Origin of the sequence: Rhodobacter capsulatus SB 1003, assembly GCF_000021865.1 — a bacterium.
Lineage (GTDB): Bacteria > Pseudomonadota > Alphaproteobacteria > Rhodobacterales > Rhodobacteraceae > Rhodobacter > Rhodobacter capsulatus_B.
Map to the genome: position 1 here is coordinate 162,501 of NC_014034.1, position 445,097 is coordinate 607,597.

General features: G+C 66.2%; 418 protein-coding genes, 4 tRNA genes, 2 rRNA genes, 2 pseudogenes and 1 riboswitch (2 of these 427 cut by a window edge). Of the genes and pseudogenes, 224 read left to right on the forward strand and 202 right to left on the reverse strand.

Annotated elements, in window-relative coordinates; genetic code table 11:
• From RCAP_RS00760 to RCAP_RS00770, 3 genes are all read left to right on the forward strand, one after another.
• Positions 1 to 2,762, forward strand: a 23S ribosomal RNA gene (locus RCAP_RS00760); it begins 73 nt to the left of the window's first position.
• 147 nt (positions 2,763 to 2,909) lie between these two features.
• A 5S ribosomal RNA gene (rrf, locus tag RCAP_RS00765) occupies positions 2,910 to 3,024 on the forward strand.
• Between the two features lie 69 nt (positions 3,025 to 3,093).
• Positions 3,094 to 3,170, forward strand: a tRNA-Met gene (locus RCAP_RS00770).
• Positions 3,171 to 3,369: 199 nt separating this feature from the next.
• Here the strand turns inward: RCAP_RS00770 and RCAP_RS00775 are convergent.
• The 4 genes from RCAP_RS00775 to hutW all read right to left on the reverse strand — a co-directional run bounded on the left by RCAP_RS00775 (position 3,370) and on the right by hutW (position 9,825).
• The gene (locus RCAP_RS00775) at positions 3,370 to 7,236 is read right to left on the reverse strand and encodes an amino acid adenylation domain-containing protein (RefSeq protein WP_013065895.1); all 3,867 of its coding nucleotides are present in this window, start codon (positions 7,234 to 7,236) and stop codon (positions 3,370 to 3,372) included.
• A complete protein-coding gene (locus tag RCAP_RS00780) occupies positions 7,229 to 7,792 on the reverse strand; it encodes a YdcF family protein (RefSeq protein ID WP_013065896.1) in 564 nt (187 codons plus the stop codon). The genes RCAP_RS00775 and RCAP_RS00780 overlap by 8 nt, the downstream gene beginning before the upstream one ends.
• Positions 7,793 to 7,933: 141 nt before the next feature.
• Entirely contained in the window at positions 7,934 to 8,431 is a 498-nt protein-coding gene (gene hutX, locus RCAP_RS00785; RefSeq protein ID WP_013065897.1) for a heme utilization cystosolic carrier protein HutX, read from the reverse strand.
• An 11-nt stretch (positions 8,432 to 8,442) separates the two neighbouring features.
• Positions 8,443 to 9,825, reverse strand: a complete 1,383-nt coding sequence (hutW, locus tag RCAP_RS00790; protein ID WP_013065898.1) for a heme anaerobic degradation radical SAM methyltransferase ChuW/HutW — start codon at positions 9,823 to 9,825, stop codon at positions 8,443 to 8,445.
• 188 nt (positions 9,826 to 10,013) lie between these two features.
• Positions 10,014 to 10,233, forward strand: a riboswitch (cobalamin riboswitch).
• A 302-nt stretch (positions 10,234 to 10,535) separates the two neighbouring features.
• On the opposite strand from hutW, the gene RCAP_RS00795 reads away from it, so the two are divergent.
• From RCAP_RS00795 to RCAP_RS00815, 5 genes are all read left to right on the forward strand, one after another.
• A complete protein-coding gene (locus RCAP_RS00795) occupies positions 10,536 to 12,038 on the forward strand; it encodes an ABC transporter substrate-binding protein (protein WP_013065899.1) in 1,503 nt (500 codons plus the stop codon).
• Positions 12,035 to 12,979, forward strand: a complete 945-nt coding sequence (locus RCAP_RS00800) for an ABC transporter permease (RefSeq protein ID WP_013065900.1) — start codon at positions 12,035 to 12,037, stop codon at positions 12,977 to 12,979. Before RCAP_RS00795 ends, RCAP_RS00800 begins: the two co-directional genes overlap by 4 nt.
• Positions 12,976 to 13,749: an ABC transporter permease gene (locus tag RCAP_RS00805; protein ID WP_013065901.1), complete on the forward strand. Its 774-nt coding sequence runs from the start codon at positions 12,976 to 12,978 to the stop codon at positions 13,747 to 13,749. The genes RCAP_RS00800 and RCAP_RS00805 overlap by 4 nt, the downstream gene beginning before the upstream one ends.
• Positions 13,746 to 15,131, forward strand: coding sequence for an ATP-binding cassette domain-containing protein (locus tag RCAP_RS00810; RefSeq protein WP_013065902.1), 1,386 nt, complete (start codon positions 13,746 to 13,748; stop codon positions 15,129 to 15,131). Before RCAP_RS00805 ends, RCAP_RS00810 begins: the two co-directional genes overlap by 4 nt.
• A 216-nt stretch (positions 15,132 to 15,347) precedes the next feature.
• Positions 15,348 to 16,706: an alanine/glycine:cation symporter family protein gene (locus RCAP_RS00815; protein WP_013065903.1), complete on the forward strand. Its 1,359-nt coding sequence runs from the start codon at positions 15,348 to 15,350 to the stop codon at positions 16,704 to 16,706.
• A gap of 93 nt (positions 16,707 to 16,799) precedes the next feature.
• Here the strand turns inward: RCAP_RS00815 and RCAP_RS00820 are convergent, their stop codons facing one another.
• The 9 genes from RCAP_RS00820 to RCAP_RS00860 form a co-directional block, all read right to left on the reverse strand.
• Positions 16,800 to 17,780 carry an alginate O-acetyltransferase AlgX-related protein gene (locus RCAP_RS00820; protein ID WP_013065904.1) on the reverse strand — a complete coding sequence of 327 codons (981 nt, stop codon included), beginning with the start codon at positions 17,778 to 17,780 and terminating at the stop codon, positions 16,800 to 16,802.
• 317 nt (positions 17,781 to 18,097) lie between these two features.
• On the reverse strand, positions 18,098 to 19,858 hold the full coding sequence (locus RCAP_RS00825) for a M10 family metallopeptidase C-terminal domain-containing protein (RefSeq protein ID WP_013065905.1): 1,761 nt from the start codon (positions 19,856 to 19,858) through the stop codon (positions 18,098 to 18,100).
• A 34-nt stretch (positions 19,859 to 19,892) separates the two neighbouring features.
• Positions 19,893 to 20,267 carry a hypothetical protein gene (locus RCAP_RS00830; protein WP_131618273.1) on the reverse strand — a complete coding sequence of 125 codons (375 nt, stop codon included), beginning with the start codon at positions 20,265 to 20,267 and terminating at the stop codon, positions 19,893 to 19,895.
• Between the two features lie 87 nt (positions 20,268 to 20,354).
• The gene (gene mtgA / locus RCAP_RS00835; RefSeq protein ID WP_013065907.1) at positions 20,355 to 21,104 is read right to left on the reverse strand and encodes a monofunctional biosynthetic peptidoglycan transglycosylase; all 750 of its coding nucleotides are present in this window, start codon (positions 21,102 to 21,104) and stop codon (positions 20,355 to 20,357) included.
• Positions 21,105 to 21,201: 97 nt separating this feature from the next.
• On the reverse strand, positions 21,202 to 25,740 hold the full coding sequence (gltB, locus tag RCAP_RS00840) for a glutamate synthase large subunit (protein WP_013065908.1): 4,539 nt from the start codon (positions 25,738 to 25,740) through the stop codon (positions 21,202 to 21,204).
• Positions 25,737 to 26,474, reverse strand: coding sequence for a hypothetical protein (locus tag RCAP_RS00845; protein ID WP_013065909.1), 738 nt, complete (start codon positions 26,472 to 26,474; stop codon positions 25,737 to 25,739). Before RCAP_RS00845 ends, gltB begins: the two co-directional genes overlap by 4 nt.
• A 26-nt stretch (positions 26,475 to 26,500) precedes the next feature.
• On the reverse strand, positions 26,501 to 27,934 hold the full coding sequence (locus RCAP_RS00850) for an NAD(P)-dependent oxidoreductase (RefSeq protein WP_013065910.1): 1,434 nt from the start codon (positions 27,932 to 27,934) through the stop codon (positions 26,501 to 26,503).
• 217 nt (positions 27,935 to 28,151) lie between these two features.
• Complete coding sequence (locus tag RCAP_RS00855) at positions 28,152 to 28,946, reverse strand: undecaprenyl-diphosphate phosphatase (RefSeq protein WP_013065911.1); 795 nt, start codon at positions 28,944 to 28,946, stop codon at positions 28,152 to 28,154.
• An 8-nt stretch (positions 28,947 to 28,954) separates the two neighbouring features.
• Positions 28,955 to 29,932 carry a complex I NDUFA9 subunit family protein gene (locus RCAP_RS00860; RefSeq protein ID WP_013065912.1) on the reverse strand — a complete coding sequence of 326 codons (978 nt, stop codon included), beginning with the start codon at positions 29,930 to 29,932 and terminating at the stop codon, positions 28,955 to 28,957.
• Positions 29,933 to 30,100: 168 nt separating this feature from the next.
• On the opposite strand from RCAP_RS00860, the gene RCAP_RS00865 reads away from it, so the two are divergent.
• Positions 30,101 to 30,185: transfer RNA gene (locus RCAP_RS00865), tRNA-Leu, on the forward strand.
• 263 nt (positions 30,186 to 30,448) lie between these two features.
• Here the strand turns inward: RCAP_RS00865 and RCAP_RS18230 are convergent.
• Together RCAP_RS18230 and RCAP_RS20145 are read right to left on the reverse strand one after the other, a co-directional pair.
• The gene (locus RCAP_RS18230; protein ID WP_013065913.1) at positions 30,449 to 31,219 is read right to left on the reverse strand and encodes a sulfotransferase family protein; all 771 of its coding nucleotides are present in this window, start codon (positions 31,217 to 31,219) and stop codon (positions 30,449 to 30,451) included.
• A gap of 138 nt (positions 31,220 to 31,357) precedes the next feature.
• Positions 31,358 to 34,969: a glycoside hydrolase family 99-like domain-containing protein gene (locus RCAP_RS20145; RefSeq protein WP_373995839.1), complete on the reverse strand. Its 3,612-nt coding sequence runs from the start codon at positions 34,967 to 34,969 to the stop codon at positions 31,358 to 31,360.
• Positions 34,970 to 35,170: 201 nt separating this feature from the next.
• On the opposite strand from RCAP_RS20145, the gene RCAP_RS20150 reads away from it, so the two are divergent.
• Positions 35,171 to 37,507, forward strand: coding sequence for a hypothetical protein (locus RCAP_RS20150; RefSeq protein WP_373995840.1), 2,337 nt, complete (start codon positions 35,171 to 35,173; stop codon positions 37,505 to 37,507).
• Between the two features lie 120 nt (positions 37,508 to 37,627).
• Here RCAP_RS20150 and RCAP_RS00880 read toward each other — a convergent pair whose 3' ends face one another.
• Entirely contained in the window at positions 37,628 to 38,431 is an 804-nt protein-coding gene (locus RCAP_RS00880; RefSeq protein WP_013065915.1) for an ABC transporter permease, read from the reverse strand.
• A 217-nt stretch (positions 38,432 to 38,648) separates the two neighbouring features.
• On the opposite strand from RCAP_RS00880, the gene RCAP_RS00885 reads away from it, so the two are divergent.
• The 3 genes from RCAP_RS00885 to RCAP_RS00895 all read left to right on the forward strand — a co-directional run bounded on the left by RCAP_RS00885 (position 38,649) and on the right by RCAP_RS00895 (position 41,648).
• The gene (locus RCAP_RS00885) at positions 38,649 to 39,743 is read left to right on the forward strand and encodes a sugar transporter (RefSeq protein ID WP_238530213.1); all 1,095 of its coding nucleotides are present in this window, start codon (positions 38,649 to 38,651) and stop codon (positions 39,741 to 39,743) included.
• A 4-nt stretch (positions 39,744 to 39,747) separates the two neighbouring features.
• The gene (locus tag RCAP_RS00890; protein WP_013065917.1) at positions 39,748 to 40,431 is read left to right on the forward strand and encodes an ABC transporter ATP-binding protein; all 684 of its coding nucleotides are present in this window, start codon (positions 39,748 to 39,750) and stop codon (positions 40,429 to 40,431) included.
• Positions 40,432 to 40,532: 101 nt separating this feature from the next.
• Positions 40,533 to 41,648, forward strand: a complete 1,116-nt coding sequence (locus RCAP_RS00895; protein WP_013065918.1) for a DUF2793 domain-containing protein — start codon at positions 40,533 to 40,535, stop codon at positions 41,646 to 41,648.
• Here the strand turns inward: RCAP_RS00895 and RCAP_RS00900 are convergent.
• The 7 genes from RCAP_RS00900 to RCAP_RS18235 all read right to left on the reverse strand — a co-directional run bounded on the left by RCAP_RS00900 (position 41,645) and on the right by RCAP_RS18235 (position 49,400).
• Positions 41,645 to 42,565, reverse strand: a complete 921-nt coding sequence (locus tag RCAP_RS00900; RefSeq protein ID WP_013065919.1) for a glycosyltransferase — start codon at positions 42,563 to 42,565, stop codon at positions 41,645 to 41,647. The genes RCAP_RS00895 and RCAP_RS00900 overlap by 4 nt on opposite strands.
• Before the next feature lie 7 nt (positions 42,566 to 42,572).
• Positions 42,573 to 43,448, reverse strand: a complete 876-nt coding sequence (rfbA, locus tag RCAP_RS00905) for a glucose-1-phosphate thymidylyltransferase RfbA (protein ID WP_013065920.1) — start codon at positions 43,446 to 43,448, stop codon at positions 42,573 to 42,575.
• Between the two features lies 1 nt (position 43,449).
• The gene (gene rfbD / locus RCAP_RS00910; RefSeq protein ID WP_013065921.1) at positions 43,450 to 44,298 is read right to left on the reverse strand and encodes a dTDP-4-dehydrorhamnose reductase; all 849 of its coding nucleotides are present in this window, start codon (positions 44,296 to 44,298) and stop codon (positions 43,450 to 43,452) included.
• Between the two features lie 2 nt (positions 44,299 to 44,300).
• A complete protein-coding gene (locus RCAP_RS00915; RefSeq protein ID WP_013065922.1) occupies positions 44,301 to 44,978 on the reverse strand; it encodes a hypothetical protein in 678 nt (225 codons plus the stop codon).
• On the reverse strand, positions 44,975 to 46,024 hold the full coding sequence (gene rfbB / locus RCAP_RS00920; protein ID WP_031320771.1) for a dTDP-glucose 4,6-dehydratase: 1,050 nt from the start codon (positions 46,022 to 46,024) through the stop codon (positions 44,975 to 44,977). The genes RCAP_RS00915 and rfbB overlap by 4 nt, the downstream gene beginning before the upstream one ends.
• A gap of 88 nt (positions 46,025 to 46,112) precedes the next feature.
• Positions 46,113 to 46,676, reverse strand: a complete 564-nt coding sequence (rfbC, locus tag RCAP_RS00925) for a dTDP-4-dehydrorhamnose 3,5-epimerase (protein WP_013065924.1) — start codon at positions 46,674 to 46,676, stop codon at positions 46,113 to 46,115.
• Between the two features lie 84 nt (positions 46,677 to 46,760).
• Complete coding sequence (locus RCAP_RS18235; protein ID WP_013065925.1) at positions 46,761 to 49,400, reverse strand: calcium-binding protein; 2,640 nt, start codon at positions 49,398 to 49,400, stop codon at positions 46,761 to 46,763.
• Positions 49,401 to 49,608: 208 nt separating this feature from the next.
• On the opposite strand from RCAP_RS18235, the gene ilvA reads away from it, so the two are divergent.
• Entirely contained in the window at positions 49,609 to 50,856 is a 1,248-nt protein-coding gene (gene ilvA, locus RCAP_RS00935) for a threonine ammonia-lyase IlvA (protein ID WP_013065926.1), read from the forward strand.
• A gap of 3 nt (positions 50,857 to 50,859) precedes the next feature.
• Here the strand turns inward: ilvA and RCAP_RS00940 are convergent, their stop codons facing one another.
• Complete coding sequence (locus RCAP_RS00940; protein ID WP_013065927.1) at positions 50,860 to 51,189, reverse strand: Hpt domain-containing protein; 330 nt, start codon at positions 51,187 to 51,189, stop codon at positions 50,860 to 50,862.
• Positions 51,190 to 51,395: 206 nt separating this feature from the next.
• Between RCAP_RS00940 and RCAP_RS00945 the strand changes: the two genes are divergently transcribed.
• The gene (locus tag RCAP_RS00945; RefSeq protein WP_013065928.1) at positions 51,396 to 52,625 is read left to right on the forward strand and encodes a PP2C family protein-serine/threonine phosphatase; all 1,230 of its coding nucleotides are present in this window, start codon (positions 51,396 to 51,398) and stop codon (positions 52,623 to 52,625) included.
• On the opposite strand, the gene RCAP_RS00950 is transcribed toward RCAP_RS00945, so the two are convergent.
• The 5 genes from RCAP_RS00950 to RCAP_RS00970 all read right to left on the reverse strand — a co-directional run bounded on the left by RCAP_RS00950 (position 52,622) and on the right by RCAP_RS00970 (position 60,757).
• Positions 52,622 to 53,794 carry an HlyD family type I secretion periplasmic adaptor subunit gene (locus tag RCAP_RS00950; RefSeq protein ID WP_013065929.1) on the reverse strand — a complete coding sequence of 391 codons (1,173 nt, stop codon included), beginning with the start codon at positions 53,792 to 53,794 and terminating at the stop codon, positions 52,622 to 52,624. The two genes, RCAP_RS00945 and RCAP_RS00950, sit on opposite strands and share 4 nt — an antisense overlap.
• Positions 53,791 to 56,031, reverse strand: a complete 2,241-nt coding sequence (locus RCAP_RS00955; protein WP_037090944.1) for an ATP-binding cassette domain-containing protein — start codon at positions 56,029 to 56,031, stop codon at positions 53,791 to 53,793. The genes RCAP_RS00950 and RCAP_RS00955 overlap by 4 nt, the downstream gene beginning before the upstream one ends.
• Positions 56,032 to 56,057: 26 nt before the next feature.
• Positions 56,058 to 57,398, reverse strand: a complete 1,341-nt coding sequence (locus RCAP_RS00960; protein ID WP_013065931.1) for a TolC family protein — start codon at positions 57,396 to 57,398, stop codon at positions 56,058 to 56,060.
• Between the two features lie 10 nt (positions 57,399 to 57,408).
• A complete protein-coding gene (locus tag RCAP_RS19120; protein WP_050759919.1) occupies positions 57,409 to 60,120 on the reverse strand; it encodes an Ig-like domain-containing protein in 2,712 nt (903 codons plus the stop codon).
• 193 nt (positions 60,121 to 60,313) lie between these two features.
• Positions 60,314 to 60,757 carry an NUDIX domain-containing protein gene (locus RCAP_RS00970; RefSeq protein WP_013065933.1) on the reverse strand — a complete coding sequence of 148 codons (444 nt, stop codon included), beginning with the start codon at positions 60,755 to 60,757 and terminating at the stop codon, positions 60,314 to 60,316.
• 93 nt (positions 60,758 to 60,850) lie between these two features.
• Between RCAP_RS00970 and hslO the strand changes: the two genes are divergently transcribed.
• The 6 genes from hslO (at position 60,851) to RCAP_RS01000 (ending at position 67,358) form a co-directional block, all read left to right on the forward strand.
• Positions 60,851 to 61,864, forward strand: a complete 1,014-nt coding sequence (gene hslO, locus RCAP_RS00975) for an Hsp33 family molecular chaperone HslO (RefSeq protein WP_013065934.1) — start codon at positions 60,851 to 60,853, stop codon at positions 61,862 to 61,864.
• Complete coding sequence (locus RCAP_RS00980) at positions 61,857 to 62,450, forward strand: NUDIX hydrolase (RefSeq protein WP_013065935.1); 594 nt, start codon at positions 61,857 to 61,859, stop codon at positions 62,448 to 62,450. The genes hslO and RCAP_RS00980 overlap by 8 nt, the downstream gene beginning before the upstream one ends.
• Positions 62,447 to 63,601: a CCA tRNA nucleotidyltransferase gene (locus RCAP_RS00985; RefSeq protein WP_013065936.1), complete on the forward strand. Its 1,155-nt coding sequence runs from the start codon at positions 62,447 to 62,449 to the stop codon at positions 63,599 to 63,601. The genes RCAP_RS00980 and RCAP_RS00985 overlap by 4 nt, the downstream gene beginning before the upstream one ends.
• A gap of 50 nt (positions 63,602 to 63,651) precedes the next feature.
• The gene (locus tag RCAP_RS00990) at positions 63,652 to 65,502 is read left to right on the forward strand and encodes an ABC transporter ATP-binding protein (protein WP_013065937.1); all 1,851 of its coding nucleotides are present in this window, start codon (positions 63,652 to 63,654) and stop codon (positions 65,500 to 65,502) included.
• Between the two features lie 50 nt (positions 65,503 to 65,552).
• Positions 65,553 to 66,776: a class I SAM-dependent RNA methyltransferase gene (locus RCAP_RS00995; RefSeq protein WP_013065938.1), complete on the forward strand. Its 1,224-nt coding sequence runs from the start codon at positions 65,553 to 65,555 to the stop codon at positions 66,774 to 66,776.
• Positions 66,777 to 66,854: 78 nt separating this feature from the next.
• Positions 66,855 to 67,358 (forward strand): L,D-transpeptidase family protein, encoded by a 504-nt coding sequence (locus tag RCAP_RS01000; RefSeq protein WP_013065939.1) that lies wholly within the window; start codon positions 66,855 to 66,857, stop codon positions 67,356 to 67,358.
• 63 nt (positions 67,359 to 67,421) lie between these two features.
• On the opposite strand, the gene RCAP_RS01005 is transcribed toward RCAP_RS01000, so the two are convergent.
• Positions 67,422 to 67,931 (reverse strand): CAP domain-containing protein, encoded by a 510-nt coding sequence (locus tag RCAP_RS01005; RefSeq protein ID WP_013065940.1) that lies wholly within the window; start codon positions 67,929 to 67,931, stop codon positions 67,422 to 67,424.
• Between the two features lie 160 nt (positions 67,932 to 68,091).
• Between RCAP_RS01005 and RCAP_RS01010 the strand changes: the two genes are divergently transcribed.
• Positions 68,092 to 68,703: a L,D-transpeptidase gene (locus RCAP_RS01010; protein WP_013065941.1), complete on the forward strand. Its 612-nt coding sequence runs from the start codon at positions 68,092 to 68,094 to the stop codon at positions 68,701 to 68,703.
• Positions 68,704 to 68,773: 70 nt separating this feature from the next.
• Here RCAP_RS01010 and hemH read toward each other — a convergent pair whose 3' ends face one another.
• Complete coding sequence (hemH, locus tag RCAP_RS01015; RefSeq protein WP_013065942.1) at positions 68,774 to 69,829, reverse strand: ferrochelatase; 1,056 nt, start codon at positions 69,827 to 69,829, stop codon at positions 68,774 to 68,776.
• 97 nt (positions 69,830 to 69,926) lie between these two features.
• A complete protein-coding gene (locus RCAP_RS01020; protein ID WP_013065943.1) occupies positions 69,927 to 70,742 on the reverse strand; it encodes a methyltransferase domain-containing protein in 816 nt (271 codons plus the stop codon).
• Between the two features lie 34 nt (positions 70,743 to 70,776).
• Between RCAP_RS01020 and RCAP_RS01025 the strand changes: the two genes are divergently transcribed.
• The 4 genes from RCAP_RS01025 to RCAP_RS01040 are packed head-to-tail and all read left to right on the forward strand — an operon-like array spanning position 70,777 to position 73,071.
• A complete protein-coding gene (locus RCAP_RS01025) occupies positions 70,777 to 71,514 on the forward strand; it encodes a ComF family protein (protein WP_013065944.1) in 738 nt (245 codons plus the stop codon).
• 32 nt (positions 71,515 to 71,546) lie between these two features.
• Positions 71,547 to 71,804 (forward strand): glutaredoxin 3, encoded by a 258-nt coding sequence (gene grxC / locus RCAP_RS01030; RefSeq protein WP_013065945.1) that lies wholly within the window; start codon positions 71,547 to 71,549, stop codon positions 71,802 to 71,804.
• Positions 71,804 to 72,634, forward strand: a complete 831-nt coding sequence (locus tag RCAP_RS01035; RefSeq protein WP_013065946.1) for a carbon-nitrogen hydrolase family protein — start codon at positions 71,804 to 71,806, stop codon at positions 72,632 to 72,634. Before grxC ends, RCAP_RS01035 begins: the two co-directional genes overlap by 1 nt.
• Complete coding sequence (locus RCAP_RS01040; RefSeq protein ID WP_013065947.1) at positions 72,631 to 73,071, forward strand: MarR family winged helix-turn-helix transcriptional regulator; 441 nt, start codon at positions 72,631 to 72,633, stop codon at positions 73,069 to 73,071. The genes RCAP_RS01035 and RCAP_RS01040 overlap by 4 nt, the downstream gene beginning before the upstream one ends.
• Positions 73,072 to 73,281: 210 nt before the next feature.
• Here RCAP_RS01040 and RCAP_RS01045 read toward each other — a convergent pair whose 3' ends face one another.
• The 3 genes from RCAP_RS01045 to RCAP_RS01055 all read right to left on the reverse strand — a co-directional run bounded on the left by RCAP_RS01045 (position 73,282) and on the right by RCAP_RS01055 (position 75,596).
• On the reverse strand, positions 73,282 to 74,385 hold the full coding sequence (locus RCAP_RS01045) for a site-specific DNA-methyltransferase (protein ID WP_013065948.1): 1,104 nt from the start codon (positions 74,383 to 74,385) through the stop codon (positions 73,282 to 73,284).
• A 109-nt stretch (positions 74,386 to 74,494) separates the two neighbouring features.
• Positions 74,495 to 75,130 carry a ribonuclease HII gene (locus RCAP_RS01050; protein WP_013065949.1) on the reverse strand — a complete coding sequence of 212 codons (636 nt, stop codon included), beginning with the start codon at positions 75,128 to 75,130 and terminating at the stop codon, positions 74,495 to 74,497.
• 76 nt (positions 75,131 to 75,206) lie between these two features.
• Positions 75,207 to 75,596 (reverse strand): hypothetical protein, encoded by a 390-nt coding sequence (locus RCAP_RS01055; protein ID WP_013065950.1) that lies wholly within the window; start codon positions 75,594 to 75,596, stop codon positions 75,207 to 75,209.
• Positions 75,597 to 75,767: 171 nt separating this feature from the next.
• Between RCAP_RS01055 and RCAP_RS01060 the strand changes: the two genes are divergently transcribed.
• From RCAP_RS01060 to mog, 6 genes are all read left to right on the forward strand, one after another.
• Positions 75,768 to 76,049, forward strand: coding sequence for a hypothetical protein (locus tag RCAP_RS01060; RefSeq protein ID WP_013065951.1), 282 nt, complete (start codon positions 75,768 to 75,770; stop codon positions 76,047 to 76,049).
• The gene (locus RCAP_RS01065; RefSeq protein ID WP_013065952.1) at positions 76,027 to 76,725 is read left to right on the forward strand and encodes a hypothetical protein; all 699 of its coding nucleotides are present in this window, start codon (positions 76,027 to 76,029) and stop codon (positions 76,723 to 76,725) included. Before RCAP_RS01060 ends, RCAP_RS01065 begins: the two co-directional genes overlap by 23 nt.
• Positions 76,726 to 76,812: 87 nt before the next feature.
• On the forward strand, positions 76,813 to 77,907 hold the full coding sequence (locus RCAP_RS01070; protein ID WP_013065953.1) for a carboxynorspermidine decarboxylase: 1,095 nt from the start codon (positions 76,813 to 76,815) through the stop codon (positions 77,905 to 77,907).
• Positions 77,908 to 77,953: 46 nt separating this feature from the next.
• Entirely contained in the window at positions 77,954 to 79,189 is a 1,236-nt protein-coding gene (locus RCAP_RS01075; protein ID WP_013065954.1) for a saccharopine dehydrogenase family protein, read from the forward strand.
• A gap of 128 nt (positions 79,190 to 79,317) precedes the next feature.
• Entirely contained in the window at positions 79,318 to 80,547 is a 1,230-nt protein-coding gene (locus RCAP_RS01080; protein WP_013065955.1) for an argininosuccinate synthase, read from the forward strand.
• Positions 80,544 to 81,071 (forward strand): molybdopterin adenylyltransferase, encoded by a 528-nt coding sequence (gene mog / locus RCAP_RS01085; RefSeq protein ID WP_013065956.1) that lies wholly within the window; start codon positions 80,544 to 80,546, stop codon positions 81,069 to 81,071. Before RCAP_RS01080 ends, mog begins: the two co-directional genes overlap by 4 nt.
• Before the next feature lie 119 nt (positions 81,072 to 81,190).
• Here mog and ubiG read toward each other — a convergent pair whose 3' ends face one another.
• Complete coding sequence (gene ubiG, locus RCAP_RS01090; RefSeq protein ID WP_013065957.1) at positions 81,191 to 81,934, reverse strand: bifunctional 2-polyprenyl-6-hydroxyphenol methylase/3-demethylubiquinol 3-O-methyltransferase UbiG; 744 nt, start codon at positions 81,932 to 81,934, stop codon at positions 81,191 to 81,193.
• A gap of 69 nt (positions 81,935 to 82,003) precedes the next feature.
• Here ubiG and pip point away from each other — a divergent pair, with 69 nt between their 5' ends.
• From pip to infB, 5 genes are all read left to right on the forward strand, one after another.
• Positions 82,004 to 82,975 carry a prolyl aminopeptidase gene (gene pip / locus RCAP_RS01095; RefSeq protein WP_013065958.1) on the forward strand — a complete coding sequence of 324 codons (972 nt, stop codon included), beginning with the start codon at positions 82,004 to 82,006 and terminating at the stop codon, positions 82,973 to 82,975.
• Positions 82,976 to 83,111: 136 nt separating this feature from the next.
• The gene (gene rimP, locus RCAP_RS01100; RefSeq protein WP_013065959.1) at positions 83,112 to 83,711 is read left to right on the forward strand and encodes a ribosome maturation factor RimP; all 600 of its coding nucleotides are present in this window, start codon (positions 83,112 to 83,114) and stop codon (positions 83,709 to 83,711) included.
• A 3-nt stretch (positions 83,712 to 83,714) separates the two neighbouring features.
• Positions 83,715 to 85,325, forward strand: a complete 1,611-nt coding sequence (gene nusA / locus RCAP_RS01105; protein ID WP_013065960.1) for a transcription termination factor NusA — start codon at positions 83,715 to 83,717, stop codon at positions 85,323 to 85,325.
• 1 nt (position 85,326) lies between these two features.
• Positions 85,327 to 85,956 (forward strand): RNA-binding protein, encoded by a 630-nt coding sequence (locus RCAP_RS01110; protein WP_013065961.1) that lies wholly within the window; start codon positions 85,327 to 85,329, stop codon positions 85,954 to 85,956.
• Positions 85,953 to 88,478: a translation initiation factor IF-2 gene (infB, locus tag RCAP_RS01115; RefSeq protein WP_013065962.1), complete on the forward strand. Its 2,526-nt coding sequence runs from the start codon at positions 85,953 to 85,955 to the stop codon at positions 88,476 to 88,478. Before RCAP_RS01110 ends, infB begins: the two co-directional genes overlap by 4 nt.
• Positions 88,479 to 88,560: 82 nt before the next feature.
• Here the strand turns inward: infB and RCAP_RS19470 are convergent, their stop codons facing one another.
• The 4 genes from RCAP_RS19470 to RCAP_RS01135 all read right to left on the reverse strand — a co-directional run bounded on the left by RCAP_RS19470 (position 88,561) and on the right by RCAP_RS01135 (position 91,668).
• Positions 88,561 to 88,698, reverse strand: a complete 138-nt coding sequence (locus tag RCAP_RS19470) for a hypothetical protein (protein WP_013065963.1) — start codon at positions 88,696 to 88,698, stop codon at positions 88,561 to 88,563.
• Positions 88,699 to 88,870: 172 nt separating this feature from the next.
• Complete coding sequence (locus RCAP_RS01125) at positions 88,871 to 89,308, reverse strand: (deoxy)nucleoside triphosphate pyrophosphohydrolase (protein WP_013065964.1); 438 nt, start codon at positions 89,306 to 89,308, stop codon at positions 88,871 to 88,873.
• Complete coding sequence (argJ, locus tag RCAP_RS01130; protein ID WP_181443872.1) at positions 89,305 to 90,771, reverse strand: bifunctional glutamate N-acetyltransferase/amino-acid acetyltransferase ArgJ; 1,467 nt, start codon at positions 90,769 to 90,771, stop codon at positions 89,305 to 89,307. Before argJ ends, RCAP_RS01125 begins: the two co-directional genes overlap by 4 nt.
• A 27-nt stretch (positions 90,772 to 90,798) precedes the next feature.
• Positions 90,799 to 91,668 carry a peptidylprolyl isomerase gene (locus tag RCAP_RS01135; RefSeq protein WP_013065966.1) on the reverse strand — a complete coding sequence of 290 codons (870 nt, stop codon included), beginning with the start codon at positions 91,666 to 91,668 and terminating at the stop codon, positions 90,799 to 90,801.
• 183 nt (positions 91,669 to 91,851) lie between these two features.
• On the opposite strand from RCAP_RS01135, the gene secA reads away from it, so the two are divergent.
• Together secA and RCAP_RS01145 are read left to right on the forward strand one after the other, a co-directional pair.
• Positions 91,852 to 94,566: a preprotein translocase subunit SecA gene (gene secA / locus RCAP_RS01140; protein WP_013065967.1), complete on the forward strand. Its 2,715-nt coding sequence runs from the start codon at positions 91,852 to 91,854 to the stop codon at positions 94,564 to 94,566.
• A 198-nt stretch (positions 94,567 to 94,764) separates the two neighbouring features.
• The gene (locus RCAP_RS01145; protein WP_013065968.1) at positions 94,765 to 95,685 is read left to right on the forward strand and encodes a hypothetical protein; all 921 of its coding nucleotides are present in this window, start codon (positions 94,765 to 94,767) and stop codon (positions 95,683 to 95,685) included.
• Here RCAP_RS01145 and radC read toward each other — a convergent pair.
• The 3 genes from radC to dnaK all read right to left on the reverse strand — a co-directional run bounded on the left by radC (position 95,682) and on the right by dnaK (position 99,687).
• Positions 95,682 to 96,446 (reverse strand): RadC family protein, encoded by a 765-nt coding sequence (radC, locus tag RCAP_RS01150; protein ID WP_013065969.1) that lies wholly within the window; start codon positions 96,444 to 96,446, stop codon positions 95,682 to 95,684. The two genes, RCAP_RS01145 and radC, sit on opposite strands and share 4 nt — an antisense overlap.
• Before the next feature lie 104 nt (positions 96,447 to 96,550).
• The gene (gene dnaJ / locus RCAP_RS01155; protein WP_013065970.1) at positions 96,551 to 97,705 is read right to left on the reverse strand and encodes a molecular chaperone DnaJ; all 1,155 of its coding nucleotides are present in this window, start codon (positions 97,703 to 97,705) and stop codon (positions 96,551 to 96,553) included.
• Positions 97,706 to 97,773: 68 nt separating this feature from the next.
• Positions 97,774 to 99,687 carry a molecular chaperone DnaK gene (gene dnaK / locus RCAP_RS01160; RefSeq protein WP_013065971.1) on the reverse strand — a complete coding sequence of 638 codons (1,914 nt, stop codon included), beginning with the start codon at positions 99,685 to 99,687 and terminating at the stop codon, positions 97,774 to 97,776.
• A 169-nt stretch (positions 99,688 to 99,856) separates the two neighbouring features.
• On the opposite strand from dnaK, the gene RCAP_RS01165 reads away from it, so the two are divergent.
• Positions 99,857 to 100,492: an alpha-ketoglutarate-dependent dioxygenase AlkB family protein gene (locus RCAP_RS01165; RefSeq protein WP_013065972.1), complete on the forward strand. Its 636-nt coding sequence runs from the start codon at positions 99,857 to 99,859 to the stop codon at positions 100,490 to 100,492.
• A 52-nt stretch (positions 100,493 to 100,544) separates the two neighbouring features.
• Here RCAP_RS01165 and mutY read toward each other — a convergent pair whose 3' ends face one another.
• A complete protein-coding gene (gene mutY / locus RCAP_RS01170; RefSeq protein WP_013065973.1) occupies positions 100,545 to 101,624 on the reverse strand; it encodes an A/G-specific adenine glycosylase in 1,080 nt (359 codons plus the stop codon).
• 81 nt (positions 101,625 to 101,705) lie between these two features.
• Between mutY and RCAP_RS01175 the strand changes: the two genes are divergently transcribed.
• Complete coding sequence (locus tag RCAP_RS01175; protein ID WP_013065974.1) at positions 101,706 to 102,284, forward strand: DUF721 domain-containing protein; 579 nt, start codon at positions 101,706 to 101,708, stop codon at positions 102,282 to 102,284.
• Positions 102,281 to 102,943, forward strand: coding sequence for a DsbA family protein (locus RCAP_RS01180; protein ID WP_013065975.1), 663 nt, complete (start codon positions 102,281 to 102,283; stop codon positions 102,941 to 102,943). The genes RCAP_RS01175 and RCAP_RS01180 overlap by 4 nt, the downstream gene beginning before the upstream one ends.
• Here the strand turns inward: RCAP_RS01180 and lpxK are convergent.
• The 4 genes from lpxK to RCAP_RS01200 form a co-directional block, all read right to left on the reverse strand.
• Positions 102,940 to 103,929: a tetraacyldisaccharide 4'-kinase gene (gene lpxK / locus RCAP_RS01185; RefSeq protein WP_013065976.1), complete on the reverse strand. Its 990-nt coding sequence runs from the start codon at positions 103,927 to 103,929 to the stop codon at positions 102,940 to 102,942. The genes RCAP_RS01180 and lpxK overlap by 4 nt on opposite strands.
• On the reverse strand, positions 103,929 to 105,140 hold the full coding sequence (locus RCAP_RS18240; RefSeq protein ID WP_013065977.1) for a 3-deoxy-D-manno-octulosonic acid transferase: 1,212 nt from the start codon (positions 105,138 to 105,140) through the stop codon (positions 103,929 to 103,931). The genes lpxK and RCAP_RS18240 overlap by 1 nt, the downstream gene beginning before the upstream one ends.
• Positions 105,141 to 105,153: 13 nt before the next feature.
• Positions 105,154 to 105,411, reverse strand: a complete 258-nt coding sequence (locus tag RCAP_RS01195) for a DUF4170 domain-containing protein (protein WP_013065978.1) — start codon at positions 105,409 to 105,411, stop codon at positions 105,154 to 105,156.
• Positions 105,412 to 105,496: 85 nt separating this feature from the next.
• A complete protein-coding gene (locus RCAP_RS01200) occupies positions 105,497 to 106,318 on the reverse strand; it encodes a sugar phosphate isomerase/epimerase family protein (protein WP_013065979.1) in 822 nt (273 codons plus the stop codon).
• Positions 106,319 to 106,406: 88 nt separating this feature from the next.
• On the opposite strand from RCAP_RS01200, the gene zapE reads away from it, so the two are divergent.
• Entirely contained in the window at positions 106,407 to 107,489 is a 1,083-nt protein-coding gene (zapE, locus tag RCAP_RS01205; protein WP_013065980.1) for a cell division protein ZapE, read from the forward strand.
• 236 nt (positions 107,490 to 107,725) lie between these two features.
• Here the strand turns inward: zapE and RCAP_RS01210 are convergent, their stop codons facing one another.
• The 4 genes from RCAP_RS01210 to RCAP_RS01225 all read right to left on the reverse strand — a co-directional run bounded on the left by RCAP_RS01210 (position 107,726) and on the right by RCAP_RS01225 (position 112,089).
• Positions 107,726 to 108,745 carry an LLM class flavin-dependent oxidoreductase gene (locus tag RCAP_RS01210; RefSeq protein ID WP_013065981.1) on the reverse strand — a complete coding sequence of 340 codons (1,020 nt, stop codon included), beginning with the start codon at positions 108,743 to 108,745 and terminating at the stop codon, positions 107,726 to 107,728.
• Positions 108,746 to 108,841: 96 nt separating this feature from the next.
• A complete protein-coding gene (locus tag RCAP_RS01215) occupies positions 108,842 to 110,116 on the reverse strand; it encodes a bifunctional folylpolyglutamate synthase/dihydrofolate synthase (protein ID WP_013065982.1) in 1,275 nt (424 codons plus the stop codon).
• 86 nt (positions 110,117 to 110,202) lie between these two features.
• Positions 110,203 to 111,135: an acetyl-CoA carboxylase, carboxyltransferase subunit beta gene (gene accD, locus RCAP_RS01220; protein ID WP_013065983.1), complete on the reverse strand. Its 933-nt coding sequence runs from the start codon at positions 111,133 to 111,135 to the stop codon at positions 110,203 to 110,205.
• A gap of 75 nt (positions 111,136 to 111,210) precedes the next feature.
• Complete coding sequence (locus RCAP_RS01225) at positions 111,211 to 112,089, reverse strand: CPBP family intramembrane glutamic endopeptidase (RefSeq protein WP_013065984.1); 879 nt, start codon at positions 112,087 to 112,089, stop codon at positions 111,211 to 111,213.
• Between the two features lie 130 nt (positions 112,090 to 112,219).
• Between RCAP_RS01225 and RCAP_RS01230 the strand changes: the two genes are divergently transcribed.
• The gene (locus tag RCAP_RS01230; protein WP_013065985.1) at positions 112,220 to 112,978 is read left to right on the forward strand and encodes a TSUP family transporter; all 759 of its coding nucleotides are present in this window, start codon (positions 112,220 to 112,222) and stop codon (positions 112,976 to 112,978) included.
• A gap of 238 nt (positions 112,979 to 113,216) precedes the next feature.
• Here RCAP_RS01230 and RCAP_RS01235 read toward each other — a convergent pair whose 3' ends face one another.
• Positions 113,217 to 114,206, reverse strand: a complete 990-nt coding sequence (locus tag RCAP_RS01235; protein WP_013065986.1) for an asparaginase — start codon at positions 114,204 to 114,206, stop codon at positions 113,217 to 113,219.
• 162 nt (positions 114,207 to 114,368) lie between these two features.
• On the opposite strand from RCAP_RS01235, the gene RCAP_RS01240 reads away from it, so the two are divergent.
• Entirely contained in the window at positions 114,369 to 114,893 is a 525-nt protein-coding gene (locus tag RCAP_RS01240) for an invasion associated locus B family protein (protein ID WP_013065987.1), read from the forward strand.
• A gap of 111 nt (positions 114,894 to 115,004) precedes the next feature.
• Entirely contained in the window at positions 115,005 to 116,186 is a 1,182-nt protein-coding gene (gene rlmN, locus RCAP_RS01245) for a 23S rRNA (adenine(2503)-C(2))-methyltransferase RlmN (RefSeq protein WP_013065988.1), read from the forward strand.
• Positions 116,187 to 116,267: 81 nt separating this feature from the next.
• On the opposite strand, the gene RCAP_RS01250 is transcribed toward rlmN, so the two are convergent.
• A complete protein-coding gene (locus RCAP_RS01250) occupies positions 116,268 to 117,098 on the reverse strand; it encodes an LOG family protein (protein ID WP_013065989.1) in 831 nt (276 codons plus the stop codon).
• 79 nt (positions 117,099 to 117,177) lie between these two features.
• On the opposite strand from RCAP_RS01250, the gene dapD reads away from it, so the two are divergent.
• From dapD to RCAP_RS01270, 4 genes are all read left to right on the forward strand, one after another.
• Positions 117,178 to 118,005 carry a 2,3,4,5-tetrahydropyridine-2,6-dicarboxylate N-succinyltransferase gene (gene dapD, locus RCAP_RS01255; protein WP_013065990.1) on the forward strand — a complete coding sequence of 276 codons (828 nt, stop codon included), beginning with the start codon at positions 117,178 to 117,180 and terminating at the stop codon, positions 118,003 to 118,005.
• Positions 118,006 to 118,007: 2 nt separating this feature from the next.
• Complete coding sequence (locus RCAP_RS01260) at positions 118,008 to 118,262, forward strand: hypothetical protein (protein WP_013065991.1); 255 nt, start codon at positions 118,008 to 118,010, stop codon at positions 118,260 to 118,262.
• Positions 118,263 to 118,275: 13 nt separating this feature from the next.
• A complete protein-coding gene (locus RCAP_RS01265) occupies positions 118,276 to 118,629 on the forward strand; it encodes a hypothetical protein (RefSeq protein ID WP_013065992.1) in 354 nt (117 codons plus the stop codon).
• 70 nt (positions 118,630 to 118,699) lie between these two features.
• Positions 118,700 to 119,959, forward strand: a complete 1,260-nt coding sequence (locus RCAP_RS01270) for a lytic murein transglycosylase (protein ID WP_013065993.1) — start codon at positions 118,700 to 118,702, stop codon at positions 119,957 to 119,959.
• A gap of 222 nt (positions 119,960 to 120,181) precedes the next feature.
• Here the strand turns inward: RCAP_RS01270 and RCAP_RS01275 are convergent, their stop codons facing one another.
• From RCAP_RS01275 to ade, 5 genes are all read right to left on the reverse strand, one after another.
• The gene (locus tag RCAP_RS01275; protein WP_013065994.1) at positions 120,182 to 120,865 is read right to left on the reverse strand and encodes an NnrU family protein; all 684 of its coding nucleotides are present in this window, start codon (positions 120,863 to 120,865) and stop codon (positions 120,182 to 120,184) included.
• 3 nt (positions 120,866 to 120,868) lie between these two features.
• Positions 120,869 to 121,732, reverse strand: coding sequence for a DMT family transporter (locus tag RCAP_RS01280; protein ID WP_013065995.1), 864 nt, complete (start codon positions 121,730 to 121,732; stop codon positions 120,869 to 120,871).
• 177 nt (positions 121,733 to 121,909) lie between these two features.
• Positions 121,910 to 122,197, reverse strand: coding sequence for an HU family DNA-binding protein (locus RCAP_RS01285; protein WP_013065996.1), 288 nt, complete (start codon positions 122,195 to 122,197; stop codon positions 121,910 to 121,912).
• 145 nt (positions 122,198 to 122,342) lie between these two features.
• Positions 122,343 to 123,818: an AMP nucleosidase gene (locus RCAP_RS01290; RefSeq protein ID WP_013065997.1), complete on the reverse strand. Its 1,476-nt coding sequence runs from the start codon at positions 123,816 to 123,818 to the stop codon at positions 122,343 to 122,345.
• Complete coding sequence (ade, locus tag RCAP_RS01295) at positions 123,815 to 125,617, reverse strand: adenine deaminase (RefSeq protein ID WP_013065998.1); 1,803 nt, start codon at positions 125,615 to 125,617, stop codon at positions 123,815 to 123,817. Before ade ends, RCAP_RS01290 begins: the two co-directional genes overlap by 4 nt.
• Before the next feature lie 76 nt (positions 125,618 to 125,693).
• Between ade and RCAP_RS01300 the strand changes: the two genes are divergently transcribed.
• Entirely contained in the window at positions 125,694 to 126,521 is an 828-nt protein-coding gene (locus RCAP_RS01300) for an SDR family oxidoreductase (RefSeq protein WP_013065999.1), read from the forward strand.
• Between the two features lie 10 nt (positions 126,522 to 126,531).
• Here the strand turns inward: RCAP_RS01300 and RCAP_RS01305 are convergent, their stop codons facing one another.
• The 6 genes from RCAP_RS01305 to RCAP_RS01330 form a co-directional block, all read right to left on the reverse strand.
• Positions 126,532 to 127,767, reverse strand: coding sequence for an MFS transporter (locus tag RCAP_RS01305; protein ID WP_013066000.1), 1,236 nt, complete (start codon positions 127,765 to 127,767; stop codon positions 126,532 to 126,534).
• A gap of 49 nt (positions 127,768 to 127,816) precedes the next feature.
• Positions 127,817 to 128,998 (reverse strand): TIGR03862 family flavoprotein, encoded by a 1,182-nt coding sequence (locus tag RCAP_RS01310; RefSeq protein WP_013066001.1) that lies wholly within the window; start codon positions 128,996 to 128,998, stop codon positions 127,817 to 127,819.
• Positions 128,995 to 130,020, reverse strand: a complete 1,026-nt coding sequence (holA, locus tag RCAP_RS01315; protein ID WP_013066002.1) for a DNA polymerase III subunit delta — start codon at positions 130,018 to 130,020, stop codon at positions 128,995 to 128,997. Before holA ends, RCAP_RS01310 begins: the two co-directional genes overlap by 4 nt.
• Complete coding sequence (lptE, locus tag RCAP_RS01320) at positions 130,017 to 130,484, reverse strand: LPS assembly lipoprotein LptE (RefSeq protein ID WP_238530214.1); 468 nt, start codon at positions 130,482 to 130,484, stop codon at positions 130,017 to 130,019. Before lptE ends, holA begins: the two co-directional genes overlap by 4 nt.
• A 13-nt stretch (positions 130,485 to 130,497) precedes the next feature.
• Entirely contained in the window at positions 130,498 to 133,053 is a 2,556-nt protein-coding gene (gene leuS, locus RCAP_RS01325) for a leucine--tRNA ligase (RefSeq protein WP_013066004.1), read from the reverse strand.
• A gap of 137 nt (positions 133,054 to 133,190) precedes the next feature.
• Positions 133,191 to 133,700: a DUF3576 domain-containing protein gene (locus RCAP_RS01330; protein WP_013066005.1), complete on the reverse strand. Its 510-nt coding sequence runs from the start codon at positions 133,698 to 133,700 to the stop codon at positions 133,191 to 133,193.
• A 282-nt stretch (positions 133,701 to 133,982) separates the two neighbouring features.
• Here RCAP_RS01330 and RCAP_RS01335 point away from each other — a divergent pair, with 282 nt between their 5' ends.
• Together RCAP_RS01335 and RCAP_RS01340 are read left to right on the forward strand one after the other, a co-directional pair.
• Entirely contained in the window at positions 133,983 to 134,933 is a 951-nt protein-coding gene (locus RCAP_RS01335) for a porin (protein WP_013066006.1), read from the forward strand.
• A 93-nt stretch (positions 134,934 to 135,026) separates the two neighbouring features.
• Entirely contained in the window at positions 135,027 to 135,689 is a 663-nt protein-coding gene (locus RCAP_RS01340; RefSeq protein ID WP_013066007.1) for a YggS family pyridoxal phosphate-dependent enzyme, read from the forward strand.
• Here RCAP_RS01340 and RCAP_RS01345 read toward each other — a convergent pair.
• Positions 135,686 to 136,240 (reverse strand): L,D-transpeptidase family protein, encoded by a 555-nt coding sequence (locus RCAP_RS01345; protein WP_013066008.1) that lies wholly within the window; start codon positions 136,238 to 136,240, stop codon positions 135,686 to 135,688. The two genes, RCAP_RS01340 and RCAP_RS01345, sit on opposite strands and share 4 nt — an antisense overlap.
• Complete coding sequence (gene ribA / locus RCAP_RS01350) at positions 136,237 to 137,316, reverse strand: GTP cyclohydrolase II (protein WP_013066009.1); 1,080 nt, start codon at positions 137,314 to 137,316, stop codon at positions 136,237 to 136,239. The genes RCAP_RS01345 and ribA overlap by 4 nt, the downstream gene beginning before the upstream one ends.
• A 144-nt stretch (positions 137,317 to 137,460) precedes the next feature.
• Here ribA and RCAP_RS01355 point away from each other — a divergent pair, with 144 nt between their 5' ends.
• Positions 137,461 to 138,147: a response regulator transcription factor gene (locus RCAP_RS01355; RefSeq protein ID WP_013066010.1), complete on the forward strand. Its 687-nt coding sequence runs from the start codon at positions 137,461 to 137,463 to the stop codon at positions 138,145 to 138,147.
• Positions 138,148 to 138,290: 143 nt separating this feature from the next.
• On the opposite strand, the gene RCAP_RS01360 is transcribed toward RCAP_RS01355, so the two are convergent.
• From RCAP_RS01360 to RCAP_RS01405, 10 genes are all read right to left on the reverse strand, one after another.
• Positions 138,291 to 138,635: a DUF3775 domain-containing protein gene (locus tag RCAP_RS01360; protein WP_013066011.1), complete on the reverse strand. Its 345-nt coding sequence runs from the start codon at positions 138,633 to 138,635 to the stop codon at positions 138,291 to 138,293.
• A 58-nt stretch (positions 138,636 to 138,693) separates the two neighbouring features.
• Positions 138,694 to 139,845 (reverse strand): DNA recombination protein RmuC, encoded by a 1,152-nt coding sequence (locus tag RCAP_RS01365; protein ID WP_013066012.1) that lies wholly within the window; start codon positions 139,843 to 139,845, stop codon positions 138,694 to 138,696.
• On the reverse strand, positions 139,842 to 141,695 hold the full coding sequence (gene mutL / locus RCAP_RS01370) for a DNA mismatch repair endonuclease MutL (RefSeq protein ID WP_013066013.1): 1,854 nt from the start codon (positions 141,693 to 141,695) through the stop codon (positions 139,842 to 139,844). Before mutL ends, RCAP_RS01365 begins: the two co-directional genes overlap by 4 nt.
• Positions 141,696 to 141,743: 48 nt before the next feature.
• Positions 141,744 to 143,060 carry a M16 family metallopeptidase gene (locus tag RCAP_RS01375; RefSeq protein WP_013066014.1) on the reverse strand — a complete coding sequence of 439 codons (1,317 nt, stop codon included), beginning with the start codon at positions 143,058 to 143,060 and terminating at the stop codon, positions 141,744 to 141,746.
• Positions 143,057 to 144,442, reverse strand: coding sequence for a M16 family metallopeptidase (locus tag RCAP_RS01380; RefSeq protein ID WP_013066015.1), 1,386 nt, complete (start codon positions 144,440 to 144,442; stop codon positions 143,057 to 143,059). Before RCAP_RS01380 ends, RCAP_RS01375 begins: the two co-directional genes overlap by 4 nt.
• 90 nt (positions 144,443 to 144,532) lie before the next feature.
• Complete coding sequence (locus RCAP_RS01385) at positions 144,533 to 145,087, reverse strand: DUF3035 domain-containing protein (RefSeq protein WP_013066016.1); 555 nt, start codon at positions 145,085 to 145,087, stop codon at positions 144,533 to 144,535.
• 66 nt (positions 145,088 to 145,153) lie between these two features.
• Entirely contained in the window at positions 145,154 to 145,630 is a 477-nt protein-coding gene (gene lspA / locus RCAP_RS01390) for a signal peptidase II (protein WP_013066017.1), read from the reverse strand.
• Between the two features lie 6 nt (positions 145,631 to 145,636).
• Positions 145,637 to 147,223 (reverse strand): bifunctional phosphoribosylaminoimidazolecarboxamide formyltransferase/IMP cyclohydrolase, encoded by a 1,587-nt coding sequence (purH, locus tag RCAP_RS01395; RefSeq protein ID WP_013066018.1) that lies wholly within the window; start codon positions 147,221 to 147,223, stop codon positions 145,637 to 145,639.
• Positions 147,224 to 147,262: 39 nt separating this feature from the next.
• Entirely contained in the window at positions 147,263 to 149,023 is a 1,761-nt protein-coding gene (locus tag RCAP_RS01400; protein ID WP_013066019.1) for a heparinase II/III family protein, read from the reverse strand.
• Between the two features lie 94 nt (positions 149,024 to 149,117).
• Positions 149,118 to 150,383: an RsmB/NOP family class I SAM-dependent RNA methyltransferase gene (locus RCAP_RS01405; protein ID WP_013066020.1), complete on the reverse strand. Its 1,266-nt coding sequence runs from the start codon at positions 150,381 to 150,383 to the stop codon at positions 149,118 to 149,120.
• Positions 150,384 to 150,461: 78 nt separating this feature from the next.
• Between RCAP_RS01405 and RCAP_RS01410 the strand changes: the two genes are divergently transcribed.
• Complete coding sequence (locus RCAP_RS01410) at positions 150,462 to 150,641, forward strand: DUF1674 domain-containing protein (RefSeq protein WP_013066021.1); 180 nt, start codon at positions 150,462 to 150,464, stop codon at positions 150,639 to 150,641.
• Positions 150,642 to 150,726: 85 nt separating this feature from the next.
• Here RCAP_RS01410 and dapB read toward each other — a convergent pair whose 3' ends face one another.
• Positions 150,727 to 151,536 carry a 4-hydroxy-tetrahydrodipicolinate reductase gene (dapB, locus tag RCAP_RS01415; protein WP_031320796.1) on the reverse strand — a complete coding sequence of 270 codons (810 nt, stop codon included), beginning with the start codon at positions 151,534 to 151,536 and terminating at the stop codon, positions 150,727 to 150,729.
• 106 nt (positions 151,537 to 151,642) lie between these two features.
• Here dapB and rbfA point away from each other — a divergent pair, with 106 nt between their 5' ends.
• From rbfA to rpsO, 6 genes are all read left to right on the forward strand, one after another.
• Positions 151,643 to 152,077, forward strand: coding sequence for a 30S ribosome-binding factor RbfA (gene rbfA, locus RCAP_RS01420; protein ID WP_013066023.1), 435 nt, complete (start codon positions 151,643 to 151,645; stop codon positions 152,075 to 152,077).
• Positions 152,067 to 152,810 (forward strand): phosphodiester glycosidase family protein, encoded by a 744-nt coding sequence (locus tag RCAP_RS01425; protein ID WP_013066024.1) that lies wholly within the window; start codon positions 152,067 to 152,069, stop codon positions 152,808 to 152,810. Before rbfA ends, RCAP_RS01425 begins: the two co-directional genes overlap by 11 nt.
• A 50-nt stretch (positions 152,811 to 152,860) precedes the next feature.
• The gene (gene truB / locus RCAP_RS01430) at positions 152,861 to 153,772 is read left to right on the forward strand and encodes a tRNA pseudouridine(55) synthase TruB (protein ID WP_013066025.1); all 912 of its coding nucleotides are present in this window, start codon (positions 152,861 to 152,863) and stop codon (positions 153,770 to 153,772) included.
• Positions 153,769 to 154,287: a DUF1643 domain-containing protein gene (locus RCAP_RS01435; RefSeq protein WP_013066026.1), complete on the forward strand. Its 519-nt coding sequence runs from the start codon at positions 153,769 to 153,771 to the stop codon at positions 154,285 to 154,287. Before truB ends, RCAP_RS01435 begins: the two co-directional genes overlap by 4 nt.
• 128 nt (positions 154,288 to 154,415) lie before the next feature.
• Positions 154,416 to 155,471 (forward strand): calcium-binding protein, encoded by a 1,056-nt coding sequence (locus RCAP_RS01440; RefSeq protein WP_013066027.1) that lies wholly within the window; start codon positions 154,416 to 154,418, stop codon positions 155,469 to 155,471.
• Positions 155,472 to 155,602: 131 nt separating this feature from the next.
• A complete protein-coding gene (gene rpsO, locus RCAP_RS01445) occupies positions 155,603 to 155,872 on the forward strand; it encodes a 30S ribosomal protein S15 (protein ID WP_013066028.1) in 270 nt (89 codons plus the stop codon).
• Positions 155,873 to 156,026: 154 nt separating this feature from the next.
• On the opposite strand, the gene RCAP_RS01450 is transcribed toward rpsO, so the two are convergent.
• A complete protein-coding gene (locus RCAP_RS01450) occupies positions 156,027 to 157,463 on the reverse strand; it encodes an aldehyde dehydrogenase family protein (protein ID WP_013066029.1) in 1,437 nt (478 codons plus the stop codon).
• A 225-nt stretch (positions 157,464 to 157,688) separates the two neighbouring features.
• Here RCAP_RS01450 and RCAP_RS01455 point away from each other — a divergent pair, with 225 nt between their 5' ends.
• Positions 157,689 to 157,907 (forward strand): hypothetical protein, encoded by a 219-nt coding sequence (locus RCAP_RS01455; RefSeq protein ID WP_013066030.1) that lies wholly within the window; start codon positions 157,689 to 157,691, stop codon positions 157,905 to 157,907.
• A gap of 70 nt (positions 157,908 to 157,977) precedes the next feature.
• Here the strand turns inward: RCAP_RS01455 and pnp are convergent, their stop codons facing one another.
• The gene (pnp, locus tag RCAP_RS01460; protein WP_013066031.1) at positions 157,978 to 160,131 is read right to left on the reverse strand and encodes a polyribonucleotide nucleotidyltransferase; all 2,154 of its coding nucleotides are present in this window, start codon (positions 160,129 to 160,131) and stop codon (positions 157,978 to 157,980) included.
• 275 nt (positions 160,132 to 160,406) lie between these two features.
• Here pnp and RCAP_RS01465 point away from each other — a divergent pair.
• The 54 genes from RCAP_RS01465 (at position 160,407) to RCAP_RS01730 (ending at position 204,938) form a co-directional block, all read left to right on the forward strand.
• Positions 160,407 to 160,482, forward strand: a tRNA-Trp gene (locus tag RCAP_RS01465).
• 131 nt (positions 160,483 to 160,613) lie between these two features.
• The gene (secE, locus tag RCAP_RS01470) at positions 160,614 to 160,796 is read left to right on the forward strand and encodes a preprotein translocase subunit SecE (protein WP_013066032.1); all 183 of its coding nucleotides are present in this window, start codon (positions 160,614 to 160,616) and stop codon (positions 160,794 to 160,796) included.
• Between the two features lie 174 nt (positions 160,797 to 160,970).
• Positions 160,971 to 161,510, forward strand: a complete 540-nt coding sequence (gene nusG / locus RCAP_RS01475) for a transcription termination/antitermination protein NusG (protein WP_013066033.1) — start codon at positions 160,971 to 160,973, stop codon at positions 161,508 to 161,510.
• An 81-nt stretch (positions 161,511 to 161,591) separates the two neighbouring features.
• The gene (rplK, locus tag RCAP_RS01480; protein ID WP_013066034.1) at positions 161,592 to 162,044 is read left to right on the forward strand and encodes a 50S ribosomal protein L11; all 453 of its coding nucleotides are present in this window, start codon (positions 161,592 to 161,594) and stop codon (positions 162,042 to 162,044) included.
• A 3-nt stretch (positions 162,045 to 162,047) separates the two neighbouring features.
• The gene (gene rplA, locus RCAP_RS01485) at positions 162,048 to 162,746 is read left to right on the forward strand and encodes a 50S ribosomal protein L1 (RefSeq protein ID WP_013066035.1); all 699 of its coding nucleotides are present in this window, start codon (positions 162,048 to 162,050) and stop codon (positions 162,744 to 162,746) included.
• A 222-nt stretch (positions 162,747 to 162,968) separates the two neighbouring features.
• Positions 162,969 to 163,484, forward strand: a complete 516-nt coding sequence (rplJ, locus tag RCAP_RS01490; RefSeq protein ID WP_013066036.1) for a 50S ribosomal protein L10 — start codon at positions 162,969 to 162,971, stop codon at positions 163,482 to 163,484.
• Between the two features lie 68 nt (positions 163,485 to 163,552).
• Positions 163,553 to 163,927: a 50S ribosomal protein L7/L12 gene (gene rplL / locus RCAP_RS01495; protein ID WP_013066037.1), complete on the forward strand. Its 375-nt coding sequence runs from the start codon at positions 163,553 to 163,555 to the stop codon at positions 163,925 to 163,927.
• Positions 163,928 to 164,164: 237 nt separating this feature from the next.
• The gene (rpoB, locus tag RCAP_RS01500) at positions 164,165 to 168,304 is read left to right on the forward strand and encodes a DNA-directed RNA polymerase subunit beta (RefSeq protein ID WP_013066038.1); all 4,140 of its coding nucleotides are present in this window, start codon (positions 164,165 to 164,167) and stop codon (positions 168,302 to 168,304) included.
• A 50-nt stretch (positions 168,305 to 168,354) separates the two neighbouring features.
• Positions 168,355 to 172,593 (forward strand): DNA-directed RNA polymerase subunit beta', encoded by a 4,239-nt coding sequence (gene rpoC / locus RCAP_RS01505; RefSeq protein WP_013066039.1) that lies wholly within the window; start codon positions 168,355 to 168,357, stop codon positions 172,591 to 172,593.
• Positions 172,594 to 172,706: 113 nt separating this feature from the next.
• Positions 172,707 to 173,531: a glycosyltransferase gene (locus RCAP_RS01510; protein WP_013066040.1), complete on the forward strand. Its 825-nt coding sequence runs from the start codon at positions 172,707 to 172,709 to the stop codon at positions 173,529 to 173,531.
• A 270-nt stretch (positions 173,532 to 173,801) separates the two neighbouring features.
• Complete coding sequence (gene rpsL / locus RCAP_RS01515) at positions 173,802 to 174,173, forward strand: 30S ribosomal protein S12 (protein ID WP_010399029.1); 372 nt, start codon at positions 173,802 to 173,804, stop codon at positions 174,171 to 174,173.
• 12 nt (positions 174,174 to 174,185) lie between these two features.
• Positions 174,186 to 174,656, forward strand: coding sequence for a 30S ribosomal protein S7 (rpsG, locus tag RCAP_RS01520; protein WP_013066041.1), 471 nt, complete (start codon positions 174,186 to 174,188; stop codon positions 174,654 to 174,656).
• A gap of 9 nt (positions 174,657 to 174,665) precedes the next feature.
• Entirely contained in the window at positions 174,666 to 176,792 is a 2,127-nt protein-coding gene (gene fusA, locus RCAP_RS01525; RefSeq protein WP_013066042.1) for an elongation factor G, read from the forward strand.
• A gap of 63 nt (positions 176,793 to 176,855) precedes the next feature.
• Positions 176,856 to 178,031, forward strand: a complete 1,176-nt coding sequence (gene tuf / locus RCAP_RS01530; RefSeq protein ID WP_013065894.1) for an elongation factor Tu — start codon at positions 176,856 to 176,858, stop codon at positions 178,029 to 178,031.
• A 184-nt stretch (positions 178,032 to 178,215) separates the two neighbouring features.
• Positions 178,216 to 178,524 carry a 30S ribosomal protein S10 gene (gene rpsJ / locus RCAP_RS01535; RefSeq protein ID WP_013066043.1) on the forward strand — a complete coding sequence of 103 codons (309 nt, stop codon included), beginning with the start codon at positions 178,216 to 178,218 and terminating at the stop codon, positions 178,522 to 178,524.
• 11 nt (positions 178,525 to 178,535) lie between these two features.
• Entirely contained in the window at positions 178,536 to 179,252 is a 717-nt protein-coding gene (rplC, locus tag RCAP_RS01540) for a 50S ribosomal protein L3 (protein ID WP_013066044.1), read from the forward strand.
• A complete protein-coding gene (rplD, locus tag RCAP_RS01545; protein WP_013066045.1) occupies positions 179,249 to 179,869 on the forward strand; it encodes a 50S ribosomal protein L4 in 621 nt (206 codons plus the stop codon). The genes rplC and rplD overlap by 4 nt, the downstream gene beginning before the upstream one ends.
• Positions 179,866 to 180,162 (forward strand): 50S ribosomal protein L23, encoded by a 297-nt coding sequence (locus RCAP_RS01550; RefSeq protein ID WP_013066046.1) that lies wholly within the window; start codon positions 179,866 to 179,868, stop codon positions 180,160 to 180,162. Before rplD ends, RCAP_RS01550 begins: the two co-directional genes overlap by 4 nt.
• A gap of 143 nt (positions 180,163 to 180,305) precedes the next feature.
• The gene (gene rplB, locus RCAP_RS01555; RefSeq protein ID WP_013066047.1) at positions 180,306 to 181,142 is read left to right on the forward strand and encodes a 50S ribosomal protein L2; all 837 of its coding nucleotides are present in this window, start codon (positions 180,306 to 180,308) and stop codon (positions 181,140 to 181,142) included.
• A 3-nt stretch (positions 181,143 to 181,145) separates the two neighbouring features.
• Positions 181,146 to 181,424 carry a 30S ribosomal protein S19 gene (gene rpsS / locus RCAP_RS01560; RefSeq protein WP_013066048.1) on the forward strand — a complete coding sequence of 93 codons (279 nt, stop codon included), beginning with the start codon at positions 181,146 to 181,148 and terminating at the stop codon, positions 181,422 to 181,424.
• Positions 181,425 to 181,429: 5 nt separating this feature from the next.
• Complete coding sequence (gene rplV, locus RCAP_RS01565; protein WP_013066049.1) at positions 181,430 to 181,810, forward strand: 50S ribosomal protein L22; 381 nt, start codon at positions 181,430 to 181,432, stop codon at positions 181,808 to 181,810.
• Positions 181,810 to 182,526 carry a 30S ribosomal protein S3 gene (gene rpsC / locus RCAP_RS01570; protein ID WP_013066050.1) on the forward strand — a complete coding sequence of 239 codons (717 nt, stop codon included), beginning with the start codon at positions 181,810 to 181,812 and terminating at the stop codon, positions 182,524 to 182,526. Before rplV ends, rpsC begins: the two co-directional genes overlap by 1 nt.
• A gap of 13 nt (positions 182,527 to 182,539) precedes the next feature.
• A complete protein-coding gene (rplP, locus tag RCAP_RS01575) occupies positions 182,540 to 182,953 on the forward strand; it encodes a 50S ribosomal protein L16 (protein WP_013066051.1) in 414 nt (137 codons plus the stop codon).
• A gap of 176 nt (positions 182,954 to 183,129) precedes the next feature.
• Positions 183,130 to 183,780, forward strand: coding sequence for a BUD32 family EKC/KEOPS complex subunit (locus RCAP_RS01580; protein WP_131725988.1), 651 nt, complete (start codon positions 183,130 to 183,132; stop codon positions 183,778 to 183,780).
• Between the two features lie 176 nt (positions 183,781 to 183,956).
• Complete coding sequence (gene rpmC / locus RCAP_RS01585; RefSeq protein ID WP_013066053.1) at positions 183,957 to 184,157, forward strand: 50S ribosomal protein L29; 201 nt, start codon at positions 183,957 to 183,959, stop codon at positions 184,155 to 184,157.
• A gap of 11 nt (positions 184,158 to 184,168) precedes the next feature.
• On the forward strand, positions 184,169 to 184,402 hold the full coding sequence (gene rpsQ, locus RCAP_RS01590) for a 30S ribosomal protein S17 (RefSeq protein ID WP_013066054.1): 234 nt from the start codon (positions 184,169 to 184,171) through the stop codon (positions 184,400 to 184,402).
• 90 nt (positions 184,403 to 184,492) lie between these two features.
• The gene (gene rplN, locus RCAP_RS01595) at positions 184,493 to 184,861 is read left to right on the forward strand and encodes a 50S ribosomal protein L14 (RefSeq protein ID WP_013066055.1); all 369 of its coding nucleotides are present in this window, start codon (positions 184,493 to 184,495) and stop codon (positions 184,859 to 184,861) included.
• Positions 184,861 to 185,169: a 50S ribosomal protein L24 gene (rplX, locus tag RCAP_RS01600; protein WP_013066056.1), complete on the forward strand. Its 309-nt coding sequence runs from the start codon at positions 184,861 to 184,863 to the stop codon at positions 185,167 to 185,169. The genes rplN and rplX overlap by 1 nt, the downstream gene beginning before the upstream one ends.
• On the forward strand, positions 185,169 to 185,726 hold the full coding sequence (rplE, locus tag RCAP_RS01605) for a 50S ribosomal protein L5 (RefSeq protein WP_013066057.1): 558 nt from the start codon (positions 185,169 to 185,171) through the stop codon (positions 185,724 to 185,726). Before rplX ends, rplE begins: the two co-directional genes overlap by 1 nt.
• A gap of 15 nt (positions 185,727 to 185,741) precedes the next feature.
• The gene (gene rpsN, locus RCAP_RS01610; RefSeq protein WP_013066058.1) at positions 185,742 to 186,047 is read left to right on the forward strand and encodes a 30S ribosomal protein S14; all 306 of its coding nucleotides are present in this window, start codon (positions 185,742 to 185,744) and stop codon (positions 186,045 to 186,047) included.
• Between the two features lie 12 nt (positions 186,048 to 186,059).
• Entirely contained in the window at positions 186,060 to 186,458 is a 399-nt protein-coding gene (gene rpsH, locus RCAP_RS01615) for a 30S ribosomal protein S8 (RefSeq protein ID WP_013066059.1), read from the forward strand.
• 10 nt (positions 186,459 to 186,468) lie between these two features.
• Positions 186,469 to 187,002 carry a 50S ribosomal protein L6 gene (rplF, locus tag RCAP_RS01620; protein WP_013066060.1) on the forward strand — a complete coding sequence of 178 codons (534 nt, stop codon included), beginning with the start codon at positions 186,469 to 186,471 and terminating at the stop codon, positions 187,000 to 187,002.
• 14 nt (positions 187,003 to 187,016) lie between these two features.
• Positions 187,017 to 187,376, forward strand: a complete 360-nt coding sequence (gene rplR, locus RCAP_RS01625; protein ID WP_013066061.1) for a 50S ribosomal protein L18 — start codon at positions 187,017 to 187,019, stop codon at positions 187,374 to 187,376.
• A gap of 114 nt (positions 187,377 to 187,490) precedes the next feature.
• Positions 187,491 to 188,051, forward strand: coding sequence for a 30S ribosomal protein S5 (gene rpsE / locus RCAP_RS01630; protein WP_013066062.1), 561 nt, complete (start codon positions 187,491 to 187,493; stop codon positions 188,049 to 188,051).
• 12 nt (positions 188,052 to 188,063) lie between these two features.
• Positions 188,064 to 188,255: a 50S ribosomal protein L30 gene (gene rpmD, locus RCAP_RS01635; protein ID WP_013066063.1), complete on the forward strand. Its 192-nt coding sequence runs from the start codon at positions 188,064 to 188,066 to the stop codon at positions 188,253 to 188,255.
• An 83-nt stretch (positions 188,256 to 188,338) separates the two neighbouring features.
• Entirely contained in the window at positions 188,339 to 188,677 is a 339-nt protein-coding gene (locus RCAP_RS01640; protein ID WP_023910842.1) for a ribonuclease E inhibitor RraB, read from the forward strand.
• A gap of 606 nt (positions 188,678 to 189,283) precedes the next feature.
• The gene (gene rplO, locus RCAP_RS01645) at positions 189,284 to 189,754 is read left to right on the forward strand and encodes a 50S ribosomal protein L15 (RefSeq protein ID WP_013066066.1); all 471 of its coding nucleotides are present in this window, start codon (positions 189,284 to 189,286) and stop codon (positions 189,752 to 189,754) included.
• 103 nt (positions 189,755 to 189,857) lie between these two features.
• Entirely contained in the window at positions 189,858 to 191,228 is a 1,371-nt protein-coding gene (gene secY / locus RCAP_RS01650; RefSeq protein ID WP_013066067.1) for a preprotein translocase subunit SecY, read from the forward strand.
• Positions 191,229 to 191,239: 11 nt separating this feature from the next.
• A complete protein-coding gene (locus RCAP_RS01655; RefSeq protein ID WP_013066068.1) occupies positions 191,240 to 191,893 on the forward strand; it encodes an adenylate kinase in 654 nt (217 codons plus the stop codon).
• A 178-nt stretch (positions 191,894 to 192,071) separates the two neighbouring features.
• The gene (rpsM, locus tag RCAP_RS01660; RefSeq protein WP_013066069.1) at positions 192,072 to 192,440 is read left to right on the forward strand and encodes a 30S ribosomal protein S13; all 369 of its coding nucleotides are present in this window, start codon (positions 192,072 to 192,074) and stop codon (positions 192,438 to 192,440) included.
• A 15-nt stretch (positions 192,441 to 192,455) separates the two neighbouring features.
• Positions 192,456 to 192,845, forward strand: a complete 390-nt coding sequence (gene rpsK / locus RCAP_RS01665; protein ID WP_013066070.1) for a 30S ribosomal protein S11 — start codon at positions 192,456 to 192,458, stop codon at positions 192,843 to 192,845.
• 119 nt (positions 192,846 to 192,964) lie between these two features.
• The gene (locus tag RCAP_RS01670) at positions 192,965 to 193,981 is read left to right on the forward strand and encodes a DNA-directed RNA polymerase subunit alpha (protein WP_013066071.1); all 1,017 of its coding nucleotides are present in this window, start codon (positions 192,965 to 192,967) and stop codon (positions 193,979 to 193,981) included.
• A 132-nt stretch (positions 193,982 to 194,113) separates the two neighbouring features.
• Positions 194,114 to 194,533, forward strand: coding sequence for a 50S ribosomal protein L17 (gene rplQ / locus RCAP_RS01675; RefSeq protein ID WP_013066072.1), 420 nt, complete (start codon positions 194,114 to 194,116; stop codon positions 194,531 to 194,533).
• A 181-nt stretch (positions 194,534 to 194,714) separates the two neighbouring features.
• Entirely contained in the window at positions 194,715 to 195,326 is a 612-nt protein-coding gene (locus RCAP_RS01680) for an autoinducer binding domain-containing protein (protein ID WP_013066073.1), read from the forward strand.
• 49 nt (positions 195,327 to 195,375) lie between these two features.
• The gene (locus RCAP_RS01685) at positions 195,376 to 195,966 is read left to right on the forward strand and encodes an acyl-homoserine-lactone synthase (RefSeq protein WP_013066074.1); all 591 of its coding nucleotides are present in this window, start codon (positions 195,376 to 195,378) and stop codon (positions 195,964 to 195,966) included.
• Between the two features lie 77 nt (positions 195,967 to 196,043).
• Entirely contained in the window at positions 196,044 to 197,351 is a 1,308-nt protein-coding gene (locus RCAP_RS01690; RefSeq protein ID WP_013066075.1) for a replication-associated recombination protein A, read from the forward strand.
• Between the two features lie 31 nt (positions 197,352 to 197,382).
• Positions 197,383 to 197,760 (forward strand): fluoride efflux transporter CrcB, encoded by a 378-nt coding sequence (crcB, locus tag RCAP_RS01695; protein ID WP_013066076.1) that lies wholly within the window; start codon positions 197,383 to 197,385, stop codon positions 197,758 to 197,760.
• Positions 197,757 to 198,824, forward strand: coding sequence for an RluA family pseudouridine synthase (locus RCAP_RS01700; RefSeq protein ID WP_013066077.1), 1,068 nt, complete (start codon positions 197,757 to 197,759; stop codon positions 198,822 to 198,824). Before crcB ends, RCAP_RS01700 begins: the two co-directional genes overlap by 4 nt.
• Positions 198,821 to 199,477 (forward strand): HAD-IA family hydrolase, encoded by a 657-nt coding sequence (locus RCAP_RS01705; RefSeq protein WP_013066078.1) that lies wholly within the window; start codon positions 198,821 to 198,823, stop codon positions 199,475 to 199,477. Before RCAP_RS01700 ends, RCAP_RS01705 begins: the two co-directional genes overlap by 4 nt.
• Positions 199,474 to 200,187, forward strand: a complete 714-nt coding sequence (locus RCAP_RS01710) for an ATP12 family chaperone protein (RefSeq protein WP_013066079.1) — start codon at positions 199,474 to 199,476, stop codon at positions 200,185 to 200,187. Before RCAP_RS01705 ends, RCAP_RS01710 begins: the two co-directional genes overlap by 4 nt.
• 219 nt (positions 200,188 to 200,406) lie before the next feature.
• A complete protein-coding gene (locus RCAP_RS01715) occupies positions 200,407 to 201,423 on the forward strand; it encodes an amino acid ABC transporter substrate-binding protein (RefSeq protein WP_013066080.1) in 1,017 nt (338 codons plus the stop codon).
• A gap of 126 nt (positions 201,424 to 201,549) precedes the next feature.
• Complete coding sequence (locus tag RCAP_RS01720; RefSeq protein WP_013066081.1) at positions 201,550 to 202,830, forward strand: amino acid ABC transporter permease; 1,281 nt, start codon at positions 201,550 to 201,552, stop codon at positions 202,828 to 202,830.
• Between the two features lies 1 nt (position 202,831).
• Entirely contained in the window at positions 202,832 to 204,136 is a 1,305-nt protein-coding gene (locus RCAP_RS01725) for an amino acid ABC transporter permease (protein WP_013066082.1), read from the forward strand.
• Between the two features lie 10 nt (positions 204,137 to 204,146).
• Entirely contained in the window at positions 204,147 to 204,938 is a 792-nt protein-coding gene (locus RCAP_RS01730; RefSeq protein WP_013066083.1) for an amino acid ABC transporter ATP-binding protein, read from the forward strand.
• 75 nt (positions 204,939 to 205,013) lie between these two features.
• Here RCAP_RS01730 and RCAP_RS01735 read toward each other — a convergent pair whose 3' ends face one another.
• The 3 genes from RCAP_RS01735 to argB are packed head-to-tail and all read right to left on the reverse strand — an operon-like array spanning position 205,014 to position 207,033.
• Positions 205,014 to 205,535: a SixA phosphatase family protein gene (locus RCAP_RS01735; protein WP_013066084.1), complete on the reverse strand. Its 522-nt coding sequence runs from the start codon at positions 205,533 to 205,535 to the stop codon at positions 205,014 to 205,016.
• Positions 205,532 to 206,158, reverse strand: coding sequence for a hypothetical protein (locus RCAP_RS01740; protein ID WP_013066085.1), 627 nt, complete (start codon positions 206,156 to 206,158; stop codon positions 205,532 to 205,534). The genes RCAP_RS01735 and RCAP_RS01740 overlap by 4 nt, the downstream gene beginning before the upstream one ends.
• Positions 206,155 to 207,033, reverse strand: coding sequence for an acetylglutamate kinase (gene argB / locus RCAP_RS01745; RefSeq protein ID WP_031320811.1), 879 nt, complete (start codon positions 207,031 to 207,033; stop codon positions 206,155 to 206,157). The genes RCAP_RS01740 and argB overlap by 4 nt, the downstream gene beginning before the upstream one ends.
• A 128-nt stretch (positions 207,034 to 207,161) precedes the next feature.
• Here argB and RCAP_RS01750 point away from each other — a divergent pair, with 128 nt between their 5' ends.
• Positions 207,162 to 207,893, forward strand: a complete 732-nt coding sequence (locus tag RCAP_RS01750; RefSeq protein WP_013066087.1) for an SDR family oxidoreductase — start codon at positions 207,162 to 207,164, stop codon at positions 207,891 to 207,893.
• 27 nt (positions 207,894 to 207,920) lie between these two features.
• Here RCAP_RS01750 and yihA read toward each other — a convergent pair whose 3' ends face one another.
• The 8 genes from yihA to rpmH form a co-directional block, all read right to left on the reverse strand.
• Positions 207,921 to 208,571: a ribosome biogenesis GTP-binding protein YihA/YsxC gene (gene yihA / locus RCAP_RS01755; protein ID WP_013066088.1), complete on the reverse strand. Its 651-nt coding sequence runs from the start codon at positions 208,569 to 208,571 to the stop codon at positions 207,921 to 207,923.
• Positions 208,571 to 209,326, reverse strand: coding sequence for an MOSC domain-containing protein (locus RCAP_RS01760; RefSeq protein ID WP_013066089.1), 756 nt, complete (start codon positions 209,324 to 209,326; stop codon positions 208,571 to 208,573). The genes yihA and RCAP_RS01760 overlap by 1 nt, the downstream gene beginning before the upstream one ends.
• Positions 209,323 to 211,170: a membrane protein insertase YidC gene (gene yidC / locus RCAP_RS01765; RefSeq protein WP_013066090.1), complete on the reverse strand. Its 1,848-nt coding sequence runs from the start codon at positions 211,168 to 211,170 to the stop codon at positions 209,323 to 209,325. The genes RCAP_RS01760 and yidC overlap by 4 nt, the downstream gene beginning before the upstream one ends.
• Positions 211,171 to 211,305: 135 nt before the next feature.
• Positions 211,306 to 212,850 carry an EAL domain-containing protein gene (locus RCAP_RS01770; RefSeq protein WP_013066091.1) on the reverse strand — a complete coding sequence of 515 codons (1,545 nt, stop codon included), beginning with the start codon at positions 212,848 to 212,850 and terminating at the stop codon, positions 211,306 to 211,308.
• Between the two features lie 77 nt (positions 212,851 to 212,927).
• Positions 212,928 to 213,812, reverse strand: a complete 885-nt coding sequence (gene ttcA, locus RCAP_RS01775) for a tRNA 2-thiocytidine(32) synthetase TtcA (protein WP_013066092.1) — start codon at positions 213,810 to 213,812, stop codon at positions 212,928 to 212,930.
• Positions 213,805 to 214,074 carry a membrane protein insertion efficiency factor YidD gene (yidD, locus tag RCAP_RS01780; protein ID WP_013066093.1) on the reverse strand — a complete coding sequence of 90 codons (270 nt, stop codon included), beginning with the start codon at positions 214,072 to 214,074 and terminating at the stop codon, positions 213,805 to 213,807. Before yidD ends, ttcA begins: the two co-directional genes overlap by 8 nt.
• Positions 214,071 to 214,559, reverse strand: a complete 489-nt coding sequence (rnpA, locus tag RCAP_RS01785) for a ribonuclease P protein component (protein ID WP_013066094.1) — start codon at positions 214,557 to 214,559, stop codon at positions 214,071 to 214,073. The genes yidD and rnpA overlap by 4 nt, the downstream gene beginning before the upstream one ends.
• Before the next feature lie 17 nt (positions 214,560 to 214,576).
• The gene (gene rpmH / locus RCAP_RS01790; RefSeq protein ID WP_013066095.1) at positions 214,577 to 214,711 is read right to left on the reverse strand and encodes a 50S ribosomal protein L34; all 135 of its coding nucleotides are present in this window, start codon (positions 214,709 to 214,711) and stop codon (positions 214,577 to 214,579) included.
• Between the two features lie 278 nt (positions 214,712 to 214,989).
• Between rpmH and RCAP_RS01795 the strand changes: the two genes are divergently transcribed.
• From RCAP_RS01795 to RCAP_RS01805, 3 genes are all read left to right on the forward strand, one after another.
• On the forward strand, positions 214,990 to 216,393 hold the full coding sequence (locus RCAP_RS01795) for a sensor histidine kinase (RefSeq protein ID WP_013066096.1): 1,404 nt from the start codon (positions 214,990 to 214,992) through the stop codon (positions 216,391 to 216,393).
• 110 nt (positions 216,394 to 216,503) lie between these two features.
• Positions 216,504 to 216,580 (forward strand) — tRNA-Arg (locus RCAP_RS01800).
• A gap of 104 nt (positions 216,581 to 216,684) precedes the next feature.
• On the forward strand, positions 216,685 to 217,533 hold the full coding sequence (locus RCAP_RS01805; protein ID WP_013066097.1) for an asparaginase domain-containing protein: 849 nt from the start codon (positions 216,685 to 216,687) through the stop codon (positions 217,531 to 217,533).
• A 46-nt stretch (positions 217,534 to 217,579) separates the two neighbouring features.
• Here the strand turns inward: RCAP_RS01805 and RCAP_RS01810 are convergent, their stop codons facing one another.
• Together RCAP_RS01810 and pepT are read right to left on the reverse strand one after the other, a co-directional pair.
• On the reverse strand, positions 217,580 to 218,086 hold the full coding sequence (locus RCAP_RS01810; RefSeq protein ID WP_013066098.1) for a hypothetical protein: 507 nt from the start codon (positions 218,084 to 218,086) through the stop codon (positions 217,580 to 217,582).
• A gap of 141 nt (positions 218,087 to 218,227) precedes the next feature.
• The gene (gene pepT, locus RCAP_RS01815) at positions 218,228 to 219,466 is read right to left on the reverse strand and encodes a peptidase T (RefSeq protein WP_013066099.1); all 1,239 of its coding nucleotides are present in this window, start codon (positions 219,464 to 219,466) and stop codon (positions 218,228 to 218,230) included.
• A 105-nt stretch (positions 219,467 to 219,571) separates the two neighbouring features.
• Between pepT and RCAP_RS01820 the strand changes: the two genes are divergently transcribed.
• Positions 219,572 to 221,881: a Tex family protein gene (locus RCAP_RS01820; RefSeq protein ID WP_013066100.1), complete on the forward strand. Its 2,310-nt coding sequence runs from the start codon at positions 219,572 to 219,574 to the stop codon at positions 221,879 to 221,881.
• 12 nt (positions 221,882 to 221,893) lie between these two features.
• On the opposite strand, the gene RCAP_RS01825 is transcribed toward RCAP_RS01820, so the two are convergent.
• The 3 genes from RCAP_RS01825 to RCAP_RS01835 form a co-directional block, all read right to left on the reverse strand.
• On the reverse strand, positions 221,894 to 223,720 hold the full coding sequence (locus RCAP_RS01825) for a DUF294 nucleotidyltransferase-like domain-containing protein (protein ID WP_013066101.1): 1,827 nt from the start codon (positions 223,718 to 223,720) through the stop codon (positions 221,894 to 221,896).
• A gap of 144 nt (positions 223,721 to 223,864) precedes the next feature.
• Positions 223,865 to 225,811: a MacB family efflux pump subunit gene (locus RCAP_RS01830; RefSeq protein ID WP_013066102.1), complete on the reverse strand. Its 1,947-nt coding sequence runs from the start codon at positions 225,809 to 225,811 to the stop codon at positions 223,865 to 223,867.
• Between the two features lies 1 nt (position 225,812).
• Positions 225,813 to 226,985 carry an efflux RND transporter periplasmic adaptor subunit gene (locus RCAP_RS01835; protein WP_013066103.1) on the reverse strand — a complete coding sequence of 391 codons (1,173 nt, stop codon included), beginning with the start codon at positions 226,983 to 226,985 and terminating at the stop codon, positions 225,813 to 225,815.
• Positions 226,986 to 227,215: 230 nt separating this feature from the next.
• Between RCAP_RS01835 and RCAP_RS19475 the strand changes: the two genes are divergently transcribed.
• Positions 227,216 to 227,374, forward strand: a complete 159-nt coding sequence (locus tag RCAP_RS19475; RefSeq protein ID WP_013066104.1) for a hypothetical protein — start codon at positions 227,216 to 227,218, stop codon at positions 227,372 to 227,374.
• On the opposite strand, the gene RCAP_RS01840 is transcribed toward RCAP_RS19475, so the two are convergent.
• From RCAP_RS01840 to ffh, 11 genes are all read right to left on the reverse strand, one after another.
• Complete coding sequence (locus RCAP_RS01840; RefSeq protein ID WP_013066105.1) at positions 227,375 to 228,184, reverse strand: division plane positioning ATPase MipZ; 810 nt, start codon at positions 228,182 to 228,184, stop codon at positions 227,375 to 227,377. It lies immediately after the preceding gene.
• 288 nt (positions 228,185 to 228,472) lie between these two features.
• Positions 228,473 to 228,694 carry a 50S ribosomal protein L31 gene (gene rpmE, locus RCAP_RS01845; RefSeq protein WP_013066106.1) on the reverse strand — a complete coding sequence of 74 codons (222 nt, stop codon included), beginning with the start codon at positions 228,692 to 228,694 and terminating at the stop codon, positions 228,473 to 228,475.
• Positions 228,695 to 228,705: 11 nt separating this feature from the next.
• Entirely contained in the window at positions 228,706 to 229,080 is a 375-nt protein-coding gene (gene rplS / locus RCAP_RS01850) for a 50S ribosomal protein L19 (RefSeq protein ID WP_013066107.1), read from the reverse strand.
• Positions 229,081 to 229,345: 265 nt separating this feature from the next.
• Entirely contained in the window at positions 229,346 to 229,852 is a 507-nt protein-coding gene (locus tag RCAP_RS01855; RefSeq protein WP_013066108.1) for a ClbS/DfsB family four-helix bundle protein, read from the reverse strand.
• A 142-nt stretch (positions 229,853 to 229,994) separates the two neighbouring features.
• Positions 229,995 to 230,888 carry a tRNA (guanosine(37)-N1)-methyltransferase TrmD gene (gene trmD / locus RCAP_RS01860; protein WP_013066109.1) on the reverse strand — a complete coding sequence of 298 codons (894 nt, stop codon included), beginning with the start codon at positions 230,886 to 230,888 and terminating at the stop codon, positions 229,995 to 229,997.
• Positions 230,885 to 231,700: a hypothetical protein gene (locus RCAP_RS01865; protein ID WP_013066110.1), complete on the reverse strand. Its 816-nt coding sequence runs from the start codon at positions 231,698 to 231,700 to the stop codon at positions 230,885 to 230,887. Before RCAP_RS01865 ends, trmD begins: the two co-directional genes overlap by 4 nt.
• Positions 231,700 to 232,209 carry a ribosome maturation factor RimM gene (gene rimM / locus RCAP_RS01870; protein ID WP_013066111.1) on the reverse strand — a complete coding sequence of 170 codons (510 nt, stop codon included), beginning with the start codon at positions 232,207 to 232,209 and terminating at the stop codon, positions 231,700 to 231,702. Before rimM ends, RCAP_RS01865 begins: the two co-directional genes overlap by 1 nt.
• 74 nt (positions 232,210 to 232,283) lie before the next feature.
• The gene (rpsP, locus tag RCAP_RS01875) at positions 232,284 to 232,634 is read right to left on the reverse strand and encodes a 30S ribosomal protein S16 (RefSeq protein WP_013066112.1); all 351 of its coding nucleotides are present in this window, start codon (positions 232,632 to 232,634) and stop codon (positions 232,284 to 232,286) included.
• Positions 232,635 to 232,678: 44 nt separating this feature from the next.
• Positions 232,679 to 232,975, reverse strand: coding sequence for a chorismate mutase (locus RCAP_RS01880; RefSeq protein WP_013066113.1), 297 nt, complete (start codon positions 232,973 to 232,975; stop codon positions 232,679 to 232,681).
• Positions 232,972 to 233,508: a GNAT family N-acetyltransferase gene (locus tag RCAP_RS01885; protein WP_013066114.1), complete on the reverse strand. Its 537-nt coding sequence runs from the start codon at positions 233,506 to 233,508 to the stop codon at positions 232,972 to 232,974. The genes RCAP_RS01880 and RCAP_RS01885 overlap by 4 nt, the downstream gene beginning before the upstream one ends.
• Position 233,509: 1 nt before the next feature.
• Positions 233,510 to 235,018: a signal recognition particle protein gene (gene ffh, locus RCAP_RS01890; RefSeq protein WP_013066115.1), complete on the reverse strand. Its 1,509-nt coding sequence runs from the start codon at positions 235,016 to 235,018 to the stop codon at positions 233,510 to 233,512.
• A 274-nt stretch (positions 235,019 to 235,292) separates the two neighbouring features.
• Between ffh and RCAP_RS01895 the strand changes: the two genes are divergently transcribed.
• Positions 235,293 to 236,183, forward strand: a complete 891-nt coding sequence (locus tag RCAP_RS01895) for a LysR family transcriptional regulator (RefSeq protein WP_013066116.1) — start codon at positions 235,293 to 235,295, stop codon at positions 236,181 to 236,183.
• 234 nt (positions 236,184 to 236,417) lie between these two features.
• On the opposite strand, the gene RCAP_RS01900 is transcribed toward RCAP_RS01895, so the two are convergent.
• The 4 genes from RCAP_RS01900 to RCAP_RS01915 are packed head-to-tail and all read right to left on the reverse strand — an operon-like array spanning position 236,418 to position 241,179.
• Positions 236,418 to 237,575 carry an OpgC family protein gene (locus RCAP_RS01900; protein WP_013066117.1) on the reverse strand — a complete coding sequence of 386 codons (1,158 nt, stop codon included), beginning with the start codon at positions 237,573 to 237,575 and terminating at the stop codon, positions 236,418 to 236,420.
• Positions 237,568 to 239,373 carry a glucans biosynthesis glucosyltransferase MdoH gene (gene mdoH / locus RCAP_RS01905; protein ID WP_013066118.1) on the reverse strand — a complete coding sequence of 602 codons (1,806 nt, stop codon included), beginning with the start codon at positions 239,371 to 239,373 and terminating at the stop codon, positions 237,568 to 237,570. The genes RCAP_RS01900 and mdoH overlap by 8 nt, the downstream gene beginning before the upstream one ends.
• Before the next feature lie 4 nt (positions 239,374 to 239,377).
• The gene (locus RCAP_RS01910) at positions 239,378 to 239,578 is read right to left on the reverse strand and encodes a hypothetical protein (RefSeq protein ID WP_013066119.1); all 201 of its coding nucleotides are present in this window, start codon (positions 239,576 to 239,578) and stop codon (positions 239,378 to 239,380) included.
• Positions 239,575 to 241,179 (reverse strand): glucan biosynthesis protein, encoded by a 1,605-nt coding sequence (locus RCAP_RS01915; protein WP_037090977.1) that lies wholly within the window; start codon positions 241,177 to 241,179, stop codon positions 239,575 to 239,577. Before RCAP_RS01915 ends, RCAP_RS01910 begins: the two co-directional genes overlap by 4 nt.
• A gap of 460 nt (positions 241,180 to 241,639) precedes the next feature.
• Between RCAP_RS01915 and nhaD the strand changes: the two genes are divergently transcribed.
• From nhaD to RCAP_RS01930, 3 genes are all read left to right on the forward strand, one after another.
• Positions 241,640 to 242,965, forward strand: a complete 1,326-nt coding sequence (nhaD, locus tag RCAP_RS01920; RefSeq protein WP_013066121.1) for a sodium:proton antiporter NhaD — start codon at positions 241,640 to 241,642, stop codon at positions 242,963 to 242,965.
• Positions 242,966 to 243,130: 165 nt separating this feature from the next.
• Positions 243,131 to 244,501 (forward strand): aspartate aminotransferase family protein, encoded by a 1,371-nt coding sequence (locus RCAP_RS01925; RefSeq protein WP_013066122.1) that lies wholly within the window; start codon positions 243,131 to 243,133, stop codon positions 244,499 to 244,501.
• A 1-nt stretch (position 244,502) separates the two neighbouring features.
• Positions 244,503 to 245,882 (forward strand): glutamine synthetase family protein, encoded by a 1,380-nt coding sequence (locus RCAP_RS01930; protein WP_013066123.1) that lies wholly within the window; start codon positions 244,503 to 244,505, stop codon positions 245,880 to 245,882.
• A gap of 147 nt (positions 245,883 to 246,029) precedes the next feature.
• On the opposite strand, the gene dapA is transcribed toward RCAP_RS01930, so the two are convergent.
• Positions 246,030 to 246,902 carry a 4-hydroxy-tetrahydrodipicolinate synthase gene (dapA, locus tag RCAP_RS01935; protein WP_013066124.1) on the reverse strand — a complete coding sequence of 291 codons (873 nt, stop codon included), beginning with the start codon at positions 246,900 to 246,902 and terminating at the stop codon, positions 246,030 to 246,032.
• A 138-nt stretch (positions 246,903 to 247,040) separates the two neighbouring features.
• On the opposite strand from dapA, the gene RCAP_RS01940 reads away from it, so the two are divergent.
• The gene (locus tag RCAP_RS01940; RefSeq protein ID WP_023910869.1) at positions 247,041 to 248,987 is read left to right on the forward strand and encodes a lytic transglycosylase domain-containing protein; all 1,947 of its coding nucleotides are present in this window, start codon (positions 247,041 to 247,043) and stop codon (positions 248,985 to 248,987) included.
• Positions 248,988 to 249,049: 62 nt separating this feature from the next.
• On the opposite strand, the gene RCAP_RS01945 is transcribed toward RCAP_RS01940, so the two are convergent.
• Positions 249,050 to 249,928 (reverse strand): DMT family transporter, encoded by an 879-nt coding sequence (locus tag RCAP_RS01945; protein WP_013066126.1) that lies wholly within the window; start codon positions 249,926 to 249,928, stop codon positions 249,050 to 249,052.
• Positions 249,925 to 250,590, reverse strand: coding sequence for a tRNA (5-methylaminomethyl-2-thiouridine)(34)-methyltransferase MnmD (gene mnmD / locus RCAP_RS01950; protein WP_013066127.1), 666 nt, complete (start codon positions 250,588 to 250,590; stop codon positions 249,925 to 249,927). The genes RCAP_RS01945 and mnmD overlap by 4 nt, the downstream gene beginning before the upstream one ends.
• 53 nt (positions 250,591 to 250,643) lie before the next feature.
• On the opposite strand from mnmD, the gene RCAP_RS01955 reads away from it, so the two are divergent.
• Positions 250,644 to 251,690, forward strand: coding sequence for an NAD(P)/FAD-dependent oxidoreductase (locus RCAP_RS01955; protein ID WP_013066128.1), 1,047 nt, complete (start codon positions 250,644 to 250,646; stop codon positions 251,688 to 251,690).
• Between the two features lie 75 nt (positions 251,691 to 251,765).
• Here RCAP_RS01955 and RCAP_RS01960 read toward each other — a convergent pair whose 3' ends face one another.
• The 3 genes from RCAP_RS01960 to RCAP_RS01970 all read right to left on the reverse strand — a co-directional run bounded on the left by RCAP_RS01960 (position 251,766) and on the right by RCAP_RS01970 (position 254,422).
• Positions 251,766 to 253,136 carry a glutamate--cysteine ligase gene (locus RCAP_RS01960; RefSeq protein ID WP_013066129.1) on the reverse strand — a complete coding sequence of 457 codons (1,371 nt, stop codon included), beginning with the start codon at positions 253,134 to 253,136 and terminating at the stop codon, positions 251,766 to 251,768.
• A 63-nt stretch (positions 253,137 to 253,199) separates the two neighbouring features.
• The gene (locus tag RCAP_RS01965) at positions 253,200 to 253,700 is read right to left on the reverse strand and encodes a hypothetical protein (RefSeq protein ID WP_013066130.1); all 501 of its coding nucleotides are present in this window, start codon (positions 253,698 to 253,700) and stop codon (positions 253,200 to 253,202) included.
• Complete coding sequence (locus RCAP_RS01970) at positions 253,697 to 254,422, reverse strand: 16S rRNA (uracil(1498)-N(3))-methyltransferase (RefSeq protein ID WP_013066131.1); 726 nt, start codon at positions 254,420 to 254,422, stop codon at positions 253,697 to 253,699. Before RCAP_RS01970 ends, RCAP_RS01965 begins: the two co-directional genes overlap by 4 nt.
• 12 nt (positions 254,423 to 254,434) lie before the next feature.
• On the opposite strand from RCAP_RS01970, the gene ubiA reads away from it, so the two are divergent.
• The 9 genes from ubiA to pgsA all read left to right on the forward strand — a co-directional run bounded on the left by ubiA (position 254,435) and on the right by pgsA (position 263,560).
• Positions 254,435 to 255,406: a 4-hydroxybenzoate octaprenyltransferase gene (ubiA, locus tag RCAP_RS01975; protein ID WP_013066132.1), complete on the forward strand. Its 972-nt coding sequence runs from the start codon at positions 254,435 to 254,437 to the stop codon at positions 255,404 to 255,406.
• 61 nt (positions 255,407 to 255,467) lie between these two features.
• Complete coding sequence (locus RCAP_RS01980) at positions 255,468 to 257,687, forward strand: OmpA family protein (RefSeq protein WP_013066133.1); 2,220 nt, start codon at positions 255,468 to 255,470, stop codon at positions 257,685 to 257,687.
• 12 nt (positions 257,688 to 257,699) lie between these two features.
• Positions 257,700 to 258,029, forward strand: coding sequence for a cation:proton antiporter (locus RCAP_RS01985; RefSeq protein WP_013066134.1), 330 nt, complete (start codon positions 257,700 to 257,702; stop codon positions 258,027 to 258,029).
• A 58-nt stretch (positions 258,030 to 258,087) separates the two neighbouring features.
• Positions 258,088 to 258,915, forward strand: coding sequence for a S49 family peptidase (locus tag RCAP_RS01990; protein WP_013066135.1), 828 nt, complete (start codon positions 258,088 to 258,090; stop codon positions 258,913 to 258,915).
• A gap of 1 nt (position 258,916) precedes the next feature.
• Positions 258,917 to 259,084 (forward strand): hypothetical protein, encoded by a 168-nt coding sequence (locus RCAP_RS19480; RefSeq protein ID WP_013066136.1) that lies wholly within the window; start codon positions 258,917 to 258,919, stop codon positions 259,082 to 259,084.
• 2 nt (positions 259,085 to 259,086) lie between these two features.
• Positions 259,087 to 259,569, forward strand: a complete 483-nt coding sequence (locus RCAP_RS02000) for a hypothetical protein (RefSeq protein WP_013066137.1) — start codon at positions 259,087 to 259,089, stop codon at positions 259,567 to 259,569.
• A gap of 330 nt (positions 259,570 to 259,899) precedes the next feature.
• Positions 259,900 to 261,795, forward strand: a complete 1,896-nt coding sequence (uvrC, locus tag RCAP_RS02005; RefSeq protein WP_013066138.1) for an excinuclease ABC subunit UvrC — start codon at positions 259,900 to 259,902, stop codon at positions 261,793 to 261,795.
• A 33-nt stretch (positions 261,796 to 261,828) separates the two neighbouring features.
• Complete coding sequence (locus RCAP_RS02010) at positions 261,829 to 262,881, forward strand: lysine-2,3-aminomutase-like protein (RefSeq protein ID WP_013066139.1); 1,053 nt, start codon at positions 261,829 to 261,831, stop codon at positions 262,879 to 262,881.
• Positions 262,882 to 262,930: 49 nt separating this feature from the next.
• Entirely contained in the window at positions 262,931 to 263,560 is a 630-nt protein-coding gene (gene pgsA / locus RCAP_RS02015) for a CDP-diacylglycerol--glycerol-3-phosphate 3-phosphatidyltransferase (protein ID WP_013066140.1), read from the forward strand.
• 17 nt (positions 263,561 to 263,577) lie between these two features.
• On the opposite strand, the gene plsY is transcribed toward pgsA, so the two are convergent.
• The 5 genes from plsY to RCAP_RS02040 are packed head-to-tail and all read right to left on the reverse strand — an operon-like array spanning position 263,578 to position 267,491.
• Positions 263,578 to 264,192: a glycerol-3-phosphate 1-O-acyltransferase PlsY gene (gene plsY / locus RCAP_RS02020; protein ID WP_013066141.1), complete on the reverse strand. Its 615-nt coding sequence runs from the start codon at positions 264,190 to 264,192 to the stop codon at positions 263,578 to 263,580.
• Positions 264,193 to 264,213: 21 nt separating this feature from the next.
• Positions 264,214 to 265,485 carry a dihydroorotase gene (pyrC, locus tag RCAP_RS02025; protein WP_013066142.1) on the reverse strand — a complete coding sequence of 424 codons (1,272 nt, stop codon included), beginning with the start codon at positions 265,483 to 265,485 and terminating at the stop codon, positions 264,214 to 264,216.
• Positions 265,482 to 266,051, reverse strand: coding sequence for a hypothetical protein (locus tag RCAP_RS02030; protein ID WP_013066143.1), 570 nt, complete (start codon positions 266,049 to 266,051; stop codon positions 265,482 to 265,484). Before RCAP_RS02030 ends, pyrC begins: the two co-directional genes overlap by 4 nt.
• Positions 266,048 to 266,533 carry a hypothetical protein gene (locus RCAP_RS18245; RefSeq protein WP_013066144.1) on the reverse strand — a complete coding sequence of 162 codons (486 nt, stop codon included), beginning with the start codon at positions 266,531 to 266,533 and terminating at the stop codon, positions 266,048 to 266,050. The genes RCAP_RS02030 and RCAP_RS18245 overlap by 4 nt, the downstream gene beginning before the upstream one ends.
• A complete protein-coding gene (locus RCAP_RS02040) occupies positions 266,526 to 267,491 on the reverse strand; it encodes an aspartate carbamoyltransferase catalytic subunit (RefSeq protein WP_013066145.1) in 966 nt (321 codons plus the stop codon). Before RCAP_RS02040 ends, RCAP_RS18245 begins: the two co-directional genes overlap by 8 nt.
• 93 nt (positions 267,492 to 267,584) lie before the next feature.
• Here RCAP_RS02040 and RCAP_RS02045 point away from each other — a divergent pair, with 93 nt between their 5' ends.
• Positions 267,585 to 268,397: a uracil-DNA glycosylase gene (locus tag RCAP_RS02045; RefSeq protein WP_013066146.1), complete on the forward strand. Its 813-nt coding sequence runs from the start codon at positions 267,585 to 267,587 to the stop codon at positions 268,395 to 268,397.
• A gap of 8 nt (positions 268,398 to 268,405) precedes the next feature.
• Here RCAP_RS02045 and RCAP_RS02050 read toward each other — a convergent pair whose 3' ends face one another.
• The gene (locus RCAP_RS02050) at positions 268,406 to 269,203 is read right to left on the reverse strand and encodes a protein-disulfide reductase DsbD domain-containing protein (protein WP_013066147.1); all 798 of its coding nucleotides are present in this window, start codon (positions 269,201 to 269,203) and stop codon (positions 268,406 to 268,408) included.
• A gap of 142 nt (positions 269,204 to 269,345) precedes the next feature.
• On the opposite strand from RCAP_RS02050, the gene RCAP_RS02055 reads away from it, so the two are divergent.
• Positions 269,346 to 269,897: a YqgE/AlgH family protein gene (locus RCAP_RS02055; RefSeq protein WP_013066148.1), complete on the forward strand. Its 552-nt coding sequence runs from the start codon at positions 269,346 to 269,348 to the stop codon at positions 269,895 to 269,897.
• Between the two features lie 147 nt (positions 269,898 to 270,044).
• Here RCAP_RS02055 and RCAP_RS02060 read toward each other — a convergent pair whose 3' ends face one another.
• Entirely contained in the window at positions 270,045 to 271,004 is a 960-nt protein-coding gene (locus tag RCAP_RS02060; protein ID WP_013066149.1) for an L-threonylcarbamoyladenylate synthase, read from the reverse strand.
• A gap of 132 nt (positions 271,005 to 271,136) precedes the next feature.
• Here RCAP_RS02060 and RCAP_RS02065 point away from each other — a divergent pair, with 132 nt between their 5' ends.
• The 3 genes from RCAP_RS02065 to RCAP_RS02075 all read left to right on the forward strand — a co-directional run bounded on the left by RCAP_RS02065 (position 271,137) and on the right by RCAP_RS02075 (position 274,605).
• The gene (locus RCAP_RS02065) at positions 271,137 to 272,819 is read left to right on the forward strand and encodes an acyl-CoA dehydrogenase (protein ID WP_013066150.1); all 1,683 of its coding nucleotides are present in this window, start codon (positions 271,137 to 271,139) and stop codon (positions 272,817 to 272,819) included.
• Positions 272,816 to 273,847 carry an MBL fold metallo-hydrolase gene (locus RCAP_RS02070; protein ID WP_013066151.1) on the forward strand — a complete coding sequence of 344 codons (1,032 nt, stop codon included), beginning with the start codon at positions 272,816 to 272,818 and terminating at the stop codon, positions 273,845 to 273,847. The genes RCAP_RS02065 and RCAP_RS02070 overlap by 4 nt, the downstream gene beginning before the upstream one ends.
• 128 nt (positions 273,848 to 273,975) lie before the next feature.
• A complete protein-coding gene (locus RCAP_RS02075; RefSeq protein WP_013066152.1) occupies positions 273,976 to 274,605 on the forward strand; it encodes a hypothetical protein in 630 nt (209 codons plus the stop codon).
• Between the two features lie 3 nt (positions 274,606 to 274,608).
• Here the strand turns inward: RCAP_RS02075 and RCAP_RS02080 are convergent, their stop codons facing one another.
• Entirely contained in the window at positions 274,609 to 274,950 is a 342-nt protein-coding gene (locus RCAP_RS02080) for an AzlD domain-containing protein (RefSeq protein ID WP_013066153.1), read from the reverse strand.
• Positions 274,947 to 275,666: an AzlC family ABC transporter permease gene (locus tag RCAP_RS02085; protein ID WP_013066154.1), complete on the reverse strand. Its 720-nt coding sequence runs from the start codon at positions 275,664 to 275,666 to the stop codon at positions 274,947 to 274,949. Before RCAP_RS02085 ends, RCAP_RS02080 begins: the two co-directional genes overlap by 4 nt.
• 133 nt (positions 275,667 to 275,799) lie before the next feature.
• On the opposite strand from RCAP_RS02085, the gene RCAP_RS02090 reads away from it, so the two are divergent.
• Entirely contained in the window at positions 275,800 to 276,384 is a 585-nt protein-coding gene (locus tag RCAP_RS02090; RefSeq protein WP_013066155.1) for a GNAT family N-acetyltransferase, read from the forward strand.
• A 94-nt stretch (positions 276,385 to 276,478) separates the two neighbouring features.
• Entirely contained in the window at positions 276,479 to 277,465 is a 987-nt protein-coding gene (locus RCAP_RS02095; protein WP_013066156.1) for a P1 family peptidase, read from the forward strand.
• 55 nt (positions 277,466 to 277,520) lie between these two features.
• Here RCAP_RS02095 and RCAP_RS02100 read toward each other — a convergent pair whose 3' ends face one another.
• Positions 277,521 to 278,294, reverse strand: coding sequence for an alpha/beta hydrolase (locus RCAP_RS02100; RefSeq protein WP_013066157.1), 774 nt, complete (start codon positions 278,292 to 278,294; stop codon positions 277,521 to 277,523).
• Between the two features lie 88 nt (positions 278,295 to 278,382).
• Between RCAP_RS02100 and RCAP_RS02105 the strand changes: the two genes are divergently transcribed.
• The 3 genes from RCAP_RS02105 to RCAP_RS02115 all read left to right on the forward strand — a co-directional run bounded on the left by RCAP_RS02105 (position 278,383) and on the right by RCAP_RS02115 (position 281,233).
• Positions 278,383 to 279,861: an NAD-dependent succinate-semialdehyde dehydrogenase gene (locus RCAP_RS02105; protein WP_013066158.1), complete on the forward strand. Its 1,479-nt coding sequence runs from the start codon at positions 278,383 to 278,385 to the stop codon at positions 279,859 to 279,861.
• Positions 279,862 to 280,094: 233 nt separating this feature from the next.
• The gene (locus tag RCAP_RS02110) at positions 280,095 to 280,532 is read left to right on the forward strand and encodes a DUF1178 family protein (RefSeq protein WP_013066159.1); all 438 of its coding nucleotides are present in this window, start codon (positions 280,095 to 280,097) and stop codon (positions 280,530 to 280,532) included.
• A 56-nt stretch (positions 280,533 to 280,588) separates the two neighbouring features.
• Positions 280,589 to 281,233 carry an SDR family oxidoreductase gene (locus RCAP_RS02115; RefSeq protein ID WP_013066160.1) on the forward strand — a complete coding sequence of 215 codons (645 nt, stop codon included), beginning with the start codon at positions 280,589 to 280,591 and terminating at the stop codon, positions 281,231 to 281,233.
• Positions 281,234 to 281,244: 11 nt separating this feature from the next.
• Here RCAP_RS02115 and RCAP_RS02120 read toward each other — a convergent pair whose 3' ends face one another.
• Complete coding sequence (locus tag RCAP_RS02120) at positions 281,245 to 282,135, reverse strand: LysR family transcriptional regulator (protein WP_013066161.1); 891 nt, start codon at positions 282,133 to 282,135, stop codon at positions 281,245 to 281,247.
• A gap of 156 nt (positions 282,136 to 282,291) precedes the next feature.
• On the opposite strand from RCAP_RS02120, the gene RCAP_RS02125 reads away from it, so the two are divergent.
• Positions 282,292 to 283,176 (forward strand): DMT family transporter, encoded by an 885-nt coding sequence (locus tag RCAP_RS02125; protein ID WP_013066162.1) that lies wholly within the window; start codon positions 282,292 to 282,294, stop codon positions 283,174 to 283,176.
• 244 nt (positions 283,177 to 283,420) lie between these two features.
• Here RCAP_RS02125 and RCAP_RS02130 read toward each other — a convergent pair whose 3' ends face one another.
• Entirely contained in the window at positions 283,421 to 284,041 is a 621-nt protein-coding gene (locus RCAP_RS02130; RefSeq protein WP_013066163.1) for a TetR/AcrR family transcriptional regulator, read from the reverse strand.
• 129 nt (positions 284,042 to 284,170) lie between these two features.
• On the opposite strand from RCAP_RS02130, the gene RCAP_RS02135 reads away from it, so the two are divergent.
• The gene (locus tag RCAP_RS02135) at positions 284,171 to 286,207 is read left to right on the forward strand and encodes an NADH:flavin oxidoreductase (RefSeq protein ID WP_013066164.1); all 2,037 of its coding nucleotides are present in this window, start codon (positions 284,171 to 284,173) and stop codon (positions 286,205 to 286,207) included.
• Positions 286,208 to 286,426: 219 nt separating this feature from the next.
• Here the strand turns inward: RCAP_RS02135 and RCAP_RS02140 are convergent, their stop codons facing one another.
• Entirely contained in the window at positions 286,427 to 287,935 is a 1,509-nt protein-coding gene (locus tag RCAP_RS02140; RefSeq protein ID WP_013066165.1) for a pyruvate kinase, read from the reverse strand.
• 177 nt (positions 287,936 to 288,112) lie between these two features.
• On the opposite strand from RCAP_RS02140, the gene RCAP_RS02145 reads away from it, so the two are divergent.
• Together RCAP_RS02145 and ptsP are read left to right on the forward strand one after the other, a co-directional pair.
• Entirely contained in the window at positions 288,113 to 289,372 is a 1,260-nt protein-coding gene (locus RCAP_RS02145) for an aspartate kinase (RefSeq protein ID WP_013066166.1), read from the forward strand.
• 39 nt (positions 289,373 to 289,411) lie between these two features.
• Positions 289,412 to 291,658 (forward strand): phosphoenolpyruvate--protein phosphotransferase, encoded by a 2,247-nt coding sequence (gene ptsP / locus RCAP_RS02150; RefSeq protein WP_013066167.1) that lies wholly within the window; start codon positions 289,412 to 289,414, stop codon positions 291,656 to 291,658.
• A gap of 34 nt (positions 291,659 to 291,692) precedes the next feature.
• Here ptsP and RCAP_RS02155 read toward each other — a convergent pair whose 3' ends face one another.
• The 3 genes from RCAP_RS02155 to RCAP_RS02165 form a co-directional block, all read right to left on the reverse strand.
• A complete protein-coding gene (locus RCAP_RS02155) occupies positions 291,693 to 291,956 on the reverse strand; it encodes a DUF6455 family protein (RefSeq protein ID WP_013066168.1) in 264 nt (87 codons plus the stop codon).
• Complete coding sequence (locus tag RCAP_RS18250; protein ID WP_013066169.1) at positions 291,953 to 292,270, reverse strand: DUF6455 family protein; 318 nt, start codon at positions 292,268 to 292,270, stop codon at positions 291,953 to 291,955. The genes RCAP_RS02155 and RCAP_RS18250 overlap by 4 nt, the downstream gene beginning before the upstream one ends.
• 144 nt (positions 292,271 to 292,414) lie before the next feature.
• Positions 292,415 to 293,167, reverse strand: a complete 753-nt coding sequence (locus tag RCAP_RS02165) for a M48 family metallopeptidase (RefSeq protein WP_013066170.1) — start codon at positions 293,165 to 293,167, stop codon at positions 292,415 to 292,417.
• A gap of 126 nt (positions 293,168 to 293,293) precedes the next feature.
• On the opposite strand from RCAP_RS02165, the gene RCAP_RS02170 reads away from it, so the two are divergent.
• Positions 293,294 to 293,545, forward strand: a complete 252-nt coding sequence (locus RCAP_RS02170) for a hypothetical protein (RefSeq protein WP_013066171.1) — start codon at positions 293,294 to 293,296, stop codon at positions 293,543 to 293,545.
• Positions 293,546 to 293,650: 105 nt separating this feature from the next.
• Here the strand turns inward: RCAP_RS02170 and panC are convergent, their stop codons facing one another.
• Together panC and panB are read right to left on the reverse strand one after the other, a co-directional pair.
• Complete coding sequence (panC, locus tag RCAP_RS02175; RefSeq protein ID WP_013066172.1) at positions 293,651 to 294,490, reverse strand: pantoate--beta-alanine ligase; 840 nt, start codon at positions 294,488 to 294,490, stop codon at positions 293,651 to 293,653.
• On the reverse strand, positions 294,487 to 295,311 hold the full coding sequence (panB, locus tag RCAP_RS02180) for a 3-methyl-2-oxobutanoate hydroxymethyltransferase (protein WP_013066173.1): 825 nt from the start codon (positions 295,309 to 295,311) through the stop codon (positions 294,487 to 294,489). Before panB ends, panC begins: the two co-directional genes overlap by 4 nt.
• A 190-nt stretch (positions 295,312 to 295,501) precedes the next feature.
• On the opposite strand from panB, the gene RCAP_RS02185 reads away from it, so the two are divergent.
• Positions 295,502 to 295,840 (forward strand): cupin domain-containing protein, encoded by a 339-nt coding sequence (locus tag RCAP_RS02185; protein ID WP_013066174.1) that lies wholly within the window; start codon positions 295,502 to 295,504, stop codon positions 295,838 to 295,840.
• A gap of 3 nt (positions 295,841 to 295,843) precedes the next feature.
• On the opposite strand, the gene RCAP_RS02190 is transcribed toward RCAP_RS02185, so the two are convergent.
• From RCAP_RS02190 to RCAP_RS02205, 4 genes are all read right to left on the reverse strand, one after another.
• Positions 295,844 to 296,692 (reverse strand): L,D-transpeptidase, encoded by an 849-nt coding sequence (locus tag RCAP_RS02190; RefSeq protein ID WP_013066175.1) that lies wholly within the window; start codon positions 296,690 to 296,692, stop codon positions 295,844 to 295,846.
• A 172-nt stretch (positions 296,693 to 296,864) separates the two neighbouring features.
• On the reverse strand, positions 296,865 to 298,070 hold the full coding sequence (locus RCAP_RS02195) for an aminopeptidase P family protein (RefSeq protein ID WP_013066176.1): 1,206 nt from the start codon (positions 298,068 to 298,070) through the stop codon (positions 296,865 to 296,867).
• Between the two features lie 395 nt (positions 298,071 to 298,465).
• Entirely contained in the window at positions 298,466 to 301,534 is a 3,069-nt protein-coding gene (locus tag RCAP_RS02200; RefSeq protein WP_013066177.1) for an efflux RND transporter permease subunit, read from the reverse strand.
• 10 nt (positions 301,535 to 301,544) lie between these two features.
• Positions 301,545 to 302,657: an efflux RND transporter periplasmic adaptor subunit gene (locus RCAP_RS02205; protein WP_013066178.1), complete on the reverse strand. Its 1,113-nt coding sequence runs from the start codon at positions 302,655 to 302,657 to the stop codon at positions 301,545 to 301,547.
• A gap of 302 nt (positions 302,658 to 302,959) precedes the next feature.
• On the opposite strand from RCAP_RS02205, the gene RCAP_RS02210 reads away from it, so the two are divergent.
• From RCAP_RS02210 to RCAP_RS02220, 3 genes are all read left to right on the forward strand, one after another.
• Positions 302,960 to 303,343 carry a hypothetical protein gene (locus tag RCAP_RS02210; RefSeq protein ID WP_013066179.1) on the forward strand — a complete coding sequence of 128 codons (384 nt, stop codon included), beginning with the start codon at positions 302,960 to 302,962 and terminating at the stop codon, positions 303,341 to 303,343.
• 120 nt (positions 303,344 to 303,463) lie between these two features.
• Entirely contained in the window at positions 303,464 to 303,646 is a 183-nt protein-coding gene (locus RCAP_RS02215; RefSeq protein ID WP_013066180.1) for a hypothetical protein, read from the forward strand.
• A gap of 136 nt (positions 303,647 to 303,782) precedes the next feature.
• A complete protein-coding gene (locus RCAP_RS02220) occupies positions 303,783 to 304,271 on the forward strand; it encodes a cytochrome b (protein WP_013066181.1) in 489 nt (162 codons plus the stop codon).
• A gap of 3 nt (positions 304,272 to 304,274) precedes the next feature.
• Here the strand turns inward: RCAP_RS02220 and RCAP_RS02225 are convergent, their stop codons facing one another.
• Positions 304,275 to 305,057, reverse strand: a complete 783-nt coding sequence (locus RCAP_RS02225) for an alpha/beta fold hydrolase (protein WP_013066182.1) — start codon at positions 305,055 to 305,057, stop codon at positions 304,275 to 304,277.
• A gap of 82 nt (positions 305,058 to 305,139) precedes the next feature.
• A complete protein-coding gene (gene glyA, locus RCAP_RS02230) occupies positions 305,140 to 306,432 on the reverse strand; it encodes a serine hydroxymethyltransferase (RefSeq protein WP_013066183.1) in 1,293 nt (430 codons plus the stop codon).
• Between the two features lie 195 nt (positions 306,433 to 306,627).
• Here glyA and RCAP_RS02235 point away from each other — a divergent pair, with 195 nt between their 5' ends.
• Positions 306,628 to 307,389, forward strand: coding sequence for an NAD kinase (locus RCAP_RS02235; protein WP_013066184.1), 762 nt, complete (start codon positions 306,628 to 306,630; stop codon positions 307,387 to 307,389).
• Here the strand turns inward: RCAP_RS02235 and RCAP_RS02240 are convergent.
• From RCAP_RS02240 to RCAP_RS02255, 4 genes are all read right to left on the reverse strand, one after another.
• Positions 307,386 to 308,762, reverse strand: coding sequence for a sigma-54-dependent transcriptional regulator (locus RCAP_RS02240; protein ID WP_013066185.1), 1,377 nt, complete (start codon positions 308,760 to 308,762; stop codon positions 307,386 to 307,388). The two genes, RCAP_RS02235 and RCAP_RS02240, sit on opposite strands and share 4 nt — an antisense overlap.
• A complete protein-coding gene (locus RCAP_RS02245) occupies positions 308,759 to 310,279 on the reverse strand; it encodes an ATP-binding protein (RefSeq protein ID WP_013066186.1) in 1,521 nt (506 codons plus the stop codon). The genes RCAP_RS02240 and RCAP_RS02245 overlap by 4 nt, the downstream gene beginning before the upstream one ends.
• A 146-nt stretch (positions 310,280 to 310,425) precedes the next feature.
• On the reverse strand, positions 310,426 to 312,321 hold the full coding sequence (locus RCAP_RS02250; protein ID WP_013066187.1) for a propionyl-CoA synthetase: 1,896 nt from the start codon (positions 312,319 to 312,321) through the stop codon (positions 310,426 to 310,428).
• A gap of 202 nt (positions 312,322 to 312,523) precedes the next feature.
• On the reverse strand, positions 312,524 to 314,803 hold the full coding sequence (locus tag RCAP_RS02255; RefSeq protein WP_013066188.1) for an NADP-dependent malic enzyme: 2,280 nt from the start codon (positions 314,801 to 314,803) through the stop codon (positions 312,524 to 312,526).
• A 139-nt stretch (positions 314,804 to 314,942) separates the two neighbouring features.
• Here RCAP_RS02255 and RCAP_RS02260 point away from each other — a divergent pair, with 139 nt between their 5' ends.
• From RCAP_RS02260 to RCAP_RS02280, 5 genes are all read left to right on the forward strand, one after another.
• Positions 314,943 to 315,335, forward strand: coding sequence for a cytidine deaminase (locus tag RCAP_RS02260; protein ID WP_013066189.1), 393 nt, complete (start codon positions 314,943 to 314,945; stop codon positions 315,333 to 315,335).
• On the forward strand, positions 315,335 to 316,654 hold the full coding sequence (locus RCAP_RS02265; RefSeq protein ID WP_013066190.1) for a thymidine phosphorylase: 1,320 nt from the start codon (positions 315,335 to 315,337) through the stop codon (positions 316,652 to 316,654). Before RCAP_RS02260 ends, RCAP_RS02265 begins: the two co-directional genes overlap by 1 nt.
• Complete coding sequence (locus RCAP_RS02270; RefSeq protein ID WP_013066191.1) at positions 316,654 to 317,865, forward strand: phosphopentomutase; 1,212 nt, start codon at positions 316,654 to 316,656, stop codon at positions 317,863 to 317,865. Before RCAP_RS02265 ends, RCAP_RS02270 begins: the two co-directional genes overlap by 1 nt.
• Before the next feature lie 11 nt (positions 317,866 to 317,876).
• A complete protein-coding gene (gene upp / locus RCAP_RS02275; protein ID WP_013066192.1) occupies positions 317,877 to 318,509 on the forward strand; it encodes a uracil phosphoribosyltransferase in 633 nt (210 codons plus the stop codon).
• Between the two features lie 91 nt (positions 318,510 to 318,600).
• Positions 318,601 to 320,169, forward strand: a complete 1,569-nt coding sequence (locus RCAP_RS02280) for an SPOR domain-containing protein (protein WP_013066193.1) — start codon at positions 318,601 to 318,603, stop codon at positions 320,167 to 320,169.
• A 52-nt stretch (positions 320,170 to 320,221) separates the two neighbouring features.
• On the opposite strand, the gene RCAP_RS02285 is transcribed toward RCAP_RS02280, so the two are convergent.
• A complete protein-coding gene (locus RCAP_RS02285) occupies positions 320,222 to 321,247 on the reverse strand; it encodes a hypothetical protein (RefSeq protein ID WP_013066194.1) in 1,026 nt (341 codons plus the stop codon).
• 204 nt (positions 321,248 to 321,451) lie between these two features.
• Here RCAP_RS02285 and RCAP_RS02290 point away from each other — a divergent pair, with 204 nt between their 5' ends.
• Positions 321,452 to 322,351 (forward strand): DMT family transporter, encoded by a 900-nt coding sequence (locus tag RCAP_RS02290; protein ID WP_013066195.1) that lies wholly within the window; start codon positions 321,452 to 321,454, stop codon positions 322,349 to 322,351.
• A 9-nt stretch (positions 322,352 to 322,360) separates the two neighbouring features.
• Positions 322,361 to 323,008 carry a sulfotransferase family 2 domain-containing protein gene (locus RCAP_RS02295; RefSeq protein ID WP_013066196.1) on the forward strand — a complete coding sequence of 216 codons (648 nt, stop codon included), beginning with the start codon at positions 322,361 to 322,363 and terminating at the stop codon, positions 323,006 to 323,008.
• A gap of 35 nt (positions 323,009 to 323,043) precedes the next feature.
• On the opposite strand, the gene RCAP_RS02300 is transcribed toward RCAP_RS02295, so the two are convergent.
• The 7 genes from RCAP_RS02300 to RCAP_RS02330 all read right to left on the reverse strand — a co-directional run bounded on the left by RCAP_RS02300 (position 323,044) and on the right by RCAP_RS02330 (position 329,183).
• Positions 323,044 to 323,832, reverse strand: a complete 789-nt coding sequence (locus tag RCAP_RS02300; protein ID WP_013066197.1) for an amino acid ABC transporter permease — start codon at positions 323,830 to 323,832, stop codon at positions 323,044 to 323,046.
• Entirely contained in the window at positions 323,829 to 324,605 is a 777-nt protein-coding gene (locus tag RCAP_RS02305; RefSeq protein ID WP_013066198.1) for a transporter substrate-binding domain-containing protein, read from the reverse strand. Before RCAP_RS02305 ends, RCAP_RS02300 begins: the two co-directional genes overlap by 4 nt.
• A gap of 60 nt (positions 324,606 to 324,665) precedes the next feature.
• Entirely contained in the window at positions 324,666 to 325,694 is a 1,029-nt protein-coding gene (locus tag RCAP_RS02310; RefSeq protein ID WP_013066199.1) for a HesA/MoeB/ThiF family protein, read from the reverse strand.
• Positions 325,695 to 325,697: 3 nt separating this feature from the next.
• Positions 325,698 to 326,165, reverse strand: coding sequence for a dUTP diphosphatase (gene dut / locus RCAP_RS02315; protein ID WP_013066200.1), 468 nt, complete (start codon positions 326,163 to 326,165; stop codon positions 325,698 to 325,700).
• An 85-nt stretch (positions 326,166 to 326,250) separates the two neighbouring features.
• The gene (gene coaBC / locus RCAP_RS02320) at positions 326,251 to 327,447 is read right to left on the reverse strand and encodes a bifunctional phosphopantothenoylcysteine decarboxylase/phosphopantothenate--cysteine ligase CoaBC (RefSeq protein ID WP_013066201.1); all 1,197 of its coding nucleotides are present in this window, start codon (positions 327,445 to 327,447) and stop codon (positions 326,251 to 326,253) included.
• Positions 327,448 to 327,498: 51 nt separating this feature from the next.
• Complete coding sequence (locus RCAP_RS02325) at positions 327,499 to 328,308, reverse strand: ChaN family lipoprotein (protein WP_013066202.1); 810 nt, start codon at positions 328,306 to 328,308, stop codon at positions 327,499 to 327,501.
• The gene (locus RCAP_RS02330) at positions 328,305 to 329,183 is read right to left on the reverse strand and encodes an RNA polymerase factor sigma-32 (protein ID WP_013066203.1); all 879 of its coding nucleotides are present in this window, start codon (positions 329,181 to 329,183) and stop codon (positions 328,305 to 328,307) included. Before RCAP_RS02330 ends, RCAP_RS02325 begins: the two co-directional genes overlap by 4 nt.
• A 177-nt stretch (positions 329,184 to 329,360) precedes the next feature.
• Here RCAP_RS02330 and RCAP_RS02335 point away from each other — a divergent pair, with 177 nt between their 5' ends.
• Entirely contained in the window at positions 329,361 to 330,047 is a 687-nt protein-coding gene (locus RCAP_RS02335; RefSeq protein WP_013066204.1) for a glutathione S-transferase, read from the forward strand.
• 57 nt (positions 330,048 to 330,104) lie between these two features.
• Positions 330,105 to 331,619 (forward strand): YifB family Mg chelatase-like AAA ATPase, encoded by a 1,515-nt coding sequence (locus RCAP_RS02340; protein WP_013066205.1) that lies wholly within the window; start codon positions 330,105 to 330,107, stop codon positions 331,617 to 331,619.
• Here RCAP_RS02340 and RCAP_RS02345 read toward each other — a convergent pair.
• From RCAP_RS02345 to rsmI, 4 genes are read right to left on the reverse strand one after another with little or no spacing between them, the layout of a single operon-like run.
• Positions 331,585 to 332,508 carry an alpha/beta hydrolase gene (locus tag RCAP_RS02345; RefSeq protein ID WP_013066206.1) on the reverse strand — a complete coding sequence of 308 codons (924 nt, stop codon included), beginning with the start codon at positions 332,506 to 332,508 and terminating at the stop codon, positions 331,585 to 331,587. The two genes, RCAP_RS02340 and RCAP_RS02345, sit on opposite strands and share 35 nt — an antisense overlap.
• A 1-nt stretch (position 332,509) precedes the next feature.
• Positions 332,510 to 333,454, reverse strand: coding sequence for a glutathione synthase (gene gshB, locus RCAP_RS02350; protein ID WP_013066207.1), 945 nt, complete (start codon positions 333,452 to 333,454; stop codon positions 332,510 to 332,512).
• Between the two features lie 56 nt (positions 333,455 to 333,510).
• Entirely contained in the window at positions 333,511 to 333,870 is a 360-nt protein-coding gene (locus tag RCAP_RS02355; protein WP_013066208.1) for a YraN family protein, read from the reverse strand.
• Positions 333,870 to 334,778, reverse strand: a complete 909-nt coding sequence (gene rsmI, locus RCAP_RS02360) for a 16S rRNA (cytidine(1402)-2'-O)-methyltransferase (RefSeq protein ID WP_013066209.1) — start codon at positions 334,776 to 334,778, stop codon at positions 333,870 to 333,872. Before rsmI ends, RCAP_RS02355 begins: the two co-directional genes overlap by 1 nt.
• 93 nt (positions 334,779 to 334,871) lie before the next feature.
• On the opposite strand from rsmI, the gene RCAP_RS02365 reads away from it, so the two are divergent.
• Genes RCAP_RS02365 through murJ form a run of 3 tightly spaced genes read left to right on the forward strand, consistent with a single transcriptional unit; the run spans position 334,872 to position 340,404 of the window.
• Complete coding sequence (locus tag RCAP_RS02365; protein ID WP_013066210.1) at positions 334,872 to 336,047, forward strand: penicillin-binding protein activator; 1,176 nt, start codon at positions 334,872 to 334,874, stop codon at positions 336,045 to 336,047.
• A gap of 50 nt (positions 336,048 to 336,097) precedes the next feature.
• The gene (locus RCAP_RS02370; RefSeq protein ID WP_013066211.1) at positions 336,098 to 338,860 is read left to right on the forward strand and encodes a [protein-PII] uridylyltransferase; all 2,763 of its coding nucleotides are present in this window, start codon (positions 336,098 to 336,100) and stop codon (positions 338,858 to 338,860) included.
• On the forward strand, positions 338,857 to 340,404 hold the full coding sequence (gene murJ, locus RCAP_RS02375) for a murein biosynthesis integral membrane protein MurJ (RefSeq protein ID WP_013066212.1): 1,548 nt from the start codon (positions 338,857 to 338,859) through the stop codon (positions 340,402 to 340,404). The genes RCAP_RS02370 and murJ overlap by 4 nt, the downstream gene beginning before the upstream one ends.
• Here the strand turns inward: murJ and RCAP_RS02380 are convergent, their stop codons facing one another.
• Positions 340,405 to 341,088 (reverse strand): rhomboid family intramembrane serine protease, encoded by a 684-nt coding sequence (locus tag RCAP_RS02380; protein ID WP_013066213.1) that lies wholly within the window; start codon positions 341,086 to 341,088, stop codon positions 340,405 to 340,407.
• A gap of 86 nt (positions 341,089 to 341,174) precedes the next feature.
• Between RCAP_RS02380 and trpS the strand changes: the two genes are divergently transcribed.
• Complete coding sequence (gene trpS / locus RCAP_RS02385) at positions 341,175 to 342,227, forward strand: tryptophan--tRNA ligase (protein WP_013066214.1); 1,053 nt, start codon at positions 341,175 to 341,177, stop codon at positions 342,225 to 342,227.
• Positions 342,228 to 342,336: 109 nt separating this feature from the next.
• Here trpS and RCAP_RS02390 read toward each other — a convergent pair whose 3' ends face one another.
• From RCAP_RS02390 to RCAP_RS02400, 3 genes are read right to left on the reverse strand one after another with little or no spacing between them, the layout of a single operon-like run.
• A complete protein-coding gene (locus tag RCAP_RS02390) occupies positions 342,337 to 343,662 on the reverse strand; it encodes an MATE family efflux transporter (protein ID WP_013066215.1) in 1,326 nt (441 codons plus the stop codon).
• Complete coding sequence (locus RCAP_RS02395; RefSeq protein ID WP_013066216.1) at positions 343,659 to 344,165, reverse strand: PaaI family thioesterase; 507 nt, start codon at positions 344,163 to 344,165, stop codon at positions 343,659 to 343,661. The genes RCAP_RS02390 and RCAP_RS02395 overlap by 4 nt, the downstream gene beginning before the upstream one ends.
• The gene (locus tag RCAP_RS02400; protein ID WP_013066217.1) at positions 344,162 to 344,599 is read right to left on the reverse strand and encodes a PaaI family thioesterase; all 438 of its coding nucleotides are present in this window, start codon (positions 344,597 to 344,599) and stop codon (positions 344,162 to 344,164) included. The genes RCAP_RS02395 and RCAP_RS02400 overlap by 4 nt, the downstream gene beginning before the upstream one ends.
• A 121-nt stretch (positions 344,600 to 344,720) precedes the next feature.
• On the opposite strand from RCAP_RS02400, the gene RCAP_RS02405 reads away from it, so the two are divergent.
• The 3 genes from RCAP_RS02405 (at position 344,721) to RCAP_RS02415 (ending at position 347,513) form a co-directional block, all read left to right on the forward strand.
• Complete coding sequence (locus RCAP_RS02405) at positions 344,721 to 345,089, forward strand: MerR family transcriptional regulator (protein ID WP_013066218.1); 369 nt, start codon at positions 344,721 to 344,723, stop codon at positions 345,087 to 345,089.
• Between the two features lie 228 nt (positions 345,090 to 345,317).
• A complete protein-coding gene (locus RCAP_RS02410) occupies positions 345,318 to 345,701 on the forward strand; it encodes a MerR family transcriptional regulator (protein WP_013066219.1) in 384 nt (127 codons plus the stop codon).
• Between the two features lie 36 nt (positions 345,702 to 345,737).
• Positions 345,738 to 347,513, forward strand: coding sequence for an acyl-CoA dehydrogenase C-terminal domain-containing protein (locus RCAP_RS02415; protein ID WP_013066220.1), 1,776 nt, complete (start codon positions 345,738 to 345,740; stop codon positions 347,511 to 347,513).
• A 186-nt stretch (positions 347,514 to 347,699) separates the two neighbouring features.
• Here the strand turns inward: RCAP_RS02415 and RCAP_RS02420 are convergent, their stop codons facing one another.
• Positions 347,700 to 348,416, reverse strand: coding sequence for a DUF1013 domain-containing protein (locus RCAP_RS02420; protein WP_238530215.1), 717 nt, complete (start codon positions 348,414 to 348,416; stop codon positions 347,700 to 347,702).
• Between the two features lie 177 nt (positions 348,417 to 348,593).
• On the opposite strand from RCAP_RS02420, the gene RCAP_RS02425 reads away from it, so the two are divergent.
• Positions 348,594 to 349,229 (forward strand): ribonuclease T2 family protein, encoded by a 636-nt coding sequence (locus tag RCAP_RS02425; protein WP_013066222.1) that lies wholly within the window; start codon positions 348,594 to 348,596, stop codon positions 349,227 to 349,229.
• Between the two features lie 78 nt (positions 349,230 to 349,307).
• Here the strand turns inward: RCAP_RS02425 and RCAP_RS02430 are convergent, their stop codons facing one another.
• Complete coding sequence (locus RCAP_RS02430) at positions 349,308 to 350,276, reverse strand: NAD(P)H-quinone oxidoreductase (protein WP_031320842.1); 969 nt, start codon at positions 350,274 to 350,276, stop codon at positions 349,308 to 349,310.
• A 17-nt stretch (positions 350,277 to 350,293) separates the two neighbouring features.
• Entirely contained in the window at positions 350,294 to 350,974 is a 681-nt protein-coding gene (locus tag RCAP_RS02435) for a COQ9 family protein (RefSeq protein WP_013066224.1), read from the reverse strand.
• Between the two features lie 105 nt (positions 350,975 to 351,079).
• On the opposite strand from RCAP_RS02435, the gene rpsU reads away from it, so the two are divergent.
• Complete coding sequence (rpsU, locus tag RCAP_RS19820; protein WP_011748553.1) at positions 351,080 to 351,286, forward strand: 30S ribosomal protein S21; 207 nt, start codon at positions 351,080 to 351,082, stop codon at positions 351,284 to 351,286.
• 256 nt (positions 351,287 to 351,542) lie between these two features.
• Here the strand turns inward: rpsU and RCAP_RS20100 are convergent.
• The 3 genes and pseudogenes from RCAP_RS20100 to RCAP_RS02450 form a co-directional block, all read right to left on the reverse strand.
• Positions 351,543 to 353,141 (reverse strand): annotated as a pseudogene (locus RCAP_RS20100) (methyl-accepting chemotaxis protein); the annotation flags it as partial.
• On the reverse strand, positions 353,104 to 353,394 hold the full coding sequence (locus tag RCAP_RS02445; protein WP_013066226.1) for a hypothetical protein: 291 nt from the start codon (positions 353,392 to 353,394) through the stop codon (positions 353,104 to 353,106). The pseudogene RCAP_RS20100 and the gene RCAP_RS02445, both read right to left, overlap by 38 nt.
• Before the next feature lie 53 nt (positions 353,395 to 353,447).
• Positions 353,448 to 353,906, reverse strand: a complete 459-nt coding sequence (locus tag RCAP_RS02450; protein ID WP_013066227.1) for an Lrp/AsnC family transcriptional regulator — start codon at positions 353,904 to 353,906, stop codon at positions 353,448 to 353,450.
• A 139-nt stretch (positions 353,907 to 354,045) separates the two neighbouring features.
• On the opposite strand from RCAP_RS02450, the gene ald reads away from it, so the two are divergent.
• Both ald and RCAP_RS02460 read left to right on the forward strand, forming a co-directional pair.
• Positions 354,046 to 355,164 (forward strand): alanine dehydrogenase, encoded by a 1,119-nt coding sequence (gene ald, locus RCAP_RS02455; RefSeq protein ID WP_013066228.1) that lies wholly within the window; start codon positions 354,046 to 354,048, stop codon positions 355,162 to 355,164.
• Between the two features lie 101 nt (positions 355,165 to 355,265).
• Positions 355,266 to 355,967: a glutathione S-transferase N-terminal domain-containing protein gene (locus tag RCAP_RS02460; protein ID WP_013066229.1), complete on the forward strand. Its 702-nt coding sequence runs from the start codon at positions 355,266 to 355,268 to the stop codon at positions 355,965 to 355,967.
• Here the strand turns inward: RCAP_RS02460 and RCAP_RS02465 are convergent.
• The 4 genes from RCAP_RS02465 to RCAP_RS02480 all read right to left on the reverse strand — a co-directional run bounded on the left by RCAP_RS02465 (position 355,958) and on the right by RCAP_RS02480 (position 359,763).
• Positions 355,958 to 356,611 (reverse strand): hypothetical protein, encoded by a 654-nt coding sequence (locus tag RCAP_RS02465; protein ID WP_013066230.1) that lies wholly within the window; start codon positions 356,609 to 356,611, stop codon positions 355,958 to 355,960. The genes RCAP_RS02460 and RCAP_RS02465 overlap by 10 nt on opposite strands.
• A 101-nt stretch (positions 356,612 to 356,712) precedes the next feature.
• Complete coding sequence (locus RCAP_RS02470) at positions 356,713 to 357,504, reverse strand: inositol monophosphatase family protein (protein WP_013066231.1); 792 nt, start codon at positions 357,502 to 357,504, stop codon at positions 356,713 to 356,715.
• A gap of 60 nt (positions 357,505 to 357,564) precedes the next feature.
• Positions 357,565 to 358,761: an MFS transporter gene (locus RCAP_RS02475; protein ID WP_013066232.1), complete on the reverse strand. Its 1,197-nt coding sequence runs from the start codon at positions 358,759 to 358,761 to the stop codon at positions 357,565 to 357,567.
• A gap of 96 nt (positions 358,762 to 358,857) precedes the next feature.
• Positions 358,858 to 359,763 (reverse strand): LysR family transcriptional regulator, encoded by a 906-nt coding sequence (locus RCAP_RS02480; RefSeq protein ID WP_013066233.1) that lies wholly within the window; start codon positions 359,761 to 359,763, stop codon positions 358,858 to 358,860.
• A 94-nt stretch (positions 359,764 to 359,857) separates the two neighbouring features.
• On the opposite strand from RCAP_RS02480, the gene metF reads away from it, so the two are divergent.
• Positions 359,858 to 360,724, forward strand: a complete 867-nt coding sequence (gene metF, locus RCAP_RS02485; protein WP_013066234.1) for a methylenetetrahydrofolate reductase [NAD(P)H] — start codon at positions 359,858 to 359,860, stop codon at positions 360,722 to 360,724.
• A 100-nt stretch (positions 360,725 to 360,824) separates the two neighbouring features.
• Positions 360,825 to 361,319: a PaaI family thioesterase gene (locus RCAP_RS02490; protein ID WP_013066235.1), complete on the forward strand. Its 495-nt coding sequence runs from the start codon at positions 360,825 to 360,827 to the stop codon at positions 361,317 to 361,319.
• Here RCAP_RS02490 and RCAP_RS02495 read toward each other — a convergent pair.
• Together RCAP_RS02495 and RCAP_RS02500 are read right to left on the reverse strand one after the other, a co-directional pair.
• Entirely contained in the window at positions 361,268 to 362,416 is a 1,149-nt protein-coding gene (locus RCAP_RS02495; protein ID WP_013066236.1) for a DUF2235 domain-containing protein, read from the reverse strand. The two genes, RCAP_RS02490 and RCAP_RS02495, sit on opposite strands and share 52 nt — an antisense overlap.
• 125 nt (positions 362,417 to 362,541) lie before the next feature.
• Positions 362,542 to 363,687: a type III PLP-dependent enzyme gene (locus tag RCAP_RS02500; RefSeq protein ID WP_013066237.1), complete on the reverse strand. Its 1,146-nt coding sequence runs from the start codon at positions 363,685 to 363,687 to the stop codon at positions 362,542 to 362,544.
• 233 nt (positions 363,688 to 363,920) lie between these two features.
• Here RCAP_RS02500 and RCAP_RS02505 point away from each other — a divergent pair, with 233 nt between their 5' ends.
• The 3 genes from RCAP_RS02505 to RCAP_RS02515 all read left to right on the forward strand — a co-directional run bounded on the left by RCAP_RS02505 (position 363,921) and on the right by RCAP_RS02515 (position 368,422).
• Positions 363,921 to 364,352, forward strand: coding sequence for an Lrp/AsnC family transcriptional regulator (locus RCAP_RS02505; RefSeq protein ID WP_013066238.1), 432 nt, complete (start codon positions 363,921 to 363,923; stop codon positions 364,350 to 364,352).
• 170 nt (positions 364,353 to 364,522) lie between these two features.
• Positions 364,523 to 365,293: a VOC family protein gene (locus tag RCAP_RS02510; protein ID WP_013066239.1), complete on the forward strand. Its 771-nt coding sequence runs from the start codon at positions 364,523 to 364,525 to the stop codon at positions 365,291 to 365,293.
• A 75-nt stretch (positions 365,294 to 365,368) separates the two neighbouring features.
• Positions 365,369 to 368,422 carry a valine--tRNA ligase gene (locus tag RCAP_RS02515; protein WP_013066240.1) on the forward strand — a complete coding sequence of 1,018 codons (3,054 nt, stop codon included), beginning with the start codon at positions 365,369 to 365,371 and terminating at the stop codon, positions 368,420 to 368,422.
• A 140-nt stretch (positions 368,423 to 368,562) separates the two neighbouring features.
• Here RCAP_RS02515 and RCAP_RS02520 read toward each other — a convergent pair whose 3' ends face one another.
• Positions 368,563 to 370,002, reverse strand: a complete 1,440-nt coding sequence (locus RCAP_RS02520) for a UbiA family prenyltransferase (protein WP_013066241.1) — start codon at positions 370,000 to 370,002, stop codon at positions 368,563 to 368,565.
• Positions 370,003 to 370,004: 2 nt separating this feature from the next.
• The gene (locus RCAP_RS02525) at positions 370,005 to 370,880 is read right to left on the reverse strand and encodes a lytic transglycosylase domain-containing protein (protein WP_013066242.1); all 876 of its coding nucleotides are present in this window, start codon (positions 370,878 to 370,880) and stop codon (positions 370,005 to 370,007) included.
• A gap of 418 nt (positions 370,881 to 371,298) precedes the next feature.
• Here RCAP_RS02525 and RCAP_RS02530 point away from each other — a divergent pair, with 418 nt between their 5' ends.
• From RCAP_RS02530 to RCAP_RS02580, 12 genes are all read left to right on the forward strand, one after another.
• The gene (locus RCAP_RS02530) at positions 371,299 to 371,493 is read left to right on the forward strand and encodes a hypothetical protein (protein WP_013066243.1); all 195 of its coding nucleotides are present in this window, start codon (positions 371,299 to 371,301) and stop codon (positions 371,491 to 371,493) included.
• Positions 371,494 to 371,717: 224 nt separating this feature from the next.
• Positions 371,718 to 371,885 carry a hypothetical protein gene (locus RCAP_RS19485; RefSeq protein ID WP_023910918.1) on the forward strand — a complete coding sequence of 56 codons (168 nt, stop codon included), beginning with the start codon at positions 371,718 to 371,720 and terminating at the stop codon, positions 371,883 to 371,885.
• 104 nt (positions 371,886 to 371,989) lie between these two features.
• Positions 371,990 to 372,865, forward strand: coding sequence for a Flp pilus assembly protein CpaB (gene cpaB / locus RCAP_RS02535; protein ID WP_013066245.1), 876 nt, complete (start codon positions 371,990 to 371,992; stop codon positions 372,863 to 372,865).
• A gap of 174 nt (positions 372,866 to 373,039) precedes the next feature.
• Positions 373,040 to 374,449, forward strand: coding sequence for a type II and III secretion system protein family protein (locus tag RCAP_RS02540; RefSeq protein ID WP_013066246.1), 1,410 nt, complete (start codon positions 373,040 to 373,042; stop codon positions 374,447 to 374,449).
• Between the two features lie 4 nt (positions 374,450 to 374,453).
• The gene (locus RCAP_RS02545) at positions 374,454 to 375,125 is read left to right on the forward strand and encodes an OmpA family protein (protein WP_013066247.1); all 672 of its coding nucleotides are present in this window, start codon (positions 374,454 to 374,456) and stop codon (positions 375,123 to 375,125) included.
• 232 nt (positions 375,126 to 375,357) lie between these two features.
• Positions 375,358 to 376,623, forward strand: coding sequence for an AAA family ATPase (locus tag RCAP_RS02550; RefSeq protein WP_013066248.1), 1,266 nt, complete (start codon positions 375,358 to 375,360; stop codon positions 376,621 to 376,623).
• Positions 376,624 to 376,642: 19 nt separating this feature from the next.
• Positions 376,643 to 378,103, forward strand: a complete 1,461-nt coding sequence (locus RCAP_RS02555; protein ID WP_013066249.1) for a CpaF family protein — start codon at positions 376,643 to 376,645, stop codon at positions 378,101 to 378,103.
• Positions 378,104 to 378,118: 15 nt separating this feature from the next.
• Positions 378,119 to 379,087, forward strand: a complete 969-nt coding sequence (locus RCAP_RS02560) for a type II secretion system F family protein (protein WP_013066250.1) — start codon at positions 378,119 to 378,121, stop codon at positions 379,085 to 379,087.
• Positions 379,088 to 379,097: 10 nt separating this feature from the next.
• Entirely contained in the window at positions 379,098 to 380,111 is a 1,014-nt protein-coding gene (locus RCAP_RS02565) for a type II secretion system F family protein (RefSeq protein ID WP_013066251.1), read from the forward strand.
• A 10-nt stretch (positions 380,112 to 380,121) separates the two neighbouring features.
• Complete coding sequence (locus RCAP_RS02570; protein WP_013066252.1) at positions 380,122 to 380,685, forward strand: tetratricopeptide repeat protein; 564 nt, start codon at positions 380,122 to 380,124, stop codon at positions 380,683 to 380,685.
• Positions 380,686 to 380,710: 25 nt separating this feature from the next.
• Positions 380,711 to 381,571, forward strand: coding sequence for a tetratricopeptide repeat protein (locus RCAP_RS02575; protein WP_013066253.1), 861 nt, complete (start codon positions 380,711 to 380,713; stop codon positions 381,569 to 381,571).
• Position 381,572: 1 nt separating this feature from the next.
• Positions 381,573 to 382,076: a prepilin peptidase gene (locus tag RCAP_RS02580; protein WP_013066254.1), complete on the forward strand. Its 504-nt coding sequence runs from the start codon at positions 381,573 to 381,575 to the stop codon at positions 382,074 to 382,076.
• Here RCAP_RS02580 and RCAP_RS02585 read toward each other — a convergent pair.
• From RCAP_RS02585 to RCAP_RS02595, 3 genes are all read right to left on the reverse strand, one after another.
• On the reverse strand, positions 382,069 to 382,929 hold the full coding sequence (locus RCAP_RS02585) for a 4-(cytidine 5'-diphospho)-2-C-methyl-D-erythritol kinase (RefSeq protein ID WP_013066255.1): 861 nt from the start codon (positions 382,927 to 382,929) through the stop codon (positions 382,069 to 382,071). The two genes, RCAP_RS02580 and RCAP_RS02585, sit on opposite strands and share 8 nt — an antisense overlap.
• The gene (locus RCAP_RS02590; protein ID WP_013066256.1) at positions 382,916 to 384,634 is read right to left on the reverse strand and encodes a tetratricopeptide repeat protein; all 1,719 of its coding nucleotides are present in this window, start codon (positions 384,632 to 384,634) and stop codon (positions 382,916 to 382,918) included. Before RCAP_RS02590 ends, RCAP_RS02585 begins: the two co-directional genes overlap by 14 nt.
• Before the next feature lie 111 nt (positions 384,635 to 384,745).
• Complete coding sequence (locus RCAP_RS02595; protein WP_013066257.1) at positions 384,746 to 386,407, reverse strand: electron transfer flavoprotein-ubiquinone oxidoreductase; 1,662 nt, start codon at positions 386,405 to 386,407, stop codon at positions 384,746 to 384,748.
• 252 nt (positions 386,408 to 386,659) lie between these two features.
• Between RCAP_RS02595 and greA the strand changes: the two genes are divergently transcribed.
• Positions 386,660 to 387,130, forward strand: coding sequence for a transcription elongation factor GreA (gene greA, locus RCAP_RS02600; protein WP_013066258.1), 471 nt, complete (start codon positions 386,660 to 386,662; stop codon positions 387,128 to 387,130).
• 27 nt (positions 387,131 to 387,157) lie between these two features.
• On the forward strand, positions 387,158 to 388,195 hold the full coding sequence (locus RCAP_RS19490) for a hypothetical protein (RefSeq protein WP_013066259.1): 1,038 nt from the start codon (positions 387,158 to 387,160) through the stop codon (positions 388,193 to 388,195).
• Positions 388,196 to 388,234: 39 nt separating this feature from the next.
• On the opposite strand, the gene RCAP_RS02610 is transcribed toward RCAP_RS19490, so the two are convergent.
• Complete coding sequence (locus RCAP_RS02610; protein ID WP_013066260.1) at positions 388,235 to 389,680, reverse strand: tryptophanase; 1,446 nt, start codon at positions 389,678 to 389,680, stop codon at positions 388,235 to 388,237.
• 166 nt (positions 389,681 to 389,846) lie between these two features.
• Here RCAP_RS02610 and RCAP_RS02615 point away from each other — a divergent pair, with 166 nt between their 5' ends.
• From RCAP_RS02615 to RCAP_RS02635, 5 genes are all read left to right on the forward strand, one after another.
• On the forward strand, positions 389,847 to 390,059 hold the full coding sequence (locus tag RCAP_RS02615) for a hypothetical protein (protein ID WP_013066261.1): 213 nt from the start codon (positions 389,847 to 389,849) through the stop codon (positions 390,057 to 390,059).
• Between the two features lie 391 nt (positions 390,060 to 390,450).
• Positions 390,451 to 391,662, forward strand: a complete 1,212-nt coding sequence (locus RCAP_RS02620; protein ID WP_013066262.1) for an acetyl-CoA C-acetyltransferase — start codon at positions 390,451 to 390,453, stop codon at positions 391,660 to 391,662.
• A complete protein-coding gene (locus tag RCAP_RS02625) occupies positions 391,662 to 392,159 on the forward strand; it encodes a cupin domain-containing protein (RefSeq protein ID WP_013066263.1) in 498 nt (165 codons plus the stop codon). The genes RCAP_RS02620 and RCAP_RS02625 overlap by 1 nt, the downstream gene beginning before the upstream one ends.
• The gene (locus RCAP_RS02630) at positions 392,156 to 394,342 is read left to right on the forward strand and encodes a 3-hydroxyacyl-CoA dehydrogenase NAD-binding domain-containing protein (protein ID WP_013066264.1); all 2,187 of its coding nucleotides are present in this window, start codon (positions 392,156 to 392,158) and stop codon (positions 394,340 to 394,342) included. Before RCAP_RS02625 ends, RCAP_RS02630 begins: the two co-directional genes overlap by 4 nt.
• Before the next feature lie 93 nt (positions 394,343 to 394,435).
• On the forward strand, positions 394,436 to 396,451 hold the full coding sequence (locus tag RCAP_RS02635) for a M3 family metallopeptidase (protein WP_013066265.1): 2,016 nt from the start codon (positions 394,436 to 394,438) through the stop codon (positions 396,449 to 396,451).
• A gap of 106 nt (positions 396,452 to 396,557) precedes the next feature.
• Here RCAP_RS02635 and RCAP_RS02640 read toward each other — a convergent pair whose 3' ends face one another.
• Together RCAP_RS02640 and RCAP_RS02645 are read right to left on the reverse strand one after the other, a co-directional pair.
• Entirely contained in the window at positions 396,558 to 397,439 is an 882-nt protein-coding gene (locus RCAP_RS02640) for a cation diffusion facilitator family transporter (protein ID WP_013066266.1), read from the reverse strand.
• Between the two features lie 51 nt (positions 397,440 to 397,490).
• The gene (locus RCAP_RS02645; protein ID WP_013066267.1) at positions 397,491 to 398,111 is read right to left on the reverse strand and encodes an SH3 domain-containing protein; all 621 of its coding nucleotides are present in this window, start codon (positions 398,109 to 398,111) and stop codon (positions 397,491 to 397,493) included.
• Positions 398,112 to 398,198: 87 nt separating this feature from the next.
• Between RCAP_RS02645 and RCAP_RS02650 the strand changes: the two genes are divergently transcribed.
• The gene (locus RCAP_RS02650; RefSeq protein ID WP_013066268.1) at positions 398,199 to 399,185 is read left to right on the forward strand and encodes a 2-hydroxyacid dehydrogenase; all 987 of its coding nucleotides are present in this window, start codon (positions 398,199 to 398,201) and stop codon (positions 399,183 to 399,185) included.
• Positions 399,186 to 399,245: 60 nt separating this feature from the next.
• Here the strand turns inward: RCAP_RS02650 and RCAP_RS02655 are convergent, their stop codons facing one another.
• Positions 399,246 to 399,839: a hypothetical protein gene (locus RCAP_RS02655; RefSeq protein ID WP_131725990.1), complete on the reverse strand. Its 594-nt coding sequence runs from the start codon at positions 399,837 to 399,839 to the stop codon at positions 399,246 to 399,248.
• A 347-nt stretch (positions 399,840 to 400,186) separates the two neighbouring features.
• Between RCAP_RS02655 and RCAP_RS02660 the strand changes: the two genes are divergently transcribed.
• Positions 400,187 to 402,685 carry a GcvT family protein gene (locus RCAP_RS02660; protein ID WP_013066270.1) on the forward strand — a complete coding sequence of 833 codons (2,499 nt, stop codon included), beginning with the start codon at positions 400,187 to 400,189 and terminating at the stop codon, positions 402,683 to 402,685.
• A 161-nt stretch (positions 402,686 to 402,846) separates the two neighbouring features.
• Here RCAP_RS02660 and RCAP_RS02665 read toward each other — a convergent pair whose 3' ends face one another.
• From RCAP_RS02665 to carB, 5 genes are all read right to left on the reverse strand, one after another.
• A complete protein-coding gene (locus tag RCAP_RS02665) occupies positions 402,847 to 403,686 on the reverse strand; it encodes a GH25 family lysozyme (RefSeq protein ID WP_013066271.1) in 840 nt (279 codons plus the stop codon).
• A 97-nt stretch (positions 403,687 to 403,783) separates the two neighbouring features.
• Entirely contained in the window at positions 403,784 to 404,146 is a 363-nt protein-coding gene (locus RCAP_RS02670; protein WP_013066272.1) for a carboxymuconolactone decarboxylase family protein, read from the reverse strand.
• Positions 404,147 to 404,192: 46 nt separating this feature from the next.
• Positions 404,193 to 405,266: an NAD(P)/FAD-dependent oxidoreductase gene (locus tag RCAP_RS02675; RefSeq protein ID WP_013066273.1), complete on the reverse strand. Its 1,074-nt coding sequence runs from the start codon at positions 405,264 to 405,266 to the stop codon at positions 404,193 to 404,195.
• A 230-nt stretch (positions 405,267 to 405,496) separates the two neighbouring features.
• Positions 405,497 to 406,204: an outer membrane beta-barrel protein gene (locus RCAP_RS02680; RefSeq protein ID WP_013066274.1), complete on the reverse strand. Its 708-nt coding sequence runs from the start codon at positions 406,202 to 406,204 to the stop codon at positions 405,497 to 405,499.
• A gap of 165 nt (positions 406,205 to 406,369) precedes the next feature.
• Positions 406,370 to 409,702 carry a carbamoyl-phosphate synthase large subunit gene (gene carB / locus RCAP_RS02685; protein WP_013066275.1) on the reverse strand — a complete coding sequence of 1,111 codons (3,333 nt, stop codon included), beginning with the start codon at positions 409,700 to 409,702 and terminating at the stop codon, positions 406,370 to 406,372.
• Between the two features lie 217 nt (positions 409,703 to 409,919).
• On the opposite strand from carB, the gene aspS reads away from it, so the two are divergent.
• The 3 genes from aspS to RCAP_RS02700 all read left to right on the forward strand — a co-directional run bounded on the left by aspS (position 409,920) and on the right by RCAP_RS02700 (position 414,397).
• Positions 409,920 to 411,701, forward strand: a complete 1,782-nt coding sequence (aspS, locus tag RCAP_RS02690; protein WP_013066276.1) for an aspartate--tRNA ligase — start codon at positions 409,920 to 409,922, stop codon at positions 411,699 to 411,701.
• 97 nt (positions 411,702 to 411,798) lie between these two features.
• Positions 411,799 to 413,172, forward strand: coding sequence for a DUF1800 domain-containing protein (locus tag RCAP_RS02695; RefSeq protein ID WP_013066277.1), 1,374 nt, complete (start codon positions 411,799 to 411,801; stop codon positions 413,170 to 413,172).
• 4 nt (positions 413,173 to 413,176) lie between these two features.
• Positions 413,177 to 414,397, forward strand: coding sequence for a DUF1501 domain-containing protein (locus tag RCAP_RS02700; protein WP_013066278.1), 1,221 nt, complete (start codon positions 413,177 to 413,179; stop codon positions 414,395 to 414,397).
• 1 nt (position 414,398) lies between these two features.
• Here the strand turns inward: RCAP_RS02700 and RCAP_RS20005 are convergent, their stop codons facing one another.
• Entirely contained in the window at positions 414,399 to 414,533 is a 135-nt protein-coding gene (locus RCAP_RS20005) for a hypothetical protein (protein ID WP_013066279.1), read from the reverse strand.
• Between the two features lie 136 nt (positions 414,534 to 414,669).
• On the opposite strand from RCAP_RS20005, the gene RCAP_RS02705 reads away from it, so the two are divergent.
• On the forward strand, positions 414,670 to 415,380 hold the full coding sequence (locus tag RCAP_RS02705) for a GNAT family N-acetyltransferase (RefSeq protein WP_013066280.1): 711 nt from the start codon (positions 414,670 to 414,672) through the stop codon (positions 415,378 to 415,380).
• Between the two features lie 87 nt (positions 415,381 to 415,467).
• Here the strand turns inward: RCAP_RS02705 and RCAP_RS02710 are convergent, their stop codons facing one another.
• Positions 415,468 to 416,178, reverse strand: coding sequence for a response regulator (locus tag RCAP_RS02710; RefSeq protein ID WP_013066281.1), 711 nt, complete (start codon positions 416,176 to 416,178; stop codon positions 415,468 to 415,470).
• Between the two features lie 141 nt (positions 416,179 to 416,319).
• Between RCAP_RS02710 and mce the strand changes: the two genes are divergently transcribed.
• The gene (gene mce, locus RCAP_RS02715; RefSeq protein WP_013066282.1) at positions 416,320 to 416,724 is read left to right on the forward strand and encodes a methylmalonyl-CoA epimerase; all 405 of its coding nucleotides are present in this window, start codon (positions 416,320 to 416,322) and stop codon (positions 416,722 to 416,724) included.
• 18 nt (positions 416,725 to 416,742) lie between these two features.
• On the opposite strand, the gene RCAP_RS02720 is transcribed toward mce, so the two are convergent.
• A complete protein-coding gene (locus tag RCAP_RS02720; RefSeq protein WP_013066283.1) occupies positions 416,743 to 417,432 on the reverse strand; it encodes an EI24 domain-containing protein in 690 nt (229 codons plus the stop codon).
• Complete coding sequence (locus tag RCAP_RS02725; RefSeq protein ID WP_013066284.1) at positions 417,429 to 418,034, reverse strand: nitroreductase family protein; 606 nt, start codon at positions 418,032 to 418,034, stop codon at positions 417,429 to 417,431. Before RCAP_RS02725 ends, RCAP_RS02720 begins: the two co-directional genes overlap by 4 nt.
• Positions 418,035 to 418,127: 93 nt before the next feature.
• Between RCAP_RS02725 and RCAP_RS02730 the strand changes: the two genes are divergently transcribed.
• The 3 genes from RCAP_RS02730 to RCAP_RS02740 all read left to right on the forward strand — a co-directional run bounded on the left by RCAP_RS02730 (position 418,128) and on the right by RCAP_RS02740 (position 419,670).
• Entirely contained in the window at positions 418,128 to 418,379 is a 252-nt protein-coding gene (locus tag RCAP_RS02730) for a DUF167 domain-containing protein (RefSeq protein ID WP_013066285.1), read from the forward strand.
• A gap of 370 nt (positions 418,380 to 418,749) precedes the next feature.
• On the forward strand, positions 418,750 to 419,013 hold the full coding sequence (locus tag RCAP_RS02735; protein ID WP_013066286.1) for a hypothetical protein: 264 nt from the start codon (positions 418,750 to 418,752) through the stop codon (positions 419,011 to 419,013).
• 9 nt (positions 419,014 to 419,022) lie between these two features.
• A complete protein-coding gene (locus RCAP_RS02740) occupies positions 419,023 to 419,670 on the forward strand; it encodes a DUF1523 family protein (protein ID WP_013066287.1) in 648 nt (215 codons plus the stop codon).
• An 87-nt stretch (positions 419,671 to 419,757) separates the two neighbouring features.
• Here RCAP_RS02740 and RCAP_RS02745 read toward each other — a convergent pair whose 3' ends face one another.
• Positions 419,758 to 422,097: an aldehyde dehydrogenase family protein gene (locus RCAP_RS02745; protein WP_013066288.1), complete on the reverse strand. Its 2,340-nt coding sequence runs from the start codon at positions 422,095 to 422,097 to the stop codon at positions 419,758 to 419,760.
• A gap of 7 nt (positions 422,098 to 422,104) precedes the next feature.
• Positions 422,105 to 423,058, reverse strand: a complete 954-nt coding sequence (deoC, locus tag RCAP_RS02750) for a deoxyribose-phosphate aldolase (protein ID WP_013066289.1) — start codon at positions 423,056 to 423,058, stop codon at positions 422,105 to 422,107.
• Positions 423,059 to 423,234: 176 nt separating this feature from the next.
• On the opposite strand from deoC, the gene RCAP_RS02755 reads away from it, so the two are divergent.
• Positions 423,235 to 423,576 carry a hypothetical protein gene (locus RCAP_RS02755; RefSeq protein ID WP_131618276.1) on the forward strand — a complete coding sequence of 114 codons (342 nt, stop codon included), beginning with the start codon at positions 423,235 to 423,237 and terminating at the stop codon, positions 423,574 to 423,576.
• Positions 423,577 to 423,638: 62 nt separating this feature from the next.
• On the opposite strand, the gene grxD is transcribed toward RCAP_RS02755, so the two are convergent.
• The 4 genes from grxD to RCAP_RS02775 form a co-directional block, all read right to left on the reverse strand.
• A complete protein-coding gene (grxD, locus tag RCAP_RS02760; protein ID WP_013066291.1) occupies positions 423,639 to 423,998 on the reverse strand; it encodes a Grx4 family monothiol glutaredoxin in 360 nt (119 codons plus the stop codon).
• A gap of 34 nt (positions 423,999 to 424,032) precedes the next feature.
• Entirely contained in the window at positions 424,033 to 424,272 is a 240-nt protein-coding gene (locus tag RCAP_RS02765) for a BolA/IbaG family iron-sulfur metabolism protein (protein ID WP_013066292.1), read from the reverse strand.
• 181 nt (positions 424,273 to 424,453) lie between these two features.
• Positions 424,454 to 426,616, reverse strand: coding sequence for a phosphoribosylformylglycinamidine synthase subunit PurL (gene purL, locus RCAP_RS02770; RefSeq protein WP_013066293.1), 2,163 nt, complete (start codon positions 426,614 to 426,616; stop codon positions 424,454 to 424,456).
• 377 nt (positions 426,617 to 426,993) lie between these two features.
• Entirely contained in the window at positions 426,994 to 427,902 is a 909-nt protein-coding gene (locus tag RCAP_RS02775) for a LysR family transcriptional regulator (RefSeq protein WP_013066294.1), read from the reverse strand.
• 246 nt (positions 427,903 to 428,148) lie between these two features.
• On the opposite strand from RCAP_RS02775, the gene RCAP_RS02780 reads away from it, so the two are divergent.
• Complete coding sequence (locus tag RCAP_RS02780; RefSeq protein ID WP_013066295.1) at positions 428,149 to 428,961, forward strand: glutamate racemase; 813 nt, start codon at positions 428,149 to 428,151, stop codon at positions 428,959 to 428,961.
• 3 nt (positions 428,962 to 428,964) lie between these two features.
• On the opposite strand, the gene RCAP_RS19130 is transcribed toward RCAP_RS02780, so the two are convergent.
• Complete coding sequence (locus RCAP_RS19130; RefSeq protein WP_013066296.1) at positions 428,965 to 429,729, reverse strand: DUF805 domain-containing protein; 765 nt, start codon at positions 429,727 to 429,729, stop codon at positions 428,965 to 428,967.
• A 75-nt stretch (positions 429,730 to 429,804) separates the two neighbouring features.
• On the opposite strand from RCAP_RS19130, the gene argC reads away from it, so the two are divergent.
• The 4 genes from argC to RCAP_RS02805 all read left to right on the forward strand — a co-directional run bounded on the left by argC (position 429,805) and on the right by RCAP_RS02805 (position 432,462).
• On the forward strand, positions 429,805 to 430,833 hold the full coding sequence (gene argC, locus RCAP_RS02790) for an N-acetyl-gamma-glutamyl-phosphate reductase (RefSeq protein ID WP_013066297.1): 1,029 nt from the start codon (positions 429,805 to 429,807) through the stop codon (positions 430,831 to 430,833).
• Between the two features lie 15 nt (positions 430,834 to 430,848).
• Positions 430,849 to 431,301, forward strand: a complete 453-nt coding sequence (gene ccmE / locus RCAP_RS02795; RefSeq protein WP_013066298.1) for a cytochrome c maturation protein CcmE — start codon at positions 430,849 to 430,851, stop codon at positions 431,299 to 431,301.
• A gap of 64 nt (positions 431,302 to 431,365) precedes the next feature.
• Positions 431,366 to 431,977: a holin-associated N-acetylmuramidase gene (locus RCAP_RS02800; RefSeq protein ID WP_013066299.1), complete on the forward strand. Its 612-nt coding sequence runs from the start codon at positions 431,366 to 431,368 to the stop codon at positions 431,975 to 431,977.
• The gene (locus RCAP_RS02805) at positions 431,968 to 432,462 is read left to right on the forward strand and encodes a holin family protein (RefSeq protein ID WP_013066300.1); all 495 of its coding nucleotides are present in this window, start codon (positions 431,968 to 431,970) and stop codon (positions 432,460 to 432,462) included. The genes RCAP_RS02800 and RCAP_RS02805 overlap by 10 nt, the downstream gene beginning before the upstream one ends.
• Before the next feature lie 64 nt (positions 432,463 to 432,526).
• Here the strand turns inward: RCAP_RS02805 and metG are convergent, their stop codons facing one another.
• Positions 432,527 to 434,236, reverse strand: coding sequence for a methionine--tRNA ligase (gene metG / locus RCAP_RS02810; RefSeq protein WP_013066301.1), 1,710 nt, complete (start codon positions 434,234 to 434,236; stop codon positions 432,527 to 432,529).
• A 201-nt stretch (positions 434,237 to 434,437) separates the two neighbouring features.
• On the opposite strand from metG, the gene RCAP_RS02815 reads away from it, so the two are divergent.
• Both RCAP_RS02815 and RCAP_RS02820 read left to right on the forward strand, forming a co-directional pair.
• The gene (locus RCAP_RS02815; RefSeq protein WP_013066302.1) at positions 434,438 to 436,114 is read left to right on the forward strand and encodes a putative bifunctional diguanylate cyclase/phosphodiesterase; all 1,677 of its coding nucleotides are present in this window, start codon (positions 434,438 to 434,440) and stop codon (positions 436,112 to 436,114) included.
• 134 nt (positions 436,115 to 436,248) lie between these two features.
• Entirely contained in the window at positions 436,249 to 436,869 is a 621-nt protein-coding gene (locus RCAP_RS02820; protein ID WP_013066303.1) for a class I SAM-dependent methyltransferase, read from the forward strand.
• Positions 436,870 to 436,884: 15 nt separating this feature from the next.
• Here the strand turns inward: RCAP_RS02820 and mopB are convergent.
• Positions 436,885 to 437,697 (reverse strand): annotated as a pseudogene (gene mopB, locus RCAP_RS02825) (molybdenum-pterin-binding protein MopB).
• Positions 437,698 to 437,956: 259 nt separating this feature from the next.
• Between mopB and mopA the strand changes: the two are divergent.
• From mopA to modD, 5 genes are read left to right on the forward strand one after another with little or no spacing between them, the layout of a single operon-like run.
• Complete coding sequence (gene mopA, locus RCAP_RS02830; protein ID WP_013066305.1) at positions 437,957 to 438,754, forward strand: molybdenum-pterin-binding protein MopA; 798 nt, start codon at positions 437,957 to 437,959, stop codon at positions 438,752 to 438,754.
• 34 nt (positions 438,755 to 438,788) lie between these two features.
• On the forward strand, positions 438,789 to 439,547 hold the full coding sequence (modA, locus tag RCAP_RS02835) for a molybdate ABC transporter substrate-binding protein (RefSeq protein ID WP_013066306.1): 759 nt from the start codon (positions 438,789 to 438,791) through the stop codon (positions 439,545 to 439,547).
• 5 nt (positions 439,548 to 439,552) lie between these two features.
• Positions 439,553 to 440,239 (forward strand): molybdate ABC transporter permease subunit, encoded by a 687-nt coding sequence (gene modB, locus RCAP_RS02840; protein WP_013066307.1) that lies wholly within the window; start codon positions 439,553 to 439,555, stop codon positions 440,237 to 440,239.
• A complete protein-coding gene (gene modC, locus RCAP_RS02845; RefSeq protein ID WP_013066308.1) occupies positions 440,236 to 441,327 on the forward strand; it encodes a molybdenum ABC transporter ATP-binding protein in 1,092 nt (363 codons plus the stop codon). The genes modB and modC overlap by 4 nt, the downstream gene beginning before the upstream one ends.
• Positions 441,328 to 441,330: 3 nt before the next feature.
• Complete coding sequence (gene modD, locus RCAP_RS02850) at positions 441,331 to 442,170, forward strand: ModD protein (protein ID WP_013066309.1); 840 nt, start codon at positions 441,331 to 441,333, stop codon at positions 442,168 to 442,170.
• A 3-nt stretch (positions 442,171 to 442,173) separates the two neighbouring features.
• Here modD and nifB read toward each other — a convergent pair whose 3' ends face one another.
• Positions 442,174 to 443,667 carry a nitrogenase cofactor biosynthesis protein NifB gene (gene nifB, locus RCAP_RS02855; RefSeq protein ID WP_013066310.1) on the reverse strand — a complete coding sequence of 498 codons (1,494 nt, stop codon included), beginning with the start codon at positions 443,665 to 443,667 and terminating at the stop codon, positions 442,174 to 442,176.
• A gap of 168 nt (positions 443,668 to 443,835) precedes the next feature.
• Positions 443,836 to 445,097 carry the 3' portion of a nif-specific transcriptional activator NifA gene (gene nifA / locus RCAP_RS02860; RefSeq protein ID WP_013066311.1) on the reverse strand. Its footprint extends 487 nt past the window's final position, so 1,262 of the gene's 1,749 nt are visible here — the last part of the coding sequence; its start codon lies off the right edge, out of view — the gene reads right to left on this strand; its stop codon occupies positions 443,836 to 443,838.

Below are 445,097 nucleotides of genomic sequence, written 5' to 3' on the forward strand. Positions count from 1 at the left end.
AAGTCATGGGGAGCTGAGAATGAGCTTTGATCCATGAATCTCCGAATGGGGAAACCCACCTGAATGTCGGTTATGATTGCCTGATGGCACTTCTTAATCGGCATAACCAGGTACTTTACTCCTGAATACATAGGGGGTTTAGAGCGAACCCGGGGAACTGAAACATCTAAGTACCCGGAGGAAAGGAAATCAACGATACTCCGTTAGTAGTGGCGAGCGAACGCGGACCAGCCGAGCCGTGAGAACGAGTGGAATGGTCTGGAAAGGCCAGCGATATGGGTGACAGCCCCGTACACGAAGTTTGATCGGACGCATTAAGTAGGGCGGGACACGTGTAATCCTGTCTGAAGATCGGGGGACCACCCTCGAAGGCTAAGTACTCCTTGCTGACCGATAGCGAACCAGTACCGTGAGGGAAAGGTGAAAAGCACCCCGACGAGGGGAGTGAAACAGTTTCTGAAACCGGACGCCTACAAGCAGTCGGAGCTTCCTTGAGAAGTGACGGCGTACCTTTTGTATAATGGGTCAACGACTTGGTCTTACGAGCAAGCTTAAGCCGATAGGTGTAGGCGCAGCGAAAGCGAGTCTTAAAAGGGCGACGAGTTCGTGGGATCAGACCCGAAACCAGATGATCTAGCCATGTCCAGGATGAAGGTTGGGTAACACCAACTGGAGGTCCGAACCGACACCCGTTGAAAAGGGTCCGGATGAGGTGTGGCTAGGGGTGAAAGGCCAATCAAATCTGGAGATAGCTGGTTCTCCGCGAAAGCTATTTAGGTAGCGCCTCGGACGAATACCTGCGGGGGTAGAGCACTACATGGATGATGGGGGCCCACAGCCTTACTGAGTCTAAGTAAACTCCGAATACCGCAGAGTACTATCCGGGAGACACACGGCGGGTGCTAACGTCCGTCGTGAAGAGGGAAACAACCCTGACCAACAGCTAAGGCCCCCAATTCGTGGCTAAGTGGGAAAGCATGTGGGATTTCCAAAACAACCAGGAGGTTGGCTTAGAAGCAGCCATCCTTTAAAGATAGCGTAACAGCTCACTGGTCTAGTTAAGAGATCCTGCGGCGAAGATGTAACGGGGCTCAAGCCACGAGCCGAAGCTTTGGATGTGCAGCAATGCACGTGGTAGCGGAGCGTTCTGTGATATAGCACCGCCCGACTTTAGCTCTCCTTCGGGAAAGCCTTGGTCGGACAGGTGCTGACTGTGAAGCCGGCCTGTGAGGGATCCGGTGGAGTGATCAGAAGCGAGAATGTTGACATGAGTAGCGACAAAGAGGGTGAGAGACCCTCTCGCCGAAAGTCCAAGGGTTCCTGCTTAAAGCTAATCTGAGCAGGGTAAGCCGGCCCCTAAGGCGAGGCCGAAAGGCGTAGTCGATGGGAACCAGGTTAATATTCCTGGGCCAGGAGGATGTGACGGATGCTTACTGTTGTCAGACCTTATCGGATTGGTCTGGCAGCTGCGGTGTCCCTGGAAATAGCCCTCCATATGACCGTACCCTAAACCGACACAGGTGGACAGGTAGAGTATACCAAGGCGCTTGAGAGAACCACGTTTAAGGAACTCGGCAAAATGCCTCCGTAAGTTCGCGAGAAGGAGGCCCCATTGATAGGCAACTATCGGTGGGGGGCACAAACTAGGGGGTGGCGACTGTTTACTTAAAACACAGGGCTCTGCGAAGCCGTAAGGCGACGTATAGGGTCTGACGCCTGCCCGGTGCTGGAAGGTTAAAAGGAGGGGTGCAAGCTCCGAATTGAAGCCCCAGTAAACGGCGGCCGTAACTATAACGGTCCTAAGGTAGCGAAATTCCTTGTCGGGTAAGTTCCGACCTGCACGAATGGCGTAACGATCTCCCCGCTGTCTCAAACGTGGACTCAGCGAAATTGAACTGTGTGTCAAGATGCACACTACCCGCGGTTAGACGGAAAGACCCCATGAACCTTTACTCCAGCTTTGCACTGGCATCAGGATTGTGATGTGCAGGATAGGTGGTAGCCTTTGAAGCCGTGACGCCAGTCGCGGTGGAGGCTCCCTTGAGATACCACCCTTCGCACTCTTGATGTCTAACCGCGGTCCGTCATCCGGATCCGGGACCCTGCATGGTGGGGAGTTTGACTGGGGCGGTCGCCTCCCAAATCGTAACGGAGGCGCGCGAAGGTAGGCTCAGACCGGTCGGAAATCGGTCGTTGAGTGCAATGGCAAAAGCCTGCCTGACTGCAAGACTGACAAGTCGAGCAGAGACGAAAGTCGGTCATAGTGATCCGGTGGTCCCAAGTGGGAGGGCCATCGCTCAACGGATAAAAGGTACTCTGGGGATAACAGGCTGATGATGCCCAAGAGTCCATATCGACGGCATCGTTTGGCACCTCGATGTCGGCTCATCTCATCCTGGGGCTGGAGCAGGTCCCAAGGGTATGGCTGTTCGCCATTTAAAGAGGTACGTGAGCTGGGTTTAGAACGTCGTGAGACAGTTCGGTCCCTATCTGCCGTGGGTGTAGGATACTTGAGAGGAGTTGCCCCTAGTACGAGAGGACCGGGGTGAACGTTCCACTGGTGGACCAGTTATCGTGCCAACGGTAGTGCTGGGTAGCTATGAACGGACAGGATAAACGCTGAAGGCATCTAAGCGTGAAGCCCCCCTCAAAACAAGGTATCCCTTGAGGGCCGTGGAAGACCACCACGTCGATAGGCCGGAGATGTAAGTGCAGCAATGCATTCAGTTGACCGGTACTAATTGCCCGATTGGCTTGATTTGATCCAGTAGCAGCAAGGCTCAGGACCAAAAGCAAGTATACACATTGGTTAGAAACAGAACGCTCCGCGCCGGCGCAATGCCGGTGGCCGCATCCGCGGCAGCAGCGCTTCTCAATGTACTCAGACTTGGACATGGCTTCTTCCTCGGTTTGGTGGTCATAGCGTTGGCTAAACACCCGATCCCATCCCGAACTCGGCCGTTAAGGGCCAACACGCCGATGGTACTGCGTCTCAAGACGTGGGAGAGTAGGTCACCGCCAAACCTAGAAAGAAACCAACGTTCTCTCATAACGATACCAATACCCCGATCGCAAATCAGCCCTCGGGACAAACGCGGGGTGGAGCAGCCCGGTAGCTCGTCAGGCTCATAACCTGAAGGCCGCAGGTTCAAATCCTGCCCCCGCAACCAAAGTCAATTGCCGACAGCCCGCGCTAAAACCGCGGGCCTTTTGCTTTTGCGTCTGACCTGCCCCGCGGAAGTTCTCTCGCTGTGATGGAGAGTCTGCCCAACCTGAAGGAGCAGACGATCGGAGCTTTGCCGTTTCATTGACGAGGAGGGGATCGTGACGCCGTGCGGCGGGCGATAAAGGGTCACGGCGGGTGATTGCTCATCCGGCGTCGCGCCGCGCAAACCGGGCTTCGTGGCAGGTGGGGGGCAGAGCCGGGGCCGATCGGTGGCGGTCGAGATGACGCAGGATCGTCGCCGCCAGGACCTCGGCATTGCCGGGCGTGAAATACTGCCCATGCGCCCCGGGGAGGATCTCGACGTGATGGCCCGCGGGATAGGCCTCGCGGAATACCTGCTCCGGTGCCGCCATCTGGCCATAGGGATTGAGATAGCTGCCCGCGCCGAACAGCAGCAAGGTGACGCCCGGGTAATGCAGGAAGCGGCCCTGCTCCATCAGGATGGTCAGGGCGACGTCCCGACCCCGACGCATCAGTTCCTGCCCGGCCTCGCGGATCACGAGGCCGCCCTGACAATTCCCGCCCAGATACAGCGGACCGGTCGGCGCGATCGCCGCGATCTCGTCCGCATAGAGCCGACCGAAGGCCGCCAGCGTCTCGGCACTGTAGTCGACGGCAAGATGCCCCGAGCGCAGCCCGTAAAGCGACACCGCCCCGTTCAGGCATTCGGTCAGCCGCGACAGTTCCTTGCCGGTCTGGAAGCACCAGAACAGCTGCGGAAGCGGCCCGGCGTCGCACAGGCTGCGCACCAGCCCGGCGCGGCCAAGCCGCCGACCGGGCCAGGTCGCCAGATAGGGCAGGATCCTGGCGGCCAGCGCGTTCTCGATCCCGGGGGCGGCGGCGGCAGGCGGTGCCTTGCGCCGTGCATCCACCATCAGCCCCAGGACTTCGACCGTATCAAGACCGGCCTCGAACCCGGCATCCAGCGTGATGCCGAAAGCCGCCTCGATCGCGAACAGCAGGTTCGCCATCGACAGGGAATCGAGCCCGGCCGCGTGCAGGCTGTCCCGCGTGCCGGTGACGATGCCGGTCCCGAATTCCCGGTCGATCAGCGCCATCAGCTGCGCCTCGGTCGCGGTGCCGGTGCTGCGGGCCGTTGCGGGCCGGGTCAGCTGCGGCGGCACCGGCAGGGCGCTGCGGTCGCGCTTGCCGTTGGAATTGCGCGGAATCTCGGGCACGGGCAGGAAGACCGAGGGCACCATCCAGGACGGCAGCTGTTGCGCCAGCCGCATGCGCAGCGCGACCGGATCGGGCGCGGGGGCGCCGGGGGCCATCACCAGATGGGCGATCAGACGGTCGGCGCCCTGAGGCGTGGCAAGGCGCGAGACGGCCGCATCGATCACGCCGGGCAGGCTGCAAAGCGCCGCCTCGACCTCGCCGGGCTCGAGGCGATGGCCGTTGACCTTCAGCTGGCTGTCCAGCCGACCGAGATAGACGAAGCCGCCATCGGCCCCCAGCCGTGCCCGGTCCCCGGTGCGATAGATCCGGGTCGGACCAAGACCGGGAAGATCGACCACCGGGAAGTGTTGTGCGCTCAGCCCGGGCTGGTGCCGGTATCCGGAGGCAAGGCCGGGCCCGAACAGGCACAGCTCGCCCTCCTCTCCCGGTGCGGCAAGCGTTAGGGACCTGGTCATCAGGCAGGCGCCCATGTTGTCGATGGGCCGGCCGATGCGGACGGGCTGGCCGGGCGTGCAGCGGGCGAACAGGGCCTCGACCGTGGCTTCCGTCGGCCCGTAGGCGTTGAGGAAGACCCGCCCCTTGCCCCAGCGCTCCACCAGCGCGGGCGGGCAGGCCTCTCCGGCGACGATCACATGGGTCAGCTGCGGATGCTCTGCGGGCGGGATGATCGCCAGCGCCGAGGGCGTCAGCGACAGATGCGTCAGCCGGGCCTCGGCGATGAAGCGGCCGACCGGCGGGCCGGGGATCGCCTGCAGATCCGAGGGGCAGACGAGACAGGCCCCGGCGGCCAGCGCCATCGCCATGTCCCCCACCGAGACATCGAAGCCGAAGCCGCTGAGCTGCGACACCCGCGCCTCGGCGGTGATCTCGAAATGCCGGACCGCCGCGGCCGCGTAATTGGCCAGCCCGCCGCGTGAAATCTCGACCGCCTTCGGTTCCCCGGTCGTGCCGGAGGTGAAGATCATGTAGGCGGGCGCCCCGGCCGCCGGGGGCTGCGGTTGCCACTGCGGCGCGGCGGCTTCGCCCCGTTCCGGCAGCGGACCGCAAGGGACGATGCGCAGGCCGATGTCCGGCAGGGCCGGGCTTGCGGCATTCACCACGACCGTCCGCACCGCCGCGGTGTCCAGCATCTGGCGCAGCCGCTCCTCCGGCAGGGCCGGGTCGAGCGGCACGAAGACGCCGCCAAGCTGCAGCGTGGCCAGAAAGGCGGTCACCCGGTCCACCGTCCGGCCAAGACAGACGCCGACGCTGTCGCCTGCCCCGACGCCCGCCGCGGCAAGGCTTGCGGCAAGGTCGTCGCTGCGCTGCACAAGATCGGCGTAGCTCAGACGGCGGTGCCCCATTTCGACGGCGGGCGCCCGGGGCCGCCGCCGCGCCTGCGCCGCGACAAGGGTCAGCAGATCCGGCGGCGGGGGCCGTCTTTCGCCGATCAGGATGTTCGGCGCGGCCGCGGCACGGGGCCCGGGCGGATGCGACAGCGCCTGCGCGATCCGCGGGGCGATCGCCGCGCCGCTGCCGCCCGCCATCACGACAAGCGTCTCGTCGCCTTGCAGGTCTGCCTGCAACCGCGCCAGCAGCTCTGACATGTCCGAAACATGGTCGCAGGAAAGCCCCCCGGCGCGGCAGGCTTCGGCCAGCGCGGCATCGCCGTTCCCGGCTTGGGCGGTTTCGCCCAGCGCGACCACCGGCAGCAGATAGCTGTGATCCGCCGCCCCAAGGGCCTGCGCGAAGCGCGCGGCCATGAGCGTGATCCGGCTGTGCAGCTGCGGCTCGAAGATCGCGATCAGCCGCCCCTCCGTCGTCTCGCGCAGGACGGCCAGCGCGGCCTCGATCTCGGCCGGGTGATGGGCGAAATCGTCAAAGAGGCGCAGCCGGTTTCCCGGGGCCACAGGTTGCAGCCGCCGCGCGAGTCCCGGGAAGTCTGCCAGCGCCCCGGCCGCGGTCGCAAACCCGATGCCAAGGGTCAGCGCCATTCCGAGGGCGGCCAGCGCATTGCGCAGGTTGTGGCGCCCCGGAACGATCAGCGAGAGCCGCCCCAGGTCGGTTCCGTTCAGAAAGACGGTGGCGCCCCCCGTCCCGTCGGGAACCGCCCGCAGGTCATTGTCCGCGCCGAGGCCATAGGTCAGCGCCGCACAGCGTGCCCGGCGCAGGAGGTCGAGAACCTGCGGATCGTCGCCGCAGGCCACCGCCCGCCCCTCTGGCGGCAGCCGCGACAGGAAGTCCGCGACCGCGCGTCTCAGCCCGGGCAGCCCGCCGTAGTGATCGGCGTGTTCGTCATCGAGATTGGTCAGGATCGCCAGCGAGGGCTGCCAGGCTGCCAAGGCGCCATGGGCTTCGCAGGCTTCGGTCACGAAAGGTGCATCGGGCGCCCCCAGCCGCGCGGGAAGACGGGCGGCATCGGCAAAGGCGGCCCCCAGCATGTAGCCGAAATCCTCCTGCCCCGCGGCGCTCAGGATGTGGATGAGCATCGCCGTCACCGTCGACTTGCCATGGCTGCCCGCCACGCAGATGGTCTGCCGGTCGGCGATCACCTCGGCCAGCGCCCGGGCGCGGCTCTTGACGGGCAGGCCCGCGCGCCGGGCCGCCCGTCGTTCCACATGGGTCTCGGGAATGGCCGGGCTGGCTATGACACAATCCGCGGCCCGCGCAAGCGCCGGATCCGCGCCGGACAGGACCGATATCCCCTGCGCGTGCAGCAGGTCCAGACGCGCCGGGGCGCAAAGATCGTCGCTGCCGGTCACCGGATGGCCCGCCTGCCGGAGCAGAAGCGCCAGTGGCAACATGCCGCTGCCGCCGACACCGATCAGGTGCAGCCGGGTCCGGTCAGACATCGCCCAGATCTCCCTTCAGCGCATATTCGCCGATCTTTCCCAGTTCGGTGAAGATGCGCTTGCGGCCCTGCGCCGTCTGCCACCAGGTTTCCGCGGACAGATCGCCGGGATCGTCGGGGGGCTGGGCAACCAGCCGCACCTCGGGCGGCACATGTCGGCGCAGGGTCATGAGGGCGCGGCGCATGTGAAAGGGCTTGGCACAAACGGCAAGGCTGCGGATCTTCGCCCAGCCCAGTTCCGTCCCGATCAGCGCCGCCCCGAAAGCGGCATTCTCGGCGGTATTGCGGGCGTTCTTTTCCAGCAGCAACGCGCTTTCCGCCACGCCCGCGCGCAGCGCATGATCGCGATAAAAGGACCATTCCGCCGATCCGTCGACGGCCGTGCCCGCGCCCGAGATCAGCAGGGTCCGGGTCAGCCCCGACCTGTAAAGCGCGATGGCCGGATGCAGGCTGCTGACCGACGGGCTGCAGAAGACAAAGGCCAGATCCACGGGCTCCGGCGGGCATTTCTTGAACAGGAAGGCGCTGATGGCGTTTCGGCTATCGTAGAGATCCACAGTGCGTCCTTTGCTTCGGCGCATTCGGCGCCGGACCATAGACGATATCGATCCCGGGACAACCGGAAACGGCAGCTGCCCGGCGGCGCTGACATCGGCGGTTGCGCGACCGACCCGCGCCGCGCCCGGTCAAAGCGCCGCTCAGGCCACCGCCGCGCAGAGCCGGCTTTCCAGCGCGTCAAAGGCGGCGATCTGCGCGGGGATCATCTGGCGGCTGGCATCGCGGCCCAGATAGACCTTGAACATGCAGCCGCCCGCGGTGTCGTAAAACTGCACCGAGCGGGTTTCGCTGCCAAAGAGCTTGCGCCTGACAAAGGCGACGCAGGCGCAGGCGTCGATTTTCAGATGGCCGCCGATCGGTTTGCCCTTGAAGTTGTACATCCCCTGCGCGACGGTGCCGCCCTGCAGCGGCGCCTTGGCCTCGAGGATCACCGGGCCGGTGTTGACGACAAGGGTGATCTCGCCCCAGCCCGCCATCGCGTCCAGAACCTCGACCATCAGCGTCCCGGGCAGGGCGGTCACCTCGCCCGCGGGCAGGGCGGCAAGCACCGCAAGCGGTGTGGTATCGGCCGCGCGGGCAATGTCTTCCAGCGCCGCATGGGGGGTGGCGGCCAGGGCTTCGGCAATCGTCTGGGGCATCTCTGTCTCCGTCAGTTTCGGGAAAGGTCGGGGTGGTGGGCAAGCCAGCCCAGAAGGCGGGTGGTCATCGGCACCTGCCAGAACCGTCCGGCGCGGCTCAGCCGGTAAAAGCGGTGCTCTGGCGCCCAAAGCCCGGCCGCCTGCCATTGCGCCAGCAGCGGCGCGAAATGATCGGTCAGGCTGAGGCCGGGGGCGGGGATCAGCGTTCTCAGCGCGGTTTCGGCACGGGCAAGATCGAGCATCCCGCGCTCCATCCCGGCCTTGATCGCCTGGGCGACGGGGGCGCTGGCCGCCTGCCGCATCATCCCCGCGACAAGCCCGGTGCCCGCGGCCGCCTGCCCGGAATAGCGCGCCAGATCGGGGGTCAGCCGAAAGCTCAGATCGCCCAGAAAGCCGCCCGCGCCCGCGCCGAAGGCAAGGCAATCCGCCCCGCTTTTGACCGCAAGATTATAGACCGAGCGTTCGCGCAGGCTGCCCTGCCAATGCGAAGTGGAGATCGGCCGCCAGCCCATTTCCTCGGCCGCGGCCTCGCCTGCGGCGAAGAAATGGCCCAGCCGGTCGGGGGCGGCCACCTGTTTCTTGCCCTTTTCGATCGCGGTCAGAAGCGGCGTTCCGGGGATCAGGTTCAGCGCGTAAAGGTCCAGCCCGTCGAGCCCCAGATCGGCGCAAAGCCGCACGTCGGCGGCGACATCCTCGGGGCTCTGACCGGGCAGGCCATAGATCAGATCGACGATCACCGCGCCCTGATCAAGCGTCACAAGCCCTTGCAGCGCCTGAAGGATTTCGGCACGACTGGCCTTGCGGCCCAGCGGGCGGCGGATCGCATCGGAGAAGCTTTGCACCCCAAGCGAGATCCGCGTCACCCCGGCGTCAAAGGCCGCCCGCGCCTTTTCAAGGCCGAAGGAATGGACCCGGCCTTCCAGCGTGATCTCGCAATCGGGCGCCAGCGGCAGATGGCTGCGCAGCGCGCGGACCAGCCGGGCGATGTCGGGGGCAGAAAGCGCCGTGGGCGTGCCGCCGCCCAGATAGACCGCCTGCAGCGGCGGCCCCTCCTGCGCGGGGTGCCGGGCAAAGCCCCTCAGCTGCGCGATCAGCGCATCGACATAGGAAGTGCCCAGATCGGGCCGCCAGGCGTTCTGGTAAAAGCCGCAAAACAGGCAGTGGTTTTCGCAAAACGGGATATGGACATAGGCGACGGCGCGGCGGCTGCGCGGGGTGGCCATCAGCCGGTCCCAGGTGGCGGCCAGCTGCGCCTCGGGCACCGGCGCCATCGGCCCGCCCGGATGCGCGCCGCCCTTGCGCGGGAAGGCGCAGGACAGCGGATCGGCGCCGATCGTGGCAAAGAAGCTCTCGACCGCAGGCGGGGCGGTCAGACGCGTCAGGGCCGCGGTCATGCCGGGCACCGGAAGGGGCGGGGGGAAAACGCGGGCATGTCGAACCTTTCACCTTGCGGCAATGACCTGGCGACATGCTGGGCAACACGACCCCAAGCCGGGGCCTGGGTGATAGAAAGGAATTCCGAGTAATTTTGTCAAGAGGCGGGCCGCCGCGCCGGGGCGATTGACAATCCCTTGCGGTTGTGGCCCTTGGGGGCGTCATCGGTCCCCCGCAGGCGGCGTCACGCACCAGGGGGGGAAAGAGGGAATACGGTGCGGTGTAGCCATCAGGCGCCAAATCCGTGGCTGCCCCCGCAACTGTGAGCGGCGAGCGATGCCGAAGATGCCACTGGGCCTGCCGGTCCGGGAAGGCCGGCAAAGCGAAGACCCGCAAGCCAGGAGACCTGCCTGTGATGCGCCCGGATCTGTCCGGGTGCCAGTCCGGACGCCGGGGTGTGCGTCTGGCCCGGGGCAGGCCGCGGTCTGCCGCGTGCCTCATCCCGTCCGTCCTTTCGGAATGCCGTGCCCGCACGGCCCAGAGAGGAACGACCCATGATCCTGCTGCGCGCCTTCGCCATCCCTCCGCCCCGGACCGTCCCGGTCGGGGCACCGTCTTGAGCTGACCGCCGCGCGCTGATCCTTGCCGATCCGGCCAGGGGGCCCCGCCTTCCTTGCGCTTTGCAGGGCAGGCGAATAATACGTAATTACATAACATACGGAGACCGCTCTTGCTTTCCCGCCTTTCCTTTGCCGCGCTGATCGCGGCCTTGCCCGCGCTGCCGGTTCTGGCCGATCCGGTGACGCTTGATATCGCCGCGCCCTTCGAGATCAAGGCGGCCGATCCGCTTCTGTCGGGGGACATCTTCCTCAAGCTCGACGTGATGGAAACGCTGGTGAACAGCGATGCGACCGGGGCGCTGTTGCCCGGGCTGTCGGATCGCTGGTCGGTGTCGGAGGACGGGCTGGTCTGGCGCTTTCACATCCGCCCCGGCGTGCGGTTCCATGACGGCAGCCCGCTGACCGCCGAGGCCGCCGCGCTGGCCCTGACCTGGTCGTGGAAAAAGGAAGGCATCCTGGCCAAGGCGCCGGTGGCCGCGATTGCCGCCGAAGCCGAGGAGGTGGTGATCACCCTCAAGACCCCGTTTGCCGCCCTGCCCGCCTTCCTTGCCGAATATCGCACCGGGATTCTGGCCCCTGCCGCCTATGCCGCGGATGGCACGGTGACGGCGCTGATCGGCACCGGGGCGTTCCGGGTGACCGTGCTGGAGCCGCCGCTGCGGCTGGAAGCCCTGCGGTTCGATGGCTATTGGGGCGGCCCCGCCAAGCTGGAGGCGATCCATTACGCAGGCGTCAGCCGGGCCGAGACCCGGGCCTTGATGGCGGAATCGGGCGATGCGGGACTGGTGGTGAACCTTGATCCCGCCTCGGTCACCCGGCTTGCCTCGGTCAAGACCGTCACCGTGCATTCCGTCTCGCTGCCGCGGGTGCTGTTGCTGAAACTGAATGCCGCCGCGCCCTTCTTTGACACGGTCGAAGAACGGCGGGCGCTGTCCTTGGCGATCGACCGGGCCGGGCTGGCGCAGGCGGTCCTGCGCTATCCGGCGGCGGCGACGCAGATGTTCCCGCCCGCGATGGCGGCCTGGCATGATCCGGCGCTGGCGCCGCTCGGTTACGACCCCGAAGCCGCCAAGGCCGCCTTTGCCGCGGCGGGCTGGCTGCCCGGGCCCGATGGCATCTTGCAACATGACGGCCAGCCCTTTGCGGTCGAGCTGCTGACCTATCCCGACCGGCCGGAACTGCCGCTGACGGCGGCGGTGCTGGAGCAGATGCTGCGCGAGGTCGGCATCGCGGTGACGATCAATGCCACCAACTCCTCGGAAATCCCGGCAAAACATGCGGCCGGAACGCTGCAGATGGCGCTCTTTGCCCGCAATTTCGCGCTGGTCCCCGATCCGGTCGGCACGCTGATGCAGGATTACGCCCCCACGGGCGATTGGGGGGCGATGGGCTGGGACAATCCCGCCTTCACCGCAGCGGTGCGCAAGATCGCGGCCGGGGGCGGCACGGCGGCCGAAAAAGCCGCGCTGTCCGCGACCTTGCAGGCCGAGCTGCCGGTCGTGCCGATCGCCTGGTATCAGCAGACGGCGGCGGTGTCGAACTCCGTCAAGGGGATCGTGATCGACCCCTATGAACGGACCTTCGGGCTGAAATCGGCGGAGATCGTGCAGTGACCTTCGCGCTTCGGACCCTTGCCTTCCGCCTGTTGCAGGCGGCGGGCGTCGCGCTGGTTGTCGGCGTGATGTCGTTTCTGATGATGCGGGCCATGCCCGGGGACATGGCCTTTCGCATCGCCGCGGCGCGGTATGGCTATGACCTTGCCTCGGCCGATCTGGCCGAGGCGGTGCGGACCGAGCTGAACCTGGGCGCCGGGCCGCTGGTGCTGTTCGCCCAGTGGATGGCCGATCTGGCGCGGCTGGATCTGGGCCGCTCGATGGTCTCGGGCCTGCCGGTCTGGCAGGAGATCGCGCATCAGCTGGGCGCCAGCCTGCAGCTGGCGGCGGTGGCGCTGGGGCTCTCGCTGCTGATCGGGCCGCCGCTGGGCATTTACGCCGGTCTGCGGGCCGGGGGGCGGTTTGACCGCGCGCTGCTGGTGGCGGCGGCGGCCTTTCGCGCGGTGCCGCAATTCCTGCTTGGCCTCGTGCTGATCGTGGTTCTTGCGGTGCAGCTGCAGCTGTTGCCCGCCGCGGGGCACGGGGACATCCGCCATCTGGTCCTGCCCGGGCTGACGCTGGCGCTGGGGCTGGCTGCGGCCTCGGCGCGGATTGCCCGCGATGCGATGGCGGCCTTTGCCGCAAGCCCCGCCCATGCCTTTGCCCGCACCAAGGGGCTGAGCGACGGACAGGTGCTGCTGCACCATGGGTTGCGGGCCATCGCCGCCCCGCTGCTGACCTATCTCGGCCTGCAATTCGTGCTGCTGGCCGAGGGCGTCGTGGTGGTCGAAACCATCTTCGGCTGGCCCGGCATCGGCCATGCGCTGATCCATGCGGTGTTTCACCGCGACGTGCCGATGGTGCAGGGAACGGCGCTGGTGATGGGGCTGTCCTTCGTCCTTCTCAACACGCTGATCGATCTGGCCCTGCGCCGCATCGACCCGCGGGAGGTCCGGGCATGAGGGCAAGACATCTCGGGCTTGGCCTGCTGGCCGTGCTGGTGGCTTTTGTGCTGATCGGGCCGCTGCTCGATCCGGTGGGGCCGTTCAAACAGGCGCTGCTGCGGGTGCTGGCCGGGCCGGATGCGCAGGCCTGGTTCGGCTATGATCATCTGGGCCGGTCGATGTTCGCGCGGCTGTCGCAGGCGCTGCGGCTGTCGCTGACGATCGCCTTTGCCGCCACCGCGACCGCCGCCGTTCTGGGCATCGCGCTTGGGGCGCTGGCCAGCTGGCGCGGCGGCTGGATCGACCGCGGCCTGTCGCTTCTGGCCGACAGCGTGCTGGCCCTGCCCGCGCTTCTGATGGTGCTGATGATGGGGGTGATCCTGCCTTCGACGCCGCTGGCCTTCTGGGCGGGTTTGGCGGCGGTGCAATGGATCGAGTTCTTCCGCCTGACCCGGTCCGTCGCGCGCAGCCAGCTTGCCAGCCCCGCGGTCGAGGCCGCCACGCTGCAGGGCTTCGGCCCGCTCTGGGTGTTTCGCCGCATCCTCTGGCCCGAGATCGGCCCGATGCTGCGCACCGCCACGGCCTTCGGCGTCGCCAATGCCATCGCCGCCATCGCCGCGCTGGGCTTTGTCAGCGTCGGCATGCGCGCGCCGACGCCGGAACTCGGCCTGATGATGGTCGAGCTGCTGCCGAGCTGGCGCGAGGCGCCCTTTGCGCTGCTGCAACCCGTCGCGGCCTGTTTCGCGCTGCTTCTCTCTCTCAACCTGATTGCCGGAGGCCGCGAATGACCCTGTTGCAGGCAAAAGACATCACCGTGACCGCCGGGGCCGAGCGGCTGCTGGACCCGGTTTCGCTCGATCTGCCCGCCGGTCGGGCGGTGACGGTGCTGGGCGAAAGCGGCTCTGGCAAGAGCCTGCTGGCGCAGGCGCTTCTGGGCACCTTGCCGGGCGGACTTTTGGCGGGCGGCACGCTGACGGTGGGGGAGACGCGGCTTGACCCGGCCCGGCCGCAGGGCAGCCGGGCGCTTTGGGGGCGCGCGATCGCGGTTCTGCCGCAAGAGCCCTGGCTGGCGCTCGACCCGTTGATGCGCGGGCAACGTCAGGTCGCCGAGGTGCATGATCTGGTGGCGGGCGATCCCGCGCCGGACGACCGCGCCAGCGCCGATCTGGCGGCGCTGGGACTGGAGGGGGCGGGGGCGAAATACCCCTGGCAGCTTTCGGGCGGCATGGCGCAACGGCTGGCCTTTGCGGCGGCGCGGGCGTGCGGGGCGCGGATCACCGTGGCCGACGAGCCGACCAAGGGGCTCGACAGCGACCGGCGCGATGACGTGCTGGCGCTGTTGCGGCGCGGGCTTGAGGGCGGCGGCGGGCTTTTGACGATCACCCATGATCTGACGCTGGCGGCAGGCCTGGGCGGCGAGATCCTGGTGATGCAGGGCGGCACGGTGGTCGAACGCGGCTCGGCCGAACGGGTGCTGGCGGCGCCCGAACATCCCTATACGCAAGCGCTGATCGCCGCCGATCCGGCGCATTGGCCGCGCCCCGATCCGATGCCCGAGGCCGCGCCGCTGCTGCGGGCCGAGCGTTTCACGGTGGCGCGCGACGGGCGAACCCTGTTTGCGCCGCTCGATTTCACCCTTTCGCCCGGGCAGGTTCTGGGCGTGGCGGGGCCGTCGGGCTGCGGCAAGTCGAGCCTTGGCAATGCGCTTTTGGGGCTTTTGCCGCATCAGGGCAGGCTGTGGCGGGACCCGGCAGTGCCGAAACTTGCCTTTCAGAAGCTCTGGCAGGATCCGCCCGCCGCCTTTCCGGCGCGGATCACGCTGGCCGAGGGGCTGGACGACCTGCTGGCGCGGCATCGGATCGATCCGGCAAGGGTGGCCCCGCTGCTCGACCGGCTGAAGCTGGCGCCCGATCTTCTGGCGCGCCGACCTGCGGCGGTGTCGGGCGGCGAGTTGCAGCGCATCGCGCTTTTGCGGGCGTTGCTGCTGGATCTCGCGTTCCTGTTCGCCGACGAGCCCACCTCGCGGCTGGATCCGGTGACGCAGGCGCTGACGATCAGGCTGATGGTCGGGATCGGCCGCGAGACCGGCATGGCGATGGTGATCGTCAGCCATGACCTTGCCCTGCTCGAGGCGATCTGTGACCGGGTGATCCGGCTCATGCCGGGCTGACCCGGGTCCGCGGCCGGGCTCAGGCTGCGGCCGCGGCAAGACGGCGGGCGAAAATCGACGCCGGAGCGTCGAATCGCCGGGTTGATCTTCGATCCGATGCGACCGTAGGAGGGGGCCGCGAACAACAGCACAAGATCCCGGCAACGCGACGCGTCGCACACCTGCCGGTCTTCCCGGTGAAGACGGCGGTGCGAGGGACAAAGAGGAGACTGGCGTTTGGAACTGATTCATGACTTCTTCAACTGGCTGAACGGGATCGTCTGGGGCGTTCCGATGATCGTCCTGATCATCGGCACCGGCTTCTACCTTCAGCTGCGTCTTGGCTTCATGCCGATCCGCAAGCTGGTCTACGGCTTCCGCATGATCTGGAAAAGCCGCACGCCCGGCGCGGATTCGGAAGGGGAAATCACCCCCTACGCGGCGCTGATGACCGCGCTCTCCGCCACCATCGGCACCGGCAACATCGCGGGCGTCGCCACCGCCATCGCGGTCGGCGGCCCCGGGGCGCTGTTCTGGATGTGGGTCACCGCCTTTGTCGGCATGGCCACGAAATACGCCGAGGTGGTCGTCGCGGTGAAATATCGCGAAGTGGACGACAAGGGCGAACATGTCGGCGGCCCGATGTTCGCGATCAAGAACGGGCTGGGCAGGAACTGGGCCTGGCTGGCGACGGCCTTCGCCTTCTTCGGCGGCCTTGCGGGCTTTGGCATCGGCAACATGGTGCAGGCCAACGGCATCGCGAGCGCGGTGCAGAACGCCTTCGGCATCGAGACCTGGATCTCGGGCGTCGTGATGACGGTGCTCACCGGGCTCGTCGTTCTGGGCGGGATCCGGCGCATCGGCGCGGTGGCCGAACGGGTCGTGCCCTTCATGGCGGTTGTCTATCTGGTCAGCGTCACCTTCGTGCTGGCGGTCTTCGCCGAAAACATCCCGGCGGCCTTTGCCACGATCTTCACCGATGCCTTCACCGGCACCGCCGCGGCGGGGGGCTTCCTTGGGGCGACCATCCTGATGGCGATGCAGAAGGGCGTGGCCCGCGGGATCTTCTCGAACGAGGCGGGCCTTGGCACCGCCGGGATCGCCCAGGCCTCGGGCTCGACCTCGAACCCGGTGTTCTCGGGCGTGATCGGCATGATGGGGACCTTCATCGACACGATCATCATCTGCACGCTGACCGGCCTTGCGATCATGGTCACCGGCGTCTGGACCAGCGGCGAGACCGGGGCGATGCTCTCCTCCTCGGCCTTCGAGGCGGCGATGCCGGGCTATGGCAAATATGTGCTGACGATCTGTCTGGCGCTCTTTGCCTTTACCACCATCCTCGGCTGGGCCTATTATGCCGAAAAATGCTGGGAATTCCTGCTGGGCACGATCAGCGAAATTCCGTTCCGGGTGCTGTGGACCGTCGCGGTCTTCTTCGGCGCGACGCTGAGCCTCGATTTCGCCTGGCTGGTGGCGGATACGCTCAACGCGCTGATGGCGATCCCGAACCTGATTTCGCTGCTGCTGCTGTCGCCGATCATCGTCAAGCTGACGCGCGACTATTTCGCCCCGGGCGGCGAAGGCGGGAACTGAAGACAAAGGCCGGGGCGTCCTGACGGATGCCCCGGCGCTTCGCGCGGCCTGCCCCGGGCGGCCACCGGTCGAAGACGGCACCGGGCGGCGCGGTCAATCGGGGCTGACGCGGAAATCGTCCTTCGGCAGCCGGTTCACGAAACGCTCGGCGATTTCGGTGATCACGATATCGGGCTTCAGCGCCGCGATGAAATCCCAGTCCAGACTGGTCGACCAGACGAAATGCACGTCGCGGAAGGTTTCCGACAGCATCGCCGTCAGCAGATGCGGGCGGAACTCGCAAAAGGAATCGCCAAACAGCACAACCCTTTTGGCGATGGCCTGCGGCTGGTCGTTGTGGTTGTGCACCATGCAGCCGACGAAGCGCGGCGTGCCCTTGGCCAGCCCCTCGCTTTCGTTGTAGCGCACCATCTCGTTCTCGGCCTGCCGCTTCGAGTGCCGCAGCACCCGGCCGAACCGCGCATGTTCCAGCACCGGCGGCGACAGTTTCGCGCCCAGATCCAGCACCATCTCCTTGCCCGGGCCGGGGCGGGCCTTGCTCAGGTCGCAAGGCGTGACGCCCAGGCTTTCGCACAGCCGCAGATAGGCGACCTGACAGCCCTCGAAGGTCCAGTGGCTGTCGGTCTTGAAGAAGAACTTGTCCGATCCTTCGGCCTCGCCGCCGCCGGGCTCGACCCGGGCGGCAAAGTTGCCGCGCGTGCCGCGCAGGTCGGGCAGGATGTCGACGCAAAGCGTGTCGTCGGGAAAGGCCCGGGCGAACCGCGCCCCCGGGTGCTGATCGAAATAGCGCAGCGGCGCGGTCAGATGCTGCGGATAGACCGAGATCTTGTCGGGCACGACAAGGTGGCGATACTGCGCCCCGATCTGCGCGCACCGGGCTGCGCGGGCGCGCAGCAGCGTCACCCAGCCCGCAAGTTCCGGGGCCCCGAAATATCCCGGGTCGGTGTAGTAGCGGCTCACGTCGTTGGAGCCGTCCCACAGGAACAGCCAGCCATCGCGGCCGCGCAGGATGCCATTTTCGACGGACAGGCTGTCGGTGTCGCTTTTGCCGGGCGGAAAGGGGTCGATACTCATATGCAGGAGTCCTCTTGCGACTTTGGTTGCGGTCCGGCCGACCGGGGCGCGAAACCCCCGGGAGCTGGCGCGCAGCGCGGCCAGCCAGCGGATCGTGACGGGGGGGCGCTTCCTGAACAGCGCCGCAAACCCCCGCGCCGGGGGCACGGTCGCATCGATGCTGCGACTGGGTTCACGATCTGGCCACATGACTTGCTCTTTCGGGGGTCTCCGCCCACTGTCTTCACAATGTCATTTCCACCGCAGGCAGACAAGGCCGACAAAAAACGGCAGACGGGAAGCCCGTCTGCCGTCGCCGTGCATCCTGCCCCGAGGTCTCAGGCGACCACGAAGAAATCGGCGTTGGTCATCGCAAGGCCGGTGCCAAGCGTCGCCACAAGCACCCGGGCCGTCGCGCCCGTGCCGTCGGCGTCATACCAGAGCGCGCCGGAGTCGGTTTCGTAGATGATCCGGTCCAGTGCATCGGTCGCCAGACCCGTGATGTTCTTGGTGAAGGCATTGGCGGTCAGCGTGCCGGTGGCGGCGATGCCGGTGAAGAACGACCGGTCGAGCCGGATCGTGTCATCGACGACGCTGAAATCGGTGATGATGTCGGCATTGGCCGCGGTCACCGCGACGTTGAACAGGAACGTGTCCTTGCCCGCGCCGCCGATCAGCGTGTCCTGTCCGGTGCTGCCATCGATGAAGTCGTTGCCGGTGCCGCCGTCCAGCTTGTCGTTGCCGGCGCCGCCGCGCAACGTGTCATTGCCCCCGCGCGACATCAGCGTGTTGCTGGCGTTGTTGCCCATGATCAGGTCATTGCCGTTCCCGGTGACGCCGATCTCGATCACCGTGCCGCGGGCAATGCCGAGATTGCCCACCAGACCGGCCAGGTTCGAGAAACTGCCGGGGGCGAGATTGAGGGTCTGGTTGACGTTCGAGAAGCTGAAATCGATCGTGTCGCGGCCGCCGGCATCATAGATCGTCATCGTCACCGGATCGCCGCCATAGGTCGCGGAGGTGCCCGCCACGAGGCTGTCGAACAGCGTTTCCAGATAGCCGCCGACATTCGAATTCCGGCCGTAGACGGTGCTGCCCAAGGTGGTGGTCGAGGCGCCATACATCGACTGCATCGCGATGATGTCGGACATCATCGCCGACATGACCCAGGCAAAGGACGCGCCGCTGGTGGTGTTGTCGTCCTGGCTGAAATAGGACATCACCGACAGGTGCCAGCTGTCATTGGGGAAGGTCGCATCGTCGGGATAGGTCGCCGAGCCGTTGTAGGCGCCCTGATGGCCCAGCCCGAGCGCGTGCCCGATCTCGTGGATGTAGGTCTGCAGGCTGTAGCCGTCCATCGTGGTGCCATAATTGGCGATCCAGGCGGTGTCGATGTTCACGAAGGAGCTGTTGATTCGCGTGCCGGTGGTGTTCGAGGTCGAATAGGCGCCATCATCCGAATCGTCGAATTCGATGTCGGCGGTGCCGGTCGTTTCGACGAAGACAAGATTGGCCACGGCGGACCAGGCCTGCAGCGCCCAGCGCGCCAGCTGTTGCCCGTCGGCGGTCAGGTTGTGCAGATCGACGGTGATGACATTGTCCGAGGTGGTGTCGAAGCTGCGCGCCTGCCCCCCGTTGCTTTCCCAATAGCCGTTCACCAGATAATCGGCCAGATCGTCGATCGTCGGCGGCGCGACCGTGATCGCCGTCAGCGCATAGCTGCCGGTATAGGAGCTATATCCCGCCGCTTCGAGGAAATACGTCCCCGAGGTGGTCGCGGTGAAGGTGATCTGCGAATTGGTGCTGTTGGAATAATCGTCGTTGTAGGCAATCTGGTTGCCCGCGGCATCATAAAGCCTCAGATAGGTGTCGCCCAGCGTGCCGCCGTTCAGGTTGAACTGATAGGTCTGCCCCGCCACGAGGTTGATCCGCACGCCGTCCCGGTCGCCCGAAGCCGCGATCGTCCCGTTGAACGTGTCCCCGACGCTCATCGTGTAGGTCGTGGTAGTGCCTGCACCGGCATCGGCGATCTCGCCGATCGCCGCGTAAAGAGGCTCTGCCGTCGCACCGCGCAAAAATTCACTGATCTGTCGTGTCATTCGTGTCGTCCCTTCCCCAATTCTTCAGGCACGCCTATCGCGCAATCGGGCTTGCGTCCCACAAGCTCTGAAAGAACCTGCTGACCATGCCTGCGTTCAAATCGCGATCCATGACGCTGAGCGCCTGCGTCTCGCCCGTTTGCCAGTCCTCGCCGGGGTGCCGCCATTCCAGATGCGCGACAATCCCGTCTTTCCTCAGCCGCTCGACATGCAGCCGAATGGCGGTCGTCGTTTCCGGGGCCGTTTCGGGCCCGACCAGCTGGACCCTGCGGTCCGGCAGGCCGGTCGCGATCACCTCCCGCATCAAGCCGCACAGATCCGCCACTTCGGCGGTCTGCGGCAGGCAGCTCAGGGAAAGGCCCGGGTCGGCACTGACCTGGACGGGGGCAAGACCTGCGCCCATCATCACCAGAACCCTCCCGAATGCGATCAAATGTGTCCCCACCATGGCATCAGACTACCGTCGGCGGTGGCACCTGTCTATCCTGTTGACGGGTCAGGGGCTGAAGCAATCGGCGCGGCCGTCGGCCTTGATCGTGGCGGCGCCATCGGCGATCTGATTGGCCCGTTTCGAGACATAGCGCGAGGGCCGGGCGGCGTTGCGATCTTTCGGATCGGGCAGCACCGCGGCCAGGAGCGACGCCTGCCGCGGTGTCAGCTTCGCCGGGGTGGTGCGGAAATAATGGAAGGCGGCGGCATTGACGCCGAACACCCCCTCGCCGAATTCCGCAACGTTCAGATAGACTTCCAATATCCGCCGCTTGGTCCAGACCGCCTCGACCGCGGGCGTCAGAAGCGCCTCGAGCGCCTTGCGCAGCCAGCTGCGGCCCTGCCAGAGGAAGACGTTCTTCGTCACCTGTTGCGACAGCGTGGAGGCGCCGCGATTGGCGCCCTTGTCGATCGCCTGCCGGATCGCCCCCATGTCGAAGCCCCAGTGGGTGCAGAAATTCGCATCCTCGGCCGCCACGACCGAGCGCGCCATCACCGGGGCGATATCCTCGAAATCGGTCCATTCCTGATCGAGCTTGCCCAGCCGCTGCTTTTCGCTCCACATCGTGAAGGTCGTCGGCGGATCGAGCACGTCATAAAGCACGATCAGCGCCAGATAGGCCGCCAGAATGCCGAGGCTGATCCGCGCCGTCCAGGCCCCGGCAAAGCGCAGGGGCGCAAGCAGCAGGGCCCCGACCGAGCGGGCACGCCCCGGGGGAATCGTCGCTTTGATCGGGTTTTTCCTGCGTGCCGCCATTGCGCCATCTGTCACGCCACGGGGGAGCCGGTCAAGCCGCGCCCGAACGGGAAAGGGCGGGGTCACCCGACCCCGCCCCCTTGTCATGTGCGCCCGCTTACTCGGCCGGAACCGCCTTCGGTTCATCGGAAAGCGGATGCGGCAGATGCACCAGCATTTCCTTCGGGCAGACCTGCAGGAAGTTCTTCCGCTCGGCCTCCCAGTTCGAGAGGATCGCCTTCGCCTTGACCGAGCCGGTCTCGGCGGCGTGCCGCTCGATCAGGCCCTTGAGCTGCGCTTCCCAATGCGGATGGCCCAGCCCGCAGGTGACAAGGCTTTCAAGGTTCATGTAATCCTCGGCCAGGTTGTCCGGGTCGTAAAGATAGGCCATGCCGCCGGTCATGCCCGCGCCGAAGTTGGCGCCGATCCGGCCAAGGATCACCGCAACGCCGCCCGTCATGTATTCGCAGCCGTTCGAGCCGCAGCCCTCGACCACCACCTTGGCGCCCGAGTTGCGCACGGCAAAGCGTTCGCCCGCCCGGCCCGCCGCGAACAGATAGCCATCGGTCGCGCCGTAAAGCACGGTGTTGCCGATGATCGTGTTCTCGGCCGCGACCAGCGGCGAGGACATCGGCGGCCGCACGACGATGATGCCGCCCGAAAGCCCCTTGCCGACATAGTCGTTGGCGTCGCCCGAAACTTCCAGCTTCAGCCCCTGCGCCGCGAAGGCGCCCAGCGACTGCCCGCAAGACCCGGTCAGCTTCACCGTCAGATGATCGGGCTGCAGCGCGTTGCGCATCCCGAAGTTCTTGACGATATGGCTCGAGGCCCGCGTCCCGATCGTGCGCAAAGTGTTGCGCACGGCGTAGCTCAGCTGCATCTTCTCGCCGTCCTCGAAGAAGCGGTGACCATCCTTGATGATCTCGGCATCCAGCGTGTCGGGCACGAAGTTGCGCGGTTTCGAGCGGTCGTAGACGATCTTGTCCCAGCCATCGACGGTGATCAGAAGCGGGTTCAGGTCGAGGTCGTCCAGGTGCGCAGAGCCGCGGTTCATCTGCGTCAAGAGATCCGCCCGGCCGATGATTTCATCCATCGAACGCGCGCCGATCGAGGCCAGCAGTTCCCGCACTTCCTGCGCGTAGAAGGTGATCAGGTTCACCACCTTGTCCGCCGTGCCGGTGAATTTGGCGCGCAGTTTCGGGTCCTGCGTGCACACGCCCACCGGGCAGGTGTTCGACTGGCACTGACGCACCATGATGCAACCCATCGCGATCAGCGCGGCGGTGCCGATGCCGTATTCCTCGGCCCCCATCATCGCCGCCATCACGATATCGCGCCCGGTGCGCAGACCGCCATCGGTGCGCAGGGTCACCCGCTCGCGCAGGTTGTTCATCGCCAGAACCTGATGCGCCTCGGTCAGACCCATCTCCCAGGGCAGGCCGGCGTATTTGATCGAGGTCGCGGGGCTGGCCCCGGTGCCGCCATTGTGGCCCGAGATCAGGATGATGTCGGCCTTCGCCTTGGCCACCCCGGCCGCAATCGTGCCGACGCCGGACGAAGCCACCAGCTTCACCGTCACCTTGGCGCGCGGGTTGATCTGCTTGAGGTCATAGATCAGCTGCGCGAGGTCTTCGATCGAATAGATGTCATGATGCGGCGGCGGCGAGATCAGCGTCACGCCCTTGGTCGAATGCCGTAGCCGCGCGATCAGTTCGGTCACCTTCATGCCCGGAAGCTGGCCGCCCTCGCCGGGTTTGGCGCCCTGGGCCACCTTGATCTCAAGCTCTTCGCAGGCGTTCAGATATTCGGCGGTGACGCCAAAGCGCCCCGAAGCCACCTGCTTGATCTTGGCGGACGGGTTGTCGCCGTTCGGTTCGGGCACGAAATGCGCCGGATCCTCGCCGCCTTCGCCACTGTCGGACTTGGCGCCGATGCGGTTCATCGCGACGTTGAGAAGCTTGTGCGCCTCGGGCGAAAGCGCGCCGAGCGACATGCCCGGGGTGACAAAGCGTTTGCGGATCGCGGTGATGCTTTCGACTTCCTCGATCGGCACCGGACGGCCCAAAGGCTTGATGTCGAGCAGATCGCGGATGTGGATCGGCGGATTGGCCCGCATCATCGCGGAATATTGCTTCCACAGATCGAAGCTCGACCGGTCACAGGCCGCTTGCAGCATGTGCATGGTCTGCGCTTCCCAGGCGTGTTTCTCGCCGGTTTTGCGCGCCTTGTAGAAACCGCCGATCGGCAGCACGTCCTGACCGCCCAGCCAGCCCTTGCCATGCACCTGTTCCAGCTTGTGCTGGATGCCGTGCAGACCGATCCCCGAGATCCGGCTTTGCATGCCGGGGAAATATTCGGCGACCATGGCGCGGCTCAGCCCCACGGCTTCGAAGTTCAGACCGCCGCGGTAAGACGAGATGATCGAGATCCCCATCTTCGACATGATCTTCAAGAGGCCCGCGTCGATCGCATCGCGATAGCGGCGCAGCGCGTCTTCCAGCGTGCCATCGAGCAGCCCGCGTTCGATCCGGTCAGCAATCGAATCCTGCGCCAGATAGGGATTCACCGTCGTCGCCCCCGAGCCGATCAGCACGGCGAAGTAATGGCTGTCGATGCATTCGGCCGCGCGCACGTTGATCGAGGTGAAGGTCCGCAGCCCCTTGCGGGTCAGCCAGGAATGCACCGCCGAAGTGGCAAGGATCATCGGCATCGCGACCTTGGACGGGCTTTGATGCTCGTCGGTCAGCACAAGGTGCGACGCGCCCGAGCGCACGGCATCCTCGGCCTCGGCGCGAATGCGTTCGAGCCCTTCGCGCAGGGCTTCCTGATCGGCGCCCGCCGGGAAGGTGCAGTCGATCTGCGCCACTTTCGCGCCGAAGGTCTTCATCATCACGTTGAATTCGGTGTTCGCGATGAAGGGGCTTTCCAGGATCCAGATATCGGTCTGCGAACCGTCCTCATCCAGCACGTTCTTCAGGTTGCCAAAGCGCGTCTTCAGCGACATCACCCGGCTTTCGCGCAAGGAGTCGATCGGCGGGTTGGTCACCTGGCTGAAGTTCTGGCGGAAGAAATGGCTCAGCGGGCGGTATTGCTTCGAGAGCACCGCGGGCGGGGTGTCGTCGCCCATCGAGGCCACGGCTTCCTTGCCGTCCTCGGCCATCGGCGCCAGGATGTTTTCCAGCTCTTCGACCGAATAGCCCGCCGCGATCTGGCGCTTGCGCAGCTCGGCGCCGGTGTAGACGGCTTTTTCCGGCACATCGCGCAGGATCGCGTTCAGATCGACGACTTTCTCGACCCATTCGCCAAAGGGCTGGCTGTTTGCCAGTCGGTTCTTGATGTCCTTGTCGTGGTAGAGCTTGCCCTCGCGCATGTCGACGGCGATCATCTGCCCCGGCCCGAGCGCGCCTTTTTCGCGCACGTTCATCTCGTCCACCGGCACCATCCCGGCTTCCGACCCGGCAATCAGCATGCCGTCGCCCGTCACCACATAGCGCATCGGACGCAGGCCGTTGCGGTCAAGCCCGCCGCAGACCCAGCGGCCATCGGTCATGGCAAGTGCCGCCGGACCGTCCCAGGGCTCCATCACCGAGTTGCAATAGGCATACATGTGCTGCCAGGCCTTCGGCATGTCGGTCGTGGCTTTCGACCAGGCTTCCGGCACCAGCATGGTTTTCGTCATCGGCGCCGAGCGGCCCGAGCGCACCATCACCTCGAAGACCGCATCCAGCGCCCCCGAATCCGACACGCCCGCCGGGATGATCGGCTTGATATCCTCGGCCGCATCCCCGAACGCCGTCGAGGCCATGCGGATCTCGTGGCTTTTCATCCAGTTGATGTTGCCCTTGATCGTGTTGATCTCGCCGTTATGGGCGAGCATCCGGAAGGGCTGCGCCAGCCACCATTGCGGGAAGGTGTTGGTCGAATAGCGCTGGTGATAGATCGCGAAGGCCGATTCAAAGCGGTCGTCCTTCAGATCCGGATAGAATTCCGCCACCTGTTCGGCCAGCATCATCCCCTTGTAGATGATCGAGCGGCAGGACAGCGAACAGATGTAAAGCCCGGCGATCTGCGCGGCGATGGCGGCTTTTTCGATCCGGCGGCGGATCACGTAAAGCTCGCGTTCAAAGGTCTCGTCGTCGATGTCCTTTTCGCAGCGGATCAGGATCTGTTCGATCTCGGGCCGGGTCGCATTGGCCTTCTCGCCCAGAACGCCGGTGTTCACCGGCACATGGCGCCAGCCGTAGATGTAATGGCCCATCCGCAGCACTTCGCTTTCGACGATCGTGCGGCAGCGTTCCTGCGCGCCGAAATCGGTCCGCGGCAGGAAGATCTGCCCGACGGCGATGCGTTTTTCCATGTCGGGCTCGTGCCCGGTGCGGCGGATCTGGTCATAGAAGAAGGGGACCGGGATCTGCACATGGATGCCCGCGCCGTCGCCGGTCTTGCCATCGGCATCGACCGCGCCGCGGTGCCAGATCGCCTTCAGCGCGTCGATGCCAGAGGCCACGACCTTGCGGCTGGCCTTGCCATCCAGCGCCACCACAAGCCCCACGCCGCAGGACGAATGTTCATCCTCGGTCTTGTAGAGCGCGTTTTCGTCCATCCACTTGCGCTTGGCTTCCTCGGCGGCAACCCAGGCTTCGTCATATTTGGTCATCTCAAGGCCTCCTTCGAGGGATGGTCAAGCGACAGATCGGTCATCATCATGTCGCAGTCATATTGCGGTGTGGCGGCGGCGAAATCGGCGTCGCCGGGAAAGGCGAAGGTCACCGGCCCTTCGGTGGTGGTGACCCGGTCGCCGAAGCCGTTTTCGTAAGTCTCGGTCTGGGCAAAGAAGACGCGCATCTGCCGGCTGATCACCTGCATCCCCTTGCGGGTGGCGACCACGTTGCCGGCCGCGTCCTCGATCTCCATCTCGAAGGCGCAGCGTTCGAGGGGCACGCCGTCGATGCTGGTGCTTTCGCCGGTCAGTTGGTCGAAGCCCTTGAAGCGCTGCACCAGCCCGGTGTTCGTGCGGGTGATGAAGTCGTAATCATCGCGGCCCGTGGCCAGAAGCGTGCTGAACGAGGCATTGTCCCGTGAGCCCGCCGCATCCAGCTTTTCCACCGTGCCGTCCTTCAGGCTGACCGATTCCATCCAGCGGGTTTCCGCATCGGTGCGGCTGACGAAAAAGGCGCCCTCGCCATCGGCGATGGAGACCCATTGATCGCCCGGGGCATCGCCCGCGCAGGTGTAGTAATTGGCCACCTGACAGGCATGCAGCTGCACCGTGGTTTGCAGCGTGCAGCCCGGCGGCGGGGTGAATTTGGGCTCTGCCGCCGCGGGCAGGGCGGCGAAAAGCCCCCCGATCGCGGCCAGAATGCCCCCAAGACCTGCCCGATGCCGAAGCATGGCTTTGTCCTTTCGCGGATTGCGGATCACTCGGCGGCGACGCGACCGGCGCCGTCGAGGTATTTCACCATCTCTGCCCCGGCCTCGCGGCCATCGCGGATCGCCCAGACGACAAGCGAGGCCCCGCGCACGATGTCGCCCACGGCATAGACGCCGGGCAGGCTGGTCGCATGGGTGCCGAAGCTCGCCTTGACCGTGCCCCAGCGCGTGGTTTCCAGCGCCGAGACATTCCACAAGGCGGGCAGGTCCTCGGGTTCGAAGCCGAGCGCGGTGATCACCAGATCGGCCGGTTCTTCATAGAGGCCGCCCTCGATCGGTTCGGGGCTTTGACGGCCCGAGGCATCCGGGGCACCCAGCCGCATGCGCTGCACAGTGACGCTGTCGACCGGATTGCCCGCAAATGCCTTCGGCGCCGCAAGCCAGACGAATTCCGCGCCTTCTTCCTCGGCATTCGTCACTTCGCGCTGGCTGCCCGGCATGTTCGCCCGGTCACGCCGGTAAAGGCATTTGACCGAGGTCGCGCCCTGGCGAATCGCCGTGCGCACGCAGTCCATCGCGGTGTCGCCGCCGCCGATCACCAGCACGCGCTTGCCGGTGGCGTTCAGCGTGCCATCGTCGAATTCGGCCACGTCATCGCCGAAGCTCTTCTTGTTCGAGGCGGTCAGATAGTCGATGGCGCGCACGATCCCCTTGGCCTCCGCGCCCGGATCGGTCAGCGCGCGGGTCTTGTAGACGCCGGTGGCGATCAACACCGCATCATGCTTGCCGCGGATCGCGTCAAAGGAAATGTCGGTGCCGACATTGCAGTTCAGCACGAAGGCGACGCCGCCCTGTTCCAGCTGCCGCACGCGGTTCATCACCACGTCCTTTTCCAGCTTGAAGCCGGGGATGCCATAGGTCAGCAGCCCGCCCGCGCGGTCGTTGCGGTCATAGACCGTCACCTGCACCCCCGCCCGGCGCAGCACGTCGGCCGCGGCCAGACCGCCGGGGCCCGCGCCGATGATGCCGACCGATTCCGGGCGTTCGACCGCGGGGGCGATCGGTTTCACCCAGCCGCGGTCCCAGGCCGTGTCGGTGATGTATTTCTCGATCGCGCCGATGGTCACGGTGCCATGGCCCGAGTTTTCGATGACGCAATTGCCTTCGCACAGACGGTCCTGCGGGCAGATGCGGCCGCAGATTTCCGGGAAGCTGTTGGTGGTCTGGCTGACCTGATAGGCCTCTTCCAGACGGCCCTCGGCGGTCAGCCGCAGCCAGTCGGGGATGTTGTTGTGCAGCGGGCAATGCGCGTGGCAATAGGGCACGCCGCATTGGCTGCACCGGCCCGCCTGTTCCGCCGCCTTCGCATCGGCGAATTCGGCGTAGATCTCGTCGAAGTCATGGGTGCGCGCGGTGGCATCGCGTTTTTCCGGCGTCTCTTTCGCCGTCGTGACGAATTTGAGCATGCGTTGCTGAGCCATGGCTGCGCCTCCCACTGGGGTCAATTCGGGAGGCCTTGTTACACCCGGGCCGATCAAAATAAAAGTCAGCAGTTATGACCTTAAATGGGGATTTATCGTCGCAACTGCCCCTTGGCGGGGGCTGAGGGGGAAATAATGCGGCAGCAAGACTTACCTAGTGCGAAAATCCGATAACGATCTTGTGCGAAATCGGGGTGATTCGGTTCTTTTGGAAAGCTCAGACCAGAACGCCCGCGGCGCCCAGCGCCAGCAACACGCCGCCAAAGACGATGCGGTAGATCGCGAAGAAGGTGAAGCGATGCGACTGGATGTAGGTCAGCAGCCATTTCACCGCGACAAAGGCGGTCACGGTGGAGACGGCAAAGCCGATGCCGAGCGCGGTCCAGTCCTCGGCCGGGCCGCCGCCCCTGAGGGTCTTCAGAAGTTCGTAGCCGGTGGCGGCATACATCGTCGGGATGCCGACAAGAAAGGCGAATTCGGTGGCGGCGGCGCGGTTCGTCGTGCCCATCAGCATGGCGACGAAGATCGTCGCACCGGATCGCGAGGTGCCCGGAAACACCCCGGCGATGATCTGCGCCACCCCCACGGCGATGGCGACGCGCAGGGTGATCGTGGCGCAATCGGGTTTCTTGCCCGCCAGCCATTCGGCCACGATCATCCAGATCCCGCCCAGAACCAGCGCCCAGGCGATCGGCATCACCGTCTCGGGCAGCGCGAAGCCGAGCTTCTTCACCACCAGCCCCAGAACCGCGGTGATCCCGAAGGCCACGGCAAGCTTGATCAGGTAATCGCGGTTTTCCGACTGGCCAAGGCCGAGGAAAAGCCCGGTGATGCGGCGCCAGTAGATCAGCGTCACCGCGAGGATGGCGCCCGCCTGAATCGCGATGTTGTAGGTGTCCGACCGTGCCCCCAGCCAGGCCTCGGCCAGAAGCAGATGCCCCGTGGAGGAGATCGGCAGGAATTCCGTGATCCCTTCGATCACCCCCAGGACGACATCGGCCAGATAAGACAAGCTTGCACCTATTTCAGATTCTTGGCCGAAGCCTGGATCGCCTCATATTGCCCATGCGGGCGGAAACGCCAGAGGTAATCGGGCAGCACCGCCGCCATCGGCGTCGGCGTGATGCCCAGATCGGCAAAGGTCTTCGCGGATTTGCCCACGACATTGTGACGGCCGAGGTTCTTCAGCTGGTCGGTGGTCAGGATGCGGTTGGTGATCAGCCCGCCGGTCAGCCATTGCACGGTGTCGCCGATCGCCGCGGTGGTGCGGGCGACGACCTGCGGCAGGCCGATGACGATGTTCTTGCGCCCGATCACTTTCAGCATCAGCTTCATGATGTCTTCGAAGGTCTCGACATCGGGGCCGCCCAGCTCATAGGTGCCCTCGGCCTCGCCCAGGATGCCCTGCACCGCGGCGGCGGCGACGTCATCGACATAGACCGGCTGGAATTTCGTAAGCGGTGCGGTGATCGGCAGGAACGGGCCGAATTTCGCCATCGCGGCGAAGCGGTTGAAAAAGCCGTCCTCGGTCCCGAAGATCACCGAGGGACGCAGGATCACCGCCTTGGGGAAGGATTTCAGCACCGCAAGCTCGCCCCAGCCCTTGGTGCGGGAATAGGCGCTGTCCGATTCGTTGTCGGCGCCGATCGCGGAAATGTGAACCAGCTTCGAAACGCCCAGCTCGGCGGCGATGCGGGCGATCCGCCCGGCGCCATCGGCCTGCACGTCCATGAAGGTGTTGCGGCCTTCGTTGACCAGGATGCCGACGCAGTTCACCACCGCATCCGCGCCCTGCATGGCGGTCCGCACCGAGGCATCGTCGCGGATGTTGCAAAAGAACGGTTCGACCTGACCCACGGCGCCATAGGGTTTGACGAACAGGGCCTCGTTCGGGCGGCGCACGGCGACGCGGACGCGCCAGCCTTCCTTCGCCATGCGTCGGGCAATGTAACGCCCCACGAAACCCGAACCGCCATAGATGGTGACAAGCTTCGACATCGTTCCGTCCTCATTGCATACCGTCGTGCACTGATTTAGCCGCAGGACCCCGGTCAAACAAGTCCCGCGTGGCAGGAGGGTAGGGCATCTGACAGGTCGGTCAAATTTTTCTTGCGGACCCCTGTTGACACTCCCTGCTGGCCCGGCTAAACCCCGGCTCACGAAGACGCCCAGATGGCGGAATTGGTAGACGCGCTGGTTTCAGGTACCAGTGCCGCAAGGCGTGGAGGTTCGAGTCCTCTTCTGGGCACCATTCCAACGGCAAGCCGTGCAATCTCAATGAGATGCACGGCTTTCTGTTTTTAGGCCCCCCTCATCGTGAAAGGCAGGCCCGGTGCGATGGGTCATCGCGTGCGGGCTTGCTGGAAAGCCTGTCGGCCTGCCTGTTCCGGGGTGGATTTCAATGGGTTTGCGGCCTGCGGGACCGCGCCGCAGCCGCCCGGATCACGTCGGAGGGCCAAGCCGATCCGACATGATCCAAGGTTCCGCCCGGGTGCGTCACGCGGTGCGAGGGGCTTACTTGCCAAGCTCCGGCCAGACGCAATCGATGCCGAAGGCGGTGCAGAAGCGTTCGTAATCCGGCTGCATGATCTGAAACAGCCGGTCATAGGTCGCCTGAGAGATGTCCTTCAGGGTCGACTTGTTGCTGTGCTTGATTTCGACGAAGCTGTCGTCCCAGATCGGATCGACGCCGACATGTTCGAACATCCGCCGCACCGTGGCTTTCGGATCGTTGCGCAGCTGCGTGTTGTCGATCACCAGCAGCCGTTCGCCGAAAATGCCCGCGAATCTTTGCGCCTTCGCCATGTAGAGGCTGAAGCCGATGATATGCATGTAGTTGCTCTGGATCACGCCGATGCCCGGCAGCATCCTGGCCAGGTCGCGGTTGAAGAACATGTCCGGTGACATGTCCATCAGCGCGGGGATCTTGTTGACCACCTGCAGATGCCGGAAATGCGAGATCGCCCGCTCGATCGGGTTGCGGGTGATCAGGATCAGCTTGCCCTGCGGGTTGTAGCGGTCGATCAGCCGCGGCATCAGCGGCGTGTTGCAGGCGTCGAAATAGGTCGGGCTGGCGTCGACATAATGCTGCCCGGCGGGCAGGCCCGCGAAATGGCGGTGATACCAGTCGTCGCCTTCCGCATAGTTCAGCGAGAAATAGTGGATTTCCTTTTGCGTGCCCGAATGGATCTGCGGATGTTCGGTCAGGATGCGATGCAACGCGGTGGTCCCGCCCTTCATCGTGCCGATGATGAAGATGTCGGGCCGGTTGATGGTCTGGGTCATTCTTGTCTGCCTTGAACTGTCACAGCGATTTTGACGGACAGGGGGAGATTGCGCCCCCCGCGGCCGGAAGGCTGTGTTCCGGGAGAGGGGACGCAGGGGAAGATGCGCCGGGCGATGGCGGGAAAGCCGCGCAGGAGGTCATGCTTTCCCGGTTCCTGTCAGGCCGAACTGCACCGCAAGCTCGGCAATGTAGTCGGCGGCCTTTTGCTGTTGCACGGCGCCCAGCCCGTGCCGGGTCAGGATGTCGCGCTGCACCGCTTCGATCTCGGCCAGTTGCTTGGCGTCGAAATTCGAGATCGTGACGCTGTTCTGATGCCGCCGGTGAATGTTCTTCGAGGCGGTGTTGAAAGCGATCCCGCCGCGTTCCAGCAGCCACAGATAGACCAGCCAGTCGCCGACGAAGCGCACCGATTCCAACTCGGTGCGGTGCTCGGCCAGAACCGCGCGCAGCGCCCCGGCCGCCATCACCACCCCCGAGGCATTCGGGATCGTGTTCTTCAGATAAAGCACCTCGGAGATTTCCTCGGCGCCGTCGCGGCAGTAGTTCTGCGCCCAATGCGTCGGGCTGATCTTGTCGGTGTAATAGCGGTAGTTCGCCGCCAGCGGCGTGCCGTTCTCGTCGATCTGCGCCGAGTCGGTATAGGACAGCACCGTCCCCGGTTTCTCGAAGCCGCGCATCGCGGTCGACAGGAAATCGGGCTCGGCCAGATCGTCGGCCTCGGCGATCCAGACGTAATCGCCATGCGCCAGATCCAGCCCCTTGATCCATTGCCGGAACACATTGCCCGAGTTCACCTCGTTCGGGACGATGCGGATCGGCCGTTCGCAGCGCGCGGCAAAGGCGCGGATGCGCTCCAGGCTGTCGTCGGTCGAGCGGTCGTCAAGCACGATGATTTCGTAGATCGGGAAATCCTGCGCCAGAACCGAATTCAGCCGGTCCTCGATGTAGCGGCCATAGTTGTAGTTCGGCACGACCACCGACACCCGCGGCACATGCCGCCCCGACAGCCGCAGCAGATCCAGCGTGTATTTGGTGAAATCGGCCTCGGCCTCGATGTAGTCGCGCGCGGCGGCCACCATCTGCCCGCGCCGCTCGGGGTGGTCGATCAGGCTTTCCACCGCCTGCGCCATCCCGGCCGGGTCCTGACCGCCGACGGCCAGCGCCAGACCGCGTTCGGCCAGCACTTCGCAGCCGGTGGTGCCCGCGAACATCACGCAGGGCAGCCGGGCCGCCATCGCCTCCAGCACGACCGAGGGGAACGGATCCTCGCGCGAGGACAGCAGGAACACGTCCGAGGCGGCATAGAAGGGGACCGGATCCTGTTGCCGGCCGAGGAAGCGCATGTGCCCGGCCACGCCCAGATCGCGGGCCAGGGCCTCGATCTGCGGCAGGAAATGGATGTCGGCATGACCGATCCAGATCGCCTCGACCTTGCGGCCGAGCTCGCGCAGACGGGCCAGCGTGCGCACGAACAGATCGCCGCCCTTGCGGTGATCGACATAGCCCACGCCCAGAAGCAGCGTCGTGTCGGCATCCAGGCCCAGCTCGGCGCGCAGACGGGCGCGATGCTGCGCCAGCGCGTCCGAAGAGGCCAGCTCGTGCAGGTAAAGCCCCTGCGGCCGGATCTGCGCCCGCGGCAGCGACCGGCCCAGATAGGTCTCGAACTGCGCCTGCACCAGCGGCGCCGGGAAGACGACCTGATCGGCGTGATCGGCGACCAGCGTCATCTGCGGCCGCAGGTTCATCTGATCATAGACCGAGGCCATCTCGTGGATCAGCGACACGGTGCGATAGCCCGCCTCGCGCAGCATCGGCAGGATCTCGGCGCTGACGGTGGTGTTGACGATCGCCACCTGCGCATCTTCGGTGCGCAGCCGCCGCAGCAGGCGGGTGCAGTTCTCGCCCGCCAGCGCCGGATCGTCGAGCACGACCACCTGCGCATATTGCGCATATTGCGTCACCATCTGACCGCCCTGCAGCAGGATGATCGTCACCTTGAACCCGTTTTGCACATAGTTCCGCGCCAGGTTCAAAAGCAGGATCTGCGCCCCGTGCGGATGCGCGTCATGGCCGACCAGCGTCACCATCCGCGGCACTTCGACCGGGTTCAGCGCCGCCCGCGAGGCTTCCAGATAGGCGTAACCGTATTTCGTGTCGGGCTCGAGATGCGCGCCCTCGGCCCATTCGTTCCAGGCATTGACGAAGATCACCCGCTCGTCGGGGGTGCGGGCATCGGCCAGCGTCCGGGTGACGGCGTTTTCCAGCCAGACGCGGTATTCGGCCGGGTTCGAATTGGCAAAGATCGCGCCCTTGTTCTTGCGCCGCGCGGTGTTGTCCCAGGACGGGCAGACCGAACGGTAAAGCTTGTAGTCGGGCATCGGATAATTGCGCGAGCGTTCGACATAGGACCGCCAGTCATAGATGATGCCGTCAAACTCGGGCGAGAGCCCCGGCACGCGGTCGGTCAGATTGTCGGGCGAATAGTTGTTGGGCGGGAATTCCACCGCCGCATCAAAGCCGTATTCCGCCGGATCGACGGTTTCGAAGCTTTGCGGATAGGCCAGATAGATCTCGCCGACGCCGTTCTTGCGGCACCAGTCGCGCCAGCGCGCCGAGGTTTCGGCCACGTTCGGCATCAGGCTCGGGCGATAAAGCAGGATCAGCGGCTTGCCGTCGATGCGGATGTAACGCGGATCGCGCAGATAGGGCGCCAGTTCGGTGATGAAGTCGAGATCGTCTTCGGGGCTGTGGTTTTGCGAGATCAGCAGTTCCTGATCCAGCCCGTCCCAGCGCCGCGACCAGTTCTCGTTCGCCCAGCAGATGCAGAAGGGGAAATCGAGATCGGGCGTGTCCAGCCAGTTCCGCACCGGCTTTTCCAGAAGACGCTTGCCGCCGAACCAGTACCAGTAGAAGCAGAAGCCGCCGATGCCGTAAAGCTGCGCCAGCTCGATCTGCTTGCGCTGCACATTGGTATCCAGAAGGTTGTACTGGCCCAGTTCCGGAACCGGCTCGTGCGGCTGGTGATGGCCGGGGAACTGCGGTTGCGCCGGGCCGACATTCGTCCATTCGGTGAAACCCTTGCCCCACCAGGCGTCGTTTTCCGGGATGGCGTGGAACTGCGGCAGGTAAAAGGCGATCAGCCGCGCCTTCGGATTGCTCAGATCGGTGGTCTGGCGACGCGGCACGAAGGTGTTCGTCTCGGAGATCAGCACCGGCGGCATCGGTTCGGGCGCGGGCGCGACGGGGGCGGGTGCGACGGGCGCCGCCGGTTCCGGGGCAGGCGCGGCGACAGGCTGCGGTTGTTCGGCGACGGGGGCGGGTTCCGGGGCGGCGACGGGCATCGCAACGGGCGCCGCGACCGGGGCGGGGGCGGCGGCAACCGGCTGAAACTGCGCCTGTTGCCGCTGGATCGCCTGCAGCTGCGCCGCGACAGCCTCGCGTTCGCGTTTTGCTTCCTGCCAGGCCTGATAGAACTGCGTGCTGCCCAGAAGGAAGCCGGTCTTGCTCAGCACCTTGTCCTTGAAGCGCAGCTTGCGCGTCATCGGCACCGGCAGGTAATGCCAGATGAACCGCGCCGTCGCCGAGGCCGACCGTCGGCCGTTCCGCGTGATCCAGCGCGTGCCGGTCACCACCACCCGCATCGGCGCGGTGATCCGCCACGAGGTGCTGGACCGCAGCATCGCGATCGTTGTCTCGTGCTGGGCGATCACCCGGTCCAGATGCGCGATGTGGTGATAAAGCGCCTGCATCTGCACATGGTTCTGATCGCGTTCGCCGATCAGCTGCGTGTCGCGTTCATGCAACAGCGCCTGCACATGCGCCAGCTCTCCGGCACGGGCCTGCAGCTGCTGCAGGATGTCGGTGCGATCGGCCAGGGTCTGCTCCAGCCGCAGGCTGCGATCGGTCAGCTGGCCGCGGGTCTCGGTCAGCTGTCCCCGCGCCTCGGCCAGATGCTGACGGGTCTGCGACAGCTCGGTCAGCTGGCTGTTGGCCTCCGTCAGCTGGACCCGGGTCTGCGTCAGCTCTCCGCGGGTCTCGGTCAGCTGGTCGTGGGTTTCGGCCAGCTGGTCGAAGGCCTCGGACAGCTTCGCGCGGGTGCCGGTCAGCTCCTCGCGGGTGCCGGTCAGCTGCGCGACGGTCTCGCCAAGTTTCGCCCGGGTGCCGGTCAGCTCCTCGCGGGTTTCGGTCAGCAGGCCGCGGGTCTCGGTCAGCAGGCCGCGGGTGTCCAGCAGCTGCTCGCGGGTGTCGGTCAGCTGGTCGAAGGTCTCGGTGAACTTCCCGCGGGTTTCGATCAGCTCCTCGCGGGTGCCGGTCAGCGCGGCCCGGGTCTCGGTCAGCAGCTCATGCGCCCCGGCCAGCTGCTCGCGGGTTTCCGCCAGCTGCGCCGAGGTGTCGGACAGCTTGACCCGGGTTTCGGCCAGCCCGTCACGGGCTTCGATCAGCCGGTTCTGGGTCTCGGTCAGCTGTTCGCGGGTTTCGGTCAGCCGCCCGCGGGTTTCGGTCAGCTCCTCGCGGGTGCCGGTCAGCTGCTGATGCAGCTCGCCAAGGCGGGTTTCGACGGCGCGACGTTCGCCCCGTTCGGCTTCCAGCCCCTCGGACACCGCCGCCAGCTGCGCGGTCGTCTCGGCCTTTTCGATGCGTTCCTGCTCCAGCTCGGCGGCGGCGTCGGTCAGCGCCCGTTCGGCCGTGGCCAGCCGGGCGACCAGCTCGTCGCGCTCGGCCTGCAGATGCTCGATCTGGGTCTGGCTGGCCGTCAGCTTCGCCTCGAGATCGGCCAGACGCAGCATCAGATCCTGTTCCAGCTGCCACCGTTCGGTCTCGATCCGGCTGCGTTCCGCCAGACCGGCCTCCAGCTTCGCCCGGGCCTCCGAGAGCTGCTCTTCCATCTGGGCGATGCGGGCCTGTGTCGCCTCGTCGCGCTGGCCCTGTTCGGCCGCGCTGTCCTCAAGCCGCTTCGCGGCATCGTCAAGGCGCTGCTGCAGCATCTGGCCGGTGCTGCCAACTTCCGCCAGCCGCGCATTCAGCGCGTTGATCTCCTTGACCTTTTCGCTCAGCAGGCTTTGCGCCTGCATCAGCTCGTCGGTGCGCATCCGCACCGCATTCTCGCGTTCCGCCAGCCGCGCGCTCAGATCCGAGATGAAGGATTCGTTCTTGCGGTTCAGCTCGGCAACCGTGCTGTGAAGCTCCCAGATGCCGCCGACATTGCGGGTCATGTCCTCGTAGCGGGCCTGCAGGTCGAGATGCTCGTTTTCAAGCGTGCGCAGCGTCGTCTGCACCTGCGCCAGCATCCGGTCGGCGTCGCGCTGGGTCGGCAGCGTCAGCCGTTCCATCTCGTCAAGCTGCGCGCGCAGCCCGTCAAAGGCGGCCATCACCTCGGCCTTGTTCGGATCGGCGCACAGATCGGCCAGCGCGCGATAGATCTTCAGCGCCATCCCGGCGGTGTAATCGATCGCTTCCAGCGTGCCGGTATCGCCCGCGTGGTGGCGGTACTCCTCCGAGATGAAGGAATCCGCCTCTTCGGCGATCTCGTCGATCCGGCCCAGACGATCCAGCCCGAGATCGCGGCTGAGCCGTTCCGTCTCGGTCGCCCAATCCGCCATCAGGCCCGCGTAATCGACGAAGCTGCGCCGCAGGCCGCGGCTGAACATCTCGGCATCCAGCACATGGCGCATCCAGAGCAGCACGCCGCGCCGCAGCGGGATCCGGTCGCGGCTTTCCAGCGACCGGGCCACGTCCAGCGGGTTGCGATAGGGCAGGATCACCCGGGTCTCGAAGCCTTCCTCGGCCAGCGCCTCGATGACCGGCGGCGCCAGTCGGCAGACCCGCGGTTCCTTGAGCACCAGGCTGTAGCGGTTGCCCTTTTCCGTCCGCAGCCAGCTGCGCAGATTGCTGCGATAGGCGGCCGAGACCTCTTCGGGCAGGGCGTCGAAATCGATGTGCGACCAGTCGGACCAGGCGCTGCCGATCGTCTTCAGGAACTCCTCGTTGAGGGTGTTCAGGACGAGGGGCTCCCAATGGCCGGTCGGGTTGCTCTCGTTGGCGCCGATCAGCTCGGTCGGCAGGGCATAGCCCGCGATGTTCAGCAGGCGGCTGAGCATGCTGGTGCCGGAGCGGTGCATGCCCAGAACAAGAAGGCAGATCGGGGTCGTGTTCTGGGGCTTGCGGCGGCGCCCGGCGGGGGCGGGGGCGGCCTGCGCGGGCCGCCGCGACGACGTGGATTTGAGCGGAATTGCAGCGTTTCCGACGTTCTTTGGCCCAAGGTTTTTCATGCTTTGCCTTTGCTGTAATTCCGATTTTCGGGCGTGCGGCCACTGTGTCCGGCTGGAAATCGGGTGTAACGGGACCGGGCACGCCGTCAAGTCTGTTTGCGTCATCCCAGCGCCGTTCCGCGCTGCTTGCCCTGAGTTTCAGCGTTCCGAGAGGATTTTGCGGTGGTGGCGATGCAGCAGCAGCATTCCCAGCGCGCCGATCAGCAGCGACACCCCGTAAACATAGGCTTCGGACACGTAAACCGCGTCATAGGTGTCATAAATGCCCTTGCGCATCATCATCACGACATGGGTCGGCGGCACCAGCAGGCTGATGATCCGCACCGGCTCGGGCATCTGGTCGATCAGGAACAGCACCCCCGCCACAAGGAACATCGGCCGGTTCAGCACCGCCCAGACCATCTGCCAGGCCGGAAAGGTGCTCATCAGATAGCAGTTCAGCAGCCCGACCGCGGTGCCCAGTGCGATCAGCATCCCCCAGGCGCGGCCAAGCGCCGGGAAATTCAGGTTGATCTGGCTGTGCTGCGTCGCGATGGCGACGGCGATGACGATGGCGAAGACCTGCAGCTGCGTCAGCGTCGTCAGGATCAGCCGCGCCGCGATCGCGTCGATGTAGGTCACGCTCGGATAGGCCAGCAGCGCCTTGGAAAAGCGGATCGACATCGCGACGTTGATCGAAATCGCGTTATAGGCGGTCAGGGTCAGATATCCGCTGGCGTAGAACAGGATGAAGCTTTGCCCCAGCGGCGGCTTGTGCACGATCATCGAGAACACCACCGAAAGCAGCGCGATCGCCGCCACAGGTTCCGCGACGGTCCAGAAATAGCCGCCGATGGACTTGCCGTAGGTCGTCGTCATCTCGCGCAGGATCAGCGCGAAGACGGCGCGGGCGCCGATCAGCCTGCTCCGGTTGGTCCGGACGGAAACGGCGGCTTTTGCCATGGAAACGGGCCTCCGAGAGGGGGTTCAGCACGTGTTCCCTAGTGCTTTTTCGCTTGCAATGCGAGGGACAAATAACCATGAGTTGCCTCACCTCGATGGCGCGACGGGAGTAAGGGCGATTAACAAGCAGCTGTCGGAAGCGGCCGATGCCGCGGTCAAACGGGCACCGAAGCCGATCCCCAATCCTGCCGCGGCCCGGCCGCGGTTCCGGCACAAGGTGCTTTTTTCCAGCTTCGTGCTCGGGGTTGTCGCCCCGACCGTTCTGGCCGTCGTCTATCTGTATCTGATCGCCGCCGACCAATATGCCTCGAAGGTGGGCTTCACCGTCCATTCCGAAGACATGAGTTCCGCCGGCGCGCTGCTGGGCGGGCTGTCGATGCTGACGCAAAGCAGCTCCTCGGATGCCGAGGTGATCTACGAATTCATCCAGAGCCGCACCCTGGTCGAGCGGATCAACCGCAAGATCGATCTGGCGCAGGTGTTTTCGCGTCCCGCCTTCGATCCGGTCTTCACCTATGACACCGACGGCACGATCGAGGATCTGGTCGATTACTGGCAGCGGATGGTGCGGATTTCCTATGCCTCGAACAGCGGCCTGATCGAGGTCGAGACCCGCGCCTTCAGCCGCGAGGATGCGCTGGCGATCGCCCGCGAGATCGTCGCGGAATCGACCGCGGTGATCAACGAGATGTCGGCGATCGCCCGCGAGGATGCCACCCGCTACGCGCGCGAGGAACTGGCCGTGGCGATCGAGCGGCTGAAACAGGCCCGCGAGGAACGCACCCGGTTCCGCTCCAAGACCCGGCTGATCGATCCGGCGGCGGATGTGCAGGGGCAGATGGGGCTGATGACCTCGCTCGAGCAGCAGCTGGCACAGGCCTATATCGACCTGAACCTGACGCTGGAAACCTCGTCGGGCGACGATCCGCGGGTGTCGCAGTCGCGCCGCCGCATCGATGTGATCCAGACCCTGATCGAACAGGAAAAAAGCAAGTTCGGCATGGGGGATACGGAAAACCCCGATGTGGAATCGAGCGAGGATTACCCGACGCTGATGGCCGAATACGAACGGCTGAGCGTCGATGTCGAATATGCCAATTCGGCCTATCTGGCGGCGATGGCCTCGCTTGATTCGGCCAAGGCCGAGGCGCAGCGGCAAAGCCGCTATCTGGCCAGCTACACCACGCCCTCGATGGCCGAGGCCTCGACCTATCCGCAACGCGGTCTGATTGCCGGGCTGACGGCGGTGTTCCTGACGCTGGCCTGGTCGATCTGCGTGCTGATCTTCTACAGTCTGCGCGACAGGCGCTGAGCCGATGATCGAGCTGCGGAACCTGAACAAGACCTTCCGGCTGAACGGGGTGTCGAAGACAGTGGCGCGCGACATCAACTTCGTCTTTCCGACGGGCGAGGCGGTGGCGCTTTTGGGCGGCAACGGCGCGGGCAAATCCACCATGCTCAGCATGATCGCGGGCACGGTCGAGCCGGACAGCGGCGAAGTGCTTTCGGACGGGTCGGTGTCCTGGCCGATCGGCTTTGCGGGCAGCTTTCACGGCGATCTGACCGGGGCGCAGAACGTGCGCTTCATCGCCCGCGTCTATGGCATCGACACCGACGAGGCGATCCGGTTCTGCCGCGACTTCGCCGATCTGGGGCAGCATTTCCACCTGCCGACGCGGACCTATTCCTCGGGGATGCGGTCCCGGCTGGCCTTTGCCATGTCGATGGCCGTGCCCTTCGACACCTATCTGATCGACGAGGTGATGTCGGTCGGCGACAGCTCGTTCAAGGCGAAGTGCCAATCCTTCATGCAGGAACGGCTGAAGACCTCAAGCGCGATCATCGTCTCGCACCAGTTCGGGGAACTCAAGCGGCTTTGCGCCTCGGGGGTCTATCTGGAGGGCGGGCAGCTTTATTACTACCCCGAGGTCGGCCAGGCGATCGAGCATTACCAGAAGGCGATGCAGCGCAATGCCGCCCGCACGCCCGGCGGCGTCTGAGGGCCGTTGCGGATCCGCCCCCCCGGGCGTGCGCCGGTCTGCGGGCATCTTAACCCTCTCGCGGGAAATCTGGGGCGGTTCATCACCCGCGGAGATCACCCATGGCCGACCAAACCCCGCTGCTGGGGCTGCCCCTCATCCTGCCGTCGCAGGCGCAAAAGCACGTCACCCACAACGAGGCGCTGAGCCTGCTCGATGCGATCGTGCAGCTGGCCGTGCTGGACCGGGTGCGGACGGCGCCGCCCGCCTCGCCGCAGACCGGCGACCGCCACATCGTCGCCCCCGGCGGGGCGGCGGCCTGGACCGGGCAGGACGGGGCGGTGGCGCTTTGGACCGGCAGCGGCTGGCTGTTTGCGCAGCCGCAGCCGGGCTGGACGGCGCGGGATCTGTCGGACGGGGCGCTTTTGATTTTCGACGGCAGCCTCTGGGGGCCCGCTCCGGTCGCGACCGACAACCTGCCCGGGCTGGGCATCAACACCACGCATGACACCACGAACCGGCTTGCCGTCCAGGCCGCGGCGACGCTGCTCAGCCATGCGGGCGCGGGCCATCAGCTGAAGATCAACAAGGCCCTGCCCACCGATACCGCAAGCCTGCTGTTCCAGACCTCCTGGTCGGGCCGGGCCGAGATGGGCACGACGGGCAGCGACAGTTTCGCGATCAAGGTCAGCGCCGATGGCACGGCCTGGAAGACGGCGTTCAGCTTTGCCGGGGCGACGGGGCTTGCCTCGGGTCTCGCTGTGCAGCAATCGCGGACCGATGTCACGGCGGGGCGGTTGATGCGGGCGGATTGGGGCTACGGGCCGGGCAATCTGCTCGGCACGGTGGCACAAAGCGCGGGCGTGCCGACGGGGGCGGTGCTGGAACGCGGCACGACGGCGAACGGCGAATACATCCGCTTTGCCGACGGCACGCAGATCTGTTTCGCGCAGCGCCCGCTCGGGTCGATCATCGCGCAGGGCGCGGGGTCCTTTGCCGCGCCCTACCGGACCGCCGATGTCAGCTGGACCTATCCCAAGGTGTTTTCGGCCGCGCCGGTGGTGACCTGCCGCGGCGTGGCGCCGGTCGGGCTGACCCAGGACCGGCGTCTTTGCGCGGGCGGCGTCGGCGATCTGGACGCCACGGCGGCGACGGGCATTCATGTCGTGCGGCTGGGCGGCGCGGCCAATGCCGATGTGTTCAAGGCCGATCTGATCGCCATCGGCCCCTGGGTCTAAAGCCGCCGCAGCAGCGCCCCGGCATAAAGCGACAGCTGCCCGCGCAGGCCTTGCCGGTAAAATCCCGCGCGGCGGATCGCGGCCAGGCTTTGCAGCGGCGGCAGGCTGCGGGCGCGTTCAAAGGCCGCCAGAAGGGCGCGGTTTTCCGGCGTCAGCAGATCCTCGATCGCCCGCAGCGCGGCGATGTTGCGTTTGCACCAGTCGGAAAACCGCCCCGTCACCAGCATATGCGCCCGGACCAGCGTTGCCAGCGCGCCGCGGTTCGCGCCGATCACGTTGCTCTCGTGCTGACGATACAGCAGATGCGGCGTGTCGTCGAAGATCACCCGGCCGCCGATGCCGGTGATCACCTGATAGATCCACCAGTCATGGATCACCGTATCGGTGGTGCGCAGCGCGGCGGCGCGGATCGCCTCGGCCCCGGCGCGGTTGAGCACCATCGTATTGCCGCCCGCGATGTTCTGCACCAGCGCATGCGCAAAGGCGGCGGGTCGGGGCGCGCCGCGCGACAGCCGATGCCCGGTCAGATCCTCGTTCACCTCGAAGGACCGGCCGCAATACATCGCGGGCTGATCCGTCGGCCCCTGCGCCAGCGCCGCCGCCGCCACCTGCAGCTTTTCGGGCAGCCAGACATCGTCCTGATCGGAAATCGCCCGCAGATCGGTTTCGACCGGCAGCCGCAGCAGCGACAGGAAATTCTGCGCCGCCCCGGCCCGCGGCCCGGCCAGCAATGTCACGGCGATCCCGGGATGGGCGGCGGCCCAGCCCGACAGCACCTCCACCGTCGCATCGGTCGAGCCGTCGTCGCTGACGATCAGCCTTGCGGGCACAAGGCTTTGCGCGGCGAAACTGTCCAGCTGCGGCACCAGCCGCGCCGCGCCGTTCCAGGTCGCCATCAGGATCGTGACCGAGGCCACCGCCGCCTTACCCTTCCAGCAGCTTGCGCAGGTAATCGCCGTAATCGTTCTTGCCAAAGAGCTTCGCCCGGGCGCGCAGGCCCTCGGCATCGATCCAGCCACGTTCAAAGGCGATCTCGTCCGGGCTGCCGGTCTGCAGGCCCTGCCGTTTTTCCAGCGTGCGGACGAAATTGCCCGCATCCAGCAGGCTGCCATGCGTGCCGGTGTCCAGCCAGGCATAGCCGCGGCCCATCGGACAGACGCGCAGGCTGCCCTCGGCCAGATACATTTCCAGCAGCGTGACGATTTCCAGCTCGCCCCGTGCCGAGGGGGTGACCTTGCGGGCGCGTTCGGGGGCGCTGCCATCAAGGAAATAAAGCCCTGTCACCGCGAAATTCGACGGCGGCACCGGCGGTTTCTCGATGATCGCGCGGACCTTGCCCTCGGTGTCGAAATCCACCACGCCATAGCGCTCCGGATCGGCGACGCGATAGCCGAAGACGGTTCCGCCGGTCGCATGGGCATCGGCCTCGGCCAGCAGCGCCGAAAGCCCGTGGCCGAAAAAGATGTTGTCGCCCAGCACCATCGCCGAGGGGGCGCCGTCCAGAAACTCCTCGGCCAGAAGATAGGCCTGCGCCAGCCCGTCGGGCGAGGGCTGCGCGATATAGGTCAGGCTGAGACCCCATTGCGAGCCGTCGCCCAAGGTGCGCTTGAACTGCTCCTGATCGATCGGCGTGGTGATGATCGCGATCTCGCGGATGCCCGCGAGCATCAGCACCGAGAGCGGATAATAGACCATCGGCTTGTCATAGATCGGCAGAAGCTGCTTCGAGACGCCGATGGTGATCGGGTAAAGCCGCGTGCCCGAGCCCCCGGCCAGAATGATGCCCTTGCGTGTCGTCATGTCAAATCTCCAGTTCTTTCAAAACCTTGGAAAGACCCGCCTGCCAGTCGGGCGCGGCGATGCCGAAATCGCGGGCCAGCGCCGCGCAGTCCATCCGGCTGTTGAGCGGGCGCAGCGCGGGGGTCGGATAGGCCGCGGTCGGAATGCCCGTCACCGCCACCTTGCGCCCCGCAAGCGCAAAGATCTCGCGGGCGAAATCGGCCCAGCTGACCCAGGGGCTTGCCGCCGAAATGATAGGTGCCGCCGGGCTTGTCCGGCGGCCATCTTCCGCGCCATCAACGATCAGCGCCGCCGCGATATCGGCCGCGGGCGTCGGACCGCCGATCTGGTCCTCGACCACGTTCAGCGCGTCGCGGCTCTCGCTCAGCCGCAGCATGGTTTTCACGAAATTCGCCCCATGCGCGGAAAACACCCAGGAGGTGCGCAGGATCGCCGCAGCGCCCCCCGCCGCCCGGACGCCCTGTTCCCCGGCCAGCTTGCTGCGGCCATAGGCATTTTGCGGCGCCACCGGATCGGTCTCGACCCAGGGCGCGCTGCCCGCGCCGGAAAAGACGTAATCGGTCGAGACATGCAGGAAGGGGATGCCCCGGGCGGCACAGGCCCGCGCCATCGCCGCGGGGGCCGCGCCGTTCACCACCGTCGCCGCGGCTTCCTCGGTCTCGGCCTTGTCCACCGCGGTCCAGGCGGCGGCATTGATCACCGCCTCGGCGTCGCTGTCCCGGATCGCGGCCGCGCAGGCTTCGGGATCGGCAAGATCGGCCTGCTCGCGTCCCAGAAACCGGGCCTGTGGCAGCTGGCGTTGCAATTCTGTCGCGACCTGACCCGTCCGACCAAACACGAGAACCTTCATTTTCAGCCCCTGACCCGAGTGTTGATACGCAAGTCGAGCCCGTCGAACAGGCCCGGTTGACCGATCGCCCGCGCGAAGGCGGGCAGGATGTCGCCCTCTTCGGCGCAGATCCGGTCGTAATCCAGCACCACCGGCGTGCCGATCCCCTGCCAGAAGGCCAGGATCGCCGCGGAGTCGTAATACCAGGCACCATCGGTGCTTTGATCGTCGGGCAGCGCCTTCTGGGCTTCCCAGCACCCGGTCTTGCGCAGCTGATCGGCGCGCGCGGCCCGCCAGTCGTCCGGATTGCGCAGCGTGATCAGCGGCACGATCCGCGCGAAGGTCGGGGCCAGCGCGGATTTCAGCGCAAAGGCTTCAAGCGGCGTGCGCAGCAGGCAGAATTCCTCGCTGCTGATGACCATCTCCGGGGCGGTTCCGCGCGCGGCCGCGATCTTTGCGGGAACCGCGGCAAGCCGGGCCAGATCGGGCAGCGGATCGCCATAGGACATCCGCGGCGTCGAGCGGATCTCGGGGCGCAGGAAGGTGTTGGCCAGGGTCCAGGCATTCGCTTCGGGAAAAACCGCAACCCCCGCCGCCCGCAGACGGGCGGCCGAAAGTTTCAGCGCCCGCTGGATCGATGTCGTCCCGGTCTTGTGGGTGCCGACATGCAGCCAGAGCGTGCCCGTTCCCGCCTGGTTCACCCCTTGACCCCCAGTCGCTGGCCGACGCCCTCGCGGTTCTGCAGCGCCCGCCACCAGCTTTCGTTGGCCAGATACCAGTCGACGGTGCGTTCCAGCCCCTCTTCGACGGTGACCGAGGGCCGCCAGCCCAGTTCGGTGCGGATCCGCGTCGGATCGATCGCATAACGGGCGTCATGGCCGGGGCGGTCGGTGACGAAGGTGATCTGATCGGCATAGCTGCCCGAGGCCTTCGGCCGCTTGCGGTCGAGGATCTCGCAGAGCGTACGGACCAGCTCAAGGTTGGTGCGCTCGTTCTCGCCGCCGATGTTGTAGCTGCGCCCGACCGCGCCCTTTTCGACCACGGTCAGAAGCGCATCGGCGTGATCCTCGACATAAAGCCAGTCGCGGATGTTCGAGCCGTCGCCATAGATCGGCAGCGCCTTGCCCGCCAGCGCGTTCAGGATGATCACCGGGATCAGCTTTTCCGGGAAATGGAACGGCCCGTAATTGTTCGAGCAATTGGTCAGCAGCACCGGCAGGCCATAGGTCTCGTGCCAGGCGCGGACCAGATGATCCGAGCCCGCCTTCGAGGCCGAATAGGGGCTGCGCGGATCATAGGGCGTGTCCTCGGTGAACTTGACCTGCGGATCATGCGGCAGGGACCCGAAGACCTCGTCGGTGGAGATGTGATGGAAGCGGAAGGTCCCGGGACGGCCGCGGCCTTCCCAATGCTGCCGGGCGGCCTGCAGCATCTGATAGGTGCCCATCACATTCGTCTCGATGAAGACGCCCGGCCCGTCGATCGAGCGGTCGACATGGCTTTCGGCGGCCAGATGCATCACCGCATCGGGCTGATGGCGGTCCAGAATGGCCAGGATGGCGGCGCCGTCGCGGATGTCGGCCTGCTCGAAGGCATAAAGCGGCGAGCCGGCGACCGAGGCCACGTTGTCCAGACAGGCGGCATAGGTCAGGGCATCGACATTGACCACCGCATGACCGCGCGCGATCGCCAGACGCACCACCGCGGAGCCGATGAACCCTGCCCCCCCGGTCACGAGAATCTTCATGGCAAATTCCATTTCTTCTGGTTTGAAACAGGCTTACTTGCGCAGATTGCAAAGGACAACCGGCCTTTGCAATCCTGTCGGTCTCGGCTCAGCCCTGCCAGCTGAAAGCGCTGTCGAAATCGGCGATCCGGCCCGCGACCGCATCCTTGGCCGACAGAACCGGCTCCAGATCGCCCATGCCCCAGTCGATGCCGATGTCGGGGTCGTTCCAGATCAGCGCGCCCTCGGTTTCCGGGTGATAATAGTCCGAGCATTTGTAGATGATCTCGGTTTCCGGCGCGCGGGTGACGAAGCCATGCGCGAAGCCCTTGGGCACCAGAAGCTGGCGGCCGTTTTCAAAGCTCAGCTCGGCGCCGAACCACTGCCCGTAGGTGGGCGAGCCCTTGCGGATGTCGACCGCGACATCAAAGAGGCAGCCCTTGCCGCAGCGCACCAGCTTGTCCTGGGCATGCGGCGGGTTCTGGAAATGCAGGCCGCGGATCGTGCCCACGGTCATCGACAGCGAATGGTTGTCCTGCACGAAAACGGTGTCGATCCCGTGCTCGGCCAAAGCCTTGGCCGAATAGCTTTCGGAAAAGAAGCCCCGGTGATCGCCGAAGCGGCGGGGGGTGATCAGCTTGACACCGGCAAGCGGCGTGTCTTCGACGAACATCGCGGTCCTCGTTGCAACAGGGGTTCCGCGTCTCCTTAACAATTGCTTGCGACAAAGTCACCCGGCCTGTCGCAAGCGCTGCCCTCAGACCAGCAGGTAATGCGTTTCGGCGCCGATCTGGATCGCCAGCCGCTGCAGGCTTTCGGCATCGACCACCGTCCAGACCGCGGCGCCGGTGGGGCGATAGATGATCTGCACGTCGCGCGCCTCGGCACTGCCGCCCAGATCGACCCAGCGCAGCCCGAAATCGCTGATCCGCGCCGAGCCATTGTTGAAGACCAGCCGGTCTTCGGCGGAATAATCCGAGATCCAGTCGGTGCCCGCGCCCAGGCTGCCGTCATGCAGGAAGGCATCCTTGCCCGCCCCGCCGGTCATCAGGTCGTTGCCGCCTTCGCCGAACAGCCAGTCGTCGCCGTCGCCGCCATCGAGCAGATCGGCCCCGCTGCCGCCGCGCAGCGTGTCGTTGTGGCTGCCGCCGCGCAGGGTGTCGGCCCCGGCCCCGCCCGAGAGCGCGTCATTGCCGCCGCCGCCTGACAGGCTGTCGGCCAGATCCTCGGGCGTGCCGGTTTCCGATCCGCCGTAAAGCGTGTCGTTGCCCGCGCCGCCCAGAAGCGTGTCGGCGCCTGCGCCGCCGCTCAGCACATTGAGACCGGCCCCGCCCTCGATCCGGTCGTTGCCCGCATCGCCGCGCAGCGTGTCGTTGCCCGCATCGCCCAAAAGCGTGTCATTGCCCGCGCCGCCGCCAAGGACATCCTCGCCCTCGCCGCCCGAAAGCAGATCGTCGTCGCCGCCGCTGTTCAGAACATCATTGCCCGCCCCGCCCAGCAGCGTGTCCCGGCCGATATCGCCCAAAAGCGTGTCGTTGCCGCCATTGCCGACCAGGGAATCGGCGCCCGCCGCGCCGTTGAGCACGTCGAAATCCTCGCCGCCGGTCAGCGTGTCATTGCCCGTGCCGCCGTTCATCCGGTTCGCGCCCTCGCCGCCGATCAGGGAATCGTCGCCGTCATTGCCGGCGATCGTGTCATTGCCGCGGTCGCCGAAGATCACGTCATTGCCGCCACCGCCCTGGATCATGTCGCTCGACTCGAGGCCGCGGATCGTGTCGGCCCGGTTGCTGCCGATCAGGGTATCGCGGCCGATCGTGCCCGAGAGCCCGCCGCCAAGACTGTCGGCCACGATCCGTTCGCCCCGCACCTCGCCCAGCACCAGCAGCCGGTCGGGCAGGCCGAAGCTCAGCCCGGACCAGAGGTCGCTCAGCGCCAGCGGCCGTCCGGTCGCCGAGACGATCTCGATCTCGGTGCCGCCAAAGGACAGCAGCAGGCCGCGGTCGGTGGGGGTCGCGATCAGCTGCGCGGTCGATCGCAGCATCGGCAGCCCGCCCAGATCGATGCGGTCGCCGGGGCTGTAATCCATCACGTAATGCCGGGTTTCGGAACTGCGGATCACGAAAGTGTCGTTGCCCGCGCCGCCGAACATCACCGTGCTGCCCGGGCCCGAGACCAGCACATCCTCGCCCGCGAGGCCCATCAGCGTGTCCCGGCCGGTGGTGTTCGCCACCAGCAGATCATCCAGCGCCGAACCGTCGCGGCGCAGGCTGCCGCTGGCGGCGCCGGTCACCGTCACGCCCAGCGCGGCCAGATCGATGCGCAACAGGCTCAGCCCGGGTTCGGCCCCCGAGGCGACGAAGATCCGCAACTCGGTGCCGACGACGGCCATCGCCACCGAAGTGACGTCCTGCAGGCCAAGCCCCGGGCCCTGTTCTAGCGTCTGCAGATGCACCAGCCGCCCGTCGGGCAACAGCGTGAACAGGGTCAGCCCGTCATCGCCGCCCCCGGCCAGCACGAAGACCCGGCCCTGCACGACGACCGCTTCCAGCGCGGTGATCGTGCCGAAGCGGCTGTCGAGCGTGTCGAGCAGGTGATCGGTCGGGCGCAGGCTGCCGGTCGCGGTCAGTTCCATCACCGAGATCGTGCCGCTGCCCGCGGCGCCCAGCAGCACGAAGGTCTTGCCGAAAGCGGTGACCGTGGTCATCACGGTGGGGTCGTTCACGCCGAGCCCGTTCGAGGCCCCCAGCACGCCGACCTGCACCAGCGCCCCGTTGGCGCCGACGCGATAGCTGGCCACGCCGTCAAAGCCGCAATCGGCGCGCAGCAGGAAGTCCTGTCCGGCCACCGAGACCATCTCGAGCAGCACCTGCCCGAGGATGAGGCCGCCCGCCGGGCTGGCGGTGGCCGAGACCCAGCGCGGGATGCCGTCGGCGTCGATCGCATAGCCGTTCAACGCGCCGCTGATCGCATCGGCGACATAGATCATGTCGGCCCCGCCGGCAAGTTCCGCGGTCAGCAGCCCGTTCTGCAGCCAGGGGCTGCGGGCATCGTCCAGCCGGATCGTCGTCTGCCGCCCCAGATCCCCGGCGGTCGCGCTGTTCGAGCTGAGCAGATCGCCGCCCTGGGTGACGCCGAAGATGACCCGCGTGTAGCCGTTGAAGGTCGCCCAGGACAGATCCAGTGTCGCCATCCCGGTCAGGCTGCCGGGGAAGTAGAAACTGTCGGCGACCGTCGGCACGGCCTGTGCCCCGATCTGCCAGGCCAGAATGCCGCCATTGCTGCCGGTCATGCTGTAAAGGAAGGTGCCCGAAGCCGTCGCGACGATTTCGAGCCGTTCGATATTCGTGTCGAGCAGGGCGAAGCCGGACTCGACTCGTCTGGTGAAAGCAATCCGCATCGCACACCCCCAAGATGAGCAGGGGCAGGCTCTGCCGTTCCGTCGTCCCGGCAGTGTCGCGGTTGCGGCGAAAATGTGACTCTTGGACGCAATTTTGCGCAAATCGCCAATCTGGAAACGGTTCGTTTCGGCGCCAGCCCTGGCCGGTCCGGGGGCAATCCTGTCGCTCGGCGCTTGCCAAAGCCCGAAGGACGGGTCTAATCGAACCATGACCCAATTTGCCCTTGCCGCCCTTGCCGCCACCCGCGCCCTGCGCACGCTCTTCGAGCCGACGCCTTTGCAGCGCAACGAGTTCCTGTCCAAACGCTACGAGGCCGAGATCTGGCTCAAGCGCGAGGATCTGACGCCGGTGCGCAGCTACAAGCTGCGCGGCGCCTTTACCGCGATGCGCAAGCTGCTGGAGCTGACCCCCGAGGCGCGGCAGTTCGTCTGTGCCAGCGCGGGCAACCATGCGCAGGGCGTGGCCTTTGCCTGCCGTCATTTCGGCGTGCGGGGGACGATCTTCATGCCGGTGACGACGCCGCAGCAAAAGATCGACAAGACCCGCACCTTTGGCGGCGACGCGGTCGAGATCGTGCTGACCGGCGATTATTTCGACCAGACGCTGGCGGCCTCGCAGAAATTCTGCGCCGAGGCGGGGGCGCATTTCCTCTCGCCCTTCGATGACGAGAACGTGATCGAGGGTCAGGCCTCGGTGGGGGTCGAGATCCTGGATCAGCTGGGCCGGGCGCCCGATCTGGTCATCCTGCCGGTGGGCGGCGGCGGTCTGGCGGCGGGGGTGACGGGCTATCTGCGCGCGACGGCGCCGCAGACCGGCTATCGCTTCGTCGAGCCCCTGGGCGGGGCCAGCCTGACCGCGGCGGTCAAGGCGGGGGCGCCGGTGACGCTCAAGCAGGTGAACAGTTTTGTCGATGGCGCGGCGGTGGCGCGGATCGGGGCCCTGCCGCTTGCGGCGCTGGACTGGGTGACCCCCGGAGAGATCCTGCTGGCGCCCGAGGACCGGATCTGTCTGACGATGCTGGAAATGCTGAACCACGAGGGGATCGTGCTGGAACCGGCCGGGGCGCTGTCGCTGAACGTGCTGCCGGAACTGGCCGAACAGATCCGCGGCAAGACCGTCGTCTGCGTGACCTCGGGCGGGAATTTCGATTTCGAGCGGCTGCCCGAGGTCAAGGAACGGGCGCAGCGCTATTCCGGGCTGAAGAAATACTTCATCCTGCGGATGCCGCAGCGGCCGGGGGCGCTGCGCGAATTCCTGTCGATGCTGGGCCCCGAGGATGACATCGCGCGGTTCGAATATCTGAAGAAATCCGCCCGCAACTTCGGCTCGGTGCTGATCGGCATCGAGACGAAGCAGGCGGGCGCTTTCGATGCGCTGACGCAGAAACTGGATGCCGCGGGCTTTGATTACCGCGACATCACCGACGATTCCGCGATCGCCGAATTCCTGATCTGAGCCTCAGGCGGCGGACAGGAATTCGTCGACCCGGCCCATGAAGATCTCCTTCGAGCGGCCGTAACAGTCGAGCACGGCGGGAATGTCCACCGTCGCTGCATTGCCCGCGGCGCAGCGGCGTTCGCCGTCCTGACAGATCGCGCCGAAGTCGCGAAAGCCCAGATTCCAGGCCGAGCCCTTGAGGAAATGCAGCTCGTCCCCCAGCTTGTCCGGCTTGCGGCCCAGATTCATCACCACGCTCTCGACCTCGTCGAGAAACAGTTCGAGCACTTCGGCGAACCCTTCGGCGCCGATTTCGGATCGCAACTCGGCGACCCGTTCCCAATCGATCATAGTTCCCTCCACAGAGCCCTTTTCTCACCACAGCCAAAGGCTACGGGCCATTTCTTGCGGAAGCTTTAACCTCCGATCAGGATTACGGCGATTCACCTGTTCTTAAGGTCGATCGCGCAGAGTGCGGGCTGCGCAGTTCCGGTGAGCCCGTGACAGATCCCATTTCAGACCGTTCAGATCCGACCTCAACTTCCGAGCCTGCCCCCGTGCCGCGCCGGGTTCTGGTCGTGGACGACAGCAAGATGCAGCGTCGCATCCTGTCCGCGCTGCTCTCGCGGTCGGGCTACGAGGTGCTGGAGGCGGGCACGGCGGAAGAGGCTTTGGACATCTGCGGCCGGATCGAGCCCGATTTCGTGCTCTCCGACTGGATGATGCCCGGCATGTCGGGGATCGAATTCTGCCAGCAGTTCCGCGCCATGCCGCGCGAGGGTTACGGCTATTTCATCCTTCTGACCTCGAAGACGGAAAAGCATGACGTGGCCGAGGGGCTGCAAAGCGGCGCCGATGATTTTCTGGCCAAGCCGGTGAATGGCGACGAGCTGCGGGCCCGGCTGATGGCGGGCGAGCGCATCCTCACCATGGAACATGCGATGAAGGAGAAGAACCGGCAGCTTTCCCTTGCGCTGGGCGAGTTGCAGTCGCTTTACGATTCGATCAACCGCGATCTGGTCGAGGCCTGCAAGCTGCAGCAATCTCTGGTCAAGGAACGCCACCGCAGCTTCGGCAATGCGCAGGTGTCGCTGACGCTGCGGCCCTCGGGCCATGTCGGCGGCGATCTGGTGGGCTTCTTTCCGATCAACATCCGCCGTGTCGGGCTTTATGGCATCGACGTCTCGGGGCATGGCATCACCTCGGCGCTGATGACGGCGCGGCTGGCGGGCTATCTGTCGGGCACCTCGCCCGAGCAGAACATCGCCCTGATCCAGACCGAATTCGGCTTTTACGACGGCCGTGATCCGGCCGATCTGGCCGCCTATCTGAACACGCTCGTGCTCGAGGAAATGCAGACCGACAGCTATTTCACCCTGATCTATGCCGATGTCGACCTGATTTCCGGCAAGGTCGCACTGGTGCAGGCGGGCCATCCGCATCCGGCGGTGCTGCGCGCCGATGGGTCGGTGGAATTTCTGGGCGACGGCGGCCTGCCCGTCGGGCTGATCGAGGGGGCGAGCTACGAAACCGTCACCACCCGGCTTGCGCCAGGGGACCGGCTGTTCCTTGGTTCCGACGGCATCACCGAGGCGGAACCGCCGCGTCGGCCGCAGATCGGCGAGGAGGGGCTTGCCATGCTGCTCAAGCGGCTGAACCTGCTGCGCGGCCCGGCCTTTCTGGATGCGCTTTACTGGGAATTGCAGCGCATGACCTCGGACAACCTGGCCGACGATGTCTCGGCGGTGCTCTTTGAATTCAACGGCGCCAAGGAAAACGTCGGTTAAGGCTCGCGCAGCGCCTCGCGCGATTTGTAAAGCGGCTTGAGCAGATATTGCAGCACGGTCTTTTCGCCGGTGTAAAGCTCCACCGTCGCCTGCATCCCCGGCCGGATTTCAAGACGGCGCTGCCGTTCGGTCAGCCGCGCCAGATCGACCCGCAGCGTGACCTTGTAATAGGGCTCGGCATCGGGCTTCTGTTCGTCCTTGAACGTGTCGGCCGAAACGAAATGCACCGCGCCCTGCAGGCTGCCGTAAATCGTGTAATCATAAGCCGACAGCTTGATCGTCGCCGCCTGACCCAGCTTCACGTTGGCGATGTCCTTTGGCGCGATCCGGGCGTCGATGAACAGTTCCTCGTCCAGCGGAATGATCTCCAGAATCTCCTCGCCCGGCCGCACGACGCCGCCGATCGTCGTCACCGACAGCTTGTTGACGATCCCGTGCATCGGCGAGGTCAGCGTGGTCCGCGTCAGCTGGTCTTCCGACAGTTTCAGCTGCTGGCGCAAGGTGCCCAGCTTTTCCAGCGTTTCGGAATAATCCGAGGCGCGGTCCAGCTCCGCCTTGGTGGTGATGTCGTTCAGCTGCGCCTCGGCATCGGAATAGGCCTTGCGCGCCTTGGTCACCTCGATCAGCGGCGCCACATCGCGTTCGAACATCTTTTCCAGCATGTCCCGTTCCGCCTTGGCCTGTTTCAGGATCGCCGCCGCCCCCTTCTTGCGCGAGGCATAATCGCTCAGCCGCGCCAGCAGCAGCGCGCTTTCCGATTTCACGATCTCGGGGACCAGCCGATCCTGTTCCTCGCTCGGCACGAATTCGTCCAGCCCGTTCATCTCGGCCTCGAGCCGCAGCTGCCGGATTTCCAGCGCCGCGATCTGCGCCTTCAGATCATCGACCTGGGTCCGGTACGAGGTCTCGTGCAGCCGCCCCAGCACCGTGCCGGGGGACACCTCGTCGCCCTCGGAGACATTCAGCTCCGCCAGAATCCCGCCTTCCAGGTTCTGGATGATCTGCGGCTTCGAGGAGGAGACGATCTCTCCGGGGCCGCGCACGATCTGGTCGATGCGGGCATAGGCGGACCAGACCAGAAAGGCCAGGATCGACAGGCCGATCAGCCAGATCGTCCAGCTCATCCGCCGCGCCGCCGTGGTCACCGCCGAAGGATCGACGGTGCTCATTTCGGCCCCCCCGCGGCCTTCGCCTTGGTCAGATGCGCCAGCACCGCATCGCGCGGGCCATCGACCGCCATCCGGCCGTTCTGCAAGATCAGCGTCCGCGCGGTCAGCGCCAGGATCGGCACCCGATGCGTCGCGATGATCGCCGTGCGCCCGTCCAGCCAGGTCTCCAGCCGGCTGACCAGCGTCGTTTCCAGCGTGGTGTCCAGCGCCGCGGTGGGTTCATCAAGGATCACCACCGTCGGATCCTGCAGCCAGAGCCGCGCCCAGCCGATCGACTGCCGCTGGCCCACCGAAAGCCCCTCGCCGCCGTCGCGGATCGGCAGATCAAGGCCCTTCGGATGGCCGCGCAGGAACGGCCCCAGCCCGGCAAAATCGAGCGCCCGGTAAAGCCTGTCCTCGTCGCGTTCCAGCTGCGTCAGGTTCAGGTTGTCGCGCAAGGTGCCGGAAAACAGCCGCACGTCCTGCGAAAGATACCCCACGGCCCGGCGCAGATCGCGCGGATGCAGCTGGCCCAGATCGACGCCATCCAGCAGGATCCGCCCGGCCGTCGGTTCGTAAACCCCCGCGAGCAGCTTCAGCAGCGTCGACTTGCCAGAGCCGTTCGAGCCCAGAATGGCGACCCTTTGTCCGGGCGGAATGCGCAGCGCAGCAATGTCCACCGTCGCCGAGGCCTCGGGGTCGTATTTGAACTCCAGCCCGCGCAGCTCGTATTCGCCCTCGATCCGTTCGGCGCGCAGATAGCTGCGGCTGGCGGCCTGCACCTGATCGGCCCCGGCGATTTCTTCAAGGCCCTGCAGCGCCGCCTTCACATTGGCCCAGCGCGCCATCGTTCCCGCCAGCTGCGTCAGCGGCGCCAGCGTGCGCGAGGTCAGAAGCCCGATGGCGATGATCGCGCCCACGGTGAATTCGCCCTCGAAGACCATGTAGGCGCCGACCATCACCGCGGTCACATAGGTCGCCTGCTGCATCATCTGCGCCCAGTAGGTCAGGGCCGAGGCGAGCTTGCGGCTTTCCGAGGATTTCACCGCCGAAAGCGTCGTCAGCTCTTCCCAGACCCGCTTGAACCGGTCGGCGCCGCGCTGGGTGGCGACGGTTTCATGTTCATAGATCGCCTCGTGCAGAAGCTTCGCCGCCCGGGCCGAGGCACCCTGCGTCGATTGCGTGATCTTCATCATCTTGCCCTGCAGCAGGAAGCCGGGCACCACCATCAGGATGGCGCCCGCCAGCAGCACCCAGACCAGATTGCCGCCGATCGAGGCGACAAGGGCCAGAAAGATGAAGATGAAGGGGATGTCGGCGATCGTGCCGATGGTCGAGGCGGTAAAGAACTCCCGCACCGAGGAAAATTCCCGCATCGCGGAAAACAGCTGGCTGGGCGAGCGCCGCCCGGGCGCCGCCTTCATCCCCAGAAGCCGGTCCATCAGCAGGCCCTGCACCGTCAGCTCGATCTTGCGACCGGCCAGATCCATCAGCCCCGAGCGCGCCAGTTTCAGCGCCATTTCCAGCACCAGCGCCAGCAGCGCGCCCAGCGCCAGCACCCAGAGCGTCGCCTCGGACTTGTGCGGAATGACGCGGTCATAGACCTGCATCGAGAACATCGAGACCGCGACGGCCAGGATATTGGCAAACAGCGAGCCCAGAGCCACTTCGACAAAGGCGCGGCGCTGCGCCTTGAAGGCACCCCAGAACCAGTGTTCGGGCGCGGTGTCGGGGGCGTGGCGGCTTTCCAGCTGGCGCAGCGAGGTGCGGGCGCGGATGATCCGGCCCGAAAAGAACGGCGCGAATTCGGCCAGAGCCACCTCGGCGCGCTGATCGGGGCAGGTCTTGTCATAAACGAACAGCAGCTCGGCTTCCTGCTTGATCACCAGCACGAGCTGCCCCGAGGTCATCTGCGCCAGCGCCGGCCATTGCCCGGGCGAGAGCCGGGCGATCTGCTCGACCGTGGCGGTCATCCCCGCCACCCGCAGCACCGCGGCGATATGTTCGGGCTGAACCTCATCCGCCTCGGCGCCGGTGACCGCGGCGGTGGCCTCGCCGACGGCCAGAAGCATCTGTTCCAGAATGTCGGCGGCGGGCACCTGCGCGCCCAGAAGCGCGGCATAGGCCGAGGCCAGTTCCGCCCGCGCCCGCGCCCGTCCGGGGGCCTTGGGCGCGCTGGGCGTGGCGGGCACGGCTTTGGGCAAGACGCCATCGGACGCCCCGCTGACACGGGCCGCATTCAGATCGAAGGCTATCACCCGGTCTGCCAAGCTTCCGCACCGTTTCAGATATTTCTGCCGTCCACCAATATCCCGTGTTTGCGCGCGATTTCCAGCTTTATCAGCGCGATGTCATACTTCAGCCCGGCCTGCGCATGGGCCATCTGCGCATGGCTTTCATACATGCTCACGAGATCCATCAGCGACCGCCGCCCCATCTTGTATTGCTCGGTGAACATCTCCAGCCCGGCGGCGGTCTCCGCCACCACCGCGCCGTCGCGGGCCTCGCGCGCTTCCAGCGCGGCGATCTTGGCGCGCAGCGCCGCCACGTCCTGCGCCTCGGTCTGTTCGGTCCGCGCCACCCGGGCCGCGGCGGCCTCGCGCGTGGCCTCGACCGCTTCCAGCTGCGCTTTCGTGCCGAAGCCCAGCATCTGGTCGATGCCGAGCGTCAGGCCGATGTCGCTGTCGCCGCTGCCGGTGCGGGCCTCGGCGCCCAGCTTCGGCAGATGACCGGCGCGGTTGATCCGCGCCTCGGCCTCGGCCCGTTCCGCCTCGGCGCGCGATTTCGTCACCGAAAGCGCCCCGGGCAGGGGCTCGGGCAGGGCCAGGTCGTTCATCCCGGCAAGCCCGTCGAGCGGCGCCGAGGTCATCGCGCGCAGCTGCGCCATCGCCGCCGCCGCCGTGTCGCGATCGGCCTGCGCCGTCGCCTGCATCTCGGAGAGCTTTTGCGCCAGCACCCGGGCCTCGGTGCCATCCGACAGCCCGCCTTCGACGCGGATCTGCATGATCTCGTTGAAATCGCCCAGTTTCGCCACCGAACGATCCGCCACCGCCGCCTGTTCGCGCGCCTTCAGCGCATTGACATAGGCCTTCAGCCCCTCGGCCACGGTGTCGTTCATCTCGGCCGAAAGCGAGACCGCCGCCACTTCGACATCGGCCGCCGCCGCCTCGCGCTCGGCCCGTTTCGCGCCATTGTCCCACAGGGTCTGGTTGATCAGCAGCTCGGCCGCCAGATCGCCCAGCCGCGTCAGGCTGAGGCTGGGCCCGATCCGCGGCAGCCAGTTCTTCGAGGTCGCCTGCGCCGTCAGCCGCGCCACCCGCAGCTCCGCCTTGGCAGAGCCCTTGGCATCGCGCAGCACCGCCTCGGCCACCTGCGCATAGGGGCCCGACCCGGGCAGCACCGACACCCGGCCCGCCAGCTCGGCGATGATCGCCGAGGTGTCGACCGTCGTTCCGGACTTGCCCGCGACCAGCGTGGCCGTCGCAGGAGAGAAGGCCGAGCGGCCGGTGGGGAAGGGGGTCCCCTCCATACAGCCGCTCGCCATCATCGCAATCAGTGCCGCCGCCGACATCCGGGCCACGGGGAGGGCCCGGAAAAGCGGCGCGAAGCTGCCGTTCCGGGTCATCGGGGCACCGTCAGATCGTGACGTTGGTGATCGAGTCGTCGATCAGGATGCGGTGTCCCTCGTCTCCCAGCGTGTAGATGCTGTAGCTGTGCCCGTCGATCGACGCCGTCGCGCCGGTGTCGGTGGCGCCCAGCGCGGTGACCCGGTCGTTGGCATCGCCGCGCACGATCAGGTCATTGTCGCCGCCGGTCAGCGATTGCAGCTGCTCGGCGGTGATCGTCAGATCGACCGAGGCGTGATGCAGGTCGATCGAGCCGAAGTCGAACCGGCTCAGCCCGCTGTTGTCCAGATCCATCGTCACGCTGCCGTTCGGGCTGACGACCAGCAGGGTCGACATCTCGTTTCCGGCGGTATCGCTGTCGGTGACGACAAGGAACTGCCCATCCGGCACCCGGTTGAACGAATAGTATTCGTCCTCGCTCGGCGTGCTCATCGGCTCGCTGTCGCGCATCAGGGTGACGGTGCCATCCGCCGCGACGGTTTCGATCACGTAGTGATCTCCCTCGCTGACATCGGCGTAAAGGCCGCGGGTGCCGTTGCCGTTATTGGTGACATCGCCGATCACCGGCGCATCCGGCGTCACCAGATCATAGCTGAAGCTGCCCGAGGTCGTCGCGGTGTTCTGCGCCGCATCGGTGGCCACGGCCGTGTAGCTCATCGCGCCCGAGCCGCCCGGCAGGTCGGCCGCGGTGAAAACCGCGGTCCAGGTCCCGTCGCCCTGGGCGGTGACGGTGCGGACGGCGCCGTTTTCCAGCGTCACCGCGACCGTCGCCCCGGGTTCGACCGTGCCCGAGATCGCAAAGCCCGTCTGCGCCTCGGACCGGTTCACCACGTTGTCGTTCGTCACCGTGCTGAAGGCATGGAAGTTGCGCACCAGCGGATCGACATCGATCAGACTGGTCTGGGTCGCGGTGTTGCCATAGGGATCGGTGGCGTTCACCGTCAGCTGCAGGTTGTTCGTCTCGGTCGTCGGCAGGTCCGAGGCCGGGATCTGCGCCGACCAGCTGCCGTCCGAATTCACCGAGGCGAGGACGATCCGGCCCGAGGCCAGCTGCACGGTGACGACCGATCCGGCCTCGACGGTGCCCTCGATCAGAAGTCCTCCCGCGGCCTCGGCGCCGTTCACCACGCCGTCGGTGCCGGGGGTGTCGGTCCAGTGCGACAGCGGCGAGACTTCGGTGTCGACATCGATCAGATGCGTCTGCGTCGCGGTATTGCCCGCAAGGTCGGTCGCGGTGACCGTGGCCTCGCCGGTATAGGTGCCCGCAGCATATTCGCCCGCGCTGAAGGCGGCGCTCCAGCGGCCCTGCGCATCGGCGGTCACGCTGCGCGAGCCGGTGCCGAACTGCACCAGCACCGTGGCCCCGGCCTCGGCCGTGCCGGTCAGCACCAGATCGCCCGCGGCGCGTTCGGCCTGGTTCACCAGATCATCCCCGCCCGCCAGATTGGCATCGAAGCGGACACTGGTTTCGGTATCCACCGCCAGCGTGTCGGTCAGGGTGGTGACGTTGCCGTGGATGTCGGTCGCGGTGACCAGCATGCCCTTGGTATAGGTGCCCTCCGGCAGGTCGGAGGTCGGGAAGGTCACGTTCCAGCCGCCGTCGCCGCCGACGGTGGTGGTCTGTTCATGGCCGTCGATGACGACACGGATCGTCGCCCCGGGCTCGCTGGTGCCGCGGATGGTGATGCCATCGGCATGTTCGCTGGCGTTTTCGATGTCGCCGGTCGATTGCGCGCCTTCGGTGATCGCCACCGGCGGACGGGTCATGTCGATCAGGTAATCGGGGCCGTCAAGATTGTAGACGGCGCCGCCGGGCGCGGTGACCACCACGCTCGAGGAATAATCGCCATCCGCCGGGAAGGTCGAGCCGGTGAAGGTCACCGACCAGGTGCCGCTGGCGCCGACGGTGGCCGTCATGGTTTCGCCGCCCAGCGTCACCACCACGGTCGAGCCGGTTTCGCCGGTGCCCGACACCGTCGCCGAGGCTTCGGTGTTGGTGGTCAGCGTCGCCGGATCGCGCTCATCGACGGTGGGCGTCGGATGCGTGGGCTCGGTCGGATCGGTCGGGTCCGTGGGATCGGTCGGGTCCGTGGGATCGGTCGGATCCGTGGGATCGGTCGGGTCCGTGGGATCGGTCGGATCCGTGGGATCGGTCGGGTCCGTAGGATCGGTCGGGTCCGTCGGGTCCGTGGGATCGGTCGGATCCGTGGGATCGGTCGGGTCCGTGGGGCTGGTGGGATCGGTCGGACCGCTGTCGCCGCCGCCGGACAGACCCAGGCCGGCCAGACCGGCCGCAGCCCAGCCCAGCGGGCCGAGTGCCAGCGCGGCCGGGGCAAAATTGGCCATGCCGGTGACATCATCCCCGGCCGGGCCCAGGACGTCATCGCCGTCCAGGAAGGCCAGCTGTTCGTTCGGGCTCCATTTCCCCATCACTTCGGGGGTGCCGTAATCGGCATAGATCACCCCGTTGCCGCCCTCTTCAAGCGCCACCGCGGTCAGTTCCCCGTCCGAAGAGATGTAAAGTTCGCCATGTGCGGGATAGAACCCGGACAAGGTGATGGTGCGCCCGTCGACCAGAATGATCTGGAGGTCGTCGCCGTCCCGCATATATTTCAGGATGCTGGTCTTGCTCAGGTTCAGCGAAATCTCGTCGCCAGCCCCAACCTGAACGAAATCGCTTGCGCCTTCTCCGGCGACAAAGCCACGGGAAATACCGCCCATAGTATCACGGACGGCAAAGTCGACAGACTTCACCATTATACTGCTCCGCCTCGAACATGACCCGGCTCTTTTGGCCGGCTTCTAACTGCTGTATTTCGAATACCTCAAAATTGACACAATGACTAGCGATAACTCAGACGGCCTGAACAGATTTGGCTTGCAGAAGCCCGTTATTGCTGTGTTTTCGCAACACTCAGCCCAGATTTCGCAGAACTTTCGCCATAAAGTGCCGGTCGCCGGAATTGCTCAGCGCGGCCAGCGCCTCGGCGCCCGACATCCAGAAGGCGGTATGGCCGGGTTCGCTCGGCGGGCCGCGGCGCAGCGCGGGCCGCGCCAGATAGATGTGGCAGACCTTTTCCGCCCAGCGGTCGTATTCCGGCATGTAGGTGAAGCGCCGATAGGCCCCCAGCCGCCGATGCCCGGTGATCGACCAGCCCGTCTCCTCGAACACCTCGCGGTTCAGCGCCGTCAGCGCGCCCTCGCCCGGATCGATGCCGCCGCCGGGCAGCTGGAATTCGGGCTTCGGCTCGGCCTGATGCGTCAGCAGGAAACGGTCGCCCCGCATCAGCACCGCATAGGCCCCCGGCCGCAGCCTGTAGCGCTGCCCCGCCACCACCTGTTCGCCAAACCGCCGCATTTTCGCACATCCTCTGTTGGGGGAACCGGTTGCCCCGCCTATATAGGCACGGTATGCCAGCCCAAGGGCTGCTCGAAAACCCCCGGGAACCAGATGACACCGCTTTCGCAAATCGCTTGGGACGATACCGTCCTGCCGTTCCAACTTGACCGCTCGGATGTGCGCGGCCGCATCGCCCGCCTGGATGGCGTGCTGGAAGACGTGCTGCGCCAGCACGATTACCCGGCCGTGGTCGAGGGGCTGGTGGCGGAGATCGCCCTGCTCACGGCGCTGATCGGGCAGACGATGAAACTGCGCTGGAAGCTCTCGCTGCAGGTGCGCGGCAAGGGGCCGATCCGGATTCTGGCCACCGATTATTACGCCCCCGAGACCGAGGGCGGCCCCGCCCGCATCCGCGCCTGGGCCAGTTTCGACCCGGCCCGGCTGGAGGAAGACGCCGATCCCTTCGGCCAGATCGGCGAGGGCTATCTGGCGGTGATGATCGATCAGGGCGAGGGGACGCTGCCCTATCAGGGCATGACGCCGCTCGCCGGTGGCGCGCTTTCGGCCTGTGCCGAGACCTATTTTGCCCAGTCCGAACAGCTGCCGACCCGGTTCCAGCTCGCCTATGGCCGCTCGACCGAGGCCGGTCAGGCCGAACGCTGGCGGGCCGGTGGCGTGATGCTGCAGATGATGCCCTCCTCGCCCATTGCCGCGCGCGAAGGCTCGGGCGAGGGCGGTCTGCTGCGCCATGCCGACATTCTGGCCGGGGCCGAGGACGAGAACTGGACCCGGGCCAATGTGCTGCTCGATACGGTCGAGACGATGGAGCTGATCGGCCCCTCGGTCGGGTTGACGAACCTGCTGGTGCGGCTCTTCAACGAGGAAGTGCCGCGGGTCTATGATCCGGTGCCGGTGCGGTTCGGCTGCACCTGCTCGGCCGATCGGGTGCGCACCAGCCTGTCGATCTATTCCGCCCGCGATCTGCGCCACATGACCACCGCCGAGGGCACGGTGACCGCCGATTGCCAGTTCTGCGGGGCGCATTACGTGTTCGATCCGCTGACGCTGGGCTTCGAGGCGGTGAAGAACCCCGATGGCAGCCCGAAAGAGGCGGCGGATGGCTGACGGCTTCGCGCCCCTCCTTGCCGCTCTGGCAAGGCCGGGGCGGCCGTCGTCGGATTTCGACCTGAACCCCGGGACGGTGCTGCCCGAGGGCCGCGTGCTGCGGCCTGCGGGGGTCCTGCTGGTCTTCGAAGAGACGCCCGCGGGGCTGCGGCTTTACCTGACCAAGCGCGCCTCGCATCTGCGCCACCATCCGGGGCAGATCGCCTTTCCGGGCGGCAAGGTCGAGCCGGGCGACGCGGGCCCGGTGGCGGCGGCGCTGCGCGAGGCCGAGGAGGAAATCGGCCTGCCGCGCGGCACTGTCGAGATCCTTGGCACGCTTGATCCGCATGAGACGGTGACGGGCTTTCTGGTCACCCCGGTTCTGGCGCGGCTGAGGGCGCCCTTCACCCCGCGCCCGGACCCGTCCGAGGTCGAGGCGGTCTTCACCATTCCCTTTTCGCATCTGGTTTCGGGCCGGTTCAGGGTCGAAAGCCGCCACTGGCGCGGCGGGATGCGGCGCTATTATGTGGCGCCCTTTGGCCCGCATTACATCTGGGGCGCCACCGCGCGGATGCTGCGGGCGCTGACCGACCGGATGGGCCGATGAAGATCACGGGCGACTGGCTGACGGCGGGCCATGTGCAAAAGGTGCTGGCGATGCTGTCGGACGGCGGGCATCAGGCGCTTCTGGTCGGCGGCTGCGTGCGCAATGCGGCTCTGTTCCAGCCGGTTTCCGATATCGACATCGCCACCGATGCGCCGCCCGAACGGGTGATGGCGCTGGCAAAAGCCGCCGGGCTGAAGCCGGTGCCGACGGGGATCGAGCATGGCACGGTGACGGTGGTCGCCGATCACGTCGGCCACGAGGTCACCACCTTTCGCCGCGATGTCGAGACCTTTGGCCGTCATGCCATCGTGGCCTTCTCGACCGATCTGCGCGAAGATGCGGCGCGGCGGGATTTCACCATGAACGCGCTTTATGCGCGGGCGGATGGCACCGTGATTGACCCGTTGGGTGAGGGGCTGGCCGATCTTTCCGCGCGGCGGCTGCGCTTTGTCGGCGATCCGGCGCAGCGTATCACCGAGGATTACCTGCGCATCCTGCGGTTCTTTCGCTTCACCGCCTGGTATGGCGACCCGGACCAGGGGATGGATGCCGAAGGTTTGGCCGCCTGCGCCGCGTTTTCAGCCGGAATAGAGACGCTTTCGCGCGAACGCATCGGCCATGAGATGCGCAAGCTGCTCTCTGCCCCCGATCCCGCCCCGGCCGTGGCGGCGATGGCGGCAAGCGGTGTGCTGGCGCAGGTTCTGCCCGGGGCCGAGGCGCGGTTTCTGGCGCCGCTCGTGCATCTGGAAGGCTCTGTTCCGGCCGATCCGCTGCGCCGTCTCGCCTGTCTGGGCGGCGAAGACCCTGCTGACCGGCTGCGGCTTTCGAAAGCCGAGGCCCGGCGGCTGGAGCGTCTGCGCGAGGCTTTGGGCGATCCGGGTTCCGACGCCGAACTGGGCTATCGTTACGGGGCCGAGACCGGCCGCGATGCGCTGCTGATCCGCTGCGCCTCTCTGGGGCAGGAAATTCCCGAATCCAGCCGGAACAGGGTCGCATTCGGTGCCGCGCAGCGCTTCCCCGTGACCGCCGCCGACCTGATGCCCAAGCATCAGGGACCGGCCCTTGGCGCGAAACTGAAGGAACTGGAACGCCGCTGGATCGCCTCTGGCTTCTCGCTTTCGCGTGAGGCGCTGCTGGGCACCGACGGCTGAGCTTTCCCTTTCGGGCGTGCCCGCTATATTCGAAGCCGAAAGGACTTCCGATGACTGACGCCTTCCTTCCTGCCGAGGGCCCGCCGCCCTCGCGACTGATCCCGTTTCTGCGCTGGTGCATCAACGGCGCCTGGCCCGCCGTGTGGATTGCCGGGGCCGCCTCGGCGCTGGCGGGCTCGATGGAGGTGGGGGCGGCCTGGCTTCTGGGCCTGGTCATCGACTCTGTCGTCGGCGCCGATCCCGCGACCCATGCCGGGCAGCATCTGTGGCTGCTTCTGGCCTTTGTCGTCTTTTATCTGCTGATCCGGCCCGGGGCCTTTGGCCTCTCGACCTGGACGATGAACATGCTGGTGGCGCCGAATGTGATGCCGCAGGTGCTGTCGCGGCTGCACCGCTGGACCATGGGCCATTCGGTCACCTTCTTCGACAACGACTTCGCCGGCCGCATCGCGCAAAAGCAGATGCAGACCGCCCGCGCCGTCACCGATGTCATCGCCGAAGTCATCGGCACGGTATTCTTCGCGCTGGCCTCGATCATCGGCTCGGTGGTGCTTTTGGCCGGAATAGACACCTGGGGGGCGCTGGCGCTGGCGCTGTGGCTGGTGTTCTACCTGCTTCTGATCCGGGCCTTCCTGCCGCATGTGCGGGGGCGGTCCAAGGCGCGGGCGTCCGCCCGGGCGATGGTGACGGGGCAGGTCGTCGACACGATCACCAACATCAAGACGGTGAAGCTTTTCGCCCATGACGATCACGAAGACCGCGTCGCCCTGGGCGCGATGGAAGGCTATCGCAGCGCCACGAAACGGTTCGGCGTCACCACCACCTGGTATCGGCTGAGCCAGATCACCTTTTCGGGCCTGTTGCCGATCCTTCTGGTCGGCGGCGCGATGCTGATGTGGCGCAAGGGCGCCGCGACGCCGGGCGACATCGCCGCCGCGGGGGCCGTTGCCATGCGCATCGCGCAGATGTCGGGCTGGGTGTCGCAATCGCTGATGGCGCTCTGGTCGAACATCGGCGAGGTCGAGGACGGCATGCGCACCCTGACCCCCGCCCATGCGATCACCGATGCCGAAGGCGCGCAGGTGCTGGGCCGGGTGCAGGGCGAGGTCCGCTTCGATCAGGTCAGCTTCGCCTATGGCCGCGAAAAGGGCGGCATCGACGGCGTGGATCTGACGATCAAACCGGGGGAACGCATCGGCATCGTCGGCGCCTCGGGGGCGGGGAAATCGACCCTCGTGGCGCTGCTTTTGCGGCTTTACGACACCGAAAAGGGCCGGGTGATGATCGACGGCACCGACCTGCGCGATGTCACGCAGGAAAGCCTGCGCCGCAATATCGGGATGGTCACGCAGGAAACCGCGATGTTCAACCGCTCCGCGCGGGAGAACATTCTTTACGGTCGCCCCGATGCCACGGAGGAGGAGATGATCGCCGCCGCAAAGGCCGCCGAGGCGCATGACTTCATCCTCGGGCTGGTCGATCACACCGGCAAGACCGGCTACGAGGCGGCCCTGGGCGAACGCGGGGTCAAGCTTTCGGGCGGGCAGCGGCAGCGCATCGCGCTGGCGCGGGCGTTTCTGAAGAACGCCCCCATCCTGGTGCTGGACGAGGCGACCTCGGCCTTGGACAGCGAGGTCGAGGCGGCGATTCAGAAGGCGCTTGGCCGGGTGATGGAGGGCAAGACCGTGCTGGCCATCGCGCATCGGCTGTCCACGATCGCGGAAATGGACCGCATCGTCGTGCTGGATCAGGGCCGGATCGTCGAAGAGGGCAGCCATGCCGAGCTTCTGGCGCAGAACGGGCTTTATGCGCGCTACTGGAACCGGCAGTCGGGCGGCTTCCTTGGCACCGAGGAGGAAGAGGCCGAAGAGCCGCTTCCGGGGATCGAGGCCGCGCAATAGGCTTGGCGGGCGCGGTCCCATCGGCTAAGCGGGCGCAAAGGAGCCCGCCCATGCCATTCACCATCGATCGTCTGTCCCTGCTTGCCGATGGCGTCGCCCATGGGCCTGAGGGCACCGTGCATGTGGCGATGGCGCTGCCGGGCGAGCTGGTCGAGGGGACGGTCGAAAATGGCCGCATCGCGGCGCCGTCGATCGTCACCCCCTCGCCCGACCGGGTGAAGGCGCCTTGCCCGCACTACCGCGCCTGTGGCGGCTGTCTGTTGCAGCATGCCTCGGACGCCTTCGTCGCGGGCTGGAAGGCGCAGGTGGTGGAAACCGCTTTGGCCGGGCGGGGGATTGCCGCGCGCGTTGCCCGGGTCGAAACCTCGCCCGAGTTTTCGCGCCGCCGCGCGACCTTTTCCGGGCGGCGGACGAAGAAAGGCACCTTGGTCGGCTTTCACGCCCGCGCCTCGGATACGGTGGTCGAGGTGCCGCAATGCCGGATCCTGCGGCCGGAACTTCTGGCCGTGCTGCCCGCGCTCAATGCGATGACGGCGGCGGGGGCCTCGCGCAAGGGCGAGGTCGCCTTTGCGGTGACGCTGTCGGAAGCCGGGCTGGAAATCGCGGCCAGGGGCGGCAAGGAGATGGACCCCGCGCTGTTTCAGACCCTTGCCGGGCTGGCCGAGGCGCATGATTTCGCCCGGCTGAGCTGGGAGGCCGAGACCGTCGCCGCCCGCCGTCCGGCGCTGCAGAGCTTTGGCGCCGCCCGGGTCAATCCGCCGCCCGGGGCGTTCTTGCAGGCCACCGCCGCGGGCGAGGCGGCGCTGGTCGATTTCGTGCGCAAAGCCACCGAGGGCGCGGCGCGGATCGCCGATCTGTTTGCCGGTTGCGGCACCTTTGCGCTGCCGCTGGCTGCGACGGCCGAGGTCCATGCCGTCGAAAGCGAGGCGGCGATGCTGGCCGCGCTCGACTGGGGCTGGCGGCAGGCGCAGGGCCTCAAGCGTCTGACCCACGAGGCCCGCGATCTGTTCCGCCGCCCGCTGCTTCCCGACGAGATCGACCGTTTCGACGCCGTGGTGATCGATCCGCCGCGGGCGGGCGCCGAGGCGCAGGTGGCCGAGATCGCGGCGTCAAGCCTGCGCGACCTGACCTATGTGTCCTGCAATCCGGTGACCTTCGCCCGCGATGCCGAGCGGCTGGTGCAGGCGGGCTTTGCGCTGGCTGACGTGATCGTGGTCGATCAGTTCCGCTACTCCGCGCATATCGAGCTTGCGGCACGCTTCCGGCGGACGTAAGGGCTTCGCGCCCGCCCTGCTTTCCGCTAGGATGGGCGCAACGATAACACCAGACTACCGGCAGCACACAGGCACGTCATGCACCGTCGCACGCTTCTTCTGGGGCTTTCCAGCCTCACCCTTCTGGCCGCTTGCGGCGGCGATTCCGCGAAATTCCGCAACTATTCCGGGCCCCGGGTCACGCAGATCCAGGTGTTCAAGCGCAAACGGAAGATGTTCCTGTTTGTCGGCGACGATGTGGTGCGCAAATACAAGATCGCGCTGGGCGGCAATCCGGTCGGCAAGAAGCGCTTCGAGGGCGATGGCAAGACCCCCGAGGGGCTTTACCACATCTCGATGCACAATCCGAATTCGGCCTATCACCTGTCGCTGCGGGTGTCCTATCCGAACGAGGCGGACACGGCCTATGCCGAGGCGCATGGCCGCAAGCCGGGCGGCGACATCATGATCCACGGGCAGGGGCGGAAATACCGCGGCACCCGCGGCGACTGGACGGCGGGCTGCATCGCGGTCAAGGATGACGAGATCGAGGAAATCTTCGCGATGGTGCCGAATGGCACGCCGATCTTCATCTTCCCCTGATCCGGCCCCCGGACAGGCAAAAGGCCCCCGCGGGGGCCTTTTTCGTGTCGGCTGATGCCGGAATTACTGGCCGGTGACCATCGTCCACCAGATCTTGCCCGAGGGCTCCTGATACCAGGAAAAGCCCATCTGCGTTGCCGCCGGGTTCAGGATCACGTCGCGGGTGTCGGCAAGACCCATCCAGGCCGAGAGGGTTTCGGTCTCGGTCTCGTAGGTCTCGGAGATGTTCTCGCCGAGGAACTGGCCCATGAAGCCCGCGCGCTGCACGCGCTGCAGCGGCGAGGACCCGTCCGACCCCCAGTGCCAGGGCCGGTTCTGATCGGCCATGTCGCGAGAATGCCGTTCGGCGGCGGCGGTCAGCGCCGGGTTCAGCGCCACCGGCGCGGTGCCGCGGGCGGCGCGCAGCGTGTTCACGGCCTCGACCACCCGCACCGGGATCTCCTTCGCATCGCCCTTGGTGATGCGATACATCTTCGGCAGCGGCTTGCCATCGGGCCCGATCTGCTCCCCGGAGGTGGTGCAGGCTGCCAGGGCAAGGCTGGCCGAAACAAGCAGGATGGTGGCGCGGATCATGGTTTCCCCTCGGATTTGAGCGGTCCCTTACACCGGCCCGCGCGGCGGCGCAAACCCACAGTTGCGTGAAACGTCACAATGACGCCGGTTTGATTTGCACCTGCGGCGCGGCAGCATTAAGGAAGCGCCCTGAATCGTTTACGCCCACGGAGTTCACCCCATGTCGGATGCGCGCAAGATGCTCGATCGCCGTTCCTTCCTCGGCACCGCCGCATTTGCCGGGGCCTCGCTGGCCGCGCCTGCGGTGCTTGCCCAGGCCCTGCCCGATACCGGCCTCGAGCAACGCGAGGAAACCGCAAACACCAACATGCGGCGCAACATCTCGAGCTTCCGCGAACTTGACTGGAAGCCCTATTTCTCGAACACGAAGAACGGCATCATCCTGGTCGACACGATTTCGCGGGCGCTGCATTTCTGGTCCGAGGACGAGTCGATCTACAAGCTTTACCCGACCTCGGTGCCGGTGTCGGAAGAGCTGACCCGCCGCGGCCGCACCGAGATCATCCGCAAGGTGAAGAACCCGACCTGGTCGCCCACGCCCTCGATGAAGCAGCGCAACCCGGAATGGCCGGATTTCGTCGAAGCCGGTCCGGACAATCCGCTGGGCACGCGCGCGATGTATCTGAGCTGGCAGTATTACCGCATCCACGGCACCCACGACACCCGCAAGATCGGCCGCAAGTCGTCGAACGGCTGCATCGGCCTGTTCAACCAGCATGTCGAGGAACTGTTCGAACTGGCGCAGGTCGGCACCCAGGTCGTGCTGATCTGAGACCCGGATCCTTGGCAAGCCAAAGGGGGCCCGCGGCCCCCTTTTTCATGTCCGGTCGCGGCCGGGCGGATCAGTCGATCCAGCCCGCCAGATTTTCCTCGACCACTTCCAGAAGCGCGGCGATGTGCAGGTCGTCGTCGTTCAGGCAGGGCACATAGGTGAAGCTTTCGCCGCCCGCATGTTCAAACGCCTCGCGGATCTCGCCGTTGATTTCCTCGAGCGTCTCGATGCAATCGGCGGAAAAGGCGGGGGAAATCACCGCGATGTTCTTCTTGCCCGCTTCCGCCAGCTGCACCACATGCTCGACCGTATAGGGGCGCAGCCATTCCTCGGTGCCGAAGACGGATTGAAAGGTGGTGTCGATCGAATCCGGCCCCCAGCCCAGCCGTTCGCGCAAAAGCCGCGAGGTTTTCTGGCATTGGCAATGATAGGGGTCGCCCTCGCGGTGATAGCGTTTGGGCATGCCGTGATAAGAGGCCACCAGCACGTCGGGCCGGGTGTCGAGCGTCGCATAGACCCGCTCGACCGAGCTGGCCAGCGCCTCGATATAGCTCGGCCTGGCGAAATATTCCGGCACGGTGCGGGCGGCGGGCTGGCGTTTCACCTGCATCAGCGCGCGGAAGAACTGGTCGTTCGCCGTGGCCGAGGTGGCGCCCGCATATTGCGGATAAAGCGGCAGGAACAGGATGCGTTCGCAGCCCTGCGCCAGCATGTCATCGAGCACGTCACGGGTGGAGGGGTTGCCGTAGCGCATGCAGAAATCGACCACCACATTGCCCGCGCCATAGCGGGTCTCGACCGCGGCGCGCAGCTTGCGCACCTGATCGCGGGTGATCGTCATCAAGGGGCTTTCGTCGCGCTCCTCGTTCCAGATCGAGCGATAGTTGTTGCCCGAGGTGAAGGGCCGCTTCGACAGGATGATCAGCTGCAACAGCGGCTGCCATTTCCAGATCGGATAGTCGATCACCCGCCGGTCGGACAGGAATTCGTTCAGATAGCGGCGCATCGACCAGTAGTCGGTGGCGTCGGGCGTGCCGAGATTGGCCAAAAGCACGCCGACACGCGGCACCGGCACCGGCGGATGGTCGGCGGGGGCGTGCGGAAGGATGCGGTTGGCAATCGTCATGACGTGTCCTGATGGCTGTCCGGTCCCGGAGGTATAGCTTTTTCATTTGGGGTCAATGAAAAGCTGAACAATATCCTTGCGCAAGGATTGCGCGCCCTTACCCCTGCGGCGTTTTGCCCAGAATTTCGGTCAAGGAACAGGCGGCCGAGCCCGGGCGCAGCGGTTTTTGCTGGCTTTCATGCGGTTTCCAGCCGGTCAGCCAGACCATGTCGAAACTGGCCCGCACGCGGCCCTCGGTGTCGGGGAAATGTTCTGCGTAACGCGCCAGCGCCTGCATCAGCACCGCGCGCGGGGTGAAACTGCGCCGCCGCGCGCTCAGCGCATTCGTCTCGCCCATCGCCCGCAGATCGCGCAACAGCCGCAGCGGATCGCCATAGCTGACCCGGCGCAGCACGCTGTCGGCCACCGGCAGCGCCAGCCCCGCGCGTTGCAACAGCGCCCCCAGATCGCGGATCTCGCCCATCGGCAGCACGCGCGGCGACAGACCGCCGGTCAGCGCCACCTCGGCCTCGGCCAGAACCGCGCGCAGCTCCGACAGGGTCTGGCCGCCGAACAGCACGGCGATGAACAGCCCGTCCGGCCGCAGCGCCCGGGCGCATTGCACGATCTGCCCCACCGGATCCTCGGCCCAGTGCAGGCACATCGCATGCACCACCAGATCATGCGCCCCGGGCGCCAGATCAAGCAGGTCGTCATCCGCCACGACTTTCGCCCCGGGCAGGATTTCCGCCCAGGGTTGTGAAAAATGCGTCACTACAGCCGGAGATGTAAAGGTTCTGTTAACCTCGTTCAGTCTCTCCTGCAGTTCGACGGCGGCGTCGTCGTGCAGGAACAGCTCGGGCCCGAGGGTTCGGGCGCGGGCACGGTGGCGCAAAAGGGCGGTGCGGTCGGTCAGGCGAGGGTCTTGGGTCATGGTCAGGGTGAAAGATAGGGCGGTTCGCCCGCAGATGCCAGACGCGCTGCGCGCGGCCTTGCGGGTGGCGTTGCACACGGTATTTCCGCCGCGCTGCATCTGTTGCGGGGCGGCGGTCGGCTCGGATGACGGGCTGTGCCCGGCTTGCTGGCGCGAGATGTCGTTTCTTGCCGGCACCGTCTGCGATTGCTGCGGCACGCCCCTGCCGGGCGAGGATGCCGGGCCGGTGCTTTGCGACGACTGCCTGACCCGACCGCGGCCCTGGGGGCGGGGGCGGGCGGCCTTTCTGTACGACGGGACCGGGCGGAAACTGGTGCTGCAGCTGAAACACGCCGACCGGCTGGATCTGGTGCCGCCGCTTGCCGCGATGCTGGCGCGGGCGGTGCAGCCGATCCTGCGGCCGAAGATGCTGGTGGCGCCGGTGCCGCTGCATCGGCTGCGGCTGTTGCGGCGCAAGTTCAACCAATCGGCGATGCTGGCGCAGGCCCTCGCGCGCGAGGGCGGGCTGGCCTGCCTGCCCGATCTGTTCCTGCGCACCCGGGCCACGGCGGCAATGGAGGGGATGACCCGCGCCGAACGGCGGAGCAATCTGGACGGCGCCATCGCGGTCAATCCGAAATATCGGGACCGGATCAGGGGCAGGCAGCTGCTGGTGATCGACGACGTGCTGACCTCGGGGGCGACGCTGGAAGCCACGGCCGCGGCGGCTTTGGCGGCCGGCGCCGCGGGGGTTTCGGTCGCGGTTCTGGCCCGCGTTGCGCGCGACGGCTGAACCCCTTACGTTGGGGACAACAAGGAGCCCCCATGAAACGCGTCGAAATCTACACCACCCGCACCTGTCCCTATTGCCTCGCCGCCAAGGAGCTGCTGACCACCAAGGGCGTCGCCTTCGAGGAAACCGATGTCGGCGCCGATCCGGCCTTGCGGGCGGCGATGCGCGACCGGGCGAACGGCCGCCATACCGTGCCGCAGATCTTCATCGGCGGCGTGCATGTCGGCGGCTGCGATGACATCCATGCGCTGGATGCCGCGGGCAAGCTTGATCCGATGCTGGCAGAGTGATGCGCGCCGCTCTGGTCCAGCTTTCGGTGACGGATGATCCGGCGGCGAACCTGCCGGTGACGGTCGATTTCATCCGGCAGGCTGCGGCAGGCGGGGCGGGCTTCGTGCTGACACCGGAATGCACCAATCTTCTGTCCTCGGACCGCGCCTTGCAGCGCGCGGTGCTGGCGCATGAAGACGAGGATGCGACGCTCTCCGCCCTGCGCGCCGAGGCGGAGCGTCTGGGCATCTGGTTGCTGATCGGCTCGCTGGGGCTGAAGACCCATGACCCGGACGGCCGCTTTGCCAACCGGTCGTTCCTGATCGGACCTGCCGGGCAGATCGTCGCCCGTTACGACAAGATCCACATGTTCGACGTCGATGTCAGCCCGACCGAGCGCTATCGCGAATCCGAGGCTTATCGCCCCGGGACGAAGGCGGTCCTGGCCGAGGCCGGTTTCGCGCGGATCGGCATGGCGATCTGTTATGACCTGCGCTTTCCGCAGCTTTTCCGCAGGCTCTCGCAGGCGGGGGCAGAGGTGCTGACCCTGCCCGCGGCCTTCAATGACACCACGGGCGCGGCGCATTGGGAAAGCCTGATCCGGGCGCGGGCGATCGAAAACACCTGTTTCGTGCTGGCCCCGGCGCAATGCGGCACCCATGCGGCGCACGCCGGAAAACCGCGCCGGACGCATGGCCACAGCCTCGCCGTCGCGCCCTGGGGCGAGGTGCTGGCCGATGGCGGCACGGAGCCCGGGGTGACGCTGGTCGATCTCGATCTTTCCCGCGTCGCCGAGGCCCGCGCCCGCGTGCCCTCGATCACCCATGACCGCGGGTTTGACGGCCCATGAGCGATCCGACCGACCCGCTTGCCGCCGCGCTCTTCGCCGAGGTCTTCATGGCCGATCAGCTGGCGCGCAACGTGGTCAGCCGGGCGCTGCCGAAGGGGATGGAGATTTCCCACTTCTCGGTCTTGAACCACCTGGCCCATATTGCCGAGGAACGCACGCCCGCGCAATTGGCCGCGACCTTCCACGTCACCCGCGGCGCGATGACCAACACGCTGTCGAAACTGGTCTGGGCGGGGCATGTGCATATCCGCCCCGATTGGGACGATGCGCGGCGCAAGTTCGTGGCGATCTCGCCCGCGGGGCGGCAGGCGCGGGATGCCGCGCTGGCCTCCTTCATGCCGGTGATTGCCGATGTGGTGCGCGACATCGGCGCCGACAAGGTCCGCGCCGCCTTGCCCGTGCTGCGCGAATTGCGGCTGCGGCTCGAGGAAAGCTGAAGCCGCGGAACGGGGGGCTTTCCGCCCCGCACCCCCCGGGCGTATTTGCACCAAGAAAAAGCGAACGGGTTTCTTCTTGGGAAAAATACGCCCCTTTTTCTTGGCTCAAATACGCAGTCTTCACATCAAAAAGGCCCCGCCGAACGAACGGCGGGGCAAGGTCGTGCCTTGGACGCATCGTCCAGACACCGGCGGTAACCGTTTGATCTTTCAGTTCATCTCGGCGCGGATCTGTTGGCGCAGAAGGTCGATCGGCACCATCTTGCCGTCGCGCTTGAAGTGCCAGTAGGTCCAGCCGTTGCAGCTGGGCGCACCTTCGAGATGGGCGCCGACCTGATGGATCGAGCCCTTCACGTCATTGCCGACCAGCGTGCCATCGGCGCGGACCTTCGCCTTGAAGCGATTGCCGATGGAATACAGTTCCTCGCCCGGGCGCAGCATGCCGCGTTCGACCAGCTGGCCAAAGGGCACGCGCGGCTCGGCGCGTTTCGAGCCGGTGATCTCCAGCGCCTCGCGGTCGAATTTGCGCACCTTGTCGATGCGCTTGCGGGCGGCCTCGCGATAGGCTTCCTCGCGTTCGATGCCGATGAAGTCGCGGCCGAGCATCTTCGCCACCGCGCCCGTCGTGCCGGTGCCGAAGAACGGATCGAGCACCACATCGCCCGCATTGGTCGTGCCCAGGATGATCCGGTGCAGCAGGCTTTCCGGTTTCTGCGTCGGATGCGCCTTGTCGCCCGCGTCGTCCTTGAGCCGCTCGTTGCCGGTGCAAATCGGCAGCACCCAGTCCGAGCGCATCTGGATGCCCTCGTTCAGCGCTTTCAGCGCCTCGTAGTTGAAGGTGTATTTCGCGCCTTCGGATTTCGACGCCCAGATCAGTGTCTCATGCGCATTGGTCAGCCGCTTGCCGCGGAAATTCGGCATCGGGTTCGACTTGCGCCACACAACATCGTTCAGGATCCAGAAGCCCTGGTTCTGCAGCTCGGCGCCCAGACGGAAGACGTTGTGGTAAGACCCGATCACCCAGATCGCGCCGTTCGGCTTCAGGATGCGTTTCGCCGCCGCCAGCCAGTCGCGGGTGAAAGTGTCGTAGTGATCGAAGCTGCCGAACTGGTCCCAGGCGTCATCCACCGCATCGACCTTGGAATTGTCCGGCCGGTGCAGATCGCCGCGCAATTGCAGGTTGTAGGGCGGGTCGGCAAAGATCAGATCGACGCTTGCCTCGGGCAGGCGGTTCATCACGTCGATGCAGTCGCCCGCAAGTATTTCATTGAGCGGAAGCGCCGCCTGCGGCTTCCGCGTCTCGGATTTGCTCATGTCTGCCTCATTCTGCCCGTTCGGGTCTTGCCCTTGGGTCGCCAGCTTGTGCCGGTCTGTGCCTGCAAAAATGAGTCAAAGATGAATCGTCGTCAATTTCTTTTTTGAATCAACGGGTTACAGAAATGTCTTGGCACAAGATGTTGTGCACGGGCTTGAAGGAACGCCTATGAACGGGGGTGACCCCAAGATCTAGAAGCGCCTGCAGATGGTCCCGGGTCGGGTAGCCCGCGTTCCTCTCCCAGCCATAGCCCGGGTATTGTTGCGCCAAATCCACCATCAGCGCATCGCGGATTTCCTTGGCCAGGATCGAGGCGGCGGCGATCGAGACCGACCTCGCATCGCCCTTCACGATCGCCTCGGCCGAGATCGTCAGCGCCTTCGGCAGCCGGTTGCCGTCGATCAGCACGTGATCGGGCGGGGTTTTCAGCCCTTCGATGGCGCGGATCATCGCCAGATGGCTGGCCTGCAGGATGTTGAGCGCGTCGATTTCCGCGACCGAGGCATGGGCAACGGACACGTCGGCCGTGGCGGTGATCTGCGCCACCAGCGCGGCGCGGCGTTTCGCGGAAAGCTTCTTCGAATCATTCAGCCCCTCGGGGAGGCAGGAAAGATCCAGCACGACGGCGGCGGCGGTGACCGGGCCGCAGAGGGGGCCGCGGCCGACCTCGTCGACGCCGGCGATTCGGGTGAAGCCGCGGGCCAGTGCGGCCTGTTCAAAACGGGTGTCGGGGGCGGTGCTCATGGCCCCGGTGTGGCGCCTGATGGCGCGGATGGCAACGAAAAAGGCGCGAGGTTTCCCCCGCGCCAGATCGTCCGGTTCAACGGTTGTGGTAGTAGCGCCAGTCATCCGGGCCCCAGACCTGCGGCGGCGGACGGCGGTCACGGCGATGCCCGCGCCGGTCATCGCAGCCGGGGGAATGTTCCTCGATCCGGCGGCCATGGCGGTCGTACCAGATCTCGACCCGGCAATCGTCGGCGCGGCGATAGTCGCGGTCATCACGCCTCGGCGGCTGCGGCGGCGGGCGGTGGTCGCGGCGGGATTCGCTGCCATCGGCGATGGCGGCCAGCACGCCCAGACCGACAATCAGGCCCAGCGCCGCCCGGTCGCGGTCGTTCATGGCGCTGGCGGGCGTGGCCGAGATTCCCGTCAGCGCGACGGCACCGGCAAGCACGGCGGCGGTCAGGCGCGGGAAGGCGAAGGCAGTCATGGCAGGGATCCTTTGAAGGCGGGCCGGGTTCGCAACGGCCTGCGGTTTGCCTGGTCCAACCATGGGGGCCGCCCCCGCCGCAGCGCAATATCAGCCCCGTGTTATCCGATATCCGCGGCGAAAATCCCTTTGGTTCTTGCATGTCACGGCCCGCCCGGGCAGCCTGCACCCATGATGAGACCCCTGTTCCTTGCCCTTCTGCTTCTGGCCGCCGCCCCGGCGCAGGCGCAATGTTTCGCCTCGTGGAAGGCGAAGCAGGATGCGCCCCTGCGGCTAATCTATGGCGTGTCCGAAGTGCCCGATGCCGCCTGTTCGAAGAAAGCCGCCAAGGCGGAGCTGGCGCCGCGTCTGGCGGCGGCGGGCTGGACGCTGCTGACCGTCGTTTCGGTCTTCGGCCCCGAGGGGCTCGCGCAAAGAAAGGACAGTTCCGGTGCATTCTTCCTCCGTTACTGAGGGGCTGAAGACCGGCTCGCGGGCGCTGATCTGGGGGGTGGTGGCGATCGGTCTGGCCCTGGCTTCGGCGGCGGCCTTCCTGTTCCTGTCGCTGCCCGACAGCAATGCCTTCGATGCCCGGGTCGAGCAGATCTTCGTGCAAAACGACGTGCTGACGAACCCGACGCAGCTGCGGCTCTTGGAGGTGCTGGCGCAATCGTCGAACACATTCGCCGACATGCTGCATTCCTATCGGGTGATCATCTTCATCCTCTTGGTCTTTGCCATGGTGCTGATGGTGGCGGCGCTGGTGCTTCTGGTCGTCATCCTGGGTCTGAACCGGCGGATGAGTGCCATTCAGCGCGCCGGGATCGAGGTGCAGAGCCTGCGCATCCTGCGCGCGGAAAATGCTGTGATGCTGAATGACATGGTTTTCACCCTGACCCCCGCGGCGATCGAGACGCTCGCCGTTCTGGCCGAGGCGCGGATGGACGACGAATGGCTGACCGGCGCACGGATCGAATCGGTGATTTCAGGCCGTCCCGAGGGCGATTGCGAGGAAGCCGCCGGGGCCACCCGGATCAAGCGGCTGCGCGATGCCTTGGGCAATGCGCTGGTGTCGGAACTGCTGGTGAGAAATGTTTCACGAAAGGGTTACACGCTCGGCGTAGCGAAGGAGCGGCTGCGGGTGGACTGACCCCTTGGCCCCGGATCCGCGAATCCTGTTGCGCGGGGGGGGAGGGGGTCCTATATCGCGGCTTCACTTTCGCGCGGGGGGGAGCCCATGATTCCGACGCCCTTCTATCTGATCGACGAGACGGCGCTTTTGCAGAACCTGCAAAAGATCGACCTGTTGCGCGAAGCCTCGGGGGCCAAGGCGCTGCTGGCGCTGAAATGTTTCGCCACCTGGTCGGCCTTTGACATCATGCGCCCGCATATGGATGGCACCACCTCCAGCTCGCTTTACGAGCTGCGTCTGGGGCGCGAGAAATTCGGCAAGGAGACGCACGCCTATTCGGTGGCCTGGTCGGATCGCGAGATCGACGAGGCCTGTGCCTATGCCGACAAGATCATCTTCAATTCGGTGGGCCAGCTGACCCGTTTTGCCGAGCCGTCGCAGGGCATCCAGCGCGGCGTGCGGCTCAACCCGCGGTTCTCGACCTCTGGTTTTGACCTTGCCGATCCGGCGCGGCCGTTTTCGCGGCTGGGCGAATGGGATGTGACGAAGCTTCTGGGCGTTGCCGATCTGATTTCCGGCGTGATGATCCATTACAACTGCGAGAACCGCGATTTCGCGCTGTTTGATGACCAGCTGGGCCGGATCGAACGGGAATTTGCGCCGCTTCTGGAAAAGCTCGACTGGGTCAGCCTGGGCGGCGGCATCCATTTCACCGGCGAGGGCTATCCGCTGGAAGAGCTTGCCAAGCGGCTGAAAACCTTCTCGGATCGCTTCGGCGTGCAGGTCTATCTGGAACCCGGCGAAGCCTCGATCACCAAATCGACGACGCTTGAGGTCACGGTTCTCGACCTGCTCGACAATGGCAAGCAACTGGCCATCGTCGACAGCTCGATCGAAGCGCATATGCTTGATCTGCTGATCTACCGCGAAAGCGCGAAGCTGCCGCAGGAGGGCGATCACGCCTATCAGATCTGCGGCAAGTCCTGCCTTGCGGGCGACATCTTCGGGGAAGCGCGGTTCCCCGCGCCGCTGAAGGTCGGTGACCGCATCTCGGTTGCGGATGCGGCAGGCTACACCATGGTGAAGAAGAACTGGTTCAACGGCGTCAACATGCCGTCGATCGCGATCAAACGCGCTTCGGGCCAGATCGATCTGATCCGCGAGTTCACCTACGAGGATTACCTCTCATCCCTGTCCTGAGGGGCTGATCGCCCCCTTCCCTGTCTCGTGAAAGGAGCCAGAAGAAGTGAAGAAGAACGTGCTTATCATCGGTGCCGGTGGCGTCGCGCAGGTGGTTGCCCACAAATGCGCGCAACACAACGACATTCTGGGTGACCTGCACATCGCATCGCGCACGGCCGCGAAATGCGACGCCATCATCGCCTCGGTGCACGAGAAGAACGCGATGAAGGTGCAAGGCACGTTCACGGCGCATGCCGTCGATGCGATGGACACGGCGGCGGTGGCCGCGCTGATCCGTCAGACCGGGGCGCAGATCGTCATCAACGTCGGCTCCTCCTTCGTCAACATGACGGTGCTTGAGGCCTGCATCGAGACCGGCGTCGCCTATATGGACACGGCGATTCACGAAGACCCGAAGAAGATCTGCGAAGCGCCGCCGTGGTATGGCAACTACGAATGGCAGCGGCGCGAGGCCTGCAAGGCCGCGGGCGTGACCGCGATTCTGGGGGTGGGCTTCGATCCGGGCGTGGTGAATGCCTATGTGCGGCTGGCCGAGGAAGAATTCCTCGACACGATCGAGAGCATCGACATCGTCGATATCAACGCCGGATCGCATGGCCGCTGGTTCGCGACGAATTTCGACCCCGAGATCAACTTCCGCGAATTCACCGGCACGGTCTATTCCTGGCAAAAGGGCGCCTGGCAGACGAACAAAATGTTCGAAGTGGGCAAGGAATGGGATCTGCCCGTCGTCGGCACGCAGAAAGCTTACCTCACCGGCCATGACGAGGTGCATTCGCTGTCCGCCCGGTATCCGGGGGCAGACGTGCGCTTCTGGATGGGCTTTGGCGATCACTACATCAACGTCTTCACCGTGCTGAAAAACCTTGGGCTGCTCTCGGAAAAGCCGGTGAAAACCGCCGAGGGGCAGGAGGTGATCCCGCTCAAGGTGGTGAAGGCCGTGCTGCCCGATCCGGCCAGCCTTGCGCCCGATTATGTGGGCAAGACCTGCATCGGCGACGTGATCCGCGGCACGAAAGACGGCAAACCGGCCGAGGTCTTCCTCTATAACGTCGCCGATCACAAGGAAGCCTATGAAGAGGTGGGAAGCCAGGGCATTTCCTACACCGCGGGCGTGCCGCCGGTCGCCGCCGCGATCCTGATTGCCAAGGGCATCTGGGACGTCGGTCACATGGCCAACGTCGAAGAGCTGCCGCCGCGGCCCTTCCTGGAACTTCTGGGCGAGATGGGCCTGCCGAACCGGGTCATCGACGCCAGCGGGCAAGATCGCCCGATCTGAACCCCCCGACCAGACCGAAGACACCCCGGGCCGCATCGGTCCGGGGTTCTGCTTTCCCCCCTTGGCCCCTTGAGATACGGGCGAAAACGCACTAGACCCGCGCGAAACCGCAGTTCCGGAGGCTCCTCATGTCTGCTCCCAAGAAAGTCGTGCTTGCCTATTCGGGCGGCCTTGACACCTCGATCATCCTGAAATGGCTGCAGACCGAATACGGCTGCGAGGTCATCACCTTCACCGCCGATCTGGGGCAGGGCGAGGAGCTGGAACCGGCCCGCGCCAAGGCCGAGCTGATGGGGATCAAAAAGGAAAACATCCACATCGTCGACGTGCGCGAGGAATTCGTGCGCGACTTCGTCTTCCCGATGTTCCGGGCGAATGCGCTGTACGAGGGGCTTTATCTGCTCGGCACCTCGATTGCGCGGCCGCTGATCTCGAAACATCTGGTCGAGATCGCGCAGAAGCACGGCGCCGATGCGGTGGCGCATGGCGCGACCGGCAAGGGCAACGATCAGGTGCGGTTCGAGCTGTCGGCGGCGGCGCTCGACCCGTCGATCCGGGTGATCGCGCCGTGGCGGCTGTGGGATCTGACCTCGCGCACGAAGCTTCTGGAATTCGCCGAGGCGAACCAGATCCCGATCGCCAAGGACAAGCGCGGCGAGGCGCCCTTCTCGGTCGATGCGAACCTTTTGCACACCTCGTCCGAAGGCCGCGTGCTGGAAGACCCGGCGCAGGAATTCCCGAACTACGTGCTGCAGCGCGTCGTGCCGGTCGAAGAGGCCCCCGACACGCCCGAGATGGTCGAGATCACCTTCGAGCGCGGCGATGCCGTCGCGATCAATGGCGAGGCGATGTCGCCCGCGACGATCCTTGCGAAACTGAACGAGATCGGCGGCAAGCATGGCGTCGGCGTGCTCGATCTGGTGGAAAACCGCTTCGTCGGCATGAAATCGCGCGGCGTCTATGAGACCCCCGGCGGCACGATCCTTCTGGAAGCCCACCGCGGCATCGAGCAGATCACGCTCGACGCGGGCGCCGGTCACCTGAAGGACAGCATCATGCCGCGCTATGCGGAGCTGATCTACAACGGCTTCTGGTTCAGCCCCGAACGCGAGGCGCTGCAGGCGCTGATCGACAAGACGCAGGAACATGTCTCGGGCACGGTGCGGGTCAAGCTTTACAAGGGCAAGGCCTCGACCGTCGCGCGCTGGTCCGATCACAGCCTCTATTCCGAAAAGCACGTCACCTTCGAGGAAGACGCGGGCGCCTACGATCAAAAGGACGCGGCGGGCTTCATTCGTCTGAACGCGCTGCGGCTGCGCCTCATTGCCACCCGCAACGCGCGCGTGGCGCAAAAATGACGGCACGGGTTGCCATCGTCACCGTCTCCGACCGCGCCTCGCGCGGGGAGTATGAGGACAAGGGCGGGCCGGGCTGCGAAGACTGGCTGAGGGGTGTCGTCACGACACCCCTTTCCATTTCCCGGGTGATCATCCCCGACGGCCGCGACAGCGTCGCCGACTGCCTGCGCGGCTTCGTGACCGAGGGGGTCGATCTGATCCTGGTCACCGGCGGCACCGGCCCGGCACCGCGGGACGAAACGCCCGAAGGCGCGGCGCAGGTGATCGAAAAGGAACTGGCCGGTTTCGGCGAGGAAATGCGGCGGGCATCGCTGCGGGAAGTGCCGACCGCGATCCTCTCGCGCCAGTCGGCGGGGATTGCGGGCAAAAGCCTGATCCTCACCCTGCCCGGCAATCCGCGCGCGATCGCGACCTGTCTGAATGCGGTCTTTGCCGCCGTGCCCTATTGCCTTGATCTGATCGGGGCCGGGCATATCGACACCGATCCGGCGAAAATCGCGGCGTTTCGCCCGAAGACGAAGTAAAAGGGGGCGCTGCCCCCTCTGGCTTCGCCATTCACCCCCGGGATATTTGAGGCAAGATAAAGGAGCCTGTTTTATCTTGCCTCAAATGTCCCGGGGGCCTGGGGGCAGCGCCCCCAGCCTTAGCGTTTCACGCAGGCGGCGGCGTAGTTCACGCTGAGATCGCGCGACGACAGTGACCAGCTCCAGCCCAAGGGATTGAACACCATCCCCTTGCGGTCGATCGGATCAAGCCCCGCCTTGCGCATCAGCTCGTAAAGCTCGTCCGGTGTCACGAATTTCGACCAGTCATGCGTGCCGACGGGCAGCCAGCGCATCACCCGTTCCGCGCCGAAAATCGCCATGACATAGCTTTTCGGATTGCGGTTCAGCGTCGACATGATCATCAGCCCGCCCGATTTCAGCAGGGCCGCGCAGGTGTCGGTGAAGCCCTGCGTATCCGAGACATGTTCGATGATCTCCATCGCCAGCACGACGTCGAACCGCTCGCCCGCCGCGGCCAGATCCTCGGCGGCGCAGTTGCGGTAATCGATCGTCAGGCCGGATTGTTCGGCGTGAAGCTTCGCCACCGGAATGTTCTTCGGCGCGGCATCGGCGCCGACCACGGTCGCGCCCAGCCGCGCCATCGGTTCGGCCAGAAGCCCGCCGCCGCAGCCGATATCCAGAAGCCGCAGCCCCTCGAAGGGCCTCGGGGCGCGCAGATCGCGACCGAACTGCGCCGCGATCTGGGTGGTGATATAATCCAGACGGCAGGGGTTCAGCATGTGCAGCGGCTTGAACTTGCCGTTCGGGTCCCACCACTCGGCCGCCATCGCCTCGAATTTCGCCACCTCGGCGGGGTCGATTGTCTTCGTTGCGGTTTCCATGCCATCCTCCGGTCAACTTTTGGGTTGCGCCCCATGGCGGGGGCGGTCGAGCCGTTATATAGTGCAGTCATGGACAAGAACGCAGGGCAAAAGCGCACGGCAAGCGCCTTTCTCTATCCGCCGGTCGAGCCTTTCGACCAGCGGATGATCGACGTCGGTTTCGGCCATCAGATCTATGTCGAGCAATCGGGCAATCCGCGCGGCCGGCCGGTCGTGGTCTGTCACGGCGGACCGGGGGGCGGCTGCAGCCCGGCGATGCGGCGCTATTTCGACCCCGCGCATTATCGCATCGTGCTGTTCGACCAGCGCGGCTGCGGGCTGTCCAAACCCCATGCCTCGGTCGGTCACAACACCACCTGGGATCTGATCGCCGACATGGAGCGGATCCGCACCGAGCTGGGCATTTCCGACTGGATCGTCTTTGGCGGCAGCTGGGGGGCGACGCTCAGCCTGCTTTACGCCCAGACCTATCCCGACCGGGTGCAGGCGCTGGTGCTGCGCGGCGTGTTCCTGGCGCTGAAATCCGAGCTTGACTGGTTCTATGGCGGCGGCGCCGGGCAGTTCTTCCCCGATCTGTGGACGCAGTTCATCGCCCCCATCCCCGAGGGTGAGCGCGGCGATCTGATTGCCGCCTATCACAAGCGGCTGTTTTCCGGCGACTACCTGCAGGAGGCCCGCTTTGCCCGCCATTGGGCGATGTGGGAAAACGCGCTCGCCTCGGTCGATTACGACGGTTTCCCGGGGGAATCGCCGCCCGATTACGCCCATGCCTTCGCGCGGCTGGAAAACCACTTCTTCATGAACCGCGCCTTCCTTGAGGAAGACGGCCAGATCCTGCGCGACCGGCCGCGGATCGAACATATCCCGACGGTGATCGTGCAGGGGCGGATGGACATGATCTGCCCGCCGATCTCGGCCTGGCGGCTGGCGCATGGCTGGAAGAAATGCGAACTGCGCATCGTGCCCGCCGCGGGTCACGCCCTGAGCGAGCCGGGGATCACCGCCGGGCTTGTCGCGGTGATGGACCGGATGCGGGGGTGAGCCCAGAGAAAGCTTGCAACATGAGGGCGATTCGCCTATATGCAATGCAACAGCGGCGTTTCGGGGTCCAAACCTGAAGCCCACCGGATCCATGTCACGGGCCGCTCGGGCCCGTTTTTTGTTTTCAGGGATCGGAATGACCGACCTCATCGCCAAGACCGGCATCGACCGGCGTCTCGCCGACATCATCGGCCCCACCATCGAAGGTCTCGGCTTCGAGCTGGTCCGCATCCGCATGCAGGGCGGACGGCATCCGCTGCTGCAGATCATGGCCGACCGCCCCGAGGGCGGCATCGACGTCGACGATTGCGGCGCGATCTCGACCGCGGTTTCCGCCGTGCTTGATGTCGAAGACCCGATCGAGGAAAAATACACGCTGGAAGTGTCCTCCCCCGGGATCGACCGTCCGCTGACCCGGTTGAAGGATTTCGACGTCTGGGAGGGCTACGAGGCCCGGATCGAGACCGAGGAACAGATCGACGGGCGCAAGCGCTTCAAGGGCATCCTGCGCGGCACCGAAGACGACGAAGTGCTGATCGAGATCGAAAATCAGGGCGAACAGGTCACCATCGGCCTGAAGTTCGACTGGCTTTCGGATGCGAAACTGATCCTGACCGACGAGCTGATCGCCGAGATGCTGCGCCAGCGCAAGGCCGCGGGCATCATCGACGAAGACCAGTTCGACGAGATCCAAACCGAAGACGACGACCAGACTTCCCCCGACGAGGAGACCTGACAGATGGCAATCACCTCTGCCAACCAGCTCGAGCTTTTGCAGACCGCCGAGGCGGTGGCCCGCGAGAAGATGATCGACCCCGATCTGGTGATCCAGGCGATGGAAGACAGTCTCGCCCGGGCGGCGAAGTCGCGCTATGGCTCGGAAATGGACATCCGCGTGAAGATCGACCGCAAGACCGGTCGTGCCAGCTTCACCCGGGTTCGCACCGTCGTCGAAGATGAGGCCGTCGAGAATTACCAGGCGCAGCTGACCGTTGCCCAGGCGAAGCAATACAAGACCAATCCGCAGCTCGGCGACGAGATCGTCGACGAAGTGCCGCCGGTCGATCTGGGCCGGATCGCGGCGCAATCGGCGAAACAGGTGATCTTGCAAAAGGTCCGCGAGGCCGAGCGCGATCGTCAGTTCGACGAATTCAAGGATCGCAAGGGCACGATCATCAACGGCGTCGTCAAGCGCGAGGAATACGGCAACATCATCGTCGACATCGGTCGCGGCGAGGCCATCCTGCGCCGCAACGAAAAGATCGGCCGCGAAAGCTATCGTCCGAACGACCGCATCCGCGCCTATGTGAAGGACGTCCGCCGCGAGACCCGGGGCCCGCAAGTGTTCCTGAGCCGCACCGATCCGCAGTTCATGGCGGAACTCTTCAAGATGGAAGTGCCGGAGATCTATGACGGCATCATCGAGATCAAGGCCGTGGCCCGCGACCCGGGCTCGCGCGCGAAGATCGCGGTGATCTCGAACGACAATTCGATCGACCCGGTCGGCGCCTGCGTCGGTATGCGCGGGAGCCGCGTGCAGGCCGTGGTGGGCGAGCTGCAGGGCGAAAAGATCGACATCATTCCGTGGAACGCCGATGCGGCCACCTTCCTGGTGAACGCGCTGCAACCGGCCGAAGTGGCCAAGGTGGTGATCGACGAGGAAGCGGGCAAGATCGAAGTGGTGGTGCCCGATGAGCAGCTGTCGCTGGCCATCGGCCGTCGCGGGCAGAACGTGCGTCTGGCCAGCCAGCTGACCGGGCTCGACATCGACATCCTGACCGAGGCCGAGGAATCGTCGCGCCGTCAGGCCGAATTCGCCGAGCGCACGAAACTGTTCGTCGATGCGCTGGATCTGGACGAATTCTTCGCCCAGCTGCTGGTCGCCGAAGGCTTCACCAATCTGGAAGAAGTCGCCTATGTCGATCTGGATGAACTCCTGTCGATCGAAGGCGTCGATGACGGCACCGCCGAGGAGTTGCAGGCCCGCGCCCGCGATTACATCGAGGCGCAGAACGCCAAGGCGATCGCCGCCGCGAAAGAGCTGGGGGTCGAGGACTCGCTGTTCAACTTCGAGGGCCTGACGCCGCAGATGATCGAGGCGCTGGCCAAGGACGACGTCAAGACGCTGGAAGATTTCGCCACCTGCGCCGACTGGGAACTGGCTGGCGGCTGGACCACGGTGAACGGCGCCCGCGTCAAGGACGAGGGCATCCTCGAGAAATTCGGGATGAGCCTGGAAGATGCGCAAAAGCTGATCATGACGGCGCGGATCCAGCTGGGCTGGGTCGACATTTCGGAGCTTGAAGCCGAAGACGCGACCGAAACCGACGAAGACGAAACCGAGGAATGAGATGAGCCGCGGCGGCAAGGACAAGGACAACGAGGATCCGGAACGGCGCTGCATCGTCACGGGCGATGTCGGGCCGAAGCTCGGCCTTGTGCGCTTTGTCCTTGGCCCCGATGGCATGATCTACCCGGATCTGGCCGAAAAGCTTCCCGGCCGGGGCATCTGGGTGACGTCGGACCGCGCCGTGCTGGAAAAGGCGGTCGCCAAGGGGCTGTTCGCCCGCGCCGCAAGGTCGCAGGTGAAGCTGCCCGAGAACCTGTGTCAGCTGGTCGAAGACGGGCTGGCGCAGCGGGTGGTGGAGCTGGTATCCTTGAGCCGGAAGACCGGCCATGCGGTCTGCGGCTTCGAAAAGGTCAAGGGCTGGCTGGCGGATGGCAAGGCCAAGGTGCTGTTTCAGGCCTCGGACGGATCGGAACGCGGCAAGGGCAAGCTTTGGACACCGCCCGGCGGGCGCTGGTTCGGCTGCCTGACGGCCTCGGAATTGGGTTTGGCTTTTGGCCGCGACCATGCCATACACGGCGCGCTTGCGGCTGGGGGACTCACCCCGCGTGTAATCAGAGAAGCGGCAAGGCTTGCAGGTTTGCGCAAGCAGGACGGCGGCGATACCGCCATGAAGGATACGAAGACGGCATGAGCGATACGGACGGCAAAAAACCCCTCGGTCTTGGCGGCGCCCGCCCCGGTTCGGTGAAGCAGAGCTTCAGCCACGGACGCACGAAAAATGTGGTGGTCGAAACCAAGCGCAAGAAGGTGGTGGTGCCGAAACCCGGTTCGGCCCCTGCCAAACCGGCCGGCTCGCCCGCGCTGGGCGATCCTTCGCGGCGTCCTGCGGGCATCTCGGATGCCGAGATGGAACGCCGTCTGAGGGCGCTGCAGGCCGCGAAGATCCGCGAGGTCGAAGAGGCCGCGCAACGTGTCGCCGAGGAAAAGGCGCGCGAGGAAGAACGCGAACGCCGCCGCGCCGAGGCCGAGGCCAAGGAACGCGAAGAGCGCGAACGCGAGGAAGCGCTGCGGCTGAAGGCCGAGGAAGAGGAACGCAAGGCCCGCGAGGCCGAACTGCGGGCCCAGCGCAAGGAAGAGGTCCGGGCGAAGCCGGTCGCCAAGCCCGCTCCGGCCGATCCGGCCGCGGCCGAGGCTGCCGCCGCGCGTGCCGCGACCAAGGGCGTGTCGAACACCGGCCCGCGCAAGACCGACCGCGACCGTGACGACCGCAATGCCACCCCCGACCGCAACAGCAAGGCGGCCAAGGGCGGCGACGAGGGCCGTCGTGCCGGCAAGCTGAGCCTGTCGGACATCGAGGGCGAAGGCGGGCGGCAGCGCTCGCTCGCCGCGATGAAGCGCAAGCAGGAAAAGGCCCGGCAAAAGGCGATGGGCTTCGGCCAGAAAGCCGAAAAGATGGTCCGCGACGTGCAGTTGCCGGAAACCATCGTGGTGTCCGAGCTGGCGATCCGGATGGCCGAACGCGCGGCCGACGTGATCAAGGCGCTGATGAAGATGGGCATGATGGTCACCGCGAACCAGGCCATCGACGCCGACACGGCCGAGCTGATCATCGAGGAATTCGGCCACCGCGCCGTCCGCGTCTCGGATGCGGATGTCGAACAGGTGATCGACACCGTCGAGGACAAGGCCGAAGACCTGCAATCGCGCCCGCCGATCATCACGATCATGGGCCACGTCGACCACGGCAAGACCTCGCTTCTGGATGCCATCCGTCACGCCAATGTGGTGTCGGGCGAAGCGGGCGGGATCACCCAGCACATCGGCGCCTATCAGGTGACGACGGATTCGGGCGCGGTTCTGACCTTCCTTGACACCCCCGGCCACGCCGCCTTCACCTCGATGCGGGCCCGTGGCGCGCAGGTGACGGATATCGTCGTGCTGGTGGTGGCCGCCGATGACGCGGTGATGCCGCAGACGGTCGAGGCGATCAACCACGCCAAGGCCGCCAAGGTGCCGATGATCGTGGCGATCAACAAGATCGACAAGCATGCGGCCAATCCGCAAAAGGTGCGGACCGACCTGCTGCAGCACGAAGTCGTCGTCGAAGAGATGGGCGGCGAGGTGCAGACGGTCGAAGTTTCGGCGAAGACCGGCTTCGGGCTCGACAAGCTGCTGGAAGCGATCGCGCTGCAGGCCGAGATCCTCGAGCTGCGCGCCAACCCCGGCCGTGCGGCGCAGGGTGCGGTGATCGAAGCGAAACTCGACGTCGGCCGTGGTCCGGTGGCGACGGTTCTGGTGCAGCACGGCACGCTGAAACGCGGCGACATCTTTGTGGTCGGCGAGCAGTGGGGCAAGGTGCGGGCGCTGGTCAACGACAAGGGCGAACGCGTCGACGAGGCCGGTCCGTCGGTTCCGGTCGAGGTTCTGGGCCTGAACGGCACCCCGGAAGCGGGCGATGTGCTGAACGTGGTCGAGACCGAGGCGCAGGCGCGCGAGATCGCGGATTACCGCGAGAAAGCCGCCAAGGACAAGCGTGCCGCCGCGGGTGCTGCAACGACGCTGGAACAGCTGATGGCCAAGGCCAAGGCGGACGAGAATGTCTCGGAACTGCCGGTGCTGGTGAAGGCCGACGTGCAGGGCTCGGCCGAGGCGATCGCCCAGGCGCTGGAGAAGATCGGCAACGACGAGGTCCGCGTGCGGGTGCTGCATTCGGGCGTCGGCGCGATCACCGAAAGCGACGTCGGTCTGGCCGAGGCTTCGGGGGCGCCGGTGATCGGCTTCAACGTCCGGGCCAATGCGCCCGCGCGGGCGAGCGCGAACCAGAAGGGTGTCGAGATCCGCTATTACTCGATCATCTATGATCTGGTGGATGACATCAAAGCCGCCGCCTCGGGCCTGCTGAAAAACGAAGTGCGCGAGAACTTCATCGGCTACGCCTCGATCAAGGAGGTCTTCAAGGTCTCCGGCGTCGGCAAGGTCGCCGGCTGTCTTGTCACCGAAGGCGTGGCCCGCCGGTCGGCTGGCGTGCGCCTGCTGCGCGACAACGTGGTGATCCACGAAGGCACGCTGAAGACGCTCAAGCGCTTCAAGGACGAGGTCAAGGAAGTGCAATCCGGTCAGGAATGCGGCATGGCCTTTGAGAACTACGACGACGTCCGCGCGGGCGATGTCATCGAAATCTTCGAGCGCGAGGAGGTCGAGCGCAAGCTCTGACCTTTGTCGCCGAAGCGTGAACATTGAAAAGGGGGGCGAAAGCCCCCCTTTTGCATGCCGTGAGTGGTTTGTGACCGGTGGATCAGGCGTTGTTGCGCATCACGGGCTTGCCCGCGAACAGCCTATCCCCAACCCGGACAACGATTTTTCCGTTTTCGAGCTGCGACTCGAACGTTCCCTGCACGGAGACGCAGCTGCCGACGACGATGGTGCGAAGCATGAGACATCCTCCCTAGAAATCTCGATTACAGCTTCAGCTTAGTCACGATTACTTAACAAAGTGCAAACGAAAAAGTGCGTCAGAGGTATCTTTTGGGTAGTTTTGTTGCCGCAGGGGCCAAATTGACGCAGGAAAATTTCTGCCGCGCAGAAATCTCGCTGCGTCTGCTTGGTCAAAGCCAGTCCTGCAACACCGGGATCAGCGGCTCGTCGGCGGGCGGCATCGGGTAGTCGCGCAGCCGTGCCGGGCTGACCCAGGCAAGCCGTTGTCCCTCGCGCGGTTGCGGCGTGCCGGACCAGCGGCGGCAGGCGAAAAGCGGCATCAGCAGATGGAAGCTCTCGTAGCTGTGGCTGGCAAAGGTCAGCGGCGCCAGACAGCTGCCCCAGGTGTCGATGCCCAGTTCTTCGTGCAATTCGCGGATCAGCGCGGCCTCGGGCGTTTCCCCGGGCTCGACCTTGCCGCCCGGAAATTCCCAAAGCCCGGCCAGCGACTTGCCCTCGGGGCGCTGCGCCAGCAGCACCCGGCCATCGGCATCGATCAGCGCCACCGCACTGACCAGAACCACCCGCGCCGTCGTCGGCGCGGGCGAGGGACCGCAGGGCGAGGTCACGAGCGGTAATCCGCGTTGATATCGATGTAGCGATGCGTCAGGTCGCAGGTGAAGACGGATTTCGCCGCCTTGCCCAGCCCCAGATCGATGCCGATCACCAGCTCCTGCCCCTTCATATAGGCAGAGGCCGCTTCCTCGGAATAATCCGGCACGCGCCAACCATTCTCGGCCAGAACCATGTCGCCAAAGGAAATCCGCAGCTTGTCACGGTCGGCCTTGGCGCCCGACTTGCCGACGGCGGCGACGACCCGGCCCCAGTTCGCATCCTCGCCGGCGATCGCGGTTTTCACCAGCGGCGAATTCGCCACCGCCATCGCGACCTTGTGCGCATCATCGGCACTCGCCGCGCCGCTGACCCGGATTTCCACGAATTTCGTCGCGCCCTCGCCGTCTCGGACCACCTGCTGCGCCAGATCCAGCATCACCCCGCGCAGCGCCGCTTCGAAATCCTTTGCCGCGCGCGAGCGCAGATCGGTGATTTCCGCCGCGGCCGAGCGCCCGGTGGCGGCCAGGATCAACGCATCCGAGGTCGAGGTGTCGCTGTCCACGGTGATCGCGTTGAACGTGTCATCGACATGCCGCGACAGCATTTTCTGCAGCAGTTTCGCGGGGATCTTCGCATCGGTGAAAAGATAGACCAGCATCGTCGCCATGTTCGGCGCGATCATCCCCGAGCCCTTGGCGATGCCCGCGATGCGGATCAGCCCGCCGTCGCCCTGCACCTCGGCACAGGCGCCCTTGGGGAAAGTGTCGGTGGTCATGATCGCCCGCGCGGCGGCCTCCATGCCCGCCGGGTCCAGCGCGGCGACAAGGCCGGGCACGGCGGCGACGATGCGGTCATGCGGCAGCGGCTCGCCGATCACCCCGGTCGAGGAGGAGAAGACCCGGTTGATCGGCAGATCCAGCGCCTCGGCCACGGCGCCGGTCACCGCATCGACCGAAGCCTGACCGGCGGCGCCGGTAAAGGCATTGGCATTGCCCGAGTTCACCACGATCGCGGCGCCAGTGCTTTCATCGGCGGCGCCCGCCAGTTTCGCCTGGCAATCGAGCACGCAGGCGGCCCGGGTGGTGGAGGTGGTGAAGACGCCCGCGAGCGTCGCCCCCGGCGCGATCTGCGCCAGCATCACATCGGTCCGGCCCGCATAGCGCACCCCCGCGGCGGCGGCGGCAAAGGACACGCCCGCGATCACCGGCAGGGCGGGGAAGGCGGCGGGGGCCAGCGGCGAAACCGGCGCCTTGGGCTTTGCCGCGGCCGCGGTTTCGGCTGCGGCGGTGGCCGCGGCAGAGGCGGCCGCCGTCGCGGCTTCGGCCACGCCCTCGCGCAGCGCCGAGGCGACCTCGGTCACCTCTTCGCGCAGCATCGCCACCGCATCCTCGGTGATCTCGCCCAGCTGCGAGCGCAGGTCCTTCACCTTCGACTTCAGCTTGGCGATCTTGTCTTCGAGTTCGCGTTTCTTCGCCATCGTCTTCTCCCCCTCCATCCGCGGACCTTACTTGGCGCCGAAGAAATTCGGCGTCTTCAGCACCGCGGGATCGATCCCCTCGACACGCTTTTCGACCTTGGCCTTGGCCACGGTGTCAGTCACCCGGTCCTGCACCGCCTGCTGCCGCAGATCGCCCGAAAGCTCCTCGGTCGCTTCCTCGAGCGTCGGCGCGGCGCCCAGACGGCTTTCCATCAGCTTGATCACATGCCAGCCATATTCGGTCTGCACCGGGCCCTTGATCTCGCCCGCCTTCATCGCGGCCACGGCCTCGGCAAAGGGCGGCACCATCGCGGTCAGATCGAACCAGCCCAGATCGCCGCCATTCGCCGCCGCGCCGTCTTGCGATTTCGCCTTGGCCACGGTGGCGAAATCGGCGCCGCCGTCGATCTCGGCCTTGATCGCCTTGGCTTCGGCTTCGGAGGCCACGATGATATGGGCGGCATGATATTCGCGGCTCGGTTCGGCCTTGGCGAATTTCGTGTCATAGGCCGCTTTCAGCTTGTCGGGCGTCACCGCGCGCTCGGCGGTGTAATCCAGCAGCATCCCCGCCAGATAGGCGCGGCGTTCGACCTCGAGCGCGATCTCGTCGCGGCGGGTCATCATGCCTTCGCCCACCTTCGCCAGCGCGGTCTGCTGGATCAGCTGATCCAGCACGCCGTTGAACAGCACCTGATCGGGCAGCTGCTGATATTCCGCGGGCAGGCTGTTGCGGACGGACACCATCATGCCCAGCGTGATCTCGGTGCCGTCGACCGTGGCGACGACGGTTTCCGGACCGGGGGTCTTGCCCCCTTTCGCGGCCTCCTCGGCCAGCGCCGGACCGGCCAGAAGCGCCATCACGGCGACAGACCCCAGAACGCGTGTGAAAATCGGCATCAAAGCCTCTCCCGCAGGGCCGCGGCACCCCGCGGCGTTGACACTCGGACGGCAGCCCCTTACATCGCCAAGGGTCCTGTGAAGGCCGTTTCGCCCTTATCCGCTTGCCGTTCTACGGGTGCGCGGCGGGTGCGACAAGACCGCATTTCACACGATTTGGTCAGACGAACCCGCGGAGAAAAAATGCTGGGCCTCGGTTACATTGGAAGAAAGCTCTTCGGCACGCCCAACGACCGCAAGGTCAAGCGGACGCGTCCGCTGGTGGCGAAGATCAACGCGCTGGAACCGGCCTTCGAAAAGCTCTCCGATGCCGAGATCGTGGCGAAAACCCGCGAGCTGCAGGCCCGCGCGCAGGCGGGCGAAAGCCTGGATGCGCTGCTGCCCGAAGCCTTTGCCAACTGCCGCGAAGCCGCCCGCCGGGCGCTTGGCCTGCGCGCCTTCGACACCCAGCTGATGGGCGGGATCTTCCTGCATCAGGGCAATATTTCCGAGATGAAGACGGGCGAGGGCAAGACCCTTGTCGCCACCTTCCCGGCCTATCTGAACGCGCTGGCGGGCAAGGGCGTGCATATCGTCACGGTGAACGATTATCTGGCCAAACGCGACTCGGAATGGATGGGCAAGGTCTATCGCCATCTGGGGCTGACCTGCGGCGTCGTCTATCCGTTCCAGCCCGATGATGAGAAACGCGCCGCCTATGCGGCCGACATCACCTATGCGACGAACAACGAGCTGGGCTTCGATTATCTGCGCGACAACATGAAGGCCTCGGTCGCGGAAATGTATCAGCGCGATCACTTCTTCGCCATCGTCGACGAGGTGGACAGCATCCTGATCGACGAGGCGCGGACGCCCCTGATCATCTCCGGCCCGTCGCAGGACCGGTCCGACATGTATCGCACGCTCGATGCCTATATCCCGTTCCTGACCGAAGAGCATTACAAGCTCGACGAGAAACAGCGCAACGCCACCTTCACCGAAGAGGGCAACGAGTTTCTGGAACAGAAGCTGCAGGCCGACGGCCTTCTGCCCGAGGGCCAGTCGCTTTACGACCCGGAAAGCACGACGATCGTGCACCACATCGGCCAGGCGCTTCGGGCGCACAAGCTGTTCTTCAAGGATCAGAACTATGTCGTCGCCGATGACGAGATCGTGCTGATCGACGAATTCACCGGCCGGATGATGAAGGGCCGCCGCCTGTCGGACGGTCTGCATCAGGCGATCGAGGCGAAGGAACGGGTGACGATCCAGCCCGAGAACGTCACGCTGGCCTCGGTGACCTTCCAGAACTACTTCCGGCTTTACGAGAAACTGGCGGGGATGACCGGGACCGCGGTGACCGAGGCCGAGGAATTCGGCGACATCTATCACCTTGGCGTCGTCGAAGTGCCGACGAACCGGCCGGTGGCGCGCAAGGACGAGCACGACCGCGTCTATCGCACCGCCAAGGAAAAATACGCCGCGGTGATCGAGGCGATCAAGACCGCGCATGCGATCGGCCAGCCGACGCTGGTCGGCACCACCTCGATCGAGAAATCCGAGATGCTCTCGGAGATGCTCAAGGCCGAGGGGCTGCCGCATAACGTGCTGAACGCGCGTCAGCACGAACAGGAGGCGCAGATCGTCGCCGATGCCGGGCGTCTGGGCGCGATCACCATCGCGACGAACATGGCCGGTCGCGGCACCGACATTCAGCTGGGCGGCAACGTCGAGATGAAGGTGCAAGAACAGATCGCCGCCAATCCCGACGCCGCCCCCGAAGAGATCCGCGCCCGGATCGAGGCGGAACATGCCGAGGAAAAGCAGAAGGTGATCGAGGCCGGGGGCCTGTTCGTTCTGGCCACCGAACGCCACGAAAGCCGCCGGATCGACAACCAGCTGCGCGGCCGCTCGGGCCGTCAGGGCGACCCGGGGCGGTCCTTGTTCTTCCTGTCGCTCGAAGACGATCTGATGCGCATCTTCGGCTCGGACCGGCTGGAAGGCGTGCTCTCGAAACTGGGCATGAAGGAAGGCGAGGCGATCGTGCACCCTTGGGTGAACAAGTCGCTGGAACGCGCCCAGGCCAAGGTCGAGGGCCGCAACTTCGACTGGCGCAAGCAGCTGCTGAAATTCGACGACGTGATGAACGACCAGCGCAAGGCGGTCTTTGGCCAGCGCCGCGAGATCATGGAAACCGACGAGATTTCCGAGATCGTCGCCGACATGCGCCAGCAGGTGATCGACGATCTGATCGACGAATTCGCGCCGCCGAAAAGCTATGTCGATCAATGGGATATCGAGGGGATGCGGGCAGCGTTCATCGATCATGCCGGGGTTGATCTGCCGCTGGCGGACTGGGCCGCCGAAGAGGGCGTCGACCAGGACGTTCTGCGCGAACGGGTGACGGCGGCGCTGGATGCGGTGATGGCGCAAAAGACCGAGGCCTTCGGCGCCGAGACGATGCGGGTGATCGAAAAGCAGATCCTGCTGCAGACGATCGACACGAAATGGCGCGAGCATCTGGTGACGCTCGAACATCTGCGCTCGGTCGTGGGCTTCCGCGGCTATGCGCAGCGTGATCCGCTGTCGGAATACAAGACCGAGTCGTTCCAGCTGTTCGAAAGCATGCTCGACAGTCTGCGCTACGAGGTGACGAAACGGCTGGGCCAGATCCGTCCGATGAGCGACGAGGAACGCGCCGAGATGCTGCGCCAGCAGGCCGCCGCCCTTGCCGCGGCCGAAGGCGCCGCCGATCCGGCCGCGGGCGCCGCACCGCAACCGGCGGCGCCTGTGGCGTTGGCCGCCGCGCCGGGATTTGTCGAATCGGATCCTTCGACCTGGGGCGAGCCCTCGCGCAATGACCCCTGCCCCTGCGGCTCGGGCGAGAAGTTCAAGCACTGCCACGGCCGTCTGGCCTGAAACAAAGGCGCTGAAATATGGCGCCGGTCCGGGGTGAACCCGGGCCGCCGTTTTTCATTATCCTGTTGATCTGGATATGTTTTTGTGGAAATTTCCGGCCGGGCGAAGGTTTCCGTTTCGGAAACTCTGCCGCAGTCCGGCCCAAGCTTTGCCGAGATCTGGCGTTAACCTTTTGGCAAGAAGCAGGAGGATCCGGGCATGAGACCGATTCACAAGATTGCCATGGTCTGCACCACCTTCGTTCTGGCGGCGGCCACCGGGCATGTCATGCAGACGGCTGCGCCCGAGGGCCCGCGCGCTGACCCCTCGCAGCCGGTGACGGCGGCGGTGATGCCGGGTGCCCGCGGACATCTGGCGGCGCCCGCGCTGTCCCTGCCGCGGCTGACGGTGCCGGTGATGCGCCGCCCGGCCGCCGAAGCCGCCCTTGGCCCGCTGCCGCAGGACATCGAAACCGCGCCGGGCGCCTGTGCCGCGCCACAGCTGCAGGCCGCGCTTGCCCCCGGCGCCTCGGTCCGGCTGACCGTCCTTGCGCCCTGCCACCCCGGCGCGCTGGCCGAGATCCGCCACGCGGGGCTGCGCCTGCCGGTCCGGCTTTCGGAGGACGGCGGCTGGAGCGGTCTGGTTCCGGCCTTTGCGGAACAGGCGCTGTTCCAGCTCGGCCTGCCGGGGGCCACGGCCACGGCGACGGTGACGCTTGCCGTGCCGACGCTGCCGACGGTCAACCGCATTGCGGTGATCCTGCCGCCCGCAAGCGGGGCAGAGCTGCATGGCTATGAATATGGCGCCGCGCCCGGCTCGATCGGTGATGTCTCGGCGGCGGCGCCGCGCGATGCCGAAACGCGCCTTGGCGGCTGGATCACCAGCTTCGGCCAGCCCGGCGCCGCGCAGGCGGTGCAGATCTATTCCGCCCCGGCCGCGATGGCGGACCTGAGTCTGGTGCTGGAGGCGCCGGTGACGCCGGAAAGCTGCGGCAAGGATCTGCAGGGCGCTGTCCTGCGCCCGGTTGGCACCCGCACCGAGCAGGTGCCGCTGTCGCTGGCCATGCCCGATTGCGGCGATGGCGAGGGCGCGGTGATGATGCCGCTGCCCGGCTTCCCGCTGGCCGTGGCGGCGAATTAAAGCAGCCCTTCGGCGCGAAAGCTGAGTTCCCGGCCCTTGCCGATCACCAGATGGTCATGCAGCACAAGCCCCAAGGCCTCGGCGGCATGGCGGATCTGGTCTGTCATCGCGATGTCGGCCTGCGACGGCGTCGGATCGCCCGAGGGGTGGTTGTGCACCAGAATCAGCGCCGAGGCATCCAGCTCCAGCGCCCGTTTCACCACCTCGCGCGGATAGACGGGCACATGGTCGACCGTGCCGCGGGCCTGTTCCTCGTCGGCAATCAGCAGGTTCTTGCGGTCCAGAAACAGCACCCGGAATTGCTCGGTCGGCCGATGCGCCATCGCGGTGTGGCAATAATCCAGCAAAGCCTGCCACGAGGACAGCACCGGCCGTTGCAAGACGCGTGACCGGGCCAGCCGTTGCGCCGCCGCTTCGACGATCTTCAATTCCTGCACCACGGCCTCGCCCACACCGGTCACCTCGGTCAGCCGCGCGGGGGGCGCCGCCAGCACATGGCCGAAACTGCCGAAGACATCGAGCAGCCGCCGCGCCAGGGGCTTCACATCCTGCCGCGGCAGGGCGCGAAACAGGATCAGTTCCAGAAGCTCGTAATCGGGCATGGCCTCGGCGCCGCCCGTGAGGAAGCGTTCCCGCAACCGCTTGCGGTGATCGGTGATGTAAGAGGGCAGCCGGTCGGAAGAGACGGCAACCGGCTGCGCCTCGTCAAGATCTCCGAAAAGCGTCGGCCCTTCGGCAAAGCTGGAGGTTCGGGGCTTCATCCCCCCAGCTTGCGCCGTCACGGTAAATAAATGGTTAACGTTTCTTCTTGGCTCAAAGACGCAAAAGGGCGCCCGCAGGCGCCCCCTTCTTCGTTTTCAGGCACTCAGCCCTTCATCCCGTCCCAGAAGCTTTTCACCTTCTGGAAGAAAGACGCCCCTTCCGGGTTGTTCTCGGCCTGGATGCGCTGGAATTCATCCAGCAGCTCCTTTTGCCGCGCGGTCAGGTTCACCGGGGTTTCGACGGCCAGTTCGATCACCATGTCGCCGATGCCGCCACCGCGCAGGGCAGGCATGCCCTTGCCGCGCAGACGCATCTGCCGACCGGATTGGCTGCCCACCGGCACCTTGACCTTGGACCGGCCGCCATCGATCGTCGGCACCTCGACCTCGCCACCAAGGGCCGCCGAGACCATGCTGACCGGCACCCGGCAGAACAGGTTCACCCCGTCGCGCTGGAAGATCGCATGTTCGCGGACCTCGATGAAGATATAAAGGTCGCCCGAAGGCCCGCCGCGCATCCCGGCCTCGCCCTCGCCCGCCAGACGGATCCGGGTGCCGGTCTCCACCCCCGCGGGGATGTTCACCGACAGCGTCCGTTCCTTCTCGATCCGGCCCGAACCATGACAGACGCGGCAGGGGTTTTTCACCACCTGACCCTGCCCGCCACAGGTGGGGCAGGTGCGTTCGACGGTGAAAAAGCCGTTCTGCGCCCGCACCTTGCCCAGACCCGAACAGGTCGGACAGGTTTGCGGTTCCGCGCCGCCCTCGGCCCCGGTGCCGTTGCACGAGCCGCAAGCGGCCGAGCCGGGAACGGTGATCGTCTTTTGCGCGCCCTTGAACGCCTCTTCCAGCGTCACCCGCATGTTGTAGCGCAGGTCCGAGCCGCGCGTCGCCCGCGAGCGGCCACCGCCGCCCGGACCGCCGCGCCCGCCCATGAAATCGCCGAACAGATCCTCGAACACATCCGAGAAAGCCGAGGAGAAATCCGCGCCCTGACCATAGGGTCCGCGCGGACCGCCGCCGCCCATGCCGCCCTCGAAAGCCGCGTGACCGTAGCGGTCATAGGCGGCCTTCTTGTCGCCATCCTTCAGCACGTCATAGGCTTCGTTCACTTCCTTGAACTGGGCCTCGGCCTGCGGATTGTCCTGATTGCGGTCGGGGTGCAGTTCCTTCGCCTTGCTGCGATAGGCCTTCTTGATCTCCTCGGCCGAGGCGCCCTTGGACACCCCCAGAACCTCGTAGAAATCACGCTTCGCCATTGGAAAGCCCCACTGCGAGAACACGGAAGCGAGCCCCATGACGGGGCCCGCTCCTCAGGTTCCGGCGCTTACTTGCGCTTGTTTTCACCCATGTCCTCGAAGTCGGCGTCGACGATGTCATCATCGACCGACCGCGGGCCGTCTTCGTCATCCGAGGCCGGGCCGGCTTCGGAGGCTTGCGCCTTGTAGATCGCCTCACCCAGCTTCATCGCGGCATCGGTCAGGTTCTGCACCGCGCCCTTGATCTTGCCCGGGTCTTCCGACTTCAGCGATTCTTCCAGCGCGTTGCAGGCCAGTTCGATCATCTCGACGGTCGAGCCATCGACCTTGTCGCCATGCTCTTCCAGCGATTTGCGGGTCGAATGCAGCAGGCTTTCGCCGGTGTTCTTCGCCTCGACCAGCTCCTTGCGCTTCTTGTCGGCTTCGGCATTGGCTTCGGCGTCCTTGATCATCTTTTCGATGTCGTCGTCCGACAGACCGCCCGAGGCTTGGATGGTGATCTGCTGTTCCTTGCCGGTGCCCTTGTCCTTGGCCTTGACCGAAACGATGCCGTTCGCGTCGATGTCGAAGGTGACTTCGATCTGCGGCACGCCGCGCGGCGCCGGGGGGATGTTCTCGAGGTTGAACATGCCCAGCATCTTGTTGTCGGCGGCCATTTCCCGCTCGCCCTGGAAGACGCGGATCGTCACCGCGTTCTGATTGTCCTCGGCGGTCGAGAAGATCTGGCTCTTCTTCGTCGGGATCGTGGTGTTGCGATCGATCAGACGGGTGAAGACACCGCCCAGCGTCTCGATGCCGAGGCTGAGGGGGGTGACGTCGAGCAGCACCACGTCCTTCACGTCGCCCTGCAGCACGCCCGCCTGAATCGCGGCGCCAAGGGCCACGACTTCATCCGGGTTCACGCCCTTGTGCGGTTCCTTTCCGAAGAACTTCGTCACTTCCTCGACGACGCGCGGCATCCGGGTCATGCCGCCCACCAGAACGACCTCGTCGATCTCGTCCTTGCTGACGCCCGCATCTTTCAGCGCCGCGGCGCAGGGCTTCAGCGAGGCCTTGATCAGGTCATCGACCAGGCTTTCCAGCTTCGCGCGGGTCAGCTTCATCACCATGTGCAGCGGCACGCCGGTCGCCGCGTTCATCGAGATGAACGGCTGGTTGATTTCGGTCTGGCTGGCCGAGGACAGTTCGATCTTCGCCTTTTCAGCCGCTTCCTTCAGCCGCTGCAGCGCCATCTTGTCCTTGGTCAGATCGACGCCGTGTTCTTTCTTGAACTCGTCGGCAAGGTAATTGACGATCCGCATGTCGAAGTCTTCGCCGCCCAGGAACGTGTCCCCGTTGGTCGATTTCACCTCGAACAGACCGTCGTCGATTTCCAGGATCGTGATGTCGAAGGTGCCGCCGCCAAGGTCATAGACGGCAATCGTCTTGCTGTCCTTCTTGTCGAGGCCGTAAGCCAGCGCCGCCGCCGTCGGTTCGTTGATGATGCGCAGCACTTCAAGGCCCGCGATCTTGCCCGCGTCCTTGGTGGCCTGACGCTGGGCGTCGTTGAAATAGGCCGGAACGGTGATCACGGCCTGGGTCACGGTCTCGCCCAGATAGCTCTCGGCGGTTTCCTTCATCTTTTGCAGGATCACGGCCGAAACCTGCGCCGGGCTGAATTTCTCGCCGCGCACTTCCACCCAGGCGTCACCGTTGCCGCCGTCGACGATGTTGTAGGGAACCAGTTTCTTGTCCTTTTCCACCTCGGCATCGGTGGTGCGGCGGCCGATCAGGCGCTTGACCGCAAAGACGGTGTTCGTGGGGTTGGTCACGGCTTGCCGCTTGGCGGGCTGGCCGACCAGACGCTCGTTGTCGGTGTAGGCGACGATCGAGGGGGTGGTGCGCGCCCCTTCCGAATTCTCGATCACGCGGGGTTGCGAGCCGTCCATGATGGCGACGCAGGAGTTGGTCGTCCCAAGGTCGATCCCGATGACTTTGGCCATTTCAATACCTCTTCTTTCGGCGACAGGTGGGGGCGGGTCCCATCAGGCCCCCGGCCCCTATCCCAAGGTTTCCAGACGGTCCGGCGCAGGTGGCCTGCTCCGGCTTCCCGGCGTATATAAGGAGGGGAAAATAGCCCTGCAAGAACTGACGCGCGGGAGTTTGCGACAAATGCCACAATCCGCCAAATCGGTGCAAAAACGCCCGGATCCGCAGGAAATCCGCGGCTTCCGGCATTACCCCGGCTGGCTGGTGTCCACCGAACAGGCGGCGCTGGTCGAGGACCTGCGCGCGGTGGTCGCCGCCGCGCCGCTCTTCTCGCCGATGACGCCCTACGGGCGGCCGATGTCGGTGCGGATGACCTCGGCCGGGCGGTTCGGCTGGGTGAGTGATCGGCGCGGCTATCGCTACAGCGAAACGCACCCCTCGGGCGGGGCCTGGCCGCCGATTCCGGAAAGCGTTCTGGGCATCTGGCGGGCTGTGTCGGGGTCTGATCGCAGCCCGGAATGCTGTCTGGTGAATTTCTATGCCGAAAAGGCGCGGATGGGCCTGCATCAGGACCGCGACGAGGCGGATTTTGCCCAGCCCGTGGTGTCGATTTCGCTCGGCGATGACGGGCTGTTCCGCATCGGCAATGAAACGCGGGGCGGGGCGACGCAAAGCCTCTGGCTGCGCTCGGGCGATGTGCTGGTGATGGGCGGTGCCGCGCGGCTGCTCTACCACGGCATCGACCGGATCGCGCCCGGGACATCGACGCTCTTGCCGCAGGGCGGGCGGATCAATCTGACCTTGCGCGTGGTGACATAGGCGGCAAGGGCGTATTTGCGCCAAGAAGAAATCTGCATCCCTTTATCTTGCTTCAAATATCCCGGGGGGCCGGGGCATCGCCCCGGCGGGGCAGAGCCCCCGCTTCTGCCAGATCCCAGACCTTGCGCATCACCGTGGGCAGGGCGGCGGGGGAAAATTCGGATTTCGGCGTGAAGCCCTCTCCCTCGGTCTGGGCGACGAAGACCCGCAGCCGCAGGTGGAAATGGGTGAAGGTGTGGCGGACCTCATGCGAAAGCGGGGTCCAGTCGGCGGCAAGGGGCGGGCAGGGGGCGGGGGCGGTTTCGGCCCAGTCCGAGCCGGGAAAGCCCAGCATCCCGCCCAGAAGCCCCTTGTCCGGGCGGCGTTCCAGCAGCACCCCGCCATCGGGGGCGAACGCAACATAGGCCAGACCGAACCGGGTCGGTTTCTCGGGCTTCGGCGTCTTGCGCGGCAGCTCTGCGGCGATGCCCTGCGCCTTTGCGGCGCAGAAATCACTGACCGGGCAGAGCGCGCAGGCCGGATTGCGCGGGGTGCAGATCGTGGCGCCCAGATCCATCATCGCCTGCGCATGATCGCCCGGACGCCGCCGGGGCGTCAGCCGCCCGGCCCTGTCGATCAGCGCGGGTTTCGCCGCGGGCATCGGGGTTTCGACGGCCCAAAGCCGCGCCACCACCCGTTCGACATTGCCATCGACCACCACGGCCGGTTCGTCAAAGGCGATCGCCGCCACCGCCGCCGCCGTATAGGGGCCGATGCCGGGCAGGGCGCGCAGACCCTCGGCGGTTTCGGGAAACCGCCCGCCCGCCGCCGCCACGGCCCGGGCGCATTTCAGCAAGTTGCGGGCGCGGGCGTAATAGCCAAGCCCCGCCCATTCCGCCATCACCGCGCCATCCTCCGCCGCCGCCAGATCGGCCACGCCGGGCCAGCGCGCGGTGAAACGGCGGAAGTAATCCCTCACCGCGGCGACCGTCGTCTGCTGCAGCATCACCTCGGAAAGCCAGACGTGATAGGGATCGGGCCGCACCCCTGCCGCGCGGTCGGCGGGACCCACCCGCCAGGGCATCACCCGCGCCTGGGCATCATACCAGGAAAGCAGCGCCGCCCCCGCCGCCGCCTCGTTTCCGTCACGCAATCTTTATGGCCCCCCGCCCCATTCCTCTGGCTTTGCCCCGTCGCCTGCCTAGAATAGGGCTAGGTTCCGGGAAGGACAGGGATGAACGACGATCACCACCACGCGCCGAACGAGCGCCCCGCGGCGCCGAACAAGCTGCGCCGGATGCGCGGCTTTGAAGCGGCGGCCGGTCTGGTCAAGGAGCGCATCCGCACCGCGGGCGAATCGCGCGGTTTCGCCATTGCCCGGCTGGTCACGCATTGGGCCGAGGTCGTCGGCCCCGAGATCGCCGCCCATGCCCGCCCGGTCAAGATCGGCTACGGCCGCGAGGGGATCGGCGCCAGCCTGACGCTTCTGGTCGAGGGGCCGATGGCGCCGATGATCGACATGAGCCGCGAAAAGATCCGCGCCAGGGTCAATGCCTGCTACGGCTACAACGCGATTTCCCGCATCCTGATCACCCAGACCGCCGCCACCGGCTTTGCCGAGGGGCAGGCGGCCTTTGCCCCGGCACCGAAAAAGGCGCCCGCGGCCCCCACCCCCGAGGTCTGCGCCCGCGCGCAGGCGGCGACCGAGGGCCTGGCCGATGCCGGGCTGCGGGCGGCGCTGGAAGACCTTGCCCGCAACATCCTGATGAAACCCGCCAGACGGCGGGACGAGCTGAGAAAGGCTGACCCATGAACCGACGTTCCCTTTTGCTTGGCCTCGCCGGTGGCGCCGTGGTGGCGGCTGCGGGCGGCGGCTATGCCGTGCTGCGGCAGGCCCCGGCCGAGACGCTGATCGCCACCCCGGCCGAGGCGGCCCCGGGGGGCACCATCCTGCCCGACGTGGCCCTGGGCCGCGCGGATGCGCCGGTGACGCTGATCGAATATGCCTCCTTCACCTGTTCGCATTGCGCAAGGTTCCATGAAACGGTCTTTGGCGCGCTCAAGCGCGATTACATCGACACCGGCAAGGTCCGCTTCATCCTGCGCGAGGTCTATTTCGACAAGTTCGGGCTTTGGGCCGGGCAGGTGGCGCAATGCGGCGGCGATCTGAAATATTACGGCATCGCCGGGATGCTGTTTTCCGAACAGAAATCCTGGATCGGCGACGGGACCGAGCCGGTGATCGCCGAGAACCTGCGCAAGATCGGCATCAAGGCCGGTCTGACCAAGGATCAGATCGAGACCTGTTTGAACGACACCGCCCGCGCCGAAGCGATGGTGATGACCTATCAGAAGAACGCCTCGGCCGATGCGATCGAGGGCACGCCGACGCTGGTGATCAACGGCGAGAAGCATGACAACATGGGCTATGCCGAGCTGAAGAAGATCTTGGATGCCAAGCTGGGCGGCTAAAGCCCGAGGTTTTCCAAGGCCTTGAGAAGCGGTGCGGCGTCTTCGAAGACCAGCCGCACCGGCAGCGCCAGCACCTTCGGCCGGAACGAAACCGGCAGCCGGGCGGCGTCCTTTTCCGTCGTCACCAGCTGGGCATCCAGAAACAGCGCTTCGGTTTCCAGCCGGGTCAGCAGCTGCGCCGAGAAGGGCTGATGATCGTCCAGCGCCTCGGCCCGCACCACCTCGGCGCCAAGGCCGCGCAGGGTGGCGAAGAATTTCTCCGGATGGCCGATGCCCGCGAAAGCCAGCACCCGCTGGCCTTCCCAATCCATGCCGGTGGGCAGGGGCACCAGCTGCCCGCGCAGATGCGGCACCGGAATTTGCGCCCCCCAGCGCGCGGCGAAGCTTTCCTGCGCCGGGACCGGCCCGATCGAAAGCGCCAGATCGGCCCGGGCCAGGCCCTCGGCCACCGGCTCGCGCAGCGGCCCCGCGGGCAGGCAAAGCCCGTTGCCGAAGCCCTTGGCCGCATCGACGACGACGATCGAGAGATCCTTTTGCAGTGCCGGGTTCTGATGCCCGTCATCAAGCAGGATCAGCTTCGCCCCGGCCGCCACCGCCGCCCGGGCGCCCGCCGCCCGATCCCGCGCGACCCAGGTCGGCGTGAAGGCCGAAAGCAGCAGGGGCTCGTCGCCCACTTCGGCGGCACGGTGGCGCATTTCCTCGACCCGGACCGGCCCGGTCAGGTTGCCGCCATGGCCGCGGCTGACCACATGCGCCGCGAGCCCGCGGCTCGCCAGAAGCTGCGCCAGCGCGATCACCGTGGGCGTCTTGCCGGTGCCACCCGCATTGATGTTGCCCACCGAAATCACCGGCACCGGCAGGCGCAGCCCGCCTTTCGCCACCCGCAACCGGGTGGCCGCGGCATAGACCCGCCCGAGCGGGCCAAGCAGCCGCGCCCGCAGCGCCGGGCGGGCGGGATCGGTGAACCAGAAACCGGGGGCCTGCATCAACTTGTCCTTTCTGCGCGGGCGGCGTCGAATTCCCGCAAGATCGCCCGCACGATGGCCTCGGCCGCCGCCGCCCCGCCCGAGGTCACCGCCCAGGCGTTATGCGCCAGAACCGCGGCGCGGTCGGGGGACATCAGATCGGCGATGGCCTCGCCAAGCGAGGTGTCGTCATGGATCGACCGCGCCGCCCGGGCTTCGTCGAGCCTTGCATAATCGGCGGCGAAAGGGGCGGTCTGCGGCCCGTGCACCACCGCCGAGCCCAGCGAGGCCGGTTCAAAGGGCGAACGCCCCTGACTGGCCGCCCCGATCAGCGTGCCGCCCATGTAGCTGACCGGGGCGATGCGATACCAAAGCCCGTATTCGGCCGGATCATCGGCCAGAAAGATCTCGGTCTCGGCATCGGGCTCGCCTTCGAGCGAGCGGCTCGCCACCGCCCAGCCCGCATCGGTCAGCCGGTCGCCCAGTTCCAGCGCGTCGTCGGGCTGGTCGGGCGCCAGGATCAGCAGCATCCGATGCGCGTGGTGCTGCGCATGCGCCTGCGCCGCCAGCACGGCGTCGATTTCCGCGGCCGGCACCGCGGCGGCCAGCCAGACCGGCCGGGTATGCGTCAGGCTGGCCATCGAGGCCCGTTCCGCCTCGGAACAGCGCAAAGGCTTCGGCGGCAGGCCGAGGGCGCCGCCGACATCGATCTGTGCCGGGTCCAGCCCCTGGCGTTCCAGCAGCCCGAACGAGGCCTGGTCGCGCACGACGATCCGGCGGATCCGGCGCAACAACCCGCGTTGCCCGAACCGGCCCAGACGGCGGGCAGGCGGCGGCAGGAAGACATCGACCATCATCACCGCAATCCCCGCCCGGTCGGCCGCGGTGATCAGCGCGCCCGGCAGGTCATTGCCGAACAGAACCACCAGCCCCGGCCTGACCCGGTCCAGCAGATCCCGCGCCGCGGCCAGGCTGTCTTCGGGCGGCACGGCGGCTTCGACGGTGTCGGGCAGCGCCTGCTCCGGTCCCGGCGGCAGCGCCAGCATCACCCGCATCCCGGGGCGCAGCCGGTCAAGACGCGCCAGAACCTGCCGCACGCCGTCCAGCCCTGCGCTGGCGGCCTCGGGGCTGACCTGCATCCAGATCAGCGGCCCCGGAGCCTCGGACGGGGGGGGCGCCGCAGCCTCGGGCCCGGTCTCTCCGCGCCACCAGCGGGCAAGCGATCCCAGCATCGGGCTCAGGCTCTCAGCTGCCCAGCTCCTCGGTCGCCGAGGCCGGGGTTTCCTCGTCGCGCAGCCGGTGCAGGTGGGCGATGAAATAGCGCATATGCGCATCATCCACGGTGCGCTGCGCCTCGGCCTTCCAGGCGGAATAGGCCGTGGCATAGTTCGGATAGATGCCGACGATATGGATGGCGTTCACATCCTTGAATTCGCTGCGCGAGGCGGAGACAAGTTCGCCGCCGAAAACGAGATGCAGGCGTTGGGGGGAAGGTTTGCTCATGGGCCATCCTGTCGGAAAAGGTGTGCCGGAAGACTATGCGAAGCCCCGCCGCCTCTCAAGCGCGGATGCGGGGGCCGGGGGGCAATTACTGCGCAAGCCCAAGCCCGATCAGGTGATCCGCCCCCTGCCGCAGCCCGCGCGGATCGGCGACCTCAAGCAGCAGCCGCGGCATCTGCGGCAGCCGGTGCAGCGCGGCAAAGACCGCCTTCCAGGGCACGTTGCCCTCCCCCGGGTGCCAGTGCCGGTCGGCGAAGCCGTCGACATCCTGCAGATGCACATGGCGCAGCGCCGCCCCGCCCGCCAGCGCAAAGGCATCGACCGGCGGCGCCCCGCAGCGGTGGTGCATCATCTGCGCATGGCCGGTATCGAGCGACAGCTTCACCGCCGGACTGCCCAAGGCCTCGGCCAGCCGCGCCCGCAGCCCCGGATCGGTATCCTCGACATTTTCCAGCACCAGCTCGACCCCCAGCCGCTCGGCGCGTTCGATCACCGGCCCCATCACGAAGCGCACCCGCTCGAAGGAAATCGCCGCCGCCACCGAAGATGTCGCGATCTCCGCCTCGGTCCAAAGCCCGTAGGGCGAATGCACCACCATCTGATCGGCGGCCAGATCGGCGCAGATTTCCAGCGCCCGCAGCAGGCGGTGCCGGATCACCGGGGTGATCTCGGGATCGGCGCAATCGATGCGGAAGGACATGAAGGGCCCGTGCACCCCGCGCCGCCCGCGGTGGCCGTCAAGCAGCTGCTTTGCCTGCGCCACCAGCTCGGGCGTGTCGCCGTCATGGGTGGTCGGCCAGCAGAAGCTTTGAATCTCGATGGGGCGGTCTTTTTCGAACAGCCAGTCGCGGTGCAGCGCGATCATGTCGAGGCTGAGGGCTGCGCCCAGAACGGGTAACTCTTTTGTCATCGCCGATCCCTGTGGTTGTCCGTGCCGACACAGGCTGCGCCGGTCGCGCGCGCTTTTCAATCCGGTTTGAAGCCGCTAATCAGGCCCCATGCACAGAAGTCTGACCCAGATCTACGATGGCCGCGTCGCGGCGGGAACCCTGCGCGCCGATGCGGCGCAACGGGCGGTGTTGCCGCTGCTGGACCGCGTCCGGGCCGAGCTGGAGGCGCCGGTGAAGAAGCCGGGCCTGTTCGGTCTTTTCGCCAAGCCCCCCGAGCCGATCCGGGGGCTGTACCTCTGGGGCGGTGTCGGGCGCGGCAAGTCGATGCTGATGGATCTGTTCGGCGAGGCGGTGGCGGTGCCCAAGCGCCGGGTGCATTTTCACGCCTTCATGCAGGAGGTGCAGGGCAAGATCGACGGCCATCGCCGCGCCAGGGAGGAAGACCCGATCCAGCCCGTCGCGGCGGAAATCGCGGCCGCGGTCCGGCTTTTGTGTTTCGACGAAATGCAGATCACCGACATTGCCGATGCGATGATCGTGGGCCGTCTGTTCGACGAGATGTTCAAGCGCGGCGTGACGGTGGTGACGACCTCGAACCGGCCGCCGGTCGATCTTTACAAGAACGGCTTGAACCGGCAGCTGTTCCTGCCCTTCATCGAAATCCTGTCCTCGCGGCTGGAAGTGCATGAAATCGTGTCGGAAACCGATTACCGGCTGCATCGGCTGGCGGGGGCGGAGGTCTATTTTGCGCCTGCGGGGACGGCGGCCCACAAGAAGATGGATGCGCTCTGGAACGAGCTGACCGGGCATGACGGCACGACGAAGCTGCGCATCGAGGTCAAGGGGCGGTCGGTGGTGATCCCGCAGTATCACAACGGTGTCGGGCGGGCGCGGTTCTGGGATCTGTGCGGCGCGATGCTGGGCCCGGCCGATTATCTGGCGATCGCCGGGGCGCTGCGGGTGCTGATGATCGATGACATTCCGCATCTGTCCGCGTCGAACTTCAACGAGGCGAAGCGCTTCGTGACGCTGATCGACGCGCTTTATGAGGGCAAGGTGCGGCTGATCTGTTCCGCCGCCGATGTGCCCGAGCGGCTTTACAACGAGGGCGAGGGCAGTTTCGAATTCGCCCGCACGGCCTCGCGGCTGCGGGAGATGCAGTCGGCCGACTGGTCGCAGGAAAATCGGTAAGCAGCGGCTTCGGGTGCTTTGACCGAGGCCATCGCCGAGGTCACGCGCGACAATGGCCCCGTGACCGGCGAGGGCCCAAAGGCCCTCGGCCTGCGCCCGCCCCGCCATCGGCGGGCGCTGTCGCGCCGCCGGGGCGGAGCGCAGGCCTCTGTTGCGCTTGGGGAAACGGTCTTGCGGCAGCCGTGGCGATACGGGCGGGGAAAGGCGGTGCCTTTCCTTTTCCGCCCGAAACACGCTTAGGCCAGCATGTCCCGCACCATCGGCGCGACCTTGCTGCCGTAAAGCGCGATCGCATCGCGCAGATGCGCGGGGTTTTGCGGCCCGGCCGAGTATTTCAGCGTGAACCGGTCCAGCCCCAGCGCCTTGACCGTGGTCGCGATCTTCTTCGCCACCGTCTCCGGGCTGCCGACATAAAGCGAGCCATGGGCGATTTCCGCCTCGAAGGCCGCCTTGGTGAAACGCGGCCAGCCGCGCGAACGCCCGATCAGATCGTGCATCGTGGCATAGGCCGGGAAATAGCGTTCCTTCGCCTCGTCATCGGTCGCCGCGACATGGCCCGGCGAATGCACCGACAGCGGCAGCATCTGTGCCCCCATCCGCGCGCGGGTGTGGCGGTAAAGATCGGCCATCGGGGTGAATCGGGCCGGATTGCCGCCGATGATCGCCATGACCAGGGGCATGTCCATCGCCGCCGCCTCCAGCACCGAGTCGGGGCTGCCGCCGACCCCGCGCCAGACCTGCAGCGGCCGTTCCGGGCGCGGATAGACCGTCACGCCCTTCAGGGCCGGGCGGTGGCTGCCTTGAAAGCTGATCTTCTCCTGCGCCACAAGGCTTTGCAAAAGCTGCGCCTTTTCGGTGAAGAGCGTCTCGTAATCGTTCAGGTCAAAGCCGAACAGCGGGAAGCTTTCGGTGAAGGATCCCCGCCCGATCGTCAGCTCCGCCCGTCCCGGCGCCAGCGCATCCAGCGTCGCAAGGCGCTGAAACACCCGGATCGGATCGTCCGAGGACAGCACCGTGACCGAGGTCCCGGCATGGATCCGTTCGGTCGAGGCAAGGATCGCCCCCAAAAGCGGCTCCATTGCCGAGATCGCGAAATCCGGGCGGTGGTGTTCGCCCAGACCGATGTAATCCAGCCCGACCTGATCGGCCAGAACCGCCTCGGCCAGCGTGTCGCGGATCACCTGCGCGCCCGAGCGGGGCCCGATCGCATCGGCGGTGATGTCGCCAAAAGTATCAAGGCCGAATTCAAGCACCATCGCAGGCCTCCTTTCCATTGCAGGAAAGATAGGCAAAGGGCGCCTGTGCGCCTAGGCACGAGGTCGCACAGGAATCCCCGCAGAAATGCGCAGATTTCAGCCGTTCTCGCGCAGGACCTGGCCTGCCAGATACAGCGAGCCGCAGATCAGCACCCGCGCCTGCGGGTCTTGTTGCGCAATCTGATCAAGGGCTTGCGTGACCGATCCGGCCTCGGTGACCTGCGCGAAGCCCGCCTTGCGGGCGGCCTCGGCCGTGGCCGTGCTGGGGAGCGTGTTGACCTCGTTCGGGATCGAAACGGCGGTCAGGCTTTGCGCCTGCGCGGCGAGCGGGCGCAGATAGCCCGCGATGTCCTTGGTGTTGAGCATGCCGCAAATCAGATGCGTCGGGCGTTGCACCATCCGCGACAGCGTCGCCGCCACAGCTTCGCCCCCGGCCGGATTGTGGCCGCCATCCAGCCACAGCTCGACCCCCGGCGCGCTTTGCGCGAGCGGCCCCTGCCGCAGGCGTTGCATCCGTGCGGGCCAGTCGGCTTTCGTTACCGCCGCTTCGCAGGCCAGATCGTCAAAGCCGAGCACCCGCAGCGCGGCAATCGCGGCGCCTGCGTTTTCGATCTGATGCGGCCCGGGAAGGTTCGGCAAAGGCAGATCCAGAAGCCCGGTCTCGTCCTGATAGATCAGCCGCCCGCGGTCTTCGAAAGCGTGCCAGTGCTGGCCGTGGACAAAGAGGGGCACGCCCAGCCGCGCGGCTTTTTCCTCGATCACGGCAAGCCCGTCCGGCTGCTGCGGCCCGACCACGCAGGGCACGGCCCGTTTCAGGATGCCCGCCTTTTCGCCCGCGATCTCGGGCAGGGTCTCGCCCAGATATTGCTGATGGTCGATCGAGACGGGCGTGATGATCGTCAGCGCCGGTTTCGCAATCACGTTCGTCGCGTCCAGCCGCCCGCCAAGGCCGACTTCCAGCAGGGTGAAATCGGCGGGCGTGCGGGCAAAGGCCAGAAAGGCCGCGACGGTGGTGATTTCGAAGAAGGTGATCGGCTGCCCGCCATTCGCCGCGTCGCAGTCGTCAAGCAGCGCCGAAAGCGCAGGTTCGGAAATCAGCGTGCCCGCCAGCCGGATGCGTTCGTGAAACCGCGCCAGATGCGGCGATGTATAGGCATGGACCGTCTTGCCCGAGGCCTCGAGCCCGGCGCGGATCATCGCCTGGGTCGAGCCCTTGCCATTCGTGCCCGCGACATGGATCACCGGCGGCAGGCGGGTTTCGGGGTGATCGAGCGCGGCCAGCAGCCGATGCACCCGGTCGAGCGTCAGATCGATGATCTTCGGGTGCAGCCCCATCAGCCGCGCCAAGATTTCATCGGAGGGTTGCGGCATGCTGGGCTCCTCTCAGGCAAAGGCCGGGGGCGCTGCCCCGCCGGGGCAATGCCCCGGCCCCCGGGATATTGAGAGCAAGATAAAGGTTATTCCGCCGCAGGTTGGTCTGCGGGCGGGGCGGCCTCGGTCGGCGCGGGACCGGGGGGCGGCAGCTCGCCCCAGATCGGCGGCGGCAGGCGCATCATCATGCGCAGGATCACGATCAGCTCCTCGCGCAGTTTCTTGCGATGCGTGACGCGGTCGAGCATGCCGTGATCGAGCAGATATTCGGCGCGCTGGAAGCCCTCGGGCAGGGTTTCGCGGATCGTCTGTTCGATCACGCGCGGGCCCGCAAAGCAGATGAGCGAATTCGGCTCGGCGATCTGCACATCGCCCAGCATCGCATAAGACGCCGTCACGCCGCCCGTCGTCGGATGGGTCAGCACCACCACGTAAGGCAGCCCGGCATCTTTCAGCATCTGCACGGCGACGGTCGAGCGCGGCATCTGCATCAGGCTGAGAATGCCCTCCTGCATCCGCGCCCCGCCTGCGGCGGAAAACAGCACCATCGGGCAATGCAGCTCGATCGCGCGCTGGGCGGCGGCGAGGATCGCATTGCCGACATACATCCCCATCGAACCGCCCATGAAGGAGAAATCCTGCCCGACGGCGACGATGCGGGTCTTGCCCACCTCGCCTTCGACGACCAGCATCGCCTCTTTTTCGCCGGTCGATTTCTGCGCCGCCTTCATCCGGTCGGGATATTTCTTCTGGTCGCGGAAATGCAGCGGATCGGCGATCGGCTCGGGGACCTTCACCTCGGTGAAGGCGCCAAGGTCGAAAAGCGCCTCGAAGCGGTCCCGCGGCGTGATCGCCATGTGGTGATCGCAATTGGTGCAGACGTTCAGATTGTCCGTCACCTCGCGGTGGAACAGCATCGTTCCGCATTCGGGGCATTTCGTCCACAGGTTCTCGGGCATCTCGCGGCGCGAGAACAGCGAGTTGATCTTCGGTCGGACGTAGTTCGAGATCCAGTTCATCGGGGGGCCCCTTGGTTTCCGCGACGTCGCTTTGCAAGCTTGCGCTCAGATAAGCCCGCGCGCGGGCAAATGCAATCAGCGCCGCAGCCGCAGGCGGACCGCCAGCCAGAACGCCACGATCGCCAGCGCGTCAAGCGCCAGATAAGGCGCCATCGTGGCAAGGTCGCGGGTGTTCAGCACCAGCGTGTAAAGCGCCAGCCCGTCGAGCTGGCCATAAAGCCCGATCAGCAGCACCGCCGAGATGTTGTTGGCGAAATGCAGCGCCAGCGCCGGGCCGAGGTTGCCCGCCCTTGCGGTCAGATCGGCGGCAAGGCAGCCAAACAGCATCGCCCAGAGCGCGAAGAAGATCGCCGTCGCGCCGTTCTGGCCGGGCGCGTAATGCAAGGCGCCAAAGAGCGCCGCGGGCAGCACCATCCAGGCCAGCGGATGGCGGATCCGCGCGCCGATCTGCTGCAGCAGATAGCCGCGAAACAGCAGTTCCTCGGCGGCGATCTGCACGAAAAGCAGCGGCAGCGCGATCGGCAGCCAGGACAGCAGCACCGGCAGGGGCGTCGATTTGCCAAGGTTCGGATCAAAGGCCGAAGTGGCGGCGACCAGCCCCACCAGGGCGAGCAGGGGCGGAAACACCCGCAGGAAATCGCGCCCCGCCCCGGGGCCGAGCAGGCTGGAGAGGCTGCGCCGGTGCAGGAAGCGCGTCACCATGAGAACGCCAAGCGCAAGCGGCAGGAAGGTGGTCAGCACCAGCACCAGCCCGACCGCAGTGCCGCCGCGGTCCAGTTCCAGCATCACCGCGGTCAGAACGACATTGCCCGCCAGCGCCTGCACCAGCGCCAGCCCCCCCATCACCGCCACCCAGTAGAAGGCCGCGATCAGCACAAGGCCGATCAGGCTGCGCAGCCATTCCGCACGGGCGCGGGCAGGGGCCAGATAGGGGGCAAGGCGAGGATAGGGCATGGCGGTCTCCGGCTTCGGGCGGCGGGCCCGTCGGTCTGGCGGGTGACCCTAGCGGCGGCGCCCGGGCGGGACAAGCGGCTTTACTTTGTGCGGGCGCTGGCGGAAGAGGGATCTCTGCCCCGGAGGATCCATGTTCGAAGTTTCCCTTGATCTGGCCCTGTCGCTGATCGGCGCGGCCTTTGTGGCCGGGTTTGTCGATGCGATCGCGGGGGGCGGCGGGCTGATCACCCTGCCGGTGCTGCTGCTGGCCGGGGCGACGCCGTTGCAGGCGTTTTCGACGAACAAGGTGCAGGGCGCTTTCGGCGCGGCCACCGCGGCCTTGACCTATGCGGCCAAGGGGCAGGTCAATCTGCGCGCGCAGCTGGGGGCGGCGTCGCTTGCGTTTCTGTCGGGGCTGGCGGGGGCGTTTCTGGTCTCGGTGCTGCCGACCGAGGCGTTGCGGCGGGTGCTGCCCTTCATCCTGATCGCGATCGCGGCCTTTTTCGCCTTGCGCAAGGGGCTTGACGACACCGACCGCGCCGAGCGGATCCGGCCCGCGGCCTTTGCCGCCTTTGTCGTGCCGCTGATCGGGTTTTACGACGGGCTGATCGGGCCCGGCGCGGGGGCGTTCTACATGATCGGCTTCGTGATGCTGGCGGGCTATGGCGTGCTGAAGGCCACGGCGCATACGAAACTTCTGAATTTCGCCTCGAATCTGGGCGGGCTGGTGGCCTTTGCCGCGATCGGGGCGCCCTGGTGGGTGACCGGGATCGCGATGGGCCTGGCGCAGGTCGCTGGCGCCAGTCTGGGGGCAAGGCTGGCGATGAAAAAGGGGGCGCGGCTGATCAAGCCGCTGCTGGTCGTGACCTCGACCGCGCTGGCGGTGCGGCTGATCTGGCAGATGATCTGAGGCGGCTTGTCTTGGCCTCGGCCATCGCCGAGGCCATGCCGGACATCAGCCCCGTGACCGCCGAGGGCCCAAAGGCCCTCGGCCAGCGCCCGCCCCGCTCCCGGCGGGCGCTTCTCGCCCGCCGGGACGGGCGCCGGCCTTTGTTGCGCCTGGGGCTGCCGGTCCCGGTTGCGCCCTCCCGCTTTCGGGCGGGGAAAGGCAGTGCCTTTCCTGATCCGCCCGGACCGAGGTTGGCTCCTCAGCAAAACCCCGAGGCCAGCCGCATGCCGCCCGTGGCCAGCCCGCGCCAGTTCCGGCTGACCGGCGGCACCAGCTCCGCCACTACCGGATGATCCGGGGCCAGCGCGCCCAGATGCACCAAAAGCGCGGTGATCGCCGCTTCCGAGGCCCGCGTGGCGCCATCGGTGATCTTCAGCGCCACGCCGCGGCCCTGCTCCGGCAGGATCGCGACGAAAACCCCCTCGGCCCCGGTCTTTACCGCGACCTTGCCGCCCATCGCCCGCATCAGCTTCGTGCAGGCGCGGTTTTCCCCCGCCACCAACTCCGGAAAGGTCGTCATCGCCTGCACCAGCTGCGCCGCGGCGCCCGCGCGCAGGCCGCCCTCGGGCCGGGCGGCGGCAAAGAAGTGCATCGCCCGTGCCAGCCCCTCCAGCGTGCAGGCGAAATTCGGCGCCGAACAGCCGTCGATCCCCCAGCCCGCCGCCGTCTCGCCCGTCACCTCCTCAAAGGCCGCGCGGGCGGCAAGCTGCACCGGATGGTCGATCTCGACATAGTCGGGCCCACCCTTCAGATGCCGGTTCAGCGTCAGGAACCCGGCATGCTTGCCCGAGCAATTGTTGTGCAGCTGACAGGGGCTTTCCCCCGAACCGCTCAGCCGCGTCGCCTCTGCCTTGTCAAAGGGCAGATGCGTGCCGCAGCGCAGATCGGCCTCGCCGAGGCCCAGACCCGTCAGCCAGGCGCTCACCGCCCCCACATGCAGCGCCGCCCCGGAATGGCTGGCGCAAGACAGCGCCAGTTCCCGAAGCCCCAGCCCGGCGGCCTTTGCCGCCCCGCTTTCGAGCAGCGGCAGCGCCTGCACCATCTTGCAAGACGAGCGCGGAAAGACCACCGCCCCCGCATCCCCCCACACCCTTTCCACGCCCTGTGGCCCGTAAACGACCGCATGGCCGCTGTGCAGGCTTTCCGGCAAATCCCCGCGCCAGATCTCGATCAATGCCGCCGCTGCCATCCAATCCATCCTTTCATGCGCGAAAAGCCGCCGGGGGGGCTTTCCCCAAACGCCACTTTTGCGTTATCACTGGAATATCGAGTTGAAATCAGGTCTGCCACAGTCAAGAAGGGCCGATAGCCTACGGGCGGACCAGAGGCACAGACAGCTGGAGGCTGTTCCATGAAGACGATCATCACGAGCGTCGCAGCGGTTCTCGCCGCGTCGCTGGCACTTTCCCCTGTCGCCCAGGCGCAGGAAAGCTCGAACCGCGTCGCCGCGAAGACCGACTGGAGCGTCTTCGTCGAAGACAGCCCGAAAGAATGCTGGGGCGTGTCGCCGCCGAAAAAATCGGCTGCCAGCAAGGACGGCAAGCCGGTGCAGGCGCGGCGCTCGGAAATCCTGCTCTTCGTCACCTTCCGTCCCGGCAAGGCCGGAGAGGTGATGTTCATGGCGGGCTATCCCTTTGCCGATGGCTCCACCGCCGATCTGAAGGTGAACACCGGCGCCAGCTTCACCCTGTTCACCAATGGCGAAGGCGCCTGGGCGGGCTCGCCCGAGGAAGACGCCAAGCTGATCGCGGCGCTGAAATCGGGGGCCGAGGTGACGATCTCCGGCCGGTCGGGGCGTGGCACCAAGACCGAGGACACCTTCTCGCTGATGGGCTTCACCGCGGCGATGGAAGAAGCGGCCAAGCGCTGCAAATAAGCGATCCGACACAGGCGACGGCCCCGGCATTGTCCGGGGTCTTTGCGTTTCGGGCTACCTTTTGCGCAACGAATCCCCTATATGCACGGCTTGCCCAACGCTGGACCTGCCATGACCGAGCCGACTTCCCCGATCACCCAAGACGTGCTGACCCTGCCGCGCAAGCTGCCCGAGGGCGGCAAGGTCAATCTGGTCGGCCTGACCCGCGACCAGCTGCGCGATGCGCTGATCGCCGCGGGCACGCCCGAGAAACAGGCGAAGATGCGGGTCGGTCAGGTCTGGCAATGGATCTATCACTGGGGCGTGCGCGATTTCGGCGCGATGACCAATCTGGCAAAAGACTACCGCGCGCTGCTCGATCGTCATTTCGAAATCGCGCTGCCCGAGGTGGTGACCTGTCAGGTCTCGATGGATGGCACCCGGAAGTATCTTTTGCGCATCGCCGGCGGGCATGAGGTCGAGGCCGTCTACATCCCCGAGGAAAACCGCGGCACGCTCTGCATTTCCTCTCAGGTCGGCTGCACGCTGACCTGTTCCTTCTGCCATACCGGGACGCAGAAACTGGTGCGCAACCTGACCGCGGGGGAAATCGTCGGCCAGGTGATGGTGGCGCGCGACGATCTGGGCGAATGGCCGGTGCCGGGCGAGCCGAAGGATGAAACCCGGCTGATCTCGAACGTCGTGCTGATGGGCATGGGCGAGCCGCTTTACAATTTCGAAAACGTCCGCGACGCGATGCAGGTCGTCATGGACAACGAGGGGCTGACGCTGAGCCGTCGCCGGATCACGCTCTCCACCTCGGGCGTCGTGCCCGAAATCGCCCGCACGGCCGAGGAGATCGGCTGCCTGCTGGCGATTTCCTTCCACGCCACCACCGATGCGGTGCGCGACAAGCTGGTGCCGGTGAACAAGAAATGGAACATCAAGACGCTGCTTGATGCCCTGCGCGACTATCCGCGGCTGTCGAATTCCGAGCGGATCACCTTTGAATATGTCATGCTCAAGGGCGTGAACGACAGCGACGACGACGCGCGCCGTCTGGTGCGGCTCATTCAGGGCATCCCGGCGAAGATCAACCTGATCCCCTTCAACGAATGGCCCGGCTCGCCCTATAAGCGCAGCGACTGGGAGCGGATCGAGGCCTTTGCCGATATCGTCTACAAGGCCGGGTATGCCGCGCCGATCCGCACGCCGCGGGGCGAGGATATCATGGCCGCCTGCGGGCAGCTGAAATCCGCCACCGAACGGGCGCGGAAATCCAAGGCCGAGATCGACGCCGAAACGGGTCTTTAGATCCCCGCCGTCGCAAAGGGCGTATTTGCGCCAAGAAAAAACCAGCCAGCTTTTTCTTGGTCCAAATACGCCCTTGCGTCCTCAGTCCCGGTCGTGCCCGTTGGCCCAGGTCTCGATCACCTCCACCGCTTCCTCGGCGGTTTCGACGAAGCTGATCAGCCTGATGTCCTCGGCGGCGATCGTGCCCGCCTCGGCCAGATAGTCCCAATCGACGACGCGGCGCCAGAATTCCGCGCCAAACAGGATCAGCGGGATGCGTTTCATCCGCCGGGTCTGGATCAGCGTCAGAGTCTCGAACATCTCATCGAGCGTGCCGAAGCCGCCCGGAAAGACGCAGACCGCTTTCGCCCGCATCAGGAAATGCATCTTGCGGATGGCGAAATAGTGGAAGTTGAAGCACAGATCCGGCGTCACATAGGCATTCGGCGCCTGTTCATGCGGCAAGACGATGTTGAGCCCGATCGACTGTCCCCCGGCCTCGTGGGCGCCGCGGTTGCCCGCCTCCATCACGCCCGGGCCGCCGCCGGTGCAGATCACCCATTCCCGCCCGTAAGCCGCCATCGAGCGTTCCGTCATCATCCGCGCGAAGGTCCGCGCCTCGTCGTAATAGCGGCTGAGTTCGGCCAGAACCGGGGTTTTCGCCGTGTCCTTGCGCGCCGGTTCCGGGATGCGGGCGCCGCCGAACAGCACCACCGTGCTTTCCACGCCGCGTTCATCCATGATCAGCTGCGGCTTGAGCAGTTCCAGCTGCAGCCGCACCGGGCGCAATTCCTCGCGCATCATGAAGCCGCCATCGGTGAAAGCGAGCTTGTAGGCGGGCGCCCGCGTCTGTGCGGTGGCGGGGATGTCCTGCGCCGTTTTTGCATCCATGATGCTGTCACGGAACGGGTGGGAACGGCTTTCGTCTTTCATATCCTGCTCATTGCGCGAGGGGCTTTCCCCAACTATAGGGGGAAAACCCATGAATGCCACTTGAAAGAGGACCGTTCCGATGTCGAACGCCATGCTCGAAGCTGCCATCGAAGCCGCCTGGGAGGTTCGCGACACCCTCACGCCCCACACCAAGGGCGAAGCGCGGGATGCGATCGAGGCCACGCTCGAGGCGCTGGACAAGGGCGTGCTGCGGGTGGCCGAAAAACAGGCCGACGGCAATTGGCATGTGAACCAATGGGCGAAAAAGGCCGTGCTGCTGGGCTTCCGTCTCAAGGACATGGAAGTGCATTCGGGCGGGCCGCAGAACGGCACCTGGTGGGACAAGGTCGACAGCAAGTTTGCCCATTGGGGCGAGGCGCAGTGGAAGGCCGCCGGGTTCCGCGCCGTGCCGCACTGCATCGTGCGCCGCTCCGCCTATATCGCCAAGGGCGCGGTGCTGCTGCCCTCCTTCGTCAACCTCGGCGCCTATGTCGATGAGGGCACGATGGTCGACACCTGGGTGACGGTCGGTTCCTGCGCGCAGATCGGCAAGAACGTGCACCTCTCGGGCGGCGTCGGCATCGGCGGCGTCTTGGAGCCGATGCAGGCCGGTCCGACGATCATCGAGGACAATTGCTTCATCGGCGCGCGGTCCGAGGTGGTCGAGGGCTGCATCGTCCGCGAGGGCTCGGTTCTGGGCATGGGCGTCTTCATCGGCAAATCGACGAAGATCGTCGATCGCGAAACCGGCGAGGTCTTCTATGGCGAAGTGCCGCCCTATTCGGTGGTCGTCGCGGGCTCGATGCCGACCAAGGGGGGCATCAACCTTTACTGCGCGGTGATCGTGAAACGGGTCGATGCGCAGACGCGCTCGAAAACCGCGATCAACGATCTGCTGCGGGACTGATCATGCTGTTGTCGCTGGGCGCCAGGGTGGTCGATGCGGTGCGCGGGGCGGCCCTGCCGCAACCTTTGCGCTTTGTGCTGATGGTGGCCGATCTGGCGATCCTCGGGCTTGCGACGCCGTTCGTGCTGACGCTTCTGGGCGAGATGGCGAAGGCGGCAGAGCCGGGGCAATGGTGGCCCGGCGCCGCCATCGGGCTTTATGTGCTGGTCGCGGCCTGGCTGGCCGTGACCTCGCTGCGGTCCTTGCGCCGCGGCTGAGAAGGGAAAACAGATGACCGAGACGGCCGAGAAACCGGAAAAGGCGAAACGCCCGCAGCAGGTCTATACGCTGCTCGTGGAGGTGGGGCGGTCGGCCAATGACGGGCTGCCCAAGGGGTCCACCGGCGCGGGGCTCTTGTGCTATGCCTCGGGCGTCGACGAGGCCGAGGCCGTGCGCGAAACCGTGGCGATCCTGAAACAGGCCGAGATGGCGCCTTTGGACGTGACCGGCTACGGCACTTTGGCCGAGCGCGAAAAGGCGGGTGACGAGATCGACGCCGCCGAGAAAGAGCTGATGCAACGGGCGCTGGATGAAAATTCGGTCGTCGTGGCGCAGATGACGCCCTTTTACGACGCGAAGGCCTGAGCCAAAGCCGGTTTGCGCGACGGCCATTGCCTGCTAGACTGTTTGCAAAGAACGAACAGTCGGGCAGGCCATGAAACACGCGTTGAAACCACTTCTTGTCACCCTTCTGGCCTTTTCGGCGCTGACCGCCTGCGGCGGGCCGCTGGATCGGGGGGGCGTTTCCATGAACACGATCGAAGAGATCCCGCCCGTCGATGCCGCGACGCAGGCGGGGATGGATGCCTGGGTCGCGGGCTTCAAGCCCCGCGCGATGGCGGCGGGGATTTCCGAAGCCACTTGGAACCGCGCGATGCGGAACGTGCCCTATAACCCGAAGGTGATCGAGCGGCAGCAGTTTCAGGCCGAATTCGTCAAGCCGATCTGGGATTACATGGACAGCGCGGCGTCGGAGGAACGCATCGCCAATGGCCGGGCGGCGCTGGCGCAATATGACGGCGTGCTGCGCGAGATCGAGGCCCGCTATGGCGTTGACAAGGAAGTGGTCGTCGCCGTCTGGGGCATGGAAAGCCGCTATGGCGCCAAGCGCGGCAACACCCTGATCATCCCGGCGCTGGCGACCTTGGCGCATGACGGGCGGCGGGCGCAGTTCTTCGAAAGCCAGTTGATCGGCGCCTTGAAGATCCTGCAGGCGGGCGACATCGACCCGGGCCACATGACCGGATCCTGGGCCGGGGCGATGGGGCATACGCAGTTCATCCCGACCTCTTACCTCGCCTTTGCGGTCGATTTCACCGGCGATGGCAAGCGCGACATCTGGTCGGACAATCCGGCCGATGCGCTGGCCTCCACCGCGGCCTATCTGGCGCGGTCGGGCTGGTCGAAGGGGCAGCCCTGGGCGGTGGAGGTCTCCCTGCCCGAGGGCTTCGATGTGGGGCTGGCGGGCAAGGGCACGAAGCGGTCGCCCGCCGACTGGGCGGCGCTGGGCGTGCGCGGCGTGAAGGGCGGGGTGGTGCCGAATTACGGATCGGCCTCGATCCTTTTGCCCGCGGGGCCGCAGGGTCCGGCGCTGATGATCTTTGGCAATTTCACCGCGATTTCGCGGTATAACAATGCCGATGCCTATGTGATGGGGGTCGGCCATCTGTCCGACCGGCTGAAGGGGCAGGGGCCGTTCGTGCATCCCTGGCCGCGCGAAGGCCGGGCGCTGACCGATGCCGAAAAGGTCGAGGTGCAGCGGCTTCTGACCGCGCAGGGCTATGACACCAAGGGCACGGATGGGCTGATCGGCGCGGGCACGATCGGCGCGGTGATGGATTATCAGCGCGACCACGGCATGACCCCGAACGGCTGGGTGACGATCAAGCTTCTGGAAAGCCTGCGCAAAGGTTGATCTGGCCGAGGCCATCGCCGAGGCCCTGCGGGACATCAGCCCCGTGACCGCCGGAGGCCCAAAGGCCCTCGGCCAGCGCCCGCCCCGCCCATGGCGGGCGCTTCTCGCCCGCCGGGACGGGCGCCGGCCTCTGTTCCCGCGTGAGACAACCGGTCTTGTGGCAATGCTGCGCCGCGGGCGGGGAAACGCCTTGCGTTTCCTTCTCCGCCCGAACCGGCCGGTTTACGGCACCGGGCTGATCCCGATCACCAGCTCATGCAGATGAAAGACCGCCGCCCAGGCGAAGACGGCGATGGCGAGCCGGAGCGCTGACGGCCGCCCCCGCGGGCGCCAGCGGCCGGTCAGAAGCGCGGCAAAGGGGATCAGGCTGGTCCGCGCCGCAAGACGGTTGAACTCGGCCAGACCGATGCGGCGGATCAGACGCTTTTCCATCGCCCGCATCCCGATCAGCGAAAACACCAGAAACACCCCGAACAGGATCGCATGCGCCAGATCGCCGTTCACCAAAAGATGCGCCGCCGCCCAAAGCACCAGCGCCCAGAGGAACGGTTGCCGCGTGATCCCCGCGATGCCCGGCCGGTCGGGGTCGAAGCCGCTCGCCCGCCCCTCGAAGGCGAAGGGGTTCGGCGCGGCGATCGCATAGCTTGAAATCAGGATCACCAGCGGCATCACGATATTCGCGACCCAGCGCATCCAGATCTCTTGCGGCCAGAGTTCGATGAAAGGCGCCCGGGCGGCGGCCAGGATCAGCCAGTACAGCAACCCCAGCGCAAGGAGGCCAAAGGCGATGCCGTAGCCCGCGCGCCCAAGCGCGGCGACCAGCGGCGCCTTGATCCGCGGCGTGGCCGGGATCAGATGGGTCGCCATGAAGGCAAGGCCCGCCGCGGAAAACTCAAGCCAATCCATCGCTTACCTTTGTTTCGACAGCTGCACGGCCAGAATGCCGCCGGTGATGATGACGACGCCCAGCAGATCCGGCAGGCCCAGCCGTTCGCCCAGCACCGCGGCCGCGATGGCGACGCCGAAGAACGGGTTGAGGAAATGGAAGGTCGCGGCCTTGACCGCGCCGATCCGTCCAACGAGCCGGAACCAGATCCAGGTCGCCAGCAGCCCGGGGATCAGCGTCGTGTAAAGGAAGGCCAGCACGAGCCGGGTCGAGGGCACCACCTCCCAGGTTTCGGTCAGCGCCGACACCACCGCCAGCACCGCGGCCCCCACCAGCATCTGCAGGCCGACGATCATCAGCACATTGCCGCCCGAAGACGCGCCCCGCACCGAGAGCGTGGCGATCGACAGCGCCAGAGCCGCGGCGAAGCAAAGGCTCAGCCCGACCGGATCGACCCCGCCCGAGAGCCGCGCCCCCATGATGATCGCCACGCCGATCACCCCCGCCACCAGCCCGGCCAGGCCGAGCGGCCGCACCGTGTCGCCGTAAACGACGCGGCCCAGAAGCGCCACCATCAGCGGCATCGTCGAGGCGACGATCGAGGCGACCGAGGCCTGCACCCATTGCATCGCGACGAAATTGAGCCCGAGATAAAGCGCGTTCTGGCACAGGCCGAAAATCAGCGTCGCCTTCCATTGCGGGCGCGTCAGCCGCCAGCTTTGCCCCAGCGCCAGCGCGATGGCGACGCCCAGGCCCCCCGAGATCAGGAACCGCGCCGAGAGCGCCAGCAGCGGCGGCGCCTCGGCCACGATCATCCGGGCCGAGGTGAAGGCCGATGACCACATCAGCGCGAAGGCAAGGCCCATGACGATGGCGCGCAGATCCATTCCGTTCCCCCTGTCGGTGCGATTTCGAACAGCCAGAGCCGGAAACCGCCGCTTCCGACAAGATAAAACCTGTATGCGATACAGGTTCTTCGCCCCGGGGCGGGTCCGGCCATGCAAAAGGCCGCCCTGCAGAGGCAGAGCGGCCCGAATTCCGGCACCCTTGCGGGGCCTCGGGGATCAGACGTTGACGCTGTCCTTGAGGGCTTTGGCGATCGTCACCTTCACCTGCTTGTCGGCCGGTTTCATCATCGTTTCCCCGGTGGCCGGGTTGCGCACCTGACGCTCCGGACGGGCCTTGCACGAGACCTTGCCGATGCCCGGCAGCGTCACCGACCCGCCCGCCGCGACTTCCTTCGTCACGACATCGGCGATGGCGTCGATGGCGGCGGTCGCGGTTTTCTTGTCCGACCCCATGGCTTCGGCAAGGGCTGCCACCAGCTGGGTCTTGGTCATCGGTTTCGACATGGGTCTTCCTCTCATACGCCCCGGGTGGAGGGGCCATCTTGATCCGTCTGCACGGTTTGATGCGCCCTCTAACACACGGTTTTTTCCAGCATGGCAAGCCTTTTCGGGCATGTTTTGCCGATTTTCCCGGCGTCAAGGCAGCGCATCAAAGGAAGGCTGTTTCGTCGAAAGACCGCAGTTTCCGGCTGTGGATTCGCTCCAGCGGCATGGCCCGCAGCTTCTCCATCGCGCGCACGCCGATCAGCAGATGGCTGGCCACCTGGGTGCGGTAAAACTCGGTCGCCATGCCCGGAAGTTTCAATTCTCCGTGCAGCGGCTTGTCCGAAACACAGAGCAGCGTGCCATAGGGAACGCGGAAGCGGAACCCGTTCGCGGCGATGGTGGCGCTTTCCATGTCGAGCGCCACGGCCCGGCTTTGATTGAGCCGTTGCACCGGGCCGGACTGGTCGCGCAGCTCCCAGTTGCGGTTGTCGATCGTCGCCACCGTGCCCGTGCGCATGATCCGTTTCAGCTCGTAGCCCTCCAGCCGGGTGATCTCGGCCACGGCTTCCTGCAACGCCACCTGCACCTCGGCGAGCGCCGGGATCGGCACCCAGACCGGCAGATCGTCATCGAGCACATGGTCTTCGCGCAGGTAGGCATGGGCCAGAACGAAATCGCCCAGGGATTGCGAGTTGCGCAGCCCTGCACAATGGCCGACCATCAGCCAGGCATGCGGGCGCAGCACCGCGATATGATCGGTCGCGGTCTTGGCGTTCGAGGGCCCGACGCCGATATTGACCAAGGTAATGCCGTTCCCGTCCGGCCGCTTGAGGTGATAGGTCGGCATCTGCGGCAGCTTCGCCAAGGGCGGGATCACGCCCTCGGCGGTGGTGATTTCCACATTCCCGGGCGCGACGAAACTGCTGTAACCCTGCGCCGGATCGGCCAGCATCTGCCGCGCGACTTTCTCGAATTCGTCGACGTAGAACTGGTAGTTGGTGAAGAGCACATGGTTCTGGAAATGCTCGGGCGCCGTCGCGGTGTAATGCGAGAGCCGGGCAAGCGAGTAATCGACCCGTTGCGCGGTAAAGGGCGCCAGATGCCCCGATCCATCCGGGTTCGGCTTCGCCGTGCCGTTCACGATATCGTCGTTCATGCTTTCGAGCGACGGCACGTCAAAGACATCGCGCAGCGAAATCGTCAGCGCGCCTTCCTGCGGGATCGTCACCTCGGGCTGACCGGCCACGGCGAAATGCACCGGGATCGGCGTGTCCGAGGGGCCGATCTGCACCGGCACCCCATGGTTGCGCATCAAAAGCCCGATCTGCTGCGTCAGGTAATTGCGGAACAGATCGGGGCGGGTGATCGTCGCGACCTTGGTCCCGGGGGACGACACATGGCCGAAGCTCAGCCGGCTGTCGGCCTTCAGATGCGAGGTGACGGTGATCCGCACCTCGGGGTAAAAGGCGCGAAAGCGGGTATCGGCGCGGCCATTGGCCAGAACCTCGTTGAACTTCTGCAACAGAAATCCGGTCGCCTCGGCGTAAAGCTGTTCCAGCCGGGCCACGGCGGCGGCCGGATCGGTGAATGTGTCATGCGCGGACGGCGGCGGGGTCAGGATCGTCACGGGATCATTCATGCGAAAAGCTCGGTCAGTTGGAATTTCGTCACATCGACAAGGCCAAGGTCAGAGATGCGGATTTCCGGGATCACCACCAGCGCCAAAAGCGAATGCTGCATATAGGCGTTGTTGAGGCTGCAGCCGCAATCGGCCATCGCCTTGACCATCGCTTCGGCCCGCGCGGCGACCTCGGCGGCGGGGTCGTCGGACATCAGCCCCGCGATGGGCAGGGGCACGGCGGCCAGCTCGGCCCCGTCCTTCCAGACGCTGATGCCGCCGCCCATCTGCCCGAGACGGTTCGCGACGGCGGCCATCGCGTCGCGGTCGGTGCCCACCACGATCATGTGGTGGCTGTCATGCGCGACGGTCGAGCCGATCGCCATCGAGCCCTTGTAGCCAAAGCCCGAGACGAAGCCGTTCACCACCTTGCCGGTGCCCCGGTGCCGTTCGACCAGCGCGATCTGCGCCACGTCCTTGGTTTCATCGGGCTGCGCCAGCCCGTCCACCACCGCCAGCTCTGCGGTCAACGCCTTGGTCGGCGCCTGATTTTCGACGACGCCGATCACCCTTGCCGTCACCGTATTCGCCCCCTCGGGCGCGGGAATGGCGAAATCCGCAGGCTTGAGGGTCTTGCCCAGATGCACGGTCCTGCGCGCACTTTCGGGCCAGTCGTAATGCGGGCAGGCAACCTTGAGCGTGCCGTTTTCCGCCACCACCTGCCCCCGGGCGATCACCACCTCGACCGGCAGGGTGACCAGATCCGAGGTCAGGATCACATCCGCCCGCCGACCCGGCGCAATCGAGCCCAACTCCCGTTCCAGCCCGAAATGGCTCGCCGTGTTCACCGTGCACATCTGCAGCGCGATCAGGGGATCGCAGCCGCAGGCGACGGCATGGCGGTAAGCGCGGTTCATGTGGCCTTCGTGGACCAGCGTGCCGGAATGGCAATCGTCGGTGCACAGAATGAAGTTGCGCGGATCGAGGCCGCGCTTCGTCACCGCGGTGATCTGGCTTTCGATGTCATACCAGGCCGAGCCCAGCCGCAGCATCGCCCGCATCCCCTGCCGCACCCGGGCCACGGCGTCTTCCTCGCAGGTGCCCTCGTGGTCATCGGCCGGACCGCCCGCGGCATAGGCGCGGAAGGGCGCCCCCAGATCGGGGCTGGCATAATGCCCGCCGACCGTCTTGCCCGCCCGCTGCGTCGCGGCGATCTCGGCCAGCATCTTGGCATCGGCGCCGATGACACCCGGAAAGTTCATCATCTCGCCCAGGCCCACGATCCCGGGCCAGGACATCGCCTTGGCCACATCCTCGGGGGTGATCTCATAGCCCGTGGTTTCCAGACCGGGGGCCGAGGGCGCGCAGGACGGCATCTGGGTGAAGATGTTGACGGGTTGAGCCATCGCCTCGTCATGCATCATCCGCACGCCCGCCAGACCCAGCACATTGGCGATTTCATGCGGGTCGGTGAACATCGTCGTCGTGCCATGCGGGATCACGGCGGCAGCGAATTCCGCGGGCGTCAGCATGCCGCTTTCGACATGCATGTGACCATCGACCAGACCCGGGATCATGTAGCGGCCCTGCGCCTCGATCACGGTGGTTTCCGGCCCGATGGCGGCGGAAAGATCGGGGGCGATGGCGGCGAAACGCCCCTCGGCAATCGCGATGTCGTAGCCGTCCAGCACTTCGCGGCTTTGGACGTTGACCCATTTGCCCTGCCGGATCACGCAATCGGCAGGCGAACGGCCCGCGGCGACGGCAATCAGACGCGGCGCGGCCTCGGGCCAGGTTTTGAGAGATGTCATATGTTCCATGACCAAAGGTGCCAGAGCTTTTTGCCCTTCGCAAGTGACGACGTGATGACTAGGTTGCGAGCCGAAGGAGAAACCCATGAAAACGCTGCTCTCGATCGGTCACGGATATTCGGCGCGGGCGCTGGCGCGGTTGCTTTTGCCCGAGGGCTGGCGGATCATCGCGACGACGCGCAGCGCGGCGAAAGCCGAGATGCTGCGCGCCGAAGGGGTGGAGCCGCTGGTCTGGACCGGGGGGGAGTTGCCCCTTGCGGAAGCGACGCATCTGCTCACCTCGGTGGCCCCGGATGGCGCCGGGGACCCGGTTCTTGCTGCGCAGCGAAACGCGATTGCTGCATCGCGGCATCTGGAATGGGTGGGCTATCTGTCCACCGTCGGCGTCTATGGCGATCATGGCGGCGGCTGGGTGGATGAGGACACGCCGCTGACCCCCAGCACGACGCGCGGCCTGCAGCGTGTGGCGGCCGAGGCGGCTTGGCAGGCTTTGGGCCTGCCGCTGCATGTGTTCCGGCTGGCGGGGATTTACGGCCCCGGCCGCGGCCCGTTCGAAAAGGTCCGCGATGGCACCGCGCGGCTTGTGATCAAGCCCGGGCAGGTGTTTTCCCGCATCCATGTCGAGGATATCGCGCAGGTTCTGGCGGCCTCGATCGCGCGGCCAAACCCCGGGCGGGTCTACAACGTCTGCGATGACGCGCCGTCCCCGCCCGAGGATGTGCTGGCCTATGCGGCGGAGCTGCTCGGCCTGCCCCGCCCGCCCGAAGTGCCCTTTGACCCGGCCAGCATGACCCCGATGGCGGCGAGTTTTTACGCCGAAAACAAGCGGGTGCGGAATGACCGGATCAAGACGGAACTGGGGGTAACGCTGCGCTACCCCGATTACCGCGCGGGACTTGAGGCGATGCTTTGATCCGGGGGCTTCAGGCCGGTTGCGCCTGAAGCGCGCGGTCCTTCACCGGCAGATGGACAAGGGCCGAAAACGCCCCCATGCCGACGCCGACCCACCAGACCAGCGTGTAATCGCCCGCGATGTCATAAAGCCGCCCGCCCAGCCAGACGCCGAGGAACGCGCCGAGCTGGTGGGAAAAGAACACGACGCCATAAAGCGTGCCCATGTAGCGCAGCCCGTAAAGATCGGCGATCAGCCCCGAGGTCAGCGGCACCGTCGCCAGCCAAAGCGCCCCCATCACCAGCGAGAAGACCAGAACCGTCGCAGGCGTCATCGGCGCCAGGATGAAGGCGGCGGCGGCGATGGTGCGCAACAGGTAGATGATGGCGAGCGCATATTTCTTCGAATAGTGCCGCCCGGCCCAGCCGGCAAAGATCGTGCCCGCGATATTGGCCAGACCGATCAGCGAGATCGCCACGGCGCCCAAGGTCGAGAGGCTTTCGATCCCCACCGCGGCGAGCAGCGAGCCGGGGGGAACGGCGCCGCACATCTCGGTCACCATCGCCGGGAAGTGGGCGGTGATGAAGGCCAGCTGATAGCCGCAGGAAAAGAAGCCCAGAAAGATCAGGGTGAAGGACGGGTCCTTCAACGCGCGTTTCAAGACCGTGCCCATCGGTTCGGTTTGACCGTGATGGGCCGTGCGGGCGGGGCTGCGCAGAAGCGGCAGGGCCAGAAGCGCCAGCAGGATGGTGACGGCAAAGATCACGAAAACGGTCTGCCAGGGGAATTGGCTCAGCAGCGCCTCGGCCACCGGCGCGCCGAAGACTTGGCCTGCCGAGCCCGCGGCGGTGGCGATGCCAAGGGTCAGCGAGCGGTTTTCATCCGACGCCGCGCGGCCGACGACGGCCAGAATCACGCCAAAGCCGGTGCCCGCGATGCCGAAGCCGACGAAGATTTCCAGCAGGTCATGCTGCCAGGGCTGGGTGGCAAAGGCGGAAAGCACCAGCCCCAGCGCATACATGAGCGCACCCAGAACGATCGCCTTGCGGTCGCCGAATTTCTCGGCAATCGCGCCGAAGATCGGTTGCCCGATCCCCCAGGCCAGGTTCTGAATCGCGATGGCCAGCGAAAATTCCGCCCGCGGCCAGCCGAATTCAGTGGCGATCGGGATCTGGAACACGCCGAACGAGGCGCGGATGGCGAAGCCAAGCATCAAGATGATGGCGCCGCCCACAAGGACGGGGGTGATCAGGCGGGTCTGGGTCATTTGGTCTCCCTCGCAAGGCGGCCAGTTCGCCATGCGGGGGGGGGCTGCGTCAATCTGTCGATTGTGCCCCGAACAATCGCGCCGCCGCCTGCCCGGCGACGCGGCCCGTCGCCAGACAGCCGGTCAGCAGATAGCCGCCCGTCGGCGCCTCCCAATCCAGCATCTCGCCCGCGGCAAAGACCCCGGGCAGGGCTTTCAGTTCAAGGCTTTCGGTCAGGCCGGTTTCGGCAATGCCGCCCGCCGAGGAAATCGCCTCGGAGAGCGGACGGGGGCCAAGGTGGCGCACGGGGAGCGCTTTCAGCTTGCGGGCCAGCGCCAGCGGATCGGTGGGCAGCGGCCGCCCCCATTCCTGCAAAAGCGCGAGCTTCACCGGATCGAGCCGCAGCGCCTTGCGCAGCCGGTTGGGCAGGCTGTCGCGGGCGGGCGTGCGGGCAAGTCGATGCGCGATGTCGTCCACCCGCAGATCGGGCGCAAGGTCGAGCGCCAGCGGCGCGCCGTCGCGCACCGAAGCGGCCACGGCATAGATGCCGCCGCCTTCCAGCCCCCGGGCGGACAGCACGAATTCGCCCCGGCTGATCTGCCCCGGTGTCAGCAGCGCCGCGCCCTTGACCGGCTGGCCCAGATGCGGCGCCATATGGGGCGACCAGTCGACGACCAGCCCCATGTTCGCGGGCTTGAACGGGGCGAGGGGCACGCCTTTGTCCGCAAGCCACGGCACCCAGGCGGCATCGGAACCCAGCCGCGGCCAGCTGGCGCCGCCCAGCGCCAGAACGGTGACGGCGGGCGTCAGCACTTGCGCCCCCTCGGGCGTCTCGAAGGCGAAAGCCTCGCCCGCGAAGCCGGTCCAGCGCCAGCGGGTGCGGACCTCCACCCCCAGATCGGCCAGCCGCCGCGCCCAAAGCCGCAGCATCGGCGAGGCTTTCATCTCTACGGGAAACACGCGGCCCGTCGAGCCGGTGAAGAGATCGACGCCAAGACCGCGGGCAAAATCCTTGACCGCATCAGGGCCGAAACCGGCCACATGCGGGCGGATCCAGGCGGGCGAATAGGCGTCCAGAAATTGCGCAAGCGGTTCGTCGCGGGTCAGGTTCAGCCCGGATTTCCCCGCCATCAGGAATTTCCGCGCCAAGGTCGGCTTCGCCTCGGTCAGCAGCACCCGGACCCCGGCGCGGGCCAGTTCCTCGGCGGCCATCATCCCCGCCGGACCGCCGCCGATCACCAGCGCCGTCACAGCTTCGCCGCCAAGGAAGCCAGCCGCATCAGCGCCCGTTCGATCACCGCCATCTGCGGTGCTTTCGACGCCGAGCGCAGCGTCAGATCGGCCTCGATCAGCACCTTCAGCGCCTCTTCCAGCCGCATCATCCCCCAGCGGCTGGCCTGCCGCTGCAACACGTCGCGGCGCGGGCCAAAGACCGGCGGGCGCAGCTTGCCAATCCCCGCGCCCACCCCGCCGGGATCGGACGCCGCCATGTGCAGGGTCCGAAAATGCCGCGTCGCCATGATGGCGAGCGTCACCGGCTGCACCCCTTGCCCCTCGATCCGGCGCATCATCCGCGCCAGGTCCAAGGGGCGGCCGTCGGCCACCAGCTCCAGCACCTCGTCGATCTCTGCCTCGACCGTGCTGGGCGCCGAAAGCGCCACCTCGGCCGGGGTCAGCGGGCTCATATCCCCATGTTTGTAAAGCGCGATCTTTTCGATCGTCTGGCGGAAATCGCCCGGGTCGAGCGCCTTCGAGAGCGCCAGAACATCGGTCATCGTCTCGTTCGGGATCGCCCGCAGACCGGCCTTTTTCAGGATCTCCTCGATCTCCTCGCGGCTGGGCGGGTCGTCGTAAATCCCGATCGCATAGGCATTGGGGTGGTTTTCGAAAATCTTGCGCAGCGCCGATTTCGCGGTCAGCGCGCCCGCCGTGACGATGATCTGCGCATCGCCATGGGTCCAGGCCTTGACCGCCGCGTCAAAGGCCGGGGCGGTGGTGTCGGTCGCCTCCTCGACGAAGACAACCCGGGGGCCGGGGAAAAAGCCGATCTCCTTGATGCCGTCGATCACCTGCGAGGCATCCTTGCGCAGATCGGCGCCCGAAAGCCGCGTGAGCCGCATCTCGGCCTCGCCCTCGGGGCCGATCAGCGCCGCGATCACCTCTTGCCGCCGCAGGGCCACCCGCATCGCATCGGCGCCATAGATCAGAAGCCCCAGCCGCGCCGGATCGGGCTTGCCGAAATAGCGCGTCGCGGCGATGCCGGCGAGTTTCATTTCGGCAGCGTGCTCGCCTGCGCCAGCAGACGGGTGACGATCTGATCGGCCAGCATCCGCATCAGGCGGCGATGCGCGTCATCCTCGGCCGAGGAGGTCGCGACGACCGAGCCCGAGGCCGACCAGGAAGTAAAGCTGCTCACCTTGCCCGCCAGCAGCACGGCTTCCGAGCGGCTGTCCTGCAGCCGATACTCGACCTGCCCGGTCAGCGAATAGCGCGTGGTGGCGCCTTCGGGGGTGATCGCCTGGCCCAGAACATCGGTGGTCACGGTGTAGGACAGCCGATACCGGGCCTTCTCGACCGGGCCGAGCCGTTCCGACAGCCGCCGCACCAGCGCGAAATCGTCGGGCGTCTGCGGCATGTCGGTTTCGACGCGGCCCAAAAGCCCGGCCGCGCCGCCCTTTGGCCCATAAGCCGGGGTGAAGCCGCAAGCCGAAAGCGTTGCGGCGCCGATCAGAGCCAAAAAGGACCGACGGTCAGATGACCACATTGACGATGCGCCCCGGCACGACGATGAGCTTTTTCGGCTGGCCACCGGCCAGAACCTTGATCACAGTCTCGTCCGCCAGCACGAGCTTTTCAACCTCGGAAACGGGCATGTCCTTCGGCACGGTGACCTCGGAGCGGCGCTTGCCGTTGATCTGGATGGGCAGCGTGACCGTATCTTCGACCAGCATCGCCGGATCGGCCTTGGGCCAGGGCGCGCGCACCACCAGACCTTCGCCGCCCTGATGCGCCCAGACATCCTCGGCCAGATGCGGCACCATCGGCGCCATCAGCTGGGCAAGCGTGCGCATCGCCTGTTGCCGGACGGGTTTCGAGGCATCAGATTTCGCCAGCGTGTTGGTGAATTCGTAAAGCTTCGCAATCGCCTTGTTGAAGGCGAAATTCTCGATCGAGAAGGTGACATCGGCAATCGCCCGGTGCATGGCGCGCAAGAGCGCCTCATCCTCGCGCGGCGGCAGGTCATCGGGCAGCGACGCGATGCGGTCGCACAGGTTCCAGACCCGGGTGAGATGCTTGCAGGCGGCCTCGGCCCCCGAGGCGGTCCATTCCACGTCCCGCTCGGGCGGGCTGTCCGACATCACGAACCAGCGCGCGGTATCGGCGCCGAATTGCGCGATGATGTTCATCGGATCGACGACGTTCTTTTTCGATTTCGACATCTTGGCCGAGGGGATGATCTCGACCTTTTCGCCCGTCGCCTTCAGCGTGCCGGTCTCAAGGTCCACCTCTTCGGGCAGGTGCCAGACCGGACGGCCATTGGCGTCGGTGGTCTTGTAGATCTCGTGCGTCACCATGCCTTGGGTGAAAAGCGCGTCGAAGGGCTCGATCGCCTTCGCGGGCAGGTGCCCGGTCTTCGCCATCGCCCGGGCGAAGAAGCGCGAATAGAGCAGGTGCAGAATCGCATGTTCGATGCCGCCGATATATTGATCGACGTTCATCCAGTAATCGGCATCCTCGGCCACGGTCGGGGTCGTCGCATGCGGCGCGGTGAAACGGGCGTAATACCAGGACGAATCGACGAAGGTGTCCATCGTGTCGGTTTCCCGCCGCGCCGGTGCCCCGCATTTCGGGCAGCTGCAGTCGCGCCAGGTCGGATGCCGGTCAAGCGGGTTGCCCGGCTTGTCGAAGGTGACATCATCGGGCAGCCGGATCGGCAGGTTCTCTTTCTTCTCGGGCACGACACCGCAGCTGGCGCAATGCACGACGGGAATCGGGCAGCCCCAGTAGCGTTGCCGCGACAGGCCCCAGTCGCGCAGGCGGTATTTCGTGACGCCGGTGCCCCAGCCCTGCGTTTCCGCCACGGTGATGGCACTGGCCACGCCGTCTTCGCCGGTCTGCACTTCGGCCCCGGCAAAGCCGCGGATGTAGCGGACGGGTTCCGATTTCATCGGCACGAAGGCCTCGGTCAAGGCGGCTTCCTCGGCGCCTTCCGCAACGAAGACCGGGTTGATCGGCAGGGCGTATTTCGTGGCGAATTCGAAGTCGCGCGCATCATGCGCCGGGCAGCCGAAAATCGCGCCGGTGCCGTAATCCATCAAGATGAAATTCGCGATCCAGACCGGCAATTCCCAATTGGGATCAAGCGGATGCTTGACACGGATGCCGGTGTCCAGGCCGATCTTTTCCGCCGTCTCGATCGCTTCCTCGGTGGTGCCGCCCTTGCGGCATTGGGCGATGAACTCGGCCATTTCCGGGTTCGCCGCTTCCAGCACCTTGGCCAGCGGATGATCGGGCGAGATGCCGACGAAAGACGCCCCCATCAGCGTGTCCGGCCGGGTCGTGTAAACCTCGATCTTGCCGAAACCCTCGGGCGCGTCGACGGTGTCGAAGCTGAATTGCAGCCCGCGCGACTGGCCGATCCAGTTCGCCTGCATCAGCCGCACCTTTTCCGGCCAGTCCTTCAACCCATCGAGCGCCGCCAGCAATTCGCCCGCGTAATCGGAAATCTTGAAGAACCACTGCGTCAGTTCCTTGCGCTCGACGAGCGCGCCCGAGCGCCAGCCGCGCCCGTCTTCGACCTGTTCGTTCGCCAGAACCGTCATGTCGACCGGGTCCCAGTTCACCACCGCATTCTTGCGATAGACCAGACCGGCTTCGAGCATGTCGAGGAACATCGCCTGCTGCTGGCCGTAATATTCCGGGTCGCAGGTGGCAAATTCGCGGCTCCAGTCGATCGACAGGCCCAAGGGCTTCATCTGCGCGCGCATGTCGGCGATGTTCGAATAGGTCCAGTCCTTCGGATGGCCACCCCGTTCGATCGCGGCATTTTCCGCGGGCATCCCGAAAGCATCCCAGCCCATCGGGTGCAAGACGCTGAAACCGCAGGACATTTTATACCGCGCCACCACGTCGCCCATGGTGTAGTTGCGCACATGGCCCATGTGGATGCGCCCCGAGGGATAGGGGAACATCTCGAGCACGTAATATTTCGGCCTTGCGGGATCCCGCCGCGCGGTGAACACGCCTGCCGCCTCCCAGGCGGCTTGCCATTTCTGTTCGCTCTGGCTCGGTTCGTAACGCGACATCTGGCCCCTCGTTCGTCATCGGTCGCGGGTTTGCTACACCGCGCGGGGCCGGAAGGTCCAGTGATCAGCACGGACAAGTGACAAAATATCCCCGCCGCGGGACGGCCCGGGCGGGGAGAGGGCCCTTGTCGAAAGGCTCAGAGGCCCGAGTCGCGAATCCGCAGCTGCCGGGCCCGGGTCAGGATCGCATCCTCGACCGCGCGGACGGTTTCGGGCGCCACCGTGCCGCCGCGGCTTTCCAGCGACACCTTGAGCGAGCGCGCATCCAGCGCCGGATCGGTGACATGGATCGTCGCGCGATAGGCCTTGCCGCCGCCGGGCGGCGTGCCGTAGCCGGTCATGATCAGCCCCGAGAACGGATCGACCGACTGGATCGGCAGGAAGTCGAGCACTTCAAGCGAGGCCATCCAGAGATACTTGTTGACCCCGATCGAGACATTCGGGTCGGCATTGTTCGAAAACAGATCCCAGACCGAGGATTGCTTGGGCTCGGCCTTGAACTTGTCGATGGCGGTTTCCTGCTTTTGCGGCGCGGGCCGGGCCGGGCCGCCCCAGTTGAACAGTTTGCCGCTGGAGGTGCCGCAGCCTGCCAGACCAAGCGCGACCGTCATCACCAGACCGGTGCGCAAAGAGGTTGCTTTCTTCATACGATCGACTGCCCCCGCAGGCTGAACCCATTGGCTTTTCCTGTCTCTAGCCGATGGCCGGGGGGGCGACAAGATTTTTCCCCCCGCGGGACCGCCCGCGGCGGGGCGCAACCTCCCGCCGGTCCCCAGCGGGGGACTGTGGCAAAGCTGCACCACGCGGTTTCGCTTTGGCCGCTTCGGTCCCGTTTTCGTTGCAATATGAGGCGTGGCGAGAGAAAAAGCCTTCATACCCACCTCGGATTCCCCCTGAGTTGGGGCTTACCTTAGCAAAATGAGGGAAAAATGAAAAAGCTTCTCATCGCGTCGACCGCGCTCGTCATGGTCGCTGGCGCCGCCGCCGCCGAAGTGAAACTCTCGGGCGACGCCCGCATGGGTGCTGTGTACGACAGCGAAGACTGGAACTTCTCGAGCCGCGCTCGCGTTCAGTTCACCCTCTCGGGCACCACCGACTCGGGCCTCGAGTTCGGCGCGAAGTTCCGCACCTCGGACATCCGCAACGCTGAAGATCCGCGCAACGGCAACCGTGGCACCGTCTTCCTGTCGGGCGCTTTCGGCAAGATCACCATGGGTGACATTGCTTCGGCCTCGGAAGAACTCTTCGGCGACCTGGCCGACGTCGGCTACCTCGGCGATGACCAAGGGACCGCGGGTATCACCTTCGCTGGCCTGGGCACCAACGCCATCCCGTACCTGACGCTCGACAACGAAACCACCTCGGGCCTGATGTACACCTACAGCGCCGGTGCGTTCTCGGTCGCCGCGGCGATGACGGACGGCCATGGCTACGGTTCGCTCGCTGCCGGCACCTTCGAAGCCGACACCCAATCGTACTCGGTCGCCGCTGCCTACACCTTCGGCAACTACACCGTCGGCCTCGGCCACGAGATCCTCGACCGTGATGGCGCTGGTCTCGACATGAGCCAAACCGAACTCGCCGGCATGGCGAAATTCGGCAACACCGACGTCAAAGGCTACTACGCCATCGGCGGCGACGAAAACCCGGTTGACGACGCGATCGGCCTGAGCGTTGCCTCGGCCTTCGGCGCGACCACCGTCAAAGGCTACGTGCAAAAAGTCGACTTCGTCGCGGCTGGTGTTGACAGCGTGACCTGGTACGGCCTCGGCGCCGACTACGACCTGGGCGGCGGCGCGATCCTCGCGGCCGGCATCCAAGACGACGACGTGGACGGTTCGGATCCGGTCGCCAACATGGGTGTGAAATTCAAGTTCTGATCTCTCGGAACCTGATTGGGAAAGAGCGGGCCTTGGCCCGCTTCTTTTCTTTTTTGCCACCTTGTGCTCGATTGCGCCGCAAAGGAGATCGCCATGGGATTGCAGGAGATTCAGACCCGGATTGCGAAGGCGACCCGGGCCGCGGGCCGGGCCGAGGGGGCGGTGCGGCTGATCGCCGTGTCGAAGGTGCAGCCGCCCGAGCGGGTGCTGGCGGTGCTCGATCAGGGGCAACGGCTGTTCGGCGAGAATTACGTGCAGGAAGCGGCGGGCAAATGGCCCGACTGGCGGGCAGAGTTCCCGGGCGTGGCCGTGCACATGATCGGGCCGTTGCAGACGAACAAGGCGAAACAGGCGGTGGAGCTGTTCGAGGCGATCCACACGCTTGACCGGCCCTCGCTGGCGGTGAAGCTGGCGTCTTTGGCGCAGGCGCGGGGGGCAAGCCCGGATCTTTTCGTGCAGGTCAACACCGGGTCCGAGCCGCAAAAGGCGGGCGTGCTGCCCGAGGCTTTGGATGCTTTCGTGGCCGAGGCGCGGCGGCTGGATCTGCCGGTGGTCGGGCTGATGTGCATTCCGCCGGAAGCCGAAGACCCGGCCCCGCATTTCGCCATGCTCGCCGGGATGGCGGCGCGGAACGGGCTGACCGGGCTTTCGATGGGGATGAGTTCGGATTTCGAGGCGGCGATTGCCGCCGGGGCCACGCATGTGCGGGTGGGCTCGGCCATTTTTGGCGCGCGCGATTATGGGGCGCGCGCCTAGGCCTTGTCGGCGGACCGGGGCGCTGCCCCGGACCCCGGGATATTTTTCGCAAGATAAAAGCAGGAAAGCGGCGGGATCAACAGCTCGGTGCCGGGTTTCAGGCGGCGCGCGAGTTTGATCAGGTCGGCACGGCCAAGCGCAAGGCAGCCTGCCGTGGGGTAGCCCAGGCGACGGCGCTGATGCAGGAAGATCGCCGAGCCCTTGCCGGGGGTGGCTTTCGGATAGTTCCAATCGGTGATCAGCACGATGTCGTAAAGCGGATCGCGGCGGGCCATGCGTTCGTGGCTGGCCTTGAACGGCGCGCGGACGGGCTGGTTGTAGGCGGGGTGGCCGGGATCGTCGCACCACAGATCCTGCGGGCCGATCGGCTTCGCCCAAGGGGCGGGGCGGGGCAGGCGGTCGGCGCGGTACAGCAGGCCGACGATGCGCAACCGGCCCACCGGGGTGGCGCCGTCGCCTTCGCGTTTGGTGGCGGAGAGCCCGCCGCGGCCGATCTGCACCGGATGGCGGCGGCCGTGGAACAGAAGCCCGGTGGCGGTCAGACGGATCACAGCAGATGCCCCGATTTCGCCGCCTTGGTGGCAAGATAGGCTTCGTTGTGGCGGCTTTTGCCGACCTTGAGCGGCACCCGTTCGCGCACCGCAATGCCGTGGGTTTCCAGCATCCGCACCTTGGCCGGGTTGTTGGTCAAAAGCCGCACCGAGCTGAAGCCGAGCTTCTTCAGCAGCGCCGCACCGATGCGAAAATCGCGTTCGTCATCCTCGAAGCCCAGCCGGTGGTTCGCCTCGACCGTGTCAAAGCCCTGATCCTGCAGCGAATAGGCGCGCATCTTGTTCGCCAGCCCGATGCCGCGGCCCTCCTGATTGAGGTAAAGCAGCACGCCCGCCCCCTCGGCCCCCATCTGATGCAGCGCGGCATCGAGCTGCGGGCCGCAGTCGCATTTCAGCGAGCCCATCACGTCGCCGGTGAAACAGGCCGAATGCAGCCGCGCCAGCACCGGCTGCGCCCGGTCGGGGGAACCGATCTCGATCGCGTAATGTTCGGGGCCGCCATCATCGGGGCGGAAGATGTGCAGCCGCCCGCGCTCGGCCGCCCGCATCGGCACCCGCGCGGCGGCGACGGGGGCAAAGGCGGCTTCGGAGGACAGCAGCTGCAGCACCTGCGGGGCCGCCAGCGCCGTCAACCCTTCGGGCGCGGGGGTGGGCAGCGGGGCGAGCAGCGCGGCGGGCAGAAGCTGCGCCGTCTTGCACAGGCCAATCGCGGCCCGCGCAAGGGTGGCATCGCCGTCGCGCAGGCTGGTCAGCGGGCCTTTCATCGGCACGCGCAGGTCATCGGCCGGATCGGCCAGCGCCCGCAGCCAGGCCAGATCGGCCTCTTCGGGAACGGCGATCCGGGCAAGATCGTCATCATAAACCCGGGCCTTCAGCGTCTCGGCCCGCCAGGCGGTCAGCGCGAGCGTCAGCGGCCCCAGACGGCGCAGCGCCTCCAGCCGTTCGGGCGAAAGCGTCTCGACCGCGACGGCCAGCATCTGCCCCGAGAGCACGACGGGAAGCCCGAGCCGCAGATCGGCGCGGGCGCGGTTGATCAGTTCAAGGGGGCTCGGGCCGAGAAAGACAGGCGTTTCCATGGCCGGAAGATAGCGGCGGTTGAAACAGATTGAAACACTTCCCCGCTCTGCGTCACCCTTGCGTGAGAAAGATTTCACCTCCCTTGCCGCAGTCGTGATGAGGGTCCAGCTTGACACGAACCGCAACGAGACCGGGAGGCAAAGATGGCCGGGCTGAAGAAAATTCTTCTGGTGGATGATGACAGCGACCTGCGCGAGGCGCTGGCCGAGCAGCTGATCGCGACCGAGGAATTCGACGTGTTCGAGGCGGGTTCGGGCGCCGAAGGGGTCGAAAAGGCCAAGGGCGCGCTTTACGATCTGGTGATGCTCGATGTCGGCCTGCCCGACACCGATGGCCGGGAGCTGTGCAAGAAGCTGCGCAAGCAGGGGGTGAAATGCCCGATCATGATGCTGACCGGCCATGACACCGATGCCGACACGATCCTTGGGCTGGACAGCGGCGCGAATGATTACATCACCAAGCCCTTCAAGTTCCCGGTGCTGCTGGCCCGCATCCGCGCCCAGCTGCGCACGCATGAACAATCGGAAGATGCGGTGTTCCAGCTCGGCCCGTATACGTTCAAACCGGCGATGAAGATGCTGATCGACGCCAAGGACCGCAAGATCCGGCTGACCGAAAAGGAAACCAACATCCTGAAGTTCCTCTATCGGGCGCAGGACGGGGTGGTGGCGCGCGATGTGCTCTTGCACGAGGTCTGGGGCTACAACGCGGGGGTGACCACGCATACGCTGGAAACCCATATCTACCGGCTGCGCCAGAAGATCGAGCCCGATCCGTCGAATGCGCGGCTTCTGATCACGGAATCGGGCGGCTACCGTCTGGTCGCCTGATACCGCGCAGGAGCGGGGGTTTCACACCCCCGCGCCCCCGTGGGATATTTGCACCAAGGTGAAAGGGCACCCCGGGATCTGCTTTCACCTTGGTGAAAATATCCCGGGGGGAGTCCGCTTGCGGACGGGGGGCAGCGCCCCCCCTACACCGTCGGATTGATGCCGTCCTCGGCTTCTTCCAGGCTGATCCCCATCGCATTCAGACCGTCTTCCAGGTAATCGGCCAGCATCGGGATGCCGAGAAGGTAATCCTCGGTCGGCGCGGTCGCCTCGGCCTTGGCGGTCTCGAAGGCCTCGTCGAATTCCGCGGCCTGGAAGGTCTCGCGGCCGATCCACATCAGCGCGGTCAGCGCCGCCTGTTCATCCTCGTTCAAGGCCGCGATGAAGGCGCGCAGCTCGCGCCCCTGACCGGATCCGGGCACTTCGGCGTCGAATTTCCGGGCGCGGATGATCACATGGGCGATTTTCGACGGGCTGATCGGCAGCATGACACGTCCTCCTGTGATCCCACTCTCGTCCCGGACGGGCCGCGACGCAAGCGCCATCTCAGCTTTCGACGGGAAGCCGCAAGGGCGGTTCCGGGGCCAGCTCCTCGAAGTCGAAATTGTCGAGCCGATGCGCCCGCTTGCCCGCCTTTTCGGCGGAGGTCCGGATCTCCTCGATGTCGCGCGCGGCCATGCCGAAATGGCGATCAAGGTTCGCCACCCGCTCGCCCAGCCGCCCGACATCGGCATGCAGCGCGGCGAGTTCGCGCCGGATCGCCCCCGCCTGCGCCCGCATCCGCGCGTCTTTCAGCACGGCGCGCATCGTGTGCAGCGTCGCCATGCAGGTGGTGGGCGAGACGATCCAGACCTTGGCGGCGAAACCCTCGCGCACCAGTTCGGGGAAATTCGCGTGCAGTTCCGCATAGACCGCCTCTGACGGCAGGAACAGCAGCGCGCCATCGGCGGTCTCGCCCTCGATGATGTAGCGATCCGCAATGGCGCGGATATGCGAGCGCAGGGAAATCCGCATCATCCGTTGCGCCTCGATCAGCTGGCTTTGATTTTCGGCGCGGCGCAGGGCCTCGTAAGCCTCCAGCGGGAATTTGCTGTCGATCACCATCGGCCCTGGGGGATGGGGCAGATGGATCAGGCAATCGGCGCGGCGTCCGTTCGAAAGCGTCGCCTGCATCGTATAGGAATCGCGCGGCAGCGCCTTTTGCACGATGTCATGCAGCTGGATCTCGCCAAAGGCGCCGCGGGTCTGCTTGTTCGAGAGAATGTCCTGCAATCCCAGCACATTGCCCGAAAGCTTCTCGATATTCGCCTGGGCCTTGTCGATGGCGGCCAGACGCTGTTGCAGATCGCCAAGGCTGCGCGCGGTGCGGGTGGCCGAGCCGTGCAGGCTCTCGGTCATCGCCCGGTTCACCTCGGCCAGACGCGCCTCCATCAGTTGCAGCATCCGGCTTTGGCTGGCGGCCTGGGCTTCGGAGACATGATGCAGCCCGCCTGCGAGCTGGTGCTGGCCATCGGACAGCGCCTGCACCCGTTGCGCCAGCTGCAACAGGGTCCCGGCCAGCGGGTCCAGCGCCTTCGCCGTGCGCAAGGACGCCCGCAGCATCAAAAGGATCAGCAGCAGCAGAACCGCCGCCGAAGCAAGCGCCGCCTGCACCAGAGGGTCCTGCAGGTCGATCAGATGCGCGCCGAGTTCGATCATGTCCGGCCGAACAGCCGTTCGATGTCGGAAAGCTTCAGCTCGACATAGGTCGGGCGGCCGTGGTTGCACTGGCCGGAAAGCGGCGTCGCCTCCATCTCGCGCAGCAGCGCGTTCATCTCCTCGACCCGCATCTGCCGGCCGGAGCGGATCGAGCCGTGGCACGACATCCGCGACAGAACCGCGTCGATCTTCGATTGCAGCCGCAGGCTGTCGCCCTGATCGGCGAGCTCATCCAGAATGTCGCGCAGCAAAGCCGCGGCGTTGATTTCGCCCAGGATCGCCGGGGTTTCGCGCACGGCGATGGCGCTGCCGCCAAAGGGCTCGATGGCAAGGCCAAGCCGGTGCAGCTCCTCGGCCACATCAAGCAGCCGGGCAGCCTCGGCGGCGGAAAGCTCCACGATCTCGGGGATCAGCAGCGCCTGCGCCGCGATGCCCTTTTCGGCGCTTTGCGCCTTCAGCCGTTCATAGACCAGCCGCTCATGCGCGGCGTGCTGATCGACGATCACCATGCCGCGTTCGGTCTGGGCGATGATGTAGTTTTCATGCAGCTGCGCCCGCGCGGCGCCCAAGGGGCGGTGGATCAGCTCGGCCGTCCCGGGTGGGGCGGGCTCGACTCGGGCCGAGGGGGCAAAGGGCGCGGTGAAGGGCTGCGGGGCCTCGTCGAAGCTTTGCAGCGGCATCTGCGCGGCAAAGGCATTGCGGATGGCGCCGGAACTGGGCCGTTCCATCTGATAGATCCGCGGCTGCGCCGGTTCGGGCTGCATCGCGCCCAGAGTGGCGGTGGCGACGGTGGAGGAGGACCGATGCCCCGATTGCGCCAGCGCGTGGCGGATGCCGGTCACGATCAGGCCCCGCGGCACGCCCGCTTCGCGAAAGCGCACTTCGGCCTTGGCGGGGTGGACGTTGACGTCAACGCTTTCGGGGTCGCAGGTCAGGAACAGCACCGCGGCCGGGTGGCGATCACGGGAGAGCACATCGATATAGGCGGCCCGCAACGCGCCCAAAAGCATCTTGTCGCGCACTGGGCGGCCGTTGACGAAGAGGAACTGCTCGACCGCGGCGCCGCGGGAATAGGTGGGCAGGGCGGCATAGCCGGTCAGCCGGATCCCCTCGCGGTCCGCGTCCAAAGGCACCGCATTGTCGGCAAAGGCCCGGCCAAGGATGCGGCCAAGACGGCCCGAAAGCGCGCCGAACAACTCGCCCTGTTCGGCATCGGCGCGAAAGATTTCCCGCGTCTCGCTGCCCGCGATTTCGCGCAGGGTGAAGCTGACATAGGGCTCGGCCATGGCAAGGCGCTTGACCGTGTCGGCGATCGCCTGCGCCTCGGTCCGGTCGGTGCGCAGGAATTTCAGCCGCGCCGGGGTGGCAAAGAACAGATCGCGCAGCTCGACCACGGTGCCGCGGTTCAGCGCCGCCGGTTTCACCGCGCCGATCCTGCCGCCGGAAACGGTGATCTGCGCCGCCTCGAACCCCTCGGCCCGCGAGGTGATCGTCAGCCGCCCGACCGCGCCCAAGCTTGGCAGGGCCTCGCCGCGAAAGCCGAAAGTGTGGATGTTCAGAAGATCCGAGCCGTCGATCTTCGAGGTGGCATGGCGGCAAAGCGCCAGCGGCAGGTCCTCGGCGGTCATGCCGCAGCCGTCGTCGCTGATCCGGATCAGCGTCTTGCCGCCATCCGCATAGGCGATCTCGATGCGGCTCGCCCCGGCGTCGAGCGCGTTTTCGACAAGCTCCTTGACCGCCGAGGCGGGGCGTTCGACCACCTCTCCCGCCGCGATGCGGTTGGCGGCGGCGTCGTCAAGCTGGCGGATCACCGGGCGGGAGGCGCCGATTTGGGGGGGCTGTGCGTTCATGCCACAAGGGATAGCACAGCCCGAAACCGAGCCCAACAGATTCGGGGCTTACTTCAGCCCCTCGGGCTGGCCCACGACGACAAAGCGCAGCCCCTCGGCCTTGATCAGCCGCTGCGCCACCCGGGCGATGTCGTCTTTCGTCACCGCAGTCACCTTGTCGTTGCGGGTGTTGATGTAATCGACCGGCAGGCCGTTCAGCTGCATCCCCGCCAGAATGTCGGCGATGTTGCCGTTGCCATCGAAACGCAAGGGATAGGCGCCGGTCAGATAGGTCTTGGCATCGGCCAGTTCCCGGTCCGTGACCTTGCCGCTTGCGGCCCTGGCCCATTCCGCCTTCACGATCTCGATCGCTTCGGCCACCTTGCCATTGGCCGAGGCGAAGCTGCCCTGCCAGGTCTCGGCCAGATCCTTGGGCACCAGATAGGTGTAGATCCCATAGGTCAGGCCGCGCTTTTCGCGCACCTCCTCCATCAGGCGAGAGGAAAAGCCGCCCGCGCCCAGGATCTCGTTGAAGACATAGGCGGGGAAGAAATCCGGGTCCGACATCGCCAGCCCCTGTTCGCCAAAGATCACCGTCGCCTGCGGCGTGTCGAAGGGAACGACGGTCACACCGCCGGTCAGCGCCAGATCAGCGCGCGGCGGCAGCGGCGCCCCCGTGGCGGGCAGATCGCCCAGCAGCCTGTCGAGCAGCGGACCCAGATCGGCCGCCGTGATGTCGCCCACCGCCGAGACCACCAGCCGGTCGCGCGCCATCACCCGGGCCTTGGCGGTGAACATGTCCTCGCGCGTCAGGGCCTGCACGCTGTCCAGCGTGCCGTTCAGCGAGGTGCCATAGGGATGATCGCCATAGGCCAGCTTGCGGAAGGCCTCGCCCGCAAGCGCCTGCGGGTCCTGCGTCTCCGAGGCGATGATCGACAGCACCTGCCCGCGCACCCGGTCGACCGAGGCCTGATCGAAATGCGGGTCGGTCAGCGCGCCGCGCAAAAGATCCACCGCCTTGTCGCGGTTTTCGGTCAGCATCCGGGCAGAGATGCTCAGCGTGTCATCATCGACGTCGAATTTGAAACTGGCGGCAAGCGCCTCCTGCGCCGCGGCAAAGCCCTGACTGTCGAGATCGGCCGAACCCTCTTCCAGCGTCGCCGTCATCAGATTGGTGGCGCCGCGCTTGCCCGGCTCATCCAGGCTCGCCCCGCCGCGAAAGCGGATTTCCAGCGCGGTGAAGGGGATGTCATGCGCCTCGACCAGCCAGGCCTTGATCCCCCCGGGCGAGGTGACCTCGGTGATCTCGATCGCCGCGGCGGGCAGGGCGGACAGCACGGCCAGAACGACGGCGGCCAGGATGCGGAACGGAGCGCGAAGGATCATTGCGTGGCCTCCGGGGTCAGGGCAGGGGCGACGGGGGCGGGGGCGGCGGATGCCGGGGCGGCGGTGCCCGCGGTTTCGGCAAAGACCGTCACCGAGCGCGCCGGATCGAACAGCGCCGTCGCCGCGGCGATCACGTCCTCGGGGGTGACCGACATCAGCACCTCGGGCCAGGCCTCGACATCGGCGACGGAAAAGCCCGAGGCCAGGGCCTCGCCATAGCGCTGCGCCAGCGCCTCGGTGTCGTCCTGTTCATAGATCTGGCTGGCGCGGATCTGGGTGCGGATGCGTTCGAACTGCGCCGGGTCGATGCCGTCAGTGAAGAAATCGGCCAAAGCCTTGTCCAGCGCGGCCTCCGCACTGGGCAGATCGACATCCTTGGCGGGCATCACCGCCAAGGTGAAGGTGGTCTGGTCGATCGACATGCCGTCATAGCCCGCCGAGACATGGATCGCATCGCCCGCCTCGAAGACCAGTTTGCGCCCCAGAACCGAGGTGGCCATGTTGCCGCCCAGAAGCTCCGCCAGAATCGTCAGCGCCGCGGCCTGTTTCTGATCGCCCGGGTTGCGTTCGGGGGCCAGATAGCTGCGCATCACATAGGGCTGGGCGATCCGGGCATCGCGAAACACCATGCGCCGGGCCGCGAGTTGCGGCGGCTCCTGCGGGCGGAGGCGCGGCGGGATGTCGGCCGAGGGCGCCAGCGGGCCGTAATATTTCGCCGCCAGCTCCTTCACCTGATCGGGCGTCACGTCGCCCGCCACCACCAGCACCGCATCATTGGGCGCATAGTAGCGCCGATACCAGGCCAGCGCATCCTCGCGGGTCAGCTCCTCCATCTCTTGGCGCCAGCCGATCACCGGCGTGCCATAGGGGCTGTTGAGGAATTGCGCCGCCCGCATCTGTTCGCTCAGCAGCGCCGAAGGATCGCTGTCGGTGCGCTGGGCGCGTTCCTCCAGAATCACCTCGCGTTCGGTCTTCCAGTCATCGGGCGAGATGCGCAGGTTGCGCATCCGGTCGGCTTCCATCTTCATCACCAGCTCCAGCCGGTCGGCGGCGATGCGCTGGTAATAGGCGGTGTAATCATAGCTGGTGAAGGCATTGTCCGAGCCGCCATTGGCCGCCACCACCTTGGACAATTCGCCTGCCGCCAGCGTGTCGGTGCCCTTGAACATCAGATGTTCCAGGTAATGGGCGATGCCCGACTTGCCCCGGACCTCGTCGGCCGATCCGGCCCTGTACCAGACCATCTGCACCACGACCGGGGCGCGGTGATCCTCGATCACCACGGCTTCAAGGCCGTTCTTCAGGGTAAAATGGGTCACCGGCGCGGCTGACGCGCCAAAAGCCGTCGCCGTCAGAAACAGTCCGGCAAGCATCGTGCGCATGGGCACCTCCGTCGATCTGTCGTCAGGGTAGCCGCATCGGCGCCACAGACAACCGTGACGGTGCGGGACTGACGCAGGTTTGATCGGCCGTTACGGCAACGCCTCCTGCGCCGTGCCCGAAGGCGGCGCGGCGGGGGTGCGCAGGCCCTGTTTGCGCCAGCGCTCCAGCTCGGCCTGCTGGTCCAGCGACATCGGCGCATAGGCCTTGAGATAGACGTTGATGTTGAACAGCCGTTCCAGCAACCGGCCATCATGCTTGCGCCGCCATTCCAGATCCTCGGCGGCAAGGCGGTCGCGGATGCCGGCCTCGGTGCCGAAGCGCCCCGAATGGCCCAGCAGACCGCCATCGCCCGCGGCGCGGCCGGTGCCGGTCACCCGGGCGGGATCGCCGCCCAGCGCCGCCACCGCGTCGGCCTGCGGCGTCGGATCGGTGATGTTCGCGCCCCCCGGCGTCGGCGCGGGCAGCTCGGTCAGGCTGTCGGGCATCGCCAGCGGCTTCGTCGGCAGGATGCCGAATTCATCCGGCCCCGAGGTCGAGGACCGCAGGTGCATCAATTCGGGCTGTTTGTCCTTCGCGCCGCCGCAGCCGCCAAGGGCCAGCGCCGTCACCAGCGCAATCCCGAGCGTTCCAGACACCGATCGCATGCAGCACTCCATCGCCGTTTGCCCCGTCTTAGCCTATCGCCAGCCGTCCGTCACGTCCCAAAGGCGTCAGCCCCGGCCGGACTTGCCCTCGCCGGTGAACAGCACCAGCCCCGCCGCGCCGAGGAAGATGGCGATATCGGCGACGTTGAAGGAAAACGGATTGTCCCAGAACGGTGCCGAGACATTCAGGAAATCGGCGACCGCGCCATAGGCGATGCGGTCGATCACATTCCCCAGCGCCCCGCCGATCAAGAGACCCGCGGCCACCTGCCCGCGCAGCCCCTGCGGATGGCGGCTGACCCAGTGCCAGACCCAGGCCGAGATGGCGAGCGCCATCACCACCAGCGCCCAGCGGGTGATCTCGTCCTCGCCCGCGAAAAGGCCGAAGTTGATGCCCCGGTTCCACGCCATGCGCAGGTTGAGCCAGGGCGGCAGGACCGCCATCTGGCCGATCCGGTCCAGCCCGATCCATTGCACGACGATGAATTTCGTCACCTGATCGAGCAGCAGCACCGCCGCCGCAAACCGCGCCATCAGTCGCATGATGCCTCAGTGCCGGAAGTGGCGCATGCCGGTGAAGACCATGGCCAGCCCGCGTTCATTCGCGGCGTCGATCACGTCCTGATCGCGCATCGAACCGCCGGGCTGGATGATCGCCGTCGCCCCCGCCTCGGCCGCGGTGATCAGACCGTCGGCAAAGGGGAAGAAGGCGTCGGACGCCACGACCGAGCCCTTGGTCAGCGGCGCGGCCAGGCCCATCACTTCGGCCATGTCGAGGGATTTGCGGGCGGCAATCCGGGTGCTGTCGACACGGCTCATCTGACCGGCGCCGACGCCCACCGTGGCGCCGTCCTTCACATAGATGATCGCGTTCGACTTGACGTGTTTCGCGACTTTCCAGGCGAAGAGCAGGTCTTTCAGCTCCTGGTCCGAGGGCGCGCGTTTGGTGACGACCTTCAGATCATCGAGCGTGATCGCGCCATTGTCCTTGCCCTGCACGAGGAAGCCGCCCGCGACCTGACGGAAGCTGGTGATCGGCGCCTTCGGGTCGGGCAGGGCGCCCGTCGTCAGCAGGCGCAGGTTCTTTTTCGCGGCAAAGATCGCCTTCGCCTCGTCGCTCGCCTCGGGGGCGATGACGACTTCGGTGAAGATCTTGCAGATTTCTTCCGCGGTTGCGGCGTCAAGGGTCTGGTTCAGCGCGATGATGCCGCCAAAGGCCGAGGTGCGGTCGCAGTCAAACGCCCGGGTGTAGGCCTCGAGCATCGTCTTGCCGGTCGCCACGCCGCAGGGGTTGGCATGTTTGATGATCGCGCAGGCCGGGGCCTCGGTCGGGAATTCCGCCACCAGCTCAAAGGCCGCATCGGTGTCGTTGATGTTGTTGTAGCTCAGTTCCTTGCCCTGATGCTGGCGCGCCGTCGCCACGCCCGGACGGGCCGAGCCGTCCAGATAAAAGGCGGCCGACTGATGCGGGTTTTCGCCATAGCGCAGCGTCTGCGCAAGGGTCCCGGCAAAGGCGCGGCGGCGCGGGGCCGCTTCGCCGATCGCCTGCGCCATCCAGGTGGAGACGGCGGCATCATAGGCGGCGGTGCGGGCATAGGCGATCTGCGCCAGCCGCTGGCGGAAGGCGAGGGTGGTCTTGCCGTCATTCGCATCAAGTTCCGCCAGAACGGCGGCGTAATCCTCGACATCGACCACGGTGGCGACGAAGGCATGGTTCTTCGACGCGGCGCGGATCATCGCCGGGCCGCCGATGTCGATATTCTCGATGCAGTCGTCATAGGCGGCGCCCTTGGCCACGGTGGCCTCGAACGGGTAAAGGTTCACCACCAGCAGGTCGATCACCTCGATGCCATGGGTTTCCATCGCGGTCCGGTGTTCGGCATTGTCGCGCAGCGCCAGAAGCCCGCCATGCACCTTGGGATGCAGGGTCTTCACGCGGCCGTCCATCATCTCGGGGAAGCCGGTCACTTCGGACACGTCGCGCACCGAAAGCCCCGCCTCGCGCAGCGTCTTGGCGGTGCCGCCGGTCGAGAGCAGCTCGACCCCGCGGGCGGCCAGCGCGCGGGCGAAATCGACCAGACCGGTCTTGTCGGACACCGAAAGCAGCGCACGGGTAAGCGGAACGGGATGGGTCACGGGACTTTCCTTCTTTGCAAGGGCCGTCGCGGCCCGTGGTCAGGGAGCGGGAACGGGCGGCCGGGGCTCGCCCTGATTGGCGCCGGGGGTATCCTGAGCCTTGGCCAAGGTCCAGCCGATTTGCTGGATCGGCGCCTGCAAACGCCCCGAAAGCACGATTTGTTGCGTGGCCCGCGGGCGCAGACGACCCTTTTCCAGATAGACCGAGGGATCAAGCGTCAGATCGACCGGGCCGTCGAAGCGGAAAACCCAGATCTCGCCGGATTTGAGCGCCATCGACACCGCCCAGCCGCCCATGTCGAGCGTCGCATCGACCTCGGGGTGGATGTGGAAGCGAATCTGGAACGGGATGCCGCGCAGGGCATCGGCCTGAAACACGGTCTCGAACCGGGCCTTGTCGGCGCTGGTCATCGCGCCGAGCGTGTCCATCCCCTTCAGCGCATTGCCGTCGGGGGCAAGCTCCAGTTCCCGGATATGGGTCAGCCCGTGGGTGATCAGATAGCCGTCATGGCCGAACAGCGCATGTCGGGCCGGGTCGGTTTCCGGCCGCATCCAGACTTCGGACGGCGTTTCCTCGAGCCAGGTCCGCATCGCCGCGCCGGTGCGGCGGGCGGGGCCAAGCCGCGACGAGGAATAACCCTCGATCGCCAGCGTCGAATGGCTGGGGGTGGCGCGGCCGGCGCGGTGCCAGTCGGGGCCGAACATCGCCCCCGAGCCGCAATTGACGATCAGCGGCCAGCGCCCCGAGGTGAGTTCAAAGGCCAGCGTCGAGGCATGGGCATTGGCCGAGGCGGCGCCCTTGGGCGGCGGGGCGGCATCGACGATCAGGCTGGTGCGGCCCGCATGCAGCCGGGCAAAGCCCATCGCCAGCCCGGTCCGCGCCACGGCCCGGGTGCCGGTGGCGTTCAGCGCCGTATCGAGCCGCCCCTCGGCCCCCCGCCCGCCGCCGTGAAACCGGGCCAGCCCGCCATCGGCATGGCGCAGCGCCCGCAGCGTCGGCGCGATCCGCGCGATCGCGGCCAGATGCGCGGGCAAAGGCGTGCGCCCGGCCGCGGTCATCGCATCGGCCGCCCACAGAAGCAGCGTCAGAACTTCCAGCAATTCCTCGGGGTTGCGGGTGGGAATGCCGCCCGCCGCATCGATCCCCCCGGCGCATTCGGCGGCCAGGGCTTCGGCCGCGGCCCCGGCATGACGTTCCATCCCGGTCAACGCCAGGCTGGCGTAGATCAGCCCGGTCAGCGCCTCGACCTGCGGCAGGCCCGGGCTGGCCGAGCGCCAGCGCCGCGCCAGAAACAGCGTCTGCTGCCCGAGCGAGCGGAAGAAGGCCTGCGCCTCGGTCTTGTCGCGGCCATTGAGCAGGAACGGCGCATGGTTGATCAGCCGGATCAGCCGCCGCCCGGTCAGATCCGGGGTCCAGCCCGGCCCCCGGGCCCGGCCATAGCGGGCGATCCAGCCGAAGACCCAGCCCTGCGCCCTCTCCCGCGCGGGCCGGTCGCCCACTGCCGCCAGATCGTCAAGCCAGGTGCAGCCCTGCAGCGCCTCTTCGAAGCTGGGGTCGGGGACGGGCAGATCCCAGATCGCGCGGTCGGCGCCCTCGACCAGAAACCCGGCAAAAAGGAAATTCCCGGCGATCATCTGCCGCCCGCGGGCGAAAGAGCCGATCGAGCGCGGCTCGGGCTGGCTGACAAAGCCGGTGGCCGGGCTGGCCATGGTGGCGCGCAGCGCCGCCAGCCGGTCAAGGAAGCCCGTTAGCCGCCCCCGCGATCCGGTCCGCGCGGATTTGCCCTTGTCCGCCGTCATCCTGCCTGCCCTTGAATGTGAACCGTCATGTCTGGTGTCGCTTTTGGCGCAGAATAAAGTCCTGCCGGGGTCCTGTCATCGGCTGTTTTGCCGGTCAGCCGTCCCGCCGCAACACGGCGATGAAGAAGCCGTCAAGCCCGCCGCGGTCCGGCCAGAAATCCGGGCGCAGGCGCAGGCAGCCGGTCTCGGTCAGCCAGTCGGGATCAAGGCCGGGGGCGGTGATCGGGACAAGGCGCAGCCCCGGATGACGGGAAAGCGCCGCGGCGATCTGCGCCTCGCCCTCCTCGGGCAGAAGCGAGCAGGTGGCATAGACGAGCCGCCCGCCGGGCTTGAGCCAGCCAGGCGCCCGGTCGAGCAGAGCCGCCTGCAGCGCCGCCAACTCCTTGATGCCGCTTGCGTCTTTCACGAAGGGCAGATCCGGGTGGCGGCGAATCGTGCCGGTGGCGGAGCAGGGCGCATCGAGCAGGATCGCGTCAAAGGGCGCCGCGGGCGTCCAGTCGAGCGCATCGGCCACGACGGTTTCGGCCCTCATCCCGCAGCGGGCCAGATTCTCCTCCAGCCGGTCAAGACGCGGGGCGGAGACATCCAGCGCGGTGACCCTTGCCCCCGCGGCCAGCAGCTGCAGCGTCTTGCCGCCGGGCGCGGCGCAAAGGTCAAGCACATGCTCGCCCGGCTGGGCGTTGAGCACCCTGGCGGGCAGGGCGGCGGCGGCATCCTGCACCCACCAGTCGCCCGTCGCATAGCCCGGAAGTTCGGTGATCTGCCCGGCCTGCGCCAGCCGCAGCGAGCCGGTGGGCAGCAGCTCCGCGCCCAGTTTCGCGGCCCAGGTTTCGGCCTCGGCTTTCACCGACAGATCGGTGGGGGCGCCCGCCAGATGCGCCGCCTCCATCCGCATCACGGCGACCTTGCCGTAAGCCGACATCAGCCGCCCGCGCAGCCAGCCCGGCAGCGCGGGGGGATCAAGCCGCGCCCAGCGGTCGGTGTCAGAGGCGATCTTGCGCAGAACCGCATTGATCAGCCCGGCAAACCCCTCGGTCTTTTGCCCGCCCGAGCGGGCAAGGGTGACAAGCGCATCGGTGACGCCATGGGGCGCCTCGCCCAATGCGCAGATCTCGACCGTGCCAAGGCGCAAGAGCACATGCAGATCAGGCGGCGGCGCCTTGCGCAGATGCGGTTTCAGCATCGCATCGGCGCGGGTGAGGTTGCGCAGCGTGGCCAGCGCGATCCTTTGCGCCCGGGCGCGGTCGGGCGGCGCCAGCGCGGCCAGCTCGCCCGCCTGTTCGGCCAAGGTCAGCCGTTCCTGCAGCACGCCGGACAGAAGCGCCGCTGCCGCACGACGGGCCGGATCGATCGAAGCCATGGCGCTTTCCCTTGCTTGTTCCCGTGGATGGGGCGGCCTATATCAGGCCCGACCCGAAACGCAAAGCCGGAGGCCTTGATGCGCGAAGACGCCCCGAAGGAGCTGCCCCCCGCCGCGATCCGCGCGCTGGCCGAGGCCGAAGAACGGCGCAAGGCCGCCAAGGCCGCGGAACTGCCGAAGGAATTCGGCGGCCGCGACGGACCCGAGCCGGTGCGCTTTGGCGATTGGGAGAAGAAGGGTATCGCCATCGACTTCTGAGGCGCCTGTTGCCGACGCCGGGGGCTGTCTGCCCCCGGACCCCCGAGGATATTTGCGGCAAGATAAACAGACGGCGGGGTTGGGCTCAGATCCCCAGCACGTCGATCATGTCGTATTGGCCGGGCTTCTGGCTTTGACCCCAAAGCGCGGCCCTGAGCGCGCCGCGGGCGAAGATCGCGCGGTCGGTGGCGATGTGGCGCAGCACGATGCGCTCGCCCGCCGCGGCGAAGATCACGTCATGTTCGCCCACGATATCGCCGCCGCGGATCGCCGAAAAGCCGATCGCGCCGTGTTTGCGGGCGCCGGTGATGCCGTGGCGACCCGATTCGGTCATGCCGTCCAGATCGATGCCGCGGCCCTCGGCGGCGGCCTGGCCCAGCATCAGCGCCGTGCCCGAGGGCGCATCGACCTTGCGGTTGTGATGCGCCTCGACCACTTCGATATCCCAATCGGCATCCAGCGCCGCGGCAACGGTCTTGGCCAGTTTCGTCAGCAGGTTCACGCCAAGGCTCATGTTGCCCGCGCGGATCTGCACCGAATGCCGCGAGGCGGGTTCCAGCGCCGCGATCTGCTCTTTCTCGAAACCCGTGGTGCCGATCACATGCACGGCGCGGGCCTGCGCGGCGAGCCGGGCGAATTCGAGCGTTGCCGCAGGCGCGGTGAAATCGATCACCGCCTGCGCCTTGGCAAAGGCTTCCAGCGGATCATCACTGACGATGACGCCATTTTTCGCCCCGCCGAGCGCCTCGCCCAGATCGCGGCCGATCCAGTCATGGCCCGTGCGTTCGACCGCGCCGACAAGCCGCGCCTTGTCCGAGGCGGCGACGGTTGCCGCCAACATCCGTCCCATCCGTCCCGAAATCCCCGTGATCACGATCCCCGGCAGGTCACTCATCTGTCTCTCCATGCGTTTCGCCTTTCCTAGACCGCGGTTGCCCGCTTGGCAAAGCCCCGTTGCAGCCCCCGTTGCGGAAAGGGCCCGAAAGCCCTATGTGCGGGGCATGGCAAAGAACCGTTTCTCCTCGGGCGATGGCCCCTCGCAGCGTCAGCTTCGCGTCGGCGAACTGATCCGGCGCACCCTCTCCGACGTGCTTTTGCGCGGCGATGTGCATGACCCGGACCTCAACAAGATCTCGATCACCGTGGGCGAGGTGCGGACCTCGCCGGATCTGAAGGTGGCGACGGTCTATGTGGCGCCTTTGGGCGGCACGCTGGGGGGCGAAAGCGCCGAGGCGATGCTGGCGGCGCTGCGCCGTCATTCGGGCGAGCTGCGCCATCATGTGGCCAAGGCGATGACGCTGAAATACGCGCCCGACCTGCGGTTTCGCATGGACGAGACCTTTGACCGGCTCGATGAGACGCGGCGGCTGTTTTCCGATGAAACCGTGCAACGCGACATCGCCGCCCGCGATGACGATGAAGGCGATGAGGATTAAGCCGCTCTGGGCGCGGCTTTTCGCGGCGCTGGCGCTGGTGGTGCCGCGCGCGGTGCTGGCGGCCGATCCCTGTCATACCGTCACCTTCGAGGACACGCCTTTCACCGTCTGTCAGGCGCAGGCCGGGCAGGATGTGCGGCTGTGGCTGAAGAACGATCAGGGCCAGATCCTCGGCAATGCCGAGCGGGTCAAGGCCGGGCTTGCCCCGGGCGAGCGGCTGGTCTTCGCGATGAACGCCGGGATGTATGCGCCAAGCCGCGATCCGGCCGGGCTTTACATCGAGAACGGCGTCGAGAAGCAGCCGATCGTCACCCGCGAGGGGCCGGGGAATTTCGGCCTGTTGCCGAACGGGGTCTTCTGCATCTCGGACCGTTTCGCGGTGATCGAGAGCCGCGCCTTTGCCGCCGCCCCGCCCGCCTGCCGCTTTGCCACGCAATCCGGCCCGATGCTGGTGATCGACGGCGCGCTGCATCCGCGGTTCCTGCCCGACAGCACCTCGACCTATATCCGCAACGGCGTGGGGGTTTCGGCCGACGGGCTGACCGCCTGGTTCGTGATTTCCGACCGGGCCGTCACCTTCCACCGCTTCGCCCGCTTCTTCCGCGACAGGCTGGGCGCGCCGAATGCGCTTTATTTCGACGGCTCGATTTCGCGGCTCTTCGTGCCCGCGCAGGGCCGGGCCGATTTCGGCCTGCCGCTTGGTCCGATGGTCGGGCTTGTTGCCCGCGATTGACCCGCAGGCCGCAAGGCGCTAGCAGGCGGGCCTGCATCAGGGAGACGGTCATGGGTCGCAAGAAGGGTCGCGAGATTTCGGGCTGGGTTGTCGTCGACAAGCCCGCGGGGGTGACCTCGACCGCGGTCGTGGGCAAGGTGCGCTGGGCCTTTGACGCGAAGAAGGCGGGCCATGCGGGCACGCTTGATCCGGCGGCGACGGGCGTTCTGGCGGTGGCCTTGGGCGAGGCGACGAAGACCGTGCCCTTCATCACCGATGCGCTGAAATGCTACCGCTTTCAGGTGCGCTTTGGCGCCGCGACGGCGACCGACGATGCCGAGGGGGCGATCGTGGCGCGGTCCGACAGCCGCCCGAGCGATGCCGAGATTCTGGCTGCGCTGGCAGCATTCCGCGGCGACATAATGCAGGTGCCGCCGCAATATTCCGCGGTCAAGGTGGAGGGCGAACGCGCCTATGATCTGGCCCGCGAGGGGGTCGATCTGGATCTTGCCGCCCGTCCGCTCTGGGTCGAAAGCCTGGAGATGATTGCGCGGCCCGATGCCGACACGGTCGAGCTCGAGATGGTCTGCGGCAAGGGCGGCTATGTCCGCGCCATCGCCCGCGATCTGGGGCAGGCCCTGGGCTGCCTTGGCCATGTGCTCTGGCTGCGCCGGGTCTGGTCGGGTCCGTTCGAGGCCGACAAGGGCCTGAGCCTTGAAACGATCGACCGGATGGCGCGCACGTCCGAGCTGGATGCGCAGCTGCTGCCGCTGGAGCTGGGGCTCGATGATCTGCCCGAGGTCAAGGCCACGGTCGAAGGCGCGGTGCGGCTGAGCCATGGCAACCCCGGTCAGGTGATCTGCTCGGGCATCGACTTCGGCACCGAGGTCTGGGTCAGCCACCACGGTCTGGCCATTGCGGTCGGCCGTTACATGGGCGGCGAGGTCCACCCCGAGCGCGTCTTCAACCGGACCGGGGCATGATCACCCGGACCCATGTCAAGGGCGATGCCCCCTCGGTGGCGGTCTATTCCGACTGCGAGGCCTATCGCTATCTGCTGACGCGGGTCTGGGATGACGCCCTGCCGCGGGCGCTTTTCGTGATGCTCAACCCCTCGACCGCGACCGAGGTGCAGAATGACCCGACGGTGGAACGCTGCGAACGCCGGGCGCGGGCGCTGGGCTTTGGCGCTTTCCGGGTGACGAACATCTTCGCCTATCGCGCCACCGATCCGCGGGCGATGCGGGCCATGGCCGATCCGGTCGGGCCGGAAAACGATGCCGCGATCCGTGGCAGTCTGGACTGGGCGGGTGGCCCGGCGGACCGGATCGTCTGCGCCTGGGGCACGCATGGGGCGCATCTGGGCCGCGGCGCGGCGGTCGAACGGCTGCTGCGCGAATCGGGGCGCGATCTGCATCACCTTGGCCTGACCGCGGCCGGGGCGCCGAAACATCCGCTCTATATCGGCTATGCGCAGCCGTTGCAGCTTTGGGTCTGACCCGCGCGGGGCGGCAAGGGTTAACCATGCCCCGGGAAAACCACATCGCGACCTTGTTTTCGCCGAGTTTGCTTTTGTTCCGCGGGGCGGTTTCCGCTATGATCCCGCCGCAAAGGTGAGGGTGTGCCATGCTGTTCCTGTCTGGGTTTCTGGGGCTTTTGATGGCGGGTCTTGCCGCGGGTGTCGCGCCCACCGGGGATGACGAAACCGAGACCGCCGAGGACGACACCCAGGATCAGGCCGAAGCCGGTACCGGCAGCGAGGACGGCACGGACGATGGCTCCGCGCCGGAAGATCCCTCGACCGACGACACCGAGACCACCCTTCCCGGCGATACCCCGACCGAGCCCGACCCCTCGCCCGAGGCGACCGACGGGCGCGACATCCTTTGGGGCGATCTTTTCGACGATCAGCTTGACGGTCTGGCGGGCGATGACCAGATCAACGGCTATGCGGGCGATGACACGGTCAGCGGCGGCGCGGGCGATGACAGCCTTTGGGGCGCGGCGGGCGACGACAGCCTTGCGGGCGGGACCGGCGACGACAGCCTGGAAGGCGATTATGGCGCCGACACGCTGACCGGCGGGGCAGGCGATGACACTTTGGCGGCGGGTTTCGGCGACGACAGCCTGAGCGGCGGCGCCGGGGCGGATCAGCTTCTGGGCGGCGCGGGCGACGACCGTGTCGAAGGCGATGCGGGCGATGACAGCCTGTGCGGCAATGCCGGGGATGACACGCTGATCGGCGGCACCGGCACGGATGAGCTGAGCGGCGGAAATGGCGACGACCTTCTCATCGGGGTTGTTTCGGACGATCAAAGCGGCAACAGTGATGCCGATGGCATGGATTTCCTCAACGGCGGTGTGGGGGCCGATACGCTTATGATAGGTGCGGGTGACTGGGCCTCGGGCGGCGAGGATGGCGATCTGTTCGCGCTGGGCGAATGGAACGATCCCGAGAACCCCGCGACGATCACCGATTACGATTCCAGCGCCGATCAGATCGTGGTCGTCTATGACCCGGACAACGGCGTCGATCCGGAAGTGACGCTGGAGCCCGCGACGACCGAGGGCAATGTCTGGATCACGCTGAACGGGGTGCATCTGGCCGAGGTGGTCGATGCGGGCGATCTGCGCCCCAAGGATGTGCTCTTGATCACGCCCGAGGAATTCGGCGCCATCTGACCGGGCCTGGGGCTTCCCTTTGCCCCGCTTTTCCGCTAAACGCCGCCATCCGCCGGATTCGGCGGAGACTCCACGGGCCCTGCTGGACGACATCCCGGCTTGCGCCATCACCCTTTGCACAGGAGACCCCGATGTCGATCACCGTCGAGACCAAAACCCGTCTGATGAAAGAATTTGCCACCAAGGAAGGCGACACCGGCTCGCCGGAAGTTCAGGTGGCGATCCTCAGCTCGCGCATCGCCACGCTGACCGAGCACTTCAAGGCCCACAAGAAAGACAACCATTCGCGTCGGGGCCTGCTGATGATGGTGGCCCAGCGCCGCAAGCTGCTCGACTATCTGAAGAAAAAGGACGTGGCCCGCTACCAGTCGCTGATCGAGCGTCTCGGCCTGCGCCGCTGATCCCTTTCGGGTTTCGGAAAACGGAACGCCTGCCCCCCGGGGCAGGCGTTTTGCTTTTGGGGGGTGCCCTTGTCTGCTGCGCCGCCCGCGGGGGCGCTGCCGCCGCACCCCCGAGGTATTTGCGGCAAGATGAAAGGGGCCGGTTCGGGGGGGCTCAGTCCGCCCAGCCCGAGATCGATTTCACCTCGCAGAATTCCTCGATGCCCCAGCGGCCGCCCTCGCGGGCGCGGCCCGAGGCGCGGACGCCCCCGAAAGGCGCCCCGGCGCCGCGGCTTTGGCCGTTCATCTCGACCATGCCCGAGCGCAGCAGCCGTGCCAGCCGGTTGCGCCGGGCGCTGTCTTGCGACTGCACGTAATTGGTCAGGCCATAGGGCGTGGCATTGGCGATGGCGACGGCCTCTTCCTCGGTGTCGAAGGGCATGATCGAAAGCACCGGGCCGAAGATTTCCTCGCGCATCACGGTCATTTCGGGCGTGACATCGGCAAAGACCGTCGGGCGGATGAAGAAGCCCTTGTTCAGCCCCTCGGGGCGGCCAAGGCCGCCCGCGACCAGACGGGCGCCTTCCTTGATCCCGGTTTCGATCAGGGACTGGATCTTGTCGAATTGCGCCGCGTTCACCACCGGGCCGATGTGGCGGCCGGGGGCCTGCGCCGGGGCGACCTTGATCGCGGCGGCGACCTCGGCGGCGATCTGCACGGCGCGGTCGTAAAGCGGGCGTTCGACCAGCATCCGCGTCGGCGCGTTGCAGCTTTGGCCGGAGTTGTTCATGCAATGCCGCACGCCGCGGGCGATGGCGGTGTCGTCGGCATCGGCAAAGACCAGATTCGCCCCCTTGCCGCCCAGTTCCAGACAGACCCGTTTCAGCGTCGCTGCAGCGGCTTGACTGATCGCCTTGCCCGCCCGGGTCGAGCCGGTGAAGGAGATCATTTCCACATCCGGATGCGTCGAAAGCTGCGTGCCCACGCCCGCGCCGTCGCCGTTCACCAGGTTGAAGACGCCCGCGGGCACCCCCGCCGCGTGCACGAATTCCGCAAAGAGCAGCGAGGAGAGCGGCGCCTCTTCCGATGGTTTCAGAACCATCGTGCAACCGGCGAGCAGCGCCGGAACGACCTTCAGCGTCACCTGATTCATCGGCCAGTTCCAGGGCGTGATCAGACCGACGACGCCGACGGGCTCATAGGCGATCATCGCCCCCGGCGTGCCGTCGCCGAGCGGATGCAGCCATTCGAAGTCTTTCGCCGCCCGGATGAAATTCGAAATGTGCCAGATGCCTGCGCCCACCTGGCTGTCGCGGGCGAAATCGATCGGTGCGCCCATCTCGAGGCTCATCGCCTGCGCCATCTCCTCGGCGCGGGATTGATAGATCGCCAGCAGGCGTTCGACCGTCGCCAGACGCGCGGCGGGCGGCGTCGCGGCCCAGCCGGGCCCCGCGCGCAGGGCGGCGGCCACCGCCGCATCCGTATCCGCCCGGTCGCCGAGCGAGATCACCGCGCAGGGCTCTTCGGTGGAGGGGTCGATCACGGCATGGTCGCGCGGCTGATGCGGGCCGACCCATGTCCCGTCGATGTAGAAGTGGCGTTTCTCGATCATGGCAGTCTCCCTTGTCCGGGCCAGCGTGACAGGGGCGGGGCGGCGTGACAAGCCACCTGCCGGAAAATTTGATCAAATTATTTCCGGCAGGTGGTAACCAAATCTTACCAGTCATGCAGTTTCGGCATCGCGGCATTGCCCAATCCCCGGATTGTGCAAATGCAGCATCAGGCGCAGGTTATCGGTAACGGCGGGATGGTCCTGCCGGTTCCGAAAGACGAAAAGATGCCCCTCGCTTCTGCGCTGTCCCAGCCCCGCCCGCTTGCCCTGCTTGATGTCCTTGCCCGCGCCGTGGCGCAGCTGCGTCAGGCCCGGGCGCAACACCGTGCCTATGTCGCGCTGATGGCCGAATTCGACCGCATGACCGATGCCGACTGGTTCGACCTTGGCCTGTCGCGCCACAATGCCCGCGATCTGGCCCGCCATACCGTCTACGGGCGTTAAGCCCCCGGCCAAGGGGCCGAAAAGCAAAAGCCCCCGCGGTTGCGGGGGCTTTGCCGTTTCCGTGATACGATCAGCCCTCGGGCTGTTCGTCCTTGGCCTTGGTTTCCGGCGGCAGTTCCGCGCCGGTCTCCTGATCGACCATCTTCATGCCAAGGCGCACCTTGCCGCGATCGTCGAAGCCCAGCAGCTTGACCCAGACTTCCTGACCTTCCTTCAGCGCCTCGTTCGGGTGGTTCAGACGCTTGCCCGCGATTTGCGAGACATGGACCAGACCGTCGCGCTTGCCGAAGAAGTTCACGAAGGCGCCGAAATCGACCAGCTTCACCACCTTGCCGCGGTAGATCTTGCCCTCTTCCGGCTCGGCCACGATCGAATAGATCATGTCATAGGCCTTCTTGATGGCTTCGGCATTGGCCGAGGCGATCTTGATCACGCCGTCGTCGTTGATGTCGACCTTGGCGCCCGAGACCTCGACGATCTCGCGGATCACCTTGCCGCCCGAGCCGATCACTTCGCGGATCTTGTCGGTCGGGATCTGCATCGTCTCGATCCGCGGCGCATGGGCCGAGAATTCCTGACGACCGGCCGAGAGGGCCTTCGACATCTCGCCCAGGATGTGCATCCGGCCGTCTTTCGCCTGCGCCAGCGCCTGCTGCATGATCTCGGGGGTGATGCCCGCGACCTTGATGTCCATCTGCAGCGAGGTGATGCCGTTTTCGGTCCCCGCCACCTTGAAGTCCATGTCGCCCAGGTGGTCTTCGTCACCGAGGATGTCGGTCAGAACCGCCCAGCGGCCGTCACTTTCCAGGATCAGACCCATGGCCACACCGGCCACCGGGGCTTTCAGCGGCACACCGGCGTCCATCATCGAGAGCGAGCCGCCGCAGACCGACGCCATCGAGGACGAGCCGTTCGATTCGGTGATCTCGGAGACGACGCGGATCGTGTAGGGGAAGTCGGTCGGCGCCGGAAGCACCGCCTGCAGCGCGCGCCAGGCCAGCTTGCCGTGGCCGATCTCGCGGCGGCCGGGGCTGCCGACGCGACCCACTTCGCCGACCGAATAGGGCGGGAAGTTGTAATGCAGCAGGAAGTTGGAGCGGAAGTTGCCGTTCAGCGCGTCGATGATCTGTTCGTCATCGCCGGTGCCGAGCGTGGTCACGACCAGACCCTGGGTTTCGCCGCGGGTGAACAGCGCCGAGCCATGGGTGCGCGGCAGGATGCCGACTTCCGCCACGATCGGACGGACGGTCTTGTTGTCGCGGCCGTCGATGCGGGCGCCACCGTTGATGATGTCGCCGCGCAGGATGCCCGATTCCAGCGCCTTGATCGCCGAGCCGAGGTTGATGTCGGCCAGATCTTCTTCCGAAAGCTTCGACTTGATCAGATCGACCGTGGCCGAGATCGCGTTCGAGCGTTCCTGCTTGTCGCGCAGCGCGAAGGCGGCGCGCATTTCGGCCTCGCCCGCGGCTTTCACCCGGTCGAGCAGCGCCGAGTAATCCGGCGGATCGAAATGGAAGGGCTCTTTCGCGGCATCTTCGGCCAGCGCGATGATCAGATCGATCACCGGCTGCATCTGTTCGTGGCCGAACTTGACCGCGCCGAGCATCTCGTCTTCGGTCAGCTCATAGGCTTCGGATTCGACCATCATCACGGCGTCTTTCGTGCCCGCGATGACCAGATCCAGACGCTGCTCGGGGTTGTCGCGCAGCTTGGTCATGTCGTCCATGGCCGGGTTCAGCACATAGGCGCCATGGGCAAAGCCCACGCGCGCGGCGCCGATCGGGCCCATGAAGGGCACGCCCGAGATCGTCAGCGCGGCCGAGGCGGCGATCATCGCGACGATGTCGGGATCGTTCACCAGATCGCAGGACAGAACGGTGGCCATCACCAGCACTTCGTTCTTGAAGCCCGGGACGAAGAGCGGACGGCAGGGACGGTCGATCAGACGCGAGACCAGCGTTTCCTTTTCCGAAGGACGCGCCTCGCGTTTGAAGAACCCGCCGGGGATCTTGCCGGCGGCGTAGTATTTTTCCTGATAATGCACGGTCAGCGGGAAGAAATCCTGCCCCGGCTTCGCCTCTTTGGCGAAGGTGACGTTGGCCATGACCGAGGTTTCGCCCAGAGTGGCGATGACCGAGCCGTCGGCCTGACGGGCAACCTTGCCCGTTTCCAGCGTCAGCGTTTCGCCGCCCCACTGGATCGATTTTTTCGTAACGTTGAACATCAGCGTTTCCTGTCTGGGAGCACGCATGGGACCTTCCCATGTCTCCCGGCATATGGCGGCCCCATTGCCGCCGCCCCCCAATCCTTCGCATGCGCCCGGGGGGATTGGGCTCACGTCGCAGATTGTGCGCCCTTACAGGAAAAACGCGCTTTTGGGAAGCAGGAGTTGCGGCGCCGCCCGCGGGGCTGCGTCGAATTGGACCGCGGGAACTGTGCGCAGATCGCCGGCACCCGCTTGACGGCCCCGCACAAGATATGTAGTGACGCGGCAGGCACAGGAGTTTAGCTCAGTTGGTAGAGCATCGGTCTCCAAAACCGAGGGTCGTGGGTTCGAGTCCCCCAACTCCTGCCATCCTTCACTTGCTGAAATCGGATCACGCCGCAGGCTGCGGGTTCGTTTCGGTGTCGGGCGGAACCGCGCAACGCGCTTGAATTCTGCCGCATCTGCGCGTATCCCGGCGCCGTCGCATGAGAGGAAGCAGCATGGCAAACCCGATCCAGTTCCTGAGCCAGGTGCGCTCGGAAGTTGGCAAGATCACCTGGCCGACCCGGCGCGAGGTCGTTTTGACCACCGTCATGGTGCTGACCATGGCGATGGTGGCGGCGATCTTCTTTTCCCTCGTGGATTGGGTGATCAACCTCGGGATCAAGGCAATGTTCATCTGAGGCCATCGAAGCCCTTGAAATACGGGGCGGGCAAGGCTAAACGGGCACGACACTCAAGAACCGGCGTGCATCGATTCGAATGATGCGCGCCGTTCTTTGTTGAGTGAGCAACGGCAAGACCGTTGATCAGACAAAATTTTCGGCGCTCGCCGCCGGGGGGAAAGAGGCAGGTTGATGGCGAAGCGGTGGTATTCGGTTTCCGTTCTCTCGAACTTCGAGAAGAAGGTGGCCGAGCAGATCAAACAGGCCGTGATCGACAAGGGCCTGGGGGACGAGATCGAGGAAGTTCTGGTTCCCACCGAAGAAGTGATCGAGATCCGCCGCGGCAAGAAGGTCACGTCGGAGCGGCGTTTCATGCCCGGCTACGTGCTGGTGCGCATGGACATGACCGACCGCGGCTATCACGCGATCACCTCGATCAACCGCGTCACCGGCTTCCTGGGTCCGCAGGGCAAGCCGACGCCGATGCGGGACAGCGAGGTGAACACGATCCTGAACCGTCAGGGCCCGACCGGCGAAGTCGTCGCGCCGCGCAACCTGATTCGCTTCGAGATCGGCGAGAATGTTTCCGTGACCGACGGCCCGTTCGAGGGCTTCTCGGGCATGGTCGAGGAAGTGGACGACGCCGCGGGCCGCCTCAAGGTCACGGTGTCGATCTTTGGTCGGCCGACGCCGGTCGAGCTGGAATTCACTCAGGTGTCGAAAACCGCCTGAGGGGATGCGTGGGAGGCGGGCGACCGCCTGACCACTAAACTTCGCCCCATGGTGGGGCGGCAGTGAAAAGGAGAGGGCCACATGGCCAAGAAAGTCATCGGGCAGCTGAAGCTGCAAGTGAAGGCGGGGAAAGCCACTCCCTCCCCGCCGATCGGTCCGGCGCTGGGTCAGCGCGGGATCAACATCATGGAATTCTGCAAGGCGTTCAACGCCCGCACGCAGGAACTGGAGCCGGAATCGCCGGTTCCGTGCATCATCACCTATTACGCCGACAAGAGCTTCACCTTTGAAACGAAGACCGCTCCGGCTTCGTTCATGCTGAAGAAAGCGGCCGGCCTGAAGCCGGTGGGCAAGCGCAACCGTCCGAAAGGGTCGGTCAAGCCGGGCCATGTCGTCGCGGGCACCGTGACCGCCGCGCAGGTGAAGGCGATTGCCGAAGCCAAGATGAAAGACCTGAACGCCAACGACATTCAGGGCGCCATCAACATCATCCTCGGCTCGGCGAAGTCCGTCGGCATCGACGTGAAGGGGTAAGCCATGGCCAAGATCGGTAAACGTTCGGCCGCTGCGCGGACCGCTTTCGAAGGCAAGGCCAACCTTTCGGTTGAAGAGGCCGTCAAGCTGATCAAGTCGGCGGCTTCGGCCAAGTTCGACGAAACGCTTGAAATCGCGATGAACCTGGGCGTCGACCCGCGTCACGCCGACCAGATGGTCCGCGGCGTGGTGCAGCTGCCGCACGGCACGGGCAAGACCGTCCGCGTCGCCGTTTTCGCGCGCGGCGCCAAGGCTGACGAGGCGAAAGCCGCCGGGGCCGACATCGTCGGTGCGGAAGACCTGATGGAAACCATCCAGCAGGGCAAGATCGATTTCGATCGCTGCATCGCCACCCCGGACATGATGCCGCTCGTCGGCCGTCTGGGGAAAATCCTCGGGCCGCGCAACCTGATGCCGAACCCGAAAGTCGGCACCGTGACGATGGACGTGAAAACGGCGATCGAAGCGGCCAAGGGCGGCGAAGTGCAGTTCAAGGTCGAAAAGGCCGGCGTGATCCACGGCGGCATCGGCAAGGTCTCGTTCGCCGAGGACAAGCTGGCGGACAACGTCCGTGCCTTTGTCGACGCGGTGTCGAAAGCCAAACCGGCGGGCGCCAAGGGCACCTATCTGAAAAAGGTGTCGCTGTCCTCGACCATGGGTCCGGGCGTGACGGTCGATCTGACCTCGGCCGCGGCCCGCTGAGAATTTGCCGGGAAACCGGCGAATGACGGGGCTTGCAAAAGCCCCGTCCTGTCCGAGACGGAGGGTGGGGGTCTCCCCCGTAAGTCCTTCCCGAGATGGGGAACGAGAATTTCCGGGGCTGCTGCCTCGGGCGATCTCTCGGGAACCGATCGGACCCGACCTGCGGGCATGCGCCCGTAGGAAACAGAGCCGGGGGGAAACCCCCACACTTGGAGTGTAACCGTGGATAGAGCCCAAAAAGAGAAAGTGGTCGAGGAACTCGGCCAGATCTTCGAAAGCTCTGGCGTCGTGGTGGTTGCCCGCTACGAAGGCATGACGGTTGCTCAGATGCAGGACCTGCGCGCGAAAATGCGTGACGTGGGTGGGTCCGTGCGCGTTGCCAAGAACACGCTCGCCAAGATCGCCCTGGAAGGCAAGCCCTGCGAAAGCATGGCCAAACTTCTGACGGGGATGACCGTTCTTGCCTATTCCGAGGACCCGGTGGCTGCGGCCAAGGTCGCGGAAGCCTATGCCAAGACGAACGACAAGTTCGACATTCTTGGCGGGGCCATGGGCAAGGACGCTCTGGACAAGGCCGGTGTCAAAGCCGTCGCCGCCATGCCGTCGCGCGAAGAGCTCATCGCTCAGATCGCGTCGTGCATCGGGGCGCCTGCTTCGAACATCGCCGGTGCCATTGGCGCGCCTGCTTCGAACATCGCGGGCATCCTCAAGACTCTTGAGGAGCGGGAAGCCGCCTGACGCAACATCTTGCCTTCGTCGGGAGACCTCGACGTCGGATCAACCCTATATCAGAATGGAACGGAAAAATGGCCGATCTTAAAGCCCTTGCCGAGCAAATCGTCAACCTGACGCTGCTGCAGGCCCAAGAACTGAAAACCATCCTCAAGGACGAGTATGGCATCGAACCGGCCGCCGGTGGCGCCGTCGTCATGGCTGGCCCGGCTGCTGGCCCGGCTGAAGCCGCGGAAGAAAAAACCGAGTTCGACGTCGTCCTCGTCGACGCCGGTGCGAACAAGATCAACGTGATCAAAGAAGTCCGCGCCATCACCGGCCTGGGCCTGAAAGAAGCCAAAGACCTCGTCGAGGCCGGCGGCAAAGTCAAAGAAGCTGCGGCGAAAGCCGAAGCCGAAGACATCAAGAAAAAGCTCGAAGCGGCTGGCGCCAAGGTCGAGCTCAAGTAATCGGGCAGGGTGCTGTTGCATCCGACCAGATGACTTCAGGCTGGGTTCGGGGTTTCCCCGAGCCCAGCCATGCCCGTCTCGGCAAGGGGTTTTGCGAAACCCTTTCCCAAGGCAGGGTCGGTTCGGGAGCCTTCCGGTGGGACGGAAGGCAGGTATGGAACCGCCTCCCATTCGCAAGCGGCGTGCATCGGGCCCCGACGATGCACACCCGCGAAGAGACGAAAGGTCACGACGAGCATGGCTCAAGCTTACGTTGGTCAGAAGCGTATCCGCCGCTACTACGGCAAAATCCGCGAAGTTCTGGAAATGCCGAACCTCATCGAGGTTCAGAAGGCCTCCTACGACCTGTTCCTGCGCTCGGGCGATGCCGATCGGCCGCTGGACGGCGAGGGCATTCAGGGCGTCTTCCAGTCGGTCTTCCCGATCAAGGACTTCAATGACAACGCGATCCTCGAATTCGTGAAATACGAGCTCGAAAAGCCGAAATACGACGTCGACGAATGCATGAGCCGCGACCTGACCTATTCGGCGCCGCTCAAGGTGACGCTGCGTCTGATCGTGTTCGATGTCGATGAAACCACCGGGGCGCGGTCGGTCAAGGACATCAAGGAACAGGACGTCTACATGGGCGACATGCCCCTGATGACGCCGAACGGGACCTTCATCGTCAACGGCACCGAACGCGTGATCGTGTCGCAGATGCACCGCTCGCCCGGTGTGTTCTTCGACCATGACCGCGGCAAGACCCATTCCTCGGGCAAGCTTCTGTTCGCCTGCCGGATCATTCCCTATCGCGGCTCGTGGCTGGATTTCGAATTCGACGCCAAGGATCTGGTGTTCGCGCGCATCGACCGTCGCCGCAAGCTGCCGGTGACGACGCTGCTTTATGCGCTCGGCCTCGATCAGGAAGGCATCATGGATGCCTATTACAACACCGTCACCTTCCGCGCCGAGGGCAAACGCGGCTGGGTGTCGAAATTCTTCCCCGAGCGGGTGCGCGGCACCCGTCCGACCTATGACCTGATCGACGCCGCTTCGGGCGAAGTGATCCTGAAGGCGGGCGAAAAGGTCACGCCGCGGATGGTGAAGAAATGGCTTGATGAAGCCAAGGTGACCGAACTGCTCTTGCCGTTCGACCACATCCTCGGCCGCTACTGCGCCAAGGACATCATCAACGAGCGCACCGGCTACATCTACATCGAAGCGGGCGACGAGCTGACGGCGGAATACGACCGTGACGGCCAACTGGTCGGCGGTTCGGTGAAGACGCTTCTGGACAACGGCATCACCGAGATCCCCTGTCTCGACATCGACAACATCAACGTCGGCCCCTACATCCGCAACACGATGGCGGCGGACAAGAACATGGGCCGCGACGGCGCGCTGATGGACATCTACCGCGTCATGCGTCCGGGGGAACCGCCGACCGTCGAAGCCGCAAGCTCGATGTTCGACACGCTTTTCTTCGATTCGGAACGCTATGACCTCTCGGCCGTGGGCCGGGTGAAGATGAACATGCGTCTGGATCTGGATGCGCCGGACACCCAGCGCACCCTGCGCCGCGCCGACATCATCGCCTGCATCAAGGGTCTGGTGGAGCTGCGCGACGGCAAGGGCGAGATCGACGACATCGACCACCTCGGCAACCGCCGCGTGCGCTCGGTCGGCGAGCTGATGGAAAACCAGTATCGCGTCGGCCTTCTGCGCATGGAACGGGCGATCAAGGAACGCATGTCCTCGGTCGAGATCGACACGGTGATGCCGCAGGACCTGATCAACGCGAAACCGGCCGCGGCCGCGGTGCGCGAATTCTTCGGCTCCTCGCAGCTGTCGCTGTTCATGGACCAGACCAACCCGCTGTCGGAAGTCACGCACAAGCGGCGTCTTTCGGCGCTCGGGCCGGGCGGTCTGACCCGCGAACGCGCGGGCTTCGAAGTGCGCGACGTTCACCCGACCCACTACGGCCGGATGTGCCCCATTGAGACGCCCGAAGGTCAGAACATCGGTCTGATCAACTCGTTGGCCACTTTCGCGCGCGTCAACAAATACGGCTTCATCGAGACCCCCTATCGCAAGGTCCACGATGGCCAGGTGACCGACGAAGTCGTCTACATGTCGGCCACCGAAGAGATGCGCCACACGATCGCGCAGGCGAACGCCACGCTCGACGAGAACGGCAAGTTCGTGAACGATCTGGTCTCGACCCGTCAGGCCGGCGAATTCATGCTCAACCCGGTGGAAGCCGTGGACCTGATCGACGTGTCGCCGAAACAGCTGGTTTCGGTCGCCGCGGCGCTGATCCCCTTCCTTGAAAACGACGACGCCAACCGCGCCCTCATGGGTTCGAACATGCAACGTCAGGCGGTTCCGCTTCTGCGCAACGAGGCGCCGTTCGTCGGCACCGGCATGGAAGCCACGGTGGCGCGCGATTCGGGGGCCGCGATCATGGCCCGCCGCGGCGGGATCGTGGATCAGGTCGATGCGAGCCGGATCGTTATCCGCGCCAATGAAGACATCGGCATGGGCGACGCGGGCGTCGACATCTATCGTCTGCGCAAGTTCAAACGCTCGAACCAGTCCTCGACGATCAACCAGCGTCCGATCGTCAAGGTGGGCGACATCGTTGCCAAGGGTCAGGTCGTGGCCGACGGTCCCTCGACCGATCAGGGCGAACTGGCGCTGGGGCGCAACGTGGTCGTCGCCTTCATGCCCTGGAACGGCTACAACTACGAAGACTCCATCCTGATTTCGGAACGCATCCACCGCGATGACGTGTTCACCTCGATCCATATCGAGGAATACGAAGTGGCGGCGCGCGACACGAAACTCGGGCCGGAGGAGATCACCCGCGATATCCCGAACGTCGGCGAGGAAGCGCTGCGCAACCTCGACGAGGCGGGCATCGTCTATATCGGCGCCGAAGTCGGTCCGGGCGATATCCTTGTGGGCAAGATCACGCCGAAGGGCGAAAGCCCGATGACGCCGGAAGAAAAACTTCTGCGCGCCATCTTCGGTGAAAAGGCCTCGGACGTGCGGGATACCTCGCTGCGTCTGCCGCCGGGCGCCTATGGCACGATCGTCGAAGTCCGCGTCTTCAACCGTCATGGTGTGGACAAGGACGAGCGCGCGCTGCAGATCGAGCGTGAGGAGATCGAACGTCTCGCCCGCGACCGCGACGACGAGATGGCGATTCTGGAACGCAACATCTATGCGCGTCTGAAAACGCTGATCCTTGGCAAGGTGACGGTCAAAGGGCCGAAGAACACCTCGATCAAGGCCGGGTCGGAAATCACCGAAGAGCTGCTGGCGTCGCTGTCGCGTGGCCAGTGGTGGCAGCTGGCGCTGGAAAACGAAGCCGATGCCAAGGAAGTGGAAGCGCTGAACGACCAGTTCGACGCGCAGAAACGCGCCCTTGAGCACCGCTTCGACGACAAGGTGGAGAAAGTCCGTCAGGGCGACGATCTGCCCCCCGGCGTGATGAAGATGGTCAAGGTCTTCGTCGCGGTGAAGCGCAAGCTGCAAGCGGGCGACAAGATGGCCGGTCGTCACGGCAACAAGGGTGTGGTCTCGAAAGTCGTTCCGATCGAAGACATGCCCTTCCTGGCCGATGGCACCCCGGTCGACCTCGTTCTGAACCCGCTCGGCGTGCCGTCGCGGATGAACGTCGGGCAGATCCTGGAAACCCACATGGGCTGGGCCAGCCGTGGTCTCGGTATCCGGATCGACGAGGCGCTGAAAGCCTATCGTCGCACCGGCGACCTGACCCCGGTGCGCGAGGAAATGCGCCACGGCTATGGCGACGAGACCTACGAGGACGTCTTCGCCGAGATGGAGAACGAGCGGTTCATCGAATGCGCCGAACATGTGCGCGGCGGTGTGCCGATCGCCACCCCGGTCTTTGACGGGGCCAAGGAAGCCGATGTGAACGATGCGCTGATCCGCGCGGGCTTCAACAAGTCGGGCCAATCGATCGTCTTCGACGGCCGCACCGGCGATCAATTCGCCCGTCCGGTCACCGTGGGCGTGAAGTACTTCCTCAAGCTGCACCACCTTGTCGATGACAAGATGCACGCCCGTTCGACCGGGCCGTATTCGCTCGTCACCCAGCAACCGCTGGGCGGCAAGGCGCAGTTCGGCGGTCAGCGTCTGGGGGAGATGGAGGTCTGGGCTCTGGAAGCTTACGGCGCCGCCTATACCCTGCAGGAGATGCTGACGGTGAAGTCGGACGACGTCGCGGGCCGGACCAAGGTCTACGAGAGCATCGTCAAGGGCGAGGACAACTTCGAGGCCGGCGTGCCGGAATCGTTCAACGTGCTCGTCAAGGAAGTGCGGGGCCTCGGCCTCAACATGGAACTCCTGGATTCGGAGGAAGAGTGAGCGCGAAAGCGCTCACCACCCCCCTCTGACCTCACGCAAGGAAAGATCTGATGAACCAGGAAATCACCAACAACAACCCGTTCAACCCGCTGGCGCAGCCGAAGGCCTTTGACGAGATCAAGATCTCGCTTGCGAGCCCTGAACGGATCCTCTCGTGGTCCTATGGCGAGATCAAGAAGCCCGAGACGATCAACTACCGGACCTTCAAGCCCGAGCGCGACGGCCTGTTCTGCGCCCGCATCTTCGGGCCGATCAAGGACTACGAATGCCTCTGCGGCAAATACAAGCGGATGAAATATCGCGGCGTCGTCTGCGAGAAATGCGGCGTTGAAGTCACGCTGCAAAAGGTCCGTCGCGAGCGCATGGGCCATATCGAGCTGGCCTCGCCCGTCGCCCACATCTGGTTCCTGAAATCGCTGCCCTCGCGCATCGGCCTGATGCTCGACATGACGCTGCGGGATCTGGAACGCATTCTGTATTTCGAAAACTACGTCGTGATCGAACCCGGTCTGACGGAGCTCTCCTATGGTCAGCTCTTGACCGAGGACGAATATCTGGATGCGCAGGACCAGTTCGGCGCCGACGCCTTCACCGCGAATATCGGGGCGGAAGCGATCCGCGAGATGCTCTCGGCGATCGACCTTGAGGCGACCGCGGAACAGCTGCGCGAAGAGCTGAAGGAAGCCACTGGGGAACTCAAGCCGAAGAAGATCATCAAGCGGCTGAAGATCGTCGAAAGCTTCCTCGAATCGAAGAACCGTCCCGAGTGGATGATCCTGACGGTGCTGCCGGTCATCCCGCCGGAACTGCGCCCGCTGGTGCCGCTCGATGGTGGCCGCTTCGCGACCTCGGACCTCAACGACCTCTATCGTCGCGTGATCAACCGCAACAACCGTCTGAAACGGCTGATCGAACTGCGTGCGCCCGATATCATCGTGCGCAACGAAAAGCGGATGCTGCAGGAAGCCGTTGACGCTCTGTTCGACAACGGCCGTCGCGGTCGCGTGATCACCGGCACCAACAAGCGGCCGCTGAAATCGCTGTCCGACATGCTCAAGGGCAAGCAGGGCCGGTTCCGTCAGAACTTGCTCGGCAAGCGCGTCGACTTCTCGGGCCGGTCGGTCATCGTGACCGGGCCGGAACTTAAGCTGCATCAATGCGGCCTGCCGAAGAAGATGGCGCTCGAGCTGTTCAAGCCCTTCATCTACTCGCGCCTTGAAGCCAAGGGCCTGTCGAGCACGGTGAAACAGGCGAAGAAACTGGTCGAGAAAGAGCGTCCCGAGGTCTGGGATATCCTCGACGAGGTGATCCGCGAGCATCCGGTGCTGCTGAACCGCGCGCCGACGCTGCACCGTCTGGGGATTCAGGCGTTCGAGCCGACGCTGATCGAAGGCAAGGCGATCCAGCTGCACCCGCTCGTCTGCTCGGCTTTCAACGCCGACTTCGACGGCGACCAGATGGCCGTTCACGTGCCGCTGTCGCTGGAAGCGCAGCTTGAGGCGCGCGTTCTGATGATGTCGACGAACAACGTGCTGTCGCCCGCGAACGGCAGCCCGATCATCGTTCCGTCGCAGGACATGATCCTTGGCCTTTACTACACCACGATGGAACGCAAGGGCATGGTCGGCGAAGGCATGGTCTTCGCCTCGGTCGAGGAGGTCGAGCATGCGCTGACCTCGGGCGCCGTGCACCTGCATGCCAAGGTGAAGGCCCGCGTCAAGCAGATCGACGAGGAAGGCAACGAGGTCTGGAAGCGCTACGACACCACCCCGGGCCGGATCCGGCTGGGCGCGCTGCTGCCGCTGAACGCCAAGGCGCCCTTCGATCTGGTGAACCGCCCGCTGCGGAAGAAGGACGTGCAGAACGTCATCGACACCGTCTACCGCTACTGCGGTCAGAAGGAATCGGTGATCTTCTGTGACCAGATCATGGGTCTGGGTTTCCGCGAAGCCTTCAAGGCCGGGATTTCCTTCGGCAAGGACGACATGCTCATTCCGGAACGGAAATGGGAAATCGTCGATGCCGTGCGCGATCAGGTCAAGGAATTCGAACAGCAATACATGGACGGTCTGATCACCCAGGGTGAGAAGTACAACAAGGTCGTCGATGCCTGGTCGAAATGCTCGGATGCCGTCGCGGCCGAGATGATGAAGGAAATTTCCGCCGTGCGCGTCGATGATGCGGGCGCCGAGAAAGAGCCGAACTCGGTCTACATGATGTCCCACTCCGGGGCGCGGGGGTCGCCCGCGCAGATGAAGCAGCTGGGGGGGATGCGCGGTCTGATGGCCAAGCCGTCGGGCGAGATCATCGAGACGCCGATCATCTCGAACTTCAAGGAAGGTCTGACCGTTCTTGAATACTTCAACTCGACCCACGGCGCCCGCAAGGGTCTGGCCGATACCGCGCTCAAGACGGCGAACTCGGGCTATCTGACCCGTCGTCTGGTGGACGTGGCACAGGACTGCATCGTGCGCTCGCATGATTGCGGCACCGAACGCGCGATCACCGCTTCGGCGGCCGTGAACGACGGCGAAGTCGTCGCGCCGCTGTCGGAACGGGTGCTGGGCCGCGTGGCGGCCGATGACGTTCTGGTTCCGGGCACCGACGAGGTGCTGGTGCGCAAGAACGAGCTGATCGACGAGCGCAAGGCCGACCTGATCGAGCAGAACGCGATCCAGTCGATCCGCATCCGCTCGGCGCTGACCTGCGAGGCCGAAGAGGGCGTTTGCGCGCTCTGCTACGGTCGCGACCTGGCGCGCGGCACGCTGGTGAACCAGGGCGAAGCGGTGGGCATCATCGCGGCGCAGTCGATCGGCGAACCGGGCACGCAGCTGACGATGCGGACCTTCCACATCGGCGGCATCGCGCAGGGCGGTCAGCAATCGTTCCTTGAGGCGAGCCAAGAGGGCAAGATCGAGTTCCGCAACGCCAACCTGCTGATCAACGACGCGGGCGAGCAGATCGTCATGGGCCGCAACATGCAGCTGGCGATCGTCTCGGAACAGGGCGAGGAACGGGCGAGCCACAAGCTGTCCTACGGCTCGAAGATCTTCGTCAAGGATGGCGACGCGGTCAAACGCGGCACCAAACTGTTCGAATGGGACCCCTACACCCTGCCGATCATCGCCGAAAAGGCCGGTGTGGCGAAATTTGTCGACCTGATCTCGGGCATTGCGGTGCGCGAAGAGACCGACGAAGCCACCGGCATGACGCAGAAGATCGTGACCGACTGGCGCTCGGCGCCGAAGGGCAACGATCTGAAGCCGGAGATCATCATCGTCAATGCCGATGGCGAGCCGGTGCGCAACGATGCGGGCAACCCGGTGACCTATCCGATGTCGGTCGACGCGATTCTGTCGATCGAAGACGGGCAGGACGTGAAGGCCGGGGACGTGGTGGCGCGGATCCCGCGCGAAGGCGCCAAGACCAAGGACATCACCGGGGGTCTTCCCCGCGTGGCGGAACTGTTCGAAGCCCGTCGCCCGAAAGATCACGCGATCATCGCCGAACTGGATGGCTATGTGCGCTTCGGCAAGGACTACAAGAACAAGCGCCGCATCACCATCGAACCGTCGCAGGACGGGCTGGAGCCGGTCGAATACATGGTGCCGAAAGGCAAGCACATCCCGGTGCAGGAAGGCGACTTCGTGCAGAAGGGCGACTACATCATGGACGGCAACCCGGCGCCGCATGACATCTTGCGCATCATGGGGATCGAGGCCTTGGCCGAGTATCTCATCGACGAGGTGCAGGACGTCTACCGGCTGCAGGGCGTGAAGATCAACGACAAGCACATCGAGGTGATCGTGCGGCAGATGCTGCAGAAGATCGAGATCCTCGACAGCGGCGACACCACGCTTCTCAAGGGCGAGCATATCGACAAGTCGGAGTTCGACGAGGAGAATGCGAAGGTCGAAGCCCGCGGCGGCCGTGCCGCGACGGGCGAGCCGGTGCTGCTCGGGATCACCAAGGCGTCCCTGCAGACGCGGTCGTTCATCTCGGCGGCCTCGTTCCAGGAAACGACGCGGGTGCTGACCGAAGCCTCGGTGCAGGGCAAGCGCGACAAGCTTGTCGGCCTGAAGGAAAACGTGATCGTCGGCCGTCTGATCCCGGCGGGCACGGGTGGCGCCACCACCCGCGTGCGCAAGATCGCGGCCGAACGCGACAGCAAGGTGATCGAAGCCCGTCGCGCCGAGGCCATCGATGCCGCGGCTCTGGCGGCGCCGATCGACACCGCCTATGGCGACGACGATTTCGGCCCGGTGGAAACCCCGGAAAGCCGCGATTGATCGCCTGATCCGAACAAAGCCCCCGCGCAGTCCGCTGCGCGGGGGTTTTCTTTTGCCTTGACCCCTGCGGACGAAGCGGAAATCCTGCCCCCGTCAGAACGGGAGCCAGTGTCTTGTCGGAAGATTTTCGCAACCAGATCGTCGGGTTGATCCGCTTTTCCTTTGTCACCACCGGCGATTTCTACCCCGGCTTCGACAGTGTCGAGGACATGAAGGCCTTCCTGTTCGACGAAGCCCGGCTGGAACGCCGGTTCCGCCTGTTCGAGGGGATCTGCCTGCCCACGCTGAAGGCGCAGACCGACCCGGACTTCACTTGCATCTTTCTGGTGGCGCGGGATTTTCCGAAGCCATGGCGCAGGCGGCTCGACAAGCTGCTTGAGGGGCTGCCCTTCGTGCAGATCGTCGAAAAGCCGCCGATGAATCATTATCAGGGCATCCGCGAGGCCTTTGCCGAAGTGCCGAGCGCGGGGTTCACCCACCGCACCAGCTTCCGGCTGGATGACGACGATGCGGTGAACCTGACTTTCATCGCCACGCTGCGGGGCCTGGCGGCCAAGGTTCATGCGATTCCCGACAAGGACGAGCCGATCGGCATTTCCTTCAATCGCGGGCTTTATCTGACCTATTCGAAAAAGGGCACAAGCTATCAGCGCGCGGTCGAACGCACGCCCTTGTCGATCGGCACGGCGCTGCTGGCGCCGGTGAGTTTCGCGGGCAACATCTATGCCTACAACCACCGCGCCCTGGGGCAGGTGCACAATACCTGGATGGATCAGCAGGATATCGTCTATCTGCGGACGCTGCACCGGGACAACAAGTCGAATCCGCATTTCTCCGGCAGCATGGAGCCGGTCGAGCCGAAACGGGCGGCGGTGCTGCTGCGCCAGAAATTCGGCTTCGATTTTGACACGATCGAGAAGCTGATGGCGGGCACCTGAGGCGGTCATCGGAGACGGGGCAGGGCTCCGCGGTTGACAAGGCGGGCGCAACCCCCTATAGCCCCGCCATCCTGCGGACAGACCTGCCCGCCGGTGTTCGATCTTCAGTGGTGATGGTCCGGGTCCCATAGCCCGCTCCTCTGGATATCGCCCGTTCGGCAGCCTTCGGGTGGCCCGGACGGTTTTGGCGTTTCGCGATGGGCGCGGAATGTCGTCGAGAAGTGGCGCACCCGCAGGGGTGCGAGTATTGACAGCAGAACGGGGAACCGAATGCCGACGATCCAGCAGCTGATCCGCAAGCCGCGGCAGCCCAAGGTGCAGCGCAGCAAGTCGCAGCACCTTCAGTCGTGCCCGCAAAAGCGGGGCGTGTGCACGCGCGTGTACACCACGACGCCGAAGAAACCGAACTCCGCTATGCGTAAGGTGGCCAAGGTCCGCCTGACGAATGGCTTCGAGGTCATCTCCTACATCCCGGGCGAAAAGCACAACCTGCAAGAGCACTCCGTCGTGCTCATCCGCGGCGGCCGGGTGAAAGACCTTCCGGGTGTCCGTTACCACATCCTGCGCGGTGTGCTGGATACCCAAGGCGTCAAAGACCGTCGCCAGCGTCGTTCGAAATACGGCGCCAAGCGTCCGAAATAAGGAGATCACCAGATGTCTCGTCGTCACGCAGCTGAAAAGCGCGAAGTGCTGCCCGACGCCAAATATGGCGATCGCGTGCTGACCAAATTCATGAACAACCTGATGATCGACGGCAAGAAGTCGGTCGCGGAACGGATCGTCTATTCGGCGCTCGAGCGCGTCGAAGGCCGCGTCAAGCGCGCCCCCGTGGAAGTGTTCCACGAGGCGCTCGACAACGTGAAGCCCTCGGTCGAGGTCCGGTCGCGTCGCGTCGGCGGTGCCACCTACCAGGTCCCGGTCGAAGTGCGTCCGTCGCGCCGCGAGGCGCTGGCGATCCGCTGGCTGATCAACGCCGCCAAGAACCGCAACGAGAACACCATGGAAGAGCGCCTCGCGGGCGAGCTGCTCGACGCCATGAACTCGCGCGGTTCGGCGGTGAAGAAACGCGAAGACACCCACAAGATGGCCGACGCGAACAAAGCGTTCAGCCATTACCGCTGGTAAGGGGTCATCATGGCACGCGAATATCCGCTTGAGCGGTACCGCAACTTCGGGATCATTGCCCACATCGACGCGGGCAAGACCACGACGTCGGAACGCATCCTTTACTACACCGGCAAGTCGCACAAGATCGGCGAGGTCCATGACGGGGCCGCGACGATGGACTGGATGGAACAGGAACAGGAACGCGGGATCACCATCACCTCGGCGGCGACCACCACGTTCTGGAACCGCCAGATCGATCCCTCGGCCGGCGTGGGCGACAAGTCGACGAAGTTCCGCTTCAACATCATCGACACCCCCGGCCACGTCGACTTCACCATCGAAGTCGAACGTTCGCTCGCGGTGCTTGACGGCGCGGTGGTTCTGCTCGACGGCAACGCCGGCGTGGAACCGCAGACCGAAACCGTGTGGCGTCAGGCTGACCGCTACAAGGTTCCACGGATCGTGTTCGTCAACAAGATGGACAAGACCGGCGCCGATTTCTTCAACTGCGTCCGCATGATCAAGGACCGGACTGGCGCCAATGCCATGCCGATCGTCCTGCCGATCGGGTCGGAAGACAAGCTTGAAGGCATCATCGATCTCGTGACCATGGAAGAATGGGTCTACGAGGGCGAAGACCTTGGCGCCTCGTGGAAACGCCAGCCGATCCGTGCGGAACTGAAGGACGAAGCCGAAGAATGGCGTCTGAACCTTCTGGAAACCGCCGTCGGTCAGGACGATGACGCGATGGAAGCCTATCTCGAGGGCAACGAGCCCGACGAGGAAACGCTGCGCAAGCTGATCCGCAAGGGCACGCTGGCCATCGACTTCATCCCGGTTCTGGCCGGGTCGTCGTTCAAGAACAAGGGCGTGCAGCCGCTTCTGAACGCCGTGGTCGACTATCTGCCCTCGCCCCTCGACGTGCCGCCCTACATGGGCTTCGCGCCGGGCGACGAGACCGAGACGCGCAACATCGCCCGTTCGGCCGATGACGAGCAGCCCTTCTCGGGTCTGGCGTTCAAGATCATGAACGACCCCTTCGTGGGCTCGCTGACCTTCACCCGGATCTATTCGGGCAAGCTGGCCAAGGGCGATGCGATGATGAACGCGACCAAGCAGCGCCGCGAGCGCGTTGGCCGCATGATGATGATGCATGCCATCGAACGCGAGGAAATCACCGAAGCGTTCGCGGGCGACATCATCGCGCTTGGCGGTCTGAAAGAGACCACCACCGGGGACACGCTCTGCGATCCCTCGGCGCCGGTCGTTCTGGAAACCATGACCTTCCCGGTCCCGGTGATCGAGATCGCGGTGGAACCGAAGACCAAGGCCGACCAGGAAAAGATGGGCATCGCGCTGGCCCGTCTGGCGGCCGAGGACCCGTCCTTCCGCGTCGAAACCGATGTCGAATCGGGGCAGACGATCATGAAGGGCATGGGCGAACTTCACCTCGACATCCTCGTCGACCGCATGCGTCGCGAGTTCAAGGTCGAGGCGAACATCGGTGCGCCGCAGGTGGCTTACCGCGAAACGATCTCGCGCGAGCATGAAATCGACTACACGCACAAGAAACAGACCGGGGGCACCGGCCAGTTCGCGCGCGTCAAGCTCGTCATCTCGCCGACCGAACCGGGCGAAGGCTATTCGTTCGAATCGAAGATCGTCGGTGGTGCGGTGCCGAAGGAATACATCCCCGGCGTCGAAAAAGGCATCAAGTCGGTGATGGACTCCGGTCCGCTCGCGGGCTTCCCGGTGATCGACTTCAAGGTGGCGCTGATCGACGGTGCCTTCCACGACGTCGACTCCTCGGTGCTGGCCTTCGAAATCGCCTCGCGTGCCGCCATGCGCGAAGGCCTGAAAAAGGCCGGCGCGAAGCTGCTCGAGCCGATCATGAAAGTCGAAGTGGTGACCCCGGAGGAATATACCGGCGGCGTCATCGGCGACCTGACCTCGCGTCGGGGCATGATCAACGGCCAGGACAGCCGCGGCAACGCGAACGTGATCAACGCGATGGTCCCGCTGGCGAACATGTTCGGCTACATCAACACGCTGCGCTCGATGTCCTCGGGCCGCGCCGTGTTCTCGATGGAGTTCGACCATTACGACACCGTGCCGGACAACATCTCGGCCGAGATCCAGAAGAAACACGCCTGATGCGACCGGGCCCGGCCTGACCGGGCCCCTTCCCGCACAGGATCAACGAACCAGGAGGCCATTATGGCAAAGGCAAAGTTTGAACGGAACAAGCCGCACGTGAACATCGGCACGATCGGCCACGTGGACCACGGCAAGACGACGCTGACGGCGGCGATCACGAAGTACTACGGCGAATTCCGCGCCTATGACCAGATCGACGGTGCGCCGGAAGAGCGCGCGCGCGGGATCACGATCTCGACGGCGCACGTGGAATACGAGACGCCGAACCGTCACTATGCGCACGTGGACTGCCCCGGCCACGCCGACTATGTGAAGAACATGATCACCGGCGCGGCGCAGATGGACGGCGCGATTCTGGTTGTGGCGGCCTCGGACGGCCCGATGCCGCAAACGCGCGAGCACATCCTGCTCGGCCGTCAGGTGGGCATCCCCTACATGGTCGTCTACATGAACAAGGTTGACCTTGTGGACGACGAAGAGTTGCTCGAGCTCGTGGAAATGGAAGTCCGCGAACTGCTGTCGTCCTACGAATACCCCGGCGACGACATTCCGATCATCAAGGGCTCGGCCCACCAGGCGATGATCGGCGAGTCGAAGGAAATCGGCGAAGATTCGATCCACGCGCTGATGAAGGCCGTCGACGAATACATCCCGACCCCGGCGCGCGCGGTTGACCAGCCGTTCCTGATGCCGATCGAAGACGTGTTCTCGATCTCGGGCCGCGGCACCGTGGTGACCGGCCGTGTGGAACGCGGTGTGATCAACGTGGGCGACGAACTTGAAATCGTCGGCATCCGCGACACCAAGAAGTCGGTCTGCACCGGCGTCGAGATGTTCCGCAAGCTGCTCGACCGCGGCGAGGCGGGCGACAACATCGGCGCGCTGCTGCGCGGCATCGACCGTGACGGCGTCGAGCGTGGTCAGGTCCTGTGCAAGCCGGGTTCGGTGAAGCCGCACACGAACTTCGAAGCCGAGGCCTACATCCTGACGAAGGAAGAAGGCGGCCGCCACACGCCGTTCTTTGCGAACTACCGTCCGCAATTCTACTTCCGCACGACGGACGTGACGGGCACGGTGAAGCTGCCGGAAGGCACGGAAATGGTGATGCCGGGCGACAACCTGAAGTTCGAAGTCGAACTGATCGCACCGATCGCGATGGAAGAGAAACTGCGCTTCGCGATCCGCGAAGGCGGCCGCACCGTCGGCGCCGGCGTCGTGTCGAAGATCATCAAGTAAGACCTGCCGGTCTTTTTGCACGAAAACCGAAGGAGCGCCGAAAGGCGCTCCTTTTGCACTTGACAGACTCGGGGGGGTCCCGTAGGGCCACGGCCTGATCTGCCAAGATTACGGTTCGATGCAGGCGTCGCATGCGGCGGGGTCTGCCTCTCAACTTGAAAGCCCTGCGAAAAGGGAAGACTGCATGTCTGGTCAAAACATTCGCATCCGGCTCAAGGCGTTCGATTACCGCGTGCTGGATGCCAGCACCCAGGAAATCGTGAACACCGCGAAGCGCACGGGTGCACAGGTCCGCGGGCCGATCCCGCTGCCCAACAAAATCGAGAAATTCACGGTTCTCCGTGGTCCGCACATCGACAAGAAGTCGCGCGACCAGTGGGAAATCCGCACGCACAAGCGTCTTCTCGACATCGTCGATCCGACCCCGCAAACCGTGGACGCGCTGATGAAGCTCGATCTCGCGGCTGGCGTGGACGTCGAGATCAAAGTCTGAGGAGCGGGCACATGCGTTCTGGTGTTATCGCCAAGAAGCTGGGCATGACCCGGCTGTTCCTCGAAGACGGCAAGCAGGTTCCGGTGACCGTGCTGCTGCTCGACAACCTTCAGGTCGTCGCGCAGCGCACCGTGGAAACCGACGGCTATACCGCGGTGCAACTGGGTGCGGGCGAGGCGAAAGCCAAGCGCACCACCGCCGCGATGCGCGGCCATTTCGCGAAAGCGAATGTGGCGCCGAAGCGCAAGCTGTGCGAATTCCGCGTGTCGCCCGAAAACCTGATCGACGTCGGCGCCGAGATCTCGGCCGAGCATTACCTTGCCGGTCAGCATGTCGACATCGCCGGGACCTCGATCGGTAAAGGCTTTGCCGGTGCGATGAAGCGTCACAACTTCGGTGGTCTTCGGGCCTCGCACGGCGTGTCGGTCTCGCACCGCTCGCACGGCTCGACCGGCCAGTGCCAGGATCCGGGCAAGGTGTTCAAGGGCAAGAAGATGGCTGGCCATCTGGGTGCTGCCCGCGTCACCACGCAGAACCTGCAAGTCGTCCGCACCGACGCCGCCCGTGGCCTGATCATGGTCAAAGGGTCGGTTCCGGGCGCCAAGGGCGGCTGGGTCACGATCAAGGACGCGGTGAAGAAAGCCGCTCCGGCCGGTCTGCCGCTGCCGGCCGCGCTGAAAACCGCTGCTCCGGCCGAAGAAGTCTCGGTCGAAGGGGGTGAAGCATGAAACTCGATGTGATCAAGCTTGACGGCGGCACCGCCGGTTCGATCGAGCTCGACGAAGCGCTGTTCGGCCTCGAGCCGCGCGCCGACATCCTGCACCGCGTCGTGCGCTGGCAGCGGGCGAAGGCCCAGGCCGGCACCCACTCGGTTCTCGGCAAGTCGGACGTCAGCTACTCGACCAAGAAGATCTACCGCCAAAAAGGCACCGGTGGCGCGCGTCACGGGTCCAAGAAGGCGCCGATCTTCCGTCACGGTGGCGTCTACAAGGGCCCGACCCCGCGGTCGCACGCCCATGACCTGACCAAGAAGTTCCGTGCCCTCGGCCTGCGCCATGCGCTCTCGGCCAAGGCGAAATCGGGCAGCCTCGTGGTGATCGAAGCGGCTGACATGGCCGAAGCGAAAACCGCCCTTCTGGCGAAAGCCGCGAAGGAACTGGGCTGGAAAAAGGTCCTGGTCATCGACGGCGCCTCGGTCAACGAGAACTTCGCTCTGGCGGCGCGCAACCTCGACGGCATCGACGTGCTGCCGACCATGGGCGCCAACGTCTATGACATCCTGAAGCGTGACACGCTGGTGATCACGAAAGCGGGTGTCGAAGCTCTGGAGGCTCGCCTGAAATGAGCGCGAAACCCGAACATTACGACGTGATCGTGAAGCCCGTCATCACCGAGAAAGCCACCATGGCTTCCGAGGCTGGTGCGGTGGTCTTCCAGGTGACCAAGACGGCGACCAAACCCGCCATCAAGGAAGCCGTGGAAGCCCTCTTCGGCGTCAAGGTGAAGGCGGTCAACACCACCATCACCAAAGGCAAGACCAAGCGTTTCAAGGGCCGCCCCGGCGTGCGCTCGGACGTGAAGAAAGCCTATGTGACGCTCGAGGCCGGAAACACCATCGACGTCTCGACCGGCCTCTGATAGAAGCCGCACGAATCTCTCGGGCCGGGGACTTCCCGGCCCGCAGAGTTTTGCTTTTCAGGCGACTGAAAACGTGAGCGGGGAGCTACGGCGCCCCATACGAAACGGACCTGATAGGTCCAAAGCAACGGAAGACAGAGAGCATGGCACTCAAGTCGTATAAGCCGACGACGCCTGGCCAGCGCGGGCTGGTTCTGATCGACCGTTCGGAGCTTTGGAAAGGTCGTCCCGTCAAAGCCCTCACCGAGGGTCTGACCAAGACGGGCGGCCGGAACAACACCGGACGCGTCACGATGTGGCACAAGGGTGGTGGCGCGAAGCGTCTCTACCGGATCGTCGACTTCAAACGTCGCAAATTCGACGTCGCCGCCACGGTCGAACGGATCGAATATGACCCGAACCGCACCGCCTTCATCGCGCTGATCAAATACAGCGACGGCGAACTGGCCTATATCCTCGCGCCGCAGCGCCTTGCCGTGGGTGACACCGTCATCGCCGGCCTGAAGCAGGACATCAAGCCGGGCAACGCGATGCCCTTCTCGGGCATGCCGATCGGCACGATCGTGCACAACGTCGAGCTGAAACCGGGCAAGGGCGGCCAGCTGGCCCGCGCTGCCGGGACCTACGCGCAATTCGTCGGCCGTGACGGCGGCTATGCGCAGATCCGCCTTTCGTCGGGCGAGCTGCGTCTCGTGCGTCAGGAATGCATGGCGACCATCGGTGCCGTGTCGAACGCCGACCATTCGAACCAGAACCTCGGGAAAGCCGGGCGTCGTCGTCACATGGGCATCCGCCCGACCGTTCGCGGTGTGGCCATGAACCCGATCGATCACCCGCATGGTGGTGGTGAAGGCCGGACCTCGGGTGGCCGGACCCCGGTGACGCCCTGGGGCAAGGACACCAAGGGCAAGAAGACCCGTTCGAACAAGAAGACGGACAAGTACATTCTCCGTTCGCGTCACGCCAAGAAGGGTCGCTAACACATGGCACGTTCTCTCTGGAAAGGCCCCTTCGTCGATGCCTATCTGCTGAAGAAAGCGGAAAAGGCTCGGGCTTCGGGCAAAGGCGACGTCATCAAGATCTGGTCGCGTCGTTCCACCATCCTGCCGCAGTTCGTCGGCCTCACCTTTGGCGTCTACAACGGCCAGAAACATATCCCGGTGAACGTCACCGAGGAAATGATCGGCCAGAAGTTCGGTGAATATTCGCCGACCCGGACCTACTACGGTCACGCCGCCGACAAGAAAGCGAAGAGGAAGTAATCGCCATGGGTAAGGAACAAAATCCGCGCCGCGTGGCGGACAACGAAGCCTTCGCGAAAGCGAAGATGCTGCGCACCTCGCCGCAGAAGCTGAACCTCGTCGCCGCGCTGATCCGTGGCAAGAAGGTCGAAAAGGCTCTGGCCGATCTGACTTTCTCGAAGAAACGGATCGCCGAGGACGTGCGCAAGTGCCTGCAATCGGCGATCGCGAACGCCGAAAACAACCACGGCCTTGACGTCGACAACCTGGTGGTTGCCGAAGCCTGGGTCGGCAAGAACCTCGTGATGAAGCGTGGCCGTCCGCGGGCGCGTGGCCGGTTCGGCAAGATCATGAAGCCGTTTTCGGAAATCACCATCAAGGTGCGTCAGGTCGAGGAGCGCGCGTAATGGGTCAGAAGGTCAACCCCATCGGGATGCGTCTTCAGGTCAACCGTACCTGGGACAGCCGCTGGTTCGCCGAATCGAAAGACTACGGCAACCTGCTTCTGGAAGACCTGCGCATGCGCGAGTTCATCCATGAAGAGGCGAAGCAAGCCGGCATCGCCCGCGTGATCATCGAGCGTCCGCACAAGAAGTGCCGCGTCACGATCCACGCTGCGCGTCCGGGTGTCATCATCGGCAAAAAAGGCGCCGATATCGAGACCCTGCGCAAGAAGCTGGCGAATTTCACCGCTTCGGAACTGCACCTGAACATCGTCGAAGTCCGCAAGCCGGAACTCGATTCGCAGCTGGTGGCCGAGTCGATCTGCCAACAGCTCGAGCGTCGGGTCTCGTTCCGCCGCGCGATGAAACGCGCCGTGCAGAACGCGATGCGCATGGGTGCCCTTGGCATCCGGGTCAACGTGTCGGGCCGCCTTGGTGGCGCCGAGATCGCCCGGACCGAATGGTACCGTGAAGGCCGCGTGCCGCTGCATACCCTGCGTGCCGACATCGACTACGCGCTGGACGAAGCCATGACCCCCTATGGGATCATCGGCGTCAAGGTCTGGATCTTCAAAGGCGAGATCATGGAACATGATCCGCAGGCCCGTGACCGCAAGGCCGCCGAAGCCCAAGACGGCCCGGCTCCGCGCGGTCCGCGTCGCGACCGCGACGCTCGCTGAGGAGTGACTTGAAATGCTGCAACCGAAACGGACGAAATTCCGCAAACAGCACAAGGGCCGCATCCACGGCGAGGCCAAGGGCGGCTTCAACCTGAACTTCGGCTCCTTCGCCCTCAAGGCGACGGAACCGGAGCGTGTGACGGCGCGTCAGATCGAAGCGGCCCGCCGCGCGATCACCCGCCACATGAAGCGTCAGGGCCGCGTCTGGATCCGCGTGTTCCCGGATGTGCCGGTGACCTCCAAACCCACCGAGGTTCGGATGGGTAAAGGCAAGGGCTCGGTCGATTTCTGGGCGTGCAAGGTGAAACCGGGCCGCATCATGTTCGAGATCGACGGCGTGCCGGATGCGATCGCCCGCGAGGCCCTGCGCCTCGGCGCGAACAAGCTGCCGGTGATGACCCGCATCGTGGCCCGCGAAGACTGGTAAGTCTTTCAAGGTTCGAGATCGAAACCCCCGCCCGAAACGGCGGGGGTTTTGCTTTGCCGCTCGCCGTAATGTGACAGCCGGATGACAGAGCGGTCTTGCGGGAGCGGGGCGCTTGACGGATGCTGGGTCTCTGGCCTGGAGGGAAGATGTCCGCGGGGCGTATCGAAAGAACGGTCGTGTCCGGTCAAGCCGGATGGGTGAAGCGCGTCGAACAGGTCGGGCTGCGGTTGCGGCTGCAAAAGGGCGACCCGCGGCGGCTGTTCGAGGCCGAGCGGCGGGCCTATCTGAGCTTGCAGGACGCGCATCTGCCGTTTCCGAAAGTGCTGGCCGAGGGGCCGGATCATTTCATTCTGGCCGATGCCGGGCCGACCTTGCGCAGCCTGCTGCGGGCCTCCGGGCCCGAGGCGCCCGAGGTGCGCCGCGCGCTGGTGGCCGGGGCCACCGCGCTGGCGCGGCTGCATGAGGCGGGCTACAGCCACGGGCGGCCGAACCTGTGCGACATCTGCTGGAAGGACGGGCAGATCACCTTCATCGATCTGGAGAAATACCGTCCGCGCCACAACACGCCCGGCGGCCATGTCTGGGATCTTTTGATCTTCTTCTTCGATCTGTGCGCCGAGACCGGCCGGATCGATGCCGCCGTGCTTTCCGCCCGCGACGCTTACCGCGCGGCGGACAGCAAGGGGATCTGGCCCGCGGCGGTGCGGCGGATGCGGCTCTTGCGCCCGGCTTTGACGCTGCTGACGTGGCTGACCCGGCCGCTGCGGCACAAGCGCGACTTCCGCGCCCTTGCCCCGCTCCTGACGCTGTTTGCCGATCCGCGCTGAGGCCGCCTGCATTCGGGGCTTGCCCCGCGGGGCGCTTTCCTGTAGGCAGCGGCATCCGCGCGCCGGTCCCTTCGGGAATCGGCCGTGGCTGACATAACCCACCGGACCACGGGTCACCCCAAGCGTGCAGCCTGCACCCAAGCGGGGCCTTCCGGTGCCAGACAAGGAACCATGGGATGAAAGCCCAAGATCTCAAGGCGAAGACGCCTGACGAGCTTCGCGACGCGCTTGTCGCGCTCAAGAAGGAAGCCTTCAACCTCCGCTTCCAGGCCGCCACCAACCAGCTGGAAAACACCGCCCGCATGCGCGCCGTCCGTCGTGACGTCGCCCGTGTCAAAACGGTGCTGAACCAAAAAGCTGCTGAAGCCGCGAAGTAAGGAGACTTCCGATGCCCAAACGTATCCTTCAAGGGGTCGTGACCTCGGACAAGAACGATCAGACGATCACTGTCCTCGTGGAACGCCGCTTCAAGCATCCGCTGCTGCAAAAAACGGTGCGGAAATCGAAGAAATACCGCGCGCATGACGCGCTGAACCAGTTCAAGACCGGCGACACCGTCCGCATCGAGGAATGTGCGCCGATCTCGAAGACGAAACGCTGGACGGTCGTCGTCGAGGCCTGAGGAAACTCGGGCCCGGCGATGAACGCACAGTTCATCGAAACCCTGGGACGGCTACCTGCATAGACGTTCCCAAAGGTCGGGAGTAACAACATGATCCAGATGCAGACCAATCTGGATGTCGCTGACAACTCCGGCGCGCGCCGGGTGCAGTGCATCAAGGTTCTGGGCGGGTCGCACCGCCGCTACGCATCCGTGGGCGACATCATCGTGGTGTCGGTCAAGGAGGCGATTCCGAAAGGCCGCGTGAAGAAAGGGGACGTCCGCAAGGCCGTCGTCGTTCGCACCGCCAAGGAAGTCCGTCGCGAAGATGGCACCGCCATCCGCTTCGACCGCAACGCCGCCGTCATCCTGAACAACCAGGGCGAACCGGTCGGCACCCGTATCTTCGGGCCGGTCGTTCGCGAACTGCGCGCGAAGAACTTCATGAAGATCATCTCGCTTGCGCCGGAGGTGCTGTGATGGCTGCGAAACTCCGCAAGGGCGACAAGGTCGTCGTGCTGACCGGCAAGGACAAGGGCAAGCAAGGTGAAATCACCGCTGTCATGCCCAAGGACAACAAGGCGATCGTCGACGGCGTGAACATGGCGATCCGCCATCAGCGTCAGACCGCGACCGCTCAGGGCGGCCGCACGCCGAAGGCGATGCCGATCGACCTGTCGAACCTCTCGCTGATCGACGCGAACGGCAAGGCGACCCGCGTCGGCTTCCGCATCGAGGCCGATGGCACCAAGGTCCGTTTTGCCAAGACCACCGGGGAGGCGATCTGATGCTCGACCAAGCCACCTATACCCCGCGTCTGAAGGCGCTTTATGCCGCCTCGATCCGCGCTGCGATGAAAGAGCAGTTCGGCTACAATAACGACATGCAGATCCCCCGGATCGAAAAGATCGTTCTGAACATGGGCGTCGGCGAAGCCGTCAAGGACACCAAGAAAGTCAAGCAAGCCGCCGAGGAGCTGACGCTCATCGCCGGTCAGAAGGCTGTCATCACCAAGGCCAAGAACTCGATCGCCGGGTTCCGCGTCCGTGAAGAGATGCCGCTGGGCTGCAAGGTGACCCTGCGCGGTGACCGGATGTATGAATTCCTCGACCGTCTGATCAACATCGCCCTGCCGCGCGTGCGCGACTTCCGCGGTGTGAAACCGGCGTTCGACGGCCGCGGCAACTTTGCGATGGGTCTCAAGGAACATATCGTGTTCCCGGAGATCGATTTCGACAAGGTCGACGAAGTGCTGGGGATGGACATCATCATCTGCACCTCGACCCAGGTCGATGCCGAAGCGAAGGCGCTGTTGAAAGCCTTCAACATGCCTTTCAACGCCTGATCGCGGAGAGAATTTATGGCCAAGAAATCCATGGTTGAACGCGAAGTGAAGCGCGCCAAGCTGGTGAAGCAATTCGCCAACAAGCGCGCCTCGCTCAAGGCGATCATCGAAGATCAGTCCCGCCCGATGGAAGAGCGCTTCAAGGCGACTCTGAAACTGGCGGAACTCCCCCGCAACTCGTCGGCCGTGCGTCTGCACAACCGTTGCCAACTGACCGGCCGTCCCCATGCTTACTACCGTAAGCTCAAACTCTCGCGGATCATGCTGCGTGACCTGGCCTCGTTCGGCCAGATCCCCGGCATGGTGAAGTCGAGCTGGTAAGGGAGACCGGGAATGTCCATGAACGATCCCCTCGGCGATATGCTGACCCGCATCCGCAACGCGCAACTGCGCGGCAAGTCCACCGTGAAAACCCCGGCGTCGAAACTGCGCGCCTGGGTGCTCGATGTGCTTGCGTCGGAAGGCTACATCCGTGGCTATGAGAAAACGACCTCGACCGACGGCCATCCGGAGCTCGAGATCAGCCTGAAGTACTTCGAAGGCACCCCGGTGATCCGCGAAATCCATCGCGTGTCGAAACCGGGCCGCCGGGTCTATGCTTCGGTCAAGGAAATCCCGTCGGTCCGCAACGGCCTCGGTGTTTCGATCGTCTCCACGCCGAAAGGCGTCATGACGGACGCGGCCGCACGCACTGCCAATGTCGGCGGTGAAGTGCTCTGCACCGTGTTCTAAGGAGGGAAGCATGTCTCGTATCGGCAAGAAACCGGTCGAAATGCCCAAGGGCGTCAGCGCGACGCTTTCGGGTCAGACCATCGAAGTGAAGGGGCCGAAAGGCACCCGCAGCTTCACCGCCACCGACGACGTGACGGTTGCTCTCGACGGCTCGACCGTCACCGTGACCCCGCGCGGCACTTCCAAACGTGCCCGCCAGCAATGGGGCATGGTGCGTTCGATGATCGAGAACCTCGCCATCGGCGTCTCCACCGGCTTCAAGAAAGAGCTTGAAATTCAAGGCGTGGGTTACCGCGCCGCGATGCAGGGCAATGTTCTGAAGCTCTCGCTCGGTTATTCGCACGAAGTCAACTTCGAGGCCCCGGCCGGTGTCACCATCGCCACCCCGAAGCAGACCGAAATCACCATCGAAGGCATCGACCAGCAGCTGGTCGGCCAGGTGGCCGCGAACATCCGCGAATGGCGTCGTCCCGAGCCCTACAAGGGCAAAGGGATCCGCTACAAGGGCGAGTTCATCTTCCGCAAGGAAGGCAAGAAGAAGTAAGGGGCGCGAGAACAATGGCGAACAAGAAGAGAGAGCTGTTCCTCAAACGCCGCCTGCGCGTCCGGAACAAACTGAAGGCGATGGCCAATGGCCGCGCCCGTCTGTCGGTGCATCGCTCGTCGAAGAACATCAGCGTCCAGCTGATCGACGACGTCAAAGGCGTGACGATTGCTGCGGCGTCGACTCTGGAAAAAGAGTTCGGCCTCGTCGGCAAGAACAACGTCGAAGCGGCCACCAAGATCGGTGCCGCGATCGCCGAGCGTGCGAAGAAAGCCGGTGTCGAAGAATGCTACTTCGACCGTGGCGGCTTCCTGTTCCACGGGAAGATCAAGGCTCTGGCCGACGCAGCCCGCGAAGGCGGTCTGAAGTTCTGAGCCTGGTGGGGGGCTGTGCAGCCCTCCCGATGATCCGGGGGCGGTCCCTTTGGGGCTGCCCACCTGGATTGGTATAACGGCGTGGACCCACGCCATTCACGAAAGGAATGCCTGATGGCAGAACGTGAAAACCGCCGGGAGCGTCGCGCTGAGCGCGAAGAGACCCCGGAATTCGCCGATCGTCTGGTTGCGATCAACCGCGTGTCGAAAACCGTGAAGGGTGGTAAGCGCTTCGGTTTCGCCGCGCTCGTCGTCGTCGGTGACCAGCGCGGTCGCGTCGGCTTCGGCAAGGGCAAGGCCAAGGAAGTGCCGGAAGCGATCCGCAAGGCTACGGAACAGGCGAAACGCTCGCTGATCCGCGTGCCGCTGCGCGATGGCCGCACCCTGCACCATGACATCGAAGGCCGTCACGGCGCGGGCAAGGTGGTGATGCGGACGGCTCCGGCCGGGACCGGGATCATCGCCGGTGGTCCGATGCGCGCTGTCTTCGAGATGCTGGGCGTACAGGACGTGGTCGCGAAGTCGATCGGGTCGCAAAACCCCTACAACATGATCCGCGCGACCATCGACGGTCTGAAACTGGAAGCCTCGCCCCGCAACGTCGCGGCGCGTCGCGGCAAGAAAGTGGCCGACATCCTGCCGAAGACCGCCGCTGACGCGGCCGTCGAAGCCTGAGGAGTGTGAAAGATGGCGAAGAAAACCATCGTCGTGCAACAGGTGGCCTCGGCCGCCCGTCGTCCGGCCATCCAGACCGCGACCCTCAAGGGTCTGGGCCTGAACAAGATCCGCCGCACCCGTGAGCTGGAAGACACTCCGGCCGTCCGTGGCATGGTCAACAAGATCTCGCACCTGGTGAAGATCATCGAAGAGCGCGGCTGAGCGTCCTTCGCAAGAATTGAGGAACGCCCCGGGTATCCCCCGGGGCGTTTTTCGTTTAGGACGGTGGGGCAACCAAGGAGGCGATGATGGACCTGAAGCAGCAGAAGGCCGAGACCGAACAGGTGTTTCGGGAAATCCAGTCGATGGAATCGCTGCCTGAGAAGGCCTGCATCAACTTCCAGTTCGTCACCGACGAGCCGAAGGCCGACTGGGACGGCTTTACCGAAGCCGCCGAAGCCGCGGGCTACACGGTCGAATGGTATGAGGCCGATGACGAGGACGACGAGGATTGCCTTGAAATCACCACCGGGCCGGTGGTGCTGACCTTTGAAAACCTCTGGGCCGAGGAAGAAAAGCTGACCCTGATGGCGGCGATCTACGGGTTTATCGCGGACGGCTGGGGGTTCTTCGAAGAGGAGTGACCGTGCCGACAGGTCGGGCGCACTGAATAGACTATCAAGTGCGGCTCTCAAGAGATTTAGATGAGGTCTATATGTAGTGGTCGGGCGCAAGTCTTGGCGCTATATTGTGTCTTTGCGCTCCCGTTATTTGCTCTGACGACACACACGAGTGGCTTATGGCACGGACTGCCAGTTGCCTTGGGGTTGCCACTCGCTGTAGAATTGAGGCTCTGGGGGAGGGACACACTATAACGAGGAGTGTGTCCTTTGGTCTCTGAAGCGAATCCCAGCCTTATGGAACTGCTAATCGAGTCGGTTGCGCAGGCGGACCTGTCTTTCTGGTTCGTCAGCGGGAAGGGCCTTGGCGCGATTCTTCTGACGATGATCGCGATAGTTTTCCTGACGCGACCTAGATCGTCGATTGCTATGATTGTTTCTGTGGCTCAGGCGGTCTTCTCTCTGAAAAAGTGACGGCGTTGGCACTTCTTCCTGCCGCCACCTAAGCACTTGCTCGGCACGCTGGTTGCGTCTATACGCCCCCGGTGGCCCAGCCACAGACTCAACAAGAAACACCGTGTGTGCCCTGGTTTCGCTTCCGGGGGCATCTTCCGGCAAAGGAGAAGCGACATGAAACTTCATGAAATCCGCGACAACGCGGGTGCTGCCAAGAAATCCAAACGCGTTGCGCGTGGTCCGGGTTCGGGCAAGGGCAAAACCGCCGGCCGCGGGATCAAAGGTCAGAAATCGCGTTCGGGCGTCGCTCTGGGCGGCTACGAAGGCGGTCAGATGCCGCTTTACCGGCGTCTGCCGAAGCGTGGCTTCAACAAGCCGAACCGCAAGGCCTTCGCCGTCGTCAACCTCGGCCTGATCGAGAAATTCATCGGCCTTGGCAAGCTCGACGCCTCGGCGCCGATCACCGATGACATCCTGGTGGCCGCCGGTCTGACCTCGCGCAAGCGCGACGGCATCCGCGTTCTCGCCAAGGGCGAAATCACCACCAAGGTCACGCTGGTCGTGACCGGCGCTTCTGCCGCGGCCGTCGAAGCCGTCGCGAAAGCCGGTGGCACGCTGACCGTTGCTGCGGCCGCCGCCGAATAATCGGTTGTGAACGGGCCTTGGCCCGCTTACATAGGCAACAGTTTTCCAGGCGCCGCCGACCGGGGAACGGTCTGGCGGCGCTTCTCGCATGAAAGAGACGGGCATGGCATCTGCTGCAGAGCAAATGGCGGCGAACCTGAGCTGGTCGGCCTTCGGCAAGGCCACCGACCTCAGGGCGCGCATCTTCTTCACCATCGGGCTGCTGATCATCTACCGGCTCGGCACCTACATTCCGGTGCCCGGCATCGACGCCGACGCGCTGCGCGACTTCATGGAACGGGCCTCGCAGGGGATCGGCGGCATGCTGTCGATGTTCACCGGCGGCGCATTGGGGCGGATGGGCGTCTTCGCGCTTGGGATCATGCCCTATATCTCGGCCTCGATCATCGTGCAGCTGATGACGGCGCTGGTCCCCGCGCTGGAACAGATGAAGAAGGAAGGCGAGCAGGGCCGCAAGAAGATCAACCAGATCACCCGTTATTCGACGGTGGGGCTGGCGACCTTCCAGGCCTGGGGTCTGGCCACCAGCCTTTACAACGGCGGCATGGCCACCGATGCGGTGCCGCATCTGTTCTTCATCGTCTCGGTCGTGGTGACGCTGGTCGGCGGCACGATGTTCCTGATGTGGCTGGGCGAGCAGATCACCGCGCGCGGCATCGGCAACGGCGTCTCGCTGATCATCTTCGTCGGCATCGTCGCGGAAATCCCGGCGGCGGCGGCCTCGTTCTTCGCGCAGGGCCGGGCGGCGGGCAACAGCTCGATCCCCGTCACCATCGGCGTGCTGGTGATGATGATCGCGGTCATCGCCTTTGTCGTCTTCATGGAACGGGCGCTGCGCAAGATCCACATTCAATATCCGCGCCGTCAGGTGGGGATGAAGATCTATGACGGCAGCTCCTCGCATCTGCCGATCAAGGTCAACCCGGCGGGCGTGATCCCGGCGATCTTCGCCTCGTCGCTGCTGCTTCTGCCGACCACGATCTCGACCTTCTCGGGCGACAACACCGGCCCGATCATGTCGACGATCCTCGCTTATTTCGGTCCGGGGCAGCCGCTTTATCTGGCCTTCTATGCCGGGATGATCGTCTTCTTCGCCTATTTCTACACCGCGAACGTCACCTTCAAATCCGACGAAGTGGCGGACAACCTGAAGAATCAGGGCGGCTTCATTCCGGGCATCCGGCCGGGCAAGAAGACCGAAGACTACCTCGACTATGTCGTGGCCCGCATTCTGGTGATCGGTTCCGCCTATCTGGCGCTGGTTTGCCTGCTGCCCACGATCCTGCAGACGGAACTGGGCGTTCCGTTCTACTTCGGCGGGACTTCGGTGCTGATCGTGGTCTCGGTGACGATGGACACGATCAACCAGGTTCAATCGCATCTTCTGGCGCATCAATACGAGGGGCTCATCGAGCGGTCTCAGCTGCGCGGCAAACGCAAATCGGCCACGAAGAAGGCGCCCACGCGGCGCTGAGGGAGGAAAGCATGGCCAATATCATCCTGCTGGGACCGCCCGGCGCAGGCAAGGGCACCCAGGCCCGCAAGCTGGTCGAGGAACGCGGCATGGTGCAGCTGTCCGCCGGGGACATGCTGCGCGAGGCCAAGACCTCGGGCACCGAGATGGGCAAGAAAGTCGCCGAGGTGATGGACCGCGGCGAGCTGGTGACGGATGAGATCGTCATCGGCCTGATCGAGGAGAAGCTCTCCTCCGGTCACGGTGCGGGCTTCATCTTCGACGGCTTCCCCCGCACGCTGCCGCAGGCGGATGCGCTGGGGCGGCTTCTGGCGAAGATCGGCCAGAAGCTGGATGCGGTGATCGAGATGCGCGTCGATGACGAGGCGCTGGTGGACCGGATCTCCGGGCGCTACACCTGCGGCAAGTGCGGCGAGGTCTATCATGACACGACGAAGCCGGTGAAGGTTGCGGGCACCTGCGACGCCTGCGGTTCGACCGACCTGCGCCGCCGCGCCGACGACAATGCCGACAGCCTGCGCATCCGGCTGATGGAATATTACAAGAAGACCTCGCCGCTGATCGGCTATTACTATCACGCGGGCGATCTGTTCGGCGTCGATGGGCTGGCCGAGATCGACGAGGTGGCGGCCTCGGTCGCGGCGATCCTCGATCAGCAGGCCTGAGGCGGTTATTGCTTGACCTGCGCGGAAATACCCACTAGGTCGCGGTGTCTCGCATGAGAATCGCCCGAATCTCCGGATGCCGGAGGTTCGGGCGTTAAGCCGTCCGGAAGAACGATTTTCGGACAAGTTGTGAAAAAAGGTTCTGGAAGCACGGAACCGCAACGAAAGGAAGCACGCTTTGGCACGTATTGCTGGCGTCAACATTCCGACCGGGAAACGCGTCCCGATCGCACTTCAATACATCCACGGCATCGGCCCGATGTTTGCCAAGCAAATCGTCGAAGCCGTCGGCATCGCCGAAGCCCGCCGGGTGAACGAACTGACCGACGCCGAAGTGCTCGCCATCCGCGAATACATCGACGCGCATTTCACCGTCGAAGGTGACCTGCGCCGCGAAGTCTCGATGAACATCAAGCGTCTGATGGACCTTGGTTGCTACCGTGGCCTGCGTCACCGCAAGAACCTGCCGGTTCGCGGCCAGCGCACCCACACCAACGCCCGCACCCGCAAGGGCCCGGCGAAACCGATCGCCGGCAAGAAGAAATAAGGGGAGGGGTAGCACATGGCTCGTGACAAGACTCGCGTCAAACGCAAGGAACGCAAGAACATCGCCGCTGGTGTGGTGCATGTGAACTCGTCGTTCAACAACACCAAGATCCTGATTTCCGACGTGCAGGGCAACGCCATTTCGTGGTCGTCCTCGGGCACGATGGGCTTCAAGGGCTCGCGCAAGTCGACCCCCTATGCCGCCCAGATGGCCGCCGAAGACGCCGCCCGCAAGGCGCAGGAACACGGCCTGAAAACCGTGGACGTGGAAGTGCAAGGCCCGGGTTCGGGCCGTGAATCGGCGCTGCGCGCGCTGGCCGCGGTTGGCCTCAACATCACCTCGATCCGGGATGTGACGCCGATCGCCCACAACGGCTGCCGTCCGCCCAAACGCCGCCGCGTCTGATTGATTGTAGTAAGCCGGGCCGTGCGGGGGTGTCCTCGCGCGGCCCGGTCAGTTTCGTTTTTTCCTCGGGCGTTCCGGGCAAGGGACATGGGTCCGGAACAAGAATGGAGGCAGAGCGCATGATCCACAAGAATTGGGCCGAACTGATCAAGCCGACGCAGCTTGAAATCAAGGCGGGCAACGATCCGCAACGGCAAGCCACCGTCATCGCGGAACCGCTGGAACGCGGCTTCGGTCTGACGCTGGGCAACGCGCTGCGCCGCGTTCTGATGAGCTCGCTGCAAGGCGCGGCGATCACCTCGGTGCAGATCGACAACGTCCTGCACGAGTTTTCGAGCGTCGCGGGCGTGCGGGAAGACGTCACCGACATCATCCTGAACCTCAAGGGCATCTCGCTCAAGATGGATGTCGAAGGGCCGAAACGGCTCTCGATCTCGGCCAAGGGTCCGCGCGTCGTGACCGGCGCCGACATCTCGGAATCGATGGGCATCGAGGTCCTGAACAAGGATCACGTGATCTGCCACCTTGACGATGGCGCCGACGTGTTCATGGAGCTGACCGTGAACACCGGCAAGGGCTATGTGGCCGCCGACAAGAACCGTCCGGAAGATGCGCCGATCGGGCTGATCCCGATCGATGCGATCTATTCGCCGGTGAAGAAGGTCGCCTATGACGTGCAACCGACCCGCGAGGGCCAGGTGCTCGACTATGACAAGCTGACGATGAAGATCGAGACTGACGGTTCGCTGACGCCCGAGGACGCGGTGGCCTATGCCGCCCGCATCCTGCAGGACCAGCTGTCGATCTTCGTGAACTTCGAAGAGCCGGAATCGGCCTCGAAGACCGATGCCGACGACGGGCTCGAGTTCAACCCGCTGCTGCTGAAGAAAGTGGACGAGCTGGAACTGTCGGTCCGTTCGGCGAACTGCCTGAAGAACGACAACATCGTCTATATCGGCGATCTGATCCAGAAAACCGAAGCCGAGATGCTGCGCACCCCGAACTTCGGCCGCAAGTCGCTGAACGAGATCAAGGAAGTGCTGTCGTCGATGGGGCTGCACCTCGGCATGGAAGTCGAGGATTGGCCGCCGGAGAACATCGAAGATCTGGCCAAGCGCTTCGAAGACCAGTTCTGAAAACGTCCGGGGGGTGGGTGACCGCCCCCCGAAAATGCCCGGACTTCCGGGGAACCCTGGGCATGATGCCCCAACGAAGCCCCCCGCACGCACGGGGCGCAACACAAAGCAAAACGACCTTAGGAGAGACCCATGCGTCACGCCCGCGGCTACCGCCGTCTGAACCGTACCCACGAACACCGCAAGGCGCTGTTCGCCAACATGTGCGGCTCGCTCATCGAACACGAACAGATCAAGACCACCCTGCCGAAAGCCAAGGAACTGCGTCCGATCATCGAAAAGCTGATCACGCTGGCCAAGCGCGGCGACCTGCATGCCCGTCGTCAGGCGGCGGCGATGCTGAAGCAGGACAAGGACGTGGCCAAGCTTTTCGACGTGCTCGGGCCCCGCTACAAGGACCGTCAGGGCGGCTACACCCGCGTCCTGAAAGCCGGTTTCCGCTATGGCGACATGGCGCCGATGGCCTTCATCGAATTCGTCGAGCGCGACGTTTCGGCGAAGGGCGCGGCTGACAAGGCCCGTGAAGCGGCTTTCGAAGCGGCCGACGAATAAGCTTTCCGCAAGGGAAGCCGGAAGCCCGCCCCTCGGGGCGGGTTTTCGTTTTTGCGGGCGGCGCAACCGCAGGGCGAGACTTGGCGGCAATCTGCCCGTAATGGCGCCGATTTCAGCAAAAACCACCCCGCCGGAGGCAATTCCCGGTTGATCTTTTCCGGTGGCACCTGTCTAAAAAGACATGTCCATACACACCGAAATCAACAAGTGTCTGCGGGAAATCGGTCGCGTCGCGACGGATGGCTATTTCATCGGCCTGCATATCCGTTTCGCCGCCCCGATCATGCAATTCCAGACCTATCCCGAGGCGTGGACAGATCACTACACCCGGCAGGCCTATGCCCTGCGCGATCCGACGATCGCCTGGGGCTTCTCCGAAGAGGGGGCCTGCCGCTGGAGCGAATTCACCCTGCCGGACCCGTTCAACATTCTGGGCGAGGCGCGGCGATTCGGGCTCAATTACGGGGTGACCGTGTCTTGCGGTCCCGTCACCTCGCGAACGATTGCGTCTTTTACCCTGCGGGACCGCGAGTTCCGGGACGACGAGATCGATCTGATCTCGCAACAGATCCGGCGTCTGCATGACTTGGCGCAGCCGCCGGAGGGCCTGACCAAGGCCCAGATCGAGGCCCTGCGGTGCATCGCTGCCGGGGATCGACATGCTGCTGCTGCTGCGAAGCTTGGCATCACGCAGTCTGCGTTCAAGGCGCGTCTTCTGTCGGCACGCGAACGCCTGATGGCCAGAACCACGGCCGAAGCAATCCAGAGAGCGAAGGAGTACCGGCTGCTGTAGGTCCTCGCAGCGGTCACTTCCGGGCCGTTTCCCAACCCGGAGTAGACCGATGCAGACCACCACACTTTCCTTTGCCAACATGCACAACCACGGCGAGCTTTTCGCCAATATCCTTCGCGCAAGGCGGCAAAGTTTCATCATTCAAAACCGCTGGGAGCTTCCCGAGGCTCTTGGCATGGAATTCGACCAGTATGACACGCCGCAAAGCCGCTGGGTTGCGGTGCATGACGACGGTCAGGTTCACGCCGGGCTCCGGCTGACCCCCTCCACCGCGCGTTGCGGCATTTACAGCTACATGATTCGCGATGCCCAGAAGGGCACATTGGGCGGATCGATCCCGCAGGACCTGCTTTGGGAGCCCGCACCTGTCGATCCGCAGGTCTGGGAAAACTCGCGCGTGTTCGTCTCGCATGACATCCCGATGCAGGACCGCCGCAAGGTGCATTTCCAGCTGGTCGAGGCGATGGTGCAGGCGGCGCGCGATCAGGGGGCGACGCGGCTTCTGGCGATCAGCGCGGCAAGCTGGCCGCGCTGGTATCGCCGCTGCGGGCTGGTTGCGCAGCCGATCGGGCCGGTGGTGTTCATCGGCGACGGCGATTACCAATGCGTTTCGATCGACCTGATGGCGAAGCTGCACTGATCCGGGGCTAAGCCCGGTGGCGGCCCCGCCAATCGCCCCTTCCGCCGCGCGGCAGGGGGGGCTAGGGTGGGGCCGCCATGCCCGATCTGTTCGACACATCCGCACCCAAGGGGGCCGAGGCCCCGCGGCCGCTGGCCGACCGCATCCGTCCGCAGCATCTGTCCGAGGTGATCGGCCAGACCCATGTGCTTGGCCCCGAGGGGCCTTTGGGGGCGATGCTGGCGGCGGGATCCCTTGGCTCGGTGATCCTTTGGGGCCCGCCCGGCGTCGGCAAGACGACGATTGCCCGGCTGCTGGCGCATGAGAGCGACCGCGCCTTCGTGCAGATCTCGGCGATCTTTTCCGGCGTGCCGGAGCTGCGCAAGGTCTTTGATGCGGCGAAGCTGCGGATGGGGCAGGGGCGGGGGACGCTGCTCTTCGTTGACGAAATCCACCGCTTCAACAAGGCGCAGCAGGACAGTTTCCTGCCGCATATGGAGGATGGCACCATCCTTCTGGTCGGCGCCACCACCGAAAACCCGAGTTTCGAGCTGAACGCCGCGCTTCTGTCACGGGCGCAGGTGATCGTTCTGGAACGGCTCAGCTTGGCCGATCTGGAACGGCTGGCGCAACGGGCGGAACAGGCGATGGGCAGGGCCCTGCCGCTGAAGGCCCCGGCGCGGGAAGCGCTTCTGGAAATGGCCGATGGCGATGGCCGCGCCGCCTTGAACCTGATCGAGCAGGTGATGGCCTGGAAGCTTCCGGCGCCCTTGGACACCGAGGCGCTGGCGTCGCGGCTGATGCGGCGGGCGGCGAATTACGACAAATCGGGCGACGGCCATTACAACCTGATTTCGGCCTTGCACAAATCCGTCCGCGGATCGGACCCGGATGCCGCGCTTTACTGGTATTGCCGCATGCTCGAGGGCGGCGAGGATCCGCGTTTCATCGCCCGGCGCCTGACCCGGATGGCGGTGGAGGATATCGCGCTGGCCGATCCGCAGGCGCAGACGCTCTGCCTGCATGCCTGGGAAACCTATGAACGGCTGGGGTCGCCCGAGGGCGAGCTGGCCCTGGCGCAGGCGGTCATTTATCTTGCGCTCGCGCCGAAATCGAACGCCGGTTATGTCGCCTACAAGGCCGCGCGGGAAGCCGCCCGCAAGACCGGCTCGGCGCCGCCGCCCAAACATATCCTGAATGCCCCCACCCGGCTGATGGAGGAACAGGGCTTCGGCGCGGGGTATCACTATGACCACGACGCCGAGGACGGGTTTTCGGGGCAGCATTACTTCCCCGAGGGGATGAAGCGGCCGGTCTTTTACAGCCCGGTCGAACGCGGCTTTGAACGCGAGCTGAAGAAGCGCGTCGACTGGTTCGCGAAGCTGCGCGAAAAGCGCGGCAGTTGACATTGGCGGCGCGGGGGGCAAAGGAGGCCGGATGATCCAGACCCTGCTTTTCGTCGCGCTTGGCGGTGCCCTTGGCTCCGCGCTGCGCTATCTCGTCAACATCACCCTGCCGCGGCTTGTGGGCCACGGCTTTCCCTATGCCACGATGACGGTCAATGTCCTGGGCAGCTTTGCCATGGGCGTGCTGGTCGTGGTGCTGGCGATGAAGGGCGGCACCCGCTTCGCCCCCTTCCTGATGACCGGGATCCTGGGCGGCTTCACCACCTTTTCCGCCTTTTCGCTCGATGCGGCGAAGCTGGTCGAGACCGGCGAAATCGGAACGGCGGCGGTCTATGTGCTGGGCTCGGTCGGTCTGGGTCTGGCAGCACTTTTCGCGGGCATGGCGTTCGCACGGGGGTTTTTCGCATGAGTTCGGTGCAACTGATCAAGGTGACCGAGGACGAGGGCGAAAGCCGTCTCGACCGCTGGTTGAAGAAGAAATTCCCGGTGCTGACCCAGGGCGCGGTGGAAAAGATGTGCCGCACCGGGCAGTTGCGGGTGGATGGCGGCCGGGTCAAGGCCAGCGACCGGATCGGGCCCGGCATGGAGGTTCGCGTGCCGCCGCTGCCCGAGGCCGGGGCGAAGGCGCCCGAAAGCCGGTCGGAAGCGCGGCGGGACGCCACGCAGATCTCGCCCGCCGACGAGAAGATGATCCAGGCCGCGGTGCTGTGGAAGGATGAGCATATCATCGCGTTGAACAAGCCTGCCGGGCTGCCTTCGCAGGGGGGCTCGGGGCAGGGGGACCGGCATGTCGATGGCCTGCTTGAGGCGCTCAAGTTCGGCTACAAGGACCGGCCGAAGATGGTGCACCGGCTCGACAAGGACACCTCGGGGGTGCTGCTGATCGCCCGCACCGACCGCGTCGCCCGGGCGCTGTCCGAATCGTTTCGGCTGAAGACCACCCGCAAGATCTATTGGGCGGCGGTGGCGGGGGTGCCCAGCCCGAAGAAGGGCACGATTCGCTATGGTCTGGTGAAGGCCCCCGGCCATGGCCGCGGCGGCGAGGGCGAAAAGATGCTTTGCATCCATCCGTCCAAGGTCGATGCGACGCCCGATGCGAAACGCGCCACCACCGATTTCGCGGTGATCGACGGGCTCGGCTCGCGCGTCAGCTGGGTCGGGCTGGTGCCGATCACCGGCCGCACCCACCAGCTGCGCGCGCATATGGCGGAACTGGGTCATCCGATTGTCGGCGATGGCAAATATGGCGGCTCGGGGCAGGAAAATCTGGGCGACGGCTGGGGCTCGCAACTGGGCGGAGAGATCTCGCGCAAGCTGCATCTGCACGCCCGCACGATTTCCTTTGACCATCCGATCACGAAGAAACGCATCACCCTGACCGCGCCGCTGCCCGATCACATGGTGCGGACCTGGAAGACGCTGGGCTGGATCGAGGGCGAAGCGCCGCTCGACCCGTTCGAGGACGATCGATGAAACTGGCGATCTTCGACGTCGACGGCACGATCAGCGACAGTCAGGCGCATATCCTGGCCGCGATGACCGAGGCGTTCCGCACCGTCGGCCTGCCGCTGCCGCCGCGCGACGCGGTGCTGGCGATCGTCGGCCTGTCGCTGCCGGTGGCGATGGCGGAACTGGCCCCCGCCGCCGATGCGGCGACGCAGGCGGCGCTGGTGGCGGCCTACAAGGCCAGCTATTTCACCGGCCGCGCCGCCTCGCCCGCGCCGCTTTACCCGGGCGCCAAGGATTGTCTTCTGCATCTGGCCGGGCGCGAGGACCTGCTTTTGGCCATCGCCACCGGCAAGTCGCGGCGCGGCGTGACGGCGCTGATCGCCCATCACGGGCTCGACGGGCTTTTCACCTCGGCGCAGGTGGCCGATGACCATCCGTCAAAGCCGCATCCCGCGATGGTGCTGGAGGCGCTCCGCGCAGCCGGGGTGGAGGCGCAAGATGCGGTGATGATCGGCGACACCACCTTCGACATCGAGATGGGCCGCGCGGCCGGGGTGGCGACGATCGGCGTCAGCTGGGGCTATCACCCGGTATCCGAATTGAAAAAGGCCGGGGCCGGGCGGATCGTCGAAAGTTTCGCCGAGCTGGAACAGGCCCTGCAGGAGAGGTTTGCATGAGTGGTTGGAGCGCGAAACGGTTCTGGAAATCGGCCACGGTCGAGCCCTGCGAGGGCGGCTTCACCGTCAAGCTCGATGGGCGCGCGGTGAAGACCCCGGCCAAGGCGGCGCTGGTTCTGCCCACGCAGGCCATGGCCGAGGCCGTCGCCGCCGAATGGCAGGCGCAGGGCGCAAAGATCGATCCGACGACGATGCCGGTGACGCGCTCGGCCAATGCCGCGCTCGACAAGGTGCGGGCGCAGCAGGCCGAGGTGGCCGCGCTGATCGCGGCCTATGGCGAGACCGACCTTCTGTGCTACCGCGCGAAGATGCCCGAGGAGCTGGTGGCGCGGCAGGCTGCGGCCTGGGACCGCTGGCTCGATTGGGCGGACAGCCGCTATCAGGCGCGGCTGACCGTGACCGCGGGCGTGCTGCCCGTGGCGCAGCCCGAACAGGCGCAGGCCGCGCTGGCGTCCCGGGTCGCCGCCTGCGACATCTGGGAACTGGCGGCTTTGCATGATCTGGTCGGCATCACCGGCTCGCTGGTGCTGGGCCTGGCTGTCGCCGAGGGCGAGATCGCCGCCGAAGAGGCCTGGCGGCTGTCGCGCATCGATGAGGACTGGCAGATCGCGCAATGGGGCGCGGACGAGGAAGCCGCCGAGATGGCCGCGCTGAAGCGCGAGGCGCTGATCCACGCCGGGCGATTCTGGATACTGCGGCATACCGCCTGAAACCCGACCCGGGACGCCTGCGCGCTCTTCCCGATGCGCGCGATACGGGCATTTGCCCGGCGAATGGGCGGTTGCGACCTTGAAAATTACTCAGACGTCTTGACCAATTCCGGGGTATTTGCGCAAACTCGGTCAGCCGGTGATGATCGGCACAGAACTTGCAGACCCGTCAAGGGCAGACTCACCGCCGCAACGGCGGCAACTCAGGAAGAGGTAAACATGAAAAAATCCGCATTCTTCGGCTCGGTCGCACTGGCCGCCCTCGTGGCGGGCGCGGCGTCGGCCTCGACGCTGGATGACGTCAAGGCCCGCGGCCAGCTGATCTGCGGCTCGAACCCCGGCCTGACCGGGTTCGCCGCGCCGGATGCCAACGGGGTCTATCAGGGCTTTGACGTCGCGGTCTGCAAGGCCGTCGCGGCGGCGGTGCTGGGCGATCCGATGAAAGTGAAATACGTGCCGCTGACCGGCGAGACCCGCTTCACCGCGCTGGCCTCGGGCGAAGTCGACGTGCTGGTGCGCAACTCGACCTGGACCTTCTCGCGCGATACCGAGCTGGCGCTCGATTTCGTCGCCGTCAACTACTACGACGGTCAGGGCTTCATGGTGAACAAGTCGCTGGGCGTCAGCTCGGCCAAGGAACTCGACGGCGCGACGATCTGCGTGCAGACCGGCACCACCACCGAGATGAACCTCGCCGATTTCTTCAAGGCGAACAACATGACCTACACGCCGGTGAACATCGCCGATGACGCGGAAGGCCAGCAGAAATTCGCCGCCGGCGCCTGCGACAGCTACACCACCGACGCCTCGGGCCTGGCCTCGTCGCGCGCGACGCTGCCCAATGCCGCCGATATCGTGATCCTGCCCGAGATCATCTCGAAGGAACCGCTCGGCCCGGTCGTGCGTCATGGCGACAACAACTGGGGCGACATCGTCCGCTGGAGCTTCTACGCGCTTGTCGCCGCCGAGGAATACGGCATCACCAAGGCGAACCTGGAAGAAGTGGCCGCCTCGACGCAGAACCCGGAAATCCGCCGCCTGCTCGGCCTCGAAGGTGACATGGGCAAGAAGATCGGTCTCGACAATGATTTCGCCAAGCGCGCGATCCTGGCCTCGGGCAACTACGGCGAGGTCTTCGAGGCCAATATCGGCGCCTCGACCTCGATCGGTCTGGCCCGCGGCCTGAACGCGCAATGGACCCAGGGCGGGCTGATGTACGCCCCGCCGTTCCGCTGATCCGATCCATCGATGCGGCCGGGCAAAGCCCCGGCCGCATTCTGCATTTCAAGGACGGTCTGTCGGGGCACAAGTCCCGAACGCAGTCGGCGCAAAGCCGCGGGGCAGACCGGACAGGGGAAAACCATGGCACTTGCAAGTGACCCGCCGAAAGCTGGCTTTCGGCTCTCGATGCTCATTTACGATACGCGGTTCCGCTCGATCACCATCCAGATCGTGGTTCTGCTGCTGTTTCTGGCCGGGCTCGTCTGGCTTCTGAACAACGCCTATGTGAACCTTGAAGCCAAGGGCAAGGACTTCAACTTCAGCTTCCTCTGGACGCGGGCGGGCTACGACCTGGCGCAGACGCTGATCCCCTATTCGAACGACGACACCCATTTCCGGGCGTTGATCGAGGGGCTGTTGAACACGCTGCTGGTCTCGGTTCTGGGCTGCATCCTGGCGACGATCCTTGGCACGATCATCGGCGTGCTGCGGCTGTCGCAGAACTGGCTCGTGGCGCGGATCATGACGGTCTATGTCGAGACCTTCCGCAACATTCCCTTGCTTTTGTGGATCCTGCTGATGGGCACGATCCTGGCCGAAACCCGGCCGGTGCCAAAGGACTTCCGCCTGACCGAGGCGATGAAGGCCGCGGGCGAGGAGCCCAAGGCCTCGATGTGGTTTTTCGATTCCGTCGCGGTGACGAACCGCGGCACCAACCTGCCCGCCCCCGCCTTCGACCATTCGCTGGGCGTGGTCGATCTGGGTTGGAACCTGCCCGTCAGCCTCAATGCGCTGGCGATCCTCGCGGTGATGTCGGCCTCCTTCTGGGGCTGGCGGCGCTTCATGGCCCGCGCCAAGGCGGTGCAGGAGGCGACCGGCACCCGGCCCACGACCTGGTGGCCCAGCCTGCTGATCCTGTTCGCGCCGATCTCCGCGCTGCTTTACGGTCTCGGGTTCCACCTGGACTACCCCCAGATCACCAAGTTCGACTTCACCGGCGGCTTCCAGATGCTGCATTCCTTCACCGCGCTGCTGATCGCGCTGACGCTTTATACCGCGGCCTTCATCGCGGAAATCGTCCGGGCGGGGATTCAGGCGATCTCGCGGGGCCAGACCGAGGCCGCCTATGCGCTGGGTCTGCGCCCGGGCCGGACCATGAGCCTGGTGATCCTGCCGCAGGCGCTGCGGGTGATCGTGCCGCCGCTGATTTCGCAGTTCCTGAACCTGACGAAGAACTCGTCGCTGGCCATCGCCGTCAGCTACATGGACCTGCGCGGCACTTTGGGCGGCATCACGCTGAACCAGACCGGCCGGGAACTCGAATGCATGCTTCTGATGATGCTGATCTATCTGACCATCAGCCTGACGATTTCAAGCCTGATGAACCTCTACAACAAATCGATCAAGCTGAAGGAGCGCTGAGATGAGTGACACCTCCTTCGTGCGCACCGAGATGCTGGCGCCGCGCCCCGCCCCCGTGTCGCAGGTCGGCGCGATCAAATGGATGCGCGAGAACCTGTTCTCGGGCCCGCTCAACACCGCGCTGACAGTCTTTGGGCTGCTGGCCACGGTCTGGCTGGTGCAGGCGGCGGCGCCCTGGCTGCTGCATGGCGTCTGGAATGCGAATTCGCTGACCGAATGCCGCGCCATCATCGCCGAACGCTGGGGGCCCGAGGCCACCGGCGCCTGTTGGGCGGTCATCCGGGTGCGCTGGAACCAGTTCCTGTTCGGCTTTTACCCGGTCGATCAATATTGGCGGCTGTTCGTGACCTTTGCCGGGCTGTTCCTGGCGCTGGCGCCGGTGCTGTTCGACGCGCTGCCGCGCAAGCTGATCTGGGGCACGCTGCTTTACCCGCTGGCGGCCTTCTGGCTGCTGTGGGGCGGGCCGATCTGGGGGCCGGTCTCGGTGCTGGCGGGCTTCGCGATCCTCGGCCTGCTGTTCACCGCGCTGGCGCCGAAACTGGGGGTGCCGGTCTCGGCCGGGATCGGTCTTGTGGTCGCGGCGCTGTTCTGGCTTTACGCCGCGGCGCCGATCGAGGCGGCGCTGCAATCCGCCCTGCCGCTGGCCCTGCCCGAGGTGGACAGCGACCAGTTCGGCGGCTTCCTGCTGGCGCTGGTGATCGGGGTGACGGCGATCGTCGTCTCGCTGCCGCTCGGCATCCTTCTGGCGCTCGGTCGGCAATCCGACATGCTGATCGTGAAATCGCTGTCGGTGGGCATCATCGAATTCGTCCGCGGCGTGCCCCTGATCACGCTGCTGTTCACCGCCTCGCTGCTGCTGCAATACTTCCTGCCGCCGGGGACGAATTTCGACCTGATCCTGCGGGTGGTGATCCTGGTGACGCTGTTTGCCGCCGCCTATATCGCCGAGGTGATCCGCGGCGGTCTGGCGGCCCTGCCGCGCGGCCAATATGAGGCCGCCGATGCGCTGGGGCTGGATTACTGGCAGGCGCAGCGGCTGATCATCATGCCGCAGGCGCTGAAGATCTCGATCCCCGGGATCGTGTCCTCGTTCATCGGGCTCTTCAAGGATACGACGCTGGTGGCCTTTGTCGGGCTTTTCGACCCGCTCAAGGGCATTTCGAACGTCGTGCGGTCCGACATGGCCTGGAAGGGAACCTATTGGGAACCCTATATCTTCGTCGCCCTCATCTTCTTCCTCTTCAACTTCAGCATGTCGCGCTATTCGATGTATCTCGAACGCAAGCTGAAACGTGACCACCGTTAAGGAGGCGCTCATGTCAGAGCCCAGCTATGACCACCAGGTCGACCGCAGCCACATGCAGGTGAGCGACGAGATCGCGATCCAGATCAGCCAGATGAACAAGTGGTACGGCCAGTTCCACGTGTTGCGCGACATCAACCTGACGGTGCATCGCGGCGAGCGCATCGTGATTGCCGGACCTTCGGGTTCGGGGAAATCGACGATGATCCGCTGCATCAACCGGCTGGAGGAACACCAGTCCGGCAAGATCATCGTCGACGGGATCGAACTGACCTCGGATCTGAAGAACATCGACAAGGTCCGGTCCGAAGTCGGGATGGTGTTCCAGCATTTCAACCTGTTCCCGCATCTGACGATCCTCGAGAACCTGACGCTGGCGCCCATTTGGGTGCGCAAGGTGCCCAAGCGCGAGGCCGAGGAAACCGCGATGTATTACCTCGAAAAGGTGAAGATCCCGGAACAGGCGCAGAAATACCCCGGCCAGCTCTCGGGCGGGCAGCAGCAGCGGGTGGCGATCGCGCGCAGCCTGTGCATGAAGCCGAAGATCATGCTGTTCGACGAACCCACCTCGGCGCTTGACCCCGAGATGATCAAGGAAGTGCTGGATACGATGATCCAGCTCGCCGAGGAAGGCATGACGATGCTCTGCGTCGCCCATGAGATGGGCTTTGCCCAGGCGGTGGCGAACCGGGTGATCTTCATGGCCGACGGGCAGATCGTCGAGCAGAACAACCCGCATGACTTCTTCCGCAACCCGCAATCGGAGCGGACGAAGCAGTTCCTGAGCCAGATTCTGGGGCATTGAAGGGTGGGGGCGCTGCCCCCACACCCCCGGGATATTTGGGGCAAGATAAAGGGGGCGGCCTTTGGGCTGCCCTTCTTATTTGCCGCGGCTGGCGGGGAGGAAGAAATCGAGCATCGAGCCCTGGCCGGGGGCGACTTGCGACCAGTCGTCGATCTGGAAATCGACGATGAGGGTGGCGCAGGTCGGATATTTGCGGAAATCCGGGTCGTAATTCGGCCGCGACGGCAGCGAGGCGGCGAATTCGGCGATGCCCGGGTTATGCGCGATCAGCATCACCGTGGGCGCGGTCGCGGTTTTCAGCACGGCGAGCAGCGTCTCGGGCGTGGCCTGATAGAGGCTGTCGATGTAATGCACGTCGGGCCGGGTCTCGATCACCGCCGAGGCGACGCCGTCCCAGGTCTCGCGGGTGCGGGTGGCGGGGGAGCAGAGCACCTCTTCCGGCTCCAGCCCGCGCGAGGCGAGGAAATCGCCCAGCTCATGCGCCGCGGTGCGGCCGCGGGCGTTCAGCGGGCGGTCGGCATCGGCCATCAGGGGATCGTCCCAGCTCGATTTCGCATGGCGGGTGAGGATCAGGCGACGGTGTCCGGTGGGGGTCATCTGTGGAAGTGCCTCATGTGCCAAGCGGATTGAGCCTCCAGCCTGCCATAGCTTTGACCCGGGGGGCAAGAGCGCCGGACAAGACATCCGGCGGAAAGGCAGTTTTCCCCTTCCCCGGTGTTAAGGAACGCATGGCAGGCGGGGACGTCATAGCCCTTTGCCGACAGGGCGCCGCAGGGGCAGGCCGTCGTGCAGGGCGCCGCGCAGCCCGAACAGGGGTGTTTTGACGCAGGGGGGCAGGGAAGCTGTTCCGGCAGCGCCAGAGCCCCCCGAAACGAGGTCCAAAGCCCCATCCGCGCATGCGCAAGCATCTGAACCGGCGAGGGAAAGGCCTGTTGCGACTCGGTTGCCCAGGCAAAGAACGGCGGGTAGGGCGGCCCGTCCGAGGGAAAGACCGCGCGCCCGCCGAAGGCCGTGGCAAGCGCCCCGATCGCCCGTTTCGACCAGCGGTCGAGCGGATCGGGGCGGCCATCGGCAAATTCCGGCTGCGCGGTGACATGATCCCAGAAGCCCGGCTCGTCGGGGGACAGAAGCAGGATCGTTTCGGCGCCCGCGGCGGTCAGGCCCGCCACGAACAGATGCTCCGCGGCCAGCGCCTCGGTCAGGGCCAGCGGCAGGCTCACCGGCGGCGCGGCTTCACCCGCGTCAGCGTCGAGCGGATCATCGAGCCCGCCCCGTGTTCGGTGAACAGCTCCAGAAGGCAGGCGTTCGGCACCCGGCCATCGAGGATGACCACGGCGCGCACGCCCTCCTTGACCGCCTTCAGCGCGGTTTCGACCTTCGGGATCATGCCGCCCGAGATCGTGCCATCCTCGATCAGCGCATGGACCTCGTCGGGGCTCATCTGGGTGATGACCTCGCCCGCCTTGTTCTTGACGCCCGCGACATCGGTGAGCAGCAGCAGCCGGTCCGCCTGCAGCGCGCCGGCGATGGCGCCCGCGGCGGTGTCGCCGTTGACGTTGAAGGTCTCGTTGTCATTCACGCCCGTCGCCACCGGGGCGATGACCGGAATGAGCCCGGCGCCGTAAAGGTCGCGCACGATCTGCACGTTCATCTCGACCGGCTTGCCGACGAAGCCGAGTTCCGGGTCATCCGCCTCGCAGACCATCAGATCGTCGTCCTTGCCGGAGATCCCCACGGCGCGGCCGCCCTGATCGTTGATCGCCTGCACGATGCGCTTGTTCACCAGACCCGAGAGGATCATCTCGACCACTTCGACCGTGGCCTTGTCGGTGACGCGCTTGCCGCGGACCCAGTCGGACTTGATGCCGAGCTTGGCCAGCATCTCGTTGATCATCGGCCCGCCGCCATGCACGACGACCGGGTTCATGCCGACCTGTTTCATCAAGACGACATCGCGGGCGAATTCCGCCATCGCCTCGTCGTCGCCCATGGCATTGCCGCCGAATTTCACCACGACGACGGCGCCGGTGTAACGCTGCAGATAGGGAAGCGCCTCGGAAAGCGTCTTCGCGGTGGCGATCCAGTCACGGTCCATCGTCTGTTTTCTCATCGGAAGCCCTCGGGGAAGTCCGGACTTTGTTAGAACCAATCGGCCCGACTGCCAAGGGCATTGCCATTCCCGCGCCGGTGATTACATCGAAGGGGAAAAGCAGGAGAACGGGCATGGACGGACGGAAGGTGTTGCTGTTGACAGGGGCGAGCCGCGGGATCGGCCATGCCACGGTGAAGCGTTTCGCACGCGAAGGCTGGCGGATCATCACCTGCTCGCGCCAGCCCTTCCCCGAGCAATGCCCCTGGGGCGGCGGGCGCGAGGATCACATCCAGCTCGATCTGGGCGATCCGAATGCGACGATCCAGGCGATCGACGAGATCAAGTCGCGGCTGGGCGGCAAGCTGCATGCGCTGGTGAACAATGCGGGCATTTCGCCGAAGGGGCCGGGGGGCGCGCGGCTGAATTCCATCGACACCGATCTGCGGACCTGGGGACAGGTGTTCCATGTGAACTTCTTCGCCTCGATCGTGCTGGCCCGCGGGCTGAAGGACGAACTCTCGGCGGCCAAGGGCGCGGTGGTCAACGTCACCTCGATCGCGGGCTCGCGGGTGCATCCCTTTGCGGGGGCGGCCTATTCGACCTCAAAAGCGGCGCTGAAGGCGCTGACGCGGGAAATGGCGCATGATTTCGGGCCGATGGGGGTGCGGGTCAATGCGATTGCCCCGGGCGAGATCGAGACCTCGATCCTCTCGCCCGGCACCGAAAAGATCGTCGAGACCCTGCCCCTGCGCCGTCTGGGCCAGCCGCGCGAGGTGGCCGATGTGATCTGGTTCCTGTGCTCGGATGCGTCAAGCTATGTCACCGGCACGGAAATCGAAGTGAACGCGGGGCAGCACGTCTGACCGGCGGGGCAGGGGGGCTGTGCCCCCCTATTCCAGCGTGGCGATGATCGCGCGGAGCGTCTCGATGCCCTCGCCCTTTTCCGAGGAGGTGACGACGATCTCGGGATAGGCTGCCGGGTGTTTGGCCAACGCGCCCTTGACCTGTTCGATCACCCGCTCCAGCTCGGCCTTGGAGATCTTGTCGGCCTTGGTCAGCACCGCCTGAAAGGTCACGGCGGAGCGGTCGAGAAGCTGCAGGATTTCCTCGTCGACCGCCTTCACCCCGTGGCGCGCGTCGATCAGGACGAAGGCGCGGCGCAGGGTGGCGCGGCCCGAGAGGTAGGATTTCAAAAGCGCCTGCCACTTCTTCACGATCGCCACCGGCGCTTCGGCGAAACCGTAGCCGGGCAGGTCGACCAGATAGGGGCCGCCCTCGGTGGTGAAGAAGTTGATCTCCTGCGTCCGGCCCGGCGTGTTCGAGGCGCGGGCAAGGTTCTTGCGCCCGGTCAAGGCATTGATCAGCGAGGATTTCCCCACGTTCGAGCGGCCCGCGAAACAGACCTCGATCCGGTCGGCGGGCGGCAGGCCCGCCATCGCGACGACGCCCTTGAGAAACAGCACCTGCGCCGCGAACAGCAACCGGCCGCGTTCGCGGGCCTCTTGCTCCGGCTCCGGGGCCAGCGTGAATTGCATCTGCATCAAAGCACCTCCACAGGGTCGCCAAGGGTGATGGTGCCGCTTTCGATCACCGTCGCATAACAGCCGAAATGCCAGTCGCCGTGCAGGCGCTCGAGCAGGTCCAGCATTTCAAGATCTTCCGTCCCCGTCGCCGGATCGGTGCAGGTGGCCCGGCAGCGGGTGATCGGCATTGCCACCTCCAGCACGGCCGCACCAAGGCGCAGCCGTTTGCCGACCAGATCCCGCTCGGCCCAGGGGGCCCAGCCCTCCACCCAGAGATTGCCGCGAAAGCGGTGCCGCGAGATTTCCCGCCCGGCGGCCTGACCAAGTGCTCCGAGAGACGAGAGCGACAGCAGCGAAACATAGGGCTCTGCCATGTCGGCCAGCGCGACCCCCTCGACACGTTCGACCGCGCGCGGCGCCGGGCGGCTCTCGGGCCAGAGCGGGGTCAGCCAGTCGATCAGCCGCGCCTGATCCCCGGGCCGGTCGGGATCGACGGTCAGGGCGGGGCGCTCGGGATGGGTGAGGTCAAGCTGCCCGTCGGGGCGCAGCCGGGCCTGCACCGCCATCAGCTTCGGGGCGGCAACCCCACGCAGGAAATTCATCTTGCGCGCCCAGGCGCCCAGGGGGCTGTCGAATTTCGCCGCCTGATGCGACACCGCCCAGACCCGGTCAAAAGGCAGAACGCGCCCCTGCATCAGGGGCGCGCTTTCGATGTCCTCGTAGCCGATCGACTTGATCGGATGCCGGACGATATGGGTCAGCCGTCCGGTCATTTCTTCGGCGGTTCTTCCGCGGTCTTCTTGCGGAACCCGGCGATGATGTTGCCGAACAGGTCAGGCCGTTTGCCGTGCAGCGACATGATCGAATATTGCTGGATGAAGGTGATCACGTTGTTGGCGATCCAGTAGAGCACCAGCCCCGAGGCGAAGCCGCCCAGCATGAACATGAAGATCCACGGCATCCAGGCGAAGATCGCGGCCTGGCTCGGATCGGTGGGCGCGGGGTTCAGCTTTTGCTGGAACCACATCGAGATGCCCAGCAGGATCGGCAGCACGCCAAGGCTGAAGATGAACAAGAGCGAACCCGGTTCCGGCGTCGCATAGGGCAAGAGGCCGAACAGGTTCAGGATCGAGGACGGATCGGGGGCCGAAAGGTCCTTGATCCAGCCGATCCAGGGCGCGTGGTAGAGCTCGATCGTGACGTAGATCACCTTGTAGAGCGAGAAGAAGATCGGGATCTGCAGCAGGATCGGCAGACAGCCCGCGGCGGGGTTGATCTTTTCGCGCTTGTAAAGCTCCATCATGCCGCGTTGCAGCGCCTGCTTGTCATCCTTGGTGCGCTCTTTCAGCGCCTCCATGGCTGGCTGGATTTCCTTCATCTTCGCCATCGAGATGTAGGAGGTCCGCGCCAGCGGGAAGACGATCAGCTTGATGATCACGGTCAGCGCGATGATCGCCCAGCCCATGTTGCCCAGCACCGCATGCAGCCAGTGCAGCAGCCGGAACATCGGCTTGGTCAGGAAGTAGTACCAGCCCCAGTCGATCGAATCGACGAACCGGGTGATCTGCGGCTGCGTCGGGTCGATCTTGTCGCCGAAGAGCCGGTCGAACATGCCGGGATCGTTCTGATATTGCGCGATCGCTTCCCATTCCTTCGCGCCCGCGAAAAGCCGCATCGTGACCGAGGTGCTGGCCCCGGCCGCGATCTCGACGGCGGGCTGGCGGGTCTCAGTCTGGTACAGATCGGCCGAGGGGACGTATTTCACCACCGAGGTGAAGCGCGCGGTGTCCGGAATGAGCGTGGTCATCCAGTATTTGTCGGTGAACCCGGCCCAGCCGCCGGTATCGGCGCTGCGCACATCGGCCTGACCCTCGCCCTCGAGCGCGTCAAGATCGGTGATCTTCTTGTATTTGATTTCCTGCAGCTCGCCGTTGGTCATCCGCACCGCGCCTTCGTGCAGCACATAGACGCGGTTGCCCGCCGGGATGCCGTGCCGGGCGATGATGCCCCAGGGCGCGATGCTGACCGCGGCCGCGCCGGTGTTCGTCACCGCATCGGTCACGGTGAACAGATATTGCGGATCGACGGCGATGGTGCGGGTGAAGGTCAGCCCGGCGCCATTGTCCCAGGTCAGCACGAGTGGCGTCTCGGGGGTCAGCTTCGCACCTGCGGGGGCGGTCCAGAGCGTCTTCGGCCCGGGCACCTGCGCGGCGGTCACGCCCGCAAGCGCCGACCAGCCCTGCACCACGTAATAGGGCTTGGCCGCATTCAGATCGCTGCCGCCGACCGGCGCCAGCAGGCGGACGAGCGGCGAGGCCGGGTCGAGTTTCTCGTGATAATGCTTGAGCGAGAGGTCATCGAACCGCGCGCCAAGCAGCGAGATCGAGCCGGTCAGCGCCGGCGTGTCGATGGTGACGCGCGGCGCCTCGGGCGCGGGCTCGACCGCGGGCGCGGCCGTGGCCACGGGGGCGGCCGTCGGCGCCGGGGTCGCGGTCTGCTCTGCCACGGCCGGGTCCGTCGGTTCCGGTTTCGGCGGCGGGAAGAAGACGGTCCAGACGACGATCACCAGTGCCGAAAGCACCGTCGCAAGGATGAGGTTCCTGTTTTGATTGTCCATGGGCGTGCATTTCCCCTGCCGATCCGGAGTCGGCCCGGTTCAACAGAAGGGGCGGCCAAAGGTCAAGCGGTTTCGCGCGGCCACCTGTCGCAAGCGGCGATTCCCGCCTTATGTCGCAGCGGCAGCCGGGCCCGGTCAGGCGCCGCGGCGCAGGTCCGGCCGCGGGATCGAGGCCAGCCGCGCATCATGGCGTCCCATCCATCCGGCGCATTCGTCCAGCGGCAGCGGCGCCGAGATCGCCTTGCCCTGCACGTGATGACAGCCGAGCTGCGCCAGCATCGCATGTTCGCCGATCGTTGCCACGCCTTCGGCCAGGGTCTCGAGCCCGAGCCCGGCGGCAAAGGAGATGATCGCCGAAACCAGGCGCTGCTGTTCCGGGTCGCGTTCGACATTGGTGACGAAAGAGCGGTGGATGCGGATGCGTTCCGCGCCGGTGCGGCGGATCGCCGAGACCGAAATCGGCCCGGTGCCGAACCCCGCCAGCTCGATCCGGCAGCCCATCTTCGCGCAATGCGCGATGTTGCGCATCACCACCTCGTCGTCGAGCCGGGCGGTAACCTCGCGGTGCAGCACCAGACAGACGCGTTGCGGCGCCATGTCGAAGCGGTCGAATTCCCATTTCAGCCGGTCGGACATCTTCGGATCGGTGACATGGTCAAGCCCGATCGGCAGGCTGACAAGCCCCGGTCCGGCGGGCAGCTTGTCCCATTCGCGCAGCGCGCCGAAACATTGAAACAGCATCACTTCCGCCAGCCGCCCCTGCAGGCCGTTCGCGGTGATGGCGGGCAGGATCTCGGCCTCGCCGAGGATGCCGCGGTCGCGGTCAAGCCAGCGCGGCACCGCCTGCATCCCCGAAATCGTGCCGGTGTCGGTGCTGATCTGCGGCTGGAAATAGGCGACGATGCGCCCGTCTTCGAGCGCGGGGGTGATTTCGCTGTCCAGCTTGCCCTGCGTCCGGGCGAAGGGACGGGCGTCCGGCGCATAGGCCCGGATGCAACCCGGACCATGGCGCGCGGCCTCTTCGGCGGCGGTTTCGGCCGCGCTCAGGATCGCGGGGCCGGTCGGTTCGGGGGCGCGGGTCATCAGGCAGAAGCCGACATGGCTGGTGATGTTCACGCTGCGCCCGTTGACCGAATAGGGCGCGTCGCAGGCCTGCTGCAGCCGCCCCGCAAGCTGGATCATGCCTTCCAGATCGGGCCGGTGCGTCGGGGCAAGGATCGCCGCATGGCGGGCGTTGTCGATCAGGGCGATTCGGTCGGTGTTGCGCAACACGCCGCGGATGCGGGCGCCGACGGCCTGCTGGAAATCCTCGAATTCCGCGCGCGACATCTGCCGCGAGACCGCCGCCGGATCGTCGATGCCGATCACCAGACAGGCCGTGCCCTTGCCCGCCGCCTGCGCATCCTGCGCCGCGGCCTGCATCATCTCCTCGGCATCGGCGCGTTGCGGCAGCGCACGCAGGGCGCTGCCATCCTCCTCGATTTCCTCGGGAATCGCCAGCGGCCGGCTCATCCAGGCGACGATCAGCGCGGTCACGCCGACAAGCGTCATCCCCTCGAGCCCGAACCAGAGCCCCGCCAGCGAGACGGCAGGCAGAAAGGCCACCATTTCCCGGCGCAAGAGAATCGGCCCCTTGCGTTTCGCCCCGGTTTTCTTGCCCTTCCATGCGGATTTGACCATTTTCGCCCTCGTCCCAGTCCAAAGGGGCATGCCCCTCGCATCGGGGATGACCCTAGGCAGGTTTCGTCAGGGATTGGTTAATAACCTTGGCGCAAATTCGGCATGTTTTCGTTAAAATCCCCGGCAATCGGCGCCTCGGCCCGCATCAGCGCGGCGAAGTCGAACAGGCCCGGGTCGCACAGATGCGAGGGGCGGACATTCATCAGCGACCGGAACATCACCTGACGACGGCCGGGGCTGCGGGCCTCCCACGCGTCGAGGATCTGCTTGACCTGCACCCGCTGCAGGCCTTCCTGAGAGCCGCAGAGATTGCAGGGGATGATCGGATAGCCCATGCCGCGGGCGAATTTCTCGCAATCGGCCTCGGCGACGAAGGCGAGCGGGCGGCAGACGAACAGATCGCCCTCCTCGTTCAGCAGCCGCGGCGGCATCGTGGCCAGCCGCCCGCCGTGAAAGAGATTCATGAAGAAGGTTTCCAGAATGTCGTCGCGGTGATGGCCAAGGACGACGGTGGAACAGCCCTCTTCGCGGGCGATGCGGTAAAGATTGCCGCGCCGCAGCCGCGAACACAGGCTGCAGGTGGTCTGACCTTCGGGGATCTTCTCCTTGACCACCGAATAGGTGTCCTGAAACTCGATCCGGTGGGCGACCCCCATGCGGGTCAGGAAGTCGGGCAGGACGGTGGCGGGAAAGCCCGGCTGCCCCTGATCAAGGTTGCAGGCGAGCAGATCGACCGGCAGCAGGCCGCGCCATTTCAGCTCGACCAGCGCGGCGAGCAGCGTGTAGCTGTCCTTGCCGCCCGAGAGGCAGACCAGCCAGCGATCCCCGGGCCTGACCATGCCATAGGTCTCGATCGCGTCGCGGGTCTCGCGCAGGATGCGCTTGCGCAACTTCTTGAATTCGGTGGAGGAAGGCGCCCCCGCCAGCAGCGGCGGCAGGCCGGTGTCATCCTCGTCAAGCATGGTCGTGATCCTTGTGCCGCGTCGCGTCAAAGGCCGGATCGGCGCCCGGCACCGGGTCGTAGCCATGCCCGCCCCAGGGGTGACACGAGGCCACCCGTTTCGCCGCCAGCCAGCCGCCCTTCACCGCGCCGTGGCGTTCGAGCGCCTCCATCGCATAGGCGGAACAGGTCGGCTGATAGCGGCAGCCATGGCCCACCCAGGGGGACAGCAGCAGCCGATAGCCGCGCACGGGCAGCGACACGAGAAAGGCGAGGGGGCTCATTTGCCCCGTCTCCGGCCCTTTGGCACCTCGCCCAGCGGGCGCGGCTTCAGGCTGCGCCCGGCGTGAATCTCGGTGATGGCGCGGACAAGATCGGCCTGCAGCGCGGCAAAGTCACGGCTGGCCGTGGCCTCGGGGCGGCCGACAAGGACATAGTCCCAGCCGGGCAGGCCAAGCGCGGGCAGGCCAAGCCGGGCCACTTCGCGCAGCCGGCGCTTGGCGCGGTTGCGGGCCACGGCATTGCCGAGTTTCTTCGAACAGGTGAAGCCGACGCGGATCAGATCGGCGGCGGCCGTGTCGGCCTCGCCACGCTTGCGCGCCTGCAGCAGAAAGCCCGGCGCGCTCATCCGTTGCGCCGAGGCGGCACGCAGGAAATCGGCGCGTTTGCGCAGGATGAGGATGGTCCGGCCCGGAAATGGGGAAACCGCCGGGCGGCTTCCCGGGTCCCGACCCTCGGGGTCAGTCGCGGGCGCCTCCGGCGGTGTCATCGGTCAGGCCGTGAGCCTTACGCCGACAGAACCTTGCGGCCGCGGGCGCGACGGGCGTTCAGAACCTTGCGGCCGCCTTTGGTCGCCATGCGGGCGCGGAAGCCGTGACGGCGGGCGCGAACGAGGTTCGACGGCTGGAAAGTGCGTTTCATCGCGGATACTCCGGTTGTCTTGTCGGGGGGGCAGCTGACTTCCTGCCGGATTCGGCCGCCCTGCAATTGAAGCCCGGTCTTTAGGGGCATCGCCCGCACAAGTCAATTCATCCGCGCGGGTTTTTTGCGCCTCCCGCGCCTGCGCGGCGTTTGCGCCCTTCCGCTGCCGCCACGCGCCCCCTATGTAGGTGCAAAAGGCTTTGGTATTCCTGAAAAATGCCGAAGCGACAAAGGGGGGCGAAAGGACCCCCGGGCGGATCGCCGCCGATCGGGACAGGATGAAGGTCAACACGCTTTCCGGGCGGTTTCTTGTGCTCACGACGGTCTTCGTCGTGTTGGCTGAAGTGCTGATCCTGTTGCCGGGCCTTGCCAATTTCCGCGAGGATTACCTGCAGACCCGGCTGGAACGGGCGCAGATCGCCTCGCTTGCGCTTTTGACCACCGACATGATGATCGAGCCGGATCTGGAGCAGGAGCTTCTGGACAACGCGGGCGTTTACAACGTCGTTCTGCGCCGCGATGCGGTGCGCCAGCTGGTGCTGTCCTCGCCGATCCCGCAGCCGATCTCGGCGACCTATGATCTGCGCGAGGAGCCCTTCGTCAATCTGGTCCGCGATGCGCTGGCGGTTCTGGCCGATTCGCAGAATCACGTGATCCGGGTGATCGGCGATCCGGTGCAAAAGGGCGGTCTGGTGATCGAGGTGACGCTGGCCACGCAGCCGATGCGGCTGGCGATGATCGAATCGGGGCTGCGGCTGCTGTCTTTGTCGGCCGTGGTCTCGGTGGTGACGGCGCTTTTGCTGTTCTTTCTGGTGCGGCGCCTGATGGTGGTGCCGATCAAGCGCGTCGTGGCGCATATGGCCGCCTATGCCGCCGCGCCCGAGGATGCCCGCACGATCATCCGCCCCGAGGCCCGGATCGAGGAGCTGCGGGTGGCCGAGGAGGCGCTGGCCTCGATGCAGCATCAGCTGACAGCGGCGCTGCGGCAAAAGGAACGGCTGGCGCAGCTGGGTCAGGCGGTCGCCAAGATCAGCCACGATCTGCGCAACATCCTGACGACGGCGCAGCTTTTCGCCGACCGGATGGAGGGGTCCGACGATCCGGCGGTGCAGCGGGCGGCGCCGAAGCTGATGGGCTCGATCGGCCGCGCCATCAATCTTTGCGAGACGACGCTGGCTTTCGGTCGCGCCGAGGAACCGCCGCCGCGGCTCGAACCCTTTGATCTGGCCGGGCTGGTGACCGAGGTGATCGAGGGCGAAGAGGGGCTGACTGCCGCGGTCGATTTCCTGTCCGACGTGCAGCCGGGCTTTGAAATCCATGCCGACCGCGAGCAGCTTTACCGGGTGCTGTCGAACCTCGCCCGCAATGCGCGCCAGGCGATCGAGGCGACGGGCAAGCCCGGCACGATCGAGATCGGCGCGGGCGACGAGGCCGAGGGCTGGTGGATCCGGGTGCAGGACACCGGGCCGGGCCTGCCCGCCAAGGCGCGCGAGCGGCTGTTCCAGCCCTTCTCGGGCGGGGTGAAGAAGGGCGGCACCGGGCTGGGTCTGGCGATTTCGGCGGAACTGGTGCGCGGTCACGGCGGGCGGCTGGAGCTGGAGCGCAGCGACGAGACCGGCACCGAATTCCGCCTGCACCTGCCGCGGCCGCTGCTGCTGGCGGGCGACGAGGCCGCGGTCTGAACGATGCCCCGAAATCCGGACGAAATCCGGGGGGCGGAAAGAAATCTTTCGATCTCCGCGTTTTCGGGCTTGCAAAGGTTTTCCTGCGGGGCTACATCGCCCCCCACGACGGACCCGTAGCTCAGCTGGATAGAGCATCAGACTACGAATCTGAGGGTCGGGCGTTCGAATCGCTCCGGGTCCGCCACTTCCTCTTCGACTGTGAAAGCCACGCCTTCGGGCGTGTTTTTTATTGCCCGGCCGGGCCCTTCGCCCTAAGGCGCAAGAAAGGCGCGGCTTTGGGAGAGACCGATGACCCTTCTTCTGATCCATACCGGCGGCACGATCGGCATGGCCCCCGGCCCGCTGGGTCTGGCGCCGCAGCCCGGTCTGGTCGAGGCAGCGCTGGCCGCGCGCCTGCCCGCGGGAACGCGGCTTTTGACCCATGTCTTCACGCCTTTGCGCGACAGTGCCGATATCGGCCCGGCGGACTGGAACGCGATCCTCGACGCGCTCGATGACCATCCGGGCCTGCCCGCGCTGGTGACGCATGGCACCGATACCATGGCCTTTACCGGCGCGGCGCTGACGCAGGCTTTGGCGGGGACCTGCCGGCGGGTGGTTCTGTGCGGTTCGATGCTGCCGCTGGGCCAGGGGGGCGATGCCGAACGCAACCTGGATCTGGCGCTTGCCGCCGCCCAGGCGCCCGGGATGGGGGTCGATCTGGCTTTTGACGGGCGGCTGATGGCGGCCGGGGGGCTGGTGAAGCACGACAGCCACGCCCGCGACGCCTTTCGCGCCCAGCCGCAGGATCACGGCCCCGCGCCGAAAACCCGCCGCTTCGATCCGGCGCGGCGGCTTGCCGTGCTGACGCTCTCGCCCGGTCTGCCCGGCGCGGCCTTGGCGGCGATGCTGCAGGCGCTGGATGGCGCGGTGCTGCGGGTTTTCGGCGCGGGCACGGTGATGAACGATCCGGCGATTCTGGCGGCGCTGCGGGACGCGGTGGCCACGGGCAAGCGGCTGCGCGCGGTCAGCCAATGCGAGGCGGGCGGGCTGGCGCCGGGGGCCTATGCGGCCGGGGCGGCGCTGTGGGCCGCGGGCGTCGAAAACGGCGGCAAGGAAACACCCGAGGCGGCGCTGATCCGGCTTTGGCTGTCGTGACGGCAAAAGGGGCCCCGAAGGGCCCCTGTCGTCGCCTCTTGCGGGCTTATTTTGCGGGCGCGGTGGCGCTCAGCACGGCGGCGGCGACGGCTTCGACCGGTTTGCCCGAGGCGGTGCCGACGGCGGCCAGCGTGTCCCCGGGCCCGGTCACTTTCAGCCCGGCCTCGCTCAGCTTCGCCGCCAGCGTCGCGCCATCGGTGCCGAAAACCGGCGCCACATCGGCGATTTTCGCATTCATCACCGCCATCGCCAGCGCGAATTGCGGCGGACCCGACCGCCCCTCGCCCGAGGGGATCGCGAAGGGGATCGAGATCACCAGCGACACGACCAGCGCAATCCACATCGGCGCGCGCTTGACGTAATTGGTGACCGAGCGCCAGTTCTTCCAGACATGCAGCACGAAGGGCAGGATCAGCACCATCGACAGGATCTCGTGCATCTCGTGGAAGGTCGATTGCCCGACATGGAAAAAGAGCGCGACACCGGAAATCAGCGAGACCAGAAACAGCCCGGTGATGAAGGGCGTCGCATAGCGGTTGAAAAGATCGTTCATGACAGTGCTTTCTGTGGGGCCGGGTCATCCCTGAAGGATCAGGCCCGGGTGCCTTGGGAGGGGTCAGGTGTAAAACGCGAATGGCCGCAACTTTCGTCGCGGCCATCGGTCGAAAGGCGCAATCCCGGCTGCGGCAGGCTGTCACACCGGCTTTGCCGCCAGCTGCACCAGTCGCAAACAGACCTGCGTCGCCTTCTCCATGTCCTGCACCGAGACCCATTCCAAAGGCCCGTGAATGTCCTGCATGCCGGTGAAGATATTCGGGCAGGGCACGCCCATTTCCGTCAGCCGCGAGCCGTCGGTGCCGCCGCGGATCGGCACCGACAGCGGCTCGATCCCCTCGGCCCGGCAGGCCTTGCGGGCCAGATCGACCGGGGTCATGTCCTGTTCCAGCCAATAGCGCATGTTGCGGTATTGCGGCTTGATCGTGCAGGTGATTTCCGCCCGCGGCTCGGTCGCCGCCACCGCGGCGCAGACTTGTTGCAAGAGCGCCCCCCGCGCGGTGAGGCCATCAAGCTCGAAATCGCGCAGGATGATCGAAAATTCGACCTCGGCCGCGGTGCCGGCGATGTTGGTGATGTGCCAAAAGCCCTCGCGGCCGTCCACCACCTCGGGGGTTTGGGTCGCCTGCGGCAGCATCTCGATGATCTTCGCGGCCAGATGGAGCGCATTCACCATCTTGCCCTTGGCAGTGCCCGGATGGGTCGACACGCCCTTGACCTTCACCTTGGCGCCATCGGCCGAGAAGCTTTCATATTCGATCTCGCCCACCGCGCCGCCATCGAGCGTATAGGCGAAATCGGCGCCCAGATCCGCGGGCAGGCGGGCGTCGACGCCGCGGCCGATTTCCTCGTCCGGGGTGAAGGCGATCCGCAGTTTCCCATGCGGGATCTGCGGGTTGGCGATCAGATGCTCGGCCATCGTCATCAGGATCGCCACCCCCGCCTTGTCATCGGCGCCCAGCAGCGTCAGCCCGGAGGCGGTGATCAGGTCATGGCCCAGCTTCTCGCCCAAGTAAGGGTTGGCGGCGGGCGAATTCACCAGACCGGGGGCATCGGGGTAAGTGATCTCGCCGCCGTTGTAGCCGCGAATGACCCGCGGTTTCACGCCTGCCGCGTGATAGGCGGGGGCGGTGTCCATATGCGCCAGCATGCCGATCACCGGGCCTTCGGCCGTTGCGGGCACGGTGGCCAGCACGGCGCCATAGTCGGTCACCGTCACCTCGGCGGCGCCGATCCGGGTCAGCTCCTCGGCCAGCATCCGGGCCAGGTTCAGCTGAATCGCGGTCGAAGGCGAGGACGGGCTTTCCTCGTCGCTTTGGGTGTCGACGGCGGCGTAGCGGCACAGGCGCTCTTCAAGGCGGGGGCAGAATTCGGTCATGTCGGACTCCTTTTGCGCAATGGGACGCGACCGGGCGGAAGTGTCAAGGCTTGCCCCCTCGCGGCGGGGCGGCTACATCACGCTTCCGGCCGAACGGAGGACCCCATGGACACCGCCACCCGCATTGCCCGCACCATCGCCGAGGAAATCGCCGCGACCCCCGCGCAGGTCACCGCCGCGGTGGGACTGCTTGATGAAGGCGCGACGGTGCCCTTTGTCGCGCGTTACCGCAAGGAGGTGACGGGGGGGCTGGATGACACGCAGCTGCGCAAGCTCGCGGAACGGCTGGAATATCTGCGCGAACGCGAGGCGCGGCGGGCGGCGATTGTCGCCTCGATCACCGAACAGGGCAAGATGACGGATGAGCTGGCGCTGGCCTTGGCCCGGGCCGAGACCAAGGCGGAGCTTGAGGATCTGTATCTGCCCTACAAGCCCAAACGCCGCACGAAAGCGATGATCGCGCGGGAAAACGGGCTGGGGCCGCTGGTCGAGGCGATCTTTGCCGACCGCAAGGCAGCGCCGGAAAAGCTGGCCGAGGGCTATCTGTCCGAGGCTGTTGCCACGGTGAAGGAGGCGCTGACCGGCGCGCGGGAAATCGTCGCCGAAGGGCTGGTGGAAAACGCCGCGCTGCTGGGGTCCTTGCGCGACTTTCTGGCGCGCGAGGCCGTGATCACCGCGAAGCTGGTCGAGGGGCAGGCGGAAAAGGGCGCGAAATTCTCGGACTACTTCGACCACCGCGAACGCTGGGCCGATGTGCCCAGCCACCGCGCGCTTGCCATGCTGCGCGGCTCGAATGAAGGCGTGCTGACGCTCGATATCGGCCCCGACGAGGACGGCGTCGCCCGCGCCGAGGCGATGGTGGCCGCGGCGCTGGACGCCAAGACCCAGGCGCCGGGGGATGTCTGGCTGCGCGGCGTGGCGGGCTGGACCTGGCGGGTGAAGCTGAGCCTGTCGATGATGCTGGATCTGCTCTCGGACATGCGCGGGCGCGCGCAGGACGAGGCGATCAAGGTTTTCTCCCGCAATCTCAAGGATCTGCTGCTGGCCGCCCCGGCCGGGGCGAAGACGACTTTGGGGCTGGATCCGGGCATTCGCACCGGTTGCAAGGTTGCGGTCGTCGATGCGACGGGCAAGCTGCTGGCCACCGAGACCGTCTATCCCTTCCCGCCGAAATCCGATCTGCGCGGCACGCAGGCGGCGCTGATCCGGCTGATCACCGCGCATAAGGTGGACCTCATTGCCATCGGCAATGGCACCGCCAGCCGCGAGTCCGAGCGGCTGGTGGCGGAAACGCTGAAACTGCTGCCCGCTTCGGTGAAGCCGCCGACCAAGGTTGTCGTGTCCGAAGCCGGGGCCTCGGTCTATTCGGCGTCCGAACTGGCGGCGAAGGAATTCCCCGATCTCGACGTGTCGCTGCGCGGCGCGGTGTCGATTGCGCGGCGGTTGCAGGACCCCCTGGCCGAACTGGTGAAGATTGAGCCGAAGTCCATCGGCGTCGGCCAGTATCAGCATGACGTGGATCAGTCGAAGCTGGGCCGGGCGCTGGAAGGCGTCGTCGAAGATGCGGTGAACGCGGTGGGCGTCGATCTCAACACCGCCTCGGCGCCGCTTCTGGCGCATATCTCGGGCCTCGGGCCGGGGCTGGCCGAGGCGATTGTCGCGCATCGCGATGCCAATGGCGCCTTCAAAAGCCGCAAGGAATTGCTGAAAGTGTCCCGCCTTGGGCCGCGGGCGTTCGAGCAATGCGCGGGGTTCCTGCGCATCACCGAAGGTACCGAGCCGCTCGATGCCTCCTCGGTCCACCCCGAGGCCTATGATGTCGCCCGCGCCATCGTGAAGGCCTGCGGCCGCGATATCCGCGCGCTGATGGGCGACAGTGCGGCGCTGGCGAAACTGCGCCCGCAGGAGTTTGTCACCGAGAAATTCGGCCTGCCCACCGTGCGCGACATTCTGGCGGAACTGGAAAAACCCGGTCGCGACCCGCGGCCCAGCTTTGTCACCGCGACCTTTGCCGAGGGGGTCGAGGATATCAAGGACCTGAAACCGGGCATGCAGCTGGAAGGCACGGTGACGAACGTCGCGGCCTTTGGCGCCTTTGTCGATATCGGCGTGCATCAGGACGGGCTCGTCCACATCAGCCAGCTGGCCGACCGTTTCGTCAAAGACCCGCATGAGGTCGTCAAGGCCGGTGATGTGGTCAAGGTCCGGGTGACCGAGGTCGATGTGGCAAGGAAGCGCATCGCGCTGACGATGCGCAAGGATGGCGGCACTTCCGCGCGCGAGGACCGGGCCGCCCGCGGGCCGGAGCCGCAAAAGGGCCCGAAGGGGCGCCAGCCGATGTCGGCCGGGCCGAAGACGAGCCAGGCCACCGGCGGTTTCGGCGCGGCGCTGCTTGATGCGATGAAGAAACGCTGAGGGGGTCCCCCCTCAGCTCACTGCCGCGCGGCCATGGCCGATGGCGGACTGCATCGTGCGCACGACCACAAAGGCATCGCGCAGATGCGAGCGTTCCAGATCGCTGAGGTCCGAGGGAGCGAGGAAATTGTCCGCCGCCCGCCCGGCCTTGATCAGAACCGCCTGATTTTCCAGCCGCATCGTCGCGATCAGATCATAGGCCTCGATCAGATCGCGGGCGCCTGCGGCCGAAACCACCCCGGCTTCCTCGGCCGCCTTCAGCCGGGCACGGGTGTTCGTGGGCAAAAGCCGCCCCTGCAGCGCATAGATCCGCGCAAGGTCCACCACCGGCACCACCCCGTTCATCTTCATGTCGATGTGGTTCCTGTGCTCGCCCGAGCGGATCGTGGCGAAGCTGCGAATGAGGCCAAGGGGCGGCGCGTGTTTCAGGGCCGCCGCCGTCATGTGCATGACAAAGACCGAATTCTGCGCCGCCATCGCCAGAGTTTCCGCCCGCAGATCCTCGAACATCGCGATGCCGCCGCCGCCGATCGGGCGCAGATCGAACATCACCGAGGCCAGCATCTGCGCCTCCGGGTCGGGGCGCGAAATCCAGCCCGCGAAATAATCGCGCCAGACCCGCAGCGGCTGGCACCAGCGCGGATTGGTCGCCATCATCTCGCCCGGGCAATGCGCATAGCCGCAGGCATGGAGCCCGTCGCAGACGATCTTGGCGAGGGCGCGGAAATACGCCATGTCGGCCGCCGTCACCCGGTCATCCAGGATCAGGCAATTGTCCTGATCCGAGACGCTGCTTTGCTCCTGCCGCCCCTGTGACCCGCAGGCGAGCCACAGATAGGGCACCGGCGGCGGGCCAAGCTGGCGTTCCGCCATCACCAGCAGACGCCGCGTCACCGCATCGGCGATGTCGGTAATGAGCCGCGTCACCACATCCGGGCCGTGATGCCCGCCCACCAGCTGCACCAGAAGCTGCGGGATGCGTTCGGTCACCGCGGTCATCTCGGAGAGCGTCTCGGCCGATACCACGTCGCGGATCAGCATGGCCGAAGAGACGGCCTGAAACCGGGTCAGATCGGTCTGGGTGATCATGCCGACAAAGCGGCCGTCCTCGGTGATCGGCAGATGACCGATGCGGCGTTCCAGCATGATATGCAGGATGTCGGATCCCAGAGCCGTCGGCGGCAGGCTGACCGGCCCCGCCGTCATCACCGCCGCCACCGCGGTCCCGGTGGGCAGGCCATCGGCCAGCACCTTGTTCGACAGATCGCGTTGCGTGACGATGCCCAGCAGCCGCTCGCCCGGGTCGACGACACCGAGCGAAGAGACATGCGCGTCGCGCATCATCCGCGCGGCCGTCAGAACCGTCGTCTCGGGCGTGCAGGCCAGCGGCTTGCGCGCCACCAGATCGGCGACCTTCTGCGTCGCGATATCGGTCGAGACCTTCTCGCCGCGCTTGCGGTTGAAAAAGCGTTCAAAGGCCGGATAGGTCTCGATCAGCCGCTTGAAGGTCGGCGTGGGCAGCACAAGGCAGATCGTCTGTTCGCTGGCCTTCGCCTGCGTCGCCGCCAGCCCGTCGCGCAGGATGCCGCGTTCGCCAAAGGAATTGCGCGGACCGAGCAGCGACACCAGCCCGCCATTGCCGTCGGTGATCTCGACCGCGCCCTGTTTCACCAGATAAAGCCCGCCGATCGGCGTTTGATAGACATAGATCAGCGAGCCCGGCCGGAACTCCATCCGGCGAAAGGCGCTGGCAACGGTTTCCAGCTCCTCGCGCGGCAGGGTGTCGTAGGGGTGGACCGTCTCCAGAAAGGCGATATGGGCCTCGCGATCGGTTTCCATGACCTGTTCCTTGGCTGTGGCGGCCAGGCCGAGGGGCGGCCGCCCTTGAACGCGGCGGCGCCTGCCGTCGCGTCAGCCATCCTGCGCAAAGATCACAATCCGCGCCAGTCCGATTTCGGGGCCGGGCCAATTCGTCGCGTCTTCTCAGTCCCTTGCCAGCGCCTCGACAGGGTCGAGCTTGGCCGCCGCCCGGGCAGGCAGAAAGCCGAAACTGACCCCGATCAGCGACGAACACAGGAAGGCCAGCGCCGCTACAGGGGCCGAGAACGAGAGCTTCATCGCGGTCTGGAAGCTGTTGAAGACCTGCCCCGCCGCAAGTGCCAGCGCCACGCCCAGAAGCCCGCCCAGAAGACAGATCAGCACCGCCTCGATCAGGAATTGCGCCACGATGTCGGATCGGCGCGCGCCGACCGCCACCCGCACGCCGATTTCCGCGGTGCGTTCGGTGACCGACACCAGCATGATGTTCATCACCCCGATGCCGCCCACCACCAGCGAAATCAGCGCGATGGCGGCGACGAGAATGGTCATCGTCTGCGTCGTCTGGGTGATCGTGTTGCGGATCGTGTCGGCGTTTTGCAAGAAGAAATCCTTCTTGCCGTGGCGTTGCTCGATCAGCGCGGAAATCTGCCCCTCGGCATCGGCCATGGTCACGGTGTCGGCCACTTTCACCGCGATCGAATTGATCGTGTTCGAGCCGGTGATCCGCACCGAAGCCGTGGTGAAGGGGGTGAAGACGCGCACCTGCGTCGGGCCGAAGCCGGAACTGGTCGCCTCGACCCGGCCGATGATGCGCAAGGGCACTTTGCCGATCAGGATGGTCTTGCCAAGGACAGAGCCGCCCTGCGGGAAGAAGGCCTTGTAAGCCTCGGCATCCAGCACGGCCACCTGCGCGCGGGCGTCGATCATCGCCTGATCGATCAGCATGCCCTCGCGCAGGGTGAACCCGCCAACGTCGAAATAGCCCGCCGAAACCCCGCGCAAGGAGACCGAGGTGGTGATGGCGCCCAGCGTCGCGGATTTCTGCGTGCTGATTTCGGGGCTGACCGAGGCGGTGAAGGGCTGCGCCGCCAGTGCCACTGCATCGGCCACGACAAGGGTGCGGATGCGGCTGGCCATGCGGTCGCCAAAGCCCGTGCCGGGGCGGATGGTGATGGTGTTGGTCCCCAGCGCCGAGATGCCCGAGAGCACCTTTTCCTGACTGCCCTTGCCAAGCGCCACCACCGACACCACCGAGGCGATGCCGATGATGATGCCGAGCATGGTCAGGAAGCTGCGCAGCCGATGCGCGGCAAGCGCCTTGACCGCCATCCGCGCGGCTTCGCCCAGGCGCCCGACAAAGGCGCCGGGGCCGGCGCGCTCGACCGTCGGGCGGTCCAGCGCCGCCGCCGAGGGGGCGGGGGGGCCGGGGCGGCTGTCGGAGAGGATCGCACCGTCGCGGATCTGGATGATGCGGCTGGCCCGGGCGGCAACGTCGGGATCATGGGTGATCACGACGATCGTATGGCCGCGCCGGTGCAGATCGTCGAAAAGATGCAAAAGCTCGGTGCCCGAGACGCTGTCCAGCGCGCCGGTGGGTTCGTCGGCCAGGATCACCTCGCCGCCGTTCATCAGCGCACGCGCGACCGAGACCCGCTGCTGCTGCCCGCCCGAGAGCTGCGACGGGCGATTGTGCAGCCGGTTGCCAAGGCCGAGCCGGGTCAGCAATTCCTCGGCCCGGGGCTGGCGCCTGCTGGCTTCGGTGCCCGCATAGATCGCCGGGATTTCCACGTTGCCCACCGCCGAAAGCGCACCAAGCAGCTGATAACGCTGGAAGATGAAGCCGAAATGTTCGCGCCGCAGCTTGGCCAGCGCGTCATTGTCAAGCCCGCTCACATCCTGCCCGTCATAGGCATAGCTGCCGCGCGTCGGGTGATCGAGACAGCCGATCAGGTTCATCAGCGTCGATTTGCCGGACCCCGAAGCGCCGATGATGGCGACGTAATCGCCGCGCCAGATGTCCAGATCGATGCCGCGCAGGACAGAGACCGCCTCGTCGCCGATCACGTAATCCTTGCCGATGCCGCGCAGGCGAATGATCGGCGCGTCCATCTCAGAACCCCATCATCGGCGGCCGGTTGCGGCGGCCGGTGTCGGAATTCGCCGCCGAGATCGAGGGCAGCACCACCGCCTCGCCCTCGGTCAGCCCCGAGGTCACCTCGGCCAGCGTATCGGTCATCATGCCGACGCCGATCTGCCGCGGCGTGTTCTGCCCGGTCGCCGGGTCGTAAACCGCCACCTCGGCCTTGCCGCCCGACACCCGCGGGATCGCCGTCACCGGCACCGTCAGCACGTTCTTGCGGGCCTCCAGCGTGATCGTCACCTCGGCCGACATGCCGATGCGCAGGATGCCGTCGGGGTTCGCCACATCCAGCAGCGCGTTGTAATAGATCGCCTCGTCGGTATCGATCGTGTCCGAGGTCTCGATGCTGGCGGGGGCCGGTTCCAGCGCCCGCAAGGTTGCGGAAAAGGCTTTCGTCAGCGAGGAATTCAGCGTGAATTCCGCCGCTTGCCCCGGCTTCACCGCCACCACATCGGCTTCGGAAATCTCCGCCTTGACCACCATCCGGTCCAGCTCGGCCAGTTTCACGATCGTCGGGCTGGAGGTGTTGGCATTCAGCGTCGTGCCTTCCTCGGACACGATCGCCACCACCGTCCCCGAGATCGGCGCCGAAATCCGCGTCCGCGCCAGCTCGGTCTGCGAGGAGCTGAGCGTCACCTGCGCCTCGTCCAGCTGCGCCTTGAGCCCCTCAAGCTCGGCCTGAGCCACATCCAGCGTGGCTTCGGCGGTTTCGCGGGTTTCATCCGAACTCAGCGCTTTGGAATTCAGCGTCGTCTGCCGGGTCAGCGACAGTTCCGCCACCCGGATCGCGGCCTCCTTGGCCCGGATCTGCGCCTGCAGCTGCTTCAGCGCGGCCTCGGCGCGGGCGACATCGGCGCGCTGGTCGGAACTGTCGATCTGGGCGATCAGATCGCCCTTTTGCACCCGGTCGCCCAGGGCCACGGCCAGCGTCTGCAGCTGCCCCGAAACCTGCGCACCGACCGAGACCAGCTGCGCCGCCTCGATCGTGCCCGAGGCCAGGACCGTCTTTGACAGATCGGCGCGGGTGACGGTGGCGGTCAGCGGCGCCTGCGGCTCTTCGGCGGTGCCAAGCGTCCAGACCGCAGCCCCGGCCGCTGCCAGCATCAACACGAGGGAGAGGGCAATCAGGTGTCTTTTTCGCATCGGGTCCGGTCCAATCGACGCCGTCATGGCAATCAGAGGTCTTACGCAGGAGATAGCGGTTTCCGGCGTTTGTCATCGGCACTGACGCCGGGCCGGGGCGCCGATCACGGGATCGTGCGCAAGATCGCAACCGGGCCGCGGCGCAAAGGCCCCGCTCTCTCCCTTCCCCGGTCACGCTTTGGCCGCAATGGCGGACAAGACTGGGCGGGCCAACCGGAATGGAGACCAAAATGGCACGCAAGCTCCTGGCCCTGATCGCGAAATGGCGGTCGTCCGAAGATGCGGTCTTTGCGACCCGCCTGTCGCTTCTGGCCGAAGGGGTCGCGCCGGGGCGGCTGCACGGGCCGCTGTCGCCCTTCCGCTTCGTCGCGCCGCGCCGCGCCCTCTGATCAGAAATCGACCGTCACGCCGGGCAGGTTGAGATCGCGCACCAGATCGCGCAGCTCCTGCCGCGCCGCGATGTTCGAGATGTTCAGGTTCTCCACGCCCAGATCGCGCAGATCAAGCAGCGTCATGCCGCGCGGGAACAGCTCGCGGAAGATCACCCGTTCCGAAAACCCGGGCGCGACGCGAAAGCCGATGCGTTTCGACAGCTGCTCCAAGGCCTCGCCGACCTTGCGCTTGTTATGCGCCTGCTGCGAGCTCATCCGGTTGCGCAGCACCAGCCAGTCGATCGGCTTCAGCCCCGCCCGCGCCCGCAGCTGCCGCGCCGACCAGACCATTTCCGAATAGATCGAGGGGCCGGTGACCTTGGAGGTCTCGGGGTCGATCCGGGCAAGCAGGTCGAAATCGATGAAACTGTCATTGAGCGGCGTGATCAGCGTGTCGGCCAGCGAATGCGCCACCTGGCTGAGGCGGGTATGCGAACCGGGGCAGTCGATCACCACGAAATCGCAGACCGGGTCCAGCTCGGCCACGACCGAGGACAGCCGGTGGTCATAGGGGTTTTCGCCGGGGGCAAGCGTCGCGGCATCGGCCTCGGGCAGTTCGCGGTATTCGGGCGAGGGCAGGTCCAGCCCCTCGCGCGCCAGGAAGGCCAGCCGGTTCTCGACATAACGGCCGAAGCTGCGCTGCCGCAGGTCGAGATCGAGCGCGCCGACCTTCTTGCCCATGCGCGCCAGAGCGGTGGCCACATGCATGCAGGTGGTGGATTTGCCCGAGCCGCCCTTTTCATTGCCGACAACGATGATATGCGCCACGAATCCACCCCGTCTTGCGGCCCTCAGACGGCCCGCGCGTTTATAGGACGCTCCGGCTACCGAAGGAAGCGCGCCGGTGCAAGGGGGGAGGCGCAAAGGGTTTGAACGGTCGCGGGGGTGTTTCGCCTCGGGCAAGCCCGAGGCGACCCGCGGGGGGCTTCGCCCCCCGCACCCCCCCAGCGTATTTTGCCAAGGAAAAGGGGGGCGGAGCCCCCTCTGGCGGTCGGGTGGCGCCGCGCAAACAAAAGGGCGCCCGAAGGCGCCCTTTCGCAACAGTCACGCGGCAGCTCAGAAACCGAGGCCGGCGTATTTGTTCTTGAACTTCGACACGCGGCCGCCGGTGTCCATCAGCTTGGCCGAACCGCCGGTCCAGGCCGGGTGCGCCAGCGGATCGATGTCGAGCGCCATCGTATCGCCTTCCTTGCCCCAGGTGGACTTGGTCAGATATTCCGAGCCGTCGGTCATCTTGACGGTGATGAAGTGGTAATTCGGGTGGGTATCGGCTTTCATCGTCCCGCTCCTTATTCGGCTTTGGCTTTGTAGTTGGTGACTTCGGCGATCCGAGCCGATTTGCCGCGACGCGAACGCAGGTAGTAGAGTTTCGCACGACGGACGCGACCGCGACGCACCACTTCGATGCTGTCGATGTTGGTCGAGTAGAGCGGGAACACCCGTTCCACGCCTTCGCCGAACGAGATCTTGCGCACGGTGAACGAGGCCGCGATGGTCGAGCCGCCCTTGCGGGCGATGCAGACGCCTTCGTACATCTGCACGCGCGAGCGGGTGCCTTCGGTCACCTTGTAGCCGACGCGCACGGTGTCGCCAGCCTTGAAGTCGGGGATGGTCTTGCCGAGGGCGGCGATCTGTTCCGCCTCGAGTTGCGCGATAAGGTTCATCGCAAATCCTTTCGTTGCTTGCGGTTATGTCCGCAAAGGTGTCGCCGCCCGAGAGCTCCGGTCTTCGCCCGGGTCCGCGCCTGTTGCCAGGGGCGCCCGCCGGAGGATCGTTCGTCCTGTTCAAGCCCCGTCCAAGGCCCCATGCTGTGGTCGAAGAAGACCGCCGCAGGCAAAGGAAAAGGGTCCGAGAGCCGATTCCGGCCCGGACCAGCGCGGCATACGGGGAAACGGGCGGCGGATCAAGGGGGAAGTGGGGCGGGCGCGCTCATGTCCTCTCCTTCAGCCAGCGGCGCAGCCGCCCGCGCGCATTGGCGTAAGGCGAGGCCGAGTTGAAATGGATCATCCGGCCTTTCGTCCATTTGCCATACCACAGCCGCCCGTAAAGCTCCTCCTCCGACCGCGCCGCCACCGCGTGTATCAGTCCGGCTTGCGCCACGGAGAGGCGTTCCAGCAGCTTCGGCCAGTCCAGAGCGTGATGATCGCGGTAGAATTTCTGCGCCAAAGCGCCCAGCTGGTTCCATTGAAAGCCGGTTTCGGGGAAATCGACCGTCTCGCCGCGGTCATCCCGGTCGAGCCATTTCAGAACAAGCTCGTTCCAGCCGATCAGATAGCTCACCAGATCCGCCGGAGAGATCACCGATCCGGCAACATGGCCCGTCATCGACAGCTCTCGCGCCCGCTCCGGCGGAACCCTCTCGCAATCCTGCATCAGCTTGTCGAAGCTTGTCGCAATGGCGCTCAGCAACTCGGCTTTTGATCCGGGGACGGCCATCGGAAATCCCTCCTTGTCACCGCGCAAGACTATGCGGCCCAAACCGGAGGGACAATGGCAGGCCATTTCATCTTGCCTCAAATATCCCGGGGGTCCGGGGGCGGAGCCCCCGGCGGGTCGCCTCGGCGCAGCCGAGGCGAAATCACTTGCCGAACTTCTCCCACAAATCCGGCCGCCGGTCCCGCGTCAAAGCTTCGCTCTGCGCTCGCCGCCATTCGGCGATCTTCTTGTGATTGCCCGACATCAGCACCTCGGGGATGGCGCGGCCGTGCCACTCGGCAGGCCGCGTATATTGCGGATGTTCCAGAAGCCCGTTCGAATGGCTTTCCTCGGTGGCGCTTTCCGCATTGCCCAGCACCCCCTCGCGCAGCCGCACCGTGGCGTCGATCACCACCTGCGCCGCGATCTCGCCGCCGGTCAGAACGAAATCGCCGATCGAGACCTCTTCGACCCCGTAAGCCTCCAGCACCCGCTCATCCACGCCCTCGAACCGCCCGCAGAGGATCGTCACCCCCTGCGCCGCCGCCAGACGCCGGGCGTGGCCTTGCGTGAAGGGCTTGCCGCGGGGCGACATGTAGATCACCGGCCAGTCGGCGCGGCTGGCGGGCGTGCCCGCGGCGGCATGATCGAGCGCCGCCGCCACCACATCGGCGCGCAGCACCATCCCGGCGCCGCCGCCCGCGGGCGTGTCATCGACGTTGCGATGCTTGCCGAGACCAAAGGGCCGCAGATCGATGGTTTCGAGCCGCCACAGCCCGGCGTCCTGCGCCTTGCCGGTCAGGCTCAGCCCCAGAACACCCGGAAAAGCCTCGGGGAACAGCGTCACGATCTTCGCCGTCCAGACCCCCGCGACGGCCTCGACCTCCGCCATCAGATCGCGCGGCCTCACCTTGCCCGAAAGCGCGGTCACCACCGCCCGCCGCCCGTGCGAGCGCGCGGGCGCGACCTCGGGCGTCTCGGCCTCGACCAGTTCCGCCGTCGTCAGCTTCAGCGCGCCCTTGCGCGGCGGCGGCGGGGTGTCTTCGGGATCGCTCATGCCTCGTCCTCTTCGCTTGTCCTGTCCTGGCCCGCTTCGGCCAGAAGCGCCCGTTTCGCCGCGGCCAGTGCGGCCTCGCCCAAGCCCTGACGGTTCAGCGCCAAAAGCGCCTCGGTCACCGCGCGCGGCGGCGCGACGTTGCGGCGAGAGACCGGCCGGAGCGCGGCACGTTGATCCGGCCTCAGCCCCAGAAAATCGAGAAACGGCTGCCCGGCGCCAAAGGGCAGGCCGTCAAAGCCCGAGACATCCTGCGTCACCAGCCGCAGGCCGGCCGGATCGCGGCGCAAAAGGTCGATCTGCTCGGCCTGCGAGATCCGGGTCATCCGGCTGCGGAAGGTCTCCAGATCCTCGAGGAAGGGGATCGGCTGATCCTTGCGCACGTGATGCGCCCAAAGGCTTTCCACCCAGGGATCCTGCGCGCGGGTGGAAAGATAGGGCGTCACCTCGACCGGCCAGTCGAAGTGGTCGAACCCCGCGATCAGCGCGCGCAGGATCGCCGCCGCATCGGGATAGGGGGCAGGCGTCAGTCCCCGCGGCATCGGGCCGAGCAGGTTTTCCGACGAAATCACGATCCGCCGTTTCGGCCCCAGAACCAGCGTGCCCAGAAAATCCCGCATCGCCGCCGTGATCGCCGCCAGAGAGCCCGCATCGCGGTCATAATGATGCGCAAAGACCGCCTGTTCCACCGCGCGGATCCGGCCGGGCAGAACCAAAGCCGCCCGCGGCCAGACAAGTTCGCGGTTTTCCTGCAGGAAAAGCTGTGCCGAGGAGGTCCCGGTCTTGTGCAAGCCGAGATGCAGGAAGACCTGCATCAATCCAGTTCCTCGGGCGGGTCGGCGATGATGCGCCCCGCGGTCAGATCGACGGTGGGCACGACGGCGCGGGTGAAGGGCAGCATCAGCGTCGTCTTGCGGCCCGGCACATGCACCTCGAGGATGTCGCCCGCGCCGAAATCGAGCACGGCGCGGACGGTGCCGATCAGCGCGCCGCCGGTGTCCTGCACCGGCAGGCCGATCAGATCGGCGTGGTAAAACTCGTCATCGGGCAGATGCGGCAGCCGGTCCCGATCCGCCCAGAGCGTCGCGCCTTTCAGCGCGTCGGCCTCTTCCTTGGTGGCGATGCCGGAAAGCCGCGCCCCCAGACCGCCCGTCACCGGACGGGTCAGCCTGACGGTGAAGCTGCGGGTGCCGTCTTCGGAATAAAGCGGGCCATAGGCGGCGATGTCCTCGGGCGTGGCGCAGAAGCTTTTCAGCCGCACTTCGCCCTTGACGCCGAAGCCCCCGGCGATGGCGCCGACGCAGACACGATCGGTTTTCGACATGATCCCTCCGGAAGACGACAGGCCGGACATCGCTGCCCGGCCCGCATGAAACCCCGAAACCGGGAGAGCGAAGATTATTCTTCGGTCTTGGCGGCCTTGGCGGCTTTTTCCTCGGCGCGTTTCTTGGCTTTCGCGCCCGGCTCGGCTTTTTTCATGTTGGCGCGTTCGGTTTTCGGCATCGCACCGGCCGCTTCCAGGAAGCGGGCGACGCGGTCGGTCGGCTGCGCGCCCTGGGCGAGCCAGTATTGCACGCGCTCCATGTTCATCTTGACGCGGTCTTCGCTGTCCTTGGCCAGAAGCGGGTTGTAGGTGCCCAGCTTTTCCAGGAAGCGGCCGTCGCGCGGCATACGCGAATCGGACGCGACGATCGCGTAATGCGGACGTTTCTTGGAACCGCCACGGGCGAGACGGATTTTCATGGCCATGCTATTTCTCCTTCAGATGGCTGTGAGCGGGCCTTGCGGGCCCATCATTTCTGGAACGACGTGTGATGCCGGATCACTTCCGAAATCACGAAAGACAGGAATTTGCGGGCGAATTCGGGGTCAAGATCGGCCTCGGTCGCCAGTTGTTGCAGACGTTCGATCTGCTGCGCCTCGCGTGCGGGGTCAGAGGGCGGCAGGTCATGTTCGGCCTTGAGCTTGCCCACCGCCTGGGTGCGCTTGAACCGTTCGGCCAGCGTGTAGACGATGATCGCATCCAGCCGGTCGATCGAGGCGCGGTGTTCGCGCAGCACTTCGGCGGCGCGGGCGGTGGCATCGCTCATGCCAGATCCTCCGGTTTGCGGTGGCGATAGACACAGGCCGGTTTTTCCCCGGGATATCCGGGGGCTTCGGGGTCAAGGACGGCGCCCAGACGCTCCGCCAGACGGATCGAGCGGATATTGTCGGGGGGGATGTAGCTGACCGCGGTCGACCACTTCAGGGTGCGGGACGCGTGATCGAGCGTGGCTTTCGCCGCCTCGGTCATCAGGCCCTTGCCCTCGTGCTCGTCCGACCAGAGCGTCCAGCCGATTTCATATTCCGGCCAGTTGATCGGCGCCCAGGGGCCGGTCATGCCAAGGGCCGCGTCGCTGTCATGGGTGGTGACGACGAAGCTGCCCCAGCCGCGCATCACCCAATGGCCGATCACGCCCGACCAGGCCCGCCAGGCCAGCGCCTCGTCGACCGTTTCGGGGCGGATGAAGCGGCTGCGGTCGGACAGGAAGAACTTCCGCCAGGCAGCGAAATCCCGCCCGCCGGGCGCGCGCAGCACCAGACGGGAGGTCTCGATCACCGGCGTGGGGGAAAGGGCGACCATGTTACTTCTTCTTGCCCATGTTCAGACCGGCAAGGCCCGGCGGCAGTTTCAGCCCGCCCAAGCCCGGCATCGCCCCCGGCAGACCCTTCATCGAGGCCATCGCCTTGGCGGCTTCCTCCATCTTCGCCGGGTCCATCTCGTCCTTGCCGGGCAGGCCGCCGAACTTGCCCTGCATCGCGGCCATCGCCTGTTTCAGCATGCCGCCCTTCATGTTGCCCAGCTTCTTCATCGTGTCGGCCATCTGCCGGTGCATCTTCAAAAGCTTGTTCAGATCGGCGACATCGACGCCCGCCCCCGCCGCCACGCGGCGCTTGCGGCTGGCCTGCAACAGCTCGGGATGCGCGCGTTCCTTTTTCGTCATCGAATTGATCATCGCGATCTGACGGCGGATGGTGCGATCGTCGAACCCGGCTTCCTCGGCCTGTTTCGCCATCTTGCCCATGCCGGGCATCATGCTCATCACGCCCTGCATGCCGCCCATCTTCTGCATCTGCTCGAGCTGGGATTTCATGTCGTTGAGGTTGAAAAGGCCCTTCTGGAACCGGCGCATCATGCGCTCGGCCTGTTCCTTTTCAAAGACTTCCTGCGCCCGCTCGACCAGCGCGACGATGTCGCCCATGCCCAGGATGCGGCCCGCGATCCGCGACGCCTCAAAGGTTTCAAGCGCATCCATCTTTTCGCCCAGACCGACGAAGCGGATCGGCTTGCCGGTGGTGGCGCGCATCGACAGCGCCGCACCGCCGCGGCCGTCGCCGTCCATCCGGGTCAGGACGACGCCGGTGATGCCGATCTTGTCGTCGAATTCCTGCGCCACTTCGACGGCGACCTGACCGGTCAGACCGTCAACGACCAGCAGCGTCTCGCGCGGGGAGACGGCGTCGCGGACCTGCTGCACCTCGCCCATCAGCACTTCGTCGATGTGCAGACGGCCCGCGGTATCGAGCAGATAGACGTCATAGCCGCCCATCGCGGCCTGGGTCTTGGCCCGTTTGGCGATCTGCACGGCGGTTTCGCCGGGCACGATCGGCAGCGTGTCGACGCCGATCTGCGTGCCGAGAATCGCCAGCTGCTCCATCGCGGCCGGGCGGTAGATGTCGAGGGACGCCATCAGGACGCGTTTCTTTTCGCGTTCCTTCAGGCGGCGGGCGAGTTTCGCGGTGGTGGTGGTCTTGCCGCCGCCCTGCAGGCCGACCATCAGGATCGGCGCGGGCGGGTTGTCGATCTTCAGCGCATCGGCGGCATCCTCGCCCGACAGCATCGCGACGATCTCGTCATGGACGATCTTGACGACCTGCTGACCCGGGGTGATCGATTTCGTCACCTGCGCGCCGGTGGCCTTGGTCTCGACCTTCTTCACGAAGTCCCGCACCACGGGCAGCGAGACGTCAGCTTCCAGAAGGGCGGTGCGGACTTCGCGCATCGCCACCTTGACGTCCTCGGCCGTCAGCGCGCCCTGTTTCGTCAGCCGCTCGAACACCCCGCCAAGGCGTTCGGAAAGAGACTCGAACATCGTGCCCTCCTGCGCCGCGGTCGCGGCCGATCAACGACAAGCGCACCAGTGGGCGCAACGCGCTGACTGGTGGCGATCCTTGCACCCGCAAGGACCGGAGGAACCGAACCTCCGGGGAATCTGGGGTGAGTTACGCGAAAAACCCGGGGGAGTCAACGTCAGCCCGGGCAGAGCCGCAAGAGGCGCGGGGACTTGCCTGCCCGCGGCGAAGTGCGTAATTGCATATCCAAACAAAATACACATGCTTCAGGCATATTTGTTCATGGGTGCACAAATGCGCTTCGAGAACTGGGACGAGATCCGGACCGCCTATCAGGTCGCCCGGATGGGAACGGTGTCAGGGGCTGCGGAGGTTCTGGGGGTGCATCACGCCACCGTCATCCGCCATGTCGATGCGCTTGAAACGCGTCTTGGCACGAAACTGTTTCAACGCCATCCGCGGGGATACACGCCGACCGAGGCGGGGCAGCAGTTGCTGGCCGTCGGTCAGGCGACCGAGGATCAGTTTGCGCAGCTGGCCGCCCGCATCGCCGGGGCAGGCGAGGAAATGCGCGGCGAGCTGATCATCACCTCGCTGCCCGCCTTGGCCGCGCTGGTGATGCCCGCGATGGCCGAGCTGATGCGGGCGCATCCGGCCCTGGTTTTGCGCTACATCACCGATCCGCGGGTGTTCCGGCTGGAATATGGCGAGGCGCATGTGGCGATCCGGGCGGGGGCACGGCCGACCGAGCCCGACAATGTGGTCAGCCAGCTGGGCGTGAACCGCACCGCGCTTTATGCGGCGCCGGAATATATCGAGCGGCACGGGCGACCGAAGGGGCCGAACGATCTGGCCGGGCATCGCTTCGTCGGGCCGGACAGCCGCGAAAGCCGGGCGCCGTTCTTCCGCTGGCTGGCGGGGCAGGTGCCGCCCGAGGCGATGGTGTTCATGGCCAACGAGATGGCCTCGCAGCAGGCGGCGATTGAGGCGGGGCTGGGGCTTGGCTTCCTGCCGGTGCTGCAGGGCCGGGCGATTCCGCGGCTGGTCGAGGTGGTGGCGCCGATGACGGATTGGGACAGCCCGTTCTGGCTGGTGACCCATGTCGATCTGCACCGCACGCCGAAAGTGCAGGCGGCGCTGAAAGCGCTGCGCTCGGCCGCGGTGCGGCTGGACCCGGGGGGCTAAGCGCGGCTTGATCTGACCGAGGCCATTGCCGAGGTCACGCGCCGCATTTGCCCCGTGACCCCCCGGGGGCCCAAAGGCCCTCGGGCAGCGCCCGCCCCGCCCATGGCGGGCGCTTCTCGCCCGCCGGGGCTGGGCGCTGCCCTCTGTCAGGCTTGTGGAACCGGTCCTGTCCCCGCGGTTGCCCCGGCGGGCGGGGAAAAGCGGTGCTTTTCCTGATCCGCCCGAACCGAGGTCTCAGACCCCCGCCGTTTCCGGCGCGGTCGAATGCGGCTTGATGTATTCGCGCACGGCGGCAAAGGCCCATTGCACGGTCAGCCCGCCCAGGATCAACACGGTATCTTGCCAGAACCCGCCCGGATGCGAGGTCTTCACCGCTTGGCTGAAGATCGCCAGCACGGTCCCCAGCGCAAAGACCTGCAGCCCCTGCTTGCCCATGGTGCGGATCGGCTTCATCACGCGCGACGCGGCGATGGCTGGCACGAGCCAGGGCAGCGACAGGATATAGGCCAGCGCCAGGAAATGCGTCAGCCGCGGCCCGGACACATAGGTCTTGTCGAAATCGACGAGGAAGCGGGGCACGTCATATTGCAGGATCGTCCAGATCACATGGCCGAAGGTCGCCTGCAGCTCCGGCGATTGCGCCCAGAAGGCGCTGAAGACGAGCCAGATCACCGCGGGCACCATCAGCGCCTTCCAGATCGGCACGAACCGCTCGCCCCGGCGCAGGAAAAGCCCGGTCAGGATGCCCAGCGAAAACAGAAGCTGCCAGGAGAACGGGTTGAAGAACCAGCCGCCGTCAAAGGGATAATTCGGCAGATCGAGCCCATACCAGCCCGCGAAGGCCCAAAGCCCGACGGTAAAGGCCAAAAGCCCCATCGGTTTTCGCTGTCCCAAGCGGATCAGGAACGGCGCCCAGAGCAGCAGAACCGCATACATCGGCAGGATGTTCACATAGCCAAGCTGATGGCCGAGCGTCGCGATGCCGACAAGGAAGGCGAGGGGGGTCTCGGTCAGCGGGCCGAAAGCGTTGTGTTTCAGCATCTCGCCGCCGCCGAACCACAGCGTCGCCCCGGCGGCAATCGCGATTGCCCAGGCCGAGATGAAGATATGCACCAGATAAAGCAACCACGCCCGGCCCCAGCATTTGCGGATGCCGGGCCAGTTCAGCCCGTCCTTGATCTTCGGCCCGTAAGCCAGCGCCGCGGCGCAGCCCGACATGAAGACGAAGCCCTCGGCCGCGTCGGACAGACCGTAATTGCGCGAGGTGAAGTTCTCGTAGAGCGTCCCCGGCACGTGGTTCATGTAGATCATCACGAGGCTGACGCCCCGGAAGAAGTCCAGCCGGGGGTCGCGGGCGCCGCTGGCAAGCGGTGCGTGGGTGTGATCAGCCATGATGCGCGGACAACTCTTTCTTCGGTTGTCGCGCGTCTTGTTCCTGTTCGGTCTCGGCGTCAAGTGCCCAACGATTGAGCACTTCGTCATGCAGCTTCACCACGGCCGGTTTCGCATATTCGCTGGGAACCCCCATCAGCCGTGACCGCGAGGGCCGCGAGGACCAGGACAGGATCAGCGGCGAAAACACCATCGGCAGACCGACCGGAAGCAGCCACAACAGCAGGCCGGGGGCGAAAAACCACGTCGTCATAAGGCCGACAAGGCCGATGGTGACGATCCAATGCGAGGCGGCGAAGCTGTCCTTGAGGCTGAGCGTGCCGTCGCCGCGGTTGTTGGTGGGCCAGCCACCGTCGCGGCCCATCACCACCTGCAGCACCGAACGCGTCGAATACATCAGCAGAACCGGCGCGGTGATCGACGAGAGCGCCAGTTCCGACAGCGTCGACGCAAAGCCGAGCGCCGCCCCCCCGAAACCTTTTGCCGCACCCGTCAGCGCCATCCGCGTGGCGATCAGCACCTTGGGCAGGAACAGAAGACCGAAGATGCCGATGGCAAGGCTGATCGCCTTGGAGGCTTCGGAGGGCGGGAAATAGGGAATCGGCCAGTAAGGCGTCGGGAAGTAATCCGGCGGCGGCGCCAGCAGCGGCGCGGCGATCGAGGCCAGGATGAACCCCACCCAGAACAGGGGCGCGATATAGGCCATGATCCCTTGCGAGAAGACGAAACGCGACCACAGCCGCAGCCCCGGGGCACCGATGATCCGGCTGTGCTGCAGGTTGCCCTGGCACCAGCGCCGGTCGCGCTTGGCGTGATCGACGATGTTTTCCGGGCCTTCCTCGTAGCTGCCGCCCAGATCGTCATCAAGCCGCACGATCCAGCCCGCCCGCGCCAGCAGCGCGGCTTCGACGTAATCGTGGCTCATCACGTGACCGCCAAAGGGCGGCTTGCCCTTGAGCGCGGGCAGGCCGCAGCTTTCGGCAAAGGCGCGGGTGCGCACGATGGCATTGTGCCCCCAGAACGGGCCGGTTTCGCCCTGCACCATGGCCAGACCCCGGGCGAAGACGGGCGAGAAGAACGAGGCGGCAAATTGCATCGCCCGACCAAAGCGCGACCGCGCCCGGATCACCTTGGGCAGGGTCTGCAACAGGCCGAGACGCGGTTCGGCCTCCATCCGGCGGATCATTTGCAGAATGGTCTCGCCTTCCATCAGACTGTCGGCATCGAGGATCACGGCGTAATCATAGGCGCCGCCCGAACGGGTGATGAAATCCTCGATATTGCCCGCCTTCTTGCCGGTGTTCAGCTCGCGCCGACGATAGAAGAAACGGCCCACCGCGTTGCGTTCCGCCACGAGGCGCGCGAAGATCAGCTTTTCCCGCGCCGCGATCAGATCGTTGCGGGTGTCGGACAGAACGGCGAAATGCACCGAAGCCGCATCGCCCGTGGCCGCCAGCGAGGCATCCATCGCGGCGATCCGGGCGAATGTCACCAGCGGATCTTCGTTATAGACCGGGACCAGAACGACGGTGCGGCCCCTGATCGGGGCCTTCGGGTCGTATTTCGGCGGCCGGGCGCGGCTGGGCAGGCCGATCATCGCGACCGTGGCCCCCAGCGCCAGCCATTGCGTTGAGATCAGGATCAAGACCGCCCGCGTCACATCGAGCGCGTCGATCCCGTCGACCGAGCCGAACTGCAGGAACAGGATGAAGGCGCCAATCCCCGCGATCAGGCTGAAGGCGATGGCAAGAAAACGCAGGGCGTAAAGCCCTGCGCGTGAGGCGAGCGAGCGCGCCATGATCTCAGTGGCCGGTGCCGACATGCGCGGCCTGCAGATGCAGACCGGCGAGCAGACGACGGATCAGCCCGCTTTGCGGTTCGATCACCTGATGCGGCATCGCCATCGGCGCCACCGGCAGGGCACAGGGCCCGGCAATCAGCGCATCGGGGGTCAGAACGGCTTCGGACGCGAGCGCAGTGAGAGAGGAGGTATGCGCGGTCATGCGTGGATCCATTGATAGAGCCAGGTTTCGGTCAGCTTGCGACCATATCCTGCGATATGGGCAGCCAGTTCGACAGTGTCACCCCCGGTCGGCTTCACATCCATGACAAGACGCCAGATTCCGTCGGTGGTGTTGCGGGAGAGCACTTTCGTCACGATTTCGCCATTCCAGGCATTGGCGACGATGGTCAGGTTCTCGGCCTCGTCATGGCCAAGGCTGTCCATCAGCCCGCCGACGAAATCGATCACGAACTTGCGCGTGCCATCGGTGTTCTGCACGCCCGAAACCCCACCCTCGCCGGTGCGGGTTTCCCTGACATGAGCGCGGTCGTCGAAATCCTCGAATTCCAGATCGCCCCAGCGCAGCCGATAGCTGAACTCGCGGCTTTCGCCCGCCTTCGCGGGCGCATCCGGGATCCAGAAGGCGACGATATTGTCGTTCACCTCCAGATCCGAGGGGATCTCGACCAGACGGATCACGCCCTTGCCCCAGTCGCCGATCGGTTCGACCACGCAGGAGGGACGTTTTTCGTAATGCGCGGCATCGTCCTGATAATGGTCGAATTCGCGGTCGCGCTGGTAAAGCCCGAAGGATTTCGGCGCGGTTTCCGAGAAATAGGACGAGGCCAGCCGCGACGGATTCGCCAGCGGCCGCCACAGGATGTCGCCATCGGCGCGCACGATGCCCAGCCCGTCGCTGTCATGCACTTTCGGGCGGTAATCGTCGAAATCCTTGCGGTTGCGTTCCGAGAACAGGAACATCGAAGTCAGCGGCGCGATGCCCAGCTGCTGCACGTCGGACCGGAAGAAGAGCCGGGCCGTCACCTCCATCACCGTCTCGAAGCCCGGACGGATGACGAACTGATAGGCGCCCGTCAGCGAGGCGCTTTCCAGCGCCGCCCAGATCGTGATCGTCTCGCCGCCCGGTTCGGGGCGCTGGATCCAGAAGCGGGTGAAGCGCGGGAATTCCTCGGCCACCGAGAGGCCGGTGTTCACCGCCAGGCCACGCGCCGAGAGGCCATAGGCCGAATTGCGGCCAAGGGCGCGGAAATAGGAGGCGCCCTGAAACGCCACCAGCTCGTCGAAGACATCGGGGCGGTTGAGCGGCGTGTGCAGGCGGAACCCGGCGACGCCCGGCAACGCCACATGCAGCGGAACCTTGTCGCGGCTTTCGCGCTCGTAGATGAAATCGTCGGTGTCAAAGCCCATCGGCAGCGTCTGCCCGCCGATCACCTCGTTCAGCAGAACGGGTTCCTTGAACAGCCAGCCCATGTGGAAGGCATGCAGCTGGAAATGCGTGCGTTCGACATCGGCAAAGCGGGCCTTGGCCGGATCGAAGCGGATCAGCCGGTAAAGGTCGTAGGTGAGCTGGTTGAGGAAGCTGTCGGGCAGCACCATCGGCGCATCGGGACCGGCGGCGGCCAGGGCGCGCATCTCTTCGGCGAGCGTGTCGAAGCTGAAGGGCTTTTGCGGCGGCGCAGCGGGCACGTCGATCGGCGCGGGCGGGGTGGTTTCCTGCGCATGGGCACTGCGCGGCACGGCCCCGGTCCCGGCCAGGATCGCAGCCGAGGAGAGCGTCACCAGAAGGTGGCGGCGGGTCATCATCATGGAGGCTTCGTTCCGGCTGGAGGGCATCTGTTTTCTATGCAAAGTCAGATAGTTCCAGAGGCCGCTCAAGGGCGCCCCCGTTTGCCGTTTCTATAGCCACAGTGCTTAAAAACTGGCAAGAGAGTTTGCGTAACAGATGTGTCAAATGGGCGCTGTCCCGCCGGTTTCGGCGCAAAGTTGCGCAACTTCCCGCGCATCCGTCAGGAAGTTGCGCATTCTGCGCAGGCAAAGCGGATTTTCCCGATTTCGATACATGTTTTAGCCGGTTTGAGCCGGTTTTTCCGCAGCTGCACAGGCCCGCCCGGCGCCCGGCGGCGGGGGGTGAGTCGCGCCCGCCCGGCCCGCAGTTTGCGCCGCGCCGCGCAGTCCGCGTGCCAGCCCGTGATCGGCGCCGCGGGCGCTCTTGTGACACCGGGGCAGGCTGGATAAACCGATGCAAACAGCCGGAGGGACCATGGAACAACTCGATCTGACCGGAAGCATCTTCGGCATTCTGTCGGTGATGATCTTCCTTGGCGCTTATGCGCTTGTGGTGATGGAAGAGACCACCCACATGCGCAAGTCGAAGCCGGTGATGCTGGCCGCAGGGCTGATCTGGATGCTGATCGGCATCGCCTATGCCCGCCACGGTCTTTCCGATCTGGCGCATGAAAAGGCCACCCATATCGTCGAGGAATATGGCGAGCTGTTCCTGTTCCTGCTGGTCGCCATCACCTATGTCAACACGCTCGAGGAGCGCCGGGTCTTCGACGCGCTGCGGGCGAAACTGATCGGCATGGGGCTGAGCTATCGCAAGCTGTTCTGGCTGACCGGGATCATCGCCTTCTTCCTCTCGGGCATTCTTGACAACCTGACGACGGCGCTGGTGATGGGAACGGTGGTGGTCGCGGTCGGGCGTGCGGCGCCGAAATTCGTGATGATCGGCTGCATCTCGATCGTGGTTGCGGCGAATGCGGGCGGCGCCTTCACCCCCTTTGGCGACATCACCACGCTGATGGTCTGGCAAAAGGGCGTGATCGAGTTCTTCGAATTCTTCGACCTGTTCCTTCCCTCGCTGGTGAACTGGCTGGTGCCCGCGGCCATCATGTCCTTTGCGATCCCGAACGAGATGCCCGCCCGGACCGAGGACAACGCAAGGATGAAGCCCGGCGGGGCAATGGTGATCGTGCTGTTCGGCCTGACCATCGGTTCTGCGATCAGTTTCAAGAACTTCCTGCATCTGCCCCCGGCGATGGGGATGATGCTGGGGCTGGGCTATCTGCAGATCTATTCCTATTTCCTGACCCGCAACGGGCGGCGCCAGCACAACACCGAGCTGGTTCTGGACAGTTTCAAGCAGTTCGAACGGGTGGAATGGGACACGCTTCTGTTCTTCTTCGGCATCATCTTTGCCGTCGGCGGGCTGGGGGTTCTGGGCTATCTCGACATGCTGTCGGTGGCGCTTTACGACGGGCTTGGCGCGACCGCGGCCAACACCATCCTTGGTATCATGTCGGCGGTGGTCGACAACATCCCGCTGATGTTTGCGGTGTTGACGATGGAGCCCGACATGAGCCACGGGCAATGGCTTCTGATCACGCTGACCTGCGGCGTCGGCGGCTCGCTTTTGTCGATCGGTTCGGCGGCCGGGGTGGCGCTGATGGGGCAGGCGCGGGGGCATTATTCGTTCTCGGGGCATCTGAAATGGAGCTGGGCGATCGCGCTGGGCTATTTCGCCGCGATCGGCGTGCATCTGCTGCTGAACGCGCACCTCTTCGAAGTGGCGGTCCGGCCGCACTGATCGCCGCTGCGGCACACCAAGGCCCGGGACCTGCGTCCCGGGCCTTTTTCTTTGCGCCTTGCGGTGGCAACATATGCGCTCCATGCATGGATGCGCGTCGAAATGGCTGCGGCCCGGGCGTTGCCTTGGCGCTTCGGCCATGGTCAGGTGAGACCGGAGGGAGCCATGTCCGAAACCCGTATCGGCGGCATTGCCGCAGCCCGTATCGCCGCCTTCGCGGCCGAGGAAGCCAAGGTTTACGCCGCGGCCCGTCCGCGCACGCGTGCGGCGCTTGCGGCGGGGGCGGAGCCCTGGCTTGCGGGCGTGCCGATGCATTGGATGCGCGACTGGCCGCAGCCCTTTCCGATGCTGGTGGCGGCGGCGAAAGGCGCGCTGATCGAGGATCTGGATGGCCACCGGATCGATGATTTCTGTCTGGGCGATACGGGGTCCATGTTCGGCCATTCGCCCGCACCCGTGGCCCGCGCCATCCGCGCGCAGGCCGGGGCGGGGCTGACCTACATGCTGCCGACCGAGGCCGCGCTGCAGGCCGGTCAGCTGCTTTGCGACGTTTTCGGCCCGATGCGCTGGCAGGTGGCGACGACCGCGACCGATGCCAACCGCTTTGCGCTGCGCGTCGCCCGCGCGGTGACCGGACGGCGCAAGGTGCTGGTTTTCGACGGCTGCTATCACGGCACCGTCGATGACGCGATGGTCTGCCTTGAGGGCGGAAAAACCGTGTCCCGCCCGGGGCTTGTGGGTCAGGTCGAGGATCTGTCGCTGGTCGCCGTGGCCGTGCCCTTCAACGATCTGGCGGCGGTGGAACAGGCGCTTGCCGCGGGGGACGTGGCCGCGATCCTGACCGAGCCGGTGATGACCAATTCCTGCATGGTCCTGCCTGCACCGGGCTTTCACGACGGGTTGCGCGATCTGGCCAGCCGTTACGGCGCGGTGCTGATCCTTGATGAAACCCACACGATTTCCTCGGGGCTGGGCGGCTATACCCGCGTGCATGGGCTCAAACCCGATATCTTCGTCGTCGGCAAATGCGTCGCGGGGGGCGTGCCCACCGCGGTCTGGGGCCTGACGCCCGAGATCGCCGCGCGCTTCGCCGCCTATGACGCCACCCGGCCCTCGGGCCACAGCGGCATGGGCACGACGCTTTCGGCCAATCCGCTGCAATTCGCGGCCCTTGTCGCCACGCTTTCGCAGGTGATGACGCCAGCCAATTACGCCCGGATGGAGGCGGGCGCAGCGCGGCTTTGCGCTGGCCTTTCGAAGGCGGTGAGCCGCCGCAAGCTGCCGTGGCATGTCGTGCGAGTCGGCGCCCGGGTCGAGTTCATCTGCGCCCCCGGCCCGCTGCGCAATGGCTTTGACGCCGCAAGGGCCCATGCCCCCGCGCTTGAAGCCGCGCTGCACATCGGCCTTTTGAACCGCGGCTGCCTGATTGCCCCTTTCCACAACATGATGCTGATCTCGCCCGCCACGACACGCGCGCAGATCGACCGCCTGATCGCCGCCTTTGACGCCGTGACGGCCCAATTGCTCGAGACATGACATGACCCAATCGCCGACCGGCTCCACCCTGCAAGAAGCCGAAGACTTCCTGACCGCCCATCCCGAGATCGAGGCCTTTGACATCGTGCTGCACGATGCCAACGGCATCGGCCGCGGGAAGATCATCCGCCGCCACGAGCTGATCGGGCTATACAAGGGCGGGCGGCATCTGCCGATTTCGATCCTGGGCCTTGATATCGTGGGCGAGGACGTGCACGAGACCGGCCTGATCTGGGATCAGGGCGATGGCGATTTGCGCGCCTGGCCGATTCCCGGCACGCTGAAGGCGCTGCACGGCACCAACCCGCCGCGCGGCGAGGTCTTGATGAGCATGTATCATCTGGATGGCGCGCTGATGACCTCGGACCCGCGACATGCGCTGGCCCGCCAGGTGCAGGCGATGGCCGATGAGGGGCTTTATCCCGCGGGTGCGTTCGAGTTGGAATTCTTCCTGCTTGACCCCGACACGACCCAAGGCGTGCGGCCTGCGGCGGCGGTGCTGGACGGTCGGCGCAGCGACTGGACCGAGGTTTATTCGGTCGATCACCTGCACGGGATGGAGCCCTTGTTCTCCGATATCTACCGCGCCGCCGAGGCGATGGGGATCAAGGCCGAGACGGTGATTTCCGAATATGCGCCCGGGCAATATGAACTGACGCTGCATTACCGCACCGATGTCATGCAGGCGGCCGACGATCTGGTGCGATTGAAACGCATCGTCCGGCTGCAGGCGCGCAGGCATGGCGTCGTGGCCTGTTTCATGGCGAAACCGATCGAGAAATACGCGGGCTCGGGGATGCATTTCCACGTCAGCCTGTGCGACGCGACGGGCCGGAACATCTTCGCCGAGGCGGTGGAAGGGCAATGGACCGACACCATCCGCCACGCCATCGGGGGCTTGCGCGCGACGATGGGGGAATCGATGCTGGTCTTCGCGCCGCATGGCAATTCCTGGCGCCGCTTCGTCGGCCAAAGCTATGCGCCGGTCTCGCCCAGCTGGGGGGTGAACAACCGATCCGTGGCGCTGCGCATCCCGGCCGGGGAGATCAAGGCGCGGCGGATCGAGCATCGGCCCTCGGGCGTGGACGCGAACCCCTATCTGGTCGCGGCGACGGTTCTGGCCGGCATCCGGCACGGGCTGAAACACCAGATCGACCCGGGCCCGGAAACCACCGGCAACGGCTATGCAGGCGATGACAGCCTGAAAATCCCGCGCGACTGGCGCGAGGCGATCGAGGCGGCGACGGCGTCCGAGTTCCTGAAAGAGGCGCTGGGCGCGGACATGCATCGCACCTTCACCGCGATCAAGGCGGCGGAGCACGGCCGCGTCGCCCGCTGGATCGCAGATGTGGATTACGCGCTCTATCTGCACAACGTCTGAGAGGCTGGGGGCTCTGCCCCCAGACCCCCGGGATATTTGCGGCAAGATGAAGCCGATGTCCTTCATCTTGCCGCAAATATCCCGGGGGGAGGCTTGCTGAAAGCAAAGACGGGGGGCCCCCCGCACAGGTCGCCAAAAGGACCGACCTCAGATCAGCCCGGCGTGTTGCATCGCGGCGTCAAGCGCGGCCTTGGTCCCGTCGGTCAGTTCGGTCAGCGGCAGCCGCACCTCGGGGCTGCAGAGGCCAAGTTTCGACATCGCATATTTCGCCCCGGCCACGCCCGGCTCCATGAAGATCGCGATATGCAGCGGCAGCAGCAGATCCTGATATTCCAGCGCCTTCGCATAGTCGCCGCGCAGGGTGGCTTCCTGCATCTCGGCGCAAAGCTTCGGCGCGACGTTCGCGGTCACCGAAATGCAGCCGACGCCGCCCATCGCGTTGAAGCCCACCGCCGTCGCATCCTCGCCCGAAAGCTGGAGGAAATCGGCGCCGCAGGTCATGCGCTGCTTGGCCACCCGGCTCAGATCGCCGGTCGCGTCCTTGACGCCGACGATCCGCGGCAGTTGCGCCAGTTGCCCCATCGTCTCGGGCATCATGTCCACGACCGAGCGGCCGGGGATGTTGTAGATGATGATCGGCAGATTGCAGGCATCATGCATCGCGGTGAAATGCGCCACCATGCCCCGCTGCGTCGGCTTGTTGTAATAGGGCGTCACGACCAGCGCCGCATCGGCGCCGTTTTCCTCGGCGTGGCGGATCAGCTCGATCCCCTCGGCGGTCGCATTCGAGCCCGCGCCCGCGATCACCGGCACGCGTTTCGCCGCGGTTTCCACCACGACGCGCACGACTTCGTTATGTTCTTCATGGCTCAGCGTCGGGCTTTCGCCCGTCGTGCCCACCGGAACAAGCCCGTGGCTGCCCTGCGCGATGTGCCAGTCCACAAGCTTCTTGAGCGTGTCCCAATCGACGGCGCCGTTTGAAAACGGCGTGACGAGTGCGGGGAAGGACCCTTTGAACATGACACGCTCCTGAGCTTGAGGCGGATTCGCCTGGGTGAAAGTCGCGCGGACCATAGGCGAGGCTTTCGGTCTTGCCAACTTGTGAATTGCAACGATCACGCCTTGCGCGCAGCCTGTTGAAAACGCATGCACGGGCCCATGATCAAACCTCTTTCCCTTGCCGCTTTGCTGGCGGTTTCCACGGTGTTTCTGCCCCTTGCCGGGCGGGCCGACGACCCCGTTTCCCTGACCCGCGCGCTGGCGGCGGCGGCAAGAACCGACTGGGATCAGGCCGCGGCCGAGGCCCGGCTGGCCGGTCCGCTTGCCTTCGATCTGATCGAATGGCAACGCCTGCGCGCGGGAAAGGGCAGTTTCGCCGATTACGCCGATTTCGCCGCCCGGCGGGGCGATTGGCCGGGCATGGAGCTTCTGCGCAAGCAGGGCGAGGCGCAGCTGGCGGGCGCCAATCCGGTCGAGATCGTGGCCTATTTCGGCGACGGCGCGCCGCAGACCGGCACCGGCGCCTTGGCGCTGATCGCGGCGCGGCAGGCGATGGGGCAGCGCGACAAGGCCGCCGCCGTGGCCGAGGCGGCCTGGCGCAGGCTCGAGCTGACAGCCGAGGAACAGGCCGCGTTTCTGGCCCGTTACGCCGATCTGGTCGCGCCGTTCCACGGCGGGCGGATGCAGGCGGCGCTGGATCAGGGCCGTCTGGCGCGGGCGCGGGCGATGCTGCCGCTGGTCAGCCCGGGCACGAAGGCGGTGGCCGCGGCGCGGATCGCGTTGCAGGCGCGGACCGAGGGGGTGGACAAGCTGCTGCAGGCGGTGCCCGAACGTCTGGCGGGATCGGCCGGGCTGGCGCGCGACCGCGCCGTCTGGCGCTGGCGCAACAGTCTGGAGGACGGCGCGGCCGAGATCGTGCTGGCCTTTTCGAAGGATGCGGAAAGCCTTGGCGATCCGAAACTGTGGGCCGAGGTCCGGGGTCAGCTGGCGCGGTTCTTCCTGCGGCAGGGCGATCCGCGGCTGGCTTACAAGATCGCGGCGCGGCACCGGCTGCCCTCGGACGATGCGGATTGGGGCGATCTGGAATGGCTGGCCGGGTTCGCGGCGCTGAAGCTGGGCGATGCGCCCACGGCGCTGGAGCATTTCGAGGCGCTGGAGGCCGGGGTCAGCACGCCGATTTCGAAATCCCGCGCCGCCTATTGGCGCGGTCGGGCGCTGGAGGTGATCGGCCGGGTGGCCGAGGCCGATCAGGCCTGGGTCGAAGGCGCGCAGTGGCAGACTGCCTATTACGGGCTGCTCTGCGCGGAACGGATCGGCGCGCCGCTGGATCCGGCTTTCGCCACCCCGCCCGCGCTGCCCGACTGGAAAGCCGCGCCCTTCGTGAGTGATCCGGTGTTTCAGGCGGCGCAACTTCTGCAGACGGCGGGGGCGCGGGATCTGGCCGAGCGCTTCCTGCTGCATCTGGAAGAACGCCTGCCGCCCGAGCAGATTGCGCCCTTGGCCCGGCTGGCGGAGGAGTGGCACAATGCGCATCTGATGCTGCTTCTGGCCAAGCGCGCGGCGAACGAGGGGGTGGTGCTGACGCGGGCCTATTACCCGTTGCCGGAGCTGAACCCCGCGGGATTGGTGGTGCCCGAGGAACTGGCGCTGTCGATCGCGCGGCGGGAAAGCGAATTCGACCCGGCGGTGATCAGCCCGGTCGGCGCGCGCGGCATGATGCAGCTGATGCCCGAGACCGCGAAGATGATGGCGAAGAAGCTGGGCGAGCCTTACGAATTGCGGCGGCTGACCTCGGACCCGTCTTACAACGTGCGGCTGGGCAGCGAATATCTGGCGAAGCTGCAGGAGGAATTCGGCACCTCTCCGGTGCTGGTGGCGGCGGGCTACAATGCCGGTCCGGGGCGGCCGCGGCGCTGGATCAGCGAGCGCGGCGATCCGCGCCAGCCCGCGGTCGATGTGGTGGAATGGGTGGAGATGATCCCCTTCACCGAGACCCGGACCTATGTGATGCGGGTGGCGGAAAGCCTGCCCGTCTATCGCGCGCGGCTGGGGCGGCCGGATGCCGGGGCGGTCCGGTTCACCGACGAATTGCGCGGCAACTGGTGAGGCAGGGCGGGGGTTTCACACCCCCGCGCCCCCGTGGGATATTTCCGGCAAGATAAAGGGGATCAGGGCGTTTCGGCCCGGGCCCGCGCGCGCCAGAGCGTGAAGAGCCCCGCGCAGACGACGACCGCGGCGCCAAGGGCGACATTGGGGCGCAGGATGTCGCCAAAGGCCCAGATGCCGATGCCCGAGACCCAGACCAGTTGCAGATAGGCAAAGGGCTGGATCGCCGAGGCCTCGGCGATCTCATAGGCCTGGATCAGCAGGAAATGCGCGGTGACCGCGGTCAGGCACAAAGCCCCCATCCAGAGCCAGTCGGTCGCGATCATCGGTTGCCAGAAGATCAGGCCAAGCGGTGTCATCGCCAGCGCGCCGATCAGACCCGTCCAGTAGAACGACACCGAGGCCGCATCCTTGCGCGCGGCAAAGCGGGTGAGCAGCGAGTAAAGCGCGAAGAGGAAGGCGCCAAGAAGCGGGATCACCGCCTCGGGGCGGAAGACGCCGTAGCCCGGTTGCAGGATGATCAGGATGCCCGCAAAGCCGATGCCGATCGCGGTCCAGCGCCGCCAGCCGACGGTCTCGCCCAGAACCGGGCCCGAGAGCGCCGCGACCAGAAGCGGATAGGCGGCAAAGACCGCATGGGTCTCGATCAGGCCGAGCCGGACGAAGGCCTGAATGACGATCACGATCTCGAAGACCAGAAGCAGGGCGCGGATCGTCTGCAGGAGCGGCTGTTGCGTCGAAAGCGCCGCGCGCAAGCCCCCCGCGGACCGAGCGGCCACGGCAAGGGTGAAAAGCGCGAAGAACCAGTAGCGGATCGTCACCACCATATAGACGTTGTAAGCGCCCGAGAGATGGCGGGAGATCCCGTCCTGAATGGCGAAGATGATCGTGACCGCCACCATCAGCCAGATGCCGCGGCCGATGTTCTGCGTGGCTCTCATGCTTTCGCTCCGCGGCTCATGTGGCGTTTGCCAGCATGGCCGGGGGCGCGGGTGACGGTGAAGCCCGCCGCCGCAAGACCGCGGCGCACGAAGCCCGCGGCGGTATAAGTGGCGAAGGTGCCGCCGGGCGCGGTGTGGCGCCCGACCTCGGCCATCAGATCTTCGCCCCACATCTCGGGGTTTTTTGCGGGCGAAAAGCCGTCCAGGAACCAGGCATCGGCCTTTTCGTCCCAAACTGGCAGGGTTTCGCGCACATCGCCGAGGATCAGCGTGACGGAAATGCTGCGCAGCGAAAACTGTGTCCGCCCATGCTGCATTGCAGCAACAAGCGGTTCGGCAACGGGTTCGATTTCGGGAAAGGCGGTATGGGCGCGGGCCATTTCTGCGGCCGACATCGGGAAGGCCTCGAAGCTGGTGAAGCGGATCGGCTGATCGGTCGAAAGCGCCAGCGCCAGCAGGTTCAGCCCGGTGCCAAAGCCCAGTTCCGCGACGTGAAAGCCGGGGTGCAGGCGCAGGGGCAGGTCGTTGCCCGCCAGAAACACATGCCGGGTTTCGGCCAGCCCTCCGGCCAGGCTGAAATAGGGGTCGTCGAAGCGGGTCGAAACGGGCGTCGATCCGTCGCGCCACGCAAGCGCGGCCGGGCTCTGGTCTGGGGAGGTCATCGGGGATAGTGCCTGTGGGGATTTGACGCAGAGAGTGGCGAAAGGGACAAGCGATGGCAAGAGCAGATCGGGTGACGGTGCGCGGCGGCGGGGTTTTCGGTCTGGCCTGCGCCTATGAGCTGGCGCGGCGCGGCGCAAAGGTGCGGCTGATCGAGCGGGAGCGGATCGGCGCGGGGTCCTCGGGCGGGACCGTGGGCATGCTTTCGCCGCATGTGCCCGATCAGTGGAACCCGAAGAAGCAGTTCCAGTTCGACAGTCTGGTGATGTCGGAGGCGTTCTGGGCGGGCGTGAAGGCGGTCGGCGGCAAGGACGCGGGCTTTGCGCGGATCGGGCGGTTGCAACCGCTCGCCGATCAGGCGGCGGTGACCCTGGCCGAGCTGCGGGCCAGGGATGCGGCGGCGAACTGGGGCGCGGATTATCTGTGGCGCATTGCCCCGGTGAACGAATTCGGCGCCTTTGCGCCGGTGACGCCGACGGGGCTGGTCATTCACGACACGCTCTCGGGTCGGGCTTCGCCGCGCGGCGCGGCGGCGGCTTTGGCCGCGGCGATCGAGGCTTTGGGCGGCGAGATCGTTTTCGGGGATGCGCCCGACGAGGGCATCGTGCTGCATGCGACCGGGCTTGCGGGGCTTGTTGAATTGTCCGAGGCCTTCGGCAAGGAGGTCGGCAATGGCGTCAAGGGGCAGTCGGCGATCCTGAAGCTCGATCCCGGCCCGGTGCCGCAGATCTTTGCCGATGGCGTGCTGGTGGTGCCGCATGCGAATGGCACCGTCGGCGTCGGCTCGACCGCCGAGCGGAGTTACACCGACCCGACCGCGACCGATGATCAGCTCGACGCCGTGCTGGAACGTGCCCGGGCTTTGGTGCCTGCGCTGGCGGGCGCCGAGGTGATCGAGCGCTGGGCGAATGTGCGGCCGCGCTCGGTTTCGCGCTCGCCGATGCTCGGGGCCTGGCCGGGGCGCGAGGGGCATTTCATCGTCAATGGCGGCTTCAAGATCGGCTTCGGCATGGCGCCCAAGGTGGCGCAGGTGATGGCCGATCTGGTGCTGGACGGGGTCGATGCGATCCCGGCGGGGTTCCGGGTCGAGGACAACCTGTAAGATCAAGATGTCCCGGCCGCGAGGTCGGGACATCGGTTCGAAAAGGGCGTATTTGCGCCAAGAAAAAGCAGGCGTTCAGTAGCTGTATTCGCCGTAGATGCGGGACAGGTCGCCCTTCCAGGCGCCGTGGTATTTTTCCAGAAGCTCATCGGCGGGAACGCGGCCGGTGTCGATGCTTTCTTCCAGCGCGTTGAGGAAATAGGTCTCGTCCGGGATCAGCCCGCCCGCGCCGGGGATCTTGCGCGCGGCAAGGCCGGTCTTCGAGATCGCCACCACCTCGCGGGCCAGATCATGCATCTTCACGCCGCCCGCCTCGGCCTGCAGGGCGTGTTTGGCGGCGGCGACGCGCAGCCCGTCGCGGGTCTCGGCGTCCCAATGCTTCACCAGATCCCATGCGGCATCAAGCGCCGACTGGTCATACATCAGACCCACCCAGAAGGCGGGCAGGGCGCACAGGCGCCGCCACGGGCCGCCATCGGCGCCGCGCATCTCGATGTATTTCTTCACCCGGGCTTCGGGGAAGACGGTGGTCAGATGGTCGGCCCAGTCGGACAGGGTGGGTTTCTCGCCGGGCAGGGCGGGCAGTTCGCCCTTCAGAAAATCGCGGAAGCTTTGCCCCAAAGCGTTGATGTACTGCCCGTCGCGGTAGACGAAATACATCGGCACATCGAGGACGTAATCGACGTAGCGTTCATAGCCCATGCCCTCTTCGAAGAAGAAGGGCAGCATGCCGGTCCGGGCCGGATCGAGGTTCTGCCAGATGTTCGCGCGCCAGGATTTCATCCCGTTCGGCTTGCCGTCAAGGAAGGGCGAATTCGCGAAAAGCGCGGTCGCCACCGGCTGCAGCGCCAGCGCCACCCGCATCTTTTTCACCATGTCGGCCTCGGACGAAAAGTCGAGGTTCACCTGCACGGTGCAGGTCCGATACATCATCGTCTTGCCCATGGTGCCGACAGAATCCATGTAGCTGTTCATCAGCCGATAGCGCCCCTTCGGCATCATCGGCATTTCCTCGGCCGTCCATTCCGGCGCCGCCCCAAGGCCGATGAACTTCGCCCCGATGCGGTCGGCGATCCGGTGCACCTCGGTCAGATGTTCGTTCACTTCCTCGCAGGTCTGGTGCAGGGTTTCCAAAGGCGCGCCCGACAGTTCCAGCTGCCCGCCCGGTTCCAGGCTGACATTGGCGCCCTTGCGGGTCAGGCCGATGATGTTGCCGCCCTCGAGCACGGGTTCCCAGCCGAAGACCTGCTGCAGCCCCTCCAGCATCGCCCGGATCGAGCGCGGCCCGTCATAGGGCAGGGGCTTCAGCACATCCTTGCAATAGCCGAATTTCTCGTGCTCGGTGCCGATGCGCCAGTCGCTTTTCGGCTTCTCGCCCGAGGCCAGGTATTCGGCCAACTGGGCAAAATCTTCGATCGGGCCGCCGCCCTGCTGGGGAATGGACATCGGACCCTCTCTTTCCGTTGGGACACAACAGGTGGTTCTTCCGCGCCGCCAAGTCAAGGCGACTCAGACGGGGCGGCGCCACAGGCTTTGTGCGGTGAGGCGCCGATCCAGCGCGGCGGCCAGTGCGCCCATGTCGATGCCGGGCAGACCGGCGAAGGCGTCAAAGAGCTTTTCCGAGCCGACCGCGGCCACCGGCACCAGAAGCGCCTGCCCGTCGCGGCTTTTCAGCCGCCAGAACTGGCTGTCTTTCAGGATCAGCAGCCGGATCTCGGTCAGATCCTCCAGCGCCATGGTGCCGCCCAGAACGCTGCCCCCGGTGCCCCAGTAGCCGATCCGGCCCTCGTCCAGCTCGACGACGCCGGGGTCGGAGACGGGCCGCGCAAAGCGGGCGCGGCGCAGCGCAAGCACCAGCCAGCCCGCGGTGATCGCCGCAAGGCAGAGCCCCACCGCCGCCAGAAACCAGCCGCCGCGCGTCGCCACCCAAAGCGAGGCGGCGAGCGCAAGCGCTGCGACATAAGCTTCGCGCTGCCGTGTCAGATGCGCGCGCAGCTCGGGTCGGATCACCGCCAGTCCCCCAGAGAGGATTGCCAGAGCGTGATCGCCGCGCAGGCGGCGGTATCGGCGCGCAGGATGCGCGGGCCAAGTGACACCGGCGTGACGAAGGGCAGGGCCCGCAGCTGGTGCCGCTCGGTTTCGGAAAAGCCGCCCTCGGGGCCGACCAGAATCGCCCAGGGGCCGGGGGCAAGACCGGCGAGCGTCTGCGCGGGGCCCACCAGCGATTCATCGCCCCAAAGAATGCGCCGCGCCGGGTTCCAGGATTTCAGAACTTTCTGCAAAGGCTGCAAGTCACTGACTTCGGGGACATAAGTTCCCAAGCATTGCTCGGCCGCTTCCAGCGCATGGGCCTGCAGCCGGTCCTGTTTGATCCGCGCGGCATTTGTAAACTCGGTTTGCACCGGAAGGATTTTCGCACAGCCCAGCTCCGCCGCCTTTTCGACGATGAAATCGGTGCGTTCCTTCTTGATCGGCGCGAACAGAAGCCAAAGATCGGGCGGGTTCAGCTGCGGCGCGGCGAGGCCCAGACAGGCGAGCGTGCCGCCGCGTTTCGACCCCTCGACCACCTCGGCGGTCCATTCGCCGTCCCGCCCGTTGAAGAGCGCAACCCGGTCCCCCGGACCCAGCCGCATCACCGCAAAGAGATAATTCGCCTGATCCGGGCTCAGGGGCACGGCTTGCCCCGGCCCGAGCGGGTGAGTAACACAGAGTCGTATCTTGGCGCGTTCCATGAGGCGAAACTTATGACCGGCAAAACCGAAATGCCAGAGGCTCAGGTGACGGGACAGGTGGCCGACGCCTATCGCGGCAACTGGGTGGACCATACCGCCCCCGCTTTCAGCCGCCCCTATCTGCGGCTCTCGCGTGCCGACCGGCCGATCGGAACCTGGCTTTTGCTCTTGCCCTGCTGGTGGTCGATTGCGCTCGCCGCCGCGACCGACAGCCTGCGCCCCTTCGATCTGTGGCTGGCGCTGGGCTGCGGGCTTGGCGCCTTTCTGATGCGCGGCGCGGGTTGCACCTGGAACGACATCACCGACCGCGATTTCGACGGCAAGGTGGCGCGGACGCGGTCACGCCCGATTCCCTCCGGTCAGGTGAGCGTGAAACAGGCGGTGGGCTGGATGGTGGCGCAGACGGCCTTGGCCGCGGCGATCCTGTTCACCTTCAACTGGGCGGCCATCGGCATGGGGGTTCTGGCCCTTGTCCCGGTCGCCGTCTATCCCTTTGCCAAGCGCTTCACCTGGTGGCCGCAGGCCTTTCTGGGCATCGCCTTCAACTGGGGGGCGCTGCTCGGATGGGTCGCGCACAAGGGCAGCCTCGGGCTGGCGCCGGTGCTGCTTTACGCCGCCGGGATCATCTGGACGCTGTTTTACGACACGATCTACGCGCATCAGGACAAGGAAGACGATGCGCTGATCGGGGTGAAATCGACGGCGCGGCTCTTTGGCGCCAACACCCATCGCTGGCTGACGCTGTTCTTGATCCTGACCGTCGTTCTGATGACGGCGGCGGTGCTGCTGGCGCTGGTGCCGCTTTCCAATCCCGCGGTGCTGGCGCTGGGCCTTTGCGCGCCCTGGGCGATGGGCTGGCACATGCTCTGGCAGATGCGCCGGCTGGATATCGACAACCCGGACACCTGCCTGTGGCTGTTTCGCAAAAGCCGCGACACCGGGCTTTGGGCTGCGCTGTTTCTTGCCGGCGCCGCAATCCTTTGATTGATCGGCACGGGGGCGCCCCTTAAGACGGTGCGGACCAAAGGCGAGGAACGACATCCCCATGCGTGGCCGCATCACCCTCCTGACGACGACGGCTTTCGTCGGCGCCCTCGTGCTCTCGGCCTTCATCGCGGGCGGCTCTGCCACGATCATCGAGCAGCGCTCGCGCAAGGCGGTGAAACTGGCGCTGGAAACCGCAAGCCATTCCTGGGTCCAGGTCGAAACCGACGGGCTGCAGGTGATCTTGCTCGGAACTGCGCCGTCGGAGGCGGCGCGGTTCCGTTCCGTCACCCTGGTTTCGACCGTGGTCGACAGTTCCCGCATCGTCGACAACACCGATGCCGAGGTGCAAAAGGCGATCGCGCCGCCGGATTTCTCGCTGCAGATGCTGCGCAATGACGAGGGGATCTCGCTGATCGGGCTGGTGCCCTCGGGCACCGACCGCAAGGCGCTGCAGGAGCGGCTGACGAAGATCGCGGGCGAGGGGGCGGTGACCGACATGCTGGAAAGCGCCGATTATCCGGTGCCGGGCGGCTGGCGGACGGCGCTTGAATTCGGCATCGCGGCGCTGACGGAACTGCCCCGCGCCAAGGTGTCGATCCTGCCCGGCAAGGTCGGCGTCGAGGCGATCACCGACAGCCCCGAACAGAAGGCCGAGGCCGAGGCGCTGCTGAACCGCCGCCGCCCGACCGAGATCCGGCTTGACGCCAAGATCTCGGCGCCGCGCCCGGTGATCACGCCCTTCACCCTGCGCTTCCTGATCGACGCCGAGGGCGCCCGTTTCGACGCCTGTTCCGCCGATACCGACCGCGCCGCGGGGCGGATCATGGCGGCGGCGCGCAAGGCCGGGGCCAAGGGCGAGCTGGATTGCACCGTCGGCATGGGCGTGCCCTCGCCGCAATGGGCCGAGGCGGTCGAAAAAGGCGTGGCGGCGCTGGCGCAGCTGGGCGCGGGCACGCTGACCTTTTCCGATGCCGATATCGCGCTGGTAGCGGCCGACACGACCGATCCTGCGATCTATGACCGGGTGGTGGGCGATCTTGAATCGAACCTGCCCGAGGTGTTCTCGCTCAAGGCCGAGCTGGCGAAGAAAGCCGAGGCCAAGGCGGCCGTGCCCGAATTCTCGGCGCTTCTGCGCGAGGATGGGCAGGTGGAGCTGCGCGGCCGGGTGACCTCGGACCGCTCGCGCGAGGCGCTGGAAAGTTTCGCCCATGCGCAATTCGGCGCGACCTCGGTTTACGGCGCGACGCGGGTCGATACCGGCCTGCCCGAGGGCTGGCCCTTGCGCACGCTGACCGCGCTCGAGGCGCTGCGGCTGATGCACGAGGGCACGGTGACGGTGACGCCCGATCTGGTCCGGCTTGCGGGCGTGACCGGCGACCGGCAGGCCTCGGACAAGGCGGCGCGGCTGTTCGCGCGACGGCTGGGGGAGGCGGCGCCGATCGCGCTTTCGGTGAAATACGACCGCAGGCTGGATGCGTCGCTGGCGCTGCCTGATGGCAACGACTGCGTGGCCCGGCTGAACGGCGCTCTGGCGCGCGACAAGATCGGGTTCGAGCCCAGTTCGGCGACGATCAAGCCCGAGGACGGGCCGAAGCTGGACGCCCTGGCCAAGGCGATGGCGCAATGTCAGGATTTCCGCATGGAAGTGGCGGGTCACACCGACAGCCAGGGCAGCGACGAGGGCAACCGCAAGCTGTCGCAGGCCCGGGCCGAGGCGGTGATCACCGCGCTTTCCGCGCGCCGGGTGCTGACGCGCAACCTGACGCCCAAGGGCTATGGCGAAAGCCAGCCCATCGCCGAGAATGACACCGACAAGGGCCGCGAGGCGACCCGGCGCATCGAATTCGTGCTGCTGGATGCCAAGCCGGTGGGGGGCGCCGGGCAGATCGATCTGCCGGTGACGGTGCCGGAACCGCCGAAGCCCGCGCCCGTCGCGCCGATCGAGGCTGCGCCCGATCTGGTGCTGGACGAAAGCGCCATCGCAGGCGCCGCCCCGATGGAAGAGGCGCATGGCGAGCCGATGCCGGCCCCCGCAGATACGCCCGCCGAGACGCCCGCGGTGGCCGCTCCCGCTCCGGCTGACCCCGTTGCGACGCCCCCCGTTCCGGCGGACCCCGCCGCGGCCGCTTCGGACGCTGCGGCGACGGAAGCTGCGACGACGCAGGCCGGAGCGGCCGAGGGGACCGAGGCCGCCCTTGTCATTCCGGTCAACCCCGCCGCGCAATCGCCCGGCCACCCGAAACCGCGCCCGAAGAAACTGGGCGGGCGGGACAACTGAGGAGAGCCGCAGATGAACAGAACCGAATTCGTCATCGCCACGGCGATCATCCTGTTTCTGGCCTTCTGCCTGGGCTGGTTCGCCTCCTGGCTGATCCACCGGCTGACCCGGGTCACCGCGGCCGACATGGGCGAGCTGGAACAGATGGCGCAGGCGCTGCACGAGGCCGAGGAACAGCGCGATCAGGCCGTGGCCTATGTCGAAAGCCGCGAGGCGGAGCTGACGAACCAGATCAACCAGACCGAGGCCGAACTCCGCGCGGCGATGGATGGGCTGCGCGATGCCCGCCACGAGGCCGAGGAACTGCGCGCCTATATCGAGCGCCTGCAAGCCGAGCGGTAACGGCGGATTTCGCCGCCGCCCGCTTGTCTGCGCGCGGCCCCGGGCCTACATCGGGGGCATGAACATCACCCGATCCCTCCCCGCCCCGTTCTTCCGCCGTCCGCCGCGCGTGGCCGTTGTCCGGCTGCAGGGCGCGATCGGGATCAGCCGTCCCGGGGCGCCGGGCCTGTCGGATGCCGCGCTGGCCGAGACGCTGGAGCGCGCCTTTCGCAAGGGCAAGCCGGTGGCGGTGGCGCTGATCATCAATTCCCCCGGCGGCTCTCCGGTGCAATCCTCGCTGATCGCGGCGCGGATCCGGGCCCTGGCGGCGGAAACCGGCCTGCCGGTGCATGCTTTCATCGAGGATGTGGCGGCCTCGGGCGGCTACTGGCTGGCCTGCGCCGCCGATGACATCTGGGCCGATGCCACCTCGATCGTCGGCTCGATCGGGGTGATCTCCTCGGGCTTCGGCTTTGCCGATCTGATCGGCCGCTACGGCGTCGAGCGGCGGGTGCATACGGCGGGCGGTTCGAAAAGTTTCCTTGACCCGTTCCGACCGGAAAAGCCCGAAGATGTGGACCGGCTGACCCGGCTTCTGGAAGACATGCACCGCGCCTTCAAGGCCTGGGTGACCGACCGGCGGGGCGCGAAGCTGGCTGCGGGGGCGGATCTCTTCACCGGCGAGATCTGGACCGGGGCGCAGGCGCTGGAAACCGGGCTGATCGACGGGCTGGCGCATCCGGGGCCGAAGCTGCGGGCGCTTTACGGCGACAAGGTGAAGCTGGTGCCCTATGGTCCGCGCCGGTCCTGGCTGCGCCGTTTCGGCGCCAGCATGGCAGCCGAGGCGGCGGTTTCCGTGCTGGAGGCCGCCGAGGAACGGGCGCTTTGGGCGCGGGTCGGGCTTTGACATGCTGATCAAGGCCGCGATCCTGTTCGTGCTGGTGATGGTCGGGCTGGCATTTTTCGGCCGCCTGCGCCTGCCGGGCCGCAAGGCGCCGCCGCTCTTGCGCAAGAACTGCCCGCGCTGCGGCAGGCCGCGGATCGGGGCGGGGCCCTGTCCCTGCGGAAAGGGCTGAGGATGGATGTGATTTGCCATGATATTCCGCCCGCCCTTGCGGCGCCGCTGACCGAGGCGCTGGCGCTGTGCGCGTTGCGGCCGGTGCAGACCGGGGCCGCGGTGCTTCTGCTTGGCACCGAGGATCCGGCGCAGGCCTTGGCGCGGATCGCCGATTTCGCCGCAAGCCGTCCCGAGGCGGGCCGGGCGGGCGCCGACCGGATCGCCAGCGGTCAGGTGGTCTGGCTGCTGCCCGCGGGGCAGGCGGCGGTGCTGCAGGGCACGCTGGCGCGGGCCGCCTTGGCCCATGCGCCGCAGCTGCGGGTGAATGCGATCCATTTGGCGCCGCGCCGTCCGCCCCCCGCGCCCTGGCAGGCGGCCTGGATCGCCGCGACGCAGCATCCGGGGCCGCCCCCCCTGCCGCAGGCCCTGGCGCGGGCGCTGGGCCTGCTGCTGCAGGGTCCGGCGCTGACCGGACAAGTGGTTAACATTGCGGCCTTGCGTTAATTGATCCTTAACCTTTTCGCCGCCGAACCGGGGGGGCTGGCGCGTGACTCAGCGGCAAGTTGTCCACGTTTCGCGCAGGTGTAAACAAAGGGTTACAATTCTCTCAATCCTTTCAGGGGCTTGCTTTTGATGAAAATAATTTCCAATCAAAATCAACGCCTTGCCGGACTGCCTATTTTTTAGTCAAGCTTGTGAAAGGGGCTGGATTCAAGGGAAATCTGCAGATCGCCAAATCTTTCCCACGAACTTATCCACAGAAACGGTGGACAGCTTTCCGCTTGTATTTGGCGAAGCATGGTTGCAACCCAGACAGAGAATCAGAGGGCCAGAATGACGGACGGATGCGATCTTCCCGATGGTGCTGCGACGCAGCAGGGCGTGCGGTTGAAAGGCCATGCGCTGATCGCGGATTACGTCAGCCGTCTTGACGGATCTCCGGGCGTCTATCGCATGCTGAATGCGGCGCAGGAGGTGCTTTACGTCGGCAAGGCCCGCAATCTGAAGGCGCGGGTGTCGAATTATGCGCGCACCACCGGCCATTCGGGCCGGATCGCGCGGATGATTTCCGAAACCACCCACATGATGTTCCTGACCACGCGCACGGAAACCGAGGCGCTGCTTCTGGAACAGAACCTGATCAAGCAGCTGAAGCCGCGCTACAACGTGCTTTTGCGCGACGACAAGAGCTTTCCCTATATCCTGATTGCCGGGGATCACCCGTTTCCGATGATCCGCAAGCATCGCGGCGCAAGGACCGTCAAGGGCGCCTATTTCGGGCCCTTTGCCAGCGCCTCGGCGGTCAATCGCACGCTCAATCATCTGGAACGGGCGTTTCAGCTGCGCAACTGCTCGGATGCGATGTTTTCCTCGCGCACGCGGGCCTGTCTGCAATATCAGATCAAGCGCTGTTCCGGCCCCTGCGTGGGCAAGATCAGCGAAGACGACTACCGCCGCACGGTGGCCGACGCGCAACGGTTCCTTGAGGGGAAGTCGTCCAGCATCCAGCAGGATCTGGCGGCCGAGATGAGCGCGGCCTCCGAGGCGATGGAATATGAACGCGCGGCGGCGCTGCGCGACCGGATCGGCGCCTTGACGACGGTGCAGCAAAGCCAGGGCATCAACCCGCGCTCGGTGGCCGAGGCCGATGTGGTCGCGGTGCATCTGGAGGGGGGCCAGGCCTGCGTGCAGGTCTTTTTCATCCGCGCGCATCAAAGCTGGGGCAATCACGATTTCTACCCCCGTACCGGCGCGGGCGCCGAGGAGGCCGAGGTGCTGGAGGCCTTTCTGGCGCAGTTCTACGACGCCAAGGAGCCGCCGAAGACGATCCTGCTCAGCCACGAGATCGAGGATGCCGATCTGATGATCGATCTTTTGTCCACCCGCGCCGGGCGCAAGGTGGAGCTGGCGGTGCCGAAGCGCGGCGAGAAAGCCGAGCTTGTGGAAAATGCGCTGCGCAATGCGCGCGAAAGTCTGGGCCGCAAGATGTCGGAATCGGCGGCGCAGGCGAAGCTGCTGCTGGGGGTGGCCGCGGCCTTCGGGCTGCCGAAGCCCCCGGACCGGATCGAGGTCTATGACAACTCGCATATTCAGGGCGCCCATGCGGTGGGCGGCATGATCGTCGCGGGGCCCGAGGGGCTGATGAAATCCTCTTACCGCAAGTTCAACATCAAGGGCGAGGATCTGACCCCCGGCGACGATTTCGGCATGATGAAGGAGGTTCTGACGCGGCGCTTCGAGCGGCTTCTGCGCGAGGACCCCGAGCGCAAGACCGACCTTTGGCCCGATCTTTTGCTGATCGACGGCGGCGCGGGGCAGGTCTCGGCCGTGCATGAAATCATGGTCGCGCTGGGGGTGGCCGATATCGCGATGGTTGGGGTGGCCAAGGGCATCGACCGCGATCTGGGCAAGGAGGAGTTCCACCGCATCGGGCACCGCCCGATGGCGCTGCCGCGGCAGGACCCGGTGCTTTACTACATCCAGCGGCTGCGCGACGAGGCCCACCGCTGGGCGATCGGCGCGCATCGGGCGAAGCGGGCGAAAGCCACGATGGCCAATCCGCTCGATGAAATCCCCGGCATCGGGGCGACGCGCAAACGCGCGCTTCTGGCGCATTTCGGCTCGGCCAAGGCGGTCAGCCGCGCGGGCGAGAGCGATCTGATGGAAGTTCCCGGCATTTCCGCCGCCATGGCCGAGACGATCTGGAACTTCTTCAACGATCGGGGTTGACGGACGGGCCGCCCCGTCGTAGCGCCCGCCCCCATGACCGCACCCGTGACCACCGCCCTGACCCGCCCCGAAGACCTTCTGGCCGAGGGTCTGGTGACGCCCGGGCAGATGCCCGATCTGACCCAGGTGGCGCAGGACTTCCGCATCCGGGTGACGCCCGCGATGCGCGCGGCGATCACCGCGCCCGCGGACCCGGTGGCGGCGCAATTCGTGCCCTCTGCGGCGGAACTGATCACCCGGCCCGAGGAACGCGCCGATCCGATCGGCGATGCCGTGCATTCCCCGGCGCCCGGGCTGACGCATCGCTACCCCGACCGGGCGATCTTGCACATCACCAAGACCTGCGACGTCTATTGCCGCTTCTGCTTTCGCCGCGAAACTGTGGGCGAGACCGGGCCTCTGCCGGAACCCGATCTGGCGCAGGCGCTCGAGTACATCGCCGCGACGCCGGCCCTGCGCGAGATCATCCTGACCGGCGGCGATCCCTTGACGCTGTCGCCCCGCAGGCTGGAAGACGTGCTGACCCGGCTTTCGGCTATCCCCCATATCACCACCCTGCGCTTTCATTCCCGCGTGCCGGTGGTGGCGCCCGAGCGGATCACGCCTGCGCTGGTCGCGCTGTTGCGGGCGCAACGCCCCGCCGTCTGGGTGGTTGTGCACACCAACCACGCGCAGGAGCTGACCGCGCCCGCCCGCGCGGCGCTTGCGCGGCTCGTGGATGCCGGGGTGCCGCTTCTGTCGCAATCGGTCCTGCTCAAAGGCGTGAACGACAGTCACGACGCGCTGCGCGACCTGTTTCGTGCGCTGCAAGATTGCCGGGTGAAGCCCTATTACCTGCATCATTGCGATCTGGCCCCCGGCACCGGGCATTTCCGCACCACGATCGCGGCGGGCCGTGCGCTGATGGCCGGGCTGCGCGGGCCTCTGAGCGGGGCGGCGATCCCGACCTATGTGCTCGATATTCCGGGCGGCTTCGGCAAGGTGCCGATCACCGCCGATCATGTCGCCCCGGGGGCGCGGCCGGGCCTGTGGCGCGTCACCGACTGGCGGGGCGGCGTTCACGATTACGCCGACCCCGCAAGCTGAGTGTCGCACCCCCCTTTTCCTTGGCCCCGCCCGGGGCTAGGGTGCGGGCATGAAATGGAACCTGCCCAACTCGCTGACCGTTTTGCGCCTGATCGCCGCCCCCGGCGTCGCGGTGATGTTCCTTTACTTCGCCCGTCCCTGGGCCGACTGGTTCGCGCTGACGCTGTTCATCGGCGCGGCCGTCACCGACTGGTTTGACGGCTATCTGGCGCGGGCCTGGAAGCAGGAAAGCAAGTTCGGCGCCATGCTCGACCCGATCGCCGACAAGGCGATGGTGGTGATCGCGCTTGTGGTCATCACCGGCTATTCCGGCATGAACCCCTGGCTGATCCTGCCCGCGACGGTGATCCTGTTCCGGGAGGTTTTCGTCTCGGGGCTGCGCGAATTCATCGGCGCCGATGCGGGCAAGCTCAAGGTCACGAAACTGGCGAAATGGAAGACCACGGCGCAGATGGTGGCGATTGCCATCCTGTTCCTGGGCACCGGGCTTGATTATCTGGAAAAGGGCCGGGCACCCCGCGCGGGCGAGGGCAACCTGCCCAATTTCGCCAGCCTCGCCGATCTGGCCAATCACGTCGGTCTGGCGCTGATCTGGGTGGCCGCGGTGCTGACCGCGATCACCGGCTGGGATTATTTCCGCAAGGCGCTGCCCTTCCTGCGCGATCACAAGGACAGCTGAGGGAAGGGCAGAAGGCGTTACGCCTTCTTGCCGATCCGCGGTTCGGTGCCTGCCAGGATCCGCTCGATATTGGCGCGGTGACGCACGAAGATCAGCACCGCCATCAGCGCCGTCACCGGCATATAGGCCTGATCGCCCAGCAGATAGGCCAAGGGCACCGCCCCCGCCGCGGCCACCAGCGCCGAAAGCGAGGAAATCCGCCCCACCGCGGCGGCAATCAGCCAGGTGCCGCAGGCGCCCAGACCCAAAAACCAGTCCAGCGCGATCAGCGTGCCAAGGAAAGTCGCAACCCCCTTGCCGCCCTTGAACTTCAGCCAGACCGGGTAAAGATGCCCGATGAAGGCCGCACCGCCCGCCACAACGGCCGCGGTGTCGTTGCCTTCCAGCAGCGCGCGGGCGATCAGCACCGCCACCGCCCCCTTGGCGCCATCCAGGATCAACGTCGCCGCCGCCGCCGCCTTGTTGCCGGTGCGCAGCACATTCGTCGCGCCGATATTGCCCGAGCCGATCTTGCGCAGATCGCCCAGACCGAATGCCTTGGTGATCACGACGCCAAAAGGCACCGAGCCCAGCAGGTAGCCAAGCCCCGCCACCGCCAGAAGCAGCATCGCCTCCGCATGCAGATCCGCCATCCTTGCCCCCGTCCGTTCTTGTTATGCCTGCCCGTGAACCTGCACCCCGCCGACGAAAGTGGCAAGCACCTTGCCCGTCAGCCTGGCGCCGTCAAAAGGCGTGTTCTTCGATTTCGAGGCCAGCGTGAACCGGTCCAGCACAAAGGGCGCCTCCGGGTCGAACAGCACCAGATCGGCCGGACTTCCCTCGCAAAGTCGGCCCTGCGGCAGCCCCATCAGCCGCGCCGGATTGAGCGCAAGCGCGCGGAACAGCCCCGGCAGGTCAAGGCTTCCTGCGTGATAAAGCCGCAGCGCCGCGGGCAGCAGGGTTTCCAGCCCGACCGCACCGGCCGCCGCCTCCTCATAGGGCAGGCGTTTTGATTCCTCGTCCGCCGGGGTGTGCATCGAACAGAGGATGTCGATCACGCCCTCGGCGAGCGCCTGCACCATCGCCAGCCGGTCGTCTTCGGACCGAAGCGGCGGCGTCAGCTTGAAGAAGGTGCGGTAATTGCCGACGTCGAATTCGTTCAGCGTCAGGTGATGCACCGACACGCCCGCCGTCACCGGCAGCCCGGCCGCCTTGGCGCGGGACAGCGCGGGCAGGGCGCGGGCGGTGGTGATCTGATCGGCGTGATAGCGCACCCCGGTCATCTCGACCAAGGCCAGATCGCGGTCGAGCCCCATCCGTTCCGCCATCGGGCTGACCGCGGGCAGGCCGCGCAAGCTGGCGAACTTGCCCGAGGTGACGGCGGCGCCTTTCGACAGCCCCGGGTCCTGCGGGTGACACAGCACCAGCGCCCCCAGGCTGCGGGCATAGGTGAAGGCGCGGGACAGCACCTTGGTGTCGGCGCAGACATGATCGGCATCGGTGAAGGCGATGGCGCCCGCATCCATCAGAAAGCCGATCTCGGTCATCTCGCGGCCCGCGCGGCCCTTGGTCAGCGCGGCCATGTGGCGGATGCGCACCGGCGCCTCGGCGGCGCGGCGGGTGACGAATTCCAGCGTCTCGGGCGTGTCGATGGCGGGGCTGGTGTCGGGACGGGCGATGATCGTGGTCACGCCGCCGCGCGCCGCGGCCAGCCCCGCGGTGCGGAAGCTTTCCTTGTGCCGTTCGCCGGGTTCGCCGATCTTCACGCCGATATCGACGATCCCCGGCGCCAGGCATTTGCCGCCGCAGTCGATCACCCGGGCATCCGCGGGGGCCTGCATCTGGCCGATCGCGGCAATGATGCCGCCATCGACGACAAGATTGCCAACCGTCTCGGTGCCCGCTTCGGGGTCGATCAGCCGGGCGTTTTCAAAAAATACGGTCATCTGAGCGCCTCCCGGGCGTTTCGCAAGATCGCAAAGACTTCGGGCGCATCCAGGATGCCCTGAAAGCCGATCTCCTCGGTTTTCGTGCCGCGTGTGCGGGTGGCAAAGATCACGCCGCCCGCCTTGTCGCCGCCGGTCAGCCGCAGCGGCATCTCGGCGGTGATCGGATAGGTTTCCAGCCGCTTGCCCCGCCACGGATGCGGCCGCGCGATATAGGCCGCGCGGGTCGACAGGGTAAAGACGGTGCCGGTGATCCGCCGCCGGTCGGCCCAAAGCGCCGCCCCGGTCAGGCCAAGGCCCGCCGTGATCAGCAGCCCGCCTGTCAGGCCCGAAAGCACCGCCCCGGCACCAACCAGCGCCGCCGCCGCCAGCAGCGCGGGGGCAAGGCGCGTCCAGCCGATGCGGCGCAGCGGATGTCCCTGCCACAGAATGCGTTCGCCCGGTTCCATCACGCCGTCCCAGCCCGCAGGAACCGAGGTCGGGTCATGCGGGATCTCGGTCAGGGCCCGTTCGGACGGCGGCAGCGGCGCCTCGGTCCCGCGCGGGGTTGCGCGCGGCGGTCTCATCGGACCTCCCGGGCCCGGCGTGCCTTGGCCGCCTCGATCGCCGCCACCACCGGCGCCGCCTCGGCCAGATGCCGGATCAGATGCTTGTCCCCCGCTTTCGTCACGATCTGCACATCGCCGATCAGGGACCGCACCCTCTCGATTTCCAGCAGCATCGCCTGCTTGCCCTGCGGCCCGATCAGGCGGCGGTCGGTCAGCTGCCAGCGCCGCGCGAAGGCTTCCGACCGGAACCAGGCCGCCCGTGCCGCCATGCCGATCAGAATGGCCAGGATCGCCACCGGGATCTGGTCGGTCTTGCCCAGCCAGACCAGCACGGCCGAAACCAGCACCGCGCCCAGCCCGCCCAGAACCAGATGGTCCATCCAGTAGCGGCGCAGATCGGGCAGGAACACCTGCGAGACCTTTTCACCCGGTTCCAGCGCCAATTCGCTGGCCGGGCCGGGGCGGTAATTGAGGACGGAATCGCGTTTCATCTCAGACATGTGCCGCCTCCAGCGCGGCGCGGCCGCGTTCGGCGCGCAGGTTCTGCGCCAGAAGATCCATCACCGCCATCCGCACCGCGACGCCCATCTCGACCTGCTCCTGAATCACCGAGCGGTTGATGTCATCGGCGATCGTGCCGTCGATCTCCACGCCGCGGTTCATCGGCCCGGGGTGCATCACGATCGCATCGGGTTTCGCATAGGCGAGCTTTTCCGCATCGAGCCCGTAGCGGTGGAAATATTCGCGCTCGGACGGGATGAAACCGCCGTCCATCCGCTCCTTTTGCAGCCGCAGCATCATCACCACATCGGCATCGCGCAGCCCTTCGCGCATGTCGTCGCAGATTTCCGCGCCGATATCGCCAAAGCCCGCGGGCATCAGCGTCGGCGGCCCGACCAGCCGCACCCGGTTTTCCATCTTGCCGAGCAACAGCAGGTTCGAGCGCGCCACCCGGCTGTGCGCGACATCGCCGCAAATCGCCACCGTCAGCCGCTGGATCCGGCCCTTGGCACGCCGGATCGTCAAGGCATCCAAAAGCGCCTGCGTCGGGTGTTCGTGCCTCCCGTCGCCCGCATTGATCACAGCACAATTCACCTTCTGCGCCAGAAGATCGACGGCGCCGGAGGAGGGATGCCGCACCACCAGCAGATCGGGATGCATCGCGTTCAGCGTCAGCGCGGTGTCGATCAGGGTCTCGCCCTTTTTCACCGACGAGGTCTGCATCGACATGTTCATCACGTCGGCGCCCAGCCGTTTTCCGGCCAGCTCGAAACTGGATTGCGTCCGCGTCGAATTCTCGAAGAACATGTTGATCTGCGTCAGCCCCGCCAGCGCATCGGTGCGCTTCACGGTGCGGCGGTTCAGATCGACATAGCTGTCTGCAAGATCAAGAACGGAACGGATGTCTTCCGGCGAGAGATGCTCGATCCCCAGAAGATGGCGGGCGCGAAAAGCCATGACGTCCTCCGATGTTGTCGGGCTGCTTATGGCAAATGGGGGGGGCTGCGTCCAGCGGCTTTACCCCCGGGATCGGTCATGCGATGGAAAGCCATGGAGACTCGCCCCGCCCCCGAGATCAGCTATGATGCCGCTCTGGCCGCTTTCGAGTGGCTGATCGAGCTTGGCGCCACCGATCCGGTGGGCGATGCGCCGGTGAACCGCTACGATCTGGTGACCCCGGAACCTGCACCGGCTCCGCCGCCCCAGGCCGAGACCCGCGCGCCGCGCCCGGCGCCGGTGCTGGCGCCAGTCGAGACGGTCGATCCGGTGGCGGTGGCGCGCGGGCTTGCCGCGCGGGCGGCGACGCTGGACGATCTGCGCGAAGCGATCCTGGGGTTTGACCATTGCCCGCTGAAACGGGGCGCGCGCAACACCGTCTTTTGCGACGGCAATCCGAAGGCGCGGGTGATGCTGATCGGCGAGGCCCCGGGCAAGGACGAGGATGCGCAGGGCAAGCCCTTTGTCGGCCGCGCCGGGCAGCTGCTTGACCGGATGCTGGCGGCGGTGGGACTGGATCGCGCCGCGCCCGATCCGGGAACGGCGGTCTATATCACCAATGTCATGCCCTGGCGGCCGCCCGGCAACCGCGAGCCGGAGCCCGCAGAAATCGCGATGATGGGGCCGTTTCTGGCCCGGCATGTCGAGCTGGTCGACCCCGATCTGATCGTGCTGATGGGCAATACCGCCTGCGCCGCGGCGCTGAACAGCCGCGGCATCACCCGGCTGCGCGGCAGCTGGACGCAGGCTTTCGGCCGTCCGGCGCTGCCGACGCTGCATCCGGCGAACCTCTTGCGCACGCCGATCAACAAGCGGCTGGTCTGGGCGGATCTGCTGGAATTGCGCGCGAAACTGAACGCGCTTTGAGGGCCCGGTCAGGGGGCGGGGCAGCCGTCGATCTCGACCGCATCGCCATGGCTGACCACCGTGATGCGCAGATCGGCGGGGTCCAGATCGAAGGGCCGGGCGTCCTCGGGCACGAAATCGACGCTGGCCAGAAGCGTCTTGTCCTGCCGGTCGATCTCGGGTTCCGAAACCCACATCGGCCGCGAGCGCAGCTCGAACAGCGCGGTTTCCCCCGCCGCTTGCGGCAGCTCGATCCGGGCGGCGACGCGGACGCCGTCGCGAATGGGGGTCAGGGTGCAGCGGGCCAGCCCGGGCGCGGGCCGCGGGGCCGCCGCCATCGCCGCCGCGATCTCGGGATCTTCGGCGCCGGGACCGGACAGCTCTCGCGTCAGCGCGACACTGACCGGCACGCAGACCTCGTCGCAGATGCCGAAATCCAGAGCGGCGGTCAGCGAGACCGGCGCCTCGGGCGCCTTCGGCGTGATCTGCAGCGGCAGGACCAGCGTGTCATGATAGCCGACGGTGTTCATCCCGCCGCTCTCGAAAACCTCGGGCGCGGGCCAGATCACCTGCAGCGCCGCGACATTGCCCGAGGCGTTGAAATCGAATTGCGGCGGCACGCCGACATCGCCCGGCACGCGCCAATAAGTCTTCCAGCCCGGGGCCAGAACGATCCTTATCGCGGCGATGCGGCTGCCGTCCCTGTCCTGCCAGCCCGGCAACAGCTCGGCGGACAAGAGCCCCTGTCCCAAAGGCGGGGCCTCCTCGGCCGCGGCGACGACGGCAAGGCTCTGGCACAGGACAAGGGCGAAAACGGGCAGTCGCATGATCCTGCGATAGCCGCGGCCCCGGGAACGGCCAAGTCACAAACGCGACAGGAGCGCGCGGACAGGGCGTCGCCGGGGCTTGATTGCAACGCGGACCGGGTCCACCTTTGGCAAAGGGGCAGGGCAGGCACGGGAGAGCGGCATGGATCTGAGCGGCAAACTTCTGATCGCGATGCCGGGCATGGGCGATCCGCGGTTCGAGCATTCGGTGGTGGCGATGTGCTCGCATTCGGCCGAGGGGGCGATGGGGATCATCGTCAACAAGCCGCTGCCGAAACCGCCGATGGGGGATCTGCTGGATCAGCTCGGGATCGCGGTCACCGCCTCGGATCGCGGCGCGGCGCCGCTGTTCTTTGGCGGCCCGGTCGAGACCGGCCGCGGCTTCGTTTTGCATTCGGCCGACTGGTTCGCCGCGACGATGCCGGTGGGCGAGGGGCTGGCGATGACGGCGACGCGCGACATTCTGGAAGAGATCGCCGCCGGGCGGGGGCCCTCGCGGGCGATTCTGGCGCTGGGCTATGCGGGCTGGGGGCCGGGGCAGATCGAGCAGGAGATCCTCGACAACGGCTGGCTGGTGGCCGAGGGCAATGCGGCGCTGACGCTCGATGGCGATCACGCGACGAAATGGACCCGGGCGCTGGGCACGATGGGGATCGATCCGCGCACGCTTTCGGCGGCGGCGGGCCACGCCTGAGGCCGGGCAGGGGGGCGCTGCCCCCCGTCTGCGGACTCCCCCCGGGATATTTGAGGCAAGATGAAAGCCGATCCGGGCTTCGTTTCATCTTGCCCCAAATATCCCGGGGGTGAATTTTGGCGCAGCCAAAAGAGGGGGCAGCGCCCCCTATCCCCGCGGCGCGGCGGCGCGGCGCAGCCGGTCGTTGATCGCGCGCCCAAGCCCGGTTTCCGGGATCGGCGCGATCGCGATCGTGGCGGCGCCCCGCGCGGTGGCGAGCTTGTCGGCCACCCGCAGCATCGCGAAAAGCCTCGTTGCCGCCTCGACCGGATCGGCCCGGACCGAGAGCGTCAGATCGGCCTCGGGGCCGGGGCCGAAGCCGAGGTAGATTTCCCCCGGGCGTTTCTCGGTGGCGTCCAGCCGCACCGCCGCGCCGGGGGCGTAATGCGAGACAAGCTGGCCGGGTGCATTCGGCTTGACCGCATCGCCGCCAAAGGCAAGCGGCTGGCCAAGCGCCTTTTCCAGCGTTTCGACATCGACCCCACCGGGACGCAGCAGCACCGGCGGGGCAAGGCCGAGGATCGTCGATTCGACCCCGACCGGGCAGGCGCCGCCATCCACCACCGCGGCGATCCGGCCGGACAGCCCTTCGAGCACGTGATCCGCCTCGGTCGGGCTGACCTTGCCCGAGGGATTGGCCGAGGGCGCCGCCAGCGGCCCGCCAAAGGCCGCAAGCAGGGCCCGGGCCACGGGATGCGCGGGCATCCGCACCGCCACCGTGGCCAGCCCGGCGGTGACCAGATCGGAGATCCCGGCCTCGGGGCGGGCGGGCAGAACCAGCGTCAGCGGGCCGGGCCAGAACCGCGCCGCGAGATCGCGCGCCTGATCCGAGAAGACCGCGACCTGTTCCGCCATCTCCATGTCGGCCACATGCACGATCAGCGGGTTGAACTGCGGGCGGCCCTTGGCGGCATAGATCGCCGCCACCGCCGTGTCTTGCCGGGCATCGCCGCCAAGGCCGTAGACCGTCTCGGTCGGGAAGGCGACCAGCCGCCCCGCGCGCAACAGCGCGGCCGCGCGGGCCAGCCCCGCGGCATCCGTCCCAAGACGTTCGGTCATTTCCTGCATCCCACCCTCGTGACGCTGCGTTGCGGTGGACGGGGGCTTCCCTTGCGGTAACCTTTCCCCGAAACCGACCCGAATTTGCCCCACGCATACGCGCCCCGGCCCCGTTTGCCAAGCGCGCCACAGGAGACCGTCATGGCCTATCGCTCGCCCGTTGCCGATATCCGCTTCATCCTCGACAAGGTGGTGCCGCTGGCGCCGGTGGCGGCGACCGAACGCTTTGCCGAAGCCACGCCCGAGACGGTCGAAGCCGTGCTGACCGAGGCGGGCAAGCTGTGCGACGAGGTGATGGCGCCGCTTCTGCGCGCGGGCGACCTGCATCCGGCGCGGCTGGAAAACGGTGTCGTGCGGACCTCGCCCGGGTTCCGCGAGGCCTATCAGCAGATCGCCGAGGGCGGCTGGGTCGCCGTGGCCGCGCCGCAGGAATACGGCGGCATGGGCCTGCCGCAGACGATCTGCGTGGCGGTGAACGACATGATGTCGGGGGCCAATCTGGCGCTGCAGCTGAACCCGCTTCTGACCCAGGGCCAGATCGAGGCGCTGGAACATCACGCCAGCGAGGAGATCAAGGCGCTTTACATTCCGAAGCTGATTTCGGGTGAATGGTCGGGGACGATGAACCTGACCGAGCCGCAGGCGGGTTCGGACGTGGGCGCGCTGCGCAGCCGGGCCGAGCCGCTGGGCGATGGCACCTATGCGATCACCGGGCAGAAGATCTTCATTTCCTGGGGCGATTCCGACGTGACGGAGAACATCTGTCATCTGGTGCTGGCGCGGCTGCCCGATGCCAGCCCGGGCACCAAGGGGATCAGCCTTTTCATGGTGCCGAAATATATCCCCGATGCCGCGGGCAAGCCCGGGGTGGCGAACACGCTGGGCGTGGTGTCGCTGGAACACAAGATGGGCCTGCATGGCTCGCCCACCTGCGTGATGAGTTTCGAGGCCGCGAAAGGCTGGATGGTGGGCGAACCCGGCAAGGGCATGGCGGCGATGTTCACGATGATGAACAACGCCCGTCTCGCCGTCGGCGTGCAGGGGATCGGCGTGGCCGAAGCCGCGTTCCAGCAGGCCCTCGCCTATGCGCAGGAGCGGGTGCAGTTTTCGCAGATCATCCAGCATGCCGATGTCCGGCGCATGCTGGCCGAGATGCGCGCCGAGATCTTTGCCGCGCGCTCGATCGCGCTCGCCTGTGCCGTCGCGCTCGATCTGGGGCGGGCGACGGGCGAGGACCATTGGCTGGCCCGCGCCGCGCTGCTGACGCCGATCGCCAAGGCCTATGGCACCGATACCGGGATCTGGGTCGCCGAACAGGGCGTGCAGGTGCATGGCGGCATGGGCTTCATCGAGCAGACCGGGGCGGCGCAATATTGCCGCGACGTGCGGGTGACGGCGATCTACGAGGGCACGAACGGCATTCAGGCGATGGATCTGGCGGGGCGCAAGATGGCCGATGACGGCCGCGCCGCCTTTCGTCTGCTGCAGGAAATCGAGGATGCCGCGAAAGCCGCGCGCGAGGCCCTGCCCGATCTGGCCGAGGCGGTCTGGCAATCGGCCGAAACCCTGCGCGAACATACCGAAGGCATGATCGCCCAGGGCACGCAGGACCGCTTTGCCGGGGCCGTGCCCTATCTGCGCGCCTTTGCCCGGGTGCTGGGCGCGCATTACCACCTGCGCGCGGCGCTGGAGGGGGGCGCGCATGAGAAACTGGCCGCCGTCTACATCCGTCGCCTTTTGCCGCAGGCCGAGGCGGCGCTGGCGGCCGCGCGGGCGGGGGCGGTTGACCTTTTCGCGCTTTCCCCCGAAGACCTTGGGGCATGAAACAAAGATCCGGTCTGAGCTTCCCCTTTGAAACCGCCCCCGCCTTCGGCGAGACCCTTGCGGTCGCCGAGGGCGTGCTTTGGCTGCGCCTGCCGCTGCCGATGGCGCTTGATCACGTCAATGCCTATGCGCTCGATGACGGCGACGGCTGGACGCTGGTCGATCCCGGCATCGACAGCCGCGCCTGCCGGGCGGCGCTGCAACGGGCGCTCGATGGCCCGCTGGCGGGCAAGCCCGTCACGCGGGTCATCGTCACCCATTACCACCCCGATCACATCGGGCTGGCGGGCTGGCTGCAGACCCGCGGTGCGGAACTTTGGACGACGCGCACGAGCTGGCTTTTCGCCCGCATGCTGATGCTCGACGAACAGCCCCTGCCGGTGCCGGAAACGCTGGCCTTCTGGAAAGCCGCGGGGATGGACCCGGAGCTGCTGGCGCGGCGGTCGCAGGAACGGCCCTTCAACTTTGCCGATTGCGTGCATCCGCTGCCGCTTGGCTTTCGCAACATGGTCGAGGGCGATCTGATCCACGCCGCCGGGCGGCGCTGGCGGGTGCGGATCGGCCAGGGCCATGCGCCCGATCACGCCACGCTCTGGAGCGAGGACGACGGGCTGATCCTGGGCGGTGATCAGCTTTTGCCGGGCATTTCGGCCAATCTGGGCGCCTATGCGACCGAGCCCTTGGCCGATCCGGTGGCCGACTGGCTGGCGTCCTGCCGTGCCTTCCAGCCGCTCGCACGCGAAGATCAGCTGATCCTGCCCGGCCACAAGCTGCCCTTCCTCGGCCTGCCGCTGCGCCTGCACCAGATGATCGAGAATCACGAGGGCGCGCTCGCCCGTCTGCGCGCGGTTCTGGCCGAGGCCCCGCGCAGCGCCACCGACTGTTTCCCCGTGCTCTTCAAGCGGCCGGTGGGCGAGGCGGAATATGGCATGGCGCTGGTCGAGGCGGTGGCGCATCTCAACCACCTGTTCCTGCGCGGCGAGATCACCCGGCAGGCCCGCGACGGCGTCTGGCTCTGGTCCGCCTGAGGCCCGTGGCGCCGAATAGACACTTTTCGGGAAAACGCGCCCGCGGTCCGCGCGGCCGGTTGCCCCTGCAAGCGGGGCGTGCTTAACCCCCTTTCGACGTTCACTTCCTGCCGCCGAGGGGTCCCCGGATGCGCCGCCTTCTTTCCTGTCTGGTCCTGCCGCTTGCGCTGGCCGCCTGTGCCGAACCGAAATGGGCCCCGGACGAGGCGGTGAATGCCGCGCGGTTTTCGACCGGCAATCCGCCCTCGGTCACGCTTTTCACGGTGATTTCGACCAATACCGGCGCGGGCGGGCATTCGGCGCTGATGATCGACGGGCAGGAGCGGGTGATCTTCGATCCGGCCGGGACCTGGTATCACCCCTCGGTGCCGGAACGGAACGATGTCGATTTCGGCATCACCGAGCGGATGTACAAGTTCTACATCGATTATCACGCCCGCGAATCCTGGTATGTGCGCGAACAGCGCCTGGCCGTGACGCCGCAGCAGGCGGCGGCGCTTCTGGCGCGGGTGCAGTCGAACGGCGCGGTGGCCAAGATGATGTGCGCCAATGACACTTCCTCGGTGCTGCGGTCGATCCCGGGCTTTGAAAGCATCCCGGCGACCAGCTCGCCCCTGAAGCTCTCGAAGGCCTTCGGACAGCTGCCCGGCGTGATCACCGAGGATCACTTCGACAACGATCCCGACGACAATTCCGGCGTGCTGATGATCCAGCAGGCGCCGGTGCGGCACGGCACCGGGCTGGGCAAGACCGACTGAGCCTCAGCCGACCAGCCAGAGCGCCAGATAAAGCGACGCAAGGCCGCCCAGGATCGCGGCCAAGGTGTTGCGGCTGGCCAGCCCCACGGCCAGCGTCGCCCCGGCCGCGATCAGCCGCGCCGGATCGGGCTGGCCCTCCGTCGCCGCAGGCCAAAGCACCAGCGGCGCGACAAGGCCCGGCAGTACCGCGACAGCGGTATAGCGCAGATGCCGCAGCGCCCATTCGGGCAGCGGCCGGTTGCCGATCCAGCCCAGAAAGGAATAGCGCAGCACGAAGGTGCCAAGCCCCAGCGCCAGGATGATCAGCCAGATCGTCGGGCTGCCGTAGCTTTCTGCAACGGTCATTGCGCGGCCCTCCGGCGGATCAGCCACAGCTCGGTCTGCGCCCCCGCCGCCATCGCGCAAAGCGCGGCCAGGATCAGCCCGGTGCCCGCGGGCAGGACCGAAAACGCCAGCGCCATCACGATCGAGACCGCCGCGGCGACCAGATGCGGCAGCGACCGCAGCATCGGCGCGATCATCGCAAGGAATGTCACCGGCACCGCGAAATCCAGCGCGAAGGCGGGCGGGATCGCCTTGCCCAGCCAGGCCCCGGCCAGCGTCGCGACATACCAGAGCGGACAGACCGGCGTGCAGGCCCCGGCGTAATAGGCCAGCTTCTCGGACAGGCTCTGGTTCGGCGCCCGTTCATAGTCGGCATTGGCCAGCGCGAAGACCTGATCGACCATGAAATAGGCCACCAGCCCCCGGGCCCAGCCTGGCGCCGCCCCCAGATGCGGCGCGAGCGAGGCGGAATACATCGCCATCCGCAGGTTCACCGCCAGCGCGGCGAGGATCACCATCACCGTGCTGGCGTGATCGGTCATCAGCTGCACCGCGGTGAACTGCGAGGCGCCGGCGATGACAAGGATCGAAAAGCCCATCACCTCGGTCAGCGACAGCCCGGCCTCGGTGCCCGCGACGCCGAAGAGCAGGCCGAAGGGCAGGATGACCAGAATGAAGGGCAGACCTTGGCGGCAGCCGCGCCAATAGGCGAAGGACAGGGGGCTTTGGGCGGTCATCGCGGCTTTTCCCGGGGGGGTTGTCTGGCGGGGCTTGTCTGAGGGGAAGGGATGCGCGAGTTCTAGGGGCAGCCCCGCAAGGCACCAAGCGGGCGATTGTATCGGGCGCAATTCTCGGACCGGGAGGCGGGGCATGAAGGTTCGGCTTCTTCAGGGGCTGACGGCGGATCAGCGGACCGAGGCGGCGGCGCTTTACTGGCGCGTCTTCGGGGCGAAACTGGGCCGGGTGATGGGGCCCGAGGCCAAGGCGATGGCCTTCATCGAGCGGGTGATCGACCCCGCCCACATGATCGCGGCGGTGGACGGGCGCGGCCATGTGCTGGGGGTGATCGGCTTTCGCACCGCCAGGGGCGCCTTTGTCGGGGGCGACCGCGCCGATCTGCGCGCGGTCTATGGCCGGTTCGGGGCATTCTGGCGCGGTCTGGCCTTGCAGCTGCTGGCGCAGGATCTGGCGCAGGGCACGCTTTGCGTCGACGGGTTCGCGGTGACCGAGCCGATGCGCGGCCGGGGCGTGGGCGCGGCGCTGATCGAGGCGCTTTGCGCTCAGGCGCAGGCACGCGGCTACCGTGTCCTGCGGCTCGATGTGGTGCATGAAAACCTGCGCGCGAAGGCGCTTTACGACCGGCTCGGCTTTTCCGTGACCGGGCGGGCGGATCGCTGGCTGACGGCGGCGATCTTCGGCTATCGGACGACGGTGGCGATGGAGCGGCCTTTGTGACGCGGCGCCCGTGCCGCGCCCCGGGGAAATCGGCTCTGGCGGCAGGGGGGCGGCTGTGCTGATACTCGGGTCAGGATGAACAAGGGGGCCCCGCATGAAACCCGGACCGCGCAATCTGATCACCGATGTCGCCGGACTGCGGGTCGGCAATGCCGAGGATGCGGCCTTGCGCTCGGGCGTCACCGTGCTGATGGCGGACCGGCCCGTCACCGCCGCCGTGCATGTGATGGGCGGCGCCCCGGGCACGCGGGAGACCGACCTGCTCGCCCCCGACAAGCTGGTGGAAAGCGTCGATGCGCTGGTGCTTGCGGGCGGCTCGGCCTTTGGCCTTGATGCCGCCTCGGGGGTGATGGCCGGGCTGCGGGCGCTGGGGCGCGGCTTTGCCGTCGGCCCGGCGCTGGTGCCGATCGTGCCCGCGGCGATCCTGTTCGATCTTTTGAACGGCGGCGACAAGGATTGGGCGGAAAACCCCTATGCGGGGCTGGGCCGCGCCGCCCTTGCCGCCGCGGCAGAGGATTTCGCCATCGGCACTGCGGGGGCGGGGTTCGGTGCGCTGACCGGGCGGCTCAAGGGCGGGCTCGGCTCGGCCTCGGCGGTGCTGGAGAGCGGTTTCACCGTCGGCGCGCTGGTGGCGGTGAATGCGCTCGGCTCGGCCACCGTGGGCGAGGGGCGGCAGTTCTGGGCCGCGCCCTGGGAGCTGGGCGCTGAATTCGGCGGCCTCGGCCCCGCGCCGGCCTATCCGGCACAGGCAGAGCCTTTGCCGATGAAACGCATGGGCGAGGCCACGACCATCGCCATCGTCGCCACCGATGCGGCGCTGACCAAGGCACAGGCGCATCGGCTGGCCGTTGCCGCGCATGACGGCATGGCCCGGGCGCTGGTGCCCAGCCACACGCCACTCGATGGCGATCTGGTCTTTGCCGCGGCGACCGGCGCGCGGCCGCTGACGGACCCGCTCACCGATCCGTTCCAGCTTGGCCATGCCGCCAGCGCCTGCCTTGCCCGCGCCATCGCCCGCGCGGTCTTCGCCGCCACGCCCCGCCCGGGCGACCGGCAACCCAGCTGGCAAGACCTGCGCTGATCCCTTTTATCTTGCCGCAAATATCCCGGGGGGTCAGGGGGGCAGCGCCCCCCTGCTACGCGATCACCGCAGCCAGCAGCGGGCTTTCGGCTTCCAGCCCCTCGATCACGTCGAAATGGTGCCGCCCCGGTTCGACGGTCAGCGGACAGGCCCAGGCCTCGGCCAGCCCCCGTGCCTGCTCGAGGAAGACCGGACGCTCCTCTGCGCCGACCCAGACCTGCACCGGCACCCCGGGCACCGGCTGATGCACCGGGCTTTCGCGCCCGGCCTCGGCCGCATCCAGCCGCAAGGTCGCGTTCATCGAGGTGCGCAGAAGCGGCGCCAGATCCGAGACCGGCGAGATCGGCACCACCTTTTCGATCCGGCTCGCCACCTCCTCGGGCAGCATTCCCGGCGCCAGCATCCGCGCCACCAGATGCCCGCCCGCGGAATGGCCCACCAGCCGGATCGGCCCGCTGAAGCGCCGCGCCAGTTCCGCCACCGCCATCGCGATCAGCCCGGTGATCTGCTCGATCCGCATCTCGGGCGCCAGATCATAGCCGGGCATCGCCACGACCCAGCCCGCCTCGACCGCGCCCCGGGCCAGATGCGAGAAATCCTGCGGGGAAAACTTCATCCAGTAGCCGCCATGCACGAAGATGATCAGCCCCTTCTGCCCGCCCATCGGCAGGAACAGGTCGATCTGCCGCCGCACCCCGGGGCCGTAGCCCACCTGCACCATCATCGCCTCGTCGCGATAGGCGGCAGCCGCTTCAGCCCAGCGTGCCGGATAATCGGCGCCCCCCGGGATGTAAGGCATATTGGCATAGGCATCGTCCAGATCGGTCACTTCCTCACCCTTTCTTTCCACGGCGGCCAATTTACATCCGCGCCGCCCCGTGCTTCCCTCTCATATCCCTCAAACCATGAGATGCGCCATGCTCGACACCGTCACCAATCTGAAATCGCTGCTCAAGGACCCGAGCCTTCTTGTGACCAAGGCCCTCGTCGCGGGGGACTGGGTCGATGCCGATGACGGCAAGACCTTCGCGGTGACGAACCCCGCCCGCGGCGACGTGATCTGCACCGTGCCGGACCTGAGCCGCGCCGAAACCGCCCGCGCCATCAAGGCCGCCGAGGTCGCGATGAAGGACTGGGCCGCCCGCACCGGCAAGGAACGCGCGGCGGTGATGCGCAAATGGTTCGAGCTGATGATGGCGAACCAGGAAGACCTCGCGCTGATCCTGACCGCGGAAATGGGCAAGCCGCTGGCCGAAGCCCGCGGCGAGATCGCCTATGGCGCTTCCTTCATCGAATGGTTCGGCGAGGAAGCCAAGCGCATCTACGGCGAGACGATCCCGGGCCACATGCGCGACAAGCGCATCACCGTGCTGAAACAGCCGATCGGCGTCGTGGGCAGTATCACGCCCTGGAACTTCCCGAATGCGATGATCGCCCGCAAGGCCGGCCCTGCCATCGCCGTGGGCTGCGGCTTCGTCTGCCGTCCGGCCTCGGAAACGCCGCTTTCGGCGCTGGCGATGGGGCTTTTGGGCGAACGCGCCGGGCTGCCGAAGGGGATTCTCTCGGTCATCACCTCCTCGCGCGCCTCCGACATCGGCAAGGAATTTTGCGAAAATCATGCGGTGCGGAAGCTGACCTTCACCGGGTCCACGGAAGTCGGGCGCATCCTGATGCGGCAGGCGGCGGAGCAGGTGATGAAATGCTCGATGGAGCTGGGCGGCAACGCGCCCTTCATCGTTTTCGACGACGCCGATCTGGATGCGGCGGTCGAGGGCGCGATGATGTCGAAGTTCCGCAACAACGGCCAGACCTGCGTCTGCGCGAACCGGATCTATGTGCAGGCGGGCGTCTATGACACTTTCGCGGAAAAGCTGGCGGCGGCGGTGCGCAAGCTCAATGTCGTCGACGGGCTGAAGGACGGCGTGACCACCGGGCCCTTGATCTCGGCCGATGCGGTCGAGAAGGTCGAGGAACATATCGCCGATGTGGTGGCGGGCGGCGGCACCATCGTCACCGGCGGCGCGCGGCATGAACTGGGCGGCACCTTCTTCCAGCCGACCGTCGTCACCGGCGTCACGCAGGAGATGAAAGTGGCGACCGAGGAAACCTTCGGCCCGGTGGCGCCGCTCTTCAAATTCGAGACCGAGGCCGAGGTGATCGAAAAGGCCAATGCCACGATCTTCGGTCTGGCCTCCTATTTCTATGCCCGTGACATCGGCCGGATCACCCGGGTGCAGGAAGGGCTGGAATACGGCATCGTCGGCGTGAACACCGGCATCATCTCGACCGAGGTGGCGCCCTTTGGCGGCGTCAAGCAATCGGGCCTCGGGCGCGAGGGCAGCCATCACGGCGTCGAAGACTACCTTGAACTGAAATACATCTGCCTCTCGATCTGAGGGCTGCTCTGGATTTCGCCTCGGGCTTGCGCCCGGGGCGACCCGCCGGGGGCTCCGCCCGTCGTCCATCGGGTCTTGAGCCGATGGTGCCCCAATGGACGACCCCCCGGGATATTTTGGGCAAGATGAAGGGGGAGGTGTCGCCGCGGTTGCGAAGCTTCGGGGTTTTGCGACGGCGCTTGCAATTTCCGGTCCGAGCCTGTCAGATGTGAGCCTTCAAAACGGGCCTGACGATGATCCGCTACACCCTGAAATGCGACAAGGAGCACAGCTTCGACAGCTGGTTCGCCTCGGCTGCGGCCTATGAGGCGCTGCAGGCGCGCGGCATGGTCAGCTGCACCATCTGCGGCTCGACCACGGTCGAAAAGGCGCTGATGGCGCCCGCCGTCCGCCCTGCGCGCAAGGCCGCCGCCGCGCCCGCGGCCGAGGCGCCGCTGAGCGCGCCGCAGACCGGCATCGAGGAGGCCTTTGCCGCGATGCGTCAGGCGGTCGAGGCGAATTCCGATTATGTCGGCGTCAATTTCGTCGCGGAAGCCCGCGCGATGCACGAGGGCGTCAAGCCCGAACGCGCGATCCATGGCGAGGCCCGGCTCGACGAGGCGAAGGCGCTTCTCGATGACGGTATCCCCGTGATGCCGCTGCCCTTTTTGCCCAAAAGGTCGCGGAATTGATTCAGGTCCTTGCCTCTGCCGCCTGAGCCGCCATGATGGCCGCACAGGAGGCGACCATGACAGTTCTCATCACCGGGGCGAACCGCGGCATCGGCGCTGCGCTTCTGGCCCATTACCGCCACACCGACACCGCGGCCTTCGGCACCGCGCGCAACCCCGAGGGCGATCTCTTGCCGCTTGACGTCACCCAGCCCGAGAGCGTCAAGGAACTGGCGCGTCGGCTGAACGGGCTGCCGATCGGGCTTCTGGTCTGCAATGCCGGGGTCTATGCCGATCTGGGGCAGTCGCTGGAAAGCGGCTATGCGCCGATGCTTTGGGCGCGCAGCTTTTCGACCAACGTGATGGGCGTGTTCCTGACGATTCAGGCGCTGTTGCCGAACTTGCGCGCGGCGCATGGCAAGGTGGCGATCCTGTCCTCGGCGATGGGCTCGGATGCCCGCGCGCCCGGCGGCAGCTACATCTATCGCGCGTCGAAGGCGGCGGTGCTGAACCTCGGGCGAAACCTGGCCGCCGATCTGCGCCCCGAGGGGATCGCGGTCGGCATCTATCACCCCGGCTGGGTCAAGACCGACATGGGCGGGCCGCAGGCCGAGATCACCGTGGCGCAATCGGTGGCCGGGCTGACGACGCGGTTCGATGCGCTCAACCTGACCAATTCGGGCTGTTTCGAAAGCTATGACGGGGCGGTGATTCCGTTCTGATCCGGCGGGGATCACCCCGCCAGCACCAGACGCCCGACGCGGCTGATTTCGGCCGCGATCTCGGCCACCAGCGTATCGAGCGCCGCGTTCCGCAGCTTGCGGGCGCGGCGCACGACATAGCTCAGCCCGGGCGGCGGCGGCAAGGGCGGGCCGAGGATCTCCATCTCGGGGCGCAGATGCCGCGTCGACAGCAGCGCGACGCCCAGCCCCGCCGAGACCGCCGCGACGATCCCGGCGGCGCTGGCGCATTCGAAAACGGTTTCCAGCGTCACCCCGCCATCCTGCCCGATATCCTGCGCCCAATGCCGGTAAAAGCAGTCGTCGTGAAAGGACAGGAACGGGATCGGCCCCGCCCCGGGCAGGGGCAGATCGCGGTGACGCACCCAATGCAGATCTTCGCGCAGCAGGACGATGTCGGTCGGCCGGACCTCGTGGTCAAAGACCTGCAGGATCGCGGCGTCGATCTCGCCGCGCTCAAGCTGCGCCCGCAGCATCAGGCTCATCCGGACCTGGGCGCGCACGCTCACTTGCGGATGCAGGCGGCGGAACCGGCCGAGGATGCGGGATAGGTCGGTGCAGGTCGTGTCCTCGGTCAGGCCCAGCACAAGGCGCCCGGCAAGCGGCGTTTTCGAGAGGCTCAGCAAAGCCTCGTCATGCAGGCCAAGGATGCGGGCGGCGTAATCGAGCAGTTCCGCGCCCGCGGCGGTGAACAGCGGCCCGCCGGGGCGGCGCGACAGAAGATCCGCGCCCAGGCTGGTTTCCAGCCGCCGGATCTTGTGGCTGACGGCCGATTGCGTCAGGCCCAAAGCCTCGGCGGCGCGGGTGACGGTGCCGTGATGGGCGATGGCGCGCAGGGCACGCAGCGCGTCGATGTCAAGGCGGCGGGTGGAAAGATCGGTCATCGGGGCCTCATGCAACGGCGCCGATCCTGCGCCGATTGGCGGCTTGTGGCAAAGATTCATTCCGTATCCGGCACAAAAGTCATGCTGCCATCGAAATTTGTCATGTGCGTTTTGGCGACGCTTCGCCGAGGAAGGGACAGCCGACACGAGGAGATGATGACCGCGCCCGCCCTTTCCCTGCCCCGTCCCCTGCTTTGGCCGCTGATGGCGGTGGCGCTTGTCCTGTGCTGGAGTTCCGGTTTCATCGGCATCCGTTACGCCAGCGAAAGCGCCGGGGTGGGGCTGGTGCTGTTCTGGCGCACGCTGGTGGCGGGGCTGATCCTGCTGCCCTTTGCGCTGCTGGTGGGGCCGCGGATGACCCTGCGCGGGGGGATCGAACAATGTCTGTTCGGGGTGATGTCGGTCTTTCTCTATCTGGGCGGGTTTGCGCTGGCGATCGGCGCGCGGGTGCCGACGGGGACGGTGGCGCTGATTTCGGACCTGCTGCCGCTCGCCATCGCGGCGCTGTCGCAGCCGGTGCTGGGCGAGCGGCTGTCGGTGGCGCAATGGGCGGGAACGGCGGTGGCGGTGCTGGGCGTGCTGATCGTTTCGGCCGACAGCCTGTCGCTGGGGACGGCGCCGCTTTGGGCCTATGGGCTGACGGTGGCCTCGATGCTGGGCTTTGCGCTGGCCTCGGTTTTGGTGAAGAAACGGCCCGGGCTGCGGATGCCCTTGCATCAAAGCCTGTGTCTGCATTCGCTGACCGGGGCGGTGCTGTTCGGGCTCTGCGCCGGGTGGCAGGGGACATTGGCGCCGCCGCTGACGATGTCTTTCGCGCTGGGCATCGGCTGGCTGGTTCTGTTCGCAACCTTCGGCGCCTATGGGATTTATTACAGCAGCCTGCGGCTGTTTCCGGTCGCGCGGGTTTCGGCGGTGATCTATCTCAGCCCGCCGGTGACGATGCTCTGGGGCTGGGCATTGTTCGGCGAGCCGCTGACGGCAACGATGGTCGCGGGGCTTGCGGTGACGCTGGCGGGGGTGATGCTGACGATGCGGGGCTAGGTTTGGCCGGTTTCGGGCGGATCAGGAAAGGCATCGCCTTTCCCCGCCCGCCGGAGCAGCCTTGTCCCGGGACCGGTTGCCCCGCGCGCTGCGGGAGGCCGGCGCCCGACCCGGCGGGCGAAAAGCGCCCGCCGAGGGCGGGGCGAGCGCTGGCCGGGGGCCTTTGGGGCCCCCGCCGGTCTTTGCCGCACTGTTGCGCCGGACCTCGGCAATGGCCTCGGTCATCGGGCCGCAAAGACAGGCGTCACCCGCCCGCCCGCAGCCCGGCTTCGAACCGCGCCAGTTCCGCGGCGCCGGGCCGCTTGCCGGTATAGACCTCGACATAATGCGCGATCCGTGCCAGCCGGGTGTCGAGCGTCTCATCGGTCTGCATCGAGATATAGCCGATCTGCACCAGATAGATCGTGCGCGCCCGCACATCGGCATCCTCGGGCGCATGGCCCCAGCGCAGCAGCAGCGCAGACAGGGCCGCCAGCCGCTCGGCATCGGCCGCATGCAGATCCGCCGCCACGGAAGGATCGGCAAAGCCCCAGCTGCGCAGCGCGAATTCAAAGCGCGCATCGAACCGGCCCGACAGGAAACAGGACAGAAGGTTCAGCATCGCCTCGGTCTCGGTTTCTGCATAAGCCGTTGTCGCGGAAAGCAGAACTTCCGTCGTTACCGCCCGCCAGCGCGCCCGCAGCGCGGCCAGAAGATCCTCGCGGTCGGGGAAGAACCAGTAAAACGAGGTCCGCGACAGGCCGAGTTTCTTGGCAAGCGGCAGGATCTTCACCGCCTCGACCCCGCCCGCGATCAGGGCCTCGCAGGCGGCTTCCAGCCACCCCTCGCGCGAGCCGCGCCAACCGCTGTCCTTCGCCTCTGTCATGCCCCGACCCTAGCCCGGGCCGCGACCGGGCTCAAGAAGCTGGGCTCAAGAAAATGTTCAGGGGTGATCTCAAACTTGACATGTGTGCACATTTCGCAAATCCTGCCCCCAGGAACCCCGGAGGCCCCCATGTCGAACGACCCGCTTTTGCAGCCTTACCAGCTGCGCCACCTGACGCTTCGCAACCGCATCCTGATCACCGCGCATGAGCCCGCCTATGCCGAGGACGGCATGCCGAAGGAACGCTACCGCGCCTATCACGTCGAACGGGCGCGGGCCGGGGTGGCCTTGACGATGACGGCGGGCTCGGCCTCGATTTCCCGCGACAGCCCGCCGGTTTTCAACAACATCCTGGCCTGGAAGGACGAGGTGGTGGGCTGGATGCGCCAGCTGGTTGACGAATGCCACGACCACGGCGCGGCGGTGATGATCCAACTCAGCCACCTTGGCCGTCGCACCCGCTGGGACAAGGCGGACTGGCTGCCGGTGGTGGCGCCCAGCCATGAACGCGAGGCGGCGCATCGGGCCTTTCCGAAACGGGCCGAGGATTGGGATCTCGACCGGATCAAGGGCGATTTTGCCGATGCCGCCGAGCGGATGAAAGCGGCGGGCGTCGATGGCATCGAACTCGAGGCCTACGGCCATCTGCTCGAACAATTCTGGTCGCCGCTGACGAATGACCTTGATGCCCCCTATGGCGGGTCGTTGGAAAACCGGATGCGCTTCACGATGGAGGTTCTGGGGGCGATCCGAAGCCGCTGCGGGCCGGATTTCATCGTCGGGCTGCGCTATACCGGCGATCAGGGCCTGCCCGGCGGCATGGATCAGGCCGAGGGGCTGGTGCTGTCGAAAGCCTTGCGCGATTCGGGGCTGGTCGATTTCCTGAACATCGTGCGCGGCCATATCGACACCGACCCGGGGCTGACCGATCTGATCCCGATTCAGGGCATGCGCAACGCGCCGCATCTGGATTTCGCGGGCGAGATCCGGGCCGCGACCGGGTTCCCGACTTTCCACGCCGCGAAGATCCCCGATATCGCGACGGCGCGGCATGCGATCGCGTCGGGCAAGCTTGACATGGTCGGCATGACCCGGGCGCATCTGGCCGATCCGCATCTGGTGGCGAAGCTGATCGCGGGGCGCGAGGAGGACATTCGCCCCTGCGTCGGCGCGAATTACTGCCTTGACCGGATCTATCAGGGCGGCATGGCGCTGTGCCTGCACAACCCGGCGACGGGCCGGGAACTGACCGAGCCGCAGGTGATCCTGCCTGCCGTGACGAAAAAGCGCGTGACCATTGTCGGCGCCGGGCCGGGGGGGCTGGAGGCTGCCCGCGTCGCGGCCGAGCGCGGCCATGAAGTCACCGTTTTCGAGGCCGCCGATCAGCCCGGCGGGCAGGTGCGGCTGACCGCGCTCGACCCGCGGCGGCGCGAGATGGCGGCGATCACCGACTGGCGCTATCAGCAATGCCTCAAGCGCGGGGTGACGTTTCACTTCAACAGCTTCGCCGAGGCCGAAGACGTGCTGGCCACCGACCCGGACGAGGTGGTGATCGCCACCGGCGGTCTGCCGCATACCGAGGTCTTGAGTGCGGGCAATGATCTGGTGGTGTCGACCTGGGACATTCTTTCGGGCGCGGTGAAGCCCGGCCGCGAGGTGCTGATCTTTGACGATGCGGGCGATCATGCCGGGCTGATGGCGGCCGATCTGATCTCGGCCAGCGGGGCGAAGGTGGAGATCGTCACCCCCGACCGCGCCTTTGCGCCCGAGGTGATGGCGATGAACCTTGTGCCCTATATGCGGGCGCTGCAGGGGCGGGACACGACCTTCACCGTGACCTGGCGGTTGATGTCGGTCACCCGCGCGGGCAACCGGCTGAGGGCGGTTCTAGGCAGCGATTACGGCCCGGTGACGCGGCTGCGCGAGGTCGATCAGGTGGTGGTGAACCACGGCACACGGCCGCTCGACGAGCTTTACTTCGCGCTCAAGCCGCTTTCGTCGAACTTTGGCATCGTCGATTACGAGGCGCTCGCCACCGGCCAACCGCAGGCGGTGATCGCAAACCCCGAGGGGCGGTTCCGGCTGCTGCGGATCGGCGATGCGGTGGCCGCGCGCAACACCCATGCGGCGATCTACGATGCGCTGCGGCTGATGAAGGACGTTTGAGGCTGACTTGGCCTCGGCCATTGCCGAGGCCAATCGCAACAGAGGTCCTGTGACCGCCGAGGGCCCAAAGGCACTCGGCCTGCGCCCGCCCCGCCATCGGCGGGCGCAGTCGCGCCGCCGGGGCGGAGCGCAGGCCTCTGTTGTGCTTGGGGCAGGCGGTCGTGCCGCAGCGCTGTGCCTGCGGGCGGGGAAAGGCGATGCCTTTCCTTTTCCGCCCGATCACAGGTCGTGCCAAAGCCCCAGCGCGCCCAACCGGGGCGATTTCTTCGACGTGTGCCGGTCCATCCGCATCAACACGTCGCGCAGGAACGTCACCGCCTGCACAAGATGCGGGCCCTTGTTCAGCATCACGCATTCGGCGCGCTGGCTCATCGCGGCATCCGTCATCTCGGCCCGGCTGGCCTGACCTTCCTTGACCATGCCCTCCAGCACCTGCGTCGCCCAGACGACGGGAACCTCGGCCGCCTCGCAGAGCCACAGAACCTCTTCCTGAATCTCGCTCAGCCGTTCAAAGCCGATTTCCACCGCCAGATCGCCGCGCGCGATCATCACGCCCACCGGCACCCGCCCACCGGCCTCGACGATCAGCGCGGGCAGGTTGCGCAGCGAAAGCGGCGTCTCGATCTTCAGCATCAGCGCCGGCCAATCGCGCGCGGTGCCGCCATCGGACCGGGCATCGAGTTCCGCAAACAGCGCGCGCAGATCGCCCCCCGTCTGCACGAAGGAAAAGCCCAGAATGTCGGCATGGCCCAGCACGAAATCGAGATGACCCAGATCGGCCTCGGTCAGCGCGGGCACGCGCAGATCGACGCCGGGCAGGTTGACCCCCTTTTCGACTTTGATCTTCGCCCCTTTCGAGGGCGTCGAGGTCACCTCGGCCAGCACCTTGCCGGGCCGCACCTTGAGGATCTTTGCCCGCAGCTTGCCGTCGTTGATCCAGATCGCGCCGCCCTCGGCCATCGCCTCCATCAGCGCGGGATGCGACAGTCGCACCTGCGGCAGATCGGCGTCATGGGCCAGCGTCTCGACCACCTCGAAGCGGTCGCCCTCGAACAGACGGCCGGTTTCCTCGACGCTTTCCGACAAAGCCTCGACCCGCAGTTTCGGGCCTTCGATATCCATCTGCACCGGCACCCGCCGCCCGGCCTTCATCGCGGCCTGCCGCACCTGGCCGATCATCGCCGCCCAGACATCGGGGTTGTCATGGGCGCAGTTGATCCGCACGCAATCCGCCCCGGCGGCGATCAAGGCCCCGACCAGATCGGGGTTCACCGCGGCTTCGGTCGGCAGCGTCACCATCACCCGCGAGCGCGGCGCCTCGCGCCGGGCACCAAACAGCGCATCACGGCGGGCGGCCAGACGCGCCGGGCCCGCGGCAAAGGTTTCAACGGTGGGATAGCTTGCCACGCCTTCGCCGCCGATCATCGCCAGCGACGCCAGAACCGCATCGATCGAGGGGCGCACATGCGCCTCGGCCCGGCCAAGCGACGAAAGGCCAAGCGAGGCCAAGGGCGCCTGAAACGGCACCAGATCGCCGCGCCGCAGCGCCAGATAATCGGCCAGATTGCGCGCCGAGGGCAGGAATTCGGGCCGTCGCACCAGACCTTCCCAGCCTTCCATCGTCGCATCCGACCGCCGCACCAGATCGTCGCGCAAAGCCTCCAGCGCCCGTTGCAACCCACGCGCCTGCGCCCGCCTTTCGCGGTATTCGACCTCATCGAGACTCATCACATCCTCCTGCCCTGATCGGGCGCAATTCTGCCGGGTCCGCATGACATGGACATGACGGGCAGATGACGGGTGCGCAGGCGTTTCGCCGCAGGCAAACCCTTGCAAGCTTCGCCCCCTTCCGATAGCAGAAGCGCGACGCCGGGCGCAGGGTCCGGACCAGAATTGGGGGGGAAGATGCCGCTTCTCGTGATGAAATTCGGCGGCACCTCGGTGGCGGACCTCGACCGCATCGCGAATGCGGCGGCGAAGGTCAAGCGCGAGGTCGACCGTGGCTACGATGTCATCGTGATCGTCTCGGCGATGTCGGGCAAGACGAACGAGCTTGTCGGCTGGGTCGAGGGCACCTCGCCCCTTTATGACGCCCGCGAATATGACGCCGTCGTCGCCAGTGGCGAAAACGTCACCGCCGGTCTGATGGCGCTGCGGCTGCAGGAAATGGGCATCCCGGCGCGCAGCTGGCAGGGCTGGCAGGTGCCGATCAACACCACCTCGGCGCATGGCTCGGCCCGGTTCAAGTCGATCCCGCGCGAGAATATCGACGCGAAATTCGCCGAGGGCATGAAGGTCGCGGTCGTCGCGGGCTTCCAGGGCCTGTCGGCCGAAAACCGCATCACCACGCTGGGCCGGGGCGGGTCCGACACGACCGCCGTCGCCTTTGCCGCCGCCTTTGCCGCGGAACGCTGCGACATCTACACCGATGTGGACGGCGTCTACACGACCGATCCGCGGATCAGCTCCAAGGCGCGCAAGCTGGACAAGATCGCGTTCGAGGAAATGCTCGAACTCGCCAGCCTTGGCGCCAAGGTGCTGCAAACGCGGTCCGTGGAACTGGCGATGCGCTTTGGCGTGCGGCTGCGGGTGCTCTCCTCCTTCGAGGAAACCGACGAAACTTCAGGAACCCTTGTCTGCGGGGAGGATGAAATCATGGAATCGAAAGTCGTCTCGGGGGTCGCCTATTCGCGCGACGAGGCCAAGATCACCCTCTTCACCATCGAAGACCGTCCGGGCGTCGCGCAGGCGATCTTCGGGCCGCTGGCCGAGGCCGGCGTGAACGTCGACATGATCGTGCAGAACATCTCGGAAAAGGATTACGACGACAACCACCCGGGCGCCGTCACCGACATGACCTTTTCCTGCCCGATCAACCAGGTCGCCCGCGCGCAAAAGGCGCTGGAAGATGCCAAGACCGCGGGCAAGATCAAATATGACGAGCTGATCATCGACACCGATGTCGCCAAGGTCTCGGTCGTCGGCATCGGCATGCGCTCGCAGGTGGGCGTCGCCGCGCGCACCTTTGAAGCGCTGGCCGCCGAAAACATCAACATCAAGGTCATCTCGACCTCGGAGATCAAGATTTCCGTGCTGATCGATCGGAAATATATGGAACTGGCCGTGCAGGCCCTCCATGATGCATTCGAGTTGGAGAAGGCCTGACACGCGGTTCAGGCCTCTAGAAACGGGGGCGCTCAGGCCATGGTGGATCGCAGCGAAAGTGACAGCCGCACGCTGTTGCGCCGGTTGCGCGATACTTTGGCCACCCCCGGCGACGGACAGGACCGGCTGGATCGGATCACCCATCTGATCGCCCATTCGATGCGGACGCAGGTCTGCTCGATCTATCTGTTCCGCGACCCGGAAACGCTGGAACTTTGCGCCACCGAGGGGCTGAACCCCGAGGCGGTGCACAAGACCCGGATGCGGCTGGGCGAGGGGCTGGTGGGCCGCGTCGCCCGCACCGGCCAGCCCGCCAATACCGCCAATGCCCCCGCCGAACCGGGTTTCCGCTACATGCCGGAAACCGGCGAAGAGATTTACTCAAGCTTCCTTGGCGTGCCGATCCAGCGCGTCGGCGAGAAGCTGGGCGTGCTGGTCGTGCAATCGCGCGAGGCGCGGCTGTTCTCCGACGACGAGGTCTACGGGCTGGAAGTCGTTGCGATGGTGCTGGCGGAAATGACCGAACTGGGCGCCTTTACCGGCGATCAGGGCGGCATCGGCGCGGCGCATCGCTTCCCCGTGATGTTCCGCGGCTCGACCGGGCAGGAGGGCGCGGCCGAGGGCCGGGTCTGGCTGCATGAACCGCGCGTCGTGGTGACCAACCCGGTCGGCGATGATCCGGATGCGGAAAAGGCCCGGCTTGACGAGGCGGTCTCGACGCTGCAGGCGCAGATCGACGACATGCTGATCGGCTCGGCCAGCATGGACAAGGAACAGCGGCAGGTTCTGGAAGCCTACAAGATGCTGGCCCATTCGCGCGGCTGGGTCCGCCGGATGAGCGAGGACATCGACCTTGGCCTCTCCGCCGAAGCGGCGGTGGAAAAGGAGCAATCGACGGCGCGGGCACGGCTGGAACAATCGACCGACGCCTATCTGCGCGAACGGCTGCATGATCTGGACGACCTGTCGAACCGGCTGTTGCGGCTTCTGACCGGGCAGGGCAAGGACACCGGGGCGGAACTGCCGGAAAACCCGGTGCTGGTGGCGCGCAACATCGGCCCGGCCGAATTGCTGGATTACGGCCGCAAGCTCAAGGGTGTGGTGCTGGAAGAGGGCTCGGTCGGCAGCCATGCCGCCATCGTGGCCCGGGCGCTGGCGATTCCGCTGGTGATCCATGCGGCGCGAATCACCAACGAGGCGCTGAACGGCGATCCGATTCTGGTCGATGGCGATCAGGGCATCGTGCACCTGCGCCCCGAGGAAACCGTGGCCGCCGCCTTCCGCGACAAGATCGCGATGCAGGCCGAGGCGCAGAAACGCTATGCCGATCTGCGCAACCAGCCCGCGGTGGACCGGGCGGGCAACCGGGTCAGCCTGATGATGAATGCCGGGCTGATGGCGGATCTGCCCTCGCTCAAGGGCTCGGGCGCCGATGGCGTCGGGCTGTTTCGCACCGAATTGCAATTCCTGATCCGCTCGCGCGTGCCGCGGCGGGGGGAACTGGCGGCGCTTTACAAGCGGGTGATCGATGCGGCGCAGGGCGCCAAGGTGCAGTTCCGCACCCTCGACATCGGCTCGGACAAGGTGCTGCCCTACATGAAGCCGCAAGAGGAGCCGAACCCCGCGATGGGCTGGCGGGCGATCCGGCTTGGCCTTGACAAGCCCGGCGTGCTGCGGATGCAGCTGCAGGCGCTGATCCGCGCGTCCGAGGGGCGGCCCTTGTCGGTGATGTTCCCCTTTGTCGCCACGCCCGACGAATTCAACGCCGCGAAAGCCACGCTTTTGCGCGAAATCGACCGCGAGGCGACCTTGGGCCGCCCGGTGCCGTCGGACCTGCGGGTGGGGGCGATGCTGGAAACGCCGTCGCTCGCCTTTGCGCCCGACAGTTTCTTTGCCGGTTGCGATTTCATCTCGATCGGCGGCAACGACCTGAAGCAGTTCTTCTTTGCCGCCGACCGCGAAAACGAACGCGTGCGGCGCCGCTATGACACGCTGGATGTCAGCTTCCTGGGCTTCATCGAGCAGATCATCGCCCGCTGCGCCGCCAGCGACACCGCGCTCAGTTTCTGCGGCGAGGATGCGGGCCGCCCGATCGAGGCGCTGACCTTCGCCGCCCTTGGCATCCGCAAGCTGTCGATGCGCCCGGCCTCGATCGGGCCGGTCAAGCATCTGTTGCGCCGCGCCGATCTGACCGAGCTGAAAGCGGCGATCGACGCCGCGCGTGCGGGCGGCGTGCAGACGGTCCGCCCCGCGGTCACCGCCTATCTGGCCGGGTTGCAGGGCTGAGACGTTGCAGGGCTGAGACGCTGCGGCGCGGGGCTCAGACCATCGCGCCGATTTCGCGCAGCACGGTGCCGTTGCCGCACCAGTCCGGCGCCGAGCCGCGTTCCTCGGAATGTTCCGACAGATAGGCCAGGCAGCCCTCTGCCCCGGTGCAGCAGCGGCAGCGGTTGATCATCTGCGCGAAATCCGCCTGCGTCAGCAGCCCCTCGTGCATCGCCTCGGTGACGTTCACCCCCATCCGGCGGCCCATGCCGCGGGCGATCCAGAAATACAGATCGATGTTGCCCTGAATGCCCATCATTTCTCTCCCTCGGCGTCTGCAAGAACCTGATCCGTGGCCAGCGCCGCCCGCAGGCGGGCCATCATCTCGCGATTGGTGCAATAGTCCGGCGCCTCGGCCGCGGCGGTCGCGTGCCCGTTCTCGCCGTCATGCTCCGAGAGCCAGTGCAGGCAGTCGGTCGGCTCCGGACAATCGGAGCAGCGCACCACCGCCGCGCGCCAGTCGTCGCCGCCCAGCTTTCCTTGCAGCATCATCTCGGTCAGATTGACGCCGAGCGTCTGCGCCATGCGGTTCATCAGGGCGGCATGCCGATTCAGGGTCTTCCGTCCGTGCATAAGCAATTCCTTGTTCCGGGCAGGGTCGTACAAATCATCTGCCGCAGGTGTCGAATTGCCATGATTCAGATCAATCTTTGCGCGAGGCGCCCGGTGTTCGCGCTCGCGCAATCGGATATGCCGGGGAATTGGGCAGGCTGCGGATCAAAAACCGCGGAAAGTGCCCCGGCGCAGCGCCGCGGTGACCCGGTGCACGACGGCGATGCGCTCGCCATTGGCCGGATGGGTGCCAAGGAAGCTGTGCCCGGGATCGGGCAGGCGGGTGAAGAACAGCGCCCCGCGTTCCGGGTCATAGCCCGCATTCCAGGCGATCACCGTGCCCAGCGCATCGGCCTGCAATTCGTAATCCTTCGAATAGGCGCGCGCGCCCATTTCCGCGCCGAAATCGCGTGCCTGCGCGACGCCATCGGCATCCGCCCCCGAAGCCGCCGCCAAGGCCCCCAGAATCAGCGCCCCCTTGGACGCGTCCGAGGTCTTCTGCTCCAGATGCCCCAGAATGTAATGCGCCGCCTCGTGGCCCATGACAAAGGCCAGCTCGTCGCGGTTGCGGGCCTCGGCGATCAGCGCCAGGTTGAAGGCGACGATCGGCCGGCCGCGGTCATCAAGGGTCTGAAAGGCGTTCGGCTGCGGCTCGGGGCGTTCATCGACCATCACCTGATAGTCGCAATTGCGCCGCCCGTGCGAGCGCGCCAGACATTCGCTTTCGATCCGCGGTTCCATGTCCTGCGCGACGGCCAGAAAGTTCGCCGCGGCGGTCCGGGCATCGGGGCCGGTTTCCACCGTCACCACCGGCGGCTTCGGCCGCGGCAGGGATGCGCGACCGGCCCCGGACTGCGGGGCGTCACAGGCGGCCAGCGCCAGCGGCACGGCAAGAAGGACAAGGAAGCGGCGCGGCATGGATCGCAGGCCCGGAACAAATGTGCCGCAATAGTAACGGCGCTGCCCGCGGGTGCAATCACCTTCGGCCAGATCACCGAAATGTTTGCCCTTTTCGTGCCGCGCCCGCCGCGCTAGCATTGCGCCATGTTCACCATCGAGCACGAATTCGACGCCACCGTGATCACCCTCGTCGACGAGGGCGACGATCCGCGCGACTATCTGCAGGAAGACATCACCATCCAGTCCTTCGAGGATTGCGTGGTGGTCGAGCAGATGGACGAGACCACCGAAACCGTGGTGCGGGTGGTGTTTTCGCATGCGCAGCTGCGCGAACTGGCCGCCGCCCTCGATCTGCCCGAAGGCGTCTATCGGTTGCAATCCAGAACGAAGGCCTGATCCCGGCCGCACCCGCGCGAGGGGCGTATTTTTGCCAAGAAGAAACGATGCGGTTTTTCCTGGTCCAAATACGCCGGGGGTCCGGGGGCAGCGCCCCCGGCTTGGTCACACCGCGATATTGTCGATCAGCCGCACGTCGCCCAGATGGACGGCGGCCAGAATCCGCGCCGGTTCCGACAGTTCGGTGATCGGCCGCAGCCCCTCGGCGCTGCGCAGATCCAGGTAATCCCAGGCACCGAAACCCGCTGCGCCGATCGCGGCCTTCGCGGCCTCAAGCGTCGCCGTCACCGGGGCCCCGGCCCGGATCGCCGCCGCCGCCGCCTGCATCTCCGCATGCAGCCGCGGCGCCAGCGCGCGGTGTTCGGGGCTCAGCCGCACATTGCGCGAGGACATCGCCAGACCGTCCTCTTCGCGGATCGTGGGGCAGGGGATGATGCGGATCGGCACGTTCAGGTCTTCGACCATGCGCTTGACCACCTGCACCTGCTGCCAGTCCTTCTCGCCAAAGAAGGCGCGGCCCGCCTGGGTCATGCCGAACAGCTTCATCACCACCGTCGCCACGCCCTCGAAATGGCCGGGGCGGAAGGCGCCTTCGAGCGGTTCGGACACGCCCGAGACCGCAACCACGGTGGCGAAGCCGTCCGGGTAGACCTCGTGCACGCCGGGGGCGAAAAGCACATCCACCCCCTCGGCCTCGAGCAGCGCCAGATCGTGATCCTCGTCGCGCGGGTATTTCTCCAGATCGTCCTTGTTGTTGAACTGCATCGGGTTGACGAAGATCGTCACGATCACCCGGTCGGATTGCTTGCGGGCCTCGCGCACCAGCGACAGATGGCCGTCATGCAGCGCCCCCATCGTCGGCACGACACCGACCAGCATGCCCGAGCGTTTCCAGGTCGCCACCTTCTCGCGCAGTTCGGCCGAGGTGCGGATCACTTGCGTCATTTCTTCACCTCGTCGAAGAAGGAAAACTCCGGGGCCGGAAAGGCCCGGCTGCGGACCTCGGCGGCATAGGCGGCGACGGCCTCGGCGGCGGTGCGGCCCAGTTCCGCATAGCGCTTGACGAATTTCGGCCGGAAATCGGTGAACAGCCCCAGCATGTCGTCGATCACCAGCACCTGACCGTCGCAATCGACCCCGGCGCCGATGCCGATCGTCGGAATCGCGATCATCGCCGAAATCTCGCCCGCCAGCTCTGCGGGCACCTTTTCCAGCACCACCGAAAACGCCCCGGCCTCGGTCACCGCCAGCGCATCGGCATTCAGCCGGTCACCATCCGCGCCGCGGCCCTGCACCTTGTAGCCGCCCAAGGTGTTCACCGATTGCGGCGTCAGACCGATATGCGCCATCACCGGAATGCCGCGCGCCACCAGAAAGGCGATGGTCTCGGCCATGTGCACGCCGCCCTCGAGCTTCACCGCGCCCGCGCCGCTTTCCGCCATGATCCGCGCGGCATTGCGGAAGGCCTGTTCCGGCCCTTCCTCGTAGCTGCCAAAGGGCATGTCGATGACGACGAGCGCGCGGTCAGACCCCCGCATCACCGCCCGGCCGTGCAGGATCATCATCTCCATCGTCACGCCCAGCGTCGAGGGCAGGCCATGCAGCACCATCCCCACCGAATCGCCGACCAGCAGCACGTCGCAGGCCGGATCGGCCAGCCGCGCGACGGGTGTCGTATAGGCGGTCAGAACCACCACCGGCGCCTTGCCCTTCAGCGCCAGAATATCCGAAGGCATCAGCCGTTTCAGGCTTGCGGTCGCGCTCATGCTTCCCTCCCTCTCCCTTGCGGGTTTCCTACCCTTTCCGTTCGGTAAATGCAAAGTGACAACGCCGCGACGCAGCAACCGCCGCCGCGTCTTTCGTCGCAGCCCGGCTTTCGCTTTCATCTTGCCGGAAATATCCTGGGGTCCGGGGCAAGGCCCCGGCTTTGTCCTCTCAACCGCGAAGGCCGCTTTCATGCTGATCGAACGTCTGACGCCCGTCGGCGATCCGGAAATCACCCGTCCCGACCCCGCACGTCTGATCGAAGGCGATCCCGTGCACCGCAACTGGACCGCCGAGGAGGAGGCGGGCCTTTATTGCGGCATTTGGGAAAGCACGCCGGGCGCCTGGCGGGTGTGTTATGACGAATGGGAATATTGCCGCATTCTGGCGGGCCGCTCGGTGATCGAGGGCGCCGCGGGCACGCGGCTGGAGGTCGGCCCGGGGGATGCGTTCCTGATCCGGCCGGGCTTTCAGGGGATCTGGCGGGTGATCGAAACCACCCGCAAGGATTATGTGATCCTGATCCGCTAGGGATCAGTTCGCGGCCCCGGCCTTCCGTGCCGCCTCGACCGCGGCGGCGTGCTGCTGCGCTTCCAGCACCGCCGGATCGGTGATCTGACCGGCGGCCCAGGCGGCCTCATCGGCGGCGATCAGCTCGACCTCGGCCTCGGGCACGACATAGCCGGTGTGCAGCTCGTGCATCGGCCCTTCCAGCTCCAGGCTTTCGGCCAGGCTGCGGACCTTGACCCGCGTTCCCAGCGGCGCCTCGTCGAACATGTCGATGATGTCCTGGTTGAACAGCCGGATGCAGCCCGCCGAAGTGGCCTTGCCGATCGAGCTTGGGTCCATCGTGCCATGGATGCGGTAATAGGTGTCGCGGCCGTTGCGGTAAAGATAGAGCGCCCGCGCGCCAAGCGGGTTGTCCAGCCCGCCGTCGAGCCCGCCCGCGAGCGGTCCGTAAAGCGCGGGATCGGCGCGGACCATCCGCGCTGTGGGTTGCCAGGACGGGTAGATTTCCTTGCGGCCCACCACCGCCGCGCCCGAGAAGCCCCGGCCCGCCTTGCCCACGGCAATGCCGAAGCGCATCGCCTTGCCCGGTTCGACGACGTGGTAAAGCACCCGCGCATAGGGATCGATGACGATCGTGTCCTTGCCCTCGGGGCCCGCATATTCGACCCAGCGGCGGCGGTTGCGTTCGGTCAGATAGACCGGGTTCACCGCAGGCACGACGCGTTCGCCGTCGGGACGGGCCTGATATTCGGGTGGCACCCCCCGCAGCGCGGGCGCATTCGCGGCCTTGGGATCGGCGGCGCAGCCCGCCAGCAGCGCAAGGGTGAGACAGCCCGCAAGCGGGGCACGGAAGGCAAGCGGAAGACGGGACACGGGGCAGCACCTGTCGAGAAATGAGCGAATCCCCGCTGGTGCGGAGAACATGAGCGTCGATCAGGGGGTGGTGGTGCCCCAAGGTCAAGCCCTCGCGTGGTTGTGATCGCAAAAACCGTGAAATTTCCGCTGGCTGTGGCGAAAGGGGCGGCCTCTGCCGCCCCCGCCGGGGTCATCCGACGACGTTGAAGCCGGGGCCATAGGGATATTTGGTGATGTCCTCGGCGCCGGTTTCGCCGATCACCAGAATGTCGTGTTCGCGGTAGCCGCCCGCGCCGGGCAGGCCCTCGGGCAGGGTCAGCATCGGCTCCATCGAAATCACCATGCCGGGTTCCAGAACGGTGTCGATGTCCTCGCGCAGCTCCAGCCCCGCCTCGCGACCGTAGTAATGCGACAGCACGCCGAAGGAATGGCCATAACCGAAGGTGCGATACTGCAGCAGGTCGCGCTCTGCGAAGAAGGCGTTGATCTTCTGCGTCACCTCGGAGCAGACGGCGCCCGGCACCAGAAGCGACATGCCGTAGTCATGCGCGGCCACGTTCGCCTCCCAGATCTTCAGGCTGGCCGGATCGACCTCGCCCAGAAACATCGTGCGTTCGAGCGCGGTGTAATAGCCCGAGATCATCGGGAAGCAGTTCAGGCTGAGAATGTCACCGCGTTTCAGCACCCGCCCGGTCACCGGATTGTGCGCGCCGTCGGTGTTCAGCCCGGACTGGAACCAGACCCAGGTGTCGCGATATTCGGCCTCGGGGAAGCGCCTGGCGATTTCCGCCTCCATCGCGTCGCGGCCCGCCATCGCCACGTCGATCTCGCGAATCCCTTCCTTGATCGTGTCGCGGATCGCAAAGCCGCCGACATCGGCCACCGCGGCGCCGTGGGTGATCAGGGCGATCTCGGCCTCGGATTTCACCAGCCGTTGCGTCATCGTCGCGGGGGCGATGTCGAGGCCGCGTTTCGGTTTCAGGAAATGGCTGAACTTTTCCGCATTCAGCATCGTCAGGTGATCGGCCTCGCAGCCGACCGCCTTGCCGGTGCCTATGACATGGACGACGGCGCGCCAGTAATTGTCGCGCGCCCAGTCGGTATAGGTCAGGCTTTCGCCATGGCAGCGCCGCCAGGGCTGCCCGGCGTCGATCCCGGCCGAGATCACCACGGAGCGGTCGCGCGTCACCACCAGCCCGTAGGGGCGGCCGAAGCTGCAGTAAAGAAAGCCCGAGTAATAGGCGATGGTGTGCATCGAGGTCAGCAGCACGGCGTCGAGGCTGTGCAGCTCCATGATGTCGCGCAGGCCCGCCAGGCGGGTCTCGTATTCCTCGGCCGCGAAGGGCAGCGCCGCCTTGGGGCCGTTTTCGCAGGTGTAGAATTCGGGTCTTTGCATGATCTGTCCTTTGGGCCCGTGGGACCCCGAAAGATCCCGGCGTTCAGGACGTAAGCGGGGGCACCCCCGCAAGCATCGGGCCATGCCCGGTGGCGACGCCATCGCCACGGCTCTGGGGAAGCATGCCAAAGGGGAAAGCCGCTGGCAAGGGGCGGCGATGTGCCGGGTTCGGGCGGATCAGGAAAAGCACCGTTTTTCCCCGCCCGTCGGCGCAACGGCTGTTCCGCGACCGTGTCCTCAAGCGTGACAGAGGCCGGCGCCCGGCCCGGCGGGCGAGAAGCGCCCGCCATGGGCGGGGCGGGCGCTGGCCGGGGGCCTTTGGGCCCCGGCGGGTCTTGCTGCAGATGTCCCGCGCAGGGCCGCGTCACGTGCCGCGGCCCGATCTCGCGGCGGGATCAGCCCGCCGCCAGCCGTTTTTCCTCGGCCGCCTTCATCGCGGCATCCGACGGCGCGATGAAGGTGTAGAACATCGGCACGACGAAGAGCGTGAACATCGTCCCGATCAACAGGCCCGAGAACATCACGATCCCCATCGCCTCGCGGGCGGCGGCGCCCGCGCCATCGGCGATCACCAGCGGCACCACGGCCAGCGCCATCGCGGCGGTGGTCATCAGGATCGGCCGCAGCCGGGTCTTCGCCGCCAGAACGATCGCGTCCTGCCGGTTCAGCCCGTGATGCTCGCGCTGCTGGTTGGCGAATTCCACCATCAGGATGCCGTGCTTGGTGATCAGCCCGATCAGCGTGATCATCCCCACCTGGGAATAGATGTTCAGCGTCCCAAGCCCCAGGTTCAGCGGCAGCACCGCGCCGAAGATCGTCAGCGGCACCGACATCAGGATGATGAACGGGTCGCGGAAGCTCTCGAACTGCGCGGCCAGCACCAGATAGATCACCAGAACCGCCGCGGCAAAGGCGATCATCAGCGTGTTGCCCTGGGTCTGTTCCAGCCGCGACTGGCCGGAATAATCGAGGAAGAAGCCCTCGGGCATCACCTCGTTGGCGATCTGGATGATCGCCGCCAGCCCGTCGCCCGAGGATTGCCCGGGGATCGGCAGCGCCGAAATCGTCGCCGAGTTCAGCTGGTTGAACTGCTCCACCTTCGAGGCCATCGAGCCGGTCTCGATCTTCACCACGGAAGACAGCGGCACCATCTCGCCGCTCGCCGCGCGGACGAAATAGCGGCCCAGATCCTCGGGATTGCCGCGGTAGTCCTGGGGCACCTGCAGAATGATGTCATAGCTGTTGGAATCGCGGTCGAACTGCGCCACCGCCCCGCCGCCGACCAGCAGGCCCAGCGTCGAGCCGATGTCCGAGATCGGCACGTTCAGCGCCGCCGCCCGGTCGCGGTCGATCGTCACCCGGACCTCGGGCGCGTCGAACGAAAGCGAGTTCTGCACGAAGATGAACTTGTGCGTCGCTTGCGCCTTTTGCCGGATTTCCTCGGCCACTTCGGCCACCCGGTCCGGCCCGTAGATCGACTGCACCACCACCGAAATCGGCAGCCCGCCGCCCGCGCCCGGCAGGGTGGGGGGGGCAAAGGCGAAGCCCTCCATGCCGGTCGAGGCGTCGATCGCGGCCTGAATGTCCTTTTGCACCTGTTCTTGCGAGCGGTCGCGGTCCGCCCATTTGTCGAGCGCCCAGATATAGATCCCCATGCTGTCCGAGCCGCCGAAACCGGCGATCGAAAAGGCGGTGCGGACCTCGGAGATGTCCTTGGTGGCCTGCCCCAGCTGGTCGATGTAATGCGCGGTGTAATCGGCCGTCGCATAGCGCGGCGCCTGCACCATGGCGATCACCGCGCCCTGATCCTCGTCGGGGGCCAGTTCGGTCGCGGTGCGCAGGAACATGAAGCCCATCGTGCCCACCAGCACCACCACGACCAGCAGCGTCACCGGCCGGTATTTCAGCGACCCCGCGACGCGGCGTTCGTAAAACCCGGCAAAGCGCTCGAAGGTGCGGTCGACGAAGGCGGCAAAGCCGGTGGCGTGCCCCTCTTTCAGGATCCGGCCCGACATCATCGGCGTGATCGTCAGCGCGATCACCCCCGACAGGATCACCGACCCCGCAAGGGTGAAGGCGAATTCGCGAAACAGCGCCCCCGTCACGCCCCCGGTAAAGGCGAGCGGCGAAAGAACGGCGGCCAGCGTGATCGTCATCGCGACGACGGCGCCGGTGATCTCCTTCATCCCCTGCACGGCGGCGGGGATCGGTTTCATCCCCTCCTCCATGTGGCGGTGGATGTTCTCGACCACGACGATCGCGTCATCGACCACCAGCCCGATCGCCAGCACCATGGCAAGCAGCGTCAGAAGGTTGATCGAATAGCCCAGCGCCAGCAGCACCGCCATCACGCCGACGAGCGAGAGCGGAATGGTGACGATCGGCATCGCCACCGAGCGGATCGAGCCGAGGAAGAGCAAAATCACCACGACGACGATGGCGACGGCCTCGGCGATGGTCTTGAACACTTCGGTGATCGAGGCGGAGATCTGTTCGGTGGTGTCATAGACCAGCTCGATCGTCATCCCCTCGGGCAGGGTTTCGGCGATCTTCGGCAGCTCTGCCCGCACCGCGGCGGCGGTATCAAGCGGGTTCGCCGAAGGCGTCTGCGACAGGCCGATGAAGGTCCCCCGCGCGCCGTTGAAGGTGACGATCTCGCCGCTGTCATCCGAGGCGAGTTCCACCGCCGCCACATCGCGCAGCCGCACCACCGCATCGCCCTCGGCCCGGATCGGCAGGGCGCCGAAGGCCTCGGGGGTCTGCAGCGTCGATTTCAGCGTGATCGATTTCGCGACATAATCGTTTTCGGTCTTGCCGGGCGCTGCCAGATAGTTCGAGGCCTTGATCGCCGCCAGCACCTCGGAGGCCGTCACCCCCCGCGCCGCCAGCTTCATCGGGTCCAGCCAGACCCGCATCGCGTAATTCGCCGCGCCGATCACCTCGATCTCGGCCACGCCCGAAATCGTCGACATCCGCGGCCGCACGACGCGTTCCAGATATTCGGTCAGCTGTTCCGTCGTCATGTTCGGGTTCTGCGCCGCCAGATACATCAGCGCAAAGGTCTGCCCGGTGCCCTTGACGATCACCGGATCCTCGGCCTCGGAGGGAAGTTCCCCGCGCACTTGCTGCACCTTGGACAGAACCTCGGTCAGGGCGGTGTCGGGATCAGCGCCCAGCTTCATGTTGACCGAGACCTGCGACACCGAGGGCATCGAGGTCGAGGTCACGTAATCGATGTTTTCCGTCGTGGCGACGGCGGCCGAGATCGGCGCGGTGATGAAGCCTTGGATCAGCTCGGGGGCGGCGCCGGGATAGGTGGTGGTGATGGTGACGACGGTCTCGTCCACCTTCGGATATTGCCGCACCGGCAGGCTCATGAAGGCCTGAAAGCCCAAAAGCAGCATGAAGGCGCCCAGCACCATCGACAGGACGGGGCGGCGGATGAAGAGTTCGGAAAAATGCATCCCGCGGCCCTCAGTTTCCGCCCACGCCGGGCAGGGATTGCGAATTGTCGATCGTGACCGTCGCGCCCGAGGACAGCTTGTTCTGCCCCGCGTTCACCACCTGATCCCCCGATTGCAGCCCGGTGCGGATCTCGACCTTGTCGTCGAAATGGCGGCCGACCTTGATGAAGACCTGCCGGGCATGCAGCTCGGCCGTGTCCGATCCTTCGGCCTTTTCCTCGCGCACGACAAAGACGCTGTCGCCGTAAAGGCTTGAAGACACCACCGTCTGCGGCAGCGCGATCACGTCCTTTTCCACCGGCAGCGCCACGCGCACCCGCAGGAACTGGCCGGGGGTCAGCTTTTCACCCTCGTTCGGCACGTCGGCGCGCAGCGTCACCAGCCGCGAATTCGGGTCGATCTTCGGCTCGATGCCGGTGATCTTGCCCTCGGCCGAGACATCGCCGACTTCCGAGGTCACGGTGACCGACATCCCGGGCGAGACCAGCGCGGCCTCGCTTTCGGTCAGGGTGAAATCGACCCGCATCCGCGACCGGTCCTGCAGCGTCGCAAAGACGGTGCCCGCCGCCACATAGGAGCCGATCTCGATCTGCGGAATCCCGATCGTGCCGGCAAAGGGCGCGGTCAGCTGCTTGGTCGAAAGCGTCGCTTCCAGCTTCGCCACGGTGGCGCGGGCCTCGATCGCCGCGGCCTCCGCCTCATCCAGCGCCGAGGTCGCCGACACGCCCTTTTGCCGCAATTCCTTCGCCCGGGTCAGCGCGGTTTCGGCCAGCGTCAGCGCGGCCCGCGCCGAGTCCAGATCGGCGCGCTCCTGACGGTCGTCGATCTGCACCAGCGCCTGACCCTTTTCGATGCGGTCGTTCGCGGCAAAGCGGATCTCGCGCACGATGCCCGCGGCTTCGGTCGCCAGATCGGTGCCCTGCACGGCGGCGGCGGTGCCGATGGCTTCCAGCCCCGGCTGCCAGTCGGCCGCGACCACCTGCGTCACCGAAACGGCGACCGGCGGGGCCTTCATGTTGGCAAAGATGCCGGCGATCATCTTGCCGACGAAGAGGTTGTAGCCGATGATGCCCCCCGCCACGATGACAAGGGCGACAATGGCGATGAGCAGACGTTTGATCATGGGCGGCTCCGCAGTCGGGACGTGAACAGGCGCGACGCAACGCCACGCATCCCCGCTCGAACGCGCTCGGAGCGGGGTTTTTCGAGGCTCAACATGTGGTGCGAAAAGCCGAAAGACAAGCCACAGGATTCCTGCAATTCCGCACAGTTGCCCCGCCGCCCCGGTTTCGCCCGAAACAGCGCCGCACCGCCCCCCTGCCACGGCGCAAGCGCTGCCCCAACGGGGCATCTTAACGCGTGATTAACCATGATGTGACAGGCTGCACCGGTGCCATCCGGAGGTCGCGATGCTGTCCGAGCCGATTGCCCCCCGTCATCCTGCCGCGGCCGCGGCCGCGCCCGGCCTGTCGCCGCGCGGCTTCGGGTGCCGCTGCTGTTCGTGCTGGTGCTGGCGGTGCTGCTGTCGGCCTGCGGCGCCTCGCCGCGCCGCCGTTCTTTGGCGCCACCCGGCACGATGTCACGCTGCAGGGCATCCGTTTCGCGGTTCTGCTCAAGAACGAAAACGCCGAGGTGATCCGGCTTGGCTATCTGTCCCGGGCCGAACGTCGGCCGGTGCCGGGGCTGATGGTCCTTGCGGCCGAACAGGCCTCGGGCTGCAAGGTCGCCGGGCCTGCCGCCGGGATCTATCGCTCGCCCTCGCTGCCCGGCGACACCGGGGAGGCGCGGTTCCAGCTGAAATGCCCGTGACTGCGGCGTCCTGTCGCAGCCGGACAAGCGGTCCGCGTCGCGCGATCTGACCCAGATCAAGGCCGGAACATCTGCAAACATATCTTCCTTTGCATGGAACGCGCTGCACCGGAGGATCCCATGACCCGCCTTTTCGGCATCATCTACGCGCTTGTCGGCCCGACCGTGGCCGGCGTCCTCATCGTCGTGGCGCTGACGATGAACATGTATGACATGAAAACGATGATCTATGCCGCCGTCATCGGCTTTGTCGCGGCCCTTCCTGTCGCCTGGATCGTGGCGGGCAAGATCAACGACGCGTGACCCCGGACAGATCGGGCGCGGGGGCGGGGTTGGGAAGGAGCCGCCCCTGCGCTGATCTATCCGCTTGCGGGGCAGGGTGGGCTGTGCAAGCCTTTCCTGCCCCGTTTCATTTCCGGAAACCCGCCAGGAGGTCCCCATGCCCGTTTCCCAAGGATACAGCCGCACCCAGATCCTGCTGCACTGGGCGGTTGCCGTTCTGATCATTCCGCAATTCCTGTTGGGCGAGAACATCGCCGAGGCTTTCGGCAAATGGATGTCGAGCGAGCCCACCCCCTTCAACCCGGCCGTGGTCTTCCATGTGATGACCGGCCTGACGATCTGTGCGCTGGTGATCTGGCGTCTGGTGCTGCGCCTGCGCCACGGCGCGCCCGCGGCGCTTGATTCGGGCAGCCCGGTGATGAACAAGGTCGCCTCGGGCGTGCAGCACACGATGTATCTGGTGCTGATCCTGATGGTGGTCAGCGGCGGCACCGCCTGGTTCGGCCTGGTCGGCCCGGCGGCGGGCGTGCACAACGTCCTGAAACTTGTGCTGCTGCTGTTGATCCTGATCCATGTCGCCGGTGCGGTGAAGGGTCAGTTCGTGCTGAAGAACGGCATCATCCGCCGGATGATGAAAGCCGAATAAGGCTCAGCGGCGCAGGAAATCTTCCACCGCCGCTTCCACCTCGCGCGGGCGCTCGGCATGCAGCCAATGGCCCGCGCCTGTCACAGAGTGCAGATCCGCGCGCGGAAACAGCGCGCGGATTTTTTCGTGGCTCTCGGGGCGGACGTAATTCGAGGCCGCGCCGTAAAGAAAGAGCGCCGGGCCATGGAAGGGCCTGGCCCCCGCGGGCAGCGGCTCGGGCCAGTCGAGGATCGCGGCAAGGTTCGCCGCCAGCGCCCGCAGGTTGAACTTCCAGCGCACCGGCCCCTCGCGCAATTCGAGCGATTGCAGAAGGAACGCCCGGGTGCCCGGGTCTTGCACCGTTTCCGCCAGCCGCCGGTCGGCTTCGCTTCGCGTCGTCAGATCCTCGAGCTTCATCGCCTCCATCGCCGCGATCAGCCCGCCATGCGCCGCGCCGTGGCCGTAAGCCACCGGGGCCATGTCGGCCACCACCAGCCGCTCGACCAGACCCGGCCGGGTCAGCGCAAGCATCATCGCCGCCTTGCCGCCCATCGAATGGCCCATCACGTCGCAAGCCCGGCCCTGCGCTTCGATCACCGCGGCCAGATCGGCGGCCAGATCGGGGTAGCTGTGGCTGTCCGCCCAGAAACTGTCGCCGTGATTGCGCAGATCCAGCGCCAGCACGCGCCGCCCGGCGGACAGACGTTTCGCGATCACGCCCCAGTTCCGACCCGAGCCGAACAGCCCCGGGGCGATCAGCAGCGGCGGAAGGGCGGTCTCGGGGCCATGGGCGGTGAAATTCAGCATGGACCGGATCTAGCGCGCGGACGGCGCCCGGACAATGAAAAAGGCCCCCGAAACCGGGGGCCCTTCCGATCTGATGACCTGCTCAAAGCGCCGGATAAAGCGGGAATTTCGCACAAAGCGCCGAGACTTCCGCCCGGACTTCGGCCTCGACGGCGTCATTGCCCTCTTCGCCATTCGCGGCCAGCCCGTCGACGACCTTGATGATCATCCGGGCGATCTGGCGGAATTCTTCTTCCTTGAAGCCGCGGGTGGTGCCCGCGGGCGTGCCCAGACGGATGCCCGAGGTCACGGTGGGCTTTTCCGGGTCGAACGGGATGCCGTTCTTGTTGCAGGTGATATGCGCGCGGCCCAAGGCCTTGTCGGTGGCGTTGCCCTTCACCCCTTTCGGGCGCAGGTCAACGAGCATGACGTGCGTATCGGTGCCGCCGGTGACGATATCGAGACCGCCCTTCATCAGCTCATCGGCCAGCGCCTGCGCGTTGGAGATGACCTGCTGCGCATAGACCTTGAACTCGGGGCGCAGCGCTTCGCCAAAGGCCACGGCCTTGGCGGCGATCACATGCATCAGCGGCCCGCCCTGAATCCCCGGGAAGATCGCCGAATTGACCTTTTTCGCGATCTCTTCGTTGTTCGTCAGGATCATGCCGCCGCGCGGACCGCGCAGGGTCTTGTGGGTGGTCGTCGTCGCCACATCGGCAAAGGGGAAGGGCGAGGGATGCGCGCCACCCGCCACCAGACCCGCAAAATGGGCCATGTCCACCATCAGATACGCGCCGACGCTGTCGGCGATCTCGCGGAATTTCGCGAAATCGATCTGCCGCGGAATCGCCGAGCCGCCCGCGATGATCAGCTTCGGATTGTGCTCTTTCGCCAGACGGGCGACCTCGTCGTAGTCGATCCGGCAATCCTGCTGACGCACGCCATATTGCACGGCGTTGAACCATTTGCCCGACTGGTTCGGCGCCGCGCCATGGGTCAGGTGCCCGCCCGAGGCAAGGTTCATGCCCAGGATGGTGTCACCCGGTTTCAAAAGCGCGTTGAACACGCCCTGGTTCGCCTGGCTGCCCGAATTCGGCTGCACGTTGGCAAAGGAACAGCCGAACAGCTCGCAGGCGCGCGAAATCGCCAGATCTTCGGCGACATCGACGAACTGGCAGCCGCCATAGTAGCGCTTGCCCGAATAGCCCTCGGCATATTTGTTCGTCATCACCGAGCCCTGCGCTTCCATCACCGCGGCAGAGACGATGTTTTCCGAGGCGATCAGCTCGATCTCGTCGCGCTGGCGGCCAAGTTCGCCACGGATGGCGGCGAAAAGCGCGGGGTCACGGCTGGAAAGGGTCTCGGTAAAGAACCCGGCGTCGCGTTGATCGGTCATGGGCAACTCCAAAGGCAAAGGTCGTGGTCCGTTTATCGCAGAATTCCCCGCCCCGAAAGCGCCCAAAGCGACAAACGGGCAATTTGGCGCGTCACGCCCCGGTGACACCGGCCGGGCCGGAAAGGGGGTCCGGCACCGAACGGGCTTGTCATTCCGGCCCCGGCTTGTCACACCAAGGAGAACCGGAGGCAGGCCGTGAACCGACCCAGCAAGATCCATTTCGCGGCCTCGCAGGCCGACAGCGCCCAGGAGGCGCTGGAAGATCTTGCCGCCCGCTACGGTCAGGCGCCGCTGGTCGAGGCCGATGTGATCGTGGCCTTGGGCGGCGACGGGATGATGCTGCAATGCCTGCATGCGGGATCGGGGCTGCCGGTCTACGGCATGAACCGCGGCTCGGTCGGCTTCATGATGAACGATTACCGCGTCTTTGATCTGCCCGAGCGGCTGGCCGCGGCGGAAGAGGCGCTGATCAACCCGCTGGCGATGCGCGCCAAGACCGCCGATGGCGTGATCCGCGAAGAACTGGCGATCAACGAGGTCTCGCTTCTGCGCGCCGGTCCGCAGGCGGCGAAGCTGCGGATTTCGGTCAATGGCCGGGTGCGGATGGAGGAGCTGATTTCCGACGGCGCCATCGTCTCGACGCCCGCGGGCTCGACCGCCTATAATTATTCCGCGCATGGGCCGATCCTGCCGATCGGGTCCGACGTGCTGGCGCTGACCGCGATTGCACCGTTCCGGCCGCGGCGCTGGCAGGGCGCGATCCTGCCCAGTTCCGCCACGGTGCGCTTTGACGTGCTTGAGGCCGCGAAGCGCCCGGTGATGGCGGATGCCGACAGCCGCTCGGTCAAGCCCGTCCTTTGGGTCGAGATCCGCTCGGAACCGACGATCACGCATCGCATCCTGTTCGACCCCGGTCACGGGCTCGAAGAACGGCTGATGCGGGAACAATTCGCCTAATCGGTGCGCCAGCTTTCGAGCTTGCGATACAGCGTCGAGGGCGAAACGCCCAGATCGGCGGCAGCCTTTTGCACGGCGCCCTCGTGGCGGGTCAGCGCCGCCTCGATCGCCGCGCGTTCGACCTCGGCCAGCGTCAGGCCGGAGAGGTCGGGGACCGTCGCAAGGCCCGCCCCCGGACGTGACGGGGCGGGGCTGGCCAGCTCGGGCGGCAGCATTGCCGCGGTCAGTTCCTCGCCCTCGTGCAGCACCGTCACCGCGCGCAGCACATTCGACAGTTCCCGCACATTGCCGGGCCAGGGATAGGCGCGCAGCAGCGCCATCGCCTCGGGTGTGATCCGGGTGAAGCTGCGCCCCTCGATCGCCGCGAAACGGGCCAGGAAGGTTTCGGCCAGGGGCACGATATCCTCGCCGCGGCGGCGCAGCGGCGGCATCTGCAGCCCCACCACCTGCAGCCGGTAGAACAGATCCTCGCGCAGCTGCCCCATCCTCACCGCCTCTGCCAAAGGCAGGGTCGAGGCCGAGAGGATGCGCAAATTCACCCGCCGCGCGGCTTCGGCGCCCAGGGGATGCACAAGCCCGCTTTGCAGGAAGCGCAAGAGCCGCGGTTGCAGCGTCGGGTGCAGCTCGCCCACCCCGTCCAGAAACAGCGTCCCGCCATCGGCCAGTTCCGCCGCGCCCAGCCGGTCCGACAGCGCGCCGACGAAAGCGCCGCGGCGATGGCCGAACAGTTCGGATTCCAGCCGGTCGGGCGGGATCGCGCCGCAATCGAGGGTGATGAACGGCCCCTGCGCGCGGGCCGAAAGCCGGTGGATCGCCAGCGCCGCCAGCTCCTTGCCGGTGCCGCTTTCGCCGCAGATGCAGACCGGCGCCATCGAGCGGGCGGCGGCGCGGATCCGGTCATAGACCTCGTGCATCGGCGCGGACTGGCCGATGAAATCGGGCAGCGGGGCCCGGGCGGCGGCGGAATGCGGCCGATGAGCAAGGTTTGCCGCCCGCCGCGCCGCCTCGACCGCCTCCATCAGCCGCGATTCCGTCACCGGCTTGACCAGATAATCCAGCGCGCCCCTGCGGATCGCCGTCACCGTCCGGTCGGTCGAGCGTTCGGCCGCGACCACCACCACCGAGGTCTCGGGCCGCATCTGCAGCAGATCGACGAGCAGGTCGAGCCCGTCGCGGTCGGGCAGCATCAGATCCAGCAGCACCACCGAGATCGGATGCACCCGGAACATCTCCAGCCCCTCGGCCGCGGTGCCCGCCGAAACCGTGCGATAGCCCGCGCGGCGCAGGTGCGATTCATAGATCGTCCGCATCGAGGCGGTGTCTTCGACCAGCAGGATGTCGGGCCCGTCAGGCATCGGCAGCGGCAGGTTCATGCGCCGACCTTTTCGAACTGGCGCTGGCGGCGCCCGGCATAGGCGATCAGCCGGTCGATCTGCGTCAGCACCGCGCGCCCGATCAGCTGCATCGCCACGGTGTCTTCGCGGCGGGCGGCGGCGCAGAGTTCCTCGGCCAGCTCCTGCAGCCGCACCGCGCCCACCGCGCCCGCCACCGACAGGAGCACATGGCTGTCCGACCGCACGACGGCCAGATTGGGCGCCGAGAGCCCCGCCACCAGCCCGCGTTCGACCCGGCTCAGATCAGAGATCAGCCGGCTCAGCAATTCCTGTGCCGCCTCCGCACCGGCGATGCCCAGAAGCGCTTCGAACACCGCCTCGTCGACGATCGGCGGGCAGGGCCGGTGGCCCTCGCCATCATGCCGTTCCAGCGCCTGGGTGATCGCCTCGGCCAGCGGTTCGATCGCCGTCATCGGCTTCGAGACGATCGCATCCGCCCCGGCGGCGACGATCGCCTCGCGGTTGGCGCGCAGCACATAGGCGGTGCAGACCACGACCGGAATCGCGCTGTGCCGCCCGCCGCTGGCGCGCAGGGTGCGGATCAGATCAAGCCCGGAGAGCCGCGGCATCTCGGCATCGATCACCGCCAGATCGTAACTGCCATTGTCGAGCATCTCGAGCGCCTCGACCCCGTCGGCGGCACTGTCGCAATGCGCCCCCATCGCCGACAGCATGTGCCCCAGAACCGCCTGATTGAGCGCGCTGTCCTCGGCCACCAGAACCCGCATCCGGCTCAGATCGGGCAGGGGGGTGTCGATCGCCATCTCGGGCGGCATCAGCCCCGCCAGCGGCAAGGACAGCGCCACGCAGGCGCCGCCCTCGGCCCGGTTCGAGACCTCGATCCGGCCCTCGAGCCGTCGCGCCATGTCGCGCGAGATGAAGAGGCCCAGCCCGTTGCCCGCCTTGCCCGGAACCTCGCCCCGCGCCCCCTGCCGGAACAGCCGTCCGCGCAGATCCGGATCGAAGCCCGGCCCGTCATCGAGCACGGAAAACAGAAGCCGGGTCTCGGCCTCGACCGTCAGCGCCAGCCGCACCGCGCCCTGATCGGTGTATTTCACCGCATTCGACAGCATGTTCGACAGAACCCGTTCCAGCGCGATCCGGTCAAGCCGCACCAGCACCGGCACGTCGGGCGCCATGGCAACGTGAAAGCCGAGCCCCTTTTCCTGCGCCCGCCCGGTCCAGCGCATTTCCAGATCATAAAGCAGCCGCGCCAGCTGCACGGTCTGGCGCAGCGGGCCCACGGCCTGATCGGTGACGATCTCGAAGCCTTCCTCGATCAGCCGGGCCATGTCCTCGCCCGCGGCTCGCATCCGTTCGAATTGCAGCCGCATGCCGGGGCTCAGATCCTCGTCGGCCAGAAGATGCAGCCCGCCCAGAATGTCGGAAACAGCCGCGCGCAGATCATGCCCAAGCAGCATGATGCGCGCAATCTGAGCCTTGTTGTCCGAGGCGTCGCGGCGGGCGCCATCGGAGGGCAGACCAATTTCATTCATGACGATACCCCGACCGGCCCATCTTCCCGCCCGGCGGTCGCAAATCAAGTCCCGAGACTGCGGGGCACGCGAAAGAAGCCGAAAAACACACGTTTTACAAGAATTTGAGCGGGGCCCCGCACGCTGGGGGCCCCGCCGGTCCGATGTCAGGCCGCCTTTTCGGGGTAGCCGATCGCGGTCAGCGCCGCGCTGATCTCGTCGAGAATCGCCGGGTCGTCGATCGTGGCGGGCATCTTGTACTCGAGCCCGTCGGCGATCTTCGCCATCGTGCCGCGCAGGATCTTGCCCGAGCGGGTCTTCGGCAGCCGGTCGACGACGACCGCCAGCTTGAAGGCCGCGACCGGGCCGATCTGGTCGCGCACCAGCCGCACGCATTCCTTGATCACCTCGGCATGCGGGCGGGTGCAGCCTTTGGTCAGGCACAGGAACCCCATCGGCAGCTGGCCCTTGAGTTCGTCGGCCACGCCGATGACGGCGCATTCGGCGACATCCTTGTGCGAGGCCAGCACCTCTTCCATCGCCCCGGTCGAGAGCCGGTGCCCCGCGACGTTGATCACGTCATCGGTGCGGGCCATGATGTAGACATAGCCGTCCTCGTCGATATAGCCCGCGTCGCCGGTTTCATAGTAACCCGGGAAATGCGACAGGTAGCTCTTCTTGAAGCGGTCGTCGGCATTCCACAGCGTCGGCAGCGTGCCGGGCGGCAAGGGCAGCTTGATCGCGATGGCGCCCAGCGTGCCCGGCGCGACCGGATGGCCGCCCTCGTCCAGCACCTGCACGTCATAGCCCGGCATCGGCTTCGTCGGCGAGCCGACCTTGACCGGCAGAAGTTCGATCCCGAGCGGGTTGCCCGCAATCGCCCAGCCGGTTTCGGTCTGCCACCAGTGGTCGATCACCGGCACGCCCAGATGTTCCTGCGCCCATTTCACCGTCTCCGGATCGGCGCGTTCGCCCGCAAGGAACAGCGCCTGCATCTCGTGCAGCTTGTAGCGCTTGATATATTCGCCGTTCGGATCCTCGCGGCGGATCGCCCGCAGCGCGGTCGGCGCGGTGAAGAAGGACTTGATGCGGTGGTTCTGGATGATGCGCCAGAACACGCCCGGATGCGGCGTGCCCACGGGCTTGCCTTCAAAGACCACGGTCGTCGCCCCGGCCAGCAGCGGCGCGTAGCAGATATAGCTGTGGCCGACGACCCAACCCACGTCCGAGGCGGCCCAGAAGCGGTCCCCGGCCTCGATGTTGTAGATCGCCTTCATCGACCAGTTCAGCGCCACCAGATGGCCCGCGGTCGGCCGCACGACGCCCTTGGGCGCCCCGGTCGTGCCCGAGGTGTAAAGGATATAGGCCGGGTGGTTGCCCTCGACCGGGACGCATTCGGCCGGTTTCACGCCATACTGGAACCCGTGCCAGCTGAAGTCGCGGCCCTCGACCAGCTTTGCAACCTCTTGTTCGCGCTGGAAGACGACGCAGAACTCGGGCTTGTGGCTGGCCTGTTCGATGGCGGCATCCAGAAGCGGCTTGTAATGCACGACGCGGCCCGGTTCGAGACCGCAGGACGCCGCGATGATCGCTTTCGGCGTGCAGTCGTCGATCCGCACCGCAAGTTCATGCGCCGCGAAGCCGCCAAAGACGACCGAATGGATCGCGCCCAGACGCGCGCAGGCCAGCATCGCTTCCAGCGCCTCGGGGATCATCGGCATGTAGATGATGACACGGTCGCCCTTTTCCACGCCGCGCATGCGCAGCGCGCCCGCCAGGCTCGACACGCGGGCCTGCAGTTCCTTGTAGGTGATGCCCTTGGTCGAATGGGTGATCGGGCTTTCGTGCATGATCGCGATCTGATCGCCGCGACCGGCCAGAACATGGCGGTCCACCGCGTTGAAGCAGGTGTTCACCATCGCATCGGCGAACCATTCCCCGGCCGGACCCTGCTCGAAATAGGCCTTGGAGGGGCTTTGCACCCAGTCGATGCCCTTGGCCGCATCCATCCAGAACCCTTCCGGGTCCGCCTGCCACGCGGAATAGACTTCCTTGTATCCCATGGTATTCCTCCTCCAAACTTGCAAGCTTGTTACGCAGGCGGAAAGGTTTGTGCAAGAATGTTACCGCCGCAGCTGCGCGGTTGGCCCGAAAATTTGCAGAATGCGGCGGGGTTTCCGCCGCAAACTTTTGCAAATGGCGTGCATTTTTGAAGGATGCGGCGAAAGCGAAGCGCGTTTTGCAAATTTGCTTCACTTTGCAGGTTCAGCCGTAGGCGGCCACCGGGGTTCCGGCCAGCACGGCGACGTTCAAAAGCCCCCGCGTGGTGATCGAGGGGGTCACGATATGCGCCCGGTTCCCCATCCCCATCAGAATCGGCCCCACCTCCAACCCGTTCGCCTTCGCCTTCAGAATGTTGCGCACCCCCGAGGCGGCATCGGTATTGGCAAAGACGAGCACATTCGCCGCGCCGTCGAGCCGCGATTCGGGCAAGAGCCGGGCGCGAATCTGCGGCTCCAGCGCGGCGTCGATATGCATCTCGCCCTCGTAGACGAAATCCGGTTCGCGGGCGTCAAGCCGCTCCAGCGCCGCGCGCATCCGCCGACCGGAATCGGTGTCAAGGTTGCCGAACTGGCTGTGCGAGCACAAAGCCACCTTCGGCGCCAGACCGAAGCGGCGCACATGCCGCGCCGCCGCCATCACCGTCGTGGTGATCTCCTCGGGCGTCGGTTCGTGATGCACATGGGTGTCGGCGATGAACAAGGGCCCGTCTTCCAGGATCATCAGGCTGAGCGCGCCGACGGGGTGCAGCCCGCCCCGCGCCAGCACCTGCCGGACATAGTTCAGGTGCCACAGATATTGCCCGAAGGTGCCGCAGATCATGCTGTCGGCATCGCCCTGATGCACCATGATCGACGCGATCGCGGTGGTGTTGGTGCGCAGGATCGCCCGGGCCAGATCGGGCGTCACGCCGCGCCGCGCCATCAGGCCGAAATAGGTCTCCCAATAGCTGCGATAGCGGGGGTCGTGTTCGGGGTTCACCACCTCGAAATCGCGGCCGGGCACCAGCGACAGCCCCGCCCGTTCCGCCCGCCGCTCGATCACCTCGGGGCGGCCGATCAGGATCGGCTTCACCGTGGTTTCCTCGATCATCGCCTGGGCCGCGCGCAGCACGCGCTCATCCTCGCCCTCGGCAAAGACGACGCGGCGGGCGGCGGTGGCGGCGGCCTCGAAGACCGGCCGCATCAGCAGCGACGAACGCACGACCGAGCCTTCGAGCTTGCGCCGGTAGCCGTCCAGGTCCGCAATCGGCCGGGTGGCGACGCCGGTCTCCATCGCGGCCTTGGCGACGGCGGTGGAGACGGTGGCGATCAGGCGCGGGTCGAAGGGTTTCGGGATCAGGTAATCCGGGCCGAAAGTCAGCTTTTCGCCGCGATAGGCGGCGGCGGCTTCGGCGGCGGTGGTGGCGCGGGCCAAGGCCGCGATCCCTTCGATGCAGGCGAGCTGCATCTCGTCATTGATCGTTGTCGCCCCCACATCCAGCGCACCGCGGAAGATGAAGGGGAAGCACAGGACGTTGTTGACCTGATTGGGAAAATCGCTGCGGCCGGTGGCGATGATCGCCTCGGGCGCGACGGATCGCACGGCCTCGGGCAGGATTTCCGGCGTCGGATTGGCCAGCGCAAAGACGATCGGCCGGGCCGCCATCCGCGCCACGTGATCGGGGGTCAGCACGCCCGGACCGGAGAGGCCCAGGAACAGATCCGCCCCCTCGATCACGTCATCCAGCGTCCGCTTTGTCGTGGGCTGCGCGTAAGCGGCCTTGAGCGGGTTCATGTCGACCTCGCGGCCCTGATAGACCAGCCCGTGAATGTCGCACAGCCAGATGTTTTCGCGCCGCACGCCCAGTTTCACCAGCATGTTCAGACAGGCGATCCCCGCCGCGCCGCCGCCGGTCGAGACGATCTTGATCTGATCGAAGCGCTTGCCCGCGATCCGCAGCGCATTCGTCGCCGCCGCGCCGACGACAATCGCCGTGCCGTGCTGGTCGTCGTGAAAGACCGGGATCTTCATCCGCTCGCGGCAGATCCGTTCCACGATGAAACAATCGGGGGCTTTGATGTCCTCAAGGTTGATGGCGCCGAAGCTGGGTTCCAGCGCGCAGACCAGATCGGCCAGCTTTTCCGGGTCGGGCTGGTTCACCTCGATGTCGAAGGCGTCGATATTGGCGAATTTCTTGAACAGGACCGCCTTGCCCTCCATCACCGGCTTGGCGGCCAAGGGCCCGATATTGCCCAGACCCAGAACGGCGGTGCCGTTCGTCACCACGGCGACCAGATTGCCCCGGGCGGTATAGCGCGCGGCTTCCGCCGGATCGGCCTTGATTTCAAGGCAGGCCTCGGCCACGCCCGGCGAATAGGCGCGGCTCAGGTCCAGCCCGTTGGCCAAGGGCTTCGTGGCGCGGATTTCCAGCTTTCCGGGCTTCGGAAATTCGTGGTAATCCAGCGCCGGATGGCGTGCGGACGGGGGCCGGTCGGTGGTCATCATGCCTCTCCCTGAAGATGGTTGAGCCTTAAACCAATTCCAGATCGCCGGAAAGCGTTGATAGCGCAAGCAGGTCCCCCCCTTGCGCTGCCGCCCGGCGCGGCGCAGGATCGGGCGGAAACCCATGCCGGAGGCGGACATGTCCCTGCTCGATGCCGCGCGCGACGTGCGCGAGAATGCCTATGCGCCCTATTCGAAATTCAAGGTGGGGGCGGCGGTGCGCGGGGCCTCGGGCACGATTTACCGCGGCGTGAACGTGGAAAATGTGGCTTACCCCGAGGGCACCTGTGCCGAGGCGGGCGCCATTGCGGCGATGGTGGCGGCGGGCGAGACCGAACTGGTCGAGGTCGCGGTGATCGCCGACAGCCCCGCGCCGGTGCCGCCCTGCGGCGGCTGCCGGCAGAAGCTGGCCGAATTCGGGCGGGCCGACGTGCCGGTGACGCTGGCCACCACCGCGGGGGCGCGGCTTGACACCACGATCGGCGATCTGCTGCCGGGCCGGTTCGATGCCAGCCACATGGACAATGTCTGATGGATGCCCGCTCGATCATCATGGCGGTGCGGGACGGCGCCGGGCTGTCGCCCGAGGCGGCCCTCTGGTTCGCGCGCGGTCTGGCCGATGGCACGGTGTCCGACGCGCAGGCCGGGGCATTCGCGATGGCGGTTCTGTGCCGCGGCATCGGGCCCGGCGGTCGGGTGGCGCTGACGCAGGCGATGCGGGATTCGGGGCAGGTGGTGCGCTGGGATCTGCCCGGCCCGGTCGTCGACAAGCATTCGACGGGCGGCATCGGCGATTCCGTGTCCCTGCTTCTGGCCCCGGCGCTGGCGGCCTGTGGCGTCTATGTGCCGATGATTTCCGGGCGCGGTCTGGGCCATACCGGCGGCACGCTGGACAAGATGGAGTCCATCCCCGGCTACAAGTCGCTGCCCGGCGTCGCGGTGCTGCGCAAGGTCGTGGCCGAGGTCGGCTGCGCCATCATCGGCGCGACCGAGGAAATCGCCCCGGCCGACAAGCGGCTTTACGGCATCCGCGACATCTCGGGCACGGTCGAAAGCATCGATCTGATCACCGCCTCGATCCTGTCGAAGAAACTGGCGGTCGGGCTTGATGCGCTGGTGCTCGATGTCAAGGTCGGCTCGGGTGCCTTCATGGCGACGGTGGAAGACGCGCAGGCGCTGGCCGAAAGTCTGGTGAAGACGGCGAATGATGCGGGGGTCCGGACCTCGGCCTTGATGACCGACATGAACCAGAGCCTGGGGCAATCGGCGGGCAATGCGCTTGAAGTGCTCGAGGTGATGGAGACGCTGACCGGCACCTCGGTCAACGAGGCGCTTTGGGATGTGACCTCGGCCTTGGGCGGCGAGGTGCTGATGCTGGCGGGCAAGGCGGCAAGTCTGGACGATGGCGCCGCGCGGATCGATGCGGCGATCGAAAGCGGCCGCGCCGCCGAGATCTTCGGGCGGATGGTGGCAGCCTTGGGCGGGCCGGTCGATTTCGTCGAACGCTACCCCGACCGGCTTCCGGCCGCGCCGCTGATCGTGCCGGTGCCCGCGCCGCGGGCGGGCTTTGTCGCCCGGGTGAACGGGCGGGCCCTGGGCGAGGCGGTGGTGCGGCTGGGCGGCGGGCGGCTGGTCGGTTCGGACCGGATCAACCCCTCGGTCGGGCTGACCGGGCAGGCGATGATCGGCGCGGAAATGGCCCGCGGCGAGGCGCTGGCGCTGATCCATGCCCCCGATCAGGCCCGCGCCGATCAGGCGGTGGCGGCGGTTCTGGCAGCCTATCAGATGTCGGAGGATCCGCCCGAGGAACCGCCGCTGATCCATTGCCGGATCGGACCGGAGGAGGTGTGATGGCGCGTGCCTTTCTGATCGTGATGGATTCCGTCGGCATCGGCGGCGCCCCGGATGCGGGGTCTTTCTTCAACGAGGGCCGTCCGGATACCGGGGCGAACACGCTGGCCCATATCGCCGAGGCCTGCGCCGCGGGCCGGGCCGAGGAAGGGCGCTCAGGTCCGCTCAAGCTGCCGCATCTGGATGCGCTGGGCCTTTCGGCGGCGGTGGACCTGGCGAGCGGCACGCGTCCGGCCGGGCTTGGCGCCGTGCCGCAGGGCCTTTGGGGCGCGGCGACGGAAGTTTCGCGCGGCAAGGACACGCCTTCGGGCCATTGGGAGCTGGCAGGCGTGCCCGTGCCTTGGGACTGGCATTACTTCCTTGAAACGCAAGACAGTTTCTCGCCCGATCTGGTCGATTTCGTCGCCCGGGCCGCGGGCACCGAAGGCATTTTGGGCAATTGCCACGCCCCGGGAACCGCGATCATCGAGCGGCTTGGCGCAGAACACCTGCGCACGGGCTGGCCGATCTGCTACACCTCGGCCGACAGCGTCTTCCAGATCGCCGCACATGAGGAAAGCTTCGGGCTCGACCGGCTTTTGCAGCTGTGCCGCGACGTGGCGCCAAGGCTGCATGCGATGAAGGTGGGCCGGGTCATCGCCCGCCCCTTCACCGGCACGCCCGGTGCCTTTCTCCGCACGCCGAACCGGCGCGATTTCGCCATCGAACCGCCCGCGCCGACCCTGCTCGATTGGGTTCAGGGCGCGGGGCGCACCACCCATGCCATCGGCAAGATCGGCGACATCTTTTCCCATCGCGGCATCACCCATCTGCACAAGGGCAAGAATGACGCCGATCTTATGGAGCATCTGATCCGGCTTGGCACTGACGCCGAGGAGGGCAGCCTGACCTTCGCCAATTTCGTCGAATTCGACAGCCTCTGGGGGCATCGGCGCGATGTTGCGGGCTATGCCCGGGCGCTCGAATGGTTCGACGCCTGTCTGGGCCGCTTCCTGCCGACCCTGCGTCCGGGCGATCTGGCGCTTTTCACCGCCGATCACGGCAACGACCCCAGCTGGTCGGGCACCGATCACACCCGCGAACGCGTTCCGGTGCTGGGTCACGGGCTTGGCTTGCGTCCGGTGGGGTTGCTCGCCTATGCCGACATCGGCGCGTCGGTCGCGGCGCATCTGGGCGTGGCCCCGCAAGGGCCCGGCCGCAGTTTTCTTTGAAAGGACAGACCATGGATCAACAGGTCACCGTCGTCGATCACCCGCTGGTGCAGCACAAACTGACGCTGATGCGGGAAAAGGACACCTCCACCGCCTCTTTCCGCCAGCTTCTGCGCGAAATCAGCCTGCTTCTGGCCTATGAGGTCACCCGCGGGCTGGACCTGACCACGAAGCGCATCGAAACGCCGCTCTGCGAAATGGACGCGCCGATCCTTGAGGGCAAGAAACTGGCGCTGATCTCGATCCTGCGGGCGGGGAACGGGCTTCTCGATGGCATTCTGGAGCTGATCCCGGCGGCGCGGGTGGGGTTTGTCGGGCTTTACCGCGATCCCGAAACGCTGCAGCCGGTGCAATATTACTGCAAGGTGCCCGCGGAGCTGGAAGACCGGATGGTGATTGTCGTCGATCCGATGCTGGCGACGGGCAATTCCTCGGCCGCCGCCGTGCAGCTGATGAAGGACAAGGGCGCGAAGAACATCCGCTTCCTGTGCCTTCTGGCCGCGCCCGAGGGGATCGCGCGGATGCGGGCGGCGCATCCGGATGTGCCGATCGTCACGGCCTCGATCGACAGCCATCTGAACGATCACGGCTATATCGTGCCGGGCCTGGGGGATGCGGGCGACCGGATGTTCGGCACCAAATAGCGGCGGGATCGCGCCGGGGGGCGGCGGCCGATTTTCCTTTACTCTGCAACAATTGTGCTGCAGTTTTTCCGAAAGATCATCGGGGGATGGCATGCGGCGGTATGGTTGGTGGGTGGCGGCGACGGCGGTCGCGGCCACGTTGGGCGGTTCGGTCGCCCTGGCAGAGATGGATGTCAACGGCCCGGCCGACGTGCCGCCGCCCTCCTTCAAGGGGCGGCAATATGTCGACAGCGTGGGCTGCGTCTTCGTGCGGGCGGGCTATGGCGGCACGGTGACCTGGGTGCCGCGGGTCGACCGGACGAAAAAGCAGCTTTGCGGCTATCAGCCCAGCCTGCCGCAGGGCGCGCCGGTGGCCGAGGTCGTGACGGCCCCGGCCAAAGCCGCGCCGCCGGTGGCCGTTGCCGCCGCGCCTGCTCCGGCTCCGGCCCCCGCGCCTGCGGTCCGCCCCGCCGGATCGGCCTTTGCGCCGACGCCCTTTGTCGGCAAGCCGATGGAGACGATCGCCACCACCGAGACCCCGCCGCGCATCGGTCTTGGCGCTGCCGCCCGGCCCCCCCTGCCTGCCGCGCCGGTCCGGGTGGCCGCAGTGCCGCCCGCCCCGATCTCGCCGCCCGTCGCCACGGCGGCGCCGTTGCGGTCGGGCTATGTCTCTCCCTATGCGCTGGACGGCGGCTTCGAGGCCGCGGGGACCCCGGTCGCCGCGATTTCTGCCGCAACCCCGGGCCGGGGCAGCGTGCGCTATCACAACACCCTGCCGGTTCCGGTGCGGATCACCGGCACCGAGACGGTGGCGGCCGCTGCGACCGCCTGCCCGGCGGGCATGGCCACGGCGCAGCGTTACCTGCTGTCGGATGGCCGCTCGGTCGTGCGCTGCGGTGGCGCGACCGAGAATCCGGTCGATTTCATCAATGCCGCCGCCGTGCCCGGTCTGGTCGTGGCCGCCTCGGCGCCGATGTCGGGCGGCAGCGGCTATGCCGCCGCGCTGGCGCCGCCGTCCCCCGGGACCGGCACGCCGCAACAGGCCTATGCCGCCGCCAGCCCCTATGCGCTGGGCGGCGGTGTCGCGCCGATGACCGCGCGGCCGGGGTCCAGCGGGACTTCTGTCGGGCCGGTGATGCTGCGCGCGCCCTCGGGGCACAGCACGCTGGCGCCGATCACGGTGGAAACTTCGGTCGGGCCGACCGGCTATGCCCCCGCTTTTGACGACGGGAGGCTCAATCCGTTCCGCGGTCCGCGCACGGCGATGGGCGATGCCGAGCAGGGCGTGATGTGGACGAACCAGGTGCCGTCGCGGCGGGTGACCGAACGCACCCCGCAGCGCCGGCGCATCGTTCCGGCCGAGCCGGCTTACGTCACCGGCCCGACCTATCATGCCCCGGCCTATGCCGCGCCCGATGCGGTCGCCCCGCTGCGGGTGTCGTCGAAATCCGCGCCCGAGGCCGCAGCCCCCGCCGCGCCGCGCTATGTGCAGGTGGGCAGCTTTGCCGTCGCCGGAAATGCCGCCGCCGCCAAGGCGCGTCTGGCCGCGGCCGGGCTGCCGGTGTCTTCGGCGCGGACCGGGCGCGGTCTGACCGTGGTTCTGGCCGGTCCCTTCGCCGATGCGCGGCAGGCGCTGGCCACGGTCCGCAACGCGGGCTTTGCCGAGGGCCTCCTGCGCTGAGCCGGTCCCGCGCAGTCTTTGGGGGCGGTTCGCCGGGCCGCCCCGTTCCGTTTCACGAACAGATGTCCTTCAGCGCCAGCCATTGATCGTCGGCCAGCACCGGCTCGGGCGCGGGGGCGCCGCGGAACGGATCCGCCTCGATCAGACCCAGCGCCGCCTCGCCGGTCGGGTCGATCGCATAGGCATAGGGCGTCGAGGACACGCCCGTCGCGCGAAAGGCTTCGAGCAGGGTTTCCGTCTGCGCCTCGCCATGGGCGATTGCGGGCGGATGCGACAGCACCACCTCGCCATAGCCGCGCAGCCGGTCTGCGGGCAGATCCCCGGTCGTCAGCAGCGTCAGCGCCGCGCCGCTGCCCGCCCAGGCCAGCGCCGCATGCAGCGGGTTTTCCGCCGCCTGCGCCTGCTGCGCCGAGAGGATCGCCCCCGCCGCCACCTCGGGCGTGTCGGGGCCGGTCAGCGTGTCGGTGCCCAGCGCCACCACCCCGCCGGGCAGGATCCGCGCCCCGGTCAGCCCGCGCGGCAGCACCGCGATTTCGGAAATGCCCTGCAACCGCGCCGCCAGCGCCTCCAGCGCGGCATCGCCCTCGGTCGAATGGCAGGCGACGCCGGTCGAGCGTTCCAGATCCCGCAGCACGATCCGGCCGATGTCGGTGCGCTTGGCGGTCGGAACGACCCGGGCCGCCTGATCGACCAGCGCCCCGGGCAGCCAGAGCAGCGCCCCAAGCGCCAGCCCGACCAGAGACAGGCTCCAGCCGATCCGCCGCAGCCGCCCCGGATGCGGGCGCCGGGCTTCGATCACCGCCTGCACCTTTTCGATCGCCTCGACCATCAGCTCGTCGCCGATTTCAAGCTCTTCGCCCGGTTCCTCGGAGGCGCCGTAAACCGCAGGCTTCGCCCCCGGATTGCGCCGGATCAGCGCCGCCAGCGACCAATGCGCCACCGCCCGGTCGGAAAGGTTGTCGCGGATCACCAGTGTCGCATCGCCGAGCGACAGCAGCACCAGCCGCCGCTGCGCCTGCGGCGTGTCCCGCCACAGGCCGTGCGCGGTCAGCATTTCATATTGCGGCAGCGCGGTCATCTTCGCTTCGACTATGGCTGGGGGCCTTCGGACCCTGTTCCGCAAAGAATAGCGAAAGGGGCCCCGGGGTCAATTGCGTGATTCGCCCCCCGTCGCGGTCCGGCCTGTCGTTTTCAAGCCGAATGTCGCCTGCGATGTCGGGATTGGACGCGCCAAGCCGGGGCCGGGCCGTCACACCAAGGGCAGGGACAGGGAGCAGCCGCAATGACGGACAAGAACCACACCGCGCAGGCCGCGGCGGCGATATCGGCCTATGCACTGATCATCGGCTTCACCGACAATTACGTGCGCGTCATCGCCTCGGAAATCGGGCTGTGGCAGTTCCATCTGACGCGCTCGCTGATGGTGGCGGGGCTGCTGGCTTTGGCGGTGCCGCTGTTCCGGCTGGATCTGCGGCCGCGCAACTTTCGCGCCGTCGCCGCGCGCTCGGTCGTGCATGGGGTGGCGATGCTGTGCTATTTCGGCGGGCTTGGCTTTCTGCCGGTGCCGCAGGTGGCGGCGGGGCTGTTCACCGCGCCGATCTTCGTTCTGCTGATCACCCGCTTCTTTTATGGCGAGCGCATCGGTCTGGTCCGCATCCTGGCCGTCGCGGTGGGTTTTGCGGGCATCCTGCTGGTGCTGGGCCCCGAGGCGGCGCGGCTTGGGCCGGCTGCCGCCATCCCGGTTCTGGGCGGCGCGCTTTATGCGCTGGGCAATATCGCCACGCAGCGCTGGTGCCCGGGCGAGGGGGCGGTGACGCTGACGGCCGGGTTCTTTGCCATGCTCGGTGTGCTGGGCGGGGCCGGGCTTTTGCTGCTTGCCCTGTTTCCGATGGCGGGCGAGGGGCCGCTCGCCTTCATCCTGCGCGGGCCTGCGTTGCCGTCGGGCACGGTCTTGTTCTGGGTCTTCGTGCAGGCTTTGGGCTCGCTTGTGGCGGTCAGCCTGATGGTCAAGGGCTATCAGCTGGCCGATGCCACCCGCGCCGCCGTCTTTGAATATGTCGTCCTGCCCGCCGCGGCGCTTTGGGGCTTTCTGCTCTGGGGCGAGGTGCCCGGGCTGCGCGAATGGGCGGGAATGGCGCTGATCTGGCTGGCGGGGGTCGCGATTGTCCTGCGCGGGCGCTAATCTCTCTGCATGATCGTTTCCCCGGGCCGCCGCTTCATCTTTGTCCATATCCCGAAGACCGGGGGCACGGCGCTGGCGCTGGCGCTGGAAGCGCGGGCGAGGGCCGATGACATCCTGGTGGGCGACACGCCGAAGGCGCGGCGGCGCAGGGCGCGGCTTGCGGGCGTCACAACCGCGGGGCGGCTTTGGAAACATGCGACGCTGGCCGACGGGATCGGGCTTTACACCGAGGCCCAGGCGCGGGACTGGTTCACCTTCACCCTCGTGCGCAACCCCTGGGACCGGATGGTCAGCTATTACCACTGGCTGCGGGCGCAAGGCTTTGCCCATCCCGCGGTGACCTTGGCGCAAAGCCTTGATTTCGCGGGCTTCGTGAACCATCCGCAGACCGCCGCCTCGATCGCGGCCACGCCCTATGGCAGCTATCTGCGGCTCGCCGACGGGACCGAGGCCGCCACCGCCTTCTTGCGGCTGGAACATCTGCAGGAAGACGGCGCCGCGCTGGAGGCGCATCTGGGCTTTCGGCTGTTTCCGCTCGCCCGCGCCAATGCCTCCGACCGGCGGGCGGATTGGCGCTTTTATTACGACGACCGCACCGCCGAAGCGGTGGCCCGGATCGCCGCCGCCGATATCGCCCGCTTCGGCTATGCGTTCTGAGCCGCTCAGTCGCGTTTGGTTCAGTCGCGTTTGGTTCAGTCTCGCTCGGGGGCACCGCGCTTGCGCAGATGCGCTTCAAGCTTGCGCAAAAGCAGCGACAGGGTGACGGTCATCGCCAGATAGATCAGCGCGACGACATTATAGGTCTCGAAATAACGGAAATTCCCCGCCGCGGTGACCTTGCCCAGCTGGGTGATGTCGGCCACGCCCAGCACCGACACCAGCGAGCTGTCCTTGACCATCGCCACGAAATCATTGCCCAAGGGCGGCAGAACGGTGCGGAAGGCCTGCGGAAAGACGATCAGCCGGAACCGCAGCCAGCCGCCCAGACCCAGCGCCTTGGCCGCCTCGATCTGGCCGCGCTCGACCGAGATCAGCCCGGCGCGGAACACCTCGGCCAGAAAGGCGGCATAGGCGAGGATCAGCGCCAGCACCGCCCGCGCCAAAAGCGGGAAATCCCGCACTGAAAGCTCCGGCAGCCCCAGCGCGTTCCAGCCCGCGACCAGCGCGGGCACCAAGGCAAAGGCGACGTAAAGCAGAAGCACGATGATCGGCACGCCGCGGATCACCTCGGTGTAAAACCGCGCCAGCTGCCGCCAGATCAGATGGCGCGAGAGCGAGGCGACGGCGAGCAAGAGCCCCAGCACCAGCGCGCCCAGAAAGGCCACCAGCGTCACGAAAATCGTGACGCCGATGCCCTTTGACAGCGTGGCGAAGATCTTCGCATGCAGCGGATCGGCGGCGACCGCCCCGCCCACCCCCAAGGCGGCAACGCCGAGCGCCACCAGCCACCAGGGAAAATCGCGGTCAGGGACGGAACTCATTCCCCCATCTTGTAGTCAAGGAACCATTTCTTGTTCAGCGCCGCGATCGTGCCATCGGCCTTCATCTCGGCGATGGCGGCATTGATCGGCGCCACGAGGTCGGAACCCTTGGGGAAGATGAAGCCGAAATCCTCGGCCCCCAGTTTCTCGCCCACGATCTTCAAGGCGCCGTCCGAGGCCCGGGCATAGCCCTCGCCCGCGGTGGAATCGGTCAGCACAAGATCGACATCGCCGCCGCGCAGCGCCTCGACCCCGGCGCCGAAAGTCTCGAACATCTTGATGCGGGGATTGGCCTCGTTGCCGTCCAGCAGTTCGTAGACGCCGACGTAAAAGGGCGTCGTGCCCGGCTGCGCCGCCATCAGCAGATCGGGATTGGCGGCGAAACTTTTCGCATCGCTGAACCGGCTCTCGTCGCTGCGCACCAGCATGATCATTTCCGACCGCATGTAGGGATCGGAGAAATCCACCGCGGTCTTGCGGTCGTCGCGAATGGTGATGCCGGTCATGCCGATGTCATATTGCCCGGCGGACACGCCGGGGATCATCGCATCCCAGCTCGAATGTTCATAGGTCACGGTCAGGTGCAGCCGCTTTGCCATCTCGGCCATGGCATCATATTCCCAGCCCACCGCCTTGCCGCTGCCGTCGACGAATTGCAGCGGCGGATAGGCATCCTCGGTCACCACGGTGATGGCGCGGCCCGCCAGATCGGGCAATTGCGCAAGGGCAGGCGAGGCGGCCAGCAGGGCGGCGGCAAGCAGGGGCAATTTCATCGGAAAGCTCCGGTTGAGGGGTCGGCCAAAGCTATTCCCGGGGGCGGGGGCTGTCCAGTCTCAGCCGCCGCAGACCGGGCAGGCGGGATCGCGTTTCACCTCGATGGTGCGGTTTTCGCCGTAAAGCGCGTCGATCAGCTGCAGCTTGCCGCGCAGGCTGGTGCCCGCGCCGGTGATCTCCTTGATCGCCTCAGCCGCCGTCATCGTGCCCAGGATGCCGGGCAGGGCCGCCATCACGCCGCCCTCGGCGCAGGTGGGGGCAAGGCCGGGGGCCGGGGCTTTCGGGAACAGACAGGCCAGACAGGGGCCGCCGCTGGCGGGGTGATAGAGGCTGATCTGCCCTTCCCATTGCGAGATCGCGGCCGAAATCAGCGGCTTGCCCGCCGTGACACAGGCGCGGTTGACCAGCTGCCGGGTCTCGAAATCGTCGCAGCCATCCAGCACCAGATCATAACCCGCGATCAGATCCGCGGCGATGTCCTCGGTCAGGCGGCGGTGATAGGGCTTGACGGTGATGAAGGGGTTCAGCGCGGTCAAGGCTGCCGCGGCCGCGAAGACCTTCGGCTTGCCGATGTCATCGTCGCAGTAAAGCACCTGCCGCTGCAGGTTCGAATTGCTGACCGTGTCGTGGTCGATCACGCCCAGCGTGCCGACGCCCGCGGCACTCAGGTACAGCAGCCCGGGCGATCCAAGCCCGCCCGCCCCCACCACCAGCACCCGCGCCGATTTGAGCCGCCGCTGCCCGGTGCCGCCGATCTCGCGCAGAAGCAGGTGGCGGGAATAGCGGCCCAGTTCGGCCTTGGAAAACGGCCCCTCGGCGGGGGCTTCGGGCACCACCGCCCGGGCGCGCAGCCGTGCCAGCGCCCAGCGATAGGCCTGCACCAGCGCCGCCACGACCCCAAGGCCGATCCAGCCGGGCAGGCTGCCGCCGATCAGCGCCGGAAGCGGATGGCCGGGACCCGGAAAGAGCCCATGCACCAGCACGAAGGCGCCCCAAAGGAGTGCAAGCATGCCCCAAACCAGCCCGGCGGGGGCGCGCAGCTTCCAGCCCAGCGCGGCGATCACGGTCAGAAGGATCAGCCCGGTCATCGCTCAGCCCTTGCCGGTGGAGCCAAAGCCGCCCGCGCCGCGCGCGGTCTCGCCCAGATCGGTGGCGGCCTCGTAACGGGCCTGCACCACGGGGGCGATGATCGCCTGCGCCACCCGCTCGCCATGGCGGATCGTATAGGCCTCGGCGCCGAAGTTGATCATCAAGACGCCCAAGGGCCCGCGATAATCGCTGTCGATCGTGCCGGGCCCGTTCGGCATGCCCAGCCCGTGCTTCAATGCCAGCCCGGAGCGCGGCCGGATCTGCATCTCGAACCCTTCGGGGATGGCGACGCGCAGCCCGGTCGGCACGATCGCCCGGCCCATCGGCGCCAGCACGAGCCCGGTGTCGCGGATCTCGGGCGGCAGGTTGGCGCGAATATCCGCCCCGGCGGCGCCATGGGTTTCGTAAGCGGGCAGCGCCACCTCCGGGTCGGCCCAGTCCTCGCGCAGCACCTTGATGATCGGCGTCATGCCTGCCCCTTCCGTTTCTTTCGCGTATTTGGACCAAGAAAAAACCCTTTGCTATTTCTTGGCGCAAATACGCCCTTTCGCCCTGTCAGCTTGCGCCAAGCGCGGTTGCGATGCGCAAAGCCAGCCTGCGGGCCACCTCGTCCTTGCCCATCCGGTCCCAGCTCTCGGCGCCGGTGTCGTCGAGGATCGTCACCGCGTTTTCGCTGCCGCCCATGATGCCCGTGGCCGGGCTGACATCATTCGCCACGATCCAGTCGCAGCCCTTGCGGGCGCGTTTCGCCGCCGCATGGGCCGTCACATTCTCGGTTTCGGCGGCAAAGCCCACGACCAGTTTCGGCCGCCCCGTCACCATCTGCGCGACGGTGGCCAGAATGTCCGGGTTTTCGGCAAAACTCAGCGCGGGCGCCTGCCCCGTGCCGTCCTTCTTCATCTTCTGCAGGCTGGCATTCGCCACCCGCCAATCGGCGACGGCGGCGGCAAAGATCGCCGCCTCGGCGGGCAGGGCGGTCTGCACGGCCAAAAGCATCTCGCGCGCGGTTTCGACCCGCACCACTTTCACGCCCTCGGGCGGCGGCACCGTGGCAGGGCCGGTCACAAAGGTCACATCGGCGCCCAGATCGCGCAAGGCCGTGGCCAGGGCCGTGCCCTGCGCGCCCGAGGAGCGGTTGGCGATGTAGCGCACCGGGTCGATCGGCTCATGCGTCGGCCCCGAGGTCACCAGCACATGCCGCCCCTTCAGCGGCCCCTCTGCCAGCGCGGCGTGAATCGCCGCCAGAATTTCCGCGGGCTCCGCCATCCGGCCCATCCCGTATTCGCCGCAGGCCATGTCGCCTTCGTTCGGGCCGATGGTCAGAACGCCATCCGCCCGCAATTGCCGCAAGTTGCGCTGCGTCGCCGGGTGCTGCCACATCCGCACATTCATCGAGGGCGCGATCAGCACCCGCTTGTCCGTCGCCAGAAGCAGCGTCGAGGCCAGATCGCCCGCCAGCCCCGCCGCCATCTTCGCCATCAGATCGGCGGTCGCGGGCGCCACCACCAGCAGATCGGCGGCGCGGCTGAGCTGGATATGGCCGATCTCGGCTTCATGGGTCAGATCGAAAAGGGCGGTATGCGCGGCCTCGCCCGCCAGCGAGGAAACCGAGAGCGGCGTGACGAATTCCGCCCCGGCTTTCGTCAGAACCGGGGTCACGGCAAAGCCCGCCCCGCGCAAGAGCCGGATCAGTTCCGGCGCTTTCACCGCCGCGATGCCGCCGCCGATGATCAGCAGAATCCGTTTTGTCATGCGCCCCTCCGGTTTTGCCAAGCTGTAGGGCGGGCGGGCGAAGCGCGCAAGTTACCGGAACGCCTGGCAGGGGTCTTCGCGCACCGCCGGATCGGTGACGATCCACAGATCGAAGTGCTGATCGCCCCCGGCCGGGCGTTCCAACTGACCCAGCGAGAGCAGCTTTACCCCCGGATCGGCCCGGGCAATCAGCGCGGGCACGGCGCGGTCGGTCCGGGCATGGCCCGAGCCGGTGATCAGCGCCACCGGCCCGCCCGTGTCCGCCAGCGCCTGCAACGTCGCCTGCGCAAAGGCACCATCGCGCAGCCGCTGCGCCGCGACCATCCCGGGCAGCATTTCGGGCGGGAGCGCGTTGCAGTGATCGGCCTGCGTCTCGGCTTCCAGCTGCGCCTGCAGATCGGCGGGATAGGGCGTGTCGAGGCCGAACCGCGCGGCCTCGGGGAAGACCTGCGCCAGCGGCTCCTTCATCGCGCGGCGCACCTGGTCGCGCGGCAGGGCGGCGCCATAGATCCGCGCCGTGGGAGCGGCGGCAAAGATCGGCGCATAGAGCGCGAAATCCGGCCAGCCCGCAGCCTCCCAGCCCAGAACCTTGGCCAGTTCGTCAGGCTTGCCGATCAGATCGGGGGTCACCTTCGCCGCCTGCGCCGGGTCGAGCATTTCGAAAACCAGCGCCTTGGGCTGCAAGGCCGCCACCGCCGCGGCCTGCGCCAGGTGGTGCGCGGCATTGTCATGCACCTCGCCCAGAACCGCAACCTGCGGCGCCGCGGCAAGGATCCGCGCCGGCAGGTCCGCGGCGGAAATTTCCCCTGCTGCAGCCGGAGCCGCCAGCGACAGGGCCAGAAGAACGCCAGAAATCCTCATGCGAAGAAGCCGATCACCTCTTCCGAGCGGCTTTCCAGCGACTTGCGCATCTTGCTGAAGGCCTGTGCCTCGAGCTGGCGGATCCGTTCCTTCGACAGGCCCAGTTCCTCGCCCAGGCTTTCCAGCGTCCGCGGCTCGTCGATCAGGCGGCGCTGCGCCACGATATAGCGTTCGCGCGCCGAAAGCTGCCCCATCGCCTGACCCAGCCAGTCGCGCATCTTCGCGCCGTCATGGGCTTCGGTCACCCGGGTCTCGGGGCTGCCGCCCTCGTCCTCCAGCGTGTCCACCCATTCTCGGCCGTCCTCGTCATGCGACTGCGGCGCGTTCAGCGACAGATCGGAGCCCGAGAGCCGCCCCTCCATCATCTCGACATCGGCCATGGAAACGCCGATCGAGATCGCCACCTTTTCGCGCAGCTGCGCCCCGTCCAGCACCACCCCCTCGGCCTCGGCCTCGCGCTGGATCTGCGCCTGCACCCGCTTGAGGTTGAAGAACAGCGCCTTTTGCGACGAGGTCGATCCGGTGCGCACCATCGACCAGTTGCGCATCACGAATTCCTGGATCGAGGCCTTGATCCACCAGACCGCATAGGTCGAAAACCGCACGCCGCGATCGGGGTCGAACTTGTCGGCGGCCTTCATCAGGCCCAAGGACGCCTCCTGAATCAGGTCGTTCATCGGCGCCCCGTAGCGGCGGAATTTCGAGGCCATAGAAATCGCCAGCCGCATATAGGCGCTGACAAGGCGGTGCAGGGCCGCCTCGTCGCGGTGATCCCGCCAGGCACGGGCCAGCGCGGCCTCGGTCTCGGCGTCCAGATATTCCGCCCGCATAGCTTGCCGCGGAAGCGTGTCGTCGGTCATTCCATCGAGTGCCATGTCAGTCTCCCCGGGTCTCCCAACCCGCTGTTAGGCGTGCTCACTGCACCTACACTGACAGAAACGATCTGGAATGTCTCCAAGTTGCACTGTGCATCACAAAAAAATCACTGTGCAGGATTAACCATTGCGAAACGGCGCCCGGACCTTAGCATCCCGCGCAAAAGGGAGGCCAAGATGGGTTATGAACTGGCGATCGGGGATCGGTCGTATTCAAGCTGGTCGCTGCGCGGCTGGCTGGTGTTCGCAAAGGCGGGCGTGCCGGTAAAGACCGTCTCGGGGCGGATTTACAGCGATGATTTCAAACGGCTTTTGTCGGAATTCGCGCCCGCGCGGCTGGCCCCTGCGCTGCGGCTGCCCTCGGGTCTGGTGATCGGCGAGACGCTGGCGATTGCCGAAACCATCGCCGAGCGCCACCCCGGGGCCGGGCTTTGGCCCGAAGAGGCCGACGCCCGCGCGATGGCGCGCTGGCTCGCTTCGGAAATGCATGCGGGCTTTGGCGCGTTGCGCAGCCATTGCCCGATGAACCTGCGCGTCAGTTACGAGACCTGCGAGCCCCCCGAAGCGGTTCTGGAAGATCTGGCGCGGATCGAGTCGCTCTGGTCGATGGCGCGGGCGGCTCACGGCGCCGGGGGGCCCTGGCTGTTCGGGCGCTGGTCGCTGGCCGATGCCTTCTTCGCCCCGGTGGCGGCGCGGATTGCGGGCTACAACCTGCCCGTCGGCCCCGAGGCGGCGGATTATGTCGCGACCTGGCTGGCCGATGCCGATTTCCGCGCCTGGCGGGCCGAGGGCCTGGCCGAAGGCCCCGATCAGCCGTTTTACAAGCGCGACTGGCCGACCCGGCCCTGGCCCGGGCCGCAATGATCCGTTAACCCATCCCGCCCGGATCTAGGCTACTGTGCAACCGGGCGGAGAATGGGCATGGTGGCAAGAACTTATACGGTGGCTTTCGAAGGCGTCGAGGCGCGGATCGTCGAGGTGCAATGCGCCCTGGCCGCCGGGATGCCGGCGTTTTCCATCGTCGGCCTGCCCGACAAGGCGGTGTCCGAGGCCCGCGACCGGGTCCGGGCGGCGCTGGCGGCGCTGTCGATCGCGCTGCCGATGCGGCGGATCACCGTCAACCTCTCGCCTGCCGATCTGCCCAAGGAGGGCTCGCATTTCGACCTGCCGATCGCGATTGCGCTTCTGGCCGCGATCGAGATCGTGCCGAAGGAGGAGGTGGAAAGCCTCGTCTCGATCGGGGAACTGGCGCTGGATGGCCGGATCGTGGCGGTGGTCGGCGCGCTGCCCGCGGCGATGGCGGCCGCGGCCGAGGATTGCGCGCTGATCTGTCCGAAATCCTGCGGCGCCGAGGCGGCCTGGGTGGGGGCGACGCAGGTTTTCGCGCCTGCAACCCTGACCGAGGCGCTTCGCCATCTGACCGGGCAGCAGCCGCTGGCCCCCGCGCGTCCGGGCGAGGTGGAGACCCCGCCCGCCGCCCGCGATCTGCGCGACGTCAAGGGGCAGGAACGGGCGAAACGGGCGCTGGAGATCGCCGCGGCCGGGCGGCATCACCTGTTCATGGCGGGCCCGCCCGGCTCGGGCAAGTCGATGCTGGCGGCGCGGCTGCCCGGCATCCTGCCGCCCTTGTCGGCGCTGGAAGCCCTTGAAACCTCGATGGTTCATTCGCTTTCGGGGCTTCTTTCCGAAGGCGGGATTTCGCGCAACCGGCCGTTTCGCGAACCGCATCACACCGCCTCGATGGCGGCAATGATCGGCGGCGGACGGGGGGCAAGGCCCGGAGAGGTCAGCCTTGCGCATAACGGCGTGCTGTTTCTGGACGAGTTTCCCGAATTTCCCCGCCCGGTGCTGGAAACCCTGCGCCAGCCGATCGAGACCGGCGAGGTCGTCGTGGCCCGGGCCAATGCGCATGTCCGCTACCCCTGCCGGTTTTTGCTGGTGGCGGCGGCCAATCCCTGTCGCTGCGGCTATCTGGGCGATCCGGCGCGGGCCTGCGCCCGGGTGCCGCAATGTGGCGCCGATTATCTGGGCCGGATTTCCGGGCCGCTGATGGACCGGTTCGATCTGCGCATCGAGGTTCCGGCGGTCGATTGGCGCGAGCTGGATCTGCCCGCTGCCGGGGACAGCTCCGCCACGGTGGCGGCGCGGGTGGCGGCGGCACGCGAGATTCAAAGCCGCCGTTTCGCCGATCATCCGCAGATCCGGGTCAATGCCGAGGCCGAAGGGGTGGTGCTGGACCAGATCGCCGCCCCCGATGCCGAGGGGCGGGAGTTTCTGGGCAAGGTGGCCGCCCGGTTCGGGCTGACCGCGCGCGGCTATCATCGCGTCTTGCGCACGGCGCGGACGATCGCCGATCTGGACGGATCGGACCCGGTCCGCGCCCCGCATCTGGCCGAGGCGGTCAGCTACCGTCTGACCTTTGCGGCGGCGCGGTAAGAACGCGGGTGACGAAACGGGCCGCATCGCGCAGGGCCTCCCGCGCCTCGGGGATCAGCCCGTCCATCATCTGCCAGGCATGCGGCACCCCGGGCCAAAGCTGCAGCAGCACCTCGGCGCCCGCATGGCGCAGCTTCTCCTCCATCCGCAGCGCATCATCGCTCAGGATCTCGGTCTCGGCGGTCTGCAGCAGCACCGGCGGGCAGCCGGGGAAGGGGGCAAAGATCGGCGAGGCCTCGGGGTCGTCGGCGGGATGGCCCTGCAGATAGAATTGCGCGGCCTCGGGCAGGCGGTGGCCCGCCAGCATCGGATCGGCGGCGGCGTTTGCCCGAACCGAGGGCGAGGCCCCCGTCAGATCGAACCAGGGCGAAAAGGCAAAGGCGCCCGCGGGCGGCGTGCCCTCGGCACAAAGCTTGGAAAGCAGCGCAAAGGCCAGCGCCGCCCCGGCGCTGTCGCCCGAAAGCACAAGGTTTTCAGGCCGGTAGCCCTGTGCGATCAGCGCCTCCCAGACCGCTTCCGCATCGCGCAGCGCGGCCGGAAACGGGTGCTCTGGCGCCAGGCGGTAGCTTGGGGCGATCACCGTGACCCGCGCCAGTTTCGCCAGCCGCGACAGCATCGGCAGATGCGTCTGCGGACTGCCCGCGATGAAGACGCCGCCGTGGAAATGCACCACCGCGGCGCCGTCGCGCGGGACACCCGCCCGGATCGACAGCGCCGCCCGCCCGGCAAGATCAAGCGGCATCGCCACACTGCCCGGCGCGGGACGCAGCGCGATCCGGGTGAAGCGCTCCATCACGTCGCGCAGGTCTGCCGGATCGGTCATCTTCGCCAGCCGCGGCTTGGTGAACAGCCGCAGCCCAAGGGTCACAATCCGCGCGCGCAGGCTCATCTCACAGGCCCCGCTTCGCCTCGATCACCTGCCAGATCTTCTCGGCGACATTGGTGCCGTCGAAGCGTTCCAGCTCCTGAATGCCGGTGGGGGAGGTCACGTTGATCTCGGTCAGCCAGTCGCCGATGACGTCGATGCCGACGAAGATCTGCCCCTTTTCGCGCAGGGTCGGGCCGATGACGGCACAGATTTCGCGTTCGCGGTCGGTCAGCTGCGTGGGCTCGGGGCGGCCGCCCACATGCATGTTCGACCGCGTCTCGCCCGCGGCAGGCACGCGGTTGATCGCGCCGACGGGCTCGCCATCGACCAGAATGATCCGCTTGTCGCCCTTGACCACGGCGGGAACGTATTTCTGCACGATCATCGGCTCGCGGTTGATCGAGGTGAAAAGCTCGTGCAGCGAGGCGAGGTTGCGGTCGTTCGGGTCAAGCCGGAACACCCCCGCGCCGCCGTTGCCGTAAAGCGGCTTCAGGATGACATCGCCATGCTCGGCCTTGAAGTCGCGAATCACTGCCAGATCGCGGGCGATCAGCGTGGGCGGGGTCAGGTCCGGGAAATCGAGAACCAGCAGTTTCTCGGGATAGTTGCGCACCCAGAACGGATCGTTGACGACGAGCGTTTTCGGATGAATGCGATCCAGCAGATGGGTGGTGGTGATATAGCCCATGTCAAAGGGCGGATCCTGGCGCAACCAGACCACATCCATCTCGGCCAGATCGACCTCGGCTTCATCGCCCAGGGTGAAATGGTTGCCCGGCTCGCGCCGGACCACCAGCGGCCAGCCCCGCGCCAGCACCCGCCCCTGCCGATAGATCAGCCGGTCGGGCGTGTAATAGAACAACATATGACCACGCGCCTGCGCCTCAAGCGCGATGCGGAACGTGCTGTCCCCGTCGATGTTGATGGCCGCAATCGGGTCCATCTGGAATGCAACTTTCAAGGCCATGACGCCCCCTTTCGTTGCCTCCTTGATGCCTTGCAGAGGGCCGCGATGCAATGTCGCTAGTCGAACATGTAGGCGTTTTGCAGGATTTCGATCCGCCCGGCCGCATCGACCAGGGCGACGTCGAAACGCATGTCGAGATTGGCGCAATCAGCCCTCGCCGCAACGAATTCTTCCGCCGAAAGACAGATCCGCTCCAGCTGCTTGCGGCTGATCCGTTCGACGGCCCGGGCATGGGTGTCGGCTTTCTTCACCTCGATGAAGATGACCTTGTCCCCTTCGCGGGCGATCAGGTCGATCTCGCCCCCATAACGGCCGCGCCAGCGCTCGGCGGCAATCCGGCCGCCGCCGCGTTGATAGAGGGCGGCCACCTGATGTTCGGCTGCAAGTCCCGCATGATAGGCCAGTGCTCCGCCCATCAGTCTTTCTCCATTGCCAGCGCGCGCTGATAGACCTCCCGCCGGGGCAAACCCAGCATTTCGGCCACTTCCGCTGCCGCGTCCTTCACGCTCAGGCGCTGCAGACGATCCCGCAGCGCGGCTTCGACATCTTCGGGGCCAAACCGCGGCGCCCGGGAGCGGTCGACCAGAACGACGATCTCGCCCTTGATCGGTGCATCGGCGCAGCCCGCCACCAGATCCGCGAGGGTTCCGCGCCGGACCTCCTCGAATCGCTTGGTCAGTTCGCGGCACAGCACCGCTTCCCGATCTGCGCCCAATTCTGAGGCCAGATCGGTTAACATTTCCTTAACGCGCTTGGGCGATTCATAGAAAACAAGCGTCGCCGGCACCTGTGCGAATTCCGCGATCCACTTGCGCCGTGCCTGTGCGGTGTTCGGCGGGAAGCCCGCGAACAGGAACCTGTCCGAGGGCAGGCCCGACACGGTCAGCGCCGCCAGCACCGCCGAGGGGCCGGGGGCGGCAAAAACGCGATGGCCCGCGGCAATCGCGGCGCGGCCGAGCTGAAAGCCCGGATCCGCCACCAGCGGCGTGCCCGCTTCCGAGGCATAGGCCACCGCCTTGCCCTCGGCCAGCGCGGCGAGCAGACGGGGGCGCACCGCTTCGCCGTTGTGATCGTGATAGGCGACGAGCGGCCGACCGGCCAGCGGGATGCCGTGAATGTCCATCAGATGGCGCAGGGTCCGCGTGTCCTCGGCCGCCAGCACCTCGGCCTCGCGCAGAATGTCCAGTCCACGCAGCGTGATGTCCCGCGCCGCGCCGATCGGGGTCGAGACGAAATGCAGCCCCGGCGCGGGTTTGCGGCCTGCGGGCCCGTATTCCTCGAGCGGCGTCACCGGCGGGCCGAGGTCGTCGTCAGGCTCTGTCATCGATCCGCCTACCGTTTCCGAGTCAAGTTTACTTCACGCGGCGAAACGCTTACGGTTCGCCCAATTCCCCCCGCCGGAACGGAGGCCGCTGTCATGTTCGCTGCTTTGCGCACCCCCCGCAACCCCCTGCTGATCTGCGTCACCCTGGTCGCGGCCCTGCTTGTCGCAGCCTGCCAGCCGGGTCCCGGCGGCGGGGGCGGGCCGAGCGTCGAGGCAGGCGCCGCCGTGCCGGTGGCGCTGCTGGTGCCCGCGGGCTCGGGCAATACCGGCGACGAGACCCTGGCCGCCTCGCTCAAGCAGGCGGCGCAGCTGGCAATCTCCGATCTCAACGGCGTGAAGATCGACCTGCGCGTCTACAACACCGGCGCCGGACCCGATCAGGCGGCGGCGATGGCGACGAAGGCCGTGGACGAGGGCGCCAAGATCATCCTTGGCCCGGTCTTTGCCGAATCCGCCAATGCCGCGGGTCTGGCCGTCGCCAGCCGCGGCGTCAGCGTGCTCTCGTTCTCCAACAACACCGACATCGCGGGCGGCAACGTCTTCGTGCTCGGGCCGACCTTCCCCAATACCGCGAACCGGCTCGCCCAATTCGCCAGCGCGCAGGGCAAGCGCAACATCCTGATCGTGCATGACCAGACCCCGGCGGGCACGATCGGCGCGGGCGCGGTGCAATCCGCCGTCGCCCGCTCGGGTGCGGCGGTGGCGGGCATCGCCTCCTATCCGTTCTCGCAGCAGGGCATCATCGAGGCGATGCCGACGATTGCGGGCCGGGTCAAGGCGGGCGGCGTCGATGCGATCTTCCTGACCGCCGATACCGCGGGCGCCCTGCCGCTTCTGGCGCAGATGCTGCCCGACAACGGCGTCAACCCCGGTCAGGTCAAGTTCATCGGCCTGACGCGCTGGGACATTCCCTCGGCGACGCTGGCGCTGCCCGGGCTGCAGGGCGGCTGGTTCGCCATGCCCGATCCGAACCTGAACAGCCGCTTCAAGGAACGCTACGAAACCGCCTTCGGCACCGCGCCGCATCCGATTGCCGGGCTTGCCTATGACGGCATCGCCGCGATCGGCGCGCTGGTGAAATCCGGCCGTCCCGATGCGCTTGGCCGGGCCGCGCTGACCCAGCCCTCGGGCTTTGTCGGCGTCAACGGCATCTTCCGGCTGCGCCCCGATGGCAGCAACGAACGCGGTCTGGCCGTCGCCGAGATCCGCAACGGTCAGGCCGTGGTGATCGACGCCGCCCCGCGTTCCTTCGGCATGGCCGGGTATTGATCCCGGCCTTCCCTCCCCCGCCGAAAGGCCCCAAGGACCATGAGACGCCCGTGAGCGACAGCGCCAGACCCGCCCCGGCAGAGCCCGGGGCGCACCTGCTTTTCGATCTGCCCGCCCTGACCGCGCGGCTTGATGCCAGCCTGCGGGACGCGGACGCCCGCAACATCCGCGCCGAGACCGTCCGCTTTCTTGCGGCCGAGCGCGAGGCCGCCCTGCCGCGCATCATCGCCGATTTCGGCACCCATCCGCGCCGGGCCGGAGAGACCGTCGCCGCCTATGCCGCGATGACCGACGGCCTTGTCCGCGCCGTCTTTCACGTCGCCACCACCCGGCTGCACCCGCTGCAGGCGCCGACCGCGGCCGAGGGGATCTCGGTTCTGGCCGTCGGCGGCTATGGCCGCGCCGAGATGGCGCCCTTTTCCGATGTCGACCTGCTGTTCCTGACGCCCTGGAAGATCACCCCCTGGGCCGAAAGCGTGATCGAGAGCATGCTTTACATGCTCTGGGATCTGAAGCTGAAGGTCGGCCATTCCTCGCGCACGGTGGAAGATTGCATCCGCCTGGGCCGCGAAGACATCACCATCCGCACGGCGCTTTTGGAAAACCGCTATCTTGACGGCGATGCGGCCTTGGCCGAGCGTCTGAACCAGACCCTGCGCAACGATCTGTTCAAGGGCACCGGCCCGGAATTCATCGAGGCGAAACTGGCCGAACGGTCGGAGCGCCACCGCCGTCAGGGCGGGCAGCGCTATGTGCTGGAACCGAACGTCAAGGAAGGCAAGGGCGGCCTGCGCGATCTGCAGACGCTGTACTGGATCGCGAAATATCTGCATGGGGTCAACGACACCGCCGATCTGGTCGGCCTTGGCGTCTTCACCGCCGAGGAATATGCGGTCTTTCAGGAGGCCGAGGATTTCCTTTGGGCGGTGCGCTGCCATCTGCATCTGATCGCCAACCGCGCCTCAGACCAGCTCTCCTTCGACGCGCAGGTCGAGGTGGCCCGGCGCATGGGCTTTGCCGATGCCGCGGGCCGTCGCGGCGTCGAGGTCTTCATGCAGCATTACTTCCGCCATGCCACCCGGGTGGGCGAGCTGACGCGGGTCTTCCTCACCGTGCTGGAGGCGCAGCATGCGAAACCGGCGCCGGTGCTCAAGCGGCTGTTCCGGCGCAAGAAACCGCTGAAAGCGCCGTTCTTTGACGATATTTCCCGCGTCAATGTCGCCGACACCCGGGCCTTTCTGGCCGATCCGCTGAATTTCCTGCGCATCTTCGAGGAAGCCCTGCGCACCAACATGCTGCTGCATCCCGATGCGATGCGGCTGATCGCGGCCAATCTGGACCGGATCGACGACCGCCTGCGCGAGGATCGCGAGGCCGCGCATGTCTTCCTTGATCTGCTGCTCAAGCATGGCAACCCGGAACGGGTGCTGCGGCGGATGAACGAGCTGGGTCTGCTGGCGGCCTATATCCCGGAATTCGAGCCGATCGTGGCGATGATGCAGTTCAACATGTATCACAGCTACACGGTCGACGAGCATACGATCCAGTGCATCTCGACGCTGGCGCAGATCGAGCGGCGCGAGCTGAACGAGGAATTGCCGCTGTCGTCGCATATCCTCGACGAGGGGGTGAACCGCCGCGTGCTTTATGTGGCGCTTTTGCTGCATGACATCGGCAAGGGCCGTCCCGAGGATCACTCGATCCTCGGCGCGCAGATCGCCCGCAAGGTGGCGCCGCGGCTCGGGCTTTCGCCCGAGGACTGCGAGACGGTCGAATGGCTGATCCGCCATCACCTTTTGATGTCGGACGTGGCGCAGAAACGCGACCTGTCGGACCCGCGCACCATTCGCGATTTCGCCAAGCAGGTGAAGACGCGCAAGCGGCTGGATCTTTTGACCGTGCTGACCGTCTGCGACATCCGCGGCGTCGGCCCGAATGTCTGGAACAACTGGAAGGCGACGCTGCTGCGCCGGCTTTATTCCGACACCACCCGGGCGCTGGAACACGGGCTTGAGGCGGTGAACCGCGAGCAGCGCTCGGATGCGGCGAAAAAGGCGCTGCGCGAGGCGCTGTCGGGCTGGGATGCGCGCGACATCCGCGCCGAACTGGGCCGCCATTACGACCCCTATTGGCAGGGGCTGACCACGGGCACCCATGCGATCTTCGCCGAGATGCTGCGCGGCCTTGGCGATGACGAGATCCGCATCGACCTTGACCCCGATCTGGACCATGACGCCACCCGGGCGGCCTTTGCGCTGTCCGATCACCCGGGGATCTTTTCGCGGCTGGCGGGGGCCCTGGCGCTGGTCGGCGCGAATGTGGTCGATGCCCGCACCTATACCTCGAAGGACGGCTATGCGACCGCCGTCTTCTGGGTGCAGGACAGCGAGGGCCACCCCTACGAGGCCACGAAACTGCCGCGCCTGCGGGGCATGATCGAAAAGACGCTGAAGGGCGAGGTGGTGGCGCGTGACGCGCTCAAGGATCGCGACAAGATCAAGAAGCGCGAACGCGAATTCCGCTTTCCGACCCATATCACCTTCGACAACGAGGGATCGGACATCTACACGATCGTCGAGGTCGACACCCGCGACCGGCCCGGGCTGCTTTACGATCTGACGCGCGCGCTGGCCTCGTCGAACATCTATATCGCCTCGGCCGTGATCGCGACCTATGGCGCGCAGGTGGTCGACACCTTTTACGTCAAGGACATGTTCGGCCTGAAGCTGCATTCGGGGCAGCGGCAGGAATCGCTGGAAAAACGGCTGCGCGACGCGATCATCCGCGGCGCCGAACGGGCGGGGCAGGCATGAGCGGGCGGCTGCTGCGCAGCGTCGCGACGCTGGGAAGCTGGACGCTCGTCTCGCGTGTGGCCGGTTTTGCCCGTGACGTGCTGATGGCGGCTTACCTCGGCGCGGGGCCGGTGGCGGATGCCTTCAACATCGCATTCAAGCTTCCCAACATGTTCCGCAGGCTGTTTGCGGAAGGCGCCTTCAACCTCGCCTTCGTGCCGATCTATGCCAAGAAGCTCGAAAGTGGTGAAGATGCGGATGCGTTCGCGCAAAATGCATTCTGGGGGCTTGCGAGCTTCCTGACGCTCTTTGTCGTGATCGGCACCCTGGCGATGCCCTGGCTGGTCTGGGCGCTGGCCTCGGGCTTTGCAGGCGATGCACGGTTCGACATGGCGGTGGATTTCGGCCGCATCACCTTTTGCTACATCGGCTTCATCTCGCTTTTCGCGATGCTCTCGGGCCTGCTCAACGCCCATGGCCGCTTTGCCGAAAGCGGCTTCGTGCCGGTGCTGATGAACCTTGTCTTCATCGCGGCGATGCTGCTGGCGCGGCAGATGGGCTGGGAGATGGGGCAGACGCTTGCCTGGACCGTGCCGATTACCGGCGTCGCGCAGCTTGGCTGGACGCTTTATGCGGCGCGTCGGCTCGGCTTCGTGCCGGGGCTACGTGTGCCGCGCCTCACCCCGGATTTTCGCCGCCTCCTCGTGCTTGCCGGGCCGGCCCTGCTTACGGGCGGCGTGGTACAGATCAACCTGCTTGTCGGCTCGCAGGTCGCTTCGGGCACGGTGGGCGCGGTGTCCTGGCTTGGCTATGCCGACCGGCTTTACCAGTTGCCGCTTGGCGTCGTGGGCATCGCGATCGGCACGGTGCTGTTGCCGGTGCTCTCGCGTCATCTGCGCGCGGGCGAGGATGATCTGGCGCGCGACAGCTTCTCGCGCGGGGCAGAGATGGCCCTCTTTCTCACCCTGCCCGCCGCCGTGGCGCTGGTGGTGATCTCCACCCCGCTGATTTCGGTGCTTTATGACCGCGGCGCCTGGCGGCCCGAGGATACCGTGGCCACCGCCCTGGCGCTGGCCGCCTATGGCCTTGGCCTGCCCGCCTTCGTGCTGCAAAAGGTGCTGCAGCCGCTTTACTACGCGCGCGAGGACAGCCGCCGCCCGTTCCACTATGCGCTGGTTTCGATGGGGGTGAATGCGGCTTTCGCCATCGGCATGATGCCGGTGATGGGTTTTGTCGCCGCAGCGCTGGCGACCACGGTTTCGGGCTGGGTGATGGTCGGCCAGCTCTGGTGGGGGGCGCGCAAGATGGGCGATGCCGCCCGCCCGGATGCAAGGTTCTGGCGCAGGCTGTGGCGGATCGGCCTTGTTTCGGGGCTGATGGGGGCGCAGCTTTGGGTGACGGCCGACTGGCTCGCCCCGCAGCTGGCACAGCCGGGCGGGGTGCGCTGGGGGGCGCTTGGCCTTCTCTGCGGCTCGGGGATCGCGCTTTATTTCGCGCTGGGCGCGGCGCTGGGCGCCTATGGTCTGGGGGAGCTCAAGGGGATGCTGCGCCGCCGCCGCGGCTGATCAGCGCTTGCGCAGCTTGCGCAACAGATGCCGCCAGCCGCCCGGGGCGACGAAGAAGCTGATCGCGAACCCGGCGCCGAAGCCGGAAAATTCCGCGATCCAATCCGGTCCCGTGCCGAACAGCGCGCCAAAGACAAGCTGAATCCCCGCCAGCATCCCGATCAGCGAAAACGCCCGCATCCGGGCCGGATTGCCCGGGCCAAGCCGCATCCACAAGACCCAGGTGAAGGCGCCGATCAGCCCGTAGGCCCCCGGATAGCCGCCGATCAGCATCATCTGCGTGAAGGGCATCAGCGCATAGACGAGCGCGCCGAGCACGGTCGATCCCAGAAACACCGCCGCGACCGCCCAGCCCGGGAACACCTCTCCGACGAATTTGCCGATCGCCAGGATGAAGACCACCACCATCGCCGCATGGGTCAGGCTCAGATGGATGAAGGCATAGCTGACCAGCCGCGCCAGATCCTGCACCGACCATTGCCCGATCTCGGCCATGTGGCGGAAGGTGACCGGATCGAAGCCCAGCTGGCCCAGGATCGCCAGCCGCCAGCCCACCGCCTGCGGCCCCAGGGCGCCGGTGGTGCCCAGTGCGAACAGGATTTCCGTCACGATGATCGGCGCCGCCAGCAGCCACACCACGGGGGGAAGCGGGTTCAGCGGTTGCTCGTCATGGCCGTGGTGCATTGTCCCTCCTTTGGGGGTGTCATTGACGCCCCGCGCCCTTTAGCGATAAGCGCAAGGCATCCGAATTTCCAGCCCGGAGCGCCCAGATGTCCGAACTCTCGCAACCTACCCCCGAAGAGATCAACGCCAAGTTCACGCCGCGGATCTTTTCCGGCATCCAGCCCTCGGGCAACCTGACGCTGGGCAATTATCTGGGGGCGCTCAAGCGCTTCGCCGAAAAGCAGGACGAAGGCATCGAGACGATCTATTGCCTGGTGGACCTGCATGCGATCACCGTCTGGCAGGACCCCGAGGCGCTGAAGAAACAGACCCGCGAGGCGGCGGCGGCCTTCATCGCCTCGGGCATCGACCCGGCGCGCTCAGTGCTGTTCAACCAGTCGCAGGTCTCGGCCCATGCGGAACTCGGCTGGCTTCTGAACTGTGTCGCGCGGATGGGCTGGATGAACCGCATGACGCAGTGGAAGGACAAAGCGGGCAAGAATGCGGAAAAGCAGTCGCTGGGGCTGTTCGCCTATCCCTCGCTGATGGCGGCCGACATCCTGCTTTATCACGCGACGATGGTGCCGGTGGGCGAGGATCAAAAGCAGCATGTGGAGCTGTGCCGCGACATCGCCGCGAAGTTCAACCATGATTACGGCGTCGATTTCTTCCCGGCGCCGCTGCCGCTGATCGAGGGCGTCGCGACCCGGGTGATGAGCCTGCGCGATGGCAGCAAGAAGATGTCGAAATCCGACCCCTCCGATGCCAGCCGGATCAACCTGACCGACGATGCCGACACGATCGCGAAGAAGTTCCGCAAGGCGGTGACCGATCCCGAGCCGCTGCCCGACAGTCTGGAAGGCCTTGAGGGCCGGGCCGAGGCGCGCAACCTGGTGAACATCTATGCCGCGCTGGCCGACAAGACCCCCGCCGAGGTGGTGGCCGACTATGCCGGTCAGGGGTTCGGGGTGTTCAAACCGGCGCTGGCCGATCTGGCGGTGTCGAAGCTCGAACCGATCTCGACCGAGATGAGCCGACTGATGAACGACCCGGCCGAGATCGACCGGATCCTGGGGCAGGGCGCGGAAAAGGCCGATGCCATCGCCCAGCCGATCCTGCAAAAGACGCTCGAGATCATGGGGATGATCCGCTCGCGATAAGCGGCCAAGGCGGGGGCTCTGCCCCCGCACCCCCGGGATATTTGTGGCAAGATGAAAGCCGAGCCCCTTTATCTTGCCGCAAATATCCCGGGGGGTGAATGAGCGCAGCTCAGAGGGGGGCAGCGCCCCCCAGCGCCGGTGCGGCTTTCGCCTCGGCCCGGGGGTAAAGCCGTGCCATCGTCACGCCGCGGGCAAGGTTCAGCACCATCAGCGCCGCCCAGAGCCCGTGATTGCCGAAGGCCGGGATCAGGGCGCAAAGCGCGGCGATGTAGATCGCGACAGATAAGAGCATCGCATTGCGCATCTCGCGCGTCAGCGTCGCGCCGATGAAGATGCCGTCGAACATCCAGGCGGCAATGCCGATCAGCGGCGCAAGGCCCATCCAGGGCAGATAGGCGCGGGCGGTTTCCCGCACCTCGGGCGCGGTGGTCATCGTGTCGATGATCGCGCCGCCGAAGATCAGGAACAGGGCAGAGAGCAACGCCGCCCCCGCCACCCCCCATTGCGACGCGACGACGGCGGCGCGGCGCAGGCTGCGGGGCGCGCGGGCGCCGACGGCCTGACCCACCAGACTTTCCGCGGCAAAGGCGAAACCGTCGAGCGCATAGGCGGTGATTTCCAGAAACTGCAGCAGCACCTGATTGGCCGCCAGTTTCACATCGCCCTGACCCGCGCCCAGAAACAGGAAGGCGGTGAAGCTGCCCTGCAGGATCACCGAGCGGATCATGATGTCGGTATTGACCCGCGCCATCTGTTTCAGCGGCGCGGCGGCCAGGATCACCGCCCGGCTCAGCCCCGGCACGAGGGCCGAGCGGGAAAGCCAAAGCGCCAGGGCGAGGCCCGAGAGTTCCGCAATCAAAGTGGCTGCGGCGACGCCCTTGACCCCCCACCCCAGGCTAAGGACAAAGAGCAGATCCAGCCCGACATTCAGCCCGTTCATCAGGAGTTGCAGCACCAGCACGGCGCGGGTGCGTTCCAGCGCGATCAGCCAGCCGGTGAAGGCATAAAGCGAAATCGTCGCGGGTGCCCCCCAGATCCGGATCGACAGATAGTCCTGCGCCAGCCGCTCGACCTCGGCCGAGGCGGGGGCGATCTGGAAAGCGGCCCAAAGCATCGGCACCTGCAACGCGATCAGGCACAGCCCCGCGGCGAGCCCGATCCCCACGGCGCGGATCAGCCCGGCCGAGATTTCCAGGCTGTCGCCCTCGCCCTTGGCCTGCGCCACAAGCCCGGTCGTGCCCATGCGCAGGAAGCCGAAAATCCAGTAGACCGAGGCCAGCACCACCGCGCCAAGGCCGACGGCGCCAATGGGCGCGGCCTGTCCCATCTGGCCCACCACCGCGGTATCGACCGCGCCCAGAAGCGGCACGGTCGCATTCGAAATCACGATCGGGGCCGCGATGCGCAGCACCCGGGCGTGACTGACGGGCGTCATTCCGCGCGGTCCGGCATCAGGAAATGCCCGGTCGCCTGGGCGAAAAGTTTTGCCCGGTTGTCCTGCCAGGCCTCGACATGAACGCTGGCATAGCGCCGCCCGGAGCGGTTCACCCGCGCCCGCGCATAGGCGTCGCGCGGCAGGCCGGAGCGCAGGTAATCCACGGTGAAATCGATGGTTTTCGGCAGCCGCGGCAGAACCGGATCGGGGGCGGAAAGATCGATCCGCCCGGCTTCCATGTCTTCCCACAGCAGCGTCCAGCTGAGTTCCATGATCGCCGACACCTCAAGGAAAGCCGCCGTCACCCCGCCGTGGATCGCCGGGATCAGCGGATTGCCGATCAGCTTGTCGTCATAGGGCAGGACCGCCGTCAGTTCATCGCCGCGGCGGTCGAAGCTGATACCGAGAAAGCGGATATAGGGCACGCCGGAGACCAGCGCGCGCAGGGCGGCATCGCGGCGGCCCTTGACCAGATGCACCGGTTCGGGTCTCGGACGGCTCATTGCGCGCCCCCTTTCGGACGTTCGACGGTAAAGGCGCCGGTGGCCGAGGCGACGGGCAGGCCCGCTTCCTCGTCATGGGCGGTGGCGCGCAGGAAGGCCACGGTGCGGGTGATGTGATAGACCTCGGCCCGGGCGGTGATGCGCTGGCGCGGCGTTGCGGTGCGCATGTAGTCGATGCGCAGGTCGATGGTGGCGGTGCCCGCGGGGGCCTCCGGGTGGCTCATCACCGCGGCGCCGCAGCAGGTGTCCAAAAGCGCCGAGACCGCGCCGCCGTGAATGACCCCGGTGCGCGGATCGCCCACCAGATCCTCGCGCCAGTCCATCGAGAGTTCCGCCGCGCCGCCGCCGATCGCGTCCAGCCGCATCCCCAGGGCGCGGGCATGCGGGATCGCCTCGATGAACATCCGTGCCTGTTTCAGCTTTGCCTCGTCCATGTCCCCTCCGGTTTTGGCCACGATGCCGTGACGTTGCGACCAAGGCAAGCCACACGCGGCGCGAGAGAGGTTGATGCTGCGTCAACCGCGCGTTAGCTTCGCCCCGGAGGGGGAGCAAGCCATGGCAGAGGTGCTGAGCTTCAAGGAAATGTGCGCGCGGTTCGACGTCACGCCGCGGACGCTGCGCTATTACGAATATATCGAACTGCTCTCGCCGCAAAAGGAGGGCAGGGCGCGGTTTTATGGCCCGCGCGAGGTGGCGCGGATGACGCTGATCCTGCGCGGCCGTCGCTTCGGCTTCAGTCTGGAAGAGCTGCGGCAGTGGCTCTTGATCTACGACCATCAGGGCACCGAGGCGCAGAATCGCGCCTGGATCGCGCTGGCCGACCGGCAGCTGGGCGTGCTGGGCAAGCAGCTGGAGGAGCTGCAGGCGGCGGTCACCGACCTGCGGGCGCTGCGCGACGATGTCGCCCGCATCCTGACCGACTGAGCCACGAATCGGCCCCCGCGCGGGGCCTTTTCCCCATCCGGCGATCGCTTTCCCCGCCCTTTGCGGGGGTCGGAATTTCGATTTTCCCGGGCTTTTCCGTCTGACATTACGTCAAGGTCACCGTGACGCGACGTTACAGTGACGCGAACGTCAACCAAACTTGTAATGTGGTGGTGCAAGCTTGAACTGCCGCCTTACGTTACGCAAAGGGACAAAGGGGGCGGCAGGATGAGTGACGACATGATGACGATCCGCGAGATGTGCGATGCGTTCGAGGTGACGCCCCGCACCTTGCGGTTCTACGAGGCGAAGGAGCTGCTGTTTCCGCTGCGCGAGGGGCAGAAGCGGCTGTTCACCCGGCGCGACCGGGCGCGGCTGAAACTGATCCTGCGCGGCAAGCGCTTCGGCTTCAGCCTCGAGGATATTCGTCAGCTGCTGGACCTTTATGACATGGGGGACCAGCAGAAGACGCAGATGGCCGAGACGCTGAAACTGGCGCGTCAGCGGCTGAGGGAGATGGAGCGTCAGCGCGACGAACTTGATCAGGCGATCGGGGAGTTGGCGGCGCAGATCGCCTGGGGCGAGGAGAGGTTTGCCGGCATGGCCGAGTGATCCCCGCCCCCGGCAGACCGGACAAGGGAGAGGACCATGCCGAACTATACCGCAAACACCCGCGACATGCAGTTTGTCCTGCACGAGCTGCTGAAGATCTCCGGGCAGGATGTGCCCGGCTATGCCGATCTGGAACGCGAGTTCACCGAGGCCGTGCTGGATGCGGCGGGCAAGGTCGCCTCGGAGGTGCTGGCGCCGCTGAATGCGGTGGGCGACACGCAGGGCTGCAAGCTTGAAAACGGCGCCGTGCGCGTGCCTGCTGGGTTCGATGCGGCCTTTGCCGCGATGAAGGAGGGCGGCTGGACGGCGCTCGACTGCAACCCCGAGTACGGCGGGCAGGGCATGCCCTATGTGATCAACTGCGCTGTGGGCGAGATGTTCGTTTCCGCCAACATGGCCTTCAACATGTATCAGGGCCTGACGCATGGCGCGGTGTCCGCGATCGAGGCGCATGGCACGGATGCGCAGAAGGCGACCTATCTGCCGAAGATGGTGGCCTGCGACTGGACCGGCACGATGAACCTGACCGAGCCGCATTGCGGCACCGATCTGGGCCTTCTGCGCACCAAGGCCGAGCCGCAGGCGGATGGCAGCTACAAGATCACCGGCACGAAGATCTTCATCTCGGCGGGCGATCACGATCTGGCCGAGAACATCATCCATCTGGTCCTGGCCAAGGCGCCGGGCGGCGGCGAGGGGACGAAGGGGATTTCGCTCTTCATCGTGCCGAAATTCCTGGTGAATGCCGATGGCTCTTTGGGCGCCCGCAATGCGGTGAGCGTCGGCAAGGTCGAGCACAAGATGGGCATTCACGGCTCGGCCACCTGCGTGATGAATTACGACGGCGCGACGGGCTATCTGCTTGGCGATCTGCACAAGGGCATGCGGGCGATGTTCACGATGATGAACGAGGCGCGGCTGGGCGTGGGGCTGCAGGGCTATGCGGTGGCCGAAGCCGCCTATCAGGCGGCGCTCGCCTATGCCAAGGACCGCCTGCAAGGCCGCGCCGTGACCGGCGTCGCCAATCCCGCCGGCCCGGCCGATCCCTTGATCGTGCATCCCGACATCCGCCGCGCGCTGATGGATCAGAAGAGCTTCCTTGAAGGCGCGCGGGCCTTCACCTTCTGGGGCGCGACGCTGATCGACCGCGCGCATGGGTTGCAGGATGCCGAGGCCGAGGGGCTGATCTCGCTGATGACGCCGGTGATCAAGGGCTTTTTGACCGACAAGGGCTTCGAGGCCTGCGTGCAGGCGCAGCAGGTCTGGGGCGGGCATGGCTATATCGAGGAACAGGGCATGAGCCAGTTCGTCCGCGATGCCCGGATCACCATGATCTACGAGGGCGCGAACGGCGTGCAGGCGCTGGACCTTGTCGGGCGCAAGCTGGCGGCCGAGGGCGGCAAGCCGCTGATGGGCTTCTTCGAGATGGTCAAGGCCGAGTGCAAGGCGCATGACGGCGACGAGCGGATGAAGCCTTTCACCGATGCGCTGAAGGTGGCCTCGAAACAGATGCAGGCGGCGGGGATGTTCTTCCTGCAGAATGCTGCGAAGAACCCGGATGCGGCGCTGTCGGGCAGCTATGACTTCATGCATCTGATGGGGCATGTCTGCCTGGGCCTGATGTGGACGCGGATGGCGGCGGCGGCGCATGCGGCGCTGGACGGCGGCGCCTCGGACCGGGCCTTCTACGAGGCGAAGATCACCACCGGGCGCTATTACATGGCCCGCCACCTGCCTGCCTGCGGGCTGCATCTGGCGCGGATCGAAAGCGGGTCCGAGGGGGTGATGGGGCTCTCGGCCGATCAGTTCTGAGCGGCAGGGGATTTCGCCCCGGGCTTGCGCCCGGGGCGACCCGCCGGGGGCTCCGCCCCCGGACCCCCTGACTTCAGATGCGTATTTGAGCCAAGAAAAAGCCGACAGGCGCTTTTGAGGTTCGGAAATTGAAAAGGGGCCCTGCCGTCACCGGAAGGGCCCCTTTCCTTGGAAACGGCGCGGCGCTCAGCGGCGCGGATCGTCGCTCTCGTCTTCGTCCTCGTCGTCGTCGCCATGCGGCAGGTTGAAGAAGCTGTCGGCATCCGAGAAGTCTTTCGGATCCTCGGCCTCTTCCTCGCGCGGGTCGAGGCCGAAGCCCTCGATCCCGGTGCCGGGCAGGCGCGGCTCGGTGGTCATGCCGAGGCTCTGTTCGGTCGAGACCAGCTTGCGGCGCTCGTCATCGCTCATCACGCCTTCGGCAGCGCGTTTCTTCGCGGCTTTCTGCACTTCGCTGTCGAGTTCGGACTGACGGCACAGGCCCAGCGCCACCGGGTCGATTGCGGTCATCGAGCCGATGTTCCAATGCGTGCGTTCGCGGATCGAGGCGATCGTCGGTTTCGTCGTGCCCACCAGACGGGCGATCTGCGCATCGGCGAGTTCCGGGTGGAACTTGACCAGCCACAGGATCGCATTCGGCCGGTCCTGGCGTTTCGAGAGCGGCGTGTAGCGCGGGCCGCGGCGCTTGTCCTCGCCCACGGCGGCGGCGTTGAATTTCAGCCGCAGCTTGTAAAGCGGGTCCTTCTCGCCCTTCTCGATCTCGCGCGGGTCAAGCTGGTTCGAGCCGACCGGATCAAAGCCCTTGACGCCAACCGCCACGTCGCCGTCGGCAATCCCCTGCACCTCGAGTTCATGCATGCCGCAGAAATCGGCGATCTGTTTGAAGGTCAGGGTCGTATTGTCCACGAGCCAAACGGCGGTGGCTTCGCCATCAGGGGCTTGTTCGTCATCGGAGCGATCCTTTACACATATCTCTCCCGGGCCGAGAAACCGGCTGCGGCCCGGTTCCCCCCGGCCGCGGTCCATTTCTGGTGGGGAATTGCCGGTTTATATAGGGCCGAATGGCTGCGGAGGAAAGAGAAAATGCGCGTTTTCGCCATTTGTGCCGCCTGTCTGCTGGCCTGTCCGGCCTTTGCCGGGGGCGAGCGGGCGGGGCGGTTCGATTATTACCTCCTGGCGCTGAGCTGGTCGCCCGGCTGGTGCGCGACCGAGGGCAGGGACCGGGCGGCGCGGCAATGCGATCCGGGCAGCGGCGCCGGTTTCGTCCTGCACGGGCTCTGGCCGCAGTTCGAGGCGGGCTGGCCGCGCGACTGTCGCAGTTCCCTGCGCGATCCCTCGCGCGCGGAGACGGCGGCGATGGCGGATGTCATGGGGTCGGATGGTGCGGCCTGGCATCAGTGGAAGAAGCACGGCCGCTGTTCCGGGCTTTCGGCCGCGGAGTATTTCACGACGGCGCGGCAGGCCTATGCGAGCGTCGCCATTCCCGTTGCGTTTCAGCAGCTTGCGCAGGATGTCCGGCTGTCGGCCGCCGCCGTCGAACAGGCGTTTCTGACCGCCAATCCGCGGCTTTCGCCCGAGATGGTGACGGTGACCTGCACGGGCGAGCGGATCGATGACGTCCGAATCTGCCTGACGAAGGATCTGGAGCCGCGGCCTTGCGGGGCGGATGTGCGGCGCGATTGCCGCAAGCAAGATGCGCTGATGGAGCGCGTGCGATAGGCGCCGGAAAGGGCGTATTTGGGCCAAGAAGAAACGGCAGGGTTTTCCCGGGCCAATCGCCCTTTCCGGCGGGCGTTCTCAGGACAGGCGCAGCACGATCTTGCCGATATGGGCGCTGGTTTCCATCCGCGCATGGGCGGCGGCGGCCTCTTCCAGCGCGAAGCTGCTGTCGTGAATCACCTTCACCTGGCCCGCTTCGATCATCGGCCAGACCCGGGCGCGCAACTGCCTTGCGATCTCGGCCTTGGCGATGTCCGATTGCGGGCGCAGCGTCGCGCCGGTGAGGGTCAGGCGGCGCAGCATCACCTGCGCGAAGTTGATCTCGGCTTTCGCGCCCTCCAGAAAGGCGATGAAGACCAGCCGGCCGTCATCGGCCAAAGCCTTGATGTTGCGCGCGATATAGCTGCCCCCCACCATGTCGAGGATCAGGTTCGCCCCCCCCTCGGCGCGCAGGATCTCGGCGAAATCGGCCTCGCGGTAGTTGATGGCGGTGGCGCCGAGGGCGGCGCAGGCGACGCATTTTTCGGCGCTGCCCGCGGTGGCCCAGACCCGGGCGCCGAGCGCGCGGGCAATCTGGATCGCCGTCGTGCCGATGCCCGAAGAGCCGCCGTGCACGAGGAAACGCTCGCCCGCGGTCAGGCCGCCGCGCATCACCACGGTCGACCAGACGGTGAAACAGGTCTCGGGCAGGCAGGCGGCGTCGCGCAGGCTGAGGCCCGCGGGGACGGGCAGGGCATGGGCGGCGGGGCAGGTGGCATAATCGGCATAGCCGCCGCCCGGCAAAAGTGCGCAGACCGGATCGCCGACCGCCCAGCCCGTGACCCCGGGGCCCAGCGCCGCGACATGGCCCGAGCATTCAAGCCCGGGCAGGTCCGAGGCGCCCGGAGGGGCCTTGTAGGCGCCCGCGCGTTGCAGCGCATCGGGGCGGTTCACCCCGGCAAAGGCGATCTCGATCAGGATCTCGCCCGGACCCGGCACCGGCACGGCGCGGCTTGCCAGTTTCAGCACCTCGGGGCCGCCGGGGGCGGCGATCTCGATGCAGCGCATCACCTGCGGCAGGGCGTTCACGGCGTTTCCCCCCGGGCCGAAAGGCTGCCGGGCGCGGTCCTCGGCTCTGGCGCGCGAATCGTATCCAGGACACCGCGCAGGCCGGGCAGGCGCAAAAGCCCGCCCTTGATCTTTTCGAACTGCAGCACATTCTCGATCCGGTGATCGAGGAAGGCCCAGGTGTCGGCATGATCGGGGCTTTCGTCGCCGATCCAGAACAGCACCGTCGCCGAAAACACGCCCGAAAGCGTCAGGCGTTTCGAATACCAGTTGTAATCGCGGCTTTCATCGCCAAGGCCCAGCCAGATCGTGTCGGCGGTTTCCCAGACCAGCCGCCCGCCAAGCGCCATGTTCTGCGGCAGGGCAAAGGCGGAACTGGCGCGGCGGACGAGTTCCGCATCGACCAGCCCGATCCGCATCCGCACCGCCGCCGCCACCTTGTCGCGGAAGCGAAGCCCCTGAAACTCCTGCGCTTTCAGGGCTTCGGCCAAGGCCCGGTCGGCGGCGCGGTGATAGTCCGCCGCCAGATCGATGGCGCCGCGCGGGCAGACCAGACGCGCCAGCGTCGGATCAACGCCGATATCGGTCACCGCCGCCGCAAAGGCCGGATCGGACCAGCCATCGAAAGGCACATGCGGGGTGATCGCCTCGAGCAGCTCGGCCCGCAGGCGCGATGCCTCCAAATGGTCGTTTTTCATTGCTTTTCCCTTGCGCGGCAGCGGTGGACAAATGTCCGGACCTTTGCTATATGGCCGCTTCCTGCAAACTGATGCAACTCAAACTTAGGAAGGTGGTGACACCACATGCAGGTCAGCGTTCGCGACAACAACGTCGAACAAGCGCTTCGTGCCCTGAAGAAAAAACTTCAGCGCGAGGGGGTTTTTCGCGAAATGAAGCTCAAGCAGCATTTCGAAAAGCCGTCCGTGAAGAAAGCGCGCGAGAAAGCTGAAGCCGTTCGCCGTGCCCGTAAACTGGCGCGGAAGAAAGCTCAGCGCGAAGGCGCACTTTAAGAGGCGTTTGATAACGCTGGCGGGCTTGCCCGCACCGCAAACCCCCGTGGCCCTGCCGACGGGGGTTTTTGGTTTTGGGGGCTTTGGTTTCGGCGGGGCTTGCCGGGCTCAGGCGACCCGGCGCGGCGCAGAGGCCAGGGCTTCGGTGCGAAACAAGCACCATCGCCTCGCGCAGTTGCGCCGACATGCCCGACAGCACCCGGCTTGCCGCCGTCGTTTCCTCGAACATCGCCACGTTCTGCTGCGTCACCGCGTCGAGCTGTTCGACCGAGCCGTTGATCTCGGTCAGGGCACGCGACTGTTCCTCGGCCGAGCGGGCGATTTCGGCCACCCGGGCCGAGATGTTTTCCACCGCCGACACGATGCTGTCGAGCGTGGTGACCATCTGGTTCACCAGATCCACCCCGGTCTTCACCTGCCGTTCCGACGACTGGATCAGCGTCGAGATCTCGCGCGCCGAGGCCGAGGAGCGCTGGGCAAGGTCGCGCACCTCCGAGGCGACGACGGCAAAGCCGCGTCCGGCCTCACCCGCCCGGGCGGCTTCCACCCCGGCATTCAGCGCCAGCAGGTTGGTCTGGAAGGCGATGTCGTCGATGACCGAGGTGATCGAGGCGATCTGATGCGAGCTTTGTTCGATCTCGCCCATCGCCTGGATCGAGGCGTTGACGACATGGGTGCTGTCGCGGGCCATCTTTTCCGCCGCCTGCGCCGCCTGCGCGGCCGCGGTCGCCATCTGCGCGGCCGAGCCCACCGAACTGGACAATTCGTTCATCGCCGCGGCGGTATTGGCCAGCGCATGCGCCTGCCGCTCGGTGCGGGAGGACAGGTTTTCCGAGGCCGAGGTGATGTCGGCGATCTGCGCGGTGATCTCCTCGGAACAGGAGAGCGCCACCCCGATCGCCTGCGCCAGCTGCGTCACGGCGGCGTTGAAATCTTCGCTGAGCGAGCCGTAATCGCCGCCCTCGATCCGCGCCAGCCGCACGGTCAGATCGCCGTTCGACAGCGCCCGCAGCACCTCGCGCAGGCGGGTGACGACCGCTTCCTGCCGCGCGGCATGGGCGGTGCGTTCGTCGGAAAGACGGGCCGAGGCCTCGATCGCGCGGGCATTCGCCTCGGCGGCGGCGCGGGCGGTTTCCTCGGCCTCGGCGCGCAGCTTCCCGGCGTCTTGCGCCACCTTTTCGGATTCGCGGCGGCGGCTTTCGGCCTGCGCCGCCGCTTCCTCGGCACGCCGTTGCGCGGCCTCGGCGCTTTGCGACATCTGCTGCACGCTCTCGAGCTGGGCGGAGAGCGACGCCTCCATCCGCTGGCGATAGATCACGCTGGCGATCAGCACCGCGGTTTCCGCCACCACCACCGCGCCGTGAAACAGGGTGCGCAGGAGGTTCGGCCAAAGTTCGGCGCTGGGATAGACGAGGCCTGGCAGCAGAACGCTGAGCGCCAGGTGATGCAGCGCGATCGTCGCGGCCGAGATCAGCAGCACGCGCACATCGACCATCGCCGCCAGTGCCGCCAGAACGGCGAAATAGGTCATGTGGCTGTCGATCTGCCAGGGATGCCCGGAAAGCGCCGCGGTGAAGGCGATGGCCTGCCCCACCAGCCCCTGTGCGACCAGCGTCCGCCCGCTCGGGGTGTCGCCGCGCAGGGCGCCAAGCCCCGCCACCGCCGCGAAACTCCAGGCGATCAGCGGGGCGGCGACGGCGGCCGTGCCGACCAGAAGCGCGACGCCGGTGACCAGCACGGCACAGGCGAGCGTCGCGATCAGGAACAGCCGCAGCCGCATCGAGATCCCGTCCTGCTTCGTCGCGGGGGTCTGCATGTCAGTATTCTCCACAAAATTGGGCAACGGCGGCGGCATCGAGGACCGCCCAGGCCCCCGCCGCGGCAAGGCGCTGCGCGGCGTCCGGCGCCGTCGCGGTGACCAGATGTCCGAGGGGGGCCTCTGTCGGGCCGATCAGGCGGGCCCCCGCCCGTTCCGCCACCAGATCGGCGCTGCGCCAGGGGGGAACGACCATGACCCAGGGACCGGCGCCCGATGCCTTGACATCAAGCAGCGTCGTCGCCGGGGCGATCGTGATCGAGAGAGCCAGAACCAGAAATTCGAGTCGCATCGGGACCTCCGCCGCCAGCTTAGGCGAAAGCCCTTAACAACCGATGTCCGGGGTCAGATCGGCAGCGCCGTCGTCTTGAAGACGGTGCGCAGCGCGAAGGAGCTTTGCATCCCCTGCACCCCCGGCAGCCGCGCCAGTTTCGAGCGGTGGATGCGGGCGAAATCCTCGGTATCCTCGGCCACGACCTTGAGCAGGTAATCGGCCGAGCCCGCCATCAGATGGCATTCGAGCACGTCGGGGATCTTTTTCACCTCGCGTTCGAAGGCTTCCAGAACTTCGTCGGCCTGGCCCGACAGCGTGATCTCGACGAAGACGGTGGTCGGGCGGCCCAGACGGCGGGCATCGAGCAGCGCGACATAGTCGCGGATGTAGCCCTCCTCCTCCAGCCGTTGCACCCGGCGATGACAGGCCGAGGCGGAGAGGTTGACCCGTTCGGACAGTTCCGCGTTCGAGATCCGCCCCTGTTTTTGCAGCACGGTCAGGATGCGGCGATCTGTGGCGTCAAGGGTCATGGGCGCGCAAGTTTCTTCGAAGGTTTCGTTGATTGGCGGAAGATATGCGCGCAGAAATGGGGGTGTTGCAAGCATATTTGAACGCATTTTTCATGCCAACAAGCGCAGAGTGAGCGCAGAAATGGCAGGGAGGAACGCCATGAAGATCGGATGCGTGAAAGAGATCAAGGCACAGGAATTCCGGGTCGGCATGACCCCGGCGGCAGCGCGGGAGGCGGTGGCGCAGGGGCATGCGGTCTTGATCGAGACCGGGGCGGGGCTGGGCGCGGGCTTTGCCGATGCCGATTATGTCGCCGCCGGGGCGGCGATCGCGGCGGATGCCGCGACGGTCTGGGCCGAGGCCGAGATGGTGGTCAAGGTGAAGGAACCGCAGGCCGCAGAGCGGGCGCAACTGCGCCCCGGGCAGGTGCTGTTCACCTATCTGCATCTGGCGCCCGATCCGGAACAGACCGCGGATCTGCTGAAATCCGGGGCCACCTGCATCGCCTATGAGACCGTGACCGACCGGATGGGCGGGCTGCCGCTTCTGGCGCCGATGTCCGAGGTGGCGGGGCGGCTGGCGCCGCAGGTAGGCTCCTGGGCGCTGCAAAAGGCCAATGGCGGGCGCGGCGTGCTGATGGGCGGCGTGCCCGGGGTGCGTCCGGCCAATGTGGTGATCATCGGCGGCGGCGTCGTCGGCACGGCCGCCGCGCGGGTGGCGACCGGGATGGGGGCGCATGTGACGGTGCTCGACCGCTCGATCCCGCGGCTGAGCTATCTCGACGATGTCTTCATGGGGCGGCTGACGACGCAATATTCCGACCGCGCCGCGACGGAGGAGCTGATCCGGGACGCCGACATGGTGATTGGCGCGGTGCTGGTGCCGGGGGCGGCGGCGCCGAAGCTGGTCAGCCGCGCGATGCTGGCGACGATGAAGCCGGGCGCGGTGCTGGTCGATGTGGCGATCGATCAGGGCGGCTGCTTCGAGACCTCGCATGCCACGACGCATCAGGACCCGATCTACGAAGTGGATGGCATCATTCACTATTGCGTGGCGAACATGCCGGGCGCCGTGGCCCGGACCTCCACCCAGGCGCTGGGCAATGCGACGCTGCCCTTCCTGCTCGCGCTGGCGAACAAGGGCTGGCGGCAGGCCTGCGGTGATGACCCGCATCTTCTGGCCGGGCTCAATGTCCATGCGGGCCGGATCACCTGTGCCCCGGTCGGCGCGGCGCAGGGGCTGACCGCGATCGACCCGGTGACGGCGCTGAAGCTCTGATCTCTCCCCTGTTCCGGCGTGCATGTCGGAACAGGGGCTGTTCGCGGCTGCGGCTTGCGCGCGGGCGGATTTCGGGCAGGCTGGTCCGACAGGAGGCCCCCATGACCGATCTTTCGCTTTACCCGATCACCCGCCGCTGGCCCGCGACCAATCCCGACGTGATCCAGCTTTATTCCCTGCCGACGCCGAATGGCGTCAAGGTCTCGATCCTGCTGGAGGAAACCGGCCTGCCCTACGAAGCGCATCTGGTCAGTTTCGACACGCAAGACCAGATGACGCCCGAGTTCCTCTCGCTCAATCCCAACAACAAGATCCCGGCGATTCTCGACCCGAACGGGCCGGGGGGCAAGCCGCTTACGCTGTTCGAAAGCGGGGCGATCCTGATCTATCTGGCCGAGAAGGCGGGGCAATTCCTGCCCGAGGCGCAGCGCTATCAGGTGCTGCAATGGCTGATGTTCCAGATGGGCGGCGTCGGGCCGATGTTCGGGCAGCTGGGCTATTTCCACGCCTATGCCGGCAAGGAGATCGAGGATCCCCGCCCGAAGGAACGCTACCGCGCCGAGGTGGCGCGGCTGTTGCGGGTGCTTGATGGCGTGATGGCGGGGCGCGACTGGATCGCGGGCGATTATTCCATCGCCGATATCGCGATCTGTCCCTGGCTGCGCGGGCTGAGTGTGCATTACAAGGTCACCGATCTGGTCGGCTGGAATGACCTGCGCCACGTGCCCGCCTGGCTCGAGCGGTTCCTGGATCGCCCGGCCGTGCAGCGCGGCTTGTTGGTGCCGGAGCGTGGTCAGCCCTGAGACGGGCTGCCCGTCATGCCGCGGCCGACCCGTTCGGCGATTCGCGCCGCAAGCCAGGCCATCCAGCCTTCGGGCTGGGTGAAATGAAAGGGCGAGCCCTCGGGCATCGGGATCGGCGCTCCGGCCTGACGGGCCTCGGCCTCGCGCCGGGCGGCGGCGATGATCTGCGCCGGGCTGCGCTCCAGCGCGGCCATGGCCAGTTCGACCGCCTCGTCCCGGGTCAGCGCCGGATCGAAGAGGTCGGGCTGCATCCCCGCGGTCTCGACAAAGGTCCGCAGCCGCGATTGCGCCGCTTCGATCCGGGCCACGGCATGGTCGCGCTGATCGGCGCGGAAGGCACGTTCCAGCGGCAGGGTTTCCTCGAACGAGGACAGTTCCTCGCCCAGACCATCGATCGCCGCGGCCAGTTCCAGCGCCACTTTCGTATCATGGTTCCGGGCGATTTCGGCCTGGCAGGCCTCGATCATGTCGCGCAGCACGGTGATCCGGTGCAGCGCGATCACATCGGCGGTCTCGGCAAAGGCAATGTCGCGGGCGGCGCGGCCAAGATCGTCCATCGCCGATTCGAGCGGAAAAAGCGCCCGGGCAGGGCGGGCGGTGCCGAAAATGTTCCCGGCAAGTGTCCAGGCAGCGTCGTGAAGCATGGTGCATCCCCTTCTGGTGATGCGGTCACCCTGTCATAACGGGGTGAACAAGCGGTGAACGCCCGGCGCGATGTTCGCGTTGCGTTCCCGCTTTGCCCCGATCAGTTCACGTCGCGGATGATCTTGCAGAGCGGTTCGAACAGCTCGCCATTGGCCGCGATCACCGAATTGCTTTCGAAGATGCCGCGCTCGGCGCGCACCGGGCCGACGAAGCCGCCCGCTTCCTTCACCAGGATCAGACCGGCGGCGATGTCCCAGGCGTGGATGCCGCGCTCCCAATAGCCGTCATAGCGGCCCGAGGCGACATAGGCGAGGTCAAGCGCCGCCGAGCCGAAGCGGCGCACGCCCGCGCAGACCGGCATCAGCCGCGCCAGATCCTGCAGCGTCGCGGGCAGGGTGGAGCGGCCGCCAAAGGGCACGCCGGTCGCAAACAGCGCCTCGATCATGTGGCGCCGCCCCGAAACGCGCAGCCGGCTTTCGTTCATGAAGGCGCCAAGGCCTTTTTCCGCATAGTAAAGTTCGTCCTTGGCGGCGTCGAAGACCACGCCCGCGACAACCTCGCCCTTGTGTTCCAGCGCGATCGACACCGCCCAATGCGGCAGCCCGTGCAGGAAGTTCGTGGTGCCATCGAGCGGATCGACGATCCAGCGCCGGGTCGGGTCTTCGCCCGCTTCCTCGCCGGTTTCCTCGCCCAGCCAGCCATAGGTCGGACGCGCCCCGCGCAGCTCTTCCTTGATGATCCGTTCGGCTTCGCGGTCGGCTTTCGACACGAAATCCCCCGGCCCCTTGGAGGAGACCTGCAGGTTCTCGACCTCGCGGAAGTCCTTCACCAGAGCCCGCCCCGCCTTGCGCGCGGCCTTGATCATCAGGTTGAGGTTGGCACTGCCTTGCATCGGGGGCTCCTTAGGTCACAAGCGCCTGCCTTACACGGCAGAGGTGAAGATTCCAAGAGGTCAGCCGCGGATCAATTCGGCCCGTTTCGGCAGGAAGATGGTCAGCACCCCCATGACCGGCAGGGTGGAGCAGATCAGATAGACGGTGCGGATGCCCCAATGGTCGGCCATCAGCCCCAGCCCCGCCGCGGCAATGCCGCCCATGCCGAAAGACAGGCCAAAGAAGATCCCGGCCACCATGCCGACGCGGCCGGGCAACAGCTCTTGTGCCAGCACGACGATGGCCGAAAAGGCCGAGGCGAGGATCAGCCCGATGCAGACCGTCAGCACGCCCGAGGCGACAAGCCCGACATGCGGCAAGGCGAGGGTGAAGGGCAAAACGCCCAGGATCGAGATCCAGATCACCACCATCGGCCCGAACCGGTCGGCGACCGGCCCGCCCAGCACGGTTCCGGCCGCGACCGAGCCAAGGAACAGGAACAGCATCAGCTGCGCCGTGCGGGTGTCGACGCCGAAACTCTCGATCAGGTAGAAGGTGTAATAGGAATGCAGCGATGCCATGTAGGCGTTCTTCGAAAAGGTCAGGATCACCAGAACCGAGATCGCGGCGATGGTCCGGCCCTTCGACACCGGCAGGGTCTTGTCGACCGGCCTTTTCGCCCGCGCGGCCAGATGGCCGGCATACCAGCGGCTGACCTGCGTCAGCACGATCCCCGACAGCACCGCCAGCGCGGCAAAGATCGCGACCGAGGGGCGGCCAAAGGGCAGCACGACGAAAGCCGCCAGGAGCGGGCCGATCGAGGTGCCGAAATTGCCGCCGACCTGAAACACCGATTGCGCAAGGCCGAACCGCCCGCCCGAGGCGACCCGGGCGACGCGGCTTGATTCGGGGTGAAAGATCGCCGAGCCCAGCCCGACCAGCATCGCCGCCGCGATCAGCGCCGGATAGCTGGGCGCAAAGGCCAGCCCCATCACGCCCAGAAAGGTGCAGCAGGACGCCAGCGGCAGCGACCAGGGCTGCGGTTTCGCATCGGTGTAAATCCCGATCGCCGGTTGCAACAGCGAGGCCGTGCCCTGAAACGCCAGCGTCAAAAGCCCGATCTGCCAGTATTGCAGCGCGAAATCGTGCTTCAGGATCGGATAGATCGACGACAGCATCGACTGCATCACATCATTGAGCATGTGGCAGGCGGATACGGCCAGAAGGATCGGGAACACGGTCGCTTGCGCGGCGCGCGGCTGGGGAATGGCGGTCATGGATGGTCCTCGGGCTGAGGCCGCGATCTAATCCCGGCCCCGATGCCGCGTCACGCGCAACTTTGTGACGGTTACATCACCCTTGCGTGACGGGGCTTACGCCCGTTGCAGCTTCACCGGCTCGGTCCGCGCCAGCCGCAGGAAATGCGCCATATAGGGCTCGGTCACGTCTTCCTCGCGCGTGGCCGCATAAAGCCGCTTCGTCAGGCCCTGTTCGGTCACCCGCTTGGTGACGTAATCGGGCTGATATTTCACCTCGCGCAGCACCCAGTCGGGCAGCACCGCCACCCCCCGCCCCGAGGCGACCAGCATCAGGATGACCGTTGTCAGCTCCACCTGCCGATGCGCTTTCGGCTCCACCTTGGCGGGGGTCAGCAGCAGCGAGAACACATCCGACCGCGCCCGGTCGATCGGATAGGTCAAAAGCGTCTGATCGGCGAAATCCCTTGCCTCGACAAAGGGTTTCGCGGCCAGCGGGCTGTTGGCCGAGGCGATGAAGGTGGGCGAATAGTCGAACAGCGGGTTGAAGGTGATGCCCTCGATCCGCTCGGGGTCGGAGGAGATCACCAGATCGACATCTTCGCGCGCCAGCGCCTGCAGCGCGGTGAAGGCAAGGCCCGGGCGAATGTCGATGTCGATCTCCGGCCAGACGCGGCGAAAGGCTTCCAGAACCGGGAACAGCCATTCGAAACAGGCGTGGCATTCGATGGCGATATGCAGCCGCCCGGCCCGTCCCTGCCGGATCGCGGCGAACTCCGCCTCGGTCGCGTCGATCTCGGGCAGGATGCGCTCGGCCAGACGCAAGAGCTTCAGCCCCGCCGCCGACAGGCGCAAGGGCTTGGAGCGACGCGCAAAAAGCTCGACGCCCGCCTGATCCTCCAGCCCCTTGACCTGATGCGACAGCGCCGATTGCGTGATGTGCAGGATATCTGCCGCCTTCGCGAGGCCGCCCGCATCGTGAATGGCCTTGATCGTGCGCAGATGCCGAAACTCGATGTGCATTATGAGCCGCGCCTCATCACCTTCTTGAAGATTATGAATTTGTCTCACATCGCGGAATCGGCGACAAGGGGACAACACAAAAAGGATGCCCCCGATGACCACGCCGCATGTCAGCTTTGAATTCTTCCCGCCGCAGACGCTCGACGCCTCGTTCCGGCTGTGGGAGACGGCGCAGGTTCTGGCGCCGCTCAAGCCCGGCTTCGTCTCGGTCACCTATGGCGCGGGCGGCACCACCCGCAAGCTGACGCATGAGGCCGTGGCGGCGATCCACAAGAATTACGGCCTGAACGTCGCCGCGCATCTGACCTGCGTCGATGCGACCCGGGCCGAAACGCAAGAGATCATCGACGCCTATGCCGAGGCTGGCGTCACCGAGATTGTCGCGCTGCGCGGTGATCCGCCGAAAGGCGCCGCCCGCTTCACGCCGCATCCGGACGGGTTTGCCTCCTCGGTGGACCTCATCGAATGGCTGGCGCGGGACGGCCGCTTCACGCTGCGCTGCGGCGCCTATCCGGAACCGCATCCGGAAGCCGCCGACACGCTGGCCGACGTGCGCTGGCTGAAACGCAAATGCGAGGCGGGGGCGACCTCGGCGATCACGCAATTCTTCTTTGAAGCCGAGACCTTCTTCCGCTTCCGCGACGCCTGCGTGAAGGAAGGGATCACCGCCAAGATCATCCCGGGCATCCTGCCGATCCAGTCCTGGAAAGGCGCCAAGAGCTTTGCGCAGCGCTGCGGCACCTCGATCCCGACCTGGGTCGAAGAGGCCTTTGACCATGCGATCCGCGACGACCGCGAACAGCTGCTGGCCACGGCGCTGTGCACGGAGCTCTGCGACAACCTGATCGCGGGCGGGGTGGAGGATCTGCATTTCTACACGCTGAACCGGCCGCAGATGACCCGCGATGTCTGCCATGCGCTGGGCGTCAACCCGGGTGTGGTGCTGGAAAACGTCGCCTGATCCGATCGGCGGATCTGACGCAACGGAACTTTTGGGGGGGGCTTCGGCCCCCTTTTCCGTTTCCTTCCCCTGCGTCACGCTGGCGCAAAGGGAGAATGCGATGACCGAACCGACCTATGCCGCGGGGCCCGCGGATTTTCTGTCGCTGGCCGAGGTGCAGGCGATGACCGGCCTTGACTACATGCGCGCGATGCTGGCGGGGCAGGTGCCCACGACGACCTTTGCGCGCGGCTGCAATTACCGCATCACCCGGGTCGAGCCCGGGCTGGTCGAGGTGACGGGCACGCCGGGGCACGAGCACACCAACGCTTTCGGCGGCGTGCATGGCGGCTGGTACGGGGTGCTTCTGGATACGGCGCTGACCTGCGCGGTGATCACCGGGCTCAAACGCGGGCAGTATCAGACGACGACAGAATACAAGGTCAACATGCTGCGCGCGATCCCCCCGGGGACCGAGGTCCGCGCCATCGGCCGGGTCGAGCATGTCGGACGCTCGACCGGCGTCGCGCGGGGCGAGATTGTCGGCACCGCCGATGGCAAGACCTATGCCCTTGGCACCGCCACCTGTCTGATCATGGGGGCCTCGGCCGGATAGGGCGCCAGCGCCAGTTCCGGTTTCGGGCCGCGGCGCTTCAGCCCGGTGCCGACGCGGATCCACCATTCCAGCTTGCGCCGTCGCACCGATTCGTGCAGCCGTTCCGACCCGTCCACGCCCACCCGGCGCGGCTGGCGCATGATGAAGAACTTGCCCCAGCCGCCCCAGCTGCCGACCGAAGGCGCGGCGGGATCGCAGGGAAATCCCGCCTGCCAGCCCGCGGGCAGGGTCAGGCCAAGAGCCTCGGCCTGTTCCAGCATCCAGACCAGCGGAATGTTCGACAAGGGCCGGGCGGCGTCGTAATCGGCCAGCTGCCCGCCCACATCGGCATGACAGCCGCGAAACCAGACCTGCTCGATCCGCGTGGCGCCGGAGCCGTCGCTGTTCCACAGCAGCGGCGACAGCACCGGCCGCGTCTCGTGCAGCGCCAGCGCCTGAAACCCGTGCCGGACCGACCGGCCCAGCCGGTGATCGTGAAACCGGACCCGATCCGCGCTCATCGTCCAGAACAGCGGCAACCGCACCCCCAGCGCCGCCACCGTGTCAAAGACCCCGACCATCTCGATCGGCGCCGAAGGGTGACAGAGCGCATCGCGAAAGGCCACGGGCGAGACCTCGGCCCGGTAATGCCGCCAGGCCTGTTCGACGTTGCGTTCGGTCGCGGCATCCTTGCGCAGCAGACCGACGCGCTCGATCAGCCCGGCCAGCGAGCGCGCGGCAAAGGCGCCCCGCGAATAGCCGATGAGGAAAATCCGGTCGCCCGGACGGTAGCGCATCGCCAGCCAGCCATAGGCGCGCAGGATCTGCGCCTCCACCCCCCAGCCCAGCCAGATATCCTTGAGATCGCGCCATTCCCGATATTGCAGCCCCTTGCCGTAATAGACCGAGGCCCGCGGCGAGGCCCGGCGCAAAAAGCGGTAGATCATCCCGATCGAGGTCAGATGCGCCTGCGACAGCGAGCCGAGCGTGCCGTCGAGCAGCACCACATGGTCCACGGATCCGCGCGCCGGACGCGGGGGGGGGCTGGTATCGCCGCCTGCCGCACTGGCCTTGCGTTGCCGCCATTTCCCGAACACGCGATGCAACAGTCCGACCATGACGCGACCCCGTCGTCTGCGGCCCTGAATGTCAACGGCCTCACCCTGAATTTAGGGCAAGGCCGTTAATCCTCAATTACGCGCGCGCCAAAGTGTCGCGGATCTCCGCAACTGTTGCCGCAAGGTCAGCCTTTCAGCGCCAGCGCGGTGACGATTTCCATCTGCCCGAAGCCGTTGAACCGGGTGTTGGTGGCCGAGCAATAGGCACCCATGCCGTGGAACACCACGTAATCGCCCTCGGACAGTTCGGCGGGAAGGGCGACATCCCCCGGCAGCCGGTCGACCGAATCGCAGGTCGGGCCGAAGACGATGCGCTCGACCATGTCGCCGCCGCGTTCGAACCCCTCGGGCGACCAGACCTCGATCCGCTCGATGTTGCCGATCAGCGGCAGTTCCGCCAGACCGCCATAGACACCGTCGTTCAGGAACACATGCGTGTCGTCGCGCAGCGCCTTGACCTTGGTGATATGGGTGAAGGCATCGCCCACCAGCCCGCGGCCGGGTTCGCAGACCAGAATCGGACGGTCAGAGCCGAAAGCCTCGGTCGTGGCGCGGTCGATCAGCGCGAAGATGTCCTCGAGCACCGGCGCCGGGCCCATCTTGCGATGGTTCGGGAAGCCGCCGCCGACGTTCAGCCGATGCGCCCGCACCCCCGCCGTCGCACAGATTTCCGAGGCGACGAGGATATAGGCCTCCCAGGCGGCCGGATCGGTGCATTGCGTGCCCGGGTGGAAGGTGAGCGAGGGGATGAACCCGGCGTCCGCGGCGCGGCGCAGCAATTCCGCCGCCAGATCCGCGGTGGCGCCGAACTTGGCGCCGAAGTTGTAGGCGGCCCCCTGCACCGGCAGCTTGAAGCGCACCGAGATTTCGCACTTCTCGGCGGGCACCATCTCGATCAGCTTGTCCAGCTCCGAGCGCGAATCGACCGACCAGGTCTTCACCCCTGCCCGCACCGCATGGGCGATTTCCTCGCGCCCGCGGACCGGGTTGTGGTAATGCAGCGCGGCCCCGGGGGCGAGACGACGGATGAGATCGATCTCGAAGGGCGAGGCGACGTCGAACCCCTTGACGCCCGCGGCGACAAGGTTCTGGATCACCATTTCATCCGGGTTCGACTTCACCGCATAGGTGACGACGCCCGGAAAGCCCTTGAGGAACCGCCGCGCGGTCGCCTGCAACGCGGTGGGCGAGAACACCAGCACCGGATGATCGGGTTGTTTCGTACGGATGATTTCGGACGGTTGAGTCCAAATAGTTTTGGAAAGTCCCATCGGCTTCTCCTCGCCAATAGAACGCAGCCACCTCTTGCCCCGGCTATGTTACGGGTGGGGAGACGCTTACGACGCGTTTCGACCTAACCCAGGCCAGGTGCGTATGAGCCGCCCTTTTCCTGCTCTCTCAGAATGCGCGATATGATGCACATTTTCACCGATCAAAAGAGTAGAAATGCGGCGATCAGTCGTTATAATGACGAAATCATCGGTCAATCTGCAAGTGTTGCACAATGGACGAACTGGATACGGCAATCGTGGGGCTGCTGTCGGGCGATGCCCGGATTTCGGTGGCGACTTTGTCGCGCCGGCTGAAGGTTGCGCGCTCCACCATTCAGGCCCGGCTGGAGCGGCTGGAGACCTCGGGCGTGATCGCGGGCTACACCGTGAAGCTGGGCGAAGCGGCCCGGGCGGGGCGGCTGCGGGCCACCGTTTTGCTGATGGTGGAACCCCGCGCGCAGGCGGGCATCCTGACCCGGTTGAAGTCGATCCCCGAGGTCGAGCGGATCTCGACCACCTCCGGCCGGATCGATCTTTTGCTGCAGGTGGCGGCGAATTCGACGGCGCAGCTCGATGTGGTTCTGGACCAGATCGGCGAGATGCAGGGGGTGCGCAGTTCCGAAAGCCTGATCCATCTGAGCACCAAGCTTGACCGGGCGGTCTGAGCGGCTGGTTGCGGGCGGGGGGGCGCACCCCATTCGACGGGAAAGCCTTGCAGCGGCAGGCGTTTCGATCCCGCCTCGCCCCGTGGGATATTTGCGCCAGGGTGAAAGCAGGACGCAGGGCTGTCATGCGAATCGTGCTAGGCTGAGGCTCCGCTTCAGAAGGAGGTTTCATGTCCTTTCACGGTCTTCCCTGCTGGTTCGAGGGGATGGTGGCCGATCCCGACGCGGCGCAGGCGTTTTACACGCAGGTCTTTGGCTGGGACTGGAGCGATGCCGGGATGGAGGGCGTCGATTACCGCCTTGCCCGCTCGGGCGCCGACATGGTGGCCGGGCTGATGGCGCTGAAGGATTGCACCGAGGGGACGCCGCCGAACTGGACGCTCTATCTGGCGGCAGAGGATTGCGACGCGACGGCGGCGCAGCTGCGCGATCTGGGCGGGCAGGTGTTGAAGGCCCCGGCCGACATTCCCGGCACCGGGCGCTTCGCCATTCTGGCCGATCCGCAGGGGGCGGTTTTCGGCATCCTTGCGCCCTTGCCGATGGATCCGCCGCCGCAGGGCGGGGCCTGGAACCAGAAGACGCCGGGCCATGGCCGCTGGATCGAGCTGATGACGCCCGACCCGAAAGCGGCGCTGGAAACCTATCGCAAGCTCTTCGACTGGCGGCCCGACATGTATTTCGACATGGGCCCGGCTGGCGGCTATCACGTCTTTGCCCATCGCGGCACGCAGATCGGCGGCATGATGGGGCAGGGGCAGGCCCCCTGTCCGACCTGGCTGCCCTATTTCGGCGTCGCCTCGGTCGCAAGGACGATCGCGGCGATCACCGCCGCGGGCGGCACCGTGCTGCATGGCCCCACCGAGGTTCCCGGCCCGGCCTTTGTCGCCGCCTGCCGCGATCCGCAGGGCGCGCATTTCGCCATCGTCGGCCCCAATCGCTAGGCCGAAACGTCTCAGAGGCTTTTCCTTGCAGGGGCTGCGCGCTAAACAGCCTCAAGCCCTGAAAGGACAGAACCGATGAGCATGGAAAAGACCTTCGACGCGCGCGAAGCCGAGCCGCGGCTTTATGCGAAATGGGAAGCGGCGGGTGCCTTCAAGGCCGGGGCCAATGCCTCGCGCCCCGAGACCTTCTGCATCATGATCCCGCCGCCGAATGTCACCGGGGCGCTGCACGTCGGCCATGCCTTCAACAACACGGTGCAGGATATCCTGATCCGCTGGCACCGGATGCGCGGTTTCGACACGCTCTGGCAGCCGGGGCAGGACCATGCGGGCATCGCCACCCAGCTGATGGTGGAAAAGGAACTGGCCAAGACCCAGCAACCCTCGCGCGCGGAACTGGGGCGCGACGAATTCCTGAAAAAGGTCTGGGAGTGGAAGGGCAAATACGGCTCGACCATCATCAACCAGCTGAAACGGCTGGGGTCTTCCTGCGACTGGGACCGCAACGCCTTCACCATGTCGGGGGCGCCGAATGCGCCTGCGGGCGAGGAGGGCAATTTCCATGACGCGGTGATCAAGGTCTTTGTCGATCTTTACAACAAGGGCCTGATCTATCGCGGCAAGCGGCTGGTGAACTGGGACCCCCATTTCGAGACCGCGATTTCCGATCTGGAGGTCGAGAATATCGAAGTGGCCGGGCACATGTGGCACTTCAAATACCCGCTCGCGAATGGCGCCACCTACGAATATGTGGAAAAGGACGCCGAGGGGAATGTGACCCTGCGCGAGACGCGCGATTACATTTCCATCGCCACGACGCGCCCCGAAACCATGCTGGGCGATGGCGCGGTGGCGGTGCATCCCAGTGACGAACGCTATGCGGCCATCGTCGGCAAGCTTTGCGAAATTCCGGTCGGGCCCAAGGAACACCGGCGTCTGATCCCGATCATCACCGACGAATATCCCGATCCGACCTTCGGCTCGGGCGCGGTGAAGATCACCGGCGCGCATGATTTCAACGACTATCAGGTGGCCAAGCGGGCGGGCCTGCCGCTCTATCGGCTGATGGACAGCCGCGCGAAGATGCGGGCCGATGGGGCCGATTACGAAACCTGCGCGATCCGGGCGATGGAGATTTCCAAGGGCGCCCCCTTCACCGAGGCCGAGGTCGACACGCTGAACCTGATCCCCGACAATCTGCGTGGTCTGGATCGTTACGAGGCCCGCAAGATCGTGGTCGAGGAAATCAACGCCGAGGGTCTGGCGGTGATGATCGCCAACCCGAAGGCGGGCGAGGAAGGCCAGCCCGATCTGATCCCCTATGTGGAATCGAAGCCGATCATGCAGCCCTTTGGCGACCGGTCGAAAGTCGTGATCGAGCCGATGCTGACCGACCAATGGTATGTCGACGCCGAAAAGGTCGTCGGCCCGGCGCTGGAGGCCGTGCGGACCGGCAAGACCAGGATCATGCCCGAGGCGGGTGAGAAGACCTATTACCACTGGCTGGAGAACATCGAGCCCTGGTGCATCTCGCGCCAGCTGTGGTGGGGGCACCAGATCCCGGTGTGGTATGGGCCAGGCCTTATCGAGGGGATGTCATTTGAGGAGCATGGAATAGATGCTCTCACCAACAACCCCATGAAGACGTTTTGTGCTGCAAGCGAAGCTGAAGTCATCGAGGCGGCAAAAGCGTTTTACGGGAAGAACGTCGAAGTCCGTTTTTCAAAGTTCGACAAACTGCCTCCCGCTGACGGCAAGCGCAAAATGCCGAATCCCGTTGCAGTTGGTGGCGGCAATGTGGAGAGAGTTTCGCTTGCGAGCGTCGATCTTGCTCGCGACCCCGATGTGCTCGACACTTGGTTCTCCTCAGGCCTCTGGCCGATCGGCACCCTTGGCTGGCCCGAGGCGACCCCGGAAATGCGCAAGTATTTCCCCACCGATGTTCTGGTGACGGGCTTTGACATCCTGTTCTTCTGGGTCGCCCGGATGATGATGATGCAACTCGCCGTGACCGGGGAAATTCCGTTCCACACCGTCTACCTGCATCAGCTCGTCCGCGACGAGAAGGGCAAGAAGATGTCGAAGACGGCGGGCAACGTCATCGACCCGCTGGAGATCATCGACGAATTCGGCGCTGATGCTTTGCGCTTCACCAATGCCTCGATGGCCGCCATCGGCGGGGTGCTGAAGCTTTCGAAAGACCGCATTGCGGGCTATCGCAATTTCGGCACGAAGCTGTGGAACGCCACCCGCTTTGCCGAAATGAACGGCGTTTTCGAGGCCGAGGTCGCGGGCATCCCGCAGCCCAGCCAGACCGTGAACCGCTGGATCATCGGCGAAACCGCCAAGGTCCGGGCCGAGGTCGATGCGGCGTTTGAGAGCTACCGTTTCAACGACGCCGCGAATGCGCTTTACGGCTTTGTCTGGGGCAAGGTCTGCGACTGGTATGTGGAATTCTCGAAACCGCTCTTCGACGGCGAGCATGCGGCGGAAACCCGGGAAACGATGCGCTGGGTGCTGGATCAGTGCTACATCCTGCTGCATCCGATCATGCCCTTCATCACCGAAGAGCTGTGGGGCCTGACCGGCACCCGCGCGAAGATGCTGGTCCATGCCGATTGGCCGACCTACGGCGCCGAGCTGATCGACGCCGAGGCGGATCGGGAAATGAACTGGGTGATCGCGCTGATCGAGGAAATCCGGTCCTCGCGTGCGCAGATGGGCGTTCCCGTGGCGCTGAAACTGCCGATGGTGCTGGCCGAGGCCGAGCCCCAGGCCCGCGCGGCGCTGGCCCGGAACGAGGCGCTCATTCTGCGCATGGCCCGGCTTGAAGCGATCACCGAAGGCACGGTCGCCAAGGGCTCGATCTCGATCCCGGCGGCGGGGGCCCTGTTCGGTCTGCCGCTCGAAGGGGTGATCGATGTGGCGGCCGAAAAGGCCCGGCTCGAAAAGGCGTTGGCCAAGGTCGAAAAGGAAGCGGCGGGGCTGAAGGCGCGGTTTGCGAACCCGAAATTCGTCGCCAATGCCGCCGAAGAGGTGATCGAGGAAGCCCGCGAAAACCTCGCCGCGCGCGCGGAAGAGGCGGCGAAGATCGGCGCGGCGCTGAAGCGTCTGGCCGAACTCGGATAAAGGAAGAAGGGGGGCTCCCGCGCTTGTCGGCTCCCCCCGGGATATTTTCGGCAAGATAAAGGCCCGGAAGCCTCCCTTTATCTTGCCGGAAATATCCCAAGGGGGTCGGGGGGTGTGAAACCCCCGCCGCCGCCGCCGGATCAGCCGCCCATCCCGAACCATTGCGCCCAAAGGCCCGCCGCCCAGAACATCAGGCTCAGCGTCATCATCAGGATGCCCAAGCCGAACTTGTCGCGCAGCGCAAAGACGATCGGGTCGTAATCCTGCTTGCCGAACCAGCCCAGCGCCACCATGCGCACCAGCCAGCCGCCCATCGGCAGCATCGCCAGCCACAAAAGCCAGGTGTCGGGGTAAAGCATCCGCCCCTGATCCGAGATCGAGTAAAGGAAAAAGACCACCAGCGCGCCGACGACGCCGATCCCTGCCACATTGAGCAGATCGCCCCGGTCCGGGCGGCCGTAGCCGCGGCCGGGCAGCGGGTCGGTGTCGGGGGCAAGCGTCAGTTCGGTCAGCCGTTTCACGCAGCCAAGGCTGAGGAAGATCGGAAACAGGAAGACCAGCATGTAGATCGAGACATCGACCATCCCCGCCGCGGCCCCGGCGACGACGCGCAGCGTGTAAAGCGCCGCCAGCGTGGTGATGTCGACCCAGCGCATCCGTTTGAGCCGCAGCGAATAGGCAAGCGACATCGCCATGTAGAGCAAAAGGATGCCGAGGAAGCCCGCGTTCAGCGCCGCCGCAAGGGCCAGCGCCGCCAGCACCAGCCCGGCGCAGGCGATCATCCCCACCCGGATCGGCACCGCGCCGCAGGCGAAGGGGCGGCGGCATTTCACCGGATGCAGCCGGTCGGCCTCGAGGTCGAGCAGGTCGTTGACGATGTAGATCGCCGAGGCGGCCAGCGAAAACGCCACCATCCCGAGCAGGATCGGCAGCAGCGTCACGGTGTCGAAACGATGCGCCGCGATCATCGGCAACAGCAGCAGCAGGTTCTTCACCCATTGATGCGGCCGCAGCGCCTTGAGCAGCGCCGCCGCGCTCCAGCCGCCGGGCAGGGTCACCACGCCGATGCCGCGCGCGGGCAGGGCGGCGGTCTCGGGCACCCGGCCCACCACCACCGCGGTTTCCGCATGTTCCCAGACCGCCATGTCGGTGGCCTCGTTGCCCGCATAGACGAAGCCGCGCGGCCCGAAGACCCGCACCAGCGCCCCGGCCTTGGCGGCGCCCTTCAGATTGAGCCGCCCGTCCGAGGCGAAGATCCGCTCGGACAGCCCGTGATCGGCCGCCAGCTGCGCCACCAGCCGCTGATCCGAGGCCGAGGCCAGACAGACCTCGCGGCCCTCGTTCAGCGCGCCGATCACCACCTCGGCCACGGCGGGGGCGACGGGCATCAGATCGGTGCGCAAGGGCCCCAGCGCGGCCAGTTCCGCCTTCAGCCGGGCGCGGTCGCGAAAGGTGGTCGCCGCGATCCGCAGCGTGCGCAGCGGCATCCGGCCCAGACCGGCCCAGAAGCTTTCCAGCAGCAGATCCGTGCGCAGAAAGGTGCCGTCGACATCCAGCACCAGCGGTTTGTCATGGCTCATCGTCATCCCTTCGAGGCAAAGACGCAGCCGTCCGTGACCAGTTCGGGCGGGCTGAGACAGAGGCCCCGCGCCACCTGCCAGGCCGCCAGCACCTTGGGCACGTAATCGCGCGTCTCGGCATAGGGCGGCACGCCGCCATTTCCCTTCACCGCGTTTTCCCCGGCATTGTAAGCGGCGATCACCATCAGCGGATCGCGGTCGAATTCCTTCATCAGCCAGTTCAGATAGGCGACGCCGCCCTTGATGTTCTGGCCCGGATCGCGGCTGTCGGACACGGCAAAGCGCGTCGCCGTCGCGGGGATCAGCTGCATCAACCCGACCGCGCCCGAATGCGAGACCGCATCGGCCTGTCCGCCCGATTCCGTGGAGATCACCGCCAGCACCAGCGCGGGCGAGACCTCGGTGCCGATCGTCGCGGCCAGGATGTCGCGGCCATGCGTCTGCGCGATCGCCTGCAGGCTGGCCAGCCGCGGTGCCCGCACCGCCTGCCCGCCCGGCCCCATGGTCAGCGCGTCGATCGCCTGCTGGAACCGCCCCGCCCGGTCGGCCAGCGCGGGCGAGACGACGTTCCAGAACCAGGCATAAGAGGCCGCGCCGCCATCCGCCGTCCGGCCCACCCCCGTCCCCGCGCCGGAGGCGGGCGGCGGCGTCGCGGTCAGCGGTGCGAAGGGTTTGGCCGCCTGGGCGGCAAGGGCGGCCGCCTGTTCCTCGGGGTTGATCTGGATCGTCAGGAACCGCGTCTGCCCGGCCTTGGGCGGCAGCACGCGACGGGGTTGGAAATGATGCACGGTCGGCGATTTCGGGCCGATTTCGGCAAGGGCGGGCACGACCGAAACGGTCGCGCTCAGGGCGAGACTGACGACGATTATCCGGCGCATGTGCGCGATCCTGCTCTGGTGATCCGGTTTTGGACCTTTTGTCCGGCGAAGGCCGGTTGCGGTCACTATTCCCGAAACCGGGCGAAAAACCAAGACCAACGCGATTTCCCCGCAAGATCGGCGCCGGATTCGCCCCGACCTGTTGCACGAAGGCTTGTCTGCGCGGCCCCGGGGCAGCTGCGCCGCGGCCTTTGCCCCGCCCTTTCCCCCGAATCTCCTTGGGCGAGGCGGGCGCGCGCTGGCGCGAAAATGGTTAAGATTGCATTTACTTCGGCGCGGTTTCGGCCTTGCCGCGAAGATATACCGCTTCCGCCCCATTCAGGTCACGATTCACCGCCAGAAAGACCCCATACCGCGAGGCTGGATGCAACGAAGCCCGGCAGCAGCGCGGAGCAACCCGAACCCAAGGAGAGACCCCATGAAGTTCTTCAAATTCGCCCGCAAGATCCGCACCGAAGAAGATGGCGCCGTGACCGTTGACTGGGTCGTGCTGACCGCTGCCGTCGTCGGCCTCGGCGCTGCCGCGCTGCTGCTGGTGCGCGAAAAGACCGAAGGCCTCACCAAGGAAATCGGCACCTATCTCGACTCCGCCGAAGTCAAGAGCACGTTCTGATCGATCTTGCGGGATCGATTTCGGGGGCCGGGCGGCCCCTGGCTTGTTCGGATCCGGTGCCGGTTGATCCGGCCGGTCCTTTGCTGCGGGCGCCGTTCGCCGGAAAAAATGCGTCGATCTGCCCAAATTGTGCCGCCTTGCGCCGCTAGGGTGGATCGGGATCGCCCATTGCAGAAGAGAGCACCGAAATGCGAGAGAGATTTTTGTCGACCCTCCGGAATCTCATGGTCCATGACGACGAAGGCGCCATCACCGTCGACTGGGTGGTGTTGACGGCGGCCGTGGTGTCGCTGGGCATGGTCGCGGGCGGGGTCGTGTGGACCAACTCCGGCAGCATCGCCCGCAATGTCGGTGAATTTCTGGGCACCCAGTCGGTGAAAAGCACCTTCTGAGGCCCGGGCGGGCGGGCCTTCGGCTTGGCGGCGGCCCGCAGCCGGGGGCGATGGTGTGAGATATTGGGCCGAGCCTTCGGTCTGGAAAGAAGAGGGGTGCGCGGATGCGTATGATTGTCGCTCTTGTCCTGGTGCTGGGTGTCGCCCTCGCCGGTCTTGCGGTCTACATGGCGCAGCAGCAGATCTCGCAGTTCCAGGTCGAGCGGGACAGGCTTGTGGCCGAGCAGCGCAATGCGCCGCAACTGGTCGATGTGGTGGTGCTGCGCCGCCCGCTGGCCTATGGCGAACGCTTCACCGCCGCCGATCTGGGCGTGATCAAGATGCAGGTCGGCCACCTGCCCGCGGGCATCTTCCACAGTGTCGCGACGCCCCAGGGCGCCCCCGAGGAGGCGCAGGCCGCCTCGGTCTTCCCCGGCGGCGAGACCCGTCCGCGCGCGGCCTTGCGCGCCTATGACGCCTACGAGGCGATCCTGGCCAACAAGATCACCGCCCCCGGCGTCGACGCCGGGATCACGGCCAGCCTGTCGCCGAACATGCGCGCCTTCACCATTTCGGTCGACGCCACCACCGGGGTTTCGGGCTTCCTGCGGCCGGGCGACCGGGTCGATGTCTACTGGTCGGGCGAGGTGAACGGCGAACGGGTGACGAAGCTGATCGACACCAACCTGCGGCTGATCGCCATCGACCAGAGCGCCGATGCCGACCGCGCCGAGGAAACCCAGCTTGCCAAGACGGTGACCGCCGAGGTGACGCCCGAACAGGTGGCCTCGCTGACGCTGGCGCAGGGCACCGGAGAGCTGACGCTGTCGCTGGTGGGGATGCAGAACACCGCCGATCCGGGCGCGATCGAGATCGACCGCAACAAGCTTCTGGGCATTCAGGTGCAGGAGGCCGTCAAGGTCGAGGCGGCGCGGGTCTGCACCGTCAAGACCCGCAAGGGCACCGAGGTGATCGAAACGCCGATCCCCTGCAAGAACTGAACGCCGCCGCTCCGGCCCGGCGCATCGCCTGCGACGCAGAAAAGATCCGCGGAACCGGTTGATTCTTGCAAAAAAATCGACACTCGGGCATTGTCTGCGCCATATGGGTGAAAATCACCGAATACCGGGCGACAGATCCGGGGGTAGCAGCGTGATCGGAGAGGCAGGATCACCATGAAAATGAAGAGTTTCTTCGGGGCTTGCGCGCTGGGCGCCGCGCTTGCGACGGCTGTGACCCTGCCGGTTGCCGCGGAGACGCTGCGCATCGTTTCGGGGACGGGCAGCACGCCGCTGGCGGTGCCGATGAACCGCGCCGTGGTGGTGGAAAGCGACCAGCCGTTCTCGGAGCTGTCGATCGCCAATCCCGGCATCGCCGATGTCACCACGCTTTCCGACAAGACGATCTACGTTCTGGGCAAGGTGCCCGGCCGCACGACGATGACGATCCTCGGGGCCGATGGCACGCTGTTGTCGAATGTCGAAGTGCAGGTCACCCCCGACATCGCCGAGTTCAAGGAACGGCTGAAACAGATCCTGCCCGGCGAGAATATCGAGGTCCGCACCGCCAATGACGGCATCGTGCTGTCGGGCACCGTGTCCTCCTCGGCGAAACTCGATCGCGCGCTGGATCTGGCGCGGCGCTATGCGGGCGAGCGGGTGTCGAACCTGATGAATGTCGGCGGCACGCAGCAGGTGATGCTGAAGGTCCGCTTCGCCGAGATGCAGCGCTCGGTGTCGAAGAACCTCGCCTCGTCGCTGGCGATGCGCGGCACGGTGGGCGGCGGCAATGCCCAGACCGGGGTGATCACCGGCACCGGCAACTTCACCGCGACCGATGCGGTGGGCAATGCCTTCGACAAGGGCACGATGCCGATTTCGGCCTCTACCCAGGGCGCGCTGGGCCTTGGCTTCACCGTCGGCAACATGGAATTCGGCGTGCTGCTGGAGGCGCTGGAAAGCAAGGGGATGGTCCGCACCCTGGCCGAACCGAACCTGACCGCGCTTTCGGGGCAGCAGGCCAAGTTCCTGGCGGGCGGCGAATATCCGATCCCGGTGGTCGACGACGACGGGATCACCATCGAATACAAGCCCTTCGGCGTCGAGATGTCGTTCATCCCCCGCGTCGTCGACGGCGATCTGATCAACCTGGAAATCGCCGCCGCGGTCTCGGCCATCGACACGTCGGTGACGATGACGAACAACGGCACGACGGTGAACGCCTTCAAGCGCCGCGAGACCTCGACCACGGTCGAGATGCGCGACGGCGAAAGCTTTGCCATCGCCGGGCTGCTGCAGGACGATTTCAACGATCTGAACACGCAGATCCCGTGGCTGGGCGATGTGCCGGTGCTGGGTTCTCTGTTCCGCTCGACCGCGTTCGAGCGCAAGCAATCCGAACTTGTCATCATCATCACGCCGCATCTGGTCACGCCGACGCATGGCGAGGCGCTGGCGCTGCCGACCGACCGCATCAGGCTGCCCAGCGAATCCGAGCTGTTCCTGCGCGGCAAGACCGAGGGCGGCGCCGCGGGCGAAGTGGCCCGGCAGGATTTTTCCGGCTCCTACGGCTATGTGATGGAGTGAGGGAATGCAGCTTGGGGGCCAGGGCATGCGCTATTGGGTGATCGTCGCGGGCGCGCTGGCGCTGGCCGGATGCAGCGGTGCCGAAGTGGGCAGCCAGTATGAAACCGGCGGCTTTGGCAATGCCACGATGAACAACACCCTGATGATGACCGGGCAGCGCGATTTCGCCGTCAGCCTGACGCGCAAATTCGCCCAGGATGTGCCCAATACGGTCAATTTCGCCTTCAACTCGGATCGGCTGGACGGCACGGCGCAGGCGGCGCTGGCGCAGCAGGCGAACTGGATCAAGCAATTCCCCGAGGTGAAATTCCGCGTCTATGGTCACACCGATCTTGTCGGCTCGGATGCCTACAACAAGGCGCTGGGCCTGCGCCGCGCCCGGGCCGTCGTTGCCTTCCTGACCGGGCAGGGGATTTCCCGGTCCCGGCTGGAAGCGGTCGTGTCCTATGGCAAGACGCAGCCGCTGGTCTATGATCCCGGCCCGAATGCGCAGAACCGCCGCACCGTCACCGAGGTTTCGGGGCTGGTCAAGCGCGCCCCGCAATATTTGAACGGCCAATATGCGGAACTGGTGTTCCGCGAATATGTGACCTCGGCCATGCCGGTCAGCATCGTCACGCTCTCCACCGGCCAGTCCAACGGCGGCGGCGGCGGTGGCGCCAGCGCCGCCCAGTAAGACCCGTCAGATCCTCGTTCCGGGCGGGCTTTGGCAACAAGGCCCGCCTGTTTGCCGGATCGTCGCCAAATACCCCACAATTGGAACAATCCGGCCCAAATGTTGCCCAGATTGGCCGCGACCCTTGGCAGGCAGGAAATGGCGCGTCCCCCGAGTCGTGCCCCTTTCGTGGCTGTGCCGGGCGCAGATTTCCCCGGTCAGGTTGCGAAATGCGTAACAAAGGACCGAGGCAATGAGTGCAGCAGCAAGTCTTTCTCCGGAACCGGCGCCGATCGTGGCCTGCACGGTCTCCCGGGACGTCTCGAATTTCGACCTGCTGATCGAGGACATGGAGGCCGAGCTGGGCGAAAGCTGGGGCGACCTGACCTTCGAAGATGCGGCGGTCTTCCTCAATCAGCCCGATTCCGAACTGCTCGAATTCATCGCCATCGCGGTGGACAACGAAGACGAGAACAATCTGGCGCGGATTTCCGGCATCATCGGCACCGCCAAGGAAAAGGGCATCCGCGTCATCCTGATCGCCGAGGAGGTCAGCCCGATCGCCCTGCATCAGCTGCTGCGTCTGGGCGCCGACGATTTCGTGCCCTATCCGCTGCCCGAAGGCGCCCTGCACGAGGCGATCGAGCGGCTCGGCCAATCCGATCTGCCGCCCGAACTGCCCGCCGCCGCCGCGGCTCCGCCCGCCTTCAAGGCCTCGGGCGGGCGCGACGGGGTGGTGCTGCCGGTGCATGGCCTCTCGGGCGGGGTGGGGGCGACGACCTTTGCCGTCAACCTGGCCTGGGAACTGGCCACGCCCGAGACCTCGAAAAAGGCGCCGGTGCCGCCGCCGCGGGTCTGCCTGCTCGATTTCGACCTGCAATTCGGCACCGCCTCGACCTATCTGGACCTGCCGCGCCGCGATCTGGTGTTCGAGATGTTGCAGGACACCGCGCATCTGGATGCCGAAAGCTTCAATCAGGCGCTTTTGACCTTCAACGACCGGCTGCATGTGCTGACCGCGCCGTCAGAGATGCTGCCGCTCGACATCGTCACCGCCGAGGATATTTCCCGCATCATCGAGATGGCGCGGTCGAATTTCGATTTCGTGGTCATCGACATGCCGACCACCGTCGTCAGCTGGACGGAAACCGTGCTGAGCCAGGCGCATCTGTATTTCGCGCTGATCGAGCTCGACATGCGTTCGGCGCAGAACACCTTGCGGATGATCCGGGCGCTGAAGGCGGAAAACCTGCCGGTCGAAAAGCTGCGCTTCGTGCTGAACCGGGCACCGAAATTCACCGATCTGTCGGGCAAGTCGCGGGTGAAGCGGCTGGCCGAAAGCCTGGATATCGGCATCGAACTGCTGCTGTCGGACTGCGGCCGGATCGTCACCCAGGCGAATGACCACGGCCTGCCGCTGGCGCTCTCGGCGGCCAAGGCGCCCCTGCGCAAGGAAATCCAGAAGCTGGCCCAGTCCATCGCCGACCTGAACCGCGCCGCCGAAGCCGCCACGGCCTGAGCGGAGCCCGGAGACCGTCATGTTCTCGCGTTACAAGAAATCCGCCGCTGTCGCGCCCCCCGGGGCGGCCCGGCCCGCCGCCGCGGCCCCGGTGCCGCAGGTGCCGATCGCGGCCACGCCCGAGACGCCGAAACCCGGCGTGCAGCGCCGCGTGATGCCCGGGGCGCCGGTGACGGCGCAGGCCGCCGCCGCGGACAAGGATCGCAAGCGCAAGGAACGGATGGGCGAGCTCAAGGTCGAGCTGCACAAGCGCCTTTTGGAAAACCTGAACCTGGCCGCGTTGGAACATGCCTCGGAAGCCGAGCTGAAAGCCGAGATCGCCGCGATCTCGGGCGAGGCGATGACCGAGATGTCGGTGGTGCTGAACGCCGTCGAACGGCAAAGCCTGCATCAGGAACTTTACGACGAGGTGATGGGCCTTGGCCCGCTGGAACCGCTTCTGAAGGACGAGACGGTTTCCGACATCCTGGTGAACGGGCCCAATCAGATTTTTGTCGAACGCTTCGGCAAGCTGCAGCTGTCGGACGTGACCTTCAAGGATGAAAAGCACCTGTTGCGGATCATCGACAAGATCGTGTCCGCGGTGGGGCGGCGTGTCGATGAAAGCAACCCCTATGTCTACGCCCGTCTGGCCGATGGCTCGCGTTTCAACGCGATGGTGCCCCCGGTCGCGGTGGATGGCTCGCTCGTCTCGATCCGGAAATTCAAGAAGGACAAGCTGGCGATCGACGATCTGGTCCGCTTCGGCGCCTTTACCGAGGAAATGGCGGCCTATCTGCAGGCGGCGGTGGCGACGCGGCTGAATGTGATCGTGTCCGGGGGGACGGGCTCGGGGAAAACGACGACGCTGAATGCGCTGTCGTCCTTCATCGACAATTCCGAACGCATCCTGACGATCGAGGACACGGCCGAACTTCAGCTGCAACAGACCCATGTCGGCCGGATGGAAAGCCGCCCGCCGAACGTCGAGGGCAAGGGCGCGGTGACGCAGCGCGACTGCTTGCGCAACGCGCTGCGGATGCGCCCGGACCGGATCATCGTCGGCGAAACCCGCGGCGAAGAGGTCATCGACATGCTGCAGGCGATGAACACCGGCCACGACGGCTCGATGACGACGATCCACGCCAACAACGCCCGCGACGGCATCTCGCGTCTGGAAAACATGGTTGCCATGGCGGGGATTGAAATGCCGCTGAAAGCGGTGCGCAGCCAGATCGCCAGCGCCGTCAACCTGATCGTGCAGGCCTCGCGTCTGCAGGACGGCTCCCGCCGGATGGTCTCGATCACCGAGATCACCGGGATGGAGGGCGACGTGATCTCGATGCAGGAAATCTTCCGCTACGAGCGGCTGGGCCTTGCGCCCGATGGCAAGATCATCGGCCGCTTCACCGCGACCGGCGTGCGCAGCCATTATTCGGACCGCTTCCGGCAATGGGGCTACGACCTGCCCGCCTCGATCTACGAACCGGTTCAGGACTGACGGAGAGCCAAGCCCATGATCATTTCCGCCACGCCGATCATCTATGGCCTGATCTTCGTCGCCGTGCTTCTGATCGTCGAGGGCATCTATCTGCTCGTCTTCGGCAAGTCGATCTCGCTCAACAACCGGGTGAACCGCCGTCTGGAAATGCTCGACAAGGGGCAGCGGCGCGAACAGGTGCTGGAACAGCTCCGCAAGGAGGCGACGCAGCATTCGAAGGCGCAGGGCATTCCGTTCTATTCGCTGCTCGCCTCCAAGGCGCAAAAGGCCAATATCGCCTTTTCCCCGATGGCGCTGATCGGCGTGATGGTGCTGGTCAGCTTCATCGCCTTTCTGGGCCTGACGCTGGGCACCCAGGCCTCGACCCCGGTGCGGGCGGTGCTGGCGGTGGGGATGGGCGTCGGCGGGGTCTATTTCTGGGTCAATGGCAAGGCGGGCAAGCGGCTCAAACTGGCCGAGGATCAGCTGCCCGACGCGGTCGAGCTGATGGTGCGCAGCCTGCGCGTCGGCCATCCGCTTGCCTCGGCGATTCAGGCGGTGGCGAAGGAAATCCCCGATCCCTTGGGCACCGAATTCGGCATCATCGCCGACGAGGCCGCCTATGGCCGCAACGTCGTCGACAGCCTGCGCGATCTGGCCGAGCGGCTCGACATGCAGGATCTGCGCTTCCTCGCCGTTGCCGTCTCGATCCAGCAGACCTCGGGCGGCAACCTGGCCGAGGTGCTCGAAGGTCTGGCCAAAGTGATCCGCTCGCGCTTTCGGCTGTTCCGCCGGGTCCGTGCCATCACCGCCGAGCCGAAATGGTCCGGCGTCTTCCTGTCGGCCTTTCCGGTCGCCGTGCTGGTGGTGATCCAGGTGGTGGCGCCGACCTATTATGACAATGTCAAGGACTCGCCCTCCTTCGTTCCGGCGGCGCTGATCGTCTTCGCGCTTTTGGGGGCGAATGTGCTGTTCATGAAGATCATGACGACGATCAAGGTCTGAGGAGGTCCGGATGTCCCTGCAAGCGATCACCGACATGCTGACTGCCTGGCTGGGTCCGATGGGCCCGGTCATCGCGCTGGCCGCGCTTGGCGCCGTTCTGGTGCTGGCGGCGCTGCCCGCGCTGGTGTCGAGACGCGAAGACCCGCTCGACAAGCTGCGCAAAAGCCTGGCGCCGGGCAGCGGAACCGTCGGGGCGGCGCAGGCGACGTCGAAAAAGGCGCAAAAGCTGCGCAACACCGCGGGCCCCGACAAGCTGCAGAAATTCGCGGGCTTTCTGGAGCCGCAAAGCAAGGAAGAAATGTCGGAAAGCCGCAAGTGGCTGCACAAGGCGGGCTATCGCGGCCCGCATGTGGTGCGCCATTTTCACGCCGTGCAATTCGCCCTGGCGATTTCGCTGCTGGGCCTCGGCGTGCTTTACGTGCTGTTCTACAATGCCGGGCATGAGGTTCCGCTGGAATCCACCAATGCCATCGCCGCGATCCTTGGCCCGGGGATCGGTGGCTATTACGCGCCGCGGCGCTGGGTGAACCAGCGCGTCGCCGCCCGCACGCAGGAAATCCAGGACGGCTTTCCCGATGCGCTCGACATGCTTCTGGTCTGCGTCGAGGCCGGGCAGTCGCTGGATCAGGGCATCATCCGGGTGTCGAAGGAACTCTCCTCCTCCTATCCCGCGCTGGCCGAGGAATTCGCCACGGTCGCCCACGAGATCAAGGCCGGTCTGGACAAGCCCACGGTGCTGCGCGCCTTTGCCGAACGCTCGGGCGTGTCCGATGTCGCCTCCTTCGTCACCGTGATGATCCAGAGCCAGCAATTCGGCACCTCGATCGCCGAGGCCTTGCGGCTTTACGCGGCCGACATGCGCGACAAGCGGATCATGCGCGCCGAGGAAGCGGCGAACAAGATCCCGACCAAGATGACGCTGGGCACCATGATGTTCACCGTGCCGCCGCTGCTCATCATCCTTGTCGGCCCCTCGGTCCATGATATGATGGAGAACTTCGCCGCGATCGGCGCCCGCCATTAAGATGTGATCCATGCGCCTGACCCGTTTTGCGCCCCTTGCCGCGCTGTCGCTGTGCCTGCTGGCCGCCTGCATGCCGGGCGGCCTTGGTGCCTCGAAGGCGAGCCCCTTTGCCCCGGGCGCGGCCGAGGGCGAGGGGATAGACGGGCTGATCGTCGGCCACCGGCTGATGGCGGCGGGCGAATATGAACTGGCGCTGAAGGCCTATTACCGCGCCGCGGCCGACAAGGGGGCGACGGTCGACGTGCTCTCTGCGATCGGTTCGGCCGATCTGAAGCTGGGCCGTCTGGGGCAGGCGGAACAGATCCTGCGCCGGGCCACCGAAAAGGACGAACGCTTCGTGCCCGCCTGGAACAATCTGGGCGTCGTGCTGATGGAACAGGGCAAGGCCGCCGAGGCGGCGCGGGTGTTCCAGATCGCCTATGGGCTGGACAGTGGCGAATCCGACGCGATCCGGCAAAACCTGCGGCTGGCCCTCGCAAAGAAAGAGAAACCCGCCTATGATCCGCCGACGGACAGACCGTTCAAGCTGGTGCGGCGGGGGGTTGGGGAATACCTTCTGCTGACCGAGCAGTGAGGCACGAGCAAAAGGACGCAGCAACATGCGCCACCCGATCATCCTTGTGGTCCTTGCGGGCTGTTCTCTTGTCCTTGCGGGCTGCATGGGCCGCGACAAGGACGGGGTGGATCAGGCGCTCGACTCGGTCAATGCGGTCGATGCGACGAACCTGTCGGACATCATGCTGACGGTGGGCGACCCGCGCGAGGCGGTCAGCTATTTCACCCGCGCGACGAACGAACATCCCGAACGGATCGATCTGCAGCGCGGCCTTGGCAAGTCGCTGGTGCGGGCCGGTCAGGCGGAAGCCGCGATCGGCGTCTGGACCCGGGTCATCGCCATGCCCGAAGGCGGCAATGATGACAAGGTGGCGCTGGCCGATGCGCAGATCCGGGCGGGCAAATGGGACGCGGCCAAGGCGACGCTGAACACGATCCCGCCGACGCACGAGACCTTTGAGCGCTACAAGCTGGAGGCGATGGTGGCCGACAGCGAGAAGAACTGGAAAAAGGCCGACAGTTTTTATGAAACCGCCTCGGGGCTGACGACGCGGCCCTCGGGGGTGCTGAACAACTGGGGCTTTTCCAAGCTGACGCGGGGCGATGCCAAGGGCGCCGAGGCGCTGTTCTCCGAGGCGCTGAGCTATGATTCCACCTCGTTCACCACCAAGAACAATCTGGTGATGGCGCGGGCGGCGCAGCACAAATACGATCTGCCGGTGGTCGACATGACCCAGACCGAACGGGCGAAGCTGCTTTACACGGCGGCGCTGTCGGCGATCAAACAGGGCGACGTGACGATCGGCAAGGGGCTCTTGCAGGATGCGGTCGACACCTCGCCGGTCTATTTCGAGGAAGCGGCGCGGGCGCTTGAAGCGCTGGATGCCGGCGGCAAGCGGGGCTGAGATGCTGGGACTGAGCGTGTCGCAATCGGCCTTGGCGCTCTTTGTCGCGGTGCTGCCGATCTGCGCCTGGGTCAGCTATACCGACCTGAAATACATGAAGATCCGCAATGCCGCGGTGCTTTCGTTGATCGCGGTCTTTGCCGTCGTGGGGGGGCTGGTGCTGCCGCCTGAGGTCTGGGCCTGGCGCTGGCTGCATCTGCCGGTGGTGCTGGTCATCGGCCTGGTGCTGAACATCGCGCTGGGCGTCGGCATGGGCGACGTGAAATTCGCCGCCGCGAGCGCACCGTTCTTTTCCGCCGATCCGGGCCGGGTGATGCTGGCGCTGGTGCTGCTGCAGGCCTGCCTGATCCTCGCCTTCGTCGCCCACCGCATCGCCCGCGCCATTCCCGCCGTGCGGGCGGCGACGCCCGACTGGGCCAGCTGGGGGCACCGGAAGTTTCCCTTCGGCCTGGTGCTGGTGGGGGCGCTTCTGGGCTATCTCGGGCTGATCGCCGCGCTCACCTGAGCTGCGGCGCGGCTTTCTGCGCCTGATCGCCCAGCGCGCCATGCGCGCTCCACCAGCCCGGATGGCTTGCCGCAAGGGCCGCCTGTGCCGCCGCGGCCTCGGCCTCGGTGCCGAAAAGGCCGAAACAGGTCGCCCCCGATCCCGACATCCGTGCCAGTTGGCAGCCGGGCAGGGCGGCGAGCACCGCCAGCACCTCGGCGATCACCGGGGCCTGCGCCACGGCCGGGGCCTGCAGGTCATTGCGCTGCTCCGCCAGCCAGGCGATGCAGGCGCCCGCATCCGCAAAGGCCGGGATCTCGGGCAGGGGCGGATTGTCCTTGCGGCGCAGCGCCTTGAAAACCGAGGGCGTGGGCACTTCGACGCGCGGATTGACCAGAACCGCGGGCAGGGTGGGCAGGGTGACCGGGGTCAGATCGTCGCCGATGCCGCGGGTGCGGGCGGGCCGCGGGTCCAGACACATCGGCACATCGGCGCCCAGGTTCAGCACCGCGCCCGCCTCGGGCAGGGGCTGGCCGGTCAGCGCCGCCATGCCGCGCAAGGCCGCCGCCGCATCCGAAGAGCCGCCGCCGATCCCCGAGGCCGCGGGCAGGCATTTTTCCAGCACCACCGCCGCGCCCACGCCAAACAGCGCCGCCGCCTTCAGCACCAGATTTTCCGGGCCCTCGGGCACGGCGGCGCCTTCGGGGCCGCTGACCTTCAGCCCCAGCCCCTCGGCCGGGGCCAGTGTCAGCCCGTCGCCCACCGGCGAAAAGGCGACAAGACTGTCAAGCAGATGATAGCCATCGGCGCGCTGGCCGGTGACATGCAAGGCCAGGTTGACCTTGGCCGGGGCGAAAACGTCAATTCTGCGCATGGTCCGGGTGCAGCGGCGCGGCACCTTCCTCCTTCAGCACGGCATCCAGCCCGACTTCAAGCTTGCGGCGGACGCGGTTGGGGTCAAGATCGGGCGAGGGCCCCAGATTGAGCGCCCGATGCCACTGGAATTCCGCCTCGCGCTGGCGTCCGACGGCCCAGTAGACATCGCCCAGATGGTCGTTCAGCAGCGGATCGGCGGGGGTCAGCTCGACCGCCTTTTCCATCTGCACCACCGCTTCGTCATAGCGGCCCAGCCGGTAATAGGCCCAGCCCAGACTGTCGGTGACATAGCCGTCATCGGGTCGCCCGGCGACGGCCTTTTCGATCATCTCGAGCGCCTCTTTCAGGTTCTGCCGCTTCTCCACATAGGAATAGCCCAGATAATTCAGCACCATCGGCTGATCGGGCGAGAGTTTCAGCGCCTCGCGGAAGCCTTTTTCGGCCTTGTCCCACTGGCCTGACCGTTCCTGCGCGATGGCGCGCGAATACCACAGGCTCCAATCCGCCGGACGCGGCGTGCCGGTCAGCGCGATCGCCTTGTCATAGGCCGTCGCGGCCTCGGCATAGCGTTCCTCGCGGCGCAGCGTGTCGCCCAGCGAGGACCAGGCATTGGGCAGGTCGGGATGGCTGCGGGAAAGGGCTTCGAGCACGCCGATCGCCGCATCGGATTGCCCGGCCGAGACCATCGCCTGTGCCCGCCCCAGTTCGGCGGCATAAAAGGCGGGATTGTCCGGGCCGATCTCGGCATAGGCGGCAATCGCCAGATCGTATTGGTCCTGCGATTCCAGGATGTCGGCGATCAGCAGCGCGGCATCGACGTCGTCGGGGCGCAGCCACAGCGCCAGCCGGGCATGGATCAGCGCGAAACCGGGCAGCGAATCCGCGCTCAGCGCCAGCGCGACCGACTGGAACACCTCGGCCACGCCATCGCGGGCCGAGCCGATCCGGGTGAAGGGCAGGGTCTCGCCTGCCGCCAGCTGCTTGCGGATCGCGGCGATCTCGGGCGGGGCGGTGTCGCCATAGGCCCGATCGATCAGCGCCACCGCATCACTGTCGCGCTCCAGCTGCGAGAGCACCTGCGCATGGGCCAGAATGCCCCGCCGGGTGCCGTTGAAGTAATCGGCATATTTGCCGGAAAAGATCTTCTCGGCGCCCTCGTGATCGCCGACCAGCGCCGCGGCCAGCGCGCGGTGATAGGCGGCAAAGCCCTCGAGCCCCTCGATCTTGCCCAACGCCTTGAAGCTGTCCATCGCCTCGGACATCTTGCCCGCCCCCGCCAGCGCCCAGGCCTTGTAAAGCCCGCCCACCAGCTGACCGGCATCGCCGCCGCGGTCCAAAAGCGCCTGCCCGGCGGCGAAATCGCCCGAGCGCGCCGCCTCGGCCAGCATCACCAGCACCGCCACCTGCGAGGGCTGCTTGGCGGTGACCATCTGCGCCGCCAGATCGCGGGCCGCGGCCATGTCGCCCAGCGACAAAAGGCTGACCAGAAGCCCTTCCTGCACCCGTTCATCGGTGGGATCGTCGGCCAGAAGGCGCTGATAATAGGTCGCCGCCGCGGCGTAATTGCTGTCCGTCGCCGCCGCCTGCGCGGCCAGATAGGCGCCCGCATCCTCGGACCGGACCGCGGTCGCGGGCAGGGCCAGGCCAAGCCCAAGGGCGGCGGCAAGGCAGAGGGCAGGCGAAAGTCGGGAAAGGAAGGGCACGGATGGGTCCTTTTGATCGGGCTGGCCCAAAAGGTAGCGAGGCCAATCCGTGCAAAGCAATCGGGGGAGGCGAAAGCCCCCCCCGCAACACGCCGATGTGACGCGCAAGACTCACATGTTGGGATAGTTCGGCCCGTCGCCGCCCTGCGGCGTGGTCCAGGTGATGTTCTGCGACGGGTCCTTGATGTCGCAGGTCTTGCAATGGACGCAGTTCTGGAAGTTGATCTGGAACTTCGCCTGATCGCCCTCGCCCAGCACCTCGTAGACGCCCGCCGGGCAGTAGCGCTGCGCCGGTTCGGCATAGTCGCGCAGGTTCACCGTCAGCGGGATCGCGGCATCCTTCAGCCGCAGGTGGCAGGGCTGGCTTTCCTCGTGGTTGGTAAAGGCGAAGCTGACATTGGTCAGCCGGTCGAAGCTGATCTTGCCATCGGGTTTCGGATAGTCGATCGGCGCGAAATCCTTGGCCAGCCCGGTATGGGCGGCGTCGGTCTTCTTGTGCTTGAGCGTGCCGAAGAAGGAAAAGCCCAGCAGCGAATTCGTCCACATGTCGAGCCCGCCGAGGAACATCGAGGCCCAGATCCCCCACCAGGACCACATCGGCTTGACGTTGCGCACCGGGATCAGATCCTTGGCGATCGCGCCCGAGCGGACATCGGCCTCGTAATCCACCAGCTCGTCGCCTTCGCGCCCGGCCTTGATCGCCCGCGCCGCGGCCTCGGCGGCGGCAATGCCCGAAAGCATCGCATTGTGGTTGCCCTTGATCCGCGGCACGTTCACGAACCCCGCCGAGCAGCCCAGAAGCGCCGCCCCCGGCACGGTCAGTTTCGGGATCGACTGCCAGCCACCCTCGGAAATCGCCCGCGCGCCGTAAGCCACGCGCTTGCCGCCCTCCAGCAGCTGCGCCACCATCGGGTGATGCTTGAAGCGCTGGAATTCCATGTAGGGGTAGAGATAGGGGTTCTGGTAGTTCAGATGCACCACCAGCCCGATGTAAATCTGATTGTTCTCGATGTGATAGATGAAGGACCCGCCACCGGCATTGTGGTCAAGCGGCCAGCCCATCGTGTGGCTGACGGTGCCCTCGCGGTGCTTCTTCGGGTCGATCTCCCAGATTTCCTTCATGCCGATGCCGAATTTCTGCGGGCATTTGCCATCGGAGAGGTTGTAGCGCTCGATCAGCTGCTTGGAGAGCGAGCCGCGCACCCCTTCGGCCAGGAAGACATATTTGCCGCGCAGCTCCATCCCGGGTTCGTAATTCGGCCCGGGCGTGCCATCGGCGGCCAGCCCCATTTCCCCGGCGACGACCCCGGCAACGCGGGTGTTGCCCGCGGCATCCGTGTCCCAGACCAGTTCCGAGCAGGCCATGCCCGGGAAGATCTCCACCCCCAGCGCCTCGGCCTGTTCGGCCAGCCAGCGGCAGACATTCGCCATCGAGACGATGTAATTGCCGTGATTCGACATCAGCTTCGGCATCGGCCAGTTCGGGATGCGGGTCTGCCCGGCGGCCGAGAGCAGGAAGAAATTGTCTTCCTTGACCGGCGTCTTGATCGGTGCGCCCTTTTCCTTCCAGTCCGGGATCAGCTTGTTCAGCCCGCGCGGGTCCAGAACCGCGCCCGAAAGGATATGCGCGCCGACCTCCGAGCCCTTTTCCAGCACGACCACGGTCAGATCCGGGTCGATCTGCTTGAGCCGGATCGCCGCAGAAAGCCCCGACGGACCGGCCCCCACGATCACCACATCGTATTCCATCGACTCGCGTTCGATCTCGGCCATCTGGGGGCTCCTTCGTTCAGGCAGCAGCAGCGCGTTCCGGCGTCGTGGTAACGCGAATGGGAACATGAAGCAATTGTTACGCAGCGCCGCGACGCAACAATGTTTCGCATCTGCAGAAAAGCCACGCCCGCCCGGATGCGGCACCCGGTGGGCGGAAAACGCCCCGCCACCCTTGACACCGGACCCGCTTGGCGGATTTACCTCACCGGGCTAAGAAGAAGAATTGTCAGCCAGCACAGGTCAAGCACCTCCATGGAAAAGATACCGATGACGCGCGCCGGCTACGACGTGCTCGACGAGGAACTGAAAACGCTGAAGTCCGTGGAACGGCCCGCCGTGATCAAGGCGATTGCCGAAGCCCGCGAACATGGCGATCTGTCCGAAAACGCCGAGTATCACGCCGCCCGCGAAAAGCAGAGCTTCGTCGAGGGCCGGATCAAGGAACTCGAATCGATTCTGGGCCGCGCCGAGGTGATCGACACGGTGAAGCTGTCGGGCTCGATCAAATTCGGGGCCACGGTGACGCTGGTCGACGAGGACACCGAGGAAGAACGCACCTATCAGATCGTCGGCGAACACGAGGCCGATCTGGAACGCGGTCTTCTGAACATCAAGTCGCCGCTGGCCCGCGCGCTGATCGGCAAGGACGAAGGCGACAGCGTCGAGGTCCGCACCCCGGGCGGGCAGCGCAGTTATGAAATCCTGTCGGTCCGTTTCCTGTAAAGCGGGCCCCCGACCAAGGATGACGAGATGGGCGAGCCCCAGTCCGAGCGCAAGACCCCCGAAAGCGGTGCGGTGCCATGGTCGCCCGTGCCGCAACCGGACGTGCCGTCGCGTCGCACCGAATGGGTGGCGGGCGGGCTGACGGTGCTTTGGCTGGCGCTGGTCGGCGCCGTTTGGCTGTTTCTGCCCGCGGGCGAGGCGGCGGGGCCGAATGCCGCCTCGCTGGTGATGACGGTGGTGGGCGTCGTGCTGCCGGTGGTGATGATCTGGATCGCCGCCGTCACCGCCCGCACCGCGCAGGAGATGCGCGCCGAGGCGCAGGCGCTGAAGGTCGCGCTGGAGGCGATGCGCTCGGCCTGGCTGAACCAGGCCCAGATCCGCGGCGGTCAGGCGCTGGAAAAGAAGCTCGACGAGGTGGCGATCGCGGCGCGGCAGGCGGAATCGGCGCTGGCGACGTTTTCGACCCGGCGCGACCATGGGGGGGCGCAGCCCCCGGCCGACCGCAAGGCGGCTTTGGCGGTGCCGAAAGCCGCGGCCCCGGTCGATGACCAGCCCCGGCTGGCGCTCGGCACCCCCGCCGAGGATCTCAAGCCGCCGGTCTCGGTGGCGGATTTCATCCGCGCGATGCAGTTCCCCGACAATGCCGAGGACAAGGAGGGCTTCCGCGCCCTGCGCCGGGCGCTGGAAGACCGGACGATGGCGAAATTGCTGCGCGCGGCGCAGGATGTGCTGAACCTGCTGGCGCAGGACGGCATCTACATGGACGATCTGAAACCCGACCGGGCGCGGCCGGAACTCTGGCGCCGCTTCGCCAAGGGCGAGCGCGGCCGCGAGATTGCCGCGCTGGGCGGGGTGCGGGATCGCTCGTCCCTGGCGCTGACCTCGGGGCGGATGCGCGCGGACACGATCTTTCGCGATGCCGCGCATCATTTCCTGCGCCAGTTCGACCGCACCTTCACCGAATTCGAGCAGAACGCCAGCGATGAGGAAGTGGCGGAACTGGCCGAAACCCGCACCGCCCGCGCCTTCATGCTGCTGGGCCGCGTCACCGGCACCTTTGACTGACGATCGGGGCCCGCAGGCCCCGACCGTTTTCGTCTGCGATTACAGGCTGTCGCCGAAATCGGCGCGGAACTTCGCCGCCAGTTTCTGCTGCCAGTCGCCCACCGGATCGAGCCGCCCGTAGAAGAAGCGCAGGATTTCCGGTTCCTCGACAAAGACCAGCCCGCCCACCAGATCGCGGTTCTGATAAAGCCAGTCGATCCGGTCGATGGCATATTTGACCTGAGACAGCGTGAAGACGCGCCGCGGCATCGCGAGGCGCAACAGCTCCATGTTGGAATAGACCTCCGTGCCGTCGGGGTTGCGCTGTTCCGACAGCGAGCCGCGCTCCATCCCGCGGATGCCCGACGCGATGAACAGCGCCGAGGCCAGCGCCCCGGCCGGATATTGCGCCTGCGGGATATGCGGCAGGAAGCGCATCACGTCGATATGGCAGCCCAGCCCCCCGGGCGGGGTGATGACGGGCACGCCGCGCTTGTCGAGTTCGCGCACCATGTAATCGATGAAGAGCGGCCCTTGCGAAATCATGTCCACGTCCATGGTTTCTTCAAGCCCCACGGTCAGCGCCTCGATTTCGCGCACCGACATGCCGCCATAGGTCAAAAAGCCCTCGTAAAGCGGCACCAGCACCCGCATCTTGCGGTAAAGCGCCTCGGAGCGGATGCAGATGGCGCCGCCCCGCGCACAGCCCAGTTTGCGCGCCGAGAAATAGATCACGTCGCACAGATCGGCGATCTGCCGGGTGATCTCGGCAATGCTCAGATCCTTGCAGCTTTCCTCGCGGGTCTTGTTGAACCACAGGTTGTCGGCCAGAAGCGAGGCATCCAGAACGAAGATCATCCCGTGCCTGTCGCAGGCGGCGCGGATTTCGCGCAGGTTGGCAAGCGAGATCGGCTGCCCGCCGATCAGGTTCGTCCCCGCCTCCATCCGCACGAAGGCGATCTTCTGCGCGCCATGGGTGGCCACCAGCGCCTCGAGCTTGGCAATGTCCATGTCGCCCTTGAACGGATGGGTCGAGGTGACCTCGAGGCCGCGGTCATGGGGGATTTCCTCGACCGTGCCGCCGTTCAGAACGATATGCGCCTTGGTGGTGGTGAAATGGTAGTTCATCGGCACGATCGTGCCCGGCTTCACCAGCACCTGGGACAGGATGTTTTCGCAGGCGCGGCCCTGGTGGGTGGGCAGGATGAAGTCCATCCCGAAAAGCTCGACGAGCTTCGCCGCGAATTTCTCGTAGGTGGCGGATCCGGCATAGCTGTCGTCGGCGACCATCATCGCCGCCATCTGCCGGTCGGACATCGCGTTGACGCCGCTGTCGGTCAGCATGTCCATGAAGATATCGCGGTTTTGCAGCAGGAAGGTGTTGTTGCCCGCCGCGGCGATGGCTTTCAGCCGCTCCTCGATCGGCGCAAGGGTGAGCTTTTGCACCACCCGCACCTTGTGCATTTCCAGCGGCACGGTCTCGCCGCCAAAGAATTTCACGACCATCTCTTCCTCCCCGGGCCGGTGGCCCTGTTTCCCGCGGCGATTGAGCGCCAGAGCGCGGCCGCGATCAATCCGCGGCGGCTGCGGCACAAGATCACGGCGGGGGGGCGCGGGCTCTGGCCTTCGGGGCGGCCTCGGCTTAGGCTGAGGGGGCAAGAAGGACCCGCCCATGCCCAAACGCCTGCGCCTGACGCGCCGCTTTCCGGTCTCGATGACGAATGACGCTTACCGCATGCTGCACCGCTTCGCCGCGGAAGCCGGGCTGAGCCCGGACGAGGCCTTGTGCTTCCTCTTCGAGCATTTCAACTCGGTGACGCATCCCGAGAACCTGACCGTGCGGCTGCGGCTGTTCAAGGCGGAACTCGAGGATCGCAAAGCCTGAGGGCGCGCCGGGGGCCGGTGTCGGCAAGGGCGTATTTGGACCAAGAAGAAACGGCAATCGCAAGGGCGGGTGCGCCCCGGCTGACGGAGGTCACTCAAGCCTCTGAGGAAGGTCATTCCCCGCGCCGGGGCGGCTTCTCCTTGGGCGGTCATCGGCTCGCCAGCCTGTACCGCATGCCCAGCTTGGCAGGGCATGGTTAACAAAAGATTGCGCTGTTTCTTCTTGGCGCAAATACGCCCCTTTGCGACCTCTCCTCTGCGGGCCTGTCGTGACGTTGCGCCACTTTGTCGCCAGGCTACTTACGCGCACGTCAATTCGTTGCAATATGTCTGGCGACGCGGGGATCCCGCGACGGGAGCAGGCCCGGCCTCGTCCGGGCAGAGGAGGATCGATGACCGAAGCCTATATCTATGACGCCTGCCGCACGCCGCGGGGCAAGGGGCGCGCTGACGGCAGCCTGCATGAAGTGACCTCTGTCGCGCTGTCGGCGCGGCTTCTGGATGCGGTGGCGGAACGCAATGGCCTGACGGGTCCTGCGGTCGAGGATGTGATCTGGGGCAATGTCACCCAGGTGGGCGAGCAGGGCGGCTGTCTGGCCCGGTCTGCGGTGCTGCTTTCGGGGCTCGATGAATCGATCCCCGGTCTTTCGATCAACCGCTTTTGCGCCAGCGGCATGGAGGCGGTGAACCTGGCCGCCAATCAGGTCAAGGCGGGGGCGGGCGCGGCCTATATCGCGGGCGGGGTCGAGATGATGAGCCGCGTTGCCATGGGCTCGGACGGGGCGGCGATCGCCGTCGATCCGTCGCTTGCGATGAAGACCTATTTCGTGCCGCAGGGGATTTCCGCCGATATCATCGCCACCGAATACGGGTTTACCCGCGAGATGGCCGATGCGCTGGCGGTCGAAAGCCAGCGCCGCGCCGCCGAGGCCTGGGCCGAGGGGCGTTTCGCGAAATCCATCGTGCCGGTGAAGGATCAGAACGGGCTGACGATTCTGGACCGCGACGAATATCTGCGCCCCGGCACGACGCTGGAGGATCTGGCCAAGCTCAAGCCCGCCTTCAAGGACATGGGCGAGGTGATGCCGGGCTTCGACAAGGTGGCGATGCTGAAATATCCGCATCTGGAGCGCATCGAGCATATCCACCATGCGGGGAACTCTTCGGGCATCGTCGATGGGGCGGCGGCGGTGCTGATCGGCTCGAAGGAGTTCGGCGAGGCGCATGGGTTGAAGCCGCGCGCCCGCATCCGCGCCACCGCGAAGATCGGCACCGATCCGACGATCATGCTGACCGGCCCGGTGCCCGTCACCGAAAAGATCCTGCGCGACAGCGGCATGAGCATTGCCGACATCGACCTTTTCGAAGTGAACGAGGCCTTTGCCGCAGTTGTTCTGCGCTTCATGCAGGCCTTTGACGTCGGTCAGGACCGGGTCAACGTGAACGGCGGCGCGATGGCGCTGGGTCATCCCTTGGGCGCGACGGGGGCGATCATCATCGGCACGCTGCTGGACGAGCTGGAACGCCGCGATCTGTCCACCGGGCTTGCGACGCTCTGCATCGCTTCCGGCATGGGCGCGGCCACGATCATCGAGAGGGTCTGATGCCGAAGCTCGACCTTGCCCGGGCGCCGGTCAAGACCGGCTCGATCTACCCCGCGCCTTACGCGGCACAGATGGCCGGGCGGTCCTCGATCCGGCTGGGTGATCTGGCCGGGCTGACGCAATTCGGCGTCAATATCGTGACGCTGGAACCGGGCGCCGCGGCGTCCTTGCGGCACTGGCACCTGCGCGAGGATGAATTCGCGATGGTGCTCGAAGGCCGTCTGACGCTGATCGAGGACGCGGGCGAGACCGAGATGCACCCGGGCGATTGCGCGGCGTGGAAGGCCGGGGTGGCGAACGGGCATCGCTTCGTCAACCGCGCCGACGCGCCCGGGAAATTTCTGGTCGTCGGGACCAAGGCCGCCGAGGAGGTGGCGACCTATTCCGACGTCGACATGCAGATTCACATTGCGGGCGGCAAGGCCCGCTTCACCTACCATGACGGCAGCGACTGGGCGGGCCCCCGCGACCTTGCGCCGAAGGGAGAGAGCAAATGACCGATTTCACCTGTGATCTGGGCGCCGATGGCGTGGCCGTCATCACCTGGGACGTGCCCGGCAAGTCGATGAACGTGATGAGCCTTGAGGGCTTTGCCCAGCTCAGCGCGCTTGTCGACGGCTGTCTGGCCGATCCCGCCTGCAAGGGCATCGTGCTGACCAGCGGCAAGAAGGATTTCGCCGGTGGCATGGATCTGAACGTCATTGCCAAGATGCGCGAAGGCGGGGCGGAGGCGATCTTTGCAGGCGTGATGCAGATGCATGCCGTGCTGCGCAAGATCGAACGCGCCGGGATGGACCCGAAGACGCTGAAAGGGGGCAAGCCGATCGCCTGCGTCCTGCCGGGCACGGCGCTGGGCATCGGGCTTGAGCTGCCGCTGTCGTGCCACCGCATCTTTGCCGCCGAGAATCCGAAGGCGAAGATCGGCCTGCCGGAAATCATGGTCGGCATCTTCCCCGGCGCGGGCGGCACGACGCGGCTGGTGCGGAAGATGGGCGCGATGATGGCGGCGCCGTTCCTCTTGGAAGGCAAGCTCTCCGACCCGAAAGCCGCGAAAGCGGCGGGGATCATCGACGAGGTCTCCGCCGATCCGATGGCCGCCGCGCGGGACTGGGTCTTGAACGCGACCGAGGCCGATCTGGTCAAGCCCTGGGATGCCAAGGGCTACAAGATGCCCGGCGGCGCCCCCTATCACCCCGCGGGTTTCATGACCTATGTCGGCGCTTCCGCCATGGTGTCGGCGAAGACGATGGGGGTCTATCCGGCCGCCAAGGCGCTGCTGAGCGCGGTCTATGAAGGGGCGCTCGTGCCCTTTGATCAGGCGCTGCGGATCGAGGCGCGCTGGTTCACCAAGGTGCTGATGAACCCGTCCTCGACGGCGATGATCCGGTCGCTTTTCATCAACAAGGAAGCGCTGGAAAAAGGCGCGAACCGGCCCAAGGTCGCCGATCAGTCGGTGAAGAAGCTGGGCGTTCTGGGCGCGGGCATGATGGGGGCGGGCATCGCCTATGTGTCGGCCAATGCGGGCATCGAAGTGGTGCTGATCGACGCCAGCCAGGAGGCGGCCGAGCGGGGCAAGGCCTATGCGACCGGCATCCTCGACAAGGGCATCCAAAGGCGCAAGGTGACCGAGGCGAAAAAGGCCGAGGTTCTGGGCCGCATCACCGCCACCACCGATTACGCGGCGCTCGCGGGCTGCGATCTGGTCGTGGAAGCCGTCTTCGAAGACCCGGCCGTCAAGGCCGAGGTGACGGCGAAGGCCGAGGCGGTGATCCCCGAGACCGCGATCTTTGCCACCAACACCTCGACCCTGCCGATTTCGGGTCTGGCCAAGGCCAGCCAACGCCCGGCGCATTTCATCGGCATCCATTTCTTCAGCCCGGTCGACAAGATGAACCTTGTCGAGATCATCAAGGGCAAGGACACCGGCGAGGTCGCCGTGGCAAAGGCGCTCGATTTCGTCCGCGCCATCCGCAAGACGCCCATCGTCGTCAATGACGCCCGCTTCTTCTACGCCAACCGCTGCATCATCCCCTATATCAACGAGGGCATCCGCATGGTGGCCGAGGGGGTGAACCCGGTCCTGATCGAGAATGCGGCGAAGCTGGTCGGCATGCCGCTCGGTCCGCTGCAGCTGGTCGATGAAACCTCGATCGATCTCGGCGTGAAGATCGCCAAGGCGACCAAGGCCGCGATGGGCGAGGCCTATCCCGACGGCGCGGTCGATGCGGTGGTGTTCTGGATGGCGGAACAGGGGCGGCTTGGCAAAAAGGCCGATGCGGGCTTCTACACCTACGACGCGGGCAAGCGCGGCGGCATGTGGGAGGGGCTTGCGGCGCAGTATCCTCGCGCGGCGGCGCAACCCGAGCTGAGCCATGTGCAGCATCGGCTGCTGATGGTGCAGGTGCTGGAGGCCGTGCGCGCCTTTGAACAGGGCGTCCTGACCGATATCCGCGAAGGCGATGTCGGCGCGATCCTGGGCTGGGGCTTTGCGCCCTGGTCGGGCGGCCCCTTCGCCTGGCTCGACATTCTGGGCGCGGCCCGGGCGGTCGAGATCTGCGACGCGCTCTCGGCCCGATACGGCGCCCGCTTCGAGACCCCGGCGCTCTTGCGCGACATCGCCGCCAAGGGCGACAGTTTCCACGCCCGTTTCGGCGGCGGCGCGGCGGCGAAAGCGGCCTGAGCGAAACGAAAACGCGACCGGGGGCGGTGCCGCGGGCATCGCCCCTTTTCCTTTCGCCCGGCACGTCCTAGCTTTGCGTCAAAGGAGTTCCGCATGACAAATCCCGTTCTGGCCGAGGGCCTTGGCCCTTTCGCGCTGCCCGATTTCGCCGCGATCACCGATGCCGATTTCGGCCCGGCCTTTGAAACCGCGCTGACCGAAGCCCGCGCGAAGATTGCCGCCATCGCCACCAACCCGCAGCCGCCGAGTTTCGCCAATACGATCGAAGCGCTGGAAATGGCCGAAGCCCTGCTCGACCGGGTGGCGGGGATTTTCTACAACCTCTCGGGCGCCGACAGCACCCCCGCGCGCGAGGCGCTGATGCGCGATCTCGCGCCGAAAATGGCCGGTTTCGCCTCGGAAGTGACGATGAACCGGCCGCTCTTTGCCCGGATCGAAACGCTTTGGGCGACGCGCGGGGATCTGGATCTGAGCCCGGAACAGGCCCGGGTGCTGGAGCTTTATCACAAGATGTTCGTGCGCTCGGGCGCGGCGCTTGCGGGCGCGGATGCCGCGCGGATGACCGAGATCAAGGAACGGCTGGCGGTTCTGTCCACGGCCTTTTCGCAGAACCTGTTGGCGGACGAACGCGACTGGTTCCGGCCCCTGACCGAGGACGAGCTGGAAGGCCTGCCCGAATTTGTCGTGGCCGCGGCCAAGGCGGCGGGGGTGGAGCGTGGGCAGGAGGGGCCGGTGCTGACGCTGAACCGCTCGCTGATCGTGCCGTTCCTGCAGTTTTCGCCCCGCCGCGATCTGCGCGAACTGGCCTATGAGGCCTGGGTCGCCCGCGGCGCCAATGGCGGGGCGACCGACAACCGGCTGATTGCGGCGGAAATCCTGAACCTGCGCGAGGAACGGGCGAAGCTTCTGGGCTATGACAGTTTCGCCGCCTACAAGCTTGACCCCGAGATGGCGAAGACGCCGGAAACTGTCCGCGATCTCCTGATGCGGGTCTGGACCCCGGCCAAGGCCGCGGCCGAGGCCGATGCGGCGAAACTGACCGCGATGATGCACGCGGACGGCCTCAATGGCGATCTGGAGGCCTGGGACTGGCGCTATTATTCCGAAAAGCGCCGCGTGGCCGAGCATGATTTCGACGAGGCGGCGCTGAAACCCTATCTCTCGCTCGATGCCATGCTGGCGGCGATGTTCGACACTGCGCACCGGCTTTTCGGGCTCGACTTCCGCCCGATCGAGGGGCCGTTCTATCACCCGGACGTGCGCGGCTGGGAAGTGAGCCGCAAGGGCCGCCACATCGCGGTGTTTCTGGGGGATTACTTCGCGCGGCCCTCGAAGCGTTCGGGCGCCTGGTGTTCGGCGATGCGGTCGCAAAAGAAGCTGGGCGGCGAGACGCGGCCGATCGTGGTCAATGTCTGCAACTTCGCCAAGGGCGATCCCTGCCTTTTGTCCTATGACGATGCCCGGACACTTTTCCACGAATTCGGCCATGCCCTGCATCAGATGCTGTCCGATGTGACCTATCAATTCGTTTCGGGCACCTCGGTCGCGCGGGATTTCGTGGAACTGCCGAGCCAGCTTTACGAACACTGGCTGGAGGTGCCCGAGGTGCTGGAGCGGCACGCCCGCCATTGGCAAACGGGCGAAACGATGCCGAAAACCCTGCGCGACAAGCTTTTGGCCGCGGCGACCTATGATCAGGGTTTCCTGACGGTCGAATTCGTCGCCTCGGCTCTGGTCGATCTCGCCTTCCACGAGGGCGCGGCCCCGGCCGATCCGATGGCATTGCAGGCGCAGGTTCTGGCCGAAATCGGCATGCCGAAAGCGATCCGGATGCGCCATGCGACGCCGCATTTCGGCCATGTCTTCAGCGGCGACGGCTATTCCGCGGGCTATTACAGCTACATGTGGTCCGAGGTGATGGATGCCGACGCCTTCGCCGCCTTCGAGGAAACCGGCGACGCTTTCGACCCGGCCACGGCCGAGCGGCTGGAACGCTGCATCCTCTCGGTGGGGGGATCGGTGCCCGCCGATGCGGCCTGGCTGGCCTTTCGCGGCAAGACGCCCGGCGTCGAGGCGCTGCTGAAGGGCCGCGGCCTTTTGGAGGCCTGAGAAAAGGGCGTATTTGAACCAGGAAAACCCTGTGCTTTTTTCTTGGGTAAAATACGCCGGGGGGAGCCTCCGCAGGAGGGCCGGGGGGCAGCGCCCCCCGCCCTGGCTAGGCTTGCCAGACATCCATGTGGATGATCACGTCGGTCTGCGGATAGGCCTCGCGGATCGCGCGTTTCAGGCTGCGCGCGATCGCATGCGCGGCCTCGAGCGATTGCGCGCCATCCAGTTCGATATGCAGCTGCACGAAGACCCGCGCCCCGGCGGTGCGGGTGCGCAGGTCGTGATAGCCGCGCACCCCGGGCCAGAGCGCGGCGATCTCGGCGATGCCCTGCACCACATCGGCGGGGGCGGCGCGGTCCATCAGCGCATGCCAGCTGGCGATGCCGATCTGCAGCGCGCCACGCAGCATCAAAAGCGCCGCGAAAATCGCGATCACGCTGTCGGCCCGCGACCAGCCGAACCGGGCCGAAAGAAACAGCGCCAGAATCGCCCCCAAAGTCGGCAGCAGGTCGCCCACGTAATGCAGCATGTCGGCCGCCACGACCTTGTTGCCGGTCAGCCGTGCGACGCGGCGTTGCCACAGCACCAGCGCCGCCGTCAGCCCGGCCGAAACCGCCATCACCGCGATCCCCGCCCCCTCGGCGGTCAGCTGCTGCGACGGCGCCATCAGCCGCTCGACCGAGGCCCAGAGGATCAGCCCGCCCGAAGCCGCCACAAAGATCGCCTGGCCGAGCGAGACCAGATCTTCGACCGAGCTGTGTCCGAAGGTGTGATCGTCATCGGCGGGCCGCGCCGCATAGACGATCGCCGCCAGACCGGCCGCCGAGACGAAAAGATCCATCGCCGAATCGGCCAGAGATGCCGCGATCGACAGCGCCCCGGTCGCCCAAAGCGCCCAGAGCTTCAGCCCGACCAGCACCGCGGCGACGCTGACCGAGGCAAAGCCCGCCGAGAGATTCAGTTTCTGCGAGGGGGCATCATAGGGCATCGGCGACTCGGGGCTGGGTTGCGGGCCCTGTCCCTAACCGATCTGCCCGCCTCAGTCACGGATTTCATCCGCGTCCACGCCCCAGATCGCGGTTTTCGGCACCCAGCCGTCGGCCTCCTCGGCGCTGATCTCGCACCAGTCCGGGGTGCAGTTTTCCAGCTGCGCCACCGCCCCCATTTCGGCCAGCGCCACCACCGCCGATTTCGCATCGGCGCGGGCGTGCAGCTCGGTCATGTCATCCTCGACGATCACCGTGCGCACGCCCGACAACAGCGCGTAATGCACCCAGCCGCCCGCGCCGTCGCGGTCTTCGACCCGGCGCCAGTGGCCGAATTCCGCGGTGACCCGCAAGGGCATCCCGGGATGGGTGAAGACCCAGTCGATGCGGTGCGAGAGCGAAGGGCCGCGCCGCGCATTGCCCTCGGAGCCCTTGAGCGAGACATAGCGCGGCAGGGGCAGGTTCGTCACCGGACCGCGACCGTTTTGCACGGCCAGCGCCTGCGCCACCGCCTCCTCCGTGGGGGTCGGGCTGTCATCCACCTCCTGCGCGGGGGCAGGCAGCGTGCCAAGTCCCAGCGCTGCGGCCAAGATCAGCCCCGCCAGCCGGGGCGACAGGTGTCGTTCACGATCACGCGCGCAACAAAATTGCGCTAACACGCCAAAAATCGTCATTTCTGCTCTCTCCGGGCCTTGTAACTTGCCCCTTTGACGGTCAATTTGCACGCAAGCACACAAGTTTGGAAGAGAGGAGAGACAACCATGCCCGCACCGCGACTGAGTGTTGTCGTGACGCGACGGTTGCCCGAAGTGGTCGAAACGCGGATGAAGGAACTCTTCGACGTCACCCTGCGGGAGACCGACGACAAGATGACCCGCGAGGAACTGGTGGCGGCGATGCAGCGGGCCGACGTGCTGGTGCCGACGCTGACCGACCACATCGATGCCAACATGCTGGCCGCGGCGGGTAACCGCTTGCGTCTGATCGCGAATTTCGGCGCCGGGGTGGATCACATCGATGTCGCCTCGGCGCGCTCGCGCAATGTGCTGGTGGCCAATACGCCCGGCGTGGTGACCGAGGACACGGCCGACATGGTGATGTCGCTGATCCTGGCCGTCACCCGGCGCATCCCCGAGGGGCTGGCCGGGATGGCCCGCGGCGACTGGCAGGGCTTCGCGCCGATGGCGAATCTGGGCGGCCGGATCGGTGGCAAGCGGCTGGGCATCATCGGCATGGGCCGGATCGGTCAGGCGGTCGCGCGCCGCGCCGCCGCCTTTGGGATGGAGATCCACTACCACAACCGCCGCCAATTGCGCCCCGAGACCGAGGCCGAGCTGAAGGCGACCTTCTGGGACAGCCTGGATCAGATGGTGGCGCGGATGGATGTGATTTCGGTGAACTGCCCGCATACGCCCTCGACCTTCCATCTGCTCAATGCGCGGCGGCTGAAGCTGATGAAACCCTCGGTCGTCATCGTGAACACCTCGCGCGGGGAGGTGATCGACGAGAATGCGCTGGTGCGGGCCCTGAAGGCGGGCGAAGTGGCCGGGGCGGGGCTGGATGTCTATGAACACGGCGCCAACATCAACCCGGCGCTGCGCGAGCTGCCCCATGTGGTGGCGCTGCCGCATATGGGCTCGGCCACGCGCGAGGGCCGGATCGAGATGGGCGAAAAGGTGATCCTGAACATCAAGACCTTTGCCGATGGTCACCGGCCGCCGGATCTGGTCGTGCCCGGGATGCTGTAAGCGAAAGGGCGGCCGCGGGGCCGCCCTTTTCTCATGCTGCGGTCCCGTCGCGGGCCGCGGTCACATCGTCAGCCGGACGGTGCGGCCATGCTGGCGGTCGGGGCTGACGGCGGTCAGCGACATCGTCGAATAGGCGCCCTCGCGCGCCTGCGCGGCTTTCTGCTGGCTTTGCATCTGTTCCTGCGCCGAGGGCTTGTCGGTCAGGCTGGTGCCGCGGCGGGCGCGTCCCTCGGCTAGGGCCTGTTCGCTCATCTGCCGCAGGGCATCATCCTGCTTGCTGATGTCGGTGCGGGTCTGCGACAGATCGGTCTTTTGCGCCAGCGGCGAGGTCTGTTCGATCAGCGCGTTCAGCTCTTCGACATTGCCGCCGGGCTTGCCGCCCGCCTGCTGGTCCTTGAGCACCTCGACCTGGGTCGGCTCGCGGACCTTCATTTCGCTGGCCGCTTCCGCCGCGATCTTCTTGACGGAATAGACCGCCCCCGCGGGCTGGGTCTCGGTGCTGGCGATTTCGCGCTTCATCCGGTCGGAGGCGGGGTTTTCGGGCATCTGCCGCGCCTCTTTCGAGACGTCGCGCAGCCCGCTTTGCGGGGTCGTGTCCTGGCTTTTGGCCCGGGTCACCGGACCCGCCAGCGAAGCTTCGATGACCTGACCCATCAGCTTGCGGGAAGGCGCGCTGCCGGTGCCGCCGGCCGCGGCCACGGCGCTGACACCCCCGCCGGCGGCGGCGGATTGCGAGGCGGCCGCACGGGAAGACCCGCCCGAAACGGCAGTGACAGAAGAGACGGCAGAGACGGAAGCAACGAGCGACATGGCAGCCTCGGACGACAAATACCAAGGCAACCTTACACCCGAAGGCGTCTCGGATCATGGAAAAGCTCACCAAATGGTAAACTGGCGGCGGCGTGACGGGGGCATGTCGTTTTTCGCCAAGATATGTCGGCAACGCTTGCCCGAAGCTTCGCCAACCTGCGACAACGGGGGAAACGCTTCAGGAGTGCCCGATGAAGACCCATGTCAAAGCCCTTGTCGTCGGCGGCGGTGCCGTCGGCTGTTCGATCGCCTATCACCTGGCCAAGGCGGGCTGGGAGACGATGCTTGTCGAGCGTGACGAGCTGACCTCGGGCTCGACCTGGCACGCGGCCGGTCTGCTTCCGCTTTTCAACATGAGCTATGCGACGACGCATATCCACAAATATTCGGTCGATCTGTACAAGCAGCTGGAAGCCGAAACGGGCCTGAACGCGGGCTTTTCGGTCTGCGGCAACCTGCGCATGGCGCAGACGCAGGACCGGATGGACGAATACATGCTGTATTCCTCGGTCGCGGAAACCGCAGGCGTCTATCACGAATTCCTGACGCCTGCCGAGATCAAGGAACGCTGGCCGCTGGTGCGGACCGATGACCTGAAGGGGGCGCTTTTCCACCCGCAGGATGGCTACATCAACCCCGCCGACGTGACCCAGGCGATGGCCAAGGGCGCCCGTCAGCGCGGCGTGGACATTGTCCGCAAGCTGCAGGTGAACGGCTACAAATGGACCGGCTCCGAATGGATCGTGACGCTGGAAAAGATGGTCGAGAAGGGCGGCAACCTTGTCGGCTCGGGCGAGCTGATCGACGTTCATGCCGAGCATGTGGTGACGGCGACGGGCAACCACGCGCAGCGCACGGCGCGGCTTTTGGGCATCAAGATCCCGGCGATTCCGGTGGAACATCAGTTCATCGTCACCGAGCCCGATCCGATGCTGCAGGAATGGCGCAAGAATAACCCGGAACACCCGGTTCTGCGCGATGCCGATGCGAAATGGTATGTGCGCGAGGAACGCGGCGGCTGGATCCTTGGGCCCTATGAAAAGGGCGCCCCGGCCCGGTTCCTTTATGACGTGCCGGAAACCTTCCGCGCCGATCTCTTCCCGCTCGATCTGGAGCGGATCGAGGCGGAATACATGTCGATGATCCACCGGATTCCCTCTTCGGAAACCGTTGGTCTGAAAGACGATTTCAACGGCCCGATCTGCTACACGCCCGATGGCAACCCGCTGGTCGGTCCGGCCCCGGGTCTGCGCAACATGTGGCTGGCGGAAGGGTTCTCGTTCGGCATCACCGCGGCGGGCGGCACCGGCTATTATCTGGCGCAGCTGATGGTGAATGGCGAGGCCGAGATCGACATGGCCAGCCTTGATCCGAAGCGTTACGGCAACTGGATGACCACCGAATATGCCGCGCGCAAGAACGAGGAATGCTACGACCACGTCTTCATCCTGCACCACCCGGATGAAGAACGCGAAGCCTGCCGCCCGCTGCGCACGGCGCCCGCCTATGACCGCCAGATCGCGCTGGGCGCGCAGATGGGTCAGGTGAACGGCTGGGAACGCCCGAACTATTATGGCCCGGTTGATGCGCCCGCCGATTTCGACCACAATTCCCGCAGCTTCCGCCGCGGCGCCTGGTGGCCGCATGCGGTCGCGGAAGCGCAAGCGATCCGCGACACCGCGGGGATCATCGACGCCTCGGCCTTCACCAAGCATCTGGTGCGCGGTCCGGGCGCGACGGCCTTCCTCGACCACTTCACCTGCAACAAGCTGCCCGCGGTGGGGCGGATCAACCTGACCTATGCGCTGACCGATGCGGGCACGACGCGGACGGAATATACGATCGTCCGTCTGGCGGAGAACGAGTACTACCTGATCTCTGCCGGGGCCTGGACCGCCTATGATTATGATTTCCTGCAGAAATCTGCCGATGACTTCATGGCGCAGGGCGGCGGGCACATCGACATCCACGATGTCACCACGCAATGGGGCGTCTATGCGCTGGCCGGTCCGAATGCGCGCGCGATCCTGGCCGAAATCGTCAAGGATGCGGCGCCGGACACCGTTCTGGGCAACAAGCGCTTCCCCTGGCTCAGCTGCCGCACCATCGAGCTTGGCATGTGCCCGGTGCGGGCAATCCGCGTGGCCTATACCGGCGAGCTTGGCTGGGAACTGCATTACCCGATCGAATTCGGCCGCTACCTCTGGGATCTGATCTGGTCGGTCGGGCCGAAACACGGGCTGAAACCCGTGGGCGCGCGGGCGCAGAACTGGCTGCGGCAGGAAAAGAGCTATCGCGCCTTCGGCAACGAACTGGGCCGCGACGCGACGCCGATGGAAGCCGGGCTTGATCGCTTCATCGACCTGTCGAAGGAGTTCCGCGGCAAACAGGCGATGCTCGACACCGGCATTCGCGCGAAATGCGTGACGCTGCTCATCGACGGGCCGTCGGACACCGATCCCTGGGGCAAGGAAGCGCTGATCCACAACGGCGAAAAGGTCGGGCGTCTGACCTCGGGCGGCTGGTCGGTGGCCTTCGGCAAGCAGATCGGCATGGGCTATGTCCGCCCCGATCTGGCCGAGGTGGGCACCAAGCTGAAGGTGAAGATCCAGCTGAAGGAATGGGATGCGGTGGTGACTGAGGACAGCCCGCATGATCCGACGAACGCCCGCATCCGCAAGGATGGCTGAAACAGGCGGGCCGGGGGAAACCCCGGCCCGTTCGCTTCGGGCCCCCGTCGCAAGGGCGTATTTGGACCAAGAAAAAGCGGGCGTGTTTTTTCTTGGTGAAAATACGCCGGGGGGAGACTTGGCCGAAGGCCAAGAGGGGGGCAGCGCCCCCCTTTCTCCGTTCAGCGCTGGGCGCGGGCAGAGAGCCAGGCGCCCCAGGCCGCGCGCGAGCCTGCAAAGGCGTTGATGTCGACGATGCCGCCGACGCCCGGCACGACGCCGGTGCCGGTATATTGCCAGAAGGTCCAGCGCTCGCCCGGGTAGCGCTCGGAGGGATGCGCCGTCACCGCGCGCAGCCAGAAATCCACCCCCGACAGGCTGCCCAGATCGTTGTCCTTGTAGAAACCCGGCGTGGTGTAGACGACGGGTTGGGTGCCGTAATGGCGTTCGAGCAGGCTCAGGAAGGTGCGCATCTCGGACCGCACCTTGGCGGCCTCGGGGCGCAGCTTGCAGCTGGGCGAATCGGGGTTCCATTCGATGTCGAGCACCGGCGGCAGATCGCCCGCCACTTTCGGCACGTTGCGGATGAACCAGGCCGCCTGTTCCGAGGCCGGGCGGCAGAAATAGAAGAAATGATAGCCGCCGACCGGCACCCCCGCCGCCCGCGCCGCGCCGGCATTCAGCGCGAAGCCCGGATCGACGCGGTCGCCGCCCTCGGTCGCCTTGAGCCAGGCAAAGGACACCCCCGCCTGCCGCGCCGCCCGCCAGTCGATCGCGCCCTGATAGCGCGACGCATCGAGCCCGTGCACGGCGTAATGCGCGGGCGTGATGCCCTGCCATTCATGCGGATCGGTGTCGCCAAAGCCGCGGGGCAGGCCGGGGGCGCGGTAAGCGGCGGCATCGAGGCCCGAGGGCGATTCGAGCCGCCCCTTGACCGCGCCGTGATGTCCGCGCCCGTGATGCCCGCAGCCCAGAACCAGCGCGCACAGCGCCGTGGTGAAAATGAGTGTCGAAATCCGCATGCCTGCTCTGCCCGTGCTGGTCTGATTGCGCCAAGGGTGACGCAAAACGCCCCCGCTGTCACGGGGGCGCAGCCGGGCTGGCGGAAATTTGCGCCGCTCAGGCGGTGGTGGGGGTGCCCGCCTGCTCGGCGGCAAGTTCGTCCCAGCAGGCCAAGGCATGGGCCGCATACATCATCGCCGGGCCGCCGCCCATCTGGATCGCCACGGCGCAGATGTCGGCGAATTCCTCGCGCGTGCCGCCCGCGCGCATCATCGCGCCGATGTGAAAGCCGATGCAGGGCTCGCAGCGCTGCGCGATGCCCATGGCCAGCGCGATCCATTCCTTTTGCCGCTTGTCCATCACCCCGTTCTCGGTGATGGCCTTTTCCATCTCGCCAAAGCCGCGCATCGCCTCGGGGATGATCTTGCGCATCACCCGCAGCTCGCCGCGCATCGTCTCGATCTTCGTCTTGTAGCTCATCTGGGCCTCCTGATTTGAGACCTTGATATATTCAAATTATGGAATGTCAATCGAAACGCGACGGCGCAAGCGCGGACAGAAGCGCGCGGTCGAGCGCGGGCGGGCGGCCCGCGATCAGATCGGCCACAAGTTCGGCGGCCGCAGGGGCCAGCTGGAAGCCGTAGCCGCCCTGACCGGCCAGCCAGAAAAATCCGGGCGCGGCGGTGTCAAAGCCGATCACCGGGGCACGGTCCGGCGCAAAGCTGCGCAGCCCGGCCCAATTCGCCAGAAGCCGGGTCACCGGGGCGGTCACCGCCTCCTCATAGCGCGCCAGCCCCTCGGCCAGAACCATGTCATCGGCCCAGGCGTCCTGCGGCTCCATCGGGTCCTCGTCGGCGGGGGAAACGATCAGCGCCCCGGCATCGGGCTTCATGTACCAGTCTTCGCCGCCGCCGATCACCATCGGCCAGCGGCGGACATCCAGTCCCTCGGGGGCCGGAATGCGCGCCATCGAGCGGCGCAGCGGCGTGATGCCAAGCGGCCTTGCCCCGGCCAGCGCGGCCACCTGATCGGCCCAGGCGCCTGCGGCATTGATCACGATCTTCGCGGTGAAGATGGCGCCCGCGGCCTCGACCTCCCAGCCCGCGGGGGTGCGGGTGATCCGGGCGGCGCGGGACCGGGTGCGGATCGTGGCGCCTGCCGCCCGGGCCTCGCGGGTGTAGCGGGCCAGAAGCGCGTCGGTGTCGATGTCCTTCGCCCGGTCGGCATAGCCCGCAAAGGCGACCGTTTCGGGGTTCAGGATCGGCCAGAGCGCCTGCGCCTCGGGGATCGTCAGCGCCTCCAGTTGAAAATGTGCAAGATGGTCGCGAAACCGGGCCTCGTGACCCGCGTCATCGACCACCATCAGCCCGCGCGGGGTCAGCAGCCCGGAGCCTTCGTAGAAGCCCTGCGAGGCAAGCGAGAGCGCCACCACGACCGGATTGCCATAACGCGGTTCATAAAGCGCGGCCGAGCGGGCAGAGGCGTGATAGGCCAGATCGGCCTCGGCCTCGAGCAGCGTCACCGTGCCGAGGGGGGCGAGATGGGCGGCCGCGGAAAGCCCCGCGATGCCACCGCCAAGAATGAGGAAATCGGTCTGCATGGCGACAGGTTAGGGGGCGACCGGCGCAAAGAAAAGGGTGATTGCGTCGTGCCCCCTTCCGGGCCTAGGCTGAGGACAGCCAAGGAGGGTACGATGAAACAGGTTTGGATGCTTGGACTTCTGCTGGCTCTGGCGGCCTGCGGCGACAGCGTGCCGCTGGTGCCGTTCCTTTAGGGCCGGGATGACAGGGCCGGGGCGCGCTGCTGCGATGCCCCGGCCCCGATCTTGCCTCAGAGGCCCGGCCAGGCCTCGAGGATGCCGCGACGGTCGAAGGTCGCGCCGCGTTTCGCGCCGAAGGTCATCTTCGCGCCGACGCCGATGTAATTGTCGGAATAGGCGTCTTCGAACTTGGCATGGCCGACCTGTGCGGTCAGGGCATATTGGCCGATGCGGTATTCGCCTTCGAGCTGCACGCGCGAGGCGTCGAGCGTCACCACTTCGGCGCGGTCATAGGACAGCCCGACGCTGGCCGCTTCCGAGGCGTTGTAGGTGGTGCCAAGGCCCAGCAGCGTCGCGTTCATGTCGTTCTGCGTGCCGCTGGCAAGGTAGATGTCGCTCTCGAACGCGCCGAATTCCAGCCCGGCTTCAAGGCCGGTGTAGTTCAGGCCAAGGCCCAGCTCGTTGCTGTCCGAGCGCCCGGCGAAGACGCCGAACGAGGCAGTGTCATTGGCGTGATAGATGCCGTGCACGGTGGCTTCGTAGCCGTCGGCCTCCAGCGAGCGGACTTTGGCATAGGCCAGATCGCCCTGCAGGCTGAAGTTCGGGTCGATGCCGTATTCGGCGCTGCCCGACAGCGTTTTCTTGTCCAGACGGCCGTTGTCGTCGTTCATCAGCGTGTTGTAGTCGAGCCCGATCGAGGCCCCGGTCAGCTCGCCCGCCATCGCGGCATGCGAGAAAAGCGCGGCCGCACAGGCCGCGGTGAGGATGATGCGTTTCATTCCTGCCTCCAGTTTCTGTATGTGAACCGGGGCTTACGCCTGTGGCTGCGGTGGGGCAATGACCCGCACGGGCTTGTGAAGGCGCTGCGGCATCCTGCCCCCCCCCCGACGGGAGGGCAGGGCTGGTTTCGGGCGGCAAGGCGCCCGCGGCGCGGCCGTGCCTGCTTACGCCTGCAGCGGCCGGACCGAGATTTCGCCCTCGGCGCGGCTCTTCATCGCGGCGACGGCGGCGATGGAGGCGGCGGCGGTGGTGAAATAGGGGATCTTGTCGTAAAGCGCGACGGCGCGGATCTCGCGGCTGTCCGACACCGACTGGTTGCCATCGGTGGTGTTGAAGACCAGCGCGATATCGCCGTTCTTGAGCCGGTCGACGATGTTCGGACGGCCCTCGTAGACCTTGTTCACCGCCTCGGCCTCGACGCCCTTTTCCTTCAGCCAGGCGCCGGTGCCACGGGTGGCAACGAGCGTGAAGCCCATCGCGATCAGATCGCGGGCGGCATTGGCCAGATCGTCCGACTTGTCGGCATCCTTGATCGACAGGAACACCCGGCCGCTTTCCGGCAGATGCGTGCCCGCGCCCATCTGCGCCTTGAGGAAGGCGCGCGGGAAGTTGCGGTCCCAGCCCATCACCTCGCCGGTCGAGCGCATTTCCGGCCCAAGCAGCGTATCGACACCCGGGAAGCGGGCAAAGGGCAGCACCGCTTCCTTGACCGAGAACCAGGGCGTGTTCGGATCGGCCAAGGTCAGCGGATCGGCGAAGGGCAGGGGGGTCTCCGGGCCGACACCTTCGGGATAGGCGGCGCGCAGCGGGAAATTCGCCATCGGCTCGCCCGCCATCAGCCGCGCCGCGATCGAGGCAATGGCGCTGTCGGTCGCCTTGGCGACGAAGGGCACGGTGCGGCTGGCGCGCGGGTTCACCTCCAGCACATAGATCACCCCGTCCTTGATCGCGAATTGCACGTTCATCAGCCCGACGACGCCAAGCGCCAGCGCCATTTTCTCGGTCTGGGCTTTCAGCTCCGCCACGGTCTCGCGCGAGAGCGAATAGGGCGGCAGCGAGCAGGCGGAATCGCCCGAATGGACGCCCGCTTCCTCGATATGCTGCATGATCCCCGCGACATGGACGGTCTTGCCATCCGAGAGCGCATCCACATCCACCTCGATCGCGCCCGAAAGATAGCTGTCGAGCAGAACCGGGCTGTCGCCCGAGACGGTGACGGCGGTGGTGATGTAGCGTTTCAGATGCTCGGTGTCGCGGACGATTTCCATGGCGCGGCCGCCCAGAACATAGGACGGGCGAATGACCAGCGGATAGCCGACACGGCCCGCAATTTCAAAGGCTTGCGCCTCGGTCGAGGCGATGCCGTTGACCGGCTGCTTCAGCTCCAGATCGTTGAGCAGCTGCTGGAAGCGCTCGCGGTCTTCGGCGAGGTCGATGGCGTCCGGCGTGGTGCCCAGGATCGGAATCCCCTCGGCTTCCAGCGCATTCGCGAGCTTCAGCGGCGTCTGGCCGCCGAATTGCACGATCACGCCGTGCAGCGTGCCGTTATCCTGTTCGACGCGCAGGATTTCCAGCACATGTTCCAGCGTCAGCGGCTCGAAATAGAGCCGGTCCGAGGTGTCATAGTCGGTCGACACCGTTTCCGGGTTGCAGTTGATCATGATGGTTTCATAACCCGCCTTCGTCAGCGCGAAGCAGGCATGGCAGCAGCAGTAATCGAATTCGATCCCCTGACCGATCCGGTTCGGGCCACCGCCCAGGATGACGACCTTCTTGCGGTCCGAGGGCCGGGCCTCGCATTCGACATCGCCCATCGCCGGGACTTCATAGGTCGAATACATGTAGGGGGTCTGCGCCTCGAATTCGGCGGCGCAGGTGTCGATGCGCTTGAAGACGGCGGTGACGCCCAGATTGCGCCGCGCGCGGCGGACCTGACCCTCGTCGCGGCCGGTCAGTTTCGCCAGACGCGCATCGGTGAAGCCCATCATCTTCAGCTTGCGCAGGCCCTTTTCATCAAGCGGCAGGCCGTTCTTGCGGATCGCGGCCTCGGCCTCGACGATTTCGCGGATGCGGGCGAGGAACCACGGATCAAAGGCGGTGGCGGTGACGATTTCCTCGTCGCTCAGCCCGTGGCGCATCGCCTGCGCAATCAGCCGCATCCGGTCCGGGGTCTGACGCGAGATCGCCTTGATCACGGCGGCCTTGTCGGGCGCGCCCTCGATGGCGATTTCGTCAAAGCCGGTCAGGCCGGTTTCCATCGAGGCCAGCGCCTTTTGCACCGATTCGTGGAAGGTCCGGCCAATCGCCATCGCCTCGCCCACCGATTTCATCGCGGTGGTCAGCTCGGGCTTGGAACCGGGGAATTTCTCGAACGCAAAGCGCGGGATCTTGGTCACGACATAGTCGATGGTGGGTTCGAAGGACGCGGGCGTGACCTTGGTGATGTCGTTGTCAAGTTCATCGAGCGTGTAGCCGACGGCCAGTTTCGCCGCGATCTTCGCAATCGGGAAACCCGTGGCTTTCGAGGCCAGCGCCGAGGACCGCGACACCCGCGGGTTCATCTCGATCACCACCATGCGCCCGTCTTTCGGGTTGATCGCCCATTGCACGTTCGAGCCGCCGGTTTCGACACCGATTTCGCGCAGAACGGCAATCGAGCCGTTGCGCATGATCTGATATTCCTTGTCGGTCAGCGTCAGCGCCGGGGCGACGGTGATGGAATCGCCGGTGTGCACGCCCATCGGATCGACGTTTTCGATCGAGCAGACGATGATGGCATTGTCGGCTTTGTCGCGGACAACCTCCATCTCGTATTCTTTCCAGCCCAGCAGCGATTCATCGATCAGCACCTGCGCCACGGGCGAAGCATCAAGGCCCGAGCGCACGATGGCCTCGTAATCGTCGCGGTTATAGGCGACGCCGCCGCCGGTGCCGCCAAGGGTAAAGGCCGGGCGGATGATCGCGGGCAGGCCGATATGTTCCAGATCGATCAGCGCCTGACGCACGCCGGCCGAGATGTCGTATTTGCCGTTTTCCAGCTTCGGCGCCGAGATGATCGTGGCTTTCGGGTTTTCCAGCCCGATCCGGTCCATCGCCTCGCGGAAAAGCTTGCGGTCTTCGGCCATCTCGATGGCCTCGCGGTTGGCGCCGATCAGCTCGACCCCGAATTTCTCCAGCACGCCCATGTCGGCCAAGGCAAGCGAGGTGTTCAGGCCGGTCTGCCCGCCCATCGTCGGCAAAAGCGCGTCGGGGCGTTCCTTTTCGATGATCTTCGCCACGACCTCGGGGGTGATCGGCTCGATATAGGTCGCATCGGCCATTTCCGGGTCGGTCATGATCGTCGCCGGGTTCGAGTTCACCAGAATGACCCGGTAGCCTTCTTCCCGCAGGGCCTTGCAGGCTTGCGCGCCGGAATAGTCGAATTCGCAGGCCTGCCCGATGATGATGGGACCGGCGCCGATGATGAGGATGGACTGGATGTCGGTTCTCTTCGGCATGGGGGACCCCTTCATGGATGGCGCGGCAAGACGCACCGGGCCTTGGGGTCCGGTGCGCAAATTGATGGGCGTTATAGTCGGGTGGCGGCGCGGCGCAAGCATCATTCCATGCGCGGCGGGCGGATTTGACCGCGGCCGCGGGCAGGGTGGCTTGACTTTGTCCGGCCTTCGCGGTTGATCGGGCGTCGATACGACAAGCCCGGGAAAGGGGAGAGTGATGCACGCCTATCGCAGCCATACCTGCGCCGCCCTCAGCGCCGCGAATGCGGGTGAGGAAGTTCGTCTGTCCGGCTGGGTGCATCGGGTGCGCGATCACGGCGGTGTGCTCTTCATCGACCTGCGCGACCATTACGGCATCACGCAGATCCTGTGCGACGGTGACAGCCCGGCCTTTGCGGCGCTGGAAAAGGTCCGCGCCGAATGGGTGATCCGCATCGACGGCAAGGTGAAGCTGCGCGACGCCAGCCTGATCAACGCCAAGATCCCGACCGGCGAGATCGAAGTCTACGCCCGGGAGGTCGAAGTTCTGGGCCCGGTCGAGGGCGATCTGCCGGTGCAGGTCTTCGGCGAGCCGGAATATCCGGAAGAAACCCGGCTGACCTATCGCTTCCTTGATCTGCGCCGCGACAGCCTGCATCAGAACATGATGCTGCGTTCGAATGTGGTGCGCAGCCTGCGCAACCGGATGTGGGACCGCGGTTTCACCGAGTTTCAGACGCCGATCATCACCGCGTCCTCGCCCGAAGGGGCGCGCGACTTCCTCGTGCCGTCGCGGCTGCATCCGGGCAAGTTCTACGCCCTGCCGCAGGCGCCGCAGCAGTTCAAGCAGCTGATCATGGTGGCCGGTTTTGACCGCTACTTCCAGATCGCGCCCTGTTTCCGCGACGAAGACCCGCGCGCCGACCGCAGCCCGACCGACTTCTATCAGCTCGACATCGAGATGAGCTTCGTGAAGCAGGAAGACGTGTTCGCCGCGGTGCAGCCGGTGATTCAGGGTCTTTTCGAGGAATTCGGCAAAGGCAAAAAGGTCGATCCGAACTGGCCGCTGATCGCTTATCGCGATGCGCTCAAGTGGTATGGCTCGGACAAGCCCGACCTGCGCAACCCGATCAAGATGGCGGATGTGTCGGAACACTTTAAGGATTCCGGCTTTGCGATTTTTGCGAAACTTCTGGAAAACGAAGGCACCGAGGTTCGGGCGATCCCGGCGCCCACGGGTGGCTCGCGCAAGTTCTGTGACCGGATGAATGCTTTCGCGCAGGCGAACGGGCTGCCGGGCATGGGCTATATCTTCTGGCGAAGCGCCGAAGACGGGTCGATGGAGGCCGCCGGTCCGATCGCGAAAGCGCTGGGGGCCGAGCGCACCGAGGCGATCCGCACGCAGCTGAACCTGGCCGAAGGCGATGCCGTCTTCTTCCTGGGCGGCAAGGCGGAACAATTCGAATCCGTCGCGGGCAAGGCCCGGAACGAGATCGGCCGCGAACTGGGCCTGACCGAGACCGACACTTTCCGCTTTGCCTGGATCGTCGATTTCCCGATGTACGAGAAGACCGACGAGGGCAAGATCGACTTCTCCCACAACCCGTTCTCGATGCCGCAAGGGGGCCTTGAGGCGCTGATGGGCGATCCGCTCAAGGTCTATGCCTATCAATATGACCTCGCTTGCAACGGCTATGAGCTGGTCTCGGGCGGCATCCGCAACCACCGCCCGGACATCATGTTCAAGGCCTTCGAGCTGGCGGGCTACCCCAAGGAAGAGGTCGAGAAACGCTTCGGCGGCATGGTCAAGGCCTTCCGCTATGGCGCGCCGCCGCACGGTGGCTGCGCGGCGGGCATCGACCGGATCGTGATGCTTCTGGCCGATACCGCGAACATCCGCGAAGTCATCATGTTCCCGATGAACCAGCGCGCTGAAGACCTGATGATGGGCGCGCCGTCGGAGCCGATGAACGAACAGCTGCGCGAATTGCGGCTGCGGGTGCTGCCCAAGGACGCGTGATCTTCACGCAAGCGTGAGCAAAAGGATGCCGAAGGTGACGACAGCATCCTTTCGTTTGCGCGTATCCTTTCTGCCGGTCGCTGGGCGGGAGGGCAGGATGGAGTTTTCGCAACTGGCGCAGGTGCGCTTCGGTTTCGGCCCCGCGCCGGGCAAGCCCGGTCCCGCCGATGCCGGGACGATGCTGGCGGCACTGGCCGGCCCCGATGATCTGGCCGCGCGCTGGCCGGGGATGACCACCGAACAGGCGCTGGCCGAAGGCCGGGCCTTTCAGGAGGCGCGCAAGGCTGCCGGAAACGCCAGCCCGGCCGAGGCCAAGGCGGCCGAAGCGGCGCTGACCGCGAAAAAACGGCACATGGCGGGGCTGTTGCGCGACAATCTGCAGCTGTCGCTGGCCCGCGCGGTCGAGGCGCCGGACGGCTTTCGCGAAAGGCTCTGGGCGTTCTGGCGCGACCATTTCACCGTTCTGGCGAAGCGGCGGCAGGATGTCGGCCTGTCCTGCGCCCACGGCGAGGCGCTGCGGCCCCATATCACCGGCAATTTCAAGACCTTGCTGCGGGTGGCCGAAACCCATCCGATGATGCTGATCTATCTGGATCAGACCTTTTCGATCGGTCCGAATTCGCGGCGGGCGCAAAAGCGTCCCGGGCGGGGGTTGAACGAGAACCTGGCCCGCGAGGTGATGGAGCTGCACACCCTGGGCGTGGGCGGGCGTTACAGCCAGGCCGATGTGCGGCAGCTGGCCGAACTGTTCACCGGGATGCAGGCGGATTCGGGCGAGGATTTCACCTTTGCCCCGAATCTGGCCGAGCCGGGGGCCGAAACGGTTCTGGGGAAAAGCTACGGCGGCGATCCGGCGCGGCTGGAAGACATTCACGCCGTGCTGGATGCGCTGGCGCTGCACCCCGACACGGCGCGGCATCTGGCGTGGAAACTGGCGGTGCATTTCGTCGCCCCCGATCCCGATCCGGCGCTGGTGAACGCGATGGCCGAGGCCTATGCGGCGGCCGGGGGGGAATTGATGCCGGTCTATCGGGTGCTGTTGACGCATCCGGCGGCACTGCGGCCGCAATTCGCCAAGGTCCGCCAGCCCTTTGATCATGTCGCCACCGGCTTGCGGGCGCTGGGTCTGGACGGGGCGGCGGTGATGACCTGGGACGAGCGCATGATCCGCGCCCTGGCGCTCGCGCCGATGCGGGCGATGGGGCAATCCTGGCTGGTCACCGACGGTCCCGATGGCTGGCCCGAGGCGGAGGCCGAATGGATCTCTCCGCAGCAGCTGGCGGCGCGGATCAACTGGGCGATGCGGGTGCAGACCCTGCTGGGGCTGCGGCTTGCGGATCCGACGGCCTTTGCCGAAGCGGCGCTGGGGCCGCGGCTGTCGCCCGCGCTGGCGCAGGCGGTGCCGCGGGCGGAAACCCGGGCCGAGGCGGTGGCGCTGGTGCTGGCTTCCGTCGAATTCACAAGGAGATGAACCGATGCTGACACGGCGTTTCTTGTTGAAAGGCGCGCTCCTGGCCGGGTGTTCGGCGGCGGCGCATCCGTTGATGAACGCGGTCACCTTTGCCGCCGTGCCCGGGGATCGGCGGCTGGTGGTGATCATCCTGCGCGGCGGCATGGACGGGTTGGATATCGTGCAGCCCCATGGCGATCCGATGCTGGCGCAGCTGCGCCCCGGTTTCGCCATCGGTCCTGCGGCGGGGGCGGCGGATCTGGACGGGTTCTTCGGGCTGCATCCGCTGCTGGTGCCGAAGCTGATGCCGATGTGGGCGGCGGGCGAGCTGGGCTTCGCCCAGGCCGTTTCCACCCCCTATCGCGACAAGCGCAGCCATTTCGACGGCCAGGACATGCTGGAAGCCGGGACCGGCATGGATGTGCCGGTGTCGCGGATCCGCGACGGCTGGCTGAACCGGCTGTTGCAGACCCTGCCCGGGGCCACGGCCGAGACCGCCTATTCGGTCGGCGAGGAGGAATTGCGCATCCTGTCCGGGGCGGCGCCGACGATGTCCTGGACGCCCGAGGCCTGGCTGGGCCTGTCGTCGCAGGGGCGGCGGCTGCTCGAATCGATCTATCACGACGACCCGCTGTTTCGCGATGCCGCGGAAGATGCGCTGCGGATGACCGCGCCCGAGGCGCAGATGGCCGGGGACGATTCCGCCCCCGCGCCGCGGCGGCGCCCGGCAAAACCCGAGGCGGTGAAAGTGCCCGGCCGTGATCCTCTGGCGGCCTTTGCGGCGGAACGGCTGCGCGGGGCGGCACGGATCGCCGCCTTTTCGCTGACCGGCTGGGACACCCACCGCGGTCAGGTCAATGCGTTGCGCCGCCCGGCCGAGCAGCTGGCGGCGGCGCTGACGACGCTGAAGAGCGAGCTTGGCCCGGTCTGGGGGGAAACGCTGGTGCTGGCGATGACCGAATTCGGCCGCACGGCGCGGCAGAACGGCAGCGGGGGGACCGATCACGGCACCGGCGGCGCGCTGGTGATGGCGGGCGGTGCGCTGAAGGGCGGCAAGGTCTATGGCCGCTGGCCGGGTCTGGCCGAGGCCGATCTTTACGCCGGGCGCGATCTGATGCCGACGGCCGACAGCCGCGCTTATGCCGCCTGGGCCCTGGCGGGGCTGTTCGGCACGCCGCGCGCGGCGCTGGAAGGCGCGATCTTTCCGGGGCTCGAGATGGGGACCGATCCGCGCTTTCTGGCGTGAGTCAGGCGAAGAAGGCGGTCCAGGCGGTGCCGCCCACGGCGACGGCCAGACTAGCCGCGCCCAGGCTGAAGCTGGTCCAATGCGCCGCGTCGATCAGGCGCTGGTCGGTCAGATAACGCAGGGCTTTGGCTTTCATGGCGGTCCTCTGGCAGGGGATCACCCCCCAAGATCCCGCCCGATTGCGGCGGGAATCGGGAAAGATTCGCGCTTTTGCACGACAATTGCGCCCTCGCGCCCGGGCGGTTAGCCTGATCCGAAACGGGAGGGTGAAGATGAAACGATTTGGTGAGGCGGTGACCGGCTGGAAGGCGCCGCAGTTTCCCGATGCCGGGGTGATCGACGGCCGGGCCTGCCGCCTGGAGCGGCTGGAAGAGCGGCATGCCGATGCGCTGTTTCGCGCCAACAGCGAAGATGATGCGATCTGGGATTACCTGCCCTATGGGCCCTTCCCCTCCGAGGCGGGTTATATCCGCTGGGTGGGCGACATGGCGGCCTCGCGCGATCCCCTGTTCTATGCGGTGGTGGAAAAAGAGACGGGCCTGGCTTCGGGGGTGATGTCCTATCTGCGAATCACGCCAGAGATGGGGGTGATCGAGCTGGGGCACATCAACCTGTCGCGGCGGCTGTCGCGCTCGACCGCGGCGACCGAGGCGATGATCCTGATGATGTCCTGGGCCTTCCGGGCGGGCTATCGGCGGTTCGAATGGAAATGCGATGCGCTCAACATCCCGTCGCGCCGGGCCGCCGAACGGCTGGGGCTGAGCTATGAGGGCACGTTCCGGCAGGCGGCGATCGTCAAGGGGCGCAACCGCGACACCGCCTGGTTTGCCGCCACCGACAAGGATTGGCCGGGCCTGCAGGAGGCCTATGAGGCCTGGCTGTCGCCGGCGAATTTCGACGCCAAGGGGCATCAGATCGAGCGCCTTTCGGACCTGACGCGGCTGGTGCGGGTTGCTTCTGATCCGGTGTTGGCCGGGCAGTAAGGCTTTGCGTATTTGAGCCAGGAAAAAGCTGCCGGTTTCTTCTTGGCCCAAATACGCCCTTGTCCCGATCCGTCCGGGGCGCCGGCCTCAGAACCCGGAAGCCGCCGCCAGACGGGCCTGCACGATCCCGGTCAGATGCGAGATCGCGGCCGGGCTGGGGGTGGTCTTGCCCCCCAGCGCCGAGGCAGCCGATTCAAGATCGCCATCATGGGCCGAGCGTGCCACCCCGGCCAGGAACTGCGCCACATAGCCCAGCACCGCGCCATCGGGACCGGCGGCCAGAACCTCGGCCACATGGTTCAGATCGTCGCGCAGGGCGAGCGGATCGGGCGAGACCTTGTCGTCATTCATCGGCCGCACCCCGGCCGGGCGCACGTCGGGCGGCAGGACCGAGAGCACCCGCGCCTGAAAGGCCACCAGCGAATCGAGCGGTTTTTCCATGAAGGCATCCGCCCCCGCCGCCATCGCTTCGGCCATCATGCCGGGATCGCCGGAAAGTCCGATCACCGCCGGGCTGCCGGGACCGGCGGCCTTGATATGGCGGATCAGATCGGCGCCGGAGCCATCGGGCAGGCCCATGTCCACCACCACCACATTCGGCCGGTAGGTGGCCAGATGCCGATGCGCCGAGCGCAGGCAATCGGCCCGGCGGATCCGCGCCCCCGAACGCAGGCACAGAAGCCGTACCGCCTCCGAGGCGAAGCGGCTGTCTTCGACCAGAAGCACGGTCAGCCCCAGAAGCGGGCGTTCCGCGGTGGCGGGTCGGCAGGCAAGGAAAGAGTTCAGATCGTCGGTCATGGCGCCACCCTGGCAGAGGAATTGCGGTCCCATGAGTTAACGATGCATTTGCCTAACGTCGGGTTAACGCAAACAGCGAAAGCCAGGCTTGCATCGCGGTTTTCGCCCCCCTATGCGAAGAAAAGCAAAGGGAGGCCCATCATGATCGGACGTCTGAACCATGTCGCCATCGCCGTGCCGGATCTTGCGGCGGCGTCGGCGCAATATGCCAACACGCTTGGCGCAAAAGTGAATCCGCCGCAGGACGAGCCGGATCACGGCGTCACCGTGGTCTTTATCGAACTGCCCAACACCAAGATCGAGCTTCTTTACCCTCTTGGTGAAAACAGCCCGATTCAGGGCTTTCTGGACAAGAATCCCTCGGGCGGGATCCATCACATGTGTTTCGAGGTCGAGGATATCCTGGCCGCGCGCGACAAGCTCAAGGCCGAGGGCGCCCGCGTTCTGGGCACCGGCGAGCCGAAGATCGGCGCGCATGGCAAGCCCGTGCTCTTCCTGCATCCGAAGGACTTCAACGGCTGCCTGATCGAACTCGAGCAGGTGTAAGCCTTTCGGCTGGCGGGCTCAGCGGCTCGCCAGCCGGTGAAACAGATGGGTGAAGGCGGCAGCGCCCACCACCGGCACGGCCAGGTTCAGCACCGGCACCGTCAGCGGCAGCGCCATCAGCGCGCCCGAGGCCCAGATCGTGCCCTTGTTGGCCGCATAAAGCGCCTTCGCCTCGGCCCGGCCCATGCGCCGCACCGCCGCCATCTGGAAATATTCGCGCCCAAGCAGATAGCCGTTCAGCGCGAAGAAAACGACGGGCGCCAGGGGCCCGACGAACAGATAGACGATCAGCGCCACAAGGTTCGCCCCCAGCACGACGCCGAAAAACCGCAGGCTGTCGCCCAGCGTCTCTGACAGGCTCAGGCGGCGCACGGGGGGCAGGCCGGGGTAATGATGCCGCTCGACCAGGTCGGCGACCTCGTCCAGAAAGAAGCCGGTGAAGATCGAGGCCACCGGCACCATCAGGAAGACCGAGGCGATCAGCATCACGCCCACCGAGGCGATCGACAGCGCCGGGTCGATCCAGCCGATCTCGCCAAAGAAGGGCAGGGTGATCGTGTCGGGGACGAACCAGCCGATCAGTTCAAAAAGGCCGAACCAGACCACGAGCAGCAGAAGGATGGCGAGGCCGATGCCCTTGAGAAGAACTTTCAGCGCGCCGGGACGGGCCAGATCGGCCCAGCCGCGCAGGAAGATGTCAAAGATCATGCGCTTGCCCATGTGATGAGAGTGTCGGGATCGGGGCGGGGACGTTCGGGCGGCACCGCCGTCTCGGTGCCGATATGGATCAGCCCGGCGACCCATTCGCCCTCGGCCAGACCCAATGCCGGGGCGGCAAAGCGCAGATCATGCGCGACCCAGCCGGTCAGCCAGGAAGCCCCCCAGCCCGCCGCCAGCGCGGCATTGAGAAGCTGCATCCCCGCCGCGCCGACCGACAGGGTCTGCTCGATCGCGGGCACCTTTTCGGTGGGCCGGGGCACGGCGATCAGCGCGACGCAGAGCGGGCTTTGCGCGAATTGCGACACGCCCTTGGCCGCCACCTCCTCGGGCAGAAGATGGGTGGCGGCGAACACCGCGGCTTCGTCGGCCAGCCGTTCCAGCGCGGGCTTTTCCAGAACGACAAAGCGCCAGGGCTCCAGCTTGCCGTGATCGGGCACCCGCGCGGCGATGGTCAGGATCTCGCGCAGCGCGGCCCGGTCGGGCGCCGGGGCGGCGAGCAGCTTCGGCGGCCGCGAGCGGCGGGTGGCAAGGAAGGTGAGGGCCGCGGCGTCGCGCCGGGCGGGGTTGACGGTGCCGGGGGGAATATCCATCGCGCATCTCCTGTCTGAGAAAGATATCGGCGGTCGCGTTCCGGATTGCAAGGACGGGACTTGCCCGGCCGGGCGGGGGCGGTAGAAGGGGGCATGAATGAGGATCTGAGCCATCTTGCGCAACCGGGCGCCGAAATCGCGCTGCGCGTGACCCCCAAGGCCTCGCGCAACGAGATCGTCGTGGCCGAGGATGGGCTGCGCGCCTATGTGACGGTGGTGCCCGAGGGCGGCAAGGCCAATGCGGCAGTGGTGAAACTGCTGGCGAAAAGCCTCGGCGTGGCGAAATCGCGGCTGACCCTGATCCGGGGGGAAACCGCGCGTGACAAGGTGTTCCGCCTCGATTGAGGCGGCCCGGGCAGGGGGCGCTGCCCCCTCTTTCGGCTGCGCCGAAATTCACCCCCGGGATATTTGAGGCAAGATAACGGGCGCCTATCACCTTGGTGCAAATATCCGGGGGGTGAGGCCGAAAGCCGAGGGGGCAGCGCCCCCTTTTCCCGTCGTGTGGATCGCGCAACGTTCAGGCGGATTTTCTCCCTGCGGCATCGCTGCATCTGGTCGCTGAGGGATTTGTGAGTTTTCCTGACCAAAGGGTCGAAGCGGATCTCGGTCCGCATTTGGGCGCAGGCAGTGCGCATGCCGGACGGGTCGGGCTGTTCGGGAACGTGGTGTCTTGTCCGCGGTCCTGTCACATGTTCGGACTGGTCGGGGACGAAAAATGGTCGGATTTGGCAGATTGCTGGTGTTGCTCGCCGTCATGGCGATTTCGGGGTATTGGGTGTTGCGATTGTCGATGGCGTCGCGAAAACGTGAAGCCCTCGAGGCGGCCTGGAACGAGGGCGCGGGTGATGCGTTGGATTTCGACGCCTATCTAAAGAGCGGAATGGCCGCATGGGAAAGCAGCCTGCCGCAGCGCATGTTGCGTCTGGTGATGCTGCTGCCTTTCGCGGTCGTGGGCGCACTCGTCTTTTTCGCCAACTGAGAGGTGAGCATGGGATACGTCAAATGGACTTTCTGGCTGCTGATCGCGGTGATCTGCGGCAGCTTGCTGCACTATACCCTGCCCCGGCACGAGATCGTGCGGGTGGTCAACATCTATCAGGAACGGCAGGATCTGAGCGGCTGGACCAGCATCTTCTGGTCGGGGCCGAAGGTGAAATCCGGCACGCAGACGAGCTATGACGTGCAGTTCATCTCTTCGGTGACGCCCGAAGGCAAACCGAAGGTCTATCGCAACCAGGACACCGGCTGGGGCTGGCCGCCCTATTTCAAGTTCGATACCGCCAATCTGGCCACGCAGGCGGCCAATCAGCAATCGAATGCCGAGTCGCCGAAATGGGTCGACGTGACCTATTACGGCTGGCGCAGCGAATTGTTCTCGATCTTCCCGAATGCGGTCTCGATCAAGCCCGTGGACGGGCCGGATGTGTCGATCGTTCCGTGGTTCAACATCGTCTTCCTGACGCTGCTGGTGATGGCGATCCTGACCGTGCGGGCGCTGTGGATCCAGTTTCGCCGCAATGCGATCGATCCGGTTCTGGGCGATGTCGCCGATGCGATCGAGGATGTGACCGACCGCGCCGAATCGGGCGTCGACAGGGCCCGCGGCATGTTCGACGACCTGACCGGGAAGAAGTGATCAAGGCGGGCGCTGCCCGCAGGGCCTTGAGATCTTTCGCGCAAGATGAAGCAGACCGCGTCCGGGTCCCGGGCGCGGTTTTTGGGTTCAGATGCCGTAGGGCACCCAGATGGTTTTCGTCTGCGTGGCTTGCGTGAGCGTTTCCCGCAGATCCTGCGCCGCCCAGTCGCGCGCCGTCGGGCACCAGGTCGCCTTGAGGTTGGCTGCGCTGTCGCGTTCCACCCGCGCGGCGCCTTCGGGCGTGCCCGCATACCAAAGCGCGGCCACGTCGTCGTGGCCCGCCAGCACCTGCGCCAGATCTTCGCGCGGGCCCGAGATCAGGTTGACCACCCCGCCCCGCACGTCCGAGGTATCGAGCACCTGCGCGAAATCGGCCGCCACAAGCGGTTGTGCCATCGCCGGGATCGCCACCACCCGGTTGCCCGCCGCGATCGCGGGCAGCACCAGCGCGGCCAGCCCGAGCAGCGGTTGGCGGTTGGCGCAGGCGATGCCCAGAACGCCCCAGGGCTCGGGCCGGGTCAGGGTCAGCATCTGCGGCTTGGTCTGGATCACCGCGCCCGCGATCTTGTCGGCCAGCGCGGCGGCGCGGAAGGCGAGCCGGATCGTCTGCGCGACTTCGGCGGGATCATCGCCGCTCTCGGCCAGACGCGCCTCGAACTCTGCCGCCCGAAGCGACAGGTTCTCGGCCAGGAAGTAAAGCACCTGCGCCCGGGCGGCGCCGGTCAGCTTCGACCAGCCCGACGCCTTGTGCGCGGCCTCGACCGCGTTGCGGATGTCCTTGCGCCCGCCCAGGGGGGCAAGGCCGATCTCGCGGCCCGCATGGGTGACGCGCCAGCTGTGCCCGCCCTCGGGACGTTTCTGCGCGCCGCCGATGTACAGCTTCGCCGTGCGGTCGATCGGCTGCGGCAGGGCGGGGTCGGGGCAGGGGGCGGCGCTGAAATCCGGGGCGGGGGCCTCTGGCTGCGGCGCGGCCGCGGGGGGGCGCAGGAAGGCGCGCAGAGCCGCGCGCCCGCCGGTGCGGCCAAGGCCGCTCTCGCGCTTGCCATCCGAGGGGGCGGCGGCATCGGCGGTGCCGTGGCTGTTGATCCAGACCGTCCCGGTCGCCAGTTTCGCCGCAACATCCTGTGCCAGCGTGATGTTTTCCGACCAGACCGAGGCGGCACGTCCCTGCCGACTGGCATTGGCCAGCGCGATCGCTTCGGCGGGCGTGCGGAAGCTGGCCAGTGTCGCAATCGGGCCAAGGCCGTCTTCGGTCACGCAGGGATTGGTCGGTTGCGCGTCCAGCAACAGCCCGGGGGCGACGAAATTGCCCTGCGCGGGCAGGGGGGCGGACGATTGCAGCAGCCGTGCCCCGGCCGCGACGCCGCGGGCCAGCAGCGCCAGGACGCGGTCGCGCTGCGCCGCCGAGACGAGGGCGCCAATGTCGGTGCCCTTGTCGAGCGGATCGCCCAGCCGCAGCTTCTCCATCCGGGCGGTCAGCCGGGCGGTGAAGCGCTCGGCCACCGCTTCGGCGACAAGGATCCGCGCCCCGCCCGCACTGCTCTCGCCCTGACCGGTCCAGGCCGCGGTCACGACGCCCTCGACCGCCGCGTCCAGATCGGCATCGGCAAAGACGAGAACGGGGGATTGGCCGCCCAGCTCCAGCCCCAGCGCCTTGCCCGAGCCCGCCGTGGCCTTGCGGATCGCACGGCCGATGTCGGTCGCGCCGGTGAAGGCGATCTTGTCGACTTCGGCCGCGACCAGGGCGGCGCCGGTCGCGCCATCGCCGGTGACGATGTTCAAAACGCCCGCAGGCAGGCCGATCTCGAGGCAGATCTCGGCAAGGGCAAGGGCCGACAGCGGCGTTTCCTCGGCCGGTTTCACCACCACGGTATTGCCCGCGGCCAGCGCCGGGGCGAGGGTCCGGAGCAGTCCCGGAAGCGGGCAGCCTGACGGCAGGATCGCCCCGACGACGCCCAGCGGCTCCAGACCGGGGAATTCCCCGGCGCAGAGTTCGGCCCAGCCGGCGTGGTGGTAGACCTCGCGGATCGCCAGCGGCAGGTCGATGTCGCGGCATTCCCTGATCGGCTTTCCGGTATCCAGAACTTCCAGAATTCTAAGAAATGCTTCGCGTTTCTGCAGGTTGCGCGCAAGGGCATAAAGCCATTTCGCCCGCTCATGCCCCGAAAGCGCGGTCCAGCCGGGGGCGGCGGCCCTTGCGGCGGCGACGGCGGCGGTCACATCGGCCGCGCTCCCCCGGGTGACTTCGGCCAGGGGCTCGTCGGTGGCCGGGTTATGCACCGCAAGCTGCGGCCCGGGCGCGGTCATCGCCCCGCCGATCAGATGGCCAAAGCGCCCGCGCGCCTGCAGCCACCCCATCACCTCGCCCGCGGCCTCGGGGGCGGGGCCATAATCCATCGTCGTCAGGATGTCGTTCACGGAAGGCATCTTTCCCTCAGGCAAGCGCGTGGCGGTGGCTGGCGGCATAGCGGCCGGTGACATGGGTTTCGAGCTGGCGTTCGATATCGCCCAGCATCGAGGAGGCGCCCAGACGGAAGAGATCGGGCCGGAGCCAATCGGTGCCCAGCTCTTCCTTCATCAGGATCTGCCAATTCAGCGCGTCCTTGGCGGTCTTCATCCCGCCCGCGGGCTTGAAGCCGATCTTCACCCCGGTCCGCGCGCCAAAGTCGCGCAGCGCGCGCGCCATCACCAACGACACCGGCAGGGTGGCATTCACCCCCTCCTTGCCGGTCGAGGTCTTGATGAAATCGGCCCCCGCCTGCATCGCCACCATCGCGGCCTTGTAGACATTCGACAGCGTCTGCAGATCGCCCGTCGCCAGGATCGCCTTCATATGCGCCGCGCCGCAGGCCTCGCGCATCGCGGCGATCTCGTCATGGAGTTGCGCCCAATCGGCCCGCAGCACCAGCGCCCGCGAAATCACGATGTCGATTTCCGCCGCGCCCTGTTCGACGGCATAACGGATCTCGGCCAGCCGCAGCGGCAGCGGCATCAGCCCGGCGGGAAAGCCCGTCGCCACCGAGGCCACGGGAATTTCCGTGCCTTGCAAGGCCCGGACCGCCGCCGCCACCATCGTCGGATAGACGCAGACGGCGCCGGTGGTCAGCCCCTCCAGCCCCAGCCCGGCCAGGATGTGATCGGCGAGCGGCGCCCGCGCCTTGGCGCAAAGCCGCGCCACCCGCGCCTCGGTATCGTCGCCCGACAGCGTCGTCAGATCCATGCAGCGGATCGCATTCACCAGCCAGGCGGCCTGCCATTGCTTCTTCGGCGACCGGCTGGCCACCAGCTGCGCGGCGCGGGCCTCGGCGGCGGGGGTGTTGACGGCGATCTCCTCGAACCAGCTGCGGTCGAGGGGGAAGCCGGGATTGCGAAGATGAGGATCGGTCATGGCGGGCCCGTGGTTGCGTTCCCGCAGGCTAGCGGCTGCCGCCCCGGGCTTCAATGACCGGCAAAGGCGCAGATTTCGGCGCCGATTTACTCTGACGTGCGGAAACTTCGCCAAACCGGCGGGAAATCGTTGCGGCAAGAGCCGTTTTGCGCATTCTGACGGCATTTGAGGTGATCATGACGATGATGGCGTTGCGAATCGAGGAACGGGTGGCGTTTGCCATCGAGCGGCTGCTGCGGGCGGATGACTCCTGGCGCGGTCTGGTGCGGGACATGGTCGATCGCTGGCCGGAGGAACCGCCGCTGGAACTGGGGTTCACGCTGGTCTCGGCGGCCTCGGCGATCGAAAGCTCTTTCGCGGAAGGCAGCCCCGCGCGCGAGGCGGCGATGCAGGGCTATCGGCTGGCGGCGCTGGTCAGCATGGATGTGCATGCGATGCAGCTTCTGGGCATGGCCTGCGACCGGGCCGACCATCTGCTGGCCTATTGGGACATCGACCCGTTCTTCGCAAGACTCTGAAAGTTCCGAAAACGGAAAAGCCCCGCCGAGGCGGGGCTTTCGGGATCGCTTCGGGCGAAGCCTCAGGCGTTGGCGGCGCGGATCTGGTCGGCGCGGCCCTTGTCATAGGCGATGCCCTTGTCGTCGAAGAGCTTGTCGAGTTCGCCCGAGAGCATCATTTCGGTGACGATGTCGCAGCCGCCGACGAAGTCGCCCTTGACGTAAAGCTGCGGGATCGTCGGCCAGTCGGAATAATCCTTGATGCCCTGGCGCACCTCGGCATCGGCCAGCACGTTGACGTCCTTGTAGGTCACGCCCAGGTAGTTCAGCACGCCCGCGACGCGGCTGGAAAACCCGCATTGCGGCATTTCCTTCGTGCCCTTCATGTAAAGGATGACATCGTTTCCGGCGATATCGGCCTTGATCTGGTCGAGTGCGGTCATGGGAGGGTCCTTTCTGCGAAACGTGAACCGCGGCTCATTCGGCCTTGGTGGTCAGGGCAAGGGCGTGCAGCGGCGCATTCGGCCCGTCCATCGCGCCTTTCAGCGTGGCGAAGACGGCGCGTTGCTGCTGCACCCGGTTCAGCCCCTTGAACGAGGCATCGATCACTTCGGCCCCCCAGTGGTTGCCGTCCCCGGCAAGGTCGGTGATGGTGATCTTTGCATCGGGAAACCCGGCGCGGATCAGGGCTTCGATGTCACTGGCTTCCATCGGCATGGGCAACTCCTTGTTCTGGGATCAATCTAGGCCGCGGGGGCAGAGGCGACAAGAGCCAAGCACCGGTTGCGTGTGCCAAGTGACGCAGCGGGCAGGGGCCGCGGCGAGGACGGGGGTCAGGACGGGGGCAAGTGTCGCCGAGCTCGGGGGGGCGCTTCTGCCCGCCCCGGAGCTTGCGTTTTCAGCCTTCGACGGCGGCGGCGAAGGCGGTGCGGTAAAGCGTGCTGAGCTCTGCCAGCGGCGCGGTGTCGGCGCCAAGGGCGACTGTCGCGCCGCCGAAGATGCCGACCCGGTCGAGCGGAACGCCCGCGGCCTGCGCCGCAGCTTCCAGCGCCTCGGCCCCGGCCTCGTCGCAGGCGACAAGGTAGCGGGCCTGATCCTCGCCGAACAGCTGGGCGATGTCGCCGCTGTCCAGCTGCACGCCGATCCCGGCGGCCTCGGCCAGCTCAAACGCCGCCAGCGCCAGACCGCCATCGGTCAGATCGGCGGCGGCTTTCAGCACCCGGCCATTGGCGCGGATGAATTCGCCATGCTTGCGTTCATCGGCCAGATCGACCGGCGGCGCATCGCCCGCCTCGATCCCGAAGGCCTCGGCGGCCAGCGCCGATTGCCCCAGATGGCCATGCGTCACGCCGATCACCAGCGCGATATCGCCCGCTTCCGGCAGCCCGCCGATCAGATCATCGAGCGATTTCAACAGGCCCACGGCGCCGATCGTCGGCGTCGGCAGGATGCCCGACCCATCGGTTTCGTTGTAAAGCGAGACGTTGCCCGAGACGATCGGGAAGTCGAGCGCCCGGCAGGCCTCGCCGATGCCTTTGATCGCGCCGACGAACTGGCCCATGATCTCGGGCTTTTCCGGGTTGCCGAAGTTCAGGTTGTCGGTCGTGGCCAAGGGCAGCGCGCCCACGGCCGAGAGGTTGCGATAGGCTTCCGCCACCGCCTGCTTGCCGCCCTCGAACGGGTTGGCTTTCACGTAACGGGGCGTCACGTCGCTGGTGAAGGCCACCGCCTTGTTGGTGCCATGGATCCGCACGACGCCCGCGCCCAGACCCGGACGGCGCACGGTGTCGCCCATCACCTGGGTGTCATATTGCTCGAAGACCCAGTTCTTCGCGGCATAGTTCGGCGAGCCGATCAGCGCCTTCAGCGCGGCAATCGGGGTGATCTCCGGCAGCGCGCCCAGCGGCGCGGCGGCGGGCGTTTCCACCCAGGGACGATTGTATTCCGGCGCCGCCGAGGAGAGTTTCGACAGCGGCAGATCGGCCTTCACCTCATTGCCATGCAGGATCAGGAAGCGGTCCTCGGCGATCGTCTCGCCGACGATGGCGAAATCCAGATCCCATTTTTCAAAGATCGCCCGTGCCTCGGCCTCTTTCTCGGGCTTGAGCACCATGAGCATGCGTTCCTGAGACTCGGACAGCATCATCTCGTAGGCGGTCATGTTCTTTTCGCGCTGCGGCACGGCGTCAAGGTTCAGCTTGATGCCAAGCCCGCCCTTGTCGCCCATCTCCACCGCCGAACAGGTCAGGCCCGCGGCGCCCATGTCCTGAATCGAGATCACCGCATCGGTCTGCATCAGCTCCATGCAGGCTTCCATCAGGCATTTCTCGGTGAAGGGGTCGCCGACTTGCACGGTCGGGCGTTTTTCTTCGATCGTGTCGTCGAATTCGGCCGAAGCCATGGTGGCCCCGCCGACGCCGTCGCGGCCGGTCTTGGCGCCAAGGTAGACCACCGGCATGCCGACGCCCGAAGCGGCGCAGTAAAAGATGTTGTCGGTCTGCGCGAGGCCCGCGGCAAAGGCGTTCACCAGACAGTTGCCGTTGTAGCTTTTGTGGAAGCGCACTTCGCCGCCGACATTCGGCACGCCAAAGCAGTTGCCGTAAGAGCCCACGCCCTCGACCACACCCTTGACCAGATGCGGGGTTTTCGGGTGGGAGGGCACGCCGAAGGACAGGCTGTCCATCGCCGCGATCGGCCGGGCGCCCATGGTGAAGACGTCACGCAAAATGCCGCCGACGCCCGTCGCCGCGCCCTGATGCGGTTCGATGTAGCTGGGGTGGTTGTGGCTTTCCATCTTGAAGATGATCGCCTGCCCGTCGCCGATATCGACGACGCCCGCGTTCTCGCCGGGGCCGCAGATCACCTGCGGGCCGGTGGTGTGCAGCGTGCGCAGCCAGACCTTGGACGATTTGTAGGAACAATGCTCGTTCCACATCGCCGAGAAGATGCCCAGCTCGGTAAAGCTCGGTTCCCGGCCGATGATCTCGAGGATGCGCTGATACTCATCCGGTTTCAGCCCATGGGCGGCAATCAGGTCGGGGGTGATCTGCGGCTCGGTCATCGGCTCCTCCGGCATCGGCTTTGGCTTCCCTTAGAACATCGGGGCCGGTCGGGGAAGGGGCCTGCGCGCTGCGGGGGCGGATTTTGCCGCGGCCGTCGCAAGGCGATACAGCCAGAGCGCGAGAGCGGTGCAAAACGACGCGGAGCGGTCGGAAAACGCCGCTTTTACCCGAAGATAAAAAAAGGGCCGAGACAAGCTCGGCCTTAGTCCAACAGGGAGGTAGAAGGTGATGCGCGTTTCCGCAACTCATCGCCTTCGAAGCCCGATTTATGGGCAGAATAAGAACGGTTCAAGGAGAATCATGCTGCGAGTGCAGCATGGCAGCTATGCGTTGCGCGAATGTCTGATTTCGCTTGCCGGTTGCGTCTGCCCCGGGATCAGTCGACGGCGGCGTCGCCGGTCTGGGCGCGGCGATAGGCAAGGATCTCTTCCTGCACGAAATCGCGGAAGGCATTGACCCGGCGCGAGGAGCGCAACTCCTCGGGATAGGCAAGGAAAACGGGCACTTCGACCGACTCGACCGCGGGCAGGACACGTTCCAGATAGGGGAAATCGGCGGTCAGGTAATCGGGCAGCACGCCGACGCCGATATGGTTCAAGACGCCCTGCAGCACGCCGAAATAATTGTTCACCATCAAGGTGGACGGCACGCCATGCGCCATCACGCTTTGGGTCAGCTGGGCGCCCGCCTGCACCTGCGGCGTGGCGGGGTTCTGGCAGATCAGCCGGTGTTTCGCCATGTCCTCGATCCGCTCGGGCCGTCCGGCGCGGGCGATGTATTCGGGCGTCGCGTAAAGCCGCATGCGGATGTTGATCAGCCGCTTGCGGATCAGGTCGGCCTGGGCCGGTTCCTTCATCCGGATCGCCACATCGGCCTCGCGCATCGGCAGGTCCAGCACCCGTTCTTCCAGCAAAAGGTCGATCTTCAGATCGGGATAGCGGTCGTAAAGTTTCACCAGCCGCGGCGCCAGCCACATCGTGCCGAAACCGACCGTGGTCGTCACCTTCAGCTCGCCGAAGACCTCTTCCTCGCTGTCGCGGATGCGCGCGGCGGCGGCATCGAGCTTTTTCGCCATCGTCGAGGTGGCGTCGAACAGCAGTTCGCCCTGTTCGGTCAGGATCAGGCCGCGGGCGTGACGGTGAAAGAGGGTGGTGCCCAGCGATTCTTCCAGCGCCCGGATCTGCCGGCTGACGGCCGATTGCGACAGGTGCAGCGCATCGCCCGCATGGGTCAACGACCCGGCATCCGCCACCGCGTGGAAGATGCGCAACTTGTCCCAGTCCATGCCGTTCACGACGTCACCTGTTCATACCTGTTCTGCATCGGCTGCATACCTAAAACGCGGTCTCTTCACAAATGGCTTTCGGTCAAATTCGCTGTTAGCGCGTAAACTTTGTTGTCGCAGCGACTTTTGTGCATCCACGCAGAGGCGGCGGCCCGGCCCACTCGCGCAATAGGCGTTTATTTCCGCGCCCGAGAGGCTTAGAACCATGGAAAGCGCGGTTCAGGCGCAAAGGGTGGAGAGGCAGGCATGGCAGTTGGTGTTTTCGACAGTGGTCTGGGCGGTCTGACGGTCTATGAGGCGGTCTCGAAGCGGCTGCCCGAGGTGGCCTTTGTCTATTATGGCGACAATGCCCATGCGCCCTACGGCGTGCGCACCCCCGACGACATCTACAACCTGACCTGCCGCGGCGTCCAACGGCTGTGGGACGAGGGCTGCGATCTGGTGATTCTGGCCTGCAACACGGCCTCCGCCGCGGCGCTGAAAAGGATGCAGGAACATTGGATCCCGAAGGACAAGCGGGTTCTGGGCGTCTTCGTGCCGCTGATCGAGGCGCTGACGGAACGGCAATGGGGCGACAACAGCCCGCCGCGTGAAGTGGCGGTGAAACATGTGGCGCTGTTCGCGACGCCCGCGACGGTTGCCAGCCGGGCGTTCCAGCGCGAACTCGCCTATCGCGCCATCGGGGTCGATGTCGAGGCGCAGCCCTGCGGCGGCGTCGTCGATGCGATCGAGGCGGGGGACGAGATTCTGGCCGAGGCGCTGGTGCGCTCGCATGTCGAGGCGCTCAAGCGCCGGATGCCGCACCCCGAGGCGGCGATCCTGGGCTGTACCCATTACCCCTTGATGCAAAAGACCTTTCAGGAGGCCCTGGGGCCGCAGGTCAAGGTTTACAGCCAGGCCAATCTGGTGGCCGAAAGCCTGGCCGACTATCTGACCCGCAAGCCCGAATTCCTGGGCCCGGGCACGGTGTCGAAATTCATCACCACCGGCGATGCGGCCTCGGTTTCGATGCATGCGACGCAGTTCCTGCGCCACCGCATCAGCTTCGAGGCCGCCTGAGGCTCAGCCGAAGCGGTTCGGCCCCGGCGTGCCGCGCGAACACATGAACACCAGCATCGTGATGCTGTAGCCCATCATCAGCAGGAACAGGATCCCGAAAAGGCCAAGCGCCGTCGCATCCGGCGGGCTTCCGTTCGCCTGAGCTGCGGCGGCAAGAAGGCCGATGAGAAGGCCGACCGGGATGAACGCCAGATAGAATCCGCCGACCCACCAGCCCGAGCGGTCGGTGTCATGCAGTCGCCGCACCGTCACCGAGAGCGAGGGCAGAAAGGTCGCCAGCGAGACCAGGCCGCTCAGCGCCGCGCCGTCGCGGCCCATCACCGCTTCCAGAAAACCGCCGACAAAGCCCAAAAGCAGGCAGAACAGGAAAAACCACCAATATTCCGAGCGGCTTGCCCGGCCCCGGAAGGTGACATAATTCTGGAAGCAGACCTTGATCGCCTCGGGGAAGCTGCGCGCGGGGGCGGCACCCGAAGCGGCTGCGCCATAGGATCCGGCCCCCGGATAGGCTGCGCCCGGATAGCCCGTCCCGCCAAAGGCGGCGGCGCCCGGCATCGCGGGCGGTCCGGCCGGCGGCGGCGCTGCCGGGGCAAAGGGCTGGGGTGCAAAGGCGAAATGCCGGTCTGCCCGTTCCCAATTCGCCATCCCGCCGGACCAGACCAGCGTGTCGGCCTTGACCCGTCCGGCCCGGATCAGATCGCGGATCACCAATTCGTCCACCGGGCCTTCGCTCTTGCCCGCCCATGCGTAATGCCACGCCTTCGCCATGAAACCCTCGCGCAAACTTTGCTTGCGTGGCACCTTAGCCTGAGGCAGGACGGGGCGACAATTGCGGAGACGAAAATGACCCAGAAAATCGCCATCCTCGGGGCTTCGGGCTATACCGGCGCCGAGCTTGCCCGCATCATTGCGACCCATCCCGAGATGGAGATCACGGCGCTCTCGGGCGACCGAAAGGCCGGGATGCGCATGGGCGAGGTCTTTCCGCATCTGCGTCACATCGGGCTGCCCGATCTGGTGAAGATCGAGGAGATCGACTTTTCCGGCATCGATCTGGCCTTTTGCGCGCTGCCGCATGCGACCAGCCAGGCGGTCATCGCCGAATTGCCGCGGGATCTGAAGGTGGTGGATCTCTCTGCCGATTTCCGGCTGCGCGACGCGGCCGAATATGAAAAATGGTATGGCAAGCCGCATGCGGCGATGGATCTGCAGGCCGAGGCGGTCTATGGCCTGACCGAATTCTACCGCGAAGAGCTGAAAACGGCGCGGCTTTGCGCGGGCACCGGCTGCAATGCCGCGGCGGGGCAATATGCGATCCGCCCGCTGATCGAGGCGGGTGTGATCGATCTGGATGAAATCGTCATCGACCTGAAGGCAGGGGTGTCGGGGGCCGGACGCTCGCTGAAGGAAAACCTTTTGCATGCGGAACTTGCGGGCGGCACCATGCCCTATTCGGCGGGCGGCAAGCATCGGCATCTGGGCGAATTCGATCAGGAATTCTCCAAGGTGGCGGGGCGGCCGGTGCGGGTGCAGTTCACGCCGCATCTGATGCCCTTCAACCGCGGGATTCTGGCGACCGTCTATGTCCGCGGCACCCCCGAAGACATCCATGCCGCGCTGGCCAGCCGCTATGAAAACGAGGTTTTCCTGGAGGTGCTGCCCTTTGGTCAGCTGGCCTCGACGCGTTCGGTCGCCGGGTCGAACTTCGTGCATCTGGGCGTGATCGGCGACCGGCTGCCGGGCCGCGCGGTGGTGACCGTGGCGCTCGACAACCTCACCAAGGGCTCTTCGGGGCAGGCGATCCAGAACGCCAACCTGATGCTGGGCCTGCCCGAAACCCTGGGGCTGATGCTGGCCCCGGTCTTCCCGTAACGCAGGGGCAGGACGATGAGAAACCTGAAGAAAACGCGGCGCATCCAGATTCTGCTGGTGGCGGGCGGGGCGCTTGTGCTCTCGACCGCGCTGATCGGCTACGGCATGCGCGACGGCATCAACTTCTTCCGCGCCCCCTCGCAGATCGTCGCCGAACCGCCCGCCGCGGGCGAGGTGTTCCGGCTGGGCGGTCTGGTCGAAGCGGGCACGCTGGTGCGCGGGCAGGGCGAGGAGATCACCTTCAAGGTCACTGATGGCGGCGCCTCGGTCCCGGTCACCTTCACCGGCGTGCTGCCCGACCTCTTTGGCGAGGGCAAGGGGATGGTCGGCACCGGCGAGATGGTCGAGGGCACCTTTGTCGCCCGCGAAATCCTGGCCAAGCATGACGAAAACTACATGCCCAAGGAAGTCACCGAGGCGCTGAAGGAACAGGGCGTCTACCGCGATCCGGCCCAGCCCGAGGGCTGAGCGCTCCGGTTTCGGATCGTTAACCTGATTTCGCCACCCTTTGCACTCAGCCAAGGGGGATCGGATGAGATCTGTCTACGAGATTGCCAAGGAAATCGTCGCCCGCGAGGGGGGCTATGTGAACGACCCCTCCGACCCCGGGGGGGCGACGAATTACGGGGTGACGCTGGGCACCTTGCGGCGGCTGGGCCTTGATCTGAACCGCGACGGGGTGGTGAGCGCGCGCGACCTGCGGCTTGTTTCCCCCGATCAGGCGGCCGAGATCTATGTCAGCCAGTATTTCAAGGCGCCGAAACTGGATCAGCTGCCCGCGGTGGTGCAGGCCCCGGTTTTCGACATGCAGGTGAATGCCGGGGCGCATGCGATCCGCATTCTGCAGGAGCTGTTGGGCCGGATGGGCCATCCGGTCGCCGTCGATGGCGTGCTGGGGCCGCAGACGATCGCGGCGGCGCAGGCGGCGGCGGCGCGGGATCCGCAGCTTTTCGTCGATGCCTACGGGATCGCGCGGCGGAATTACTACTACGATCTGGCGGATCGCCGCCCGGCGAGCCGGAAATATGCGACGACGCGGGCGGGCGGCAAGGGCGGCTGGATCCTGCGTGCCGAGGCCTTCATCTCGCCCCGCTTCCATCTGAGCGCGGCGCAGCATCGGGCACGGGTGGCGGCATGGGGCTGATCGGGACGATCCTGGGCTCGCCCGCGGCGACGGGGGCGATCGGCACGGCGGTCACTTCGGTGGCCGAGGTCTTCACGCCGAATGCGACAAAGAAGATGGAGGCCGCCGCCGCGGCCTGGCAGGCGGCGCTTGCGGAACACGGGGCCGAGTTCCAACATGCAAGGCCGGGGCTGTTCGACCGGTTCGTCAACGGGTTGAACCGGCTGCCGCGGCCGATGCTGGCGCTCGGCACGCTCGGTCTTTTCGTCTATGCGATGATCGACCCGACGGGGTTCGAGACGCGGATGGTCGGGCTGAATGCGGTGCCAGAGCCGCTCTGGTGGCTTCTGGGCGCCATCGTCGGCTTTTACTTCGGCGCGCGGGAGTTTCATTACAACCGCATCCGCAGCACCCCCGCCCCGGTGCCGGTCGGCCCCGCCGAGGACAATCCGGCGCTGAGCGAATTCCTGTCGAAAGGGGATGCCGGGGCCGCGCCTGCAGCGTGATCAAAAGATCCGGGTGGGCCGGTCAAAGACCTTCCGGCCCCTCGGCGCGGCGACCGGCTTCGCCTTACTCCCGCCGGCCGGCGAAGCGTTTCGCCCAGTCTTCGCGCTCTTCGTCGGTGATCTTGCGGAACAGGTTTTCGGGCACCGCAAAGGCATGACCTTCGGGCAGGCTGCGGATGGCCGCATCCAGATCTTCGGGCCAAGTCCAGTCGTCGCAGTTCAGCGCCGTCATGATCGCCTGCGCCGCATCCGGAATGAAGGGACGCGAGAGCACGGCATAAAGCCGGATCAGGTTGAGCGCGAAGGCGATGATGCCCCGCGCGGCGGCCTCGTCAGTCTTCACCACGCTCCAGGGCGCGGCGGCCTGCAGATATTCGTTGCCCAGCACCCAAAGCGCGCGCAGCTCCTCGGCGGCGCGGCGGACGTGGATCTCGTCCATCGCCTTTTCATAAGCCGCCAGCCCGTCGCGGAATTGCGCCATCAGCGCGGTTTCCCGTTCGGTCAGCACCACCGTCGCGGGCATTTCCGTGCCGAATTTCGAATTGCAGAACTTCGTCACCCGGCTGACAAGGTTGCCCAGAACATCGGCCAGATCCTTGTTCACCGAGGCCTGGAAATTCTCCCAGGTGAATTCGGCATCCGCACTTTCGGGCGCGTGGCTGAGCAGCCACCAGCGCCAGTAATCGGACGGCAGGATGCCAAGCGCCTGATCCATGAAGACGCCGCGCCCGCGCGAGGTGGAGAACTGGCCGCCGTCATAGTTCAGATAGTTGAAGGACTTGATGTAATCGACCAGCTTCCACGGCTCGGCCGAGCCAAGGATGGTCGAGGGGAAGGACAGCGTGTGGAAGGGCACGTTGTCCTTGCCCATGAACTGGGTATAGGTCACGTCTTCCGCGCCCTGATCAAGCCGCCACCAGCGCGCCCAGTCGCCGCCGGTCTTCTCGGCCCATTCCTGCGTGCCCGCGATATATTCGATCGGCGCATCGAACCAGACATAGAAGACCTTGCCCTCCATCCCCGCCCAGGGGGCGCCGTCGAATTGCGCGGGAACGCCCCAGCTCAGATCGCGGGTGATGCCGCGGTCCTGCAGCCCCTCGCCATCGAACAGCCATTTCTTCGCGATCGAGGTCGAGAGCACCGGCCAGTCGGTCTTGCTGTCGATCCAGGCGGCCAGCTTGTCCTTCATCGCCGATTGGCGCAGGAACAGATGCTTCGTCTCGCGCATTTCCAGATCGGTCGAGCCCGAGATCACCGAGCGCGGATTGATCAGATCGACCGGGTCAAGCTGCTTGGTGCAATTGTCGCATTGATCGCCGCGGGCGCTTTCGAAACCGCAATTCGGGCAGGTGCCCTCGATGTAGCGGTCGGGCAGGAAGCGGCCGTCGGTCACCGAATACATCTGTTTTTCGGTGACTTCGCGGATCAGCCCCTGATCGGCCAGCGCCTTGGCGAAATGCTGGGTCAGGGCGCGGTTCTGCGGGCTCGAAGACCGGCCGAAGTGATCGAAGCTCAGCCGGAAGCCGCCCGCGATCGCCGCCTGCACGTCATGCATTTCCGCGCAATAGTCGGCGACGGGCTTGCCCGCCTTGGCCGCGGCCAGTTCCGCGGGGGTGCCGTGTTCGTCCGTGGCGCAGATGAACATCACCTCATGGCCGCGTCCGCGCAGATAGCGCGCGTAAAGATCGGCCGGCAGCTGGCTGCCCACAAGGTTGCCCAGATGCTTGATGCCGTTGATATAGGGAATCGCCGAGGTGATGAGATGACGCGCCATGACCCTTGCCCGCTTGCCGCAACTGCAGCCCTTTAGCGTGGCGGGCCGTCGCTGGCCAGAGGCTTTCGCCCTTTTGACCGCGTGACCTGCGACAGTCCGTCTTATGGACCGACACAATCTCGTGCTTGCGGAACTGAACGAAGCAGTGCACAGCTTAGACGTGTGGCGGCCCCTCCCCGTCACCATGCAGCGGACTCCAGAATGGACTATTCCTGGCCCACCCGCGGGGCGCCGGAAGATGGCGTCGTCGCAATCGATGCGCAGGGTCGCATCGATTATCTGAACGCTGCGGCCGCGGCGCTCTTCGGCTATGTCCCGGAGGCGCTGCTGGGCCAGCTTCTGGAAGTTCTGATCCCTGAACCGCAGGCCGCTGTCCATGCGCGATTGCGTCGCGCCTTCGCCGCGGGCAAGGCGCCGCTGGCGATCGGGCGGATGCGCGCGGTGCGGGGGCGGCGCCGCGACGGCAGCGAGATCGCCCTGCATGTCATGCTGAAACGCGACGCCGATACCGGACGGGTCTTCGCCTTCGTGCATCCGCTTGAACGGCCAAGCCGCGGCGGGGGCGGGGGCCGCGAGACGGGCGAGGATCCGCTGACCGGGCTGCCGGACCGCCGCGCGCTGCGCCGCGATCTGGATGCGATGCTGACCGGTGCCGATCCGACGCAGCCGCAGGTCTGCCTGCTGTTTGCCGAGATCGACCCTTTCGCGGGCAACCGCGCCGCCGTCGATCCCGCCCATCACGACGCGCTGATGCGGGCCTGCGCCGACCGGCTTGAACGGCTCGAAACCGAGGCGATGCAGCTTTATCGCTCGGGCGAGGATGGGTTCGTGTTCCTGATGGTGCAGGAGACGGGGGCGGCGATGCCCGGGCCGCAGCTGGCGCGGGTGATGGCGGCGCTGCGGGCCCCGTTCGAGATCGGCGGCCAGCCCCTGCATCTGGAATTCGGCATCGGCCATGCCTGCGCGCCCGAACATGGCGCCCATGCGGGCGAGCTGATCGCCAATGCGGCGCTGGCGCTGGCGGCGTCAAAGGCGGCGTTCAACCGTCCCACCGGCTATGACGAAAGCCTGCGCAGCCGGGTCGAGCATCGGCACCGGCTGTTGCGCGATCTGCGCGCCGCGGTCGAACGGCGCGAATTCGAGCTGTTCTACCAGCCGCAGGTCGATCTGATCAGCGGCGAGATCGTGGCGCTGGAGGCGCTGTTGCGCTGGCATCACCCGGAATGGGGGCTGCTTCTGCCGGGCGCCTTCATGGAGGTGCTCAGCGCGTCGGAGCTGTCGCTGGCGGTGGGGGACTGGGTCCTGCGCGAGGCCTGCACCCAGGTCGCGATCTGGAACCGGCACCGCAAGACGCCGCTGACGGTGGCGGTGAACGTCTTCCCGCGCCAGTTCGACCGCGACATCCTGCCCGCGGCGATCACCCGGGCCCTGGCCGAAAGCGGCCTGCCGCCGCGGCTGCTCGACATCGAGATCACCGAGAATATCGTGATCGACCCCGCCACCCACAGCACCGAAGTCTTCGAGGCGCTGACCGCGACCGGGGTGGCGCTGGTGCTGGACGATTTCGGCACCGGCTATGCCTCGCTCACCTGTCTGGCCCGGCATCCGGTGCACAAACTCAAGATCGACAAAAGCTTCGTCGCCGGGCTCGACACCGGCCCCGGCTACCGGGCGATCCTGAAATCGCTGCAGGCTCTCGCCGGGACGCTGGGGCTGGGCACCGTGGTCGAGGGGGTGGAGACCGCGGAAACCGCGGCGCTGATGCGCGATTTCGGCTTCGCGGTCGGGCAGGGCTTTTTCTGGAACCGGCCGATGGCGCGCGAAGACTGCGCCCGCGCGCTGGGAATTGTCGGGCAGGTGGTGGAGGCCTGGGCGTGATTGTTAATTGAGCGGCCGATCAAAAACGACTTCTTGAACGGCAAAAGCGACAAAATTCTTGATGTTTTCCCGGCGCTGCAACAGGGTGCAGGCGAAAGTGATTCGATCACAGAGGTTCGGGGGAAGGTCTCGCAATGCATACGGAAGCGATTGCCCGCAGCTACAAGCGCTGGGCGCCGATCTACGACAAGACTTTCGGCAAGATCACCCATGCCGGGCGCCATCATGCCGTGCGCGAGGTGAACGCGACCGGCGGCGCGGTGCTGGAGGTGGGGATCGGCACCGGCCTTGCGCTGGATCTTTATGAACCCTCGAAGGTGGCGGTGACCGGCATCGACCTGTCGCCCGACATGCTGGCCAAGGCGCAGGCCCGGGCCGAGGCGCAGGGGCTGCGCAATGTCGCCGGGCTGCATATCATGGATGCGCGCGAGCTGGCCTTTGACGACGAAAGCTTCGATCACGTCGTCGCGCTGCACATCATGTCGGTGGTGCCCGAGCCGCGCCGGGTGATGGCGGAAATGGCGCGGGTCTGCCGCGTCGGCGGCACGGTGCTGATCACCAACCATTTCGCCCGCGAAAAGGGCGGCTGGGGCGTCGCCGCGAAACTGGCCGCGCCGATGGCCGATGCGCTCGGCTGGCATTCCGATTTCGCCCGCGCCGAGGTGATGTCCGAGCCGCGGCTGAAACTGGTCGAGGAAACCCGCCTGCCGCCCTTCGGCCTGATGACCTTCCTGCGCTTCCGCCGCGTCGCGTAAGCCCCGGCCCTGCTCTCAGGGCAGGGCCAGGATCACATGGCTCGACTTGATCAGGGCAGTCGTCTCCACGCCGGGATGCAGATCCAGCATCTCGGCGCTGTCGCGGGTGATCGTGGCGGTGATCGTCTTGCCGCCGCCCAGATCCAGCGTCACCTCGCTTGAGAGGGGGGCGTCGATCCGCTCGATCACCCGGCCGCGCAGCCGGTTGCGCACCGAAAGCCGTTCCGGCACGCCCGCCCCCGCCAGCAGGACGAAGTTCGACTTCACCAGCGCCAGCACCTCGGATCCCGGCGCCAGCCGCATCTCGGCCGCCGAGCGCGCGGTGATCACCGCCGTCAGATCCTGCCCCTCGCCCAGCCGCATCCGCACCTGCGCCGCCACGTCATCGGCCGCCACCGACCAGACCTTGCAGGCCCAGGCATTGCGCGCCGAGGTCCGCAAGGACAGACCCCGCAGCACCTCGGCCGGATCAAGGTTCAGGCTTTTCTCGAAGCTGCTCAAAAGCTTGGCCACGCCCGCCTCGATCGCGCCATAGGCGGCGATCAGCTTTTCGCCGGCAGGGGTCAGCACCGCGCCGCCCCCCGCCTTGCCGCCCGGCGCCGCCGTGACGACCGGCGCCGCCAGCAGGTTGTTCATCGCCTGCACCCCGTCCCAGGCCGCCTTGTAGGACAGCCCGACCTCGCGCGCCGCCGCCGATATCGAGCCCGTGCGCCCGATCGCCGCCAGCAGCGCCACCCGCTCCGCCCCCATCCGCGCGCCCGTCCGTTCCAGCACCAGCGCCCCGCGCACACCGTCCGTCATCGCCGCCTCCCGTTTCGTTGCCGCCATTGTGGCGCAAACCGGCCCCGGGGGCCACTGCGGCTTGCGTCTTGCCGACTCATGATCCGCGCCGAAATCGGCAAATCCGTTCGCGCGGCGCCCAATTCATGGGCAATGTTCCGAAATCAGCCCGTTTTCGCATCACTTGGCACGGGATATGAGGCCGCGGGTGATAACGCCGCCGCGCATGTCCGACAAGCCTCTGCCCTTCCGGAAAAACCATCGCTATTAGTCGGGTCTATATAACGATCCACCTTCGGACCCTGCCATGAACGAACAGCCCCTCATCGCCGCCCTGAGCCTGCAACGCGCGGGGGCGCCGCGGGTGGGCGGCGACCGGATCCGGCTGCTGGAAGCGATCGCCCGTCACGGCACCATCGCCGGTGCCGCGCGCGAAGTGGGCCTGTCCTACAAGACCGCCTGGGATGCGGTCGGCACGCTGAACAACCTGTTCGAACAGCCGCTGGTCGAGGCCGCGCCCGGGGGCCGCACCGGCGGCAATGCCCGCGTGACCGAGGCGGGGCAGGCGCTGATTGCCGGGTTCGGTCTGCTGGAAGGCGCGCTGACCAAGGCGCTGGGCGTGCTCGAAGGCGGCGTCAGCGCGCCGGAAAAAGCCCTCAACACCTTGTGGAGTCTGACGATGCGCACTTCGAACCGCAACACCCTGCGCTGCACCGTCACCCGCGTCACCCTTGGCGCGGTCAATGCCGAGGTGGAACTGGCGCTGACCGATGGCCACAGCCTGACCGCGGTGATCACCGAACGCTCGGCCACCGAAATGGGCCTGGCCCCGGGGGTCGAGGTCTTCGCGCTGATCAAGGCCAGTTTCGTGATGCTGGCCGCGGGCGGCGATCCGGGCCGGATTTCCGCCTGCAACCGGCTGACCGGCATCGTCGCCGCCCGCACCGACGGCCCGGTGAACACCGAGATCATCCTGGATCTGGGCAATTGCAAATCGATCACCGCCGTCATCACCCATACCAGCGCCGATGCGCTGGGCCTCGCCCCCGGCGTGCCCGCCACCGCGCTGTTCAAGGCCAGCCATGTCATCCTGGCGATGCCCTGAACCCGCTTCTCCCGTTGAACGAAAGGACACCGACATGACCCAGTTCCCGCAGACCCTGCGCGCAGGTGCGACCGCGCTTGCCCTCGTGATGGGGCTTGCCCTGCCCGCCGCCGCGGGCGAGGTGATCGCCGCCGTCGCCGCGAACTTCACCGAACCGGCCAAGGAAATCGGCGCCCTTTTCACCGAAAAGACCGGCCATACCGTCACCTATGCCTTTGGCCCCTCGGGGCAGTTCTACACCCAGATCACCCAGGGGGCGCCGTTCGAGGTCTTTCTTTCGGCCGATGCGTCGCGCCCGAAAAAGGCGGTCGAAGAGGGATACGCCGTCCCGGGCAGCGATTTCACCTATGCGGTGGGCAAGCTGGTGCTGTGGTCGGCCGATCCGGCCCGGGTCGATGACAAGGGCGCGGTGCTGAAAACCGATCTCGAACATGTGGCGATCGCCGATCCGAAATCCGCCCCCTATGGCGCCGCCGCGATCGAGGTGATGCAGAAGCTTGGCGTCTACGAGACGCTGGAACCGAAGCTGGTCACCGGCAAAAGCATCAGCCAGGCTTACGAATTCGCCGCGACGGGCAATGCGCCGGTGGGTTTCGTCGCCTATTCGCAGGTGATCGGCAAGGAGGGCGGGTCCAGCTGGATGGTGCCGCAAGATCTCTACAAACCGATCAAGCAAGACGCGGTGCTGCTGAAGACCGGCGCCGAGGATGCGGCGGCGAAAGCCTATCTTGATTTCCTGAAGACGCCGGAGGCCTTGGAAATCATCAGGAAATACGGTTACGTCACCGAATAAGGCTGATGACGGAGGGGATTCTGTTCGACGCGGCGATGCTGACGACACTGGCGCTGACGCTGAAACTGGCGACGGTGACGACAGTGCTGCTGCTGGCTCTGGGAACCCCCCTTGCCTGGTGGCTTTCGCGCGGCGGCGGTCTTTGGAAAGAGATCGTCGCCACGCTTGTCTCCCTGCCGATCGTGCTGCCGCCGACGGTTCTGGGCTTTTATCTGCTGATCGCGATGGGGCCGAATTCGCCCTTGACCGATCTTCTGGGCTTCAAGCTGTCCTTCACCTTCGCGGGGCTGGTCGTCGGCTCGGTCATCTATTCGCTGCCCTTTGTCGTCAACCCGATCCGCAACGCCTTTGTGGCGATGGGGCCGCGCCCGATGGAGGTGGCGGCGACCTTGCGGGCCTCGCCGCTCGATGCGTTCTTCACCGTCGCGCTGCCGCAGGCGGCGCCGGGGCTGATCACCGGGGCGATCCTGGGCTTTGCCCATACGGTCGGCGAATTCGGCGTCGTCTTGATGATCGGCGGCGGCATTCCGGGGCGGACCAAGGTTCTGTCGGTCACCATCTTCGACTATGTCGAGACGCTGGAATGGGACAAGGCGCATGTGCTGGCGGGGGGCATGCTGGCGATGTCCTTCGTGGTGATCCTCGCCATGATGCTGATCGAGCGCCGCTACGGCACCGGGGCGCGGCGATGATCTCGGCGCGGTTCTCTGGCCGTCAGGGCGATTTCACCCTTGATGCGGCCTTTGACGTGCCGGGGCAGGGGGTGACGGCGCTTTTCGGTCCCTCGGGCTGCGGCAAGACGACGGTGCTGCGCTGCATGGCCGGGCTGACGCGGCTGCCGGGCGGGCATCTGGTGGTGAATGGCGTGACCTGGCAGGAGGGGCGGCAGATCACCCCGCCGCATCGCCGCGCGGTGGGCTATGTGTTTCAGGAAGCAAGCCTTTTCACCCATCTTTCGGTGCGCGAAAACCTGGTCTACGGGTTGAGACGTGCCCGCGGTCCGCTGCGGATTTCCGAAGCCGAGGTGACCCAGCTTCTGGGCATCGACCCGCTGCTGCGCCGCCCCACCGCGACGCTCTCCGGGGGGGAACGGCAGCGCGTCGCCATCGGCCGGGCGCTGCTGTCGCAGCCGGAACTGCTCTTGATGGACGAGCCGCTTTCCGCGCTGGACCGGATCTCGCGTGACGAGATCCTGCCCTATCTCGAACGGCTGCATGCGAGTTTGCAGATGCCGGTGATCCTTGTCAGCCACGATCTGTCCGAGGTCGAGCGCCTGGCCGATACGCTGGTCTTGATGGAGGCGGGCCGGGTCCGCGCCGCCGGGCCGATCGCCGCGATGCAGGCCGACCCGAACCTGCCGCTCATCCACCGCCCCGATCTGGCGGCGGTGATCGAGGGGGTGGTGATCGCCCTTGATCCCGCCTATGGGCTGAGCACGCTGCAGGTGCCGGGCGGGCGGATCGTCGTGCCGGGCAACCTGGGTCCGATCGGCGCGCGGCGGCGGCTGCGCGTGCCTGCGACCGATGTCAGCCTGGGCCGTCATGCCCCCACCGACACCACGATTCTGAACGCCCTGCCCGCGGTGATCCTTGGCGCCGAGGCCGCCGAGGGCTATCAGATCACCGTGCGACTGGCGCTGGGCGCATCGGGCGAGGGCGCGAGCCTTCTCGCCCGCGTTTCGCGCAAGTCCTTTGACTTGCTCGGGTTTCAGCCCGGGGAACAGGTGGTGGCGCGGCTCAAGGCGATGGCGCTGAGCGCGCCTGCGCAAACCGGAGGGTAGGGGATGTTCCTGATCGACGACACCGCGCTGATGGCGCTCATTCGCGAAGACGTGCCCGCGGGCGATCTGACGACGCGCAGTCTGGGGCTGGCCGCCGAGGCGGGCGAGCTGACGATGCGGGCGCGCGGGGCGATGACCGTCGCCTGTTCCGAAGAAGCCGTGCGGATCTTGCAGCTTCTGGGCGCCGAGGCCTGGATCGCCACCGCCTCGGGGCGGCAGGTCGAGGGCGGCGAGATGCTGCTTTTCGCCCGCGGACAGGTCGAGGCGCTGCTGGCGGGCTGGAAAGTGGCGCAGAATCTGATCGAATGGGCTTCGGGGCTGGCGTCCTCGGCCACGGCGATCGTCGCGGCGGCGCGGGCGGTGAACCCGGCGGTGACGGTGGCCTGCACCCGGAAATCGGTGCCGGGCACCCGGGCGCTGTCCTTGCGGGCGGTGACTGTGGGCGGTGCAACGGTGCACCGGACCGGGCTTTCGGATTCGGTTCTGCTTTTTGCCGAACATCGCGCCTTTGGGGGCGCGGATGCCTTGGCGGCGCAGATCGCCCGGCTGCGCGCCAGCTGCCCCGAGCGCAAGGTGGTGGTGGAAGTGGCCGATGTTGCCGAGGCCTTGGCGGCCGCACAGGCCGGGGCCGAGGTGCTGCAGCTGGAAAAATTCCCGCCCGAGCAGGTGGCGGCGGTCGTGGCCGGGCTGGGCCCCGACTGGCGCGGCCATGTTGCGGCGGCGGGGGGCATCACCGCGGCCAATGCCGCGGCCTATGCGGCGGCGGGGGCGCAGGTTCTGGTGACCTCGGCCCCCTTCACCGCGCCGCCGCGCGATGTCGCCGTCTGGATCGGCCCGGCCTGACCCTTACGCGGTGATGGCTTGTTTCTGGGTCATTCTTTCGCGGTAAAGCGCAAGGATGGCGGGTTCGATGTAGTCGTGGGCCCAGCTGTCGCGGGCGGTGATGCCGGCGCTTGCCAGGCCCTCGCGCGGGCAGTCGCCGATCTTGGCCACCAGAACCGTGTCGATCCCGTCAAGCGCCGCGATGACGCGGTCAAGACGGTCTTCCGCGCCGCCGCCGTCGACGCAATAGTTGTCGCAGCGGCGGTGAAAGGCGAAGCGGACGCCCGTGGCATCGACCTCGAAGACCTGGAATTCCGTCGCATGGCCGAAATGCTGGTTGATCCGGCCGCCGCCCTGGGTCGTCACCGCGACCAGAAGTTTCGGCGAGCTGGCCGCGCAGGCCGCCTCGGTCGCGGCCTGGGCGGCCTCGGCGGCGGCGCGGCGGTCTTCGCGCTCGGCGCCCACCCAGTCGCGATAGGTTTCGCGCGCGGCGGGATCATAGACCGGCGCCTCGGGCACGAGGTCCAGGGTGAATTCCTGACCCCGATCCTCGCCCAGAAGCCCCACCGCATCGGCGCGGCACTGGCGGCAGTGCTTCATCAGATTGGCCCCGCCCGCGCAGGCCTCCTGCACCGCCAGAAGCTCGGCCGCCGTCGGGCCGCGCTGCCCGGTCAGGCCGAAATGCGTGCCATGTTCGGGCGCCGAAATCAGCGGCATGATGTTGTGCAAAAACGCGCCGCGGCGTTTGACCTCGCGGTTCACCTCCAGGAGATGCGCGTCGTTGATCCCGGGGATCAGCACCGAATTGACCTTGACCAGGATGCCGCGCGCGACGAGACCATCGAGCGCCGCCATCTGCCGTTCATGCAGGATGCGGCTCGCCTCGACGCCATAGATCCGTTTGCGGTTGTAAAAGATCCAGGGGTAGATCTTTGCCCCCACCTCGGGGTCGATCATGTTGATGGTGATCGTCACGTGATCGACATTCATCTCGACCAGTTCATCGAGGTGATCGGGCAGGGCGAGCCCGTTCGAGCTCAGGCACAGCTTGATGTCGGGGATCTGCGCCGTCACCAGCCGGAAGGTTTCCTTCGTCTTCAGCCAGTCATAGGCGCTGTCGCCCGGCCCGGCGATGCCCAGAACCGAGAGCTGCGGCACCTCATTCGCCACCGCAATCACCTTGCGCGCGGCCTCCTCGGGCGTCAGCCGTTCCGACACGACACCGGGGCGGCTTTCGTTCGAACAATCGTATTTGCGGTTGCAGTAATTGCACTGGATGTTGCAGGCGGGCGCCACCGACACATGCATGCGGGCGAAATAATGATGCGCCTCTTCGGAATAGCAGGGGTGATCCTTGACCTTGGCCCAGGTCGCCGGGTCCATGTCTTCGGGTTTTTCCTTGCTACCGCAGCCGGTTGCCGATCCGGTCGCGGAACAGCCGCCCGCGGCCAGCGCGGCCGAGAGGCTCTCCTTCGAGCCGATCGCCAGGGTGCCAAGGGCCACGACATTGTCCGACATGCTGCTCTCCGTTCTGGTCCCGCTTGGGTCATCAGGGATGCAGCAAGAACCGTGCCAGGCCCGCGGCGGGGCGATTGGCACAAAACCTGCGCTTTTGTCGGGAATGCGACAGGCGCGCAAACAAAAACCCCGGCCGAAGCCGGGGTCCGTCGCGTCTTCCAAGCGCCCTCAGATCTTGCGCAGCTCGATCTCGAATTTCTGCAGCGCATAGGCGATCTGGCGCGGGGTCATGCCCAAAAGCCGCGCCGCCTTCGCCTGCACCCAACCCGCGCTTTCGAGCGCCCGCAGCAGCTCTTCGCGGCTCAGCTGCGCGGTCTTGGTGCGCAGCGGCACCTCCTCGCGCGGCGGCGCTTCGGGCGCGGGCTCGGGCGCAGGGGCGGGTTCGGGCGGCGGCGCGCTCACCCGGACCGTCGGCGTGATCACCCGCCCCACCGCCAGCCCGCCGATCGGCGAGGTGCCGTCCTGCAGCCGGAACAGTTCCGCCGAAAGGCAGGCCCCCTGCCGACAGGCCAGTTCCTCGGCCAGAACGATCGCCCCATCCGAAAGCGCCGCGGCCCGGTTCACGCAGTTTTCCAGCTCGCGCACATTGCCCGGAAACTGGCAGCGGCAGATCTGGTCAAAGGCATCGGCGGCGAATTTGACATTGGTGGCGTTCTGCTTGTTGAACCGGTCCAGGAACAGCTGCGCGAGCGGCTTGATGTCGCTCTTGCGGTTGCGCAAGGGCGGCAGCACGATCGGCACGACGCAGATGCGGAAATAAAGATCGGCGCGGAACTGGCCCCGCGCGACGGCGTCTTCCAGGTCGCGGTTCGTCGCGGCGACGATGCGGGTATCGACCTTGATCGTCTTCGCGCCGCCGACGCGCTCGAACTCGCCCTCCTGCAGCACGCGCAGCAGTTTCGACTGAAAGGCCGGGCTGATCTCGCCGATCTCGTCCAGAAACAGCGTGCCGCCATCGGCCAGTTCGAACCGGCCCTTTTTCAGCGCGGTGGCGCCGGTGAAGGCGCCTTTCTCATGGCCGAAAAGTTCCGATTCCAGAAGGGTTTCCGAAAGCGCGGCGCAGTTGACGCGGATGAACGGGCCTTTCGCGCGGGGGCTTTGGGCGTGCACGGCGCGGGCGAACAATTCCTTGCCGGTGCCGCTTTCGCCGCGCAGCAAAACCGGCATCCGGGTGGAGGCGACGCGCTTGATCTGCGCCACCACCTCGGCGATGGCGGGGCTGGAGCCGACGATGCCATCGAGGCTGACCGGCGCCGCCGGGCCGCGCTGTTCGGTGACGGTCTGCAGCATGCGGCGGGTGTCTTCGAGCGCGCGTTCGCGGTCGCGCGCGATGCGGCGGCGAAAGCGCAGCGCCTGTTCGAGGAGCGAGGCGACCATCGTCAGCACCCGCACATCGGCATCGGAAAAGCCCGACCGGTTGTGGTCATGGC

What these genes read in the sequence shown, in the direction of transcription:
- rsmI (WP_013066209.1), bottom strand. Translation starts at nt 334,778, where the DNA reads ATGACAGAGCCTGACGACGACCTCGGCCCGCCGGTGACGCCGCTCGAG.
- RCAP_RS02040 (WP_013066145.1), bottom strand. Translation starts at nt 267,491, where the DNA reads ATGGCTTTTCGCGCCCGCCATCTTCTGGGGATCGAGCATCTCTCGCCG.
- RCAP_RS02300 (WP_013066197.1), bottom strand. Translation starts at nt 323,832, where the DNA reads ATGAGTTCCGTCCCTGACCGCGATTTTCCCTGGTGGCTGGTGGCGCTC.
- argB (WP_031320811.1), bottom strand. Translation starts at nt 207,033, where the DNA reads ATGGACCGTGACTGGATCGCCACCGCGAAGACGCTTTCCGAGGCGCTT.
- RCAP_RS01760 (WP_013066089.1), bottom strand. Translation starts at nt 209,326, where the DNA reads ATGACCGGACGGCTGACCCATATCGTCCGGCATCCGATCAAGTCGATC.
- RCAP_RS01925 (WP_013066122.1), top strand. Translation starts at nt 243,131, where the DNA reads ATGTCCGAAACCCGTATCGGCGGCATTGCCGCAGCCCGTATCGCCGCC.
- dnaK (WP_013065971.1), bottom strand. Translation starts at nt 99,687, where the DNA reads ATGGCCAAAGTCATCGGGATCGACCTTGGGACGACCAACTCCTGCGTC.
- RCAP_RS02225 (WP_013066182.1), bottom strand. Translation starts at nt 305,057, where the DNA reads ATGCTGAATTTCACCGCCCATGGCCCCGAGACCGCCCTTCCGCCGCTG.
- RCAP_RS02095 (WP_013066156.1), top strand. Translation starts at nt 276,479, where the DNA reads ATGAAACCCGGACCGCGCAATCTGATCACCGATGTCGCCGGACTGCGG.
- RCAP_RS02495 (WP_013066236.1), bottom strand. Translation starts at nt 362,416, where the DNA reads ATGGTCGGACTGTTGCATCGCGTGTTCGGGAAATGGCGGCAACGCAAG.
- RCAP_RS02740 (WP_013066287.1), top strand. Translation starts at nt 419,023, where the DNA reads ATGGGATACGTCAAATGGACTTTCTGGCTGCTGATCGCGGTGATCTGC.
- hslO (WP_013065934.1), top strand. Translation starts at nt 60,851, where the DNA reads ATGACACCGCTTTCGCAAATCGCTTGGGACGATACCGTCCTGCCGTTC.
- RCAP_RS01990 (WP_013066135.1), top strand. Translation starts at nt 258,088, where the DNA reads ATGAACATCACCCGATCCCTCCCCGCCCCGTTCTTCCGCCGTCCGCCG.
- pnp (WP_013066031.1), bottom strand. Translation starts at nt 160,131, where the DNA reads ATGTTCAACGTTACGAAAAAATCGATCCAGTGGGGCGGCGAAACGCTG.
- trmD (WP_013066109.1), bottom strand. Translation starts at nt 230,888, where the DNA reads ATGAGCGATCCCGAAGACACCCCGCCGCCGCCGCGCAAGGGCGCGCTG.
- dapD (WP_013065990.1), top strand. Translation starts at nt 117,178, where the DNA reads ATGTCGAACGCCATGCTCGAAGCTGCCATCGAAGCCGCCTGGGAGGTT.
- RCAP_RS01400 (WP_013066019.1), bottom strand. Translation starts at nt 149,023, where the DNA reads ATGACGGCGGACAAGGGCAAATCCGCGCGGACCGGATCGCGGGGGCGG.
- RCAP_RS01180 (WP_013065975.1), top strand. Translation starts at nt 102,281, where the DNA reads ATGAACCGACGTTCCCTTTTGCTTGGCCTCGCCGGTGGCGCCGTGGTG.
- RCAP_RS02075 (WP_013066152.1), top strand. Translation starts at nt 273,976, where the DNA reads ATGCGCCGCCTTCTTTCCTGTCTGGTCCTGCCGCTTGCGCTGGCCGCC.
- RCAP_RS02305 (WP_013066198.1), bottom strand. Translation starts at nt 324,605, where the DNA reads ATGAAATTGCCCCTGCTTGCCGCCGCCCTGCTGGCCGCCTCGCCTGCC.
- ptsP (WP_013066167.1), top strand. Translation starts at nt 289,412, where the DNA reads ATGGTGGATCGCAGCGAAAGTGACAGCCGCACGCTGTTGCGCCGGTTG.
- RCAP_RS02330 (WP_013066203.1), bottom strand. Translation starts at nt 329,183, where the DNA reads ATGGCACTCGATGGAATGACCGACGACACGCTTCCGCGGCAAGCTATG.
- mutL (WP_013066013.1), bottom strand. Translation starts at nt 141,695, where the DNA reads ATGAACGCACAGCCCCCCCAAATCGGCGCCTCCCGCCCGGTGATCCGC.
- RCAP_RS01045 (WP_013065948.1), bottom strand. Translation starts at nt 74,385, where the DNA reads ATGAGCAAATCCGAGACGCGGAAGCCGCAGGCGGCGCTTCCGCTCAAT.
- RCAP_RS02610 (WP_013066260.1), bottom strand. Translation starts at nt 389,680, where the DNA reads ATGGTCGTGAAATTCTTTGGCGGCGAGACCGTGCCGCTGGAAATGCAC.
- RCAP_RS02670 (WP_013066272.1), bottom strand. Translation starts at nt 404,146, where the DNA reads ATGAGCTACAAGACGAAGATCGAGACGATGCGCGGCGAGCTGCGGGTG.
- RCAP_RS01960 (WP_013066129.1), bottom strand. Translation starts at nt 253,136, where the DNA reads ATGTCCATTCCCCAGCAGGGCGGCGGCCCGATCGAAGATTTTGCCCAG.
- RCAP_RS01820 (WP_013066100.1), top strand. Translation starts at nt 219,572, where the DNA reads ATGGACACCGCCACCCGCATTGCCCGCACCATCGCCGAGGAAATCGCC.
- RCAP_RS01805 (WP_013066097.1), top strand. Translation starts at nt 216,685, where the DNA reads ATGACCCTTCTTCTGATCCATACCGGCGGCACGATCGGCATGGCCCCC.
- RCAP_RS00895 (WP_013065918.1), top strand. Translation starts at nt 40,533, where the DNA reads ATGGCCGACCAAACCCCGCTGCTGGGGCTGCCCCTCATCCTGCCGTCG.
- rfbC (WP_013065924.1), bottom strand. Translation starts at nt 46,676, where the DNA reads ATGTTCGTCGAAGACACGCCGCTTGCCGGTGTCAAGCTGATCACCCCC.
- RCAP_RS01985 (WP_013066134.1), top strand. Translation starts at nt 257,700, where the DNA reads ATGAACAGAACCGAATTCGTCATCGCCACGGCGATCATCCTGTTTCTG.
- rpmH (WP_013066095.1), bottom strand. Translation starts at nt 214,711, where the DNA reads ATGAAACGCACTTTCCAGCCGTCGAACCTCGTTCGCGCCCGCCGTCAC.
- RCAP_RS02220 (WP_013066181.1), top strand. Translation starts at nt 303,783, where the DNA reads ATGCCCGTTTCCCAAGGATACAGCCGCACCCAGATCCTGCTGCACTGG.
- rpmC (WP_013066053.1), top strand. Translation starts at nt 183,957, where the DNA reads ATGAAAGCCCAAGATCTCAAGGCGAAGACGCCTGACGAGCTTCGCGAC.
- coaBC (WP_013066201.1), bottom strand. Translation starts at nt 327,447, where the DNA reads ATGACAAAACGGATTCTGCTGATCATCGGCGGCGGCATCGCGGCGGTG.
- yidD (WP_013066093.1), bottom strand. Translation starts at nt 214,074, where the DNA reads ATGAGCCCCCTCGCCTTTCTCGTGTCGCTGCCCGTGCGCGGCTATCGG.
- RCAP_RS02820 (WP_013066303.1), top strand. Translation starts at nt 436,249, where the DNA reads ATGCATACGGAAGCGATTGCCCGCAGCTACAAGCGCTGGGCGCCGATC.
- RCAP_RS01145 (WP_013065968.1), top strand. Translation starts at nt 94,765, where the DNA reads ATGAGACCGATTCACAAGATTGCCATGGTCTGCACCACCTTCGTTCTG.
- RCAP_RS01040 (WP_013065947.1), top strand. Translation starts at nt 72,631, where the DNA reads ATGAGCGATCCGACCGACCCGCTTGCCGCCGCGCTCTTCGCCGAGGTC.
- trpS (WP_013066214.1), top strand. Translation starts at nt 341,175, where the DNA reads ATGTCCGAACTCTCGCAACCTACCCCCGAAGAGATCAACGCCAAGTTC.
- carB (WP_013066275.1), bottom strand. Translation starts at nt 409,702, where the DNA reads ATGCCGAAGAGAACCGACATCCAGTCCATCCTCATCATCGGCGCCGGT.
- rpsJ (WP_013066043.1), top strand. Translation starts at nt 178,216, where the DNA reads ATGTCTGGTCAAAACATTCGCATCCGGCTCAAGGCGTTCGATTACCGC.
- RCAP_RS02700 (WP_013066278.1), top strand. Translation starts at nt 413,177, where the DNA reads ATGCTGACACGGCGTTTCTTGTTGAAAGGCGCGCTCCTGGCCGGGTGT.
- argJ (WP_181443872.1), bottom strand. Translation starts at nt 90,771, where the DNA reads ATGGCGAAGAAACGCGAACTCGAAGACAAGATCGCCAAGCTGAAGTCG.
- rplQ (WP_013066072.1), top strand. Translation starts at nt 194,114, where the DNA reads ATGCGTCACGCCCGCGGCTACCGCCGTCTGAACCGTACCCACGAACAC.
- RCAP_RS02065 (WP_013066150.1), top strand. Translation starts at nt 271,137, where the DNA reads ATGGCCTATCGCTCGCCCGTTGCCGATATCCGCTTCATCCTCGACAAG.
- RCAP_RS00990 (WP_013065937.1), top strand. Translation starts at nt 63,652, where the DNA reads ATGACTGACGCCTTCCTTCCTGCCGAGGGCCCGCCGCCCTCGCGACTG.
- RCAP_RS01725 (WP_013066082.1), top strand. Translation starts at nt 202,832, where the DNA reads ATGAGTGACACCTCCTTCGTGCGCACCGAGATGCTGGCGCCGCGCCCC.
- RCAP_RS02285 (WP_013066194.1), bottom strand. Translation starts at nt 321,247, where the DNA reads ATGACCGCGCTGCCGCAATATGAAATGCTGACCGCGCACGGCCTGTGG.
- RCAP_RS01365 (WP_013066012.1), bottom strand. Translation starts at nt 139,845, where the DNA reads ATGATCGAACTCGGCGCGCATCTGATCGACCTGCAGGACCCTCTGGTG.
- RCAP_RS02660 (WP_013066270.1), top strand. Translation starts at nt 400,187, where the DNA reads ATGAAGACCCATGTCAAAGCCCTTGTCGTCGGCGGCGGTGCCGTCGGC.
- rpmE (WP_013066106.1), bottom strand. Translation starts at nt 228,694, where the DNA reads ATGAAAGCCGATACCCACCCGAATTACCACTTCATCACCGTCAAGATG.
- RCAP_RS01285 (WP_013065996.1), bottom strand. Translation starts at nt 122,197, where the DNA reads ATGTCGAAACCGATGACCAAGACCCAGCTGGTGGCAGCCCTTGCCGAA.
- RCAP_RS01710 (WP_013066079.1), top strand. Translation starts at nt 199,474, where the DNA reads ATGAGTGGTTGGAGCGCGAAACGGTTCTGGAAATCGGCCACGGTCGAG.
- rplL (WP_013066037.1), top strand. Translation starts at nt 163,553, where the DNA reads ATGGCCGATCTTAAAGCCCTTGCCGAGCAAATCGTCAACCTGACGCTG.
- RCAP_RS01980 (WP_013066133.1), top strand. Translation starts at nt 255,468, where the DNA reads ATGCGTGGCCGCATCACCCTCCTGACGACGACGGCTTTCGTCGGCGCC.
- RCAP_RS01690 (WP_013066075.1), top strand. Translation starts at nt 196,044, where the DNA reads ATGCCCGATCTGTTCGACACATCCGCACCCAAGGGGGCCGAGGCCCCG.
- RCAP_RS01795 (WP_013066096.1), top strand. Translation starts at nt 214,990, where the DNA reads ATGAAGGTCAACACGCTTTCCGGGCGGTTTCTTGTGCTCACGACGGTC.
- RCAP_RS02280 (WP_013066193.1), top strand. Translation starts at nt 318,601, where the DNA reads ATGCGGCGGTATGGTTGGTGGGTGGCGGCGACGGCGGTCGCGGCCACG.
- RCAP_RS02615 (WP_013066261.1), top strand. Translation starts at nt 389,847, where the DNA reads ATGCCCAAACGCCTGCGCCTGACGCGCCGCTTTCCGGTCTCGATGACG.
- RCAP_RS02725 (WP_013066284.1), bottom strand. Translation starts at nt 418,034, where the DNA reads ATGGATATTCCCCCCGGCACCGTCAACCCCGCCCGGCGCGACGCCGCG.
- grxC (WP_013065945.1), top strand. Translation starts at nt 71,547, where the DNA reads ATGAAACGCGTCGAAATCTACACCACCCGCACCTGTCCCTATTGCCTC.
- RCAP_RS00845 (WP_013065909.1), bottom strand. Translation starts at nt 26,474, where the DNA reads ATGCTTCGGCATCGGGCAGGTCTTGGGGGCATTCTGGCCGCGATCGGG.
- secY (WP_013066067.1), top strand. Translation starts at nt 189,858, where the DNA reads ATGGCATCTGCTGCAGAGCAAATGGCGGCGAACCTGAGCTGGTCGGCC.
- RCAP_RS02135 (WP_013066164.1), top strand. Translation starts at nt 284,171, where the DNA reads ATGTCGAACGACCCGCTTTTGCAGCCTTACCAGCTGCGCCACCTGACG.
- RCAP_RS01070 (WP_013065953.1), top strand. Translation starts at nt 76,813, where the DNA reads ATGATTCCGACGCCCTTCTATCTGATCGACGAGACGGCGCTTTTGCAG.
- glyA (WP_013066183.1), bottom strand. Translation starts at nt 306,432, where the DNA reads ATGACCGATCAACGCGACGCCGGGTTCTTTACCGAGACCCTTTCCAGC.
- RCAP_RS02695 (WP_013066277.1), top strand. Translation starts at nt 411,799, where the DNA reads ATGGAGTTTTCGCAACTGGCGCAGGTGCGCTTCGGTTTCGGCCCCGCG.
- hutW (WP_013065898.1), bottom strand. Translation starts at nt 9,825, where the DNA reads ATGACCGCGGCCCTGACGCGTCTGACCGCCCCGCCTGCGGTCGAGAGC.
- RCAP_RS02675 (WP_013066273.1), bottom strand. Translation starts at nt 405,266, where the DNA reads ATGCAGACCGATTTCCTCATTCTTGGCGGTGGCATCGCGGGGCTTTCC.
- RCAP_RS01830 (WP_013066102.1), bottom strand. Translation starts at nt 225,811, where the DNA reads ATGGACGCGCCGATCATTCGCCTGCGCGGCATCGGCAAGGATTACGTG.
- RCAP_RS02130 (WP_013066163.1), bottom strand. Translation starts at nt 284,041, where the DNA reads ATGACAGAGGCGAAGGACAGCGGTTGGCGCGGCTCGCGCGAGGGGTGG.
- RCAP_RS01425 (WP_013066024.1), top strand. Translation starts at nt 152,067, where the DNA reads ATGAGGATTAAGCCGCTCTGGGCGCGGCTTTTCGCGGCGCTGGCGCTG.
- modC (WP_013066308.1), top strand. Translation starts at nt 440,236, where the DNA reads ATGATCTCGGCGCGGTTCTCTGGCCGTCAGGGCGATTTCACCCTTGAT.
- RCAP_RS00820 (WP_013065904.1), bottom strand. Translation starts at nt 17,780, where the DNA reads ATGAGTATCGACCCCTTTCCGCCCGGCAAAAGCGACACCGACAGCCTG.
- RCAP_RS02555 (WP_013066249.1), top strand. Translation starts at nt 376,643, where the DNA reads ATGTTCTCGCGTTACAAGAAATCCGCCGCTGTCGCGCCCCCCGGGGCG.
- RCAP_RS02580 (WP_013066254.1), top strand. Translation starts at nt 381,573, where the DNA reads ATGCTGGGACTGAGCGTGTCGCAATCGGCCTTGGCGCTCTTTGTCGCG.
- RCAP_RS02085 (WP_013066154.1), bottom strand. Translation starts at nt 275,666, where the DNA reads ATGACCGCCCAAAGCCCCCTGTCCTTCGCCTATTGGCGCGGCTGCCGC.
- RCAP_RS01930 (WP_013066123.1), top strand. Translation starts at nt 244,503, where the DNA reads ATGACCCAATCGCCGACCGGCTCCACCCTGCAAGAAGCCGAAGACTTC.
- mdoH (WP_013066118.1), bottom strand. Translation starts at nt 239,373, where the DNA reads ATGGCGCGCTCGCTCGCCTCACGCGCAGGGCTTTACGCCCTGCGTTTT.
- RCAP_RS02255 (WP_013066188.1), bottom strand. Translation starts at nt 314,803, where the DNA reads ATGACCACCGACCGGCCCCCGTCCGCACGCCATCCGGCGCTGGATTAC.
- RCAP_RS02520 (WP_013066241.1), bottom strand. Translation starts at nt 370,002, where the DNA reads ATGAGCCATGACAAACCGCTGGTGCTGGATGTCGACGGCACCTTTCTG.
- RCAP_RS02625 (WP_013066263.1), top strand. Translation starts at nt 391,662, where the DNA reads ATGCCGAAGCTCGACCTTGCCCGGGCGCCGGTCAAGACCGGCTCGATC.
- RCAP_RS00970 (WP_013065933.1), bottom strand. Translation starts at nt 60,757, where the DNA reads ATGCGGCGGTTTGGCGAACAGGTGGTGGCGGGGCAGCGCTACAGGCTG.
- RCAP_RS02650 (WP_013066268.1), top strand. Translation starts at nt 398,199, where the DNA reads ATGCCCGCACCGCGACTGAGTGTTGTCGTGACGCGACGGTTGCCCGAA.
- RCAP_RS00825 (WP_013065905.1), bottom strand. Translation starts at nt 19,858, where the DNA reads ATGACACGACAGATCAGTGAATTTTTGCGCGGTGCGACGGCAGAGCCT.
- RCAP_RS02805 (WP_013066300.1), top strand. Translation starts at nt 431,968, where the DNA reads ATGGGGCTGATCGGGACGATCCTGGGCTCGCCCGCGGCGACGGGGGCG.
- RCAP_RS01380 (WP_013066015.1), bottom strand. Translation starts at nt 144,442, where the DNA reads ATGCGCACGATGCTTGCCGGACTGTTTCTGACGGCGACGGCTTTTGGC.
- RCAP_RS02540 (WP_013066246.1), top strand. Translation starts at nt 373,040, where the DNA reads ATGAAAATGAAGAGTTTCTTCGGGGCTTGCGCGCTGGGCGCCGCGCTT.
- RCAP_RS01685 (WP_013066074.1), top strand. Translation starts at nt 195,376, where the DNA reads ATGCAGACCACCACACTTTCCTTTGCCAACATGCACAACCACGGCGAG.
- gshB (WP_013066207.1), bottom strand. Translation starts at nt 333,454, where the DNA reads ATGGCCTTGAAAGTTGCATTCCAGATGGACCCGATTGCGGCCATCAAC.
- plsY (WP_013066141.1), bottom strand. Translation starts at nt 264,192, where the DNA reads ATGGCGGATCTGCATGCGGAGGCGATGCTGCTTCTGGCGGTGGCGGGG.
- ubiA (WP_013066132.1), top strand. Translation starts at nt 254,435, where the DNA reads ATGACCGGCAAAACCGAAATGCCAGAGGCTCAGGTGACGGGACAGGTG.
- truB (WP_013066025.1), top strand. Translation starts at nt 152,861, where the DNA reads ATGGGTCGCAAGAAGGGTCGCGAGATTTCGGGCTGGGTTGTCGTCGAC.
- greA (WP_013066258.1), top strand. Translation starts at nt 386,660, where the DNA reads ATGGAAAAGATACCGATGACGCGCGCCGGCTACGACGTGCTCGACGAG.
- RCAP_RS02070 (WP_013066151.1), top strand. Translation starts at nt 272,816, where the DNA reads ATGAAACAAAGATCCGGTCTGAGCTTCCCCTTTGAAACCGCCCCCGCC.
- mnmD (WP_013066127.1), bottom strand. Translation starts at nt 250,590, where the DNA reads ATGACCTCCCCAGACCAGAGCCCGGCCGCGCTTGCGTGGCGCGACGGA.
- RCAP_RS02635 (WP_013066265.1), top strand. Translation starts at nt 394,436, where the DNA reads ATGACAAATCCCGTTCTGGCCGAGGGCCTTGGCCCTTTCGCGCTGCCC.
- ade (WP_013065998.1), bottom strand. Translation starts at nt 125,617, where the DNA reads ATGGAACATATGACATCTCTCAAAACCTGGCCCGAGGCCGCGCCGCGT.
- RCAP_RS02665 (WP_013066271.1), bottom strand. Translation starts at nt 403,686, where the DNA reads ATGCGGATTTCGACACTCATTTTCACCACGGCGCTGTGCGCGCTGGTT.
- infB (WP_013065962.1), top strand. Translation starts at nt 85,953, where the DNA reads ATGAGCGATACGGACGGCAAAAAACCCCTCGGTCTTGGCGGCGCCCGC.
- RCAP_RS02575 (WP_013066253.1), top strand. Translation starts at nt 380,711, where the DNA reads ATGCGCCACCCGATCATCCTTGTGGTCCTTGCGGGCTGTTCTCTTGTC.
- RCAP_RS02720 (WP_013066283.1), bottom strand. Translation starts at nt 417,432, where the DNA reads ATGATCTTTGACATCTTCCTGCGCGGCTGGGCCGATCTGGCCCGTCCC.
- RCAP_RS01450 (WP_013066029.1), bottom strand. Translation starts at nt 157,463, where the DNA reads ATGATCGAGAAACGCCACTTCTACATCGACGGGACATGGGTCGGCCCG.
- RCAP_RS01235 (WP_013065986.1), bottom strand. Translation starts at nt 114,206, where the DNA reads ATGGCAGCGGCGGCATTGATCGAGATCTGGCGCGGGGATTTGCCGGAA.
- RCAP_RS02465 (WP_013066230.1), bottom strand. Translation starts at nt 356,611, where the DNA reads ATGCTTCACGACGCTGCCTGGACACTTGCCGGGAACATTTTCGGCACC.
- rpsG (WP_013066041.1), top strand. Translation starts at nt 174,186, where the DNA reads ATGTCTCGTCGTCACGCAGCTGAAAAGCGCGAAGTGCTGCCCGACGCC.
- yidC (WP_013066090.1), bottom strand. Translation starts at nt 211,170, where the DNA reads ATGGACAATCAAAACAGGAACCTCATCCTTGCGACGGTGCTTTCGGCA.
- yihA (WP_013066088.1), bottom strand. Translation starts at nt 208,571, where the DNA reads ATGCAGATGCAATTCACGCTGGCCCCGGAGCCGGAGCAAGAGGCCCGC.
- RCAP_RS01165 (WP_013065972.1), top strand. Translation starts at nt 99,857, where the DNA reads ATGCCACAATCCGCCAAATCGGTGCAAAAACGCCCGGATCCGCAGGAA.
- RCAP_RS01020 (WP_013065943.1), bottom strand. Translation starts at nt 70,742, where the DNA reads ATGACCCAAGACCCTCGCCTGACCGACCGCACCGCCCTTTTGCGCCAC.
- RCAP_RS01270 (WP_013065993.1), top strand. Translation starts at nt 118,700, where the DNA reads ATGAAACACGCGTTGAAACCACTTCTTGTCACCCTTCTGGCCTTTTCG.
- rpsS (WP_013066048.1), top strand. Translation starts at nt 181,146, where the DNA reads ATGGCACGTTCTCTCTGGAAAGGCCCCTTCGTCGATGCCTATCTGCTG.
- rplR (WP_013066061.1), top strand. Translation starts at nt 187,017, where the DNA reads ATGGCGAACAAGAAGAGAGAGCTGTTCCTCAAACGCCGCCTGCGCGTC.
- RCAP_RS02640 (WP_013066266.1), bottom strand. Translation starts at nt 397,439, where the DNA reads ATGCCCTATGATGCCCCCTCGCAGAAACTGAATCTCTCGGCGGGCTTT.
- RCAP_RS02460 (WP_013066229.1), top strand. Translation starts at nt 355,266, where the DNA reads ATGACCGATCTTTCGCTTTACCCGATCACCCGCCGCTGGCCCGCGACC.
- RCAP_RS02765 (WP_013066292.1), bottom strand. Translation starts at nt 424,272, where the DNA reads ATGCCGATGGAAGCCAGTGACATCGAAGCCCTGATCCGCGCCGGGTTT.
- rplN (WP_013066055.1), top strand. Translation starts at nt 184,493, where the DNA reads ATGATCCAGATGCAGACCAATCTGGATGTCGCTGACAACTCCGGCGCG.
- RCAP_RS02045 (WP_013066146.1), top strand. Translation starts at nt 267,585, where the DNA reads ATGGAGACTCGCCCCGCCCCCGAGATCAGCTATGATGCCGCTCTGGCC.
- RCAP_RS02430 (WP_031320842.1), bottom strand. Translation starts at nt 350,276, where the DNA reads ATGCGCTGCATCGAGATCGCCGCCCCCGGCGGCCCCGAGGTGCTGAAA.
- RCAP_RS02705 (WP_013066280.1), top strand. Translation starts at nt 414,670, where the DNA reads ATGAAACGATTTGGTGAGGCGGTGACCGGCTGGAAGGCGCCGCAGTTT.
- ribA (WP_013066009.1), bottom strand. Translation starts at nt 137,316, where the DNA reads ATGGAAACGCCTGTCTTTCTCGGCCCGAGCCCCCTTGAACTGATCAAC.
- lpxK (WP_013065976.1), bottom strand. Translation starts at nt 103,929, where the DNA reads ATGCAGGCCCCCGGTTTCTGGTTCACCGATCCCGCCCGCCCGGCGCTG.
- lspA (WP_013066017.1), bottom strand. Translation starts at nt 145,630, where the DNA reads ATGCGACTGATGGCGCGGTTTGCGGCGGCGGTGCTGCTGCTCGATCAG.
- RCAP_RS01135 (WP_013065966.1), bottom strand. Translation starts at nt 91,668, where the DNA reads ATGCCGATTTTCACACGCGTTCTGGGGTCTGTCGCCGTGATGGCGCTT.
- RCAP_RS01080 (WP_013065955.1), top strand. Translation starts at nt 79,318, where the DNA reads ATGTCTGCTCCCAAGAAAGTCGTGCTTGCCTATTCGGGCGGCCTTGAC.
- RCAP_RS02145 (WP_013066166.1), top strand. Translation starts at nt 288,113, where the DNA reads ATGCCGCTTCTCGTGATGAAATTCGGCGGCACCTCGGTGGCGGACCTC.
- RCAP_RS01750 (WP_013066087.1), top strand. Translation starts at nt 207,162, where the DNA reads ATGGACGGACGGAAGGTGTTGCTGTTGACAGGGGCGAGCCGCGGGATC.
- rpsU (WP_011748553.1), top strand. Translation starts at nt 351,080, where the DNA reads ATGCAGGTCAGCGTTCGCGACAACAACGTCGAACAAGCGCTTCGTGCC.
- RCAP_RS01005 (WP_013065940.1), bottom strand. Translation starts at nt 67,931, where the DNA reads ATGATCCGCGCCACCATCCTGCTTGTTTCGGCCAGCCTTGCCCTGGCA.
- RCAP_RS01835 (WP_013066103.1), bottom strand. Translation starts at nt 226,985, where the DNA reads ATGCGAAAAAGACACCTGATTGCCCTCTCCCTCGTGTTGATGCTGGCA.
- fusA (WP_013066042.1), top strand. Translation starts at nt 174,666, where the DNA reads ATGGCACGCGAATATCCGCTTGAGCGGTACCGCAACTTCGGGATCATT.
- RCAP_RS02490 (WP_013066235.1), top strand. Translation starts at nt 360,825, where the DNA reads ATGACCGAACCGACCTATGCCGCGGGGCCCGCGGATTTTCTGTCGCTG.
- RCAP_RS02585 (WP_013066255.1), bottom strand. Translation starts at nt 382,929, where the DNA reads ATGCGCAGAATTGACGTTTTCGCCCCGGCCAAGGTCAACCTGGCCTTG.
- RCAP_RS02435 (WP_013066224.1), bottom strand. Translation starts at nt 350,974, where the DNA reads ATGAAAAACGACCATTTGGAGGCATCGCGCCTGCGGGCCGAGCTGCTC.
- RCAP_RS01770 (WP_013066091.1), bottom strand. Translation starts at nt 212,850, where the DNA reads ATGGTCAAATCCGCATGGAAGGGCAAGAAAACCGGGGCGAAACGCAAG.
- dnaJ (WP_013065970.1), bottom strand. Translation starts at nt 97,705, where the DNA reads ATGGCGAAGCGTGATTTCTACGAGGTTCTGGGGGTGTCCAAGGGCGCC.
- RCAP_RS01195 (WP_013065978.1), bottom strand. Translation starts at nt 105,411, where the DNA reads ATGAGCAAACCTTCCCCCCAACGCCTGCATCTCGTTTTCGGCGGCGAA.
- RCAP_RS01730 (WP_013066083.1), top strand. Translation starts at nt 204,147, where the DNA reads ATGTCAGAGCCCAGCTATGACCACCAGGTCGACCGCAGCCACATGCAG.
- rpsQ (WP_013066054.1), top strand. Translation starts at nt 184,169, where the DNA reads ATGCCCAAACGTATCCTTCAAGGGGTCGTGACCTCGGACAAGAACGAT.
- mtgA (WP_013065907.1), bottom strand. Translation starts at nt 21,104, where the DNA reads ATGGCGGCACGCAGGAAAAACCCGATCAAAGCGACGATTCCCCCGGGG.
- RCAP_RS02655 (WP_131725990.1), bottom strand. Translation starts at nt 399,839, where the DNA reads ATGGGTCAGGTCATCGAAGCTTCGCTGGCGGGTCCGGTGACCCGGGCC.
- RCAP_RS02010 (WP_013066139.1), top strand. Translation starts at nt 261,829, where the DNA reads ATGACCGCACCCGTGACCACCGCCCTGACCCGCCCCGAAGACCTTCTG.
- modD (WP_013066309.1), top strand. Translation starts at nt 441,331, where the DNA reads ATGTTCCTGATCGACGACACCGCGCTGATGGCGCTCATTCGCGAAGAC.
- nusG (WP_013066033.1), top strand. Translation starts at nt 160,971, where the DNA reads ATGGCGAAGCGGTGGTATTCGGTTTCCGTTCTCTCGAACTTCGAGAAG.
- RCAP_RS01405 (WP_013066020.1), bottom strand. Translation starts at nt 150,383, where the DNA reads ATGGCTTCGATCGATCCGGCCCGTCGTGCGGCAGCGGCGCTTCTGTCC.
- RCAP_RS01900 (WP_013066117.1), bottom strand. Translation starts at nt 237,575, where the DNA reads ATGGCTGATCACACCCACGCACCGCTTGCCAGCGGCGCCCGCGACCCC.
- RCAP_RS02525 (WP_013066242.1), bottom strand. Translation starts at nt 370,880, where the DNA reads ATGCGCCGGATAATCGTCGTCAGTCTCGCCCTGAGCGCGACCGTTTCG.
- RCAP_RS02155 (WP_013066168.1), bottom strand. Translation starts at nt 291,956, where the DNA reads ATGATGGGCATTCAGGGCAACATCGATCTGTATTTCTGGATCGCCCGC.
- RCAP_RS02730 (WP_013066285.1), top strand. Translation starts at nt 418,128, where the DNA reads ATGAATGAGGATCTGAGCCATCTTGCGCAACCGGGCGCCGAAATCGCG.
- RCAP_RS02115 (WP_013066160.1), top strand. Translation starts at nt 280,589, where the DNA reads ATGACAGTTCTCATCACCGGGGCGAACCGCGGCATCGGCGCTGCGCTT.
- panC (WP_013066172.1), bottom strand. Translation starts at nt 294,490, where the DNA reads ATGACGCAAGTGATCCGCACCTCGGCCGAACTGCGCGAGAAGGTGGCG.
- rplP (WP_013066051.1), top strand. Translation starts at nt 182,540, where the DNA reads ATGCTGCAACCGAAACGGACGAAATTCCGCAAACAGCACAAGGGCCGC.
- RCAP_RS02425 (WP_013066222.1), top strand. Translation starts at nt 348,594, where the DNA reads ATGCGCGTTTTCGCCATTTGTGCCGCCTGTCTGCTGGCCTGTCCGGCC.
- RCAP_RS02340 (WP_013066205.1), top strand. Translation starts at nt 330,105, where the DNA reads ATGGTGGCAAGAACTTATACGGTGGCTTTCGAAGGCGTCGAGGCGCGG.
- RCAP_RS19120 (WP_050759919.1), bottom strand. Translation starts at nt 60,120, where the DNA reads ATGGGCGGTATTTCCCGTGGCTTTGTCGCCGGAGAAGGCGCAAGCGAT.
- RCAP_RS01280 (WP_013065995.1), bottom strand. Translation starts at nt 121,732, where the DNA reads ATGGATCTGCGCGCCATCGTCATGGGCCTTGCCTTCGCGCTGATGTGG.
- RCAP_RS01360 (WP_013066011.1), bottom strand. Translation starts at nt 138,635, where the DNA reads ATGCTGCCGATCAGCCCGTCGAAAATCGCCCATGTGATCATCCGCGCC.
- rplF (WP_013066060.1), top strand. Translation starts at nt 186,469, where the DNA reads ATGTCTCGTATCGGCAAGAAACCGGTCGAAATGCCCAAGGGCGTCAGC.
- RCAP_RS01640 (WP_023910842.1), top strand. Translation starts at nt 188,339, where the DNA reads ATGATGGACCTGAAGCAGCAGAAGGCCGAGACCGAACAGGTGTTTCGG.
- RCAP_RS02745 (WP_013066288.1), bottom strand. Translation starts at nt 422,097, where the DNA reads ATGCCTTCCGTGAACGACATCCTGACGACGATGGATTATGGCCCCGCC.
- rpmD (WP_013066063.1), top strand. Translation starts at nt 188,064, where the DNA reads ATGGCGAAGAAAACCATCGTCGTGCAACAGGTGGCCTCGGCCGCCCGT.
- RCAP_RS02545 (WP_013066247.1), top strand. Translation starts at nt 374,454, where the DNA reads ATGCAGCTTGGGGGCCAGGGCATGCGCTATTGGGTGATCGTCGCGGGC.
- mopA (WP_013066305.1), top strand. Translation starts at nt 437,957, where the DNA reads ATGAACGAACAGCCCCTCATCGCCGCCCTGAGCCTGCAACGCGCGGGG.
- RCAP_RS02170 (WP_013066171.1), top strand. Translation starts at nt 293,294, where the DNA reads ATGTTCACCATCGAGCACGAATTCGACGCCACCGTGATCACCCTCGTC.
- nhaD (WP_013066121.1), top strand. Translation starts at nt 241,640, where the DNA reads ATGGAACAACTCGATCTGACCGGAAGCATCTTCGGCATTCTGTCGGTG.
- rimP (WP_013065959.1), top strand. Translation starts at nt 83,112, where the DNA reads ATGACCGACCTCATCGCCAAGACCGGCATCGACCGGCGTCTCGCCGAC.
- RCAP_RS01680 (WP_013066073.1), top strand. Translation starts at nt 194,715, where the DNA reads ATGTCCATACACACCGAAATCAACAAGTGTCTGCGGGAAATCGGTCGC.
- RCAP_RS01175 (WP_013065974.1), top strand. Translation starts at nt 101,706, where the DNA reads ATGAACGACGATCACCACCACGCGCCGAACGAGCGCCCCGCGGCGCCG.
- rnpA (WP_013066094.1), bottom strand. Translation starts at nt 214,559, where the DNA reads ATGACACCGCCGGAGGCGCCCGCGACTGACCCCGAGGGTCGGGACCCG.
- rpsE (WP_013066062.1), top strand. Translation starts at nt 187,491, where the DNA reads ATGGCAGAACGTGAAAACCGCCGGGAGCGTCGCGCTGAGCGCGAAGAG.
- RCAP_RS01705 (WP_013066078.1), top strand. Translation starts at nt 198,821, where the DNA reads ATGAAACTGGCGATCTTCGACGTCGACGGCACGATCAGCGACAGTCAG.
- mce (WP_013066282.1), top strand. Translation starts at nt 416,320, where the DNA reads ATGATCGGACGTCTGAACCATGTCGCCATCGCCGTGCCGGATCTTGCG.
- RCAP_RS01230 (WP_013065985.1), top strand. Translation starts at nt 112,220, where the DNA reads ATGTTCGAAGTTTCCCTTGATCTGGCCCTGTCGCTGATCGGCGCGGCC.
- gltB (WP_013065908.1), bottom strand. Translation starts at nt 25,740, where the DNA reads ATGACCAAATATGACGAAGCCTGGGTTGCCGCCGAGGAAGCCAAGCGC.
- RCAP_RS02515 (WP_013066240.1), top strand. Translation starts at nt 365,369, where the DNA reads ATGAGCATGGAAAAGACCTTCGACGCGCGCGAAGCCGAGCCGCGGCTT.
- RCAP_RS01880 (WP_013066113.1), bottom strand. Translation starts at nt 232,975, where the DNA reads ATGAGCGATGCCACCGCCCGCGCCGCCGAAGTGCTGCGCGAACACCGC.
- RCAP_RS01810 (WP_013066098.1), bottom strand. Translation starts at nt 218,086, where the DNA reads ATGAACGATCTTTTCAACCGCTATGCGACGCCCTTCATCACCGGGCTG.
- rplK (WP_013066034.1), top strand. Translation starts at nt 161,592, where the DNA reads ATGGCCAAGAAAGTCATCGGGCAGCTGAAGCTGCAAGTGAAGGCGGGG.
- RCAP_RS02800 (WP_013066299.1), top strand. Translation starts at nt 431,366, where the DNA reads ATGAGATCTGTCTACGAGATTGCCAAGGAAATCGTCGCCCGCGAGGGG.
- RCAP_RS02110 (WP_013066159.1), top strand. Translation starts at nt 280,095, where the DNA reads ATGATCCGCTACACCCTGAAATGCGACAAGGAGCACAGCTTCGACAGC.
- RCAP_RS02775 (WP_013066294.1), bottom strand. Translation starts at nt 427,902, where the DNA reads ATGGACTGGGACAAGTTGCGCATCTTCCACGCGGTGGCGGATGCCGGG.
- RCAP_RS02125 (WP_013066162.1), top strand. Translation starts at nt 282,292, where the DNA reads ATGACCGCGCCCGCCCTTTCCCTGCCCCGTCCCCTGCTTTGGCCGCTG.
- hemH (WP_013065942.1), bottom strand. Translation starts at nt 69,829, where the DNA reads ATGACGATTGCCAACCGCATCCTTCCGCACGCCCCCGCCGACCATCCG.
- rplA (WP_013066035.1), top strand. Translation starts at nt 162,048, where the DNA reads ATGGCCAAGATCGGTAAACGTTCGGCCGCTGCGCGGACCGCTTTCGAA.
- RCAP_RS02080 (WP_013066153.1), bottom strand. Translation starts at nt 274,950, where the DNA reads ATGACCGTTGCAGAAAGCTACGGCAGCCCGACGATCTGGCTGATCATC.
- ccmE (WP_013066298.1), top strand. Translation starts at nt 430,849, where the DNA reads ATGAGAAACCTGAAGAAAACGCGGCGCATCCAGATTCTGCTGGTGGCG.
- accD (WP_013065983.1), bottom strand. Translation starts at nt 111,135, where the DNA reads ATGAACTGGATCTCGAACTACGTCCGACCGAAGATCAACTCGCTGTTC.
- leuS (WP_013066004.1), bottom strand. Translation starts at nt 133,053, where the DNA reads ATGTCGCGTTACGAACCGAGCCAGAGCGAACAGAAATGGCAAGCCGCC.
- RCAP_RS01955 (WP_013066128.1), top strand. Translation starts at nt 250,644, where the DNA reads ATGGCAAGAGCAGATCGGGTGACGGTGCGCGGCGGCGGGGTTTTCGGT.
- RCAP_RS02510 (WP_013066239.1), top strand. Translation starts at nt 364,523, where the DNA reads ATGTCCTTTCACGGTCTTCCCTGCTGGTTCGAGGGGATGGTGGCCGAT.
- RCAP_RS02185 (WP_013066174.1), top strand. Translation starts at nt 295,502, where the DNA reads ATGCTGATCGAACGTCTGACGCCCGTCGGCGATCCGGAAATCACCCGT.
- modA (WP_013066306.1), top strand. Translation starts at nt 438,789, where the DNA reads ATGACCCAGTTCCCGCAGACCCTGCGCGCAGGTGCGACCGCGCTTGCC.
- RCAP_RS00985 (WP_013065936.1), top strand. Translation starts at nt 62,447, where the DNA reads ATGAAGATCACGGGCGACTGGCTGACGGCGGGCCATGTGCAAAAGGTG.
- RCAP_RS02260 (WP_013066189.1), top strand. Translation starts at nt 314,943, where the DNA reads ATGTCCCTGCTCGATGCCGCGCGCGACGTGCGCGAGAATGCCTATGCG.
- uvrC (WP_013066138.1), top strand. Translation starts at nt 259,900, where the DNA reads ATGACGGACGGATGCGATCTTCCCGATGGTGCTGCGACGCAGCAGGGC.
- RCAP_RS01060 (WP_013065951.1), top strand. Translation starts at nt 75,768, where the DNA reads ATGATGAGACCCCTGTTCCTTGCCCTTCTGCTTCTGGCCGCCGCCCCG.
- RCAP_RS02310 (WP_013066199.1), bottom strand. Translation starts at nt 325,694, where the DNA reads ATGACCGGGCTGATCCTTCTGACCGTGATCGCCGCGCTGGGCTGGAAG.
- RCAP_RS02240 (WP_013066185.1), bottom strand. Translation starts at nt 308,762, where the DNA reads ATGAACCTGCCGCTGCCGATGCCTGACGGGCCCGACATCCTGCTGGTC.
- RCAP_RS01110 (WP_013065961.1), top strand. Translation starts at nt 85,327, where the DNA reads ATGAGCCGCGGCGGCAAGGACAAGGACAACGAGGATCCGGAACGGCGC.
- secA (WP_013065967.1), top strand. Translation starts at nt 91,852, where the DNA reads ATGCTGGGCCTCGGTTACATTGGAAGAAAGCTCTTCGGCACGCCCAAC.
- RCAP_RS01025 (WP_013065944.1), top strand. Translation starts at nt 70,777, where the DNA reads ATGCCAGACGCGCTGCGCGCGGCCTTGCGGGTGGCGTTGCACACGGTA.
- upp (WP_013066192.1), top strand. Translation starts at nt 317,877, where the DNA reads ATGGATCAACAGGTCACCGTCGTCGATCACCCGCTGGTGCAGCACAAA.
- holA (WP_013066002.1), bottom strand. Translation starts at nt 130,020, where the DNA reads ATGAAACTCGCCGGCATCGCCGCGACGCGCTATTTCGGCAAGCCCGAT.
- rpoB (WP_013066038.1), top strand. Translation starts at nt 164,165, where the DNA reads ATGGCTCAAGCTTACGTTGGTCAGAAGCGTATCCGCCGCTACTACGGC.
- RCAP_RS01265 (WP_013065992.1), top strand. Translation starts at nt 118,276, where the DNA reads ATGACCGAGACGGCCGAGAAACCGGAAAAGGCGAAACGCCCGCAGCAG.
- RCAP_RS20005 (WP_013066279.1), bottom strand. Translation starts at nt 414,533, where the DNA reads ATGAAAGCCAAAGCCCTGCGTTATCTGACCGACCAGCGCCTGATCGAC.
- RCAP_RS19470 (WP_013065963.1), bottom strand. Translation starts at nt 88,698, where the DNA reads ATGCTTCGCACCATCGTCGTCGGCAGCTGCGTCTCCGTGCAGGGAACG.
- rpsO (WP_013066028.1), top strand. Translation starts at nt 155,603, where the DNA reads ATGTCGATCACCGTCGAGACCAAAACCCGTCTGATGAAAGAATTTGCC.
- rplO (WP_013066066.1), top strand. Translation starts at nt 189,284, where the DNA reads ATGAAACTTCATGAAATCCGCGACAACGCGGGTGCTGCCAAGAAATCC.
- RCAP_RS00890 (WP_013065917.1), top strand. Translation starts at nt 39,748, where the DNA reads ATGATCGAGCTGCGGAACCTGAACAAGACCTTCCGGCTGAACGGGGTG.
- RCAP_RS01385 (WP_013066016.1), bottom strand. Translation starts at nt 145,087, where the DNA reads ATGCGATCGGTGTCTGGAACGCTCGGGATTGCGCTGGTGACGGCGCTG.
- pepT (WP_013066099.1), bottom strand. Translation starts at nt 219,466, where the DNA reads ATGACCGAATTCTGCCCCCGCCTTGAAGAGCGCCTGTGCCGCTACGCC.
- RCAP_RS02480 (WP_013066233.1), bottom strand. Translation starts at nt 359,763, where the DNA reads ATGCACATCGAGTTTCGGCATCTGCGCACGATCAAGGCCATTCACGAT.
- RCAP_RS02245 (WP_013066186.1), bottom strand. Translation starts at nt 310,279, where the DNA reads ATGAATGAAATTGGTCTGCCCTCCGATGGCGCCCGCCGCGACGCCTCG.
- RCAP_RS02500 (WP_013066237.1), bottom strand. Translation starts at nt 363,687, where the DNA reads ATGGGACTTTCCAAAACTATTTGGACTCAACCGTCCGAAATCATCCGT.
- rfbB (WP_031320771.1), bottom strand. Translation starts at nt 46,024, where the DNA reads ATGAAGATTCTCGTGACCGGGGGGGCAGGGTTCATCGGCTCCGCGGTG.
- tuf (WP_013065894.1), top strand. Translation starts at nt 176,856, where the DNA reads ATGGCAAAGGCAAAGTTTGAACGGAACAAGCCGCACGTGAACATCGGC.
- RCAP_RS00980 (WP_013065935.1), top strand. Translation starts at nt 61,857, where the DNA reads ATGGCTGACGGCTTCGCGCCCCTCCTTGCCGCTCTGGCAAGGCCGGGG.
- RCAP_RS01865 (WP_013066110.1), bottom strand. Translation starts at nt 231,700, where the DNA reads ATGCAGGTCTTCCTGCATCTCGGCTTGCACAAGACCGGGACCTCCTCG.
- RCAP_RS20150 (WP_373995840.1), top strand. Translation starts at nt 35,171, where the DNA reads ATGCTGACGGGTCTGCGACAGCTCGGTCAGCTGGCTGTTGGCCTCCGT.
- RCAP_RS02780 (WP_013066295.1), top strand. Translation starts at nt 428,149, where the DNA reads ATGGCAGTTGGTGTTTTCGACAGTGGTCTGGGCGGTCTGACGGTCTAT.
- RCAP_RS01305 (WP_013066000.1), bottom strand. Translation starts at nt 127,767, where the DNA reads ATGACCCAGACCCGCCTGATCACCCCCGTCCTTGTGGGCGGCGCCATC.
- RCAP_RS01290 (WP_013065997.1), bottom strand. Translation starts at nt 123,818, where the DNA reads ATGAATGATCCCGTGACGATCCTGACCCCGCCGCCGTCCGCGCATGAC.
- RCAP_RS01375 (WP_013066014.1), bottom strand. Translation starts at nt 143,060, where the DNA reads ATGATCCTTCGCGCTCCGTTCCGCATCCTGGCCGCCGTCGTTCTGGCC.
- pgsA (WP_013066140.1), top strand. Translation starts at nt 262,931, where the DNA reads ATGAAATGGAACCTGCCCAACTCGCTGACCGTTTTGCGCCTGATCGCC.
- RCAP_RS02200 (WP_013066177.1), bottom strand. Translation starts at nt 301,534, where the DNA reads ATGCATTTTTCCGAACTCTTCATCCGCCGCCCCGTCCTGTCGATGGTG.
- RCAP_RS18240 (WP_013065977.1), bottom strand. Translation starts at nt 105,140, where the DNA reads ATGCTGGGATCGCTTGCCCGCTGGTGGCGCGGAGAGACCGGGCCCGAG.
- RCAP_RS01940 (WP_023910869.1), top strand. Translation starts at nt 247,041, where the DNA reads ATGATCAAACCTCTTTCCCTTGCCGCTTTGCTGGCGGTTTCCACGGTG.
- rplC (WP_013066044.1), top strand. Translation starts at nt 178,536, where the DNA reads ATGCGTTCTGGTGTTATCGCCAAGAAGCTGGGCATGACCCGGCTGTTC.
- RCAP_RS02120 (WP_013066161.1), bottom strand. Translation starts at nt 282,135, where the DNA reads ATGACCGATCTTTCCACCCGCCGCCTTGACATCGACGCGCTGCGTGCC.
- RCAP_RS02105 (WP_013066158.1), top strand. Translation starts at nt 278,383, where the DNA reads ATGCTCGACACCGTCACCAATCTGAAATCGCTGCTCAAGGACCCGAGC.
- grxD (WP_013066291.1), bottom strand. Translation starts at nt 423,998, where the DNA reads ATGACCGCACTCGACCAGATCAAGGCCGATATCGCCGGAAACGATGTC.
- rbfA (WP_013066023.1), top strand. Translation starts at nt 151,643, where the DNA reads ATGGCAAAGAACCGTTTCTCCTCGGGCGATGGCCCCTCGCAGCGTCAG.
- rpsC (WP_013066050.1), top strand. Translation starts at nt 181,810, where the DNA reads ATGGGTCAGAAGGTCAACCCCATCGGGATGCGTCTTCAGGTCAACCGT.
- RCAP_RS02335 (WP_013066204.1), top strand. Translation starts at nt 329,361, where the DNA reads ATGGGTTATGAACTGGCGATCGGGGATCGGTCGTATTCAAGCTGGTCG.
- RCAP_RS01210 (WP_013065981.1), bottom strand. Translation starts at nt 108,745, where the DNA reads ATGGTGCTTGAATTCGGCCTTGATACTTTTGGCGACATCACCGCCGAT.
- RCAP_RS02295 (WP_013066196.1), top strand. Translation starts at nt 322,361, where the DNA reads ATGATCGTTTCCCCGGGCCGCCGCTTCATCTTTGTCCATATCCCGAAG.
- mog (WP_013065956.1), top strand. Translation starts at nt 80,544, where the DNA reads ATGACGGCACGGGTTGCCATCGTCACCGTCTCCGACCGCGCCTCGCGC.
- RCAP_RS19475 (WP_013066104.1), top strand. Translation starts at nt 227,216, where the DNA reads ATGGCACGCAAGCTCCTGGCCCTGATCGCGAAATGGCGGTCGTCCGAA.
- RCAP_RS01855 (WP_013066108.1), bottom strand. Translation starts at nt 229,852, where the DNA reads ATGGCCGTCCCCGGATCAAAAGCCGAGTTGCTGAGCGCCATTGCGACA.
- RCAP_RS00960 (WP_013065931.1), bottom strand. Translation starts at nt 57,398, where the DNA reads ATGACCCGGAACGGCAGCTTCGCGCCGCTTTTCCGGGCCCTCCCCGTG.
- RCAP_RS00810 (WP_013065902.1), top strand. Translation starts at nt 13,746, where the DNA reads ATGACCCTGTTGCAGGCAAAAGACATCACCGTGACCGCCGGGGCCGAG.
- RCAP_RS18245 (WP_013066144.1), bottom strand. Translation starts at nt 266,533, where the DNA reads ATGTCTGAGATGAAACGCGATTCCGTCCTCAATTACCGCCCCGGCCCG.
- RCAP_RS01050 (WP_013065949.1), bottom strand. Translation starts at nt 75,130, where the DNA reads ATGAGCACCGCCCCCGACACCCGTTTTGAACAGGCCGCACTGGCCCGC.
- rpsL (WP_010399029.1), top strand. Translation starts at nt 173,802, where the DNA reads ATGCCGACGATCCAGCAGCTGATCCGCAAGCCGCGGCAGCCCAAGGTG.
- rpoC (WP_013066039.1), top strand. Translation starts at nt 168,355, where the DNA reads ATGAACCAGGAAATCACCAACAACAACCCGTTCAACCCGCTGGCGCAG.
- RCAP_RS01335 (WP_013066006.1), top strand. Translation starts at nt 133,983, where the DNA reads ATGAAAAAGCTTCTCATCGCGTCGACCGCGCTCGTCATGGTCGCTGGC.
- RCAP_RS02250 (WP_013066187.1), bottom strand. Translation starts at nt 312,321, where the DNA reads ATGGGATACAAGGAAGTCTATTCCGCGTGGCAGGCGGACCCGGAAGGG.
- RCAP_RS02380 (WP_013066213.1), bottom strand. Translation starts at nt 341,088, where the DNA reads ATGCACCACGGCCATGACGAGCAACCGCTGAACCCGCTTCCCCCCGTG.
- modB (WP_013066307.1), top strand. Translation starts at nt 439,553, where the DNA reads ATGACGGAGGGGATTCTGTTCGACGCGGCGATGCTGACGACACTGGCG.
- panB (WP_013066173.1), bottom strand. Translation starts at nt 295,311, where the DNA reads ATGAGCGCGACCGCAAGCCTGAAACGGCTGATGCCTTCGGATATTCTG.
- RCAP_RS01910 (WP_013066119.1), bottom strand. Translation starts at nt 239,578, where the DNA reads ATGACCGCGCATACCTCCTCTCTCACTGCGCTCGCGTCCGAAGCCGTT.
- RCAP_RS01655 (WP_013066068.1), top strand. Translation starts at nt 191,240, where the DNA reads ATGGCCAATATCATCCTGCTGGGACCGCCCGGCGCAGGCAAGGGCACC.
- RCAP_RS18230 (WP_013065913.1), bottom strand. Translation starts at nt 31,219, where the DNA reads ATGACCCAGACCATCAACCGGCCCGACATCTTCATCATCGGCACGATG.
- rplX (WP_013066056.1), top strand. Translation starts at nt 184,861, where the DNA reads ATGGCTGCGAAACTCCGCAAGGGCGACAAGGTCGTCGTGCTGACCGGC.
- RCAP_RS01225 (WP_013065984.1), bottom strand. Translation starts at nt 112,089, where the DNA reads ATGCCCTATCCTCGCCTTGCCCCCTATCTGGCCCCTGCCCGCGCCCGT.
- RCAP_RS18250 (WP_013066169.1), bottom strand. Translation starts at nt 292,270, where the DNA reads ATGCACGGACGGAAGACCCTGAATCGGCATGCCGCCCTGATGAACCGC.
- rimM (WP_013066111.1), bottom strand. Translation starts at nt 232,209, where the DNA reads ATGTCGAAAACCGATCGTGTCTGCGTCGGCGCCATCGCCGGGGGCTTC.
- RCAP_RS01435 (WP_013066026.1), top strand. Translation starts at nt 153,769, where the DNA reads ATGATCACCCGGACCCATGTCAAGGGCGATGCCCCCTCGGTGGCGGTC.
- RCAP_RS02630 (WP_013066264.1), top strand. Translation starts at nt 392,156, where the DNA reads ATGACCGATTTCACCTGTGATCTGGGCGCCGATGGCGTGGCCGTCATC.
- ttcA (WP_013066092.1), bottom strand. Translation starts at nt 213,812, where the DNA reads ATGCTTGACGAGGATGACACCGGCCTGCCGCCGCTGCTGGCGGGGGCG.
- RCAP_RS01240 (WP_013065987.1), top strand. Translation starts at nt 114,369, where the DNA reads ATGAAGACGATCATCACGAGCGTCGCAGCGGTTCTCGCCGCGTCGCTG.
- RCAP_RS02620 (WP_013066262.1), top strand. Translation starts at nt 390,451, where the DNA reads ATGACCGAAGCCTATATCTATGACGCCTGCCGCACGCCGCGGGGCAAG.
- RCAP_RS01330 (WP_013066005.1), bottom strand. Translation starts at nt 133,700, where the DNA reads ATGAAGAAAGCAACCTCTTTGCGCACCGGTCTGGTGATGACGGTCGCG.
- RCAP_RS01340 (WP_013066007.1), top strand. Translation starts at nt 135,027, where the DNA reads ATGGGATTGCAGGAGATTCAGACCCGGATTGCGAAGGCGACCCGGGCC.
- RCAP_RS02205 (WP_013066178.1), bottom strand. Translation starts at nt 302,657, where the DNA reads ATGATCAAACGTCTGCTCATCGCCATTGTCGCCCTTGTCATCGTGGCG.
- crcB (WP_013066076.1), top strand. Translation starts at nt 197,383, where the DNA reads ATGATCCAGACCCTGCTTTTCGTCGCGCTTGGCGGTGCCCTTGGCTCC.
- rlmN (WP_013065988.1), top strand. Translation starts at nt 115,005, where the DNA reads ATGACCGAGCCGACTTCCCCGATCACCCAAGACGTGCTGACCCTGCCG.
- dapB (WP_031320796.1), bottom strand. Translation starts at nt 151,536, where the DNA reads ATGAGTGACCTGCCGGGGATCGTGATCACGGGGATTTCGGGACGGATG.
- RCAP_RS02470 (WP_013066231.1), bottom strand. Translation starts at nt 357,504, where the DNA reads ATGCAAGGCAGTGCCAACCTCAACCTGATGATCAAGGCCGCGCGCAAG.
- pip (WP_013065958.1), top strand. Translation starts at nt 82,004, where the DNA reads ATGGACAAGAACGCAGGGCAAAAGCGCACGGCAAGCGCCTTTCTCTAT.
- rplV (WP_013066049.1), top strand. Translation starts at nt 181,430, where the DNA reads ATGGGTAAGGAACAAAATCCGCGCCGCGTGGCGGACAACGAAGCCTTC.
- RCAP_RS02290 (WP_013066195.1), top strand. Translation starts at nt 321,452, where the DNA reads ATGACGGACAAGAACCACACCGCGCAGGCCGCGGCGGCGATATCGGCC.
- zapE (WP_013065980.1), top strand. Translation starts at nt 106,407, where the DNA reads ATGCACAGAAGTCTGACCCAGATCTACGATGGCCGCGTCGCGGCGGGA.
- RCAP_RS01010 (WP_013065941.1), top strand. Translation starts at nt 68,092, where the DNA reads ATGTCGGATGCGCGCAAGATGCTCGATCGCCGTTCCTTCCTCGGCACC.
- metG (WP_013066301.1), bottom strand. Translation starts at nt 434,236, where the DNA reads ATGGCGCGTCATCTCATCACCTCGGCGATTCCCTATATCAACGGCATC.
- RCAP_RS01410 (WP_013066021.1), top strand. Translation starts at nt 150,462, where the DNA reads ATGCGCGAAGACGCCCCGAAGGAGCTGCCCCCCGCCGCGATCCGCGCG.
- RCAP_RS01825 (WP_013066101.1), bottom strand. Translation starts at nt 223,720, where the DNA reads ATGGAAACCGATCGCGAGGCCCATATCGCCTTTCTGGAGACGGTCCAC.
- RCAP_RS01260 (WP_013065991.1), top strand. Translation starts at nt 118,008, where the DNA reads ATGCTGTTGTCGCTGGGCGCCAGGGTGGTCGATGCGGTGCGCGGGGCG.
- RCAP_RS02090 (WP_013066155.1), top strand. Translation starts at nt 275,800, where the DNA reads ATGAAGGTTCGGCTTCTTCAGGGGCTGACGGCGGATCAGCGGACCGAG.
- murJ (WP_013066212.1), top strand. Translation starts at nt 338,857, where the DNA reads ATGAGCGGGCGGCTGCTGCGCAGCGTCGCGACGCTGGGAAGCTGGACG.
- aspS (WP_013066276.1), top strand. Translation starts at nt 409,920, where the DNA reads ATGCACGCCTATCGCAGCCATACCTGCGCCGCCCTCAGCGCCGCGAAT.
- RCAP_RS02450 (WP_013066227.1), bottom strand. Translation starts at nt 353,906, where the DNA reads ATGACCCTTGACGCCACAGATCGCCGCATCCTGACCGTGCTGCAAAAA.
- secE (WP_013066032.1), top strand. Translation starts at nt 160,614, where the DNA reads ATGGCAAACCCGATCCAGTTCCTGAGCCAGGTGCGCTCGGAAGTTGGC.
- rfbD (WP_013065921.1), bottom strand. Translation starts at nt 44,298, where the DNA reads ATGAAGGTTCTCGTGTTTGGTCGGACGGGTCAGGTCGCGACAGAATTG.
- RCAP_RS01915 (WP_037090977.1), bottom strand. Translation starts at nt 241,179, where the DNA reads ATGACCCGCCGCCACCTTCTGGTGACGCTCTCCTCGGCTGCGATCCTG.
- RCAP_RS01550 (WP_013066046.1), top strand. Translation starts at nt 179,866, where the DNA reads ATGAGCGCGAAACCCGAACATTACGACGTGATCGTGAAGCCCGTCATC.
- rpsH (WP_013066059.1), top strand. Translation starts at nt 186,060, where the DNA reads ATGTCCATGAACGATCCCCTCGGCGATATGCTGACCCGCATCCGCAAC.
- RCAP_RS01735 (WP_013066084.1), bottom strand. Translation starts at nt 205,535, where the DNA reads ATGACCCCCACCGGACACCGTCGCCTGATCCTCACCCGCCATGCGAAA.
- RCAP_RS02530 (WP_013066243.1), top strand. Translation starts at nt 371,299, where the DNA reads ATGAAGTTCTTCAAATTCGCCCGCAAGATCCGCACCGAAGAAGATGGC.
- RCAP_RS02270 (WP_013066191.1), top strand. Translation starts at nt 316,654, where the DNA reads ATGGCGCGTGCCTTTCTGATCGTGATGGATTCCGTCGGCATCGGCGGC.
- RCAP_RS18235 (WP_013065925.1), bottom strand. Translation starts at nt 49,400, where the DNA reads ATGCGGATTGCTTTCACCAGACGAGTCGAGTCCGGCTTCGCCCTGCTC.
- rplB (WP_013066047.1), top strand. Translation starts at nt 180,306, where the DNA reads ATGGCACTCAAGTCGTATAAGCCGACGACGCCTGGCCAGCGCGGGCTG.
- RCAP_RS01895 (WP_013066116.1), top strand. Translation starts at nt 235,293, where the DNA reads ATGCGCTTCGAGAACTGGGACGAGATCCGGACCGCCTATCAGGTCGCC.
- RCAP_RS01200 (WP_013065979.1), bottom strand. Translation starts at nt 106,318, where the DNA reads ATGACAAAAGAGTTACCCGTTCTGGGCGCAGCCCTCAGCCTCGACATG.
- RCAP_RS01055 (WP_013065950.1), bottom strand. Translation starts at nt 75,596, where the DNA reads ATGACTGCCTTCGCCTTCCCGCGCCTGACCGCCGCCGTGCTTGCCGGT.
- RCAP_RS02395 (WP_013066216.1), bottom strand. Translation starts at nt 344,165, where the DNA reads ATGAGCCGTCCGAGACCCGAACCGGTGCATCTGGTCAAGGGCCGCCGC.
- RCAP_RS00880 (WP_013065915.1), bottom strand. Translation starts at nt 38,431, where the DNA reads ATGGCAAAAGCCGCCGTTTCCGTCCGGACCAACCGGAGCAGGCTGATC.
- ald (WP_013066228.1), top strand. Translation starts at nt 354,046, where the DNA reads ATGAAGATCGGATGCGTGAAAGAGATCAAGGCACAGGAATTCCGGGTC.
- RCAP_RS00950 (WP_013065929.1), bottom strand. Translation starts at nt 53,794, where the DNA reads ATGAGCACCGTCGATCCTTCGGCGGTGACCACGGCGGCGCGGCGGATG.
- RCAP_RS01455 (WP_013066030.1), top strand. Translation starts at nt 157,689, where the DNA reads ATGCCCCTCGCTTCTGCGCTGTCCCAGCCCCGCCCGCTTGCCCTGCTT.
- RCAP_RS02595 (WP_013066257.1), bottom strand. Translation starts at nt 386,407, where the DNA reads ATGGCCGAGATCGAACGCGAGTCGATGGAATACGATGTGGTGATCGTG.
- RCAP_RS02165 (WP_013066170.1), bottom strand. Translation starts at nt 293,167, where the DNA reads ATGCCGCGCCGCTTCCTTGTCCTTCTTGCCGTGCCGCTGGCGCTGGCC.
- RCAP_RS01970 (WP_013066131.1), bottom strand. Translation starts at nt 254,422, where the DNA reads ATGGAACGCGCCAAGATACGACTCTGTGTTACTCACCCGCTCGGGCCG.
- RCAP_RS02565 (WP_013066251.1), top strand. Translation starts at nt 379,098, where the DNA reads ATGTCCCTGCAAGCGATCACCGACATGCTGACTGCCTGGCTGGGTCCG.
- metF (WP_013066234.1), top strand. Translation starts at nt 359,858, where the DNA reads ATGACCACGCCGCATGTCAGCTTTGAATTCTTCCCGCCGCAGACGCTC.
- ubiG (WP_013065957.1), bottom strand. Translation starts at nt 81,934, where the DNA reads ATGGAAACCGCAACGAAGACAATCGACCCCGCCGAGGTGGCGAAATTC.
- RCAP_RS01250 (WP_013065989.1), bottom strand. Translation starts at nt 117,098, where the DNA reads ATGAAAGACGAAAGCCGTTCCCACCCGTTCCGTGACAGCATCATGGAT.
- RCAP_RS02415 (WP_013066220.1), top strand. Translation starts at nt 345,738, where the DNA reads ATGCCGAACTATACCGCAAACACCCGCGACATGCAGTTTGTCCTGCAC.
- RCAP_RS02645 (WP_013066267.1), bottom strand. Translation starts at nt 398,111, where the DNA reads ATGACGATTTTTGGCGTGTTAGCGCAATTTTGTTGCGCGCGTGATCGT.
- RCAP_RS02215 (WP_013066180.1), top strand. Translation starts at nt 303,464, where the DNA reads ATGACCCGCCTTTTCGGCATCATCTACGCGCTTGTCGGCCCGACCGTG.
- RCAP_RS00995 (WP_013065938.1), top strand. Translation starts at nt 65,553, where the DNA reads ATGCCATTCACCATCGATCGTCTGTCCCTGCTTGCCGATGGCGTCGCC.
- RCAP_RS01945 (WP_013066126.1), bottom strand. Translation starts at nt 249,928, where the DNA reads ATGAGAGCCACGCAGAACATCGGCCGCGGCATCTGGCTGATGGTGGCG.
- RCAP_RS01720 (WP_013066081.1), top strand. Translation starts at nt 201,550, where the DNA reads ATGGCACTTGCAAGTGACCCGCCGAAAGCTGGCTTTCGGCTCTCGATG.
- RCAP_RS02405 (WP_013066218.1), top strand. Translation starts at nt 344,721, where the DNA reads ATGGCAGAGGTGCTGAGCTTCAAGGAAATGTGCGCGCGGTTCGACGTC.
- RCAP_RS00850 (WP_013065910.1), bottom strand. Translation starts at nt 27,934, where the DNA reads ATGGCTCAGCAACGCATGCTCAAATTCGTCACGACGGCGAAAGAGACG.
- RCAP_RS19490 (WP_013066259.1), top strand. Translation starts at nt 387,158, where the DNA reads ATGGGCGAGCCCCAGTCCGAGCGCAAGACCCCCGAAAGCGGTGCGGTG.
- RCAP_RS02000 (WP_013066137.1), top strand. Translation starts at nt 259,087, where the DNA reads ATGGATGTGATTTGCCATGATATTCCGCCCGCCCTTGCGGCGCCGCTG.
- RCAP_RS00860 (WP_013065912.1), bottom strand. Translation starts at nt 29,932, where the DNA reads ATGTCGAAGCTTGTCACCATCTATGGCGGTTCGGGTTTCGTGGGGCGT.
- RCAP_RS02400 (WP_013066217.1), bottom strand. Translation starts at nt 344,599, where the DNA reads ATGGACGAGGCAAAGCTGAAACAGGCACGGATGTTCATCGAGGCGATC.
- RCAP_RS01300 (WP_013065999.1), top strand. Translation starts at nt 125,694, where the DNA reads ATGAAAACGCTGCTCTCGATCGGTCACGGATATTCGGCGCGGGCGCTG.
- ffh (WP_013066115.1), bottom strand. Translation starts at nt 235,018, where the DNA reads ATGTTCGAGTCTCTTTCCGAACGCCTTGGCGGGGTGTTCGAGCGGCTG.
- RCAP_RS01275 (WP_013065994.1), bottom strand. Translation starts at nt 120,865, where the DNA reads ATGGATTGGCTTGAGTTTTCCGCGGCGGGCCTTGCCTTCATGGCGACC.
- purL (WP_013066293.1), bottom strand. Translation starts at nt 426,616, where the DNA reads ATGACCGAGCCGCAGATCACCCCCGACCTGATTGCCGCCCATGGGCTG.
- radC (WP_013065969.1), bottom strand. Translation starts at nt 96,446, where the DNA reads ATGAAGCCCCGAACCTCCAGCTTTGCCGAAGGGCCGACGCTTTTCGGA.
- RCAP_RS02355 (WP_013066208.1), bottom strand. Translation starts at nt 333,870, where the DNA reads ATGGGCGGAGCACTGGCCTATCATGCGGGACTTGCAGCCGAACATCAG.
- RCAP_RS01000 (WP_013065939.1), top strand. Translation starts at nt 66,855, where the DNA reads ATGCACCGTCGCACGCTTCTTCTGGGGCTTTCCAGCCTCACCCTTCTG.
- rfbA (WP_013065920.1), bottom strand. Translation starts at nt 43,448, where the DNA reads ATGACGACACGCAAGGGCATCATTCTGGCCGGGGGCTCGGGCACGCGG.
- hutX (WP_013065897.1), bottom strand. Translation starts at nt 8,431, where the DNA reads ATGCCCCAGACGATTGCCGAAGCCCTGGCCGCCACCCCCCATGCGGCG.
- RCAP_RS02570 (WP_013066252.1), top strand. Translation starts at nt 380,122, where the DNA reads ATGCGCCTGACCCGTTTTGCGCCCCTTGCCGCGCTGTCGCTGTGCCTG.
- RCAP_RS02325 (WP_013066202.1), bottom strand. Translation starts at nt 328,308, where the DNA reads ATGAGGATTTCTGGCGTTCTTCTGGCCCTGTCGCTGGCGGCTCCGGCT.
- RCAP_RS02550 (WP_013066248.1), top strand. Translation starts at nt 375,358, where the DNA reads ATGAGTGCAGCAGCAAGTCTTTCTCCGGAACCGGCGCCGATCGTGGCC.
- RCAP_RS02195 (WP_013066176.1), bottom strand. Translation starts at nt 298,070, where the DNA reads ATGCAAAGACCCGAATTCTACACCTGCGAAAACGGCCCCAAGGCGGCG.
- rpsP (WP_013066112.1), bottom strand. Translation starts at nt 232,634, where the DNA reads ATGGCCATGAAAATCCGTCTCGCCCGTGGCGGTTCCAAGAAACGTCCG.
- RCAP_RS02050 (WP_013066147.1), bottom strand. Translation starts at nt 269,203, where the DNA reads ATGCGACTGCCCGTTTTCGCCCTTGTCCTGTGCCAGAGCCTTGCCGTC.
- RCAP_RS02365 (WP_013066210.1), top strand. Translation starts at nt 334,872, where the DNA reads ATGTTCGCTGCTTTGCGCACCCCCCGCAACCCCCTGCTGATCTGCGTC.
- RCAP_RS01035 (WP_013065946.1), top strand. Translation starts at nt 71,804, where the DNA reads ATGCGCGCCGCTCTGGTCCAGCTTTCGGTGACGGATGATCCGGCGGCG.
- RCAP_RS02680 (WP_013066274.1), bottom strand. Translation starts at nt 406,204, where the DNA reads ATGAAACGCATCATCCTCACCGCGGCCTGTGCGGCCGCGCTTTTCTCG.
- RCAP_RS01885 (WP_013066114.1), bottom strand. Translation starts at nt 233,508, where the DNA reads ATGGTCGCCCTTTCCCCCACGCCGGTGATCGAGACCTCCCGTCTGGTG.
- RCAP_RS02815 (WP_013066302.1), top strand. Translation starts at nt 434,438, where the DNA reads ATGGACTATTCCTGGCCCACCCGCGGGGCGCCGGAAGATGGCGTCGTC.
- dapA (WP_013066124.1), bottom strand. Translation starts at nt 246,902, where the DNA reads ATGTTCAAAGGGTCCTTCCCCGCACTCGTCACGCCGTTTTCAAACGGC.
- rpsN (WP_013066058.1), top strand. Translation starts at nt 185,742, where the DNA reads ATGGCCAAGAAATCCATGGTTGAACGCGAAGTGAAGCGCGCCAAGCTG.
- RCAP_RS20145 (WP_373995839.1), bottom strand. Translation starts at nt 34,969, where the DNA reads ATGCAGGCGCTTTATCACCACATCGCGCATCTGGACCGGGTGATCGCC.
- argC (WP_013066297.1), top strand. Translation starts at nt 429,805, where the DNA reads ATGACCCAGAAAATCGCCATCCTCGGGGCTTCGGGCTATACCGGCGCC.
- RCAP_RS01355 (WP_013066010.1), top strand. Translation starts at nt 137,461, where the DNA reads ATGGCCGGGCTGAAGAAAATTCTTCTGGTGGATGATGACAGCGACCTG.
- dut (WP_013066200.1), bottom strand. Translation starts at nt 326,165, where the DNA reads ATGACGCCGATCATCAAGGTGCTGCGCGAGGACTGGGCCGACCCGGAG.
- deoC (WP_013066289.1), bottom strand. Translation starts at nt 423,058, where the DNA reads ATGACCGATCCTCATCTTCGCAATCCCGGCTTCCCCCTCGACCGCAGC.
- RCAP_RS19485 (WP_023910918.1), top strand. Translation starts at nt 371,718, where the DNA reads ATGGTCCATGACGACGAAGGCGCCATCACCGTCGACTGGGTGGTGTTG.
- RCAP_RS00775 (WP_013065895.1), bottom strand. Translation starts at nt 7,236, where the DNA reads ATGTCTGACCGGACCCGGCTGCACCTGATCGGTGTCGGCGGCAGCGGC.
- RCAP_RS02445 (WP_013066226.1), bottom strand. Translation starts at nt 353,394, where the DNA reads ATGCGACTCGAATTTCTGGTTCTGGCTCTCTCGATCACGATCGCCCCG.
- RCAP_RS02755 (WP_131618276.1), top strand. Translation starts at nt 423,235, where the DNA reads ATGACGATGATGGCGTTGCGAATCGAGGAACGGGTGGCGTTTGCCATC.
- RCAP_RS02560 (WP_013066250.1), top strand. Translation starts at nt 378,119, where the DNA reads ATGATCATTTCCGCCACGCCGATCATCTATGGCCTGATCTTCGTCGCC.
- RCAP_RS02475 (WP_013066232.1), bottom strand. Translation starts at nt 358,761, where the DNA reads ATGACCGCCATTCCCCAGCCGCGCGCCGCGCAAGCGACCGTGTTCCCG.
- RCAP_RS00940 (WP_013065927.1), bottom strand. Translation starts at nt 51,189, where the DNA reads ATGATCGATTGGGAACGGGTCGCCGAGTTGCGATCCGAAATCGGCGCC.
- RCAP_RS02735 (WP_013066286.1), top strand. Translation starts at nt 418,750, where the DNA reads ATGGTCGGATTTGGCAGATTGCTGGTGTTGCTCGCCGTCATGGCGATT.
- rplE (WP_013066057.1), top strand. Translation starts at nt 185,169, where the DNA reads ATGCTCGACCAAGCCACCTATACCCCGCGTCTGAAGGCGCTTTATGCC.
- RCAP_RS19480 (WP_013066136.1), top strand. Translation starts at nt 258,917, where the DNA reads ATGCTGATCAAGGCCGCGATCCTGTTCGTGCTGGTGATGGTCGGGCTG.
- RCAP_RS02505 (WP_013066238.1), top strand. Translation starts at nt 363,921, where the DNA reads ATGGACGAACTGGATACGGCAATCGTGGGGCTGCTGTCGGGCGATGCC.
- RCAP_RS01215 (WP_013065982.1), bottom strand. Translation starts at nt 110,116, where the DNA reads ATGCCGCAACCCTCCGATGAAATCTTGGCGCGGCTGATGGGGCTGCAC.
- RCAP_RS01440 (WP_013066027.1), top strand. Translation starts at nt 154,416, where the DNA reads ATGCTGTTCCTGTCTGGGTTTCTGGGGCTTTTGATGGCGGGTCTTGCC.
- RCAP_RS19130 (WP_013066296.1), bottom strand. Translation starts at nt 429,729, where the DNA reads ATGGCGAAGGCGTGGCATTACGCATGGGCGGGCAAGAGCGAAGGCCCG.
- RCAP_RS02055 (WP_013066148.1), top strand. Translation starts at nt 269,346, where the DNA reads ATGGATCTGAGCGGCAAACTTCTGATCGCGATGCCGGGCATGGGCGAT.
- RCAP_RS01670 (WP_013066071.1), top strand. Translation starts at nt 192,965, where the DNA reads ATGATCCACAAGAATTGGGCCGAACTGATCAAGCCGACGCAGCTTGAA.
- RCAP_RS02390 (WP_013066215.1), bottom strand. Translation starts at nt 343,662, where the DNA reads ATGACGCCCGTCAGTCACGCCCGGGTGCTGCGCATCGCGGCCCCGATC.
- nusA (WP_013065960.1), top strand. Translation starts at nt 83,715, where the DNA reads ATGGCAATCACCTCTGCCAACCAGCTCGAGCTTTTGCAGACCGCCGAG.
- RCAP_RS02410 (WP_013066219.1), top strand. Translation starts at nt 345,318, where the DNA reads ATGAGTGACGACATGATGACGATCCGCGAGATGTGCGATGCGTTCGAG.
- rplD (WP_013066045.1), top strand. Translation starts at nt 179,249, where the DNA reads ATGAAACTCGATGTGATCAAGCTTGACGGCGGCACCGCCGGTTCGATC.
- RCAP_RS01700 (WP_013066077.1), top strand. Translation starts at nt 197,757, where the DNA reads ATGAGTTCGGTGCAACTGATCAAGGTGACCGAGGACGAGGGCGAAAGC.
- ilvA (WP_013065926.1), top strand. Translation starts at nt 49,609, where the DNA reads ATGACCCAATTTGCCCTTGCCGCCCTTGCCGCCACCCGCGCCCTGCGC.
- rplS (WP_013066107.1), bottom strand. Translation starts at nt 229,080, where the DNA reads ATGAACCTTATCGCGCAACTCGAGGCGGAACAGATCGCCGCCCTCGGC.
- RCAP_RS02345 (WP_013066206.1), bottom strand. Translation starts at nt 332,508, where the DNA reads ATGAGCCTGCGCGCGCGGATTGTGACCCTTGGGCTGCGGCTGTTCACC.
- RCAP_RS02140 (WP_013066165.1), bottom strand. Translation starts at nt 287,935, where the DNA reads ATGAGTCTCGATGAGGTCGAATACCGCGAAAGGCGGGCGCAGGCGCGT.
- cpaB (WP_013066245.1), top strand. Translation starts at nt 371,990, where the DNA reads ATGCGTATGATTGTCGCTCTTGTCCTGGTGCTGGGTGTCGCCCTCGCC.
- rpsK (WP_013066070.1), top strand. Translation starts at nt 192,456, where the DNA reads ATGGCTCGTGACAAGACTCGCGTCAAACGCAAGGAACGCAAGAACATC.
- pyrC (WP_013066142.1), bottom strand. Translation starts at nt 265,485, where the DNA reads ATGACCGTATTTTTTGAAAACGCCCGGCTGATCGACCCCGAAGCGGGC.
- RCAP_RS00805 (WP_013065901.1), top strand. Translation starts at nt 12,976, where the DNA reads ATGAGGGCAAGACATCTCGGGCTTGGCCTGCTGGCCGTGCTGGTGGCT.
- RCAP_RS01715 (WP_013066080.1), top strand. Translation starts at nt 200,407, where the DNA reads ATGAAAAAATCCGCATTCTTCGGCTCGGTCGCACTGGCCGCCCTCGTG.
- RCAP_RS02265 (WP_013066190.1), top strand. Translation starts at nt 315,335, where the DNA reads ATGGATGCCCGCTCGATCATCATGGCGGTGCGGGACGGCGCCGGGCTG.
- RCAP_RS02060 (WP_013066149.1), bottom strand. Translation starts at nt 271,004, where the DNA reads ATGCAGGAAATGACCGAACGTCTTGGGACGGATGCCGCGGGGCTGGCC.
- nifB (WP_013066310.1), bottom strand. Translation starts at nt 443,667, where the DNA reads ATGTCGGACAATGTCGTGGCCCTTGGCACCCTGGCGATCGGCTCGAAG.
- RCAP_RS02030 (WP_013066143.1), bottom strand. Translation starts at nt 266,051, where the DNA reads ATGAGACCGCCGCGCGCAACCCCGCGCGGGACCGAGGCGCCGCTGCCG.
- RCAP_RS02710 (WP_013066281.1), bottom strand. Translation starts at nt 416,178, where the DNA reads ATGACCGACGATCTGAACTCTTTCCTTGCCTGCCGACCCGCCACCGCG.